Source organism: Paenibacillus chondroitinus NBRC 15376 (assembly GCF_004000765.1).
Taxonomy (GTDB): domain Bacteria; phylum Bacillota; class Bacilli; order Paenibacillales; family NBRC-103111; genus Paenibacillus_E; species Paenibacillus_E chondroitinus.
Genome location: NZ_BILW01000001.1, coordinates 57,672 through 519,044, shown reverse-complemented (window position 1 = coordinate 519,044; position 461,373 = coordinate 57,672). Strand labels below are relative to the sequence as shown.

At 46.9% G+C, this 461,373-nt stretch carries 349 protein-coding genes and 3 pseudogenes (2 of these 352 running past the window's edge); 60 read left to right on the top strand and 292 right to left on the bottom strand.

Annotated features, from left to right (window positions below; genetic code table 11):
* Together PCH02S_RS01985 and PCH02S_RS01980 are read left to right on the top strand one after the other, a co-directional pair.
* A protein-coding gene (locus tag PCH02S_RS01985; RefSeq protein WP_127449513.1) for a methionine ABC transporter permease crosses the window boundary here: on the top strand, positions 1–129 show its end. 534 nt of this gene lie to the left of the window's left edge; 129 of the gene's 663 nt are visible here — the last part of the coding sequence; its start codon lies off the left edge, out of view; it ends in the stop codon at positions 127–129.
* A gap of 30 nt (positions 130–159) precedes the next feature.
* Positions 160–1,017 carry a MetQ/NlpA family ABC transporter substrate-binding protein gene (locus PCH02S_RS01980; RefSeq protein ID WP_127449511.1) on the top strand — a complete coding sequence of 286 codons (858 nt, stop codon included), beginning with the start codon at positions 160–162 and terminating at the stop codon, positions 1,015–1,017.
* A 44-nt stretch (positions 1,018–1,061) separates the two neighbouring features.
* Here the strand turns inward: PCH02S_RS01980 and ald are convergent, their stop codons facing one another.
* From ald to PCH02S_RS01900, 16 genes are all read right to left on the bottom strand, one after another.
* Complete coding sequence (ald, locus tag PCH02S_RS01975) at positions 1,062–2,177, bottom strand: alanine dehydrogenase (protein WP_127449510.1); 1,116 nt, start codon at positions 2,175–2,177, stop codon at positions 1,062–1,064.
* Positions 2,178–2,300: 123 nt separating this feature from the next.
* Complete coding sequence (locus PCH02S_RS01970; protein ID WP_246068909.1) at positions 2,301–3,968, bottom strand: PucR family transcriptional regulator; 1,668 nt, start codon at positions 3,966–3,968, stop codon at positions 2,301–2,303.
* Between the two features lie 140 nt (positions 3,969–4,108).
* The gene (locus PCH02S_RS01965) at positions 4,109–5,260 is read right to left on the bottom strand and encodes a DUF2264 domain-containing protein (protein ID WP_127449508.1); all 1,152 of its coding nucleotides are present in this window, start codon (positions 5,258–5,260) and stop codon (positions 4,109–4,111) included.
* Positions 5,253–6,374, bottom strand: a complete 1,122-nt coding sequence (locus PCH02S_RS01960; protein ID WP_127449506.1) for a glycoside hydrolase family 88 protein — start codon at positions 6,372–6,374, stop codon at positions 5,253–5,255. Before PCH02S_RS01960 ends, PCH02S_RS01965 begins: the two co-directional genes overlap by 8 nt.
* A 17-nt stretch (positions 6,375–6,391) precedes the next feature.
* Positions 6,392–7,411 (bottom strand): LacI family DNA-binding transcriptional regulator, encoded by a 1,020-nt coding sequence (locus PCH02S_RS01955; RefSeq protein ID WP_127449504.1) that lies wholly within the window; start codon positions 7,409–7,411, stop codon positions 6,392–6,394.
* Positions 7,412–7,545: 134 nt separating this feature from the next.
* Entirely contained in the window at positions 7,546–8,892 is a 1,347-nt protein-coding gene (locus tag PCH02S_RS01950) for an ABC transporter substrate-binding protein (protein WP_127449502.1), read from the bottom strand.
* A gap of 481 nt (positions 8,893–9,373) precedes the next feature.
* A complete protein-coding gene (locus PCH02S_RS01945; RefSeq protein ID WP_127449500.1) occupies positions 9,374–10,291 on the bottom strand; it encodes an LLM class flavin-dependent oxidoreductase in 918 nt (305 codons plus the stop codon).
* A gap of 36 nt (positions 10,292–10,327) precedes the next feature.
* Positions 10,328–11,110: an SDR family NAD(P)-dependent oxidoreductase gene (locus PCH02S_RS01940; protein WP_127449498.1), complete on the bottom strand. Its 783-nt coding sequence runs from the start codon at positions 11,108–11,110 to the stop codon at positions 10,328–10,330.
* Between the two features lie 114 nt (positions 11,111–11,224).
* Positions 11,225–12,310 carry a Gfo/Idh/MocA family protein gene (locus PCH02S_RS01935; RefSeq protein ID WP_127449496.1) on the bottom strand — a complete coding sequence of 362 codons (1,086 nt, stop codon included), beginning with the start codon at positions 12,308–12,310 and terminating at the stop codon, positions 11,225–11,227.
* Between the two features lie 37 nt (positions 12,311–12,347).
* Entirely contained in the window at positions 12,348–13,430 is a 1,083-nt protein-coding gene (locus PCH02S_RS01930) for a Gfo/Idh/MocA family protein (RefSeq protein ID WP_127449494.1), read from the bottom strand.
* 542 nt (positions 13,431–13,972) lie between these two features.
* Complete coding sequence (locus PCH02S_RS01925) at positions 13,973–14,650, bottom strand: hypothetical protein (RefSeq protein ID WP_127449492.1); 678 nt, start codon at positions 14,648–14,650, stop codon at positions 13,973–13,975.
* Between the two features lie 135 nt (positions 14,651–14,785).
* Positions 14,786–15,748: a class II fructose-bisphosphatase gene (gene glpX / locus PCH02S_RS01920; protein WP_127449490.1), complete on the bottom strand. Its 963-nt coding sequence runs from the start codon at positions 15,746–15,748 to the stop codon at positions 14,786–14,788.
* 41 nt (positions 15,749–15,789) lie between these two features.
* Positions 15,790–16,581 carry a pyruvate, water dikinase regulatory protein gene (locus tag PCH02S_RS01915; RefSeq protein WP_127449765.1) on the bottom strand — a complete coding sequence of 264 codons (792 nt, stop codon included), beginning with the start codon at positions 16,579–16,581 and terminating at the stop codon, positions 15,790–15,792.
* A gap of 28 nt (positions 16,582–16,609) precedes the next feature.
* On the bottom strand, positions 16,610–17,248 hold the full coding sequence (locus PCH02S_RS01910; protein ID WP_268597084.1) for a helix-turn-helix transcriptional regulator: 639 nt from the start codon (positions 17,246–17,248) through the stop codon (positions 16,610–16,612).
* A 212-nt stretch (positions 17,249–17,460) separates the two neighbouring features.
* On the bottom strand, positions 17,461–18,003 hold the full coding sequence (locus tag PCH02S_RS01905; RefSeq protein WP_127449486.1) for a chromate transporter: 543 nt from the start codon (positions 18,001–18,003) through the stop codon (positions 17,461–17,463).
* Positions 18,004–18,019: 16 nt separating this feature from the next.
* Complete coding sequence (locus tag PCH02S_RS01900; protein WP_127449484.1) at positions 18,020–18,664, bottom strand: chromate transporter; 645 nt, start codon at positions 18,662–18,664, stop codon at positions 18,020–18,022.
* Between the two features lie 241 nt (positions 18,665–18,905).
* Between PCH02S_RS01900 and PCH02S_RS01895 the strand changes: the two genes are divergently transcribed.
* Positions 18,906–19,274: a hypothetical protein gene (locus PCH02S_RS01895; protein WP_127449482.1), complete on the top strand. Its 369-nt coding sequence runs from the start codon at positions 18,906–18,908 to the stop codon at positions 19,272–19,274.
* Between the two features lie 82 nt (positions 19,275–19,356).
* Here PCH02S_RS01895 and PCH02S_RS01890 read toward each other — a convergent pair whose 3' ends face one another.
* Complete coding sequence (locus PCH02S_RS01890) at positions 19,357–20,265, bottom strand: DMT family transporter (RefSeq protein ID WP_127449480.1); 909 nt, start codon at positions 20,263–20,265, stop codon at positions 19,357–19,359.
* Between the two features lie 169 nt (positions 20,266–20,434).
* On the opposite strand from PCH02S_RS01890, the gene PCH02S_RS01885 reads away from it, so the two are divergent.
* From PCH02S_RS01885 to PCH02S_RS01865, 5 genes are all read left to right on the top strand, one after another.
* Positions 20,435–21,838 (top strand): spore germination protein, encoded by a 1,404-nt coding sequence (locus PCH02S_RS01885; protein WP_127449478.1) that lies wholly within the window; start codon positions 20,435–20,437, stop codon positions 21,836–21,838.
* The gene (locus PCH02S_RS01880; protein ID WP_127449476.1) at positions 21,835–22,938 is read left to right on the top strand and encodes a GerAB/ArcD/ProY family transporter; all 1,104 of its coding nucleotides are present in this window, start codon (positions 21,835–21,837) and stop codon (positions 22,936–22,938) included. The genes PCH02S_RS01885 and PCH02S_RS01880 overlap by 4 nt, the downstream gene beginning before the upstream one ends.
* Positions 22,931–24,049, top strand: coding sequence for a Ger(x)C family spore germination protein (locus PCH02S_RS01875; protein ID WP_127449474.1), 1,119 nt, complete (start codon positions 22,931–22,933; stop codon positions 24,047–24,049). The genes PCH02S_RS01880 and PCH02S_RS01875 overlap by 8 nt, the downstream gene beginning before the upstream one ends.
* Before the next feature lie 123 nt (positions 24,050–24,172).
* Positions 24,173–25,384, top strand: a complete 1,212-nt coding sequence (locus PCH02S_RS01870; RefSeq protein ID WP_127449472.1) for a threonine synthase — start codon at positions 24,173–24,175, stop codon at positions 25,382–25,384.
* Positions 25,385–25,409: 25 nt separating this feature from the next.
* Positions 25,410–25,613: a hypothetical protein gene (locus PCH02S_RS01865; RefSeq protein ID WP_127449470.1), complete on the top strand. Its 204-nt coding sequence runs from the start codon at positions 25,410–25,412 to the stop codon at positions 25,611–25,613.
* 11 nt (positions 25,614–25,624) lie between these two features.
* Here the strand turns inward: PCH02S_RS01865 and PCH02S_RS01860 are convergent, their stop codons facing one another.
* From PCH02S_RS01860 to PCH02S_RS01830, 7 genes and pseudogenes are all read right to left on the bottom strand, one after another.
* Entirely contained in the window at positions 25,625–26,116 is a 492-nt protein-coding gene (locus PCH02S_RS01860; protein WP_127449468.1) for a hypothetical protein, read from the bottom strand.
* A gap of 125 nt (positions 26,117–26,241) precedes the next feature.
* On the bottom strand, positions 26,242–29,952 hold the full coding sequence (locus PCH02S_RS36660; protein WP_127449466.1) for a rhamnogalacturonan lyase family protein: 3,711 nt from the start codon (positions 29,950–29,952) through the stop codon (positions 26,242–26,244).
* Between the two features lie 12 nt (positions 29,953–29,964).
* Positions 29,965–30,543, bottom strand: coding sequence for an S-layer homology domain-containing protein (locus tag PCH02S_RS01850; RefSeq protein WP_127449464.1), 579 nt, complete (start codon positions 30,541–30,543; stop codon positions 29,965–29,967).
* Entirely contained in the window at positions 30,509–30,826 is a 318-nt protein-coding gene (locus tag PCH02S_RS01845) for a cohesin domain-containing protein (RefSeq protein ID WP_127449462.1), read from the bottom strand. Before PCH02S_RS01845 ends, PCH02S_RS01850 begins: the two co-directional genes overlap by 35 nt.
* A gap of 940 nt (positions 30,827–31,766) precedes the next feature.
* Positions 31,767–34,049: pseudogene (locus PCH02S_RS01840) on the bottom strand (rhamnogalacturonan lyase); the annotation flags it as partial.
* 1,246 nt (positions 34,050–35,295) lie between these two features.
* Complete coding sequence (locus PCH02S_RS01835) at positions 35,296–36,435, bottom strand: glycerate kinase (RefSeq protein ID WP_127449460.1); 1,140 nt, start codon at positions 36,433–36,435, stop codon at positions 35,296–35,298.
* A gap of 29 nt (positions 36,436–36,464) precedes the next feature.
* A complete protein-coding gene (locus PCH02S_RS01830) occupies positions 36,465–37,349 on the bottom strand; it encodes an NAD(P)-dependent oxidoreductase (protein WP_127449458.1) in 885 nt (294 codons plus the stop codon).
* A 182-nt stretch (positions 37,350–37,531) separates the two neighbouring features.
* On the opposite strand from PCH02S_RS01830, the gene PCH02S_RS01825 reads away from it, so the two are divergent.
* From PCH02S_RS01825 to PCH02S_RS01815, 3 genes are read left to right on the top strand one after another with little or no spacing between them, the layout of a single operon-like run.
* A complete protein-coding gene (locus PCH02S_RS01825) occupies positions 37,532–37,861 on the top strand; it encodes a PadR family transcriptional regulator (RefSeq protein ID WP_127449763.1) in 330 nt (109 codons plus the stop codon).
* Between the two features lie 17 nt (positions 37,862–37,878).
* Positions 37,879–38,595 (top strand): pentapeptide repeat-containing protein, encoded by a 717-nt coding sequence (locus PCH02S_RS01820; RefSeq protein ID WP_127449456.1) that lies wholly within the window; start codon positions 37,879–37,881, stop codon positions 38,593–38,595.
* A 26-nt stretch (positions 38,596–38,621) separates the two neighbouring features.
* On the top strand, positions 38,622–40,148 hold the full coding sequence (locus PCH02S_RS01815; RefSeq protein WP_127449454.1) for an MDR family MFS transporter: 1,527 nt from the start codon (positions 38,622–38,624) through the stop codon (positions 40,146–40,148).
* 92 nt (positions 40,149–40,240) lie between these two features.
* Here the strand turns inward: PCH02S_RS01815 and PCH02S_RS01810 are convergent, their stop codons facing one another.
* Positions 40,241–43,384, bottom strand: coding sequence for a glycoside hydrolase family 2 TIM barrel-domain containing protein (locus PCH02S_RS01810; protein ID WP_127449452.1), 3,144 nt, complete (start codon positions 43,382–43,384; stop codon positions 40,241–40,243).
* Between the two features lie 134 nt (positions 43,385–43,518).
* Between PCH02S_RS01810 and PCH02S_RS01805 the strand changes: the two genes are divergently transcribed.
* On the top strand, positions 43,519–44,373 hold the full coding sequence (locus tag PCH02S_RS01805; RefSeq protein ID WP_127449451.1) for an AraC family transcriptional regulator: 855 nt from the start codon (positions 43,519–43,521) through the stop codon (positions 44,371–44,373).
* 48 nt (positions 44,374–44,421) lie between these two features.
* Here the strand turns inward: PCH02S_RS01805 and PCH02S_RS01800 are convergent, their stop codons facing one another.
* Positions 44,422–44,712 (bottom strand): hypothetical protein, encoded by a 291-nt coding sequence (locus tag PCH02S_RS01800; protein ID WP_127449449.1) that lies wholly within the window; start codon positions 44,710–44,712, stop codon positions 44,422–44,424.
* A gap of 167 nt (positions 44,713–44,879) precedes the next feature.
* On the opposite strand from PCH02S_RS01800, the gene PCH02S_RS01795 reads away from it, so the two are divergent.
* Entirely contained in the window at positions 44,880–45,467 is a 588-nt protein-coding gene (locus tag PCH02S_RS01795) for a 50S ribosomal protein L25 (protein ID WP_127449447.1), read from the top strand.
* 65 nt (positions 45,468–45,532) lie between these two features.
* On the opposite strand, the gene PCH02S_RS01790 is transcribed toward PCH02S_RS01795, so the two are convergent.
* Both PCH02S_RS01790 and PCH02S_RS01785 read right to left on the bottom strand, forming a co-directional pair.
* Complete coding sequence (locus PCH02S_RS01790; RefSeq protein ID WP_127449445.1) at positions 45,533–45,736, bottom strand: hypothetical protein; 204 nt, start codon at positions 45,734–45,736, stop codon at positions 45,533–45,535.
* 61 nt (positions 45,737–45,797) lie between these two features.
* On the bottom strand, positions 45,798–45,986 hold the full coding sequence (locus PCH02S_RS01785; RefSeq protein ID WP_127449443.1) for a hypothetical protein: 189 nt from the start codon (positions 45,984–45,986) through the stop codon (positions 45,798–45,800).
* 207 nt (positions 45,987–46,193) lie between these two features.
* On the opposite strand from PCH02S_RS01785, the gene PCH02S_RS01780 reads away from it, so the two are divergent.
* The 3 genes from PCH02S_RS01780 to PCH02S_RS01770 all read left to right on the top strand — a co-directional run bounded on the left by PCH02S_RS01780 (position 46,194) and on the right by PCH02S_RS01770 (position 48,399).
* Complete coding sequence (locus PCH02S_RS01780) at positions 46,194–46,784, top strand: TetR/AcrR family transcriptional regulator (protein ID WP_127449441.1); 591 nt, start codon at positions 46,194–46,196, stop codon at positions 46,782–46,784.
* A gap of 14 nt (positions 46,785–46,798) precedes the next feature.
* Positions 46,799–47,233, top strand: coding sequence for a DoxX family protein (locus tag PCH02S_RS01775; protein ID WP_127449439.1), 435 nt, complete (start codon positions 46,799–46,801; stop codon positions 47,231–47,233).
* A gap of 269 nt (positions 47,234–47,502) precedes the next feature.
* The gene (locus PCH02S_RS01770) at positions 47,503–48,399 is read left to right on the top strand and encodes an AraC family transcriptional regulator (protein WP_127449437.1); all 897 of its coding nucleotides are present in this window, start codon (positions 47,503–47,505) and stop codon (positions 48,397–48,399) included.
* Between the two features lie 78 nt (positions 48,400–48,477).
* Here PCH02S_RS01770 and PCH02S_RS01765 read toward each other — a convergent pair whose 3' ends face one another.
* The 5 genes from PCH02S_RS01765 to PCH02S_RS01745 form a co-directional block, all read right to left on the bottom strand.
* Positions 48,478–49,521, bottom strand: a complete 1,044-nt coding sequence (locus PCH02S_RS01765) for a glycoside hydrolase family 88/105 protein (protein ID WP_127449435.1) — start codon at positions 49,519–49,521, stop codon at positions 48,478–48,480.
* Positions 49,522–49,696: 175 nt separating this feature from the next.
* Positions 49,697–50,563, bottom strand: coding sequence for a sugar phosphate isomerase/epimerase family protein (locus PCH02S_RS01760; protein ID WP_174806716.1), 867 nt, complete (start codon positions 50,561–50,563; stop codon positions 49,697–49,699).
* A gap of 40 nt (positions 50,564–50,603) precedes the next feature.
* A complete protein-coding gene (locus PCH02S_RS01755; protein ID WP_127449433.1) occupies positions 50,604–51,464 on the bottom strand; it encodes a sugar phosphate isomerase/epimerase family protein in 861 nt (286 codons plus the stop codon).
* Positions 51,465–51,494: 30 nt separating this feature from the next.
* Positions 51,495–52,553 (bottom strand): Gfo/Idh/MocA family protein, encoded by a 1,059-nt coding sequence (locus PCH02S_RS01750; RefSeq protein WP_127449760.1) that lies wholly within the window; start codon positions 52,551–52,553, stop codon positions 51,495–51,497.
* Between the two features lie 162 nt (positions 52,554–52,715).
* Positions 52,716–53,930 (bottom strand): MFS transporter, encoded by a 1,215-nt coding sequence (locus PCH02S_RS01745; RefSeq protein WP_127449431.1) that lies wholly within the window; start codon positions 53,928–53,930, stop codon positions 52,716–52,718.
* Positions 53,931–54,134: 204 nt separating this feature from the next.
* Here PCH02S_RS01745 and PCH02S_RS01740 point away from each other — a divergent pair, with 204 nt between their 5' ends.
* Positions 54,135–54,905: a DeoR/GlpR family DNA-binding transcription regulator gene (locus tag PCH02S_RS01740; protein ID WP_164819398.1), complete on the top strand. Its 771-nt coding sequence runs from the start codon at positions 54,135–54,137 to the stop codon at positions 54,903–54,905.
* A gap of 271 nt (positions 54,906–55,176) precedes the next feature.
* Here the strand turns inward: PCH02S_RS01740 and PCH02S_RS01735 are convergent, their stop codons facing one another.
* The 3 genes from PCH02S_RS01735 to PCH02S_RS01725 all read right to left on the bottom strand — a co-directional run bounded on the left by PCH02S_RS01735 (position 55,177) and on the right by PCH02S_RS01725 (position 58,823).
* The gene (locus tag PCH02S_RS01735; protein ID WP_127449428.1) at positions 55,177–56,145 is read right to left on the bottom strand and encodes a quinone oxidoreductase family protein; all 969 of its coding nucleotides are present in this window, start codon (positions 56,143–56,145) and stop codon (positions 55,177–55,179) included.
* A 106-nt stretch (positions 56,146–56,251) separates the two neighbouring features.
* Positions 56,252–56,674 (bottom strand): VOC family protein, encoded by a 423-nt coding sequence (locus PCH02S_RS01730; protein WP_127449426.1) that lies wholly within the window; start codon positions 56,672–56,674, stop codon positions 56,252–56,254.
* A 517-nt stretch (positions 56,675–57,191) separates the two neighbouring features.
* Complete coding sequence (locus PCH02S_RS01725) at positions 57,192–58,823, bottom strand: putative bifunctional diguanylate cyclase/phosphodiesterase (protein ID WP_127449424.1); 1,632 nt, start codon at positions 58,821–58,823, stop codon at positions 57,192–57,194.
* Between the two features lie 241 nt (positions 58,824–59,064).
* On the opposite strand from PCH02S_RS01725, the gene PCH02S_RS01720 reads away from it, so the two are divergent.
* Complete coding sequence (locus tag PCH02S_RS01720) at positions 59,065–59,829, top strand: phytanoyl-CoA dioxygenase family protein (protein WP_164819397.1); 765 nt, start codon at positions 59,065–59,067, stop codon at positions 59,827–59,829.
* Between the two features lie 89 nt (positions 59,830–59,918).
* Complete coding sequence (locus tag PCH02S_RS01715) at positions 59,919–60,749, top strand: AraC family transcriptional regulator (protein WP_164819396.1); 831 nt, start codon at positions 59,919–59,921, stop codon at positions 60,747–60,749.
* 8 nt (positions 60,750–60,757) lie between these two features.
* On the opposite strand, the gene PCH02S_RS01710 is transcribed toward PCH02S_RS01715, so the two are convergent.
* The 3 genes from PCH02S_RS01710 to PCH02S_RS01700 form a co-directional block, all read right to left on the bottom strand.
* A complete protein-coding gene (locus PCH02S_RS01710) occupies positions 60,758–61,390 on the bottom strand; it encodes an SGNH/GDSL hydrolase family protein (protein WP_127449419.1) in 633 nt (210 codons plus the stop codon).
* A 113-nt stretch (positions 61,391–61,503) separates the two neighbouring features.
* Positions 61,504–62,358 (bottom strand): AraC family transcriptional regulator, encoded by an 855-nt coding sequence (locus PCH02S_RS01705; protein WP_127449417.1) that lies wholly within the window; start codon positions 62,356–62,358, stop codon positions 61,504–61,506.
* A gap of 30 nt (positions 62,359–62,388) precedes the next feature.
* Complete coding sequence (locus PCH02S_RS01700; RefSeq protein WP_127449415.1) at positions 62,389–63,120, bottom strand: phytanoyl-CoA dioxygenase family protein; 732 nt, start codon at positions 63,118–63,120, stop codon at positions 62,389–62,391.
* 181 nt (positions 63,121–63,301) lie between these two features.
* Between PCH02S_RS01700 and PCH02S_RS01695 the strand changes: the two genes are divergently transcribed.
* The 3 genes from PCH02S_RS01695 to PCH02S_RS01685 are packed head-to-tail and all read left to right on the top strand — an operon-like array spanning position 63,302 to position 67,057.
* Positions 63,302–64,798 (top strand): spore germination protein, encoded by a 1,497-nt coding sequence (locus PCH02S_RS01695; protein WP_127449758.1) that lies wholly within the window; start codon positions 63,302–63,304, stop codon positions 64,796–64,798.
* A 27-nt stretch (positions 64,799–64,825) separates the two neighbouring features.
* Positions 64,826–65,920 (top strand): Ger(x)C family spore germination protein, encoded by a 1,095-nt coding sequence (locus PCH02S_RS01690; RefSeq protein ID WP_127449413.1) that lies wholly within the window; start codon positions 64,826–64,828, stop codon positions 65,918–65,920.
* Positions 65,921–65,956: 36 nt separating this feature from the next.
* On the top strand, positions 65,957–67,057 hold the full coding sequence (locus tag PCH02S_RS01685) for a GerAB/ArcD/ProY family transporter (protein WP_127449411.1): 1,101 nt from the start codon (positions 65,957–65,959) through the stop codon (positions 67,055–67,057).
* Positions 67,058–67,083: 26 nt separating this feature from the next.
* Here the strand turns inward: PCH02S_RS01685 and PCH02S_RS01680 are convergent, their stop codons facing one another.
* The 4 genes and pseudogenes from PCH02S_RS01680 to PCH02S_RS01665 all read right to left on the bottom strand — a co-directional run.
* Positions 67,084–68,463, bottom strand: a complete 1,380-nt coding sequence (locus tag PCH02S_RS01680; RefSeq protein ID WP_127449409.1) for a sedoheptulokinase — start codon at positions 68,461–68,463, stop codon at positions 67,084–67,086.
* Between the two features lie 90 nt (positions 68,464–68,553).
* Complete coding sequence (locus PCH02S_RS01675; protein ID WP_127449407.1) at positions 68,554–69,471, bottom strand: nucleoside hydrolase; 918 nt, start codon at positions 69,469–69,471, stop codon at positions 68,554–68,556.
* 39 nt (positions 69,472–69,510) lie between these two features.
* On the bottom strand, positions 69,511–70,605 hold the full coding sequence (locus tag PCH02S_RS01670) for a low temperature requirement protein A (protein ID WP_127449405.1): 1,095 nt from the start codon (positions 70,603–70,605) through the stop codon (positions 69,511–69,513).
* A gap of 68 nt (positions 70,606–70,673) precedes the next feature.
* Positions 70,674–70,840 (bottom strand): annotated as a pseudogene (locus tag PCH02S_RS01665) (Rieske 2Fe-2S domain-containing protein); the annotation flags it as partial.
* A gap of 384 nt (positions 70,841–71,224) precedes the next feature.
* Between PCH02S_RS01665 and PCH02S_RS01660 the strand changes: the two are divergent.
* Positions 71,225–73,588, top strand: coding sequence for an immune inhibitor A domain-containing protein (locus tag PCH02S_RS01660; protein WP_127449756.1), 2,364 nt, complete (start codon positions 71,225–71,227; stop codon positions 73,586–73,588).
* A gap of 76 nt (positions 73,589–73,664) precedes the next feature.
* Here PCH02S_RS01660 and PCH02S_RS01655 read toward each other — a convergent pair whose 3' ends face one another.
* Together PCH02S_RS01655 and PCH02S_RS01650 are read right to left on the bottom strand one after the other, a co-directional pair.
* Entirely contained in the window at positions 73,665–74,018 is a 354-nt protein-coding gene (locus PCH02S_RS01655) for a group I truncated hemoglobin (RefSeq protein WP_407670015.1), read from the bottom strand.
* Between the two features lie 67 nt (positions 74,019–74,085).
* Positions 74,086–75,306 (bottom strand): MFS transporter, encoded by a 1,221-nt coding sequence (locus tag PCH02S_RS01650; RefSeq protein WP_127449401.1) that lies wholly within the window; start codon positions 75,304–75,306, stop codon positions 74,086–74,088.
* Positions 75,307–75,478: 172 nt separating this feature from the next.
* Between PCH02S_RS01650 and PCH02S_RS01645 the strand changes: the two genes are divergently transcribed.
* Together PCH02S_RS01645 and PCH02S_RS35530 are read left to right on the top strand one after the other, a co-directional pair.
* Positions 75,479–75,802 (top strand): winged helix-turn-helix transcriptional regulator, encoded by a 324-nt coding sequence (locus tag PCH02S_RS01645; RefSeq protein WP_127449399.1) that lies wholly within the window; start codon positions 75,479–75,481, stop codon positions 75,800–75,802.
* A gap of 24 nt (positions 75,803–75,826) precedes the next feature.
* Positions 75,827–75,985: a hypothetical protein gene (locus tag PCH02S_RS35530; protein WP_164819394.1), complete on the top strand. Its 159-nt coding sequence runs from the start codon at positions 75,827–75,829 to the stop codon at positions 75,983–75,985.
* A 310-nt stretch (positions 75,986–76,295) separates the two neighbouring features.
* Here PCH02S_RS35530 and PCH02S_RS01640 read toward each other — a convergent pair whose 3' ends face one another.
* Together PCH02S_RS01640 and PCH02S_RS01635 are read right to left on the bottom strand one after the other, a co-directional pair.
* Positions 76,296–76,574, bottom strand: a complete 279-nt coding sequence (locus PCH02S_RS01640; RefSeq protein WP_127449397.1) for a DUF6171 family protein — start codon at positions 76,572–76,574, stop codon at positions 76,296–76,298.
* Between the two features lie 6 nt (positions 76,575–76,580).
* Positions 76,581–78,074 carry an alpha-N-arabinofuranosidase gene (locus PCH02S_RS01635; protein ID WP_127449395.1) on the bottom strand — a complete coding sequence of 498 codons (1,494 nt, stop codon included), beginning with the start codon at positions 78,072–78,074 and terminating at the stop codon, positions 76,581–76,583.
* Between the two features lie 209 nt (positions 78,075–78,283).
* On the opposite strand from PCH02S_RS01635, the gene PCH02S_RS01630 reads away from it, so the two are divergent.
* The gene (locus PCH02S_RS01630) at positions 78,284–78,442 is read left to right on the top strand and encodes an asparagine synthase (protein WP_127449393.1); all 159 of its coding nucleotides are present in this window, start codon (positions 78,284–78,286) and stop codon (positions 78,440–78,442) included.
* A gap of 84 nt (positions 78,443–78,526) precedes the next feature.
* Here the strand turns inward: PCH02S_RS01630 and PCH02S_RS01625 are convergent, their stop codons facing one another.
* Positions 78,527–79,306, bottom strand: a complete 780-nt coding sequence (locus tag PCH02S_RS01625) for a phytanoyl-CoA dioxygenase family protein (RefSeq protein WP_127449391.1) — start codon at positions 79,304–79,306, stop codon at positions 78,527–78,529.
* Between the two features lie 117 nt (positions 79,307–79,423).
* Here PCH02S_RS01625 and PCH02S_RS01620 point away from each other — a divergent pair, with 117 nt between their 5' ends.
* Positions 79,424–80,263, top strand: a complete 840-nt coding sequence (locus PCH02S_RS01620; protein ID WP_127449389.1) for an AraC family transcriptional regulator — start codon at positions 79,424–79,426, stop codon at positions 80,261–80,263.
* Between the two features lie 44 nt (positions 80,264–80,307).
* Here PCH02S_RS01620 and PCH02S_RS01615 read toward each other — a convergent pair whose 3' ends face one another.
* From PCH02S_RS01615 to PCH02S_RS01595, 5 genes are all read right to left on the bottom strand, one after another.
* Positions 80,308–81,213, bottom strand: coding sequence for an S-layer homology domain-containing protein (locus PCH02S_RS01615; protein WP_246068905.1), 906 nt, complete (start codon positions 81,211–81,213; stop codon positions 80,308–80,310).
* A gap of 406 nt (positions 81,214–81,619) precedes the next feature.
* Complete coding sequence (locus PCH02S_RS01610) at positions 81,620–82,474, bottom strand: SDR family oxidoreductase (RefSeq protein WP_127449385.1); 855 nt, start codon at positions 82,472–82,474, stop codon at positions 81,620–81,622.
* 2 nt (positions 82,475–82,476) lie between these two features.
* Positions 82,477–83,559: a mannonate dehydratase gene (uxuA, locus tag PCH02S_RS01605; protein WP_127449383.1), complete on the bottom strand. Its 1,083-nt coding sequence runs from the start codon at positions 83,557–83,559 to the stop codon at positions 82,477–82,479.
* A 25-nt stretch (positions 83,560–83,584) separates the two neighbouring features.
* On the bottom strand, positions 83,585–84,256 hold the full coding sequence (locus PCH02S_RS01600) for a GntR family transcriptional regulator (RefSeq protein ID WP_164819393.1): 672 nt from the start codon (positions 84,254–84,256) through the stop codon (positions 83,585–83,587).
* Between the two features lie 600 nt (positions 84,257–84,856).
* Positions 84,857–85,075, bottom strand: coding sequence for a hypothetical protein (locus tag PCH02S_RS01595; RefSeq protein ID WP_127449381.1), 219 nt, complete (start codon positions 85,073–85,075; stop codon positions 84,857–84,859).
* Positions 85,076–85,304: 229 nt separating this feature from the next.
* On the opposite strand from PCH02S_RS01595, the gene rfbF reads away from it, so the two are divergent.
* Together rfbF and PCH02S_RS01585 are read left to right on the top strand one after the other, a co-directional pair.
* Entirely contained in the window at positions 85,305–86,075 is a 771-nt protein-coding gene (gene rfbF / locus PCH02S_RS01590; RefSeq protein ID WP_127449379.1) for a glucose-1-phosphate cytidylyltransferase, read from the top strand.
* Between the two features lie 44 nt (positions 86,076–86,119).
* Positions 86,120–87,109 (top strand): glycosyltransferase family 2 protein, encoded by a 990-nt coding sequence (locus PCH02S_RS01585; RefSeq protein ID WP_127449377.1) that lies wholly within the window; start codon positions 86,120–86,122, stop codon positions 87,107–87,109.
* Positions 87,110–87,316: 207 nt separating this feature from the next.
* Here PCH02S_RS01585 and PCH02S_RS01580 read toward each other — a convergent pair whose 3' ends face one another.
* From PCH02S_RS01580 to rfbG, 5 genes are read right to left on the bottom strand one after another with little or no spacing between them, the layout of a single operon-like run.
* Positions 87,317–88,447 (bottom strand): DegT/DnrJ/EryC1/StrS family aminotransferase, encoded by a 1,131-nt coding sequence (locus PCH02S_RS01580; RefSeq protein WP_127449375.1) that lies wholly within the window; start codon positions 88,445–88,447, stop codon positions 87,317–87,319.
* Positions 88,438–89,142 carry a GNAT family N-acetyltransferase gene (locus PCH02S_RS01575; RefSeq protein ID WP_127449373.1) on the bottom strand — a complete coding sequence of 235 codons (705 nt, stop codon included), beginning with the start codon at positions 89,140–89,142 and terminating at the stop codon, positions 88,438–88,440. The genes PCH02S_RS01580 and PCH02S_RS01575 overlap by 10 nt, the downstream gene beginning before the upstream one ends.
* A gap of 7 nt (positions 89,143–89,149) precedes the next feature.
* Complete coding sequence (locus PCH02S_RS01570; protein WP_127449371.1) at positions 89,150–90,172, bottom strand: glycosyltransferase family 2 protein; 1,023 nt, start codon at positions 90,170–90,172, stop codon at positions 89,150–89,152.
* Position 90,173: 1 nt separating this feature from the next.
* Positions 90,174–90,719, bottom strand: coding sequence for a dTDP-4-dehydrorhamnose 3,5-epimerase (rfbC, locus tag PCH02S_RS01565; protein ID WP_174806715.1), 546 nt, complete (start codon positions 90,717–90,719; stop codon positions 90,174–90,176).
* Positions 90,709–91,824: a CDP-glucose 4,6-dehydratase gene (gene rfbG / locus PCH02S_RS01560; protein ID WP_127449367.1), complete on the bottom strand. Its 1,116-nt coding sequence runs from the start codon at positions 91,822–91,824 to the stop codon at positions 90,709–90,711. Before rfbG ends, rfbC begins: the two co-directional genes overlap by 11 nt.
* Positions 91,825–92,025: 201 nt before the next feature.
* On the opposite strand from rfbG, the gene PCH02S_RS01555 reads away from it, so the two are divergent.
* The gene (locus tag PCH02S_RS01555; RefSeq protein ID WP_127449365.1) at positions 92,026–92,505 is read left to right on the top strand and encodes a hypothetical protein; all 480 of its coding nucleotides are present in this window, start codon (positions 92,026–92,028) and stop codon (positions 92,503–92,505) included.
* A gap of 63 nt (positions 92,506–92,568) precedes the next feature.
* On the opposite strand, the gene ppdK is transcribed toward PCH02S_RS01555, so the two are convergent.
* The 22 genes from ppdK to PCH02S_RS01455 form a co-directional block, all read right to left on the bottom strand.
* Positions 92,569–95,253: a pyruvate, phosphate dikinase gene (gene ppdK, locus PCH02S_RS01550; RefSeq protein WP_127449363.1), complete on the bottom strand. Its 2,685-nt coding sequence runs from the start codon at positions 95,251–95,253 to the stop codon at positions 92,569–92,571.
* On the bottom strand, positions 95,250–95,435 hold the full coding sequence (locus PCH02S_RS01545; protein ID WP_127449361.1) for a GapA-binding peptide SR1P: 186 nt from the start codon (positions 95,433–95,435) through the stop codon (positions 95,250–95,252). Before PCH02S_RS01545 ends, ppdK begins: the two co-directional genes overlap by 4 nt.
* Positions 95,414–96,469: a type I glyceraldehyde-3-phosphate dehydrogenase gene (gap, locus tag PCH02S_RS01540; protein WP_127449359.1), complete on the bottom strand. Its 1,056-nt coding sequence runs from the start codon at positions 96,467–96,469 to the stop codon at positions 95,414–95,416. Before gap ends, PCH02S_RS01545 begins: the two co-directional genes overlap by 22 nt.
* Before the next feature lie 233 nt (positions 96,470–96,702).
* Complete coding sequence (locus tag PCH02S_RS01535; RefSeq protein WP_127449357.1) at positions 96,703–97,125, bottom strand: hypothetical protein; 423 nt, start codon at positions 97,123–97,125, stop codon at positions 96,703–96,705.
* A gap of 452 nt (positions 97,126–97,577) precedes the next feature.
* On the bottom strand, positions 97,578–102,026 hold the full coding sequence (locus PCH02S_RS01530; protein ID WP_164819392.1) for an endo-alpha-N-acetylgalactosaminidase family protein: 4,449 nt from the start codon (positions 102,024–102,026) through the stop codon (positions 97,578–97,580).
* 236 nt (positions 102,027–102,262) lie between these two features.
* Complete coding sequence (locus tag PCH02S_RS35525; protein WP_268597081.1) at positions 102,263–102,433, bottom strand: dockerin type I domain-containing protein; 171 nt, start codon at positions 102,431–102,433, stop codon at positions 102,263–102,265.
* Positions 102,434–103,216: 783 nt separating this feature from the next.
* On the bottom strand, positions 103,217–104,899 hold the full coding sequence (locus PCH02S_RS01525; RefSeq protein WP_246068923.1) for a response regulator transcription factor: 1,683 nt from the start codon (positions 104,897–104,899) through the stop codon (positions 103,217–103,219).
* A 48-nt stretch (positions 104,900–104,947) separates the two neighbouring features.
* A complete protein-coding gene (locus PCH02S_RS01520; RefSeq protein ID WP_246068904.1) occupies positions 104,948–105,844 on the bottom strand; it encodes a carbohydrate ABC transporter permease in 897 nt (298 codons plus the stop codon).
* Between the two features lies 1 nt (position 105,845).
* Complete coding sequence (locus tag PCH02S_RS01515) at positions 105,846–106,727, bottom strand: carbohydrate ABC transporter permease (protein WP_127449351.1); 882 nt, start codon at positions 106,725–106,727, stop codon at positions 105,846–105,848.
* Between the two features lie 67 nt (positions 106,728–106,794).
* Positions 106,795–108,114 (bottom strand): ABC transporter substrate-binding protein, encoded by a 1,320-nt coding sequence (locus PCH02S_RS01510; protein ID WP_164819389.1) that lies wholly within the window; start codon positions 108,112–108,114, stop codon positions 106,795–106,797.
* 113 nt (positions 108,115–108,227) lie between these two features.
* Entirely contained in the window at positions 108,228–110,006 is a 1,779-nt protein-coding gene (locus tag PCH02S_RS01505) for a sensor histidine kinase (protein WP_127449347.1), read from the bottom strand.
* Positions 110,007–110,371: 365 nt separating this feature from the next.
* Positions 110,372–113,143, bottom strand: a complete 2,772-nt coding sequence (gene galA, locus PCH02S_RS01500; RefSeq protein WP_127449345.1) for a beta-galactosidase GalA — start codon at positions 113,141–113,143, stop codon at positions 110,372–110,374.
* 52 nt (positions 113,144–113,195) lie between these two features.
* Positions 113,196–113,336, bottom strand: coding sequence for a hypothetical protein (locus tag PCH02S_RS35520; RefSeq protein WP_164819388.1), 141 nt, complete (start codon positions 113,334–113,336; stop codon positions 113,196–113,198).
* Between the two features lie 158 nt (positions 113,337–113,494).
* On the bottom strand, positions 113,495–116,686 hold the full coding sequence (locus PCH02S_RS01495) for a glycosyl hydrolase family 95 catalytic domain-containing protein (RefSeq protein ID WP_164819387.1): 3,192 nt from the start codon (positions 116,684–116,686) through the stop codon (positions 113,495–113,497).
* Positions 116,687–116,787: 101 nt separating this feature from the next.
* Complete coding sequence (locus PCH02S_RS01490; protein ID WP_127449341.1) at positions 116,788–117,387, bottom strand: sialate O-acetylesterase; 600 nt, start codon at positions 117,385–117,387, stop codon at positions 116,788–116,790.
* 229 nt (positions 117,388–117,616) lie between these two features.
* Complete coding sequence (locus tag PCH02S_RS01485; RefSeq protein ID WP_127449339.1) at positions 117,617–117,889, bottom strand: RICIN domain-containing protein; 273 nt, start codon at positions 117,887–117,889, stop codon at positions 117,617–117,619.
* 213 nt (positions 117,890–118,102) lie between these two features.
* Positions 118,103–120,472, bottom strand: coding sequence for a helix-turn-helix domain-containing protein (locus PCH02S_RS01480; protein WP_127449337.1), 2,370 nt, complete (start codon positions 120,470–120,472; stop codon positions 118,103–118,105).
* A 130-nt stretch (positions 120,473–120,602) separates the two neighbouring features.
* Positions 120,603–122,174 carry an ABC transporter substrate-binding protein gene (locus tag PCH02S_RS01475; RefSeq protein WP_127449335.1) on the bottom strand — a complete coding sequence of 524 codons (1,572 nt, stop codon included), beginning with the start codon at positions 122,172–122,174 and terminating at the stop codon, positions 120,603–120,605.
* A gap of 67 nt (positions 122,175–122,241) precedes the next feature.
* Positions 122,242–123,117, bottom strand: a complete 876-nt coding sequence (locus tag PCH02S_RS01470) for a carbohydrate ABC transporter permease (RefSeq protein ID WP_127449333.1) — start codon at positions 123,115–123,117, stop codon at positions 122,242–122,244.
* A gap of 14 nt (positions 123,118–123,131) precedes the next feature.
* Complete coding sequence (locus tag PCH02S_RS01465) at positions 123,132–124,097, bottom strand: ABC transporter permease (protein ID WP_246068902.1); 966 nt, start codon at positions 124,095–124,097, stop codon at positions 123,132–123,134.
* A 408-nt stretch (positions 124,098–124,505) separates the two neighbouring features.
* Positions 124,506–127,664, bottom strand: a complete 3,159-nt coding sequence (locus PCH02S_RS01460) for a golvesin C-terminal-like domain-containing protein (protein WP_127449331.1) — start codon at positions 127,662–127,664, stop codon at positions 124,506–124,508.
* A 225-nt stretch (positions 127,665–127,889) separates the two neighbouring features.
* On the bottom strand, positions 127,890–129,413 hold the full coding sequence (locus tag PCH02S_RS01455) for a response regulator transcription factor (protein ID WP_164819385.1): 1,524 nt from the start codon (positions 129,411–129,413) through the stop codon (positions 127,890–127,892).
* A 126-nt stretch (positions 129,414–129,539) separates the two neighbouring features.
* Here PCH02S_RS01455 and PCH02S_RS01450 point away from each other — a divergent pair, with 126 nt between their 5' ends.
* Positions 129,540–131,858 carry an RICIN domain-containing protein gene (locus tag PCH02S_RS01450; RefSeq protein ID WP_127449327.1) on the top strand — a complete coding sequence of 773 codons (2,319 nt, stop codon included), beginning with the start codon at positions 129,540–129,542 and terminating at the stop codon, positions 131,856–131,858.
* 126 nt (positions 131,859–131,984) lie between these two features.
* On the opposite strand, the gene PCH02S_RS01445 is transcribed toward PCH02S_RS01450, so the two are convergent.
* The 7 genes from PCH02S_RS01445 to PCH02S_RS01415 form a co-directional block, all read right to left on the bottom strand.
* On the bottom strand, positions 131,985–134,750 hold the full coding sequence (locus PCH02S_RS01445) for a glycosyl hydrolase family 95 catalytic domain-containing protein (RefSeq protein ID WP_127449325.1): 2,766 nt from the start codon (positions 134,748–134,750) through the stop codon (positions 131,985–131,987).
* 366 nt (positions 134,751–135,116) lie between these two features.
* Positions 135,117–136,472 carry an ABC transporter substrate-binding protein gene (locus PCH02S_RS01440; protein WP_127449323.1) on the bottom strand — a complete coding sequence of 452 codons (1,356 nt, stop codon included), beginning with the start codon at positions 136,470–136,472 and terminating at the stop codon, positions 135,117–135,119.
* A 100-nt stretch (positions 136,473–136,572) separates the two neighbouring features.
* Entirely contained in the window at positions 136,573–138,162 is a 1,590-nt protein-coding gene (locus tag PCH02S_RS01435; protein ID WP_127449321.1) for a response regulator transcription factor, read from the bottom strand.
* The gene (locus tag PCH02S_RS01430; RefSeq protein ID WP_127449319.1) at positions 138,159–139,946 is read right to left on the bottom strand and encodes a sensor histidine kinase; all 1,788 of its coding nucleotides are present in this window, start codon (positions 139,944–139,946) and stop codon (positions 138,159–138,161) included. The genes PCH02S_RS01435 and PCH02S_RS01430 overlap by 4 nt, the downstream gene beginning before the upstream one ends.
* Before the next feature lie 120 nt (positions 139,947–140,066).
* On the bottom strand, positions 140,067–142,376 hold the full coding sequence (locus PCH02S_RS01425) for an FAD-dependent oxidoreductase (RefSeq protein WP_127449317.1): 2,310 nt from the start codon (positions 142,374–142,376) through the stop codon (positions 140,067–140,069).
* 56 nt (positions 142,377–142,432) lie between these two features.
* Positions 142,433–143,275: a carbohydrate ABC transporter permease gene (locus PCH02S_RS01420; protein ID WP_246068901.1), complete on the bottom strand. Its 843-nt coding sequence runs from the start codon at positions 143,273–143,275 to the stop codon at positions 142,433–142,435.
* Between the two features lie 12 nt (positions 143,276–143,287).
* Positions 143,288–144,181, bottom strand: coding sequence for a carbohydrate ABC transporter permease (locus tag PCH02S_RS01415; protein WP_127449315.1), 894 nt, complete (start codon positions 144,179–144,181; stop codon positions 143,288–143,290).
* Between the two features lie 304 nt (positions 144,182–144,485).
* Between PCH02S_RS01415 and PCH02S_RS01410 the strand changes: the two genes are divergently transcribed.
* On the top strand, positions 144,486–147,218 hold the full coding sequence (locus PCH02S_RS01410) for a glycosyl hydrolase family 95 catalytic domain-containing protein (protein WP_127449313.1): 2,733 nt from the start codon (positions 144,486–144,488) through the stop codon (positions 147,216–147,218).
* Positions 147,219–147,256: 38 nt separating this feature from the next.
* On the top strand, positions 147,257–150,646 hold the full coding sequence (locus PCH02S_RS01405) for a golvesin C-terminal-like domain-containing protein (RefSeq protein WP_127449311.1): 3,390 nt from the start codon (positions 147,257–147,259) through the stop codon (positions 150,644–150,646).
* 75 nt (positions 150,647–150,721) lie between these two features.
* On the opposite strand, the gene PCH02S_RS01400 is transcribed toward PCH02S_RS01405, so the two are convergent.
* Both PCH02S_RS01400 and PCH02S_RS01395 read right to left on the bottom strand, forming a co-directional pair.
* On the bottom strand, positions 150,722–151,708 hold the full coding sequence (locus tag PCH02S_RS01400; protein WP_127449309.1) for a Gfo/Idh/MocA family protein: 987 nt from the start codon (positions 151,706–151,708) through the stop codon (positions 150,722–150,724).
* Positions 151,709–151,739: 31 nt separating this feature from the next.
* Positions 151,740–152,717: a Gfo/Idh/MocA family protein gene (locus PCH02S_RS01395; protein WP_127449307.1), complete on the bottom strand. Its 978-nt coding sequence runs from the start codon at positions 152,715–152,717 to the stop codon at positions 151,740–151,742.
* A 128-nt stretch (positions 152,718–152,845) separates the two neighbouring features.
* Between PCH02S_RS01395 and PCH02S_RS01390 the strand changes: the two genes are divergently transcribed.
* Both PCH02S_RS01390 and PCH02S_RS01385 read left to right on the top strand, forming a co-directional pair.
* Positions 152,846–153,727 (top strand): AraC family transcriptional regulator, encoded by an 882-nt coding sequence (locus tag PCH02S_RS01390; protein WP_127449306.1) that lies wholly within the window; start codon positions 152,846–152,848, stop codon positions 153,725–153,727.
* 45 nt (positions 153,728–153,772) lie between these two features.
* Positions 153,773–154,228 (top strand): DinB family protein, encoded by a 456-nt coding sequence (locus tag PCH02S_RS01385; RefSeq protein ID WP_127449305.1) that lies wholly within the window; start codon positions 153,773–153,775, stop codon positions 154,226–154,228.
* 72 nt (positions 154,229–154,300) lie between these two features.
* Here PCH02S_RS01385 and PCH02S_RS01380 read toward each other — a convergent pair whose 3' ends face one another.
* Together PCH02S_RS01380 and PCH02S_RS01375 are read right to left on the bottom strand one after the other, a co-directional pair.
* The gene (locus tag PCH02S_RS01380) at positions 154,301–155,440 is read right to left on the bottom strand and encodes a copper amine oxidase N-terminal domain-containing protein (RefSeq protein ID WP_174806714.1); all 1,140 of its coding nucleotides are present in this window, start codon (positions 155,438–155,440) and stop codon (positions 154,301–154,303) included.
* An 82-nt stretch (positions 155,441–155,522) separates the two neighbouring features.
* Positions 155,523–155,744, bottom strand: coding sequence for a hypothetical protein (locus PCH02S_RS01375; protein ID WP_127449303.1), 222 nt, complete (start codon positions 155,742–155,744; stop codon positions 155,523–155,525).
* A 132-nt stretch (positions 155,745–155,876) separates the two neighbouring features.
* Here PCH02S_RS01375 and PCH02S_RS01370 point away from each other — a divergent pair, with 132 nt between their 5' ends.
* A complete protein-coding gene (locus PCH02S_RS01370) occupies positions 155,877–156,719 on the top strand; it encodes a GNAT family N-acetyltransferase (RefSeq protein WP_164819384.1) in 843 nt (280 codons plus the stop codon).
* 51 nt (positions 156,720–156,770) lie between these two features.
* On the opposite strand, the gene PCH02S_RS01365 is transcribed toward PCH02S_RS01370, so the two are convergent.
* Positions 156,771–157,595 (bottom strand): phytanoyl-CoA dioxygenase family protein, encoded by an 825-nt coding sequence (locus PCH02S_RS01365; RefSeq protein WP_127449300.1) that lies wholly within the window; start codon positions 157,593–157,595, stop codon positions 156,771–156,773.
* 175 nt (positions 157,596–157,770) lie between these two features.
* Here PCH02S_RS01365 and PCH02S_RS01360 point away from each other — a divergent pair, with 175 nt between their 5' ends.
* The gene (locus tag PCH02S_RS01360) at positions 157,771–158,574 is read left to right on the top strand and encodes an AraC family transcriptional regulator (RefSeq protein ID WP_164819383.1); all 804 of its coding nucleotides are present in this window, start codon (positions 157,771–157,773) and stop codon (positions 158,572–158,574) included.
* A gap of 77 nt (positions 158,575–158,651) precedes the next feature.
* Here PCH02S_RS01360 and PCH02S_RS01355 read toward each other — a convergent pair whose 3' ends face one another.
* A complete protein-coding gene (locus tag PCH02S_RS01355; RefSeq protein WP_127449297.1) occupies positions 158,652–159,509 on the bottom strand; it encodes an AraC family transcriptional regulator in 858 nt (285 codons plus the stop codon).
* A gap of 142 nt (positions 159,510–159,651) precedes the next feature.
* Here PCH02S_RS01355 and PCH02S_RS01350 point away from each other — a divergent pair, with 142 nt between their 5' ends.
* Positions 159,652–161,163: a sulfatase family protein gene (locus PCH02S_RS01350; protein ID WP_127449296.1), complete on the top strand. Its 1,512-nt coding sequence runs from the start codon at positions 159,652–159,654 to the stop codon at positions 161,161–161,163.
* Between the two features lie 366 nt (positions 161,164–161,529).
* Here PCH02S_RS01350 and PCH02S_RS01345 read toward each other — a convergent pair whose 3' ends face one another.
* On the bottom strand, positions 161,530–163,209 hold the full coding sequence (locus tag PCH02S_RS01345) for a DUF4091 domain-containing protein (protein ID WP_127449294.1): 1,680 nt from the start codon (positions 163,207–163,209) through the stop codon (positions 161,530–161,532).
* Positions 163,210–163,344: 135 nt separating this feature from the next.
* Between PCH02S_RS01345 and PCH02S_RS01340 the strand changes: the two genes are divergently transcribed.
* The gene (locus PCH02S_RS01340; protein ID WP_164819382.1) at positions 163,345–164,199 is read left to right on the top strand and encodes a helix-turn-helix domain-containing protein; all 855 of its coding nucleotides are present in this window, start codon (positions 163,345–163,347) and stop codon (positions 164,197–164,199) included.
* A gap of 328 nt (positions 164,200–164,527) precedes the next feature.
* Positions 164,528–164,749 (top strand): hypothetical protein, encoded by a 222-nt coding sequence (locus PCH02S_RS35515; RefSeq protein ID WP_164819381.1) that lies wholly within the window; start codon positions 164,528–164,530, stop codon positions 164,747–164,749.
* A gap of 29 nt (positions 164,750–164,778) precedes the next feature.
* On the opposite strand, the gene PCH02S_RS01335 is transcribed toward PCH02S_RS35515, so the two are convergent.
* The 25 genes from PCH02S_RS01335 to PCH02S_RS01215 all read right to left on the bottom strand — a co-directional run bounded on the left by PCH02S_RS01335 (position 164,779) and on the right by PCH02S_RS01215 (position 212,375).
* Positions 164,779–165,651, bottom strand: a complete 873-nt coding sequence (locus PCH02S_RS01335; RefSeq protein ID WP_127449291.1) for a sugar phosphate isomerase/epimerase family protein — start codon at positions 165,649–165,651, stop codon at positions 164,779–164,781.
* 4 nt (positions 165,652–165,655) lie between these two features.
* A complete protein-coding gene (locus PCH02S_RS01330) occupies positions 165,656–166,930 on the bottom strand; it encodes an alpha-L-fucosidase (protein ID WP_127449289.1) in 1,275 nt (424 codons plus the stop codon).
* A gap of 109 nt (positions 166,931–167,039) precedes the next feature.
* The gene (locus PCH02S_RS01325) at positions 167,040–168,734 is read right to left on the bottom strand and encodes an ABC transporter substrate-binding protein (protein ID WP_127449287.1); all 1,695 of its coding nucleotides are present in this window, start codon (positions 168,732–168,734) and stop codon (positions 167,040–167,042) included.
* 36 nt (positions 168,735–168,770) lie between these two features.
* Positions 168,771–169,670: a carbohydrate ABC transporter permease gene (locus PCH02S_RS01320; RefSeq protein WP_127449286.1), complete on the bottom strand. Its 900-nt coding sequence runs from the start codon at positions 169,668–169,670 to the stop codon at positions 168,771–168,773.
* A 37-nt stretch (positions 169,671–169,707) separates the two neighbouring features.
* A complete protein-coding gene (locus PCH02S_RS01315) occupies positions 169,708–170,625 on the bottom strand; it encodes an ABC transporter permease (protein WP_246068900.1) in 918 nt (305 codons plus the stop codon).
* Positions 170,626–170,817: 192 nt separating this feature from the next.
* Positions 170,818–173,040, bottom strand: coding sequence for a helix-turn-helix domain-containing protein (locus tag PCH02S_RS01310; protein WP_127449282.1), 2,223 nt, complete (start codon positions 173,038–173,040; stop codon positions 170,818–170,820).
* 215 nt (positions 173,041–173,255) lie between these two features.
* On the bottom strand, positions 173,256–174,821 hold the full coding sequence (locus PCH02S_RS01305; RefSeq protein WP_127449280.1) for a response regulator transcription factor: 1,566 nt from the start codon (positions 174,819–174,821) through the stop codon (positions 173,256–173,258).
* Positions 174,815–176,566 (bottom strand): sensor histidine kinase, encoded by a 1,752-nt coding sequence (locus PCH02S_RS01300; protein WP_164819380.1) that lies wholly within the window; start codon positions 176,564–176,566, stop codon positions 174,815–174,817. Before PCH02S_RS01300 ends, PCH02S_RS01305 begins: the two co-directional genes overlap by 7 nt.
* 144 nt (positions 176,567–176,710) lie before the next feature.
* The gene (locus PCH02S_RS01295) at positions 176,711–178,084 is read right to left on the bottom strand and encodes an ABC transporter substrate-binding protein (protein ID WP_127449277.1); all 1,374 of its coding nucleotides are present in this window, start codon (positions 178,082–178,084) and stop codon (positions 176,711–176,713) included.
* Positions 178,085–178,206: 122 nt separating this feature from the next.
* On the bottom strand, positions 178,207–178,998 hold the full coding sequence (locus PCH02S_RS01290) for a carbohydrate ABC transporter permease (RefSeq protein WP_127449746.1): 792 nt from the start codon (positions 178,996–178,998) through the stop codon (positions 178,207–178,209).
* A gap of 67 nt (positions 178,999–179,065) precedes the next feature.
* Entirely contained in the window at positions 179,066–180,010 is a 945-nt protein-coding gene (locus PCH02S_RS01285; RefSeq protein ID WP_127449744.1) for a carbohydrate ABC transporter permease, read from the bottom strand.
* Between the two features lie 1,025 nt (positions 180,011–181,035).
* Positions 181,036–182,058, bottom strand: coding sequence for an S-layer homology domain-containing protein (locus PCH02S_RS01280; RefSeq protein WP_127449276.1), 1,023 nt, complete (start codon positions 182,056–182,058; stop codon positions 181,036–181,038).
* Positions 182,059–182,078: 20 nt separating this feature from the next.
* Positions 182,079–185,894 (bottom strand): polysaccharide lyase family 8 super-sandwich domain-containing protein, encoded by a 3,816-nt coding sequence (locus PCH02S_RS01275; RefSeq protein ID WP_127449274.1) that lies wholly within the window; start codon positions 185,892–185,894, stop codon positions 182,079–182,081.
* A 98-nt stretch (positions 185,895–185,992) separates the two neighbouring features.
* The gene (locus PCH02S_RS01270; RefSeq protein ID WP_127449272.1) at positions 185,993–191,026 is read right to left on the bottom strand and encodes an Ig-like domain-containing protein; all 5,034 of its coding nucleotides are present in this window, start codon (positions 191,024–191,026) and stop codon (positions 185,993–185,995) included.
* 282 nt (positions 191,027–191,308) lie between these two features.
* Positions 191,309–194,824: a LamG-like jellyroll fold domain-containing protein gene (locus PCH02S_RS01265; RefSeq protein WP_127449271.1), complete on the bottom strand. Its 3,516-nt coding sequence runs from the start codon at positions 194,822–194,824 to the stop codon at positions 191,309–191,311.
* A gap of 380 nt (positions 194,825–195,204) precedes the next feature.
* Entirely contained in the window at positions 195,205–200,373 is a 5,169-nt protein-coding gene (locus PCH02S_RS01260) for a discoidin domain-containing protein (protein WP_127449269.1), read from the bottom strand.
* Between the two features lie 66 nt (positions 200,374–200,439).
* On the bottom strand, positions 200,440–201,288 hold the full coding sequence (locus PCH02S_RS01255) for a carbohydrate ABC transporter permease (protein WP_127449268.1): 849 nt from the start codon (positions 201,286–201,288) through the stop codon (positions 200,440–200,442).
* A gap of 13 nt (positions 201,289–201,301) precedes the next feature.
* On the bottom strand, positions 201,302–202,255 hold the full coding sequence (locus tag PCH02S_RS01250; RefSeq protein WP_127449266.1) for a carbohydrate ABC transporter permease: 954 nt from the start codon (positions 202,253–202,255) through the stop codon (positions 201,302–201,304).
* Between the two features lie 81 nt (positions 202,256–202,336).
* On the bottom strand, positions 202,337–203,725 hold the full coding sequence (locus PCH02S_RS01245; protein WP_307719918.1) for an ABC transporter substrate-binding protein: 1,389 nt from the start codon (positions 203,723–203,725) through the stop codon (positions 202,337–202,339).
* 222 nt (positions 203,726–203,947) lie between these two features.
* Entirely contained in the window at positions 203,948–205,222 is a 1,275-nt protein-coding gene (locus tag PCH02S_RS01240) for an ABC transporter substrate-binding protein (protein ID WP_127449264.1), read from the bottom strand.
* 28 nt (positions 205,223–205,250) lie between these two features.
* Complete coding sequence (locus PCH02S_RS01235; protein WP_127449262.1) at positions 205,251–206,240, bottom strand: substrate-binding domain-containing protein; 990 nt, start codon at positions 206,238–206,240, stop codon at positions 205,251–205,253.
* Positions 206,230–208,026, bottom strand: coding sequence for a cache domain-containing sensor histidine kinase (locus PCH02S_RS01230; protein ID WP_127449259.1), 1,797 nt, complete (start codon positions 208,024–208,026; stop codon positions 206,230–206,232). The genes PCH02S_RS01235 and PCH02S_RS01230 overlap by 11 nt, the downstream gene beginning before the upstream one ends.
* Entirely contained in the window at positions 208,023–209,645 is a 1,623-nt protein-coding gene (locus PCH02S_RS01225; protein ID WP_127449258.1) for a response regulator, read from the bottom strand. Before PCH02S_RS01225 ends, PCH02S_RS01230 begins: the two co-directional genes overlap by 4 nt.
* Before the next feature lie 290 nt (positions 209,646–209,935).
* Positions 209,936–211,147, bottom strand: a complete 1,212-nt coding sequence (locus PCH02S_RS01220) for an MFS transporter (protein ID WP_268597063.1) — start codon at positions 211,145–211,147, stop codon at positions 209,936–209,938.
* A gap of 52 nt (positions 211,148–211,199) precedes the next feature.
* The gene (locus PCH02S_RS01215) at positions 211,200–212,375 is read right to left on the bottom strand and encodes a glycosyltransferase WbsX family protein (protein ID WP_127449256.1); all 1,176 of its coding nucleotides are present in this window, start codon (positions 212,373–212,375) and stop codon (positions 211,200–211,202) included.
* A gap of 138 nt (positions 212,376–212,513) precedes the next feature.
* Between PCH02S_RS01215 and PCH02S_RS01210 the strand changes: the two genes are divergently transcribed.
* Complete coding sequence (locus PCH02S_RS01210) at positions 212,514–213,455, top strand: AraC family transcriptional regulator (RefSeq protein ID WP_127449254.1); 942 nt, start codon at positions 212,514–212,516, stop codon at positions 213,453–213,455.
* Here PCH02S_RS01210 and PCH02S_RS01205 read toward each other — a convergent pair.
* From PCH02S_RS01205 to PCH02S_RS01150, 12 genes are all read right to left on the bottom strand, one after another.
* Complete coding sequence (locus PCH02S_RS01205; protein WP_127449252.1) at positions 213,417–213,773, bottom strand: hypothetical protein; 357 nt, start codon at positions 213,771–213,773, stop codon at positions 213,417–213,419. The genes PCH02S_RS01210 and PCH02S_RS01205 overlap by 39 nt on opposite strands.
* Positions 213,774–214,027: 254 nt before the next feature.
* A complete protein-coding gene (locus PCH02S_RS01200) occupies positions 214,028–214,729 on the bottom strand; it encodes a hypothetical protein (protein WP_127449251.1) in 702 nt (233 codons plus the stop codon).
* Between the two features lie 171 nt (positions 214,730–214,900).
* Positions 214,901–215,368, bottom strand: a complete 468-nt coding sequence (locus tag PCH02S_RS01195; protein ID WP_127449249.1) for an SRPBCC family protein — start codon at positions 215,366–215,368, stop codon at positions 214,901–214,903.
* Complete coding sequence (locus PCH02S_RS01190; protein WP_127449248.1) at positions 215,349–216,212, bottom strand: sugar phosphate isomerase/epimerase family protein; 864 nt, start codon at positions 216,210–216,212, stop codon at positions 215,349–215,351. Before PCH02S_RS01190 ends, PCH02S_RS01195 begins: the two co-directional genes overlap by 20 nt.
* Positions 216,213–216,234: 22 nt before the next feature.
* Complete coding sequence (locus PCH02S_RS01185) at positions 216,235–217,194, bottom strand: acetylxylan esterase (protein WP_127449246.1); 960 nt, start codon at positions 217,192–217,194, stop codon at positions 216,235–216,237.
* 417 nt (positions 217,195–217,611) lie between these two features.
* Positions 217,612–219,327, bottom strand: a complete 1,716-nt coding sequence (locus PCH02S_RS01180; RefSeq protein ID WP_127449245.1) for an AAA family ATPase — start codon at positions 219,325–219,327, stop codon at positions 217,612–217,614.
* A gap of 49 nt (positions 219,328–219,376) precedes the next feature.
* Positions 219,377–219,667, bottom strand: a complete 291-nt coding sequence (locus PCH02S_RS01175) for a hypothetical protein (protein WP_127449243.1) — start codon at positions 219,665–219,667, stop codon at positions 219,377–219,379.
* 340 nt (positions 219,668–220,007) lie between these two features.
* A complete protein-coding gene (locus PCH02S_RS01170; RefSeq protein ID WP_127449242.1) occupies positions 220,008–220,325 on the bottom strand; it encodes an NIPSNAP family protein in 318 nt (105 codons plus the stop codon).
* Between the two features lie 57 nt (positions 220,326–220,382).
* Entirely contained in the window at positions 220,383–220,631 is a 249-nt protein-coding gene (locus PCH02S_RS01165) for an SDR family NAD(P)-dependent oxidoreductase (protein WP_127449240.1), read from the bottom strand.
* Between the two features lie 756 nt (positions 220,632–221,387).
* Positions 221,388–222,554 (bottom strand): YbfB/YjiJ family MFS transporter, encoded by a 1,167-nt coding sequence (locus PCH02S_RS01160; RefSeq protein WP_127449238.1) that lies wholly within the window; start codon positions 222,552–222,554, stop codon positions 221,388–221,390.
* A 497-nt stretch (positions 222,555–223,051) separates the two neighbouring features.
* Entirely contained in the window at positions 223,052–224,203 is a 1,152-nt protein-coding gene (locus PCH02S_RS01155; RefSeq protein WP_127449236.1) for a glycoside hydrolase family 88 protein, read from the bottom strand.
* 24 nt (positions 224,204–224,227) lie between these two features.
* The gene (locus PCH02S_RS01150; protein ID WP_127449234.1) at positions 224,228–226,735 is read right to left on the bottom strand and encodes a glycoside hydrolase family 2 TIM barrel-domain containing protein; all 2,508 of its coding nucleotides are present in this window, start codon (positions 226,733–226,735) and stop codon (positions 224,228–224,230) included.
* Between the two features lie 121 nt (positions 226,736–226,856).
* On the opposite strand from PCH02S_RS01150, the gene PCH02S_RS01145 reads away from it, so the two are divergent.
* The gene (locus PCH02S_RS01145) at positions 226,857–227,771 is read left to right on the top strand and encodes an AraC family transcriptional regulator (RefSeq protein ID WP_127449233.1); all 915 of its coding nucleotides are present in this window, start codon (positions 226,857–226,859) and stop codon (positions 227,769–227,771) included.
* A gap of 329 nt (positions 227,772–228,100) precedes the next feature.
* Here the strand turns inward: PCH02S_RS01145 and PCH02S_RS01140 are convergent, their stop codons facing one another.
* The 10 genes from PCH02S_RS01140 to PCH02S_RS01095 all read right to left on the bottom strand — a co-directional run bounded on the left by PCH02S_RS01140 (position 228,101) and on the right by PCH02S_RS01095 (position 239,977).
* Entirely contained in the window at positions 228,101–228,427 is a 327-nt protein-coding gene (locus tag PCH02S_RS01140) for a hypothetical protein (RefSeq protein WP_127449230.1), read from the bottom strand.
* A 20-nt stretch (positions 228,428–228,447) separates the two neighbouring features.
* Positions 228,448–229,146, bottom strand: a complete 699-nt coding sequence (locus PCH02S_RS01135) for a pirin family protein (RefSeq protein WP_127449228.1) — start codon at positions 229,144–229,146, stop codon at positions 228,448–228,450.
* Positions 229,147–229,173: 27 nt separating this feature from the next.
* Positions 229,174–229,587: a DoxX family protein gene (locus PCH02S_RS01130; RefSeq protein WP_127449227.1), complete on the bottom strand. Its 414-nt coding sequence runs from the start codon at positions 229,585–229,587 to the stop codon at positions 229,174–229,176.
* Positions 229,588–229,696: 109 nt separating this feature from the next.
* Positions 229,697–230,587 (bottom strand): GDSL-type esterase/lipase family protein, encoded by an 891-nt coding sequence (locus PCH02S_RS01125; protein WP_127449225.1) that lies wholly within the window; start codon positions 230,585–230,587, stop codon positions 229,697–229,699.
* Positions 230,588–230,680: 93 nt separating this feature from the next.
* Positions 230,681–232,363 (bottom strand): extracellular solute-binding protein, encoded by a 1,683-nt coding sequence (locus tag PCH02S_RS01120; RefSeq protein WP_407670010.1) that lies wholly within the window; start codon positions 232,361–232,363, stop codon positions 230,681–230,683.
* 117 nt (positions 232,364–232,480) lie between these two features.
* On the bottom strand, positions 232,481–233,377 hold the full coding sequence (locus PCH02S_RS01115) for a carbohydrate ABC transporter permease (RefSeq protein WP_127449224.1): 897 nt from the start codon (positions 233,375–233,377) through the stop codon (positions 232,481–232,483).
* 18 nt (positions 233,378–233,395) lie between these two features.
* On the bottom strand, positions 233,396–234,292 hold the full coding sequence (locus PCH02S_RS01110) for an ABC transporter permease (RefSeq protein WP_307719917.1): 897 nt from the start codon (positions 234,290–234,292) through the stop codon (positions 233,396–233,398).
* Between the two features lie 232 nt (positions 234,293–234,524).
* On the bottom strand, positions 234,525–236,831 hold the full coding sequence (locus tag PCH02S_RS01105; protein WP_127449220.1) for a helix-turn-helix domain-containing protein: 2,307 nt from the start codon (positions 236,829–236,831) through the stop codon (positions 234,525–234,527).
* Positions 236,832–237,024: 193 nt separating this feature from the next.
* Positions 237,025–238,617, bottom strand: coding sequence for an ATP-binding protein (locus tag PCH02S_RS01100; RefSeq protein WP_127449218.1), 1,593 nt, complete (start codon positions 238,615–238,617; stop codon positions 237,025–237,027).
* 253 nt (positions 238,618–238,870) lie between these two features.
* Entirely contained in the window at positions 238,871–239,977 is a 1,107-nt protein-coding gene (locus PCH02S_RS01095; protein ID WP_218033134.1) for a glycoside hydrolase family 172 protein, read from the bottom strand.
* 121 nt (positions 239,978–240,098) lie between these two features.
* Between PCH02S_RS01095 and PCH02S_RS01090 the strand changes: the two genes are divergently transcribed.
* Entirely contained in the window at positions 240,099–240,962 is an 864-nt protein-coding gene (locus PCH02S_RS01090) for a helix-turn-helix transcriptional regulator (RefSeq protein WP_164819379.1), read from the top strand.
* A 296-nt stretch (positions 240,963–241,258) separates the two neighbouring features.
* Here PCH02S_RS01090 and PCH02S_RS01085 read toward each other — a convergent pair whose 3' ends face one another.
* Positions 241,259–242,545, bottom strand: coding sequence for a Gfo/Idh/MocA family protein (locus tag PCH02S_RS01085; protein ID WP_127449213.1), 1,287 nt, complete (start codon positions 242,543–242,545; stop codon positions 241,259–241,261).
* Between the two features lie 38 nt (positions 242,546–242,583).
* Positions 242,584–245,286, bottom strand: coding sequence for a glycoside hydrolase family 78 protein (locus tag PCH02S_RS01080; protein WP_246068898.1), 2,703 nt, complete (start codon positions 245,284–245,286; stop codon positions 242,584–242,586).
* Between the two features lie 351 nt (positions 245,287–245,637).
* On the opposite strand from PCH02S_RS01080, the gene PCH02S_RS01075 reads away from it, so the two are divergent.
* The 3 genes from PCH02S_RS01075 to PCH02S_RS01065 are packed head-to-tail and all read left to right on the top strand — an operon-like array spanning position 245,638 to position 251,200.
* The gene (locus PCH02S_RS01075) at positions 245,638–246,597 is read left to right on the top strand and encodes an OmpL47-type beta-barrel domain-containing protein (protein ID WP_127449209.1); all 960 of its coding nucleotides are present in this window, start codon (positions 245,638–245,640) and stop codon (positions 246,595–246,597) included.
* A 21-nt stretch (positions 246,598–246,618) separates the two neighbouring features.
* Positions 246,619–248,559, top strand: a complete 1,941-nt coding sequence (locus PCH02S_RS01070) for a hypothetical protein (RefSeq protein ID WP_127449208.1) — start codon at positions 246,619–246,621, stop codon at positions 248,557–248,559.
* A gap of 16 nt (positions 248,560–248,575) precedes the next feature.
* Positions 248,576–251,200 (top strand): Ig-like domain-containing protein, encoded by a 2,625-nt coding sequence (locus tag PCH02S_RS01065; RefSeq protein ID WP_127449206.1) that lies wholly within the window; start codon positions 248,576–248,578, stop codon positions 251,198–251,200.
* Between the two features lie 71 nt (positions 251,201–251,271).
* Here PCH02S_RS01065 and PCH02S_RS01060 read toward each other — a convergent pair whose 3' ends face one another.
* The 55 genes from PCH02S_RS01060 to PCH02S_RS00790 all read right to left on the bottom strand — a co-directional run bounded on the left by PCH02S_RS01060 (position 251,272) and on the right by PCH02S_RS00790 (position 335,669).
* Entirely contained in the window at positions 251,272–253,437 is a 2,166-nt protein-coding gene (locus tag PCH02S_RS01060; protein WP_127449205.1) for a hypothetical protein, read from the bottom strand.
* Between the two features lie 14 nt (positions 253,438–253,451).
* Positions 253,452–255,374 carry an ABC transporter ATP-binding protein gene (locus PCH02S_RS01055; protein ID WP_246068897.1) on the bottom strand — a complete coding sequence of 641 codons (1,923 nt, stop codon included), beginning with the start codon at positions 255,372–255,374 and terminating at the stop codon, positions 253,452–253,454.
* A 32-nt stretch (positions 255,375–255,406) separates the two neighbouring features.
* Positions 255,407–256,765, bottom strand: a complete 1,359-nt coding sequence (locus PCH02S_RS01050) for a four-carbon acid sugar kinase family protein (protein ID WP_127449203.1) — start codon at positions 256,763–256,765, stop codon at positions 255,407–255,409.
* A gap of 37 nt (positions 256,766–256,802) precedes the next feature.
* Positions 256,803–258,062, bottom strand: a complete 1,260-nt coding sequence (locus PCH02S_RS01045) for a RuBisCO large subunit C-terminal-like domain-containing protein (protein WP_174806713.1) — start codon at positions 258,060–258,062, stop codon at positions 256,803–256,805.
* A complete protein-coding gene (locus PCH02S_RS01040) occupies positions 258,056–258,730 on the bottom strand; it encodes an aspartate/glutamate racemase family protein (protein ID WP_127449201.1) in 675 nt (224 codons plus the stop codon). The genes PCH02S_RS01045 and PCH02S_RS01040 overlap by 7 nt, the downstream gene beginning before the upstream one ends.
* A 13-nt stretch (positions 258,731–258,743) precedes the next feature.
* Positions 258,744–260,735 carry an alpha/beta hydrolase family protein gene (locus PCH02S_RS01035; protein ID WP_127449200.1) on the bottom strand — a complete coding sequence of 664 codons (1,992 nt, stop codon included), beginning with the start codon at positions 260,733–260,735 and terminating at the stop codon, positions 258,744–258,746.
* A complete protein-coding gene (locus PCH02S_RS01030; protein WP_127449198.1) occupies positions 260,728–262,053 on the bottom strand; it encodes a Gfo/Idh/MocA family protein in 1,326 nt (441 codons plus the stop codon). The genes PCH02S_RS01035 and PCH02S_RS01030 overlap by 8 nt, the downstream gene beginning before the upstream one ends.
* Positions 262,054–262,208: 155 nt before the next feature.
* Positions 262,209–265,472 (bottom strand): S-layer homology domain-containing protein, encoded by a 3,264-nt coding sequence (locus PCH02S_RS01025; protein ID WP_127449197.1) that lies wholly within the window; start codon positions 265,470–265,472, stop codon positions 262,209–262,211.
* A gap of 375 nt (positions 265,473–265,847) precedes the next feature.
* A complete protein-coding gene (locus PCH02S_RS01020) occupies positions 265,848–266,165 on the bottom strand; it encodes a MocE family 2Fe-2S type ferredoxin (protein ID WP_127449195.1) in 318 nt (105 codons plus the stop codon).
* Complete coding sequence (locus tag PCH02S_RS01015; RefSeq protein ID WP_127449194.1) at positions 266,162–267,256, bottom strand: fatty acid desaturase family protein; 1,095 nt, start codon at positions 267,254–267,256, stop codon at positions 266,162–266,164. Before PCH02S_RS01015 ends, PCH02S_RS01020 begins: the two co-directional genes overlap by 4 nt.
* Positions 267,257–267,284: 28 nt before the next feature.
* The gene (locus PCH02S_RS01010; RefSeq protein ID WP_246068922.1) at positions 267,285–267,893 is read right to left on the bottom strand and encodes a sugar phosphate isomerase/epimerase family protein; all 609 of its coding nucleotides are present in this window, start codon (positions 267,891–267,893) and stop codon (positions 267,285–267,287) included.
* 46 nt (positions 267,894–267,939) lie between these two features.
* Entirely contained in the window at positions 267,940–268,794 is an 855-nt protein-coding gene (locus PCH02S_RS01005) for a Gfo/Idh/MocA family protein (protein ID WP_246068896.1), read from the bottom strand.
* 13 nt (positions 268,795–268,807) lie between these two features.
* On the bottom strand, positions 268,808–269,791 hold the full coding sequence (locus PCH02S_RS01000; protein WP_127449192.1) for an aldose 1-epimerase: 984 nt from the start codon (positions 269,789–269,791) through the stop codon (positions 268,808–268,810).
* A 13-nt stretch (positions 269,792–269,804) separates the two neighbouring features.
* The gene (locus PCH02S_RS00995) at positions 269,805–271,538 is read right to left on the bottom strand and encodes a glycoside hydrolase family protein (RefSeq protein WP_127449190.1); all 1,734 of its coding nucleotides are present in this window, start codon (positions 271,536–271,538) and stop codon (positions 269,805–269,807) included.
* 17 nt (positions 271,539–271,555) lie between these two features.
* Positions 271,556–272,440, bottom strand: coding sequence for an ABC transporter ATP-binding protein (locus tag PCH02S_RS00990; RefSeq protein WP_127449189.1), 885 nt, complete (start codon positions 272,438–272,440; stop codon positions 271,556–271,558).
* A 1-nt stretch (position 272,441) separates the two neighbouring features.
* Complete coding sequence (locus PCH02S_RS00985; protein ID WP_127449187.1) at positions 272,442–275,357, bottom strand: ABC transporter permease; 2,916 nt, start codon at positions 275,355–275,357, stop codon at positions 272,442–272,444.
* 12 nt (positions 275,358–275,369) lie between these two features.
* Positions 275,370–276,398: an efflux RND transporter periplasmic adaptor subunit gene (locus PCH02S_RS00980; RefSeq protein WP_127449732.1), complete on the bottom strand. Its 1,029-nt coding sequence runs from the start codon at positions 276,396–276,398 to the stop codon at positions 275,370–275,372.
* Positions 276,388–277,092: an ABC transporter ATP-binding protein gene (locus PCH02S_RS00975; RefSeq protein ID WP_127449185.1), complete on the bottom strand. Its 705-nt coding sequence runs from the start codon at positions 277,090–277,092 to the stop codon at positions 276,388–276,390. Before PCH02S_RS00975 ends, PCH02S_RS00980 begins: the two co-directional genes overlap by 11 nt.
* Before the next feature lie 87 nt (positions 277,093–277,179).
* Positions 277,180–278,571 (bottom strand): S-layer homology domain-containing protein, encoded by a 1,392-nt coding sequence (locus PCH02S_RS00970; protein WP_127449184.1) that lies wholly within the window; start codon positions 278,569–278,571, stop codon positions 277,180–277,182.
* A 57-nt stretch (positions 278,572–278,628) separates the two neighbouring features.
* Positions 278,629–279,993 (bottom strand): ABC transporter substrate-binding protein, encoded by a 1,365-nt coding sequence (locus tag PCH02S_RS00965; RefSeq protein ID WP_127449182.1) that lies wholly within the window; start codon positions 279,991–279,993, stop codon positions 278,629–278,631.
* Between the two features lie 37 nt (positions 279,994–280,030).
* Positions 280,031–281,041, bottom strand: a complete 1,011-nt coding sequence (locus tag PCH02S_RS00960) for a hypothetical protein (protein WP_127449180.1) — start codon at positions 281,039–281,041, stop codon at positions 280,031–280,033.
* Between the two features lie 48 nt (positions 281,042–281,089).
* The gene (locus PCH02S_RS00955) at positions 281,090–282,403 is read right to left on the bottom strand and encodes an ABC transporter substrate-binding protein (protein WP_127449179.1); all 1,314 of its coding nucleotides are present in this window, start codon (positions 282,401–282,403) and stop codon (positions 281,090–281,092) included.
* A 123-nt stretch (positions 282,404–282,526) separates the two neighbouring features.
* Positions 282,527–283,216, bottom strand: coding sequence for a hypothetical protein (locus PCH02S_RS00950; RefSeq protein WP_127449177.1), 690 nt, complete (start codon positions 283,214–283,216; stop codon positions 282,527–282,529).
* 29 nt (positions 283,217–283,245) lie between these two features.
* The gene (locus PCH02S_RS00945; RefSeq protein ID WP_127449176.1) at positions 283,246–283,986 is read right to left on the bottom strand and encodes a hypothetical protein; all 741 of its coding nucleotides are present in this window, start codon (positions 283,984–283,986) and stop codon (positions 283,246–283,248) included.
* Positions 283,987–284,014: 28 nt separating this feature from the next.
* A complete protein-coding gene (locus PCH02S_RS00940) occupies positions 284,015–284,716 on the bottom strand; it encodes a hypothetical protein (RefSeq protein WP_127449174.1) in 702 nt (233 codons plus the stop codon).
* A 41-nt stretch (positions 284,717–284,757) separates the two neighbouring features.
* Complete coding sequence (locus PCH02S_RS00935; protein ID WP_379171146.1) at positions 284,758–285,675, bottom strand: carbohydrate ABC transporter permease; 918 nt, start codon at positions 285,673–285,675, stop codon at positions 284,758–284,760.
* A gap of 66 nt (positions 285,676–285,741) precedes the next feature.
* Positions 285,742–286,602 (bottom strand): carbohydrate ABC transporter permease, encoded by an 861-nt coding sequence (locus tag PCH02S_RS00930; protein WP_127449170.1) that lies wholly within the window; start codon positions 286,600–286,602, stop codon positions 285,742–285,744.
* Positions 286,599–288,872, bottom strand: coding sequence for a DUF5696 domain-containing protein (locus tag PCH02S_RS00925; RefSeq protein WP_127449168.1), 2,274 nt, complete (start codon positions 288,870–288,872; stop codon positions 286,599–286,601). Before PCH02S_RS00925 ends, PCH02S_RS00930 begins: the two co-directional genes overlap by 4 nt.
* On the bottom strand, positions 288,869–290,983 hold the full coding sequence (locus PCH02S_RS00920; RefSeq protein WP_127449166.1) for a YIP1 family protein: 2,115 nt from the start codon (positions 290,981–290,983) through the stop codon (positions 288,869–288,871). Before PCH02S_RS00920 ends, PCH02S_RS00925 begins: the two co-directional genes overlap by 4 nt.
* Positions 290,970–294,101 carry a glycosyl hydrolase gene (locus PCH02S_RS00915; RefSeq protein ID WP_246068895.1) on the bottom strand — a complete coding sequence of 1,044 codons (3,132 nt, stop codon included), beginning with the start codon at positions 294,099–294,101 and terminating at the stop codon, positions 290,970–290,972. The genes PCH02S_RS00920 and PCH02S_RS00915 overlap by 14 nt, the downstream gene beginning before the upstream one ends.
* Positions 294,082–296,169: a beta-galactosidase gene (locus tag PCH02S_RS00910; RefSeq protein WP_127449163.1), complete on the bottom strand. Its 2,088-nt coding sequence runs from the start codon at positions 296,167–296,169 to the stop codon at positions 294,082–294,084. The genes PCH02S_RS00915 and PCH02S_RS00910 overlap by 20 nt, the downstream gene beginning before the upstream one ends.
* Positions 296,166–299,327: a glycoside hydrolase family 2 TIM barrel-domain containing protein gene (locus PCH02S_RS00905; protein WP_127449161.1), complete on the bottom strand. Its 3,162-nt coding sequence runs from the start codon at positions 299,325–299,327 to the stop codon at positions 296,166–296,168. Before PCH02S_RS00905 ends, PCH02S_RS00910 begins: the two co-directional genes overlap by 4 nt.
* 25 nt (positions 299,328–299,352) lie before the next feature.
* Positions 299,353–301,425, bottom strand: coding sequence for a glycoside hydrolase family protein (locus tag PCH02S_RS00900; protein WP_246068894.1), 2,073 nt, complete (start codon positions 301,423–301,425; stop codon positions 299,353–299,355).
* Positions 301,377–304,457 (bottom strand): glycosyl hydrolase 2 galactose-binding domain-containing protein, encoded by a 3,081-nt coding sequence (locus PCH02S_RS00895; RefSeq protein WP_246068893.1) that lies wholly within the window; start codon positions 304,455–304,457, stop codon positions 301,377–301,379. The genes PCH02S_RS00900 and PCH02S_RS00895 overlap by 49 nt, the downstream gene beginning before the upstream one ends.
* A gap of 23 nt (positions 304,458–304,480) precedes the next feature.
* Complete coding sequence (locus tag PCH02S_RS00890; RefSeq protein WP_246068921.1) at positions 304,481–306,130, bottom strand: hypothetical protein; 1,650 nt, start codon at positions 306,128–306,130, stop codon at positions 304,481–304,483.
* Complete coding sequence (locus PCH02S_RS00885; RefSeq protein ID WP_127449158.1) at positions 306,123–306,998, bottom strand: sugar phosphate isomerase/epimerase family protein; 876 nt, start codon at positions 306,996–306,998, stop codon at positions 306,123–306,125. Before PCH02S_RS00885 ends, PCH02S_RS00890 begins: the two co-directional genes overlap by 8 nt.
* Positions 306,995–308,089, bottom strand: coding sequence for a Gfo/Idh/MocA family protein (locus PCH02S_RS00880; protein WP_127449156.1), 1,095 nt, complete (start codon positions 308,087–308,089; stop codon positions 306,995–306,997). The genes PCH02S_RS00885 and PCH02S_RS00880 overlap by 4 nt, the downstream gene beginning before the upstream one ends.
* Before the next feature lie 234 nt (positions 308,090–308,323).
* Entirely contained in the window at positions 308,324–310,690 is a 2,367-nt protein-coding gene (locus PCH02S_RS00875; RefSeq protein ID WP_127449154.1) for a glycoside hydrolase family 95 protein, read from the bottom strand.
* A gap of 12 nt (positions 310,691–310,702) precedes the next feature.
* Positions 310,703–312,163, bottom strand: a complete 1,461-nt coding sequence (locus PCH02S_RS00870; RefSeq protein ID WP_127449152.1) for a DUF5605 domain-containing protein — start codon at positions 312,161–312,163, stop codon at positions 310,703–310,705.
* Entirely contained in the window at positions 312,163–313,608 is a 1,446-nt protein-coding gene (locus PCH02S_RS00865) for a DUF5060 domain-containing protein (protein WP_246068892.1), read from the bottom strand. The genes PCH02S_RS00870 and PCH02S_RS00865 overlap by 1 nt, the downstream gene beginning before the upstream one ends.
* 39 nt (positions 313,609–313,647) lie before the next feature.
* Complete coding sequence (locus PCH02S_RS00860; RefSeq protein ID WP_127449150.1) at positions 313,648–314,547, bottom strand: carbohydrate ABC transporter permease; 900 nt, start codon at positions 314,545–314,547, stop codon at positions 313,648–313,650.
* On the bottom strand, positions 314,548–315,528 hold the full coding sequence (locus tag PCH02S_RS00855) for a carbohydrate ABC transporter permease (RefSeq protein WP_127449149.1): 981 nt from the start codon (positions 315,526–315,528) through the stop codon (positions 314,548–314,550).
* On the bottom strand, positions 315,515–318,499 hold the full coding sequence (locus PCH02S_RS00850) for an extracellular solute-binding protein (protein WP_127449147.1): 2,985 nt from the start codon (positions 318,497–318,499) through the stop codon (positions 315,515–315,517). Before PCH02S_RS00850 ends, PCH02S_RS00855 begins: the two co-directional genes overlap by 14 nt.
* A gap of 18 nt (positions 318,500–318,517) precedes the next feature.
* Positions 318,518–319,639 (bottom strand): ABC transporter ATP-binding protein, encoded by a 1,122-nt coding sequence (locus tag PCH02S_RS00845; protein ID WP_127449146.1) that lies wholly within the window; start codon positions 319,637–319,639, stop codon positions 318,518–318,520.
* Between the two features lie 198 nt (positions 319,640–319,837).
* Entirely contained in the window at positions 319,838–320,728 is an 891-nt protein-coding gene (locus tag PCH02S_RS00840; RefSeq protein ID WP_127449144.1) for an AraC family transcriptional regulator, read from the bottom strand.
* A gap of 114 nt (positions 320,729–320,842) precedes the next feature.
* Positions 320,843–321,910 carry a sialidase family protein gene (locus tag PCH02S_RS00835; protein ID WP_127449142.1) on the bottom strand — a complete coding sequence of 356 codons (1,068 nt, stop codon included), beginning with the start codon at positions 321,908–321,910 and terminating at the stop codon, positions 320,843–320,845.
* Positions 321,907–323,907: an MGH1-like glycoside hydrolase domain-containing protein gene (locus tag PCH02S_RS00830; protein WP_246068890.1), complete on the bottom strand. Its 2,001-nt coding sequence runs from the start codon at positions 323,905–323,907 to the stop codon at positions 321,907–321,909. The genes PCH02S_RS00835 and PCH02S_RS00830 overlap by 4 nt, the downstream gene beginning before the upstream one ends.
* Before the next feature lie 236 nt (positions 323,908–324,143).
* Positions 324,144–325,169 carry a sialidase family protein gene (locus PCH02S_RS00825; RefSeq protein WP_127449139.1) on the bottom strand — a complete coding sequence of 342 codons (1,026 nt, stop codon included), beginning with the start codon at positions 325,167–325,169 and terminating at the stop codon, positions 324,144–324,146.
* Positions 325,166–327,619: a glycoside hydrolase family 95 protein gene (locus tag PCH02S_RS00820; protein WP_127449726.1), complete on the bottom strand. Its 2,454-nt coding sequence runs from the start codon at positions 327,617–327,619 to the stop codon at positions 325,166–325,168. The genes PCH02S_RS00825 and PCH02S_RS00820 overlap by 4 nt, the downstream gene beginning before the upstream one ends.
* Positions 327,567–330,290: a hypothetical protein gene (locus PCH02S_RS00815; protein ID WP_127449137.1), complete on the bottom strand. Its 2,724-nt coding sequence runs from the start codon at positions 330,288–330,290 to the stop codon at positions 327,567–327,569. The genes PCH02S_RS00820 and PCH02S_RS00815 overlap by 53 nt, the downstream gene beginning before the upstream one ends.
* Positions 330,291–330,296: 6 nt before the next feature.
* Complete coding sequence (locus PCH02S_RS00810) at positions 330,297–331,610, bottom strand: alpha-L-fucosidase (protein WP_127449135.1); 1,314 nt, start codon at positions 331,608–331,610, stop codon at positions 330,297–330,299.
* Between the two features lie 412 nt (positions 331,611–332,022).
* Positions 332,023–332,649: an SGNH/GDSL hydrolase family protein gene (locus PCH02S_RS00805; RefSeq protein ID WP_127449134.1), complete on the bottom strand. Its 627-nt coding sequence runs from the start codon at positions 332,647–332,649 to the stop codon at positions 332,023–332,025.
* Positions 332,650–332,674: 25 nt separating this feature from the next.
* On the bottom strand, positions 332,675–333,592 hold the full coding sequence (locus PCH02S_RS00800; protein WP_127449132.1) for a dihydrodipicolinate synthase family protein: 918 nt from the start codon (positions 333,590–333,592) through the stop codon (positions 332,675–332,677).
* 4 nt (positions 333,593–333,596) lie between these two features.
* A complete protein-coding gene (dapA, locus tag PCH02S_RS00795; RefSeq protein ID WP_127449130.1) occupies positions 333,597–334,493 on the bottom strand; it encodes a 4-hydroxy-tetrahydrodipicolinate synthase in 897 nt (298 codons plus the stop codon).
* A gap of 27 nt (positions 334,494–334,520) precedes the next feature.
* A complete protein-coding gene (locus PCH02S_RS00790) occupies positions 334,521–335,669 on the bottom strand; it encodes an iron-containing alcohol dehydrogenase (RefSeq protein WP_127449724.1) in 1,149 nt (382 codons plus the stop codon).
* Between the two features lie 245 nt (positions 335,670–335,914).
* On the opposite strand from PCH02S_RS00790, the gene PCH02S_RS00785 reads away from it, so the two are divergent.
* Genes PCH02S_RS00785 through PCH02S_RS00775 form a run of 3 tightly spaced genes read left to right on the top strand, consistent with a single transcriptional unit; the run spans position 335,915 to position 341,764 of the window.
* Complete coding sequence (locus PCH02S_RS00785) at positions 335,915–336,928, top strand: glycoside hydrolase family protein (protein ID WP_127449129.1); 1,014 nt, start codon at positions 335,915–335,917, stop codon at positions 336,926–336,928.
* An 18-nt stretch (positions 336,929–336,946) separates the two neighbouring features.
* Positions 336,947–339,658 (top strand): family 78 glycoside hydrolase catalytic domain, encoded by a 2,712-nt coding sequence (locus tag PCH02S_RS00780; protein ID WP_127449127.1) that lies wholly within the window; start codon positions 336,947–336,949, stop codon positions 339,656–339,658.
* Between the two features lie 36 nt (positions 339,659–339,694).
* A complete protein-coding gene (locus tag PCH02S_RS00775; protein WP_246068888.1) occupies positions 339,695–341,764 on the top strand; it encodes a glycoside hydrolase family 65 in 2,070 nt (689 codons plus the stop codon).
* A 47-nt stretch (positions 341,765–341,811) separates the two neighbouring features.
* Here PCH02S_RS00775 and PCH02S_RS00770 read toward each other — a convergent pair whose 3' ends face one another.
* The 21 genes from PCH02S_RS00770 to PCH02S_RS00670 all read right to left on the bottom strand — a co-directional run bounded on the left by PCH02S_RS00770 (position 341,812) and on the right by PCH02S_RS00670 (position 367,508).
* Positions 341,812–342,387 carry a TetR/AcrR family transcriptional regulator gene (locus PCH02S_RS00770; RefSeq protein ID WP_127449123.1) on the bottom strand — a complete coding sequence of 192 codons (576 nt, stop codon included), beginning with the start codon at positions 342,385–342,387 and terminating at the stop codon, positions 341,812–341,814.
* 67 nt (positions 342,388–342,454) lie between these two features.
* Complete coding sequence (locus PCH02S_RS00765) at positions 342,455–344,188, bottom strand: methyl-accepting chemotaxis protein (protein WP_246068920.1); 1,734 nt, start codon at positions 344,186–344,188, stop codon at positions 342,455–342,457.
* A 348-nt stretch (positions 344,189–344,536) separates the two neighbouring features.
* Positions 344,537–347,146 carry a discoidin domain-containing protein gene (locus PCH02S_RS00760; protein ID WP_127449120.1) on the bottom strand — a complete coding sequence of 870 codons (2,610 nt, stop codon included), beginning with the start codon at positions 347,144–347,146 and terminating at the stop codon, positions 344,537–344,539.
* 20 nt (positions 347,147–347,166) lie between these two features.
* Positions 347,167–348,678 (bottom strand): glycosyl hydrolase, encoded by a 1,512-nt coding sequence (locus tag PCH02S_RS00755; protein WP_164819378.1) that lies wholly within the window; start codon positions 348,676–348,678, stop codon positions 347,167–347,169.
* 116 nt (positions 348,679–348,794) lie between these two features.
* A complete protein-coding gene (locus PCH02S_RS00750) occupies positions 348,795–350,165 on the bottom strand; it encodes a sugar phosphate nucleotidyltransferase (protein WP_127449118.1) in 1,371 nt (456 codons plus the stop codon).
* A 41-nt stretch (positions 350,166–350,206) separates the two neighbouring features.
* Positions 350,207–351,538, bottom strand: coding sequence for a UDP-glucose dehydrogenase family protein (locus PCH02S_RS00745; protein ID WP_127449116.1), 1,332 nt, complete (start codon positions 351,536–351,538; stop codon positions 350,207–350,209).
* A 4-nt stretch (positions 351,539–351,542) separates the two neighbouring features.
* Complete coding sequence (locus PCH02S_RS00740) at positions 351,543–352,643, bottom strand: glycosyltransferase (protein WP_127449114.1); 1,101 nt, start codon at positions 352,641–352,643, stop codon at positions 351,543–351,545.
* Between the two features lie 30 nt (positions 352,644–352,673).
* A complete protein-coding gene (locus tag PCH02S_RS00735) occupies positions 352,674–353,819 on the bottom strand; it encodes a glycosyltransferase family 4 protein (RefSeq protein WP_127449112.1) in 1,146 nt (381 codons plus the stop codon).
* Positions 353,788–355,050: a glycosyltransferase family 4 protein gene (locus tag PCH02S_RS00730; protein ID WP_246068886.1), complete on the bottom strand. Its 1,263-nt coding sequence runs from the start codon at positions 355,048–355,050 to the stop codon at positions 353,788–353,790. Before PCH02S_RS00730 ends, PCH02S_RS00735 begins: the two co-directional genes overlap by 32 nt.
* Complete coding sequence (locus tag PCH02S_RS00725; protein WP_127449110.1) at positions 355,034–355,870, bottom strand: glycosyltransferase family 2 protein; 837 nt, start codon at positions 355,868–355,870, stop codon at positions 355,034–355,036. The genes PCH02S_RS00730 and PCH02S_RS00725 overlap by 17 nt, the downstream gene beginning before the upstream one ends.
* Before the next feature lie 27 nt (positions 355,871–355,897).
* A complete protein-coding gene (locus PCH02S_RS00720) occupies positions 355,898–357,265 on the bottom strand; it encodes a lipopolysaccharide biosynthesis protein (RefSeq protein ID WP_127449108.1) in 1,368 nt (455 codons plus the stop codon).
* Complete coding sequence (locus tag PCH02S_RS00715) at positions 357,207–358,700, bottom strand: O-antigen ligase family protein (protein WP_246068884.1); 1,494 nt, start codon at positions 358,698–358,700, stop codon at positions 357,207–357,209. Before PCH02S_RS00715 ends, PCH02S_RS00720 begins: the two co-directional genes overlap by 59 nt.
* A gap of 10 nt (positions 358,701–358,710) precedes the next feature.
* Positions 358,711–359,496 carry a WecB/TagA/CpsF family glycosyltransferase gene (locus PCH02S_RS00710; RefSeq protein WP_127449106.1) on the bottom strand — a complete coding sequence of 262 codons (786 nt, stop codon included), beginning with the start codon at positions 359,494–359,496 and terminating at the stop codon, positions 358,711–358,713.
* Complete coding sequence (locus PCH02S_RS00705; protein WP_127449104.1) at positions 359,496–360,836, bottom strand: O-antigen ligase family protein; 1,341 nt, start codon at positions 360,834–360,836, stop codon at positions 359,496–359,498. Before PCH02S_RS00705 ends, PCH02S_RS00710 begins: the two co-directional genes overlap by 1 nt.
* 8 nt (positions 360,837–360,844) lie before the next feature.
* Positions 360,845–361,780: a glycosyltransferase gene (locus PCH02S_RS00700; protein WP_127449102.1), complete on the bottom strand. Its 936-nt coding sequence runs from the start codon at positions 361,778–361,780 to the stop codon at positions 360,845–360,847.
* Positions 361,781–361,804: 24 nt separating this feature from the next.
* Complete coding sequence (locus PCH02S_RS00695; protein WP_127449100.1) at positions 361,805–362,485, bottom strand: sugar transferase; 681 nt, start codon at positions 362,483–362,485, stop codon at positions 361,805–361,807.
* Complete coding sequence (gene galU, locus PCH02S_RS00690; protein WP_127449098.1) at positions 362,454–363,392, bottom strand: UTP--glucose-1-phosphate uridylyltransferase GalU; 939 nt, start codon at positions 363,390–363,392, stop codon at positions 362,454–362,456. Before galU ends, PCH02S_RS00695 begins: the two co-directional genes overlap by 32 nt.
* 31 nt (positions 363,393–363,423) lie before the next feature.
* Positions 363,424–364,065 carry a CpsD/CapB family tyrosine-protein kinase gene (locus PCH02S_RS00685; protein WP_127449096.1) on the bottom strand — a complete coding sequence of 214 codons (642 nt, stop codon included), beginning with the start codon at positions 364,063–364,065 and terminating at the stop codon, positions 363,424–363,426.
* The gene (locus tag PCH02S_RS00680; protein WP_127449095.1) at positions 364,049–364,792 is read right to left on the bottom strand and encodes a YveK family protein; all 744 of its coding nucleotides are present in this window, start codon (positions 364,790–364,792) and stop codon (positions 364,049–364,051) included. Before PCH02S_RS00680 ends, PCH02S_RS00685 begins: the two co-directional genes overlap by 17 nt.
* Positions 364,793–365,178: 386 nt before the next feature.
* A complete protein-coding gene (locus tag PCH02S_RS00675; protein WP_307719916.1) occupies positions 365,179–365,838 on the bottom strand; it encodes a response regulator in 660 nt (219 codons plus the stop codon).
* 8 nt (positions 365,839–365,846) lie between these two features.
* Positions 365,847–367,508: a sensor histidine kinase gene (locus PCH02S_RS00670; RefSeq protein WP_164819377.1), complete on the bottom strand. Its 1,662-nt coding sequence runs from the start codon at positions 367,506–367,508 to the stop codon at positions 365,847–365,849.
* Positions 367,509–368,372: 864 nt separating this feature from the next.
* Here PCH02S_RS00670 and PCH02S_RS00665 point away from each other — a divergent pair.
* Positions 368,373–368,721, top strand: a pseudogene (locus PCH02S_RS00665) (DUF3992 domain-containing protein).
* 27 nt (positions 368,722–368,748) lie between these two features.
* Complete coding sequence (locus PCH02S_RS00660) at positions 368,749–369,054, top strand: DUF3992 domain-containing protein (RefSeq protein WP_127449091.1); 306 nt, start codon at positions 368,749–368,751, stop codon at positions 369,052–369,054.
* Positions 369,055–369,162: 108 nt separating this feature from the next.
* Here PCH02S_RS00660 and PCH02S_RS00655 read toward each other — a convergent pair whose 3' ends face one another.
* The 24 genes from PCH02S_RS00655 to PCH02S_RS00545 all read right to left on the bottom strand — a co-directional run bounded on the left by PCH02S_RS00655 (position 369,163) and on the right by PCH02S_RS00545 (position 395,325).
* A complete protein-coding gene (locus PCH02S_RS00655) occupies positions 369,163–370,593 on the bottom strand; it encodes an aldehyde dehydrogenase family protein (RefSeq protein WP_127449089.1) in 1,431 nt (476 codons plus the stop codon).
* Between the two features lie 40 nt (positions 370,594–370,633).
* A complete protein-coding gene (locus tag PCH02S_RS00650) occupies positions 370,634–371,800 on the bottom strand; it encodes an MFS transporter (RefSeq protein ID WP_127449088.1) in 1,167 nt (388 codons plus the stop codon).
* A gap of 51 nt (positions 371,801–371,851) precedes the next feature.
* Positions 371,852–372,733 carry an oxidoreductase gene (locus PCH02S_RS00645; RefSeq protein ID WP_127449086.1) on the bottom strand — a complete coding sequence of 294 codons (882 nt, stop codon included), beginning with the start codon at positions 372,731–372,733 and terminating at the stop codon, positions 371,852–371,854.
* Positions 372,734–373,053: 320 nt separating this feature from the next.
* Positions 373,054–373,617: a TetR/AcrR family transcriptional regulator gene (locus PCH02S_RS00640; RefSeq protein WP_127449085.1), complete on the bottom strand. Its 564-nt coding sequence runs from the start codon at positions 373,615–373,617 to the stop codon at positions 373,054–373,056.
* Positions 373,618–373,680: 63 nt separating this feature from the next.
* Positions 373,681–374,010 (bottom strand): antibiotic biosynthesis monooxygenase family protein, encoded by a 330-nt coding sequence (locus PCH02S_RS00635; RefSeq protein WP_127449083.1) that lies wholly within the window; start codon positions 374,008–374,010, stop codon positions 373,681–373,683.
* A 337-nt stretch (positions 374,011–374,347) separates the two neighbouring features.
* Positions 374,348–374,926 (bottom strand): dienelactone hydrolase family protein, encoded by a 579-nt coding sequence (locus tag PCH02S_RS00630; protein WP_127449081.1) that lies wholly within the window; start codon positions 374,924–374,926, stop codon positions 374,348–374,350.
* 116 nt (positions 374,927–375,042) lie between these two features.
* Complete coding sequence (locus tag PCH02S_RS00625) at positions 375,043–376,017, bottom strand: SDR family NAD(P)-dependent oxidoreductase (protein ID WP_127449079.1); 975 nt, start codon at positions 376,015–376,017, stop codon at positions 375,043–375,045.
* 142 nt (positions 376,018–376,159) lie between these two features.
* Positions 376,160–377,110 (bottom strand): prenyltransferase/squalene oxidase repeat-containing protein, encoded by a 951-nt coding sequence (locus PCH02S_RS00620; RefSeq protein WP_127449077.1) that lies wholly within the window; start codon positions 377,108–377,110, stop codon positions 376,160–376,162.
* A 134-nt stretch (positions 377,111–377,244) separates the two neighbouring features.
* Positions 377,245–377,691, bottom strand: coding sequence for a hypothetical protein (locus tag PCH02S_RS00615; protein ID WP_127449076.1), 447 nt, complete (start codon positions 377,689–377,691; stop codon positions 377,245–377,247).
* 33 nt (positions 377,692–377,724) lie between these two features.
* Positions 377,725–378,015 (bottom strand): alpha/beta fold hydrolase, encoded by a 291-nt coding sequence (locus PCH02S_RS00610; protein WP_127449074.1) that lies wholly within the window; start codon positions 378,013–378,015, stop codon positions 377,725–377,727.
* A gap of 105 nt (positions 378,016–378,120) precedes the next feature.
* On the bottom strand, positions 378,121–378,459 hold the full coding sequence (locus PCH02S_RS00605; RefSeq protein WP_127449072.1) for a VOC family protein: 339 nt from the start codon (positions 378,457–378,459) through the stop codon (positions 378,121–378,123).
* Positions 378,460–378,485: 26 nt separating this feature from the next.
* A complete protein-coding gene (locus tag PCH02S_RS00600; RefSeq protein ID WP_127449070.1) occupies positions 378,486–379,457 on the bottom strand; it encodes an aldo/keto reductase in 972 nt (323 codons plus the stop codon).
* Between the two features lie 35 nt (positions 379,458–379,492).
* Complete coding sequence (locus PCH02S_RS35510) at positions 379,493–379,654, bottom strand: hypothetical protein (RefSeq protein ID WP_164819376.1); 162 nt, start codon at positions 379,652–379,654, stop codon at positions 379,493–379,495.
* Positions 379,655–379,711: 57 nt separating this feature from the next.
* Positions 379,712–381,520, bottom strand: a complete 1,809-nt coding sequence (locus PCH02S_RS00595) for a sensor histidine kinase (protein ID WP_127449068.1) — start codon at positions 381,518–381,520, stop codon at positions 379,712–379,714.
* A 24-nt stretch (positions 381,521–381,544) separates the two neighbouring features.
* Entirely contained in the window at positions 381,545–382,981 is a 1,437-nt protein-coding gene (locus PCH02S_RS00590; RefSeq protein ID WP_127449066.1) for a response regulator transcription factor, read from the bottom strand.
* A 158-nt stretch (positions 382,982–383,139) separates the two neighbouring features.
* Complete coding sequence (locus PCH02S_RS00585; RefSeq protein ID WP_127449064.1) at positions 383,140–384,714, bottom strand: extracellular solute-binding protein; 1,575 nt, start codon at positions 384,712–384,714, stop codon at positions 383,140–383,142.
* Positions 384,715–384,765: 51 nt separating this feature from the next.
* Positions 384,766–385,596 (bottom strand): carbohydrate ABC transporter permease, encoded by an 831-nt coding sequence (locus tag PCH02S_RS00580; protein ID WP_127449716.1) that lies wholly within the window; start codon positions 385,594–385,596, stop codon positions 384,766–384,768.
* A gap of 56 nt (positions 385,597–385,652) precedes the next feature.
* On the bottom strand, positions 385,653–386,603 hold the full coding sequence (locus PCH02S_RS00575) for an ABC transporter permease (protein WP_309491778.1): 951 nt from the start codon (positions 386,601–386,603) through the stop codon (positions 385,653–385,655).
* A 173-nt stretch (positions 386,604–386,776) separates the two neighbouring features.
* Positions 386,777–388,300: a sulfatase family protein gene (locus tag PCH02S_RS00570; RefSeq protein WP_127449063.1), complete on the bottom strand. Its 1,524-nt coding sequence runs from the start codon at positions 388,298–388,300 to the stop codon at positions 386,777–386,779.
* Positions 388,301–388,327: 27 nt separating this feature from the next.
* Positions 388,328–389,227 carry a carbohydrate ABC transporter permease gene (locus PCH02S_RS00565; RefSeq protein ID WP_127449061.1) on the bottom strand — a complete coding sequence of 300 codons (900 nt, stop codon included), beginning with the start codon at positions 389,225–389,227 and terminating at the stop codon, positions 388,328–388,330.
* Between the two features lie 12 nt (positions 389,228–389,239).
* A complete protein-coding gene (locus PCH02S_RS00560; protein WP_127449059.1) occupies positions 389,240–390,187 on the bottom strand; it encodes an ABC transporter permease in 948 nt (315 codons plus the stop codon).
* Between the two features lie 87 nt (positions 390,188–390,274).
* Positions 390,275–391,867 (bottom strand): extracellular solute-binding protein, encoded by a 1,593-nt coding sequence (locus PCH02S_RS00555; protein WP_127449058.1) that lies wholly within the window; start codon positions 391,865–391,867, stop codon positions 390,275–390,277.
* A gap of 112 nt (positions 391,868–391,979) precedes the next feature.
* On the bottom strand, positions 391,980–393,587 hold the full coding sequence (locus PCH02S_RS00550) for a response regulator transcription factor (RefSeq protein ID WP_127449056.1): 1,608 nt from the start codon (positions 393,585–393,587) through the stop codon (positions 391,980–391,982).
* Positions 393,562–395,325, bottom strand: coding sequence for a sensor histidine kinase (locus PCH02S_RS00545; RefSeq protein WP_164819375.1), 1,764 nt, complete (start codon positions 395,323–395,325; stop codon positions 393,562–393,564). The genes PCH02S_RS00550 and PCH02S_RS00545 overlap by 26 nt, the downstream gene beginning before the upstream one ends.
* 214 nt (positions 395,326–395,539) lie before the next feature.
* On the opposite strand from PCH02S_RS00545, the gene PCH02S_RS00540 reads away from it, so the two are divergent.
* Positions 395,540–396,883, top strand: a complete 1,344-nt coding sequence (locus PCH02S_RS00540) for an S-layer homology domain-containing protein (RefSeq protein ID WP_127449052.1) — start codon at positions 395,540–395,542, stop codon at positions 396,881–396,883.
* Between the two features lie 40 nt (positions 396,884–396,923).
* On the opposite strand, the gene PCH02S_RS00535 is transcribed toward PCH02S_RS00540, so the two are convergent.
* From PCH02S_RS00535 to PCH02S_RS00445, 19 genes are all read right to left on the bottom strand, one after another.
* Positions 396,924–397,781 (bottom strand): serine/threonine-protein kinase, encoded by an 858-nt coding sequence (locus PCH02S_RS00535; protein ID WP_127449051.1) that lies wholly within the window; start codon positions 397,779–397,781, stop codon positions 396,924–396,926.
* A 223-nt stretch (positions 397,782–398,004) separates the two neighbouring features.
* Positions 398,005–400,215: a helix-turn-helix transcriptional regulator gene (locus PCH02S_RS00530; protein ID WP_127449049.1), complete on the bottom strand. Its 2,211-nt coding sequence runs from the start codon at positions 400,213–400,215 to the stop codon at positions 398,005–398,007.
* Positions 400,216–400,412: 197 nt separating this feature from the next.
* Complete coding sequence (locus PCH02S_RS00525; RefSeq protein ID WP_127449047.1) at positions 400,413–402,095, bottom strand: extracellular solute-binding protein; 1,683 nt, start codon at positions 402,093–402,095, stop codon at positions 400,413–400,415.
* Between the two features lie 118 nt (positions 402,096–402,213).
* Positions 402,214–403,089: a carbohydrate ABC transporter permease gene (locus PCH02S_RS00520; RefSeq protein ID WP_127449046.1), complete on the bottom strand. Its 876-nt coding sequence runs from the start codon at positions 403,087–403,089 to the stop codon at positions 402,214–402,216.
* 12 nt (positions 403,090–403,101) lie between these two features.
* Entirely contained in the window at positions 403,102–404,088 is a 987-nt protein-coding gene (locus PCH02S_RS00515) for an ABC transporter permease (RefSeq protein ID WP_127449044.1), read from the bottom strand.
* A gap of 160 nt (positions 404,089–404,248) precedes the next feature.
* Complete coding sequence (locus PCH02S_RS00510; RefSeq protein WP_127449042.1) at positions 404,249–405,376, bottom strand: glycoside hydrolase family 88 protein; 1,128 nt, start codon at positions 405,374–405,376, stop codon at positions 404,249–404,251.
* Positions 405,377–406,232: 856 nt separating this feature from the next.
* Positions 406,233–407,696, bottom strand: a complete 1,464-nt coding sequence (locus PCH02S_RS00505; RefSeq protein WP_127449041.1) for a sulfatase — start codon at positions 407,694–407,696, stop codon at positions 406,233–406,235.
* A 49-nt stretch (positions 407,697–407,745) separates the two neighbouring features.
* Complete coding sequence (locus PCH02S_RS00500) at positions 407,746–408,612, bottom strand: carbohydrate ABC transporter permease (RefSeq protein WP_246068880.1); 867 nt, start codon at positions 408,610–408,612, stop codon at positions 407,746–407,748.
* A gap of 23 nt (positions 408,613–408,635) precedes the next feature.
* Positions 408,636–409,568, bottom strand: a complete 933-nt coding sequence (locus tag PCH02S_RS00495; protein ID WP_127449039.1) for a carbohydrate ABC transporter permease — start codon at positions 409,566–409,568, stop codon at positions 408,636–408,638.
* A gap of 83 nt (positions 409,569–409,651) precedes the next feature.
* Positions 409,652–410,956, bottom strand: coding sequence for an ABC transporter substrate-binding protein (locus PCH02S_RS00490; protein ID WP_127449037.1), 1,305 nt, complete (start codon positions 410,954–410,956; stop codon positions 409,652–409,654).
* A 233-nt stretch (positions 410,957–411,189) separates the two neighbouring features.
* The gene (locus PCH02S_RS00485) at positions 411,190–412,794 is read right to left on the bottom strand and encodes a response regulator transcription factor (protein ID WP_127449035.1); all 1,605 of its coding nucleotides are present in this window, start codon (positions 412,792–412,794) and stop codon (positions 411,190–411,192) included.
* Entirely contained in the window at positions 412,794–414,599 is a 1,806-nt protein-coding gene (locus PCH02S_RS00480) for a cache domain-containing sensor histidine kinase (protein WP_127449034.1), read from the bottom strand. The genes PCH02S_RS00485 and PCH02S_RS00480 overlap by 1 nt, the downstream gene beginning before the upstream one ends.
* Before the next feature lie 271 nt (positions 414,600–414,870).
* Entirely contained in the window at positions 414,871–415,134 is a 264-nt protein-coding gene (locus PCH02S_RS00475) for an HPr family phosphocarrier protein (protein WP_127449032.1), read from the bottom strand.
* A complete protein-coding gene (gene ptsP / locus PCH02S_RS00470; protein WP_127449710.1) occupies positions 415,131–416,858 on the bottom strand; it encodes a phosphoenolpyruvate--protein phosphotransferase in 1,728 nt (575 codons plus the stop codon). The genes PCH02S_RS00475 and ptsP overlap by 4 nt, the downstream gene beginning before the upstream one ends.
* 29 nt (positions 416,859–416,887) lie before the next feature.
* On the bottom strand, positions 416,888–418,045 hold the full coding sequence (locus tag PCH02S_RS00465; RefSeq protein ID WP_127449708.1) for a mannitol-1-phosphate 5-dehydrogenase: 1,158 nt from the start codon (positions 418,043–418,045) through the stop codon (positions 416,888–416,890).
* The gene (locus PCH02S_RS00460) at positions 418,045–418,479 is read right to left on the bottom strand and encodes a PTS sugar transporter subunit IIA (protein WP_127449030.1); all 435 of its coding nucleotides are present in this window, start codon (positions 418,477–418,479) and stop codon (positions 418,045–418,047) included. Before PCH02S_RS00460 ends, PCH02S_RS00465 begins: the two co-directional genes overlap by 1 nt.
* A gap of 23 nt (positions 418,480–418,502) precedes the next feature.
* The gene (locus PCH02S_RS00455; protein WP_127449029.1) at positions 418,503–420,542 is read right to left on the bottom strand and encodes a BglG family transcription antiterminator; all 2,040 of its coding nucleotides are present in this window, start codon (positions 420,540–420,542) and stop codon (positions 418,503–418,505) included.
* Between the two features lie 65 nt (positions 420,543–420,607).
* A complete protein-coding gene (locus tag PCH02S_RS00450; protein ID WP_127449027.1) occupies positions 420,608–422,038 on the bottom strand; it encodes a PTS mannitol transporter subunit IICB in 1,431 nt (476 codons plus the stop codon).
* 189 nt (positions 422,039–422,227) lie between these two features.
* Positions 422,228–423,265 (bottom strand): NADH:flavin oxidoreductase/NADH oxidase, encoded by a 1,038-nt coding sequence (locus PCH02S_RS00445; protein WP_127449025.1) that lies wholly within the window; start codon positions 423,263–423,265, stop codon positions 422,228–422,230.
* A 291-nt stretch (positions 423,266–423,556) separates the two neighbouring features.
* Between PCH02S_RS00445 and PCH02S_RS00440 the strand changes: the two genes are divergently transcribed.
* A complete protein-coding gene (locus PCH02S_RS00440; protein ID WP_164819374.1) occupies positions 423,557–424,456 on the top strand; it encodes a LysR family transcriptional regulator in 900 nt (299 codons plus the stop codon).
* On the opposite strand, the gene PCH02S_RS00435 is transcribed toward PCH02S_RS00440, so the two are convergent.
* The 4 genes from PCH02S_RS00435 to PCH02S_RS00420 form a co-directional block, all read right to left on the bottom strand.
* Positions 424,410–425,327, bottom strand: a complete 918-nt coding sequence (locus PCH02S_RS00435) for a LysR family transcriptional regulator (protein WP_127449022.1) — start codon at positions 425,325–425,327, stop codon at positions 424,410–424,412. The two genes, PCH02S_RS00440 and PCH02S_RS00435, sit on opposite strands and share 47 nt — an antisense overlap.
* A gap of 721 nt (positions 425,328–426,048) precedes the next feature.
* Complete coding sequence (locus tag PCH02S_RS00430; protein ID WP_127449021.1) at positions 426,049–427,215, bottom strand: iron-containing alcohol dehydrogenase; 1,167 nt, start codon at positions 427,213–427,215, stop codon at positions 426,049–426,051.
* 42 nt (positions 427,216–427,257) lie between these two features.
* On the bottom strand, positions 427,258–427,719 hold the full coding sequence (locus PCH02S_RS00425; RefSeq protein WP_127449019.1) for a DinB family protein: 462 nt from the start codon (positions 427,717–427,719) through the stop codon (positions 427,258–427,260).
* A gap of 17 nt (positions 427,720–427,736) precedes the next feature.
* Positions 427,737–428,399: a type 1 glutamine amidotransferase domain-containing protein gene (locus PCH02S_RS00420; RefSeq protein WP_127449017.1), complete on the bottom strand. Its 663-nt coding sequence runs from the start codon at positions 428,397–428,399 to the stop codon at positions 427,737–427,739.
* Between the two features lie 362 nt (positions 428,400–428,761).
* Here PCH02S_RS00420 and PCH02S_RS00415 point away from each other — a divergent pair, with 362 nt between their 5' ends.
* The gene (locus tag PCH02S_RS00415) at positions 428,762–429,550 is read left to right on the top strand and encodes a GNAT family N-acetyltransferase (protein WP_127449016.1); all 789 of its coding nucleotides are present in this window, start codon (positions 428,762–428,764) and stop codon (positions 429,548–429,550) included.
* 495 nt (positions 429,551–430,045) lie between these two features.
* Here the strand turns inward: PCH02S_RS00415 and PCH02S_RS00410 are convergent, their stop codons facing one another.
* From PCH02S_RS00410 to PCH02S_RS00375, 8 genes are all read right to left on the bottom strand, one after another.
* Positions 430,046–430,489, bottom strand: coding sequence for a VOC family protein (locus PCH02S_RS00410; RefSeq protein WP_127449014.1), 444 nt, complete (start codon positions 430,487–430,489; stop codon positions 430,046–430,048).
* 17 nt (positions 430,490–430,506) lie between these two features.
* Positions 430,507–431,391 (bottom strand): TolB family protein, encoded by an 885-nt coding sequence (locus PCH02S_RS00405; RefSeq protein WP_127449012.1) that lies wholly within the window; start codon positions 431,389–431,391, stop codon positions 430,507–430,509.
* A gap of 35 nt (positions 431,392–431,426) precedes the next feature.
* Positions 431,427–432,125, bottom strand: coding sequence for an SDR family oxidoreductase (locus PCH02S_RS00400; RefSeq protein ID WP_127449011.1), 699 nt, complete (start codon positions 432,123–432,125; stop codon positions 431,427–431,429).
* A 23-nt stretch (positions 432,126–432,148) separates the two neighbouring features.
* Positions 432,149–432,601, bottom strand: a complete 453-nt coding sequence (locus PCH02S_RS00395; protein ID WP_127449009.1) for a VOC family protein — start codon at positions 432,599–432,601, stop codon at positions 432,149–432,151.
* 32 nt (positions 432,602–432,633) lie between these two features.
* On the bottom strand, positions 432,634–433,533 hold the full coding sequence (locus PCH02S_RS00390; protein ID WP_127449007.1) for a carbohydrate ABC transporter permease: 900 nt from the start codon (positions 433,531–433,533) through the stop codon (positions 432,634–432,636).
* An 18-nt stretch (positions 433,534–433,551) separates the two neighbouring features.
* A complete protein-coding gene (locus PCH02S_RS00385; protein ID WP_127449706.1) occupies positions 433,552–434,439 on the bottom strand; it encodes an ABC transporter permease in 888 nt (295 codons plus the stop codon).
* 90 nt (positions 434,440–434,529) lie between these two features.
* The gene (locus PCH02S_RS00380) at positions 434,530–436,209 is read right to left on the bottom strand and encodes an extracellular solute-binding protein (RefSeq protein ID WP_127449006.1); all 1,680 of its coding nucleotides are present in this window, start codon (positions 436,207–436,209) and stop codon (positions 434,530–434,532) included.
* 574 nt (positions 436,210–436,783) lie between these two features.
* Entirely contained in the window at positions 436,784–437,827 is a 1,044-nt protein-coding gene (locus PCH02S_RS00375; RefSeq protein WP_127449004.1) for a LacI family DNA-binding transcriptional regulator, read from the bottom strand.
* Between the two features lie 104 nt (positions 437,828–437,931).
* Between PCH02S_RS00375 and PCH02S_RS00370 the strand changes: the two genes are divergently transcribed.
* Complete coding sequence (locus PCH02S_RS00370) at positions 437,932–438,765, top strand: sugar phosphate isomerase/epimerase family protein (RefSeq protein ID WP_127449002.1); 834 nt, start codon at positions 437,932–437,934, stop codon at positions 438,763–438,765.
* An 80-nt stretch (positions 438,766–438,845) separates the two neighbouring features.
* Here the strand turns inward: PCH02S_RS00370 and PCH02S_RS00365 are convergent, their stop codons facing one another.
* From PCH02S_RS00365 to PCH02S_RS00315, 11 genes are all read right to left on the bottom strand, one after another.
* Positions 438,846–440,045 carry an MFS transporter gene (locus PCH02S_RS00365; protein WP_127449001.1) on the bottom strand — a complete coding sequence of 400 codons (1,200 nt, stop codon included), beginning with the start codon at positions 440,043–440,045 and terminating at the stop codon, positions 438,846–438,848.
* A gap of 61 nt (positions 440,046–440,106) precedes the next feature.
* On the bottom strand, positions 440,107–440,706 hold the full coding sequence (locus PCH02S_RS00360) for a TetR/AcrR family transcriptional regulator (protein WP_127448999.1): 600 nt from the start codon (positions 440,704–440,706) through the stop codon (positions 440,107–440,109).
* 106 nt (positions 440,707–440,812) lie between these two features.
* Positions 440,813–442,003 carry an oxalate decarboxylase family bicupin gene (locus tag PCH02S_RS00355; RefSeq protein WP_127448998.1) on the bottom strand — a complete coding sequence of 397 codons (1,191 nt, stop codon included), beginning with the start codon at positions 442,001–442,003 and terminating at the stop codon, positions 440,813–440,815.
* 167 nt (positions 442,004–442,170) lie between these two features.
* Positions 442,171–442,842 (bottom strand): deoxyribose-phosphate aldolase, encoded by a 672-nt coding sequence (deoC, locus tag PCH02S_RS00350; protein ID WP_127448996.1) that lies wholly within the window; start codon positions 442,840–442,842, stop codon positions 442,171–442,173.
* Between the two features lie 30 nt (positions 442,843–442,872).
* Entirely contained in the window at positions 442,873–443,829 is a 957-nt protein-coding gene (locus PCH02S_RS00345) for a sugar-binding transcriptional regulator (protein ID WP_127448994.1), read from the bottom strand.
* Positions 443,830–444,011: 182 nt separating this feature from the next.
* Complete coding sequence (locus PCH02S_RS00340) at positions 444,012–444,329, bottom strand: NIPSNAP family protein (protein ID WP_127448993.1); 318 nt, start codon at positions 444,327–444,329, stop codon at positions 444,012–444,014.
* A 39-nt stretch (positions 444,330–444,368) separates the two neighbouring features.
* Positions 444,369–445,322 carry an aldo/keto reductase gene (locus tag PCH02S_RS00335; protein WP_127448992.1) on the bottom strand — a complete coding sequence of 318 codons (954 nt, stop codon included), beginning with the start codon at positions 445,320–445,322 and terminating at the stop codon, positions 444,369–444,371.
* Positions 445,323–445,383: 61 nt separating this feature from the next.
* Positions 445,384–446,583 (bottom strand): MFS transporter, encoded by a 1,200-nt coding sequence (locus PCH02S_RS00330; protein WP_127448991.1) that lies wholly within the window; start codon positions 446,581–446,583, stop codon positions 445,384–445,386.
* A gap of 189 nt (positions 446,584–446,772) precedes the next feature.
* A complete protein-coding gene (locus PCH02S_RS00325) occupies positions 446,773–448,515 on the bottom strand; it encodes an ABC transporter ATP-binding protein (protein ID WP_127448990.1) in 1,743 nt (580 codons plus the stop codon).
* Between the two features lie 195 nt (positions 448,516–448,710).
* On the bottom strand, positions 448,711–449,415 hold the full coding sequence (locus tag PCH02S_RS00320) for an aspartate/glutamate racemase family protein (RefSeq protein WP_127448989.1): 705 nt from the start codon (positions 449,413–449,415) through the stop codon (positions 448,711–448,713).
* A gap of 15 nt (positions 449,416–449,430) precedes the next feature.
* Entirely contained in the window at positions 449,431–450,321 is an 891-nt protein-coding gene (locus PCH02S_RS00315; protein ID WP_127448988.1) for a LysR family transcriptional regulator, read from the bottom strand.
* A 117-nt stretch (positions 450,322–450,438) separates the two neighbouring features.
* Here PCH02S_RS00315 and PCH02S_RS00310 point away from each other — a divergent pair, with 117 nt between their 5' ends.
* Positions 450,439–451,629, top strand: a complete 1,191-nt coding sequence (locus PCH02S_RS00310) for an MFS transporter (RefSeq protein WP_246068878.1) — start codon at positions 450,439–450,441, stop codon at positions 451,627–451,629.
* Positions 451,630–451,859: 230 nt separating this feature from the next.
* Here PCH02S_RS00310 and PCH02S_RS00305 read toward each other — a convergent pair whose 3' ends face one another.
* On the bottom strand, positions 451,860–452,465 hold the full coding sequence (locus PCH02S_RS00305; RefSeq protein WP_164819373.1) for a TetR/AcrR family transcriptional regulator: 606 nt from the start codon (positions 452,463–452,465) through the stop codon (positions 451,860–451,862).
* Between the two features lie 198 nt (positions 452,466–452,663).
* Here PCH02S_RS00305 and PCH02S_RS00300 point away from each other — a divergent pair, with 198 nt between their 5' ends.
* The 4 genes from PCH02S_RS00300 to PCH02S_RS00285 all read left to right on the top strand — a co-directional run bounded on the left by PCH02S_RS00300 (position 452,664) and on the right by PCH02S_RS00285 (position 456,759).
* Entirely contained in the window at positions 452,664–453,821 is a 1,158-nt protein-coding gene (locus PCH02S_RS00300; RefSeq protein WP_127448985.1) for a Gfo/Idh/MocA family protein, read from the top strand.
* A gap of 83 nt (positions 453,822–453,904) precedes the next feature.
* A complete protein-coding gene (locus PCH02S_RS00295; protein WP_127448984.1) occupies positions 453,905–454,651 on the top strand; it encodes a DsbA family oxidoreductase in 747 nt (248 codons plus the stop codon).
* 4 nt (positions 454,652–454,655) lie between these two features.
* Positions 454,656–456,065, top strand: coding sequence for an MFS transporter (locus tag PCH02S_RS00290; protein WP_127448983.1), 1,410 nt, complete (start codon positions 454,656–454,658; stop codon positions 456,063–456,065).
* A gap of 31 nt (positions 456,066–456,096) precedes the next feature.
* Entirely contained in the window at positions 456,097–456,759 is a 663-nt protein-coding gene (locus PCH02S_RS00285; RefSeq protein WP_127448982.1) for an NAD(P)H-dependent oxidoreductase, read from the top strand.
* Between the two features lie 84 nt (positions 456,760–456,843).
* On the opposite strand, the gene PCH02S_RS00280 is transcribed toward PCH02S_RS00285, so the two are convergent.
* The 6 genes from PCH02S_RS00280 to PCH02S_RS00255 form a co-directional block, all read right to left on the bottom strand.
* Positions 456,844–457,389 carry a glutathione peroxidase gene (locus PCH02S_RS00280; RefSeq protein ID WP_127448981.1) on the bottom strand — a complete coding sequence of 182 codons (546 nt, stop codon included), beginning with the start codon at positions 457,387–457,389 and terminating at the stop codon, positions 456,844–456,846.
* Between the two features lie 183 nt (positions 457,390–457,572).
* Positions 457,573–458,556, bottom strand: a complete 984-nt coding sequence (locus PCH02S_RS00275; protein WP_164819372.1) for a glucosamine inositolphosphorylceramide transferase family protein — start codon at positions 458,554–458,556, stop codon at positions 457,573–457,575.
* A 140-nt stretch (positions 458,557–458,696) separates the two neighbouring features.
* Positions 458,697–459,044, bottom strand: a complete 348-nt coding sequence (locus tag PCH02S_RS00270) for a helix-turn-helix domain-containing protein (protein WP_157324967.1) — start codon at positions 459,042–459,044, stop codon at positions 458,697–458,699.
* Complete coding sequence (locus PCH02S_RS00265; protein WP_127448978.1) at positions 459,041–459,991, bottom strand: hypothetical protein; 951 nt, start codon at positions 459,989–459,991, stop codon at positions 459,041–459,043. Before PCH02S_RS00265 ends, PCH02S_RS00270 begins: the two co-directional genes overlap by 4 nt.
* Positions 459,992–460,025: 34 nt before the next feature.
* On the bottom strand, positions 460,026–460,691 hold the full coding sequence (locus PCH02S_RS00260; protein WP_127448977.1) for a YoaK family protein: 666 nt from the start codon (positions 460,689–460,691) through the stop codon (positions 460,026–460,028).
* 46 nt (positions 460,692–460,737) lie between these two features.
* A protein-coding gene (locus PCH02S_RS00255) for an ATP-binding protein (protein ID WP_127448976.1) crosses the window boundary here: on the bottom strand, positions 460,738–461,373 show its 3' end. Its footprint extends 978 nt past the window's final position; only the last 636 of its 1,614 coding nucleotides appear in the window; its start codon lies beyond the right edge, outside the window; its stop codon occupies positions 460,738–460,740.

The window sequence follows — 461,373 nt, the reverse complement described above, 5'->3', positions numbered from 1 at the left end:
GCGCTCCGCTACGGCTATATGCGGTTCCGTACGGATATTATGATCGTCACCGTCGTTATCCTAGTCCTTTTCGTTCAGCTTTTACAAATGCTTGGTGATCGCATGGTCGCCAAATACAACCGCAAATAAGACATCACGATTATTGGAGGTCATTTTATCATGAAAAAACTTTCTGTTTCACTTGTTGCTCTATTCTTCGTGTTGGCGCTTGCCGCATGTGGACAAAAACCGGCTGAGAACCAAGCCAGCACAGCGCCAGCTGCTTCTGGAGCGCCAGCAGCAACGACGCCTGCCAAAGAAGTTACTTTGAAGGTTGGCGCGTCTTCCGTACCTCACGCTGAAATTTTGAACGGGATCAAAGCAAAAATGAAGGCTCAAGGCGTTAACTTGGAAGTCGTCGAGTTCAACGATTATGTACAACCGAATGTGCAAGTGTTTGAAAAACAATTGGACGCAAACTTTTTCCAACACCAGCCTTACCTGGACCAATACAATGCCGATAAAAAACAAGACCTTGTTAAAGTCGTTGGCGTACACATCGAACCTTTTGGTGCTTACTCTCAAAAAGTGAAATCCGCTGCTGAATTGAAAGAAGGCGCGGCTGTCGCTATCCCGAATGACCCGTCCAATGCGGGCCGTGCGCTAGCTTTGATGGAGAAAAACGGTTTGATCAAGCTGAAAGATGGCGTTGGCATTAAAGGAACTGTGAAAGACATCGTCGAAAACAGCAAAAAACTTCAAATTAAAGAGCTTGACCCGGCTATGCTGCCACGTACGATCGGTGAGTTCGATCTAGCGCTCATTAACACGAACTACGCGCTTCAAGCGAATTTGAACCCTACGAAAGATGCGCTGTTCATCGAGGATAAAAACTCCCCTTACGTGAACATTCTCGTCGCTCGTCCGGACAACAAAGATTCCGAAGCTATGCAAAAGCTGGCAAAAGAATTGAACTCCGCTGACACGAAAAAGTTCATCGAAGATAAATACAAAGGCGCTATCGTTCCAGCGTTCTAACATAGAAAAACCGTCAGGAAAATCTTTCTGACGGTTTTTTATGCTTATTGTAAAAGAGATTGAATATCCGTATAAGCGTAGCCATGCGCCTCAGCGACAGCCTTGTAAGTAACGTGCCCCGCTACAACATTAATCCCTTTGGCGATGGCTTTATTGTCGAGAGCTGCCTGCACATACCCTTTGCCGGCAATTTGCAAGCCATAAGGCGTGGTCACATTTGTCAGAGCCAATGTAGACGTGCGAGCTACGGCACCAGGCATATTGGCCACCGCATAGTGAATGACGCCATGCTTCTCGTAAGTCGGTTGATCATGCGTTGTGATGCGGTCTATCGTCTCAATGGAGCCGCCTTGGTCGATCGCAACGTCCACAATCACGCTGCCGGGACTCATTGTTTTGACCATCTCTTCAGTCACGAGACGTGGTGCGCGAGCGCCAGGAATAAGTACGGCACCGACAACCAAATCAGCTTTTCGCACAACTTCGGCGATGTTATAAGGACTGGACATGATCGTTTTCACACGTCCCTGGAAGAGATCATCCAATTGGCGCAATCGATCCGGATTCAGGTCCACGATCGTAACATCGGCGCCTAATCCAATCGCCATCTTCGCTGCGTTGGCTCCTACGATTCCACCGCCGATTACGGCTACTTTTCCGGGCTCAACACCAGGTACGCCACCTAGCAGAATCCCTTTGCCGCCGTGCGCTTTCTCCAAGAAATGCGCGCCGATTTGGACGGACATGCGGCCTGCTACTTCACTCATTGGCGTCAATAATGGAAGACTGCCATTATCCAACTGGATGGTTTCGTACGCAATTGCAGTAACTTTGTTGCGAGCTAATGCATGTGTCAATTCAGCTTCAGGTGCAAGGTGAAGATACGTGTATAAAATCAAACCCTCATGGAAGTAGCCAAACTCCTCTGGGAGCGGCTCTTTCACTTTAACAACCATTTCAGCTGCCCAAACGTCCGATGCTGCAGCGACAATCGTCGCTCCTGCTTGTACGTAATCTTCATTCGTGAATCCGATACTGTGACCTGCCATGGTTTCTACCAAAACTTCATGCCCCGCATTTGTATAAGAAAGCACGGAACTAGGCGTCATGCCTACACGAAACTCGTTATTTTTTATTTCCTTAGGAACCCCAATAATCATTCTGCATCTACCTCTCCTAGGGACCCATGAAAAAGGATCCGTCTTCACTTGATAGTTCCAAGTATAAGAGGGATCCGATCTTGTTCCATTAGACAAATTGTCAAAAATCTATCCGGTTTTTTTTCACAATTTTATTTCCGGATAAAGCAGTTGATACGCCCGAATTCCGACCTGCAGCGCTAATCGTTTCTCAGGAAGCATGTAGTCTGCGCCTAGCAGCTCCTCTATTTTCTCCAGACGGTAATAAAGGGACTGTCGAACGATAAAAAGCTGCTGGGCCGCAATTTGCTTAGACCCGTCGCTGTCCAGATAAACCTTAAGCGTGCGCAGCAGCTCGCTGCCTTTCATGTGATCATAATCGATAATCGGCCCTAAATACGTACGGACAAAAGACTGCAGAATTTGCTTGTCGGCAATATGAAAAAGCAGTTGGAAGACGCCGAGCTCGTCATAAAACTGCACTTTGCCCCGCAGTGTCGGAGCAAGTGAGATCGCTTGAAGCGCTTCTTGATAGCTTCGGTGGGCTTGCAAAAAGCTCCGGTTGCTTTGGCCAACTCCGATGGTCAGCTCCATCTCCTCCTCAGCTTTCAAAAGTTGAAGCGACTGAAACACCTGCTGAAGCCGCTCTTTGGCAGGCCGTTTGGACGTTTTGTCAAAAGCTACGACGACAAGCCGGTTATTTTTCAAAGTCAATAAGGGATGAAACGTGTGCTGCTCAAAAATGGAACGTGCGGCTAATGAAAGATGAATACCCGCAGATTCTATGCCATCACCGTCTTCAAGCACGGATTTGTATTCGATCTGTCTATGTTCAAATTCGATTAAAATAACATGATAAGGCAGCTCATTCAGCTGTTTAAATCCATGGCCAATCAGGACTTTGACCTGTTCCTCATCACGAATTCGAAGATGGAGCAGATCGTCTACCCATAAGGTTTGCGAGTACAATTTGCGCTCCTCCATATAGCGTTTGCGCAATAAATCCTGCGCGATCGACAAAGAGGCGGAGTCCAGAATCAAGTACTCATACTCCTGTGGTTTACGACCTAAAACAAGAATAATATGGGCCCATGTTTTCCCCATCGCGCCAACAGGCTGTACGATAACTGTCTGGCCTTCTAATTCAAAAACGACTGGAGAGCCTGTATTGCTGGCCGTTGTTTCCCGTTCTATTTGGCTATTCAAAATTTCCAGCCATTGCGTCGTCTCCCGGCTCCCCAGCTGTGGAACAAATTTGGGTTGGCCATCTTGAGGCATATAGATGACTTGGGCTTTTGTACTGCTCTGGAGCAGCCCAAGCACGTGAGATACGCCCTGCGAAGATAATGTCATACGATGGAATTCTCGTGAAATTTTCTCCAAATCTTGGAGTGCTTTATGATGTTGATTGATGATGTGAGCATGAATATCTTGCGTAATGTCGATAAAGCGCACCGCTTGAGGGAAAATAATGAGAGGGAGTCCGCAGGCTTCCGCCGCGTCGATCCACGTCTGCGGGATAGCGCTTAAATAATGGCCCATCTCTATGCAAAGACAGGAAACGTTATTATTAATAAGCTGCTCCAAATAGAGCATAAACAGCTTAGTATCGCTCTTAAAGGCAGCCCCCGTCGTCAGGATCATCTCTCCGCCCTGCAGCAGCTCTTCAAACTGAATAACTTCAATGATGTGCACCCAGCGCACTAGCCGCTGTAACCCCTCTTGTCCTGCTGCAATATAGGCTTGCTGAAAGAAGGGTCTACCCAGCACTTCTTCTACCGTTAATTGATAATCTTGATTCAAGACTGTCACGCTACTTTCTTCTGGCTCATCAAAGTTATCCACAATTGACTATTCAGGCTGTTTGGGGATAAAAGAATTAACGAAGTTTAGTATACATGAAAAAAGCGCCTGTTTCACTAGGAAACAAAGCGCTTTTTGGATATCCAAACTTATATGGCTTTATCAATGGCAACGGTTTGCCCGGACCAAACCTTCTGCGAGGTCCAAGGCGCATCCGCATCGCTCCAGAACGCGTCATCCGCCGGCAAGCCTAGCGGCAGGAAGACAGCGGAGCATAGGTATAGGCTGCCTGTAGAGATGTAAGGCTCGCCAAGTTCAGGCTGGTGACCACATAGGCCGATCGTCAACCAGCCCTTTTCGTCGAAGGTGCCCGGTGCTTCAATCAGACGCGTGATAATGGCGCTTAATGCGCATCTAACTTGCGCTGGAGATACACCGGCAGGCAGTTCGCGACGCAGCGCTGTCTGAGCCAGCGCCTGGAAAGCGCCGAACCGGTAAGCAAGCGATCTGCCGATAACAGGGAACGTACCCTCAGGAGAGATGGAACGCTCCTGAACAGCGGCATAACGCTGAGCACGCGCTAAAATGTCCTTGCGCATAACAGCCCAATCTTCATAATGCGCATCCACATGCTCAATGATATCAACCAGCATAGGCTGAATCACGAAGCTGTTGTAGTAATCCGCATGATAGTGAGGGCCATCGCCGTACATGCCGTCTCCGAGGTACCACTGCTCATGCTGCTTGAGGGCAAAGTCCACACGCATCTGGTCCCAATCCTCGCCCATAAATCTGAGCGCGGTTTCCGTCATCGCAGCGAACAACAGCCAGTTGTTGAAACCCGGCTTGCGAGTTCTCGTCGCTTTCAAGGCTTGCACAAGATTGCTCTGAACACGGCTCTCCAGTCCATGCCAAAGTGTGTTAGGAGCTCGCAGAATCGCATGCGACAGAAAAGCAGTGTCCACAATCGGCTGAAATCCGTGGCTAAAGTTCATGAAATCAGGCGATTCGGGATCAGTCGCCGCATCCAGACCTGTACGCACAAGTTGGACGTAGTGTATCCGAAGCTTCTCCTCTTCTGCATCCAGCGCAGGTGTTTCCAGCCAAGGAGCAATGCCAACAAGCGTACGGGCAAAAGCCTCCAGATGCGAGTATTGGCGCTGCTCTTCTTTTTTATTTTCAACAGGCATGGTTGCCCGCAGTTGTTTATCTGCCAATGCCGTAAGAACCGGATCCGCAATGCGAAGCATGGTTTGTACCCAGTAAGAACGGGTACTGCTGGCTGCCGCTTGATTATTCATACCAGTAACCTTTGATTCCTTTCTCCATGCGTACAAGCGCTTCCAAGTAGTAATAATCTCCCCAGATCATGAAGTCGTCCGGCGCGTTTCCGCCGCGTACACTGTAGGAGCCGCGCTCAATGAAACCTTGTGCATCCGGCTTGCCGATTGTTGCATACGATTTCACGAGTCCAGCCATGGAGCGCCCAATCGCATTTTCCAAATAAGCACGGTCTGCATCATCTCCAGCCAAATGCTCCAACAACTCAAGCGCTCCTGCTGAAGCAATCGCGGAAGCGGAGCTATCGCGTTTCGTTTCTGCGTTCACAGGCGCATTGAAATCCCAGTACACAACGTCATCCTGCGGTAAGCGGTCAAAGAAGTAACGAGCCAAACGTTTCGCAGTTTCCAGGTAAAGCGGATTTTTCGTATAGTGGTAAGAAAGCGCGAATCCATAAATCCCCCATGCTTGGCCGCGAGTCCATGTTGAACCATCGCTATATCCTTGTGCCGTTCCACCATGCAGTGGCTCACCGTTTTCTTGGTCAAAATAGAACGTGTGGAAAGAGGAATCATCGCCACGTACCAAATAACGGCGGCTTAAATCGGCATGAATAACAGCAACTTCTTTGTATTTCGCGTCGCCTGTTTGTTCGTAAGCCCAGTACAAAAGCGGCAGATTCATCATGCAGTCAATGATAATGCGGCCACCGTTATGCTCATCGCCTTCTGGACCCCAAGCTTGAATATACTGGCCTTTTGGTCTCCAGCGCTTCATCAATACGTCAGCAGCCTGAAGTGTAAGCTGTTTGGCATTCTCATCTTTTTCAATGATCCACTGCGCTTTGGAGGAAAGGGAATATAAAAAGCCGATATCATGGTGATCTAGAGCAACATTGTCTTCCAATCTTTTCTTAAAGCTTGCCACCGTTTTCTGTGCAGCCTCTTGAAATGCTTTGTCACCGCTGTATTGGTAGCCCAACCACAAAATACCGGACCAGAAACCATCCGTCCAATCCGTATTCGGATTCAAGTGATATACATCATTTTCGCTGACATGAGGAAATAAATCCCCAAAACGTTCAATGTTCACTTTCGTTTTCTGTAAAGCATCTTCAATGGCTTGTTTCCACATACAATGATTCACTCCGTTTACTGTAGTTTGGTTGTTCCTCGTTCTATAAAAGTAAGCGGGACCTCAATTTCGCGGTCTTCGCCTGACTCCGCTTTGTTGCCAATCTTGTGCATCAGCTTGTTTATCGCCATTTGCGCTTGATCGATATAAGGAATGTCCCAGCTTGAAATGCCAGGATAGCTTTCTTTCGCAATATAATCGTTATTAATTCCAATTAATTTTAGCCGACCCGGAATATCAATGTGCAGCTTATTAGCCGCAGATAACACTCTCAATGCCACATGATCGTCAAAAGCGACAATGCCAACAGGCTTTGCTTGCCGCTGCATAAGATCAAGCAGAAAGGCCTCGATATCCAAGCCCATCGTATCCACGATTTCTTGGGACACACCCCCACCGAATTGCGCCATCCCTGCATTAAAACCGATGAGACGCTGTTCATCGATGACTTTCGAGCGTTTGCTGCCTAAGTAGCAGATCGCCTCGCAGCCATGATCGGCGAGCACCTTGACGGACTGCAAGCAAGCTCCTGCAAATCCTAGATTCACAGCTCCTGTCGCGATGTCCTCCGGCCAGCCCCATCCATTGATCAGCACCAAAGGTGTTCCGCTGTTGACGATAGAGCGCGTCGTTTCAAAGCCCATGGCTAAACCATGGCAAATTAACCCGTCAACTCTTCGCTGCTGCAAAACTTCCAAGTGCCTGCGTTCAATGTCCGGGTCAAAACCTCCCGAAGAGAAAACGGATAAGTGGTATCCCGCATGATGCGCTTCAATCTGTAAATGTTCGGCAAGCTGTCCATAGTAGCCGGCCATCGCTGGAATAATGAGACCGATTTCATAAGTTTTGTTACGGCTTAGACCTGCTGCCATCGTGTTGCGTCGATACCCCAGTTGTTCAGCAGCCAATTCGACTTTGCGAATGGTCTCTTTCGATGAACGAATACCACCTCGATTCAACACATTGGAGACGGTGGCAATCGACACACCTGCTGCTTCGGCCACTTCTACAATGGTGACTTGTTTGGGCTTGGTCATCCCTGTTTCAACTCCGTTTTGTTAAACGTTTAACATACTCTATTAGCTTAATGTGAAACGTTTAACATGTCAAGCAAAAAAAAGACCGGTTCCCTCACTTCAAGGGAATTCCGGCCTCTCGTTTTGACGAAGAGTTACTTCGCTTTATTTTTTTCCAAAATCGCGTTAGCATCCTTGCGGAATTTCACAGCAGCATCCTCTATGCTCGTTTTCTTGTACAAAATTTGCTCGCTGGCAGCTTTGAGCAATTTCTCGACTTCGATGGAACCAACCGGGTTCGGAGGATCCATTTGGGAGCTGTTTTGTTCAGCCCATGCTACATAATCAAAGATTTTCACTTCGTTCGGGGACAACAGCGGTTTGAGCGCATCTTTCACTTTGGAAGAAACTGGCACACCACGGTCGCCTTTAATCAATTTGTTGGCTTCAATATCGTTCACGAAGAAGGAGATGAACTTCGCTGCTTCTTCTTTTTGCTTGGAGCTGTTCGCAATGGAGAAGTACATACTTGGTTTCAAGAACAAGCCTTTATTGCCGTTGCGTCCAGGAAGCGGGAACAATTCAAGCGGACGGTCTTTCACCAAGTTGGCCACAGCCAAGAATTGATTGGACCAACCATTGCCGGTTACCGCGTTGTTCAGCAAAATTTCGTCTTCCTCAGCTACACCTTTCTTCTGTGACTCTTTATCAAGGGAAAGGATATTGCCGGCTTCGTACCATTTTTGGTAACGTTTGAAGTAGTCAATGAACGGTTTATCATCGGTGTAACCAAGCGCCGTCCCATCTGCGTTATACATTTTTTGATCGACAGTACGCAGGTAGTAAGGGAAAAAGACTTCATGGTGAAGCGCAAAGCCGCCGATTTGTTTGCCGCCAGCTTTCGCTTTTGCCGCAACCGCATCATAATCCTCCCAAGTCCAGTCTTTGGTTGGTGTTGGAATGCCTAAGCTCTTGAACGTATTCACATCAACTGTCGTCGCCAGCGCGTTCACGCCTAAGTTCATCGCGACTAACTTACCGCCTACTTCACCGCCGGAAATATTATTCGGAGAGATGGATGAAACGTCGATCAGACCATTTTTCGTGTAAGGCGTCATATCAGCCAGCTGATTTTTCCCGCCGTATTGTGTCAAGTACGAGATATCCATCTGGATAACATCCGGCAGCTGATTGGCTGAGGCTTGCGGAGCAAGCTTTTTCCAGTAATCGTCGAATGGCGCATATTCCGCTTCAATTTTGACATTCGGGTTCTGTTTCTCATACATCTCGATCACTTTTAACGTGTAATCGTGACGCGCTTGCCCACCCCACCAAGCAACGCGAAGCTTAACTGGATCTTTGCTAGGTGCTGTTGTAGCCGCTGCTGCTTTGGATGGTTCCGCGCTGGCCGCAGGTGCTGCTGGCGTATTCGTACCTGACGAGCATGCTGCCGCAGTAAACATGATGGATAACGACAGAGCTAAAGTGAACACTTTTTTCATCTCTATTCCTCCCCTAAGTGAGCCGATCAAATTTGGATAACGCTTACATGTTTATTATCCAACTTTCATGGGGAAAGTTTAATCCAGAAAGTAGAGGTATTTGTTTAAAAAACAGTGTTTAAAAAATATTAAAAAAAAATAAAACCAACGCGCTACTTTTTACGTAGTACTGTTCATGCATGACATTCTTTCAGGGTTAGGGAGGTTTCTTGCTTATGACATTGACTCTCAGGTACTACCAAACCGCTTCAATCCGGGACGCCATTTCCATGTTAGTCTGGTATTTACGTAAAAAACGCCGCGCGTAACATGACTTATAGGGTTCGCAAATAAGCAAGGATAAACGACTTCGTCGTCCTTTTAATTCGAACGCGTTTGTCAAGGTAGATGCGAAGCAAAAGTATAAAACTTATACTTTCTTATCTACTAATAAAGGCTGCTCTCTCGTAGATGATCTACAAGAGATGCAGCCTTTTTGCTATTAAGAAATGATTGAGCTTATTAACTCATAAGATCGCAATCGCCGTTCATAATTTGCAATCGGCGTGACCAAAAGAAATTCATCGACCTCACAGTCGCGTGCCATCCGCTCCAACTGCTCATATACACTAGCAACTGTGCCAATGAGCATTCTGCGCTGGGGCTGGGGCTGGGGCTGGGACTCCGCACCTTGCAGCCAAGGCATACCAGCTGCTAATCCCAGCGCCTCCTCCTCCGAATCGGCGCAGACCACACCTACCGCGATGATGACGCGGGGGACTTGCCCTTGTGCGGATGGCACAAAGTTCTCCCGGTAGCCACGCACAACTTCAACAGCATCGCTATCGCTCATAAATTGGCCGAATACGTAGCCAGTTCCATGCTCAGCTGCTAATGCTGCGCTTTTGATGTTGGTGCCGAGCATCCACACTTCCGGCGCAGTAGGTGGCACCGGCCTTGCCGTTACCGGTTGCCCTTCGCACTCAAATCTGCCTTCCAGCAAGGCCATTAACGACTTCAACGTTTCCGGCAGCTGCCGAACGTTTTCCAGGAAGTTGCCGCTTAGCGCGATAGCGGCATTGGCAGAACCGCCGGGCGCTCGCCCGATGCCAAGATCTATTCTGCCCGGGTAGAGGGCAGCAAGCATATGAAAGCTTTCTGCCACTTTCATCGGCGTATAATGCGGCAGCAGCAAAGCGCCTGAACCGATGCGAATTCTTTCCGTCCTCGCGCCGACATGCGCCAAGAAAACCTCAGGCGCCGTACAAGCCAACGCAGGCATGTCATGGTGTTCAGCCACCCAGTAGCGCGAGTAGCCCCATTTTTCGGCTTGCCTGGCGAGCATGACAGCTTGCTCATAAGCTGCGCCGGCGTCTGCCGGGGCTATGACGGGAACAAGATCTAACACACTAAGCTTCATTCCGATGTGTCCTCCATAACCAGAACCGATGCGAGCCTACAAAGCTTCGCCTTTGCCGCCATCAATATTCACCGAAGTCCCCGTTACGTACGAAGCTGCTTGTGAGGATAAGAAAGCGATCACGTTCGCCGCTTCCTCTGCTTGTCCGATGCGGCCTAGTGGGATAGCGTGTCTTGCATCACGTGCATACTCATCCCAAGTGAGCTCAGGGGCCTCGCGCTTCCAAGCTTTTTCCAGCTGATCACTGCGAATCTTCCCGATACAAACGGTGTTCACGCGAATGCCGTTCCCTGCAAGATCTTTGCTCATCGCGTTAGTCAAGGCCAGTCCAGCTGCGCGGCTGACACTTGTAGGCAGGGAGGAAGCCGGCGGTGTCTTGGCCGCAGATGTCGTCAGATTCACAATGGAGCCGCCACCGGCTTGCTTCATATAGGGAATCGCGTAACGGGAGCAATGAATCGCTCCAAACAATTTCAGCTCCAAATCCTGCCGCCAAACCTCCGTTCCCACCTGTTCAAAAGGTTTCGCCGCGGAAGTCCCGGCATTATTAACCAAAATATCAATGCCGCCAAAAGCTTCAACCGTTAGCTCGACAGCGCGTTTGCAATCTTCTTCTGACATAACATCCGCTTGAATCGTTAGTACGCGGCTTTCCGTCAAATCGGCAATAAGTTTGGCAGCTTCTTGAAGCTGCTCCTCATTTCTCGCACAAATAGCCACCTTTGCGCCTTCGCGGGACATCGTGATGGCAGTCGCCAAACCAATCCCTTTGCTTCCGCCAGTAATTAAGGCAACTTTCCCCTTCAACCCCAAATCCATCCTTACATCCATCCTTTCCTAGACACCAGAGTAGTTCTAGCATACTCCTTTTTGCAGCATTTTTTCAAATGTTGGCAAAAAAAGAGAGAGGCGCGAGCCCCTCTCTTCTACTTTTTAGTTATTCAAGTAAACTGCTTTTCCAGTGCGCGCTGACTCATAAATAGCTTCCAAAATTTGCGATACAACATAGGCTTGCTCAGGAGTCACGACAGGCTCTGCATCCGTTTCAATCGCTTTGATCCAAGTGCGCATTTCAAGATCCGCATCACTTTCTTTGGCTCCATCATAAAAAGCAACTCCGCCGGCTTTCAGATCAACTTCCGTTGTATACAAACGGCTGTGTTTTTCGCCATTGATACGAAGTCCGCCTTTCATGTCTGCGCCGCCTTCTGTTCCGCTCAGCGAGCACTTTGCCTCGTCAACTTCCAGCGTGTTCAGAGCCCAGCTGGATTCCAGCATAATGGTCGCTCCGTTTTCCATCACGATCATCCCGAATGCGGAATCTTCCACTGTAAACTTGCTCGGATCCCACGGGCCCCATGCGTTAGCGGCATTTTCTTTTTGAGACAGTTCGTGGTAGGACGTACCGAGAACAACTTTCGGTTTGTAGTTGTCCATCATCCAAAGCGTCAAGTCCAAAGCGTGCGTTCCGATATCGATCAACGGGCCTCCGCCTTGTTTTTCTTCATCGAGGAATACGCCCCATGTCGGAACTGCACGTCGACGAATCGCATGCGCTTTAGCGAAGTAAATTTCCCCGAGCTCACCTTGCTCACAAACGCGTTTCAAATGCTGGCTGTCCGCACGGAAACGGTTGTTATAACCAATTGTCAGCTTTTTGCCTGTACGTTTCGCTGTTTCAGCCATACGTTTCGCATCTGCTGCCGTTTTCGCCATCGGTTTCTCACACATGACATGTTTGCCAGCTTCCATTGCTGCAATAGCAATTTCCGCATGCGAGTCATTCGGAGTAAGTACATGCACGATATCAATCGTAGCATCTGCTAGTAATTCTTTGTAATCTTCATAAACGGTAGCGCCTTCTGCGCCGTATTTGTCAGCCGCCTTCTCTGCGCGCTCGCTAACGATATCACAGAATGCGACAATTTCAACATTTTTCAGCTTGCTCAAACTTGGCAAATGCTTACCGTTTGCAATTCCACCACAACCAATGATACCAATACGGAAAATACGTGACATAAGATTACCTCCCAAGTAGGTTGAATTTTATTGTGAATTAATTAGGAAGTTCAATGGTGACTTCACGTTTCAGGAGCGAGGAGCGAATAATACCATCAATAATCGCTTGATTGCGAACGATTTGCTCACCAGGAATCGGTGCAGGCTTGCCGTCGCGAACCGCTTCAACAAAATCGCGAACTTTTTCGTTAAACAAATTTTTATTATGATCGATGATCGGGATTTGACTTTCGGTATGGTGTCCAAGAACATCATGGAAGTACGTGATAGATCCAACAGATCCATCAAACACACCGCTCCATGGGCCTTTACCGGCAGGCGTCACTTTAAGTCCGCCATCGGTACCAAGGAACAGGGTCGGCCCTAACGTGTCCATGTGCATCGCCCATGAGATTTTGAAATTCAGCACGAGATCCCCTTCAAATCGGATCATCGCAACACCGAAGTCTTCTACATCGAAGCGCGCTGCTTCTTTATGATACAAAGGGTTTGTACCAAAATAGTTAGAACTGTAAGCGGATACGGTAAGCGGTTTCGGATATCCCATCGCATTAAGCGCCATATCGAGCGAGTAGCAGCCGATATCGGCCATTGCACCGGCACCTGCGATTTCCTTGGAAATAAATGTGCCGCCAGGCATCCCTCTACGACGTCCGCCGCCAGTCTCTACGTAGTACACTTTGCCCAGTTGACCGGACTGAACCACATCTTGAATGGTTTTCATGTTCGGATCATACCTCGGTTGGAAGCCAACATTGAGCATGTAGCCTGTCTTTTTCGCCGTTTGCGCCATTTCTACCGCTTCATCCAACGTAACGGACATCGGCTTTTCCAACATGACGTTTTTGCCTGCCAGCAAGGCATCTACCGTTGTGCGGTGATGAGCCACATTAGGCGTGCAAATGCTTACTCCATCAAGGTCTAATTCCAGCAGCTGTCGGTAATCATCAAAGGCTTGCGCCGATGTAAGCTGCCAGAAATCAATAAATTGCGCCGCTTTGCCAGGAACAGCATCTGCAACCGCTACAATCTCTACATCAGCCAACTCCCGGTAGGCTCTTACATGCGCGCCAGCAATACCGCCGCCGCCAATAATGCCGATTTTCAATGTTTTGCTCATCTCATTACCTCATCGCTACATGTAATATTAAGACATCCTACATAAATGTAGCATAGGAATAGTAGGATTTTTAGTCTAACATTAGGACAAAAAAGATAAGATATTGCGACATCCTATTTTTACGCGAAGAAATGGCTTGTCTTCTTCATGCCGTTGAATGGGCATTCATCAAATGGATTCCCCTTCCAAATCAGGATTGAAGCCGTCATTTTGAGGGTGAAATAACGGCACCTCAGTCCGTTAGCCCTCAAATTCAGCCCAATTTGGTGGAATCACGGCTGCTGGATCCCTAACAAATCAGCAGCTGCATAGGGGGAGGTGACGGGCGAGGTGTTATTGGTGGGATTCGTGGCACTTTAACTAGTTGGCTATTATTGGTGGCGGCGGTGTTATTTACTTCCTGTTTAGTCCCACTTGCGCTACACAACGCAAATAGAGCTGCCCCAGTAGATATCTCTACTGTTGTCGCAGCCCCATCACAGAAGAACACTTTTGCCTATCGCCTTCTACTCCCGATCCAGATATTTCCACCATCCTGCTGCTTACGCTCCACCTTCACCGCCCACCTTCTTCTTCGCATCCTCCAGAAGACTCCGGTAAGCCGGCTCATCCGGATGATCGCGCACTAAGTCCTCATAGTAGCGGCTGACTCGTTGGAAATAATAAGGATGTACGTCCTGCGTTGGAACAAGCCGGTACGGATCCCAGCGGTACGTCTGCACCTGATACACTTTATTCTGCTCTTTCACCCAAAGCGCGAGCTCACATAGGCCGTCTTTCCCCTCTCGGGTCGGCATATCCTCAATCTCCAAATGATCGTACGTCGTCCCCGGCGGGATCATCCGCTGAAAACCGCTTGACGTCCATTGGATGATGTCCAGCTCAGAGCCTGAACTCGCGCCCTCCTGCTGCCAGCCGATAATTACATCCCAACCTTCTCTGCGTGAAACAGGCGCTGCCGCAAAATCCGTCACTCCCCTAATTCCTCCCGTGGCTGCTGACGCAATAGGGAACCAGTTACCGGAATAGTCTTTGATCGAGAACAGGTACTGGCTGTCTAAGAATCTATACATAGCCGTGATTTCGGGAAATCCGTCACCATCAACGTCCGCATACAAGATTGCCGCGGGATTCCCCTGCTGCTGCAGCTGCACGATCTCAGCTTCTTGAGGTATACAGCTCCGGACGACGGCAAGGAAATCAATATTGTTCATGCTCATGGTTATCCCTCTTTTCGCATCATTCTCAGCTAAAGTATATGCGACTGCGGACTTGGCCCATGATCACTTATGCCAAGATCAACAAAAAGACCATGCATCTCAACCAAAGTTGACATACATGGTCCTTCTTACGCCTTAGGCGCTCCCAAGATACACCTGCGTCTGATGGACGCAATGAATGAAACGCACGGTTTGCGTTTCAGCTCTCATGACGACCGAGTGAGTCTCGGCGCGGCCGCCGAATTGATACTTCACACCGTTCAAGAAGTCCCCGGTCGTAACGCCTGTCGCTGCAAAATAAATATCGGATTCTCCGACGAGATCGCGCATGCTCAGCACTTTGGAGGGATCCGTGATCCCCATAGCCAAGCAGCGAGCGGCCTCCGCATCATCCTCCGGAAGAAGCCGCCCCTGGAACTCGCCGCCCATACAACGCAGCGCGGCCGCGGCAAGTACGCCTTCCGGTGCGCCTCCCGAACCCACGTGCAGGTCGATGCCCGTTTCGGGAAAAGCGGTCGCCATCGCTCCCGCCACATCGCCATCGCTGAGCAAATGAATTTTAACGCCTAGCGAACGAAGAATTAAGATTTTGTCGGCATGCCGTTTGCGGTCCAAAATCGAAACGGTTAGCTCCGTTACATCCTTTTGCAGCAGCTCCGCAGCTTTGCGTACGGTCACATCGAGTGGATCCTCCAACCGGAGATGACCGGCCAGTCGGGGACCGACGGCGAGCTTTTCCATATACATATCTGGCGCATGCAGCAGATTCCCTTTCTCGGCAATGGCTACAACGGAAAGCGCATTGTTTCTGCCGCTTGCTACGATATCCGTACCTTCCAGCGGATCTACAGCCACATCATATTCAGGACCGACACCGCTGCCCACTGGCTCACCAATATAGAGCATGGGTGCTTCGTCCATCTCACCTTCCCCGATGACAACAGTTCCCCGAAATGGAATGGAGCTAAAAATAGAACGCATGGCAGATGTTGCCGCTTCGTCAGCACTATGTTTATTCCCTTTTCCAGTCCACCGAGCGGATGCTAAAGCAGCATATTCTGTAACTCGAACAATTTCCAGTGACAAATCTCTTTGCATACATCCATTCACCCTTTCTACTTTGGAATTGTTTTGTACGTTTACGTTATGTCGGCTAAAATAAGTCCCGCTGTCTCTTCGATCGCCTTCTCACTAACATCGATGATGCGGCAGCCGAGATCACGATACAGTTTCATCGCAAAAGCCAACTCTTCTTTGACCCGCTCCCCAGTCGCATATTTGGCGCCAAAGGGAAGCCCTACAGCTTTCAAGCGTTCTGTTCGTATGCGCACCAAGTGATCAGGATTCATCGTTAAACCAATTAATTTCTTAGGATCTAATTCATGTATAATGGCGGGCGGCTTTACCTCGGGAACAAGCGGGTAATTGGCCACCTTATTTCCTTTATGCGCCAAATAAATGCTAAGCGGCGTTTTGGAGGTGCGGGAAGGCCCGAGCAGGACAATATGGGCGTGTCTCATCGCACTGGGATCTTTGCCATCGTCACTATTTACCGTAAATTCAACCGCTTCAACCCGCTGGTAATACTGCTCATCCATCTGGTAGAGCAAGCCTACTTTGCGCTTCGGCGAATCTTTGAACGTATCAATGAATGCCTGCATCATAGGTCCCATAATGTCAATTGCATTGACGCTGAGTCGAATCGCTTCCTGCCGCATCATCTCCCTAAGTTCAGGAAGAACAAGGGTGTAGGCAATAAAACCGTTCACTTTCGATGCTTCTTCCACTAAGGAGCGCACTTCATCTTCGGTTCGGATGGATCCGAAGCGTTTGACCTGCACTTGGCTTGCATTAAATTGGCGGATTGTTGCTTGTACGACGGTATTCGCCGTTTCCCCCACAGAATCCGAACAAACGAAAATCGTATGCATCTTTTCTCCCACTTGCACTCCTCCTGATTTAAATCCCCAGCGCTACTTCAAGCAGCAGTTTGGTCATCGTCGTTTTCGTAATTCGGCCAATTACTTCTTCATATTCCTGATCAGGCGCTGCCGGCTTAACGACGGGCAAACCGTCGACTTGATGATGAATCATTTTCCGAGCAGCTTCTAACACGCTGTCTTCCGGGTGTACCGTAACAATGTTTGGATGCCTGGTCATGACGAGCGAAACAGGCATTGTGTTAGCGGCAGATTGCCCTAATGTCACCTTAAGCAGATCCTTTCGTGAAACGATACCTACTAAAGCCCCCTGTTGATTTACAATCATTAAACTTCCTACATTTTCGAGAAAAAGTGTCACGACAGCATCACTAACCGTAACGGTCTCCCTGAGCACAACGGGAATGCCCATGACTTCTTTGACCTTCATCGCCTCAATATGCTTAAATGGTGAATTCACTTCAAGCGCAGCTTTTCCAAGAAAATAGCCGACTTTCGGTTTGGCATCAATATGCCCAAGCATCACCAAAACAGCCAGATCCGAACGAATCGTCGGGCGGCTAATGCCTAAAAGCTCAGCGATGCGTTCACCCGTAATCGGGGCATGCTTGCCCACAAGATCAATAATTTCCAACTGGCGGGATGTCAGCTCGATGATGTTTCCCTCCTAAACAATTCAAAACCACCTATATAGTGTGTTCTATTTATTATATATTGTATATTATATAGCATAAAAAAGGAAAATAACATTGTTTTATAGCACATAAAATAATTTCTTATCATTTTTGGACACGTTCCGTTCACTTATTAGGATGCAAAAAAGCCCCCTTTCTACTTCCCGGAGGAATAAAAGAGAGCTTTTCTATGCAGCTATTGGAAAAAGACGATGCCCATAATGCCCGCGCCTACAATGATAATAAATGGATGGAGCTTATATTTGACAATCCCCATGAATGCACCGATGGAGATTAAAATCGTAGCGATCTGCTGCCAGGTAACCGGCAGTTTCGCTTCCCCCCAGCCTGCCATGCCGAAGTGTATCGCCGCAAAAATAATTAAACCGGTGACGACAGGTTTCAAGCCATAGAAAGAAGATTTAAACCACTTATTATGATGCCATTTATATAAGAAAGCCGCTAATAATATAATTAATAAAAGAGATGGAAGCACCATGCCTAGCGTCGCCGCAATAGCGCCCATCACGCCAGCCGTTTGAAATCCAATTAGTGTGGCACAATTCGTCGCAATCGGTCCTGGGCCAGACCCCGCCAATGACACCACTTGGTTAAAAGCTTCATCTGAAAGCCAATTGTTCTTGCTCACCTCGTGCTGGATGACCGGCATCATCGCGTATCCGCCGCCGAAGGAGATAAATCCAATCTTAAAAAAAGTAAGAAATAAACTGAATAACACGCTTTTTCACCTTCCCTCATATACCGTCAGCAATGAAATAATCTGCGGCCCGGTTGGTCATTGGCGCTTGCGATTTCGTTTCTTTGCTTGCAAATGGATCTTTCATTCCCCATTTTTGTTTCAAGAAAACGACAGCAATTCCGACCACAAAACCGGAGCCAATCACTAAGATCGGTGATATCGGGATGAAAAGCAGGACGAGTACGGTCGCTATGGCTGTAAAAAGCGTCATTTTATCGATAATCGATGACTTCGCCATTTTGTAGGCAGCTGCTGCGATCAGTCCGACAATTGCAGCATGAATCCCTTCCATGATAGCTTGCATTTTCGGATAACTTTGGAGAATTGCGTAAACCATACTAAGGAGCATTACAATGATAAACGTAGGAAGCGTAATGCCGATGACGGCTGCTACGGCTCCTCGAATGCCTGCCAAATGATAACCGACTAAGGCCGAAACATTCACGCCTACGCCGCCCGGAGCTGCTCCGGAAATGGCAAGAAGTTCTGTCATCTCATCATCTGACATCCACCCGTTCGTCTCAACCACTTCTCGGTGTATAGCAGGCAGCATAGCATAACCGCCGCCAAATGTAAGTGGGCTGATCCGCAGAAATGTCCAGAAGATGCTTATTAATTTACGAAAGTTGTTTGTTGGCATGTTGGTTGACCTCCCCTGCACTTAATTCTATTTTGAACTAAAGAGAGTAGAATGTCCAATCATTTTTACTAATCCGCTCTCTAAATCCCCCTTATAATGCAGGACGGACGTTTATTTCAATCCCGATCATCCCGATTAAAAATGTAAGTTTAATTTATTTTGGTATAAAGGTCAGGTTTCGGAATCTTTGGGGTAAGCCTAACATAAGAACACCTAATCCAATTGAAAGGAAGGATGAATCATGAGCCGAATCATTCAAGCGTATTTTCACACGGAAAATCAAGCGGAGGATGCAAAAGTACTGCTGATGAAATACAATCCGGAAATGCTCGAGGTTGGATCACTGGAAGGTGGATATAACGGCAGCGGACGACTGCTGCTTCCCATCTTGGATGGTGGTGGTTTGGTAAACGAAGCAAACATGAACAACAGTTTTGCGATGGCTGGTGCGCTACCGACTGCGGCTCTCAGCTCTTCCGATTATGCGAGCGACCGGGACGCCACTGCACTCCATTATGTGCTCACAGCCAAAGTCGCGTATGCCGATTATTCAGGTGCCGCTGAAATCATTCGGCGGAACCATGGGCATCTGGAGGAATTAGATGAGTAGACAAAGAGTTCCCTCAATCCATAGGGATCATTTGCACCAATAAAAAAAGAGCTTGCCGACATCAACATCGGCGAGCTCTTTTTTATGCAGCATTTGTCTGCCGCTTTTTCATCGCATAATTCGTGATATAAACCCCGGTCACGATAAGTATCGCTCCCAAGAGATGATACACTCTCAATGATTCGCCGGTAAAAGCCGTTGCAAAGATTGCGCTGAACATCGGGATAAAGTTCAGAAAACCCGCGCAGCGCTGGGGCCCCAGGATTTCGATGGCTCGATTCCAGCTTAGGAAAGCTATGATTGATGCGAATAATCCGATATAAATGAGTCCTGAGATAAGCGCTGAATTCCAAGCAATCTGCGGGGATTTCACAGCCGCTTCCGTTATTGAAAGCGGAATTAGCAAGATCAAAGCGACGACAACCTGCGCCAGCAGCAAGGGGCTGGAGGGAAATCTCCCAGCTACCTTTTTCATACCAACGGAATATAAGGCCCAACACAGAACTGCTGTTAGCATCAGCAAATCGCCTTTATTAAAAGACAGGTGAAGCAGCGCTGACAGACTCCCACGGCTAATGATCCAACTCACGCCAGCCATTGAAATAAGAATGCCCGGCAACGCCGACCACGCTAATTTTTCTCGCATAACCAACCATGTCAGGAGCACGACAATAATCGGTGTCGCAGAGTTCATAAGTGAAGCGTTAATGGAACCCGTATATTGAACCGCGACATAAGTCAATGTGTTAAATCCGGCAACACCCGTTGCAGACAAGAACAAGAGCATTTTCCAATTCCTTAGAAATTCCGTCCTAAGTCGCCAAGTTTGCTTGCCATAGAACGGTAGAAGCAGTAGAAAAGCAATGCCCCAGCGCAAAGCAGCTAACGTTATGGGCGGGATATGCTCGACGAGCGCTTTACCGGCCACAAAATTGCCTCCCCATATGCAAGTGGCGAGCACTAAAAGTATGTAGGGGGATTGTCGTATCATGCGGGATCAAACTCCTTCGTAAATCCATCATCGGGTCATGCCCTTATACATGATAACATATGACGCACGCCTAGGGACGATGTCCCCCATAATATCGAATAACTAATTGGCGGAAGATACATACTAACGTATGGAAATATTGTGAAATGACTAAAGGAGATCTACACGGATGAGCAGCGAAGAGATAACGGAGATCAGCCTGCTAGAGCAAACCTTGCAAATACTTAGCGACTGTTCTGACTTGACGAATCTACACTTCCCGCTTCATCAGGTGGATTTGGTTTATTTCAGTTATCTTGTCCGTTCAGAATCTCTAAGAAATGATGTCTTGAATCTGCTCAATCAAACTGAAGTCACGATGGTTGCGATCCTTAGCAAGTCTTCCTTCAAGCAGAAACTTCAAGCGAACGAAATCGTTCATGATATACTGAACGGTTGTATCGCTATTTTTTATAATCATAAAGCCTACTTGTATGAAGCCTACGCGCCTGAATCTCGATCGATAGAAAGTTCAGAGACGGAAAGTGTCATCAGTGGTCCAATGGACTCTTTCACCGAGTCACTCAGCACAAATCTGTCTTTAATTCGCAGACGCATCAAAGATCCGTCACTCAAAGTGCTTTCCTTCACACTTGGCAGCAAAACCGGTACATCGTTAAATCTCCTTTATTTGGAAGGTCTTGCAGATTCGTCTCATGTGCAGCAGTTAAGCGAGATGATAGAAAAGCTCGATATTCCTCTCGTCAATGAAACGAATATTCTTGTTCAATACTTAAGCCCTAGCAAATACTCAATTGCACCGCAAATCCTAACAAGTGTGCGCCCTGATCTCATCACGAATAAACTGATCAGCGGCAAAATTGTCGGACTGCTTGAGGGGAGTCAAGCTGCCTTCAGTACCCCAACTTCCTTTATTGAATTTTTTATGTCGCCAGACGATTATTATCAACCGTGGGCCGTCGCCTCTGCCGTTCGTATTTTACGGCTTATTGCCTTATTCATTACACTCAGCTTTACCGCATTGTATGTATCTCTTGTCACTTATCACTATGAAATGATTCCTCCATCACTGCTAATAAATTTGATGGAATCCCGTAATCGAGTGCCTTTTTCACCGTTGGTAGAAGCCATTTTTATGGAGATGACTATCGAGCTTCTTCGTGAAGCAGGAGCACGCTTACCCACCAAAATCGGTTCTACGATTGGGACTGTCGGGGGAATCGTCATAGGTCAAGCTGCTGTTCAAGCTGGTGTAACAAGCAATATCCTCATCATCTCTGTTGCGATTTCGGCCATAGCCTCCTTCGCCATCCCTAGTTATATCATGAGTGCCTCTATTCGGTTAATGCGATTTGGTATCATTCTGTTGGCTGGTATTTTGGGAAATTTCGGTCTAGTTTTCGGTCTCGGATTCTTGATCGTTCAACTTTCCAGTTTACATATGTTTGGACTATCTTATCTATCACCTATAGCACCATCGCAACCTAGTCGTTGGTTAGATCAGATTATTCGAGTTCCCGTTCAAATTTTGGCTAAATTTAAAAAGTTCACCCCCAATAAATCAGGTAAATGAAGGAGTTACTCATGCGGGCAAAGCTCCCTTTTTTTCAGACCACCATTCTTGCCAATTTCATCCAGACCGGTGTCTTCGTATTCAATCTTCCCCGTCTGTTAGCAGAAAATATCGGGACGAACGGGTGGGCTGCTCTACTCATCTGTTCAGCCGTCGCTTCTTGCAATCTTTTCTTGATCTCATTGGTTTATCGGTTCGGAAAAGGGAAATCCATCTTCGATATCACGAAATCTGCATTACCTAACTTTATTATCATCCCTTTTTTTTGTATATTGGCTGCATTTTGGGGAATTCTGGGCAGTCTTATTGGTAAAGATTTCATACTCATTAGTACTTCTTTATCCTTCCGTTCACTCCCCCCGATTTACTTATATCTGCTGCTCGAACTGCTTGTATTTTTACTTTTATCCAAAGGAATTTTTTCTATCTCCAATTCGGCTGTTATCGCATTTTTCTTGCTAACTTGCAATTTCCTACTTTTGTTTTATGCTCGCAAAGACTTTGATTTATCACGAATGACTCCTTTTTGGTTTAAGGAAGTCGATCATACGCTAATGGGATGGTTTCAAATTTATTCAGCTTTTCTAGGTTATGAACTTTGTCTCCTTCTATTTCCCTATGTAGATGAAAAATCACACTTAATGCGTGGCTTTCAAATCGCTAATCTCATTACAACCGCTAGCTATATTTTAGTTAGCTTTATTTCCTTTGGCTTTTTCAGTTTGCATCAACTTCAACATATGAAGTTCCCTGTGTTGAATTTGTTATCCTACATGGAGCTCCCCTTTGTGAAACGAGTGGACGATCTAATATTCAATCTCTCCCTGTTACGAGTTATTGTTTCGAATGTTATGTTTGCCTGGGCATCTGCTGAAACGATCAGATGGCTCTTTCCAGCAGCGAAATTCCGTTCTACCCCTTATGTTGTCTTAGTTATTCTCGCAGTAGTTTCCTTCTTTGCCATACCAACAACGCTCGAAGAAACAGAGCCGTGGATATTTAGATTTGGAATTGCAGAAGCAGCGGTTGCTGTATTTCTTCCCATTGTATTACTTACTATCCTCCTTATTAACAAACGAAAAGGACAAAATTATGCGTAGGCTGTTTATTCTAGTTATTCTATTCTGTCTCACAGCTTGTGCCCAGCAGCATCGGATTGAGAAATTGGGCATGTCGGATACCGTAGCTATAGATCCTGCGTACGATAAAAATGGAAAGCCATCCAAGACTCAATTATCTATTGCTATTTCGATCCCACGAGCAGGAAAACCGAACTCCTCACAATTAGATATCTTGCAGACAAAAGCTTCTACACCTAAAGAAGGAAGGAGTAACTTCTCCCGGAAAATTGACAAAGTCATTGTTTCTGGTCAATTAAGAAGTATGCTCTTCGGGAAGGATCAAGCTAAACAAGGCATATGGAAAGCATTAGACTCCTATCGCCGAGATTATACGGTTGGCGAACGGCTAAAAATCGTCGTTGTGAACGGTAGCGCTGTCGACATGTTAACCCATTCCTATGCTCAAATCAGTACAGTCGGAAGTCACATTGACCAGCTTCTAACCCAAGAGACCAAAATTCATGAAGTACCTGAAGTCACACTCTACAGCTTCGCACGCGATTATTTTGACGATGGAATTGACCCAATTGCACCTCTGGTTATGATGAAAAATGATAATGTGGAAATAGATGGGGTCGCCTTGTTCAAAAAAGATCGTTACATTGGAAAGATCAGTCAACACAACACGGTGATGTTTGCTATTTTGCATCATAACCTTAATAATGCCGAATTCAATGTCAGATTTATGGATCAATCATCTGGTCAAAAAGAAGGAGCGATGATTAGCTCCATTATTTCCAAACGAAAAGTGTCTATTATGAAACAACCTGCAGGCGCTCCCCCAAAAATTGTTATGCAAATCCGATTGAGCGGTATTATGTTGGAGTATACAGGGGCTTCGACTTTTAAACATACAGATGAGCAAAAAGCCTTAAATCAAGATTTGTCCAAAGCCATCCGTGAACAAATGCAAGCAATTCTTAACCAAGTACAACACGTGGGAGGGGACAATTTGGGAATCGGCACTTATGTCCGAAACAGTATGCGTTACAACGAATGGAAGAAGATGAATTGGGACGCTCTCTACCCAAATGTTGATATCCGCGTGGAAGTAGACGCCAAGATTCGTGACTACGGGATGATACGGTAAACAATATTTCATGTTACGTTGACACGCTGCTTTCATTTCCATTACGATGGCTAAGTAATTGTCCTTAGGTTGGTTTTGAAATGTTCTAAACTTTCACATTTGTTTACTTAGGAGACTTGAGCCATGAAGCATAGTTATGTATCTCATCTTTTTTGCCCGAAATGTGACACGCGATATACAGCCGAGGACAAACATCAGCTGTGCACCTGCGGTTCACCGCTTTTAGTCGCCTACGACATGGAGGGTATTTCCAAGTCCTTGACTCCTGCCATGCTTCGCGATCGAGAACCAAGCCTTTGGCGCTATCGCGAGCTGCTGCCCGTCATTCAGCCGGAGCATGTCGTTACACTCGGCGAAGGCTTCACCCCGCTGCTTCCTATGCGCAGTATCGGCGCAGATATGCAGATCCCCGGTCTGCTCATGAAAGACGAAGGCTTACTGCCTACCGGCTCTTTCAAAGCCAGAGGCGCAGCTGTTGGCATCTCCAAAGCGAAGGAGCTGGGCGTGACGGAGCTTGCCATGCCGACCAATGGCAATGCAGGCGCAGCGTGGGCCTTGTATGCTGCCAGAGCGAAGATGAAGTCAACGATCATCATGCCCGTCGATGCTCCACTCATTACCCGTAATGAATGCGCCATTTCCGGATCCAATCTGTATCTGGTTAATGGTCTCATCAGCGATGCCGGGCGAATTGTCGCCGATCTCGTCAAATCATACAGCCTCTACGATGCCTCTACGCTCAAAGAACCTTATCGCATCGAAGGCAAGAAAACGATGGGGCTTGAAATCGCTGAGCAGCTGGGCTGGAAGCTTCCTGATGTGATTTTGTACCCGACTGGCGGCGGCGTTGGATTAATCGGGATTTATAAAGCGCTTCAGGAGCTGCAAACCTTAGGTTGGGTGCAAGGGAAATTGCCGCGGCTTGTCTCTGTGCAAGCAGAGGGTTGTGCGCCTATCGTCAAAGCTTGGGAAAATCAAGCCAAAGCCTCGGAATTTTGGCAGGAATCCAAGACAGTCGCCTTCGGCATTAACGTTCCAAAAGCGCTAGGCGATTTCTTAGTCTTGGAGGCCATCTATGCGACCGGCGGATGCGCAATTTCCATTCATGACGAGGAGCTGCTGCAAGAACAACAGCGAATCGCTGAGCTTGAGGGAGCATTCGTGTGCCCAGAGGGAGCAGCTACGTTCGCAGCCGCAAGAAAGCTGAAACAATCCGGTTGGATCGCCGAAGATGAGTGCGTTATTGCGCTTAACACGGGGGCTGGCATTAAATATCCGGATACCGTAAACGTCCAGGTTCCTGTCTTGCAGCCGGAGGAACGGATCACGAGATAAGGACGGGCCAGGAGTGAACAACGAATTGAACAAAACATTGATTACGGATATGCAATTATTTGCGGCGGCACTCTCACAAGCGAATGTCGCCGTGATCCAATGCACGGCGGATGATATCCCGGTATTTCTCGCTGTTGGTAAAATTAGAAAATACACGCCATTCGAGGTACAGATCGGTGAAATATCGTATCTGCGGGAAGAAAGCGAATTCCGCATTAAAGAAGATTGACAATGAAGCTTTTAATAGAACGTCACTTCGCAATAAGATCCCAATGGAATAATTTCATTTAAATACTTGTACATTGCTTCCTTCTCACGATTCTGAAGTTGTCGGTCGGCATGAAAATCAAAATAAATCAAGCTCTCCGCGGCATCATAGTGGACAAACGATAAGTGACCGCAGGGAAATAGCCGATTAATGGCCTCAATAATGCCATATTGGTTCAAATTCCTGCGTTTCGCCGTTTGAACAACAGCTTCCGGAATGTCCTGCGGCAGCGGGACATTATCCGTTTGCACCAAGTTATAGGCTTTTACTTGATAACTAACATAAGGATACAAGTAAGCGCTTGCATAACGTTGCAAGCTCTCGGCATCCTTTTCCGATAAGTTCAAATCTTCGTTCCACGCATAGATCGTCGCTTTATGCTTTTCCGGTGTATGAATTCGAACATATCTCAAATGCGGAAAACGCTTTTTTACCAACTGCTCCGATAATAGTCGGGTTCCCACCTTCATCACCTCTTCGAATTATCTCTTATTATCTTATTCGGATACCTATCATCCTAGACCCGCTCTGATAAGCGTAAAAAAGCCTGGCAGGAAGATCATAGATCTCCACCAGGCCTTTCATATAACTATTTTAAAATGTAGCTGGCCACTTCACTTAAATCCAGAATATCAATGATACCGTCCACGTGGACGTCCGCTTTGCTATCCCAGTTAGGATCTGTGTTTCTTAATCCATAATGAGCGGCAATAAAGGCTAAGTCGCCGATGCTCACTTGACCGGAGTTATTCACATCGTATCCATGACTTGTGTGCACGGAAGCTTGGAACGCTGTCAGCGCGGCATTCAGTTCAGCAACGGCTTGCATTATTTCAGCCTGTGTAACATTCGGATTCGCTTGAACGGCTTTGGCCCTCGTAATGGCAGCTAGAAGATCAGCTTTCGATCCAGCTGGATATTCCCCTTGACCAATTCCTTCAACCGCCTGTGCGTATGTCGTCTCAGCCGTGCTAATAAGCGTATTCAACGCGGACAAGTCGGCATAACGGATCGTAATCGGCTTCTCTACGCCTTGGAAAACAGTTTCTACCCCTGCTGCATTAGCCACCTCTGCCGAGCTGTAAACGTTGGTGACAACCGTACTGCCAACCGACTTGGCTCTAAGCTGAAGCGAGATCAGTTCGCTATTGCCTGTCACGCCATAGTCAGTTCCCAAACTAACCAAGATGATTCGCACTTTGCCAGGTGTACTGTACACATTGCCTACCACACTCACACCATCTTGCAATTCTTTGGTTGATACATATTCGAAGTAATCCGGATTATAGGTAAAGCTCACATTTTGGGCGATGACGGGCTCCGTAATACCGCTCAGACCATATGTCAGCGTGAGCGTCTCCCCAGGCTTTAATGTGCTTCCCCCGCCTAAAAGAATACCCGGCTCTTGCGGTTCACCTGCGGGCACCGTAATGCTCGGCATCGGCGGCTGGCTCATCCCTCCACCTAGATAGTAACTCACATGAGGAGGTTGGTTGTAGCCCGTATTTTCACGAGCCACACCTAATCGGTATACTGGATCATGCATTAGCGTATAGAAGCGGTAATCTGTTACATCCGTTGTCATATAGATGCGCAGCGCACTGCTGTCTTCAAGTCGCCACATGGCTTCTTCACGCCAGTCACCGAATAGATCGGCTTGCAGGCCTGGGTTCCCTTTTGTTCCATTGTTGGAGAATGTACCTACTGCTGAAAGCAGCGTCTTCACTTGCGAATTCTCATAATCCCATTTCAAAATATTACCTACACCGGTCAGCGTCGTATCGTTGTAAGTATGGTCGAGCAGCTCACGCTGGAGATCTCCATCCCACCAAATCGCGAAGTTCGCAGGCGGAATATGCGTGGAAATCTCATTGCCCTTCACATCGTACAAGCCCCCGGAGGTACTGTTCCAGCCCCCCGCATCAATGGCCCAAGATTCAGCCCCTTTGTACCGTGGATCAATATCGGCGGATACACCACGGCCTACATCATAGTTCGTAGGTTTCCCCCAGATGAGCTCGCCTGTTTTCGCATCGCGGAATTCCAAGCCTGCACGGTTCGGCTTTTCCTCATGCACCTGAAAAACCTCATAACCAGGGCGATCCGGATCCAAGTCACTTAAATGCATTGCATCTCCATGCCCCAAACCCGTTGTATAAAGTCCTGTACCATCGTCGTCAACCGCCATTGCGCCATACACGATTTCATCTTTGCCGTCCCCGTCAACGTCCGCAACGCTTAAGTTGTGATTCCCTTGACCTGCATAGCTGCCATTTCCGGGCGTGTTTGAATCAAACGTCCACACTTTCGTTAACTGTCCGTCTTTCCAGTTGTACGCGACAAGAACTGTTCTCGTGTAGTAGCCACGTGCCATAATCAGACTTGGGTGCTCGCCATCCAGATAAGCAATTGCTGCCAGAAAACGATCGACACGGTTACCGTACGTATCTCCCCAGTTCGCCACCGTTCCCCTTGGAGGTTCGTAAGAAGTCGTTGTAAGTGTTTTACCCGTGGTACCTTCAAAAATGCTCAAATATTCAGGACCGGTTAAAATGTAACCCGATGAATTGCGATAATCCGCCGCCCCGTTCCCAAGCACGGTTCCGGTCCCATCGATGGTTCCGTCCGCCGTTTTCATGGCGACTTCCGCCTTGCCGTCTCCATCCAGATCATACACCATGAACTGTGTGTAATGAGCTCCAGCCCGGATATTTTTACCCAAATCAATACGCCATAATTGGGAGCCGTCAAGTTCATAGGCATCTATATAAACATTGCCTGTGTAACCGGACTGCGAATTGTCCTTGGAATTGGAAGGATCCCATTTCACCACATATTCGTATTGTCCATCGCCATCCAAATCACCGACACTAACATCGTTCGCGCTATATGTATAGGCGACCCCATCCGGAGTAATGCCCCCTGTCGGTTTATTCAGAGGAATATCCAAATGATTCGTCTCCATGACAGCTGCGCTGCCCGAAGCCGTTTGCTCAATTCCGCTCACGATCGCTCGAACCGTATAAGTCGACTGCAGCGTACCTTCCGTATCAAGGAAGTTCGTGCTTGAGGCGATCGGGGTGCTGTTGATCTTCTGGCCGTCCCGATACAAATTGAATGAAATGCTGCTTGGCTCTGTGCCCAACAATCTCCAACCGACATATACGCCATTGCTCACTTTAATCGCCGTGGTGCCTCGTTCCAGACGTTCCATTTGACGTTGGAACACTTTTTTGATCGGTGATACAACAGAGGCTGTGAGATCGGATAACCCCGCCGAATTTACGGCTGCAATTTTGTAATAATAAGGAATATTCGTTGTCACGGATTGATCAACATAGGATGAATCCGATGTTCCGGCAATTTTACTGTATGCCCCTGCCTCGTTGGATGATCTGTAAACATAGTAGTAAACAGCTCCAGAAACGGTATCCCAGTCTAAACTAACGGAACTTTCTGTGGCATTCGTGATTTGAAAATGGCCGGGAACTGCTGGTTTTTGGCCCGTTCCATCTGATACAGTTACCAACAGCGGGTCACTTTTCGGTGATTCATAACCACCGACTGTGTTTGTTACCGCATACGTGTAAGTTAAACCAAGTTCAACTGAAGTGTCCGCATATGCCGCTGCGCTCGTTGTGCCAATTTTGGTATAATCGGCCTGTCCTTCACCTTTCCTGTAAATGCTGTATTCGCTCACACCTTGTGCAGCATTCCAACTAAGCTGTACGCTTGGTGATGGAGATACGTTCACTCTGTCAACCTTGACACCGCTCATGACCACAACCGGCGTAATTTCGATGACGTTGACACGGCCGTCATTGCCGCCAATATCCACGTTCATCTGTCCGTCTGCAACGGTGACAACAGCCGTGACATCCTGAAAGCTGCCGCTGGCCGTACTCGTGGAACCCCGATTGATCCCCTCAATCGTTACGGCCGTCTTATTGCTTGCCGTTCCATCGCCTGCGGTAACTTTGACGAAATAATCCCCATTTTCCATATCCACTTTAAATGAGAAGCTTTTATCAATGACAAAATCTCTTAAAATATCGCTGAAACCAGCTCCACGATCTCTACTCGCTATGGTTTTGCTTAGACCAAATCCCGTAGCACTGCTATACAACGTAGATTCAGAAACGCGTGTATAACCGGGGGCTACAGGACTTGTCGCTGTTCCGAAATCAAAGAGGTAGGCTTGCTGAGCAGCAGAAACTGTCTTAGGAAGTACTGCTGAGCCTGAAAATATGGCGAACGCCATCGTTGCGCTTAAAAAGAGCGGAAGTTTTCTCATTTTCATTTTCGCGTTCATCTACCTTTCATTTGCCGATTGGAAGTTATCGTAAGCTGCGAGAATTAATACAGCCGCTTCAGCTCGTGTTGCTTGATCATCCGGAACAAAATAGTTATTGTCTCTGCCTTGAATCAATCCAGCTTTACGTGAAGCTTTGATTTCCTGCAGCGCCCATGCCGGAATCTGATCCTCATCAGCAAAGGAATCCGCCTCATCGGAGTTTGACTCCAGACCGATTGCCCGTGCGACCATAACCGCCATCTCCGCGCGCGAAATGAGCCGATCCGCACCAAAGGAGTGATCTTCGTAACCCGTTACCACGCCAGCGGATGCCGCTTCAAAAATATAAGCTTTGGCCCATTGCGGGATATCGGCGATATCGGAGAATTGCATATTTTGTGCATCCTTGCTAGTAAGCGAAACCGCGCGTACCAGCATAGCTGTGAACTCCGCTCGTGTTACTTTGCCGTCCGGTTGGAATGTTCCGTCATCGTAACCGTTTACAATACCGAGCGATGCCGCTCGCTCAACAGCTTTTTGTGCCCAATGATTGGCCATATCACTAAAAGTAATAACCATTGGTATGGGCGAAAACAACTTGCCCTTCTTTCGCGATTGCCGGAACGGAAAATCCGTTCATCGGGCTCGTTCCTTTTATAAAACGTAAATGGGTTGTGTCATAGGATAATCGAATTTCGTAGCCAAAAAGGTCTGTCACATGGGTGCCTTTGACAACAACTCGCACCTGACTCCCGACTTGGGTTTGATTGCTGGTTAGGGATAAGGAGTAGCTAGGCGACTCAGCCGCCATGGCTTGTGCGTAACTGAATGAAATGCACAGAAATAAACATAATGCGAATAAAAGCCCTTTCTTTTTCAACGCAGCCTCCGTCCTCTCCGTGATGTGAATGGGTGCGGGGAGGAAAGCAGCAGCATTCCCTGCCTTCCCACCCGCTAATCAAGGAAAATCCCACTTAAAAGTCTTCGTTAATGATCAACTGAGCAAGTGCTGAAAGATCTTCGATATCAATCATTTTATCGTTGTTGAGGTCAAATTGTTTCCAATCGTTCCAATCTGGACTGTCGACCGATTTACCATACGCTTTAACCATAAGCGCCAAATCGCCGATACTTGCTTTGCCATCATTCGTATAGTCACCAACCACTTTTGTAACCACAGATTGACGGAAAGTTTGAAGTTTGGCGGAAAGCTCAGCAATCGCTTGATTAATAAGCTCTTGAGAGATCGTCGAATCATTCGCAGCCAGAATCGCTTTATCAATAGCTGCTTGCAGAATCGCTTTGGAGCCGGAAGGGTACTCGCCAACATGGCTGCCTTCAACTGCGCTGCTAATTACGCCTTGTGCTTCAGCAATGAGAGCATTCAACTGCGTTTTGTCTCCAGAGCCAATTTGCACAGCGTACGAACTACCCTGCAACTGCTGCTCTATGCCTGCACCGTTCGCAACAGTTAACGCTGAGACGGCAGCAGTTCCTACTCCGGATTGCACGGAGGATTTGGCCGTCAAACTGATAGTGAACAGCGGGCCGTTCGGACGCGCTTGTTTGTCGCCGAAGTGAACGCCGAGAATGCGAAGCTTGCCTGGTGTTTGTTTGTAATCAACTATCTTGAAGGTGTTTTCGTCCAACGAAACAGGAGGCGTATTATTCAAATCCAATTTGTTCGTATCCACATCAATGGTGATATCCTCAGCAACTACCTCCGAGTTTACGTGCTCCAATCCGTATGTAACATTGAACGATTGCCCGGGAGCGACGGCGTCAGGACCACTTAAAGATGCCCCGGTTGCAAAAGGCTTCAAGTTTGGAATCGGCACCTTGGACCAATCCGTGTCAGATGCAAAATAAAAGCTCGTATATGCCGGTTGATTGTACGCTGTGTTCTGTCTAGCGATTTCAGCCCGATATTGCGGATCATGCATTAACGTGTACATTTTGTGATTCGTTACATCCGTGCTCATATATATCCGAATAGCGGAACTATCCGTCTTACGAACGAGCAATTCTTCTCTCCAGTCGCCAAAAATATCGGCAACAAGGGATGGGTTCCCTTTCGTGGAGTTATTGGTCGTCGTGCCGGTAGCCGTCAGCGCTCTGGCCCCGCTCCAAACGTCGATCGTCGGCGTTGAACCTTCCGCGCCATTCACCATTTGCGTCGTCATGTTGCCCGCCCATTTGATGCTCATGTTTGTGCCTGGCATGGATGTTCCTAATGTGGTGCCATCGGCCATTCGCAGGGCAGTGGCCCACGTTTCGATACCTCTTTTGCTAGCATCAACGTCACCGATCATGCCACGGCCTGTGTCTTTCCCTGTGTAGGCGCCATAAATCGTCTCACCTGTCTTCGCGTCACGGAAAGAGTAACCGTAAGGTACGCTTGTCGCGCCTTCATGAACCATGAAAATCTCCAAACCAGGACGATCCGGGTTAATGTCTGTAACGTGCAGAGCATCTCCATGGCCTAGCAATGCATATTTTCCAGCATTCGGCCCCGAAGCAATCGTATCGCCGGAGCTGTATAACAATTTTCCATCATGGTCAATCGTTGATGAGCCATATACAATTTCTTGCTTGCCGTCGCCGTCCACATCCGCGCTTGTCAAGGAGTGAGCACCCTGCGTCGTCAGTGTTGCATAAGCAGGATTAGATCCCTCTCTGCCGTGAGGAGTGTCATTGAACGGATTCGTCATTTTCACCCATCCGCTGTCTACGAACCAATACTCTTCCAAATGTTTACCATTCCAGCGGTACGACACGATGGTACTTCTCGTATAGTACCCTCTGGCAATGATTGCATAAGGATTTTGGCCATCCAGATACGATACCCCTGCTAAGAATCGGTCCACACGATTGGCTGGCTCAATTCTAGCAAGCGCGTAATCTCCCCACATGAGTCCGTCATCTTCACGACACGGCTTGTAGTGGATGGTTTCCAGTTCTTTGCCTGTCGCGCCTTCAAACACCGACAAATATTCAGGACCGTCTACAACAAAGCCTTCAAATTCCCGCAATTTGTTATTTGTGCTTCGACTTGGGGCATACACGTCAATAAAATAGTCCGCTAAAAGCTTGGCATCCCCTTCAGACAGCGGATAGGAATATTTTTTGGCGATGCCGAAGCATTCTTCCAACGTTTTAGGCCATGAACCGTTAAGCACCTCTGGGTGCTTATCCCAATTCATGAACATGTTCACCACATGATCGTAGTAACCTTCGGCGCTCAACCGATAATCGTCCGTATTGGCAAAGCCTTTGGCAAGATCTTCGCCCGGCATCGTGATGTACTTCGTGGATGTCACATTACCTTGAGCATCGTATTTACTGACCTTTGTACCCGGTGCTGTTTTGAACATCATCTCTGATTTTCCGTCGCCATCGAAATCATAAACCATGAATTGCGTATAGTGTGCGCCAGCCCGAATATTGACCCCAAGATCAATTCGGTACAATAACGTCCCGTCAAACTTATAGCAATCTACATATACGTTGCCTGTATAACCTTTTTGAGAGACGTCTTTGGAGTTGGACGGATCCCATTTGACGAAATATTCATATTGACCATCGCCGTCAACGTCGCCAACGCTCATGTCATTCGCTTTGTAGGTGTATGCTTCACCTTTTGGTGTAACGCCATCCGCCGGCTTTTTCAAAGGCAAATCATAGAAACCGCTGCCCCATGGCGTAACCGTTGCGCTTTTATCCACTTCATTTCCGTTAGCGACCGCAGCTACGTAATAGTGTGATGAAGCCGTTCCTGTGCTGTCAAAATAGTTCGTACTGTCATCGATCGTAGCAATCTTCACGCCGTCTTTATACAAATTAAAGTTTGTCCCCGTTAATCCCGTGCTGGAGTAACCCATAACCTCATTGCCAAGCAGCCTCCAACTGAGAAACACGCCATTGCCTTTGACAACCGCTGTCAAGCCACGATCCAAATATTCCAATTGAACGCCGGACGTCGTTCCCTGATTGCCTGATTGTTCATTGGCTGCTGCTGTTCCGACCATACTGCTGAACATCACCATGCAGCCGGCTGTTATAGTAAGCGCTTTCTTTGCTAGGCTGAGTTTCTTGTTCGCCATGCTTTTCGTCACCTTCCTAATCGGAGATATGTCGCGTATTTTGTCAGAAAATGATATGCATTCGATACAAATTGTTTCTTTTTATCAGCATTTGTCGAATCATGAGGGCAGGTTGAGGCTTAAGAATAAGTTCCTTGAATGGCTGGTGAGGGAAAGTCAATTTATGCAATAATTAAAGACTATATCGGGATAAACATTCATAATCTTGCATGTTTACGCGAAAACTTCTTGAAAGCGGCTTCAACTTATCCCCTATATATACTGCTCAAAGTGGCTCTTATTGGTTATCCGCAGCCTCCTTTCGTCTTAACTAAGTCACTTCATGTTACTTCGTCCATGTTTCTCACTACCTCTCAAATGATACATTGTGTATTTTTTATTTACCAAATAAAAAACCGTTATTTTTGTTCAAGAAACAGTTATATTCCTGAAATGGAGGAAATGAGCCTTTGTGAGCGCTCGAATGGGCGAGCGCTTGCTAGAGTGATGGATGCTCGAGAAGCGAGCCAACGAGCGCTTGCTCGAGCGATGAGTGCTCGAGATGTGAGTGATAGTCGGTCGAAGAAGGAGCGATCATCCGAGAAACGAGAAATTGTTCTTCGGCGTTACTTTAGGGGGAACTGCAGGACACTCTTCCTCTGAAAAGAGGCATGTTTCACTTGTTTGGGGAACTACAGGACGCTAAAATGCCTCTTTCCCGCGATAATCATGCCGTGGCAGCAAAATAAGACCCCACTGTTCCGCTCAACGAGGAAAAAGCTCGTTTTCCTCTGAATAAGGGACTCCAGTTCCCTCAAGTGAAGCCATAGCAGAATTCTCGCTATGTTCATTTAAATTTGTTATTGGCGGGTGAGGTGGAAGTTCGATGTGTTGTGAGTAGGTTGATGGAATAGTGCGGGATTGGGAAAGTAGCTAGCTGAGACCTGACGGGCAGTGTCAGGGGGAACTACAGGGCTCTATATTGCCTCTTTCCTGCGATAAGCATGCCGTGGATGCAAAATAAGACCCCACTGTTCCGCTCAACGGGGAAAAAGCTCATTGGAATAGGGGACTCCAGTTCCCTCAAGTGATGCCATAGCGGAATTCTCGCTATGGTCTTTTAGATTTGTTTTTGGCGGGTGAGGTGGAAGTTAGCTAACTGACGCACAGGTTGACGGTAGGGTACAATGTTTGATCACAAAAAAAGCCTGCCTATCCTCCGGCGCAACCGCGGGAAGAAAGACAGACTTTTTCAAAAAGTACAAGCTTACATATTCCGAGCAGCCAGATAAGTCCGCATGACCTGCTCCGCTTTTTGCGTTAGCAGCTCCTCGGTCCTCTCCATCGCTTCTTGCAAGGACATCGGTCCATTAACAATACTATGTATGCTCGTGATGCCATGGTCATAGAGAGCCTCCACACCGGGCCCAATGGAACCGCTCAATACAAAAACAGGAACGCCGAGTTTCTGCGCCGCTTGAGCAATGCCCATGGGAGCTTTGCCGGAAGCCGTCTGCGCGTCTGTTCGGCCTTCTCCGGTAAACACGAGAGATGCCTCCTGCAAGTGCTGGCTCAGGTTGCTTTTGTCCATAACAATCTCAACGCCGCGCTGAACGGTTGACGGGAAAAAAGCTTGGAACGCGCCGCCAAGCCCGCCCGCTGCCCCTGCGCTAGGCAGATCGTGTACGGCTATGCCCGTGTGCGCCTCGATGAGATCCGCCCAATGGCGGAGAGCCTCATCGAGCTCTGGCAACATCTCAGGGGTCGCCCCCTTCTGAGGGCCAAACACATAGGACGCTCCTTGCGGGCCGATGAACGGATTAACCACATCAGAGGCAATCGTAAAACTCGACTCCGCTATTCTAGCATCCCAATTCGCAGCGTCTATGCTGCGAATTTTCGCAAGACCAAGCGCACCATGCGGAACAGCTTGTCCTTCCGCATCCAGGAGCGCCAACCCAAGCGCTTGAAGCATGCCGCTTCCTCCATCATTGGTTGCGCTGCCGCCAATCGCCAAAATAAACTTACGATACCCATGATCTAAGGCATGTTTGATAAGCTGACCTGTCCCATAGGTCGTCGTCAGCCAAGGATTTCGCTGCTCCTCCGAGATCAAATAGAGCCCTGAAGCCGTAGCCATCTCGATGACGCAGGTTTCATTGTCTCCAAGAACGCCGTATTCGGCTATTACATTGTCCAACAAAGGCCCGCTTACTGAAACGTTGATTTTGGTCCCCTGTGTCGAGCTAATGAGACTGTCTACGGTTCCCTCGCCGCCGTCAGCCATCGGAACAAGCACCGTATCCGGTGTCGGTGCAGCCTTCTGAATGCCTTTCGCTATAGCTAGAGCAGCCTCTTTCGCGCTTAAACTGCCCTTAAAAGAATCAGGTGCAATGACAATTTTCACGGTCGTCCCTCTCCCCCGAGCTTTTTCGATCAAAGTTTGCTTATTAGCTTATACAACGCATGTGTCCCGCTGTCTTCTTCCCCACTGGCCGCAAGCTGCTCATACAGCGATTTGGCAAGAGCAAGCCCTGGCAGCTTCGCATTCATTTCTTCAGCTGATTGAAGGGCAATTTTCATATCTTTAATAAAATGTTTGACATAAAAGCCAGGTGCAAAATTGCCGGCGATCATCCGCGGGGCCAAATTACTTAATGACCAGCTGCCCGCTGCTCCGGATTCAATGCTTTTTAGCACCGTCGCAGGATCTAATCCTGACTTCTCCGCATATACGAGCGCCTCAACCACGCCCATCATATTGCTGGCAATGGCGATTTGGTTGCACATCTTGGTATGCTGGCCTGCTCCCGCTTCCCCTTGATAGACGATGTTCGTGCCAATCTTCTCAAATAATGGCAAAACCGCATCAAACGCATCGCGCGATCCACCAACCATGATCGACAATTTCGCTTCTTTCGCTCCAACATCTCCGCCTGAAACAGGCGCATCGAGTGAGAATAACCCGCGGGAACGCGCTTCATGTTCAATTTGTTTGGCAAGCTTGGGCGAGGACGTTGTCATATCGATGACATAACTTCCTGGCTTGGCGTTCTGCAGGATACCATTTTCGCCTAAATAAATTTCTTCCACATCACTAGGGAAACCTAACATCGTAATAATGACATCACACTGCTGAGCCAATTGTCCAGGGGAATCCTGCCAATGTGCACCCTGATCAACGAGGTCCTGTGCTTTGGATCTTGTCCGATTGTACAGATGAACTTGATACCCTGCCTTCATAAAATGACCTGCCATGCTTTTACCCATAACACCCGTGCCTACAAGTCCTACTACGGTTTGTGCTGGATTCAATGCCACGCAAAAAACCACCTTTCTAAATAAACACACAATGTCAACCAGATACTGCGCAATTTTTCCCAATACTTCTTCTAACTTATCATCCCCGTTCTGTGCGGTCAATGAAAGATGTGTATCCTCCGCAGGACTACATTGACAGATATAGTACTCTTGAATATAATGTAAAACAGGAGGTGAGGATCATCTTTGACTTAAAAATAACGTCCGAGCTTATTCGCGGGCATACCGATAGCATCATTCTTAAGCTTTTAATGTCAGGTGATAAGTATGGCTATGAAATATCCAAGCTTGTGCAAGTAACCACAGGCGGAGAATACGAGCTCAAGGAAGCTACCATGTACGCCAGCCTCAAACGCCTTGAACAGGAAGAGAACATTACTTCTTATTGGGGAGACGAAACGCAAGGCGGCAGAAGAAAGTATTACCGGATCACCGACAAAGGGAAAGAGACATTTGATACGAACAAGCGGAATTGGGAACATGCAAAGGGCATTCTCGATTTATTCATATAAGAAAGGTGGAATCATCCATGAATACCAAGCTTTCTGCTTATTTGGACGAAGTTTTCTCCAATTACGAGGATTTAAAGCCAATTCGGGAGTTAAAAGAAGAGCTTTTTCACGACTTGCAGGAAAGATTCAGCGACTTGCAAAAGGATGGCCTTGATGAAAAAGCCGCTTTTGAGCGGACAATCGCGTCTATTGGCGAAATTTCCGAGCTTATCGGAAGCATCCATGCTAGTACGACGAAGCTGCAGCAAATCGTTGGCATTGATTTTTCGAAACAAAATTTGCAAAAGTCGGACTTAAGAGCTGTTCAGGTCCACGACGGGAAGTTTAATTACAGCAACCTGCAGGGCTCTGATTTTAGCCATTCGGATTTAACGAATGCTTCTTTTAAATGCAGCAACTTGGACAATTGCAATTTTGACGGCTCTAATTTGACCCATGCCAAGATTCAAAAGTCCAACCTCAAGGGAGCTACTTTCCGCAATTGCCAATTTAACCATACCGACTTCAGCTCTTCGGAGTTAGCGGGCGTATGTTTGGATAACCTAACTTTTACCGGAACTATTTTTCATTATACTGGATTAAAAGAAACTTCTTTCCGCAACGCCGTTTTTCAAAACTGTTCGTTTAAAACCGATGTCAAAAAAACAATTTTTGACGGGGCTAAGATGGATAAAGGCACATATGCCGTTTTAAAAGGCTTTAAAGCAAATCTCGCGCACGTTACCATCATTTAATTTAGAAAGCGGGGAATACCACCTTCATGTCAACACAAACCAAAAATAAAGGAATAGGCATTGTAATCGCCGGGCTTCTGCTTGGCATTCTGATGGCATCCATGGATAACACCATTGTAGCTACGGCGATGGGCACCATCGTAGGGGAACTAGGCGGCTTGGACAAATTCGTGTGGGTCACTTCCGCCTATATGGTTGCCGAGATGGCCGGCATGCCGATATTCGGGAAATTGTCCGATATGTATGGACGAAAGAAGTTTTTTATCTTCGGGATTATCGTATTTATGCTAGGTTCCATCTTATGCGGAACGGCTAATTCCATTATTGAACTCAGCATTTATCGTGCGATTCAAGGGATTGGCGGCGGTGCGCTGGTACCGATTGCTTTTACCATCATGTTTGATGCCGTTCCGATTGAAAGCCGCGGTAAACTAGGCGGATTGTTCGGCGCCGTATTCGGTATGTCCAGTATTTTCGGTCCCCTGCTAGGCGCCTATATTACGGATTACGTGAATTGGAAATGGGTTTTCTACATTAACCTGCCGCTCGGTTTGATCGCCTTTATTTTTATCGCTTTCTTTTACCGCGAATCCGTTGAGCATTCGAAGCAAAAAATCGATTGGTGGGGCGCATTGACGCTTGTCGGGGCCATCGTCTCCCTTATGTTCGCGCTTGAATTAGGCGGCAAAACATATGCCTGGGATTCATCGTTTATCCTCGGATTATTGGCACTGTTCGCCGTATTAACGATCATCTTCATTTTCATAGAACGCCGCGCTGCCGAGCCGATTATCTCTTTTGCCATGTTCAAAAGCCGGTTGTATGCTTCCAGCAATGCCGTAGGCATTTTCAGCGGCGCCGCTTTTATTACAGCTTCTGTTTATATCCCCATCTTCGTTCAAGGCGTGCTTGGTGGAACAGCGACGAACTCTGGCCTAGTTTTACTGCCCATGATGTTAGGGTCTGTCGTAACTGCAACAGGTGGCGGTTTCTTAATGACAAAAGTAAGCTACCGCAGCATCATGATTCCTACTACGCTCATTCTGGCAGGTGGAGTTGCTCTGCTGACGACGTTATCTCCCGAGTCGCCACGCTGGCTTGTAACGATCTATATGATTATCGTTGGTTTGGGTATCGGGGCTTCCTTCTCGGTATTGAGCAATGCCGCGATTCATCTCTTTGATGCTAGGCAGCGCGGATCGGCCTCTTCCACACTAAATTTCCTTCGTTCCTTAGGAATGACGCTGGGAATCACCGTGTTTGGAATCATCCAAAGCCACGCATTTACGAGAAAGCTGACGGATGCCTTCGCCGGGCAAGGTGAAATGCCCGCCGGTATGGCTACCAGCGACCCGCATACCTTGCTCGACCCGGCTAAGCGTTTGGACATTCCCGGTCCTATTTTAGAAAAAATCACCAGTGCGCTATCGTCTTCTATCGTTCTCACATTCGCATGGACAATTGTTCCGGCAGTGATCGCCTTCATTTGTGCGATTGCCATGAGCAAAGAGAAACTTGATCCGACTCAAGAACAAGGCGCAGTATCACATTAACTACAAAAAGAGGGTGCCCTCATAGCCATCGAAATGGCGAGGTGCACCCTCTTTCTAATTGCTGTTAACATCCTTGCAAAATGGCAGTCTAGTTAGACTCCTTTAAAACTAAACGAGTAAGCATATGTTCGATTGGCGAACAACGTAAACTCCGGATGCGTTTTTGCCCCCCAGCTATCATCTCCGCCAACACCCATCTGCTTGTAATTCACGCGCAGCACTACCTTCTCGCTGACCGGCAGCTTATAAGGATGGTCATGAGCTTCCAATTCCGAAGGCGAATACGGCAGAGCATTCAATTCCACGGTCGGCAGTCCCGTAATACGGAGTCCGCGGCCTGTGTTATCCGTTAATGTCGCCCAACGGACATCCGTTTTGTTTCCGCATTCTTGCGGACGTAAGTACGGAACGAATTGCTCCTGGACGGTTCCGCTGTGCAGGGCAAGCTTCGCTCCTGTCGCGCGATCCCAGTGATTTTCGTGTGGCCCGCGGCCGTACCAGCTTACTTGCTGCAAGGCATGGTCCAACTCGAACATCATGCCGATCTCCGGAATCTCTGGCAGGTTGGCGCCGGGAACTAGCTCCATGCGCACCTCGACCTCCCCATTCGGCGATGCCGTGTACACCAACTTCACTGTTGAAGCCGGCGTTGTAGCAAGCTCATAATAAACATGAACTTCAGCGCGGCCATCTCTGCCAGATTTCGCTTGCAAGGATTGCAGCGTTCTTCCGCTGCCTGCTTCTTGCCATGGTGCGCAACGAATGTGATGCTTGTTGCCTCGGTCGTTATCCGTGTAGGCGCGCCAGAAATTAGGCGCTGGGCCTGTCAGGAACAACTCAGTTCCTTCGTAGAGATAGGAAGTGATATTGCCGGTTGCCGCTTGGAATTGAAGCGAGAAATTGCTTCCTTTCAGCGTAATCGAATCGTTCGTTGCGGCAATTTGCACAGCATCAAGCTCAGACACGGCTGCAGCAGATTCTGCGTGCGCAACGAAATCAACATGCGCCCACGCTTGACGGACAGGCAGCAGGAATTGCTCCCACGCGACCTCATGCCCTTTTGGCGCCCATAAGGTATCAGCTTCCAATTGAAGGCCGATCGTAAGAACGTACTCGTCAGTCGGACTGGCTGCTTCGTACACATCCAATTCGAGTTCAATTGTGGCCGTTTCTCCAGGCTTCACAGTAAATTGACCGCTCTTCGCTTCACCAACAGCAACGCCATTACGCTCGATCGTCCACGTCCAATTGAACTCATTAAGATCCGTGAACAAAAATTGATTCGTCACAGCTACTTGGCCTTTTGCCAAGTCAACCGGTGTAATCTTCACATTTTGATAGCACTTTTTAACTTCATAGATTTTCGGTGACGGTGTGCGATCAGCGAAAATTAAACCGTTGCCGCAGAAATTGCCGTCATTCGGCGTATCCCCGAAATCGCCGCCATAAGCTTGATAAGTCACACCGTCAGGCGTTGTTGTACGGATGGATTGATCGATCCAATCCCATATAAAGCCGCCTTGGAGAACCGGATACTTCTCAAACAGCTCCCAATATTTAAATAAATTACCGCAGGAATTCCCCATCGCATGGCTGTATTCACATAAAATAAATGGCTTCTTCGGCTTGTTATTCGCGTACTCTTCAATTTTGTCAATCTTGGAGTACATTTGACTTTCGATATCTGAGGCCGCCTCAGAGTCCCGGCAGTGGAAAATCCCTTCGTAGTGAACGATTCTGGAAGGATCCGCCTCACGCAGGAAGTCATGCATTTTAATGAAATTCTCTCCGCCCCATGATTCATTCCCGAGCGACCAAATCACAATCGAAGGATGATTTTTATCTCGCTGCATCATGGAATTCGCGCGATCCAGTACAGCCCCCGTCCATTCAGGTTTGCTGCCTGGAACCGTCTCTCCCTCTTCCTCTTGGGCATAACTCCACGATCCGTGCGTTTCCAGATTCGTTTCATCAATGACATATAAGCCATACTCATCACATAGCTCATACCAACGTGCATTGTTCGGATAATGGGACGTGCGGACAGCGTTAATATTAAATCGTTTCATCAGCAAAATATCAGCAATCATGCTGTCGTTATCTACGCTGCGGCCGCGGTCAGTATCAAATTCATGGCGGTTGACGCCTTTGAATACGATGCGCTCACCGTTGATTTTCATCAAGCCATCGTGAATTTCGAACTTACGGAAACCCACTTTGCAGCTCTCCGTTTCCAGCAGGGTTCCTTTCTCGTCCTTCAAGCTTAAAACCAGCGTAAAGAGGTTAGGTTTCTCCGCGCTCCAAAGTGCCGGATTATCCACCTTAGCGGACAACTCCACGTCCTGCTTCAGGCTTCCGCTTAATTCAACTGCCGCAGATAAAGGTGCAGACCATAACGGCTTTTGTTCACTGTCATATAAAACAGCCTCTACAAGGTGCGTTCCTGCGCCAAGGGCATCATAATTCGTAACCTTTGCCTGAATGCGCAGTTCGGCATGTTGAAAAGTTTCGTCCAAGTCCGTCAGCACTTTGAAGTCCGCAATATGTGCCACAGGGGTGGCGTACAAATAGACATCGCGGAAAATTCCGCTCAACCGCCAGAAATCCTGATCTTCCAACCAGCTTGCATCGCTCCACCGATAGACTTCAACCGCGAGCTTGTTCTCACCCTCAACCAAGTAAGGTGTAATATCAAATTCCGCGGGTGTGAATGAGTCTTGACTAAAGCCAACGAAATCCCCGTTTACCCATACATAAAAAGCGGATTCAACACCCTGAAAACTTAAGTACACAGGATGCTCCGCCCATGATGCCGGAATCGTAAAGCTCCGGGAGTACGAGCCGACAGGATTATACTTCACAGGCGCATAAGGAGGCTTCACTTCTTCGTGACCTACCCATGGATAGATAATATTCGTATATTGCGGAAAATCAAAACCTTGCAGCTGCCAATGGGATGGCACCGCAATGTCGGACCAGCCGCTGCAATCGTAGCCGTTCTTATAAAACTCCTGAGGCCGCCCCTCAGCATTCTCTGCAAAATGAAACTTCCACGTTCCATTCAAAGTTTGATAGAAGTCAGAGGTTTCCCGAACTCCTGCAAGCGCTTCGGCTTCCGACCGGTAAGGCATCAACGTTGCATGCGCTTCCAAACGGTTCAATTGATAAATCTGCGGATTGTTATTCCATTCCGGATAACCGTTCAAAGGCGCTGTGTAGACGTACTTATTAGCCATGGATTCTTACCTCACTTTATTGGTGTTGTATAATTATCATCAACGATGTATTTATTGTAACTGACAATAATCTCTTTTAAAATATAAGATACTACGCATGATATATTAAAAAATGAAAGAGATGGCAATCTGATATGGCTATAGACTACAGGAAGTTTTTCGTCATCACCGAAACGGACCGCAAGCTGCCGCTGATCTTGGAAACGGTCGGATATGAGAGTCAGCAGCTCTATTATAAACGCGAGGATGGTTATCCCTGCTTTCATTGGCTGCAAACGATTGAAGGCGCCGGAGAAATCATCCTCGACAATCAGTCGATCAAGCTTGGCGAGAATCAAGGCATGCTGCTCGCCGCGGGCATTCCACATGAATACAAAGTTCTCTCTTCCAAATGGTCAACTTGGTACTTAACCTTTGACGGAGCACTCGCCGCCTCTATCGTATATGCCCTGGAGTTCCCGTTATCCACGCAAATCAGCTGGGGAATGGATACTCCGCTGGCCAGCATCCACGAATATTTTTACGAAAAATATCGTTATAGCTATGATTTCACGGGAATGAACGGTTCGCTGGAGGTTTATCAATTTCTCACTCTGCTCAAAAAACACGGCAATGTCAACAAAAGCGCCTCCTTCTCGCAGAGCCATGAGCGCTTATTGCCGCTCCTATTTCAATTGGAGCAAAACTTTGGATCCGCCGATGTTGGACTGACCTGGATGTCTAATGAGCTCGGCGTCAGTCCGCAGCACGTCAATACGCTTTTTCGCAAAGCATTTGGCTTATCCCCTTATCAATACCTGCTGCAGCTGCGGCTTCAGAAGTCCAAAGAATTGCTCATTACCGGGCATAACTTGACGATTAAGCAGATCGCGGAAACTACGGGTTTTCTGGATGCTTCTCATTTTATTTCAACTTTTCGTAAATCTGTAGGTTTAACCCCTGAAGTTTTCAGAAATCAATATCATAAAAATCAAATAGAAAAAGGATAGATCGAGTCGCCTCGCCTATCCTGATCGTATTCATCGCTGATTATAGATTTAATGATTTGGCACAAACTCACTATGAACTTCCATCAATGTTTGCACGAAAATCTCAAAATCATTTTTACTAGACGAAAATTTGAAATCGGTTACACCAGTGTTGAAATCAATAACCGTGAGCGCCACGCGGTTCAAGGGATACTCTGGAATCGGCTCAGAGGCAAGAGTAATATTTTTGAAAGGGTAAATAGACGTTTCACCGTGTAACCGCAGCACAGTCAAATGATCATCTCTTAACTCCAACGAAATATGTTGATCAGAATCAGTGAAACTTTTTAGTGTACTCATCCTTTATCAATCCTCCTCTTGTCCTCTATTTTACTCTCAAATGGTAAGATAAAGAAGCCCAAAATAAAAAAAATCTTCCTATTTATTTCCTGTTTCACCACTCACGTTAGCGGGTAAATGAATATAGGGCTGAACGCCGCTCTAACTACGCTACGGAGGTGCCGAACATGAGCACAACGATTTTATTATCTGAACGAACAGGTCCCGTGAAGAAACTGAGAGAACAAGGTCAAGTTCCCGCTGTAGTTTACAGCTCTCGTATGGATTCCGAACATGTCACCGTCCCGGAGAAAGAAATCCGAGCATCCCTGAAACGCAATCCGCATGCCATTTTGAATGTAGCTTTGCCCTCGAAATCAAAGGAATCCGTCATTATCCATCACGTCCAGAAGGATTCTCTGACTGGCCAATTGCTGCATGTCGACTTTTTGCAAATTGATATGAAAGAAAAGCTGGATACGACGATTGCCATCCACTTTATTGGAGAAGCCAAAGGCACGAAGGAAGGCGGTATTCTCCAAGTAGAGTCGCATGAAGTCATGATACGATGTATGCCTAATAAGCTGCCAGAATCCCTTGCGCTTGATATCAGTACATTAAGCATTGGTGAACATCTCACCGTAGCCGATCTTAAAGTACCCAAGAACGTTGAAGTTCTCTCAGATCCTGAGACTGTTCTTGTCACCATACTTGGCACACAGAAATTAGACACGACCCCTGAGACCGATGCACAATCCGAAGCTGCCGCCGAATAAAGGTGTCTATGAAAACAGACTCTGCGCAATAGAAGCGCTAGAGTCTGTTTTTCGTTTCAATAGAGTTAGGCGTTGCCATATGCGTGCATCTGGCTGCTCATTACCTTCGAAACGATTGATTTATGTTTTTCGGCCCTAGCTACAATCACTTGCAAACTATTGCGAATTTCTACAGCTTCGTCTAAATATTCCTTATCACCAAATAACTCATAGAGCCTAAGATAATCATTATACTCATCCAACCATTGATCGAAGTAAGAAGATGTCATAATCTATCACTCCCTTAGATCCATGATAGAGTATAAACATTAATTTTTTATTATAAATATATTAATTTTCTTCTTTTTGTTGCAAACCTGTTCCGCAAATGATGAGGATAGCTACAAATAAAAGCACCCCGAACGCATCCCACCACATGCTTCCAGCAACGTTAGGAAGACTTCCGATAGCGATAATAAGTACAGGGCAGAACCACAGCATTTTTTCTAATATATCACGAATTGCTTTTCGTCTTTGCAAGATGTACGACCCCTATATGCTGCAGTATGTTGTTTAGACCCGACATCGTATACTCTTCGAAGTTTAGACAACCTTTCTGTCCGTCCGAAATGCTCAAAAATCAATCCAATTTGTGGAAGTTAATCACCCGATTCCTCGTTATTTACAAACCGATGGTCGGTATTTATAATATAGTTATTGCATAAATATTAACAAGGAGCGATTTTATTGAAACAAGAGGAACGCAGACAGCAAACAACGGGAGTTCTGCTGACATCAACCAAAGAGCTCATTCGGGAAAAAGGGTGTGAAGCGATCACCATGAAGGACATTATGGACCGCTCCGGTTTGTCCAAAGGCGCTATTTTCCATTATGTGAAAAGTAAAGATGAAATCTTCGCCTGGGTGCTGCAGGAACGCTTGGATGCAACCGATGAACGCTTTCAGGCTGTCGTGCAGCAAGGCGGTGCAACGTTCGAAGGACCGATGCAGAAAATCCTTGAAAATCTCCGAGCACTGGACGATGCACAGGAAGTGACCAACAAAGTTTTGATCTATTTGCTCGGTAAAGAAGATCAGCCGGCAGTTGCCGAAACGCTTAAGCTGTACTATGAACGCTCCGTGCATGTATCCAAGGAATGGATTGTTACCGGACAATCGCACGGTGTTATTACGGAATCGGTGGATGCCGATAAAACAGCCGATTTGTTTGTTCTTCTTTCTCTCGGATTACGCGTCCGTTCCACCATTCCGTTAGTGACTGCAGGGTTTCAAATCGAAGATTTCGCCAGTATGATGACACAATTATTGAAAAAATAGAAGGAGGATTTGCAATGATTCCTTTTTATGCTTTGATTGTCTCCTATCTGATATTTTGGGTACTCGGATTGCTTGGTGTCTCCCATTTCGAAGGCTGGCATACGCCTATGCAGGGCGCTGTTGCTGTCATGCTGCTGCTAACAGCATCCGCTCATTGGGGAAAAAGACGGCCAGACCTCATCCGCATGGTTCCGCCAGCTTTTCCAAGACCTGATTTGATCGTTACTATAACAGGTTGGTTAGAAATTGCTGCTGCGATCGGCATTCTGTTTCCAGCCACATCCCGTATCGCCTCCATCTGCCTGATGGTGCTGCTCATCGCCATGTTCCCCGCCAATGTGCGTGCGGCGCGCCATAAATTAACGATTGGCGGGGATCCCACGCCTTCCTTGCCGGTCCGCACGGTTTTGCAGCTTGTTTTTCTGGCTGCGATTTATTTGGCAGGCTGAACTGGCAGCTGCCCCAGTTCCTCTGTAGATCCCACACCACGTGTTCGCCGCGTGTCCCAACGATGACAATCATCCACCCCTTCGTATACAACCCAATGTGACTCAAGCGGCTCTGGCGTCCGTTAGAATTCCGCGGAGCCATATTTTCTTCCAAATGAGGGCAGCTCGGGCCGTTAGCTGTAATTCAGGAGCTACTAAAAAAAGCTTGTCTACTCGCAAACCAATCTCGTATAGTAAATGCAGTTAGTGAGAACAAGGAGGCGATCTTCGTGAGCACAACGATTCCCGCAACAGTCCGTAATTACGCCATTGACGACTTTACGAATCATTTTCTGGCGAATTATCCTGTGCACTGCGAGCTCCGCAAGTCGCCGCTTCATCAGCAGCTGCTGCATGCCCATAATGGTTATGAGTTTTATTTTGTACTCCAAGGGACAGGCTCTTACATTGCCGGTGATCAATTGTATCCCCTGCACGCCGGCACACTGACAGTCATCCAACCAGGCGTCATTCATCGTCCCTATCATGTGCTGGACCAGGATTTCCACAGATATGTCCTTTCCATTGATGAATCTTATATGGAGGGCATTCACGCGCTTTGTCAAACGACAGACTTGTCGATCTCCGGATTCCTAAAAGCGATGCATCCCGAGTCAAGCCATCACTTCTTGTCCGTTCAACAGCTGGACCAACTTCAAATGCTGCTCGCCGAGCTGGAACAAACGCTAAAAGACAAGAAGCCGCACTTCGAGCTAAATGTGCTAAAATGCCTGGCAGAATTTTTCCTCTTTCTGCTTGGTTTACATCATGATGTTGCAAGCTCCCATAGGTCGGACGATGAACAGTTGATTGGTAATGTGCTCTCTTACTTGATTGCGCATTATCAAGAGGATTTGCATGTCGAAGACCTGCTGGAGCTTTTTCCCGTTTCGCGCTCCAGGTTGTTTAGCTTGTTCAAAGAAACCACAGGCAGCACAATGAAACAATTCCTCTCCGACTATCGATTGAACAAAGCGAAACGTTTGCTGGCAGAAACGGACCTGCCCGTTACCGAGGTCGCCGCGGTCACGGGGTTCGGCGATATTTCGCATTTTTTTAGCGTGTTCAAAAAAAGTACTGCCCTTACTCCCAAACAGTATCGCAAGAAAACAGTGAGCGGTGCCTGAAATTGAGGTATAATTCCAAACAAAACAGCCAGAAAGTCTGGATAGACCTTCTGGCTTATTTATTCGATTGCGGCTTGCTTACTCTCCCGAATCCCGGCAAGTATCTGCTAATAACATGAGCGCAAGTCCTTGCCCATACAAAGTCGGATACTGCGGAATCTCTTGGTATGCTGCGATGCTCTTCATGACCGGAGTACCTCCAGATACACCAGAGACGACGCCATCCTCCGAAATGGAGGAAAGTACTGCGGCCAACGCCCGATCAGCAGCTGCCTGATGCCGGTCATTACGCTCGATGAGACCGAATTTCATCGCTTTTCGAATGCCATACCCGATCCCCGCACTACCGGAAACCTCCCGGTAAAAATCAGGATGATCCATCACTGTGCTCCACAAACCGTCCTCTTGTTGATAAGAAATAAGACCGGAGATTAAACGTGCATATCTTTTTTGGAGTTCATCAGGAATAGGTGCGAGCTGCCCGATCTCCTTTACGATCAATGGAACACCTGCCGCAACCCACGCATTCGCCCGTGTCCACCGTGCAGCGGACATATGATCCGCGGAGTCGCAGTTCCATCCGTGAAACAACACACCGTTGCTCTCATCTTGCAGCACGCTGAGATGAATGAGCACCTGTTGCAGCGCCTCCTCGGCATATTTCGTACTGCCAACAAGAGACGCAGTCCGAGCCAGGAACAATACGGCCATAAACAGGGTATCTGCCCACACCTGCTCGGAGAATACCGCATTTTCCGTTACCGTATGTTCAAAGGCCATCTCCCTCGTACGAGGCGCCTCCGCGATCATCCACTCCGCGATCCGAACGGCCTCGTCCCGAAACCATACGTCTTCCTCAAGCCGGTACAGGGCAGGGAAAATCGCAAACGGGGCAATCGAATTAATCACCTTTGTTCCTTTCGCCTTCTCCTTATTCCGCTTGATCCACTGCTTCAGATAAGACAGAACTTCAGGCTTACCTGTAGCTTCATAATAGTCAAGCATCGCGATCAACCCAACACCCGGCACCCAATCCCAATGCTCAATGTCCATACCCCAATTTCCGGTGTGATCGTGCATCATTTCCTGCCAAACCTTTTGCGCAGTGTTTGATAATGTCAAGAAAATTCAGCTCCTTTTTATATACACAAGCCCATAAGATTAATTGTCTATAGAACCACTTTACCATCTATAAACTCCTAAACGCTTGGGCTTCTGTCTTAAAAAAGTGGGGAAAAGTCCAGCATTACACAAAAAAAAGACCGAGGATAACATCATATCCTCAGTCCCACTTTTATCATTGATATTTCCGTATAAATGCAATAGCGCTGGCAATATCCTTCTCCGGCTGCTCGCCAACTTCACGTTCAATCGTCAAGTAGCCTTTGTAGCCGATGTCACGCAGCGTTTGGAAGTAACGCGCAAAATCTACATGACCTTCGCCTAGAGCAAGCTCGCGGTAATACAGCCCGGACGTTGCATCCTCGGCGATTTGCTCGTGGCTCATCGGCTTGTATCCCAGAGAGCCGTACACCTCGCGCGGGTCAACCTGGCGCAAGCGAACGCCGTCTTTTACATGCGTATGGACGATATAATCTTTCAGCGTGATAATGCCTTGAACAGGATCATCGCCTGTCACCATAACCATATTCGCAGGATCGAAGTTAACCGAAACTCCGTTGGTAGACAGGGAATCCAGGAAGCTTTTCAAATGCGCAGCAGGTTCTGGACCGGTTTCGATGGCAAAATAAGCGTCCAAGCTTTTGGCATATACCCCTAATTCCTCACAAGCCCGGTGCATCGTCTCATAGATCGGATCGTTGGTTTGCTCAGGTACGACACCGATATGCGTTGTGACCACTTTCGTGCCAAGCTCAACGGCAAGATCCAGAATACGCTTGGATTTCTCGATTTTCTCCGCATTCACAGTAGCATCCTGGAATCCGTGACCGCCTAAGTCCCCGCACAATGCTGAGATTTCAAGCCCCAGAGAGGCAATGTAATCTTTCAGCTCTTTGCGTGCTCCGGATGATAAATTCGCCGGGTCCATCTCGCCGGAAACGGCATAAATCTGCACCCCGTCAGCGCCAAGCTCTTTGGCTTTCTTCAAACCGTCCCGCACGCCAAGCCGGAGACTGTCCACCATGATACCAATTGGATTCATTCGAATTGTCAACACCTTTCAGAAAGCTATGAATGACTGCCTATTCTATATCTTCCCATAGTCTTTTAATATTTTGCAACCCGATCAACGTACCCGTTCTGCACTCTTCCATCCCTTCAAACTCCAAGGAAATGTAACCGTCGTAACCAGAGTCCTTGATCACGCGCAGCACTGCTCTCATATCGATATCTCCGTGTCCCACAATAGCGCCGCGCAAGTAGTTCCCCTGCAAGGTTTGGAACCAGCCTTGACCTGGATTTTGATGAGAAGGACGCAGATAAAAATCCTTGATATGGACCATTGAGGCATAGGAAATGTTATTTTTAACAGCTGCTACCGAGTTCTCGTCCGCACACATGAAATTACCCACATCCAGTGTCGTCCGGAAATTCGGACGGTCAACCGCTTGGATTAACGCTTGAACCCGGTCACTGTGCTGCACAAAATAACCATGATTTTCAACACTTGTCGTAATGCCATAAGTCAGGGCATAGTCAGCAATCTGACGGCAGGCTTCCGCCATACGATCCAGCTGTTTATTGAAATTGGCAATCGAACGGTCCGCGCTTTGCGCGACATCGTGCCGCATCTTTTTCACGCCGAGTCTCGCCGCGAGATCCACTTCACCTTTTACCCGCTCAATTTCCTGCTGATAAGCTTCTTCGGAATCCGTTAGAAAATTAGCGCCAATCGCGTAATTGGAAATTTCGATCCCACGTGATGCCGCCTTTTCGCGAATGCGATCCGCCAGCTCGAAGTTACCAGGCAAATCATAACCCAGAGGCACGATTTCAACGTGCTCTCCGCCTTGATCCGCAATCCAATCGATGACCGCCATGATGTCCATTTCACCGGACTTCAGCGCTTGAAATAAACTATACGTACTAACGCCCAATTTCATGTAAGTACCTCCATGCTAGTTTCTATCGGACTATAATTTGATTTCTTGGCCTTTCGCAGCCGATTCATAAATACCGCACAACATTTTCATCATGTTAACGCCGTCTTCAACAGGACTAATCGGGGTACTGCCCGTTTGGCAGCTCTCGATAAAGTGATTAATTTCATTTTGGAAAGCCTGCGGTACATTGATCGATTTCGCATCTGTTTGTGGGGATACATTCAGGATCGTATCGTGCATTTCCGTGATAAAAACAAGCTCAGGCTCAATTTCCACGCCACCCTTGTCCCCATAAAGCTTAACGGCGATCTCATCCTTTTTGGCGTGCAGCGTAAAGCTAACATCAACCAGCAACGATGCTCCATTTTCAAAACGAATCAAGGCATTCGCCATGTCTTCAACTGTATTGTGGGCTACATCATAATCAGCCGCTTTGTAAAAGGAAAGATTGCGAACATTCGCACGGTTCCCAAGCTTATTATACGTATTCCCGCTGACGGAAACCGGCTTCGGTCTGCCCATCATATACCAGCATAAGTCGATGACATGCACGCCGATATCAATCAAAGGACCGCCGCCAGAACGTTCCGAATCCGCGAACCAACCGCCTGGGTTGCCTAAACGGCGAATACAAGAAGCTTTTGCATAATAGATTTCACCCAAATTATCGTGATCAATGAACGATTTGACCAATTGAGCATTGGCATCATACCGGCGGACAAAACCTACTTGCAGTGTTTTCCCCGATTCACGTACAGCATCTTGAATGCGGAGCGCTTCCTCAACGGTTTTACAGAGCGGCTTCTCAACTAAAACGTGTTTGCCTGCGCGCAAAGCTGCAATACTGATCTCAGCATGCGTATTATTCCATGTACAAATACTTACGGCATCGATCTCTGGATTAGCGAGCAATTCATGATAGTCCGTGTAGATATGCTCTATGTTATATTTGGCTGCTTTATCTTCAGCTCTTTGACGATTAAGATCACACACCGCGTATAAATTAGCGTTAGCTTGTTTCGCGTAGGACTCGAAATGCATTTCGGAAATCGAACCTGCTCCAATTACACCAATATTCAACTTGTTCATACTCATAGCAATTTCTTGCCTCCTTGGTTGTCTTATAAACTCAGGATACCATGGTTTTCGCCCAGGTTGAATGTATAGGATGAGCAAGAGCATGGACTATTTGTTCAAAATCAAAAAAAGACCCGGCAGCATATGAATGCTGCGCCAGGTCCATTTCTCGACTTACACCGACACCGTTTTCGAGTCTGTCCGGCGACCTTGCTCTTTTAGCATAAAGAAAATATTCATAAGACCAAACAGCAGGAAACAAATCCAAGGAAGTGCACGCCAGCCAAGCACCGTCCCCAAATCGTACAGATAGCCGCCTCCCACATTACCGAGCATAGCTCCGATGGACAGCGCAAAACTATTAAAACCAAAATAGCTGGCTATACTCCCGCTCCCTGCAAACTCAGACACCATCGTATTCATCATCGGCTGTAAAAAAACTTGGCCAATCATAAACGCAATAACTCCAGCATAAATCCCGATCATGGACCCCGTCATCCCAATGGTGAAAAGTCCTGCAGCAAGCAGCAATGTGGCGAGTGACAGCACGCCGAAAGGCTGCATTTTCGATTGGCCCAGCTTGGCAAACGGAACCTGAAGCAGCACCATAACGACGGCTCCGCAAGAATAAATCAGGCCGATATTTGCTTCCGGCGCAATTTGATTCATGCGGAACGGAACGGCCATATAGAGCTGCGCGACAAGCGACCACGATATCATGGTGAACACCATAAAGCGGCGGAAAGCACGGTTTTGGAGCACTTTTTTCATCTGCGGCAGCATGCGAGCGTCCTGCGGTTTCTGTTCATTTTTAATTCGAGGCAATAAAAGAAGACTTAAGAAAAAGGAAAAGACAAAAATCAGCGTCGCCGTCAAACTCACATATTTAAAATGAAACCCCATTAAAAGCGCGCCCAAAACGGGTCCCACGACAAACCCCAAATTGCTCAGCATTTCACGAATCGCATAAACGGTGATCCGATTTTGAGGTGTCGATAGCGCTGCATAATATGCATAGCTGGCCGGTTGAAACAACGCCGCGCCCAACCCGGAGAAGAAACAGGCAATAATCAAGCCAGGCACATGATCAACAAAGCCGAACATCCCGAAACCAAAAGTCCGAATCAACAATCCGACCACAATCGTCCGCTTATAGCCAAGCCGATCAGCCAATGTGCCGCAAAAGGCAGAAAGCCCCTGTTGACTGAGACTACGTATAGCCGAAATGACGCCCACAATCGTCACACTCAGCAGCAAATCGTGCAGCAAGTAGGAAGCTAGCAGCGGAATCATCATATAAAAGCCAACCGCCATGCTGAATGTATTCATAAACATGACCCAGAAGGGCAATTTAATGTCCGTAAGCTTTTTCCAAAGATGCCTCATCATGAAATACCTCGTTTCCGTCTGCGATGTGTCAATCTCAACAAGATACCTGATTCGAAGAGGATTGCCTATGGGCTTTCTTTGTGTGAGCTTGGGTATATTATTGCTGCCAATTTTGATATACTCAAATGACCAATCAAACAAACAAGAACAAACACAAATGCACGTTATAATTTTTCAGGGAAAATGATAGAAGGCGGGGGAACGATGTTATCCGAGGTTAGACATTCCAAAATCATCGAGCTGCTGAATCAGGCAGGTTCAATCAAGGTTTCTGAGCTGAGCAAAGCCTATCAGGTAACCGAGAAAACGATTCGCGAGGACTTAGAAAAATTAGAAGCTTCCGGTATTTTGAAAAGAGTACACGGAGGGGCTGTTCTCGTCGAAAGCTCGAATTCGATGCTGCCGATTCATAAACGAAGAGTACGACAGCAAGCGGAGAAAGAACAGATCGCCGCAGAGGCTTATCAGTGGATTGAGGACGGCCAGATCATCCTGCTCGATGGAGGCTCGACGACGCTGGAGCTTGCGAAGCTCATCCAACACCGCGCGCTAACCGTGATTACGAACGATACGAAAATCGCCGCTACGTTGGCGGAAAGCCCTCATATCGAGCTGTGCATATTAGGCGGTTACCGCCGCAAAGGCACTTATACGATTATCGGGCCAAGCGCCATCCAAATGGTTGATGAGCTTAATGTGGATATTGCTTTCCTTGGATGCACGGGCATCGACTTGGAACGCGGCATCTCCGTGTTTCACAGGGATGAGGCGGAGCTGAAGAAGCGCATGATCAAAGCTTCGAAGAAGAAGATTTTACTTACCGATCATACGAAATTTGATCAGACTGCGCTGATTTCATTTGCTTCGCTGAAGGAAATTGATCTATTGATTACTGATGCCGAGGCCGACGATCAGTTAATTGCGAGGTATTCCGAGCAAGGTCTTGAGGTTCGCAGAGGGTCATTTCAAGAATAGGCGGAACTACGGGTACTCTATTTCATTTTAAAATGTTGATTTTGCTCGTCGTAGGGAACTACGGTCCTCTATTTCGCCAGTATCATCTTTCATGTCAGCTTACAAGGAGAAATAAGACCCTGTAGTTACCACTAGCCCACTGGAATGTCTCATTTGGGCTGAATATATCCCTACAGTTCCTCTAAAGTCTCGCATTGCTGTAGAAGTCTAATCGAATAGGCCAATTCATCAAGAAGTCTATGTACTTCTTCGTGATGAAATGGCCTATTGGTTATGGGAGAAGCAAAATTTTCCCGGTGCTCTGCCTGCTTTCAATGAGGCGATGCGCTTCAGCGCCATCCTTCAAAGGAAAGCTCGTCAGGCCGCCCATCTGAATGATGCCCTCGCGCAGCGCTTGAAACAGCGCCTCTGCACGCTCGATCCGATTGGCCAATGTGGTCACATGGTTCCACAAATCGCCGCCGGTTAACGTCTTCGAAGAATCCATGAGCATTCTTGGATCTACATGCGGCGGATCTCCTCCCGCCATGCCATAGAACACGACTGTCCCCTTCGTTCTAACTGCCGCAAAGCTTTCCATTAACGTGGACCCAACGGAATCATAAACAACGTTAGCGCCTTGTTTCCCCTCTGTAAAGCGGATCACTTCCTTCGCCCACTCCGTGTCGTAACCGAATACAACATCTGCGCCAGCTTGCAGCGCGGCCGCCTGTTTGGCTTCCGACGAAGTCAAGCCGATGACCCTTGCCCCTTTGCTCTTGGCGAGTTGAATCAATAATTGCCCCACGCCTCCTGCCGCGGCATGAACGACGACATCGTCGCCTGCCTGAACGGCATAGCTATCATTGACTAAGTAATGCGCCGTCATGCCTTGAAGAAGGAGGCCTCCGGCTTGTTCGAAAGTAATATCGGATGGCACCGGTATTGCCCGGTCAACAGGCACAGCGACCAATTCGCTGTTCGCAAAAGGTACATCACAAAAGGCGATACGGTCGCCAACCTGAATATGCGTCACATCCGGTGAAACTTGTTCAACGACCCCAGCTCCCTCATATCCTAGTATAAAAGGTGGTTTTCCCGCCAAATGGTAGTTTCCCCGTCTACGATAAACATCAGCAAAATTGAGTCCAATTGCCTTGGTCCTAACTATGATATGTCCTAACGCCAGGCCAGGGTCAGGAATCTCTGCATACCGAAGCACTTCCGGTCCGCCAAATTGTTCAAATATTAATGCTTTCATCGTTTCCCTCCAAATGACTCGTCTATCGTCAAAATTGTATCACACCCCCTCTTTAATACAAAAAAAGCCCTCCAATCCAGTTGAACTGAAAGGAGAGCTTACTAAATTACAACGGGTTTTCTCCCGTGCTTTGGAAAAACTCAAGGATTTCGCCGTTCAAGCCTTTGACAAAGGCGATTCTAACCGGTGTCGAAGGATTGCTGCCTAAGACAACATCTTTCGGCTCCACCGTCACAACCGCGCCAGCAGCCACCGCTGCGGCAACCGCTTTGTCTACATCATTGCTGCGGAAAGCAACGTGGAAGTAGGAACCTTCCGGTTTCACTTCGCCTGATCCGCCAGCAAAAACTTCCATATAGTTGCCGTCCCCGGAGTCCAGCAACGTGATTCTTTTATCCCCTTCGCCCCAGCTTGTCTTTTCCGTAAAACCTAAGCCCTCGGTATAAAACTTCACCGTCGCTTCAAAATCATTCGCTCTTAACGCAAGGTGGTGAAAGCCACCGCCGCCTATTTTCTCATTCGTCCCCACTTGATAAGCCTCCTTTGTCATCAGTACATGCCCTACCTTCAAGAGTATAACTGATAGCCAGATGTTAGAAAATGACTTACCTTGAGGTAACTAAGTTTCCTGCACGTAATGAGACATGCTATGGTGCAAGGTGTCCTACCTTCGAAGTTGAAAGCGGTACGTTCGTTACCGAACTTATGGCATATTCATCCGCGCCTAAATCGTTCACGCCTGTCAGATTCATGGTCGTTGGTACACAAGCGAACTTCCCTCGCCGGATTTCACCTCAGCAGTAGCTACTTGGGGAGCGGTGACGGACGAGGTGCTATGGGTGGGATTCGTGGCACTTTAACTAGTTGGCTTTTATTGGTGGCGGTGGTGTTCTTTGCTTCCTGTCTAGTCCCTCTTAAGCTTGCGAGCATATGTTGTTGCAGTCGGCTAACGGACTGAGATGACGCAATTTGCTACTTTGTAGAGAGGATTTGAGCTAAGCCCCTCCAAGGTCACACTTAACCTTGGAAGGTCCTTTTGAACACCGCTATCCCGCCCCCAACTCCACATGCTTCGGAAGCAAATCAAGATCAGTCGGCTTATTGATATAATAGCCTTGGATTCCCCAGCAGGCCATTTCCTTCAGCATCACGTACTGCTCATACGTTTCAATGCCTTCGGCGATCACTTGCATCTTAAGCGCTTTCGCCATAGCCAACATTGCAGCAATTAACGGCGCATTCCCATCCGCAATAAAGGATCTGTCAATTTTCAATTTATCAATCGGCAGCAAGGTTAACATGCTCAGCGACGAATAACCGGTTCCAAAGTCGTCCAAAGCAATGGTAAAACCATGCGCGCGCAGCTGATGGAGGGTTTGCTGAACCTCCTGCATGGAATGCACTGTCGTGCTTTCCGTGATTTCAAGTTCGATGGAATGAGGACTTATTTCCTCTTCCCCTATGATGTTCAAAAGCTGTACTACGAAATCCACTTCGTTCAACTGAACTCTGGAAATGTTGACCGATAGTTTAAACTCAGCGCCATATATCTCTTTTAAAAGATGCCAATCCTTGCACGCCTGCCGAACAACCCAGTACCCGATATCGACAATTAATCCTGTTTCCTCAGCAACCGGGATGAAGCTATTGGGTTGAACGATCCCCCTGCTGCCGCAATGCCACCGCAAAAGCGCCTCCGCTCCAATCACCGCTTGCTTCGCCGGATGATAGATCAGCTGATATTGCAGATACAGCTCCTCTTTTTCAATCGCCTGAGAGAGTGCAAGCTCGTGAATAAAATTTTCGACATGATCATATTTGTAAGCGGCTTCGTAAATATGAAAGCTTTTCCTGCCGGCGCCTTTCGCCTTATATAAAGCAATATCCGCTTGCTTAAGCAGGGTCTGAATGGTCTCCTCTTCGACTCTCAGCGATACGCCAATGCTTACGCTTAACTTCATTTGCCGATCATTTACGTTAAACGGCTTCTGGAAGAGCTGAATGATGGTATTCGCCGTCTGCTCCGCAGGCTCGGATTCTTGATTGGCAACAACAATAAACTCATCTCCGCCCAAACGCACCAGCGTATAATCCGTGCCGAACTGTTCAATGAGACGATTCGCAACCTCTACCAGAACGGTATCCCCTACATCATGTCCGAACATATCATTGATATTTTTGAAGTCATCCAAGTCAAGTAAATATAAGGTAGCTGGATGCATCACGTGTTCCAACAAGTATCTCCGGTTGTACAACCTGCTGAGTTCATCATGATAGGCGTAATCATAGAGCAAATTCTCATGGATTTTGCGTTCCGTGATGTCACGCGTTACGGTGAAGATATAGGTCAGATTATCATTTTCATCAAAAATAGGAGTGAGAATGCTTTCCCCGCTTAACATACCGTTGGGCAGCACAAAACCATCTTCATATTTAACCGTACGCCGCTCTTTGACCACCCGCATATATTTCTTATGTAAATAGTTGGCCATATGACTTGCATTAGTATCAAAAAATGTCAGCCCTACGTCTTCCATCGATCTCCCACTAAAATGAGTCGCAGCCCGATTCACATAGTAGTACTTCAAATCGGCGCCATCCACTTTCATGATGTAAATCGAGTCTTCAATATCGTCCAGCATGTGTAGGAGTATGCTTGCATCTAGTAGTTTATTCATTCGTTGACCCCTTTACCCATCACAACGTCCTCATCTAAAACTTGAAAATTGTAACTTATACGATTCGCCAAGCACGATCATTATTCCTCCCATTTTGGTGATTGGCGACATTCACCAGGGATCCTTGCATATAATCGTTTTGTGCTATTCATAATCGCTTTCATCACTTATTTTTCCGAAGGTGTGGCCTTACAATATGAGTATAAGTAATTCCAAACTAATCCAACTGGAGGTTTTGCAAATGATTACTAAAGGAAAGCCGTTTTCTATCGAGCAATTTCGCGAGGAAGGCTACAGTGGTCCCACACAAGGATTATCGCTGCAAGAAGCCGATATGTACTATAATCGTTTTTTTGATGTCATCCAACAGTCGAAATACGAGCCCGGTCCAACCAAAATGAACCTGTCCGCCTGGCATCAAAACCATTATTGGGCTTACGAATTAGCCACCCATCCAAGCATTATTGCAGCAATGAAGCAAATACTTGGCGAAGACCTCATTCTGTGGGCGATGCATTTTTGGTATAAGGAACCTAATAACGATAAATTTATTCCGTGGCATCAGGATATCAATTACTGGCCCATGGAGCCTGCGATTAATGCTACCGCTTGGATAAGCCTCGGCTGGTCCATCCGTGAGAACGGCTGTTTAAGAGTCATACCAGGAACTCACAAAGCGCACGTTGCGCATGTCTCAACAGGCACCGATCAAAGTGCCTTCTCGGAAGGTTTGCCAGCGGAAGCGATCGATGAGTCGAAAGCCGTTGACCTCGAAATGTCCCCTGGTCAAATTGCATTTTTCAACGAAGCAACGTTCCATGGCTCTGAAAAAAACAACTCCAACATCCCACGCGTAGCTTTCTCTGTGCGTTATACAACGCCTGAAGTGAAGTTCCTGATGGAGGAGTGGGGCGGCGATACAACGCGTATCCGCACCTATCTGGTACACGGAGAAGATAGACCTAACCGGAATGAAGCCATTCGAGGCATCGTACCCCAGAAATAGGGGGATAAGTAGTTCTTTTTTTCATGCAAACCCTCATGCTACAATGGGCTAAAAAGACAAACGGAACTCGAAGCGAGGTGGCTGGTACCATGAACTCCTATCAATTAATCATTGACTCTCTGGACATTCGTTTTTTGCATATTAAACAGTATGAGCTGGATTACAAATGGCAGGCCAGCCACCGAACGCTGCATCATTCCGTTCTATGGATTGTACAGCAAGGCAGTTTCTTGCTGGAGGTCGATCATATCCGGTACACCTGTAAGGAAGGTCATATCTGCATTCTGCCCGCTCATACAGATATCAGCTATCATGCGATTACCGGCGAGCTTGCGCTAACGAGCATTAATTTTGACGCCGAAATCTCTCTCCTTAGCCATCGAAGCTGGGGGCATGTGCTCAATTTACCTGTCGTATTCGATCAGGCACTGCACAACGTGCAATCCCCGATTCGTGATATGCTGAGACATATTGGGGACAACTCCCCGGTGATTTCCCTGCTCATGCAGTCTTCTCTCCTGCGTATTCTCTATGAATTGATGAATCGCGAGATGCCGGAGCAGCCGATTTCACCTTATACCCACATGGATAACCGCATTCATACGATTATTCATTATCTGCTCTCGCATCCTAGCCGCATGCCTGAGATCAGGGAACTTGCCGAGCTGGTGCAGCTTAGCGATTCCCACTTGCGCAAATTGTTTATTAAACAAACCGGCCAAGCCCCGCTCCATTTTGTACACAGCCTAAAAATAGAGCAAGCAAAAAGGCTCCTCGCTACAAGCGTGAAGCCGATCTCTCAAATCTCTTATGAGCTTGGCGTGGAGAATGCCAACTATTTTACACGAATGTTCAAAGCCAAATCCGGTCTCACTCCGATGCAATACCGCCAGCAGTACGGCTTATGGCTGAATGAATAGGCTTCTGCTTACTCGATAGCGCCGACAGCCTGCAGCCAAGCTTTGGCAATCAAAGCATGTCCAGCTGGAGATGGGTGTACGCCATCCGGCGCCCAGAATGCGCTTTCAGCTCTCGTAGAAGCTTGAGCAAATAAGCCATCCAAACACACTAGACGTGCATCGAACTCTCTCGCTAATTCACGGACGACCGTGATTTTGGGATCGAGGTCTTCTCTCCATTGTTTGCGATCTTCGGGTACGGGCAGCACGAATGGTTCAATGAGCACAATTTTTGCGCCTGTTTCGGCTGTTTGCGTTAGCAAATCACGGTATCCCGCTTCAAAACTCTCCGTCGAGGTCGGATCATTACGATCATAACGTCTCCACGTATCATTAATCCCAATATAAATGGACACTAAATCAGGCTTCAAATTCAAACAGTCTTGATCCCAGCGCTTCTGCAAATCCACAACACGATTGCCTGATATTCCCCGATTAAGGAATTGCACTTGTTTTTCCGGGTATTTAGCCGAGAATTGAGCTGCTGCCATCAAGGCATAACCTCTGCCCAAATCGTTGCCGTTGTCGCGAACACGTCCTGCATCCGTAATACTGTCCCCTTGAAATAAAACGACATCCCCTTGACCAATCCATGCTGACATGTGAATGTTTCCTCCCCTTTATCCCTTGACCCTTTTGAATTTACCAAAAGTTGCCTAGAGTATAGCACAGGCTATAAGGGCTATCAATTGTAACATCTGACTAAATAATCTAGTCAACATTCGGAGGAGCGCAATTTCTGGACCATTCTCGGCGTTTGCCCAAAGCGCTGCTTAAATACGCGTTCAAAATGCGTTAACGTTTGAAAACCAGAAGCATAACAGATTTCCGTAATCGGATAATCGGAGGAAATAATCAGTGACTTGGCAAATTTCAAGCGGAGATCCTGTAAATAGGTTTGGAACGGAATACCTGTGGTTTTGCGGAAAACATGGGAGAAATAATTTGGCGCCAGACCAGCCTGCTTGGCAGCTTCTTCTAGGGATATGCCTTCCCGAAAATGATGATGGATATGAAGAAGCGCTTTTTGCACATCGGGATGCTTCTGGTGCGCAATTTTCTCCTCCTGCCGCCTGGCTGCGGAAGTTGCTCTGGCGACATAGAGCAGAATACGTTCCAACGACCCTTTCACGATATGTGTATGCCCCATCTTCTGATGCTGGGACTCATCCCAAATCAAGCGAAACTCGTTTTCGATTTTTTCAAAACTCTCCCTCATATCCGCATTCCGATAGTCCCCCGCTTCATGGAAAAATAACGTTTTCAGCTCCCCGCTAAATAAAACGTCGGAGAACACGAGGTTGTACAGATGCAGCGTTTCACTCTCTAGAGGGCCAATCTCATGAAAATCAGCTGGGGTCAGCAAAAACAAGCTGCCTGGACGCAAGTCATAAGAAACACCGTTGACGATATTTCTTCCATAACCCTCACAAACAAAGCAAAGTTCGTAAAATTCATGCCAATGCAGCTCGCAGAGCCGATCCACATGCTGTGTGTAGATATGAAAGGACTTGGACGGATGAATAAACTTCTCGCTCGTTAATCGCTCTGGCTGATATTTTCTACGCATCCGCGTCAGCTCCTCTCGTTTTAAGCACTATTACACATTAGCATATTGATTTCCTGCTAAATCTTTCCCTCTAGCCAACCACACCTTGAAATTTTTGTTTTTCTCTGGAAACACCTTCGTATCCGTAGCAAAATAGCGCATCGTATATCCGCAGCGCCGTTCTGCACTCCTATTCGGGTCAGCTCCGTGTGCGATCCGCGCATCATGCAGCGAGCACTCTCCTCTGCCTAGTTCAAAGTGTACGGCTTTGGATGTATCCAAATTTTTGATTTGCGTGCTAAAGAGATTTTTGGCGTTGTCAACCGACTCATACTCGGAGAATCCATGATGATGGGTGCCGGAAATCACCTGCATGCATCCATTCGCTTTGCTGCTAGGATCAATGGCGAGCCAAATGGTTACGATTTTGTCCAGCCGGTCTACACGTCCCCGCCAATAAGCGGAATCTTCATGCCAAGGTGTTGCTCGACCGATCAATGGATCCTTGCATATAAAATGACTTGACCATAACCCAATATTCGGCCCGAGCAGCGGTTCCACCAAATCGAGCGCTTCGTCCGACAGCAGGAACTTGAGAAGTCTTTCGTCGCGAAAATGGGGCGTATCTAATTCATCGGACAATTTGCTGCCTTTCTGGGCCAGTTGATCCTCGAAAATAGCGGTTAATTCAGCCAGCTTCTCCGCAGAAAACAGCTGTTTATGATGCAGCAGGTACCCATTCTTTTTATAAAAAGCGACTTCTTCCTTCGTTAATTGGCTCATCTCAACATGCCTCCCTAGCTTCACATTGCTTACATGTTTACTATACTTCTGATGCAGGGTGAGGACTCATCTTATCTTACTTAGAAGTTAGCATATGTTAAGGTCCTAGCTTAAACGAAGATGAAGGAAGATGCATAAAAATCAGCAAATAACAAAAAATACCAACAAAAAGGAAGAATGGATGGCATGCGCGATGTTGAATACGAAGGCTGAAGACATAGAACAATTGCTCCTGCTTGCTCAAAGGTCCAGCGACTTTATCAGCAGCACGATTGCATTCACGGAGCCTCCGCTAACCATACATTATTATAAAACTCTGATTGATGAACATCTTCTGCAAGAGCAGCTGCTTCGTGCAATTGAAAATAACGCGGCTGGAGCGGAAATCCAACATCTGAATGATTTAAAACAGCTCATAACCATTGAAGGCATCCAGATTACCGATCAAATTGCGGATATCCAATCGAAACTGTACCAGGGATATGCCGTTATCCAAAAGAATGAGCATGATGCCTTGTGCGCGTTAGTTCCATTAATCAGTAAAGCAGGGCTGCGTAAAAGCAATGATACGGATAATGAATTCAGTGTGGTTGGGCCTAAGGTTGGCTTTGTCGAGGACCTTGACATCAACCTGCACCTGATTCGCAGCCAGTTCGCATTGCCTAACCTGATCATAAAAACGATATCAATTGGCAGTTTATCCAATTCCAGAGTAGCTATTATCTATATCGACGGGATCACGAGCAAGGAAAACGTGGCTATTATTGAACAGCGGCTCAGCAGCATCGATTTTGAAGTGGTCTTCGATACTGCACAGCTGGATCAGATTATTTCTGACAACTCGTTGTCCCCTTTCCCCTTATTTGTATCAACGGAGCGAAGGGATCGAGTCATCTATTCCCTAATTTCCGGACAAGTCGCCGTGATTAGTGACGGGTCTCCTTATTTTATTACAGGACCTTCGACGTTGTACGATTTCTTCATTTCGCCGGAAGATTATTACTTGCCTTGGATATTGGGCTCGTTTTTCAGAATCATTCGCATATTGGGTGTTGCATTCTCGCTCTTTGCCTCTGCTTTGTATACGGCGATTACAACATTCCATTACGAAGTCATTCCCAAGGATTTGCTGCAGCCGCTTATTTTCTCCAGGCAAAATGTGCCGTTTTCTCCGGTTCTAGAGGTGCTATTTCTGGAAATCACGATTGAATTTCTTCGCGAAGCCGGAGCCAGACTGCCCACCAAGATCGGGCAAACGCTCGGTATCGTCGGCGGTATCATCGTCGGACAAGCGGCCGTTGAAGCCGCATTAACCAGTAACATTTTAATCATCATCGTGTCTTTATCCGCGTTGGCTTCATTTGCAACACCTATTTACAAAATGTCAAATACGATCCGCTTCCTTCGATTTCCCGTCATTATTATGGCTTCGTTCTGGGGAGCGATCGGTATGATATTCGGGATCTGCTTTATCCTGATTCATATTACAAGACTGACATCGTTGGGAAGTCCTTACACCGTACCCCTATATCCGCTGCGGCCCAAGGATCTAAGAGACAGCTTTATCCGCTCATCCTACCAATTTACAAATAAAAGACAATCCTATCTGAAGCCGGAAACGATACTCCGATATATGCCTAAACCCAGGAAAAAGAAAACCGATTGGGAGCAGGAGTGAACGAGCTGGAAAGGAGAGTGTGCGTGAATGGTATATAAAGCTGCTATGGCGCTGATTTCCTGTGTAATTGCCGTTGGATGCAGCAGCAACCAGCAGATCATCAATAAAATACAGCTTGTTCAAACAGCCGGTTATGATAAAGTGGGTGATCGTTCACTTTGCTCGGTCATCTTGACCAGCTATATAGAAAAAGGTAAAGCCAGCTCGCAGCTATTGCTGACCGAATCTGACTCCAGCTTTGATATGATCCCCCGGTTAAACACCAAAACCAGCAAAACGATTCAATACGGACAGATGGGCATGGTTCTTTTCTCAAAAACGTATGCAGAGATGGGCATCGGCCCTGTGATCAGCGGTTTCTGCCGAGATCCGAAGATTGCCAGCAAAGTTCAGATGGGCGTAACGGATAAAGAGGCTTCTAAAATGATGGAAGTCGCCAATAAAGCCCAGGAATCGCTTTACCTGATGCGAATGGTTGAGCAAAATGTTCAAACGGGCAATCTGCCCAAAATGAATTTTAAATATCTCTTATTTAATTATTACGGGGAGGGTCGTGATATTTTCCTGCCCTACTTCAACGTTGAAAGAGGCTCAGTAAAAATTGACGGTTTAGCGCTATTTAAACAAGATAAATTCGTAACAAAAGTCAGTATTCGAGAAGCCTTCCTGCTGAAATTATTAACGGAATCTTCTCGAAATGGAAACTTACTCATGCCAATGAAAACGGATAACGAAAATTCGACGATTCACGATTATGTGTTAATGAAAAGCATTGCTTCAAAAGCAAATTACCATTACAACACATCGGCCTCTGAACCAATCGTTGAGATAGGGCTTAGGGTCAGAGTATTGATCAAGGATACCCCTTCCTGGTTGCACTTGAATACGAAGGAACAAAGGGATGCATTCGAACGGCAATTAGGCAGCTATTTAGAAAAAGAAGCCCAAGACTTTATTGCGCTATGCCAGTCCAAACAGGTAGATCCGATCGGACTTGGCGATTTCGTCAGAAGCCGGACAAGGACCTGGAATGAAAAAGATTTCTATGCTATTTACCCGAAGCTGCGGACACAAGTAACAGTTCATTTGTCTATCGAGCAAAGCGGTGTTGGGGAATTATAAGCGAGGCCTTTACGTTACAAGGGGGAAACGACAACCATGCATCATCAAATAAATAAAAAGTTCACTGTTTCCCCTTACCTGCTTAGCTTCATTATTTATTCCAGTGTGATCGATGCCGGTATGATGTATTTCCAGCGTGATCTGGTCCAGGATGCCGGGTATGACGCTTGGCTTTCTATTTTAATTGCGGCGGCTGCCGTACATCTCATCATTTGGATGATCTATAAGATTCTATCGAGCAGTAATCAGGCAGATACAACGATTGTGTCCATTAACCGCCGCTATTTCGGTAAAATTGTTGGGACTTGTTTTAACCTGGCCATTGCGTTGTATTTCAGTTTTGGCGCTTTCTGCACATTTAGAACCTACCTCGAAGTCGTACAGGTTTGGATATTTCCCTACATGCAAATGATGCCGCTAACGCTGGTTGCACTTGTACTCATTTACTATACGGTGTCTGGCGGTTTTCGAACGGTTACCGGCTTAAGCTTCTGGGCAACTTGCAGTATTTTTTTATTTATTGCACCGCTGACACTTATGGTTATTCCCTATTTGCATCCGCAAAACATGCTTCCTGCCTTCAATCATTCGACGGTGCAAATCCTCAAGTCTACCGAAACCATGTTTCCTCACTTTTTAGGATTCGAAGTGCTTTTGGTCATGTATCCCTTCATCGAGCAGCAGGCCAAATCACAAAAATGGGCGCATTTCTCCATTGTCATCGCCATCGGTATGTACATGCTGGTCGCTCTCGTTGCATTCATGTACTACAGCGAAGGCCAAATTATTCACACCATTTGGCCGACGCTGAATATGATTTCGATTGTTGAATTTCCTTTGATGCAAAGAGTGGAATATATTATAATCTCCATTTGGTTTGTTAAAATGCTGGCCAATATCTCGCTGGGTTTGTGGTCGGCTACTCACAGCTTGAAGCTTTCAATCCGTGCAAATCCTCACCTATCCTTGATCATCATCCTTGTGTTGTTTATCGCCGGGCAGCTGATTGTCAAAGACCATGAACGATTGCAAATAACGAATTCCTTCTATGGCTTGACGGGCATCTACTTTACTGCCGTGTTCATTCCTGTGATGCTGATCGTTACGCGGTTTAAAAAGGGAAAGGGGAGTCGGTAGCATGGTTTAGATAAAATCCAGCAAGCTTAGCGGTCATCCGAATCGCTCTTTTGCATCCATTGAAGTGCTTCCGCATAGTCGCTATATAGGCCGCTTCCCACTGCGGCATGAATAGCAGCGCCAAACGCCGCTTCCTCTTTTACTCTTGGGAACATAAGCGGCAATTGCCATTTGATACTGGCCAGTTGCTGCATAGCCCTGTTCTTGCGTATGCCATTACCGGATACGGCCAATCTTGTTAACTGCTCTTGGAGCTCTGCAGGGAGGCACTTCGTAAATCCATCCAACTCATCCAAGATGCCATGAAGAAAGCCGACAATCAGCTGCTGAGGATTAAAATTATTCGGCCTGATCCCTTCGATGCTTCCCGTCCAATGCGGATGTTCTCTGGTTCCGTAAAACTGGGTTCCTACCTTGAGGGTAGGCACTGACTCTTCGAGAGCTTCTTCCGCCAGTCGATTCATAGTTTCATAGAAGCTTCTATCATCCAGTAAACCGAATGTGCTGCAAACCTCACGAAAAAATTGCTCCAGCAGCTCATACGATTTCCCACCGCTGAGCGAAGCTCCTACAAGCAAATACCCGCCATCCATGAATGGACGAGTTTCCAAATGAGGACTTTCGAAATATGCCGGCGAGTAGACGGACACTTGCGAGCCTGTTCCGATATTCACGAGCAAGGTTCCATGAAAGGAAGATACTGCCCCCAAGAAGCTGGCTTGGTTATCGCCGATTGCCCACAGCACCTTTTTCCCATCTGCCGTATCTCCCGCGATAGCAGTGTGGTGGACAAGTTCCGGCAGGAATTCAGCATCCATCCCGGCTGCAATTAGCTGCTCTTTGTCAAATTGCCTGTTCGGCAGCGTGAATAGTCCTATGCTTGCCGCATTGGTGCTGTCGATGCGAGGTGTCTTCTCATTACAAAGCTGCATGGCCACATAATCGCCTATCGTGCACAGCTTCACTGCGCCGCCCGGAAGATTCCCCTGTTTGGTTAGATAATAATGAGTAACTAAACCATATCCCGTATGTAAATCAAAGCCGGTAAGTTCACTTAACTCCGTGGCATATGATCGGCCTGATTCCAAAAGCAGCTCGCCTCGGCCATCCTGCCAAGTCACGAGCGGGCTAACTGCCTTGCCTTCTTTGCTTATATACAGCACGCCATGCATTTGACAGGAGATCCCGATTGCTCGCACATCCTCCCAGTCATCCTGACATTCTTCTATTAACGATTGAACCAACTGGACAATTCTGTCCGCCTGCTGGGTACGTTCCCAAAATTCCTTCGAAGGAAGCGCCGCATCATTTTTTGTGGAAGCTATGCGCATGACGCGCCCATCCTCAGCGTTCGTCACGATGAGACATATAGAAGTCGTGCCTATATCAATTCCGGCTATGTACATAAGCTTGCTCCTCTCAAATATAAATTGCCTTACCGCAAAAAAATCCCCCGCATCCAAGGGATGGAGGGATTCCCGAAACACTTATCTCTGTCAGCTTCCCAACTTGGTGAAAAAATCCTTAAACACACGGTCACGCCGAACAAAGTGAATATAACGAATAAAATGCCGCGAGGCATCAAAGCTGTAGCGGAAATCTTCCGACAGAATCGGGCTGTGCACCAGCTCATTGGGCAGCCAGCTTTCATTGATCAGATATGCAATCGTCGCAATATCCCAAATGACACGCGAATACGCAAAATGGTCTTTCGCACAATTCTCATACGTTTCATAGAGATACTTGCCGATCTCTCCCTGATCTTTCACAAACTCCCGCACTTCCGACAGCGTTGTAAGCAGGTGCGAAGTGACGCCCATACAAGGAATTAGCACAAGCGGCACGCCGCAATTGAGCACAGTTCGAGATGCGTGCAAATCCTGCGCAAGGTTGAATTCCTTGGTATCCGGCCAAGGCAAAGAATGTCCGCCTAGCCAGACAACGACGATTTTCTCGATAATGCGCGGCTCGAGCAAGATCGCGGAAGCGACGTTTGTTATGGCGCCGATCGCTACTACATAAAGCGGATCGTCCTCAGGAGAGGCCATTGCCCGCTCCACCAAATTTCTCGCCGCATCGCTTTCTTGCGGCGTCTCAGCTCCGGATAAATATCCCGTTGATCCGCGGTAGACCGGGATGCCGGACATTTCCGGCAGCAGTGCAGAAATTTTCTGCAGTTCTCGGTAGCTTTTCTCCATGCCATCGGCTGGCCCGTCTGATAATTCATTATGAAATGGCGCCGCATAAAAAGCTTCAATCTGCAGCTGCTCAGGGGATTTCAACGCATAAACGACAGCGAACTGATCGTCGATTTCATTATAAGTATCCGTATCCAGCACCATGCGGACTTTTTTGCCAGGATGAGCTAAGCGCTGCAGCAGCTTTTCTTGCGTTATTTTCGGAAATGAAATCATTGAGCGGTGCCTCCCTTGAATTCTTGTTTGCTTGGACAACTAACGGGTTGCTAATCTCGCATAAACCAGAAAAAACAAGGCCATTTCAGCCATAATCACATAGTTGGGCACAACGATAAACAAGTCTATAACAAAAAATCCGCCTAAGATTCCTAAAAATAGTGCCAAATGAACGGGTCTCAGCTGCAGGTGCTTATGCCGGTACCGATGGAAAATGATCGTCGTCGAGACGAAGTACAACAGAACGGAGAGAAATACCATCACCAAAATAAAGTGGTAGTCCAATTGCTCCAAAAAGAGCAGCTGAATCGATGCCGCGATTGTACTTAGCGATAAATAAACGAGCAAATGACCGTAAATAATCGTTTGTCCGGCTGTTTGCAGCGCTTTATCCACTTTTCGCTCGATATTCTCAAAATACTGCCACCAAATCCCAATAACTAGAATAAAAGCCAGCGCGGCAAACAAAATCGATGCCCATGTGCCATTGCTATTCTGTAAAACAGCCAACGTACTCACGACTGATTCCCCTAATAGAATGAGCGTAAATAAGGCAAACCGTTCCAATAAGTGATGCGTGTTAATAGGCGTATGTACCAAGAATCGTCTACCAATGACCGGTAGAAATACATCGATGGCAATTCCCGCGTAGAGAATCAGATACCTGACCCAGGAATCGAAAAATAAGGATGCGCTCGAAATCACGATGCCGATCCAAAACCTCGTCCCTAGAAATCGCGCCGTCGCAGCACGGTGGGATTCTTCCCCTTTATGAATCGCTAAGTATTGAAGAGCTGTTAACACCCTTGAACCTATGTATCCTATAAAAAATGGAACATAATATCGATCAAAATCCGGCGATAAACTAAACGTCATGATGAGCACAAAAAACAGTTGCAGAATCATGTAGATGCGGTGAGCGAAGACGTCCTGTCCATATCGATTGTTAAACAGCGTTTGCCCTACCCATGCCCACCAAATGGGAATAAAAATAAGCACAAATTTGAGGATATACTCCAGTGAAACCGTCCCGTGGTCAGCATGCAGCAGCACATGTGTTGCCTTAGACACGGCAGCTACAAAGAGCAAGTCATAAAAAAGCTCCAACCACGTTACTTTCTTCGCGATATTCATATCAGTCCCCCATTTACAGAAATCATATAGCTTTCCCTATATTATACCGAACAAACGGGGATGCATTGTTATTTTTTTTGATCGACGCGTACATCCACCTGCATTAGCGGTTGTTTGGCTGGCCCTTCGATCACAGTGCCTGTATAAGAAACCGCGAGCCATGACATGGGCAGTCCCAGGATCTTTCCGCCTCGTTCCACTCGACTTCACAGCCCATATGCGTACAAGTCGTATCGGTTTTCATCCCCGTGATGCCTGAACCTGCCACAGCCACGTCAGCTTCAATGTCGTTGGCCATCTTTGGAAATGTTGGCATCTCAGTTTCGCTTAACCAAACCAATTTGGGAGACTGCGGGAATGGGTCCTTACATGGGTCGAACGACATAATGACAGCCTCCTGAAAAAACCTTTTTGGATAAATTAACCTCTTTTATCTTCTTTTATTCTACAAATTCCACCATTTCAAAAAGCAGAGAAAGTCGAAAAAGGAAATAAGTAGTAGGTCGAATTGTGCAGGTCTAGCAGCACTTACTAGATTTGGGAATCTATTATTTAATTTAACTGTACAACGGTCAATTAAATTTTCTACTAGGAGGTTTGATGATTGAACAAGACCATCATGAAAATGACGAACGTGTTTTTCGCAACAAGTTTAACGGTAGGACTATTTGCAACCACGGCATCCGCCGCAGAAACCGGCTACTCGGAAGCACTGGAGGCACTGGACGCACCACCGATCGATGCGATGATCGTGAACGACGAACGTCTGGCCAAGGGGCTAATGGATCGAGGTCTTTTGAACAAAAGCGCAACACCAGAACAAATATCCAAAGCAGTAAAAAGCTATTTATCTGTCAAAAATAAGAAACTAGCAAACACCAAAGCGGATCAGAAGAACAGACTGCATGATGAAATGGATAAAAAGTCGAAAGATTTTGTCGCAAAACAAAAAGTGAAGTTATTATCACAAATGAACCATGGCATGGATAATCTCAAGATCGGCAACGGCAGCGGAATCCCAATTCCATCCGCCAAGCAAGATCGTTATAACGGCCCTGTTCGAGAGGACAAAGTCCTAGTGCTGTTGACCGAATTTGCCGACGTCAAACATAACAATGTGAAACAAGAACCTGGTTTCATGTACGCCAAAGACTTCAGTCCGGAGCATTATCGTAAGCTCATGTTTGGCGATAAAGATTTTAAATTGTTCGATGGATCGAAAATTCAAACCTTTAAACAATACTACGAAGAGCAGTCCGGCGGCAGCTATACGGTTGATGGCTACGTCTCTGACTGGTTAACGGTTCCCGGCACTGCCGCTCAGTATGGAGACGATAACCCTGCTGGCGGTCATGATAACCTTGCCCCGCTTGGTCCTCGCGATCTCGTCAAAGATGCGCTTAACGCCGCTGTTGCCAAAGGCATTAACTTGGCTGATTATGATAAATTCGATTTGTACGACCTGGATGGCGATGGTAATCAAAATGAACCCGACGGTTTAGTCGACCATCTCATGATCATCCATGCGGGTACGGGGCAAGAAGCCGGCGGCGGCGCCTTAGGCGACAATGCCATTTGGTCGCATCGTTGGACGCTGGATGGCGTGTACCCAATTGCGGGAACGTCAACCCCCGTCAGCTATTGGGGCGGCAAGATGGCCGCTTACGATTATACGATACAGCCTGAGGACGGCGCAGTCGGCGTATTCGCCCATGAATTCGGGCATGATTTGGGACTGCCGGATGAATACGACACCCAATACACCGGACAAGGCGAGCCGATTGCTTCTTGGTCCATTATGAGCGGGGGCAGCTGGAACGGAAATATTGCCGGTACGACTCCAACCTCTTTTTCACCGCAAAATAAAGATTTCTTCCAAAAAACGATGGGCGGCAATTGGGCTAACGTCACCGAGGTCAACGCTTCGGACATTAACCAACTAGGGAAGACAGCCATTATTGATCAAAGCGTAACGAAGTCGAAAAATCCAGGAATCGTCAAAGTCAATTTGCCGGATAAAGCCGTACAAGGCATTCAGCCCGCTTTTGGCTCCCGCTACTATTACAGTACAAAAGGCGATAACCTGCATACGACTCTATCGACGCCGGAATTTGATTTGACCAATGCGCAAACAGCGACGTTTGATTTCAAATCCTTGTATGAAGTTGAGTTCGAATACGACTATCTGACGGTAACGGCGGCTACCTATGATGGACAAGAAGTAACGCTCGATGTCATCGGGGACGATGATACGAACGGAGACGCACGCGCCGAAACCTCGAATGGGGCTTGGGTGGATAAATCCTACAACTTAGCGCCATTCATTGGCAAAAAAGTGACGCTGAACTTCGACTATGTGACTGATGGCGGGCTGGCTCTGAATGGATTTGCCATGGATAACGCGAAATTAATCGTTGATGGAAAAGTAGCGTTCTCCGATGACGCTGAAGGAGCTTCCGCTTTTAAACTGGACGGCTTCGTTCAATCCAATGGGATGGAATTCAAGAAGCACTACTATTATCTGGAGTGGAGAAACTACGAAGGAGCTGACAAAGCGCTGGCGTTCAGCCGCGGAGTTAAGTACAACACTGGACTCGTCGTATGGTATGCCGATGACAGTTATCTGGATAACTGGGTTGGGATTCATCCAGGCCAAGGCTTCCTCGGTGTTGTAGACTCTCATGCCGCGGCACTGGTGTTCAAGAAAGACGGGCAAGATTCCGTTTCGCAAACAACCCGTTATCAAGTTGCGGATGCAGCCTTTTCGCTGGATAAAACACCGGCATGGTACGTCAATAACGAGACGAGAGGCGAATACAACTACAAATCGTTGCCGGGTGTCGAGGAATTCTCCGATGCCAAGTTATATTCGAATGAGCTGATTCCAGACGCGGGCCGCTTGGTACCGAAATTCGGATTGAAATTCCGGGTCATCGGCGAAGCGAAAGATAATTCAGCCGGATTGATTTGGATTCACAAGTAAAGCGATTTGAATCTTTTTGAAAAAAGGGCTGTCCATAATTATGGACAGCCCCTTCTCATTTTAACCTCAAATCTGGCTATTTATAAAGAATATCGTCTTTGAGCGAAGCAACATGCGTAATCACTTGATCGATCTCAGGTTTGGGCACTTCAAAATGCGCAAGAGCCTGGGAGAGATGGTTCGCAACGGCATTAAAATGCACCGGCTGTAAATTCATTCCCTTATGGGCTCTAGCCATCGAGAAACCCGTATATTGATTTGGGCCACCTAAAGCAAAGGTAATAAATTTGGTTTGATGCTTCCGTTGTTTCTCCATATCCGTGTTCTTAAAAAACTCATTCACCGTATCATCAGCTAAAATAAGTTCATAGAAATAATCAACTACTTTAGCAATCGCGGGCTCTCCGCCAATTTTTTCATATAACGTCATTGTTTGATCCACAGATTTCATCCTTTACAAGTGAGTTCTATGGATATTTTCTCCTGAATTGTTAGATTCATGCTTGGATTTTTTTACGCTCCAACTTGGCTGATACGGCTGTGAGAACAACAGCTACCAAGACCATTAAACCGCCGATCCATGGTGTTTGCTGCAGACCGATCGTGTCGACAACCAAGCCACCAACCAATGAGCCTATAGCAATCCCGACGTTGAAAGCCGCGATATTCAAGGCGGAAGCAACGTCTACGGCGGATGGGACATATTTTTCAGCGAGTTGAACGATATTTAACTGAAGACCTGGCACGTTCATGAACGCGAGCAGCCCCATCAAGAAGACACCAATCAAACCTGCCACTTTGAACGGCAGCAAGAACGTCAATACGATCAGAATAGCCGCGTGAACAATAAACATCCAGAATAAGGCACGAAGCGGATTGTGATTCGCCCATTTTCCGCCAACCGAGTTACCGATCGCCACCGCAACCCCGTAGACAAGCAGCACGATAGAAACGACACTTGTATTAAGTCCTGTTACATCTTGCAAAATCGGGGTTAAATAAGTGAAAGCAACAAATGTTCCTCCATATCCAAGCGCTGTGATGGCATACCCCAGAATCAGTCGGGAGTTCGTTACCAGACGGAGCATATCCGAAAACTTGGCAGGCGGCGATTGTTTCAGATTTTTTGGAATTAATGCAGTAATCGCGATGATGGCAATAACACCAAGCAAAGCAACGCCCCAGAACGTCGCTCTCCAACCTAACGTTTGCCCGATAAACGTTCCAAGCGGTACCCCGGTAACCGTTGCGACTGTCAGTCCAGTGAACATTAAGGCAATGGCGCTGGCTTTTTTCTGCGGTGGAACGAGCTGGACGGCAATCGTCGCGCCGATCGAGAAGAAGACACCATGCGAAAAGGCAGTTATAAAGCGAGCAACCAGCAGAAATGAAAAGGACGTGGAAAGCGCGGCAGCGACATTTCCAACAATGAATATGACCATGAGAAGCATCAGTAATGTCTTGCGGTTCATCCGATTTGTAAGGGCGGTCAGGATTGGCGCGCCAATTGCAACCCCGATGGCGTAACCGGAAATCAGAAGTCCGGCAAGTGTAATCCCGATGTGCAAATCATCGGCGACAGACGCCAGAAGACCAACGGGAACGAATTCGGTCGTCCCAATCCCGAACGCGCTGATGGCCAGCGCAAGCAGCGCCCATTTCCCTGAAAGCAGCTTATCTTTCTGTATAGAAGCAGCTGGTGCGATAGTTTGACTCATAAGTATCCTCCTATTTGAATGAATGTGACCTGCAGCAACACTTTACTTTTGTTGTCTGAGTGTTATTATAGGATCACACGAACTATTTGATAAGTACGCACTTTGAAGTTCTATAGATACTCCAAAGTACTATAGGCACTTAAAAGTTCCTACCCTAAATCGGAGGTAAACTATGCCCTATAATGTTCCCGTTGAAGCTACGCTTGATGTAATCGGCGGCAAATGGAAGGTCGTCATTTTATGCCATTTGGATAAAGGCGACAAACGTACAAGCGAATTAAAAAGATTGATGCCAGATATCACGCAGAAAATGCTTACGCAGCAGCTGCGCGAGCTTGAGCAAGACGGTATGGTGAAAAGAACGAGCTATGAACAAGTACCGCCCAAAGTTGTCTATTCTTTAACACCGTATGGTTGGTCATTCAAGCCGATCCTCGATGCCATGTGTGCCTGGGGAGAGCAGCATATCCTGCAAAACGAGTTAGTAGAAGTATAGAAACAACACTTGGAGGCGATGAATGTGAAAATCATGATTTCAGCCGCGGAAGCCATTGAAAAAGGCGTATGGAATGAGATTTTACGACTCTTCGGTCGGGATAAAAATGAAGAGATATGGCCCAAAGAGGAATTCATTTTGACCGAAGAGCAAGCCATCCAATTGAAGTTGATTAAGAAGTAGGGTTCCTCATTTGAGTAAGGGAACTACAGTCCGCTATTTCTTCAGAAACAGCCTTTTTTCTGGTCACAGGGAACTACGATCCCCTATTTTGCCGATACTGTTGGAAATGAAGTCATATGAGCGAGAATAAGAACCCATAGTTCCTCTACAAGATCGAAAACTATTATTTTGACTGAAATAGCGGCCTGTAGTTCCTCATTCTCCTCTATTCAATCGGCTTCTGAAAAAGGAATAGGCCGTCAGGGAAGTAGATATCCTACTTCTTCCCTGACGGCCTATTTTACTTGACAGTTTGTAAGCGTATACCCCTCTAAGCGTTATATCGCTGCCATCCCGTCCCGCCCGGGTATGGACAGCTCTTGTCCCGCAGCTTGGCGGCAATTCGCACAATACATCCGCATAGCGAGCACGTATGACCGCTGACGAGCTTAGGACACTCGCTGCACCGGCTTAACCGCTCGCGGTACACCGAATCGGGGACGCAGGCTTCTGCTGACTGAAACATAGGTGCTCGCAGCATCTTGTCAATTTGCGCAGCCGTAACTTTGAATTCCTCGCGGCATCCTTTGCACTGGCGATTCTCAAGCATCACGGCTTACTCCGCGGTCAATGCCAAAACCGTGACGGACATCGGAGGAAGCTCTGCATAGATCACCTGATCGATCAAGTTGAACGCTGTGAATTCCGTTGGACTGACTTTATCTGTCTCTTCGAAGGTGTTGTGGCCGTCAATAGCATCTGAAGTTAATGTTGTACCTTGCACAGATACCAACTTGTCGACCAAGCCGCGCAGCTCAACCTCTACCTTTGCGCCAGCCTGATGATCCAGATTGCAGAGGCTGATATGTATCCGGCCCTCTTCATCTATGGAAGCCGAAACGGAGATTTGTGGAATGGCTTGTTTCCCCTCGCCAAGCTCCGTAATGGACTGGTGCACATCCAACAGCTGCGCATCCTGGTGAACCTTATACATGTCGAAGACATGATAAGTTGGCGTAAGCACCATTTTTTCGCCTTCGGTGAGGATCACAGCCTGCAGTACATTCACCAGCTGCGCGATGTTCGCCATTTGCACGCGATCACAATGCTCATTAAAAATGTTCAGCGAAATCCCGGCGACTAACGCATCACGAATCGTGTTCTGCTGATACAGAAAGCCTGGATTCGTTCCCGGCTCCACATCGTGCCACGTCCCCCACTCATCAACGAGCAGCCCGATTCGCTTGTCCGGATCGTACTGATCCATAATAGCGGAATGTTTGCTGATCAGTTCTTCCATGAACAAAGCTTTCTTCAAGGTTACACGCCACATGTTTTCAGGGAATCCGGTTGCCGTTCCTTTCTCCTGCCAGGAATCACCGGGAACCGTATAATAATGCAGCGTAATAGAATCCATAAAACGATGAGCCTGCTTCATCAAAGTTTCCATCCAATGATAGTCGTCCGTGTTCGGCCCACAAGCAATTTTATGTATGCGATTGCTGCCATAATTGCGGACATAGGTCTGAAATTGGCGATACAGATCTGCGTAATATTCAGGCCGCATGTTCCCTCCACAGCCCCAATTCTCATTGCCCACGCCGAAATATTTCACTTTCCACGGCTCAGGTCGCCCGTTTGCCTCGCGCAATTCTGCCATAGGCGACACACCCTCAAAGGTCAAATATTCGACCCAATCAGCCATCTCTTGAACGGTTCCGCTGCCAACATTGCCGTTGATATACGGCTCACATTCCAGCATCTCACAGAGCATCATAAATTCATGCGTCCCAAAATGATTATTTTCCACCACGCCGCCCCAATGGGTATTAATCATTCGTTTCCGGTTTTCTTTCGGACCGATACCGTCCTTCCAGTGGTATTCGTCAGCGAAGCAGCCACCCGGCCAACGCAGTACCGGGATTTTCATCTTTTTCAACGCAGCCGCGACATCGTTCCGAATCCCTTTCGTGTTAGGAATATCTGAATCTTCCCCCACCCATAAACCTTCGTAAATGCATCGTCCCAAATGCTCGGAAAAATGCCCGTAAATATTGCGATTAATCGTGCCTTTTGCGCGATCGGCGTTAACAGTTATCCGGTTAGTCACAGAAATTCGCCCCTTAAATTAATAATTTCATTAATCGATAAGCAGTTTCATAAATTCAATTATTATCATAAGTTGATCTTCCTGCTTTTGCAACCGTTTTTTTGAATAGGCAGCTCCAAGGATCGCCAAGGCTTCCAGACGGATAAATTTCTTTGTTTTGATCTAAAATAAACTTTGTCTTTCCAAATAAACTGGTGGGAGTGATACACATGCGTGAAGGTTTGATCCCTGCTGTTCTTGGAACTGTCGTAACGGCTTCTGCTGCTTCCTTACTCGGTAGCAAGTATAAGCTTGCAGCAACTGGTGTGCTCGGATTTGGCCTGGCTCATGTCGTTCTGGGGGCTATTGACCTCATCGAACATCGGTAATGCTTGGGAAGGCCCGCAGATTGTGAAAAAGACCTAACGGATAACATTCATCCGTCAGGTCTTTTTCTGTAGAAATGAATGTAGTTATACATTCAAAATATAACGCGCGGCAGGACTTATTCGGTCGTAAGTCCTCTTTCGAATATAGGCAGCCTGGTCGAGCTGCTGCTTGTGTTCTCTGGCCGTGAAATACGCGTGAAGAGCACGCCTTGTCTTGGCTGTTTGGTTCAGCGTGCCGCCATGCCAGAGGTGCGAATTGAAGACGCTTACGGAGCCGGCAGGCGCAACAATCAACTCCTCCTGCGGGTGTGGCGCAAGGGGATCTATGCCGTAATCACGCGGATAACCAGACAGCTTATGCGTTCCGGGTACGACGCGGGTAGCCCCATTGTCTGGCGTGAAGTCGTCAATAAGCCAGATCGAATTGCACACGTGGAACGGCTCGTGTTCTTTACGTGCGCCCCAATCCGCGTGCAGCGCCTGCAGTCCTGCGCCAGGAATGGCGTCACGCGCGTTCAGCGAGGAAAGCATGAACTCCCGCTGCAGCACGTGATAGATGGCAGCCAAAAGCTTCGGATGCGTATAAACCCGGTCGAAGCATTCGCCTTTATTCACCAGGTCGGATAGCCTCCGTGTCCCTTCCTCCTGATGAACCTCTTTCCCCGCGTTCATCCCCTCTTTGTCCATTAACTCTTCATACTTGGCGCGAAACGTTTCTAGCTCATCTGTGTTTAACATCCCGGTAAACAAAACGAAACCTCGCTCATCGAGACTTTTCTTCTCTTCAGCCGTCAATAGATCATCAGTAATACCCAAAGCCAATAAAGCCTCTTCAATCTTGTGAATCGACGTAGTTAGATTCATGCTTACACCTCCTGCATCATTGTTCGGTTTGATACTTATATGCTAAGCTAATCATAAGGAATAATCGATTCTGAGTGCTGCGGCAAACCTATTCATTCTTGCGAAAGGTGCTGGCAAATGAGTGCTATATTCTTAAAGCGGCCGGTCTTGGAAGGTGCGATCGCGTTTCATCGCAAAACCGGTGAAAGCTGTTATTTCCCTCTGCACCGACATGAAGCCATGACGGAGATTCTTTTTATAGCTGAGGGAGAAGCGGACTATTGGATTGATGGTAAGCATTATAAAGCGCGGGCCGGAGATATGGTCATCTTTCGTCCTCTGGTATGGCATGAAGAGCGTTCGCGCATCGAAGCCCCGTTTTCCTTTTATTATGCAGGATTTCACTCTCTTCAGGTGCAAGGATTGCCGGCGAATCACCTATTAGAGGATGATGAACAGCCGGTATTCTCTGTAAGTTCAAATGTTGAGCGGATCAAGCATCTCTTTCAAGAGCTCTGTGACGAGGTTAATGAAGGCTGGTCGGAGGCGTTAACTTCCAGTGGTTTGCTGTTAGAACTGCTGCTTTTGGAGGTGCACCGATCGAAACATCACGCTGCTGGGAAAACAGCGCGCTTGTCCGCGCAAACCGCGATAACAAAGGCAAGACGATACATCGAAGAGCGGTACCATGAACCCCTTACGATCAAACAAATTGCCGACCACGTTTATCTGAGCCCATCGCATTTAAGCCACTTGTTTCAGGATGCTTACGGGGAGAGCCCGATTCAATTCGCCATACACCAGCGCATCCACGCGGCTCGCCGTTATTTGACAACTACCGAGTTCTCCGTGGAACAAATCGCACGATTGGTCGGGTATGAGAGCGTCACCGCTTTTCAAAATTTGTTTAAAAAAGCGACCGGTCTCGCTCCTGGAACATTCCGGAAAGAAGCGCTCCGACCTAGCGAGTCGCAATAAAAAAAGTGCTTCTCTCATCACGTATGACGAGGAAGCACTTTTTATTATTTTACAGCTGGTTCAGCTATAGCTTTGTATTTGGAAGAGACGAACGTGACCGCTTTCGGTTCCGTAATCACTTGAACGTTCATGGCATCCGGAGCAGGATCGACCAGTTTGTAAGAAATAACGGCATTGCCGTCTTCTCCAAATTGGATACCGGTAATTTCAATCCCATATCCCCCTGTTGGTTTCGTTTCCCGAGACAATGTCACCTTGTTAACATCATCGGAAACTTTCTCAACATGAACGGCAACGGTTTCTGTTGGCGCTGGAACCTGAGTGTGAGCGTCCAACACTTTGCTTGCGTTATAAACCCAAGTTGCTGCTTCGCCGCGCGTAATTTCCGCTTTTGGGCTTAGCTTGCCGTTGTTATCGAGTGCGGCAATTTTATAAGCGAGCATACGCTGCAGAGCACCTTGATACTCCGGTGTAATTTGGTCAGCATCCTTAATGTCCGCCGGTTTGATGTTAATCAGCGGGAAATTGCCTTTTTTCTCAAGCGCAGTCATAAGTAACGCCCCGAATTGCTCACGTGTAATGCTAGCATTCGGATTCACATCTTTCGGAAGATCTACGCCGTTGTAATGAGCGATGATGAACGCTTCGGCATACCAAGAGTCATTTTGTACGTTTGTATAGAAATCAGAAGCAAGCGGCTGCTTGACGAAACGGAGCAAGTCCATGTTTAGGCCCAAACCTTTTACAATGATTTGGACGGATTGCGCATAGCTGATTTTTCCTTTTGGAGCAAAATGTTCGTGATCCATACCACTTACAACGCCACGATCACGCAGTGCGTTAATCGCCTCGGCTTGTCCACTTTCAACATCCGAGAAAGCAAATGCAGTATTAAATGACAATGCTCCCAATATAACGGTCGATAGTGCGGCAGTAGCTAATTTTTTCACAGTAACTATTCTCCTTTTAACTAGTTATTTTTTATCACCCTTTCGAGTTACCTATTTAACGGAGCTGTTTCTAAAAAGGTTGCATGCGGTTGAATAAATTTTTCGAAAAGAAAAGCGTTACTGAGACACTTGTCGGAGGGGCAACCTCATACTCACCGTTAAATTGGTCAACAACGATACACCTTTGAGGAACTACAGGCCGCTATTTCTAGCAATTCAGCCCGTTTCCGCGTTCAAGCGGAACTACAGGGCGTTATTTGAGCGTCAAATCCCGTTTTCTATAGGTAAACGGACAAATAACGGCCCACAGTTCCCGTCCACAAAAAAGCACGCTATTTCAGATGAAATAGCGCGCTATAGTTCCAATTGCCGGGGAGCAACCCCACAAGCGATAGCAGCAAATTCCCTATACGCCCGAGTAGGCCATGAATCCGCCGTCCACCGGAATGGTGGCGCCGGTTACGAAGCCGGACATGTTAGGGTCCGTCAACCAAAGCAGCGTGCCGAGCAGATCTTCGGGTTTCCCGAATCGGCGCATCGGCGTGTGGGTAATGATTTTGTGCGAACGCTCCGTGAGCGTACCGTCTTCCTTCAGCAGCAGCTTCTCGTTCTGCTTCGTCAAGAAAAAGCCCGGCGCAATCGCATTGACGCGAATGCCGCTTTCCGCCAAATGCACGGCTAACCACTGCGTGAAGTTATCAATGGCGGCTTTAGCAGCGCTGTAAGCCGGAACTTTCGTCATTGGCGACGGTGCGCTCATCGACGAAATATTGATGACGGTAGCGTCTTGTCTGCCGATCATTTGTTTTGTAAAAATCTGCGTCGGAATCAACGTCCCGACAAAGTTCAAGTCAAGCACATTGCGGAATCCCGTCACGCTTAGGTCATAGAAGGTCTGAATATCCGGATTCGCCAAGTCTTCCAGTTTGAACGTTTCGTTCGTCGTGTTCGCACTGGCATGATTGCCTCCGGCGCCATTGATTAAAATATCGCACGGTCCGAGCTGCTCAAGGATCACTTCTGCGGCCTGTGCTACACTCTCTGCATCCGTTACGTCGCAGGACAAAGCAATGGCTTCGCCGCCTGCTGCGGCAATCTCAGCCACGACCTCCTGCCCTTTTTCCACGGTACGGTTCAGAATGGCGATTCGCCCGCCTTGGCGTGCGAGTTCCAAGGCCATAACCCGGCACAATACGCCGGCTCCTCCTGTAATAACGACAACTTTACCTTGCAATGCTGGAAAATTCGTAATGCCCTTCATGTCTAGTCCCCCATCCTTCCGGATTGTAATTTTCTGCGGTTTGCGTCCCACAATCCCCATAAGTACATAATGCCAAGCGCACGATCATACAGGCCGTAACCGGGTCTGCATTGCTCGCCCCAAATATGTCGTCCATGATCCGGACGGCAAAATCCTTCATAATCATTTTCATGCAGCGCGTTCACAATGCCGGCGATATCTACAGTGCCGTCTGTTGTCCGATGTGAAGTTTCAATGAAATCGCCATTTTCGTACACACGCACGTTGCGAATATGCGCAAATGGAATCCGATCAGCGAATTCATTGACGATTCCAACGATATCATTCGCCGGATTCGCACCAAGCGATCCGCTGCACATCGTCAGCCCATTATATGGACTATCTACTAGTCCCAGGAAACGGCGGATATTGGCTTGACTCGTAATAATGCGCGGCAGTCCAAAAATAGGCCAAGGCGGATCATCCGGATGAATCGCCATTCGAATATCATATTTCTCGGCAAAAGGAATGATGGCTTCTAGAAAATATTTGGCATTGTCAAAAAGCTGCTCTTCCGTCACATCGCGGTAGGCATCAAATAATTCAGTCAGACGTCCCAGACGTTCCGGCTCCCAGCCCGGCATCGTGAAGTTCGGATTGGCATTAATTCGCTGTACCTGCTCTTCCAAGTTCAGATGGGCAACTTTTTCTTTTTCATAAAATAGCGCTGTGGATCCATCTTCCAATTCCTTATGCAGATCGGTCCTTACCCAGTCAAAAACGGGCATAAAGTTATAACAGATCACTTTCACGCCGACCTCAGCCAGCTTTACGATCGTTTTCTTGTAATTGTCTATGTAGAGATCGCGGCTTGGCAGCCCGAGCTTGATATCCTCATGAATGTTAACGCTTTCGACGACCTTCATATGAAGACCGGCCTTATCTGCGGCTTCCTTTACCTGTAAGATTTTATCCATCGGCCACTCTTCACCAGCCGGAACATCGTGGAGCGCCCAAACAATGCCCTCTACACCAGGGATTTGCTTGATTTGCTCAAGTGTTACCGTGTCATTGCCTTCGCCAAACCAGCGAAATACCATTTTCATTGCAGATAGCGCCTCCTGTCATTCCTTATTTGAAATACGTCGGAAATTTCTCTTTCAATACAGTTTGATCTGTAACCGTGAGGTGAAGATGAGTGTTCATCACTTGTTCAGCCTTGCCGGCTTCGTGATGTTCAATCGCATCCACCATCTGTTCGTGCTGCTCGTAGAGCTCATCCCACCTGTGATCCGCGGCCAATCTGAGCATGCGAGTCCGGTTCAGATGAACATTCACTTGCTGGATGATTGCCCAAGTATTCAGCTTTCTGCATCCCTCAAAGATCGTCCGATGGAAAGCTTCATCCAATTCAAACATCTTCTTAAAATCCTTCTCGCTCATGGAAACTTGCTGATAAGCCAGATTGGTACGCAGCTGCTGCAAGGAATCCGCGGGAAAGCTTTCACAAGCTAAGGAAATAACAGCCCGTTCAAGCTGCTCTCGAATAAAACGAGCTTCCTCTACACGCTCCAGGTCGATAAGAGAAACAACCGTACCGCGCTGTGGATAGATATCCAGCAACCCTTCTTGCGATAACTGAACGAAGCTCTCACGCACCGGCGTTCGGCTCACACCAAATTGAACGGAGATTTCCTTCTCCGAAATACCGGTTCCCGGCAGCAAATCCAGCATAAGAATTTGCTCTTTCAGAGCCTGATAAACCGCATCGCGTGTCGTGCTTGTTATAGGTTTGATTTTCAACGTTGTGATTCACCTCCCGTATCCAAATGTTATTACCATACTACCATACAAGTATGGTAGTGGGGAAGTGGGTTCTTCATGTTCATCATTTTGGAACAACTATCGTATAGAAATTGCTCGGCTGCATGAGGCTTTCAACATCATCAAAAACCTGACGGATCAAACTCCGCCAGGCTGTGTGTCAGCTACTTTTCTAGCCCCACCATATACCCCTTTTAAGCAACTTGCAGCTAACTTCCACCTGTACCAACTGGTTAAGAGAAGAATTTGCGGTGCGCATTGGCTTTCTTACGGACTGAGATGACCTTATTCGGTGAAAAACGGGCTATTTGAAATTTTAACGGACCCGAATGCCGCTATTTACATAAATAACATGAGAAATGGCTAGTTTTTTGACTAATAAGGGCTCTGGAGTCCGTTAAAAATTGGATAGAGCCAATTTAGCTGAAATAGCGGCTGCCAGGTCCGTTAGCGAAAACAAGAAAAATTGGCATGCAAGTGATGTGCCGCGCAGCGTCTACGCCAAGGCTGAGATAATTCGTCGCACCCACAAAAAAAAAGACCGCATCTTTGCCAAAAAGCGCAAAGATACGGTCCCTTTTATCGGATTAAATACACAATATAAGCCACCAACGCTAGTAAGCCTGCAGCGATCGAAACGACGTAGAAGGAAGTGAGACGCGCCCATTTGACCCCGGTTTTCTGAAAATACGTGGTGTCGCCTTCCCTGTTTTTACGTGAAAAACCAATCATAAAGGTTGTAACCAATCCAAATAACAAGATAAGCGAGAATATCGCATAGTAAATATACATATTCATTGTGATTACCCCATTTTATATTTAGTAGAAGCCTTGATGTCCTCATTATAGCGAAAAGTGGTCTGACTTTCATCCTCCACTTTAACGTTTTTTCAACCATCCAATTTGCTCTTTCGTTACATGTACACCCATTTCTATGTATCTATTTATAGTTGCCACTGTCATTTCAACGAGATTTACATATGATATAGCAAGCTAGTTTTTAGAAACATAAAAAGGAGGAATGAGGATGAAAGTCGTAATTCTAGCTGGCGGACTTGGCACCAGATTTCGTGAAGAAACCCATTCCAAGCCTAAACCGATGATCCTCATCGGTGATAAGCCCATTCTGTGGCATATTATGAAGATCTACTCATTTTACGGATTTAATGAGTTTATTATATGCCTAGGTTATAAAGGGCACGTCATTAAAGACTTTTTTGCCAACTATCCCTTGCATGCATCCGATATAACGGTTGATCTGCAAAAAAATACCATTCAGTATCTTTCATCGCCAGTAGAACCATGGAAAATAACACTCGTGCACACAGGCGATGAGACGATGACAGGCGGACGTATTAAGCGAATTCAGAAATATATTGGCGATGAGCCATTTCTCTTAACGTACGGAGATGGATTGACCAATGTGAATATTCCCGAAGTCGTGAAGTTTCACCAGGCTCACGGTAGATTCGGGACACTGACCGCGGTTCAGCCTACGGCCAGGTTTGGTTCGCTTATTTTTGGAAATGGCACAGAAATTACTAAATTTCAAGAAAAGCCCAAAGGTGAAGGCGGCTGGGTAAACGGCGGATTCTTCGTCTTACAGCCTCAGGTTTTCGATTATATTGACGGTGACCCCACCCATTTCGAGAAGGAACCCTTGGAGCAGCTAGCTGCCTCAGGGCAGTTGCATGCCTATAAACATGCTGACTTCTGGTACGCCATGGACACGCTTCGCGATCAACAGCAATTGCAGAAACTCTGGGACTCGGGACAAGCTCCGTGGAAAATTTGGTAATACACGGCAGAACACGCCAAGATCGGTGAAAAAGGAGGAGTACGATGACGCCACTTGTCAGTATTTTGTTGCCAACCTTTGATCGTCCACAGTTTCTGGAGCAAGCGTTAGTCAGCGCACTAAACCAAACCTATCCTCATATTGAAATTATCATTTGCGATAATAGCCAAAATGATGCGACGGAGCAAGTGGTGAATTCGTACTTGACCTCACTGAACGGCAGCAAAATCAAGTACGTAAGAAACAAGGCAAACATCGGTCCGACGGCCAACCAGCAGAAGTGCTTTCGACTCGCAAAAGGTGAATATATCAACTACTTAATGGATGACGACTTGCTCCATCCGAGAAAAATCGAGCGCATGCTTCCCTACCTGATTGGAAACCCTAAAATTGGGCTCGTCACTTCGCTGAAGCAAATTATTGATCATTTCGGGGAACCGGTCCGAATATCCAAAACTCCCCCTTTCAAGCTATCCACTCTGAAGAAGCCTGCCATCAACGGGCAATCCTTAATCCAACGAATGCTGACCGACGCTACAAACTATATTGGCGAGCCGACAACGGTGCTTTTCAGAAAAGCGGATCTGCTTGAGCCTTTTGGTACCTTTGGCGGCAAACAAGCGTATAACAACGTCGATGTTGCCTCCTGGATTGCTTTGCTTGTCAACAAGGATGCTGTTTTTCTTGAAGAACCTTTGAGCTCATTTCGCAAACATCCTACCCAATTAACCAATACACTTTTGTCGAGAATGGGTTGCCAGTGCGATTGGATCGACGCTACCCTTTTGGCAAGAAAGCAGCGCATTTTTGATGACTCATCCACGTTTGTCAAAATGATTAGCAGGTTGGGAAAAATAGTACTGGACAATTTTTCGAATTGGAATGAAGCCACTCAAGGTTTATATCTGAATGAATTATTGGATAGAGTACATCAACTGGCGGTTGTCAGTGAGAAAACCAAAAAGCTATCCTCGCTCGCTAAGGATCTGAAAAAACTCACACAACAGCTCGAAGCTCAAAGAAAACCAGCCTAGTAACGATTGACGGTTGCGGCATTGCAAGATTGAGATTTTTCCACCTTTAGAGGAACACGTATGAAGGCCTGCTGTGATGCAGGTCTTTTTTGTATGCGCAGAAGATCGCCGGCTTATACAAAAAAATAGACCGCTCCTGCACAAGGCACAGGCATTCGGTCTATTTTCACGCTAGCTGCAAGGATTCCCGTAGCATACTGTTATTCCTTATGGAGCATATGAAGCCACGCTCTCAAGGACATACGCGACCTCTTCATCCGTCAAGTCAGGGAACAATGGGAGGGTAACGAGCTCGCGCCAAAGCGTATCCGCTATCGGCGTTTCCGCCTTATAAGGAACAAAGAGCGGATGCATGGTCAGCGGCATGTAATGCACACCGGTCGACACCCCTTTTTTCTTCATATGCAAAATAAACGATTCTCTCTCCTTCACACGAACAACAAATGCCCAATACGAGGAGTCGTTCAAATGGTAGGGGATTGCCGGCTGGACAAGTTGGCTGCCCGCAAGTCCGTCTACGTACTGACGAATGATCTCTTCTCTTCGGCGGTTCATCTTATCGAGCTTAGCCAATTGAACAAGGCCAATCGAGGCCATGAGATCGTTCATATTATATTTGTAGCCAATATCGGATATTTCATAATACCAGCTGTTGGCATCCGCATGATACGAGGCATTTTCTTCGTAACGCTCCCATGTATCTTTGTTGATGCCGACCCAACGTGAATGGCGCAAAGGCCGCAGCAGTTCAGGATCGTTCGACGAAATCATCCCGCCATCACCGGTTGTCATGCATTTCTTCTCTTCAAAACTAAAGCATCCGATATCGCCCCAAGTTCCCAGGGCTTTGCCCAAATATTTCCCTCCGGCCGAGTGCGCTGTATCCTCAATAACCTTCAACCCGCGCGCCCTAGCCCAAGGCATCAGCTTGTCCATGGGAACTGGATGGCCCATAAAATGAACAGGAATGACCGCTACGCAATCCGAATCATATTTGCGATCCAAATCTTCCAGACTTATGCCAAAAGTCGTTTCATCCACATCTACAAACACCGGAACCAACCCATTGTACAGAACGGCCATTGCCGTTGCCGCAAAAGTGACGACTGGCACCAGCACTTTTTTTCCCTTGGGAAATTTAAAAGCAGATAGAGCCAGATGCAGCGCCGCCGTGCAGGAATTGACCCCTACTGACTCTGCGCTGCCGATATAGCCGCTCCATTTTTTCTCAAACTCGCCTACTCGAGGACCAAGTCCAAGCCATGCTTTACCAAATACTTGCTGAATGCTTTCCAATTCGTCATTGCCAACAGATGGCTTGAACAGCCTTATATCCACGATTTCCCCTCCCCGTTTTCAAGCTCAATCATTTTACCGAATCTGCTCATAAAAGCTTCCCGGGTAACGACCATCGTGACCATTTCCCGTTCAGGATCACCTGACAGCTGACCTTCTACAGGTACCCAGCGGATGACTTCGCCCGAAACTTCTTTACGCAGCGGTGTGCGCTTCACTTCTACAGCCCCTAAAGTCTCATAAATATGAATCGCGCGGGCATTATCCGAAAGTACATTCAGATATCCTTTCTGTAAACCTAGTTCGCGCAAACTCCATGCTCCTAAAGTAAGAAGAGCATGCATCACAATATTGCCATAACGTCCTTTGCGGCCTCTTAGCAAATTATCATACTCACATGTATGGGCCACTTCATCATAGTGCATTAACCCAATCTGGCCGATTGGCGTCTGCTCTTCATCCTCCAGAATAAATAAAATCCGGTCATCCACTTCCAGGATCTGATGTTGTGCCCATGCCCTTGTACCTTCCTCATTCGCAGGGAATTGTGTGGCAAACCATTGGCCGGCAGCAACCCTCCAGTCCATTAACGCTTTGATGACTTCTTCATTTTCAATGGATTCTATCGTTAGCGGCTTAAGTTGTCCGAGCACCTTGCCATCGACGATGATCGGCAAACAATACGACGAGATTTGGTCGCTTCCCGCTTGTTTATATTCCCGTAGAATCGATTTCACCGATGAATCACCCTTTCTTTTTCGTATTCGTTTGTTTGATCAATTTGTTAATTGTTTTTTGGAGATCCGCAGCATTGAAAGGCTGAATCGGCTTTTGGTTCGACTTTTGATTTGGCTTTTGGTTCGGCTTTTGGTTCGTTTTCTTGTTCCCACCCTGAAGCAGTTGCTGATTGATCTGCTCAAGTGTCTGATGGTTCGTCTTCTGATTGTTAGACTTTTTCATCTTCCCTTGCTGTTTTTCAAATTCTTTGATCTGTTGCGGTGTCGCATAGCCTTGGTTGACGGCAAAAAATTTAAAGGTTTCGATATCCATCATGGCCACTTCTTTGGCCATCTCATGCTGCGACAACTGCTCCGTATGGTACCGCAAATAGCTGAGCGGCTGAACCATGTAGACACCTTTCCCTTTACTTAACAAACTAAGCCAACTCGCCATGTCCACAGCAAAATATGCCTGTCTGCCCAGCAGCATGCCAAAGGGCTCCGTCAGAGCTTTTCTTCGAAACAGAACCGTTGTCGGTTCGCCTAAATAATTAATTCGGTCTTCAAGTATCTTCTTTGTAAGCACTCGGCCGTCGACAATCGTATCTTTGGTGTACAATTGTTTAAACGTTCCAATTGGCGGAACATATAACTGACGGCCTGCAGCGTTAATCACTCTGCGCTGCGATGTGACCATCGTGACATCGGGATACTGGATTAAGTAAGCCATCATTTTTTCTATTTTTCGCAGGTGAAACAAGTCATCGTCCATGAGATAGTTAATAAATTCGCCATTTGCCAAATTTAAGCATTGCTGCTGATTTGCAATCGGACCCAGGTTTTGAGGGTTTTTGAAATATTTGATCTTAGCACCGCCAGGCATCTCTTGATATTTCTGGACGACCAGCTCCGTCTGATTGTTGTCGCTGTTATCGCTAACGATAATTTCAATATTGTCATACGTCTGATTAAAAGCACTCTGCAGCGCTAATTCAAAATAATGTGGCCTGTTATAGGTTGGAATTAGAATGCTAACAAGTGGATTCATCTCAATCTCTCCTTTTCAAAGTATCTAACGTTGGAAGCACCTGATCCTTCGCCGACATAATCGGCTGATCGACAGGCCATGGAATTTGAAGCGAAGCATCTTTCCACAAAATCCCGCCTTCATGCGCCGGTGAATAGACATTGTCTACCTTATAAACAACCTCGCAATTGTCCACTAAGGTACAAAACCCATGCGCAAAACCGGGAGAAATATAAACCATGGCAAAATTCTCCTCCGTTAACACTCTGCTTTCATAGCAGCCAAAGGTGGGAGAGTCTTGCCGTATATCAACAAACACATCCAGGATTGCTCCTTTGCTAACCCAAATGAGTTTCGTTTCTGCATGAGGCTCGTATTGGAAATGCAGGCCCCGAATCGTGCCTTTCTGTTTGGAAAATGAGCGGTTTTCTTGCACCCAATTGCGGTGAAGGCCATGCGTTTTCATGATATTTACATCATAGAGTCGGGTAAAATAACCCCGGTGATCGGTATTGGGAGCTAACGTAATGTCATAAATGCCCTGGAGATGGCCGGGTTTAATGATCATGCTGTCCACTCCCCTCTACATATTCCTGTATTTGTTTGCTGCAAATCTCCCTGCAATCTTCCGACTGGTCGTAGGCTTTGACCCATTCAATCGATTTCGTAATCGCCATATCGAGATTCCAGCGAGGTGACCACCCTAGTAAATCGCGTGATTTCATGCAATTTAATCGCAAAACAGGAGCCTCATGCGGATGCTCCGCCGAATCGATGAGATAGGCCGCTTGATCTCCCCATTTCTGGCATAAGCTGCTTACGACTTTCTCTACTGAGATCGTATCTTCCTCATTAGGACCAAAATTCCACGCTGCTGCATACTGCTTGTCATCATAAACATGCTGGGCCAGCAGCAGGTAACCGTGAAGCGGCTCAAGGACATGCTGCCAAGGGCGAACGGCATGCGGATATCGGAGCTTAACCGGCTCATTTTGAAGAATAGCCCGGAAGCAATCGGGTATCAGCCGATCTTCGGCCCAATCTCCGCCGCCAATGACGTTGCCGGCTCTCGCCGACGCAAGCGCAACCGGCACGATCCATGCTTGTTCTTCCTTTTCAAACATTTGTCGATAGCTGGTTACGATCAATTCCGTTAAAGCTTTGCTGTTCGAGTAAGGATCGCCGCCGCCTAAACGGTCATCTTCCCGGTATCCTCTCTCCTCATCCAATTGCGAATACACCTTATCGGTTGAAACATGGATAACCGCCTTGATGGGGGCATTGTTTCTCTTAGCTTGACGTACAGCCTCTAGTAAATGAATGGTTCCCATTGTATTAATCTCGTACGTTTCTATGGGATTCAAATAAGAGACTCGAACCAGCGGTTGAGCCGCCAAGTGAAAAATGATATCCGGAGCTGCTTCTACAATAGCTTCAGATAACGCCGTCATATCGCGAATATCAGCAATATAAGACGATACCACGTCCTTCATTCGGCAAAGCTCAAATAAACTCGGCTCCGTCGGCGGCTGTAAGGAATATCCGGTCACGTTAGCTCCCATGCCTTGCAACCATAAGCTGAGCCAAGTTCCTTTGAACCCTGTATGACCTGTGACAAATACGTTCTTGCCCTTCCAGAAGTCGGCGTTAATCCGAATCCGGTTGTCTGGCATGTTTGTTCCTCCTCCCATTCGATTATCTTGATAGAGAAACAGATTCTATCAAATGTTTTTCATATCAAAATATCGTATGATCGCTAGAGCAAACCCGAAAGCGGCAAAAATCTAGTCTATGAAAATAAAAATAATAAGCTATCATCCAATCACATCTGCAAAAACTTACATAACATAGATACTAGAGAGGAGGGATAGCAAATGAGTCAACTTTTAGAAAAACTTGAAGAAATGCTTAAACAACTTCCAGGTGGAGTAACAGAAGGACCTGTTGGCGCTGTTTTACAAAAACTTGGTGAACTCCAAGCCGCTATGGATGCAAACATGGATAACCCGACAAGCTCCCAATGGCTGAACCAGCTTCAAGCCGAAATTGGCAAATTGAACTTGGGTGAAAACACAATGACAGACATTCAAAACATTCTTAATCAAATCACGAGTATTTCCGGTACAAACGTTCTTCCGGGAACAGCCATTCCTGCAGTTCTTGATGCCGTACGTCAATTCGTAGCTCAACTCAACGTAACAAATCCGACGCCAGAAACGATCTCCGCAAACTTGGCAGCACTTCGTGGACTTGTGTCTCAAATTGAAGGAATTTTGACTGGTCAAATGAGCGCATTAAACCTGAACCAAGACACAATCGCTAGCCTATTGAAACAATTTAAACTTACGAAGTAATCAAAAAAAGACCTTCCCGAGTAGATTTATCTACAAAGGAAGGTCCTTTTTTTGTTTCTTATTTCAAATCGCTTGTGCGACCTCACTTGCTCCAGGCTCCCCGTATAAAAGAAACGCTTGAGCAGCGGCTATCCGAGCCAAAGGAATCCGGTATGGCGAACAGCTTACATAATCCAAGCCGATTCGGTGACAGAAAAGAATCGACTCCCTGTCTCCGCCATGCTCCCCGCAGATGCCTGTTTTTAAAGACGGCTTTACTGATCGTCCTACATTCACTGCCAGTTCAATTAATTGACCGACGCCTTCGGTGTCTAGCACCTGAAACGGATTGTGCGGCAGCAGCTTGTGATTGACATAATGGGTCAGGAACTTCCCTTCCGCATCATCACGGCTATAGCCAAATGTCATCTGCGTCAAATCGTTCGTGCCGAATGAGAAGAAATCGGCATGTGCTGCAATCTGACGTGCCGTTAATGCAGCTCGCGGCACCTCAATCATCGTCCCAACTTTGTATGGACATTCGCGCAGTTTGTCTTTCCCCAGTACTTGCTGCGCCACGAAGTCAACGAGTTCTCTTAGAATTTTCAACTCGTTGGCATGGCCGACGAGCGGAATCATGATTTCCGGATGCACCCGGACACCTGCGTCAATACACGTGGAAGCTGCGCGGAAAATGGCCTCAATCTGCATATCGTAGATTTCCGGATATACAATCCCTAAGCGGCAGCCCCGCTGTCCCAGCATCGGGTTCGCTTCATGCAGCGCTTGCACCTTGCGGAGCAAGGATGCGACTTCCTCTTTTTCCTTGATGGATCCATCACGTTCGTATGTCAGCTGGGCATGCCTTTTTTGCAGCTCATCGAGGTTAGGCAGAAATTCATGCAGCGGTGGATCGAGCAAGCGAATTGTTACCGGCAGGCCATCCATCTGCTCGAAAATCCCTTCAAAATCAGACTGCTGCATCGGAAGCAGTTGGGCAAGCGCCTTCAAGCGCGCTTCCTTGTCTTCTGCAAGGATCATGCGCTGAACAACAGGCAGACGAGCCGGGGAGAAAAACATATGCTCCGTTCGGCATAAGCCAATTCCCTCGGCGCCAAGATGCCTTGCGATACCGGCATCGTGCGGATTATCCGCATTCGCAAACACCTTCAGCGTACGAATTTCATCCGCCCACTCCAGCATAATGAGCAGCTCATCTGTCATTCGTGCTTCAATCAAAGGCATAGCCCCTGCAATAACACGACCTGTTGCACCGTCCAAGGTGATCCATTCCCCTTCTTCCAGGAGCCGGTTCTGCGCAAACATGCGCTTCTCTTCCGGCACGATCCGCATCTCTTCACAACCGCACACGCATGGCTTCCCCATCCCTCTGGCGACAACCGCTGCATGGCTTGTCATTCCGCCTCGGCTTGTAAGCACGCCCTCCGCAGCGATAACGCCATGAATATCCTCCGGCGTCGTCTCCGTTCTGGCGAGGATAACGGTCCTGCCAGCCCGCACCCATTCTTCCGCCGTATCGGCGTCAAAAACGAGCTGGCCAACCGCTGCGCCAGGTGAAGCCGGAAGTCCCAGCGCCAACACATCGATGACCGCCCCTTCATCAATCCCTCGATGCAGCAGCTGATCCAGATGCAGCACTTCAATGCGGCTGACGGCATCCTGCTTGGTCAATACACCTTCATGCACCAAATCAACTGCGATCTTAAGCGCAGCTTGGGCGTTTCTTTTGCCGCATCGCGTCTGAAGCAGGTACAATGTATTGTTTTCCACCGTAAATTCAATGTCCTGCATGTCCTTGTAATGCTTCTCAAGCTGCTTGGAGGCGCCTAGAAGCTGCTCATAAATAGCAGGCATTTCCTCTTGAAGTGCGGCAATAACCAGCGGTGTGCGGATCCCGGCGACGACATCTTCCCCTTGCGCATTGATTAAATATTCACCAAAAAAGGTGTTTTCTCCCGTAGACGGATTTCTCGTAAAAACGACGCCTGTGCCTGAGTTCTCTCCCATATTGCCAAAAACCATGCTCTGCACATTGACGGCCGTTCCCTGCTCATCCGGTATCCGATTCAGTTTCCGGTAAGTTTGTGCCCTGGCATTGTTCCACGATTTGAAAACAGCTTCAATCGCCAGCTTCAACTGCTCATAAACATTCTGCGGGAAGGCTCGGCCCGTTTTGCTCAAAATGCAAGCCTTATACGCCTCAATTAGCTCCTTCCACCCGTTAGCAGTCACATCCTGATCCTGGTGAGCGCCCTCCTTCTCTTTCAAGCGATGCAGCAAGCTTTCAAACTGGCCGGACTCTATGCCAAGCACGACGCTGCCAAACATTTGCAGCAAGCGCCGGTAACAGTCGTAAGCAAACTTTTCGTTGTTTGTATGCGCAGCCAATCCTAAGACCGTTTTATCGTTCAAGCCTAAATTCAGTATCGTATCCATCATCCCCGGCATCGAGCTGACCGAACCGGAACGCACAGAAACAAGCAGCGGATTGTCTGCATCACCGAACGTTTGATTTTTCTGTTTCTCCAGCTGATTAAGCGAAGCTTCAACTTGTTCAAGCAGTGCGTCCGAGAGGCGATTTCCCTTTTCAAAAAAGGCTAAACAAGCTTCCGTCGTGATGGTGAACCCAGGTGGAACGGGAAGACCGGCGCGCGTCATCTCCGCTAGATTGGCCCCCTTTCCGCCAAGAAGAGCTATCATTGAGGCGTCTCCCTCCTGGAAGGGGACCACCTGTTTCTGCGTCGTCATTCGGATGCCTCCTTATTGTTATCTTTCCGTGCGCAACCTGGGCAAACTACATAAAACTTTTTGTACCCATCCGTAGGCAGCGTTGCAAGTACTTCGTTACAGGATTTACAAATAATGAGACCAAGTTCATTGGGCTGGGCAGCTACTCCCGCTTCCATTGTTACACTGATTGTATGAGACATGACGTTCCCTCCTTTTCGAGCGTGCTTTCTGCACGAGAGATATAAGCTACTTCGTCTATGACTCGACTAGCGTAACCCCATTCATTGTCATACCAGGCTAAAAGCTTAATTTGATTATCTTTCGTCATCATAGTAAGACCATCTATAATAGCGGATTTCGCATTGCCGATGTAATCCGCGGATACAAGTGGCAGCTCGTTGTAGTCTACAAAGTCCGCCATTGGGCCGGCAACTGCCTGTTTCATGGCTGATTTTACTTCCTCAATATGCACGTTGCGACCAACCGCCACTTGAAGATCCAACAGCGAGACATCTTGTGTCGGCACACGCACCGATACTCCTTGGATCTGTTCAGCAAGATGCGGCAAAACATCCGCCAGCGCTTTCCCCACCCCGGTGGAAGTCGGAATAATGGCGTTCGTGCAAGATCGGGCACGGCGTAAATCTTTATGCGGATTATCCAAATGATTCTGATCATTCGTAAAGGCATGCACCGTTGTCATCCATCCCGTTTTGATCTGAAATGCCTGATCTAAGATGTGCAAAATAGGCGCAATACAGTTCGTTGTACAAGAGGCTGCGGAAATCAAGTGATGCCGCAAAGGATTGTACGTACCTTCATTAACCCCCATGACCAACGTCACATCCATACTTGTTCCGGGTGCCGTAATCAGAACTTTCTTGGCACCTGCGAACAGGTGGCGTTCAGCTCCATGCCGATGGTTAAACTTCCCCGTGGCATCGATAACCATTTCAACGCCTAGTTCTTTCCAAGGCAACAGATCCGGCTCTCTTTCACAAACAACGCGAATGGATTGTCCGTTAATGATCAACACGTTATCTGGAGTAACCTCAATTCTGGCGTCCCAAGTGCCATGCACGGAATCGTACTTCAACAAATGGGCTAAAACATGAATGGGACAAGTTGAGTTTACTACTGCTATTTGGAAATCCTGCTGCGAACCAGTCAACGCTTTTCTCAAGACGAGCCTTCCAATTCTTCCAGTACCGCTGAGTCCAACTCGCATCTCCATCCCCCTTATCACGTTTAGTACGTCATAAATGTAACACAAGAATATATATTACACAATATATATTTGTTTATTTGGATGAAAAGGGGCTTATGGTGCACATATAGATTATAAATAAATATATATTACATACTAATTATGTGGTACTGAAAGCTGATCCCTTTTACCAAACTAAACCAAATATTAGCTAAAATTAGTCGATACGACTAAAATTCAAAGGAACTACAGGGCGCTATTCAGCTAAAAATTGGGAGTCCCGCTGCTGAATGGGAACTACAGGATCTTATTTCAGTGAAATGCGCCACTTCACTGCTCAAAAGGCCAAAATAAGGTCCCAATGTTCCCTCTGATTTGTGCAAATGACCTTTTGCACTCAAATAGAGCCCTGTAGTTCCTTTACAGCTGCTTCCAGCACCGTCTCGTTCCATACGCGATAATGAAACAGGAAATGCTTCATTAGCGGTCAGATCACGCCATTTATCACACCACTTTGACTCATCACCAATTGGAGCCTGCAACAGCATCCATGTTGTACTTAATGCAACCATTTGGCTGTGATTAGGCCAAAGATCGCCTCTAAGTTGCAGTTTGTGCAACCATTTAATCGGTAAGGCGCTTACAAAGCACCTTTTCGCAACAAATAGTTGTATATTGTGCAACGAAAAACCGCCTTCGCGGTCAAACCAGGCCATTACGTTGTATATAATGCAACGTAAGCCTTCAAATTTGAATTAGACTTCAACTATGCTGCTCAAACGTCCCATCGTCACCTCATTCCTCATACATTTATTACTAGTCCCCATCCCACTACACCACTGATTACTAATCACCCATTACCATCCCTCATACGCCAAACCATTGTCACTTAAAACCATCTCTCCCCCAACACCCATCACTTAACCTTCAACAGGAAATTGTACTGCTAATTTGCTCATATCTGCTGCTCTCTCGCCAGTAGATGGAAATTATCCAGCTAATTCTTCAACTTTCGTCCCAAATGAGGTGAATCGACTGAATTACCTGCACAATTTCCAGTTGCTCGCAAGCGAACTGGTAGCGCGAAAAAAATACCGTCAGGATGAATTTCCATCCTAACGGTGTTTGTTGTTAGCTATTGGATAATCTGACTAGCCACTTTCACAAGATCGTCTAGATCGATTTTGTTATCTCCAGTAACATCGGCTTTCTTCACAAGCAACCAATCCGGGCTGCTCGAATCTTTACCGTAGTTGGCAGCGATCATGGCAAGGTCGCCAATCGACACTTTGTTGTCGCCATTGATATCGCCAGGTGTGCCTGGAGCAGGGATTGTAATCGAGACGTTCGCCGATCCAAGCGTTGCGCTCGTTTCGTGCCCCGTTGCATCCCCGAGTACCGCCGATTCAACGGCCAATCGAGCTGTTGCCGGTTGCGTGATGTCTTTCGCTTTAAAAGTCAACTCCAGCACATCGCCGCTGCCGATGATGGCATGACCCGCTCCTTCGCTCGCGACGATGAAGCGAACTTTACCTGGTGTTGTTTCTGATTTGGACACCAAGCTGATACCCAGTTGAGCAGGCTTCGCTGAAACAAGTTCCATTAGCGAAGTATCATAACTTATCGTTAAATCCTGAGCGTAAACCGCTTCGGTAACATTGGATAAGACCAGACCTACCGTAAAGGTTTGCCCCGTTTGAACCGAGCTAGGTACTATCAGCGTTGTTGCTGGTACACTCACTACTTTCGTTACCGTAATTTTTGCTGTCGCATGGAAATTGCCATCAGCAGTTGTCGCTGTAATGCTCGCACTACCTGATTTTAGGCCAGTTACGATCGTTTTGCCTTCGACAACTTCAACCTTCGCAACCGATTCATCGCTGCTGGACCAGGTCACATTTTTATTCGTCGCATTCTCCGGCTGCACCATCGCCTTCAATTCCACGGTGCCACCTTCAGCAATAGAAACATCCGTTTTGTCGAGTACTACACCAGTCACTGCATGTACGGTCTCATCTGTTACTCGGATGTTATCTACAACAAGCTGGCCTCCGAGCTCGGCACTGCTGTTATCTGCTCCCTTGAGGATAGCAAGGTAAGCATTTTTGGCATTGTCTGTCGTGAACGTCAAGTCAACCGTACTTGCTCCCGCTGGCAACGTTTTGGTCGCCAGATCTCTCACTGTGCCGTTATCATTCACACGAACGGCAACTGTGAACTGATTAGCCACATCCGCCTTGGCCTGCATTGTCAAATGATACTTTTCATTTGTCTCGAGACGCAGTGTTTGCGGCAGTGTACGCAGCCATTCACCTGCTCCGCCTTCATTTGTTTTCAGCGAGAAATTGCCATCCAACACATAGGATTTCACTTGATTTTCGCCTTTTTCTACCATATGCGTCTGCACATTGCCTGCTTTCGCATAAACAAAAGGTCCCCATGCTTCATCGACATTCTCGAAATCTTCATTCAGCACAGTGCCTGCTTGATCTGTTTTCCCCGGGTTCTCCCAAATCCGTACATCGTCGAAAGATACCGTTCCAGCACCTGGCGCTACGTTAAGTGCAAGTGTTGCTTTATCGCTTACTGCATCAAAGTTCACTTTCACACGTTGGAAATTCGTATTGTAATATTTGTGCTGTGGAGCGAAATATTTCAGCTTCGTATCTTCCAAGTAGTTGGACACTTCAATGTCGCCCTGTTTCACGCTAATCGACGACTTGCGATCCGCTCCATATACGTTCACCCAGACGGATGCGCTGTAGGTTTTGCCTGGTTCAAGTCCTGTAATAACTTGCTCGACTTTCGCATCGTCTGGCCCTTTCACTTCCAAATAATCGTCAGCGTTGCTGTTTTTCTTGAAGCTGATGTGATCCGTTGTTCCAGCGGAAGACGATTTACTCCAAGTTGCCCACTTATGGCTGTCAAAGCCCGGATCCTTGACCGGACTGCCATCGCCCCAGATCGTTTCCGCCTGTTGCGGTGCCGCTGTCTTGTACAGCACATAACCGACATTGGACTCGGCGTTCAGGGTCACTTGCCCGTTCGTTATGTTCACGTCCCCGACGAACTGACGATCTGTATCCGTAAGCTTATACAGCTTCGCAGTTTGCACGCCGCTCCATGACGCAGGGACCTTCCATGTCGTGCTGCCGCCAGCTGGATTCCAGTGATAAATCTTATCTTCTTTCACTGGATCCCAAGGGATGAAGATCATGCTGTTACTGATATCGGTGGAATCCGTCATAATTGCGATATCATTGCCGTCTTTCGTCAGATGAATTTTTCCGTCTCCAGCGCGTGCAACCGATACGTTACCTTCAAAATCGACGCGATCTTTCGTCATTTTCATAATCGGGAAATGCTGCATGTACTTCGTCGGTAAGTTCTGGTTAAAGAACGTTTTCGTCACTTCTTGATAGCTGTAGAATTGGGAATTAGGCTGCCAATAACCGACGCCTGACTGCTTGTTGCCTTTCAAAAGCGCATCGCTCATAAAACCGTCCACATTCGTGTTGCGAATGAACCTGACAATTTTACTGTCATCGCCTTGATTCGGATACCCTGGATCTGTTCCCCAGTGAACCCATGAGGCTTGTTCTTGCAGCGGGCCTGCAAATTCCGTGCCGAGCATCCAGCCGTTGCCATTAATATAATCGGCCAGCTTCTTCGCATTCCAGCCTGCCCCTGTATAAACATCGACATACACGAAGTCCAAATTATCGCCTGTATCTGCTTTCAACATATCCAAGCGCCGTTTCAACTCGCCGGACTCAATGTCTTTGCGCTGGTCAACATAATACGCTTGATCGAGCCAGCCCCACCCTTTGCTCAGCGGTGCAATCAAGTTCGCCATCTTCGTTTGGAATGCGTCCAGATGGTACTCAGTGGCGTTAATGTGCACGCCGCCTTTGATGTTATACTTCTTGCCTTCCGTCAGGAAGTAGTTGAAGTCATCCTTCCCGCCTTGGCGAATACCGATATGCCCGCCGTAATCCGGGTGCGAATCGTCGTGTCCTTCCGCTTGATACCCCTTCTGCAGGACAATTTGGCCGAACTCGTCGGTTAGATGCGCAATTTTCTTGGCGTGGTCCAGCGAACGCAGAAATGGCATACCTGTTGTTGCGATGTTCATGCTAATCCACGAGATGTTATCTTTAATCATGTCACTTCCGTAAGGCATATCGGAATGGCTGCGGTACACGACGGCACCGTCCTGCCAATCAAGAATCCCGTCATTATTCGCATCCGGCGTAATAATGACTTTCGACCATGGCAGCTCTTCCGGAGCCGGTGCAACCATGCTTTCACGGTACGTCCAAGCGCCGTTAGCCAGCGCAGCAACTTTCTCGCCAAGCGCCCCATCCGAAACACTCGTGCGTACTTTATCGTTGCCATTGATGACATTATTAACAATCGTGGCTGCCAGTTTATCGGAGTTGACGAATCCGAATGTACGGCCGCTTGGATTCAAGTTTTGCGCTCCATTTTTCAGGTCATTGTATTCCTCAAATACTTTATTCCACTCACCGGTGAACCAAGCTGCCGTCTCCTGTGCTTTCGGCTGTGTCGAAGATACGGAAGCTAGACTATGATTCGGAAATTCAATACTTTTAACCTTAGTCGAACCGTTTTCCTTGATCTCGGTGAACTTCATATCAAGCGTATTGTCCACGACTTCCATTTTTACCTTCAGCTGAACGGCCAGCTCTTCCACATTCATCGTGTAGATCACGCTGTTGCCCACTTTTTCCGCCGTCGTCTTCGGCCAATACTCTTCCCCATTGATTTTCACAGCGTAAAGATAATTTTTCTGCCCGTTCATGACAGCGCCGGTTGCTTTCCATACGTAGTTGTCTACACGCGGGAACGTACTATCCAGTTCGGCTTTCATCGTAGCCGACTCCGATACAAAGTTAACGGCATTCGGATCCTGCTTAGGCGGCGTAGGCTTCGTATACGGGGTCACTTTCGTATCATCAAGGTACATTGTTTTACTGTCGAACCATGTTCTCATCCCGATTTTACCTGGAGCAGAAGGCATATCTCCAACCGTTGCAGCAGCAACCTTTTCTCCGTCGATCCATAAAATAATATCCGAGTCCACATATCTCAGTTTTATATCATAGGTTTGGTTGGTAGACATAGATTTGGAAGCGATCGTGCCATAGTATTCCGTACCGTTTTTCAAGTAATAGTAGAGCCAATTTCCGTTATCATAGACAACACCGGCAAAGTTACTCACATCAATATACCGGAACAAAAAGCCATATCGGCCTTGCCCGCTCTCGACCTTCAGCTTTGTTTCCAATTCGGCGTTCTGATAGGAGGGCGAGTTATCATCCACCATTAATGTTACCCCGGATGTAACAACTTTGAGCATATTGTTGACGACGCTAAAAGTCGCGTTGCCCGAAGCTTTCTTCCAACCGCCAACCTGTCCGTTATTGTAATCCTGGAAATAAGCATCCCCATCGGCAGCTAATGCTGTACCTCCTGGGACTGCGGCATACATTTGCAAAGCTGTAAGTAAAGCTAACGAAACTGTAACGCTTTTTTTCAACTTGCGACTACTGGACTTCATACAACCATTCACCCTCCCTGAATAGGTTCCCCTGTTCCCAAACTTTCGCGAAATTCCGACATGATACGACATGTATCATTGAAGGCGCGATGTAACACTGAAATGCTTCTCTGGCATGCCTTAATCATACTTTCTTTGCAAGCGCATACAAATGATCTTTTTTGCTTTAGTTTTGATGTTTTTTGAACCAGGCTACCCTTCCAGGAGGAGAGGATAGCCTCGGATAACCTCGGTGATTATTTTAAAATTTTGGCTGCTACTGCCGCAAGATCATCAATATCTACTTTTTTATCATGATTAATATCCGCTGATTTGTATTGATTCCAGTCCGCATCTGCATCTGTTTTTCCATAAGCTGCGGCTACCATAGCCAAGTCCCCGATTGATACTTTGCTGTCTCCGTTCAAGTCGCCGCCATCATGACACTTAATAAAGCTTTCTTTTTGAGAAGCGCCTTCAAAAATTTGCGCAAAACTATCACCCTTTCTGTATTTGTGTTTCCTTACCAGCGAACAATACAAATCGTAGCAGCAGTTTTTTCTTCTAACTATTGAAAAATTTACGTAAAAAGTTGATTTTTCTCCTATTTTAGTCGTTCGGAAAAATGTGCCACAACATTGCGCGATACGACTTATATCATAGATGACATACAGGAATAAACGTCATCGTCGTAGGACGAACGCTATTCTTTGAGCCCTGCGCTCCCTTGCCCTCCCTTCCCTTCCCTTTCCTTTCCCAGGGGGGCTCTGAATATCAAGCTACTTTACCCACCTTCCACAATCCAACCACTGTACTCACCATGCTGCAACTTTCCACCCAACTAGACAAAGAAAGACTAGCGGAGATTTCCGCTAGGGGAGATCCTAAGAGAACTGACGTCCTCTATTTCAAAGATACCATGTAGATTTTCACGATGAGCGGAACTACAGGGTCTTATTTCTGCTAAATGGTCCACTATTCAGGCGAAATGCCGAAATAGTGGACCTCAGTTCCCTCTAGCTCGCTCTAATGGCTAATATCGTTGAAATAGCACTCTAGCGTTCCCTTATTTGCATTTCACTGTGCACTCTGCGCTTTGCACTCCGTACTTGCACTTGCATTCGCTCACGGCTCTCAACACTCAGCTCACGGCACTCGGCATTCTGCACTCAGCATTCGCAACTCCGCACTTCACGCCTCGCGCCCCAACCTCACTTCAACAAACTCTCCCGGTACAGCTTAGGGCTGTACCCCGTCGTTTTTTTGAACATACGGCTGAAATGCTCAACATTCAAATAACCGACGCTTTCGGCTATGTCGGTAATCTTAAAGCCCTTCTTTTTCATCAATCGCTTGGATTCTTCGATACGCAAATGCGTTAAGTACTGAATGAAATTGCTGCCGACTTCCTTCGTAAACTGCTTGCTCAAATAGCTTTCGCTAACGCCCACCATCTCGCTGATCAACGCCAGGTTGACGTCTTCCATATAATGAAGATCAAGGAATTGCTTAGCCGTCGCCACCACGATGCTGTAGCTGCTATCCGCTTTTTCCTTCCCATGAAGCCAGCTGTACAAATTTGTGCAAATGCGATACAGCCAGCTTTTCGTTTCCTCCAAAGTCTCCAAACTTCTCATATATTCAAAAGGATGCTGAAGCTCTTCCTCCAGCTCATCCCAACGTATCCCTTTGCGGTGCAATAAGCCTCCCAGCTCCCAGAGCAAATTCTCTAGTGCAGCCTGAACATCCTGAGGCCGCCATCCCCATGTTTGCCCGAGCAGCAGCTGCATTTGCTCAAACTCCTTGCCCCACAACTCCGAATTGTCCTGTTCGAGCAGTTGAGTGATGGCTGCCCCATTCGCTTTCAGCGTTAGCTGCAGCTTGCGAACGTGGTCCTGACCGGCATTCCCACCAGCTCCGGCTCCAGCTCCAGATCTTCCCTGATCCATACAGCTTTCAGGATAAAACACTTTGTTCCATCCGGCATAAAAGCTCATCGCCGCCAAATGTGCTGCCTGTTGGTGCAGACGGTACCAATGTTTCGTTCCGCTGGCCAGTTCACTCACACCGATCGAGATCGACACGTTCACATACTGAATCAGCCGGGTTTGCATCATGGTGAAAGCAGATTGCACCTTTTCGCGTATCACGCTTTCGCTTCGATATTGGACCAAGGTGCAGAAAAGCACGTATTCCGTTCGGCTTTTCCGGTAGATGAAGTGCCGAATCGACATAGCGTCCAATACGGTCTGTACCGACTGCGTAATAAAACGCTGCGTTTTCGCATCATTCAAGCTTCGTTCCTGCCTGCTGCCAAGTGAACCTTGCGAAACGGTCATAACGGCAACCAACTGATTCACTTCACCAAGCCATTCGTGAATACCTGTTGTTGCTACGGCAGTCGCCTCTTCCTGCTGATTCGGATCTAACGTGATGAGCTGTCGAAGAATTTCACTTTTCGCGTCAATATCATCTTCAATCTCACTTGTCGGCAGCGAATTTAACGGAGGTTCCTCTTTACTCAGTTCGTTGACCGCCTTCAAAATGACAGGCACAAGATGTTCCTCATCCATATCCGCCTTCACGATGAAATCAATAGCACCAAGCAAAAAGGCTTCCCTCACGTAGCTGTAATCGCTATAGGCACTTAACATGATCGTGACGGGTCTCCGCTTTTCCTTAACAGGCGTGTAAGCCCGCAGCAGTTCAATTCCGCTAAGCCTCGGCATCTCGATATCAAGGAGCATGAGATCGATATCGCCACGCTGCTTCAGAATGTCATGTGCCTCCGCTCCGTCAGCAGCCTCGACTTCGACCACGATGCCCATACTCGGCCAATCGATCATATGTTGAAGCGCAAGGCGAACAAGCGGTTCATCGTCAACAATCATCATTTTAAGCAACCGATTCATCCTCCATTGGCCAAGTTGACTGCTTCCACCTTATCCTTTAACAGCCCCATCCATGAGACCTTTGAAAATATAACGTTGAAACACGATGTAGAAAATGGCGCTAGGCAGCAGCACGATAATAATCCCAGCGCAAAGCTGTGATAAATCGGAACTGCGTGTGCTGACAAACGCTGTCAATGAGGTCGCCAACGTCGCCAATTTCGCGCTAGGCATGTATAACTGTTGGACAAAGATATCGTTCATTATTGTAACACTTTTTAGTATAGCTAGTGTAGCCGTTGCTGGCAGCAATAACGGGAAAATAATCGAGCGGAAAATGCGCACATAAGAGGCGCCATCCAACATCGCACTCTCGTCGAGCTGTACGGAAATCTTTTCGAGAAACTGCATATAAATGTAGATCTGCATAATATCGGTTCCGATATAAATCAGCAGTGGCGCGCCCAGTGTATTGTAGACACCCAGAGCATGTATGAGCTGAAACCTGGCAATTTCCGTCGTATAGGCCGGAATGATCATGGCAGCCATAAACATCATGAGAATCACTTTTTTCATCCGAAACTGAAAACGATTAAGCACATAAGCTGTCATCGTACCGAGCAGCATATTCCCGAGCATACTCAACACAACAAGCAGCACAGAATTGCCCAAACCGCGTATCATATTGCCCTCTTTCAAGGCGCTGACGTAGTTATCGATATGGAGAAAGCTTTGGGGCAGCGAAAAAGGCGACGTTTCGGCCAGCTCCAGATTTGTTTTAAAAGAACCAAATACGACCAGCAAAATGGGGACGAACACGATTGCTGCCATTAAAGTAAACAAAACATAATAAACGATATGGCCAACTAATCGCTGTGTGCTCATCGAACGAGTCCTGCTCGGCACTTCCGGCTTGTAGGTTTGTTTCAATAGCTGTGTACGTTCCATGTCAAGCTTCACTCCTGTCTTTCACAATCCAAGCCTGCAGCGCTGAAAAACTAATAATTAATAACAAGAGCATAACGGCCATAGAGGAGGCCAAACCGTAATTGTTATACGTAAACGCCGTTTGAAGCGAATATAAACCAAATGTCGAGCTTGCGCTTCCCGGACCGCCATTTGTCATGACAAGCGGTATATCATACTGCAGCAGAGCTCCTGATACATTCATAAACAAGATGATTTCTACGACCCGACGGATGCCTGGCAGTGTAACAAAACGCTGCTGCTGCCAAAAGTTCGCTCCATCGATTTCAGCCGCTTCATACAGATCCTTCGGAATCGACTGCAGACCGGCTAGAAACAAGACAACATGCACACCGCTGTAACGCCAAAGCGAGACAACCACTAAGGAATAATTAACGACGTTGGAGTCGCTCAGCCAGCTTTGAATCCATGATTCCAGCCCGACTGCCTTTAACAACTCGTTCAGCGGACCATTAATTGGGTTGTAAATGTAGCTAAACATATATGCCACAGCAATCCCGTTAATAATGTAAGGCATTAGCACGGAAAAACGAAAGAATGCACTCCCACGCAGCACTCTGTTCAGCAGCACGGCTGTCGTCAATTCGAGTGGAATAGCGATGGTATGGAGCAAAAAATACACACCGTTATTCCTAATCGCTTGCCACGCTTCAGGGAAATCAAACAACATCCGGACATAATTCTCGAAGCCGATGTACTTGAAGCTAGGGCTGTAGCCATCCCAGCTTGTGAAACTGTAGCGGAATAACTGCAGCGTCGGATAGATAAGAAATAACAGCAAGAGTGAAACCGGTATAAGTAAAAACGAGAAAATTACGACTTTTTGCTGCATGCGATAATTCATATGATCACTCCTGTATATAAGAGAAGACACTATGCCAGTCGCCTAGGTAGTGCCCTCTCTTCCAAACTTATTTGTTCGATTCAACCGCTTTTTTCCACTTGTTGTTTAAGTCTTTTTCCACGGTTTCGATCGGTTTGCCAGAGTAAATTTCTTGTGCTGCTTTTTTGAAATCAAATTGAGCTGCGCCGCTTACTTTCGCAAAAGCCTCATCTGTCGCATTGTAAATGAACGGTTTAAACGGATACTTTTCCGTCCATTTGTTGAAGAAAGGAATTTCCGAGTTCACGCCGTTGATGGTGGAGAACTGTTGAGCGTTATTGATATAACTTTGATAAACGTCTTTGCTGAACATCCACTCAAAGAAGGCTTTAGCTTCCGCTGCGTTTTTGCTGTTCTTGTTGATCCCGATATTCATATCGGACAACGTCATAGCCGTTAACGGCTCGCTTTCTGTGCTTCTGAAAGGAAGCGGGAATACGCCAACGTCATCGTCCGTTTTTACACGGTTCACATAATCACCGTAGTACCATTGACCGGCAGCAATCATTGCCGCCTTCTTCGATTCGAACAATTGCGTGGATTGATCGAAGGAGATCGAGAGCGCATCTGGTCCTGCCAGTTTTTTGCTCGACATTTCTTTAATCACTTTTCCGACTTTATCAAATGTGCTGCCATCGCCAAACGGTTCAGGTGTTTTCGCCAAAGTAGCCAAGTAATTCTCATCCCCGGAGAGGATATGCGGTCCGAATTCCATGAACGGATAGAACGTCCAATCTTCCTTACCTCCGATGGCAATCGGCGTGTATTTGCCGTTTGTTTTAATTTTCTCCATCGTTGACATCAACTCAGGTAATGTTTTTGGTACTTCCAGGTTCAATTCCTTGAAAACGCTGGGATGGAAGTAAACGAATTCGGAGAAGGAAACGAGTGGTGCTCCCAATATTTTTCCATCGATTTTTGCCGGGAATTTATTATTTTTGGCCCCGTTCAGGTCATCGAGCGGAAGCAGCGACTGCTTATAAATTTGCATATGGGCCGGTTTCAGGTAGAACAGATCAGGTAAATCATTTGCAGCTAAACGAACCTTTAAATATTGGCCGCCGTTGTCCGGCACTTTTTCCACTTCTACGGTGACATTCGGTTTTAATTTGGTGTAATCTTTCACTTTCTCCTGCCAAAACGTAATGTCTCCCTTGGCATCCCACATCGCCAGTTTCAGCTTAACCGGATCAGCCGGTTTCGCAGTTGGCGCAGCAGCCGCTTGGGTTTCAGCCGGCTTGGTCGATGCTGCTGGCTGTGTAGCCGCATCTTTGCCGCAGCCTGTTAATGCACTCAACATCACGATCCCACTAACTAATGCGGTACCCATTAATCTTCTTTTGCCCATCTTCGTTACCCCTCCAATGATTGATTCTATAATCATTTGTTCTACTCTTATCATACCCGCTATGTAAACGCATCCAAATGATCTTTTCGGCTATAGAGTTGATCTTTTTTGAACTACAGCGACTCCTCATCTTTATTTTTAAAAATAAGCGGAATTTTCATCGTGACCTTCGTTCCCTCCGGTTCATTCGCAGCCAGGGTTAAGCCGTAATCCTCCCCGTGATGCAGCTGAATACGGTGGTGCACATTGGCAAACCCCATTCCCGAGAACGTATGCGGGCTGCTTTTTGCTCGGAATTGCGTTAGCTGTTCCTCGGTCATTCCCTCACCGTTATCCACAATGACGATGTACAAGCTGCCTTCATGAACATTAGCTGCAATGACGATTTTACCTTGCGATTCCTTGCCCGCCATCCCGTGTACAATGCTGTTCTCCAGAACCGGCTGCAGCAGCAGCTTGAGCAAATATTTTGACTCCGCCTGCGGATCAATCTGCCATTCGACTTCAAATTTATGGCCATAGCGGATTTCCATGATGTATAAATAATGCTTTAAATTTTCGATTTCATCGGAAAAGCGCGTAAGAATGCCTCCCCGGTTAAAAGAAGAAGAAACAAGCCGCATCAAGGCATTGGTCATGTTCCGAATATTATCCACCTTGCTGATGAGCGCCATCAGCTTAATGGCATTCAACGTATTAATGAGAAAATGCGGGTTGATTTGCGATTGCAAGGCAGCGAACTCCGCCTTCCGCTTCATTTGCTCCTCTTCTTCGCGCTGGCGAATCAACAACTTAATCTGGTCCAGCATATGATTGAATGTGCGTCCAAGCGTAGCCATCTCGGCGATGCCCGATGTGCCGATTTTGGCATTCAGATCCCCTTCCATGACCAGGGACATCTTGCGTACCAGCACATGAATGGGTCTCGTAAGGCCTTTCACCAAATAGAATGAAATGAGCAAAAATACCGCAATCACAGCAAAGGTAGCAAGCAGTACGATCTTATAAATTCGGTTATAATTGGCAGTCAACTCGCTATACGGAATTTCATGCACGACTTTCCACCCTGTTTGCCCAACCGCCGCATACGTGACAAGCATCTCCGTCTCGCTGGCTTTATCGATAAAATGCCCTTCACTAGCTGATTTTATTTGCTCAAGCCGTGCCAGACTGACACTCGTTTCATCCCAGTTGCTGCTTGATGCAATCACTTGCCCTTCCCCGGTCACAATAACAAACGCTGATTTATCATAGGGCTGCTGCAGAAAAATTTTTTCGAACGCTTCTTCATTTAATGTAAAACAAACCATTTCAACGTCGCTCAACGTATGAAAAGCGCTCGGGGCAATGGCCGCCGATAACCCTGCCGGTTCGGTCTGGCCAAACAGCTTCATACGCTGCAGGCCTAGAAACTGTACGTTATCCGTTTGCTTCAACGTTCTCCGATACCACTCCATGGCGCGAACCTCCTGCTCATCCGTGGACAGATTTTGCTGGAATGAATATACGCCGCCGTCTTTATAAAAAAAATGAATCGCCAGAAGTTGGCTTGACATCGAATACGTATATCGACTTAGCGCACGTTCCATCGCATTAATGTACGTATAGCGATTGCTTTCATCCGCTTGATGCAACTCAGTCGCAATCGATAAAATATCCCGATCGACGCCGACTGCCGCCGTCACATACTCAATTTTGCTAATCTCTTGTTGGGCAGAATAAGTGACCGCATGCAGCGTCTGCAGCGAACGTTCTGTCGTTTGCTGCAGCAGATCTCGTTTATAAACTTGCAGAATCATGGTCGAAATGATCACGATGGGGAACACCACCATCACAACTAACAAAACATGGAGCGTCGCCGAAAACGTCCACGGTTTAGCAAACAACTTCATCCTGGGCACCCCGTCATGTCAAAATACTTTTGCTGTCTTTCTCACCTTACATTCGGTTATTCTGAGGAAATGTCCTTTTTCTCATTTTGGATTCGACAAAAAATCTCATATCTCGACATGACATTGTGCGTAATTCAATTCGTAGGCAAGATCGAGAAACCTTCATTGTCGTTCATCCCCTTCTTCTCATTCAACAAATAAGCCTAACATAAAAAGGCCGCCAATTTACTATCATCGGCAGCCTTCTTCGTTTTTTTAATATAGCAGCTGATCTTCGCGGGGAGCCAAGTTGCGCAGCCGGGTTTTCAGGATAATTGAAGGGGGGCTCAATCAGGGAATACAGAGATTACACTTGGAGAATCTTGCTAAGTCAATAAACAGACTGAACTGCTAATACCTGGCTTACTCATCTGCTCCGTCATGTGAACTAGCACTGATAACGTGACTGCATTTTTTCCTTTTAAATTCACCTCTCGCAACGGAATTTCCAGTGAAGCCGGCTCATCGAGCGATGCCACCAATAGCAATTCCATATCCGCATAGACTTCAACATCACCTTGAATTGCATTAAACCGAAGGGTGTTGCTACTAGACTTAGCTTGATCCGACAAGCGCAGCTGGCTCCGAAACACAACGTACCCAGCGATCCCTTTCAGCATATTCAAGGCGCCATAACTGACATCTACTTTCTCCCAAGTGTTCATATCCGTCGAATCCATGATCATAAGAGGATCAGGCCTTTCGCTGTATGGCTCCTGCGTTACATACCAGTCATTCACATAGGTTTCCCTGACAGAAGCGATGTGAGGGGGCTCGGATGCTTCCTTCACTTGGATGACCCACGTCATCGGCGCCAAGCCTTCTGCTTCCGCTCGTAGCACAATGGGTTCAGTACCATGGAGGCTTTGCACAATGAGCTGGCAGCAGCCGGCAAATAAACTTCTTGACTGAGCGGCATCGGCCTCGTGACAATTCGGATCTCCGTTGCCAACGCCTAGTATTTTACCAGAACCACTAAGCGTGAACGCTACAAACCGGGTATCTGTCGGAACAAAGCGCTGCTGTGCATCGATCGCGTACACATTAACGGCAATGGCATCCTTCCCGTCACCATGGAGATAGGGTTTCTGCAATTCCAAGCGGAGTGCAACGGTTTCACCCGTCGTTGCAATTTCCGTCACCTTCACAAGTTGACCGTTGTTGTAGCCTTCCATACGTACAATTCCCGGCTCATAAGGAACCTCCCACTCCAATTGCTTGTATAGGTCAACATGCTCTCTACTGATAAATTGGCCATTCACATATAAGCTCACTTCTTCGCAGTTAGTATGCGTCATTACCTTAATTGGCTGCCCATCTCGTCCTTGCCAATTCCAATGCGGCAACATGTGAAGAATCGGTTCATCGAGCCAATACGCTTGATATAAATAGTACGCATCTTTGGGGAAGCCGCAGGTATCCATAATACCAAAGTGTGTGTTAATGCTGGGCCATTCATAGGGTGTCGGCTCCCCACGGTAATCAAAGCCCGTCCACACGAAAGTCCCCATCACAAAATCACGAGTAGCTACCGCTTGCCAGGCTTCTCGCACCGTAGCTCCCCACGGTGCCTTCTCTTGATCGTAGCTGTCAAATACTTGCTTGATCGAATCGTTTGCATAGTTGCCGCGTGTTGAGAACGCGCTTACGGTCTCAGAACCGATGATCGGCTGCGCGGGATGCTTCGCTCTAAATTTATCATAGCCCGCATGCATATAGTTGAACCCTGTGATCTCCATAATGTCTGCCGTTCCTTCGTCCTCCATCACCCCGCCGTTCAGAGCTCCAAGAACAGGGCGAGTCGGATCCAAACGCTTGACCGTCCGCATCATTCGTTTAACCATACGGCGGCCAATTGGCGTTCCTTGATGCGGTTCTTCATTGAACAGACTGTAGAACACCACACAAGGATGATTGCGGTCGCGGGTGACCATATTTTCAAGTTGGCGCAGGCCTTCTCCGGAAGTTTCGAAATTGCGATTTTCATCCATTACAAGCATGCCCAGCCGGTCGCAAATGTCCAATAGTTCCGGTGTCGGATTGTGATGCGCCGCACGATACGCATTGCTGCCCATGTCCTTGAGTCGCCGAATTCGGTATTCCTGCAGTCCATCAGGCAGCGCTACGCCAACACCGGCATGATCTTGATGGTTGCATGTTCCTTTTAATTTCAATGGTTTTTCATTCAGAAAAAACCCTTGGTCGGGACAAATGCGAATCGTTCTGTAGCCATAAGAAGTCACCTGAGTGTCATAAAGTTGTCCTTCTATCGTTAGAACGGAATGTACTTGATAAAGATGAGGCGTATTAATATCCCATATGTCAGGATTGGTCACGATTAACTGCTGAACGACTGTAATTTTGCTGCCTGCGGCACATTTAGACTCCGTTCTGGCTTTCTTAACCACATCATTTTTGGCATTTTGAATATACGTCGTTAACGTGTAATTCACATCGTATTCCAATTCATTGCCAACGACAGTTTCAATATGTGTCTGCCAGTGCGTATCATTTATTTTCTCCGGTCTGACCCAGACCCCGCGTTCTGCAATGTGCAGCGGCATTTTTGTCGTTAACCAGACATGACGATAAATACCGGCTCCCTCGTACCACCATCCTTCGGCTTCTGTAGCATCTACGCGGATGGCCAGCACGTTGGGACGATCACCGTAGTAGGCCCGATCCGAGATATCTACTGTAAAACTGGTATACGCGCTATAGTTCCTTTCCAACAAGCTTCCGTTCAAATAGATCGAAGCTTCGGTTGCGATGCCGTCGAACTCCAACATCAATTGCTTTCCCAGATCCTCTGCAGGCAATCTGAATTTCTTTCGATACCAGCCGATGCCACGCGGTTTAAAGCCGAAATTGGGCACACCATTTTCCCGGTCGAATGGCTGCTGATACGACCAATCATGCGGAAGTTGCACGGTTTCCCAATTCGCATCATTCCACTCCATGCCGGCGGGTCCAATGGCGCCTCCCGCTTTAGCCCTGCCATAAATACTGTTATGCGATTTGTTAACAGGAACATCAACTTCACCTAGATGAAACAACCAGTCCTTATCCATGCTGAGTCGTTGACGCAAATTATTCATTCCTTTCCTCTTGTGCCTACGTAATTAAGAACCATAGTCCATTATCATTAGCTCAGGTCAGATCAATAATGCTCAGTATAATCAATTTGCAAGCCGAGATAAATGGGATAAACGTTGTTAAAACAGTGTAATTCTTTGTTCTTGCCGAATAATTGAATTTCAACGTATCGTCGACGATAACGGAAGCTCTCATAAACCGTTGCGTCTCCTTCCCCCAACATATTCCATCTGTTTATTCACGTAAACATCAAAACAAGGTGATTTCTATAAAACTATCAACAAATTCTTCAAAAATAAGCATTTTTGAAAAAGGGTGCCCTGACGGGCACCCTTTTAAACAAGCCAATATCATTACTGCAATTTGACAAGTCTCCACTTCTGACTCGCCGCACTGTTCGCCGTCTTAATAACCACCGTATATTCCGTGCCGCTTAGAAACACATCCAATGGTTTGCTGCTTTGAACGCCAATTAACGTATAAGTACCATCCGTATTCGCTGTGAATTGCCACCTTTCGTTCCTTGTGCCGGAATAGGGCCATATAACGGTCTTCGAGTTGTCAGCTGTTAAGCCTCCGAATACATTCAACGCTTTTCCGCTTGGACTGCCGAGCAGCCTGAACGTGCCATCGCCATTGTCGCTGATATTCCATTGCTCGCCAGCGGCACCGTTATCTGGTGACACAATGACTGCTGTCCCATTCGCCGTTGCATTTCCTTTCACGTCCATTGCAAGGTTTCCGCTCCCTGCATGAATAAGTTTATACACGCCTCCAACCATAGCCGATTGGCTGAATTGGAACCAGTTCAGATGAAAGAGAGGACCGCTAGCTCCCTTATACACAAGGTATACGGTCTGCACGCCCGTGGCGCCCGTTACTCCGCAACTAACCGTTTGCCAAATTTGCCATCCTCCGGTAGACGGAACCGTACAAGTGCCGGCCAGTGTACCCGCCACACTCCCTAAGCGGAACTCAATGGTCCCTCCGGGTCCGTTGCTCGCCACCCTGGCGGAGAATGAAGCGGCACCGCTTCCAAAATCTACATTGTTATAGACGGTATAGTCGTTATTATCAATCGATGTGAGATCATAACCCGTACCTTTATCTGAGGCGCTCTCAAGCTGTACGCCTGATTGTCTATCATAGTTTTCCGCTTCAATTTGGTTGAATGCAGATTGACTGTTTCCGCGCACGAATGTAATCCGCGAATCCGTAAACGGATTCAAGTACTGATTGCCATACCGGACTACAGGAACCGTGCCGTTCGGGGAATCGATTTGAGCGGATACAAGTTGACCGTTTGCCCATTTGATGCTGAGTTCATACCCGCCTCTCGCTTTCACACCCGTTATTTCGCCACTGGTCCAGGCTGAAGGCAGCGAAGGGAGCAGTTCAATTTCTCCGGTATGACTTTGCACAAACAATTCTGGATAATAGGCGGCTCTTACTTGCCATTCGTTCACCCATACACCTGTCGGATAAACGTCTGCAAGGGGGACAGCTTTATCCCCATCATTAAGACGTGCCCACATGTACGCGCTATCCGGATGGTATCCGCCCGATCCGCGCATGGTCAATGAAACTTTAGCGGCATTAAATAAATCTGGCGTGCTACGCTTCGTAATCTGATCAAGGAAACCGACGCCAATTAAATGAGAGGCATGGCGGTGGCTAGGTTGAGAGTTAGCGTAGTCATTGTTCCATTCCTTGATTTCACCGCTATTTCCAATTTGATATGGCAGCAATTTCGGCAAGGCTGTTCTAACACGATCCAGCAAATCAACATCCGCAGGAGAATCTGCTTCCAATATACTCCCCGCTTCGAGGACATTTTCAAACAACTCTCGAATTACCGTCATATCGATCGTCGAACCTTGACTGACGGCAATCTTTGTTCCATCCGACAGTACATATTTCGCTTCGGGAGAAGTAGAAGGCGATGTAACCAGATAGCCATCCTTGTTTGGAACAAGTAAATCCAGTGCAAATTCTGCAGAACCTATCATAAGGGGGAACGCCGTGTCGCGCAGAAACGATTTGTCCTGTGTGAACCGATAGTGATCATACATATTAAACAGGAGCCACATGCCGCCCGTAGGCCAAATCGCCCATTCATTGTCACCTGCACTAAGCTCTGATTTTGCCCAAACATCGGAGGAGTGGGGTACAAACCACCCGTCAAAGCCGAAATCGGCTTTCGCGTTTTTCTCCCCGTTTACAGCTAAGTTTTTCATATACTTCCAGAGCGGATCGCCATTTTCAGAAAGATTCCCTGTCTCAATTAACGCATACGTTTTTTCTACGTTTTCATTAAAAAAATGCGCCCCCCATGAGTGAGGATTCCACATGTAATTCCACATGCCCTGCTGATTAAGAGGACGATCGAATGTATTGGCCCTAGAAGCAGCAATCATAACATAACGGGCGTACTGGTAGGTAAGCGTGTAAGGTCTGGAAGCGCCTGAATTGCCGTTTACTTCCGTCCATAACCTGCGAAACAAACTCCGATAATCGGTCTGATGGGCATTCAGGAGCTGATTGTAGGTTTTGGCAAAAGCCGTATTCATAATACTAGTTACGATTGGCGTAGGATTAGCGCCGCCTTGGCTTGGATTCGGATTGGTGAATGGGTCTTTGTAACTTGTTGCGTCGGCATACAGAAGTTCGATGACCGCAGCGCCTGAAATGTTCAAATTACCCCCAGATGCGGTAACCGTTCCTCCCGTCGTTCTGGCGCGAAGACGAGCGTCGAACGTCATGCCTCTCCCGTTTGCCCACGCGTTTGCGTTCTCGTTGTAAGGGGCTGTTCCTGTCATCTGGATCTCATTGCCTGATGAAGATACCGTTCCGTGCGTGTTCATTTGCAACGGCAGCGCCATCTTGGCCGTCATACTCATCGGCAGGCCTGCGTCATTGGTCATTCGTATCACCATAACGCGATCCGGGTGGCTGGCAAATACTTCACGCGTATACGTCGTGTTTCCCACTTTATACTTTGTTGTTACCATCGCCTTATCCAGATGAAGCTCTCGATCATAGTCTGTATATCCTGCTGTATTCGGGACATCCAGGATGATGTTGCCAATCGGTAGAAAGTTGGACATTTGCACCGATCCCCACATCCCTTTTGCTGCCGTATCAGCTAATTTCAATTTCTCTTCGCGATACGTTACTGTCGTAGCTGTATCAGCCCCAGCAAGCAAACTTCTTGTAGCATCCAGAGCTGTTTTACGACTTGGATTCGTATTATTGAAAGGTTCGCCGGAATGAAACGTTTTATCGTTAAGTTGAAGAATTTCGGTAGCTACACCTCCTGAAACTTTAGCGCCGAAGTAACCATTCCCGACGGGTGCTCCATTAAAATCTGTCCCGCTGGCTGGCGTTGTCCAATTGATTTTCAAATCATCCCAATTGCCTGTTTTCTGAACAGGCAGCGGTGTACTTCCTACATTTGCATGGGCTTGATTCGATGGTCCTACTGAAATCAGACTTGTTACAAGGAGAGAACTAACAAGCATGCTTATCAAACCTACTTTTTTCATAACATCTCCTCCTTTTATGTTTCTAGCGTCATCAGTGAACAGCATATCAAATGTTATTCACTTCAAAAGCTCGACTTGACAAGCGGTTAGGCTTTCGGTCGTTAATGCTTTGCTGTAAAAGGGCTGGCTGAAGCTGCTGCTACCTCGACGGTGTTGTTTGAAGGATTGATCACCGCTGTGGCCGATGTAAAGATCCCATTCGAACCCGCAATCTCGAATTCTTTCAGGGTCCCGCCGCTCGTTTGTCCGTATACGTCCTTGATCATGAGGCCGCCGCCGATGGAGTTTGCTTCAAATTCAACATTGATTTTATTGCCGTTTATGGTTGCGCTCTTGAATAACGGACCTGTGAACACGACCGAGGACTGACCCAGAATCATATTCTTTGCCATCAAAGACATCCGCTTGCCGACTATATCTTTGTTTGGCGGATGAAGGTCGTTAGAAAAACCTAGGTCAGTGTCCAATGTAACAACCATGCCAAGCTTAGTTTTGTTCGTTACATTTTTTAACGCAAGACGTTGAGCTTCACGCACAGCCATGAAATCCCCTCGTTTGAAACGTGCCAACTGCGCATAGAAGAAGGGCAGGTCGGCTTGGCCCCATTGTTTCCGCCAATCATTGATTAACGTTAGGAAGGCTTCCGTATACATGGCTTCTGCTCCTGGGACAGAGTCACTCTCCCCTTGATACCACAACACTCCGGCTACTTGATATTAGGTTATCGGGGCAACATGAGTATTATACGGAACATTGAAACTAGCTTTGTTGGCATCGATTTTAGCTAGCGAGAAGTGTTTAATCATGGGGTTTGTGGGAAGGGGAGGGACGTATGGCGCAGACCAGGTCGAAAAGGAATAGTTCCACTCCATGTTGGACTGTCCGGCAAGCACGAATACATCACCCACATATACGCCTTCAATCGTCTTCTTATAGCCTCCTCCTCCAATTGTAAGCGTATATGGCCCTCCTGCAGGCAGTGGGGATAATGAGGCCGTCCAAATTCGTGATTTCCCATTTCGCTTCGTCCAAGCTGGCATCCGATCCTTGAATAACTGAAGAGCCTTCCAGGGTATTGTTTGCCCCTGATACGCCTACGGTTAAGCCGCTATGTTTGGCAATAATGGTGTAGGTCTCCCCAGAGATAATGCCAGCCGTGGCGGAGCTCGCTTTATGTTGTTCTGACCAACCTGATTCATACAAGTTATGCTATTCATAATGTAAACCCTTACATTCACCTCCTCGCCCCAACATATTCCATCTGTTTTTTCATGTAAACATCAAAAAAGAGCGATTTCTATTAAATCAACAGTAAATTCTCCATATTTAAGCAATTTTCCGAAAATTTTGTACGGGCATTTTAAATAATTACATGAAAAAGCCGCCAATTCGCTATCATCGGCGGCCTTCTTTCATTTATCCGTTCTCATACACCTTGTTTTTACTTGACGTATTCCGCAACTTGTACTCCGTCGTCGTAACTCCATATTTCGTCTTAAACATCTTATAGAAATAATTTTGATTCTCCCAACCGATTCTATCCAAAATCTCAGCCACGTTGGTATTTGGCTTTGTAATTAGTTCTGCTGCAATACTCAATCGATAATCCATCAACCATTCCGCAATGGCTTTACCTTGAACATTTCGAAATATTTTCCCCAAGTGATACTTTGACAAGTTCAATAATAAAGCAATGCTATCCTGACATAACGATTTATCCATATAATTGGATTCTATGATTCCGATGACTTTACTTACGATCTGTTGATTGCGGTTTACCTTGGACTCCAACATACTTTCGGCGATTTGGCGAATAAGAACATGGAACTCGGCATTAATTTCTCCAATCGTTTCCATCCTGCTAATCATATGAACAAACGTACTATATTGGATGTTGAAAGTCGTTGATCCATTTAATTCTATTTCTTTGATCCGCTTATAGATATTAAATGCCAAATAATATAAGTAACTAATGACAATATCGTAGGAATAATGATTCAAATAGGCCACAATCTGTTCATAGGCTTGAATCGCTTCCTCATACTTCCCATAAACAAGGAGTTCGTCGAATGTTTTCTCCAGTTGGAGCGGCGGCCGGAAATCATCCGTTTTCATGTGTTTTAAATTATCCGAGGAAATGATCGAACCTTGTCCAAAAATGAACCTGTACTTGCTAAACTGAACGGCTTCTTGATAAGAAATCGATATATCCTGAAGCTGTTTGACCGAATACCCGATTACGCCTGTCATCGAAAGTTTGAGATTGCTTTGAATCCAGTTTTGAAGTTCCGCAATGATGAGACTAATATCGCGAAGCTGTTTCTCATACGATTCGTCGGAAGCCTCCAGAACCAAAACAACTTCATCACCCAGATCAACCGCACAATTATTCGTAGAACGCGACGCTATTTCTTCCGCTGCATTTCCGATTGCATAACGAAAGAGTTGTTGATCTGCGGCGCTGTAAGTTCTCAAGAATTGCTCATAACGATCGATCATTAAAATAATGGCAAAATGACGCCTATCAGCCAGCAAACCTATGTTAAAATGGTTAAGACTTGATTGTAGATCCGGAGGACAATCATCCGAGGAATGACTGACCAGCCTTCGCATGAATTCTAATCTACGAGAGAAAAAGGCTGTCTTTTTTTCACCATTTATTAATTCGTTCTGCTGAATGGCCATTGAGATGACATCGTTTAAGTATCCAATATCATCCCTATTTTCGACCGAAGACGGAAAACGAGGCAGCTCCGAGACTTTACCCATCAAACCACGTATAGGGGAGTATAATTTTTTGGATAAATAAAATACAATCAATACGCCCGGAATCAACACGCCTAGACAAAAAGCTATCGTAATCCAACCAAGCCGCTCCATATCTTGAAAAATAATCGAATAAGGAACAATATGAATAAATTTCCAGTTTAGAGCTTCGGATGTTACGTAGGTGATCAAATGTTTCTTTCCTTGAATCGTTGTTGAAAAAAAAGCATCCTTGCCGCTTTCTTGGATGGGCTGAAGAACAGCCGCTGTTTCAGCCGTCGATAATTGCTCCATGTTGCCAAGAATCAGTTGTTCGTTCTGGTCTACGATCCATGTACTTCCTTCATTTTTTCCGCTAGAGGAAAGCGAATGAATTAATTCTTTCAAGTAGTCCACTTTCACGTTGACAACAATAGCGCCCTTTACGCGATCTGCCGTATCCTCATACTCATAGAAAATATAAGTCAAGACGCTCATCTTCTGATTGCTGTCAATATCTTTCCCATCAGCCGAAATAAAGACCGGAATTTTCCTCAATACAGGGTAAAACTTCCCTCTTGTGACTTGCTTCTTCTGATCAATAATAGTAACTAAGCCTTGATCAAAAAAAGAATCCTTGGTATTGCTGGATTGAAGCCAAGTCGAGTATATTTGGTTGTTCGTTCCATTATAAACATAGACGGAATGAACGAATTGATTCGCGTTTTTCAACTTGGATACATCTTCCAAAGCTTCCTGGATATCTTCATAATCATTTTTCGCATTATACATGACCGACTGTACCCGATAATTGGTCAATAAAGAAATGGCGAACGTTTTCGAAGCTTCGTTCAAATAAGTTGCACTGTAACTGATTTGCGACAGCGCATTCGAATTTGCAGCAGAAACGAAGTTCACGCCAATTTTTTGAAAATTAACATATAAGATATAGGAAAGCGCCAGTAAGATGCAGATAAAAACAAGCGTAAATGAAGTAAACATACGAATGAACATAGTCCGAGGCAGTTTTATCTGGCTCACGAGCGCTAACCTCCTAATAACCCTTGTACATACATGATATAGCAAACCAGTTAAGTTGAAAAGAAAAATCCACTTTATGGAAAACCAACCGCTCAATAGCTTCTATACGCTACGAGCGGTCGTTTGATTCTTATTTATTGTTTGCTTTGCGCCATTCATCCAGCTGCTTTTGAGCTTCTGCGGTAACTTTATCCAGTCCTGCTTTCTTCAGTTTATCGTTGATTTCGGCCATAATTTTCTCCGGATCGGCAGATCCAAAGTTTAGCAGTGAATTCGTTACGCTGTTATACTGATTAACAATCGCATCGATTTGAGCCATCTCGGTTTTAATAGGATCACGATTCAAAACAAAGCCGATTAATGGGGAAACAATCGCTTCTTTGTTCACTTTATTCGTTTGCTCCCACACATCTTTAGGCTGCCCTGGGCGAAGGAACATATTAAACTGACTGCCGAATTCCCAATCCGTTCCCGGATTATATCCGCCGTTTGGCAAGGATTCAACGGTTCTGTCGTCCACTTTCTTGTAATGCTTGCCGTCAATGCCTACACACAATAATTGATATAATTCTTTATCGGCAAACAATAGATCCAGATACATCATCGCGCGTTCAGGATTTTTGGAATTTTGGTTAATCGCCGCCAAAGATGAAATTAAACTCGTATTGGAAACGTAGGACGGACTTAACTGAACATCGGTTACATCGTATCCTGCCCATCCTTTTGTATCGCCTTCATTGCCAGGCTTCACCGCTCCCGCTGGGAACATCCCGTATTTCCCCGTTTTTTGTTCCGCTTTATAATCTTTTATCGTAGCTGCGTCTTTGCGAATGTATCCTTTGTTGTACCATTCGCGATTCATTTTGGCCAGTTCCATCGTTTCCGGAAGTTCATACAAGTTCTTAATTTTAAAATCGTTATTTTTCACATTAATCACAAGTGGATTGGCTGTGTCGCCTGTAATGGTATCATAAAAGAGTCCGGTATCCATTCTTGATAGAAACTCTGTGGAAACCGATGCCCCGCTCGTCGTTGGCACAATGTCAGGCTCATTTTGCTTCACATTTTCCAGAAATGGTTCCAAATCACGTAACGATTTGATCTTTGTTTTATCCAGTTTATACTTATCGGCTAAATCCTTTTTGACTGAAAATCCTTTCATTGTCGCCATAATCTGATAGCTTGTTATGCCATATAGCTTGCCATTTACACGCGCCCCGTCAAAAAATTTAACAGGAATTGTTTCCTTAATATGCGGACCATATTTATCCATAAGATCGTCTAACGGCAGGAAAGCTCCCTTCGCCACATTGTTATAAAAATTATTTGTCCATGAAGCCGTGTACGTCAAATCCCAATCTTCGCCTGCCGAAATAATCACTTTCATCTTGTCGTCGTAATTGCCCCAGTCAATGGTGTTCAATGTGATCGTCGTATTGATTTTTTCTTTCGTAATCTTGTTCATGGCCTCGACAACAGCTTTTTCATCCGGCTGTGGTGTCCCGACTCTGTAGATGGTTAGATTCACAGGAGCAAGTTTAGCAGGAGTGGATGCCTCTGCCCCGCTTTTCGAACTCTCAGCCGGCGATACCGTTGAGGTAGGGCCTTCCGTTTTTCCGCTGCTGCATCCGCTAATTAAGGATACTGCGCAGACAATTGACAATACGCTTCCAGCTACTTTCCTCATGCTCTTCTTTTTCATGTGTTTGTCCTCCCCTGGATCATAAAATTTATTTGAAACCTTGCGGTGTCAAACCAGCTTTAAGCTTCTAGCCTTTAATGGAGCCGACGGTAATTCCTTTGACAAAAAAGCGTTGAAAAAACGGGAAAATGAACAACATGGGACCCGCAGCAACGACCGCCAGCGCAAAACGAGCCGATTGGCTTGGTAATACGATATTAGATGTATTCGCAACGGCCAGCGCACTATTTAAGAAATCAATGTTAGACATAATTCGATATAGCAAAAGCTGCAAACTAACATACTTGCCTGTGTCAATAAACAACAAACTTAACCAGTAATCGTTCCAATAGATGAGTACTGAAAACAAGGCTATTGTCGCTAATCCGGATTTGCTAACGGGAATAATAATGGAGAAAAATACGCGATATTCGCTTGCGCCATCCATTTTCGCCGATTCAATTAACGCAAATGGGATCGTCGACATAAATCCTTTCATTAACAAGACTAGAAAAGGGGTTACGACATAGGGCAATATTAATGCGAACGGCGTATCCTTTAAATGCAAAATTCGAGAGATGAGAATATACCAAGGCACCAAACCGCCACTGAACAAGAGTGTAAAAAAGATAAAAAAGGATATTTTATTCGCTAAAAAGAAATCCTTCCTGCATATCACATAAGCAACCATCGCTGTGATCATGATGCTCAGCAAAGTACCCGTTACGGTTACAAAGATCGTAACAACATAGGAATTAATAATTTGTTCAGGATTTTTAAAAACGAATCGATATGCTTCCAAAGTGATAGCGCTCGGAAATAAGGAATATCCTTTCGTAAGTATCGTATTTTCGTTCGTAAATGATGCCGTGAGAACTAGTGCAATTGGAATGATGCACGCAATCGACGATAACAACAATACAATATGGATCACAGAGAGACTAATGCGCGATTTGATTCTCATTGAGTAGAACCTCCTTAGAACAGGGCGTTTTCTTTGCTAACTCTTCGAATGACGAAGTTTGTAAGCAAGATGATGATGAGGCCAACCAAAGATTGATAGAAACCGGCAGCCGACGCCATGCCAATATCTCCATTGATCCTCAAAGCTCTAAACACGAACGTATCAATGATATCTGTCGTTGGATAAAGCAGGGTAGAATTCATCGTGACGTTATAAAACAGATCGAAATTCCCAAAGAAAATACGGCTTACTTGAAGCAGCACAAGCAGAATCATTAAAGGCTTCAGTAACGGGAGGGTGATTGACCACACTTGCTGCCAAATGCTTGCGCCATCTATTTCGGCCGCTTCAAAATATTCAGAATCTATAGATATAATGGCCGTGTAATAGATAATGGCGTAATAGCCCGCATTTTTCCACAAATTAACCGACATTAGAATGTAAGGCCAATAGTGAGGCTCGTTATACCAAAGAACAGGCTCCTTGCCGAACCAGGATAATATCGTGTTTAGAAACCCATGGTTCATATCCAAAAAAGCAAGACATACATAGCTCACAATAACAAATGAGATAAAATAAGGGAAAAATAACGCCGTTTGATGGAACTTGATAAACTTTTTTGATACTTGATTCAAGAGCAGGGCAAGCGTAACGGAGACGATTAGTGTGGAAATAATAAAAGCCACGTTATAGAGCAGCGTGTTTCGAGTCATGACCCAAGCATCGCTGGAAGTAAAAATAAATTTAAAATTTTCAAAACCACTCCATGGGCTATGGAGAATACCATCCCTGTAATTGTAATTTTTAAAGGCGACGATCAGTCCGTATAAGGGAATGTAATTGAAAACAAGAACAAAGATGCAAGCAGGCAAAGCTAAAACTAGCAACTGATGGGTCTGCCTGAGTTTCTTCCAAAAAGAAGAATTTTTTTGCGTTGTAGGACCTCCTCTGATCATTGAAGTTGCAGGTACTCTCTCCATGTAAAACACTCCCCGTTCTGTATTTACCCTTCTAGGCCTGTTGCACTAGCAGGTTGTTTTTTGGCGTGGCTTTATCATAGCTTCTGTACCTGTTATTTATAAACATCAAGTATGTTGTTTTTCTATAATTTGGTGTGTAAAAACGAGTGATTTCTATAGAAACGATCTGATCGACAATGTTTTGAGCTTGAAAGTCATTCTTAAATAGAAAAAAATGATCATTTTGGGGATTCTTTAAAAGAATTGAGGCAGATACTATAGTTAATGCTCTACGAAAAATACGGCATTCCCCCCACATTGTGAGAGTAAACGCCGTATTTCCCCTTGTTTCATTTAAAATTTCAATTGCCTGCTTGATATTTTTGCCGATACCACAGTCTCATAAACTCGATTATGAATGCGTAGTCATTATTTCAACTTAATATAATCTGGTTTTAGCTTATAACTGGTACTCGTTAAATTTTTTCCAGTTACCGTTAATTTTATTGTCTTATTTCCTGCAGTAGCAAATGTTATCTTCCCCATGTCATACTCCTGATAACTTGGTACTAGATTGTACACGTCTACAGGCGCGCCCAAATTTACTCCATCAATTGACAACTGGAAAGTACCACTCTCGTTGTCTCTCTTGAGTCTTAACTTGACATTATATGTTCCAGGCTGGCTCGCATAAACAGCATATGTGACAGAATTACCAACTGCAGTTGCATTCAAGTTATTACATTTTCCATTGCTGCAATTCACATCCGTGATATCCGATTCAACAGCACCTGATGCTACTGTCACGAGATCTTCAGTCTCATAGACGACATCCACTTTTTCAAATTTTACAGCATCGGCAACAACATATTGACCATTTGCTTGATTCGTTAACTCAACATATCCTGTTTGCCCGGCTTCGAAATAATGAGTACCCAGCAAAACCCAGCTTCCGCCAGCAGGTCTCTGATCGATATAATAGGTCTGCGAGCCTCCGCTATAGGATACTTTAAATGGTGCATTGGTAGTCCGAAATTCATTTCCATTTGGCAACCAAATATACACCTTATAGTTTCCTGCCACACTCAACATCGGCTTCCATTTCATCTTATCTGCACCTGAACCGCCACTTGGCGAGGTTACATAATCTGCTCCATAGAAGTTAGAATAGTGGGTTGAACTCGTCCATGCGCCTGTAGCTTCGGCCTGGGTATTATCAACGATGACCTCTTTAGGCTGCTCTGGCGAATAAACGACTCCAAAGTCATCTATATAAGCATAATTACTGCCACTTGTCTTGTATCCATAAATCGTAGCAGTTGTATTTTGAGGACCTGTTGTAAATCTTACATCCACTCTCTTCCATGTAGAACCGGTAGATGAACTATACACGTCATTTCCGCCATAGTCCTTTACCCCTATTCTGACTTCGGAGGAATCCGTCACCTTCGCCCAACCGCTCAGATCATAGGTTGTGTTTGGCGTCAGCCCTTTAATGATCTGCTCTACGCCATCCTGTACAGTTCCAAGTTTTAATCCGTAGAACCCGGTCCTTGCATTGGCATCTGATTTTTGATGCGAATATGAATATTCGGCAGCAGCAGTCTTGGCATATGTTTTTATCCATGGGTTAAGATCAGTAACCTCAAAACCGGAATTATACGTACGGTTTCTGTGCAATGGGTAAATTTTTGAATATGCTGGGTTTGGAGGGTTTGTAAAATCATGACCAGCCTTCCAGCTTGGGACGCCATATTCAAAAGCTCCTATATCCGGCTTAGCCCCCGCATAACCATTGGTAATCCCGTCAATAACTACGCCGGCATCCTTATTCGGCGAATTCGCCGCAAGGTGATAGTCATTAACTCCTGCAAAGCCTGGGGTGTTTCCTGTGTAATTATTAAATGATGTCTCCGCGTACGATGAACTGTCGTTTAAAATATTATTTACGGACCATGTGCCGTACATGTCATTTACAAAGATAGTGGAAGAGCCCGCACCAATTTCGCTGCCTTTGAGGAATGTATTATTGTATAGAAGATTAAAATTGGTAGGACCATTAATATTAGTCCCAAGTGCCGGCCCCTTAATAGTAGAACCAGTTCCCACTGGGTCATTGATTCCATAGACTAAATTATGATGTACGATAAAATTGGAAGAACCGTTATCCAGATAAATACCATTAGGCTTTATAGAAGAAAAGTTATCATGTAAAATATTATATCGAATTTCGGTATTCTGACCATCTGTTGCTACCGCATATATAATTCCAAGATCTTTGGCAAGCAAGCCGGCATTATATAGATGATTGTGCTCGATGATACTCTTCGAAATCCCATTCTTTAAAAGGATGATGCCCCTTGAACTGTTATATGCTGTATTGTAGCTTACGAGATGGCTGTCACCAAATACCCTGATTGGGGCCGTGTCATTGATCCCATAATTACAGTCACGAATAAGATTATTAACTAGCCTGTTATTGCTGCCAAACATCGTTACACCATTGGAGTGACTCCATGCAATGGTACTATTCTTTATTTCATTGTAACTTCCGCCGAGGATAAAGCCAGAATCATCCCTATGTGAAGCAAAACCATCTGTATTGGTACCATAATGATCTACATAAATTGCATTAATACCATCAAAAACATTACCCGTTCCGCCTGCTGTTGTCGCAGCTGTACCGAAAAAGTTCAAACCCTGTACCGAAACATATGATTTATTCGTTAAGTTAAAACCCCAAATACGTTTTTTAACGGATACGGTACTGCTTGAAGGATTCCCTCCAGGAAACCACATATAAAGTGTTGTCGTGCCGCTATCATAGTACCATTCATTTTCAGTATCCAACAATTCCAACTTATTCGTAAGATAATAAGGCTGGCCTTTATGTACATAACCGAAACTACTGCTTGAATAAAGTTTCCCACCTGTATAACTTGTAATATCCTTAGAATTGGAAATAAAATAATCACTAGGCATATAAGTAATTGTTGCACCTGTGTAATACCCATCAGTCTGTATTAAATCCGCATCCTTTACATAATTTGAGCCGACTTCATCAAATGTAGCCCATGTCGGGTTCCAAAGATTTGAACTTGTATTCGGCCACCTTGCAAGCTGAGCCATATTCCCATTTATGAATACTTGGTTTCTGTCTCCTAAATCCAGCGTAATCTGCTTCTTGTAAATGGAACCCGAATGTTGTATCCATGATGTCGAGTCAATCATATCGGTACCTGAAATCGTTACGCTTTCTCCTGGGTATGGCTTGAATGTTATCCTATTTTCCGACGTCCCTGAATTAGCAGGAATGACTTCCTCAGGATAGGCGCCTCCCCGAATTATACAAGTATCACCCGGCTGCATCAGACTTGCTGCTTTTTGTATCGTTTTAAAAGGTCCTGTCGTACCTGATACGAAGGCGGGAGAAGTGCCATTCCAGCTATCATTTCCATTCGTAGCCACATAATAATTCGTACCTGCTGCCTTGGCTTCCGGAGTCATAACACTCCAATTTGTAAACGCTACCATAAATATAAAAACGAACAAGCTGCTTAATTTACATATTCTTTTGATATGACTCATTATTTCCCCTTCTTTCCGTGTTTTTTGACCGCGAAGTCATCACTTCTTCATGTTGCCACTTCAAAAAAAAAAATACCAACTCCGAACATCTTTTATTGTTTCACCCACCTCACTTTCCCAACATGTGCCTAGTATAATCAAATAGCGAGTTGAAATACATGGGATAAACCATGTAAAAACAGTGGTTTCCTTTGATCTTATTACAGTTTCACTTAGCCAACGTTACTAGAAACCATCTTCATTTCCTCGATTCCTGGATTCGCGAAACTGGGTCGGCGACATCCCTGTCGATTTGCGAAATGCAATACTAAAATAGTGAGCATCCTTGTATCCCGCAAGCTCAGCAATTTCATATGTTTTGAGTGACGTTTGCCAAAGCAATTCTTTGGCCTTATTAATCCTGCCTAGCGTCAAAAATTCTATAAACGTCATGTTCGTATAATTTTTAAAAATAATGCAAAAGTAACTGGCGCTTATGGACAAATGCTTGCAAACAATTGAGGAAGTCAATCCAGGATCCGTTAAATTGTCCAAAATAAATTGCTTCGCTTTGCCCGCCAGCAGCGTTCCGGTATCCGTTCTCTTCTGCACGATGAACGCCCTTGTGATTTCGAACACTTGAATAAACCAATGCTTCGCTTCTTGCAGCGTCTTCATTTTAATTATTTCTTCAAAGATATTTTTTTTCAATATTTGATCCTCGGAAATGTGCAGTTCTTGCCAAACATCCATTACCGCAAACAGCAAGATCTGGATGTGCATGCAGCATTCTTTCATCGGGATATTCCCTGAAATCAGCTTCTCGAAGAACAAATGAATGATGGCATGCATATCCTCCGAATTTCCTGTCTTTAGCGCATTGGCCAATTGCGCGCTTTGGCTTTTGGTACTGTAAACAGAAACACGCTCTTTTGGAGCCATATCATAAATAGGAATAACTTGGTTTCTACCTAGCAGGAAGCGGAAATCAAGAGCAGACAGTGCGCCCTCATAAGATAAATGAAGCACCTTTGTACCTGCCCATGGGAGACCGATGCCTACCGAAATGGAAAGTTTCAAATAATCTTTCACTGCTTGCAGAATATGAATACTGGCTTTCTCAACCATATCCATTAGGGATAATGCCTCTTCTCCTGAAAACAGTAGCACTATTTGTCCCAAATAATTGTTAAATACAACAGGATGCTCGCCATATGTTTGGCTAATTTCTTCACAAATGTTTTGTATGGCAAAAAGTAATAATGCATTATCAGTATCAGGATATTTGGCTTGGATCTCCTCCGTATCATCCAAATCAATAACGGATGCGCTTATGTATTTGCCGGACAGGCTAATGTCGAAATCCTTCATTCTCTCGAAAATTTTCTCTTCTGTTAAATCCCCGGCAACCCATTGATTCAAAAACATCATTCTCAGTAACGGAAGGCTTGCTTGCATTTGTTCGTTTATTTTGTTCCAATTTTGCAGGTTCTCCCTGTCTTTATCCAGATCATCATGTCCAGTCAGAATGATCAGTTTTGTTCTCGGATGGTGCCTAGTAACATATTCAACTAACTCAAGTCCGTAGACAAAGGGCATGTAAATATCGGTGAGGAGAACATCTGGTTGATAGCTTTCCAAAGCCTCTCTGGTTATGAGGCCTCTTTCATAAATAACAAGCAAATGATACCCCAGTTCCCCCCAACGAATATGATCCCTCATTCCTTCGTGAATAACTACATCATCATCAACGACTAAGATTTTGTACATGCTCCACCCCATTTTCCGGAATAAAATATTGACCAATTTGAATTGTTTATTGAATTGAATTCATGAAAACGCTGTCATATCATGTTACTTGTCAGGTAAATCTTATCCTTGGAGGGAGAATGATGTATGAAAAGGATTAAAAAAGCGGCCATTTGTCTGGGGCTCGTCTCTGCGCTTCTGGCAGGATCGGCGGCGTCAGCTTTCGCAGACACTTACACCAATCAAAAGAACTATGTTGATTTAAGGTTCGGCATGTTTATTCACTATAACATGGGCACTTATCACGATAAGGAATGGGTAATGCCGGGGCAAAACCCGCTTTCCTTCAACCCGGCAACCGTGAATACGGATCAATGGGCTGATGCTGCCAAATCTGCCAAAATGAAGTATGCTGTATTAACGGCCAAGCACCACGATGGATTTGCCTTGTGGCCAACCAAATATGGCGCCTACAACGTGATGAACAGCGCATATCCGCATGATATCGTGAAGCAATATGTGGATTCCATGCGTTCCAGAGGGATTTTGCCAGGATTATATTACTCCATTTGGGATCGCCAGCAACAAATCGAAAAGGATTCCGTCAGTAGAGCGGATATTGATTTTATGAAGGGACAACTAACGGAACTGCTCACCAATTATGGAGAAATTCCCGTTCTCGTCATTGATGGATGGGCATGGCGAATGGGCCATCAGCAAGCCCCTTACCAGGAAATTCGTGAGCATGTTAAACGTCTGCAGCCGAATATTCTTATTGTCGACCATAATGGGCAGACCCAGTTATGGGAAGAGGATGCCCTCTATTTCGAAGAACCCAAAAATATATGGGCCCCTGCCGGCAATACGCAAGTCGCTAACCAAGGCAATCTATTAGTTAGTGGCGGTTGGTTCTGGCATCCAGGCATGACGACGAGAAGTTCCGCCAGCGTTTCAGACATCGTCTATGGACACTTAAAGGTACTTGAGCCTTTATATACCAATTTCTTGCTGAACGTATCTCCGAACCCGCAAGGCGCGCTTGATACCAATGTTGTGAACCGATTGGCGGAAATTGGCACGGCTTGGACGCCTGACGCGTCGCGTCCTCCTTTGCCTCCGCAGCCAATCATAATGGAACACCCGATTACAGCCAATTCAGCATTTTCTATTAGCGGAAGCGCCAATCACGTTGTTGATGGAAATTTAGATTATAATAAAGGTAGTTATGTAGAAACCGTATGGCAATCCTCCGCCTCCTTTCCGCAAACCGTCACACTTGATTTGGGTTATACGTACGCCAATATCAATTTATTGAATTACTTACCTTCGCAAAATATGGCAGCAGGCCAAATTACATCCTATTCCCTCTATGCCAGTACAAACGGAACCAACTTTAGCTTTGTGAAGAGTGGAACATGGGCCGGTGACAAAACGATGAAACAGGTTACGTTTCCCGCCCAAACGGCCCGATATATGAAGCTGCAAGTTAATTCGGCGGCAGGCGGCTATGCGGCTGCAAGCGAATTGTCCGTCGGCTCTTACACCAGCGATATTCCGACCCCGACAGGCATCGATACGTTCGATTCCAACGCAGTATATCGGATTGTCAATACAGGCAGCGGCAAAGCGCTCGGAGTTGGAAGCTCGTTAAACAGCGGAGCTGCCGTAACCCAGCGAACAAGCGCGGATGCCGCAGACCAGCAATGGATCATCGACGACCTGGGTTTAGGTAATTACAAGCTCATCAATAAATTTAGCGGGTTGGCATTGGACGTAAATGGGGGAAGTGCAGCGGAAGGCGCCCCCATTGTACAAGGCACGGATACTGAAACAAGTGCTTCTCTTCCAGGCAAAAATCAGCAATGGAAAATGGCTGACACAGGAAACGGCTACTTCAAGATTGTCAATGTCAATAGCGATAAGGTACTGGCAAACACGAACGGTTCGGCAAGCGACGGCAACCCGGCTGACCAAAGAACTTTTAACGGAAGCCGTAATCAACTATGGCAGGTTCAAAAAATTGCTGACAATTACATCCCAACTTCTTACTACAAAATTGTCAATTTGAAGAGCAACAAGGCGCTTGACATCAGCGGGGAATCCATTGTTGCCGGGGCAGACGCCATTCAATCAGGGTATTCGGGCAAGGACAGTCAATTATGGAAGGTGGAAAGTATAGATAGCGGTCAATACAAAATAACGAATAAGAAAAGCGGCTATGCCCTTGATGTGTATGGGGGATCGCCGGCAAATGATGCGAAAGTTATCCAATTCAGATATGTTGGATCGAGGAACCAGAAATGGAATATTCAATTCATCGGCAAGGGCCTTTATCAAATTACAAGCGTAAGAAGCGAGAAAGCGCTGGAAGTGAAAGACGGCAGTGTGCTTGATGGGGGAGGCATTGTTCAAAACCCTTACACGAGTTCGCCTGATGAGCAATGGGCCATTGTGAAAGTACAATAAAACAGCTTTAATGTATTAAACAAAAAAAGGTGCAATCCTGTCATTTTTTGAGGGATTACACCTTTTTTTTACTGGATGACGATCAAATCTCAGTAACCATTTTTATGCTCAAACTAACGAGAAAGGTTACGGACTTACAAACTCGAACTTAACTGCGTCTGCGTTGACGACTTCATTGTTAGCATTATTCGTCAACTCTACATATCCATTCGTTCCCGAGGTGAATGTGAAATTCCCCAAGGAGACCCATCCCGGGCTCGGCGTAACCTGTTCATTAACGTAATATATATGGTCACCTGTCGTATCGTGAACGTTGAACGGAGCATTAGTAGCCCGACTGATATTGCCATTCGGCAACTTGTAGTACACCTTATAGGTACCGGAATAGGGCAAATTCGGTTTCCATTTTATCTTGCTAATTCCAGTTTTAGTTGATGCATATAAATAGTTGGACCCATAATAATTCGATAGGATCGTGGACGACGTCCATGAACCGGTCAGTTCCGCCGCTGTATTATCTACAATGACTTCTGAGCTATTTACGAAAACGATTCTCGCATCCGTGTCCACATTCAGCAATTGATTCTGATAACGCACGATCGGCTTCGTTCCGAAAGGAGAATCGATCTGTGCAGATACCAGTTGCCCGTTCACCCATTCGATGCTCAGTTCATACCCGCCTCTTGCCTTGACGCCTACGATTTTACCGCTTGACCAGCCGGTCGGCAATGAGGGGAGCAGCTCAATTTCGCCGGCATGGCTCTGAACGAACAACTCGGGAACATATGCGCTAATCGTCTGATATTTATTTCTGTTAGGATCTATCTGAAATAACTTATGGGCTTGCAATGCTTTGTCGGCTTCGCCGAGACGAGCCCACATATACGATTTATCGATGGTAGCTCCAGTCCCGCGCAATTCCATAGATTTCCTGGCTGCCTCGAACAAATTTGGGGTTCCCCGTTTCGTAAGCACATCGCGCAAATTCAGGCCAACCAGATGCGAAGCGTGACGATGTACAGGATCCTTGCCAGGGTAGTCATTATTCCATTCTTTCAACTCTCCTTGACTTCCACTGGCGAATGGAAGAAGATGAGGGGTTGCCGCAGTGATCCGATGGATTAGATCCAGGTCATCTGCGCGATTTGCTTGCAAGACGCTTGCCGCTTCAAGCACATCATGGAAGAGTTGGCGAATGAGCGCCATATCCATGGAGCTGCCTTGACTCACCGCAATTAGTGTGTTATCTGACAACTTGTATTTGTTTTCCGGTGAAGTGGACGGAGAAGTGACGAGATAACCATCCTTATTGGTGACGAGCAAATCAAGCGCAAATTCCGCCGCTCCCTTCATCAGCGGATAAGCGGTGTTCTGAAGGAACGATTTGTCTTTGGTAAATAGATAATGTTCGTATACCGTATTCATCAACCATATGCCGCCCATAGGCCAAATCGCCCACTCGTTATTCGTGTCTGCAAGCGGTGTTGCCGCCCATATGTCGGAGTACTGCGGCGCCATCCAGCCATCAAAGCCGAAATCCTGCTGCGCCGTTTGCGCGCCACTGATCGCCAAATTTTTTATCCATTTCCATAGCGGGTCACCCATTTCAGTCAGGTTAGCGGTTTCAATATTGGCATAGTGTTTTTGCACATTTTCATTCAGAAAATGCGATGAGTCCGTTTCAGGAATCCATTCGTGATTCCACATGCCTTGCTGATTACGGGGCCGGTCGGTGGTATTCTCGCGGGAAACCGAAATGATTTCATAGCGGGAGTATTGATAGGTTTTGATGTAGTCAAACGCGGCTCCCGTGTTTCCGTTTACTTCCACCCAAAGCCTCCGGAACAGTTTCCGATAGTCATTCAAATGGTTATTCAAAAGTGTGCCGTACGATTTAACGATCGCATTATTCATGATTGCGGTAACAATCGGCGCAGGGTCATTCCCGCCTTGGCTTGGATTCGGAAGCGTGAATGGATCCTTGTAGCTGGTGGCATTGGCATAGGTCAGAATAATTTCATTTGCCCCTGAGATCTCCAAATTTCCGTTCGTCGGTGTGACAGTTCCTCCCGCCGTTTTCACTCGCAAACGGGAATCGAAGGTCGTGCCTCTGCCTGCAGCCCATTGGGAAGTACGTCCTAGATTATAGTTCGCCGTTCCCGTCATGGTAATTTCATTGCCGGAAGATTGAACGGCAGCGTGGCCCGTCATTTCCATCGGATATGTCAGCCTGGCCGTCATACTCATAGGTTTGTTCTCGTTATTGGAAATCCGCATCACAATCACGTTGTCCGGATAACTTGCGAATACTTCCCGGGTATACGTCGTCGTACCGACCGTATATTTCGTAGTGACCGTGGCCCGATCCAAATCGAGTTCACGGGAATAATTCGTAAATCCCGCCGTACCGGGCACGTCGAGCATCAGCTTGCCAATCGGCAGGTATCTGGACGCGTAACTTCCTCTTCCCCACATCCCCTTTGCTGCTTCTTCTGCCGCTTTCAGCTTGTTTTCCCTATACGTGACGCTCGTCGCCGTATCCGCTTCCGCCAGCAGACGACGTGTTTCCGCCAGCGCCGTAATTCGGCTGGCACTATGAACGTCGCCAGGTTCGCCGGACCAGAAGGTTTTGTCGTTAAGCTGCAGCGTATCCGTGGCGACACCGCCGGCGACTCTTGCTCCTATGCGGCCATTGCCGATGACCGTACCGCTAAAATCATTTCCGTTTGCTTCTGTAGTCCATGTATACTTGAGCTGTTCCCAATTGCCGGCTTTTTGTTTGGGAAGGGGCGTGGACCCGGAAATCGCATAAGCCCCCTGTTGAAATGCGCCGCTTGCAAGCAAGGATACTCCCAATACAGCGGCCAGCATGATCTTTATTTTTTTAATCATATAAAATCCTCCTGGTGAATTTTCTGAACATTACCCCAATAATTTAAGCGCTTACAATTTAAAATATTAAACATACCACTCTTCCAAAGAAAATAATAAGAAAGAAAAATTATGTTTCTAAAGTGAATTTTGGCATCACCCCCTATAAACAGAAAGCGAGTCCTTATTACCCGTACTGACGGCAATGTATTGGCCTCTTCGGGACCCTCTCCCTTAAGTATAATTGAGCCTTTTGTCTGCTTACATGGGATAAACTAAGATGAATATGTGTATTCCTTCGATCTTCACCCTTTGATATCCGCTTTTGGATTAGAGCAAAAAAAAGGTACATTCCCGTCATTTTATGACGGGAATGTACCTTTTTTCCTATTTAGAAGCACCTTTGATCGCGTCATCCGCCCGCTGTTTCATTACTTCAATCGTTTTTTCCAATGCTTGTGCACCCAAGAAATATTTTTCAGCCTCTTCGAACAATGCTTTTCTGATTGCTGCCGAGCCTGCCGTCGTTGGGTTTACAGCGAGCGTATAGTTCGTTTTTATAACATTCAAGAACGATGCTTTATCGAAGTACTGACCTTTATCGCCAATCAACAGCTCGGCGACCTTGTTGATATCCGTCTTCAGATTAGACGGGATACGTCCGCCAGCAACCATTTCCATGTTGCCTTCTGTCAAATACCAGGCAAGAAACTTCATGGCAGCTTCCTTGTTTGCACTATGTGCATTAATCGAAAGTTTATCACCGAGTCCGCCACTGTTTACATTTTTACCTTTTTCCATTTGCGGAATAGGTGCAAACGCAACCTGGAACTTGCGATTCGGGAACGCTTTTTCGTCCTTGATATATCGGATCAGGTACGTACCTGCAAATGCCATAGCTACTTTTTCTTTGAGCAACTCTTCTTCCGGCAAAATTTTATTCGCTACTCCCTCTGCATAAGGCCGTAATGCTTTGGCATCCAGCAGTTGCTTCTGAATTTCAAGTCCTTTCTTGAAGGCAGGATCCTGGAAATTGGATGTGCCGTTCGTTGCATAATAAGCGTCGATCGGTTTGGCAGTCGTCAAGGTTTGAAAGGCAAGTGGTTCCCAAGTCGGAGCGAGGAATGTTCCAAATTGCCCCGGCTTCGTTAATTTTTTGGATAAAGAGGCATAATCATCCCACGTCCAATCTACCGGAACAGGTTCATTAATCGCATCCAGAGACGATTTATTGAATAACATGAGATTCAAAGATTTGGCGCCAGGCAAATAATATAGTTTATCTTTATTTTTCGTCAAGTTCCCGGAACCGATTACACTGTCTACATCAAATCCGACTTTCTTGATTAAGTCATCCAATGGCTCGACCATGCCGGCGTTAATTCTTCGATCCATAATAGCATCGTTATAATTAATAAACAGGTCAGGTGCGTCATTGCTCGACAAGAGCGCAGTATCCAGCTTTGTGTTGCCGGGATCGTCATTGACAAAACGTACGTACTCCAATTGGATCTCTTTATTGGCTGCATTCCATTTGTCCACAACAGCTTTCGGACCACTTTCCTCAGGAGTGCCCCCCCACCATTTGAGCTTCACAGGTTTTCCTGTTTGCTGAGTGGCGGAAGGACTCGCAGAAGGCATCGTAGTCTGATTGTTCGATGCGTTATCAGTCTTACCGCAAGCGCTTATCAGCATGGAAATGGAAAGCAAGTAAGCCGTGCTCAAAACCATAAATCTCTTCATTTTTTATAGCCCCCTCGTATTCGTTTTGCTTACATAAGCAATCATATCAACAATACTTGGGCATCTAAATGATATTTTCTTCGGTAATTTTGTGTTTTTCTTAGTATTTTAAAGCCGCCTTTCGATATTCAAGCGGAAATACTCCTTCGATCTTCTTGAAATATTTGCTGAAATGAGTCGCGTCGCTGTAGCCGATCATCTCGGAAATTTCGTAAATTTTATACGAAGGATTAAGCAACAGTTCACGAGCTTTTTTCATCCTGATTTTCATCAAATAGTCGACGATTTTCTCTCCTGTTTCCTTTTTGAATAACACACTCAAGTAAGTTTCGGCAAAGCCGACACGTCTGGCAATATCGGAAACTTTTAATGCTGTCGCATATTCCTGTTGAATAATATTCATAACTTCAATAATTTCCTGACGATATCGCGGCTTCGAGTCCAGTCGTATAAATTCAAGGGTTTGAATGGCCCACCCTCCAAACCATTCCGTTATTTCTTGCAGCGTCTCCGCATTGCGAATGATATCATACGGATACCTTTCATTGTAGGAAGGTAAAACATAGAGATCCTTTCCAAGCTGCTCCAGCTTCTTTTCGAACAATAACAACAGATGCAGCCATCTTTCCCTTATGAGCGCAGGGGGGACTTGGAACTGTTTCTGTTTTTCGTACCATGAATGAATGGCATCCGCCATCTGTTCGGGTTTTTGATCCATCAGCATATTCCAATAATCTTCCTGCAGGCTCTCGATTTTTACAGTTGCTTCTGAAACAGTCCGATCCGTATCATAAAAATAATGAGCATCCCGATTATAAAATCTGCTTTGAAGGGCATGCTCCGCTCGGATGAATGCCGAATGAAGCTCATTCAAGTTTACCGCATCCTTGACAATCCCAAAACTTAGCGACACTTTGGCAAAGGCCAATGCTGCGGAATGCATCTCGACTAACATATCTTCCGATAACCGCTCCATTAATATAGCAAAACGTTCATTTCTGATTTCGATTAAATCCCCTTCTCCGTATTTTTTTACGATTTCTTTCAAAATATTGATGATTGTGAAACTTAGCAACTGTTCGCTTTTAAATCTGTTTTCATCCACAATTTGTTGGTAATTATCGATGGAAGCGCAAGCAACCCGATAGGTTTGTTTCTTGGAAATAGAGCGAATTTCACAAATTAATCTATCCGTCTCCATATTCGTCCCTTGCTTGACGAGCAAATTTCTAAGCAGCTTTTCTTTCAAATCCAGCTCCAGTTGCTCCATTCTAAAGGTTGCTTGGGTATGTATAACTCGATTTGCCTGTTCAACCTCGAGCTCCGCACGAATACGCATACACTTTTGCAAGAGTTCGCTGGGTACCCAGGAGAGCTTCAAAATGTAATCGTTCGCTCCGATTTGAAGCGCCCGTTGTACATATTCAAAATCGTTATAACTGGACAAGACGATGATTCTCGTGTCCGGCCATCTTTCCCGAATGATATTCATCAGCTCAATTCCGTCCAATTCCGGCATACGGATATCTGTTAGTACAATATCGCAAGGGCAGTTTTCCAAAATAGCGAGCGCTTCTAAGCCATTTTCCGCTTCGCCTGCGATTTCAAATCCATTTTCCTTCCAGGAGATCAACGTTTTGAGCGATAATCGCACAAGAATTTCATCATCTACAATGAGTACACGCGTCATTCACATTGCTCCTTTTGAATAGGCAGCCGAATTGTAGCCTTTAAGCCGCCGTAATGGGATAATCCTAATGTAATACCGTACAATTTTCCGAAATGCAGTTTTATCCGATTGTCTACATTTGAGACGCCGATACCGCTGAATTTGGCATTATTGCTGTGGATCGTTCGCTCCTGAATGGTTGCAAGCCTACTCTCCGGAACGCCATTCCCATTATCCTCGACAGTAATGAACATCCCGGATCGATCACTCATGAGTTCAGCTTGAATCCATACAGTTAACGGCAGCTTTCCGCCATGAATAATGCTATTCTCGACGAATGGCTGCAAGCTGAACTTTAAAACTCGATGATCCATAAGCGCCTCGGGCACATGGATATTTAGCTGAATATTGTCATGAAAACGTATCTTCTGCAGCGTCATATATAACTCCAAATATTCAAGCTCCTGCCTAAGCGTCACAAATTGTTGCGTTTGTTTCATAGAAAATTCGAGAAGCTTGCCTAGCGCCGTAATCATGTCGCTCACATTCTGATTCGTACCCGAAAGCAGAGCCATTAATTTGATCGAATTGAGCGTATTAAACAGAAAATGCGGATTAATTTGCGCTTGCAGCGCTTGAAATCGGGCCTCCTCTTTATTTTTCTGCTCCTCTTCCAAATCCAGGATGAGGTGATCCAGCTTCGCAACCATTTGATTAAACTCATGGCCTAAAGCTGAAATTTCGTCTCTTCCTTTTACGGTTACCGCAGTTTGAAAATTACCTCTTCCAACTTTCCGCATAGAGTGGAGCAGAGAATAAATCGGCTTGGTCAGCCGGATCATGAGCGCTAGAAACAGGATCGTCCCCATGAGAAAAACAAGCAGGATGCCGACTAACGAGTGATTCCTCGACTGAGCGAGTTGATTCGTAAAATGATCGTAAGGCATAAGTTGCAGAAGAGTGAATCCGACTTGTGAGACTTCCGCTGTATTGATGAGATATCTGTTCCCATTGATCACGGCCCTCTTTGAAAAAGCACTCAACCGCGACTTTACTGATAGCTCTTCTTCGAAAATAACGTGGTACGAATTCCCCTCTGTATCCCTGGCAACATTGTCGCTTGTTTGGATTAAAAATCTTGGCATACTGCCATCCAACATTGCACTTTTCCCAAAAAACGCTTCGCTCGGAACGCCAATCGCAACTACCTCCTTTCCGTTCAAGTTTCCATCGTCCTTGCGAAGGATACGCGACATGAGGACATAAGGTGTCTCTATACCTACTTGTGTATACCCGTGATCCGGGTTCATTTTATAAGATATTGACCAGTAAGGAAAACCTTTGGCTTGTTGGGCATGCGAATACCAATCCTCTTCGATAATTGCATCGTTATCATAGTTAAAAAGCGTTGAGACGGCAAACCGCCGACCATCCGTAACCTGGAGGAAAGCCTCGCTGTTCAGCAGCAAATCGCGTGTAATTGTAAGCCTGTTTTGCAATTGTTTTAAAGGGATAAACGCATCATAATTGATGTTCCAATCCGAAAAATCGGAGCGATAAAACTGATTAAAGTCCGATTCGGCGAATAATGCGGCTTTGACCATTCTTGCCGCCAATTCGTTCATCGTATTTGCCGATTGATCGACCAATTCCTGGTTCGCATTGTATATCTTTTCTTCGAGTACACGCTGAGAATTGTAGGAGTACGTCAAGAAAATAACGAGCGTCGGGACAACAATAACGAGAATGAAATAGAAAATGAGTTTGCCCCTGAACGAATTATAGGGATTCCAAGGGTTGATCAATAGCCATCCTCTCCTAATTTATGACATTCACTCTCATCAAGTATATCATTTGTAGGTAGACTTTGATTGAGAGAAATGAAAGAAAAAAAGCCCGGAGAGGGATCTCTCCGGCTAAACATGCTAAGCATAACAACGCACTTCGTAAATCGCAGCAGAAGCATCGCCATTCGTAGCTTCCACGACAATACGAATCTGGCTTGTTCTAACAGGCTGATCAAGGACATGTTTCTGCAACCGTTGATAGTTTCCTTCTTTTCTGGCTACCGTCACCCATACATCGTTAATTAACGCCTGCACATCGTACTGTTTAGGACACTGCGGATCTCGATATAATGGCGCATAATTATGGAGTTCTCTTAGCAGATGCCCAGGGAAAGTCAAATGGACTTCCGATATCGTTTGCGGGCTTTCCCACTTCAACGCAAGCCATTGAGCGAGCGGTTGATTCGGATCCGAGCGCCATATATTCGTCGATTGGTGAGGGCGGGTAACACCACTGATGACTTGCCCGGGAGGATATGCCTCCTGCGGAGGAGAAACTTTAAAGCTCAACGTTCCCCCGTCTTGCATATAACGTCGCATTCTGCCTTCGCCCATATCGTAAGCAGCGGTATGTCCAGGAATCACTGTACTGGCTGAATGCCATTCTACGTTAGGGTTTATATCCAAATCCAACCGGACATAGCCTTTTTTCCGAATGTGTGCCAATTGAAGCGGCCAATCCACCCATACGCATTGGGAGTTCGCTGGCACAGTCAGGTCTGCTTCGGCAAGCGGCTGACCCGGCTCGGTTCGATAGTCCCAAATATGGTTAACTTCAACTAAGTAGGCCTTTACCGTTTGCTCCTCTTTCGTCGAATTGGACAAACACACGGAAAGTAAATCCATATTTCCCGAACCTATGGCAATCCATTGGCCTCTTCGGTGAGTCAGCGGTTCAGCAAGATTCGCGCGTCTTGTCTTCTCTTTCTCATTGCGTAGTCCATAGGTTCTGTCTTCCGTTTCCGGTCCCGCTCCGTAAACAAGCGCTGAACTGCTTGCCGATACCTGGGCCAGTCGAGCTAAATCGGATTTATCTTCATTTCGGATATTGGGCAGGAAGCAGCCGTCCCGCAGCAACGTTTGCTGAACATCACGAATCGCATCCTTATAAATATCGGGGACGGCGATTTGTTTCTCAAGTGCAATTGCCGCTCCTACGCCGACCGCTTGTCCCATCAAAGCGGTCGTAGCCATTACACGAACCGTTCCTAGTGCCGCATGCGTTACGCTGACATTACGTCCGGCCATCATCAGATTATCGACATCTTTCGCCACCAGCATCCGAAACGGAATGCCATAAGGACCACAGTAGCTCTTGCGGGCATACTCCGATGTTTCAGGGTACCCTTCTGCGCTTGCAGGTTCAGCAGTAGGAGCAAGCAATCCTCCCGGCGTATGAAGATCAATAAACCAGCCGCCATATGCGACTTCATCCGGGAATATCGTATTATTGGCCGGATCATGCTCGGTCATGAAATACTGGCCGATAACTCTGCGGCTTTCCCGTTTGGCCGGTACTTGACCAATCCAATCCAAAGCATAATTGGCAGCCTTTTGTTTAATGTCAGGATCTATATTCTTCATCCAATCCCAAATCCCTAACGTGTGCCGGGTAAGCTCATGACGGATCGTCTCATTGTCATAAATCGTATTCCAAGGGACGCCGATTTCAATCCACCAGAAGCCGGATTCCAGATCATAAAAATGTCTTCCTTGCTTGTAGAAATAATCCGGATTCTCATGCTTAACCGCCCACTCCGGCGCTTCGAACGGAACGGGACGTCCCATATCAACGGCACGGAAATGAATCGAATTGCCCATCGTATCGCTGCTTTCCTCAGCCGGCGCATGCGGCTCCCGGAACTCATCGAAGCTTTCGCTGCCCCAGCGCCATTCGCAGCCTGCCTTGTCGGCAACGATAGCATCACCCGTACAGTCAATGAAGATGTCGCCTTCGATATGGAGCTCTGTTTCCGCATTAGCGACGTTTGCCTTGATGGACTTAATCGTTCTATCGTCTGACTTTTCCACATGCAGCACAGAGGTGTTCAGGTAAAAAGTCAGATGATTCGTTCTAACCGCCATATCGTACATCACCATATCCGAAACGCTGTTAGTCCGGCCATTTTCACCGATATGCTCGTGATTGCGGGCTCTCTCTTCAATTAACAATTCAGAGATAATACCGGTTTCCCTGCCATAAGCATGGAACGCAGCGGCTCCGTGCGGGGTTACCCGAATTTCGGAAGACGCATTGCCACCGAAGACCGGGCGGTCATGAATGAGCACCGTTTTGGCTCCCTGACGGGCCGCCGCAACGGCAGCGCAAAAACCGGCCAAACCTCCCCCGCAAACAACGACTTGATAGCTTTCCTTCTTGATTTTCATTGCGCATGTCTCCTTGTTATTTCTTTTTTGAGTTGGCTGAATATTTATAAATAAGGCTAGCCTTTTAACCCCGTATTCGCAATGCCTTCGACAAACCATCGTTGGCACAGGCAGACGATGATCACGAGAGGCGCGAGAGCAAGAACCGATGCCGCCATAATGAGCGGATAGTTTGTGCTGTTTTCACCATCTGTATAGCTAAGCAAACCTAACGGTATCGTAAACAGGTCTCGGTCTCTAAGCAAAATAAGCGGATTCTCGTATTCATTCCAATGCCAGGTAAAAGTCAAGATCAATAACGTGACCAAAGCCGGCTTAACGAGCGGGAGCGAAATTTGCCAATACATTCTCCAATAACCGGCGCCGTCGATCTTGCTGGCCTCGAACAACTCTGTAGGCAATGTGCTGAAAAACTGCCGCATCAGGAAGGTTCCCAAAACGGTAAACATGCCGGGAAGAATGATCGCCTCATGCGTATTCACAAGATTCAAATAGTCAAATAGTATAAATCTGGGAACAAACAGCACTTGCGGCGGAACGATCATCGTTGCCAAATAAATCAGGAAAATCGAATCTCTGAATTGGAATCTCAACCTTGCGAAAGCAAATCCGGCTAATGAACTGGTTACTAGCGAGCCTAGCACCTGCAAAAATGTAATTTTGATGGAATTTATATAGAAGACATAATAAGGAACTTTACCCAACCAAACTTCTTGGTAGTTCGACCAGTCGAATGCTTTCGGAATCCACCGAATCGGAAACTCGAAAATATCAGCTTGGTTCTTAAACGACGCTGACGCCATCCAGAGAAACGGGAGGACCATGAGAATCCCGATCGATAATAACAATACCGTTAGAACACTTCTAAGAAGCGTATTTTTTTGAGACAGACTGAGCATATGAATAGCCTCCTAGTACTGGTCCTGCCATTTTTTTTGAGTTCTCCACTGTACGAGCGTGACCAGGAAAATAACCGAAAACAATAGCCAGGAAACCGTTGCGGAATAACTCATTTGGTTCAACTCGAATGCTTGCGAGTAAATGTAAAGCGACATCACCATCGTTGATTGAAGCGGCCCGCCATTCGTCATGACCTGAACGGCTGCAAAAACTTGAAGCGAGGAATTAATTAAGGTAATTGCTATCAAGAATGTAGTTGGCTTCAGCATCTGTATGGTAATAGCCGTAAATTGATTGAACGGTGTTGCACCGTCGATCGAGGCCGCTTCGTACAGTTCCCTGGATATCCCCTGAAGGCCGGCCATATACAAAATCATCGCATATCCAACGTAAGTCCAGATGGTCATGATCATAATGGCAATTAATGCGTAATCCGGACTCGCGAGCCAGCCAGGCGGATTTGAAATGCCGACCGCTCTCAACAACGCATTAATCGGTCCTTCCGAGCTATTGAACAACACCCGCCATACAACGGAGATAGCCACCAAACTGCTCATATAAGGAAGAAAAATAAGCGTACGGATCCATGTTTTTAAATAAACATAATTGTTCAGAATGGCAGCTAGTGCGAGTCCGATCGCTATCGAAGCTGACACCGTGATGACGGAAAAAACGACGTTATGCTTCAAAGAGAGGAATACGTTCTCATCGTGAATTAGCCTCACGATGTTATCCAATCCGACAAACACAAGCCCCTTTACTCCTTGCAAATAGTTCCAATCCGTGAAAACCAGAATCATACTAAACAGCAAAGGAAACAAAATAAAAAAACTGAAACCAAGCAGATTCGGGAGGATAAATAAATACCCGGCCACATTTTCCCTCGACTTCTCTTTCAAATTCATAGGTTCTACTCCTCTCTCCCTTCATACGCTAAGTATAATTGTGCCCTTAGACTGTATGAATGGAATAAACTAAGCTGAATATGTGTTTTCCTTCGATCTTCTTAGCCAAACAAGCTGACTCCTGTCGAACAGGAATCAGCTTGAGAGGTTCCAATCTTTTGCTAGGATTAAGAACATAGAATCTCACTACAATTGCTTAGAAAACGCCATTATGATTCGAAGGAAAGCATGCTAGCATAAAAAATGTAGTCATAAATTGAGAGGAGGAATTTTTATAGTACTTATCAGAAGGAAAAAGAATAGTATGGTTTTGCTTATCTTCCTATTACTTGCATCTTTTTTTGATGGAAGTTATGCAAGCGCTTCCGAAACGTCGGCAGAAACTATCTATGAATGCGAAAGCGCTGCCAGTTCGGCAGTAGGCGGTACGTTGGCAAATTATCCGGATTCGAACAGCAGTGCCGGCGCCTGGCATATGCTTTCAACATCTACCGTCGGAGCTTACGTCGAATACACGGTGAATGTTCCGGTTCCAGGTCCGTACACCGTATATGTAAAAAACAAAAAAGTGGACTCAAGAGGTATTTACCAGTTATCCATCGGCGAAGTCAACCAGGGCGGTGCAGTGGATCTTTATTCAAGTACTGCACTATATACGGAAGTTAACCATGGTACAGTCAACTTTGCCTCTGCTGGAAATAAAACATTCAGATTTACTGTGACCGGCAAGAATGCCAGCAGTTTAGGGTATACGCTCGGCTTGGACGCTATACGGCTGGTGAACCAACGCCAATCACAGCGTCTATGGTACTCTGCACCAGCTGCTAACTGGGAAACCGAAGCACTCCCGATCGGTAACGGCAAGCTTGGAGGAATGGTTTTCGGAGGCACCGGCGTTGACAGAGTCCAGATTAATGAAGCAACCATATTTAGCGGGAAAAAGGTACAGACTACACCAGCCAACTACACCGAATTTTCACAGATAAAAACGGCCCTGAACAACAATGATTTTGCTTCTGCAAAGACTCATTTTAATAATTGGCTTGGTAATACGCCTAATTATGGGCCCGAGGATTTTGGAGAATACCAGAACCTTGGCGATATCAATCTGACATTTGCAGGACATGAATCAGGTATAAGCAATTATGTCCGTGAATTGAACCTTAATACTGGAATTGCCAAGGTTTCGTATGAAAAGGACGGTAAAACTTTCACCAGGGAGTATTTTTCCAGCTATCCCGACAATGTGATGGTCATAAGGCTCACCAGCAGTGCCCCGCAGTCCATTACAACCCAGGTGTCCATGGATAGTCCCCAATATAATATCGTACAGTCTTCAAGCGGAAACAATACGTTAATTGTCGATGGGAAAAACAATACGGGCGCGCTTAGCTTTCAGACCAGGATCAAGGTACTGCCGAGTGGCGGTTCCCAGTCCATAGCCTCCAATGTTGCGAGTGTGACCAATGCGGACAGCGTTACAATATTCATGTCCACTTATACCACATATACCAATAATTGGCTCAATTATGCCGGAAATACGGATTATGCGGCGGATGTAACAAGTGCCGTATATAACGCCGGAAACAAGACCTATGAACAGCTCAAGTCAACACATACCTCGGATTATAAAAATCTTTTCGACAGGGTCAGCCTTGATTTTAAGGGGACCAATATGGACGCCGTCCCTACCGACACACGTTTGACCAATTATAAGAACGGTTCCGCGGATCCAGGGCTGGAGAGTTTGTTATTCCAGTACGGACGTTACCTTTTGATCAGCAGTTCCAGACAAGGCGGCCAGCCTGCCAACCTTCAGGGAATATGGAACAACAGCAATACGCCGTCATGGGGTAGCATGTATTGTTTCAATATCAACTTTAACATGAATTACTGGCCATCACAGGTTACCAATCTGACCGAAACCCATATGCCAATGATCGATCTAATTGACAGTTTGAGACCCAGTGGCAGAGAAACGGCCAAAAATTATTTTAATATCCAGGCAGGCTGGTTTGCAGCAAAGAAGACAGACGTTTGGGGCTTCACAATGCCTTACAAGCCTGCTGATAGCGGACTATTCATGGGTGGTTCCGGATGGCTAGCCCAAGATGTATGGGAATATTACAGCTTCACTAGGGATACCAACTACCTAGCAACCAAAGGATATCCGATTTTGAAGGAAGCAGCACAATTTTATCTTAATTTCCTTACTCCACAGGGCAACTTCTTAATCTCAACGCCTACAACATCTCCTGAGAATTCATTTAAATATAACGGTGCTTCCTATCAGATATCTGCAGGTACGGAGGCGGACCACCGGATCATTGAAGAACTTTTCAATAATACCATAACGGCAAGTACGATCCTTGGTGTGGATGACACGTTTAGATCTCAGCTTCAAACCGCTGTTGCTAAAATACCGCAGCCGCAAATTGGCAGCTTGGGGCAAATCAGGGAGTGGAATCAGGGTGATTTTGTAGAGACAGATCCAACCCACAGGCATATTTCCCAGTTGTACGGCCTGTTCCCCGGCAATACGATTTCACCGCTTTCAACTCCGGCATTAGCAGATGCAGCTAAAGTATCCCTCAATAGACGCGGGGATTTAAGCACTGGCTGGAGTATGGCGTGGAAGATAAACGCTTGGGCTAACCTTCTGGATGGACAACGTGCCTATTCACTTCTAAACCTGCAGCTTAAAAATAGGATAAATAAAAATTTATTTGACACTCATCCTCCTTTCCAGATTGACGGTAATTTCGGCTTTACCTCGGGTATTGCTGAAATGCTCCTTCAAAGCACTTACGCTAAACAAATCCATCTTTTACCGGCAATGCCGTCAAATTGGCCGAATGGCAGCGTGAAAGGACTCAAAGCCAGAGGAAATTTCACGGTTGATATGGACTGGACTAGCGGGAACCTCACGAAAGCTGTCATAAAGGGGGCTCCAAACGATAAAGGAACTATAAGATATGGAACGTCGGTTTTTCCATTTATTTTGGATAGCAGCGGTGTGTTTACCTATATTCCTTAAAGATACATCAAAAATCAAATACGAAGGAGTGAAGTTTAATGTTAAAAAGAGGAATTTCAGGTGTAATGGTGGTGTTACTTTTATTGTATGGCACTGTTTTTGGAATGCCTATGGCGACGCAGGCAGCAGGAAACACCTACTACGTAGCCACAACCGGCAACGACAGCAATGCCGGTACATTAAGCAGTCCGTTCAAGTCCATCGCAAAGGCTGCAAGTGTCATGGTTGCAGGCGATACGTGTATCATCAGAGGAGGTACATACAGGGAAGTCATTCAGCCTACCAAATCGGGCACAGCCGGAAACCCAATCACCTATAAGGCTTATGCCGGCGAGACGGTAACGCTAAGCGCCGCTGAAAAGGTTACTGGGTGGACACTTCATTCCGGCAACATATACAAAGCACCGATGAATTGGAATCTCGGCATGGAGAACCAGGTGTTCGTTAATGGCGAGATGATGCACGTAGCCCAGTACCCCAACTGGACGGATACCAACATCTTCAATCCGGGCAGGGCAAAGATGGAGAGCGGTGCTGACTTGACAGTCACATATTCAGGCCTTAATAAGCCTGCCGATTACTGGAAGGGGGGATTCATTTGGATTAGGGGGACGTGGACAGCCCAAACGACTACGATTGCTGCTTCAAGCGGGAATCAGCTTACACTAGCACCGTTTTCGTCTTCCGATGGCCGTTATACGGGTCCATTAGCGAGTAGGGAATTCTTTGTATTCAATTTATTCAGCGAGCTTGATACTGAAAGGGAATGGTTTTATGACAGCAGTACCCAAACCATGTATTTGTGGGCGCCTGGAGGCGTAAACCCATCTACCTTGAATGTGGAAATCAAAAAAAGGAATTTTTGCATTGACCTCACTGGTGTCTCCTATGTCAATATCGAAGGCCTAAACACCTTCGGAGGCACAATCAGAATGGCGGACAATTCTTCCAATAATATCGTGAAAGGAATAGACGCCAAATATATATCCCACAGGATGAATCTTCAAAAGGCCTATGAGAAGGACGACACGGGGATTTATGTGGGTGGCAGCAACAATACCTTGAGGGATTCCAAACTTGCTTATAGCTCCGGAAACCTTATCATCGTTGCCGGTTCGGACAATAAGATTATCAACAATCTCGCACATGAAGCCAACTATATGGTTACTTACAATGCAAACATGTTCATAAAGGGCAAAAGACATTTGATAAGCTACAATACGCTATACAATGCAGCCCGGGATCTCATGCAGTTAGAAGACATTGATGCGTCTATTATCGAGTATAACGACCTCAGCCTAAATGGATTATTAGGCACGGATTGCGGCGGAATTTACGTTACCAAAGAAGATGGCGAAAAGACAGAGATCAGGTATAACCGCATCCATGACCTTCTGGCTACAACAGATCATGGCATATATTTAGACCAGCACAGCCATAATTTTATTATCCATCACAATACGGTCTGGAATATGGATTTCGCCGGAATTAAATCGAGCCAGCCAGGAAATTTTGTGCAAATCTACGACAATATGGTGGATGGGAAAATTAAACATACTTTTGGCACTGCATTTAATAATGATGGATATGGAACCCGGATCTACAATAATGTTGCAACTGAGGGCTTTGAGATAGATGGAGATGCCAAACGGTATGACAATAAAACGGTAGGATATGACCAGAACCTCTATCCTCCGGCAGGACAAAACTTGGCTAATCCACCCAATCCTGTCTATGCGCTGACAACGCCACAACACACAAATTTGCTTAAAAATGCCTTCTTTGACGCAGGCCTTGAGTCATGGGCAAAAACCGGTGCGCCAACAACAGCTTTTTATCGTGCAACCTATGACCCCATTCACATCGATAATGGAGAAACAAGATCAGGTTATGGAAGTGTACAGTTTGGCAGCGGTCAGAATGGGGTAGAACAGTTGATAACCGGTCTCCAGCCCAATACAACCTACGAATATTCTGCTTGGGCCAGGGTACCTTTGGGGGAGACAGTAGAGATCGGTGTTAAGGACTATGGCGATCTAACTATTTATAAATCCGTATATGGCAATTCTCCAAACTGGACAAGACAGAAGGTGCAGTTTAAAACAGGCGCAAGCCAAACAAGCGCAAAGGTTTATATATGGAAAAGTTCTTTAAGCGCAGGTCTGTCCTATGGAGATGACGCAGGCTTGATTCAGGTTGAGGATACGGTACCCTTGATCGTGGATAACGGAGACCCCAATTACAGCGAAATAAGCGGTTCATGGTTAGACAGTAGCTTGACCGGTTACAATGGAAGCATGACCAGGTACGCCCGCGAAGGTGCTTCGGCGAAATGGACCGCTCCAATTACCGTAGCCAGAACGTATGATGTCTATATCAATAAGGTCATTCATAGCACCTCCGATACCAATACGAAGGTCGATGTGGTTCATAACGGTGTTACCAGTACCGTCTATGAGGATTATTCCACCGGCACTCCAGGCTGGAAGCATCTTGGTACGTATTCGATGACACCGGGGCAATCCAACTATGTACAAATCACCAGAGGCAATAACTCTCTCAGGGCAGATGCTGTCAAGTTTGTAGCTTCAAATCAATCGTTTGACCCTGCAGTCAATTATAAAATTATCAATAAGAAGAGCGGAAAACTATTGGATATTGCCAATAGTTCGAGTGAAATTGGTGCAAAGGCCATACAGTTAGGGAATTTAGGCGGAGAAAGCAAGCGGTGGCAGATTATCTATAACGGCAACGATTACAGCCTAGTAAACAAGAGCAGCGGTATGGCGGTTGATGTTGCAGGAAGTGCGATCACGAGTGGTGCCGATGTTGTTCAATCTTTATACCATGGAATGACCAGTCAAGGGTGGCAGATTGCCAATGCCGGCAATGGTTATTATAAGATTATCAATACGAACAGCGGCATGGCTGCTGCCGTTAAAGGCGGTTCCCTAGCAGACGGTGCGGAAATCATTCAATCGCCATACGCTGGGAACGACAGTCAACTGTGGAGCATGGTATTAGACACAGGTGGAGAAACCTGGGTAGTGGATAATGGAGAAGCCAACTACAGTGAAGTAAGCGGGTCATGGGTAGAAAGCAGTGCGCCCGGCTATAATGGAAGTAAGACCAGGTACAGCACCAGTAGCGGTGCCTCAGCGAAATGGACTGCTCCCATAACCGTAGGCGGAACTTATGAAGTTTTTATCTATAAGCCGATTAATAGCAACTCTGATACTAATACAAAGGTAGAGATCGTTCATAACGGTACGACCAATACAGTGTATGAGAATTATTCCACCGGGACTTCAAGCTGGAAGCTGCTTGGCACTTATACGATGACGCCAGGGCAATCCAATTATGTGAAGATCACCCGGGGCAATCAAACGGTTAGGGCAGATGCCGTAAAGTTTGTTAAAGTTGATTGAGTATAAGGTGATGTGGAATCGGCTACCCAGCTATTGGGTAGCCTCTTATCCATTCACCAGGAATATTCTCTTCTCCTACACCCCGACAGGCTGACCAAGCTTAACAGACTCATAAGCGGCAAGCGCCACTTGCGCCGCTTTCAATCCATCCTCGCCCGTGACCGGAACCTGCTCGCCTTGGCGCAGCGCCTTGACGAAGTCACGGATCATAAACGCATCCATGTTGTCTCCCCAGAAGGTGTATTGCCCTTTACCTGCTGCATTGCTGAACAAGTCGTTCTTCTGCGCAAAGCCATCCACGGTGATGACTCCCTGTGTGCCGACGATCTCCATCGTCACGTCTCCCCAGGTCGGGAACGATTTGGGACGCGACCAGCTTGTATCCAGCACCGCGAAGACGCCGTTCTCGAACTTAATGTGCAGCATGCCCGCATCTTCCACTTCCAGCTCTTCTCTGAAAAGCGTAGCCGCATAAGCGTACACTTCCTTCACTTCGGACTGGAGGAACCAGTTCATCAAGTCCATCACATGCACGGTGTGGTCAAGAACAGCCCCGCCCCCCGACAAGCTTTTGTCGATGAACCATCCGCCGGGGTTCCCTCCGTGATTCGTCCCTTTAATCGCGACGATGTCACCAATCTCACCGCGCTCGATAGCTTCTTTCGCCCGCACGACAGCCGCCAGGTAGCGGCATGGGAATGCTGTCATAAGCTGCACGCCTTTTTGCTTGCAGGCAGCAATCATTTGCTCCATCTCTTCCTTTGTCGTACCAAGTGGCTTCTCGCAGAGCACATGCTTCTTCGCATTCGCGGCATCGATCACAAGCTTGGCATGGTGGACGTTCTCCGAGCAAATCACCACAGCATCCACATCTTGTGCGAGCAAGTCGCGGTAATCTGCATAATACGGCACTTCGTGGCGCTGGGCGAGACCTTCAACCCGACTTTTCACTTCATCGGCAATCCCAACGATTTTGACCTCAGGCAGCTCTAGCAAGCTATTAAAATAACTGAATGCATGACCATGCGCGAAGCTAATCATGCCAATTTTCAATAAATCCATGATAAGTCCCTCCCTGAATGTTTTGGCTCTTTTACAGCAGCACGACTTTGCCGGTTTGAATCGAGTCAAGCGCAGCTTTGGCGATTCTTAATGCTTCGCATGCATCTTGAGCGGTTACGATCGGATCGCTGCCGTCGCGGATACAACTCAGAAAATGTTCAAGCTCGATGTAATACGGATCAAAGAAGTTCGGACTTTGCGGAATTTCAACCGCTTTCCCCCCGCTCTCTGGAGGTGCTGCCTTGCGTATTTGCAAAGATTGTGCGCTCGTACTATCCGTGCGGACAAGTCCCTCGGAGCCTGCAAACTCCGCCGCATAGCGGAAGGAGCCCGGGTATCCCCAGAAGGCTTCCAGATTAGCCACTGCGCCGCTTTCAAAAACTAGCGTAACAAGCGCATAATCCATCGTTCCCTCACATTTGTTCATCCCGTAAACCGATTTGACCTCACCGAGTGTCCAACGCATGAAATCGATGTCATGCACCATCAAATCGACGATCACGCCTCCGCTTTTGTCAGCATCCAGAAACCAAGGTCTGGCTTCTCCCGGATGACTTCCCACGCGCCGGGCATTTGCAACACCAACTCTGCCGATTTGGCCTGCATCAATTTGCTGCTTCATCTGCGCATATTCAGGGAAAAACCGCACGACATGACCAATGAATAAGCGAACCCCATTTTCCTCGCAGCAGGAAATCATCTCTTGCGCATCTTCCAGATTAAGCGCAACCGGTTTCTCACAAATAACATGCTTCCCCGCTCTTGCGGCTTGAAGCACAACTTCTTTATGTACAAAGGTTGGTACTGCGACGCTAACCACGTCAAACGAGACCGCCGCAAGCATCTCTTCAAATGAACTGAACGCTGCCGTCCCTACTTTATTGGCAGCTTCTACCGCAGACTCCAGCTGAACATCACATACGCCAACCAACTCTACACCGGGCATCTTCGCATAACTCTTCGCATGCCACTGACCCATACCACCACAGCCGACTACTGCTACTTTCATCTCTCACTCGCCCTTTCAATTGTTGTATACTAATTAAAGCAATCATACCGATTTGACAGCTTTTCAAAAATGACAAGGTTTGTCTTGTTTATATCCAAATTTGCAGTGATGATTAGGTGGTATTACTTATGGAAACGTTCAAAGAACCCATTTATTATCAGAATGAACGCCTATGCATGAAGGTTTGGCAGTTCACCAACACAAATCCAAAAAGTCGACAGGTTGCGCAGCAGTGGCATTATCATAAAGAGGTAGAACTGATTATCGTGCAAGAAGGCAAGCTGGATATTCGTACGCCGGACAATCGTTATCACCTCTCACCGGGAGAAGTCGTCCTTATCGGATCTAACCAGCTTCATCACAGTCATAAGCCGGAAGACGAACCTCTCGTCTACATCGTGCTCCACGTCGATCTGCAGCCCTATTTTGATCCTGCGATGATGATGTATTACCGGCATTTTTCGGAAATGGTGCGACCGCTCGAGGATCTGAACTATATGTTTCTTGAAAATGAGCGCGCCAAGCACGAAATCGGACGCATTATCGTCAACATTCATGCCGAAATGATGGACAAAACCAAAGGCTATGAAATTGCTATGAGCATGCACATCAAACATTTGCTGCTAACGCTGCTGCGCCATGACCGGCGTGAGCTGCTGCAGCCTTTCGGCTTTGTGGACGCGACCGTTATGAGGCCTATTCTCGATTATGTCGAAGCCCATCTGGGGGAAAAAATCGACATGGAAGACGTTAGCCGGAGCGCAGGAATGAGCTATACGTACTTCTCTAAATTTTTCAAAAAATGCGTTGGCGTCTCCTTCACGGACTATGTTAACCGGCAGCGGATTCGAAAAGCCGAGCAGCTGCTCATTACCAAAACCGATATTGTCACCGATATTGCCGCTGCTGTTGGGATCGAGAATATGGCTCATTTTTATGAGCTGTTCAAACGTTATAATGGCTGCACGCCGAAGGAATATGTCAGGAAGCTGCTGCGAGTGGTACAATAGAAGCCGATCACGTTTCATTTCATAATATCAGGAGGATGGATAAGAATGAGAGATACCTTTTTATTCGGAGCATTGGACAGATACCGTAATCGATTACTGCAATTAGTAGAAGGATGTCCTGAGGACAAAAGAAATGTCGTGCCGCCTGGGTTTAACAACAGCATTCATTGGCAAATCGGTCACGTACTTGCGGTAACGGATCGCCTCATCTTCGCGCTTTCCGAACAACCTTCGTTAGTGCCGGCGAACTATATCTCCTTTTTTGGCAATGGCACAAAACCTGCGGATTGGCAAGAAGAACCGCCTGCGTGGGATGTGATCATCGCGCAGCTGAAGGAACAGCCTGCCCAAATCCGTGAATCCTTGGGTGATAAGCTGGACGTTGCAGTCAAGGAGAATATGATGAAAGCTGCAACAATTGAACAGCTAATCAACTTCAGTATCATGCATGAAGCCAATCATTTTGGCATGATCTCCGCGATGATGAAGGTCCTGAAATAATCGAGAACAAAAAAACAGCCGTTCAAAGGGTACTTTGGACAGCTGTTTTTTATTGTTGGTTCCGCTAGACTTCTATTTTTCAATCGGACCGGTGTCCACAACCTCAAAATCGCTGCCTTTGAGCTTGCTCAGCTTGCTTAAGTCATCGTCATCCCATTTCGGATCAGGCGCTCCGCTGACATAGAGATCGCTGCCGTTGTCCGCGACGATCATGCCATATTTCTTCATCGCACGAAGGATGGCTTGATTCGCCTTCGAGTAGCCGGAAATGTCAAAATCGGCCCGCAGCCGCAATCTTAATCCCATAGGAGGAAGATTAGGGTCCGTACTGCTTGAAGCATAGTGAGTGGCAGGGGCGATGAAGCCCTTTTGTGTTTTGCGGACGGTGAACCGCAGTGCATGGTTAATTTCACCGGTAGAAGCTTCATCATACCGGACGAGGCCTGGGAAAATCGGCAGACCGGCTGCATCAGCGGAAGTCCAGTATTTTGTCCGTAAGGCATTGGATTTCATGTCCCATTTGGCACCGTTCGAAGCTTGCCAACCGTCCGCAGTCGGGTGAGCATTGTATAATTCATACAAATATTGATTGTCTTTATCAACTACGATAACATGACGGTCGCCGTCGCTGTTAGGTCCGCCCTCGATTGGCGCATTCGGCGGGATCGGATAGGGACCGGGATCGCTCTCATCGCCATAGTCGGTGAACGTCACATTGACTTTCGGCTGATCACCGCCTACGATCGTGTAAGGAATGCCAATTGGCGCGCCTTCCCACATCGTCCCGAAATCCGCATGCAGACTTGTATTGAGGCCTATTGAGGAGAGGTACTGCGCCGACTTCTGATGGACAGGGTAGCTGGAAATATCGGTATTCCACGGGTTATCCTTTGGAAATACTTGCAATGCCCCCGATCCTGACGTTGGATTCTGAGCCGGCTTGTCCCCAACATAGATAGAGCTTGTTGCATCATCCCAACTTACCGGTTTCCCCAGCGATTCAGACAAAAATCTTAGTGGTACGTACGTGGTATCTTTGTAAATAAACCCTTGTAAATCCTTCGGCGGCTGCTTGTTTTCACCATCGAAATAATACTGCAATTTCCGAAAATAAACGTCTATGCCGACCGAATCCGTCGCCGCGTAAGTAAGCCCTGAGAAGAATAAGGCGCCACAAACGAAGCCGATCGTTCCCGCTTTCCATTTACCCACTGTATGGTCACTCTCCCATTTACCTATTGATATTGTAGATTCTTTCGCCTAACATTAAATTATTCGCAAGATATCTACACTTTTAGTTCGTTTCCACCCGAAATATAGTCCCGTCGTCACGGTAGTAATAAGCAATTTCATCCATGATCGTGCTTAAGCGGACGGATTTGTTGGTGAACTTTTCAATAATTCCGCGGTCTACTTCACAGTAAACTCCTTCAGCATCCGTCTGCAGCACAGAGACCGGTGTTTGCGATAAAGCTGCGATGAACAGATCCGCATCAGATTCCAACCTCTTTTGCATAGCGACAGCCTCACCTTCGGTTAGGTAATAACGAGCAGCTTTTTACAAAATGTTACTTGAGTATATGTGGGAACTTATGATGTATTAACCTTTTATTCATAATCGCTGTTATTTCGAAGGGGGATGGTGCCGTTGATACGTTTTGACAAGTATGAGAGTGTGACCGCATTTCAAAAAGAGGTGAGCTCTTTCTTGGAACAAGATGAAGCCGCCAACAATTTATTGCTAGGTGTTTTGCAATCTCTGGTCGAACAAGATACAACTCCTCTTTTCATGGCTGCTGTATGGAAAAATCATGACATAGGATTGGTTTTGCTCCAAACACAACCCAAACAAATTATTTTATCCAAACCCACGGCACTATCTTCTCAGGACATACAGGAACTTGGAGAAAAGTTGGTGCAGACCGTTCAACCCATCCTGGGTTTAATTGGCGAAAAGAAACTAACCACCGAACTTGCTAGGTATGTTTCACAAGATCAGGGGACCCGTGCCAATGTCCACATGGAACAAATCATTTACAAACTTGAAAAAGTTAAAAATACCTTACAAACAAACGGAAAACTTCGGCGAGTAATCGCTAGCGACCATCCTGTTATCAAAGAGTGGGTCTATCAATTCTGCCAGGAAACGAATCAACCTCTTAGTCTGGAAGACGCTTCCAGCAAAGCCACATTTCTGATTAATAAAGGAAATTTAGTGGCATGGGAAGTGAATGGAGAGTTGGTTTCCATGGCTACGGCCACTCGCCCTACTAGGCACAATATTACCATTTCCTACGTATATACGCCCAGCAATCAAAGAAAAAAAGGCTACGCCTCCGATTGTGTATCAGACTATACGCAACGGCTGCTGAATAGCGGGTACCAAACAACAAGCTTATACGCAGATCAAAGCAACCCAACATCGAATTATGTCTATAGGCAAATTGGATATGAACCGATCATGGACTCCATCGTTATCCAATTCCAATAAAAAAAGAGGCTATCTCCTTAGTCATTTCTGACTCGGAGACAGCCTCTTCTTCTATTTAAAATGGCCCTTCGGCTTTTTGCCGCTCCATCTCTCGTCAACCTGCTCACTGGCCGATTGATATCTCGCATCAACACTAATTCGATATTGGTTCGTCGTATTTTCAAGGGAACAGTGCATCAAAAACATCCCGAAAATCAGCACATCCCCAGCTTGAAACTCGGTGGTTGCCCATTTACCGCCAAACTTCTCCGTAATAACTAGCGGATCATCGGTGTAGTGGCCGATGCCATCGCGGTCTGAATCCTTGGAGCCGTAAGATGCTTTCAATTTTTCGAAACGGTGAGAACCCAGGCATATAGCCAATCCTCCCATTTCATACGAAACGTCTCCAAGCGGCGACCATACGGTGTAGACATTTTTTGTTCCTCTGCCCATATACACAATATCGTAGTGCGCTCCAGTAAAATCCCCTTTGCCTACCGCACGCAGCCATTTGTAGTGATAGGTAAGCGATTGTTCCCCAATAAATTCGTCGAAAAAGCTCATGATATGCTCGCCATTTAATACATCCAGCAGGGCGGGCAGTTCTTCATTCGTGCCTCCCATGAAAATGCTTTTGCTGCCGTCGGCCATAACTCCATCTTCCAACTGCGTGTCGCGATCCAGCTTGCCCATTTGTGCCATTTTCTCCAAAATGCTCGTTCGAGCAGCCAACACTTTATCTCTCTCATGAAATCCGCGGATTAATAAATAGCCGTCTTCTTCCATCCGCTCTCGCAGCGCCGGCTTGTCATGCAAAATATCATTGGAGCTTCTAAGCTCCGTCAATTGCTCGCCATTCAGCTCTAATTCGCGATTTCCTACCTTCACCATCATTGTCCATACACTCCTCTACTTGTTGTATCTGATTTAAGTGTAGAGGAAATATGTATTTCCATCCATGGATTGACGGCATAATTTCATGTATAATTGTACAAATAAATCAAGCATTTTTGCTATTATCCACCACTTCAAATGTACATTAGAACAATTCGCAAGGAGACGTTGTTTCATGTCCTTTATGAATATCCCGTATGGTTTAGGAAGTACGCCAATCCCTCTTGCTTCCTTTATTTCCATCTGGAAAGTGCAGGCTAACGATTCCTACCAGATAACGAAAGGAAAAGGTTTTGAGGTTCCCGGCCTGTTTATCACCTACGAAGGGAAGGGCATTCTTACGCAAGATGAGCAGCATTATGAATTGCACGCAGGCACTTATTTTTTCGTTCGGGATGGGATAGCTGCTACGTACAGATGCCAAGGCAATGACTGGAAATTTTATTTCCTTGATTTCAACTCTATGGATGCCGTGCACGCTCTACATCTTCCCGTCCAGAAGGTGGTTTCGACGGGGAAAGCAGCTGATGCCATTCAACACTGTGAACGGATCATCGATCTATTAATTGCTGAGCCATTTGGATACGCGTATTCTACCAATATCATTCTACAGGAAGTGATGCTGCTCTTCGCCAAGGAGCATTCTGCGGCCCTTCCCGCCCGCCATACAGAGCTTAATAAAATTATGATCTACATCCACCGAAATTTGGACAAAGTCATCCGGGTTGATGAACTTATCGACCAAAGCGGCATGTCACGGACGACTTTTTTCTCTCGCTTCCGTTCACTGACTGGCCTGTCTCCCACCGAATATATGTTGAATCTAAAACTGGAATCGGCCAAGGTATCGCTGGAGACAACAAGCTTATCCGTCAAAGAAATCGCTGCCTATTTGCAATTTTACGATGAATTTCACTTTTCCAAGCTGTTTAAAAGGAAATTCGGTTTGTCGCCCAGTGCTTTTCGCCGTCTAACCTAACAAAGGCTGCCAACCGCTTATATCCGCGATGGCAGCTTTTATTTTGCCTATTTCAAATTGAGCTTCTACGAAGCAATTCAAATTATTCTTTTGGAAGTGCCTCTGTATGCACTAGGCGAAACGCCAAAATATTTGGTAAACGACCGGGTAAATGAATACAGCTCCGGATAGCCGAGCGATAGTGCGATCTCTGTTACGGATAATGCTGTTTCTTTCAGCAAGCTTGCCCCTTTCGTGAGTCTGATCTTCTGTAAATATTGCTGCGGCGAGATGCCGTATTTACGGCGAAAGGAGGCGAATAGATGGGAACGATGAACGCCAACTAAACGCGCAGCATCTTCAATTCGAATATGTTCTGTCGCGTGCAAATCCAGATACTCCTTCACATCATCAAGCCAGTCTGCCTTTCTTGCCCGTACTAAACGTGTGGAGGCGCTGTTCATTTTCCAAAACAAATTGTACAGTAAGCTTTGCTCTTGAATAACGTCTTTTTCTGGTTGGCTGACCGCTTCGAGAACATTCCGCAAAGCGTCTCCTACTTCCGTGTTGATAACTTGCTGCAACCAAAATATCTCTGTTGTGAGACCTAATTGTGCTGTAAGGTAAGGAAGCTGATTGCCTTCCATCGCCAGCCACGCCATTTTGAGCGGTTTCTCGTCTGACTCATGAATCGTTTCGTACGTATACGTTTGTTTAGGAAACATGCAGAACAAATCACCTTTCACAAGCTCAACTGTCCGATTGTTGGTGGCAACCCTCACCTTCCCCTGCAGTATCCAATGGATGCTGGTCTGGTTAATCACTTTGGGACCTACCATATAATTGGGCTTTGCCTCATTCCGTCCCGCCCTCACAATCCAACAGCCTCCCGCCGTTTGTAATGGGTGTGGCAGAGAATACCAATAATCCGCATATTCTAACGCATATTCTTGCATGGCTTCTTGCTCCTCCTATATAGCCAAATAATGAATACAACATAATGACAAGTGCAAAACATATTGATATTTAGTTATATCCCCATCAATCTTATACTTAAATCAATCACTCTTATCTACATATTAGAAAGGAGAAGACACTTTGAAAAGACCTAATATACTTTTGATTACAAGTGATCAACAACATTGGGACACCCTGGGTGCCTTTAATTCTGAACTCTCCACTCCCAATCTGGATCGTTTGGTGCAGGAGGGCACAACGTTTACCCGTGCGTATTGCCCGAATCCGACTTGCACACCTACTCGCGCTTCCATCATCACCGGCATGTACCCCAGCCAGCATGGGGCTTGGACACTTGGGACCAAGCTTTTCGAGGACCGCCATACGGTCGGCGAAGATTTCCAAGGAGCCTCTTACCGTACCGCTTTAGTTGGCAAGGCTCATTTCCAGCCCTTGCGGGCAACCGAAGCCTATTCTTCTCTTGAGTCTGTCCCGCTTCTGCAGGATCTTGAATTCTGGCGAACATTCGACCAAAATTTCTATGGCTTTGATCATGTAGAGCTAGCTCGCAATCATACGAATGAGTTCCTTGTCGGTCAACATTATGCGATTTGGATGGAGGAAAAAGGATGTACGAACTGGAGAGATTATTTCCTTGCTCCAACAGGAACGATGGATCCCTCCCAACTGCATCATTGGGCTATCCCGGAGGAATACCATTACAACACTTGGATCGCTGAAAGAACGAACGCGCTGCTGGAGCAGTACAAAAATTCAGAGGAGAACTTCTTTTTGTGGTCCAGTTTTTTTGACCCTCATCCGGATTATCTCGTTCCGGCCCCTTGGGATACGATGTACGATCCGAATCAGTTGACGATCCCTGCCGTTACACCTGGCGAGCATGACCGGAATCCGCCGCATTTCGGATTAACGCAAGAGGTGGAGCCTGATTTTTCCCATTTGCGTGAAAGCGGATTTGGTATTCACGGGTATCATTCGCATACGAAGCTGCCTGAAAGTGAGCGCAAGCAATTGGTTGCAACCTACTACGGCATGATCAGCTGTATGGATAAATATATAGGCCGTATCCTGGATCGGCTGGATGAACTCGGCCTTGCCGACAACACCATCGTGGTGTTTACCACCGATCATGGGCACTTCTTCGGGCAGCACGGCCTGCAGTATAAGGGCGGCTTTCATTATGAGGATCTTATCAAGCTTCCGTTTATCGTTCGATATCCCGGACATGTGCCTGCGGGTCGAACATCGCCGGCCATCCAATCGCTCGTCGATTTGGCGCCTACCTTCCTGTCCATGGCAGGAATTCCTGTTCCTCACCATATGACGGGAGTTGACCAAAGCCGGGTATGGACCGGCAAAGCCAGCATGGCACGCGACCACGCCATCTGCGAATTCCGCCATGAGCCAACGACCATTCATCAGAAAACGTATGTTGGCGAGCGATACAAAATCACCGTGTATTATAATCAAACCTACGGTGAGATTTTTGATCTGCAAGAAGATCCGGGTGAAATTCGGAACCTGTGGAACGATCCGGAATACGCTGCTCTCAAATCTGAGCTGCTGCTGCGGTATATTTGGGCCGAGCTGGGCAAGGAATCGATGCCGATGTCGCGTATATGGGGCGCATGATGAGCTAGGCGACTGTGTGGAACCTAATTTAAAGGAACAACAGGACGCTATATTGGCGAAAATAGGAGGTTCGTGAGCAGAGTGGGGGAACTACAGGGTCTTATTTCGGCTAAAAGAGAGCCATTTCTCCTGTAAATGGAAAATAGCGGACCACAGTTCCCCCTCGCTGCTCTCGCGGTGCTTTTCTGTGAAATAACGCCCTGTAGTTCCCATATGAGGGGACAACTTCGTAAAACATGTAAAAAAACAGCTGCCAAACCGCTTGAATCAAGCGGAGGCAGCCTTTTTACTTCATTTTCGTTCCACATTCTTCTCAGCAGTGACCCCAATTCGACAATTACATACTCAAGATTAGGCGGACAGCACCTACTGTTCTGCCCTCACGCCATTCGCTGGGGCTTGCCCGATCGCCGCATTGATGCGCTCCCGGCAAGCGAGCAGCCAAGCCTCGTCCCTTGGATAGGACGCAAACGTAATAGGCTCGGCAGCGCCTTCCTCCATCAACGCAATCGTCTGTTCCCGACCGATGAGTGAGTCGAGCAGTTCCAAAGCTCGCAAATCTTGCAGCGCTTCGCGGAACACTTCCAACCGCAAGGAGACGAGCGGTGTTCCCTCTTGTCCCGGGTACACGACAAACGGGTCGCCGGCAGGGAACGCATAATGCGCATCCGTATTCCGATACGGGTCGATCGGGAATTTGGCATATTGTGAGAACCAGAAGTTATAACCCCAGTGCAAGAAACCTGCGATGTTATATTTATAGAGTTGCAAGCCTAAGATGCGGTTGCGCGCAGATGGCATACAGAGAAAGCGGTTAGAGACAGCTTCATATTGGGAGCAGCAATAATAAGTCCATAAGGGCTCAACTCCACGCTCCAAAAATGGTTCGATATGGTTGCTCGCAACAACCGGCGTCTGAACAAGCCCCTGCTCATAAAAAGATATGTCGGAAAGTGCATCCAGAGACGGGACGTCTCCCATAAACTGCCGCACCCAAAGACTGGCGCTGCTGTAGGACGTCAAATGCTCGAACGTAGGCTCATCCGAAATATGATAATAGGTGCGATTCAACAAGTTATTTTCCTTGAGGAAACCGACCAGTTCCGGTAAAAATTGTGCCAGAAAGCCCTGGTACGCTTCGCCTGCCGCATCCGTCTCCCAGCCGAAAATGCGCTGCATACTGCCATCAACGGTGCCTATAATTTTCGGAGCATGCTTAGCACCCCACTGCGTGAACAGGTGCGAGAGCTCAAACACCTTCACCCCGTTACGGTTCCCCATCTCGACCCAGCGCTTCAGCCGTTCGAAACCGAACGTGTAGGATTCGCCGTTCTTCCAGACATCCACCAATTGAACCGTTGGACGTTCCCCACCGACCTCCGTATCGAGCGGAGGTGTAAAAATCGGCGTCAGCAGCATATTGCAGCCGTACGCTGCTGCCGTCTGCACATACGATTCAACGATTTCCCAATATCGCTCGCTGAACACCTCTAAACCGTAATAGACAACCAGGCTATCTGTGTGGAACCATTCCGTATGAAGCAGCTTTTGTCCCGGTAGTGCGGCAGGCAGCACGGTGAGCGTAAACGTTTCGCTGGACAGCGTCTCCCCTGCCGTGTCGACGAAGGCGATACTTACCGCGTGCGAACCTGGCTGCACGTCAGAGCCTACCTCCATCGTGACCCAAATCGAGCGCCACTGTTTGGGAATCGCCTTAAGCATCCCCGAATCCGGCACAGGCACGAGCAAATCCGGGTATAACCCCGGCGTATCGCGCAGCACATCTCCGTCATGGTTCGGGTTGTTGGGAAATTCAGCTGGCACCAACTGCACACTGCTCAGACGGATGCCTGCTTGCAAAGTTGACGTTACCGTCAAAGAGAAAGGCAGCTGAACTTGGCTCCGATAGGCAACTTGAAATGAGTAAATTTCGCCTTGCAAGGCAGAGGCGGCGTGGTATGCTCCAGCTTGTAGCTCTTCGTCTGCAAAAACTTTCACCAAAGAAGAAAGACAGCGTGTCTCGAATTGTGTGTGTAACGTTGGCATGATAGTTCTCCTTCACTTATACTATAAATAGCGCTTACATGACTCCTGTAACTTTTGACTAGTGGGTTGGCCGCATGGAATTTTCATCATACAGCTTCAGTTTACCTTGCTATCTGACAGAAAGGAATGACACCCATGACACGCTTCTTGGACTATATGATCAGCCCGCAGCCAATTCGCATCGTGGATCTCAAAATCGAATCGTCCAAGCTCAGCATCCCCTCTCTCACCATAAAGGGAATGGGACATTTGCCGGGGCGAACGCTGCAGCGCAGCCAGGCCGCCTTTGATAGTTGGGCATTTCTGTATATCGCCGGCGGCAGCGGCTTTTACCGCTTGAATCAGGGACCTTTACAGCAAGTCGAGAAAGGGTGCCTGTTCTTTGTCTTTCCCGGATGTGTAGTCGATTTCGGCCCGGAGGAGGGTGGACATTGGGACGAATATTATGTGCGTTTTGAAGGCAACCGCATTCAGGAATGGCTTGGCAGTTGGCTCGTGCAGACCGACATCGTAAAGCGCGTCGGGTTTGAAGAAGCTTGGATTGCACAGCTCGATGCCATGTTTCTGCTTCTTGAGAGCGGATCTCCTACGCAGATCGATCAAGCCGCTCTTCAGCTTGAGGCGCTGCTGTTCAATTGGATGGCTAGATCCAAACTCCCGCAGGGCCAAGCGGCCACTTCCAAGGCAGTGGATGTGCTGCAAGATATCGCGACGAGCTTGTATACCCCGCTTAATGCGGAGCAGTTAGCCCATCGACATCATATGGCCGTGTCCACGCTGCGCCGATTGGTCAGCCAGCATACTGGTTACCCCTTGCACGATTACATTCACCGCTTGAAAATGGAAGAGACGAAAAGGCTCCTGCTCAGCACCGACCTGCCAATTAAGGAAATCGCCGACGCCCTCGGCTATCCCGACGAAAGTTACTTCTCCCGTTTGTTTAAAAAATATGGCGGCCTCGCGCCCAATCACTACCGCAAGCGGAGTTAAATATGAAGAGGTCTGGGTCGCGTGATAAGCTGTCCGGCTGTGCGGAATACTATTTAAAGGAACCACTGGACGCTATTTTGGCGAAAATAGGAGGTTCATGAGTAGCAGGGGAACTACAGGATCTTATTTCAGCTAAAAGAGCGCCATTTCTTCTAAAAATGGCAAAATAGCGGACCCCAGTTCCCTTCACCGACTCATATGCCGTTTTTCCGTGAAATAGCGACCTGTAGTTCCCATATGAGGGGAGCAGCGCCGGATAGTTCCAGCTGAGATGTTGGTTCTCAACGGTAACGTAGGCGGAATGCGCTATATGTAGAAGTTAGCGTCGATGAACATGCATAATGGTTTGGGAGGGTCGACGTTCGGGCGGCGGGGGGGGGTTCAAGGTACCGTGGTTACTGGGTTACGGGTTACGGGTTACGGGTTACGGGTTACGGGTTACGGGTTACGGGTTACGGGTTACGGGTTACGGCGGTCCGGCGGGGTCGACGGTCCGCGGTTCCACGGCTCCAGGTTCGCAGTAAAAAAACAGCTGCCAAACCGCTTGTAGCAAGCAGTTTGGCAGCCTTTTGCTTCATCTTAATTTTCATCCCACAATCGTCTCAAATTGTTCATGCCGAGCCGGGAACCCAACTCGCAATCTTCCATGCCTTCGAATTCCACTGTTACATAGCCGTCGTAACCTGAGCTTTTGATCAGCTTGACGACCTCCCGGATCTCGATATCTCCTTGGCCAACGATCGCGCCTCTTAAATAATTCCCGTTCGACGTCCGGAACCAATTGCCTTCTCCCGGGTCCTGGAAGTAAGGTCTGAAGTAAAAATCCTTAAAATGTATTAAGGACGCATATGGCAAATTCTTGCGCACGCCGACCAATGGCGCTTCATCAACGCACATAAAATTGCCTACATCCAATGTTGTTTTGAAATTGGGGCGGTTGACTTCGAGCAGCACTCGCTGTACGCGATCGCTTGCTTGCACGGAAAAGCCGTGATTTTCAATCGTAGTCGTAATGCCATATTCGGCCGCATAGTCAGCGATGATTTGGCTGCCGCGAACAATAAGCGGTAAGCTGTCTTCAAAGTATTGGATTGTCATTTTCTCAGGTGGCAAAGTGAAAGCGGTAACATCATGGCGCATATGCCGAATGCCTAAGCGATGCACAAGATCAACATGCTGCTTGACGCGATCCATCTCCGCTTCGAATTCCGCCTCCGATTCCTGCACGAAGTTGGCAGGAATGGAGTAGTTGGATAGGTCGATGCCGACCTCTTTCGCCTTATTTCTAAGCTGATCCGCGAGTTCCAGATTATCGACCAGCGTGTAGCCGTAAGGAACAAGCTCCAAATGTTCGCCGCCATTAGCCTTCACCCAATCAACCGCATCCAGAATGGTCATTTTCCCTGATTTCAACGCTTGCAGCAAACTATACGAACTTAATCCGATTTTCATCTGCTTACCTCCCGTTTTCATTTCCATTGCCTACATGATGAAAACTTAGTCCTAGAAGATTGGCTTCTTGATCACTTTCCGTGATCTCAACCAGAATCCCACGGACTTTGATGGCGGGGACGCGAACGATAGCTTTGTGGCCGATATGTTGTCCCTCATAAATCGTGACAGGTCGTCTCGACTTTTGCGTGATGATACTAATCTTAAAACTTCTTACATGTTCGCCTTCTGTCAAATCCTCTTCCAAAACAACAAGATCAAGCATTTGTGCTTGCTCCGTCTCGTAAACCCACGTATGGTGGTCCCTTCTATCGCATTGCGCCAGCGTTGCAAATGGACTCCCTACATGTCTGCGAATTTCCGCACCGAAATCAAGCAGCCTTTCGACGTCCTTCTCAGGTAGCAAACCATTTCGATCCGGCCCGATATTGAGAAGCAAGTTTGCGCCTCTGCCAACCGAATGCAAATAAATGCCCATCAGTTCTTCCACACTTTTCAGGGTATGTTCATCGCTGTCGCTATAAAACCAATTCCCCCGCATCTGAACATCGCATTCCCCAGGCAGCCACAAACGATCACCTAACTGCTCCTTTTTCTCCGTCAAAATGGAAAACTCTGTTGCATCTACGACATTCCAACAGGGCACTGGGGCAATACCGTCCTCGTTGCCTACCCAGCGAAAATCGGGATCCCCCATATTAAAAATTAAAATCTGTGGCTGCAAACGCCGAATTTCACCAATGATGCGATACCAATCATACGTATGCCCTTCAGAGCCGCAACCGTCAAACCACAGGATGTCAATGTCACCATACGCACTAAGCAGTTCGGTGATTTGGTTGACGAAATAATCATCATAGGCTTTTGAATCCTGGGTGTAAAAATCGGCAGAGCCATCAAACGGCGAATAGTACAGCCCCGGTTTCACATCATATTTGCGGCATGCCTCAACAAATTCGCGAATGACATCCCCTTTCCCTTCCTTCCACGGAGAAGCGGCCACACTAAATTGGCTATACCGGGAAGGCCAGTTGGAAAATCCATCATGATGTTTCGCTGTTAGAACGGCGTAATTCATTCCCGCCTCTTTGGCCGTTCGAATCCACTGCTCACAATCCAAACGAGCTGGGTTGAATGCAGCCGGATCCATCCGCCTTTCATCAAAATCAACATAACCTTCATAAAACGTGCGCAGCCCAAAATGAAGAAACAAGCCAAATTCCCAGTTCTGATAAGCTAATTGTCTGGCTGTGGGGGTTAACTTCTGAACAAGATTCATATCATCCGACCTTTCTCTCTCCCTTGGTATACTCGCTCATAATCCTGTACGTTAAAACTGTACAACTGTTCTGCTATTTTCCTGATGAGGGAGCAAGCGCTCTCGGATATTACTTTTTGGCAACAGCTTTCTGATAAATTTCAATATATTTACCGAGCTGCAGGCCGTCAAAGCCTTTTACATAACTGTCCCATTCCTTCTCGATGTCTTTGCTGCCCGTAATAAACTGGGCCATGTTCGACTTGATGTAATCGCGAATGGTCGTTTTCAGCTGTGCCGCAACTTCGGCATCTTCCAATGCGATGAACACACTGGGTGGATACATCACTTTCGATTGGAAAGGTTCATATTTCGCTGATTCACGTTTCAAACGCACTTCGTACGCCCCTTCTGCAAGCGGATCTTGCAGCGCTGCCCATGAATCGCGATATTGGAACGTACGAAGCGACGGCCCGATTTGTTCCCACCCATCATTATGCGTAGGTTTGTTGTCGACCTTAGGAATAACCGCATATTTCGCCTGCTTGCCGTTCATATCCAGCTCGCCGTCCTTCGCTTTGCGCCATCCAACGTTTTCCGTGCCGCGCTCTTCCAGAACAATCGCTTCTTCGGTGTACAAATAGTCGGCCAAGCGGATCGCAGCAATTTGCTGCTCTTTGGTCGCTTTATTCGTAATCGCCATTTGCGAACTGCCAATTCCTGCAAAATAGCCGGCCTGCTGCACACCGTTAGGTCCTTTGAGCGGAGGAACGGTAACATAATCCTTGTGGCGCGGGTGCTTCTCGTCCGGCGAGTGCGCGTAACTGATCAACGCGGTCGTTATACCTCCCAGCACGTTCGCGTCTTGGCGGTTACCCAACTGCTGAATCGCATCGGAGTTTTGTGTAAAAGATGCTGGATCAATCAAGCCTTCCTTGTACAACTTGTTCAGGTACAACAACCCTTGCTTCCATTCGGGTTTATTGGCAGTTAAATCCACCTTGCCGTCCTTTAACTGCAGGAAAGTGCCGCTGTCTTTATCGATCTGATCGTCAATAATAAAGGCGTTCATCAGGAAGGACGCGATGTTGCCTGCCCACATGTCATCCGAACCCGTCAGAGGGATTTCATCTTTTTTCCCATTGCCGTTCGGATCTTTTTCCTTAAATGCTTTCAACACCTCATAGAATTCGTCTGTGGTAGTTGGCATTTTCAATCCCAGCTTATCCAGCCAGGCCTGGTTAATCCACAGCTTTTGAGCATAGTTGCAGTGATAGCACTCGTTCACTTGCGGAAGGGCATAAATGTTGCCGTCCGGCGATGTGATCGAGCTTTTCAAGTAGGGCAGGTCAGCCATTGCTTTCTTGAAGTTTGGCGCATAGGTATCAATCAAATCGTTCAGCGGAATAAATACGCCTTGTTTGCCGTACTTCATCTGCTCATCTTTCGTTAAAGCTCCTTGCAAAATCACTTCAGGATAATCGCCGCTTGCGAGCATTAACTGTTTGCGGTCATTTAACGCTTTGTCAGGCACGAGGTCCCATTTAATTTGAATATTCGTCTTGTCCTGCAGATATTTGGTAAAAGAGTTCGTCTCCATGTTTTCGATGCTGGCCAGCTGCGGAGCGAACATTTTAATCGTCATGGGCTTCTTCACGATCGGATATTGCCCAACAGGGGTAAAATCTTCGCTTGCGGTTGGCGCGCTGCCTGTAGAGGCGTCTCCCGCTGGTGTGCCGGACTCTGTGCTGCAGGCGCTCAAGACGAGAGAGAAACAAAGTGCAACCCCCACCAAACCTGTGTATGATTGATGCCATTTTTTCATCGTAACAGCTCCTCCCAATTTAACAATCTTATTCCTTCAACCTTTTAATGAACCAATCATGACGCCTTTAACAAAATGCTTCTGCACAAACGGATAAATAATGAGAACCGGTGCGCTTGCCACAACGATAAGCGAGTACTTAAGCAGATCCTTCAGCCCTTGCTGGGCCAGCATCTGATCAACCTTGGACACCATAGTCGGATCTATCGTATTAAGAATAAGAATGTTGCGCAGAACGATCTGCAGAGGGAACAAATTCGGTGATTTCAGGAAAATCAAGGCATCGAAGTAGGCGTTCCAATGGCCAACCGCATACATCAATGTCAGCACAGCCAGAATCGGCTTGGAAAGTGGAAGTACGATACTCGTAATGAATCGGATATCGCTGCATCCGTCCAGCTCCGCTGCTTCGGCAATTTCATCAGGAATCGATGTTTGAAAAAAGGTGCGAGCGATAATGACTTGAAACACCGCCATGGCGCCAGGCAAAATCATCGCCCACCGGGTATCGAGAAGATGCAGATTTTTGACTACGAGATAAAATGGGATCAGTCCTCCCTCGAACATCATCGTAATCACAAGCAGCACCATGATGACATTGCGGCCATAGAATGTTTTTCTGGCGATGGGATAAGCCAGCATGACGGTTAATGCAACGTTGACGACTGTGCCGACCACGGCATAAATAAACGAATTCAAGTAACCGGTTACGATTTGCGGATTACGGAACACCGCTTTGTAGCCCTCCAGCGTAACATCCACAGGAAGCAGCCACACTTTGCCGGAGACAACGGCCTGCGGTGAACTGAACGATGAACTGACGATGAAAATAAGCGGAAACAGGACGACAATCAACACCGCGATCAGAAAGATATAAATACTGAGCAGAAACAATCGGTCGCCTTTCGATTCGCGAATGCTTGACGTTTTGATCATAGAAGATCCTCCTTACTACGGACTAAGGGGCCGGCGGTTACCACAAGCTTGAACTGGACAACTTTTTGGCGATGTAATTGACCCCTACAAGAAGAATCAAATTAACAACCGAGTTGAAGAAACCAATCGCCGCCGAAAAGCTGAAGCTGGAACTGAGCAGCCCCACTTTGTACACATAGGTCGAAATGACTTCCGACGTGCTGACGTTGAGCGGATTTTGCATCAAATATATTTTTTCGAAGCCAAGCTTCATGATGTTGCCTAGATTGAGAATTAGCAGAATGACGGAAACCGGAATCAAACTCGGAATGTCGATGTTTATGATTTTCTGTATTCGGGAGGCGCCATCTACCTTGGCCGATTCATAAAGCTCAGGGTTCACACCTGTCAAAGCCGCAATGTAAATGATGGCGCCATACCCCGTATGCTGCCAAACGTCTGACCAAACGTAGATCGATTTGAACAAACTCGGAATTCCCATGAGATTGGTATTTTCCACACCGAGCGTATGCAGGAACTTGCTGATAATACCGACGTTTGGCGACAAGGTGACTATGAGGATCGACACCATGATGACCGTCGAAATAAAGTATGGCGCGTAGGTAATCATTTGCACGCTGCTTTTGAAGAAACCGTTACGGATTTCATTCAAAGCGAGCGCCAATAGGATCGGAGCTGGAAAGCCAACAAGCAAACCGTACATACTGATGCCCAGCGTGTTTTTCAAATATAGCCAGAAATTCGGCGATTCGAAAAACTGTTCGAAATATTTCAGGCCCACCCACGGGCTGCCCCAAATACCTTTGATGACGTTGTAATCTTTGAAAGCAATGACGACGCCAGCCATAGGAATGTACTTGAAAATGATCAAATACAGCAGCGGTAAAAAGACAACCAGATATAACTGCCAGTGACGCTTCATCTTTTTCATGGACATTCCTAATTCCTTCTGCATGCTTAACATAGGCTCCTTTCGTCTGGATGGAATGCGCTTTCACAACTTCATCGTAAAGGCGATTGCAGCCAGCTGCAAGAAACAAGAATCGTGCCCTTAACCGTTTTCGCATCTTCTGAAAAAACGCGCAGCCCCGGAGGTTCTCCGGAGCTGCTGCAGCCAAGCAAACTATTTTCTACCACTTAACGAAATTCACCCGGTCTCTTTGCGCACCGCATCCTCGCGGTATTCGCTAGGCGAACAGCCCATCACTTTCTTAAACACACGGCTGAAAGAGATTGCGCTTGTATAACCGATCTGCTCGGCCACCTCCTGCATCGGGGCTTGCGATTCCGCGAGCAGTCGCTGCGCTGCCTGGATGCGGATATCGATCAGGAAGTCGACGAACTTCTGTCCCGTCTCTTCTTTAAACAGCTTGCTCACATATTTGCTGCTAATGTTGAAGGTTGAACTGAGATAATCCAGCGACATATTCGGATTGGCATACTCTTCTTCGATAAACTTCCGCATGTCGCGAATCGTTGCTGCATGCAGACGCCTGTCCTGCGCTTCCAGCAGACCGGCGTATAGGCTGTCCAATACGTCCAGGGATTCTTCCCGCATTTGTTCAAGGGAATGGCAGTCATCCATAACTTTGCTAAGCCCCGGAAGACCATCCCGCATCCACATTTCTTGAGACTCCTTGGTCATCCCCGCCATTTCCCGGCCCAAATAATAAATTAAATAGTTCATCAGATTCGTAATTTCATCTTTGGTTAAAAGCCCAAGCTTCATTTCGCCGAAAAGCTCGTCATATTTCGTCTTCCACTCATCTTCAAGAAATCTGAACGACTGAATCATAGATCGAATGGCATTGAGATGTGAAAATACTTCGGCCTGCCCGTGATTGGCGATATGTTCGCTGGTAATCAACCTGTTTTCGCCAAGCGCAATTTTATATTTAAGCGCTCTTAGCGCTTCTTTATACGAATTTGCAACGCTCGCAAGCTGTACGACCTGCTCACCGATCCCCACCGTTACCGTAAACTTCAAGTTCTCTTGAGCCCACACGCGCACATGATCAAAAAGCTGAAGGATTGAGGAACCGCCGTCTTCCTCCTCGTTCCCCATAAATACCATAACGCTAAGCTGAGAAGCGGATGTCCACTCGGCCCAAAGCACGAGCTCATATTTCGGAGCAAGCTCCTGAATGACGCTTCGCAGCGCAAATTTGAGAAGGTTTTGATCCTTGCGTGAGTACTGACAGCAGAAATCGCTGTATTTATCCATTTCGATCACCAGCACCACTTGGCGGTTGGAAACGTAGGGAAGCTGCAAACTGCTTATTTCTTCCACCCATTCCTCATGCGTTAACCCCGTGTCGCCTTCTATGAGCTGATGAAACAAGTATCTCGCCCGGAGATGCCTGTCTTCTTCATGTTTTTGTTGATACTGATTGGATTGCTCTATGATATTGGACAAAGCGGATTCGATGAACGAGAATTCATCTCCCCCTTCCTTGGACAATGGGAGACGGTACCCGCGAATACTCGCCACAATTTGTTCCAACGGCTTCGAATTGCGTCTGGTCACATAAAGGAGCCACACAAATCCAACCACAATCATCGCGATTCCGATAATGAACCAAACGTTATAGAGGGAGGAAATCACATGAAACACCTTGCCGTTCACAAGCCCGCTTTGATAGGACCATCCGGTATAACTTGATACATAATTGGAGAAAATCCTTGTTTGTTCATTTGAGCGGGAATCACGAAACAACTCGTTGCCCACAGCGTCGCGAAGGCCGATATAACTTGTTTTGGGATCATACAAGTCGGCAATACTGGACCGCAACGAATCCGTCGCCACATTGACGACGATCATTCCCTTCTCACCTGTGATGAATGGTGCTCCCCGCACCAGACTGACTACAGGCTTGCTGCCTTTGACAGAAAACTGCTCGAAGTCTCTTACCCCTGACCATTTTTTGCTGCCTAACGGGTCCTTGGCACTCTGAATAAACGGCTCATCCTTGTAGTTGCTTAGCTGATCGCTTGTCGCATTGCTGAGCACAAAATTGTCTTCAAACCGCACCAAATAGATCGAATCAATCATGGGGTACGAGGCGATCATCTCGCGCATTTTTTTGACCGCGCTAATATTGGTGAACACATTACTTTTGGATTCATTATTGAAAAAATCGGCCAATTCTTTGTTGTTAATCGTTTCCATCATCACCATGTTGTCAATCGCCTTCAGCGATGTGTCGATTAAGCGCATCGCCTGCAAGGACAACATTTTGTTGGCATTCAGCGCCTCTTTGCGGCTTTGTTCACTCAGCACCTGAAAAAACACGAAAAACGTAAACGTGACCACGATAATAAAAATCGGCATATACGATAACAACAGCCGATTAAATAGCGTTTTCCTCATGTTCAGCCTCCATTGTTCAAACGGAATGTCGACGGTGAGCAAAGCGGAGTTCAGTTCGTTTGGATGTCTTTGCCTTTTTTGCGTCTATCTACCAGTGTACACGCTTACAACTGGAATCGTCCACTGTGGGTAACCTATTTCCCTTGTAATAACGCCCCAGAGTTCCCATATCATTTTTAAAAATCCCACTAAGTTTCGAGTCCCGCCAGCCGAGGCTATTTATAATGCTTGGGGCTGACCCCTACATACTTTTTAAATATTCTTGAAAAATACGTCCGTTCCATATAGCCTAACTTTAGCGCTATCATTTCAATGTTGTATTGTTTTTCTTTTAACAAGCCGCAGGCAATTTTCATTTTAAATTGATGGTAGTAGTCAACGAAATTCACGCCCGTTTCCTGCTTGAAATACCGCGAGAAATAGCTTGGATTCAGAAACAAATAATCGGCGATATCCACCATTGAAATATTTTCTGCCAAATGATCCGTTATATACCGGTCGATTTGCTGAAGCTTCGGCTTTTTATCTATCGCCATATGCATCGAAGTCGCATGCAGCTCTTCCAATTTGCAGCTGATTAATTCAAGGCTCTCTTTTAATCGCTTGCACCTTAATAAGCAGCTATGAAACGTTTCGTCGCTTTTATGCTTAGCATCCAATTCAATCAGCCGAATACGATGCGAGCACGCTGCAAGGAACATCCCCGACTCCATTCGTTCTTCACGAACGAAAGTTTCTAATGCGCACAGGGCTGTAGTAATCCCATTCGCAGTGCCGTCTTTGACCGCCTCCGTAATCCGATCCCATTGTTCTTCCAACGAATGATTGACATTCCACAAAGGGACTTCCAGCAGCTTGATCGTTCCAAACGTATCATCCTCATAAAACGAGGACTTCTGCCACATCTTCATCGTCTTGTAATTCGCCTTTATCCCCTCCACGCCTTTAAAAGGAGTTCCGTAATGAAGGAACACATCCATCTTCAAATACTGTTTAATCAGTTCGCGCAAAGACAATAAATAATCCTTAAATAGGGTTGTCGTATTCAAGCTCAAGTTCGGCTGATAATTATAAATGCAAATCAATTGACCGTCCGCATCGGAAAATAAAGTAACCTGCTGCTGCGACTGCAGCGACAACTCATTGGCTATGTTCCCGGCAGCATACAACAGCAAATTCATATCTTCAAATCTATACTGCTTAAAAACCGATGCTCTATGAAAGGAACCAATCGCCATAAGAAAGTGGGTATGCCCCCAGTTAATGCCTAAGCGTTTCCCATAACTAAGCATCTCCGTGGCAGAGGACGTTGTAAGAAGCTGCTGAAAGTATGTCTGCTTGAGCAAATCTTTATTTTTGATCAAATCCTGCTTATACACGATGTCCTCTACTTGATTCTTGGCCTCAGTCAGCACCTGGATCGCTTTGCGCAAGCTTTCATCAAGCTGCTCGGAGGTTAATTCATCTTTGATTAAATAATCGACAGCATCTAGCTGCACGGCTTTTCTGGCATAATGAAATTCTTCATGACAGGTCAAAAATACCACCTGAAGCTCAGGCTTCAGCGCTTTCAGCTGAGCGACCAGCTCCAAGCCATCCATTTGCGGCATCCCAATATCCGTAATTACCAAATCGAGCTGCGTTTCATGGAAAATCTGCATGGCATCTTCTCCAGAATTTGCCGTCGCAGCAAGCCGCAGCCCCAACGATTCCCAAGAAATCAACTTCGTTAAATATTTGATCATCGGCACATCATCATCTACCAACATGACATTCAACATGTAGATCCCCCTGTAGGTAATTTCTCTTTAAATCCGAGTGTAACGGTCACGCCGCCGAGTTCGCTCTGTGAGCATATCATGGATGAGGTGCTGCCATAGGTCATCTTCAGACGTTGAAAAACATTCCACAACCCTACGCGCTTATCCGCTTGCCAGGCTTCTGCATCCTGCGAGCTTTGCAGCTCGGCATTGAGCAGCTCTATTTTCTCCGCACTCACTCCTAAACCGTTGTCAGAGATAGAAATCTCCACGCGATGTTCGGTTTGCTTAGCTCGTATGACAATCCGTGGTTGATCCACGGCTTTCTTAAAACCATGCACAAAGGCATTTTCCACAATGGGTTGAAGCAGGAGTTTCGGGAAACCTAAATTTGCAAGCAGCGGAGGAAGCTCAACGTCCAACTGTACCACCAGATCACTGCGCATCTGCATGATGTCCACATAATGAAACAGCAATTTACATTCATTTCCTAGAGTAGAAGGTTCATTGAACTTCATATAAGCCCTTAATAAGCTCATCAAAGAATTAATTTTTTGACTATGGACCATCTCGTTATCCAGAGCCAAATTGCACTTAATTGAGTTTAGCGTATTCATCAGGAAATGAGGACGGATCTGCGAATAAAGCGCTTGAAGCTCTAATTCACGTTTCTGCTCTTGCTCCTGTTCATTTTCCACAATCAGCTGGTTGATTTGTTCCAGCATAATATTCAAAGTTCGGCCCAAGTCCGAAATTTCATCTTTGCCGTCTTGTTCAAATCGAATCCGGCGATTGCCATAGCCGAATTGCTTAACTCCCGCTTGAAGCTGCCGAATGGGCCGATGAAGCCGCTTCGCTACGTACATCGAGACGACAAAGAAGATCAGAAAAAAAGGGATGATCAGCAGCAGCGTAATGAAAAATGTCTTCGTAATTTGACCGGTCACTTGCGCGTCCGGCGTCTCACTGACGAGCTTCCAGCCTGAGTATTGAATCAAACTTTCATTTCGAATGCTATTTTTCGCGGTAGCGTCCATGCCATAAGAGACGATCGGATCACCTGCAATCAATTTGCCTTCGGCATCAAACAAGGCCAGTTGCGAAGTGCTTAGTTGAGTGAACGCTTTCATAAAATAGCGCTCCGGTATGGAGATAAACAAAGTACCTAACTGCTGCGTATCGCTTGGAGATTTGATGACCCTTGCAAGCAAATAAGCCTTGTTGGTTAATGCGTTTGACCCCTGCGTTGGTACAGTTCCGAGCCATTGTAGAATATTCGGTTTTGACTGATCCACTCGCGACTTGACGATTTCGTACTGCTGCCTCGTCATTTCCGGGTCCGCTCCCTGGATCTCACTGGACTGTACGATAAATCCAGCTTGATTGGAGACGTACATCAGAATATCCGGATTCATCGTTTTGACATCCACCAGGCTGAAAAAATCTTTAATTTGCAAATATGTTTCAAAATCATGGAAACTCTCAATACGCTTCATCGCCATGAAATTGCGCAGCTGTTTTTTCACATTTTCATCCTGAACAAAAAAGTTTGAGGCATAGGTCATATCATCAATTGTTTTGGATATATCCTTGGCAATGACGGTGAGCACCGTTTGATTGCTGAGAAAGATTTTCTCCTTCACATTGTTATGCGTAATCGAATAATTGAGAAACGAGGCAACGACAGTCGGCAGCAAAATAAAACAGAGAAATGAGATTTGAATGCGTCGATAAAAGGAAAATCGAAATAGTGAGTTTATTCTCATAGAAGCTCCTTCTGCCTTCTGGATGCTAAGCATTTAACTAACATTCAACTATCCCTATCATAGCATAACGGCTGTTATCCTATGAACGAAAACATAGAGGACGTAATACGCCCTCTACCCGTGTGTCCATGAGGACCCTATTGCCTATTTCGCATTTTGTTTGGCGATTTTATCCGATTCATCCATCATCCACTTTTGCGCTTCCTCGGCTGTCGTATTATCCAACATGAATTTGCTAAATCCTTTTTCCAATACAGCCTTCAACTGGTTACCGTATGAAACGGAGATCGCAGGATCGAAATTCGTTTTTATGCGCTTATCAAAAATGGTTGTTTGCAGCGACTTTACATCGATAATATCCGCCGATTTGCCATACAGCCGGTCTACGATCGCTTTGGGATCAGCCTTTTTGTACCCGGACAATTCAAGTCTTGCCTCTTGCTCCGTCGTCATATAGCGAATGAAATCGTAAGCTTCTTGCTTGTGCTTCGAATTGGAGGCAACTGAGACGTAAGATCCGCCGATGTTGGTAATGCCTTGTTCTCCGCTTTTGGATGCGCGAGGCAGTGGGGCAATAACCGATTTGAACGTATGCGGATACTTCTCTTTGTTCATGACATTATCAAGCATGAATGGCGCCGTTGCCAGCATAGCCGCTTTGCCGTTCAAATATTCCGTGATATAACTTAACTTCGCTCCAACAACATCAGCTAAAGGTTTGACGGATTTATCATCTTTCTCCATGGCACGACGCAGATTGAAGAAATAAGCAAACGACGGATCATTGAAACCAGGTTTGAGATCGCTTGTCAGATAAGGGCTCTTGAGATCGGAATACGCAATTAGATTCGTATACTCGCCCCACGTGTGGAAATAAGCGCCGTACCGTTTATCGTTGCCTTCGCCTTTCGAAAGTTTTTTGGCATAGTCCCGGAAGTCGTCCCAGGTCCAATCGAAAGATGGCAGCGATAGATTGGCTTCCTTCAAGGCATCCTCATTAATCAGCACAAAATAAGGACTTGATGTGAGCATCGTTGCGTAATATTTCCCATTCACTTTCGGATTAATGTAGTAATCCTCTTCCGGTTTTACATTCCCTTTGGCATAAAATTCATCCAGGGGAGCAAGGACGCCCGCAGCCGCTCTCGCCAACGTTTCATCAATGTTTCCGTACTCAAGGACGTCCACTTCTTCTCCGGAAGACATTAATACATCCATTTTCTTCATGCTTTCTACGGAATTCCCGGGAACTAAAGAAATATTCTGCACCTTAATGTTCGGATATTTGGCTTGAAAAGCATCAATCATCTTTTGCCGGGCAACTTGATTCGTTTCATTATCCCACGTGTAAAATTTAAGATTCACCGGCTTCGCAACCGATTGTGTTGCCGCAGGCGCTGCGCTTGTTGTTACAGCTGCTGATCCTGTATTTCCTTGATTTGAACCCGAGCTGCATGCGCTCAAAATTGACATCGTCAATAAGGCGCTGCTAAGCAATATGGCCTGCTTTTTTTTCATATGACGTCCCCCAATAGTTCATTTTTTTGTTGATATCCAGAATTTTACACGGATTATTTCCCCAAGAAGATATAATATTTTGCGCTCTTTGTGTCATATCTTTACTTTCCCATCGGCTGCAATTAACCTTTTACCCCGCCAAGCGCGATGCCTTTAATCACTTGCTTTTGCAGAATGATAAAGATTATTAATAGAGGTAAAATAGCAGCCACAGAGGCCATCATCAGGACGGCGTAATTATCGGCAAATTCATTTTTGAAAAGCTGTAAACCCAGCGGAATCGGATACAATTGCTTCGAGATAAGGAAAATCAGCGGATTCTGATAATCGTTCCACACCCAGATAAATTTAATGATGGCTACCGTTGCCAGGATCGGTTTCGATAACGGCAGGATGATTTGCACGTACATTCTAACATATCCCGCTCCATCAATTTTCGCCGCTTCCAGATATTCACTATGAATGGAAACCATGAACTGCCGCAGCAAGAAGGTAAAATAGATCGTCGAGAACATTCCCATAAGCATTAATCCCGCATGCGTGTTGTACAAGTGAAGCCACTTGAGCAGCAGATAACGAGGCACGAGCGTAGATTCGGAAGGGATGATCATCAAAGAAAGTAAAATCCCAAAAGCCATGTTACGTCCACGAAATTGCAGCTTGGTAAAAGCAAATGCCGCCATCGAAGAGAAAAGCAGCGTTGCAAAGGTGATCGTAAGCGCTAACTTCAGCGAATTATAATAAAACAAAGTGAACGGGACGCTGCTCAGCCAAACTTCCTGAAAATTGCTGATCAAGTTCCATTTGGTCGGAAACCACTGAATGGGGAATACCATCACATCCTTCTCATACTTCGCAGCCGCCGAGAGCATCCAAAGCAAAGGCAGAAGGAACAAGAACGAAAATAATCCCATCAACAGCGTAGTGCTCCATTTAGGTATATCAATCTTTTTCAATAACAAGCAAGCTCTCTCCTTTCTGCTATTCGTAAGCGGAATGCTTCTGAAGTCGATAAGTAAGCAAAGTCACGACGCCAATAATGAGGAACAACACCCATGAAATCGCTGAAGCGTACCCCATTCTGAAGTTTTGGAAGCCTTCCTCATAAATGCGATAGACAAGCACGGTGGATGAATCGTTCGGCCCCCCTCCCGTGAGGAAGGCAATCAAATCAAACACCTTAAAGGATGACATCAGTGTTGTTATCGTTAAGAACGAAGTTGTCGGAGCCAGCAAGGGAAGTGTAATCCGGAAAAATTGTTGGAAGGAAGAGGCGCCATCCATGTTAGCTGCTTCATAAAGCTCATCCGGGATATTCGTCAAACCAGCTAGAAAAATAATAATTTGATAGCCTAACGCTGCCCAAATTGCAATAATCATAATCGATGTTAACGAGTAATGCGTATCCGCTAACCATTTCGGCGGGTTGGTGATCCCCAAGCGAAGCAAAAACTGATTAATTGGGCCTAAGGAGGGATGGTACAAAGCGCTCCATATCGCGCCAAGAGCTGTTATCGAAGAAATGTACGGGATGAAAAAGGCAATTTTAAAGTAGCTTTGCCCGAACACTCTGGCATGTATAAGGACCGATAAAATCAACGCTAGAACAAGTCCGATCGGCACTGTAATTACCGTATACGTTAAGTTGTTTTTTAAAGCCATATAGAACTTGTCATCCTCGAATAGGAGCTTAAAATTATCCAATCCAATGACTTTAATACTTGAAAGTCCGCCAACCAAGTTCCACTGGCAAAAGCTTAAAAATAGGGAGAACAAGACCGGAAACACGCCAAGAATCAGTATGCATATATACACTGGCGACAGAAATAACCATCCCGCAAACGCCTCTTTTCTCGGTTGGTTCCAGAAAGCTTTTTTGGGCCTTGAGGCGGTCGAAGGTAAAGCAACCCTTTCTGAATTATTGATCAACACGCGGTTCACCTCTCTACATAGGTATCATTGTATAGATCTACTATAAAGCCTTTTCAATTTCACTTATGAATCTGATATTTTACTGATTTGTGTAATATTTTTACTTTTTGCTCCAGGAAATGAAAGAGGCTGCGCACCGCCAATAAACGACTTCGTCGTCCTTTAGGACGAGCCCGTTTGCCAAGGTAGAGCAATACTTTCTTATCTATTAATAAAGGTTGAGCTTTAAAAAGGACCTATTTCAGTGCCCATTAGTTCCTCGTTGAGGAGAAAGGAATCATTGGAGGAGTTAATTCCCTCCGTAGTTTAGCTTGTTAAGAGCCCAGTAGGAGCGAATTTTGGCGGAGGGGGCATCCACATAGGAGAGGTAAGCTGGCTAGCCACTTAGAGGAACTACAGGGCGCCATTCTAACAAATTAAGCCCGGTTTTGCGTTCAAGCGGAACTACAGGGCCCTATTTGACCGCCTAACCCCGATTTCTTCAAGAAAACCGACAAATAGAGGACGTCAGTTCCCCTCCACGTGAAGAGGGGCCTATTTCGATGAAATAGAGCCCTGTAGTTCCCATCCTGGGAGGAACCGTTGGAACGATAGCATCGACAGTGACAGCTATGTTGTATTTTGCGCAACCATTTGGCCGTAAAGGGGCCTCACTTCGCCTCTATATTGCACTTCATACAACGATTGTTGCATATAAACCGCTTACAATTCATCCTTTGCAACAAATGGTTGTATGGTGTGCAACGAAAGACCGCAATCGCGGTCTGACCCCACCATTACGTTGTATGTCATGCAACGTAGCCCTTCAACTTTGCTCCGCAGCCGTCTTTACAACGAAAAATATTTGTTTGAGTAGATTCGATTCCATACTTAGATTTTAATAAAAAAGTTAAATAAAGGTTGAGTCAAGGTAGAACGACGCAGAAGTATTTTTTTACTTTATTATCTATAAATGAAAAAGATTGCCAACCACCTGACCGGAACGGTCGGGTAGAAAGCAATCTCTTCGATTCAATAAACTATTTGACGTTTATTCCAGCTAACAACCTTTTCAGCACAACCACGGATTCGGCCCTTGTGGCATGCTCCTGCGGGGCAAATTCTTGCTCGGTTCGGCCATTCATGTAGCCAGCGTCCACAGCAAGCTCAACAACGTGTTTGGCCCAATCACTGACTAAGCTTTCATCCAAGAACTGGATCGAGGCGCCTGCCGTCATCTCTTCGACTTTCGTCCCCGTCACCTGAGCTTTCGCCCTCATGAGCATGGCTGTCATTTCTTCGCGTGTAATGTTCTTCTCCGGGGCAAACGTATCGTCAGCAACACCGTTGATCAGTCCTGCCGCATAAGCTTTCTTCACGGTGTCCTCATACCAGGAGCCTGCCGCGACATCCGTAAAAGGATTAACTGCAGCGCCATCCTTCAGGTTCAATGCTTTGGCAAGTAAGGTAGCAAACTGTGCACGTGTGACGTTCGTATCCGGTGCGAAATGCTCGTCATCCATGCCTTCCACAATCTGTTTATCGACCATCAACATAATATCCGACTTGGCCCAATGACCGTTAAGATCGTTGAAGATTTTAGTGAAATCGGCGGATTTGGTAAGCGCAATCGATTGATTTTTCAAATTGTGATCTACAATTTTCATAGAGGTCCATGTCACTTGAGAGGTTCCAACCTTCTTGGCTTTGAAAGTAATGGTACCGATGTCTATATTCCCCTTCTCGCCATCTACTTTCCCCACTTTGGTATGCGCAAATGTCACTTCGTTATTCTTCACAATAGGCGACACGGAGAAGCCTTCTATTTTGGTATCCGCCTTGACCACTTCAAGCTTACTGGCATCAAACGAGAATTTGGCTTCATAGGCATATAAATCCTGCAGATTTTCCCCCTGCAGCGTAACGGTGAATTCGCCTGTAGACTCGGCATCCGAGGTCTTCATCACGAATTGGGAAGCATCCTCCGCATAGGCCGGAGCGAGTAGTGCCAAGGAACAACCAAGATTGCAGACTAATGTAGCAAGTACGATTTTACGTCTCATTATACGTCATCCTCTTCTAGTTACTGGATTATTTTTGCGGCTACAAAGGCAAGGTCGTCAATATCGATATGACCATCGCCAATCACATCCGCTTTCTTAGCCTCTTCCCAATCCGGACTGTTTGTATCTTTCCCGTAATGGGCTGCAACGATGGCCAAATCGCCGATCGTCACTTTCCTATCGTTCGTAAGATCACCAGGAATGCCAGGGATTGGAGCCACTATCGCGACACGATAGCTGGAAGCCGCCGCTTCCGCTTCGCCCCCTGCTGAATCGCCTAAAACCGCCTTCGAAATCTCGACATTCCCCGTTTTATTTTCCGTAACTGCTTTGGCTCTGAACGTCAGCTCCACAACTTGCGCGTCCTCGCTAATAGCATGAGATGCGCCTTTACTGACAATGAAGAGTCGAAGCTTACCTGCTGATTGCCTAATCGGCTCCAAAATGGAAACACCCTCAATCATTGAGGTGGCAGATACGAATTCCATCGCATTCGCATCGTAATTCAAAGTGACATCCTGCGCAAATGCCGGCTGCGCCAGGTTCTTTAGCCCAACTGTGACCTTGAATGTTTCCCCGCTCGCTGCCGTGCTGCCGCCTGAAAGCTCAGTGGATAATGCTGCTGGAGGCGTACTTAACGTGACCTCAAGAACAGGGCGATACGCGGCATTGGCATGCTCCCTGGAAGCGTAACTTATGTCCCCTTTCGCTCCCTGATTCGAAGTAGAGGCAATCAACAGGGACATTTTCTTGTCCGCTGCAAGCGCTCCATGCACTTGCTTTGTTACATCAAATTGAGCCGGCGTATAGGCCGATGTAAGCGTCCAAGTCGCAAATGCCGCTCCTGCAGCAGGCTTATTGTTCCAGTTAACGGCCGCCTCTCCCCAGCTGTTATCCGCCACAAGCTGCGCCTGATTCGTTGTGCCGGACATACTCACTCCAACCGGAACGAGCGTAACCTTAGCGCTCTCTATAGCCCCTGAGATGGAAGCAAGATCGAATCGCAAGTACGATTGGCGTACGTATCCTGCAGCATCCTGCTTGGTGACCAGAGTATCTGCCGTCCCATAGTTCGTACCGGCGTAAGAGCCATCACGGACATACACATCCGCTTCAGGGAAGATCGTAACGATCGGAACCGGTGTGGCGGATAGCTCATTTGAAAGTCCGCTTTCACCGGATGCCTGATAGGCCGCCACGGCAAAATAGTAGGTTCGCCCCGTTTCCAAGCCAGTTACGGCAACTTGATTCGTGGAACTAACCGATGTGACATCGAGCGTTTTGGTGTAGACACCTGACGAAGTGCCATACTTCACTCGGTAACCAGCTGCTCCTTGTACCCCCGTCCAAGACAACACAACTTGCGAAGCGCCGCCTTCGGCACGGACCAAGACGGGTGTCTCGGTCGTAGAAGGCGCTTTCATACTAAACTTGGCTGCTAGTGTCTTGCCGGAAGCCCCGTTGGTTCGAACGCTCAGTTTAATCGTCGGACTGACTTGGGTAACCGTAATCCCAGGATCGAGGGAAAGGACTCCCGCTGCGCTGCGGTTCAATTCCACTTGAATCGTTCCTGTGTTCGCTTTCGTCGGATCGGAAATCCCGATGTGAATTTCCCCATCCGCTTCCAGCATTGTAACTGATGCTTTCTTGTCGCTTGTGATTAGTGGTTCATTGTTGGCATAAACGGTTTTCGTTACATCGTTCCAGAAATTAGCCCCAACCGCATGCAAAGTTGAATCTATTACTGCATGGGCGTCGGCTGAATTCTCCAGAATTTGAATATCCGGATTAGCCGCATAGCTTGCCGTTGCAGCTGCATCCTTGCCTGGCAGCACGACATAAGCGTAAGTCGCATTTGCAGGTGCTTTGCCATGATGAAATGCCAGGCTAAGATAAGAATTCGTCACTAGATCCGTGTTTCCTCCTGTATTAATCTGTTTCCATGTACCAGATCTGGATTCACGCAGTCCAGTTATGGAAGCTGTGCCTGGAAAATAATAACCGATATCGGAGCCTGGCACATTCCCGGACAAATGCGCCCAATTCGCGTTATTTATTGTTTCCGACCATCCAAGGCCGCTTGCTTTGGTCACGCCGTCTACAATTAGCGGATTATCGCCGCTTGCATTTAACTTGCGGTTCTCAACGATCGTTTCAACCGTACGTGCCGTGTCTGTACTTGCAATGCCAGAACCTACGGCGACGATTTGATCACCGAACATGAACCATGATTTCTTTCCTTGCAAGGGACTTCCCGTATTTTGAGAAAGCGAGAACTGCATTCCCGCTGAACCGTAAAGTTGGTCGACCGAAGATCCTCCCACCCATGTGTTCGGGTTCGCATAATTTTTCCAATCCACCGGTGTGCCGCTTCCAGAACCGTCTGTTGTCGTCCCAGGAAGACGATACATATTGACAGTAGCCCAGTAATTGTCGCTGTACTGTTTCAAATCATTGTTGTACAAGGTCGTCATGCCAACCCCCGTAAACCAGCCCTTGATATTTTCACCGTTGCCATATTCAAAGGCGGAAATACGAGGCGAGAACATGCTGATGCCCAGTCCAAAATGTTCACGAAGCTGGGCGACACGATCCATCCCTGGGAATTGGAACTGGCCTACCAGCTTGCCTTGAGGCGTTATCGCACCATCGCTCATCAGCTTTTTACCCAGGATCATGTCAAACATACTTGCACCCGTATAATAGTTCGCGAACGTTGTATCCGTTGAGATCCATTCCTTGACCATCCGCTTGATTTTCAGCGCTTGTTCAGCCGGCGCCCCTTCTGCCAGACGCAGCATACTCAGGATAATGGAGCGGCCCGTTGTATGATCGTTACCGCTTTGCCTTGTGATTCCTCGTCCTTTCAGGTTATCCATGCTGGCTCCCATATAAATTAGCGGCTTGTAAGATTCATCGACCCATCTGTACACATTAGCCACATTCGGGTCTGTAATGCTCCAAGAAGATCCGCTCAATAAGTACATGAGATCCGCCATTCTTCCGAGCAGCACATCCCCATATCCGCCTGTGTAGGCTACATATGTATGCTGAATAAACGATCCGTCTTCATAAAAACCGTCTCCGCTTTTCACATATAGAAATGCGGGACTCATCGAATCCCGGCCTTGGGTAATTTTGGCGCTCGATTTACCAATTACGCCGCGAAGAGATACCACATAGGCTTTGTCCAGTAAGTTCGCGCCTGTTTCAACGACCGAACTGGCGGTTCGTTTGCTGGGATTAGGCACGAACCGATCAATGGCCCGCATGTAATTATCAATTTGAGCCTGCGTCAAATCCTCATACATGAGCACGAGCGTGCTATTAACGAGCTGAGGCGTGCCGATTTCCCAGTCCCACCAATTGTCGTATTCGCTTTTGGATTCCTTGTAACGATTGGCATAAGCCCAATCCAAACCGCTGACGATATCATTTTTAAGATTTACATTGTGATAAAGAGGTGAACCGATCGTCGAATAAGCAAGGGCCATTTGATTTAAACGCGTAAAGTGGGAGGAAACTTCACTTGATTTCGTCGTGCTTTGCAAATCAGCCCATAAGTAGCTCCTGTTCGCAGCCTTATTCATCGTATCCCAGTAGCCGGTTAAATTCTCATTGCTTACGGCATCGCTCTTAAACTTGATGTTCACGGAAATATCCGGATCATTCGGATCATAACCGTTTCCACCCGTGAAATAGGTAAACATTTTAGCACGAAGCGCGTCGAATTCGTCTGCTGGATTGGATGCTGCTGCGGCATATGGAGCAAATGGGTTGACATAGATGAGAACGAGCAGCGTAAGAATGAGGTGAAAACGGATTCTGTGTTTCATTCGTACCTCCTTAGGCGGATACCTTCTGTTAATTAAGCTGGACATCACCTTGGCGAAAAGCTAAAAAAGAGGGGAGCACTTGACTCCCCTTGTATTTATTACTCTATTTTGGATGCTACAAACGCTAGGTCATCAATATCGATTTTACCGCTGGCCACAACGTCTGCTTTTTTCGCTTGCTCCCAATCCGGGCTGTTCGTATCTTTGCCATAGTTAGCTGCTACAATAGCCAAATCGCCAATCGTCACTTTCCTATCATTCGTGAGATCGCCCGGCATGCCTGGAGTCGGTGCAATAATGGATACGCTGTAGCTGGAAGCCGCTGCTTCCGCCTCTCCTCCTTGTGCATCCCCGAGAACAGCCTTCGGAACCGTAACGGTACCCGTCGTATTTTGCGTGACGGCTTGCGCTCGGAAGGTCAGCTCCGCCACAAGCGCGTTACCGCTAACCGCATGAGCTGTACCTTGACTTACGATGATCATTCTCAGCTTGCCTGCTGATTGCGTGATCGGTTCGATAATAGTGACGCCCTCAATCACGGATTTTGCAGAAACAAACTCCATCACATTGGCATCATATTGAACGGTCACATCTTGAGCCAATGCCGCTGTTGCTACGCTTTTCAAACCATATGTGACTATGAACGGTTCGCCGGACTGAACGCTGCCTCCTCCCGTTAGCTCTGTCGAGAGCGTCATCGGTGAAGCTGCAATATTTACTTTAATAACAGCCTCTTCAGAATCGGCTATACCGTCATTGGCTTTGAACGTAAACGAATCTATTCCCGTTGCGCCCGGGTTCGGTGTATACGTGAACGCACCTGTTGCCGGATCCGTAATTACCGCTGTCCCTTTCGTGCCATTAACGGCAATCGCATACGTCAGGCTATCCCCATCATAACGGCTGACCGATAAGCTGCCGGTATAAACAGCGTCTTGCACGGTGTTGACAGCTGAGCTTACGGCTGTAGGGCTCTCATATAAGGAGAGGGAGAAATCGTCGATGTACGCTACTTTTCCATCATTGCTTGCATTCGTATTTTTCCATGAATAAATGTTGGCCGATGTATTTGCAGCTCCTGTTTTGAAAATGATTTTACCTTCTGAGTAATCCAGTGTGCTGATTGATTTGGAAATCTGGCTGCCGCCATAATTTTTGACGCCGATGCTTTGCGTATTTCCAGCATCCATAACTTTAATCCAACCTCTGGCTACATAGTTCGTATTCGGCGTCAAACCGCTTACCACTTGTTCAGCTCCAGAATTGTTGCTCATGAATTTCACAGCATTGCTGCCAGAATGCACATGGGCAGGATCGCTGATAATGGCGGCTCCCGTACCATAAAATGAAGTCCAGCCAGGAGGCGGCGTTGTAGTACCGGCTTCGAAACCGCCGTTTTGGAGCAAGTTCGACTGCGCAATCGCTACCGTTACTGTTCCGATATTAGAATCGAGCAAGCCATCGGATGCTTTGAACGTGAAGCTATCATTCCCTGTAGCGCCTGGGTTAGGTGTATAGATGAAATCGCCTGTCGTATTATTCAACAGTTGAACCGTACCTAAAGACCCGTTGCTTACGATTGAAAATTGCAGCTGATCGCCATCAGGGTCGCTTGCAGAAAGCTTGCCTGTAACAGGACGGTCTACTTTCACGCTGTATTTCGCATTCGAAATCAATGGACGGTGATTCTCTCCCGTTGTGTCGCCTTGGTATTCGAAAGCTCCAATATCCGCGAATCCTTGATATAACGAATTGCCTTTATAATCTTTACCGCCGTTATTCGTTATCGCCATCCCTGCATTAATCGCAGGCGAGTCCGGTTGCAGCTCGTATGCATTGGCTGAAGCCAAACCTGCTCCTGCACCACCTGGATTCACAAACTTAGGTTCAGCAGTCACCTTGTTGACATCGTTAGGCTCATTCGCAGGATGAACGCCACCCGCTTCATAGAACACATTGTTGCTGAATAAAGCATTGCTCCAGCTGTTATTGAGCCAATTCGTTGGTGTCGTCGTGTTCTTGTTATAGAAAATATTATTATAGAAGCTATAACCGCTTTTCACCGTGTTGCCTGAACCCATAATTTGGTTCTTACTGCCATCATAATAAAACACATTATTGTAAATAGAGCCCGTTGTCTTCTCGTCAAATGCAAAGTGTCTGAAGATAATGCCGTCGTTCTGACTGACGTTGTAACGCAATACATCATTCTCATTGGTTCCCATCAGGAGCATAAAGCCCATCGGATTGTCATGGCTGTAATTGTATTGATAAACCGTATTAATCAGGAATTCGTCGAAATCAAAGGCGCATCCGTCCTGATTATTCGCAGGGCCTCCCGTAACCTCGTTGAACTGAATGAGCGTATTCTTGGCGACTGCCAGCCAAATTCCTGCAATGGCATTGCTGCTCGCAACCCGCGTACCGAATTTGTTCAAATAGTTATATTCCAGTACTGCCCCGTCCGTATCCCGTAAAATAATCCCGTCGCCGCCTACATCCTCCATCGTGTTGTGGGCAATGTAAAAGCCCGTGTTCCAATTGCCATATTTAAATGTGGCTGTCGTTGAGAAAGAATCATCGCCAACGTAGTTCGCATGAGCGGCAACACGAATGGCAACGCGATCGACTTTGCGAATCGTATTATTTTCAACCTTCACATCATTGAATCTGGCCTTAGTCACTTGGCTTGTTGGAGCCGTTCCTTTGACGACGCCGATAATGCCGCCATTTTCTTTAGGACCTGCATTGTTGTTGCCGTCAATATCATGAACATAACAGTTGCGGATATAAATGTGGTTATACACCCGATCGCTTTCATTGGCATCGATGGTAAAGAAAATACCCGCACGAAGCGCAGCAGAATCGTTATTTTCAACCGCAAAATTGTCATCATTCGTTACTTCTAAATTGTTGAGTTCCCAGTATTCCTGATTTTTCAGAAAAACAGCTCCTGAGTTGTAGGTCGTGGTTGAGTTGTAAATCGTTTGATCGAAATTATTCCCCTTGCCGTTAATCATAGGCCTGTTGCCTGTGCCATATTGGTCGATGATAATGGGATTACCTTCCGCTCCTGAACCCTTCGGCCATAATTGACCATCCCATGAATCGCCGGCTTTGAGCAAAATCTTGTCGCCGGGAATAAATGTCGTGCCGCTGACTTTATTCAAGGTTTTCCATGGTGTAGCTGATCTTAATCCATCATTCGTGTCATCGCCTGTGGAGGAACTGACATAGAAGGTATGGCTTCCTTGACCCGAAATTTGAATGTTCGTTTGCCCGACGACACCGCTGCCGTCTTGCGCCGTTGCTTTGACCGTTACGGAACCATTGTCTACGGCTGTCAACAAGCCGGTGCTGCTAATCGAAGCACTTCCGGTTCCATTCTCTACCGTCCAAGCTACATTGGTCGTTGGCGCTCCTCCAGGCAAAGCGGTCGCTCCCATTTGAAGTTGTCCGGCACGCGAAGTGATTTCTGTCGCCCCGCCTGCTCCTGTCACCGTCAGGGAGGTCATTTTAACATTGAACGTTAGCTGCAAAATATTGCTTTTCACACCGCTAGGATCATTGGCTGTCGCTTGAATTTGCACGGTACCTGCTTTGACTGGCGTTAGAACGCCCGCGCTCGAAATCGTTGCGACATCCGCCCCTTGCAGGATCGCCCAACTCACCGTTGGATCCGCCGTGCCAACCGGTATGACTTCAGCGCTCAGTGAAACAGGATCAAGCGTTGTAAAGCTTGTTGCTCCTGCTGGCGCTTGGATTGTGATAGCTGCTGCTTTAATCGACTGGCCTGTGATTGTAATTAAAGCGCTATCAGATAGTTCCGGCTTAACCGTAGAAGTCCCCGTTACCTTGACCGTCCCATTCCCCTTCGCAGACAATAAACCTGCTGCCGAAATCTCTGCGAGGTTCGTTGGCGTACCGTCTGCATTTTCGACTTTCCATGTGACCATGGAAGGTGCGCCGGCCGGATTTGCAGCAGCTGTCATTTGTAATGTACCTGCATCTGCTGTAATTACTGCCGCTCCACCTTGACCTGCTACTGTTAATCCTTCCAAATCAGCGGTCGTAACCGGGATCGACAGGGTTGTCGAGGTACTGGTTCCAAGCTGTGTTGTTTTGATATCGTCGTAGTAAGTTACCGCATTATTGGGCAACCAATTGCCCAGTAGAGCGACGTATTGATATTTCGTTTCCGCTGTAGTTGTACCAACCAAATTCCCGTCTATGTACATTTTGGCATCCGTGCCCGAAGTCAGATCCCATTTGAACTCATGCCATGCTGGCATTGTTCCACGATTTACGGACGTAGGAGAAAACGATGAACTCATCAATCTCGTAATAAACTTAGTCCCCGAACCCGTGGCACCGTCCCAATGTTCTCCCATGAGCAGGCCGGCTGATACATTCACGCCTCCAGATGTCGTTTTTGTCCCGACATAGATATTGTTTCTGGATTGGTCAGAAGGAGAAGCAGCCCCAGCAGATCCATTATAAAACCATGCTGTAACTACACCATTCAGCGCTGCGCCCATATCAACTCTTACGGTATTCGTTGTTGGTCCAGTACGGTTAGCACTGTACGTGCCGCTATGCGCTGGAATGCCTGCGCCTGTTTTGGCCACTACCGCCGTTGAGGTCGTTGTCGTGGCACTCGGGTCGTAGGTAAAGCTGCCGATATTCCCGCTTTCAAAACCTTCGAAATATTTCACATCCAAATATTTGATGTCCGCTTTAACATCCACAGGCACATTGCCCGCAGAGCCATCGTACGTCAAAATGCCTGTTGTATCATCAATCGTTACACCTTGTACGGTTGACGTATAATGAACGCTGGTGAGCTCAGGGTCTGTCGAGTTGGAAGCGGTCGTCTTTTTCAATTCAACTTCCGTTCCATTGCTCATGCGAGCCATTATCTTTAACTGAACTTGCTCGCCGAGCGTCGCGATTTGCGCTTTGTCAGCTACCACATAGGTACTTACTACCGTGGGGATGGCTGATGGCGAAGGAATGACTGCCGCATAGGCTTTTTGGCTGCTGTTCCCAAGAGGAACATTCACCACATTGGCGGCCAAAAGCGCAACGGCACCCAGAGAAACAGTGCGTTTAAACGTTTTAATAAAGTGCATGATTCACGGCTCCTTTGTATCGTATGAGAAGCGATTTTCTTCTCCATATGATACAGTACGTATTGTCCAAATCGTGTGCATTATCTTTACTTTTTCGTTTAATTTCTTTACTTGTTTAGCACAATGGATTCGACATTTTTTTCTGAAAACATGAGTTTTTGTAAAATGATGACACATTTTGTATCAGAACCTACAAACATTCACGCACGTTGAGAAAAGAGGTTAAAAAGGAGATCAGAGAAAGGCTCTTTAAAGGCTCTCCTCTGATCTCTGCATGTTCAATTATTGGATGATTTTCGTTGCAATCGCTGCGAGGTCATCGATGTCAATGACGCCATTGCCACTTACATCGGCTGCCTTCACATCCTGCCAATCTGGGCTTGCTGTTGATTTACCATAATTCGCAGCTGCAAAAGCAAGGTCACCGATGCTCACTCTGCCGTCATGGTTAATATCGCCTGAAGTGCCCACTGTTATATTCACTCCAACGGACGATACTGCTGCTGCCGTTTCCGTGCCCGTGCTGTCAGCGAGCATAGCGCTTGCTACCGTGATCGCTGCGGAAGCCGACTGTGAGATCGATTTTGCCCGGAAGGTGACCTCGACCAGCGCTGTCTCTCCCGTAATCGCATTCCCTGCCCCTTCGCTAGCTAGAATAAGCCGTAATTTACCTGACGTATTCTTCGTAACGACTAGACTTACTTTATCTTTCACCGACTTGGCCGACACGAAATCCAACAAGCTATCCTCATAATTGATCACAAAATCTTCGGCATAAACTTGACTCGTCACATTGTTCAGTCCTAAACGAACAACGAATTCACTGCCTGGCGTGACAGAAGAAACACTGCTGAGCGTCGTCTCCGCACTGGAAGGTACGCCTGCTTCCACAGTCACTTGGCTTGTCGCCTGAAAACCGCCGTCAACGCTTGTGGCTGTGATCGTTACCGTCCCTGATTTAATTCCGGTTACAATACCTTTACCCGCTTGATTCTCCACGCTCGCTATCGTCGTATCACTGCTGCTCCAAGTGACATTCTTATTGCTCGCATTCACTGGCATTATCGTAGCCGTCAACGCTGTTGTCAGCCCTTGTTTTACCGTTGTTGTGGATTTATCAAGCTGCAAACCTGTAACTGGAACTTGCACGGATGTATCCTCGCGCACAGCACTCTTTAGATTCGGGAGAGCTTCTTGTCCTTGCGCATTGGCAACTACGGCTGTTTCCAATGAAGCGGTAGCAGACACGTCTTGCGCTGTCGCTTGGATCTTCAATAAAGCTGCATCCGGTGTAATGCCGTTGTCTGCGCTTAACACAACTCTTGTTTGTCCATTAGCGGAGTCGCTACGAATCACCTTCACACCTTCTTGAACGGATTCTACCGCCGTTACGTTCAGCCCGTTCGTTGCAACGACAATGTCCATCGCTTTGGCAGGAGACACCGTATTGCTGACAGCCAGCTCATAATACTTGAGCTGCTGTGTTGTCGGCGCTACCACTTTCGTCAGCTGTAAATTAGGCGCATCCGCTTTGTTCTGATCCTTCTGTGCCACGAACATGCCGTTAATCCCTTGGGAATCACCGATGGTTCCGTTAATGCCCAGCGCCTTCAACACCGTGGCAGCCAAATCCTTGGTCGTTCCACCTTGCAAAACTTTCTCCTTGCCCACATCGGTTGCCACCGTTCTTCCATTTGCCGCAAAGAAAATCGTTGTCGCCAGCGGAGAATCCTGTCCGTGTGAAGTCGCGCTTCCCAGCGTCGTATTGGCGTTCTCCGTACCTCCGCCGTGATCCGGCAGCATGACGATCAAGGTGTCATCCAGCAAGTTTTTGTCTCGCAGCGCGTTGACAACTGTTCCTACGTTCAGATCCGTCTTCGTCAGCTGCTCATAATATTGCTTCGTGTAAAAGCCAATACCATGTCCCGCATGGTCCATATCGTCGAATTGGATGAACATAAGCGATGTATCGAGCGCTTTACCGCTAGCCACATATTGCGCGAAAGCAGCTGCGTCCGCTTCATCGTTTCCTGTTCCAACTTCAACGCCCACAGACGGTTCGATATGCCCGTCCAAAATGTTTTTCCACTGCGCGAAAGCGACCATTTTCTTGTTCGGCAATGCTTCTCGTACCTTTTTGAAAACGGACGGATATGGAGAGGTTTCCGAATAATAATAGAGTCCGCTTTCCGTATTGTTGATTTGATGTTTGCTAAAGTCAACGCCATTCAACATAGCGCCCCAGTTCGGGGATGAGCTGGATGGCAGTGTCGTTTTGGCTGTGTAGCTGACAGCGCCTTTCTCAATGAGACTACGCAGGTTAGGTGCAATCTGCCTATTGCCGACCTGCTCCTTCAGGGAGCTTGGCGTCTCCCAATACGGCGCATTGGGCATCACGGACAAACCGCCGCCATCCATGCCGATAACGACAACCCTTTTATACGGAACGTATTGCGCATTGCTGGCAATTGAGCTCTGTAACTCGGCGGAATTTCCTTGTGCAAGGGCAAGGTCGCCAACCGTGACAACGCCGTCCTTATTCAAGTCTTCCGTGGCTTTCGGATGAATTTGAACCGTCTCCGGCTGCGTATTCAACATTTCATTCAGCATTTTGGTCGTGCCGGCATAAAACTCTGCTTTGCTTATCTGAATTTGCCCTTGCCCGGAAGCCCCTTTTGTTTTGAAAAACACTTCAGAAATTCTCGATTTGCTGTATTCAAGCGGATTTGTTTGGCCGTAAACGATGCCTCCAGGAATAATCAACTTCACGATTCCAGACGTGGATGTATCTGCGGATACAGCGTTCGTTGCATTTACAAACTCGAATAAGTTGCTGTCATAAGCGAGTTCAATGACTGATTTATCCACCGCCGTGCTCATCGTTGGCGTGCGCAGATCCAAATTAACCCGGAATGTACTCCCTTGTACGGCATGTTCAGCGCCAATCAAGTTCAACGAACCTTTAAAGTTTTCATTCACCTCTATCGGAGGCGCACTATTGAACATATCCCCGACTTCCTGTGCAGTGACAGCTCGTTTAATGACTTGCATTTCATCCACTTGCATGTCAAACGTGCTTACCTCGTAATTCCCTGTGCCATCGTTGCCGATCATCGTGGACAATCCCGAATCAATCGTTCCCGTTCTGCCGGCAATATTCATACTGCTCGATATGCTTTGATATAACGAGCCCGTTTTCACCGAAATGGCTACCGGTACTCCGTCTTTATAGAAATCCGCTCGTCCAGTCGTTCGATCATGGGAGACGACGATATGATGCCATTTCCCATCAGCTACATTCGGAATCTCCGCATCCGCTCGCGACCCACCCTGCGTGTTATAGTTCCATTTCAAACTATTATTCGGCTGTAGAGATAGGGCATAACCTACATTGCTGCCGCTAGCCCAGTTTTTATTTGCAATAACCGGCGGATCATTAGCTACACCAGGTGACTTCACCCAGAACGCTAATGTAAAATTTGTACCTGTGCCGAATTGCAGATTAGCCGGCTTGCCCAGATTCAGATATTGCCTGTTCGCACTTGTCGAGTTGAGATTGAGTGCTTTCCCTTCTCTTCCGGCCACATAAATTGGATTCCCCGCTGCTGTGACATTGGTTGCGTTTGTGGAGCTGTCGACAGCATTGTCCTCAAACTTCAATTGAAGCGCAAAGTCCGAAGCAACGACTGCGGCATAGGCGGTTTCCGCCATAAATGGCAGCGTAACCGACAAACTGGAAGTTGCTAAAAGCGTAGCTGTTAACGTGGACATGAAAACTTGCTTTAACGTTACTTTCACTTGGACATCCTCCCGAAATAAAGTAATAGTTTTTGCTGCTTGCCAGCACGTTCACAAAACTAAAACAATACAAAAACACAAAATAACAACTTGTTACTCTGTGATCTTATGCGAGAGAAGGGCAAATGACAAGTACTTAAACTAAATTTTACAAAACAAAAACAATGTAAATACACACAATAACAACCTATTAACCTGTTAGTTTATTCGAGATAATTAGCGATCGCAATACCTTCGACAAAAGTTCCTAACATTCGTATTTTTTCAGCTTTTAATACTTCACTTCCTAAGTCTTTCGAACACAACGGCCGCTATATGCACGAAAATAGTCCCAAAAGAGGAGACCCTCAATGAATCTGGCAAGGGTCTCCTTTCTCTGTTTATTCCATGATTTTCGAAGCAATAAAGGCCAGATCGGAAATTTCAATCTCTCCGTCATTGTTGAAATCCAAGTGTTTAATGCTCGCCCAATCCGGACTTGACGTGTTTTTACCGTAGTTAGCTGCCAGCATGCCCAAATCGCCGATCGACACTCTTCCGTCGTTGTTCAAATCGCCAGGAGTGCCGGCAGGAATTGGTGTTACTTGAACGCTTAGGGACGAATTTAACGCTTTGATCTCGTTACCCAGCTCATTCCCAAGCGTAGTGTCCGTCACTTCAATGAAGGTCGTAATAGCCGTAGAAGTCAATTTGGAGTTAAAAGTAAGCTTTAACAATTGCGCATTGCCTGTTACGGCGTGACCTGCGCCTTGGCTGGCGGTGATCAAACGAATTTTACCCGATCCATCATTCGTTTTTCGCACGATGCTAAGATTCGGATACACCGGCTCCACCGATACGAATTCCATGACATTCGGATCATAGGTTAATGTGATATCTTCCGCATAAGCTTGCTGCGCCACATTGTTAACGCCATAAGCGACTTGGAGCGACTGTCCGCCTTGAATGCTGGAACTACTTCCCGTTAATGTTGTATATGGAGCTTGTGGGGCAACCACTGTTACTTTGATAGGTGCAGACGCTTGCTTCCCGCCATACGTTGCCGTAACGACCGTTTCCCCTTGGGAAACACCCGTGATCGTACCGTTTGCTAGCGTAGCCAGCAGCGTATTGCCAATTTCCAACACGGATGCAGTTGTCACATCTTGATTAGTTCCGTCCGAATACTGTGCAGTAACCTTAACAGGTTTGGATTGCCCTTGCTGCACTTCATAGCTTGCTGCATCAAAAGCGATGGTTTGCAAAGTAGGCACCGGTACTACAACCACCCTATACACATTCAGCTCTGAAGCAGAAGCGAAGTTGCCTGCGCCAGCCGTTGCTTCAAGCTTGATGAATGCAGCAGAAACGGGTGCAAAATTCACTTCTTTCAGGCTGTTATTTTGCAGCCATGCTCCACTCGCAACTTTCGTATACTGATTGCCGTCGTCGCTGACATATACGTTATAAGCGGTAATTGTACCATTAGCGGCATCCTGACGAGGCGTGTATTCCAATTTGCTAACTTTGTTAGTTCCGCCTAAATTCAAAACGATCGATTGTGGCAGCGGATCAACGTTAAACCATTTGATGTGCCACCAAGTGGTCGGATCTCCGTCAATCGCCAAGTTCGGCTCGTTACCGGCCTGGAAGCTTGCAGCCGTCGCCGTCATTTGTGTTTGCGGGATTTTTACCAAACCGGTTTGTCCCGTTACCGTAACATCTACCGTAGCTTTATAACCGCCTTCTGCCGTAGTTGCGGTGATCGTAGCTGTTCCTGCTCCTTTCGCAGATACGACTCCGTTCTCATTTACCATGGCAATCGCAGGGTTGCTTGTGCTCCAAGTCACGCCTGTGTTGGCTGCATTCAGAGGCATGACAGTCGCTTCCAAGGCAATAGGTGCATCAAGCACATTCATCGTCATCGCCGAACGATCAAGCGTAATGCCCGTTACCGGCGCTGTTCCGACGATCGGCAAGCCGATCAGCTTCACGTCCGCAATGCTAGCCTTCGTATTCGCGTCAGGCAGTCCTGTAATCGTAATTCTCACATAACGTCCTTGGCTGCCAAACGTATCTTTGAGGACTGGCGCTGCTTCCGTATTGTTCATACGGTTTAGAACCTGAATCCAATTGCTGCTGCCCGCTTCACGGACTTCCAGCTTGTATTTGTATACTTTATCGCTTTGTCCGAGGGCGATCTCCAGCCCTTGGATAGCATGCATGCTGCCCAAATCAGCGGACCATACATGGTTAGCGTTCGTATCACCCGCCATCCACATCGTATCCATTTGGCCATCATTGGCGTTACTTGCCGCGAAGGAAGGGTCCGAGCTGTCTGCCGATGCCGGTTTACCTTTCAGAATGTCCCCCAAGCTTGGCGGTGCCTGCGGAGTTTCATACACATCAAGTTCAGATGCTGAGGCGAACCCGCCTACGGCGACTACAGCCTCTAACTTCACATAACGAGCGTCAACCGCTTCGAATTGAACATACTTTTTGATATTATTTCGAGTCCAAGAACTCGAACTAATTTTTGTATAATTCGTGCCGTCGGTGCTGACATACAGATTATAGGTTTGAATCGTGCCATTCCCAGCGTCCGTACGCGGTGCATAACGGAATTGGCTAATGTTGCGCACCTTGCCCAAATCAACAATAATCGATTGCGGCAATTTGTCTGAGCCATCCCATTTCGTGTGCCAGACGGAGTTGGCGTCGCCATCAATGGCTTTGGACGCTTCGCTGCCCGGCTGGAAGCTTAACGCTGAAGCCTTCAGCTGATTTTTCGGAATCGCCAGAGGTACAGGCACAGTCCCATCCCGGTACACATTTAGCTCAGCCGCTGCCGCAAAACCATTAACGCCAGCTGTTGCTTCCAATCTGACATATTGCGCTTCAGTGGTAGGGAACGTCACGGTTTTTTCCTGCTTATCCGCATTCCATGTGCCGCTGGTTACCTTCGTATAATTGGTTCCATCTGTACTCACATAGATGTTATAAGCTGTGATAATGCCATCCGTGCCTAGATATTGTCTTGGCAGGTACTTCAGTTTATTCACAGAGAATTTGGTGCCTAAATTCAGTGTAATGGACTGTGGCAATGGTGCGCTGCCGTCCAGTTTCGTACTCCACACCGTTTCCGTGCTTCCGTCAAGCGCATTCGCTAAAGGAGAAGTCGCATCTGTACTTGTCGCTGTTGCCACGATGTCTCCTTGCGGGATTTTCGTTGGGTCGTTATCCGGCTCCGGAAGTGTAATGACCGCTGCATCGGTCAATGGTGTCATATCCGCTTCAAAGCCGGCTACTTTCAATTCAAATCCTTGATTCGACGGCATATCCGGCGTTTTCACATAGAGGATACCGCCTTTATCTGCCGCATCAAAATACCAGCCGCTTGCTGATGCCGCCAACTCCGTTTTACTTGCACGCTCCGTATAAGCGGAACCACCAATAGCCACACTAGCCGGTTTCACGTGCATGTGAATTTGGAATTGATTGGTGCGTGCCGCCAGCTTGCCGTTGTAATCGTCAATGCTTGCTCCTACTTGAACCTTCAAATCGCCGGTTCCAGCTTCCGGAGCGATGGAAGTAATTAATGTTTTCGCAAATTTGCCATTGCGGTGTTCTCTCGTTACCCCATCATCCTCATACATTGTGAAAGATGAAGTTTTGTAAGGATAGATATCGTACGTTATCGGATTAGGCGGCACTTGGCCGTCATAAAGCGTTTCCGGATACATCGGAATAATGGCGCCGGCTTTGACGAGCAGCGGCACACGGCTCAGCGGAGCGCTGTATTCGTCCAGCATTTTGGAACCGTAGTGCTCCGCACCCGTCCAGTAGTCGATCCATTTGCCTTTCGGCAAGTAAATCCCGTTCCTTACGGTCGTATCTTTGTAAACCGGTGCTACGAGCAGGGACTGCCCGGACATGAATTGATACTGTGTTAATGTATTTTTCGTATTCGGATCGTTCGGGAATTCATAGACCATCCCTCTCGTGAACGGGGCTCCCGATTCATAAGCTTCATTCAGATAGGTGTAAAAATAAGGCGTTAAACGCTGTCTAAGTTTTAAAATATCACGGTTATAGCTTGTATAAGGCTCTCCGTAGCGCCATGGCTGTTTATCCACGGAAGCCCAACCGGACATGCTCATCAGAATTGGTGTAAACGCTTTCCATTGTAAATCACGGACATAAGTTTGCGCGCTGCCGCCAAAGATCCCATCCACGTCACCGGTTGCGTAGGTCATGCCTGACAAACCGGCGCCGATCATCGAAGGAATGTGGAAGCGGATGTATTCCCAGTTCCCGGATTGATCGCCGGACCATACGGTTGAATAGCGCTGTGTGCCTGCCCAACCGCCAACGGACCACACAAATCCGCGAGAGTCAGAGTTGCTCTCAACGCCTTGATGCGCCTGCTTCGTTGCATCCAGCGCAAAGTCGTATCCAGGCCCGACCCACGCTACGTCCAGCTTATTCAAACGAGTACCGGCCACGCCTACTTCAGTGGCGATATTCGCAAGACCGTTTTGCGTCCACAAGCCGGTGTAAAAGCCCAAATCATGAAGCTGCGCTACGGTGCTCGGCAGCTGCACATATCCGCAGCCATAACCGTCATTCGGCAGCAGCCAACCGCCCGGCATGTCATTGTTGCGGAAGCCTTGCGCTACCTTCAGAACATCCGGCGTCGTCAGTTTATTCGGCTTGTTCGCGCCAGTATTGCTTGTGTTGTAGCAATCCGCATCCCCCATGCTCATCCCCCATCTAGGAATCAGCGAAGGTTTGCCTGTCAAATCGGTATAACCGTTCAGGATGTCCTTCATGGTATCGCCGTAAAAATAGTACGCATCAAAACGATTTTCATTGTGCGTCAATTGTGCAGGACTGCCGAAATCGTAGGTACCGTCTTGGAACGTATTCCGCAGTACGCCATAACCAGCCGTGCTCAAGTAAAACGGAGATGGATTGGAGACCGTACCGCTGCCCCAATCGCCAAAGTTTTTGGCGATCTTGATCGTCTTATCCCGGTGAGAGAAAAATCCATTTTGCATGCCTCCGCCGTAGTAGTACTCATCAGTACCTCTGACAAGCTTCTGAGTTGTAGAGGATGAGCTGTAGTTTAACGGTGACTCCTCTTGCCAAACAACGGTCGTGTTGTCGCTTTTGTACATTGCGAATTTCAGCGGGCTTTTGTAAGCACGTAAAACAAATTTGCCTGTCGTGATTTTGTAGTAGCTGCCCTCATCTGTCCAATCCACAGCGACCGGGCCGAAATCCTCCTTGACCACGATTGGCTCTTTGGGTGCAGACGAGCTTCTGCCCGCTAGCGTTTGGAAATTCCCGCCTACACCAAGCCAGATTCGAACCATGTCGTCGCGATTAAAAATGACCTTCACCTTATCGGAGCCCGATGTGATGGTGAACGTCTTCGCGTCCGTCTTCTCGAAGTTCGTGATGTCGCCAACCGCTGCCGCATGTGTCGTGGTCCCGCCCAGAAAGATGATGGCTACGACGAACATCAGGCAAAAAACAAAACCAAATGCGTGTTTAAGCGTCTTCACTTCCTACACTCTCCTCTTCATTTTCAACCTCATATGGCTAAACGACCGAGGGATACCATGTTGCTGCTAACCCTTTAATGCCCCAGCCGTAATTCCTCCTGTAATCTGCTTTTGAAAAATGCTATAGAATACAATGGTCGGCCCCATGGAGATAATCAGGGCTGCAAAGAGGGGGCCCCACTCCGTTCTGTACTGCATTTCCCCCTGCATAACCGCAATGGCTACCGGGATCGTATATTTGGTTGGATCATTGATCAGTACAAGCGCGAACACATATTCATTCCAAATATTCAGCACCGTAATGATCGCTACGGACATCAATCCCGGCTTGGCAAGCGGAAGCATGATCCGGAAGAAGATGCCATAATGAGAAGCCCCGTCAATCGAAGCCGCTTCTTCAAGTTCACTTGGCAGCGATTTAAAAAAACTGACGAGGACAAAAACCGCAAACGGCACGGCAGTAACCATGTAGACTAGGATGAGACCGAATAAATTGTTCGTTAGATGAAGATCATTCAACAAAAAGAACAGGGGAATGATCCCCAGAAACGTCGGTATCATCATATAGGAAAGGTACGAATAGTACAGTAAACCATTTCCTCGAAAAGTAAACCGAGCAATGACGTAAGCAGTCGTAGCCGACAAGAGCACACCCAGGACTGTGCTGACTACTGTCACAACAAGGGAGTTCATAAAATTTTGGCCAAAATGATATTTTCCCCACACGAACGAAAAATTCGACCATAGTAAAGGGAAGTTTGGCAAGTCCCACGGTTTGCCAATAAAGAACTGCTGATTATCTTTCAAGGAACTGAAAATGGTCCAGAGCAGCGGATACAAAATGCAAATGGACCAAGTGATCAGACACACTTTGAAAAACACGCGAAATGCCGGATTCATCATACGTTGACTCATAACCATTACTCCTCTACGTTAATTCAATGGTTTCTCTCTTCATTAGTCTCTGCAGGGTCGCTGTCGTGATCAAAGAAAGAACCAGAATAAGAACGCCAATCGCAGACGCATAGCTGAATTTGCCGAACTTGAAGGCATTCAAATACAAATAGGAGCCCATAACCTGTGTGGCATTATCAACTCCGCCTTCAAAGGTCATGATCGTCACGATGACGAATGAGCCGTTCAGTGTCGTCATCACAATCCAGACCACGGATGTCTTGATCTGCTCCCACGAAAGAGGAAGAGTAATAAGCCAGAATTGCTCCCACTGCGAGGCGCCGTCGATTTCGGCGGATTCAAACAAGGATGACGGAATGCTAAGAATGCCTGCGACGAGCAAAATGATGGTAAATCCGATTCCTGCCCAGATGGAAGGCGGCAGAAGCGCGAATATCGACCATTTATCGCCTAACCAAGCGAAATCGAACTTTTTATCCGTAAATAAAGAGATAAAAGAATTCAGAAATCCAAGGTTCGGATTATACACATACCGCCAGAGAACCCCTACGACAACTACGGAGAGCACATTGGGCAAAAAGAAAATGATCCGATAGAAGCCTGAACCTCTGATGTTGAGCCGAGTAAGCGCTACCGCGAAGAACAAGGACAAAACCATAAAGCCAATGACTTTGCCGATGACTAGAATGTAGTCATTTCGAATGGTTTTCAAGATCACACTGTCATGGAACATATCATTAAAATTGCCAAGACCGATAAAATTATAGGTCTCCGAACCGCCCGACCAATCAAACAGGCTTAGATAAATCCCTTTGAACATCGGGTAGACGGTAAAAACGAGATAAAGCAGCAAAGTCGGAAGGATAAAGGAAAGAATGAACATATTCCGCTTCATCTTCGCAGTTCCGGTTCTACCACTCATTTTCCGATCTATCGGGCCAGCTGCAGCTGTCTTTCTCTCTTTCATACTTCCCTCCTATCTAAAATCCCAACTGATAAGGGGAAGCAGGCAAGCTTCCCTGCTTATCAGTCAGATCCTTATGGTGACTTATTTCTTTTCTTTCGAGCGAATTTTGTCAGTTGCTTCTTCCATGCGATCCGCCCACTGCTGAGGTGTAATTTCACCTTTGGTAAGTGCAATTGTCGCGTTGTTTCTCGCTGTTACCAGTTCTTCCGGGATGACGATTTCAGGTGCAACAACGGTATTTGGTGAGTTATAGAACTTGGCTGCTTCTTTGGTTAAAGCCGGTGCATTCGTACCTTCCAGATCCGCTTTAATGTTGGAAGGAGCTTTGGAAAGCTCTGCCCATGCCTTGCTTTGTTTCTCAGTGAAAATAAATTGCATGAACGCTTTGGCTGCGTCAGGATTTTTCGCTTTTTTCGCGATAGCCACTGTGGAGGTGTAAGGGTTCGCTACGAACTTGCCGCCTTTGTCTTGGCCGATGGAAGGCAGGAATCCGAACTCGAATCCAGCTGGAATATCCTTGGCCATCTCGCTTTCAACCCAGATGCCTGTCGGGATGAATGCTGCTTTATGCTGCAGCCATTGGGACTGGGAATCGGTGTGATTCAGCGCCGGAGACCCTTTATCAATAAGCCCTTTGTCTCTCATTTCCACGATTTTGGCGAGTGACTTCATGACCGGTTCGCTCTTCCAAACCCCTTTTTCAAGACCATTAATTTTCTTGAAGATTGAGGTATCGTAGTTGTTCATAGCGATAATCGTCGGGTCCAATAAGCCCCCATTGATGTAGTAAGGATACACCCCTGTATGAATGTAATCGCTCATTTGACCGTCTGCTTTGATTTTCTCTCCTAAAGCCATGAAGCTCTCGAAGTCGGCAGGCGCTTGCCAGCCTTTGCTTTTGAATAATGCTTTATCGTAGAACGTGCCCCATGATCCAAAAACAAGCGGTACGGCGAAGGCTTTACCTGGTTTATATTCTTCCGGCTGAGCGATCAATAGATCGAGAATCTTTTTACCATCTACGTTTTTGGCATCCTTCAGCCAGTCCGTAATATCCATAAGCTGATCGTCCGTTACCATTTGCCTTGTGTTAGAGCCAGCTCCGTCGATGTAAACGAAATCGGGCGGATTGCCTTGCAGCCAACGTGGCTTCATTTGATCATTAATTTTTGCTCCGGCGGATTCTTTAATCTTCAAGTCCGGATTTTGCTTTTGGAAATCGGCAATGGCTTGTTTCCACCAAGCGTCGCCATAGCCGCCGACAAAATATTGAATTTCAAAGTCACCGGCAAGCTTCGTTCCCTCCGGTTTGGCGCTGTCAGCCGGCTTCGCGCTTTCCACAGGCTTAACGCTTTCAGCTGGCTTCACAGAAGCCGTAGTCGTATTCGCGTTATTACTTCCGCAGGCCGTTATCAGCAGCACCGTCGATAACACCATACCCCATGTCATTGCTTTTTTTGGCTTCATCATCGTATAGACCTCCCAAGAGTTTTGCGGAGCCAACGTGCAGGAAAGCGTCCGCTTCTGGTATTTGCAATTCCTTTACACACTTTAATCATAGTAATTTCCCGCCTATACAACCATTGAATTTAGTACTGTAAATAGGTGAAAATGTACTGTCTTTTCCTTGTTTTTGGACGACGAAACAAAAGCCAGGAATCATTTCCTGACTTTTGTGCAACATGTATAAAATTAGCGACTCTTCTCGAGCGCGATATGCTGCAGCCTGTCAAGTGCCTGTTTGGGCGTCATTTGACCAAGCAGCACCGTCTGCCCCATATTTCTAGTTGCGTTAAGGACCGCAGACCACGCCGGATGATTAATCGGGTAGAACTTCGCATTTTTGATCGCATTTAAATTTTGTTTTATCAAGGTATCATCTGCCGCCATTTTATCCCCCACCGTCCGAATCGTAGGCAGAAATCCCTCCCTGAGAACAAATTCTTCATACCGGGCGTCTTCATAAATAAAATCAAGAAATTTAGACAACGCGTCCTTATTGGTATGATCGGTTTTGAACGACATCCATACATCCTGTACGCCAAGCACCATAGGCGTCTGGCCTTCTTTAACGGGGATCGGCCCTTTGGCCCATTTTAAACCAGGGAATTCCTGCGGCACGACAGCCTCGAAATAATTTCCCGAGATCAGCATACCTAGTTTGCCGTTCCCTAGAATTCGCTGTTTTTCATCACGCGTCGTAATCGCCGGCTCTGGATCCGTCAAGCCCTTGTCATACAAACTCTTGAGGAATGTCAATCCTTCCACATTTTCGCGTGAATTAATCGTCCATTCGCCATCCTTCATCCAGCCCCCTCCTGCACCGTAGAAGAAATAGGAGAGGTACGCCCATATTTCATTATCTGTCAGATCGACGCCAAAACCGTCTACTTGCTTCCTGTTTTTGATGAGGCGTGCTCCTTCTTCTAGACCCGTCCATGTTGTAGGAGGCTCTGTCAGACCGACATCATTGAAAATATCTTTGTTATAATACAATTCCCGGAGTGTTGTTACATAAGGAACTGTATATTGCACGCCATTCATCTTACTGCTGTCCATCAGATAGGGGTAAAATTTATCCTTCAATCCCGGGGAGATAAGTTCATCCATGTTGTTGAGAAGTCCATCTTTTGCGAAATGTGCGTAAATGTTCGTGAGCAGTAAATCCGGAGGCTGATTGCGGCTAATCATTGTATTATACGCACTGTCCAGAATGTCCCAATTGATGACCTGCAGCTCCACCTTAATATTGGGATACTTGACTTCGAATTCCTTTACGACATTTTCAAAATAAGGCCTCGTAGACGCGCTATATTCAGGGGCCACAAACGAAATAGTCGCTTGAGCCTCATGATCGGTGGAGACTGGAAGGCGTGCATCTCTCCACATACATCCCGTTAACAGCGTGGTCGTCATTTGAAGGAATACTAGCAAACATACTTTTGTACGTCTATGTAAGTTTCTCACCGGTTCGACTCACCCTTCCGTTCTACCCCTATTTTTCTACCAATGGAAAGAGAAGCTCTTGATTTTCCTGTGTATACATGTTTTCTTTCGTGATAACAACAGCATCTATATTCACCTTAGGATTCACTTTAATCCCGTTTAAAGCTTGTACGGTCGTTTCCAGAGACAAATATCCCATATTAAATGGTTTTTGAACGATCGTTGCCTGTAAACTGCCTTCTTCCAGAAGTTTGATCTGATAAATGGAGCTGTCGAAACCGACGATGTTAATTTGATTTACTCTTTGCTTCTCCTTCACAGCCCTGGCTGCTCCCAGAGCGGCTGTTTCACTCAAGCCAGCAATCCCTCGAATGTCCGGATACTGTGCAAGCAGATTTTTCACACTGTCATAAGCACCATCTTCCGTCCCGTCAAATGCATAATTGCCAGCGTATTCAACACCCGGAAAGTCAGCGATAGCGTCTTTAAAGCCGTCCTCACGATCCTTTTCGACGATGGAGCCTTTCCGGCTGCTGAGTGTCATAACACGGTATAAGCTTCCGTTTTGTCCACCGGCCAATATTTTTCCGGCCTTTCTACCCGCCTCGATATTGTCCGTTGCAATCAGACTTGCTTCTACGTGCGTTTGAATCGGGGAGTCAATCAGAATCACCTTGATGCCGGCCGCTCTTATTTTATCTACCGTTGGTGTAAGTCTTTCGTAATCGGTCGCTGCCAAAATAATCGCATCAGGTTTCTTCACAAGCGCCTCGTCCAAATTACGAATTTGGCCAGCTGTGTCCGTTTCTGATAACGGACCCGTAATCTCAATGTTGACAGCCAGCTCCTTGGCTGCCGCCTTTACCCCTGAACTCACCATCTGCCAATAATCCGAGCGAATACTGTTCGTTTTCAATACGACGGCGATCTCAAACTTTCTCTGATTCGTAATGCGCAGCATCTCCACGCTGTAGACCACTAAGAAGCCAATCACAATGACGAGCAGCACGGCCAAGAACACGGGCTTTTTAAGAACCATCTAGCACTCCTTTCTGGACACATTTGGGAAGCACAATCGTAACCTCCGTCCCCTCCCACTTCTCACTGCGAAAGCTTAAACCGAACTCATGGCCAAAAAGTTTAATGCGTTCATGAACATTGCTAACCCCAATACCTCGGACGATGCCATCTTTCATTTTCAAAATCTGCTCCAGCTTCTCCGGCTCCATGCCGACCCCGTTATCCGCAACTACAAAAACAATCGTATCCCCGTCTTCTTTCCCCGTTATGTGGACCAGACCTGGCTCCAAGCTATTTTTGATGCCATGATAGATCGCATTTTCAACAATCGGCTGCAAAATAATTTTGGGGATATGAATATCAAGAATCCCGGGATCTACGTCGATTTGAAAATCAAGCTTATCTTTGTACCGTAACGTTTGAATCAACAAATAGTTGGTGATATGCTCAATTTCCACTCGAACCGGGACGGTTTCATTGTTTTTATTAATAATCGCGCGAAACAGCTTGGCTAACGAAGAAGTCATCAGAACGACCTCCTCGTGTTTTTTTCGCTCCGCCATCCAAATAATCGAATCCAGTGTATTGTATAAAAAATGAGGGTTAATTTGCGCTTCCAGCAGCTTCATTTCGCTTTTGCGTTTGCCTTCTTCGTTTTGAATGATTTGATTCATCAAATCTTTGATGCGGCCAACCATGATATTGAAGGTCTGACCCAATTGTCCGATTTCATTCCCGCTCCGAAATTCCGAACGGATGTTGAAATCTCCTTTTTCCACCTGTTTCATGCTGCTCTGGAGAAGTTTAATGGGTCTGGATAGATGGCGAGAGATGAAAAAGGAGAGGTATAACGCGATGACTAAAGCTAGAATTGTCCATAAAAAATAAGACAGATTAATTTGATTCTGGTTGGCGATCAGCTCACTGGCATAGGCGACCCCTACAATTTTCCAGCCAAAATGTGTTTCTTGAATCGTATAGATCCGTTTCTTGTTCCCTTCCCCCGTAACAAAGCTGCCGCTGCCGGACTGCTTCACCTGATCAATCATCTCCGTCTTGAGATTGCTGTTAATCAGCTTCTGCTGGGGGTGGTACACGAGGTTCCCATCCTTGTCGATGATGAACACATATCCTCTTTTACCTAAATTAATATGGCTGCAAATTTCATTCAAGGCACTCAAATTGAGATCAACTAGGAAAATGCCCTCTCCCGTAATGCCGTCTGCACTCTTTAGCTCCCGGCTGAGTGAAACCACCCAGCGATACTCGTTTTGGATAAGGTTCTGGACATGCGGTGCAGAGATGACGGATTTGCCGCCTTCCGCTTTCGCGTTTTTGTACCACGGCTGCTCCTCGAACCCGGAATTCGTATTCAAACTTGTAATCCTGCGGTCGGAAACAAAGCGGTTGTTATATCCAAAAACCATGATCGAGGCAATATCTTTGCGTGTGATTAAAATGGATTGAAATAAATCCGAGATTCGTTTCTCATACGGTCTGCGTTCCTCTTCGCTAACGAAACTGTTTCCCGTAATATAATACTTCACATCTTTGTTCGTGGAGGCCAGCATAGAGATATCTTCCATATTGGTTATGTAGGATTGAATGTTGATATTAACCTGTTGAATAATTTCAGCTATGTAGTGCTTGGAATTCATTTCTACCGCGTCAGCCGAGAGTTGATAGGAAATATAACTTGTAATCGTTATCAAAAATAAAATCAAGCAAGAAAAGACGACAGAAATACTGGATTGGATGCTTCTAAATTTAAAAAGAAACATGCCGACATCCTTTTCTTTTCTCATTGAATTTTCTCCCTTAACAGCTTTTCTCGGTACTCCTTAGGGGATGTTCCCGTGTTTTTCTTAAACAATACACTAAAGTATTGCGGATCGGAATAACCTACTTTCGCCCCGACTTCATACGATTTCAGCACCGTATGCTGCAGCAAATCCTTCGCTTTTTCAATGCGGACCCGCGTTACATATTCCATGATCGTTTGTTCTTTGTGCTGCTTGAAAACAGTACTGAAATAACTTCTGCTCAAATGCACATGGCGGCAGAGGTCATCGAGCGTAAGGTTCTCGTCGGAATAGTGCTCGTCGATATATTCGGTTACGCTCCGAACTTGCATTTTCGTCTGATCGTTTCTTTGCTCCGAAATATACGAAATGGCTTCCCTGCAAATCGACTTCAGCCAAGCTTCAATCTCATCCAGCGTTTTGAACCGATTAATATCTTTGATCACAATGTCATGGCCTTGAAAATGCGCACTGTCATGTCCAGCAAGCTCGTGAATGGTGGTCATAATGGCAATAATAATCGCCTGAATTTGGAGATAACAAGCTCCTATCGGCATCAAAGATGCCTTTAAATTGCTTATTAACAGCCTCGTCAATAGATGAGCTTCCTCGAGCGTCCCTGTTTTAATTAAGGTTGCAAACCTGCGATTCCACTCGATATCCAGCTGCTGCGCCGGTTTCTTGGCGCCTTCCATGTCCTGGATGGAAATGACCTTATTTTTCCCATGCAAAAACCGGTAATCCAGTGCGGAAATCGCTCCGTTATATGATTGCGGGAGCTCATGTAAAGTTTTGCATAACGTGCCGACACCCACAGTGACTGTGAATTTCAAGTATTTCTCCATGCAGAATCGAATCACATCCGATACATGAAGCGCAGTTTCATAAGTCCCTTCTTCCGCTTCGCCGGAGAAAATGACAACCATTCGCTCCTCCCTCGTCCGAAAGACGATGGCGTTTTTCCCCTCCGTCACTTCCTGCACAATATTAAAGGCTGCGGATCGGAAAAGCTCCGGATCGTTTTGCCATTTCTCTTTCTTTGTGTCATCAAAGTCGTCGATGTCAATCGCAACAACCAGATAAGGCGGGGCAATTGGCGGCAAGCTGAAATACACGAATCTCTCTTGTACCCGGTCATCCCGCAAAGTGCCGCCCACTAACTGCTCAAGGAACCGTTCTCTTAACAAAGGTAAGCTTTGATGAAGCTGCATCTTCAGAAGTGAAAGATTCTCACGGTTTTCAGCTTCCTTATCCATCTCATCTTTGACTTTATCCAGCAGTTGGCGAAGCTCGTTAGCTGTTATTGGTTTGACGATATAATCATGCACCTTCAAACGCAGCGCTTTCTGGGCATAATCAAATTCGTCATGACCCGTCAGGATAATTACCTTGATATACGGATAATTCAGGTGAATCTGCCTCGTTAATTCAATTCCGTCCATAAAAGGCATGCAGATATCCGACAAAACGAGATCTGGCCGAAGTTCTGCAATGGCTTCCAACGCTTCGCTGCCATTTCGGTAGTCTCCTATACATTCAAAGCCGTGCCGCTCCCAATCGATGCTCTCTTTGATGCCTTCTCTGACTTCCACTTCGTCATCAACGATCACGATTTTATACATCGTATACACCCCTGTCTCTACATAAAAAAACGGATTTCCGATCATGTCAGGAATCCGGCCACAGCTATGGATGCTTCATTTCCTAATATTATACAAGCCTTTACTTGCATCGGAAAGGAGTCTAATTTGTATGATTTTGTCGATCTGTCGCAATAAATGCGCGACTATCCAAGCGGAAGCAAGTGAACACACAAAATCAAGCATTATTTTTACTTATTTGTGCACGATTTTTACCTTGGACAAGAAAAACCCTGACGGATCAAATCCATCAGGGTTTGTTGTTAGCAAGCTCACTTCGTCAACGAGGGACTCGGCACATTTTGCTTCCTCCGCAGCCAAACGACGAGCCCGAATACAACCACAGTCGCCATAGACACCCATGAGCTGTATAGAAAAACTTGTCTCATGCCGTACGCAGCGCTCATGATTCCACCCAAAAAGCTGCCGATGATGCGGGCGGCTCCAAGGCTGAGCAGGCCATTCAGCGTCTGACCGCTGGCTTTCCACTCAGATGGCACTTCACGGTTAATAAATGTTGCCAAGGTCACAGACAATACAATGAAGATCACACCATGCAGCGCCTGTACCGGTAAAATCCAATACGGTTGGTCAATGATGGAAAATAAGAACCACCTGATGCCAGACGCGAGTGCGGCAATGATCAATATCATCGAGATCGAAACGCGCTTGAAGATCCAACCGGAAAACAACAGGAACGGCAGCTCGCTCATTGAAGAAATAACCATCGACCAGCCGAGCAGTAAGCTGTCGGCCCCCATTTCCTTGAAGTAAATGGGGAAAAAGGCATAATAATAGCCCAGTGTAACTTGTACAATGAAATTAATGCCCAAATAAAACATCAGCTTGCCATTGCGGAAAAGCTCCCGAAACCGTTTGCCGGTTACGTTGGCCTGACGGCTCGCCGCTGGCGGAAAACACCATAGCAGCAGCAACCCCGCAAGCATCGTTCCTGCATAGACAGGGAACATGGAGTTAATGTGGGATTTGGCGACGATCCCGAATACAAGCGACATTGTGGCGAAACCGATGGTACCACCAAGGCGAATCCAACCAAAATTCCATTTGGGACGCCGATCCAATTCTTCCAATGTTATCGCATCGCTTAACGCGAAAATAGACGTTTGGAAAAACATGAACACGCAAATTAATATAAGCAAATAAATGAACTGATGCGAAAGCGGGAAGAACATAATGGAAATGCCGCTCCCGATTAAAAGCAAAGCAAGCACACTGTTTTTGGTTTTGGCACGATCACCAAGCGCTCCCCAGATCGGTTGGCCTAACATGGCAACGAGCGGTCCAAGGCTGAGCAGCATGCCGATTTGCTCCTGAGAGAATTTAACGTTATACAGGTATACCGGTAAAAATGTGCCGTACACCGCATTCCCCATATAAATGACTGCGTAAAACAACATAAATGCGTAAAGTCTCGTTGTAAGCCCCTTCTTTCTTTTAAGAAATATAAAAAGCCAGCCCTCCAAGATGAAGGGCCAGCTCCGACTTAAGGTTATTAAAACTGTACGACAAGTCCACTTAGCGTTCAAGTGTTTTTTTCGTAGAGGCTCCATCTCCCTCTTGCGGCCTGCCGCAGAATACATCTCGGATCGCTTCCAAATAGGCCATGCCGTTGATCGTATCCGGCTCCAAATAGCTGCCCTCCGTCCATTCGTTCCACGCATTGATGGTGAAGATGGGAGGTTGCGTCACGCCGCGATCGAGAAATGCTTTGACACCCTCCAAGGCCAGCTTAAACGCTTGAGGTGTATTCCCTGCGAGGGTAGCCATGTACGGATACCCCAAATCTTCAAAAGTTTCCGATTGCACCGTCCGTGGAGAGGAGTCCCAACCCATCGTCACATTCGGATAATAAGGCAGCTTATAGTCTGCCGTGAACTTCTCATAATCAAGCTGCGACTTCTCTCGAATTGCTGCATAATCCGTCTCCGGGAACTGATCCAGCGGCTGATGATGAATCCATACATACGAAGAGATACTGTCCAGGCCAAGCTGCTCCAGCACTTCATGGATATTCGCAATCTTTTGCTCCGTAGGCAGTATTTGCAGCCCCCAAACGACGACGTTTAGGTGCAGCTCCCCGAATCCGGCCGCCCGTACTCTTTCACGGAACTCTTGTAAAATTCGCGCCGTTTCCACAATTCCGCCTAGACCACGAATCAAGCTGTGAATTTCGTAGAATGAGACATAAAGCCCTTCATTCACACGCCAATAGGAAGGATGTGAAAAGTAGTTCTGAATCATATGGTCCGTTGCTTCGACGAAGCCCTTCTCACTGATTTGGCCTTCGGCCTGCACGTTGTAAGGTCGGCTGCGCTGAGCGGGATGAATGTCGATCCAATCATGATTCGCCCACATAATGGCAAATTTCAACCGATCATGATTCGGAGCTTGCAGGAAACCTTCATCCAGCGCGCGCTGCAAGAAGGGGCCATCCTCATACCAGTACCAATCAAAGATGAATGCCGTAAGGCCATGATCGGCCGCCGCTGCTATTTTACGAGCCATGACAGCCGGATCCGCTTCATCCTCGTAACCCCATAATGGCACTTTCGGCTGCTGATGGCCAGGGAATTTAGGCTCCGCACGTTTCACCAGCTCCCATTCCGTCCATCCTTCTCCGTGCCACGCATCATTTCGCTTATCCCGATGGTAATTGGGAAAATAATAGGCTGCTGCTTCATAAGTTGCCATTTTCTTCACTCACCTCTTAAGCCATCCCATAGTTTCGAACCTGTCTATATTGTATAATTGAAGTAATCTTGCAACCACTTACAAAACAGACCTGCCTACCACCATTTCGGACATCGTCCCAAGAAATGAGGGAGCTGAATGACCATGCCAAGAAAGCTGGGTTCCTACTCTGCCGCCGAATACATCGAAGACAACGGATTTCTTTATGTGAATGAAGTGAAAGAAAATCAATGGCTGCTAGAGCATGTTCACGATTTCATAGAGATCGTTGTTGTGCTTGATGGCAAAGGCATCCAATATATCGATGGCCAACCCATGCATGTTCAGGAGGGGGATGTCTTCGCCCTGCCCATCGGTGTTTCTCACGTTTTTCGTCCTTCGCCGGCCAAGCGTGCCGCCCCGCTGATCGTCCGCAATATCATCATTCGCTCGGAATGGCTCGAACATCTGAAGGTTTGCCTTCCCGATTTATCCATCAAGCAAATGATCGATTGGCTCATTGGTAAGGGGGATCAAACGGACTCCCTGCAGCGCTGGGCCAAGGCAATCGATCACCTTGGCGCCATTCGCAGGATTAGTGAAAGCATGCAGGACATTCTGGCCAAACGAGATGCGGCTTATTTAACGCAGGCCATGGCCTTGGTTACGGAACTGCTCGTATTATTAATTCGCTGCAGCGAATGGCGGTTTGCCCCTATCTTGGCGCACATCAGTGACGCCAATAAGGAGTCGTTGCCCCTTCCCCCAACTAGAAGCTCAAACCGCAACGTTGAACAATTCCTTGATTATCTTACTCATGCGATGCCCGATGACTATACGTTACCGATGTTAACTGAGAAATTCCAGCTGAGCGAGCGCCAGATTCTGCGGATCTGCCACCGGCATCTGGGAACCAGCTACATGCGTTTCGTTCAAAAGCAAAGAATAACGCATAGCTGCCGCCTTCTGGCATCTCCGGATTTGAAAATCTATGAAGTGATGCACGCTTCAGGCTTTCAGAATGCCGATTATTTTAATCGGCTGTTCAAAAGGCACACCGGCCTAACCCCAAGCGCCTATCGTAAATTGCTCCTGCATTAATGAGAAATCCCCCTGCCAACAACCTTGCGCATAACTATACTCCCCTATGCTGGTCACCGCTTGATTCATAGGAAGGTCGCACCATTCCCCTGTCAATAAATCATAGAACGCGACGCCATCTACATAGCCCAGGAAAAGAAAATGAGGAGTTACCAACATGTCGAACGTTTTCTTGTTGTGGTAGGCAAGCGGCTGCCACTCGCCCTCACTGCCGCAAAGGAGCCCTTTGGAGGTCAGCACAAAACGATCCCCCCAGCCGATCACCCGGTAGCAGGGATCGACGACAGAGGTTTGTTTCCAAACCTCATCTTCCAGCACATATAAACCACAATTCGTAGAAGCGTATAATTAAGAATCCACCCAGTCCAAGCGGTGAATATGCAGATGATCAGGCAAACCTTGGGAAGCATTCTCCCAGGAGCGGAGAGGCGTGAATTGAAAGACACCCTTTCCATCTGTTCCCGCGTATAGAACCCCTTCGTTTGAAGTGGTTAATGTTGTGAAACGCAGCGGCAATAACTCATTGCTGGACTGCCAAAATCGGTTGCTATCAATGAAGCTCCCCCTACTTTTTACATGACTAACCGGCCGGAGCAGCACGGACAGTTATCATTTTGCATATAGACTTCTGAAACAAGTTTTAAATAGTCCATGGAGCTGCTTACATCCATATCCTCCGGGTTCATCCGGTATTGCTTGCCATTCATCAAATTCCACACTTGCAGACGCTCCGGCAATTTGCCGAATGCTTTATAGCAATAGACAACGGTCATATGGAAAAACATCTGCACCGCTGCCTCGTTTTCTTCCATCATATATTTATGAATGACGAATGAATCCTTCGTCGGCTCCATGACTTGCATAATCATAGACAAACCCAAGTTAAGTTCATCAACCCACACATTGCTGCTCTCAAAAAGCATCAGCGGGCATTCCACGGCATTTGACCCGGTAAGCGCTTTGTACAGATGCATAAGCACGCTTCGCTTAACATCCACATAGAATCCAAGTGAATCAAACTTGCGAAATTTATTCGTCCAGCGACGCTCAAATAAGTTCGTTAAGGTGAGGAACGATCGAGATTTGAGCGGCAGCGAGTACCATTCGTTAATCGCGTGATAGGCGGCATATTGTGTAAGCTGTTTCCAATCCGGCTCATCCGGTCGGCCCTTGCTGATCACTTGCGTATGGCTCCGAATCCAACGCTCCAGTTGATAATCAGCAAGCACTTGCATGGTTCCCATGCCCATTCCGACTTCATTTGCGTTAATCATATGTATGGGACACCCCCGTGATGTGGTTGATAACTCGAACTAATTGATAATGATTATCAATTTCGCTTAATATATCAAATGATAATGTTTCTCAATATAACTGTCAAGATATCTGCAAAAAAAAGTAAAAAGGAATCCCCAGCCCCTTATCGCGGCTTGCGGGATTCCCTTTTATTTCTCCTTCATTGCTTTCTCAGCTTCAGACTTGATATACAGGTTCCTCTGCCATAAAAAGTCACGCATATAGGCTTCCAAAAACCATTTGTCCGCTAATTTCCCCAAAACACCCATCGGTGAAGAATACTCAAAAATATCAATCATCCGTGTTCTTCCGCCTTCGGCTGAGATAAACTCGTGGGTGTGCTTAAAACTTTTGAAAGCACCGCGAACTTGTTCATCAACAAAATAAGACGGTCGTTCCATTTCCGTTATTTTCGCGGTCAGCTTCTGTTTGATCCCAAAATGAATCGCTTCCCACGTCACGGTCTCCCCCAGTTCGATCAATCCGCTTGTGCGGCCTGCTATCGGTCTTTCTCTGGTCTGAGCGGTTGACTTCGCATGGATATCGATGCTTCTGGCCAAGTCAAAGATGACTTCTGCCGGTGCGTGAATGAACAGTTCAATTCGAATGGATGGCATGCCATAATTCCTCTGCAATTTTTTTGAAAACGAGCGCTTGCTCCCACCGATTGGAGATTTCCTTCCCATCTTCTCTGACCATCGCGTAGGAAGCCGGTCCCAGCTCACACACAAACGGGAAAAAATCCCCTTCGGCAGCTGTTTGCGCCCAATGTCTCATCCCTTCACGCCACCACCTGGCAAAATGTTGCACCATGGGATGCTCGCCACGCTCCCCGATATCCACCTGAACTTGGTTGCCGTTCGATACTCGGGCATGAATGCTTGAAGTGCGCTGCAGCAGTTTGGCGAATAAGCCTTCTGTCACCGGGTCAACCCCTTCTTCGCCAATGGCTGAACCGACGATGTAGTGAGACAGATCGTTCGTTAGTCGCAGTTTCGGAAGCGCCTCAACATATTCTGCTGTCCGAAGCAAATCTTGAGTCACACGTCCGCGGTGCGTTTCAACGAAGAAAGGGATGCCTACTTCCTCGGCTTGCTGAATGAGCCCATTCAACCCGGAGATGGCTTCGATACCGACCGTATATTGATCCAGCACTTGCGCGTTGATATACCTGGCCCCGAATTGTTTGGCCGCCTGCAGGAATACCCTGATATCCTCATCTGCACGCGGGAAGGGAACCATTTGTATCCCAAAACTAAAACCATACTCCTGCAGCAAACGATGCCATTTATCCGCTTCTTCCCCTTGGGGCAATCTTCCTAAAATACCGGTAAAGCCGGCTTCCGCCAGCTTCTCAAATTTCTGTTCCATGGACCACTCGGTCTCACCGGTTCCTAGTCCCGACATCGCCCACCAGGATTGTTGAATATCTAATCGTAAATGGCTGTTAACTGTCATCATTTTCGCCTCCAACAAACCCGATTCACTTACTAAAGCATTCTTGCAAAAAACGAATAACTTTTCTGTGATGCTCTTCACTCGTTTCGTGCCCCGAGAATGGATAATCGTAGATAAGTTTTGAACAAGTCAGCCGGTTATAGGCGGCATATATCGTATCCGGCATGCAGACGGTGTCCTTCCAACCGACCGACATCAGCACAGGAGCCTGAATACGATGAGCAAGGTTCAAAATGTCGAAATAGGCCAATGACTCCAGAGCCTGTCCCAGCTTATCCGGATGGCGCTTCAAGTAGTTGGCGATCTCCGTAAGGGAACCTGTGGAATGCAGAATGCCATAATCCAAATGGCACATATTCGGAATGTCGGCAACGACTGCCTTGACATGAGTGCTGAGCGCTCCGGCGAGCAGCGCCATGCCGCCGCCCTGGCTTGCGCCGACCACTGCGATCCGGCCGGCGTCGATTTCGGTCTGCTGCCGGGCGGCTTCCACGGCGCGAACTACATCCAGCGCAAGCGCCATATAATAGCTGCGCTCCCTGGTGAGCAGGTTCTGCGAAACCCAGCCTTTTGCCGAGCCGGCATCATCCTGAAGGAGATTGCCTGTTTCTCCTGTTTGGCCTCTGGCGTCAACGGCCAGAACGGCATAGCCGAGCAGCAGCCAGACGGCGTACCGCTCAGGAAGTCCTCTGTCTCCGGTGTAACCGGGGAACATGACGACACAAGGCGGCTTCTGGCTCGCACTCGGTCCATCAGGGACGAGAAACCACGCGTTAATAGGCGTGCCGTCATGACCGAGATAGGTCAGCTTGTCCATCCGTACAGAAGGAAAGAACGGGGATTGCTGCTCCCTTCGGATCGATAACGGCTGCCGGGATGCCGCTTCGAGCGTGCTGCTCCAAAAAGTATCGATGCTGTTCCTATCGAGCGTTGGTGCTGGAGCGTATTGTTCCAGTTCTCTTTTGCGTTTCGTGAAAACATTCATCTTATGACATCCTCTCCAGAAAGGCAGGTTTCCTCTTCATGCTACCTCTCTTGAGTGATTATGTATATAGGTGTGTTGTGGCTCAACTGTGATGTGCTGTAATCTCTCTTGCTCCAAGCACCGCTAAAAATTCAGTGTTACTGAGACACTTGGCGGAGGAGGATAACCTCATACTAGTGTTAAGTTGGTCAAAGATACAGCATTGAGGAACTACAAGCCTCTATTTCAGCAAATCAGCCCATTTCCGCATTCAAGCGGAACTACAGGGCGTTATTTGGTTGCCCAATCCCGTTTTCTTTAAGAAAAATGATAAATAGCAGCCCATAGTTCCCTTCCGCGCGAAAAAGAGCCTATTTCGATGAAATAGCGCCCTGTAGTTCTTTGCCACGAGGAAAAAAAATGCCCCAGCGGTATCCGCTAGGACATCTCATCTATTCTGAATCCCGGTACCTCTTTGCTCGGAGCATCGAGCACCGGCGGCTTCACATCAGGCAGAATAGGCCGACTTTGCCCATACAACTTCACGAAGATTTCTTCAATTTCATCTCCAGTCAGATCACCGCGCTGCAGAAGCTCTTCCGCAATGGCGTGAACGAAACCGTCGTATTCCTTGACAAGTTTCTTCACTTCGAGCATCTGATTTTTCAGCAGTTCATTAATTTTAGGTCGGAGCGCCTTCAAACCTTCAGCATGCGAGCCGACAGCGAGAAAGCTGAACAGCTCATCGCCCATCCCAACCATGCCCAAGTATGATCCTGCCAGCAATGTTGCCTGTTGGAGATCCGAAGTTACCCCGTTCAATTTCTTGTTCAGGAATTCCTCTTCCACCGCACGAGCGGCCAGACAGACTTGAATTTCCGCTAAAATCTCGCTGTCGCTTCGGTTATAACGCTCATGCGTCGGTTTGGTCGCTGCAAGTCCGAGTGCACCGCCACGGCGAATAATCGTCACCTTCCACACGCGTTCATGCGGCTTGAGCAGGAACTGCGCTACCGCATGGCCCGCCTCGTGGTAAGCCACATTCCGCTTCTCATCGTCTCTCATCGAACGAAGCGGCTGTTTGAGTCCCCACTCGTAGGTCTCCATCGCAGCCCGGAAGTCTTCGTAACTGGCCACTTGGGCGCCACGTTGATGAGCGATGACTACAGCTTCGTTCACGATGTGCTTGATCTGCGCCGGGCTGTACCCGATGGAGTCAAGTCCCGCTGCTTCCGCAGTAAGCGAAGCGTCCGTTTTCACTTTTTTCAAGTAGTACCGGAAGATGTCTACCCGCCCGTCATAGTCGGGAACATCAACCCACAGCTGCCGGTCGAATCGACCTGGCCGCAGTAAAGCAGAGTCCAGAACGTCAGGCAAGTTTGTTGCCGCAACCGTCAGTACCGCTGGACGCTCCGCCTTTTTGCGGCGCAGCCCCAACGAACGGAGCAGCTTGGCGATTTTGGAACTGTCAATATTCGGCGGGTCCATCTGCAAGAGAAGCTCATTAAGCAGACCGGAGCCTCCGCCCATGCCCATCATTCCCATCATGCCTGCGCCAGCGCCTCCCTGACGGCTCATGCCGATCGCATCGATCTCGTCAATGAAGATAATGCAGGCGCCATACACTCTCGCGAGCTTCCGCGCCTTCCGGAAGATACCCATTACTTTCAGATTACCTACGCCGAAGAACATGTTCTGAAAGCTCGGAGCTGAAGCGTAGGCGAAAGGCACTTGCGCTTCGTTGGCAATGACCTGAGCCAGGTAAGATTTTCCGGTGCCGGGAGGCCCGCATAACAGCAATCCACGGATTGCCTCCCCACCCATCTCCTTGAACTCCTTGACCCCTTTGAGCAGGGTCACAATCCGCTTCGCATTCTCAACAATTTCGGGGTTCCCCCGATAATCGTCCCAGGTTGCGCCGGTCTCGCCAGGCAATATCCAGTAGGTGCGTCCCCTGGCCAGAAACCAGAAGAGTGCTACGAACTGGATGATCATGAATAATACTGCGAACAACAACTGGAATAACAAGCTGGCGATCGTTAACGCGGCATTCCAATAGGTCGGCCCTCCAACGAACAAAACTAAACCGATGATAACGAGGGCTGTTAGCCAGAGGATGAATTTTCGCCACCTAATCCACTGATATCTCCTCATGGCTTCACTTCCTTTCCTGGGACCAACTTAAAGAAGGCCCGCTTGTTATTTATTGGAAAAGTCTTTTGATATCCAATAAATATTTGAGAATGACAGCGAGCCCACAGATGAAATAAAAGATCACAAGAATCCAACCTGTGGGATCGATTGAAACTAAATTTACAAGCACATTCAAAGGTAAAACATAATAGAGGACATCTTTTAAATAACCTAGTACGAATGTAACATCGAATGCTCCTTCCCAGAACATTTTGAAGAAGGAAATTAGAAAATGGATAATCATTAGCCCGAATATGGCCCATAATGTGTAAATCATCCAGCCCGTAACTGTTAATATCATTTTTCACCACCACCTTCCTACATCGTATGCTAGGAATACTGACAGGTGAAAATGATATGAGATTCAGTTTCGACACTAGATTAAAACCAATATATTCTATTTATTTCATATTAAGACCGAGTGCGGTTTAAAATCAAGCATAATGTTAAGAGGGCTGCATTTATGAGTATAGGGATGAAAAAATTGGAAATTCAGTATAAGAAATAACAGTAAACATGTGTATAAATGTTACCATTTCTTTGGTTGACTTCCATCATTGGATGAGGGATGGAGGAACGTAAAAAAGGTCAACCAGACATCCTGATTGACCTACGATTTCATGATTTGCCATGGATTTCTTTTACTCGAAGAAAGACGCTTTTTTCATGTAGACAACTTCTATTTTCTCATGCAGCGGTCCGTTTACTTCAGATTTTGACTTAAGCTCTAACCACTCCGGATCTTCGAAAAAGGCTTGGAAGTTCCGCTCACGAGAAGCCATGTCCACATGCTCCAGCACGTAATACAACCGCTCTTTGGAATCGTCTACGTCCACCCAGAAATTCGTTACCTTCATCTCATGTTTAGCAAAAATGCTAATCGTACCATCCCGAAACCGGTTCAAAATAGCTTCCATTTTCCCGGGAGTTACATCGTAGATCCGCAGTTCATATAGCATAATCCCATCCCCCTATACCATTCAGTATTTGTCTTGGTGCAGAAAATTATTTACAGCTTACCACTGCCCAGCATTTTGGCCGCCATCGACATGAAGAGCCTCGCCTGTTACGAATTGTGCTGTTTCCAGATAAACAATAGCGTCAACAATATCCTGAGCTTCGCCCATCCGGCCAATAGGGTGCAATTGAGCCAAATAATCATGGATCTCAACCGCATGCATCGGTGTTTTCGTAACCCCTGGAGCGACAGCATTCACGCGAATCCCTTTGTCCGCATACTCAATTGCCAACGTCAAAGCGAGCAAGCGTTTCGCTGATTAGACGTTCAGCTGTTTGGGGATCTGAAATGTCGCCCCCTACATATCCGATTTTTGCCCCCGTTGGATCAATCTCTCTTGCTGTTTCTGCCAGCTCTATTCGCGGCGCCCATTGATGACTACATTCGCCTCTCGTTTAACGAATTCCATTGCTGCTGCTCTCCCAATACCGCTGCACCTGTAATGACTACTGTTTTGTTTTGAAAATTCATATTTATATTTTCCTTTGTTTACCTATTAAAAGGTAGTTTGCGTTTATACAAATCGGATCTGCTCGCTTGATCTACTGCTTCATCATACAACAAGATGGATATCCTGAATAATATAGAATCGTGATATCGAGTATCTCAAATACATATAGGTAAGAACCTCCGTTGGAATTCATTCAATGGCAGCCCTCAATAATGGCCAATCCCTTCTCTATCTATGCTGATGCTGTATCTATGGTGTACTCTATGCAACATAGAAGCCTCATTTCGGCCGCTGCCGCTTTCTTCGCTGTAAAAATTACAGCGTAGAAAGCAGTATAGAGCGGTTTTCACGTTATTTTGATTGAATTCATTGTATTTCATACAATGAAGAGCTGGGTGGTGGGGTTTAAAGCCCTTATATATTGTAGAAAGTGCAACCAAAACATTTGTGCGAGGGCCCTCCGCTAGGTAAGGTCTGCAGAGGTATATAGTCACTTACACAAAGCAGCCATACAGAGTGGAGTGGTCACTCATTTCTCATTTCATTTTCACATTACCGCATCAGTTTGAGCTGTTTCCGATCAGCGCTGCCAATACCCAGCGGCAGACTCACCGCGCCCAAAAGAACGATAAGTGCAGCTCCAATTAAAGCGGACAAGTAGCTGCCATTTCCCGAGATCAGATGACCGGCAATAAGTGGTCCTAGGATTTGTCCCAACCCAAAGAAGGTGGTCAGCAGTCCAATTATTTTGCGGTTGTTCTGCGGATACAAATCCTTGGCAAAAGAAACGGTCAACATCGTAATCCCCATAAAAGTTGCCCCGAACAGAAAGGCGCCGACAAACACGGCCATTGAAGAATGAATAAGCACCGGAATCGCGATGCCAATGGATTGTAAGATCATAGAGAAGGTCAATGTCCACTTTTTTCCCCATTGAGAAGCCAGCTTCGACCACAAGATACACGAAGGCGCTCCAGCGATGCCAACCAAGATCCAGCTGAGCGATGCGATGTTCGGGAGGTTGGAAACCGTTTTAGCGTACGCTACAAGATAAGTCCCCGTAACAATGTAGCCCAAGCCTTCCAATCCATAGGCAATCGTCAACCAAATCAATATCCTACGTATCCCTGAAGATTGCTCGTTCCGAGGCGACTGAGCCGTCTTCGCTCCGGAATGCTTGTCCCGCAGCAAATACCAGGCTGTCAAACCAAGTAGTAGGCTGATCAAGCCCAATCCCTTCCATACTTCGATCCAATCGCCGGTCTTTGCAAGCAGCGGAACCGAGACTCCGGTCAACAGAATGCCCGCTCCCACGCCACCATAAAATAGGCCGGCTTGGAGCTGCGATAAGCGATCCATGATCATGCTGGAGGCGATGACAAACACGACCGCACTGGCAAGACCCGACAAAAACCGGAGCAAAAGCCAGATTTCAAGACTTTGGAATTCCCCCATTCCCCAAGTCGTCAAAATACTGGCGATTAGCCCTGCAAGCAGCAGCCTTGAGCGGTTATTCACTTGAACCAGGGTCAGAAGAAACGCGCCAATCAAATACCCCAAATAATTGCTTGAAGCCAGATAACCAGCTCCTGCTGGTGAGAATAAATGGTTTTCCATCATCATCGGCAGGATGGGAGTAAAGGCGAATCTTCCGATTCCCATCGCTACCATCATAGCCGCAATGCCTCCTATAAGAACAATAACCGTGTTTCTTTTCATTACGCGTTCCTCCTTTGTTAGTTTTGGATCGCGTAACCATGATACTTTGATTTTTGCTCTTCTGCATAATACAGAATGATGATGTGAAATATCTTGAATTCAGATACCTGTGGGAGGAGTTAACTTCTCCTACGCATTTTAGCTTGTTAAGAGCCCGGTGTGAGCGAATTTTTGGGGATGACAATCCGTGTTGCTGAGACACTTGGCAAATGGAGTACCCTCTAACTACCTTTGGGGAACTACAGGCCGCTGTTCTAGCAAGTACAGCCCAATTCCGCGTTCTTGCGGAACTACAGGGCTTTATTTAACCGCCTCATCCCGTTTTCTTTAAGAAAACGGACAAATAACGACCCACAGTCCCCCTCCGCGCGAGAAAGGACCTATTTCGGTGAAATAGTGCCCTGTAGTTCCCCTCGCCTGGGTGAAGGGAGCATAAAAAAACCGTCAGGGAACATCCCTGACGGTCGCTTGTATTCATGCCTGGGGAGATGAATCCCCTAGAAAATCCGCTGCTTCCAACCCAGCAGCTTGGCGATTGCCTCTACGTAATAGTAGTCTCCGTAAATAAGTGATACATTAATGTTTTGCCCGGCCGGTTTGTTGCCAGTGCCTTCTAGCAAAATAGCCTGATGCTCCGGCTGATCCCATGTCCCATAATTCTGTGTAAGCGACAGCAGGATGCGCTCCGCGGCGCGGCGGTATATATTGCCTTCAACGGCCGGCAGGAAGTCGGCCAGCTCAATCAACCCCGATGCGGCGCAAGTAGCAGCCGATGTATCTCTAGGCTCAGCATCCAGCGATTCAGCCGCGCGGAAATCCCAATGCGCCACATGGTCCTCCGGCAGGCACGCCAGGAAATAATTCGCTACACGCTGTGCCGCACGCAAGTAACGCACTTCTCCCGTGTAACGGTAGACGTTCGCGAGACCATTCAGCGCCCACGAAGCTCCGCGGCTCCAGGCTGACTGCGGCCCTGCCCCTTGGCCGCCTAAGGATTCAATCAGCTCTCCCGTCTTCGGATTGAAGCTGAGGATATGATTCACCGAACCGTCTTCGCGGATAAATTTGTCAACGACCGTATCCGCATGGGCTCTGCCGATTTGCTCAAAACGCGGGTCACCCGTCATTTCCGCCGCCCAGAAAAGGATGGACAGGTTCATGGTGGAGTCGACGATGGACCAGCCGATTTTCTCCTGATTCCATGCACGAAGGAAGCTGCCCGCCAGGTTAAACCGGCCTGCCAAGAAATTAGCCGCCTGCAAGCCACGGCGCAAACCATCACTGTCGCCAGTCAATTTATGCTTAATAACCGCTGTAGGCAAATATTGAAAACCAACATCATGGTGAAAATTGTTGGTCCGAATGCTGGCTTGCTCCAGCTTTTCATCCCAGCGCCATGCGGCTTCCTTATAATGTTCTTTCCCTGTCAGATCATGAAGAATCCAAAGGATTCCCGGCCAAAAGCCGGATGTCCACCAATCGATCCGCATGTCATCGTACAGCCCGTCTTCTTTGGCTACATGCGGTGATTTGTCTCCAAGCTGCTCGATCATACGATCGACTTTTACCTGCAGCGCTTCCCAGACTTGGGGTAAAATTTCTTCAAACTTTTGGGCACCGTTCCATGTTGCTGTTTGGTTCACACTCATCGTTATAACCTCCTAATAATGGTTTCAACCCTTCACTACAACTACCTGAGTAACGGTAGGCATTCCCTCACAAGCCGCGCTGATAACAGATGTATACGAGCGCTGCCCATCACGACCCGACTTTGAAATCAAAGACGAAGCCGGGCCTCCTGCACTTACAAAATCCGTCACCGTAATCCCGGCAGGCAAACCACCATATGGATCTATATAAATCCCAGCACGGCCTGACGCTAGCTGTGTAAGCCTCGAACCGCGAATCGTGCCTAGATTATCCAGCAGCTTACCGTCACCAGCCAGTCCAAACCGGACAAAAGACGCTGCATCCGGGCAAAACACACCAGCCGCATCATAGGAGAGTACTTCTGCATATACCCTGCCGTCTTCCAGCGTTGTTGTCGTCAGCTCCAACTGCGCCGGCTCACCCCATGTCTCCGTTTGGTAACGGAAACTCAGCTCGTCGCTCACGGTAACACCGCCACGAACCGCTTCTGCGCGCAAATGGTTTTCGCCAACACGCAGTTCTGTCTCCCAACGCAAGCCTGCGCATGGGAAATTTTGCGAGTCGCGGCGCTTCACGCCAAGGCTTTCGCCATTGAGGAACAATTCCACTTCCTCCGCATTGGAGTATACCTTGATCATCTTCCGCTCACCTTCAGCTCCCCAGCGTACCGGCATGGTATGGCCATACAGGCGCACCATCGGTTTCTCCGACCAATACGATTGGAAAACATAATATGCTTCTTTCGGCGTCAGATCGCGTTCAACGATCCCTTTCATATTCAAATAAGGAATAGGCGAATCCGGCCGCACCGGCGTGGAGAAATCCTTAAACGACCACTGCGCCGCTCCCGTCAACCAGCTCATATTCTCTTGCGATTTCAAGTACCAATCGATCATTTCGCAGAAATAGGTCTCTGACCAGTCGCCGTCACGAGATACGCGCGGCTCACCGCCGGTCAGCAAGTAATCCCCGTCCCGTTCGTCCGTTGCCCCTTCGGATTGCTTCATAAAAGTAAAGCCCGTATAGGTCTCCTCAACATGCCGGGTCGGCAAATTATCTGCGCCCCATTCCATATGGAAGAAGGAGTCCACATTCTCGAAAGCCGTTTTACTGCTTGTCTCGTAATCCGTATAGACACCGCGGTACCAACCGGCCCAAATCGAAGGCGAATAAACATCAACGATATCCTTGCAAAATTCACAGCGACGAATCGACGTTAATCGGCTTGGGTCGAGCTTGTGCGAGAGTTCATGCAATTCCTTCATGAAGGCACGGATTTCCTGCTGATCGAAGTAATCGAAATCGCATTCCCAATCATTCTCATTCCCAAGTCCCCATAGGATAATCGATGGGTGGTTGTAATGCTGTTCAATCATTGCTGTGAGCATGTCGGTACACTGCTTGCGGTATTCCGGCCCGCCAAGGCCTCCGCGGCACCAAGGAATTTCTTCCCAGACGAGGAGCCCAAGCTCATCGCATAAGTCAAGCACGATTCGTGACTGTTGATAGTGGCCGAGGCGAATAAAATTAGCACCCATGTCCTTGATCAACTGCATTTCTTCACGGATCAAGTCCTCGCTCATCGCTGCGCCTACGCCTGCATGATCCTCATGACGATGCGTTCCTCGCAACAGAAGCCGTTCGCCGTTGAGTTTAAACGGTCCCTGTTTGACAAACTCAAAGCTGCGGAAACCAAATTGCTCCGTCAACACTGTTTCGCCATCTTCACAAACCAGCGCGACCGAACAGTGATATAAGTTCGGCTCGGTCACCGACCATAGCTGCGGTCCAGGCACTTCCAAAGCTGAGAGCTCTTTCTCCCCCTGCCACGCCGGTAAAGTCACTTCGGATTGCCCGATAACCAAGCCATCCTGCTGCGTTACCTTAATCGTCAAAGTAACATTTCCGGCAATTGCATCCGGATTATAGAGCTTAGCCCGTACTTTGACTTTCCCGTTGTCCGCTTTTCCACCAACAATCGCATCCAAATCAGTCTCAACATGTACGTTAGACAAGGAAATCTGCGGCACATACACAAGGTTCAAATAGCGATACACTCCGCCATATAGATTGAAATCGCTTGCATCAGAAGGAATCGTCTCTAGCTCCCTGCTGTTATCGCACGCAATTGCCACCGGCACCTGCCCCGCATAACGCTCTATACCCTTAGCCCGCTCCACAGCCTCCGTAATGTCAACGGTAAATTCATCGTATCCGCCCAGGTGCGAATCTACTTTCTCTGTGTACACATAAACATCCGTTCGCTGTCCGGCTCCTTCAAAATGCAGCAAGGTCCTCCCTTTCGGATACGGGTTGTCGACCTCTAACCGGCTTCGGTACCAGCCTTGTCCTTGATAGTACTTGCTGTCCGGGTCCATTACGTCGTACCCATTATAGGTGTGGGGAAGCGTGACCGTTTCCCACGGCACGTTATAGTGATTTTGCAGCTTATCTGACCGCCAAACCTCCCAAGCACCGCCTAAGGATCCACGGTAATGCTCCCAATTTTCGTTTAACCTGCGCTTTTTCATGAACGAGTCGTTCCTCCTCTAGCTGCTCCATTACCTATCTTCATCGTACCAAAAAAAAAGCGAATAATGTGTAGCCCTCTTATGATAAAATGTTGTTAGATTACGATGAGGAGTTTTCGATATGAAGCTAATGAACTACATGAATTTAAATGTTCATCCGGTGCAGCTATCGTTTTTCAAAAATAGAACGCATGAGTTTGAGGAAATCTTTCACGCTCACCAGGGGATGGAACTTCTTATCGTCCATGAAGGCAGAGGCATCGCCATAATTGAGCAACAAATCGTTGAAATGACGCCGGGGGCTATCTTTTGCTTTCGACCGTTTCAACTGCATCGTCTTCGTATGTATAACCTTCCGCAGGAGAGTTATGTCCGCTCGCTTTTCGTGCTCGAGCCGGCGGTCCTGGAGGCAGCGCTTGCTGCCTTTCCTTCGCTGCAAGAATTTCTGCGCAAATTGTGGAAAGATCCGTTATCTCCGCAATCATTCCAGTGTTCGGATCTTACGGCGCTCGAACAATTATTCCGCCTCTATGCGCCTAGAATCGAAGCTGCTATTGATCAAGGCACAGAAAGGCTGCTTGAAGAACAGCTGCTTTTCCTCACGGCATTTATCCACCAAGTGCGCACAGGGTTTGAGACAACAATCACCTCTCAAACAGACCTTACGCAGGTGCATCCGCGCAAAAGCTCAACAACGGCTGAACGCATGCTCTCTTGGATCGAAGAGAATTACAGCAAGCCGTTCAAGCTGGAAGACCTAGCACAGGCCGTTCATCTTACTCCGAACCACGTGTCTGCAACCTTCCGGCAATCGATCGGCAGTACGATTACCGAGTACTTGACCGCCAGACGCATTCGTCAGGCTTGCTGGCTGCTCAAAACAACCGACATGTCTGTTCAAGACATTGGGGAAGCCGTCGGGCTCGGCAATTTTTCCTACTTTTGCCAGCTGTTCAAAAAGCATGTCGGCTATACGCCTTACACGTTTAAAGGCATGCATCGCTACGAGGATATTGCTTCATTAATTCAAGAGTAGCCGGCTCTTTGAACGCTATCGGAATGGTTCCAGTGGATGAAATCCAATGAAACCATCGTTTTGGAGGCTTTATTACCTATCCTATTGGATGAATTCCAATGAGATACGTTAATCGCGGCGCTAAAGCACCGGAAATGGCAGTTAGCTTGGATTTCGTCCAATGAGATGAGCGATTTAGGTGCCCCATCGGGGGTTTAGTTGGATTTTGTCCACTACGATCAACATTTTCAAATGACAATTAGGGTTCTCTTGATACATCAAAAAAGCTGTCACCAAAGCAGAAAATTCTACCTTTGCGACAGCTTCTTCTATATATATGGTTATCACTTTCACATATCAAACTCATCAGGCACATATTCGATGCGGGACTGTGCCCTGATCGTCAACTGCTCAAGACCGTCTTCATATTCTACTGGTCCCTCTTTGACGTAAAACCAAATCTTCCGTGTCGGTTGATCTTCAAACTCCTGAAAAAGAAAAACATTAAGCTCATTTTTCCATCTCAGCAATTCCTCGATAGCTGCGCTCTTCAGCGTAGATACCGTAATCCGCCAGCCTTCGCCATCCGGAAGGACATCATAACGAAGCACATCTGTTTCCGAATGAACAAAAGTACGGCCTCCGACGGCATGTTTAACAATGAGTACTTCTTTCATCACATACCTCCTTGGTTCCGTTATGGCAGGTCGATCAGCATGAAAAAGGCATCTTTCTCTGCCTCAACCACGAGATTGGATTCAGATTCAATGCGTGCAGTATCTCCTGCTCTGAGCTGTTTTCCGCTAACCGTAATTTGCCCCTCAATGGCAAACATAAACATTCGGCGCCCTTCCTTCTGCTCAAAAGACAGCGTCCTTCCTTGATCAAGCCGACTTAAGTAAAGCGTCAAGTCTTGATTGATCATCACCGCTTGCTCGGATCCTTCCGGCGTCACTACGGGCAGCAGCGCGTTTCGCAGTTGTTCGGCGTCGTAGCGGCGAGTTTCGTACGTCGGAAACAGCCCGAGCTCTCTCGGCTCAAACCAAAGCTGCAGAAACCGGGTCGACTCTGTTTTGGATGCGTTAAACTCCGCATGCACGATCCCTGTGCCAGCGCTCATCCGCTGCACTTCGCCTGCAGAAGTAATCTCCGAGTTGCCGAGATTATCTGAGTGTTGAACTGCTCCTTCAAGCACAATCGTAACAATTTCCATATCACTGTGAGGATGAGCGCCAAATCCTCTCCCCGGCGCTACAACATCATCGTTACATACACGCATAACCCCAAATTCCGTATTATTCGGGTCATAAAACTCTCCGAAAGAGAAACTTAATCGGCTTTGAAGCCATCCTGCATTGACTTGATAACGGTTCTCTGCCTCATAAATCTGAATCATAGGATCCCTCCGTTTTAAAGTTAACACTTACAACGCTGATGATTGGCCTTTTTTAAAGAGCGAATCTATGGCAAGCCGTTGGCTTCCGTTGATTAGCAAATAAACAGCCATACCGATTAAAGCGAGATCAAGCTCGTATCCTGCCATTTGCCCATTTCCAAGAAAACCGACAGCCAGCTTCACTTTGAACGTCGCAATCAGCAGGATAATTGCCAATATTGCGGACACAATACGTGTACCTAGTCCTAGAATCAGAGCAATCCCGCCTACCAATTCGATGGTTGCCACGACATAGGCCAAAGATCCGGGAATGCCAATGCTTTCGAACCAACCTGCAATATTGCCGATACCTCCTTGGAATTTGGCAACACCATGTGATAAAAAGATAATTCCGAGCAGTACTCTTAATAGTAATGCCCCCAATTGCTGATAATTCTTCACTTCAAAAACTTCCCCTTTCAATGCTAACTTTTTTAAAGTATTGAACTTTATGTTCGTATAATATCGTCATAAACTTACTTTTGTCAAGCAACTAAATAAAACCACCCCTCTAAGAAATAGAAAAATGGTTCTTAATTTGCTCCGCCAGCTTATCGCCCTCTTGCAATGCCTCTTCCAGAGGTAAAGCTGTTGCTTTGTTCGGATTGGAATGTCCGATGTGTTCTTTCCAAGCTGCACTTAGCACTTTTTGGCGCTGCCAAACAAGCTGAAAGAAAGTTGAGCTCTCCGGTTGCCCGACGAACGGTGGAGTTGCTTTACAACGCACTTCAAATAAATGACGGAGAAGCGTTTCGGCGATGACCCAATGGCCGTCAGCGTGTGGATGAATTCCGTCTCCTGAGCGGTAGTCAGGATCGTTCATTCGCGCGTTTTCCCTGGCTTGGAGCAGCGGATCATAAATATTCACCACTTCATCAGCGATCCCTTCCTGCCAAAGCAGCCAGCGCGCATATGTTTTGAGTACATCGTTGTAATGTTCATAGGGAGTTAAGTAGCTGTATGCTTGTTCATGATGGCCATCAGCCAGAAGTGTTTCTTGTCTAATTGCGGATGAATCAAATGCCGGAGGCGTCATCACGATCGCCTTGGCACCGCTTGAATGCACGATCCGGACGGCTTCAAGCAGCCCTTTTTGATAAGCCAGAAATCTTTCCTGGGAAAAAGGTGAATAGATCCCGTCATTCATGCCGTAACCTAATACGACCCAATCGGGCTTAGTTATTAGCAGAGCACGTTCAATCCGTTCATGGACACAAGGCCGCGGAAATGGATGATCCCCCTCTGTTAAACCTGAAGCTGTCTCACTAGGCACACCAATGTTGATCAATGTGAACCCCTGCCCAGGGAAGTGTTGTAACAAGATTGCCTCCAAAAAGGCAATAAACGTTCCTTCAGCTGTTATACTATCTCCCAGGAAAAGGATTCTCTTATCTTTCGTCATTTAAGATTCCTCCAAGCTGCTCATGTCGTCATCAAAAAAGGAGGCTATCCGACAGGTCATTCCCGACCTATACCGACAGCCCCACTCTACGTCTTATTTTTTAATTGCTGCCGTATCGTACGCTTTTTGAAGAATTTCAAGATATCTTCCGAGCTTCAGATTGTCGAGCCCTTTCACATACGCATCCCAATCTTTGTTCAAATCTTTGTTCCCCGTAATAAACTGGAGCGCGCTTTGCTCAATATAGTTCTTGATGTTGGTTTGAAGAATGCTCGCCTCATCGGTCAGCGCCGGATCGATCCAAATCGCCCACATCGGGAACAGCTCTTTTGGTTCATGCCCTTGGTACAGCAGTGTCGCGTCATACAATCTGCGTTCGTAATTGGCGGAATCGTAAACATCCGTGCCTTGCACGATGCTGTCGCGATATTCTTTCGGCTGGTAAAAATGGCCCATGCCGCTCCATCCCGCGTTGCGAGGCGGCTGCCCATCAATCGCTGGAATCGTCGCGATTTGAGGTGTAACCCCTTTACCCAACGCCACCTCGCCTTCTTTCGGCTTTCTCCAGTCAATGCCTTCCATACCGGATGCCGCATTCGTTTGACCTTCCATCGTGAACATGTAATCGACCATTTTAATTAAAGTAACTTGTGCTTCTTGGCTCGCTTTATTCGTGATGACAAACTTCGCCCCAGGAATCAAGCCGCCTCCATCATGTGTGGACAATGAACCGTGAGGTCCTGTAAGTGGCGGAACCGGGTTATAATCCCCTGAGTTTTTATTGCCTTTATCAATATTAACGAAGATCGCTGGATGCATGCCCGCGCCTGCGCCAAGAATCTGCCCTGAACCGTTCTCCCCAATTTTCTTAAAAGCTTCCGCATTTTGAGTAAACGCACCAGGATCGATCAAACCCTCGTCGTATAAGGATTTAATATACGTAAGGCCTTCTTTCCACTCCGGTTTATTCGCTACAGTATCCGCTTTCTCGTTAACCAGATTCAAATAATTCCGGTCGTCATCATAGATGAAGCCGTTCATCAGGAACGGGATCACACGTACGCCAAAGTCTTCGGTTGAACCGCTAAGTGGCACCTCATCCGCCTTGCCGTTGCCATTCGGATCATTTTTTTTGAAAGCTTGCAGCACTTTCCTGAAATCTTCCGTTGTTTTCGGCATCTGCAGGTTCAATTTTTTCAGCCAGCTTGTGTTAATCCACATTTTGTTCGGGTAAGAACAGTGAAAGCATTGCGTATAGGAACCAAGTCCATAGATCTTACCGTCTGGCGCTGTAATAAAGCTTTTGAACGTGGCATCCTTCTCCATGGCCGCTTTGATGTTAGGCGCATATTGGTTAATCAAATCATTAAGCGGCAGCAAGACGCCTTGTTTACCGAACTTCAGAAGATCCGCTTGTGAGAACTGATCAATATAGGCCGTTAACATATACGCTTCCGGATAATCACCGCTCGCTAACGAGATTTGGCGCTTTTCTTTGGCGCCGTCATAGGGAATCACATCGAACTTGAACTTCGCATTAAATTTACTTTCCAAATGTTTCGTGAACAGATTCGTATTCAAATCAATATCGTTCGCCTGCTGCGCAAAAACGCTGATTTGTATAGGTTTGCCGGTTTGCCCAGCACTTGGCGAGACTGTATCTGTAGTAGGTTTTGACGATGACGATGGCGATGCCTCTTGTGTACTCGTGCATGCGGCAACAACCAAACTGCACATGATAATAAAAATCAAAACGCTGACCGATCTTCTTTTCAATGAAATCCGCTCCCTTTACTGATTTGAAAAGCTGACTTATAGGTTGATCTATAACCTGCAAGTTCTCGTCGATCACCCCTTTCAATTCTTCAGTTCCCCGCCATATCCCTTTTTCCGTTACCCTTTCACAGATCCCACTAACATTCCTTGTACAAAATAGCGCTGTACAAACGGGTAGATAATAAGTACTGGAATCGTCGCAACAACAATCAGCGAGTATTTCAGGAGTTCTGCCAGCTGCTGTCTTTCAACCAGTTTCAGGGCATCCGTCGCATTCGAGCTGTTATTCAGAATAATAATGCTCCGCAAAATAAGCTGCAGCGGGAACAGCTGGGCGGTTTTGAGATAAATAAGCGCATCGAAGTAAGCATTCCACTGACCCACCGCATACATGAGGAATAAAACAGCGATGATGGGTTTTGATAAAGGGATCACGACACTCCACATGAATCTGAGGTCACTGCAGCCATCCAGCTCACTGGAGTCAATAAGTTCATCAGGTATTGATGTTTGAAAGAAGGTTCGGGCGATGATAACTTGCCAGACCCAGATGGCATTGGGAATTATTAAAGCCCATCTGGTATCGATGAGGCCCATCTGTTTCACAACTAAATAAGTTGGAATAAGTCCGCCGGTAAATAACAACGTGAAGGTGACTAACATCATGAGGACGTTTCGGCCCTTAAATGTTTTACGTGATAGCGGATATGCGATCATGATCGTAAGCGCTACTGAGATCAAGGTCCCTGCCGCCGTATAAAACAAAGAGTTCGCATAGCCGGTAATGATTTTCGGATTGTCCATGAGCTGGGCGTAACCCTTCAAAGAAAACTCCACCGGCCATAACCACACACGCCCCGACGTCACAGCCGCCGGTGAGCTGAACGAGGAGCTTACAATATAAATCAGCGGATATAAAACGATCACTAACAGAAGAATCAGGATTACATAGAGGCAAATTACAAATATTTTATCACCCGCTGATTCTCGGATCGTTGTTTTCACAGTGTTCATCGCAGGGTTCCTCCATTCTCACCAAATACTCGTATTCGAGAGCCGCTTCGCAACCCGATTAACGAATACGAGCAGAATTAAGTTGATACAGGAATTAAATAAACCTACCGCCGTAGCAAAGCTATAGTTCGCGTTTAATAAGCCGATTTGATACACGTAAGTTGCTATTATTTCTGAATTTATTTTGTTCAGCGGGTTTTGCAGCAAATAAATTTTTTCAAATCCTAATGACATGACACTGCCTACATTCAAAATAAAAATGATCGTGATCGTCGGCAGAATGCCCGGCAAATCAATATGGCGGATTTTCTGAAACCGCGACGCTCCGTCCACTTTGGCTGCTTCATACAGCGAAGGATCGACACCGGCCAGCGCAGCCAGAAAAATAACGGCGGAATAACCGGCGGTCTGCCAAATATCCGACCACACGTAGATCGAACGGAACATCCCTGGTTGCCCGAGAAAATTAATCGAATCCATCCCGAAATAATTCATGGCCACATTCACAAAACCCAGTCGAGGGGCTAGAAACAGCATGATGATGGAAACCATGACAACGGTGGAAATAAAATAAGGGGCAAATGAAACTAGTTGTACGAACCGTTTAAACTTGCCATTACGTATTTCATTCAGCGCCAGCGCCAATAGAATAGGAATCGGGAAGCCGGCGAAAAGCAAATAACCGCTGATAAGCAGCGTGTTTTTAATCAAGGTCCAGAAGATCGGATTCTCGAAAAACAGCTCAAAATGCTTAAATCCTACCCATGGGCTTCCCCAAATCCCTTTGGTCACGTTGTAATCCTTAAAGGCAAGGACGGCATTCAACATTGGATAATATTTGAAAATAAGAAAAAATAAAGATGGTGGAATCACGATCAGATACAGCTGCCAATGTTTGATAAGACTCTTTTTCACATGCTCCCTCCTACAATCCGATAAAATGTGATAGCGCTTTCTATATGGCTGATTATAGGTGGTTGCCACGGCCATCGTATAGGTACATTTGCGTCAAATTCCGAACATAAAGCCCGAATCAGGCCGGGCATTTGCCTAATTAAACGGCCATTTCCCCCCTCCGTTTATGCAGTCAAAAAAGAGGCTATTTCCCATCACTCATGAAAATGATGGAAAAATAGCCTCTTGCATATTATTCCTCGACAGATTGTCGGAACGAGCTTGGCGAAACGCCCATTACACGCTTAAATGCCCGGCGGAAAGAATGCGAACTGTTATAGCCGACATGCGAAGCAATTTCGTCGACGTTGTATTGGTTTCTTTTCAGAAGACTCGCCGCGTGATCCATTCTTACTTTCTCCAGTTGGTCGGATAAATTCGTCCCCGTCACCTCTTTATACAGCTGGGAGATGTACTTCTCCGGCCTTTCGACATGTTCTGCAATCCGGTATAAGTTAAGGTCCGGATCTGCATACCTGGCGGCGATAAATTCATTTATTTGTTTCACTGTTCGAGAGTGAGCATCGTTCTTTTTACTCGTAATCAGGCCGCACATGTCCGCAATAATCCCATTTATTTCTTGGGAAATAATTTCAATGGATTCGCTGGTCACGATAGCAATGATCCGATTTTTGATTTTCTCGAATGATGTGGACTCCATAATCGCCTTTTGGTCGAGCAGCTTGAGCAGCGTTCCCTTCAACTCCCCGATGAACTGGTGCTTCATCTCCATAGAAAGCTCGCGATTTTCCGTGTTTTGCTCAATCATGGAACGGACGATACGCCTTGCTTCCTCTTCATCGCCTGCTCTAATTGTGCTGATTAATCGCAGTTCCAAGTCGATCGGATAATAATACGTATTGCTCTCAATTCGTGTATCTCCTAACCATACGACTCCTTTTTTGTTCATATAAATAGCGTTTTCCAAGGCCTGCCTTGCTTGCTCGTAGGATCGGCTAACCTCCATAACAGAGTTAAAGGGGTCGCTTAACCCTGCCGTTATCGTAATGCGATACTCGCCAAAAGCCAGATTGACCAGCCTGTTCACGAGCTGCTCAACCTCATCTTTATTGACTTCCTCCACAGCTTCTGAATCCCCGGAGGTAAAGAGGAGAACTACGCGATCCGAACCCAAATCGGTCATATGAACAAAGATGCGACTTTCATCTTCGATCACAATTTGCTTCAGAATCAATCGGGCAGCGCTCAGCTCGTTCAGAATTTCAACGCTTTCCATATCTGAGTACCCGTTGATTTGCAAAATACCGGTATAGCCGGTGTTAAAGCTAACACCCGTGCCCACCTGAGCAGCCGCAGACATGATCTCTTCCCTGGTTTGAAACTCGCCTGCAATCAATCGCTTATAGAAAGCATCCCGAATCAAGGGAAGCTGTCGTTTGAGCTCAGATTCTAGGTGCTTGCTATTCATCAAAATATTGGATATATTCCCCTGTATAAAATCATATTCATTACGTGCCAGCGCCGCTTCCTTGCCAAAATGCTCTTTCATAACCTGAAGCAGCCGAGTAATTGGAAGCGTATTGCGGTAAGAAAGCAAGTAGCCAACAAGAAGGCCAATCAGCAGCGCGACACCAGTCACCGACCAGGTAATGTATTTGATCTTATTCGCATTTTCCATCAAAACATGTCTTGGAATCCCCGTGCTGTAAACCCAACCTGTTGTTTTGGAGCTAATCTTGATCACGAGATCATCTTTATAAAATTGGCTGACGGACGTTTTATCAAACTTTGGATCCACCGAGAGCTGCTCAATCTCCGGCTGGGTAATTCCCTGCAGGCTAATGGTGTGCCCTTGCGCATCACTGATGTACATCCAGCTGCCCGCTTCATTCCGCAAGCCCGATAACACGCTGTTGATCGTTTTTTCATCTATAATCGTAACCACGGTTGCCGGGGAAGAATCACTAAAGCTATCTAATGGAAGCGATTGCATGTAAGTAATTACGGAGGTTTGGTTCCCACCTGTAACGAAAGGACTTAGCGGCAATATTTCACTGCTGTGCGTTTTATCTAAAATCGTCTTTTTCCATTCATCAAATGAAAGATTGTTGTAATGCGAAGCCTCATAATAATGTTCCGGTCGAAAATAAGCATTGCCAGGCGTTACAAGCACATTAAAGTTGGTGAAATAAATAAAAAAGTGCTTCAAAAAATCATTAGTCTGACTATAAGCCTTAATATCCCTTGAGATTTTCCAAATCCCAAAAACATTCGTTTTCTGATCCACTACGCTTTCATTTAACAGCACACTTAAATCTTGATTCAGAGCCAACTGCCTGGTGAAACTTTTCACCTCAGCCATTCTGCGTTCCAATATTTCCTGACTCTTCTGCAGCTGTGTCATATTATTCTCAATGGAAATGGACTGCGTGACAGCAATGGAGGTGCGGTAGGACATATACCCCGCAATGCTAGGAATGATTAAAATAAGAATGTAGGAAAAAAGAAACTTACGAAACACGCCTGAGAACTTGGGCACTGATAACTCCCCCTTCTATGAGAGCGCTTACTCCACAACTCATTATATAAAATCAGAACATTATCGCCTAGGGTACAATTAGGGAGATGACCATACATATTTCCCTTTTCATGCACACATAGGGTCGTATCACGGAAACAAAAAACTCACTTCAACGTGAAGTGAGCGTGCCAATTTCTCGGTTATCGAGCCGTCATTCTAAAGGTAACGTAACCTCAAACCGTGTCCCGTAGCCTTTGCGAGAGGTTGCCGTTATGGTTCCTTTATGATTCTCAATAATTCGGTAACAAATCGATAAGCCGAGTCCTACTCCATTCTCTTTGGTTGTAAAAAAGGGGTTCAGAATTTGATCCAATTCTTCCTTGGTCATACCAATGCCATTATCTTCAATGCTGATTTTGAAGTTTTGATTGTCATGCGCCAATTCTGCGCACAGCTGAATGATGCCATTTTTCCCTATTGATTCGATAGCATTTTGGAGAAGGTTAATGAGGACTTGTTTGATTTGAGAAGGGTCAATCATGGCCACCAATAGGGCGTTATCTGTTATCGCCGTAATCGATGTGTTTTTTAGAATAGCCTGACTATCCATAAATCGTACAATGTCTTTCAGAAATTCCTGCATGTTCACAGCTTTTCGTTCCGGTGTGCTAGGCTTGGCCATCACGACAAAATCGGATACAAGCTGCTTCATGCTTTCAAGCTCTGTTTCGATTAAATGCACGTAACTCCATAGTTTGGTAGGATCGTTGGACTGCTTACTCAGCTGAAAAAAACCAATGATGGCCGTAAGAGGATTCCTGATCTCATGCGCTAAACCTGCCGCCAGCTTGCCGATGGCCGAGAACTTCTCCGAATTAATCCACTGCCGCTCCAGATTCACACGATCGGTAATATCGCGAAACTGTGCGAAGGCACCCAGCAGTTCGCCATGCTCATTCAGGATGGGCAGCACATCAAAGAGACACACACTCTCTTGATCCAAGGAATAGCGGAAAGTAAGCTCAATATTCTCACTTTGCTTGCGATACTTCAGCGCTTGATAGAAGTAGCTGCCAAAATGTTCAAAAGGAAAGACCGGCGTGCCTGTCACACTCTTCCGGTTTCTTCCCGTAATTTTCTCCGCATATGCATTAAATTCGGTGATGATCCCCCGTTCATCCGTCATAATGATCCCATTGCGCATATTATTCACCACAAGCTGCTGAATCAGGTTCTGATTATGATTAACGAGGCGCAGCGACAGTTCCCGTTCGATAGAATCTACCATGTTCGCTAGCAAAGCTAGATACGTAGGATGGTGATGCTCAACGGACGTCATGATGGAAATGGCACCTGATAAGTTGTGGAAATTGGAAAAGTGGAAGGGAACGCAATAACAGGCGCTATCCTCCAACATCATATGATAATGCTCTTTCCCAACAATCTGAATCGGTTTCTGTTCAAGGAGCGCAAGCGCTACCACATTGGTCCCCATAAATTCTTCATCACACTTGATGCCTTCTTGAATGCCCAACCGATTGATGGTCGTCTTCATGGTCTCATCGCCATAATTATCCAGGATATAACCTGTATCATTCGTTACGACTATGAGATGAGGTGTCCCTGACAAGAAGGCTAATAATTTTTCTGCAAAATAATTAGTTACCACTAGAATCTTTCGATACTTATGCTTCTCTTCTTGAAGCTGTTTGGCCGTCAATTGAAAACCTGGTAGAGGTATCTTGGTAGGGTCCAAACCTTGCTGCAAGCACCTTTGGCGGGATTCTTCGATCCATAGTTCCATATGATTCTCCTCATTTTTCACTCATCATTCGGTACGGCATTGATTCAGATCTTGATTTCAATCCTGTTTTAGAAAATTATACCATAGTTCTCTGTTCAATAAATATAAAACCTATGTACTAAATTGGGGATGAGGTTTTTTGTCATACGCAAAAAAAGGTTCTCCCCTTGGCCATGAAGCCTTCAGAGACAACCTTATAGTGTCTATTAAATAACTACTAAGTACCGCGGCTCAAAATAAGTGCCTGCTGCAATTATCTAGGCCATCTTTGCTGCACCGGCAGCAGCGCCGGAAAATCTGCATGAGGCTCCATCTGATACCAGTAAGCGACGGAAGAGACATCATCGGATCTCTCAAATAATCGCGAATGATCGTGGCCAATTTGCTGAACCGTTACTTTCAAATCACTTTCAAAGCGGATAGGATCGGGCAGATGCCAGCGATACATCCCATGCATAGGCACCTGATGACCGGACCATGGATCAATCTCGGTCGTATCTTTGTAGTAGGTATATCCTAAATAAGGCGTTGAATAAGATTCCGGCTCACTGGTCTTCAAATTGGAGAAACACCAAGCACCCCCGACATAATCCTCCGTCCCCGTTCCGCAAATCGTCGGCCACTCCTCATCGCCATCCATATAAAACTTCATCTCGCCTTCTCCCCACCAATTCCGTTCCAGCGCTGCCCATGCCAAATAGGTACCCACATATTGCCCGGCCCCTTTGACATTGTCTAATATGGTGTAGTCCTTACCGAGCTCAGTTAAGCGCTCTCGACGCCATTGCGCATGGAAATAAGCCGCGTTATCGGGCAGTTCGTCAACAAGCGTATAGTTGAATGTATAGAAAAATCCGCCAATGTCATAAGCATGCTGGTTTTCAATCGTAATTTTCGCAGAGGTGCGGAACGGCATGGCGAAATAGCAATTCATCCCGCCGGTCGGGTTAACGGAAATCGGAAGGGAATTGACGTTACTGCGTCTGGCGAAACCATTGCAAAAGAAGTCGCCAAGCGGTACTTCAACGGATGGCGCTTCTTCGTCATCCCAGTACATTCTGAGCACGAGGTCGCGAAGTACGTACTGATCTTGATGTCCTTTGGCACTTGTTTTATCGGTCACCGTGATCCAAAAATGCTGAAGCACGCCAGCGCCCTGTATATGTGCGAGCGTAACTGTTTCGCCTTGTTTTAAATCAATGCAAGGACGCCCTTTTCTGGCCGTTCCCAGATTGCTGGCGGCTTTGCCTCCCTGCCCTTTCTCCCCCGCCAAATTCTCCGCCGTAATGGAACGTGTCCGCCCGTTTGTCACGAGAGGAGCCGTAGATAAGCCATTTCCCAAACCATGCAGTTGCAGCATGTCCATCACCTCTGTATCATATATTGTTGTACCTACCTCCATTATAAAGCGTTTTATCCGCATTTATTTAGCATAGATTGCCGATTTACTTACCATATATTGCTGAGGTGCCATGATGGAATTGAGTCAAATTTCGCCTTATATCCGCGTTGCGATGGATAGTGTCATCGAAACACCATGGACGATTGAAGAACGCATGATTTGGGATTATGAGCTGTTGTTTCTGATGGAAGGTCAGTTGGAAGTGAGGGTGGAAGAGCGAGTTTACGAAGGCCGTCCAGGGGATGTTTTCTTTTTTAAACCGGGAGAGCGACACGCCATTCAATCTAGAGGGGCACAAACGATTCGCCAGCCTCATGTCCATTTCGATCTTAACGTTTTGCCGGATAGCCCGGATGTTACCGTATCGTTCAAGCCCATCGAGCAGATGAGTGAGAAAGAAAAAGAATGGTTTCGAGCGGACCTGCTCTCCACATCTCCGTATTTCATCCCGAATCATTTTCGTCCACGGGATTCCGCTCACTTGGAACGGGTGCTGTTCGATCTCATCCGTGAGCATGAAACCAAACCACCCTATTACGAGTTCCGGGTCAAAAGCGCTATGCTTGATCTGCTTGCGATCCTGCTGCGCGAACAATATTATGGCGGCAAAGCAAACAAAGAGGGCCAGGTTGAATTCCTATCCGAAATCCGCACCTATATTGACCGCCATGTTAATCAGAACGTGACACTCGAGGAGTTATCTGAGAAGTTTCACGTCAGTAAATTTCATCTCATTCATCTATTCAAAACAATGTTTCAAATGACTCCCATCCAGTACCACCAATACATTCGCATGGAAAGAGCCAAAAACAGCATTCAATTTTCCAACACACCCTTGAGTCAAATTGCTGAGCAGCTGGGGTTTGCGAACATTCATACGTTCAGCCGAGCGTTTAAAACCGTTATGGGCAAAAGCCCCTCGCATTTTCGGCTAAACCGATAAGAGGTCACCACTTGGCTGGGCTGGGCTTGGTTTGGATCGGCTCGGCAATTTAGAGGAAATACAAGCCGTATATTTCGCGAAACTGACGGGTTTTGACGGTCAGCGAGACGGAACTACAGGGTCTTATTTCAGGGCTTTTGAGCAGATTCCTCCTCATAATGAGAAAATAACGGCTCCTGGTTCCCATTCGTTTGCCTAAATGGCTGCTACCCATGAAATATAGCGCCCTGTACTTCCCTCCGTCACCACGCTCCCCCGAGATTCCGAGAGGCGGGCCATCCTTTATAGCAAATCTTTTATCTTAGCAAATCTGCAACTTTGACGGGTTGTCCTGTCCGGATCGCACGATTCGCGGCTATGCCGACCAGAATGGACCGGGCTCCGTCCATATGATTCGCAGCCCTCTTAAAACGATCCTCAGCCGGCTCACCAAAGATATCGTTAAGCAGCACAGGGTCTCCTCCCCCATGGCCTCCAACTCCGGTTTCTACGTTCACCTCATAAGGCCGGTCAAACATAGGAAAGACGCGGATCTCTTTATTTTTTATCGCTCCTTCGAGCGACTTATCTCCACCAGAGTTGACGTAGGATTGCTCCATAATCGTCATCTCCAGCCGACCTCTTGTCCCATTAAAAGCAATCCGGTAACCTTCCCAAGGAGAATAGGCATTTAGCGAATAGGTCAATATCGCTTTGTTTCGATAGCGAACCATAACCCCCATAGTATCCTCTATGCTGATCCCATCTCCGAAAACGTTCTGATCCCGAAGGTAGCCATCCTCATGCTCAGCGTCTAAATACAACGCCTTCAATCGACCATTACGATCCAAATGGAGAGCAAAAGGATCATCCTCGGCAAGCGGATTTCCCGTTGCTCTATCGTAGAATTGAGTTACCCCGCGTTTTTCAGCGTTTTCGCGGCCATAGAAGAGCAAATCGCCAAGAGCAAACACCGTATCCGGCTCTGACCCGATCCAGAAGCTCACGAGATCGAAGTGATGCGTCGACTTGTGCACGAGCAGCCCTCCGCTGTTTCTCTTGTCACGATGCCATCTACGGAAATAATCAGCTCCGTGTTTGGTGTTCAACAGCCACTCGAAATGGACGGAGTTAACCTGTCCAATTACACCTTCTTCAATCAACTCCCGTACTTTCGTATGGTGAGGCGCATAACGGTAATTGAACGTAACGCGCACGTTGCGTCCTGTCTTCTCCACTGTTTCAAGAATGTGACGGCACTTCTCCTCGTCAATTGTCATCGGCTTCTCTGTTATCACATCGCAGCCTAATTCCATCGCACGTATGATGTACGTATGGTGCGTACGGTCAACACTCGTGACGATAACCACATCCGGCTTCTCGATTTCGATCATCCGGTCGAACGCTTCCGGTTTGTAGGTACGCACCTCCGGATAGCCAAACTTCATCTGCAATTGCTGCTTCGCATAATCCATGCGCGTCTGGTTAATGTCGCATAAGGCCAGCAGCTCCGTCGTTTCCCGGAAGTTCTCCGCCATGGCGGAATAAAAAAACCGCGCTCGCCCGCCGGCTCCAACTAATACGTACTTTTTCCTCGTCGTCATGCCTTTCACCCTTTTTATATAAGTCATAAAAACCGACTCTACACAGGCGCCTTGGTGGCAAGCAAATCACTTTCAAACGTGTATCGACCCGCTCCAACCTTGAACCAGCTTACGTCATCGGTACTGCCAAGCGGCTGACAGCCTTCGATCTCCCATGTTCCTGACGTTTTTTCGACGCCATCGATAACACAAACCCGGCCAGGCACATAAATCGTAGCTGTCGTATTAACGGGGATCGAAACTTCGATCCGGAATATTTGTGACGACGCGGATAAATGCCAATCCACCTCGATGGTTCCGTACAAGGAATCGTAGCTTGCTTTGACCCAATCCAATTTTCCTCCTGGCCTTGGCCGTATGATCGCGTGTTTAAACCCTGGCTCTGCAGGATCAGCCTCGATCCCGGCCATATCTCGGAACATCCACTCCCCTACTGAGCCAAGGGAATAGTGATTAAAGGAGTTCATAGACGGCGTTTGGAACCCTTTGTGTTCAGTCCAGCCATCCCATCGTTCCCAAATGGTCGTTGCTCCATGTTTAATGGAGTACATCCAGGAAGGGAACTCCTCCTGAGTAAGCAGCGTATAAGCGACATCCAGCTTTTGATGATCCGTTAGAGCAGGCAGCAAGTAGCCGACTCCGAGAAAGCCCGTTGATAACCGGTCACCACGAGCGGAAATATCCGCTGTCAGATGCTCGATAGCCATCTTATTCAATTCTTCAGTCAGCAAGTTGAATTGCAGAGCAAGGACATACACCGCCTGCGTCTCCCCGTGAATTCGGCCGTCACTGCCGACAAACGCGTCCCGGAAGGCTTGGGCAATCGAGGCAAACAAGCTCTCATATTGCGTTTGATCTTGCTCGCGCCCCAGAACACCAGCGATCTTAGCCAATAACTGGGTGCTGTAAGCAAAATAAGCCGTAGCCAGCACTTCTTTAGGCGTATCCGCATCAATGGATAACCAATCGCCATAGTTGGCATAATCCGGACGCACAAGATCTTCCGTGTTGTCCCGAAGATAACTCACCCAGTCCGCCATCGCTTGGTAGTTATTTTCCAATATGCGAGTATCCCCATACATCAAATACAAGGTCCATGGAATGATAACCCCGGCATCACCCCATCCCGCATTATCGGGTGCGAACCAATTCAGATTCGCATTCCACATTTTGTGGCGGATCCAACCGGCATCAGGCGCCACATCCGTGAAAGCCCCCGACGGCAGCTGACTGTCGATCATATCCTGCATATATTTCGTAAAGAAGCGAGATACATTCATATTGTAAGCAGCTGTGCGGGCAAAAATTTGCGCATCGCCGGTCCAGCCCAGCCGCTCGTCGCGCTGCGGGCAATCCGTCGGCACAGAGAGGAAGTTCCCCCTTTGTCCCCACGTAATGTTGGCATACAGCCGGTTCACCATCTCATCATTTGTCTCCAGACGCCCCGTCTCAGCCATTTCGGAATGCACGACTTTTCCAACGATTGTATCCAAATCGGGTTCGCCAGGGTAACCAATCAATTCAACGTAGCGGAATCCGTGAAATGTAAAATGCGGTTCATACCGTTCTTCTCCGGTCCCTTTTAACACATAATGATCCTGCTGAACGGCTACCCGCAAGTTATCCAAATACATGCTGCCATCCAGATTCAGCATCTCGGCATGGCTGACTGTGACCTGATGGCCTGCCGCCCCGCTAACCTTTAACTCTGTCCAGCCAACCATATTTTGTCCCATATCATAAATGAAAGTCCCTTCTTCCGTGCGGCGGAAAGAGACGGGCTTACGTACTTGCATGATACGAACCGGCGGTTCAATCGCTGCTACGAGCAGTCCATTGTAGCCCGTTCGCACATCCGGAAGCTCCCAAGAGGATGCTGCTTGATAGCCGGCTTGATCCCAGCCGGTTGGCTCCAGACGAGCATCGTAGGCTTCACCTTTGATAAGATCCGAATAAAGAATCGCTCCTTTGGCTGCCTGCCAAGACGAGTCCGAAATGATGAGCTCACTCGAGCCGTCGAGGTATTCAATCCGTGCCTGAAGCAGTAAAAACGGCCTTTCCCCATACACATTTTTCCCGAGAAAACCGACCGTACCCGCGTACCAGCCATCACCTAAAATGGCTCCAAAAACATTTTCGCCTACTGTTAAGTGGTCCGTAATCTCATAGGCTTGCACTTGCACGCGTGTCTCATAGTCAGTCCAGCCAGGCGCAAAGAGAGCTCCAATTCTGCTTCCGTTAAGCCGAAGATCATACAAACCAAGCGCAGTCGCATAAACAAAAGCTCTTTTCACCTGCTTGGCAAGCCGGAAGCTTTTCCGCAAGTATGGAGAAGGCTGCATATCAACGCCTTTTTCCGCTTTGCGGCCGATCCACTTGGCCTTCCAATCCGCGCGTGACAGCAGCCCCATCGACCAATAAGCCGTTTGACTCCAGGCAGACGCTTCTCCCTGCGTATCCCACACCCGGACTTTCCAATAATACGTTTGCTCAGAGATCAGCTTATCTCCCGCATATTCAATGTGAATCGATTGATCGGACGCTACTTTGCCGCTGTCCCATTGATCAGCCACACCTTGATCCAACCGCTCTTGTGATGAAGCAACCAACACTTGATAATAAGCTTGAGCAGATGATCGGTCGTTCGACTCCAACCTCCAAAACAAGCGTGGCCGCCTGACATCAAGCCCAAGCGGGTTATTCGCATACTCCGTTAAACATTCAATAATGGATAGGCTCACTGTTATCCCCCTTAAGTTAAGATCGTACTAGTTTGTATTATAAAAGGAGAAAACAGCTCCGATATGGGGTGTTCGAGAACAGTTTATAGGGCAAAAACATTAACCTTATGATGTAATGCCCTCACTTGCTTCATTGAATACCCTAAATGAAAGAAATAACCTATAAAAATGAACTCATTCCCCTAATGTGCTTGGTGAAATATGTATTAAAGTTAATTAGCATAGCTATTTTCACGTTATCTTTTTCCATTCGCTTCATTGAAAACGATTTCACTTTTTGACGAAAAATCCGAAAGGGGATGAAAGACTTAGGCGTAATTCGCTCTATATCAAACCAGAGGAGGAAGTAACTTGAGAAAATGGACACTATCCCTGCTGTCGCTCCTGATGTTCTTCAGTCTATCGCTGCAGATCGCATCGGCATCGCCCGCGGAAGTAACAGCATCGCTAGACACAGCTACAGGTATTGTAACGGTTTCCGGCAACTCGGGGTTGACGGGAGAACACCTCATTACGGTGCAAGTCCGTGATCCACACAATCGTCTTGCCTATTTGGATCAGGGCCAAAGCAGTGCAAACGGTGACTACCTGTTTCATTTTACAGTGAATACAAGTTTTGCCGGTTCCTATGCCGTTTCCGTCGCAGGTGATGCCGATATCGCTGTTTCCCAAACGGCCTTTACCGTAAATTCGCTGGATACGACAGCGCCAGTAACAACCGCCGTAGCAAGCCCGGTTGACGGCAGCAATGGCTGGTATGTTTCCGCACCGACTGTCACACTCTCCGCAACAGACAACGTTTCGGTCACTCAAACCACCTACCGCTTGAATGGAGGCGCTTGGAGTCCATATGTACAGCCGGTTACGCTGCCTGAAATTAGCGGTAGCTATCTGTTTGAGTACAAAAGTATTGATCAAGCCGGAAATGAGGAGGCCGTCCATTCCCTAACTCTACGACTGGACAAAGAGGCGCCTTCCATCAAAGTAACTTTGGATCAGGACACCATCTGGCCGCCAAATAAGAAAATGGTTACTGTGACCGCCGATGTGTATGCAACTGACGCCATATCGCAAATCGACAGCATTGTCCTTACTTCTATTACTTGTAATGATTCCATCCAGCCAAGTGATATTCAAGATGCGCAGTTCGGCACTTTGGACAAGACGTTTGCTCTTCGTGCAGAAAAATCAAATGAGCACTCCGAACGCGTATATACCATCACTTACACGGCGACCGATACAGCAGGAAATCGTTCTACGGCTGCCGCAACGGTAACCGTACCTCATGACCAATCCGGCAAAACGAAGTAATGATCTTTCGGAGGTGTTATTTTGAATAAGAAGTTCAGACAGAGGATACTCCGCCTCACACTCGCTTTACTGCTCATTAGCGGGGTTTACGGAAGTAATCCATTTGATACAAAAGCGATGGCTGCAGAAACACCGGGTAGTGATGGATGGCAAGTTCTCGTTAACGACAACTTTGAAAACGACTCGCTCGGCACAAAAGCAGAGGATCAAGGCTATGACGTATACAAGCCCATGCTTGAGGAAGGGAACGCCGGCGGCCTTAATGGTGACGCTTATGTAGCCAAAGCACCCGGTAAATCAGGCAACAGCCTCTATGTTTACGATGACCATAATTCTGTCAGCAAGGTTGCCTATCGCAACACGACGAGAATCGTCAAAACGTTTGAAAAACAGGAAGGCGTGGTTGTCGCTGAGGTTTCCTTCATGCAGCCCGGGCCGCAGCGCGAAAAAGCGAAGGTTTTGAATCTATTAAGCAGCAACGGCGACTACATCGCCAGAATCACAGCAGATCCTTCCCAGGCAAAGTTCGTGTTCGACGCCAAAACAGGTCCGGACAACATGTATCCGTATGAGCCGAATCGCTGGTATAACATCAAAGTTGTTGTCGACATCGTCAATGATCAAGTGATGGTTTATGTGGACGGTAACCTGTGTTTCTCCAAGCAGCCTACGGTCGAGGTTCGGAGCGCCGGCACCACGACAAGTGAGAAAATAAAGCAAAACATTGCCATGATCGAATTGCTTACAGCCGGCGAATCACCTAATCCAATTAACTCGTTCTACGTATCCCAAATCAAGGTCTCTGCGAAGCCGCCTGCCGACACGCCGGAAGCACCTGCTGGACTTACGGCCTATCCAAGGGATAAAGAAATCTATGTCGAATGGGCACCTTCACCAAGCGCCAGATCGAACAATGTCTACGTGGCCACCAAACCCGACGCTGCTGATTCGGAATATGTGAAGGTCATGGATAAGTATAATAAAAAGTTTGTGCCGAGCGATTACGTCTCCATTACCAAGCTTGGGACATCCTCGACCAGCCCGCTGCTTGAGAACGGAAAAACATATTATGTAAAAATCACACAAAACACCAGGCTGCTGTCCAAAGGCACCGACACGGAAGTAGAGAGCCCTCTCTCCTTGTCTCAAGCCGTTGCTGTTACGCCTAATCCTAGACAAGCATTGGAATCCGCCACGACGAGCATCATCCAAAACGTGTATGTAAACGATACCAAAAACATGTCAGGTTGGTCCGTGCAAAATGGTCTCGCTCTAGGCAGTACGCCTTATGGCGATTCACAGAGCACCATAACCAAACTCTCTTCAAATTACACAGGAATCGATTGGATTCGCACGTCGAACGCATCGGGTGCTTATACAGCAAGCGATGTGCTCACCACATTTGCTGTAACAAATGATGCGGATGTGTTTGTCGCTGTAAGCCGTGAAACGATGGAAGCCAACTTGGCTTGGCTGTCAACCTGGACCAAAACAGCGGATACCATCGAGCTTGATGGAGGCGCCAAGGTATTCGATTTGTATAAGAAAAGCTTTGCGGCCAATTCGCAGGTTACTTTGAGCAAAATTGCGCAATCCGATAGCAACGGCTATTTTATCCTCGTTAGAGGGCGTTCTATCCAACTGAACTCTTTTGAGTTTATCGATTGGAACGGCAATAAGCTATCTGCCTTAACGCCGGGGATGAACGCCACAGCCAAAGTCGAGGTCACGAATAATACAGCCGAGGAACGATCCTTCGTTGTCATCTGTGCATTGTACGACGCCAATCAACGCTTGGTTACGTATACGTCCGCATCTGTAACGGCGCATGCCGGGCAAAAACGGACGTTAAACACCGGATTCAAGGTTCCGCAAAACCTATCCGGCTATCACGCCAAGGCTTTTATCTGGGACAGCTTTATCACCATGAAACCATTGTCGAACAGTATAACGATCCAGTAGGCACGAGGAGGCAACAATGAAAAAGATAATTGCAATGTTATCATTCCTGGTTATTGCAGCAAGTGCAGTCCCTTCGCTTGCGGCGGCGGCAGAGCCTGTAACGGCCTTTCCCGGAGCGGAAGGTGCCGCTATGTATATAACAGGTGGACGCGGAGGGGACGTTTACGAGGTCACCAGTCTCGACGATTACAAGACTTCAGAGACCCCGATCCCCGGAACGCTGCGCTACGGGCTTGCGAAAGTGGCGAACAGCAATTCCAAGTCGACCGTCATTGTTTTTCGGGTTTCCGGCACCATTCATTTGAAAGAGAAAATTAAAACCAATGTCTACAATCTGACGATTGCCGGGCAGACCGCGCCCGGGGACGGCATCGCGATCGGCAATTATTCGGTATCTTTGGGCGGATCCAATATCATCCTCCGTTATCTTCGCTTCCGCGGAGGCTTTGCCGAGCTGGACGACACCTTTTCACCCAACGCTCCGAAAATGATGATTGATCACTGCTCTTTTAGCTGGAGCACGGACGAGGTCCTTTCATCCAAAGATAAGAGCAGCATCACGGTGCAATGGTCGATCATCAGCGATTCTCTGAACATGTCGATTCACGACAAGGGCGCCCACGGGTATGGCGGTATTTGGGGCGGCACCAATATGACGTTTCACCACAATTTAATTGCCAACAACAATAGCCGAAATCCCCGATTAGACCGTGATTTTAGACTTGAAAAAGACGCTCCACTGCTGTTCGACTTGAGAAACAACGTCTTTTATAACTGGGGAGCCAACAGCGGATATGGCGGTGAAAATGCGACTGGCGTCAACGTCGTAAACAACTACTATAAAGCGGGTCCCGCTACCTTTAATGATGTGAAAAACCGGATTTTTAATCCTTGGTCCGAACAGCCTGGAAACTACTATATTGAAGGCAACTATGTAGACGGCTATCCGGAAATCAGCGCAAATAACTGGGCCGGCGGCGTTCAACCCGAGTATGGCTTAGGAACGGTCAATCGCCTGCAAAGCCCGGTACCTATTACTTATAAAAATACCGATGGCACCATGGTCGTAACTTCCGTGACGACGGACTCAGCGACGGACACTTACAGCAAAGTCCTTGAGTACGCAGGAGCCATTTTACCAAAAAGAGATTCTCTCGATGCGCGTATCGTAAACGATGTAAGAAACGGCTTGGGCAAATTCGCCAATACCCCGGATGGGGACGGAGGGTTTCCGGCATTAACAGAGAGTACTTTGTCAGCCGATTATGACAGCGATCACGACGGTATCCCGAACAGCTGGGAAGAAGCCCACGGGCTTGATGCCAGTAACACAGCTGATGGTAAAACGGATAGCGGTGACGGTTTTACCTATTTGGAGAAATATTTGAACTCGCTGCTTGGCAATGGGTCCATCAATCCAGTTGTAACGATTACAAGCCCTTCTACGAACGCGATGCTGCTAGCGAATCAAGATATTGTCATTGATGCCACAGCCTCTGACAGTGATGGCACTGTATCCAAGGTTGAATTCTCCTTCTACGATACACAAGCGATGAAGTTAATTCCGTTAGGAACGGTTACATCCGCCCCTTATTCGTTTACATGGACAAACGCTCCGGAAGGAACTCATTATTTGTATGCCAAGGCAACGGACAACACAGGAACTCAAACACTTTCAAGTATGGTTGTTATTCATATCAACGGATCAGGCGGGATTGGAGCATGGACATCCGCAGACGTCGGCAGCGTGACAATACCGGGAACTTCAAGCGTATCACGAGCTGAGAACAGTTCATTTATCGTAAAAGGTACCGGCAAAATTGGCGCAACGAGCGATGGCATCCAATCCAAAGATGCGTTCCAATACACATATCAGGATATTTCAGGCGATATGGAGTTAAGCTCTACGATTAACTTCCAGAATCCTTCCGAGTACGATAATGGTGTTAAATCAGGGCTTATGATCCGTCAGGATCTGACGGCCGATTCGCCTTTTGCCATGATCACGGTGATGAAGGAAGAATATTACGGGACACGGATTCATTTTATGAGCCGATCAACCCGAGGGGATTTGGTTGTAACTACAGCCAAGCCAAATGTAGAATTGCCTGCACTCTTGAAAATTTCCAGATATGGGAATGAAGTCAAAGGTTTGATTTCCATTGATGGCGGAGCTAACTGGGAAGTGATCGGTTCTGTCTCGCTGGATCTGCCGGACCATGCTTACATCGGGATGGCCGTCGATGCGACGAAGAGTACGAACAATTTTAATTACTATAATTCCTCCCTATTTGGGAATACGAAGCTGCGGACAGATAACATCACGGGAACTGTCTTCACCACCGGGAATTTGCAGCTGAACGAGAATGACGGTGATCCTTCGGTCAGTGTGCAATTTAGCAATCGATCCGAGCTTGATAAAAATGGCGTACTGGTCATCGCGCTATATGATACGGACGGCAATATCGTCAACTATTCCTATACCAGCGACCTGGTCGATGGCCAAGGGATAAGAACGCTAACGGCAAACTTCCAGCTGCCCGAAGATGCGGCCGGTTATAAGCTGAAGGCCTTTGTATGGGATAAGCTTGCCAGCAAGCAAGTGATTTCAAATGTTGCTGAGCTGCCTTTGACACAGTAGGAAAGATCTTGCAGCTAAAACTAAAGCCTGACGGAGTGTATTCCGTCAGGCTTTGATCATTAAATAAAGTATCACTCCGAAGTGACGAACCAATCATTTTTCATCGTCCCCACCAAGCGCCGATGGCCTTGATACTCTTCGTAAATGTTAACATCATACGTCTTAAGGAAGGACAACTTGTAGAGTAAGTCTCCGTTGGCCAAACTGATTTTGAAATCCTTATGCTTGCCAACTTTCAGCTTGGATTGCGGCGTCTCAGGCGTTTCATTGGCGCGGGGCTCGAAACTGCTCAAATCCGCCGACCATTCAATCGCCCTCAAGCCATTCGTGTCGTTAATCTGGAAGACAATTTTACGGCCCTCCGTATTTACACTCGTGCTCATATCTTTGATAATCTCGTAGTTAAACTTCAAAGATAGCTCGTTATTATCCAGTGCCGTGCTAACATGATCCATGGTGAGCGTATATGGGGCAAGGGATACCCCCTTCAGTGGTGCCCCCACTTCCTGCTTCTCTTGCGGCAGCCAGAAGGCAAATGGCTTCACATACATGTCGGCGTCGTCCGAATCTTCGTCATCATCATCGTCGCCATCGTTTGCAGGTGCTTGCGTTAGCAGCTTGCCGTCATGAACAGCCTCTCCGAGCAGAAGATTCATGCCGCTCGTATCAACGCCCTTCGGAATCATACTTGAGACGATGAGCAGTGCTTTCTCTCCGGGACCCACTTTCTCCTTCACATCCAGCACATTCGCCGGATAAACGGTTCCGTTCGCCGCTCGAAAGCTGGCAACCAGCTTCGCCAAGCTCGTGAATCGTTTCTCCTTATTCTCAACCAGCACCCTCACGGTATATTGTTCCGTGGACTCTGCTTGATAGCTCACCACGTTTTGAATGGAGAACTTAGATTGATAGCCCGCATCCGTCAATTCAAAGGAAGATGCCGCATTAAGGATCGGCACATGCAGGAGATCAGCCTGCGACTCGAAATCCAACACGTCGATGATTTTCCCATCGGACGTTTTTTCCTGCAGCACGAGCTCTATGTTTGATAATGCATACGTATATGGCACTTTAGCCACCATCTGCATACCGACGGAGCTGTCTTTCGGAAGCCCCAGCACTTTCGCCGGAATGATGACTTTCGCCTCTACCTTCACTTTTCCATCCAATAAAAAGTAACCAGACAACTGTGGAATTGGCAGCGAATCCGAGCCTTTATTCATCAGCAAAAAGTCTGCAGTCAAAATGTCCGTGTCTTCCCAGGGTAACCGGTACATCCCGTTCATCCTTGTCATGTACAAGCCATTTTCGTCCGTAAACGCAATTTCCTCGTCTGAGCTTCTCACCTCTTGCTCCGATTCTTTCGGCAGCTTCAAGTCAGCGATTGGCACATTCAACTTCAAATCGGGCATGTATTGTGTAACAACAATCTCCCAGCCTTCGGTTGAAACGTTCGCCGGGACACTTCCCGTCAGCTTAATTTCCTTCGTTTCCTGCGAGTTGATGAGGAGGTCGGTTAACCCTTTTGCGATTAACGGATACGTATATCCCTCCGACGTGCGAACGTTAAACTGGTAATCGGGCACGGTTACACTGTATTTTCCTAAATTTTTCAGTTTCAGCGTTACGTTAGGCAAGCTGTTTTTTTCATTTTTTCCAAGGTTAAAATCGGAGAGTGCAGCCTCCACGATCGTGCCTGACATCTTGATCTCTTGAGAGCTTCCTGCGGGTGTCACTTGTGTAAAATCATCCGGCACTGAGATTTCGCCGATTTGACGTTCGAATGGACTGCGGGAGAAATCCCATTTCCCGAAAAGAAACTTCAAATCATGCAACGAGGTTGCTTCCTTAACCAGGACATAGTAGGAAAACATTTGCGAAGAACCTGCCGCAATTTTTGTTTTTTCTTTGTCCTGTGGCATCAGTTTGGCGATGAATGAATCACCATTTTTACCTAGCAAGCGTATCCAATAATCAGTCAGCGATAGGCTCTCTGAGCTTTCGTTCGAAATATGCAGGGTGAACGTAACGATATTACCGGTGTGATCGGATAGAAGTTTTAGCTGCTTGATCTCAGCATAAGAATTACCGCCAAGCTGAATTCGCTCGAATGCTGATCTGGTATCGTCTGGATTACCATCATCTGCGAATGCGGATACCGGCAGGAACATCAGGCTAATGAAAACGGCTATCGTCAAAGCCATGAAGTTGGGGAAACGTTTACAAATTCTGTTCATCGGCAGTTTCCTTTCTACGCTTCGTGTTTCAATGCATCCAAGCCGATCAGCTCATCCGGCCGCATCGCCTTTAACTGCTTTTCATATAATTCACGATATAACCCGTGTTGCGCTAGCAGTACCTGATGTTTGCCTCTTTCAACGATCCGTCCCCGGTCGATAACAAGAATTTGATCGGCTCTGACGACAGTTGCCAAACGGTGGGCGATGACGAACGTCGTACGTCCCTGCATTAACCGCTCCAGCGCTTCAGTGACCAGATGTTCAGATTCTGCATCCAGTGCCGACGTGGCCTCATCCAAAATGAGGATCCGGGGACTCTTAAGCAGCGCTCGCGCAATAGCGATACGTTGTTTTTGTCCGCCTGATAGCCTAACGCCGCGTTCTCCAATCATCGTTTCATATCCGAGTTCCCACTCTTCGATGAATTCATGTGCGTTCGCCGCTTGTGCTGCAGCGATAATTTGCTCTTTTGCCGCTTTCGGATTGCCATAAGCAATATTCTCATAAACGGTTCCGGAAAACAGAATATTATCCTGAAGCACAAGCGCCATGTGGCTGCGCAGGTCATGCAGATCATAATTTCGCAAATCAACCCCGTCCAACAAAACGGAACCTTCGTCCGGATCATAAAAACGAAGCAGCAAATTAATAATGGTAGACTTGCCTGCGCCACTTGGGCCGACAAGCGCTATCACATCACCGCTGCAAGCTTTAAAGCTTATTCCTTTCAGAGCTGCCCTCGTCTCCAAAACCATCAGAGGCGGATCCGGCCTCATTTTCGGCGGAATCCAATAAAAACGTTTGGCAGGTCTTTGGCGCTCGACCAAATCCTTATCCTTCTGATCGACCTCAACTTGCTGCTTTTCAGGCCTTTCAATCACATAATCGAACCCGACTTGGTCAAACTGGATATCGCCTTTACACGTTTTCAGCGGCAAGGGATTGTCATTGTTCTTAATTTCCGGTTCAATATCGAACACTTCAAAAATTCGTTCCACATTGGCAATTGAATTCTGAATCGTAACATTCACATCCGAAAAACGCTGAATTGGGCCATACATCTGGGATAAATATGCCTGGAAGGCGATTAATTCTCCTACCGACATGTTGCCCTGGATGACCATTGTTCCCCCAACGAACCAAATAATCAGCCCGCCGAAATCTTGAAAGGTTTGACTAATGCGGCCAAGGGTGTTGGAGAGAAATTGAGCCGTCATCGCGTAGCTAAAATGAGCGGATGCTTGCTTCTTGAACCGGTTCAGCTCCATCCGCTCCCGGCTAAACGCCTGCACAACCTTCATCCCGGCAATTCGCTCGACAAGGACGCCTGACATTCGTTCCATCTGCCGATGGACAGATCGCCATGCGTAGCGAATATGCACATTAATGTTCGTAAACGTTAAATAATAAACGGGAAGCAGCCATAGCGACAACAACGCCAGTTTCCAATCCATTTGAAACAGCATAAATCCGGCGAACAGCACCAGGAAGAAGTCAATCGCCAGATTAATGACGCCTGAGCCGACCAGATTCTGAGCGCCGTTCACATCGTTCAGTATTCTGGAGACGATGCTTCCGACCTGACGGCTGTCGTAAAACCGCTGAGAAAGCTTTTGCATATGTTCATATAGCTGAAAGCGGATATCGATGACCATGGAATTTCCCATTTTGGCCATCACCCATTGACGCACATAATTAATCGCTGTTCCGAAAACGTAAACGCCTCCCAGAACCCCAATCACCTTCGATAAAGTCCATGAGCTTTCTTTACGCGGAAGAACTTCGTCAATCAGAACTTTGGTCATCCATGGTACCGTCATGGGGACGACAAATTGCAGAATACCGAGCCCAACAATGGTCATGATCATGTACCGGTACGGTTTTAGAAACTTAAAATAACGTCGTATGAGATGGGATTTTGTGTCCTTCTGCATATCAAACCTTCTTTCTTTCCGTGGATCGGCAGTCAAGATGACCCCTGAAGCACCCGATCGAAGAAATCCGGTGGTCCAACTTGACCGCCTTTCAAAACGATTTCTAAACCGTCCATCCATTCATCCTGCGAAAATGCCCGGCAAAGCGGCCCTCCTGGAACAACAGGAGCTATCATTTCCAGCGCGTACATATTCATTCGTTTTACGGCAAAACCTGAAGTGTCCCCTCCAGCCAACACAACTCTCCGGACTCCTGTAGACTGAACCAGCGCACTCGCCATTTCACCCAGGCGTCCGCCAATTCGCTCACCGCTTCCAGCCAGGTTGTGCCCGTTCAAACGCATTTGATGCTGAGTTTCCGGAATAGATTTGTCATTCGGACCTAGCGCAGTATACAAAATAACGTTTTTACCTGCCCGAAGCTGGCGCTCAGCTTCGCTAAGCAGCATAGCCTGAGCTGATTTCGCTTCCGAATCCTCTGCGAAAAAAAGAGGCGCTGGCACGCGAATACCCGCATAGCCGTGCGCCATTGCCCATTCAATTTGCGCACAAGTCGCTGGAGAACAACTGCCTGATAGGACCAAGAGCCGGTCTGCAGGCTCTGCCCTCCTCTGCTCAGACACTGCGGGCAATGTGCCTCGCTGCTGCCAATGGGAGACTAGCGCGTACTCCACCCCTGAAGAACCAATGACAAATACCGATCCATGCTCGCTCTCTTCCGCAAATATTTCTCCGATTTTGGTAAGATGTTCGTCCGTTAACACATCAAACAGCAAAACATCGGGTGCTTGATTGAGGTTCTCATTCAATCGCTCTCTCAGCATCGTTCCATGATGCTCCAAATCCAAAACGCTCATCAAACCGATCTTGCAAGATGTCTGCTCAGCCAAATGAACCCGAAGATCCGCTTCCTTCATCGGCGTAACCGGGTGCTGCATCATGTTGGGATGCCGATCCAAACGCAGCATTTCCGTCCCTTTCCCGGCAAAATGGTTCCCAAACACCGTATACCGTTTTAACGCGGGCGAGCCTGCGAGAAGAGGTGTGAACCGTTGTTCCGGAAACACACGCCGTCCGATGTCAATAACCTTACCTATGCTGCCCGTTAAGGGAGAGGAATCGAAAGTGGAACAAATTTTGTAATGCACGATTGGCGCTTGAAATGCCTTGAGGGCAGTAAGTGCGGGCTGAAGCGAAATCTCCATCTCGCATGGACTCATCGTCCGGCTTACACCCGCCACGCCAAAGCCGTCATACTGGCTGAATTTCTCCTGCCAAGTCGATACGTCTGGCATATCCATAAACAGAATCATTCGCAAACCGCCGGTCGTGAGCGCCTCTAACACATCCGTAGAACCTGTGAAGTCATCGCCGTAATAACAGATTCGCATTCGTTATCATCTCCCTTCCACCCCGTCGTGGCAGGCTTTAACCGAATGCTGCTAAAGCTTGCTTCAATTCAGGATGTTTATCGGCATGCAGATGCAGAGGAATTCCCTCCAAGGCCGCCTCCCACCCTTGCACGAGACTACGGAATCCTGCTCCAGGTCCGCCCGGATGCCCATGAATGCCGCCGCCGGCAATATTCATCAGATCGACGGTGCCCAGTGTGCTGTATGTTTCCGGCGCTGCCCCCGCCCATTGCTTGGATGACAGCACGGGAAGCACAGTGTCCGATGGGTCAAACATCGGCGTCATACAAGCACGCACGCTATCTACGACGGAGGCATTGTCTTCATAGAACTTGTTATTGAGCCCATTCACATGTAGATGATCTACGCCAGCCAGACGGCACAATTTTTGATAGGCTGCAAAAGACATGCCAAGATACGGGTATCGTGACATCATCCCCCATTGGTTGCGGTGTCCGTGTATGCATACGGAAGTATTCTTTCTGAGGTGCGCTAGCCCAGCAAATCCGATACTGTTGATGCTGACCATCACACAGTTGCCTCCGGCTTTCACGACGGTCTCTAGATGACGTTTCATAGGATCGATATCATCGGTAATATTAAAAGCGTACATCGTCTTTTTGCCTGTTCGGTCCGCAGCACGTTCTATTTCTTCCATAACCACCTTGATGCGCTCGGCAATCGGAGCATACGGCGGATTCCCATGCACCTCGTCGTCCTTGATAAAATCAATCCCGGACAAGGCCAATTCACGCACGATCAACCGCAGCTGTTCCGTCGGCAATCCAATGTTCGGCTTCATAATCGTTCCGATGATTGGCCGCCCATGCACACCGGTTAATTCCCTGGTACCGGAAATGCCGAACTGCGGGCCTTCATACCGTTCTTGAAACGCCAACGGTAAATCCAGATCCAGCAGCCGAAGCCCTGACAGTTCTTCCAGCTCATACAGATTTCCTGCAACTGTCGCAAGTAAATTCGGAATTGAAGGCCCAATGTTCGCATAGGGGAATGCAATCTTCACAATGCCGCGTCGGAATTCGCCTTTACTGCCTGCAGGCACCTTTGCGCCCGGGAGCGAAGGGAAAGGCGAGCTTTCCAACTCTTGGATGGACAAAATCTGCGCGCGATGCTTTTGCTTCAGACTATCCGTTTCATTCGGAAGTGGGAGGAACGTTCCCGTAGACTGCTCACTGACGATAATTTCGCAAGCCTTTTCTAAGGAAAATGCGGTTTCGAGCCAATAAGTGGCAATGACTTGGTCGTTCTTCAACATGGATATTTCCCCTGTCTCTCCAATTCGGCGCGCACAGCCATGATGCCTAGACGCGGACTAGCATAAACGGGCAAACCGGTTTCCTCGCTTAACGCTTTTTCCATTCTCGCCATGGACCCCTGAGCCAGCACAAGTACATCCGCCTGTTTGGCTACTGATTTAGCCGCTTCATAGATCAAACGATCATGTTCCTCAGGCTGACCGGAAATTAAGGCTTGATAAGCGCCTACCGCCAAGGCGTCAACGACACTGACATTGCGGTTTTGAATATCTGCTTCTCTTTGCAGCAACTGTCTGGTCGGCTCGAGTGTAGTAGGTAATGTAGCGAGCACACCAATTTGATTAAAATTTTTGGTGACCTGACGTGCCATGTCATCGTCGATTTTAACGATCGGAATGTTAAACAATGATCGTACCCGGTCCGCTGCTTCACCTACCGATGAACATGTATTGAGGATGACATCAGCGCCGATATCTTCGGCATGTCGATAATACTGTACCAAGCGGCGAACTACCGCTGTAGTCACTCCACCCGCCTGAATCACATCGGCAATTAAACTGTCGTCGATAATGTTGACGAGGCGGCAGCCCGGCAATTCCTCCCGAAACAGCGGTCCAATACGTTCCGACAGCCCTTGACCCGTGTAAACAGCAACAACTGTAGCCATGCCTTCTCCTCCTTTAGCTTGCGGTGTTATTCCTATACTTGATGGCTGTACCGAGTCTGCCTTCTTGCTCAAGCCAGTTGTCTGCATCTGGGATATCGAAATAACGAAGCATGCCCGGCAGGATGAAACTTAAAGAATCATTCTCATCATAAAATGGTTCTCTGATCCACTGCGCAAGACTGCTCATTCGGTTTTCCAAGCATACGCGTTGGACGCGTGAATCGAGCAATGCGGCTAACTCCGCATAGATGGCATACTTCCCACTGCCGTAAAGTTCAATATCATCTGCATCGATATTTTTTAGAGTTCCTGCTAATTCAATAGCTCTCAATACATCGTAGGTTCGTACGGCTGCCATACTATCGCCCAGCCACATTAACTCATCCGTGTAGCGGTCCATCATGCCGAAACGTTTGTAAGGTCTCTCCTCTGGCGAATTCACGTGCGGCAAAAGCGAGCCGATGCCCACTGGATTGAGCACCAAGGCAATACGTCCGGCTGCGCAGGTCTCCTCAATCCATTTGGCATGCGCATTCGTTTGTTTGGTCCCTCCATCCCAGACAGCGATGGTAACGGGCAGCTTGCGGCCCGCTGCTTCAGCCGGAAAAAATTGCAAAGCATTATTGAGCAAACCTCGTTGGCTCCACCATACCGTCCTGAGCGCCCACAGATTCTCCACCTCACCGCCTCCGGAAAGACGCGGATTCAGGTCGCATGGCTTGCGATTGAAGTACACGGCATTTCGCAGCCACTTCAATGCCTGCTTCTTGCGCAGATCTTCCGGCAGCTCATGGCGCGCTTTCTCCAGCTGTGCCAGCCGTTCGTTGTTCTCGTCGTGTGTATTGCGGGCACCCGAACATTCGCCGATCACCTGCCCGCTCTGCGTGCAGTGAAGCTGATCCGCAGGCAGCAATTGAATACCATCATCCTGCGGAGTAACCTTACGACCCAACAGTTGTTCCGAAAAGAACTCTGCTGCCGCACGGGCCAGCGGGATCGAAAAGCGATGAGCATTTTCATCTTCAAAAATGTCCAGCAGCTCCCCTTTGTCATACATGTCCCAGAATCTACGGTTAACCGCTACGTTATGGCGTGGAGCTTCAATCGGGACGGAATCATACGTTGTTGCGAGCACACGTACAGGGCGAGGCGCCATCGCCAGCACGATATCTTCGTGATCAAAACCTAACGCTGAGAAGCCAGGCCATTTCTGTTCGGCATCTTGCGCTTTGCCGGTCAGGAGAAAATACGGCCTGTTCATGATAAATCCGCCCGGGGCTGCAGCAGCGATGCGTTCGTCGGCCATCATAAGCAGCGATGTTTGGGTGCCGCCGCCTGAATGCCCCGTTACTCCGATCCTTTGCGGATTCACTTCTTGTCTTGTGCACAAATAGTCAATGGCCCGCATGGCATCGTGAAGCATATAACGCGCCAAGCTGTCGCCAACCGGCATGCATTGCCGACCTACATTTTCATGCTCCGTTACGCTCGTCATTGGCGCTTGCCCTGTTTCAGGATCATAGAAGCCGAAGCGCTCCCCTTGACCTACCGGATCTAGCGACAATACGATCAGACCGGCATGCACCAAATAGTGACATACCGTCTGATATTCGTCGCAGTGTTTGGCCTGCTCGCGATGTCCGCACAACACTAGGACTGCGCCACGTGGCTCGGTTACGTCATCTGGTATATAGAGATTTGCCGTTGCATAAACGAGCGGTCTAGGTTCGAAAATCACTTTCTCTACATGAAAGCCATTTCCGGAGACTTTTCCTGTAATTTGAGGATTTAACGGTGTGTCCGAAGCAGGCAACCCACCGATACAAGTGAGGATGCCTTCACGAATTTCCTTCTGGCGCTGCATAAGATCAGTTTTATTTGCGATCGATCCACGCGCAAGCTCGCCCCTCTCCGCTGCACGCATGGCGGATTCGTAAATCCACCTTGGCAGCTGGCTTTTCACATCAAAATGGGCGATTTGAACATTTTCAAACTTTTCAAACACGATGAGATCCTCCTCCTCTTGACACTTCTGCCAGCTCTGACTCGATCAATAGATCGGATAAACGTATAGGTTGATTGGCAGTCGCAGATTTCCAAACGGCTTCGCCAGTTAGCACCGCAAGCGCCCCTGCCTCTGCACCCGCCATAATGTCATATTGACGCAGCGGATCAGGTCCCAGGAATAAATCCTCCAAAATAAGCGGATCGCCACCGCCATGCCCGCCGGCTTTCGGTACAACATGTATCGTTTCTTTGCCCCCAAACAGCGGGAAGTAGTCAATCGTTTGCTCAGGCACATGGAAAGCAGCGCGTCCGGACATAATTTCCTTTGTTTCAATCCTGCCTTTTGTCCCATTAATAGCCAGACGATAGCCCTCGTACGGCACCGAGAAATTGACGGAATAACTTAACATAGCGCCTTTATCGTACTTAACTACAGCTGCATACGTATCCTCAATATCAATTTCGCTATCGAAAATACACCCGTCAGGACGGTATCCTGTAAAGTTATCAGGCTTAATATCAACCGCATTCACATGGTCGTCTGGCGGTACAACCTCTTTGCTCCGTGATGACCATCGCATGAAATACGCACAGGAGGGTTTGACCCTGCATGTCCCGCAGTGTCTGCCGTCTTCCTTTACGGGATTGAACTCCCCATCTGGACCAAAATAGTTCAGCGCGCCATATGCGAACGCTTCCAATGGTTTCTGGCCGATCCACCAGTTTACAAGATCAAAATGGTGTGTGCTCTTATGAATTGACAACCCGCCGGAGTTGCTGCGTTTGCGGTTCCATCTTTTGAAATAGCTTGCACCGTGATACGTGTCAATGTACCAATTCAAATCAACCGACGTTACCCGGCCGATTTTGCCTTCCAGAATCAATTCCTTAATTCTTGTATGAATCGGAGAATACCGATAATTAAAAGTGACGTGAAGTTTCCCCCTGCTGTTATGCTGAGCATCCAAAACCCGCTTGCAGTCAGCGCCAGTCGTCACCATCGGTTTCTCCGAGATGACATCCAGATGGTGCTGCAAGCCCCCTACGATATAATCTGCATGGGTGTAATCCACTCCTGCCACAATGACAGCGTCTGGATTTGTTTCCTGAATCATCTGCTCAAATTGAGCCGGAGCGTATACAGGTGTCCCTGCCAGCGCCGGAAATTTCCTAAAGCAATTCGCAAAGCGGCTTGAGTCCGCATCCAGCAAGCCGACAATCTCGCAATGCTGATGGAACGTCTCCAGCATTGGACGAATAAACATGCCGTTTGCCCTCGTGCTCACGCCGCAAATCACGTATTTTTTCTTCGCCATGATGTTATCCCTCCTTGCTTCTACTGTTAAGTATACAAAGTTGCGAATAGCAAACCATTAGTGAAAACGACTGTCATTATAGGTCAATCCTGTCTGAGGTGGCTGGGCATAGAAATACCCTGCCGGGTTGCGGCAGGGTATTGAGAACTTAATAGTTAAGAACCTAAGATAACTGTGAATTTGAGAATCTGCGTTCCACCAACAAGGTAAATATTGAATTGTTGAATGTTGTTCGTCGTAGGATCGCTGCTTTTTGGATTGCGAGTATAAGATAATGTAAAGTTAGGATTCACAGACACCGAATCTTGTTTGGCTGGATCGAGTTCTTTATAAATAATGTCTCCAATAAACGATTGCAAACCGATAAAATCATTGGCTGGGCCAATTTGATCTTGATTCGTAACGGCAGCAGCACACGTAGTTGCTTTATTGTCTTTGTCTTTACACACATTAGTAAATGTACCGTAATTCGTAGCAGCCTGTAATTGATTCATTAATTGCGTATCCCACAAATAAAGACCGTTTAATTGCAGTTTGGCACCGTTACTTATCGTTTTTGGGTTACTGCCAGATATTTTGATCGATGTTGGGGCCATAGAGTCGATACCGGATCCAAGACTTTGTGTCAGCGACTTAACTCCGCTCGGAGTATCAAAGAAGACGGTAAGGTTAAATTTTCCGCTGTCGAGACCAATAATTTTCCCGTTGTTATAAGCCATGGCCTTCGGATTGTCGGAAGTAACCGCTCTGACCTTAACGGAAAGACCTGTATCCAAACCTGCAGAATCTTTGGTTAAAATGGTGACGCCTCTGGCCAGCGACGAATAGTTACTGAACAAGTACGTCGCATTCGTAACACTATTAATTTTTGCTGCATCATACAATATTCTTCCGACCGCCAAGAGCTCACTGCTTGAACCTAAGTCTAAAGAGTAGGTCAGATTCGGATTATTGATATCATCGACATCCACAATGATTGAGTCGTTGCTGAGCCTTTCTTGGATCTGTCCGCTTCCATCCAAATGAACTAACGTAGCCGTCAATTTGTAGCTGCCTTTTTTGACGGGATCCGGTTTGAAAGTGATGGATTGACCGTCACCTCCGCTTGCTTTGACAATATCCGTAATCTCCCTCAATACAACGGGAGTAGCATCAGTAAGCGTCACCGCTCCTGTGGTATAAACAGCTCCTGTAACACCGCTCAGCTTTTCAAGCTTCATTTCAACTTTATAATCGTCGCGCTTAGTCGAATACACTTGGTCGAACTGATCATAAATTTTGAATAAGCCGCTCGTTTTCGCTTGGGACAAGGAATTGATTAACAAAATGGTTCTTGCGGAGTTTCCTTCATCCAGCTTGATAGAATTAGGCTTACGAGCCGGTTCGATCATCATAGGAAGGCTAAACGTTTGATCGAGACCGTTCACTCGGACATAAATCGTGGCTGGTCCTGCCGACGTCACCTGTTTGACGTGAATAGTACCATTAAGGTCTATGCCTACATTGCGCGTAATATTTGTTTTCGGATCTGTACGGGTCTTCGGACTCGCTTCAACTACAAGGCCTCCTGTAGCATATACAGAGATTTTGCCAGCTGTTTCTAGCGCAGCTATTTCTGTTGAAGTTAACTCCTGGTTTGACGAATCGATAATTTTCAAGCTTATCGCTTTATCTTTATCGCCTTCCGTCAATGGCGTGAGTACGGGTCCGATTACAACGGAATATGCGGTTTTCGGTGCTGCTACATTCAATGTTTGTGATATCTGTTCCCCGTTAAACATTAAATTTAGCGTCACTTCTTTATTACTGTCCAAATCCGAGTAGACGACCAATTGCAATTCCGGGTAGCCGTCGTTATCGAAATCAACGAAATCATTAGGATCATCCGTTTTGAAAACATTACCAAGGGCCCCGGTAAAAGATTTGAATATTCCCATATTCAAAATTTTAGAATCTACAATTCGATTGCCGTACTGGTCATAAGCCTTAAAGGTGAGGTATGCCCGCCCTCCGGCTTGAAACACGAGTTGTCCGACCGGCAACTTCAAATTGTTTTTCGGATCACCTAAGTCGACTTTCTTCACTTGCGGCATGTCACCGATCGTGAATGTTTTGATGACATTTAGATATCCACTTTTCTCCAGCACATTAACTGTAATCGCATCATCTGGACGTAAATCGCTTAAATCCAAAATAATTGCATTGCTATCGGCCAAAATAGTTGATTGAACTTTTTTCGGTGCGCTTACATACACGTTCACATTGCTCGCCGATAACTTCATTGTCTCACCATATTGATTAAGGGCCTTATAAGTTATAAGCGCCTTTGACCATGGCAATTTCTCCGTGTTTGTAACGAATTCAAATTTAGCTGCCCTTTCATTCTCAGCGATAAACCCCATCGTGCCGTTTTCAACATCCACGCCGCTTAAGATGACTTGATATTGCGCAAATTCTAAGTCGTCACTCATTTCAAGCGTTGCTATCGTGCTGTCATCAGACCATGAGGTGATCGGTTCGAATTTAACGGGCTTGTTGTCCGAATCTAAATACCCCATTTTCGTCACGTTCAGAACAGCCTTATTGCTGTCAACTTCACGATTCAGCCTTACGGTTAGCTTATTTTTCCCGATAACTTTTACTTCCGCAATCGAAGCTTTAGCAGGCTTAGCCGTTGTCAGATGAAGCTGCAGCGCTGCATAAGCAGCAAGTGCCAGTGTTTTTCGAGTCACGTTAACGTTGCCGCCGAATTTACCGCCTGTCTGATTGGTCATGAGCTTTTGCTGTAGGGCGTAGGTGACATAGCTTTTATAATTCGCGTCTACCGTCTCATCTTTACTAGGAGCTGCCGCTTTCGCCTTATCATCTAGGCCAAGCCCTTTGATCAGCAGCATCGCCAGCTCTTGGCGGGTCACGACCGCTGTCGGATTGAATTTGTTATCAACCACGTCGTAGGTCAGATTCGCTTTTTTTAGTGCTTCAATATAGATTCGTGATGCATCATTCGTTTGGACGTCCGTGAAGCTCGATCCCTTAGCCATGTTGTCCATGGTCAATCCCAAAACGAGTGTTGCTGTTTTTGCTAACTGAGCTCGATTGATGGTATCATCCACACCAAAAGTATCCCCAGATGACTTCTCAATCGCGCCCATTTTTAGGAGAGCGCTGATTTTTTTCTTGTCATCCTTCGAAAGACTTTTTAAATCACTGAGCTGGTCAGCTAAATAAGTGTCGGCAGTTACGCTTGAAGAAGAAGCTGCCGGTTTCGTTGCCGCTGGTTTTGTTGTTGATTTTGGTGCTGGTGTCGCCGTCGTTGTGGATGACGTTTGTGGTGCAGCAGCTTCTTCTGCACGGACTAAAGGGGCAAAACAGTAACATAGCAGCATAAATGATAGTAACAGAGCAAGTTCTTTCCTCATTTCGTGCACCTCCCTATTATGATGATACCCCGTTTTAAAACGCTTACATTATGTATGGAACAAAACTAATGCCTCAAAGTAATCAGCCCCGCTCTCATTCGTTCATTTTCTTGCATGGACTAACTTTATTACAAAAACGCGACCAAATTATGGGGGCTTTTATGCAATTTTATAGGTTGTTTTATTCATCCTGCTGATGATGGTCTATTTTGCGCCCATCAAAACCTAAGCTGGATATGAGAGTAAGAACACCGCAACCCAAAAGCAGCAAATAGAGGTATCTGGGTCCGTTAGCGGGAGGCCAACACTCGCAAATAACCCTGACAAAGTCTCCTCCGTCAGGGTTCATCAAGCAGTCGGGCTTGAAACTCAAGCTCAAATTTGAATAAACACTTTCCCCGCCTCTATTTTTACCGGATACGTCTGCAAATCTACACACGCAGGCACACGTTTCGCGACACCCGTGGGGATGTCAAAACGGCCATTATGCTTAGGGCACTCAATCTGATTGCCCATGACTAAACCATTGGACAAATGAAATTTGCCATGGGTGCAAAAACCATCCGAGGCATAGTAGTCGCCCTTCTCCGTACGATATATCGCAAACGTGCGATCCTGATGATCGAAACGAATAACATCTTCGATCTCCACTTCGTCTGCTGGGCAGGCTTCGATCCATTCTCCGAGACTCATCCTAATTCGCTCCTATCTTTTAACATATGAGCAGGCCCGTACATATAAGGGCGCGCCGTTTTGGGCAGTGGTTTCACCACAACGTAAGCAGGATCTTGCTTCTGCTTTCTTAGTGCGCCAACAACCTCTTTCAAAGCTGCCCACAGACTTGGCCTGGCTGCCGGACAATCGGATTTCATTTCTTCATGCAGCTTTGGCAGCGCATGGTAAGGGACCATCGGAAACATATGGTGCTCCGTATGATAATTCATGTTCCAATAGAGAAAGCGGAAAATCGGATTCATATAAACCGTCCGGGTGTTTAACCGATGGTCGAGCACATCTTCATAGAGACCTAGATGCTGCGTAACACCAAACAGCAGCACGACGATTCCACCGTAAAACGAAGGCAGAAACACGAACATTGCGGGCAATAGGCTCCCAGTGAACAAGCATGCTGCCAAGACAGCAAGAATAATGAGCATATAAATGCGCGCTTCGCGGAATGTTTTCCGGTGCTGAGAGGAGGGAATGTATTCATTCTCCTGCTCATCCAACTTGCCAAACGTATGCAGAAAAAAACGTTTGATTTCGATAGGACCGCCATACAGATGAAAAATTTGCATAATGAGGATTTTCCAAATTGGCGGCCGTTCGGTAATAATTTCCGGATCACGTCCCACGATGATCGTATCCGTATGATGGCGGGCATGGCTCCACCGCCAAGGTGTAGCGGACCTCAAGACGAGAAAAGACGCGAATTGATACACGACCTCGTTCATCCAAGGCGTCTTGAATGCCGTTCCATGGCCGCACTCGTGCCATCTGGAATCGCCTGGGGTCGCATAGAGAATGCCATAAGCGAGAAAGGCGGGAATAGCCCACCAGGTTCCCCACGACAAAAAGGCGAGATATCCCAAAATGAAAAGTCCGCCAATCCAAATGATGGTGTCGCGAATGGCCGGGCCATCTTTCCGTTTCATCAATTCTTTCATCCGCTGGCGAGGGATCGGGCACGTATACCATTCCGCCTCCGCCAGCCCGAGCTCAATTGCCCGTTTATTCTCAGCTCCAGTAATGCTGTAGTCCCTTTTTTTCTTTTTTACAGACATGTCAATTCACTCCCTCATCCTTTACCTGTTAACCGCCAATTGCTTTCAGCTTGTCGTCAAGGAACTTTTTGGCGCGCGGGATATCCTGCTCATCCAGATGCTCAATAATAATGGGAATATTCGGGTGAAGCTTAGACAGCTTTTGCAAATATAAGTCATAATTCAGAATTCCCAGTCCAGGAGCTGGAAGCTCAACAGCGCCTGCACCACGGAAGGTGTGTGATTCGACGGCGTCGATTGTTGCATGCTTCTCCGACAAATCTTCAGCAGGCTTACAGTCCTTGGCATGGGCAATTTTTATTTTATCTCCGAGCGTATGGAAAATGCGGTTCAGCGTCTCGTCGACGTGGCCAATGTTGCTGTCCGTGAAATAGTTCGTCGGGTCCATCAGCAGGCCAAGACCTGGATGATTCACATCGGAGAATAAACGAGTCAGCGCGTCAACGGAACCGATTACGTTATTTACGTAGTTTTCCACAAGGAATACCGATCCATGGTCATAGGCAAACTTGGCTAAGGATTCGATTTGGCGGCACGTCTCTTCGTAGGCTTTTTCCGAGCCATTTTTCGGGTCCCACACCCAGTCGCTTTCCGTGTTATAAGTTCCCGTCTCACTGATCACGTACGGCGTTCCCAAATCGCGGGCAAATTTCAGCAAAGTCTGCAGGCCGAACAGGTTTTGTTCACGTTTCTTTCTCCGGATACCTCGGCCACCCGATCGTGCCCTGTGCCATGCCGTCCAGTCCCTCAACCCGCCATTTGATATAAATGTCCTTCTCGGTGCCTTCCCCCGGCCATGCCCAAACGTCATCGAGACTGGTTGCCATTAACTCGTTCGCATACTGGAACGTATATTGCGATATCCCGTCTATATGCGGAAATTTGGTTCTAGGATCGCGGCGTGTAACGGCTGTAACTCTCTCCGGATCGCCGAACAAATACCTGAACACATCAATATGATGAATGCCCATATTCAAAATCTCAAGGTTTTCATACTTATGCAGAAAATCCTGCCAATGCGGAATCGCACGCATGTCTATTGATGCTAACACAGGCTGCCCCAGATATCCCCGGTCAAGTATAGTCTTGAGGGCACGCATCGATTGGTCATACCTCATGTTGGAATTGACGGTGATTTTGATCCCTGCATTCTCGCACAAGTCCACGATTTCCTTCGCTTCTTTAGAGTTCATCGCCAACGGTTTTTGACACAAAATTCCCTTGATATGCTTCATCTTCACTGCGAGACGAACAACGTCAAGCTGCCGGTCAGGAGGAAAAGCAATATCCAGAATCTCGATTTGCTCATCTTGAACGAGCTCCTCCCACGTCCTGTGCACAGTTTTAATGTTCCGCAGTTCTGCAACGGCTTTGGCGTTATCGTAGGTTCTCGATGCGATCGCCACCGGATTGAAACCGGCATCGCGATAAGCGATAAGATGGCAGTCTCGCATAATGAACCCGGAACCGATGCAGCCGATACGGAAATCTTTGCGTGCCGGCCATTTCGGCTTGATACTCAAGTCTAAGTTAACCAAACGCGACGCCTCCTTATTTTTCAATCCACATCCCTGTCGTGAATCGGACTTGTTCACCTGCCCGTATGCCCCGGGCTCCTGTCAGTTCGTGTTCGTAAGGTAGATTAAAGGCATCCGTAACATAGGTGTAAGGCTCCAGAGAATAAGCTGATGCCCAATCTGGTCGAAATAAGACCACATTAGGAAAGGTTTGATCGAACCGGTAAGCAATCGTATAGTTCCGATTTTTCATTTCAATCCGGCATGTTCGATCCCCATCCTGACTCATGGTTATCAGAGAACAGCCAAGCAGCGGGTAGTTCTCGATAGAAGCACCTTGCCGAAGCTTTCGGCTGAATGCCGATTCCTCCGGCGTGCCGATGACGAATGCCTGGTTCGTAACGGGCCATTCCGCAGCCGCAGGTACACAAAGTGAAATTTCTTCACCGTCCCCAAACGGTACTGCAAAGTAAGGGTGCAGCCCAAAAGCGAACGGGGCTTCCTCCACGCCTTTATTTTCAATCCCCCCTTCCAGATAAAGTCGGCCAGCCTTCAGCCGATATGTCATTGTAAAGACCAGCATATGAGGAAAATAGGCCATAATCTCAGGATGATCAGCGTAACGAAATTGGCTGGTGACCCAAGCCCCTTCCTCTTCGGAAGCGCCGTAGCCAACCACTTTCCATGCCTTTGAACATATTTCACCATGCAAATGATGATCAGGAGGCTCGTTCAGAGGCAGCTTATATTCACGACCTTTGAATAAAAAACGACCGTTAAGAACCCTGTTCGGCGGAGATAATAGTGGTGTCCCGTATTTAAACACCTCATTGGGTTCATGCCATAACGAGCTTAAGCTCGCAGGCGGCATGAGAACTTCAACCCCATCGCACGTGAAACGATAAAGATTATTGCCGATTGCCGGGATCAGCTCCGCGGAGGAACGGCTTTCTTCGTCGGTTAACCGAATGATGGAGAATCCCTCTTTGAGTAAGGGGCCAGCCCAATATGTACTCATTTGCCCCTCCTTTTTACCAATAAAATTCTTCCTGTAATCGGCGATACTGGCCTGAACGGAGAGGTGCTTTCTCGAATATTTTCCGGTTGTTATAAAAGGGGTGATGCGTCCCTGCCGGACTCAAATGAATGACATCATCCCCGCGCCAACGCGTGATAAACTCCTGTCCTACCGCCTTCTCTATGGTTTGGCGTTCACTAAGCGGGAAGGTTAGCGTAATCTTCTCTCCTGCCTGAACCGGGCCGAGCGCGAGGAAGCGTTGGTTCACCCACATGCTTGGTTCGCTGCCGGATTGTGTCCGTACGCTATCGCCAAGTTCACGGTAGACTTCCACCTTCGCGTAGCCTGCCCATTCAGGGATGCGAACCAGCAATCTTGGCACACTGCGATGAATTTCCAGTTCCACCTTGCCTTCGTGAGGCAAATGACTGGAGACATCAAGCCAACGTGAGCCCCGGTTCAACAGAAAATTTACGCTAATCGTCCCGTTATGCTCCGTAATCGTATTGCTCCAGCCCATAAATAAACCGCGCGTCCCCGAGCCGATACAGCAGGTTTGCAAATCGCTGGTATGCCCTCTGCCTCCGCTGACATTACAGCAGAAATCGTTTGGAGCGGAGTAACCGGCGAATGCGCCACGCGTACGTTCCGCCACGTTGAAGAAAGATTTCATCCCAACATCATCATTGGCTTTGCTGTCAGCTCCCACAACCCAATCCAGATTCAGCAGCTGCGACTCGGTTAAGTGGTTGCGCATGAAGCGTTCTACGATGCCCCAGTACTCCACATATCCGACTCTAGCCAGCGTAATTCCTGTAGAAATCAAGTCAACGAGCGAGCAAGTTTCATGCTCAAAAGCTTGTTCGTGCATATCGCCAGGCGTCCAGCCAAACGTTGTGGAGCGAGTTAACGCCCAGTCATAGCTCTTCTTGACGAAATGGATGATTGAAGCATCCTGTGTATGCAAAGCGAAACGCGCGAGCGCATCAAGTGTACCAATACGGGTATGGAAGTGGCCGCTGCGGTAAGCAAGCGAATCGTTAAAGCTGCCATCCGGATTAAACACACCGCTGCGATGAACGATAAGCGCCGAGAAAAATTGACACAGCTCGAATGCATCCATATTTCCTGTCAGCTCATAATATTTGAGCAGCGGCATGACCAAACGTCCGCAGAATGCCGCCGGATCCGGGGCCAATCGAAGCTGGATCGCGTTCGTGGACGGCCAGCCATTGACGGTGTACTCGGAAGCCGGATAGTACCACACGTCTTTCTCCTTAATCGCGATACGTTTGAGCGCAGCCACATGTTTATCAGCCACATGCTTGATTTTGCGGTCGCCTGTTGACATAAACCAGGAAGTCAATGCAAGAATGACAGCCCGCTGGTCAATCAAGTTTGCGTTCGTTTCCCAAGGTGCCTTCGGATTGATTTGCCGGTAGCTGAGACCATCCTCTTTAAAAAAGCTGAGGAAGTTAGCTCGGTAACGCTCCTCAATGTCCCGCCCCCGCTCGTCTCCTGTCATATGTCTGGCCAAAATAAGAGCATCCACCAAGCGGCCATGGCTGGAGCCGTAATCCCAATCCCCATGGGTCAAAAACGCCGGCTTCTCCATCAAATTCGCGGCAAAAAAAGGAATATATCCGAAATCCTCATCCGCCATCCCGATAATGGCGCTAAGCACGTGCCCTGCCCGCTCCTCCAGCAGCAGGGTATCCGGTATTTGTTTCGTTTGCTGACTAATCATCGACAATTGCTCCTTCGTTATACTTTGATAGGAGGTATGAGCACAATTTTGCCGTCCTCCACCGTAACCTTCACTTTGTTCGTTTCTTTCATGCCGATGGATTCCAAGTAGCTCGCAGGAATTTGCAGCCGACCGGCTTGGTCAAGCACCGCATATTCGTCGTGAGACTCCTCTTCTTCCTCTTCAATGCCTTCTTCTAAATCCTGCATTTCTTGCTCATACGACTTACGCCGTAAAATTTCTGACGACGTTCGTCCGTCCCGGATCGCAACCACACGATCCACCTTCTTGGCGAGCATGGGATCATGTGTCACAATCACGATCGTGAGCCCCAGTTCCCGGGAAAGCTGCCGGAACAAATCAAGGATTTGGTTCGCCATGCGCGTATCGACCGAGCCCGTAGGTTCATCGGCAAGCAGCAGCTTCGGATGATTGGCAAGGGCAATCGCAATCGCCACGCGCTGCTGCTCTCCACCGGATAACTGGTTCAACTTGTTATTCCTTCTGTGGCTAAGCCCGACGGCTTCCAGCAGCTCAAGCGCGCGCTCCCGTTTCCGTTTGCCCTGCAGCAGAATGGGCAATTCCACATTTTCCTGAGCGGTCAAATAAGGGATTAAGTTGCGCGCATTGTTCTGCCAGACAAAGCCGACGGATTCGCGCTTATATTTGACGAGGTCTTTTTCGCGGATGCTGAGCAGATCCTTGCCGTCTACGATCAAACGCCCGGCCGAAGGACGATCAAGTCCTCCAAGCATATTGAGCAGCGTCGATTTGCCGCTTCCGCTATTGCCGATAATAGCCATCAGCTCGCCAGCTTCCACATGCAGATCCAAGCCTTGCAGCGCCACGACTTCCAAATCGGCAATTTTGTAGATTTTAACCAGATTATCGCAATGGATCATCTTAATCCTCCCCAAGCTTCACGGCCTGATGTATCCGGATTCGCGAGACGATATGTCCGAGCACCACAAGCCCAATTGTAATCATGGCGGTAACGATCGCGTACAGCCGCTCATGGTCGCGCGGATCGAACGTAACTTGAAACGGAGGCACTTGTGTGCTGGGATCGAACGATAACTCGAATAAGGGAACAAACAAATGACTGGCGATATTGCCCGTCATCATCCCAATAAGAATCGCTGCGCCCGATACCATCACTTGTTCACCGATCAGCATGCCAATCAGTTGAGCGACGGAAACGCCCATCGCCCTGAAAATCCCGAACTGCAGGGTCCGAGCGGATAACGACAACACCCAGTAGAGCAGGAAACCGAAAAAGCAAACGACAACCGAAATGATAAATCCTAACGTCATAACACCATTAATCGCGAGTTGAAAAGGATCTTTGACAGCTATGATCTGCGCTTGTTTGGCGTCGGTCAACGATTCGATATCATACCCGTGTTTGATCACAGCCTGATACACGGCTTGACTGCTTGCTTCCGGTTTCAGTTTCATCCAAACCTCATAAGGCTCAATTCCGATGTTATTCTGAATGTACGTGAGGTGACCGACGATTAGCATCGGTTTCTTTACCTTCGTGGTCGTCCCTTGCTTCGTGGTAACCGAAATCGTATCACCCGCTCCCGGATTAGGATTCCAGGAAGGCCAATAATTAATGATCCCGAAGACGGTCACGGAAGCAGGTTCGAGGTTTCCCCAACCGACCGACAGGGTATCTCCTACTTGGACGCCGTATTCTTCCGCCACCGACTTTGATATCAGAACAGCAGAAGGATTTTTGGCAATTAAATTTAAATACTCGTATATATGATGATCCAGCAAATGATCTCTCAACCACGCCGTCTCGCCGAAGGCTTTGGTGTCTATGCCCATCAGCTCAACTTTGGCGTTCGTTTTACCTTTGGTGAAGGATGCATCGTTTTTGACAAACACCTTAGTTGCATGTTCCACGCCTGGCAGCTGAGTAAACGGTAAAAAAGACGGCTCGCTATATTGAACCTTAGGCGGTGGAGTTACTGCAGCATCATTCGATGAAGCCTCCTCAGACGAACTGTCATCGCTCGATTCCTCTGCGCCAAATAAGATAGCCGGTGGCGCATCGTTTTCCCAATGAATCTGCATGACGATATCGGAACCGGCGGAATACCGGATTTTATCCGTCGTGTTCTGATTGATGGTACGCGTAGCGCTTGCGCTGAACAGTCCGGTAGCAATCGTAATGATGAGAAACACCATAATAAATTGATACTGAATAATCGAACGGCTCACCTGGATTAAAGTCGTGTACACAGTTGGCGGCCACCAGCGTTTCCCGATTCTGTACAGAAGCTTCATGAATAAGGGATATAAACGAAGCACGAGCAATCCGAGTCCGAAAATAAACATCGCGGGAATGAGAAACAACAGGGGATCTACTCGCAAATCACCTGATTTCAAACCGAGTGAAAGGATATCTTTGACCCTCGTTTTGTAATTCTGCAATCCGTATAACGAAATACCGATGATCGCGATATCGAGAAAAAATTTATGCCAAAAAGACTGTTTCTGCAGTCTCGCTGATTGCTGCTTGTGGCCGACAATGGTGACTCTTGTGGCAAGGATAACGGGAATAATCGTCATGACAAGCGATGCTGAAATTGCGATCAACGCATAGAGAAAAGCATCCTGATTAAGCGCAGTTTCCAGCTTTGCGCGTTGGACAAATTCAAGAAATCCATTAGAAGCACCTAATAAGCTTGTAATCGATTCGCCAATATACGGCCCTACCCCATAGGCAATCGCCCCAAGCACTACGCCTTCAACGGCGTAACTAAGCACAATTTGCCAGCGGCTGGCTCCCCGGCTGCGCAGCACGGCGATCTCTGTTTTTTGCCTTTCCGTGATGAGGTTAGCCACCATGTATAAGTAAAAAGCGAGCATCAGCATAACAGGCACATTAAGTGACCATAACATTTTCCGCAAATTCGCTTCTTTTACATAATAGTTAGTGAGTGTTTGGAGCGCTGGCACGTTTTTATTATGGTTTTCATAATGAGCATCCATGTAGGTATTGATCGCTTCATCGTTGTACAGAAATCCGTCGGCGGAGGCCAAAGTCAACAGCTTGTAATCAAGCGCAAAATACCAATAGCTGGATTGAACATTTAACTTGCCATCCACCGTAAACGCTTTCTCGAACAATTGAAAATCGATAAGAAAGCTGTTTTTATAACTGCTCGTATTGTTGTACCAAAAAATATCGGTGTAGTCTTTGCGGTCGAACACGCCGACAGGTTTAATGGAGATCGGCTCCTGCAAACCCGCATCTTTGATAATGAAAACGGTGTTCAGCACCATCCCGAGCTCAGTTAATGCCTCTGGAGCAACAAGGGCTTCATACACACCGTTAACCGGCTCATTCGCCGGAAGCCGCCCATCTACAAGTCTGATGTGGCTCTCCATGCCATCGATTGCGGAAATATCGGCTGATCTTTGCACATTAACATCGATTTTATCCGGCTCAGCGGGTGTTAAATTGTAACGCTGTGTTGCCCTTTCACGCACGAAGGACTGCACCGGGATGCCGAATCGCCCTTCTTTTCCCTTAAGAAACTGCTCGGTTTCTGCTATCGTGACATGCTTCGCTTGTTTTTCTTGCGCGGAAAAAGAGGCTGACAGCCAATAAATGCCCGGATATTGATTGCTGCCCAGCTGCAGCTGCTGCATTTCTTGAATGAGCAGCCGTTGCAAAATGGCACTCGTATAAATCGGCATGCTGCTCGCCAATGCGACGGACAGCACAAGCCCGAACAACAAGCTAAGCTCTAGCCATTTATTATTGATCATTTTGCGCAAGATCATGATAAATAACGCCAACGTCTTAGCCTCCTAGTTGTTCAGGATAATCTGCTGCCCTTCACTTAACCCTTTGCGAATTTCCACTTCTGTCGCCGCAACGATACCCTTTTCCACATCAATTTCTTTGCGGCTTTCACCATCGAGCACCTGGACGAAATCCCGACCCATGTAGTTGCGCAGTCCGGCTCTTGGGATTACCATCACTTGATCGCGCTTCTGGGTCACAATCGTGATATCCGCCTGATTGCCAATCACAACATCCGGTGGCAAACCTGTCACCTGAATGTAGATGGCTTTCGCATTTTTATCCTGAATCGCTTTATTACTGTTTGGCGGCGCGGAGAGAGGCGTTTGAACAACCTTCCCCGGATAGGTTTTATCTTTGATTTTCACCGTTACATCCATGCCGACTTCGACTCCACCCAGATCATTGCTGCTTGAAGCCGTATAAACGAGCTTCATCTGTTTCTGATCGGAAAGCGTGATGACCTGTTTGTAAGCAACGACTTGGTCCCCTGGCTGAAGTGTATCGATAAACGTAACAACTCCGTCAATGGTAGACGTCAGCCTTGTATTCTGGAGTTGATTCTGCAGCGATTCCAGTTGCAGCTGGGCGCTCTCCATATCGAGCAGCTTCATCCGAATATCGGGATCATCGCCATCTTTCTCCGCCATGGCTTGCTGAAGTGAAATTTTCAACTTCTCAATGGCGATTTGCTGGAGCTTCACTCTCATATCCAAATCGGACGTTTCTGTTGTTGCCAGTACGTCCCCGGCTTTTACCTGATCCCCCAGTTTCACGTTGATTTGCTTCAAACGTCCGCCGGACTCCGAGTAAAATAAATAGTCCATTTTATCGGAAGCAAATGTCGCAACACCCGTAATTTGTTGAGCAATATTGCTGCGTTTGACCGTGTACAGGTTTAAGATTTCCTTAGCGGGCTCGACAAGCGGCGGTTTCAGCTCACCTTCCTCAACGGGCAAAAGCGCGCACCCCGCCAGCACCCACGCCATGCAGCATAGGCCAATAACCGGCATAACTGCGCGTTTAAGTCGCATCGACAATTTGTCCATCCTCCAATGCGTAAACATGATCGGCATAACTCATAATGGCGGGATCATGCGTCGTGAGGATAATGGTCATGCCCTCATGCTGCACCAAATCTTTGAATACCCGCATCACTTGCGCCCCCATCTTGCTGTCTAATTCAGCCGTCGGTTCATCTGCAAGAATTAACGTCGGTTTGTGGGCAATCGCTCTTGCAATCGCCACCCGCTGCTGCTCTCCCCCAGACATTTCAAACGGCCTATGCTTCATCCTCGCCTTAAGCCCTACATATTCTAGTGCACTCTCGGTATACTCCTTAAAATTCACTGACTTTACGCCGGCAATACGCAAGCCAAACTCTACATTCTCATACGCGGTCATTAACGGAACAAGGCCAAATGATTGAAAAATAAGCCCCATATCCTTTCGCCGGAGGGCGTTACGTTTGCTTTCGGAATAACCGCTGATTTCATTGCCGTTAAAGAACACCCGTCCCTCTGTTGGTCTATCCAGCGCACCCAAAATATTGATTAATGTGGTTTTGCCAGAGCCCGAACGGCCTCTGAGTGCAATGAGCTGCTTAGAAGGAATACTTAAGCTCGCTCCTCTTAATGCATGAACAGCCGCCGAGCCGCGCCCAAATATGCGAGTGACACCTTCCGCTTGAACCAGATGTGCAGAGCTTGCTTGTTGAAGGACATTCATGACCACTCACGCTCCTGTATGTGCGGATTTGGCTAGAGAAAAAACTCCAGTTCGAAAACTGGAGTTCGACATGTTGATGCAAAGCTATTAGCCGTTTTGCAGTGTCCACAAAACAAGTGCGTCCAAAAGCTTCCAACTATCTTCAGTAGCGTTATCGTAATTACCGGCAAAGGAGAAGAAGGAGAGACGCGCTTGCACCTCATAGCCGCTATCGGAGTGCGTTCCTTTGTTATAGTAGAAAATAGTTGCTTCTTTCGGTTTTCCTGGAACTGTCGCAATAACCGTAGCGTCCTTGCCTGGAAGGCCATAAGCCATAGCTGTTTTTGGATCTGTCGTTAATAGAAGATCTACTTCACCGGAAAGTCCTGCCGCAGCTTTATCTTTTGGCTCAGCAATCGTTGTAGATTTGATATTATATTCGTTGGTGTTCTCCTCTTGAGAGGAAAGACCCAGATAGTACATGCCGTGATTTTTCAAGTAAACTGTTGGGATCGCAATATCTTTCATAATGCCGGAACGAAGATATTTGGAGTTCAGCGTGTTGCTGACGAAAACCAAATCATATCCATCTGCTTTATCTGCCGTAAATTTATCACAGTTCACCCATGTTACTCTGAAACCAAGATCTTTCAAGCGGCCAATAATTTTCTCATCATCCGGGTTATCTTTCAGTTGTGTCATTTGTGAGCTTTGACGTGTGATGAAAAGCAGTTTTTTGCCTTGTGCGGAAATTTCGCCAGCTGGCGCTGCAGGATCTTTGCCAGTCTCCGGCTTAACTTCTGGCTCTTCTGTTTGTTCCGGCTCACTACCGGAAAGAATTTGTTTGGCTGCAAAGCTGGCAAGAGCCAGCATTTTACGTGTAGCAGATGTTTTACCGCTAAATTTACCCGCCGATTGATTTGCTAGCAAGTTTTTCTCTAGTGCAAGTGAAACATAACCTTTGGCCCAGTCATCTACCGTAGAATCATCAACCGGCGTAGCTGAGGCTGCCTCATCATCCAGACCTAAACCACGAATCAGGAAAGCTGCCAGCTCTTGACGGGAAACGTCGCCGGCCGGTTTGTACGTTTTGCCTTCTGCATCGTAACCATTGGTAAGTCCCGCCTTCTTCAATGCTTCAATATAAGGAAGCGCATAAGAATTGGCCGGATCGTCGCTTCTGACGTCAGTAAAAGAAGAAACCGTCAGCGTATCGTCAACTTCAAGGTTAAAAATAATGGCAGCCACTTTTGCAAACTGTGCCCGGTTCATCCGAGCGTCCAGTCCGAACGTATCTTCCGTCAACCCATTAAATACGCCGTCTTGAATCAGTGAATCAAACTTATCCTTGTCTGCTTGGGGTAAGTTTTTCAAATCTTTGAAGTCGTCAACACTTTTAACCGCTGCGGCTGGTGTATCCGTGTCTGCTGCGAAAGCAAACGGAAGGACAGTTAGTGACATGAGAAGGATAGACAGTAGCGAGAATACAAATTTTTTCACGTGAACTCACCTTTCTAAATTTGATTTGTCATGTATGTTAGCATGGTTGGTAAACGGTTATTTGGTCGTGCTTGCAGCCTTATTAATTTCACTTTTAGCTGCTTTTGCGGTCTCAATGGCTTTCGTAGCTTGTTCCTGAACCATCCTGAGCGCTGTTACGGAATCTTTGGACTCCTTAAAAATAAGCGGTTGGAATACGCCTTGAACAGGCACGTCATACCAAACTAAACCAGAATTACGTGCAGCAGGAGGCATCGCATTTTGACTGCTAAAAATGGATTCTACGTGCTTACCCTGCATTTGAGGCAAGTTTTTCCCGAAGGCTGCTTTGACCGCATCCGTCTGGAGCGGACCGATGACGCCTTCTTTGGCAAGCTCAATTTGATGCTCTTCCGAAAGCAGTGCATCCATGACCTGGAAGGCAAGATCTTTTTTCTTCGATTGCTTCGTGATGTACATCGAGTACACATTCGGCTGATATTTGGTGTTAGGGGCATCACTTAAAGACGGAACAGAAGCAATGTCGAAATTCAAGTTTTTGTTTTCCTCATAAAACTTGACTAAATGATCACTCACCGTTGCGACGGCCATAGCGATACTTGGCTTGGAGGCAAACGTTTCCACCGTATCAAACTGGTTGGCTGGAATGTCGTAGAATCTCCTCATGTTGTCTACCAGCTTCTTCCAATTGGGATCGCTCATATCACCTTTATCCTCAGTTTTGCTTAACGGGGACAGGGACAATTGATTATAATTTAAATAATGGCCCGGGTTTTGGGAGAAACCTTTGTACGTAACGTCACCTTCAACGCGCGTCAGCTTTTTCGCCAACTCGTAGATCTCATCGTATGTCATGCCATCTTTCGGGTAATCAACACCGAATTTATCGAAGATATCTTTGTTGTAAAATAAAGCAAAATCGTTGTTATAGAACGGAAGCCCGTATATTTTTCCATCCGGGGTTAAATTTTTGATTTGCGCCATATAAGCCGGATTCAATTTGCTCGTATCGAAGTTATACTTTTTGATCAGATCGCTAATATCATATTGAAGGTCATTATCGATCAAATACCTTTGAACGTTCATCCGAGTGTCGTCCATGATAATATCAGGAATCGTCCCGGCTGCGATCAAGTCCTTGTACTGTCTGCCTGGATTGTCCCAAGCTACGTGTTTGATCGTGACATTCGGAAATTTCTTCTTAATAAAGTCTCCGACTTGTTTCTGAAAAATTTCCTCTTTGACATAATAAGCCGGCCATACGGTATAAATAAACAATTCGTTATCTGGTGACGATTGGGCTTGCGGTGAGGTTTTCTCATCCGTTCCACCCGGTTTGGCACTTGGAGCTGCCTCGTTCGTACATCCAGCCGCCAGCGCAAGGGTAAGCGCAAGAGCCAGACTTATTTGTACTCGTTTCATTACGACGATTACCTCCTTCACGAACCGTAAGAATTAGTTATCCATTCTGCAACGTCCACAAGACAATGTTATCCCAAAGCTTCCAGCCCGCATCCGTAGAAGTATCCTGCATGCCGTTACTCCAATAGTAGTAGGATAATCGCGCTTTCACTTCATAACCGTTATCGCCTTTCGCGCCTTTATCATAGTAATAAAGAGCAGCCTTCGTTTTATCGCCGGGAACCGTAGCGATCACTTTCGCTTCCTTGCCTGGAAGCCCATAACTGACGCCGAAATTATCGCCGGTTTCCGTGTAAACTTCTACCGTTCCTGATAAGCCGCCGGCAATCTTAGATTTACTATCGACGATATCAATTGATTTCAGCTTCTTGACCGTCGTGCCTTCCTCTTGGGAGGAGAGTCCGAGATAGAACATCCCATGGCTTTTCACATACACCGTTGGAATGGCAACTTCTTTCATCACACCTGTTTTCAGAAATTTTGAATTCGTCGTTTGGCTGATGTAGATTAAATCGAACCCTTTCGTCGCATCAGCAGTAAGCTCACGATCTGCAAGATGGGTTACGCTAAATCCCATCCCTTTCAAACGGCTTGCAATCGCAACGTCTTCAGCGGGAAGCGGCTCGGAATCCCTGCCGACAAGAAGCACTTTCTTCCCTTGCGGAGAAACCTCCGCTTTCTGAGCTGCCTCTGGTTGGCTCGCAGCCGGCGTTGGCGCAGCCGGTGCCTGGGCAGGTGCTTCACTTGCCTTCGCTGTGGAAGCCGCAGCCGGCGCCTTCGCTGCATCAGCCGTAGGGCTTGCCGCTTTTGTTGCTTCCACGGTTGCAGCAGGCGTTACTGAAGCTGCAGGTGTTGACGAAGCTGCGGGAGACTCAGAAGCCTTCGCCGTAGCAGTTGGAGTCGCCGATGGTGTTGCCGTTGCTGTCGCTGTAACCGTTGACGCAGGTGTTGTCGATACGCCCGGATCAGCTGCTTTCTCTGAGGATGAACAGGCGCTCATCGCGATAGTCATAAACACAGCGATGAGGAGCAATAATAAACGTTTCATGAAATGGGTCACCCCTTTTTCAAATTGGAATGAAGGCCCTATGCTGCATTATTGGGCGGCTTTCTCAGTCTGAATCGCTTTTGTTGCAGATTCTTCAATCATGCGCAGTGCGGTTACGGAGTCCTTGGATTCTCCGAAGATCAGAGGCTGGAACACACCGTGTACCGGCACGTCAATGTAAGTTAAACCTGAAGCGCGAGCCGCTGGCGGCATGGCATTTTTACCGTAGAAGATAGCTTGCGTATGTTTCCCTTGCATTTGCGGCAAGTTTTTACCGAAAGCTTCTTGTACTTTCTGCGTTTGCAGCGGTCCGATGATGCCTTCTTTCGCGAAATTGATTTGCATCTCTTCAGAAAGCAGGTACTGGATTACTTGGAAAGCTTGATCTTTTTTGGTCGACTGTTTGGTAATGTATGCCGAGTATAGATTTGGCTGAGCTTTGACGCCCGGCGCATCTGAGAAGGATGGCATTGCAGCGATATCAAAGTTCAAGTTTTTATTTTGCTCATACCACTGAACGATCTTCTCTGTCACGTGAACACTCATCGCCATTTTCCCTTTCGGGAAATCATCGACGGATGTAAATTGGTTAGCCGGAATCTCATAGAAACGTCTTAAATTGTCGACTTCCTTCTTCCAGCCCGGTGTATTCATTTCCGCCCTGTCTTCCGTCAAGCTGAGAGGTGAAAGGGAGAGCTGATTATAAGTCATGTACAAACCAGGATGCTGTTGGTACCCTTTGTACGTATTTTCACCTTCGACACGAGTCAGCTTTTTCGCTAATTCATAAACTTCATCATAGGTCATTCCGTCTTTCGGATAATCCACACCGAATTTATCGAAAATATCTTTGTTATAGAACAGAACGAAATCGCTCATTTGGAAAGGCAAACCATAAATTTTTCCTTCCGGCGTTACGTTCTTCATTTGCGTCATTGCCGCAGGATTTAATGTGCTTGTGTCAAAATTATACTTTTTGATCAAGTCTGTCATATCGTACTGCAAATCGTTTTTCAAAATATAACGCTGCAAGTTCATTCGGGCATTATCAATCACAATGTCAGGAATTGTGCCAGCTGCTATCAGATCCTTATATTGCCGGCCGGGATTATCCCACTGCACGTGTTTGAAAGTAAGATCTGGAAATTTCTTCTTAAGGTATTGCCCCACTTGTTTCTCCCAGATATCTTCTTTGGCATAAAAGGCTGGATACACGGTATAAATGAATATTTCGTTATCCGGTGATTTGTTTGCTGATGCAACGGGCTGCTGTTTATCGCTTTGAGCTGGCTCGGACGTACAGCCTGTCAGGATAACAAATGCCGAGGTGATCGCTAAAGATGCTTTGAGAAATTTTTTCATTTTCTCTATGAACCTCCCAATCGTGATTTCAAATTTTGTATACTTTCACTTTATTACGAAATGTTTACGTTTACATTAGGGGGGTTCTCCAACATTATAGGTTGTTTGTTGCATCATTCCGATTCAACCTTTACCCACTGCCCAGTGAACGGCTGCATCAAAAAGCTTCCATCCATTATCCGTCCTGTTGATTTCTTCCCCGCCTGTCAAATTGAAAAACAAGCGCTTGGCCGGCAAAACTTGGCCGCTCATATTTTTCGTACCTTTGTCAAAAGTACAAATCACGGCACGTTTATCGTTATCCGGTGCTGAGGCGATAATAACGCCTCCCTGCGGCACAACAAAGCTGATCTTCGCCGCTTCTTTATAAATGTCCACGCTGCCCGGTAATCCGGCCGCAAGCTCGTGCTTACTCTCTTTTATCACGATCGACAGGCCGGTATAATCTCCGTAATCCGAATTATCTTTGCTGGCCAATCCCACTTCGCCTAATATTTTGCCATTGGCATAGATGACAGGCGCAGTTGATCCGAGCAATTTATCCGCAACACGATGAGAGCCTGCGAATGAGCTGACAAAGACCAAACCGTAATTGGCCGGCTGTTCCGGAGTAAGCTCTTTATCTGACATCAGCGTAGTCTCATAACCAAGCTCCTTGAAATGCTTCATCACAATTCGGTCGTTTGCACTGTCCGTGCCGACAAAAAGAACTTTCTTCCCGTTTCCAGCTTCTTTTTGCGTCGTCGGCATGGAACAGGCAGCGCTTGCAAACATAAGGATGATGATCATTAAGTAAGAAAACAACTGCTTCATTAACTCCCCGCCTCTCTCAAGAACTCATGTTATTTGCTCTCTTGCGCCCAGCGGACAGCGGCGTCAAACAGCTTCCATCCCTCATCCGTTTGATTGATTTCTTCACCTGTCATCATGTAAAAGAAAACCTCACGTGCAGCAACCGTCTGCCCTTTCACATTCGTCATGCCCTTATCGTAAGCAAAAATGGTCGCCTTCATCTCATCATTTGGCACGGTTGCCACAACAATCGCATCTTTGCCCGGCGTTGCCCAACTCATTTTTCCATTATCTTTGTAGACATCCACATTGTTTTGGAGACCGGCTGCCAACGCATGCTGACCATTGCGGATTTGAATCGTCTTTGCTGCATTGTTCCCCTCCAGCTTGCCGTTCATGTCAACATCCGTCATGCCTGTATCACCGGAAATTTGCGGCTCATCGTAGATGACAGGGACTGGAATAGCCACGAATTTATCCTTGATTTTCCCTGAATTAACCGACTCGCTAACAAAAATCAAATTGAAGCCGTTGGCTTTCTCTGTCGTCACTTCTTTGTCGGAAACCACGGTGACATTCATTCCGTGTTTTTCCTTGAACCGTTTGATCACAATCCCGTCGCCACCGCCTTCTTGGCCGATAAAAAGCACACTTTTTCCATTGCTCTGCGACTTGGCTGCCGCGCTGGATGCCGGTTGGTTGGATACCGATACAGGATGACTGGTCACTGAGCTGCAAGCGGAGAGTGCAAAGACCATACAAGCCATGAGGGCTGCATTTACCTTTTTCATAGACGAATTTCCTCCCTGTCAGGAATGTTTATTTTTGTCCATTTTGAGCTGCCCATTGCACAGCCGCATCCAATAGTTTATAGCCGTCATCCGTCTGATTCATTTCTTCCCCTGCACTCAAATAAAAAAATACCTGCCGGGAAGCGACCGGCTCATTATTCATATTTTTGGCGCCCTTCTCATAGCCAAAAACAACCGCTTTCTTATCATCACCGGGAGCTGTTACGATCGTAACACCCTCTTTGCCCGGGATGGCGTAACCGATTTTACCGTCATTTTTATAAACCGTTACTTGATCTTTAAATCCAGCAGCCAAAGGATGTTTGCTGTCTTTGATTTGAACGGTTTTTGCCGCGCTGAGCTCATTGTAATCCAGCAGTCCCGTTAATGCGGAAATACTGGCCACTTGCGGCTTCGCAAAAACGATAGGCACCTTCGAGCCCTTAAGCTGATCATTGATTCTGGAAGCATTGACAGTCGGGCTGACATAAACAACGCCATAACCGTTTAGATTTTCCGGTTTAAACACGTTATCCGCCATATCAATGACGGTATAGCCTACCTTCTCAAAATGTTTCACCACATAAGGGTCATTTGTCCCTTCCCCTCGTTTGATATAGAGCATTTTAACCGGTCCGGCTGACTTGCCTGCCGTCGTTGTTGAATTCGAACATGCCGCCAGCATGGTGACCAGCACGCCAGCTAAACATAATGCGAGAAGACGTTTCATCTCTTTTTTACCCTCCGTTTCAACTGTCACTGATCAAGTTTCTATTCCACTAAACCTGTACGTTCTACGCCTTCTACAAACCATCGCTGCGTGAACGTATACAGCAGCAGTGGCGGGATTATCATTAAGAATGTTGTGGACATGCGAATCGCCTCGTCATTCACGGACGGCCCATAAGCCTCGGCTTGCTGACGCAGGGCTGAAGCGATCTTCTCTATCCCGAGCGATAAAGGCGCCGTTTCGATATCCGACAAGTACATGCTCGGCAGGTAGAAATCGTTCCACGTCCAGATGAAGGAAAACAGAAAAACGACGAGAATCGCCGGTTTGGCTAACGGCATCATAACCTTGTAGAAGATTTTAAACACGCCGGCCCCATCAATCCGTGCTGCTTCTTCCAATTCCTTCGGCTGTGTGGAGAAAAATTGGCGGTAAATAATGACGAACAGCGCTCCTTTTAACCCCAAGCCGAAAAAGGCCGGAACGATGATCGGATAAATCGTATTCAACAGGCCTAACTGTCTGGCATAAATAATGTTGGGCAGAATCGTAACCTGCATAGGCACAATGAAGGTTAACATCAGGAAAAAAAACAGCACTCGTTTAAATGGGATTTTCAGCCTTGCAAACGCATAACCGGTAACGGCACACGATAAGGTTTGCAAGATAGCCACAGAGAGCGAGAGGCCTAGGCTGATGCCCAGCGCCTTGGGATATTTCATCCACGACCAAGCCTCCTGGAGATTCCCGAGGTAGATTGTCCTCGGGAACCAGTTGACGGCTGGATCCAGCAAATCATCTGCATTTTTAACCATGGTCGCTATCATGTGAAGGATTGGCTTCAAATAAATGTAAGCCGTATCCAGCAAAATCAAGTAGATGAACAATTTGAATAACAGACCTTTATCCGCTTCCCGCCCGATAACCGCATAGCGGATTTTGCTGAGCAGCTGCAGCATGCCGACCGTCTGCTCTTCTTTCAATTTGATACGAAACATAGCGTCATCCCTCCTGTCGTAAACTTGTTAAGCACGATGTGATTTCGTCACCCTGGCGAAAATAATGAATAGGATCGCTAAGAAAAAGGCAATGATCATGAAGTAGATCCAGAACAAAGCGCTGTATTGTCCGTATTCGCTCTCCCTTACCTTCGACAAAATCGGATTGGTCGGAAACGTAAAGAGATCGACTACGGTATAAATCAAATTCAGGAAAATAAACGGCGTCATGGCAGGCAGCGTAATTTTCCAGAACGTTTCCCAAGGTCCTGCGCCATCAATTCGGGCTGCTTCATAAGCGGAATTCGAAATCGTCTGTCTGCCGCCAAGGAAGATCATAATTTGCACGCCGGAATACCACAGAATAAGTACAAACGAGTTCAAAATGGAAATCAGCGGATCTGACCACGTGGCCGATAAGTTAGCCTGGATAAGGCCTGAAATGTTGAATTTGGACATAAAGCCGAGATCGCCTTCGCCCTGCGTCAGAAATTCCTTCACGACCTCGCCTGTCGCCAAGATGACGGGAAGGAAGAAGATGGCCCGAAAAAACGTGCGTCCGGGGAATTTTTGATTCAAAATAATCGCAATTAACAACGCGAATATGACAATGATCGGAATCATGAAAAGCGCTTGCCGCAGAAACGGCAGCAGTTGATTGTACAACAGGCTCCCGTTCTCAAACAGAATGTACTTATAATGCGTCCAGCCAATATAACGGGTCGTCGTTTTGGTTGCAGTTATAGTTACATCCTGAAAACTCATAAACAAGGAATAGCCGATCGGGAACGCCATAAAAAAGATAAAACCGATGAGCCACGGAGCGATGAACAGCGTTCCTTCCAAATATTCGATCAGGGATGACCTCAGTCTTGCTTTCCGATTCATTTGCCTCCCCCTCCTCGAATAACAACAAAGTTATGTGCCGGTACGACCAAATCCCCGTTCCGATATTCCGTCAAATTATAGTTCACGATAATTTTTTTTCCGTTGGAATACGTCGTTTCTTTCACACCATCAGCAAGCTTCCGATGCCCGGTAATAAACTGATCCTGCACGTCTCCAAGCGCTTCGTTGTAGCGTTTATACTGCTCGGATGCAAAGTTCTCCCAATCCGGGTAATACGTGTTATAGAAGCGTAAGCCGTAAGAATTTACGTATTTCTTCGTTTCGGCCTTCGTGAATACGAAGGATGGCGCCGCTCCGTATTCGATATCCCTTAAGAAATCGTTCACGTCTTCCTGGCGGTTGTTCACGTATTCCGATGAATAGGAAACTAATCCGTGTGTAGCAATTTGGGCGAAGGGTACCGATTCATCCGAAAATAAGTCATAGGAATTGTCATATACCATGTCTCGGATGTAATTGATATGCGGCAGTGCGTAGACATTGGATTTCTCCCCCTGTACACCGCCAAGCGTATCCTTGATTTTTTGTAAAATCCGTTCTTGAATTTTGCGGGCCTCGTCTCTTGAGGAGCCGTACCCCGTGTTATAGTCGTTGTACAGCCTCTGGCCGAGCAACCCGACGGCAAGTCCATCGACACCCATGGCTTTATATTTAGGCAAATCGTTATCCACCATTTGTTCGATGTATTTATCGCTAACGACCGGCGTTCTCTCCCGGTTGAACAAAGGACTCTGCATCAACGTCCGGCCGGCTAAGTTAACCATGGCGTTAAACTTCTCGTCGAACCCGCCGCCCTTTGTATTATTCAAGGAATACTGTGCTTCCAAATACACCGGATAACCAAGTCCATGCGCATGATCAATGAATGCCTTCATGCCGGAGTCTCCGCCAAGGCGGGAATCCACCGGGAACGTTTGGCCAAAGGAACTGTAGCCGCCCTTTTGCCAGCCCGTGAAGGTGAGCGACATATTGTTGATGCCCTTGTCATGCAGGGAATTCATAATTTGAATGCCTTCGCTCGTCGTGGTCAAATTAAGGTAGCGGTCGCTAATGACCCCTTTTTCCCGATCGGCACCGATGATGTTCGTATATAACGGGATATTCGGATCTTTGACCGTAACCGGTTTGACCGCTTTCTCCTTCATTAAATACTGGCGGTAGGTCTCTGCCATGCCGACGTAATCCGTCTTCTTCTCGTCCAACATATAATAACGAACGGAACGATCGCTCCCAAACATGTGATCCCGATCATAATCGACATATCCCCACGAATCAGGGACATTCGTATTTCTTGTTGTAAACTGCAGGAAGCTGGAACGATAATTCATCTGGGCCCCAATCCAGTTGTAATTGCTTAGGACACCTGCCGGAGCAGCGACCACGTCTGCATACTCATCGCCTTCGTGCATCACGGCCAGGAAGCCTTTCGATCCCGACTTCATACCGAAGACCGGCATCATGACTTTATTCCGGTTGTTGTTGATTCCCGGGAATGCAATATCTTGGCCGTATGTTAATTCATCATACAATTTGTTGACATTTAATTGGTTATCCTTGAATCGCACCAGAGCTCCTGCCCCATCCGGAATAAACAAGTAACCGTCCTGTCCGTCTGTGTACTCCGCTCCTAAGAAGGGATAAGGCCTGACCCAAACGAGACCCATTTTGGTCTCCTTAACGCCTTCCTGCAAGATTTTCGTCTCAACGTAATCCTGAGAGACCGTTACTTGAACAGGAATCGTGAAGCCCGTCACAGGAAATTCGTAAACAAGCTTGAAACCGCCTGGAATCGTTTGAATATCCTTGATGCTTCCGCCTTCCGCCGCCAGGTTCGTCTCTTTGGCCTGCAAAATATTTTTGGAAAAATCCACATATTGGACCATCAGCGGTGAGGCCAAATGCTTTTTCCAGGTCTCCGAAATCTTCTCTTTCGACCAATATTTCGGATCTGGGTAAGAGCGATACAGATTGCCATTCCGTTTGTCCTCGACGATAAAATGTCCCGTCTTGTCGTCCATTTTCAATCTCAATGTCTCGGATTCTGCCACTTGCTTGAAATCGGTATCAAGCGGCAGTTTGGCGGGAATACTCGCTGCTTCTACCGTCGTATTTTGCTGCACCGCTTGCGAACTGCGTTGTCCAGAATCTTTGAACTCAAACTTGGCACGGGTCAGGAAGGTGACGACGGCCGTCAAGATCAGGATGGTAACGATGATGGCTGTTTTATTGGTTTTGATCATCCGGATCATCTCAAGGTCACCTCCTGATACATCTGATAAAGTAACGATCCAAGATCACTGGTAAGTCCCATGATAATGAAAATAAGCACACCGATGACAAGCATCGTACATAACGTAAGGAAAACATTCATGATCGTTTCCCCAAACGTGTAATTATGGACGTTCTGAATTTTCCAGAAGATGAGCAGCCCGATCCATACCGTCATCGCATTGCCCACGAAATGATAGATCGATGCCTCGGACATCGTCATAACATTGGATATGAAAGCAAGCGGGATGCCAATAGCTATGTAAGGCAAGAGCGCATAGGCGCTGCCGATGAAAATGTGCTTGAAGCGTCCCTCACCCCGATAAATCGAGCTGACCAGGTAGTTAGCAACAATCCAAGCGATCCAAACGATGAAAAATTGCGTGAACGTCGAGTAAATATCGACAAAAGTCTTCGTATTAAAAGCAAAGCTAGTCGCGAACTGGCTGATAATCAGAGACGCGTATACACCGAGCAGAACGATACTGGCGCTCAAGTAGCTGCCTTTGTTCTCATAGTGAATGGCGGAAAAACCGTCAATCGGATGCTTTAGAACATGCAGAGCAAGCCTTAAATTCGAGAGAAAACGATTCTGACTCTTCGGTCGATTGCGCCATCTGGCCCGGAATTCACGCTTTGCGGTGAGCTTATCGGTTACGGTGTATAAGATCACACCAAGCAGGATGACGCTCGCTATCCAAGAAAAGTTACCCTGCAGCCACAGCATCCTGATTTGCCAGAATGAATCAGAGTACCCCTGTTGATTTCCCGCTTCTTTGAACAAATCTTTTGCAGTTTCGTACTGTTCTTTTTTAAAAGCTGACTTCGCAAGCCCCAGATAAGCTGGAGCGAATTGCCCGTTTAAACGCAGCACTTCTCTCCATGGCTGCTCGCTATCCTCATAACGGCCAGCCAGGGTTAGCTGGTTGGCTTGGTCTACCTTTTGCCCAAATTCGGACAAACGGAACACTTGCACGATATTTTCCTGATCGTCCAGGACAAACAGCTCGTTTCTTTCATTAACGTCAAGCGCTACAGGATTTTTCAACAGTCCGACCTGCGAGGAACCAATCGCAGATGCACCGCCCCAGAAGTACAATAAATTACCGGATCCATCGTAATGACTGATATATTTATTCTGCTGATCCACAACAATCATATTGCCGCTCTGATCGACCGCGACATCCGTTAGTTGAGGACCTGTCATGACTCCATCCGCCGGCACGTCCCATGGAGCTGTTTCTCCGAACGGTTTCGAGGAGCTGCGCAGCAAGTTATCGCCTTTTACATTCAGCTTTTTCAATTGATTCGTTGTTGCTGTTCCGCCCGTCACTGTAAAAATATAGCCGTTTTTGTCCGTCGCTACGCTGTTGATCGGCTCGGGCCTCTTAGCAACTTCATTGGCGTACATTTTTTTGGTGTAAAGCATTCTTTTCAAAGCGTCTAACGGGGAAATCGCCGTGCCGTTGGCACCGAAGAAACCTTGAAACTTGCCTTTCGGATCAAGCATCACAAGCCCTTCATAGCTGCCGTGTACCGCAATATACATAAACTCACGTTCATCCACCATGACCTTCGCCGGATCGAAAACAAACGTATCAGGAATGTACCGGGATTCCGGCCGTTTGTACTCTTGCATGACCTTGCCGCTGGCATCCAGCTTAAGCACTCGTTTGTTGCCTGTATCCGCGACATAGATGCTGCCATCATTGGTTACGAAAACACCTTCGGGTTTGTTAAAAGGGTTCTCCGGCAGGGTAATGTAACGCAGCAGCTGCCCGGATTCTGTCATATGTACAATGCGGTTATTGCCCGTATCCGCGATATAAACTTCACCTTTCGCATCGATAAAGATGTCTTTCGGATTTTTCATCGGCGAACTCATCTGAACCGTCTTGTTGCCTGGATCTGGCGCCAACAGATTCTGCCCGATGACCCCCAGCGGGAAATACGCCGGCTGAAGCCATATTAAGTTTCCCCGGCTGTCTTTGGTATACGTGGAGTATTTCACCGAGGCGAATGCAGTCGCAGGCAATAATGCGGCGCATAAGAGGAAGAACGATAGAACTAGCCCCCACTTATGGATTTTCATGCTCAAACCTCCGTTCCCATCTCTCTGTGTATAGTGTCATTTGCCCAAACAAGCCATAAGGGCTCAATTGATAGTCGCGAGTAAAATGCGGGCCTTCTTTACGGAAAGACGCCCAACTGGTTGTCAGCGTATCGCCCGACGCCTGATGGAAAGGTCCAAGCATATTGCGCGGGCTTCCCATGACTTCTACTTCCAAGCGGTTCACACCCTCGTGAAGCTGCTTCGTCAATTCAAGACGGTTCGCACTGCGCCAAGGCACATGTCCGGCCGTTTGCCCGTTGACCCTCACTTCGATGGTAACCGCGGCATAATCGCCAAGCTCCAGTACCGTCCGGCTTTCCGCCTTATTTTCCACCTGAATGTCAAAATGATAAATCATGCTGCCGCAGTAGTGAGGATATCCTTGTTTACACCAATCGCCAAAGGCCAAGGTTTCAGGTTCGGCCACAATGCTCCTTGAAGCATCGACGCCAAACGATCCGATCAAATAAATATCTTCCACTTCCATGCGATTTAAATAATTGCACGACAAGGTCAACTCGTTTTCTCCAGCTCTCAAACCGGATAAAAGCACCTGATCAAACGACCGGTCCAGAAACCAACCATCCGACTTATTGGCGATGGATTCGCCGTTAAGGCTGATCTCGTACTGTTCCGCGGACTCCACAACCAGATACACAGCTTCCTTCGGAACTTCGGTGTTATGAAAGGAAAATTTGAAATCAACCGGCTTGCCATCTTCCGGGTGGGGCTCGCGAATCCATTTATACCTTTGCTCAATGCCATTGCCGTAAATCTGTCTCATGTCCAAAAGCGTCCGGATGGCTTTCTGGGCTTGCCATACCTCCATCTCTTCCGACCAGCCGCCGTGATTGATGCGGTAGGAGCACATATCCAGCGTTAACACATTCGGCATTGACCGCGTGAACTTGCAGACCGGGCCTAACATCTGAGTGTCGGCTTGATTCGCGTTCGTTCGGCTTCCTTCTGTTTCAGCCTTGCGGCCGTACTTATGACAAATATATAACTTGGAATCTGCCGGACCGAATACCTCGTCAAAGCTGATATACCCTTGACGAAAACTGGTGTCGACTGCGCTTACTTCGCCAGTCAATGCCTTCCACTCTTCCAAGTAGCCAGGTCCTTCCAAGGCTACTTCGATCCGAACGCGATGTTCGCGCTCGCGGTCGTTATTGACGATGAACAACGCATAACGATCCCCCATATCTCTGAGCATATACAAGCAGTCAGCAGACTCTTCATCTTCTGCGCTCTTGATGCTAACTTGGCGTATCAGCATGTTTTCCAGTGCTTGGGCTGCACCAGCCGCGTCCCCAACGATAACCATGTTCGGGTGATCATAGAGGTCGGCTAGACGATTGCTTGCTCGACCTTCGAGCATTTCCGCGCGAGGTCCGACAGCGACAGCTTTGCCGCCAGCGTCAAGGAATTGCAGGAGCAGCTGGAACGTGCTGTTTAGCATCGTCCGAATTTCCGGAATGACGACAATTTGATACTCGGCTGTATGAATAGCAAGCTTATTGCCGTGAATCGCCCCTGTTTCCGCCATGATGGTTTCATCGCCCAAATCAAAATCGTAGTGCGCTCTTAGCAGCTTGCCGAGAAAAGCGTTAAATTCATGACCATACCGGTTCGTCTCGGAAACGTCACGGTCCTTGCCTCGGGCCGGAAAGCCGTAAGGTCCCGTGCCGACCATACTCCATGCGGTGGAAGCCGGATGAAGCACAAGCACATCTCGGACCGGGCGTCCTTCTGTCAAAACCGCAGACAACCTGGCAAAATAATTTTCCATGATCGCATTGTATTTCCACCAGCTGGTGTTGTAGTTGAAGACAGGCGGATAATCCCGTTTCCGGCAGCCTTTGATCGAGTAAAGCGCCAAATGCTGAGACCTAAGATTAACCCCAAGAACAAATTGGAAATCTCCGATCCATCGCTGTCCTTCAAAGGTGAAGCCCCAGCCCGTGCAGCCATAAGTCTCGGTCAGAACGAATTTTCTCCCGTACTGATTAGCCACACTGGTACACTGCTTAACTGTGATATATTCGTTCGTTTGCTCCGTCAACATATCGATGCCCGGCACATGCTGATAGCGGTAGTTGGGCATGATCGCTCCGCAAACGCGAGTGGCTGTGCCCAAATTATTTTCCCAGAGAAAATGACCGGTAAAAGCAAGGCCGTTGTTATCGCACCACTCGCCGATTTGCTTTGCATAAGATTCGCTGAATCGTTCGGTAACCGTACGCCAATAATCGTGACGCGCTTCTGTGGAGCGTTCGCCATTGAAATATAGATAAGGAACGAGATCCAGTAGATCGTATCCGCGTTTTTCTTCAAAATAAGCGGGGAAAGACCAGCTCCAGGGAATCCAGCCCCGCCCCTCTGTAAATTTACAATGACGGTCATGTAGGCTCGGCTCGTCAGTAAAAACGCCGCGAACAGTTTGGCCAAAATGTTCGCCTACTACTTTTTTGTAAGCCTCGTAGGTAATGTCGATGAATGCTTCAACTGATTCGGGATTCAATTGATCCGGAGGTGCTTCATTGTTGAACCATTCACTTCGTTCCGATATTTCTACCCGGAAAAGAAGCAGCACTTCATCATTTCTTAACTCTCTACATGCACCTGCTTGGAGTCTTTCACAGCGAATCAAGTTTCTTTCGTTAATCACTGCTTTGAACCGTGCTATGGTGTCGGTGTCGTCAATTTCCGATTGTAATAAGCCGGCCGGGATGACCTCTAGCGTAAGTCCCTTGGCGCGGAACGCGTCTCCGCCTCTCGCTTGCACAAGTCCCCCGGCAAAACCTGAAGGCCAACGGTCTTCATCATACAGCCAAGCCTGCATGCCCTGCGCCTTCGCTGTTTCCACGGTGGAACGCACCAGCTTCATCCACTCTTGACCCATGTAGACGGTTTCCAATCCATCTCTGGAATGAATGAAAAAACCGCCCATCCCTTGCTCCTTCATTTGCATCACTTGCCGGTTCAGCTCTTCCTCTTCCAAGTCGTCATTCCAAGCCCAGAAAGGAAGCGACCTGTAGACATTCGGAGGATTCTCAAACTGATGCCGCAAACCGTCAAGCTCCAAAGCTTCCACAAGACTCCGCCTCCTTCTTCTGTTGGAATATCGCGACGCTTTTCGGCAGAAGATCAACATCTCCGCATACGTTCGTGCCGCTGAGCAGCTCCTTTTGTTCGTACGTCCCTATATTTAACTTCCGCGTTTGTTCGCTATGATTTAACACAAAAGTGAAGACAAACTCATCTTTATGGCGTTGAATGATTTCCACGTCTTTTGGTGCATGAGCATGTGCTGCAATGGGAGAAGAGATTCCTTTACTTGCGCATAAATAGCTGATCCATTGCCGTAAAAAAATACGGCTAGGATCCGTTGCCACATACCAAGCTTCTCCTTGGCCAAAACGATTACGGGTTAATGCCGGTGAACCTGCATAATAATCGCTGCCAAAGCGCGCAACCGTCTCCGCTCCCTCCGGATGAACCACCTCACACAGCAAGCCGCACTCGTAGGTGCCTTGAAGCTCTCCTAAGTTCGTTTGCAGCACGAGCTGGTTTTTTTGATCCGGGTGCAGCGCGTCCAGTTCCTCCACCCAAATGCCCAGCAGCTCGCGCAGCTCACCAGGATAACCGCCCGGTGTGACAAGATCATTTTCATTCGCCACTCCGCTGTAGAACGTAGTGAGGAAGGTTCCACCGTTTTTAACATAACGCTCCAGCTTCTCCGCATAACCAGGCTTTACCATATATAAAACAGGGGCGACCACAAGTTCATAGTGTGAAAGATCTGTTTCCACATGAATGAAATCGACTTGAATATGTTTGTCATAAAAAGCAACGTAATATTTCTGGATGTGATCGACATATTTCAAGTGAGCGGACGGTCCGCCTCCTAATTCAACTGCCCACCAATTATCCCAGTCGAACAAAATGCCTACCTTGCTTTTCACCCGAGCATCGAGCAATTGATTGCCCAGCTGCTTAAGTTCCTGGCCAAGCTCTGCACATTCCCTGAACACGCGCGTGTGCTCATGGCCGGCATGATCGATAACAGCTCCGTGAAATTTCTCATAAGCTCCTAGCGAACGGCGCAGCTGGAAGAACATCACCGAATCGGCGCCGCGCGCCACGGCTTGATAACTGCGAAGCCGCATAATGCCGGGCCTTTTGGTCGGATTGACCGTTTTCCAGTTCAACACGCTCGGCGTCTGCTCCATCAGCATGAAGGGAGCGCCGTCTTTCAAGCCCCGCATGAGGTCGTAACGAAGCGCCATGTAACTCTCGGGTGTTTGATTTTCCGGATATATATCAAGAGCGACGATGTCCAGATAAGGCGCCCATTTGAAATAATCAAGCGGCTTATAAGTCCCGTTCCCCTGGAAGTTGGTCGTAACGACCGCATCCGGAATGAACGATTTAATCGCGTTATATTCCAACTGATAACAGGCCAACCAGCTGTCCGAATTAAATCGATAATAATCCAGTGTCATGCCTTGGAATGCCGTTTGATCGGAGTTTCCTCCGGAAAGTCCCTCGCTTAATGCGCTGGGAAGAACGATGTCTTCCCAATCATAGAAGGTGTGCCCCCAGAATCGCGTATACCAGGCTTCATTTAACCGTTCGAGCGTTCCGTACCGATTTTTCAACCATTCTCGAAATGCTTGTTCACAGTTATCACAGTAGCAGCGGATTCCTATTTCGTTGTTCACATGCCATAAAAGCAGCGCCGGATGGCCCTTGTATCGCTCCGCCAGCTTACGGACCAAAACCTCGGCATAATGGCGAAACGTCGGACTATTCGGGCAGGAGTTATGTCTTCGGCCAAACTTTCTTTTTTTCCCATCGGTCGTTACGGTTAAAATATCCGGGTACTTCCTCGCCATCCAAGCCGGATGCGCGGCCGTCCCCGTTCCCAAACAGGCATACATGCCATTCTCATGCAGCTTGTTCATGACCTCGTCCAACCATCCAAATTCGTACGTTTCTTCATCCGGCTGGTTAAGTGACCACGAAAACACATTGACGGTTGCAATATCAATGCCCGCAAGCCCGAACAGCCTCATATCCTCATCCCATATGTCCTTCGGGAACTGCTCCGGGTTGTAGTCGCCGCCATACATTATTTTGGGAAATGTCCGGCTGATCATCGAATCGCCCCCAGATGTGTTAATGGAATCATGGTTTCACTGTCGGTACCTTGTAACGGAAATGGCGCCGGCCACCGTTTACTCAGCTGCATCGGCGAAATATCTCTTGCCGAAAACGGCTTCAGCCGCAGCTCAAAAATCGTCTCCTTCGGATGAAGCAAATAACGATCCAACGGAGGAGCTTCTCCGCAGCTGTGATTGCCAATCGGAGCTTGCTGATGATCGAGGTTCACGATCGTTTCATTTAACCGTAGTAAGTCGGTTGTATGTTTCGCACGCGTTACATTCGACGTAGCATAATGGCTCGCGCTCACATCGAACATTGGCAAACCGCCTATAAACAAGCCCGTTCCTAACGTGTTTGTTACGGTTGCCCATCTTGCTTCCGCTTTATTGCCATGCTCCTGCGGCTTGATGTAAGGAACATATTGCTCCTGCACTGTTCCCGCATAAATGCCTAGCCGCCCGCTTTCCTTTCGGTCGATATAACATTCATGCGGGCCCAGCCCGAACCAAGCTAGGCGATCGAAGGTGCCGGGCATGACCATCTGCAAGCCCAGGCGCGGTAATGGCGGGAGTCCATCTCGCGGATTCACATGGACTTTGAGGAACACGTCCCCTGATCCGTAAACCGTATACACCATACAAGTCTCGAAACATATGCCTAATCCCGCTGCGCCAAGCGTCGCCTTCACCGTAATTTGCGCCGCATGCTCCCCATACGACTGCACAGAAAATTCGTTTGCGCGCTGTTGCAAGGCATCGTAACCGGCCTTTCTCCACTCTTTGGCTTGACGGCCGTCATTATCAATCGGTGCTCGCCAAACGTTGACTTTCGGGCCGGACTGCAAGAGCGGAAGTCCGTTATATTCGAATGCGCTCAAAGCGCCGCTGTTTTTGTCCCAAACCAGACATAAATCGTTACCGCTTACAAGCAGTCGCTTATGCTGCTCTTCCACACGCAAATTGTGCATCGGTTTTACGTTGATCAGCGGTGCGCCACTCGGTGGAGTAGATAGCGGCATATCTGCCCAAGCCACTTCATGTCCTTGCGGCGCCCACTGTGTCTCCTCCCGCATCGTGAACCGAATGCGGAGCCAGCACTCGCCTTTCCACCTCTCATAGGCCTCGCTGAAAGGAACGGTAATTTCCGCTTCTCCGCCAGGCGGCACATCGGTTCTCGGCAGCTCTCCCTGCTCCACAATATCCCCGTCATGCAGCAGCTGCCATGAGCCCTTCAGATGATCAAGCGATAAGAAGTCGTAGCGATTCTCAATTCTTACGATGCCGGACGGCATGTGGACCGCATGAATCTTCACCGGCTCAATCACTTTTTTAAACTCAATGAGAGAAGACTTGATCGTTCGATCCGGGAACACCAGGCCGTCAATGCAAAAGTGACCGCTGTTGGGATGATCGCCGAAATCGCCGCCGTACGCATACCACTCCGTGCCATCCTCCGTCTGCTGCCGGACTGCGAGGTCCGCCCACTCCCAGATCATGCCGCCAAGCAACCGGGGATACCGATAGATTGCTTCCCAGTATTCTTTCAAGTTACCGGATGCATTCCCCATGGCATGTGCAAATTCGCACATCAGGAAAGGTCTTGGATCATCCGTTTTCTCTCCTTCTTCAATCAGTGCATCCAAGGAGGGATACATGCAGCTCACAATGTCTACGACCTCAGCATCTTTGGCCCGTTCGTAATGAATGGGGCGAGTCGGATCTGCTGCCCGCACCCAGTCTGCCATAACATCATGGTTAGTCCCATAACCCGATTCATTCCCAAGGGACCAGATGATGATGGACGGATGATTTTTATCCCTCTCCACCATGCGGCGGGCTCGGTCGACAAACGCTTCCCTCCATCGCTCATCTTGCGCAAGATGGCTTTCGTTGCCAATAAAATGGCAACCATGCGTTTCAAGGTCCGCTTCGTCAATGACATACAGCCCATATCGATCACATAGATCCAGCCAACGTGTATCATTCGGATAATGCGAGGTCCGCACAGCGTTCATGTTATGCTGCTTCATCAGGCGGATATCCTCTACCATCGCTTCCAGCGGTATCGCATAACCGAGATCGGAGTGGAACTCATTTCGGTTTACGCCTTTGAGGGTAACTGCGGTGCCGTTGATCAAAAGCCGCCCGCTGCGGATCGCAATATCGCGAAAACCAACGGAAACGCTTACAGATTCTAGCGAAGCCCCTGTCTCATCCGTAAGTTCCAAAACTAACGCGTATAAGTACGGATCTTCTGCCGACCATTTGTGCGGGGCCGATACGGGAATGTGCATGTTGAGCACTTTTTCATCCGTTAGCGAGGAAACATCGGTTTTTCCGGTGTATACCGTTTGACGCTTATCGTCCATCAACGTAACGTTTACCGTATGGCTGTGAAGCGGTACCGCATGATTTGAAAAGCATTTAACCGCTATCCGGAGGTTCAGCTCTGCATCGATCTGATTTTCATGGAAGCTGGTTTGTACAGAAACATCCTGCAGATGCACATCAGGCGTTGCTTTCAAATATACGTCTCTGAAAATTCCGCTTAGACGCCATTTGTCCTGATCCTCCAGATAACTGCCGTCGCTCCATTGATAGACCTGCACGGCAATCGTGTTCTCTCCCTCATTCAGCAAAGAAGTAATGCGAAATTCACTATGCATATGGCTGCCCTGCCCATACCCTGCGAGTTGCCCATTCACCCAGACATGAAAAGCGGAATCAACACCTTCAAACACGAGAAATACTTGCCAATCCTCCCAGGTATCCGAAACGTAAAAGCTTCTGCGGTAGCAGCCCGTTGGATTATCATTAGGGACATACGGCGGATCAATGGGAAACGGATAATAGCTGCTGGAATAATGCGGACGTCCAACTCCCTGCATCTGCCAATTGCCAGGTACCGGCATGGCAGACCAATCATCGGTCTTGCAGGTAGGTTCGTAGAAGTTCGCTGGCGCCTCCGACGGATTTGACACATACTTGAATTTCCAACTACCATTTAGCGATTGAAAATATGGCGAAAGTGCCCGCTCGCCGATCAACGCCGTTTCTACATCTGCATATGGCATGTAACCGGTATTGGAAGGCTCCATACTGCGCCCAAGCACCTCCAGATTCTCCCAATCCGGAATTTCTTTCTCTCTCATCGAAATGCCCTCCTATCTTTCACCGTCAACCCTGTGTATCCCTGAAACGCAAAGCGTTATGTAAAACTAGCGCGATAACCCATGAAGGGTTCCATTTATTGCTGTGTCCCCGGTGGTTCCAATAGGTTTGGAAAAAGCCTTCTCCTTGCTCCCCGGCAACAGAAAATCCCCATTCGCCCGGTTTCGTGCAAATGCCCTGTCCCATCGCCTCCAGCGACACGCGTCCCCATCGTTCATACTGCTCTTTGCCGGTTAAGCGGCCAAATTTCCAAAACTCGTAGGTTGGAAAAAACACATCCAGATGATGGTTTTGCACACTGACGCCAGGCCAACCAACAGCGCTGAAATCCGTGTTCCGGAATGCTGAGCCTTGGTTGTATGCCGGATTCCACACATAAACAAAAGTTAAAAGCCAATCCGCAGCGATTTCAGCCCACTCCTGATACCGTTCATCCCTGGTCAAAAGAAATAGTTCGTATGCGGCTAGGAAAAAGTACATGCCCGCTTCTTTGTCCTCGCATTTTGCGTCAAGCGTGGAACGGGCAAAAGGCCGTTCGAACGTCTCGACATGCAGTTCGTAATAACGCTGCATCATTCGCTCAGCGAATTCCAAATAATTACTCTCCTGCGTGATCCAATAGGCTTTCACGAGAGCGATCAAGCAGGGGATCCCCGCAGCTGTTATCATGTCATCTGCCGGGGTGCCGTCCATTCGCCATGCGGATGGGTAGATACCCGTTAACAGCGCGCCGCCCAATAAGAAATCTGCAGACTCCCGCAGCGCCTCGATCCAGCTTCGCGGAACTTCCAGACCGTTTTCTCGAAATAGCAGCGTAATTTCCGCCAAATCAGCGATCGTTTCACCGTATGACCGGCTTGAGACGACGGGCTGCTTGTTCCAGTAAAAGTCGTCCCAAACTCCTTCATTTAGCCGATACATGCTATGTCTTACACCTGGGACTTCGGTACGGCTCTGCTTTACATAGAAGTCAACAGCTCGCCTGCAGTTCTGGACTCGTTTTTCCTGCCTGTTTTCAATGCCTAATTTGGCATCGCACCAGGCCAGCTTCAAGCACTGCCCCGTCCAACCGTACATGTAATGCAGCGGATGCTTGGGGACCGTTCCGTTAGAATCGGTAAACTTGATATAGCCTGCGGCCCCCTGCTCCCCGCTTCGATACCGATCATCCATCGCATTGGTCTTAAGTCGGATCATCTCATCCAGAGACAGCGGGCCTGACCCCACCGGCGCGAAAAGCTTATCGCCTTTTCGAACAATTTCACGAAAAGCATGGCCCCGGCGGTCTGCCACTCCCCAATCCAGCGCATATATTTTGGTTAATGTGCGGCCTTGCTCGAAATCCGTATATCCATCGGTATAGGATTGCGTAGTATTTTTAGCGATAAAACAAGTGTCTTTCTCCCCGTTAAACATCAGAACGCCGCTTAGCGCAACCGCCGTGATGCGACTCTCCTCTTGGATAGCTCCCAGCGAGCCGTAATGCACAACTCCGTCTTCCGTCTCCACAAAGTCAGGGATCGAAAACAAGGTGAGAAACCGCGTCTCCTCTTCCTCCCATTCCACATTCACGCAGGGAATGGGCATTCTGTGCTCTTCGCAGATGAAGCCAAGACCTGGCTCCACACCAAGCCGTGGCACGATCCGATTCGGATCAGAAGAAGGATTGTTATTGTAAATCATGTGGGGAATCGTCACTTTTTCACGGCTTCGCTTCGGAAGCGCGAACAGGATGCCCACGGCCGCTTCACGAATGAAGTGATTGCTCCGATTCTCCCAACTCACTTGCATCCGAAGGAGGTCCTGTTCGTCAAACGTCCAACTCAGCGTGACGTACAATTTGTCTAAAAAACCACTGATTCGAAGCATGCCCGTCTCTTCACTAACTTGCACATCCCTCAGCCCGGGAGTGTCCAATCGCCACGGTCTTCCTGTGGAATAACTTAGCATTTCATTTAATCGCCCTGTAAAAAAAGGAGAGGACTCACCCTCTGATTTAAGATTGAGCTGTAAACCTTCTTGCGTGACTGCTATCTCGGCTCGTCGCTTCTGATTGCGGCTAACAATGGTGTACAACACTCGGGGCTCACTCCTTTCTCACTCATCAAAGTCACCAGCAGGCGGTCTAACGTTGGATTAAAGCCGACTCGGCCCGTTAACGGCAGGCATACGAAGAATAGGAGCCCATTGCCTAAACGTTTCAATCCGACGACAGGCAGCTTCCGCTTACCCGGTGTCTCCGAATGAGCCTGGTAAGCAAAAACAATAGGTTCGATGCCCTCGCCGATCAAATGGCTATTGGTCATGCCATCCAGCCGGTCTGTCGTCAAATTATAAAAATAAGAGTAATCGTCCGGCTTTACGCTTGGCATGTTGAGACCGTCAGCTTGCATAGAAAGCGTATACACTTCTCGTAATTTCACCGTCTGAACTTGTGTATCATCTAATTCCCATGTACCGTTATCAGCGTGTTTTAGAATACATACGGCTGTAGCGCCTTTACGAACTTTCGCAAGGATAGCTGCCCGTTGGCTGTTGAATGCTTCCGGGGATGAGACAACAAGCGTACAGTCGTCCTGCACCTCTTCGGAATAACGCTCCCCGCTAACGTTCAGCAGTGAACCGAGCAGCTCCGACGCTGCGTCGAGATACGCGACCTTCTGAGTGGGCTGAGTTCTCGCCTTTGCGAAAGCCTCAAACGTAAACCGTTCAGCATTTAATACATGGCCGTCTTCATCTATCAATTCCGCATCCACATATAATAGCTGTCTGTCTTGGACGGAAGGCACGGAGAAACGAATTGAACCCGCGTAGAGCGATGAAGCTATCGGTAGTAAGCTGGCGATTTCGTAATGTGCGTAGTCCTTAGAATCGTCTCGCAGTGTTGCAACAATCCGGCACTTCCCGTATTCCTTCGCTGTATCGTTCAAAAGCCAAGCTTCAATTTCCAATGTCTCGCTTTCATATACCTTCCAGCGATCGCTTCGCAAATTAACGCGAACAGGCTCCAAGCAGTCCTGATAGGTGAAAAATGCCGGTTTCGGTTTTCGATCGACACCTACAAGAGCTTTCATCCAACCTGCGGGCCAAGCGTCTATCAGCAGATGGATGGCCGTGGATACAACCCGATCCGCTCTTCTGCGCCATGCATCCGTCATCAATTTCGTCGCTAAACTTTGATGCTTCTGACTGGCCTGAATCCAATCGTGCATATTGGTTTGTTCCGCATACCAATCTCCGTGGAGATTGTAGGTTTGTGCGCCATGGATGCGATTCGGCAGCCACCAATCCTGCTCCAATGTCGGGAGCCATTCCTTGGGATAACGGCTTATCATAAGCTCCGCATGATCCAATCCTTCGGTCCCATACTCGCCGCATCCGGCTTTCCAGCCCTCTCGGATCGTTGGAAGGTACCCTTTGTACATTTTCCCAACAGGAATGACGTTGTTTGTGTACCACAAATTATAGCAATGAAAATCGGGCAGCCCTTCACGGGTAGGCGGGTTGTAGTCCCCCTCCACGTTTTTAACAACTCGATCCGGATTCTCAACAAATATGGCTTGCCTGGAAGCTACGAAAAAAGCTTCCAACTCATTTCTGTGCAAATAACGGTGACCCTTGCGTCTTTTCTCAGTCCGAGAAGGCTCATTGATCAGCGATACCATGATGGAGGACGGATGGCTGCGAATCAGCCTTTCCATTTCCGCTGCTTGCTTCACACCTTCAACGAATTGATTTCGACGAATAAAGCCGAACGTGGGCAAATCACATTGATGCATCATCCCAAGCATATCGAAATAATCATAGATTTCTTCCTGCACGGGACGTTGTGTAATCCGGTAAAAATTCAAATTCGCCAATTTGGCAATTAAGATATCATCCATTAATTGGTCAAAATCGTTGTTCATCACACACTGCTGCAGATGCCCCATTTCATTGGCGCCTCTTAGGACGATCGGTTGATTGTTCAAATACAGCGTGCCTTTCGGAACCCGCTGTTCATCCATATGAAATTTCCGCATACCGAAAGTGCGATCCCGGCTGTCTGTGCACCGGCTGCCATTTTTGACTTCGATACGCACGGCATAAAGCAAAGGGGATTGAGGTTCCCACATTTTAAATGTTGGAAATTCTACTTTGTAACGGAAATAATTAATACCAGGCCCCGCATAGGCCACTGTAAATGAGATTGGCTCAATACCATCACCCTCAAAATTCTGAGGCATAATAGCCAGTTCCAATTCAAAATTCTCCATGACACGCGTCGTGGTGTTCACGGCATCAATCCAGACTTCCACAGAGCCGGTGTCAATATCCGGTCTAACGAAGACATCCTGGATAAACAGTTCTGACCGCTGTTCCAGATACACTTGATTGTAAATGCCCGCTCCCGGTGGACAGTGGCTCCAGCCGTTGTACGGATCATCCCACCCTGGACCCGTCGCTGCGTATATCTTATCGCCATCCAGCTTCGTTCCCCCGACACCCATCATGGGAATGTCCGTCTGAACCTCAACGACGAGCGTATTGTTTTCCTGCAAAAAGTCGGTCACATCAAATTCGAACGGTGCGAAAAATCCCTCATGACTGCCAATGCATTTGTGATTGAGGTATACCGTCGTTTTATAATCAACACCCTTGAATACGAGATATACGCGTTTTCCTTCTGGAATGCCGGGGTAGGCAAACTCGCTGCGATAAAATCCCGTCCATTTGCCATCTTCCCCGCTAGGTCCGCGGAAATCCGGGATCGTCACGGCTTCCCAATCCCCTGCACCATCCAGCACGCGAGTAAAACTCACATCTTCAGGCGTTTGATAGCGAAATTGAAATTGTTTGCACACTTGCCGATCTCGTGTCATCGAAGGAGTCGGCACTAAATTTCTCATATAGGGTCTATACTTTTCGCGCAGCTGTCTCAACTCTTCATGAAATCGATCCATCTGAGCTTCGAATGTAAGCTCTGGCACGCGCTTCGCTTTATCCGTACCCGGTGCGAAATATTTTTTATCAACGGTTATAGGCGGAATGTCCCGCAGTTCCTCTTTATTTCCGGGATGTTCACGAAACGCAATTTCCGCGAACTGATCCAAACGTTTGGTTGGCTCCAATCACATCTCCACCTTACTTCTCGTCATACCCTCACGATTTCATAATCTAACGTATAACCATCTTCATCTTGCGGATACATGCGTACTTCCGTCGATCCAAATCGCTGGGTCCAAATCTTGTTTTCCCCTACAAAAGGCTCTACAGCCTCTTTCACTTCACTTGCCATAAAATCGTTTGTGACAATCCAGCCTCCAAAGCCCGCTCTCCCGCTTTTCTTTCGATGTTCCGGGCAATCCGGAGGGAGCAGCCAATCAGCGATAACGACAACGGCGCCTTCTTCCGCCTTTTTCGTAAGCATTGAAAACGTGTTTGTGTTCAGTGTCGTACCACCGACGATAATTAACTTCGGCTGACCTAGTTGGTCGGCCGTAACGTGCTCATCAAACGCCAGAACATTTGGCATCGGATAAAATAAAGGGTGCACCCGTCTGTCTGCCGCTCCAGAAAATCCTTCCACTAATGGAAATTGATCAAGTGGAACGTCCTGTTTCAACTGATGTCTCGGGAAGTCGTACCCTGGAATATGCAGGCAGCTGCCATGGGCCGGTATGGTTCCTCGGCTAAGCAGATGCCAAATGTGAAACACACTTTGGCTATGCGTGATATCCAGCGTCTGACTTGTGCGATTGCCAAAAAGCCGCTCATTTTGGCCATAATTACTATCATCCGAATGAATAACTGCGATACCGGCCTCTGCTTGGGAGTGATGCCAAGTCAACGGGTGTTCGGGAATAAATTTTCGAACGAATTCCAGCCAAACCTCGCCGAATTCCGTTTTCATGAAGCCGTCAGGCTGATGTCTTAGCAAGACGTCGATATTTTCTACGAATAAATGGGTTGGCCCCATGAAATAGCCCATTTTCAAAGCCGACTCGAATTCCTGGGGAGAATGTCCGGGAAAACCGGGGAACCGTGTAAACCATCTGCCTGTATCTGGCCCCCACAGATCCGCACAAATCCACAATGCCCGCCCATATTGCTTGGCTGCTCCCAAAGCTGTCGACATTTGAAGCGATTGGAACGATTCCTTCATGATTTTCGGGCAAAGATCCATCCCCGCTCTGGCAAATGTATGAAACAGGGTAGGAAATACATGCTCCGCAATTAAGGGTACGGACGTACTCGCTAAACCCGCTTGCTCCACAATGCGGCTCACATGTTCCGTTCGGGATCTCACGGACTGTTCGACCTTGCTCCGAGCTTCTGCCAAACTTAAACCATCCGTGCTGCCCCAATGCGGAAACCATCCATCCTTGCGGTATTGCCCCGCGTTGATTTGTAGATGCTCCGGCTCGTCATACAGCAGTCCCAAGCATCGTCCTGAGGTGGACGCTTCGACAATCGCCTGATCTGGAATATCGTACCGATTCGTTCCTTCCACCCAAGGTCCGTTGATGTTGCCATATTCGTTTCCGAGGCAAATATCCATCCCTGCTGCGGTAATATCCGCAACCACATCCCAATGATCCGTGCCTGGCAGCACGTGGTGCACGTAGAAATCCGTTCCCAATTCGCGCAAGCAGTTTACAAAAGCAGCTGGTTCCGGTCTCGGATCCTGTGAAGGACATAAGCTTCCAGTTCCTGTCCGCATGATGAGATCGGATGCCTCACCCGCCCAAGGATCCTGCCACGCCACGACCGGTCCCTGAATACCTAGTTTCGGTTTATGCATCACCGGTGTTCGTCACTCCCCAGCTCGCCTCAACATTCGTAAATGATTGGCGGATAATGGTCAGGCATTCGGCCACTTCTTCGGGCTTCGCATGCTCCAGAATCAAGGGAACCTCCGGCATCCGGCGAGCAAGAAGCTCCGCATAGACGTTCCAATCCGCTTGCCCCGCCCCGACTCGAGGTGTTGTGAATCCTTCGGCAGCGTAAAGCGTATCTTTGGCATGCGCGATAGGGCAATGCGCGCCGATATGGTCAAACATTTTCGCCATCGCTTCGGACTGTCTGCTCAAATCCTCCTGCTTCAGGTAGTTAAAAGGATCCATAATGAATGCCAAACCTTCTGTACCAAGGCGCTCTATCATCTCCTTAGCTTGTTCTGTTGTCGCAAGCACGTTGTTGACAAAACCTTCGGCTAGCAAAACGGCACCTTGCTTCACCGCTCGATTTCGCAAGCGATCTATGATTTGCAGCAGCTGCTCCATCGCTTCAGGGGTACGATTGCCTTCGTAGTCGCGCCAAGCGTTAGTCGGATGAAGACTTCCCGTCTCCGTCGCCATATACCTAGTCCCATAAACCGAACATAGGTCGATCATCTTTTCCAACTGCTCCAGTTTGGCTTCCCTTTTTTGCAGATTGGGGTTCATTAAATTCGTATAACCGGATAAACCGATGACTATGATGCCCTTACTTTCAAAAATAGAGCGGATCTTCTCAGCACGATTGAGTGAGAATGGCTGGTCATCCATCACCTGCATCGCTTGCTTGGGATCAAGTTGCACATATTTCATGCCATGATTACGTGCATCTTCCGCCATGGCTTCCGCGCTCCAGCCCATATACACGTAGCTCATAAATCCGAGTTGATTCATCTCACAACGCTTCCTTTCAACAAATCCGCTCTCTCCACGACACAGGCTTCCTGGCTGGAGTTTACCATCGCGGTTGTCAACGCTACCGTTTGGATATTATCCTCCGCCGTGACCGGCGGGAGATTGCCTTCTTCCAAGGCCGTCATGAACGCGATCATTGAACCGGCGAAAGCATCCGGGAACCACGTGCCTTTGAGCTTGATTTCGTGAACGACATTTTTGTGTTTGTTGAGGGCCATATAGAGGGTATCTTGCGTGCACCACAAGCTTCCTTCTGTCCCGTCAATCCACCAAGTATTGCTGTGTGAGCGGCTTGCTTTGGCAATATTGTTAAAATGCAGCGTCGCCATCAGCGGGTTCCTGCCACCTTTAGGACCAAATTCGATATTCGCCGAATAGATCAGCGGGTCGATGGCGTTTTGCTTCGTTAACTGGGCTGTCGTGCAGTGTACCCTTGACCATTCCTCTGGATAAGAATTGAAGTACCGGCAGAGGTCCACATAGTGCACACCATGGTCGACAATGTTGAAATTTTTCATTGTTGTCCACCACCAGCCGGCCTGATCCTGGAACGAGCGCATACTGTGGTGAATGCTGTATACTTCTCCGATCAGATCCTGCTCCAGCACCGTTTTCAGTGCTTTATGCGCTGGCGCAAAGCGAGCTTGCTGGTTGACTCCCAGAATAATCCCCATCTTGGTTGCTTCTTCGTTCAGGCGTTCAGCTTGTGCCAGATCCAGGTGCAAAGGCTTTTGACACAATACAGGCCTTGGTGCCTTTCCGATTAACCTCAGCACTTCCAGTCGCGGTTCAGGATGAATGGCCAGGTCGATTACACCTACATCGTCCCTCTCGAGTAGCTCATTCACATCCGTCGTCCAAAATGGAATATCAAACTTTTCCGCTGTGGCGCGTGCCGCTTCCTCGTTGACATCGCAGCAAGCAGCTATGTGCAAACCATACTTGCGGTATGCCGGTAAATGGGCCGTATTCGCTATACTGCCGCATCCGATGAGGCCGATTCCGTATTCATTTACGTTGCTAAGACGCTTCTTATTAGGCAAATAATCGTCTGGTCTAATGAATTCCATAGTTACACCTCTTTATTTCTTACATTACACGAGGATGGAAAAACATTTATAGGGTGTTCATGCTTTTTTGTAGGGAGGATTCAACCACGTTGGTTTTTCAGCGTAAAAAGCATCGAAATATGGCGAGTGGCGGAGCCTGCGGTGGGAGTTGGCTGTATGTTGCGCGACGGGATCGCGGAAGGTCAGGCACCCCCACAACAAAAAAAGGCCGCCAAAAACGGCAGCCTTAACACTTTAAATATTCGTCGCCTCTCTCAAGCTCTCACTCACCGCAGGCTTTCCAAGCGATAACACATACTTCTTGCCCGTCTCAGCTTGGAAAGTAAGCATACCGGACTGCTCTTCCAATACCGCCTCTACCGCAGCTCCGCCTTCGGATTCTACGATAAGCGGCAGCAGGCCGCCCTTGTAAATAACGGTGCAAGCTTGGCTATACTTGGCCTGAATAACACAGCGCGTCATCGCCCCATCTTCCCAGGCCAGGTCAATTTCGAAGCCGCCGCGAGCTCTCAACCCGCTAACCGCTCCACGTGCCCATGCACTTGGCAGCGCTGGAAGCAGGTTGATCTCCCCACGGTGTGATTGCATCAGCATCTCAGCAATGCCGGCGGTTCCGCCGAAATTGCCATCGATCTGAAACGGCGGATGATTATCGAACAAATTCGGCAAGGTGGAATGCGACAGCAGCATGCGAAGATGCTCGTACGACTTTTCGCCGTCTTCCAAACGGGCAAAGAAATTAATGATCCACGCCCGGCTCCAGCCCGTATGGCCGCTTCCGGCTTCCAGTCGGCGATCCAATGTTCGTTTCGCAGCATCTGCCCACTCCGGCGTATGGCGAACATGAATCATTTCACCAGGGTGCAAGGCGAACAAGTGGGAAATATGACGATGTCCCGGATGGACCTCATCCCAATCCTTCACCCATTCCTGCAGCTGCCCGTGCTTCCCGATTTGCGGCGGCGGCAGTTTGCGTAGCTTACGCTCCCATTCTTGCCTTGTTCCTTCGTCTGTTTTCAAACGCTCAGAGGCATCGATACAAGCACGGAACAAGGAATAGACGATTTGCGTATCCATGGATGGACCAATGGTCAAACAGCCAACGCTGCCATCAGCGCCGATAAACTTATTTTCCGGCGAAGTGGACGGTCCGGTGATCAGGTATCCATTCTCATCTTCAAACAAATAGTCCAAGAAAAACTCCGCTGCTTCCTTCATGATCGGATACGCCCGGTCGCGAAGGAATCGCTCATCCTGCCCGTAACGGAAATGCTCCCAGAGATGAAGAGTTAACCATGCCGCGCCCATCGGCCAGATCGATCCCGGCATAAAGTTACCTTCAATTTGGGTAGCTCCCCACATATCAGTATTATGATGCGCGACAAACCCTCTGCAGCCATACACTTCCTGCGCCGTTTTCCTGCCATTGATCCGCATGCGATCGATCAAATCAAACAACGGCTCATGGCATTCGGGCAGGTTGCACACTTCCGCATGCCAATAATTCATCTCCGTGTTGATATTAATGGTATATTTACTCTCCCACGGCGGTGTAAAGCTTTCGTTCCATATCCCTTGCAAATTGGCAGGATTGGATCCGGGACGAGAGGAAGCCATTAATAAGTATCGACCATATTGGAAATATAATTGCGCCAGCCCAGGGTCGTTTCCACCTTCTTTGAACCGTTGCAACCGAGCATCGGTCGGCAGCAAATCCGCTTCTTTGCTCTCTTCCGGACGGCCTAACTCCAGCCTCACACGTTGAATTCTGCTCGTATGATCCGCCAGATGGTCTCGCTTAACTTTATCGTACCCCTTGCCCGCCGCATGCTCTAACTGACGCGTGCATATCGCAATCGGGTCCGAGTGGCGGAAGGAAGTCTGCGCCGCGAGATAGATGGTTACCGCTTCTGCCTGAACAATGAGGAAGTCGCCAATCACTTTCACCGACCCACCGTCAGGAACCGCTTTCACAGCGGCACAATATGTGACGCCTCCTCGGCCATTTTCACCGCTCATCACCAATGTGTCGTTGGCAATCTTCTGCGTGCCTTCATCAAAAGGTCTTCGGCTCAAATGCATGCGCAGATTTAACTTGGCCGGCCGGTCGCATTTGATGCGAATGACGATCACTTGGTCAACCGCACTGCTGAACATTTCCCTGGAATGCTGAATATCGTTCAAGCAATAGCCTACTTGCGCGATCCCTTGTTCAATATCTAATTCCCGATAGTAATTGGAAATCATCTTCTTTTCGCCGTCATGGTAAATTTGAAAATCTCCAAGCGGCTGATAAGGATGCAGGGATTTAGGAATCGACATCATCCCCATTTGCGCAAGCTCTTCGGCTTCGATCTGCTTCCCTTTCATCAACAACTGGCGCACCATCGGAAAATGCTTCTGTCCCTCCGGATTATCCCCGTTAACGGGTCCTCCATACCAAACGGAGTCCTCATTCAGCTGCAATCTTTCATTATTTACTTTGCCGAATATCATCGCGCCGAGGCGCCCATTGCCGATCGGAAGCGCATCGTTCCAAGACCTAGCCGGTTTTTCATACCACAACTTTGTACCATTGGCTGAATTTCGCACTTGTTTCATCAGCAACACTCCCTAAACTTTTTGTATGCGCAACGCGTAATAGAGTTTTCCTGGCAAATTTATTCGAAAACGCCCTTCATGTTCACCCTCTACTGGGGTAATAACCATATTCCATGTATCAATTACATCTACTCGGTAGGTTCCTTCCGGCAATGAAAATTCGCGATACGCAAAGCGATGGGGGCCAAAATATTGCAAGTAATATTCGCCTCGAACCGACAATGTCGCAGCATCATAGCTATCGCTCGTATAGGCCAATTGAGCAGGAGCTTCATCCATGATTCCTTTTAAAAATTCGATCCTCCGCATGCTTTTTCCTTGCAGTTCTCCGCCATGTGACCACCATATTATTTCTTCGGTATTCCAGTATGTTTCCCCGTGAGTCACATGCCCGCCTCGGCAGGTGCCTTCCCAGACCCGGCAAAGCAATTCTTCCGGCGTTAAGCTGCCCCACCTTGTATCCAAATTGCCTTCATAACCGCACTCGTCAATAATGGCCGGCTTGCCGTATTGTTTGGTGCATTCCGAAACCACTTTAACATCGGCATGCTGGATGCTCGCATGTGTCGTCCATGGCGTGCCGAAATCATACCAGGTTTGGCCATTATGAATAGACCGCAGATGGCCTCCGTAATCGCACTCCTGGACAATCCGAAAAAGTCGGCTCCAGTCATCCAATTTTTTATGAGTCATCAGATCGTATTCATTCGCTAATGACCACCAAACATGGCTATAAGCTGCGAATCGCGAAACGATGTAACGCACGTAGCGGTCATCCGCTTCCTTCGGCATCCGGTCAAATCCCCAGCGCCCTTCATCGTAGGGATGAAACAAGACGAGCTCCGCCTGAATGCCCAATTCGGCTAAATCTTTTACCCGTTTCTCCAAATGTGCGAAATACGCTGGAACGATCCGTGTATCATCAAAACCGGATTCGGGCGAACCTTCGAATGGGTAGATAGCGGGCTCCCGATCATTAAACATGTACGACTTCGGGAAAACCAACATCCGGATTTTATTAAAAGGCGCATCCCTTAGCGTTCGCAAAGTTTGCTCCTGTACTTCCTTGTCTTGCAGATGCCACACATAACTCGTTGTTCCGATTGGCGTATATCGTGTACCGTCCGCATATTCGAAATACACGGAGTCCTTCACTCTCACTGGACCGTGGTTATTTGTATTCACAGCTGAGGTACAAGCAAACTCACCCTTCACTCGGTCCATTCCCGCGATCGAACTTGAAGTCTCGAAGAGCCATTGACCTTCTTCCTCCGGCATAAAACGGATCCGATACTTGCCGTTACCATCATAAAAGCCTTCGGCATAAGCTTCATTCCGTCCCCTTCGAAACCGGGCACTAAGTTGAATGTCCGTGAACGGATTCCCCAGAGAGGGACCTTCCAGCGTAAGCTCAAAAATGCCCCATTGCTCTACATTCCTTGTGTAGATCAGCTTTCTCTCCTCCTGCCACATCAGCTGCTTGATTCAACCTTTTGAATACGAAGCGCCATAAAAGGTTTTCCTGGCAAATCAACCCTGCAGGTCCCACTGAATGTGCCTGACAAAGGTGTAATCGTCATATGCCAAGTATCGATAAGTTCTATTCGGTAGGATATTTCCTGCCTAAGTTTCAAAACTTTGTATGCATGCTGATGACGCCCGAAGTAAAACAATTGGTACGTGCCTTCTTCCGCTGCTTTCATCCAGTCCGCCGGGCCTTCCTCCATTACTTTTCGCAAAAAAGCAATTCGCTCTGTACTTTCCCCGTACAACTTGCCTCCGGAAGAAATCCAGGCTCTCGTTTCCCGGTTAATGAAGGATTCTCCATGCCCGACAAATCCGCCTCTGGACAAGCCCTCCCAGAAACGGTGTGTCAGCTCCTCGCCGGAAATATTGCCCCAACGTCTGGAACTATTGCCTTCATAGGAAATCTCATCGATAACAATCGGTTTGGCAACAGCTTCACGCCAAGAGGTCGTCAGTTCGGCATCCCAATGCTGAATGCTTTGATGTGTAATCCAAGGCTTGCTAAAATCATATAAACTTGAAGATTTGTACATCTTTGTGCCGTTATGAATGGATCGCAAATGCTGGTACGGATCGTATCGCTGAGTTAATTGAAGCAGTCGGTCCCAATCGGCAATCGTTTTGTATGTATTAAAATCATATTCGTTGCAGAGAGACCACCACACATTGCGAAACGAGGCGAGACGGGCGATCACATAGCGCAGATAAAAGGCATCCGTTTCCGGATCCATATTATCGACGCCCCAATATCCTTTGTCATAGGGATGGAATAAGACGAGATCTGCTTCTATGCCAAGCCGCATGAGATCACGAATACGGTCTTCCAAATGGGCGAAAAATGCCGGATTAAATTGTTTTTTGTCAATATCCTCAGGGCTTGTGCCGGCAAAGGCTACCCTTAGCGGCGGCTGCATATCCCGGGTTGGCAATAAACACATTCTGACTTTATTAAAAGGCGAATCCTTCAACGTCTGCAAGGTGAGCTCTTCCAACTCCTTGCTGCCATGATGTGTCCAATGATAGCAAGTCGTGCCGAACGGCAGATAAGGCGTTCCATCCTCATAAGCGAATAAATACTCGTCTTTTACCCGCACAGCGCCGTGATTCCCGGCAGATGGCGGCGTACATAGGAACTCGCCACTTTGTCCGTCAAGTTCTTCCTGGCTGCTGCGGGTCACATACCGCCAAATGCCAGGTCTGTCGGGCATGAAACGAACCCGGTACGTGCCGTCGCCATCATAAAAACCGTCTGGTTCAACAATAAAGTTTTTGTATTGAAATTGTGCGGAGAGTTTAACATCCAGAAACGGATTTCCTTCAGTTGGCCCTTTTAATGTCAGCTCGAATTGTGACCATTGCTCCACTTCCCGCATGTTCATCTCAATTGCCATAGGCTCACGATCCCCTCCTTTCCATGCAACGACTGCCGGCTACTTAATCCCGGAATGAGCCATCGTAGCGATAACCTTACTTTGAAATACGAGAAACATAATCAAGTTTGGCAAAAACAAGAGGAGTGCAGCTGCGGCTGCGGCACCCTGCCGGGCCACGCTGTTCGCCATACCGCTCGTTAATGTTTCCACATAAAACGGGAAAGTTTTCATCGTCTCGTCCTGCATATAGAAGGTCGATGTGCCGGCATCTTTCCATGCGGAGTCAAAGGCGATAATCGCAATCGTCGCAACGGCGGGCATGAGCATGGGAATGACGATACTGATAAAAAGTCTAAGCTCCTTAGCTCCGTCCATCCGTGCAGAATCCAGCAGTTCATCCGGCAGTTGGTCGATAAATTGCTTCATAAGGAACACGCCGGTTGGCACGGCAACGAGCGGTAAAACGTGCCCCCAATACGTATCGAAAATATGCAGCTTGCTGATGATCAAATATTTAGGGATTTCTACCGTTTCCGGTACGAATACCAGTGTCAGCAAAATTGTTGCAAACACCAGCTTATGCCCTGGAAACTTATGTTTGGAAATGGCGTAAGCGCACATTGCACTTGTCATGGTAATCAGAAATACAGCCATTCCTGTGACGATAATGCTATTAAATAAATAGCGGGAGACCGGAACCGCCGTCCCTTTGGTCGTGGCAAGCAGCTCGGCGAAGTTCTGCAGTGACGGCTCCCTTACAAAGATGTTTGGCGGATAAATAAACAGCTCCTGATACGGCTTGAAGGCATGGTTAATGATGTATACAATCGGCAGCAGCATGAAGATGCTCAGTGCCACGAGAAATATACCCGCAAACATCTCGAAGGGGCTCAACCGCCGAATGCCTACTCTCCTGCGCCATGCGTCCAATTGGCGCATTGTCCCTGCAATTTTCATTTATTCTTCTCCCTTCGTTCCGAACAGCTTCCAGCTCAGCTTTTGGGCGAAATAAACGATGGTTAGCAAACACACGGTCAAAGCCGTCGCATAGCCGAGTTCAAACCGTTTTAGTCCGTAATCGTCAATATGCGTTGTGATCATATGGCCTGCATATTCCGGCGTCGGATTCATGCCTGACAACGCCGTTCCGATGGACGACAGCTGGATCGCGCCAACGATGGCCATGACGGCCCCGAACAGCATTTGCGGTTTGGTGGAAGGAATCGTAATGTACCACACTTCTTCCAATCGGCTGCGAATGCCATCCAATCTGCCTGCCTCGTACAATTCGGGATTTACGTTGAGAATACCCGCTAACATGCCGAGGAACCCGATGCCCATACTTTTCCAAAGAGAGACGACAACCATGGACGTCATTAAGTGCTCTTTACTTGTTACCCACTGGACAGGTTCGCTAATCAAGCTCATTTTTAATAAAAAACTGTTCAAGTAACCGATTCTGTCGCTGGAAAGCATAGGCGTCCAAATAATGCTCATCGCAACCAAACTTGCCAAGGAAGGAGTATACATGGCCAGTGTGAACCATTTCCGGTACACCCCGGGCAGAATCGAGATCAGCCAAGCAAGCATGAAGGCGCACACATAGCCGCCGGAGCCAACAATTAAAGCAAAGGAAAGCGTGTTGGGAAGCGCATATTTAATTAAGATGAGATCTTGGGAAAGCATATACCGGAAATTGTCCCAGCCAATAAACCGAGGTGCTTCAATCGCGTTGAAATAAGTAAAGCTAAGCGCTAAGGCGGACAAAACCGGCAGCAAAATAAAAATGATAAAACAGATGAGGAACGGGGCGATGAATAAATACGAGACCCGATATTCCCAAAGCGTTTGCAGTGCTGATATCAGCTTACTTTTTCGTATTTTGACCGGTTGAATCGTTCTTGGAAGCACTCGCGCCTGCACTTCACTTTTTAACATACTTATCCACTCCTTCCCATGGCTTTGTAATCACGGGTAAATTCAAAGATCGTACTAATTGGCCGTTGGCATCAACAAAGTGAAACTCCTGCATCTTCCTCTGGATTTCCCTGTCCACTTCTTTTATTGCGGTTTCGAGCGAAGTCCGATAATTTTCCCCGTTGATAACGGTTCGAGTCCAAGCGTTCGTAAGCTCGCGCTCCATATAATAACTGCCCGGCACTTTCGCCACTTCACGGAACCATTTCCACTGCTCCAAAATCGCTTGCAGATCTTCTTCCTTCCAAGGAAGCTTAACAAAGGAATCCACATTAGATGTGTACCAGCGGAACGTAACTCCATTGAGCGTCTCCAAGTCGAGGCCGTATTTCTCCTGCACCTCTTCCGACATCCACCATTTCAGGAATTCCCAGCTTTCCTGCGGTTTCTTCGTGTGTTTGAAAATGGCTGAAGCAAATTGATCACCGCCGTTGCCTCCCGTCCATCTAACAACCGTGCCATCCGCTTGCTTGACGCCTGGGATCGGCGCTACGCCCCATACGCCATTCAGTTCAGGTGCTGCAACAGTCAATTGGAGATAGCCATTCAAATCAGCAATACCGATCGGATAGGAACCATCGCGGAAATGTTGTACGAAATTATCGCTTCGTTGATCGATCCCGTATTTATTTTGCAAATCCGTCCACTCTTTGAACGCTTCGAAACCTTTATCATTATTGAAGCCTGTTCTGGAACCATCCTGCTTGATGTACTCAAGGCCGTGCATTTGCATAAATATGCTGTGTTCAACCGGCGTAAAATTCATGCCGTTTTGTTGCAGCACCGGCAGCATGCGGTACATGTCATCCCAGGTGTCCGGAACGCTAAGCCCTAGATTTTGCAAGATATCTTTCCGGTAAAACATCATGGAAAACGTCTGCGTTTCCGGAACGGCGTAATAACCTCCATCATAGAAGTACGGCATCCACGCACCCGGAGCAAATTGCTTGTACACGTCATCGAAATCCGGGAATTGTTTTAAATTGTATACCCCATTACGGATGGCATAATCAAACGGGGTATCATGCGGCAAACCAATACCGACGTCAGGCGCCATACCGGCCGCATTCATCAAGAGAAGCAGTTTATCGTCCTTCAGCAGGTTAATTTTCACTTTAATGCCCGTTTGCGGTGTAAACATTTCATTGGCCATGCTTTGCAGCAAATTCACATAATCCCGTCCACGGTTCATCCACACATTGAGCACTTGATCATCCGTTTTTTCCGAAACCTCTTTACTTCTGAACGTATTGAAGAAATTGATAATCGAACCTTGTATCTTTTCCGCAAACGTCGATTCCATTTTTGGAAAAGGCTTTTGAACCGGAACGATGAAAATGCGGTCAATTTGCAGCGGCTGGGAGCTAAGCTGTTTGACCAAATCAGCCAGCTTGCCTTGCATAGTATTCATCCGGCCTGCGTCATAAGGAATTTCATCCGGATACTTTAATAGCGTTTCAATATCTTTGCTTACCGTCACTAACCCTTGGGACAAAGCGTCGGAGCGGCCATTGATCGCGATTAATTGTTCTCGGGTTGCCGCAAGATTATCATTTAGTTCCTGCAGCTGTTCAACAAATCCAGGTAAATCCTTTTTAAGATCCCAGGTCCTGTTTTTATCATCTACCCCACCCGTCAACGTGCGCAGGTCTGTAGAAAGCTTAACCAAAGTGGCAATCCCTTTATCCATTTCCGCAGCAGCCGGAATGAGAGGTGCCTGCGTGACGCGCATCGAAATGGTATTGGTTCCTTTTTCCAAATAAAACTGGTACGGCTCGCCCTCATCATTGGCTAACTCCCGGCCTTTCCATCCGGTTGCGTAAGGGAATCGATAAGCTTTCAACTCGGAAAACGGAACTTTCCCGTTAATCATAATCGTCCGGAACGATGATCGGTTGGAAACTAACGATTGCTGCTGACGCAGCGCTATTTTGTAGAAACCGGCGGCAGGAGCATCGAAGCTCCAGCTGATTTCTTGATTTTTCGACGACCAGTGGCTTCCATCCAGCGTATTGTAGCTAATTTTTCCCCGCACATAAGGGCTATTAGCAATATCATTATCGTAAGCGAGCGTAATGGAAGAATCATTTTTCCAACCAACCTGCTCTGCTTCAATCACAATGGGGTCAGCTTCTACAGGAGCGGCATTCTTGGTCTGCTCTTTTTTTACAGCTGCGTAGTCCGCAACAGGGACAGGCGCTTTGAAAGAAATAAACTCCAGTGCCATTGGATCGCTGCCCGCCAAGCGGATTTTATGCTTCCCAGGTGTCAAATTCCACAGGAGAGGGTCTAAATACGCCCCGGACATATCACGCAATTCCCAGGTTTGCCAACTCGAGATATCGTTTGCTGCCGGACGAATTTCGTCGCCATTGTCATCTTTGACAATCGGCATTTTATCCTTCCAGTGGCGATACAGCTCAATCGACTTGGATTCGAGGTAAGGGGAAACGCCGTCAACACTTAAGCTGAGTGCAATCGGTTTCCGATCTCTCGAGTCCACAAACGGATGGTAAGACATCTCAATCGAATATAATCCGCCCTGTGCAACGTCCAGATCATATTCGACCCATTCTTCGCCTTTGGCTTTCCAAACCAGGACGTTATTCTTGCCGTCATACGACTCAACTGCAACGTTCGCATTCGCCGACTTTCCCGACAGACTTGCTGCCGATAACGTCATGCTGCCGGTATGATCTTCTTTGGCGCCGTTCTTTTTCCAGCCTTCAAGTACTTCCGTATACGTAGGTATCAAATTTTTGGCTGTATTCGCTGCATGTGATGCAGCCTCCGCGTCTCCAGACGTGGAACTTGCTTTAGGCAATGTGCCATTGTTGTCAGCCAGTGCCGTTAGTGTAGGACCCAGCACGCATACGAGGGCTAACATGAAGGACATCACGGCCCGTGTTCTAAATAACGCTTTCAACTCCATCCCTCCCGCTGCACCGCTCTAGTACCACAAATTCTCAGTGGTTTCTTTATCAAAGAACAGTGCTTTCTGCATATCTATGGTTAAAACCAGCTTCTCATCGTCTTCGAAGTTATGATCGGCTTGCGCCCTTGCAATGAGCAGTTTGGGCATTCCGATGTCCAAATATAAATACATGTCCGCCCCCATTAATTCATTCAATTTCTGAATGCCGGTAATTTGCGCATGGGGATTGGCCTCTCGTATGGCTGGATCCAGATGGATATTCTCACAACGAATGCCCATGATGACGTTTCTGTCGACCTTCTTGTGCTTTCTCAGCATATCGGCTTGAAGCTTCGGAATCCGCAGATAATAGCGGTTGGTGTGAAACTCGAGCGTACCCTCGCTGCCTTCCAAAATTTTTCCTTCGATAAAATTAATTGGAGGTGTGCCGATGAATCCAGCCACGAACATATTTCGCGGATTGTTATAGATCAGCTTTGGGGTATCCACTTGCTGGATGACGCCGTCTTTCATGACCACGATGCGATGCCCCATGGTCATAGCTTCCACTTGGTCATGCGTGACATACACCATGGTTACGCCAAGCTGCTTCTGGAGCCCGATAATCTCCGTGCGCATCTGAACTCTTAACTTCGCATCCAGATTCGATAGCGGCTCATCCATTAAGAAAACTTGCGGATTCCGGACAATTGCCCTTCCTAGGGCTACCCTTTGGCGCTGTCCGCCGGACAGTTGTCTTGGCTTCCGATCCAGGAACGGTTCGATTTCCAATACCCTTGACGTACTTTTGACCGCTTGATCAATTTCGTTTTTGGCCATTTTCCGCAAGCGTAATCCGAACGCAATGTTTTCATATACGCTCATGTTCGGATACAACGCATAGTTTTGAAAAACCATCGCAATATCCCTGTCTTTTGGCGGCAAATGATTGACCAGCTTATCTCCAATATAAAGCTCGCCTGAAGTGATATCCTCCAGGCCAGCGATCATCCGGAGCGTCGTCGATTTCCCACAGCCGGAAGGTCCGACCATGACGATAAACTCGCCATCCTGAATTTCCAAATTAAAATCTCTGACCGCATAAGCTCTCTCTTTACCAAAACGTTTTTCCACGTGATTTAATAGAATTCGCCCCATTACAGTACCTCCTATAGGTCATATCAACATCTGGTTGATAACGGTTTCAATACGCTTGTTTTTTATTATACACCCCGCATTTGAACGCATTATAGGTGATGATTACTTAGTTATAGGGGGAATCCTGCTTTCAGTTCTTTTCTTTTGTGTAAAATAAAACAAAAAAAGCTGCTCCATATTAATGGCCAGCTCCATAAATTAACAAGAAATATCGGATTCGTCGAGTTCTTGGAAGTTTTGACGATATTGTCTTGGTGTTACCCCTGTTTTTTTACGGAAAAGCGCATGGAAAAACTTCATATCCTGATAGCCAACTTGATTGGCAATCTGATAGATCGGGATATCGGTCGATTTCAATAGCTCACAACATTTTTGTATACGAACATTTTGCAAATATTGGGTAAACGACAGGCCTGTCGATTTTTTAAATAATCGCTGAAAATGGCTTGCGCTCAGGAAAAAATAATCCGCCACATCCTGAACCGTCAGATTGTGCGTATAGCGGGACTTGATGAAATGCACAACTTCATCGAACATCCGGAAGGAAGCGGTTTCGGTTTCATTGATCATTTCAAAGCGTTGAAGCAATACCAACATTTGGATTAAAAGCGCTGTCAAAACCGTTTCAAAGCCGGCACTCTTTTTCAAATATTCCCGATACATGTTTTGGACGATCAAAGAAAAGGTGTCGTGTTTATCTTGAAAATGCAACCAGCGTGCCGCACATTGACTTGGATTATTGATGGCGTCGTAGGTTACGGAATCTTGCTGCAGCAGACTTTTCCATTTATCAAGAAGTTCAACACGGAAAATGCAATTATAGATGACGAGCATTTTATCCTGCTTTGGAGAGGAAGGACGAAATACATGGGACGTGCCAATCGGAATGACGAATAGATCCCCCTGTTTCACATAGATCACTTCTTCGTCAATATAGTGGTAACCACAGCCTTCGCCAACAAAACTTATTTCGACGAAATCATGCGTATGCTGCAATGTTGTAAACGATTCCAATTCACGATTTAGAAAAATATCCAGATCATTCTCAAAAAATAAGTCCCCGCTTAAATGATCGATTCTTCCATTCATAGTTGTCACCTTCTCTTACAAGTATTTGTGATCTACGTATTCATGTATGTGAATCTGCAGCAAGGCAAGCGGGAACACGGTTAAGGTGCTCCCAGCTCCGTCTTGGCAACGTGGTTACTGTCCCCCTTTGACCCAATCTAACGTCATACGGATGTGTTTAATTCCTTTACGCAGATAAGAGAAAGCAAGGTGAATGTGATGATCGCGAGTACTAATAATGGAAGGGTAGGAATACCCGACTTCCGAATCTTTATATTCCAAATCGGCCATTTGCACGTTTCTGACATACGGCCAAGTGCGGCCTTCGTCCTCCGATACAGCAAGTGTCAGCGGTGTCCGAAGCGGTTTCTTGCGAAATTCCCCTTTGCGCTGAACCCAACGGAACTGATCTCGTTCCATGGTTGAATTGTTGAAAATTAATGCCAATTCTCCATTAGGCAGCTTAACGAACTGCGTGGAGGAATTATTATTCGGCAGTTCGCTTTTCACTGGGATCGACCAGCTTCTTCCGTAGTCCTGTGAAACGCTTGTATAAATTCGGTCGGCTTGGCGACTGCGAAACATGGCATACAGCTTGCCTTCGTCCAGCTCTACAACGTTCATTTGCACACGATGAATGCTGCCTGGCACCTCATATTCCGTCCACGTCGCGCCCTCATCCGAACTTATTAAAACCACACTATAATGCCCTTCAAGTCGGCAGTAATAAGCCGGTAACAGCCAGTCCCCGTTCTTCATAGCAAGGGGAGGATGCCTTAAGAAAATCCCCAGTCCATCCGAGAGAACCTCTGTAGCCCCCCATGTTTCCCCACGATCCTCGGAGATTCGGTAAACGATCCTTGATGTTTTCTGATTGTGAGGCTCATTTGACGTGTGGAACAACCAAAGGTTTCCGTTTGGCGCTTGAAACAAAACCGGATTTTGCTCGGACCGTTCAAGGTCATCAGAGAGTTTAACCGGGGTCGACCAAATCTTTGAACCTGCCGCTAATCTCGACATGACGATGTTCGTATCCGGGTTTCCTTCCCCGCTGCCAGAAAACCAAACGCACAATAAATCTCCATTATCCAGTTCCAACAAATTTGCCGCATGATTATCGTTTGAATGGAAAACAGGCAGGTAAGCTTCTTGGATCGTTGCATCTGTTTCGCTCTCCAGAACAGCACCGTTAAATCTACTCATGATAGGATTGCCCCCTTCTTAGTCTCTAACTCCTGTAAAGGAATCTCAATTCGGCCCAGTGTTTGGTTGGAGAAGACAAGCTGGCCATCCACATAAAGTCGATAGCCTTCCTCAAGATCAGAAACAGTTGAAGGCACGTTCGGCTTCTTGTACGTAATGCGATACTCCGTTCCAGCCACTTTCACCCGATCCAGAGCAAAGAAGTCCAAACCGATATCGAGTGGGTCCAAAATGATGCGATCCGCTTCTACCGTGAATCCAGCCACATGCGTAATCATCAAATCAATAAAAAACGAATGATTATATTCCTGTTCATCACTTAACGGTTCACCTGTCGCGCTGTTGTAATGCTCGACAAGTCCGGGTTGATTGAGGTCTCTTTTCATAAAATGCAGAAACGCGTATTCTCGCAGCGAGTGACCGAAGAAGGCATCGTATCGATATCCGCTGCGCTTGCTCTCTTTCGCTAGCGCGTCGAGTGCGATGGAGTTCGTATACGGCCAGGTAGGACCATCCCACACACAGCCGTTCCGCCCTTTTACAAAATGGCCCATCCAGCCGCCATCTTTGGAGTAAGCCGGGCAATCCATCGAGACAGAAGGAAACGGGCACTTCGAATTAAATTCGCGTTCGTTCATTAGATGCTCGATCATCCCCTTATAGGAATCGTCGATGATTTGCGCCCAAGCCGGATAGAAGCCGACTATATTTTTCACGAACGCCTTTTGGTCCGTCTGGTAATGGAGATCGTAGAAAAATTCCGTCTCTTCATCCCACATCTTTTCAAGGATATCCCGCTTAATCCCTTCTGCCATCTGGTGGTAGATCGTTGCTTCCGGATCATCGGCGATTTCGCACATATTCGCTACTGCAAGCGTATTCAAATAGTGATATACGGTACGATCCACTCTTTTCAGGTGCGTATATGTTTCTTTATCCTTTGGATTCTTAGGGTAATTATGAAAATACCAATAACTCGGCTGATACTCTTTTCCAGTTCGCGTATGCTTATATTCAATCATTAATTGATCGTTCCCGCTGCCGTTAACACGAATGGCTGCTGAGATTTGGTTTTTAAAAGCAGGTAGCATCTCAACGACCATATCCCGATTGCGGTGTATCAAATATAGCTGGTAGGCGGCCCAACAAGTAAAGTTAGCAAATGCATGCATCACCGTATCGACAGTAAGACAGCTGAATTGCCCGCCTTCTCCCGGCGACTCCGCCATATTGCGCAAGGGACCTTCGCTATATCGCCCTTCATGATGCCATCTGGCATCCATCAGATGAAGCGGTACGGACAAGTTAATGAGTTTACTGAATTCCCAACCGCCTTTGCTGAAAGGCTCTTTGCTTTTCTTATGGGATCTTCCCTCGTAGAACAAGGGATAAGTCAAATTGCCGTATTGCGGGTCAGACAAATTATGCCGAAGCAGGAACCAGCGATAGATCCACGTTTTGTTAAGCAGCGCATCACTGCTTGTAAACACAGGGGTTTTATCAAACCACTCCTGATATTCCTCGTTTTGCTTTTCAATGATTTGATCAGCTGTCCATCCACCATCCGTATAAGCCGTCGCCCTAGCTTGAAGCAAGCGGATATCATCTTGCCCCGATATGCCAAATGAAGCTGCGATGATGTACGTACCTGACTGTCCAGGCTGCAAGCGGACTTCTTCATACAACGCTGGATCGCTTACAGCTATCGCCCCAACTACATCGAAACTATAATGCGGAATCTGATATTCCCCTTGCAAAATATGGCCACTGCGCGTCTGGAACGCATCACCGTACGTGGATAATTTCAGCACGAGCTCTTCGCTGCTGTGGTTCGTCCAGGTCTGGCAAGAAACGGCGCAGTCATTCCATGAAATAAACTTTTTTTCTACCAAAGACAGACGGTGATCCTCATAAGCCATAAGCAAATAGCTGGGATACCACTCTGTTCGGCATGGCTCAAAACTGCTGATCAAATTATTCTCTACGCTATACAGCATGGGAATGTTAACTTTATGTATAAAATCGAATCTACCGGAAAAGCCGGGCACAGGATCCAAATAATCGGCCCACAGCCTCGCTCCTGTCGAACCCAGCAGAAAAGCGCCGGGATACGTGCGAAGCGTTTTCCTTCCTGCTTGCAGTTGTTCATTTACTTGATAAGCAGTCAGAATGAATCCTCCCCTATCAAAGTTAAAATTCTTCCAATTTTAACCTTATTAAATATATAACAAACTCATAGTAGAATAGTAGTGTAATTATTCCCAGAATATAGGTCATTCCTGCTCATATCCAAAATAATTTTTTGGAAGGCTATCCGTTCCCTTTTCCATGTATAAGTGATATACAGCTCCAGACCGTTAGCAATGATGGCCGGATACGAGTATTGCTTATCTCCTTCATCCAGCAAGAGCTCATTCTCCCAAGTAAGCCCGTTATCTTTGGAGAAGCGGAGAACAAGCGGTGTTCGGGGTCCCTTGATCTTCCCGGGTTCCGGACGAGTCGGATTATAAACAAGTGCCAGATGGCCATTGTCGAGCTTGACCAAATCGATTCCGCTATTATTATTCGGAAGCTCCGTTGCATAGGCTGGGCACCAAGTTACTCCCCCGTCTACCGAATCACTGCGATAGATCGCCCCTTCCGTGCTGCGTGTAAGCATATGCACAACCCCTGGTTCAGACTCCCATATCGTAGGCTGAATGATCCCTTTTCCCTTGATGGCGGTGCGGTCGAAAGGTACTGTTTCGCTGCGGGTCCATGTCTCTCCGCCGTCATAGGACAGATCAACAAACGCATCCCAAGCCGGTTCGATCGACGCCGGAGCGACAAGCGTGCCGTCATGCAGCACAATAGGCTTATTCTTAACCGGCCCCCGCCCCCCTTTGTCCCCTTCAACTAATGGGACAGGCGTCGACCATGTGGTTCCGTCATCCGACGAGCGCATAACCATCGTGACCCATTCGGCAATGGAGGTGCCGATTTTGTAATACAGGAACAGGACGCCGTCCGCCCTGCGAAACAGGACGGGATTCCAATGCGGAACGTCCTCCTCATCAGCGACTTTGAGGGGTGGTGTCCAGCGGCCGTTCACTCGGCGGGACGTCCATATCGCGACGTCGCCGGCCTTCTCTTTCGTGCCGCCGAACCACGCAGCGAGGATATCCCCACCTGGCAGCTGTTCAAGCGTAGAGGCATGACAGCTTAGAAAAGGTCTGTCATCTTCAAAAATAAACTCCTTCACGTGATGAATCTCACTCATCTCCTATCACTCCTTGGGACAATTTCGTAGCTCTGTCCCTTTTTGGTTCCAAATACGATGACATTCGGTTCAATGTCCTCGATTCGGATTTCATACCCGTTTTGCAAGACGCATACCGGTTCTGCCGTGCGCAGCAGGAAGGCCTTCCCGGCTGTTGAGAGGATACGTGCTCGCAGCAGCTTGCCATTCTCCCACGTGATATCGACTTCAAACCCTCCGCGTGCCCGCAGTCCTTTCACACAACCTTTCATCCATTTCTGTGGTAGAGAAGGAAGAAATTGGACGTTATTGCCATGGCTCTGCAGCAGCATTTCGGCAATGCCCGAAACGCCCCCCAAATTTCCGTCAATTTGGAAAATATCTTGTTTCACCTTCGGATGCCGGTGTGCATTCATCATGTTTGGATGAAGCCCGGCGAGCAGTTCATTCACAAAACGCTGTGCATGCTCCGACTCGCCAAGCCGTGCCCATAGATTGATCATCCATGCACAGCTCCACCCCGTATGAGCCCCTCCATGGTTCAAGCGTCTCTCCAGGGTCGCTTTGCAAGCAGCGGCAAGCTCGGGTTCCTGATGTAAAGTAATCTGATCCAGCGGATGCAGTGAGACCAAATGGGCGACATGACGATGTCCCGGCTCAAACTCTTCAAAATCTTCGTTCCACTCCTGAAGCTGACCATATTTGCCTATCCGGTAAGGAGGCAGCCGCAATAGTGCATGCTCCAATCGGCCTATAAACGTGTGGTCCGTATCCGATAAAATGCCACTCGCTTCCAAACAGTGGTCAAATAAATTTCTGAGAAGCGCGATATCCATCGTCACGCCTTGTGTCACACTGCTTTTCTGCCCATCGGGTGTAAGAAAGAAGTTCTCCGGGGACGTCGACGGGCATGTCACCAAGCTGCCATCCTTTGCCTCAACTAACCAATCCAAACCAAATCTTGCCGCTTCTTTCATCACTGGATACGCCCGCTTGAGAAACATTTCATCTTGACTGTAAGCGTAATGCTCCCAGATATGCTGACATAACCATGCCCCGGCCATCGGCCAAAACGCCCAGCTTGGCGATCCTCCAACAGGAGTTGCCGTTCGCCATAGATCGATATTGTGATGGGCCGTCCAACCCTCGCAGCGGTAGTGAACATCGGCCGCTTTCCGGCCTGTGTGCTGCAAATCCTCGATCAGGTCGAACAAAGGCAAATGACACTCCGCAAGATTCCCCACTTCCGCAGGCCAGTAGTTCATTTCTACGTTGATGTTCGTCGTCCAACTGCTGCACCATGGCGGACGAATGCTGTCATTCCAAATACCTTGCAAATTAGCCGGCTGTGTACCGATCCTCGAGCTCGACAACAGCAAGTATCTGCCATATTGAAAAAATAATGCGGCAAGTCCGGGATCTTCCACACCGTTTTTGATAGCTTCTATGCGGACATCCGTCGGCAGGTTATTTCTTTCCTGACCTCCTAGGTCAAGCGAAACTTTGCAAAAGCGTGCGGCATGATCGTTGATATGCCGCTCCTTTAATTGCTCGTACCCAAGCGATGCCGCTTTTGCCAGTCTCGCTTCTCCCAGCTGTAACGACGGTTTGTCTGATAGCGCAGGGTTTTTATCATAACCTTGGAAGCTGGTTTCAGCAGCCAGCAGGAAAGTAACTGTTCCCGTACCGCTTACACGAATCCGTCCGCCACTAACCTCCAGCCTGCCTTTGTCTGTGATTACGGTCAATCGAATATTAAAACCGATTCCTTTCCCTTCCGCATAAAGCACAGGATCCGAGGACTTCACCGTATTAGGCAAAATACGCAACGGACTACGTCCGGTAAGAACCAATTGATTCCATGTCACTTTTTTGACTTCAAATTGCAAAGGACTGCTCAATACGGCGCTAACGCTGATGTTACGTTCACTCTGTAAGCGAATGGCCATCACCTGGTCAACCGCAGAGACGAACAGCTCCCTAGTATGGACAGCGTTATTTTGCGAATACTGCACACGGGCGATGCCCTCCGCCAGATTCAATTCCCTTCGGTAGTTCGTAACTTCGCCGGCCTCTTCCATAATCAGATCCAAATCGCCAAGCGGCACGTAGGCGTCGATCTCCGGCCCTTCCATGTGCCGTTCGATCAATGCCTCTGCCTCGGCATATTTGCCTGCAAAGATCATTTCTCGCACGATGTCCAAATATTCGGCCGCTTCCCTGTTCACGGTTTCTCTGGGTTCCCCGGACCATAACGTGTCCTCGTTCATCTGTATGCGTTCCCGATCCGTACCGCCATACATCATGCCGCCGAAACGGCCGTTCCCTACGGGGAGTGCTTGGAACCAAGATTTCGCTGGCTGCGCGTACCATAATGCCGTACTTTTGTCTGACACTTGATCTCCCCCACCTGTTCGTCTATTCGTACAACCAATCCAATGTATCGATCCCGTCGTTTTTATGTTCAACATCACGTGGGCGTATCTCCTGATCGATAGGAATAACACCCAGGATCAGAAATGCGCCTTTACCGAAGTCAAGCGTATGCCGTCCTGCTTCATATTGGAATGCGTGGATATTGACAGAAGGATAGGCATATAAGCGCAGCCCTTTGCGCAAGATCGGCGCATAGCCGCCTCGATCGTCGGCGTGCGTGTTTTCTTCCAAGCTTGGGACTTGCAGCCACTGATCATCTTTGGAGTTAAAATAACCGACCAGCACTTTCGAAGGCTGATGAAGTTCAATATCAATCGCCAAGCCCTGAAGCCCGGCCTGCCTTTGACTAAAACGAACACCAGTAAGCCCATTCAGTTCCTCCGCACAGCCAACGACGTGGATATCCCCATCCGTGAAAACCTCGACCCCTTTTTCCACGTGGTACAACTCCGCATGTTCAGACAATAAACGGAACGGCGCTTCAACGTAGCGAACGATTGGCGCTTTTAGATTTTTTAGCGCTTCGGGCAGCATACCCGACTTCAACTCCTGCACATGAAGACGGAAAGCTTCCAGCTCCGCTTCATAGAGAGGTAAACATGCGCTCCAATGCCTGTAATCAAGCCCTCCTCGAATCGGCACCTTCCGCTGCGGCGTCTGCATGGAGTTAGCAAACAAATACGTCTTCTCTGTAAGCGTTGTCAGTTCGCGGTAGCTGTCCAAACCTTGTGCCAATTCTACCGCTGCCGCTTCCAGCAATTCGATCCGGTTAAAATACTCCCCTTTTACCGAATGCTTATAGGTTAAAATGAGGATCGCTGCCTTGACCTTATGCACATAGGCCTGCACCATATGACGGATGGCTGCCATATCGCTCGCCAGTCTTTCATATTCTTCCCTGTTGCGAGTGACGAAATGGCTAGCTTGCTGGATCGCCAGCAGCGCGTCCTCCGCATGTCTCTGCGCATCGGCAATGATATCCGTCGGAGTCTCGCCAATGTGAGGTTCACCACTCAGTTCTTTCACGACAAATTCATCCAGCCGTTCGCCTTGAGGCGACTGGGATTCCCACAAGTCCGGCCAAGGCATATGCCTTTCGGGATTGGTGAGCTGGCTCATCGTCATCCCGAGGCTCATCGTTTGGCGATTGCCTTCCGTAATGCCGAATCTGCGCAGCAATTTCGGCGCGCATTCTCCTGAGGCTTCATAAGCATCCAATATTGCTTGACCTGCCTCTCGGCTTCCGAAACGTTTCCCAAGCGTCTCTATCCAGTAATTTCGCTCCGCTTGGGGATCGCGATCCGGATTCCACGCATACCGGAACCAAGCCGCAAACCAAATCCAATCGCGCTCCAATTGACGCAGTCGCTTCTCCGCTTTATCCGGCGCATACGGCCAATCCCAGAAAAATAGCGGATACAGATGCAGCCCGTTTGCTTTCAAGCGGTATTTGGCCGCCTGCATGCACTTTTGAATAAACGATGGGGCTCCGTATCGAAATGGCTCCAAGTTCGCCAGGATATGAACATTGACAATGTGAATCGTCTGCAAGGAACCTAGCCGGTTGTGCGTTTCTTGCCATCTGCCCCGAGGTGTATACGTAGTCAACGATTCCCCGTTGTATTTGGCTTCCGTGTACAAATTCGGGTACAACGGCAGCGCAGCCTCAATAACTTTTTGCGGTTCAATGGCATGGGAACGCAGGATGATCGGAGGTTTTTCCTTCACGTTCGAATGTTTCAGCCCTTCCAACAGGCCTGCAAGAATCGTCTCATTAAACCATTCCACGCCATAAATTTGACCTTGCAGCGCTTCGCCAAGGCAGACCATTAACCCGGCATTGGGAAAGGATTGCACGAAGGCAGCGATCGATTTCTTGTAGTAATCACTCGTGATAGGCAGCGGCTTCGGTTGATGAAGCTTCAAATCATGTTTCTGTGCAAAAGGCAGCGGAATATGGATGTTGTAGAACTTTAGGACGACCCTTATGCCTCGGCGGTCCGCTTCTTCGGTAATCCAACGGAACGTCTCCCGATTATATGCCAACTCTTCTTCCGTCACTTCCAGCGCTTCAGGATAATCTTCCAGCTGAACAAGCGAAGAAAACGGATGCCCGGACCACAAGTAAACGACGTTGCAGCGCTGCTCAACCATCATGTGGAGGAAATCCTGCCATAACGACCGGTCGTAAAACCATGGAAAACGATGTGTCGTTATCGGGTACTCATACGTTTGACGCGGGGGTTCTACGGTCGTTTTTTGCAATCCGATGGCCGGACCCCGCAAGGAGAATCGCGGTTTATCCCCATAAGCGATGTCACTTGGCAGCTTTTGAGCTTCACCGATTCGGCTCGCCAACTCCAAGCAGCCGTACAATACGCCGGAATCGCTTCCCCCCGAAACAACCGTTATGCCACCTGGGCAAGATGCCAGATAAAAGCCTTCTCCCTCCGGAGCTTCCGTGTGATATAACAAAACGTCCCGCGCTTCCAATTGCTGCACAAATTCCGATTCTTGGCGATTCCCGATGTAGATCTTCATTCCCTGCACGGAACGATAGTTTTTCAACGACCATGACGCTTCTGCTTCAAGCACGGTATAGCCGGAATTTTGAAGCGCCTCTCTTAATCGTTGAATCCCGTATTCCACACGCGGGGCAGCGTTACGTTCATAACCAAGCGTTACGGCTTTCGTAGTCGTTTCCATTGTCGTTTAAGCCCCTCCTTTCAAAAACAATTCAATGACCGGCACCGCTACTTCAGGCTTTTTCACGGGAAGTGACAAGACCAGCGTCTTCTCATCTCTGCCCTCTTTGTACGCCCCGTTGTCGATTCCGCTATGGACAATGCCTTGCTTGAAACGGATCTCAGATGCATCGTTCAGCAGCTGAGCGTACTCGACTTGCCCGGCCAAGCCATGCAAGTGAATGCTTTTGAACGGCCAACTATACACATGCACATATAAGCGATTGGTCTCGGGGTTATAGGTTAGTCGGCAATCCTGCGGACATTCGATGGTTTCCGGCGCTTGAGTGCAGCCATAAATCGAACGGCTGTGACGTCTCATCCAGTTGCCGATGCCTTTTAAACGATCGATCGAACGCTCATCAAACTCGCCCCGACCGGTCGGTCCTACATTCAGGAGCAAATTGCCTCCTTTGCTGACCACATCAATGAGCATTTTGACCAGCATATCAACGCTTTTCCATGATTCCTCATCCCGATGATATCCCCAGGAACCACTGAACGTATGCGGTGTCTCCCAAACAACACGTTTACCGTCGATCTGCACCCATTTGGTCGGCAAATACTGCTCAGGCGTCGTAATATCCCCACCGATTTGCAGGCGATCGTTCAATAAAACGTTCGGCTGCAGCTGGCGAATCAGCTTGATCAGCTCCTTGCTGTTCCAATCTTCCTTGCCTTTGCCTGGCAATCCGTTCTCCTCCGGGAAGGAAAAATCGTAAAACAACAGATCCACATCGCCATATTCGGTTAACAATTCCTTCGTTTGTCCAAACAAATAGTCGCGATATTGCGCAAAATCCTTTTTCGCACTTTCAGCGATAGCTTCTTCATCGAACCGCAAGGGGTGCTTCGTGTCGATCGTATAATGCGGGTGATGCCAATCAATCAGGGAATGGTAAAAGCCTACCTTCATGCCACGCTCACGGAAAGCCTCCGTCATCGGCCTGATCAAATCTCGGCCAGCCGGGGTGTTCGGCGCTTTATAGTCAGTCAGCTTGCTGTCCCATAAGCAGAACCCTTCGTGATGCTTGGTCGTTACTACGGCGTACTTCATGCCAGCATCATAAGAAAGCTGCGCCCACAATTCCGGGTCGTACAAATCCGGATTGAATTTATTGAAATATTTATTGCGGTATTTCTCTCCGCTTAATCTCTCTCTGGATTGCAGCCACTCATGCCTGGCAGCTAGCGAATATAGCCCCCAATGAATGAACAAGCCGAACCTGTCATGCGTGAACCATCCGCTGTCACCGGTTGTTGGTTCTATTTCGTACGTCATTGCATTTACCCCCTTGTACTTCCGTAATAAGATTGGAAATTCTGCGGAATCGACATGTCTACTTCCACGTTAACGCCTGATCGGGCGATACTTTCCAGTTGCAGGAATTTGAGCTCATGATCAGTTTACAAGAAAGCAAGCGGCCCATTATAGGCTGAATTCATCACATATATAGGTGGCGCGAAGCGAGCGAGTACTCTTCTGGATGGTTATTAGGGAACTACAAGCTACTATTTTTCTAAAAAAGCGCTGTTTCCGGCTGCGAGGGGAACTACAGTTCGCTATTTTGGTGATTTCATGCAAAAGTCGTCCATGAAAGGCAAATAAGACCTTCTAGTTCCCCTAGGATTGAAAAATCCTCGTTTTTGGCCAATAGAGGACTCCAGTTCCCTCTCCCTGGGCTCAGCCCCCCTCAACGATCCTCAACAGCCTTCAACCACGTCGTTGCCATCAGCATATCTCCGAGCGAATTCATATGCACACCGTCCGTCGTCAAATCCTGGCCCGTTTCCAGCTTAAGAAAATCAATAAATGCAAGATGCGTCGGTACCAAGACGGCATCATACTGCTCAGCCAGCCGATTCACGATATCCACATACGGCTTCAGCAGCCGGTTACCCGTGGCATCCGGGTACTCCTTGATGACCGTAGGCTGCATGAGGATTAATCGGCAATCCGGGATCTGCTTCGTTTGATCCAGCAAATTTCGGTAAATTTCCTCGAATTTATCCGGGTATACCTGCTCGCCCATCGGCGAGTCCAATTGGCGCCACACATCATTAATCCCGATGGAAATGGATACCCACTGGGGTTGGTGATCGATCACATCGAGCGTCCACCGTTTCTCCAAATCGATGACGCGATTGCCGGAAACGCCTTCATTAATAATTTTCAGACCAAGCTGCGGATAAACCGCTGTCAGATAATCATGAATCATTCGTACATAACCCGAACCCAGCTTCAGCGGATCTTTTTTACGCCCTTTATCCGTAATGCTATCCCCGATAAACACAATGCGATCTTTCTTTTTAAACGGCACAATGCTTCCTCCTCTTTAAAATCAGTTAGACAAGCTGTTTCTTTAGCATCCGATACACGGCATCCAGCTGCTCCACTTCCAGCTTATGATTTTCTCGAAAAGCGCCCGCATCCTTAGAACGGCAATGCAAGGAAACCGGAAGTCCCCTTTTGCTCAGATGATACTTCGCATTCACAGGATACATCTGCAGCTCAATTAGCGATGCGGCTCCAACGAACGACTGCAGCATCTCCGCGATGGCTGGCTCCGAATCCCAACTTTCGGTTAGTCGCACATAGAGATCAGGATGAAAATTTGCCATAACGCCGCTAAAGCCGGAGGCACCCAATCGCAGGGAAGCAAGCAGCGTTGCGGAATTGGCATTAAACAGTTGGAGTGAGCTGCCTTTCACCGCTTCAAGTTTTGCGGCAATTTGGTGCACATCGCAGCTGGTGTCCTTAAGAAACGCGAATCTTCCCGTATCTGCACATTGTTTGAGCAGCTGCGGACTCAGCAGCCTTTTGTACGGATATGGACATTCATAAATGCCCATTGGCACATTCGGGACTCGATCAATCAGCTGCAGAACACGCTCAAACCAGATCTCGTCAGATTCATCCGGACCCGCCAGACGGTTGCTGACTAGCACAACAGCCTGAACCCCGGTCTCCGCGATCCGCTGCAATTCCTCTACCTGCTCCTCGAACTGCTCGGAGATATGCCCCGATGCGATAACCGCAACCCGACCGGCAGCTAGGTTCGTGACGAATTGAGCAAGGCTCACTCTCTCCTCCAGAGTCAAATAAAACATCTCACTGGATTGACATACGGCAAACAGGCCATGCACGCCTTGATCAATGTACCATTCTATCAGCTGCTCCAATGCGGCATAGTCCACTTTGCCTGTATTCGTGAAAGGTGTTACCATCGTGGGCCAAACACCTTTAGGTATGTTCGTTGCCATTGTCTCAGTTCCTTTCCACCAAATAAGTGTCCATCACCCGCCGGAGCTCTTCTTTCGCTGATGCATTCAGCGGTTGAACAGGCAGGCGCGGTTGTCCCGCAGGCAATCCGATCATATTCATTGCTTCCTTCAGTACGGAAGGGAGCGTCCCCATCGAAAACGCGTTGCGCAAAGCTCGCAGCTTGCGCTGTTGTTGTTCAGCTTGTTCCAGCTCCCCCTGGTGCCACAAGTCGTAAATACTTTTCACAACTTCTGGAAACACATTGGCAGTCGCCGCTATAGCTCCGCGTCCTCCAGCCATCAAGGTCGGCAAAATGAGTGAATCCGTGCCTGCCAAAACGGAGAAGTCCTGACCAGCTGCCTCCATATATTGCAAAATGGTATCAAAACTGCCGCTGCTGTCCTTAATGCCAACAATGTTAGGCACTTTGCTTAGTTCCTTCACGGTTTGGGGTTGAAGCGAGTTTCCCGTCCTTGCCGGAATGTTATACAGCAGTACGGGAAGCTCTGTCGCTTCCGCAATCTTTCGGAAATGAGTCAGCAGTTCCTGCTGGGTATAGGTCAGAAAATACGGTGTAATGACGGACAGCGCATCTGCCCCCATGCTCTCCAGACGCACAGCGAGTTCGATAGATTCCTTCGTACTTGTGCAGCCAGCCCCCACATACACCGGTAATTTCCCTTGTGTTTCCTCAAGGACGATTTCGGCGACTCGCAGTTTTTCCTCGAAAGACATGGAGAAGAACTCGCCATTCGTACCGAGACAAAACAAGCCGTGCACATCCGCATCAATCAATCTGCGGGTTAATTGCCGCAATGCAGCCTCATCAATCTGCTGATCAGCATCAAAAGGTGTCACCATAGCAGGAATGATACCTGACGGTTGCAATAAATGATTCATCACATTTCTCCTTCTTAATCCTACTCGTTATGGAAGCAATTGGTGGTAAACAGCTTGAATATCATCTATGTTCATCGGTTTTGGATTGTTATTTAAAAGCCTTGTTACCTTTGATGCGGCAACCGCCAGCTCACCGATATCCACATCGGTTACACCAAATGCACGCAAATTTTGCGGGATGTCCATTTCGGAGGTCCACTCGAAGATTCGCCGAATAACGGCCTCCGAGACCGCCTTCCCGCCCTCTGTTCCAATTTGCAGGCCCATCGCGCAAGCAACATGACCGAGTCTCGTTTGTATGGCATCCCTATTAAACGTCATGACATGCGGCAGCAGCATCGAATTCGCGACACCGTGCGTAATGTTGAATTTTCCCCCAAGCGGATAAGCCAATGCATGAACGGCGGCTGTTCCAGCCGAACTAAGCGCCATCCCGCCGTACATCGATCCCAGAAGCACATTTTCTCTAGCTTGAAGATCGAATCCGTGATGGTAGGCTTGCAGCAAACTGCCAGAAATTAAACGAATCGATTCAAGGGCAAACATATCGCTTATCGGGTTAGCTCTTGTGGAGATATAGGATTCCAACGCATGAGTAAACGCATCCATACCGGTGGCAGCGGTAATGTGCGGCGGCAGGCTGACAGTCAGCGCCGGATCGATAATTACCAGCATAGGAAGCAAATGCCTGCTGATGATTCCGACTTTTAACTCCTGTTCAGGAATCGTAACAATCGCGTTCGGTGTCACTTCTGAACCGGTTCCTGAAGTCGTTGGTATCAACACTGTAGGTATCCCTGGTTTCGAAACGCGGTCAATACCTATAAGACTCATTACGTCAACGGGATCTGTCATCAGGACGGAAAACAATTTCGTTGCATCCAGCACACTCCCGCCGCCAATGCCAATGAACAAATCGACAGGTTCAGAGGCGATGCGGCTGTACACTTGTTGAATGTTATCAACCGTTGGCTCCGGCTTCACATCGGTATAGCACCTGCTGGTTATTCCCGCATGTGACAGTTCAGACTCCATTCGATCAATGACCCCCATCGCCTTTATCGAAGGTTGCGTTACGATCACCACGTGTTTGAAATCTCCGTGCCGTTTTATCCTTGGAACCAGTTCGGCAATCGTGTGTTGTCCGGCAACCATACTGCGGGCCGTCTCGAACATAAACGGATTAAAACCGTGATTGTCCTTCACTCAAGCCCCTCCTCTCAAGCGTATGGCCTAAATTCCCCCCTCATCCTACGCTCGGCTATTCATGATGTCAATGCTGCCAAGCGCTGAAGATCGCTTTGACCTATATATCAGGTTCAATACCCCACACAACAAGTAAGCGCTTAATTGTAATCTGAAAAGGGAATTGGGAAATGAACTTTAGATTTTTGGATTTTTATCATAAGGAGTGTGTCACGTTGCATATACAGCCTTATCTCACCCCATATAAATGGGGTAGTCCCGTTCTTGTTGGTTCAGGGTTGCCCGGCCATTTCGACGAGCGAGCCGTCGATTGTCCGTTCGTCTTTCAACATAGCGGCAAATTCTACATGATGTATGTGGGGTTTGACGGAACCGGTTACCAGACGGCTTTGGCGACAAGCCATGATCTTATCAACTGGGAGCATCTGAGTATTATTTTAAAAAGAAACGAAGACGCTGCCTGGGACTCCCTTAATGTTGCCGGCACATGGATATTGAAGGAAAATCGCCTTGATGCTCCTCCTGTACTGAAGAAATGGAACAACAAATATTGGTTAGTCTATCACGCCTATCCCCATGCAGGTTATGAAGAAGGTTCGGCCAAAATTGGCATCGCCTGGACCGAAGATGAGCAGCTGCTGGAGTGGCATCGATGCCCGGATCCCATCTTAACCCCGGAAGAAGGCGCAGACTGGGAAAAAGGCGGGCTCTACAAAGAGTGCCTGATTGAGCATGAAGGTACGTTTTATTTGTATTACAATGCCAAAAACACAAATAAAGGCCGATGGATCGAGCAAACAGGCGTTGCTTTCTCCACCAATTTGAAGGAATGGCACCGCTACGAACAAAATCCGGTTTTGCAGGTTACCCCGGATGGATGGGATTCCGGATTTGTCAGCGATCCTTGCGTGCTGCATGATCCGGACCGAGACCAGTGGGTTATGTATTACTTTGGCTATAATTACAAACTAGCGCAGGAAGGAATTGCTCTTTCCCGTGATCTGTTAACTTGGGAGAAATATCCTGAACCCATCATTCGAGTTGGGGAAGAAGGCAGCATTGACGCTATTTTCGCCCATAAGCCCTCTGTCGTTATGCATGAAGGTAACCTCTACCATTTCTACTGCTCATGCAGACGATATCTAGAAGGCGATCCGACCAAAAACTACGGTAAAGAGTTCCGGACGATCAGCGTCGCAACCTCACAGCCGATAGATACCCAACGATGACCAAGGGGGCGAGCACGGATGCAAGTGGCTGAATTGTTCGTAGAAAGCAAGCATCTCCCACTCGGGATTGATGTCCTCCAGCCGGCCTTCGGCTGGAGTTTTACCGATTCACCGGTCCGTTTGCAAATGCAAACGGCCTATCAAATCCTTGTTTTTGATGGTGAAGATGATAGACGAAGCGAAATTGTGTGGGACAGCGGACAGCGTTTTAGCAGGAAAAACGTTCATATCTTGTACGAAGGGCCGCCGCTTCAGTCCAGGCAACGCTACTTTTGGAAGGTACAGGTGTGGGATGCGAATGGCCTCATGACGGAAAGCCCTGTCTCCTGGTGGGAAATGGGACTCCTCCATGCTGAGGATTGGTCTGCGGCTTGGATAGCTCGATTTGCAGACGAGCCCCTTGAACACCCCGCCCTTCCCCTCATGCGGCGTGATTTCCATGTCAATAAACCTGTGGCACAAGCTCGCGCCTATATCTGCGGGTTAGGCCAGTTTGAGCTGCGCCTTAACGGGGAGAAAGTCAGCGACAACGTCCTGGAGCCGGGCTGGACCAACTATGACAAAACTTGTCTCTACTGTGTCTACGATGTGACTGAGCAGCTTCATGAAGGCGGCAACGCGATAGGTGTGATGCTTGGGAACGGCTTTTTCCATGTGACAGGCGGCCGCTACAGCAAATTCAAGCATTCCTTTGGCACCCTAAGGTGCCTCGTTCAGTTGGAAATCACCCATACGGATGGCACCCAGACTCGGATTCTTAGCGATCGCCATTGGGATTCTGCGCCGGGCCCTATCACCTTTTCGTGTATATACGGAGGGGAAGATTACGATGCTAACCGTCTTCAAGCTGGTTGGGATCTGCCGAGTTTTACCGGGAACGATGCTTGGAACCCGGCGGTTGAAGTACCAGGTCCTGCAGGAAAGCTGAAGTCACAAGCGACTTCGCCATTGAAAGTGATGGAAACTTACCAGCCCGTACAGATCACTCAACCGCTTCCCGGTGTATACGTGGCTGATTTCGGCAAAAACTTCTCCGGTTGGATGAACCTCCGGGTTCAAGGCCCTCAAGGCGCCAAAATGACGATGTCCCCTGCTGAATTGCTGAAGGATAACGGCACGATCAATCAGAAGTGGACCGGTTCTCCCACCAAATTCACTTATACGTTGAGCGGGGATGCTGAGGGAGAAACTTGGTCGCCTCGTTTCAGCTATACCGGGTTTCGTTATGTGCAGTTCGAGGGCGTTGTTCCAGTTTCAGCAAATGCGAATGCGGATGTAGCTGTCTGCGGTTCCGACATTCCAGTACTTATTCAGCTGGAAGGTCAAATGATTTATCCGGATGTGAACGTATGCGGAAACTTCGTTAGTTCAAATAAGCTGCTAAACCGCACGCATGAGATCATTAACCAAGCGATACGCAGCAACATGAAAAGCATTTTTACCGATTGCCCGCATCGGGAAAAGCTCGGTTGGCTCGAGCAAATTCATTTGATGGGCCCATCCGTAGCATGGAATTACGATGTCGAGCCATTGTTCATCAAGACGATGGAGGACATCCGGGACGCCCAGCTGCCAAGCGGGATGGTCCCGACAACGGCGCCGGAATATGTAGTTTTTTCCGAGCAATGGCGCTGCTTCCGGGATTCTGTCTCCTGGGGCGCCACCTATATCCTCACAGGCTGGAATTTGCTGCAATTGTATGGCAATCACCGGATTTTAACCGAACATTATGAAGGAATGAAAGCCTATATCGACTATTTAAAAGCGAGCTCGGATCAGCTGATTATCGATACCGGGCTCGGAGACTGGTACGATGTCGGCGACAATCCTCCTGGTTTTGTTCAAAATACGCCGGTTGCGCATACCGAAACCGCTATGTTTTACCATATCGTCGATGTGTTTGCACAAATCGCAAAGTTCTTGAATCGCAGCGATGACGCGCTCTACTATACACAACTGCGCGACGACATCAAATCTGCGTTTGATCAGGCTTTTTTCGATGACCAAACGCAGCAATATGCCACCGGCAGTCAAAGCTCTCATGCGATGCCGCTTGTTCTAGGGTTAGCCCACGAGCCGTATAAAGAAACTATTTTAGCCAAACTCATCGATGATATTACTATACGCGGGTATCATACGACGGCAGGTGATATAGGCCATCGCTCTGTGCTGCTTGCCCTTTCTCAGAACGGTCGCAGCGACATGATTTATAACATGAGCCAAAGGACGGATCACCCGAGTTACGGCTATCAAATCGCAAACGGCGCGACATCGTTGACGGAGGCTTGGGACGGACCCACCGTCGGCAAGTCGCAGAACCATTTTATGCTCGGACATTTGGAAGAATGGCTCTATAGCGGTTTGGCAGGCATGCAATATCGGTATTGTCCCGAATTCGAAAGCTATAAGCTGACTATCAAGCCGGCTATACTGGATGGTTTGAATGAAGTAAGCGCAGATCATCGTCTGCCATCCGGAAAGCTGCGAGTCGCATGGCAGCGGGATTCGGATAACCGTAAGCTCAAGGTTGAGATCACCATTCCGGCAAATTGTTTGGCGGATGTCTACCTTCCTTCTGCCTCCATGGAAACTCTCCTCGAAAGCGGAATACAGGTAAAGGCTGCAGCAGCTATACAGGAAGTCATGCTTGAAGACGGAGAAGACGGGGAAGACGGGGACGCCGTCATACGATTAGGCTCTGGCAGCTATCTATTTGAATGTGATATTTAAAATGAAACTATTTTTTCCCGATGGGGTGACGCCATAATGATCGATCGAAAAGCTTTAGTGGGACGCCATAATCCGTTTATTACCAGCTTTGATAAATTCTCTTCCCTCTCTGTCGGCAATGGAAACTATGCCTTCACGGTTGACGCAACCGGCTTGCAAACATTCCCGAACCTATACGCAGATGGAGGTGTTCCGCTTGGCAACTTCTCCAATTGGGCGTGGCATACACATCCAAATCCAGAGCAGTACCATGTGGATAAGTTCCCTCGAACCTCTTTCCCTACCTTTGGCGGGAGAGAGATCGGGTTTCCGTATATGGCGCCCGGCCAAATTACTGATGAGTATAAGTGGCTAAAGTTTAATCCGCATAAATTGCATCTTGGGCAAGTCGGCTTCCGATTAACGCTGCCCTCAGGCGAGGAGGCCGCCGCTGACGATTTGAAAGAAATAGAGCAAGTGCTTCATCTATGGGGCGGAGTCATTGAAAGCCAATTCTCGATCAGCGGAGCGAAAACCAGCGTGACTACCTGCTGTCACCCCAAGCAGGATTTGATCGCCGTTCGCGTGAAATCGGATTTGATCCGCCAAGGACGTCTCCAAATTGCTTTTCATTTCCCATACGGCACATGGAAGTTCGCAGGCGTTGATTGGGGAAAAAGCGGCCAACACGCAACGGAAATCGCGACCGGCAGCAGCCATTCCGTCCAAATTGACCGGAAGTTGGATCAAGACGCTTATGCGTTTGCTGCCGCTTGGTCCAGCGGAAGCTTCACTCAAGACGAGCAAGACAACCACTTGCTTCTTCTAACGCCATCATCCGATTACGATGAATTCGAGTTCCGGTTCCGATTTACTCCCAAATCAGACGAGTCTGATTTACCAACCTTTGGAGCTGTGCGAGCCGACGCCGAGCTGCATTGGCGCAGCTTTTGGACCTCTGGCGGAGCTATCGACCTGGCAGGCAGCAAAGATTCACGCGCACTCGAGCTTGAGCGTAGAATTGTGCTGTCTCAGTATTTGACCGCTATTCAATCATCCGGAAGCCTGCCGCCGGCGGAGTCAGGACTCACCCATAACAGCTGGGCCGGCAAATTTCATCTGGAAATGCACTGGTGGCATTCCGTTCACTTCGCACTTTGGAATCGGGTGGACAGCTTGACGAACAGTCTGGAATGGTACATCAGCATCCTGGATCAAGCTCGAAAGCTGGCTGCTTCCCAAGGCTATGAAGGGGCAAGATGGCCGAAATGTGTGGCTCCGGATGGCATTAACGGCCCTTGTTACATTGAACCGTTCCTCATCTGGCAGCAGCCGCATCCTATCTATTATGCTGAGCTCATCTATCAAATTAGGGGCACAAAAGAGACGCTCCAGAAGTATGCGGATCTCGTCTTCGAAAGTGCGGCCTTCATGGCCTCTTTCGCCGAATGGGATAACGAACAGCTGCGGTATGTGTTAGGTCCGCCAGTTGCTCCAGCGCAGGAAATTTATGATCATGCAACGACAATGAATCCAACTTTCGAATTGTCTTACTGGGCATTCGGATTATCAACAGCCGTTGCATGGCGGGAAAGGCTAGGACTCCCGAAGGTGGAGAAGTGGGAGCATGTCCTGACCCATTTGTCCAAGCTTCCCGTGGTGGACGGTTTATATGTTGCCGCGGAGACAGCTCCCGATACATTTACTGGTGGCAGCAGCACCAAAGATCACCCCACGATGCTGGCCCCGCTCGGTATCCTCCCCGGTAACATGGCGGATCGTGAAACGATGCTTAGGACCTTGCACGAAGTCATCAAGGTCTGGGACTGGGATGCGACTTGGGGATGGGACTATCCCATGGTCGCTATGACATCGGCAAGACTCGGCGAAGGACAATTGGCCGTAGATACCTTGTTGATCGACAAGGTTACCAACACCTTCCTCCCGAATGGCCATAACTACCAGCGAAAACCACTAACGGTATACCTCCCTGGCAACGGGGGTCTGTTAAGCGCTGTTGCCATGATGGCGGCGGGCTGGAAGAACGGGCCGGACACCCATGCACCCGGATTTCCGCAGGATGGCTCTTGGGAAGTGAAGTTCGAGGGTTTGGCCAAAATGTTATAATCAATGAAGAAGGAGCCCGCTTGCCGCGAGGCTCCTTCTTCATTCTTTCAATCCAGTATAGCTAGCGATGTATCAATGATACCTTCCAGTTTTTCTTTATCGTTTGTTGTTTTGGCCAACACGCATAATCCGATAAAGGCGTTGTTCAAAAACTCCGAAATCCTCCGTGCATCATGATGGCTTCCGATTTCTCCCGTTTCCTTGCCGCGCAATACCAAGTCGTATAGTTTGTCCTCGGTTTTAACAAAACTTTGATTCACTTTCGCCGCGGCTTCTTCATCACAAACAGCCAGTTCAACCGCCGTATTCACGATCAAACACCCTTTCGGCCGATCGTCTGCAGCCACAATGGCGTGCTCAAACATTCGCCGGATAGCTTGTTTCATCGAGGTAGGAGCCTCCACTTTTTGATGAACGGAACTTTCCAGCATTTCCCCGTACTTCTCTACTGCCTTCATATATAAACGATGTTTGTCTCCGAAAGTATCATAGATACTCCTTCGATGTATCCCCATATGTGTGACCAAATCTTGCATGGAAGTTTTTTCATAGCCCTGCTCCCAAAAGATATGCATCGCTTTGCGCAGCACGGCATTCACTTCAAACTCTTTGTTCCTAGCCATAGTCGACCTCCTTTTTACAGAGTCTAGTATAGCATGATTTTGCAGACTTTTGCTTGCATCCGAACAATTACAGCTCGAACTTCCCAACGGCCATATGCAATTGTTCGGCGATGCCGTTCAGCATACCGGCAGACCTGGTGATATCATTCAGCGACGCCATTTGTTGCTCAGAAGTTTCGACCACCTGTTGAGCGTAGGCAGACGAATTTCTAGCGTGAGAGCTCGTTTCTGCGACTGAAGCGGACACTTCTTCCGAGGTGGCGGCCAGTTCTTGAGCCGATGCTGCAACCTCTTGTATGCGAACAGCCACTTTCTCGGAAGCCAAGAAAATACGATGAAAGGAAGTCTCCGCCGTATGTACCATCTCTTTGCCCATATCCACTTCCTGCAGGCAATCATGCATCGTTTGTACAGCAACTCCGGTATTGTCCAAAACCTGGCCGATCAATTCGGTAATTTGATTGGCAAATTGCGCGGACTGCTCCGATAGCTTGCGCACTTCCCCTGCAACAACCGTAAATCCTTTGCCTGCTTCCCCTGCACGAACCGCTTCAATCGCCGCATTCAAAGCGAGCAGGTTTGTTTGCTTCGCTATATTGCCCATCAGGCCAATCATATTATGAATTTCTTGAGAATGGTTCTCCAAATTTAGAATAACGGTGTTCGCCCTGCTGACCGTATCACTCATACCGTTCATGCTCGCAATGAGCGCTTGAAGGTCTTGCTCGCCTTGCTTCGCCTCTCGGAATGCTTCCATGGAGATATCTGACACCTCGGACGAAGCTTCCGCGATTCGCCCAATACCAATGCTCATCTCCGTCATCGCTGTATGCGTATCCTCATAATTCCGGACTTGAATTTCTGCTCCGGAAGCTACCAATTGCATGACCTCCGCCACTTGATTGGACGCATGCGACGTTTGCTCTGCGTGATCAAGAAGCTCTTTGGACGAGTCAGCAACCGAAGAAGAGGCGTTGCGGATTTGCAGCAAGATGTCCCGGACATTCGTCTTCATTCGGTTTAACGAACCGACAAGTTCACCAATTTCATCTTTATTTCTCACTTTCACATCTTGTTCAGATAAGCTTCCCAAGGACACCGTCTGAAGAGCTTGGGAGACAAGCCGCACAGGCTTGGAAATATTACGTGTAATGAAGAAAGCCAGAATCAGACCGATCAAGACGGCAGAACCAAAAATATAAATCAGGTTCATTTGTCCAGAACGATAAATGACCGAACTGCTTTCTGAGGCAGCCACAGCGCCTTCATGTTTGATTTTTACAAGAACCTCCAGATATTTCTGCATGTTTACAAAAACTTTATTCGAATCTGAAATGAGCATTTCCACTTCTTTCTCCATGCTGCCGGAGCCTTTACTCAAATTGGCTTTTTTACTAAGTTCCAAGAACTTCTCATGATAGCCTTTGTAAGTCGTCCATTGGTTTTGGAAGGCTTCGAAATTCCGCTTCTCTTGCTCATCCGTTAGCCCTTCTCCGAACTGTTTAATCTGCTCGTCTACATTGCTAATCCCTGCACTGGCTTGTGTCTGCGTGCTTTGCAGCTGAGCTGGATCCATTAAAATGAAAAGCTGCATTTCTAATCCGTGTACATTTTCCGTTAAAAAACTGATCGTATTGACGGCTTCGACGCCAGGCATCCATATCCGGCTGATTTCATCACTTTTGTTCTGAATCGACTTCATATTCGTTAGACTCATCCATCCTGCAACAGAAGTAAGCAATAATAGCGCAATAAAACTGACATACATTTTCTTACCCACTGTAATTTGAGGCAGTCTCATATTCAAGAATCTTCTCTCCTTTAGATATTAACCTTTGTTCAAAAGTTTCCAATATCTAAATGTTACAGAAGGTTTGTTAAATGTAGATAAAAAAAGCCCTCACAAAGTGAGGACTTTCATCAATAAACGACATGTAAATCGAACATTTTAATGATTACTAATGTAATATTTAGCATAAATCCAACATTTTTGTTTGTTTTAAGACAGAAAATTACATGAATTCTTGTTAAAATTGATTTATTATAACAAAAGGCGAGGATAATATGGTTCAAGTCATCTGGTTGCTCATCTTAATTTTGTTTCTCATCGTAGCTTCCACCCGCAAAGGGTAAGCGTATTCCTCGATGTCTAGCCATAAATCTGCAGATCATGAATGGACCAGTAATTCCCTGCCTTCATTGTCTGGATGATCTTGACGAATCGTGCGTACGTTGGACTAAAATTAATGTCCAGTATGCTTGAACCGCTGCCGGTTGCAATCGGCTGAGACCACGTATACCCATCGGTAGAAACATATACCTCATATTTCCTTGGATAATCATTCGGGGATCCTTCGCTCCGAAGCCGTATTCGGTTGATCGTGGTCGGCGTTTTCATATCCACTTGATAGAATTGCCCGGGAGCTTGCGCGACCCCCGTATCCCATCGGCTGTAGATATTACCGTCAATCGCCCCTTGGGGTTTTCCGGAACTGCTGGTAACTTCCCAGTCCTTGCGATCCAGCGCCACACTATCTGTTGCGATAGCTGATGCCGGTTGTGAAACTTCGTTGGTACCTGAGAGTCTAATCTGATACTCGTATTGGTTCCCAATTACTGTACTCGTATCTACAAATTCAGTCCCTTGCACTTGCTCGGCTATCACCTCGTAACTGCTCTCACTCCCGCCAGATTTGCGCAATATATCATAACTTTGTGCTACTTCCGACTCTTTCCAGCTGAGCTCAATCGCATGATGCTGTACGGGTTTCGCCTGAATCCACGTTGGTGTCACTTTCTTCACCCCATCTGCTCGCGATAAGATGTACTGCACAGCCTCACCTGGGCCTAACGTTTCTTTAAAATCCAGTTCGGTATCGGCTTGCAACCCGCTCAAATAGGATCGTGCCGACTCATACGTATCACCCGCTCCGAATCTTTCACCTTCGTATAATGCAGCCTCCGGCATCGTAACCTTAACCTGTATCGTTTGCGGACTCGATTCGAAATTCACAAAATTGAGTAAAATCTTATCCGATTTCCCTCCTGAACCAGGAAGTGCAGGTAATGTCGAGGTATCCACGCCCCGGAAATAAACCAGTTTATCCGATAGCTCCTGTTTATTGCTGATTTCGTACACCAACGGCTTGCCATGCGTCGCATAAGCCAGATTTAAGCGCCGCATCACCCCAACTCGCGTATCCTCTTCCGTCGAATTCTTATGAATTTGCATCTGTGCGGGGTTCTGCGTATTCAAATCAATGCCCGGTTCGAACAACGCATAATCCGGATAAAAGGCCGCATGCTGCATGAACATATCGGCATATCCGATATGAGCTCTCATGATGCGATCAAAGACAGCCGCATGGGGCTCCGCCGCGCCATATTCAACGGGATCTTTATGGCTATCCGAAGTGCCGTACTCCGTATTGAGCATGAGCTTCTGCAAACCATCCTTAGCCCCTCCGAAGGTCCGCATGTTCTCCAGAAAGCTTCCATCTTTATTATTCACATAAGAGGTCCCATACGCATGTCCATTGGTTAAATCCGTCATCTCTTCCAGTTCCATTCGCTGATTCGGATCACTTTCCCATCCGTCAGGATCTCCGCAGCGCAGCACGCCGGAGGTGTTTTGATTCCGACAACTTCTCATGCTGTATTGCGGCGCATAGGCCCAACCTGGAGCGACCGTTTTCACATGTGGAGCAAGCTCGGGCAGATTGATTTTGAGCCATTTGGCTATGGCCAGATTCACACTTTTGGATCGATTAAATAAGCCTGGTTCGTTATCAATCTCATAATATTGAAACATGGAACCATACTGCTTTACATAGTCCGACAACTTATTTTCTGCATCGGCCGGCAGTGTGCCATCATCATTCAGCTTAATGTTTCCTGTATGCAAATGAAGAGCTACCGCTTGCGTGTTGTAGTCACGCAGTGTTTCATAATAAGGCTTAATGGCGGAACATCCCTCTTTGACATCGGTCGCACAATCCACACGCATCACATTGCCGCTATAGGCAATTCCCAGCCATTTTAAAACATAGGGAAGGTGCCGAACCGCTCCTTGGTCATAGTAAAAGGACAAATTGCTGACCTTGGTGCCCGATTCCACATATCTCCCATGGATGGGCTCTTCGGCAGGGGCAGTTAGCGCATCAAGCGAGAGATAGTCCCATTTCCACCATAGAAATTTGTTCTCATCCGCCTTGCAAGATAAACATCCTTCTGCCGACAGCTTTAATACATTATTTCCGAGCTGCAGCTGCTCCTTAGGAATATAGAGCTCATACAATTTTTTATACTCATAAGCGCTAGTCGTCCCTCCGACACCGGCGATTTGGATGATGCCCGAAAGCAGGTTATTGGAAAACACCGCCATCTCAGGAACGGATTTATGCGCATCTAGAATTTTCACTCGGAAATGAACCCCATACTCGGGTATTTCAGCTAAGGCATAGTTGATCGACAAGGTTGGATTCAACGATTTATTGAGACCTTGTGGCACCGAACTCCAAGTCTGTTGCTGCTGTTCGCCCGAAGATACGGTATAACTAATCGGAGCTGCGCTTTCTTTTCCAAATTCCAAATCAGAATCATCGGGTTTGCCTAACGTCCAGATTGGATTGCCAATCTGATTCGATTCTGTCATCACCTTTACCATCTCTGTTCTTGCAGATGCACCGTAATTAGTCGAAGCCGAGATCAGGACCAGTAAGATCAACAAGGCCGATGGCACAATCACATATCTCATCATGTTAGATACCTCTCAAACCTCTAAGGTAGTAATAGGGCATTTGCTGGAATAATTTCTTTGGGTTGGGAAGGACTCTTCCACATGAGTTTAGCAGCGGCACCATTCTGATTGTCATAATATTCCACTTTCAAATCAACAGGCACGCCAGCGGTAAGGGCAATAGATCCTGTTCGTTCTACCCAACTTTGATTAAACCAACTATCAATAACCAACTTGCCGTTCACCCAAACACGAATGCCGTCATCGCTTAGCGTGGATATCTGATACGTTTCCGAATAGGCGGGCAAAAGTTTTCCTGTCCATCTCACCGAAAATGTATCTGCTTGCATGGAAGGGAAGGGGGCTGAAGTCGACCAATTAAAATCAATTTTTGCATCCACCTTCGTTTCTTTAAGCCCGGTCAAATCCTTATTATCAAAATATTCCGCTCGCAGCCCATTTTTCAAATCCGGGGCCGATATTGGCTGAATCTGCGGTTGTTTGATTGGCAGGAAAGATTCTCTGCTCAATATTTTCGAATGCGAGTAGAACGATTTAATCTCATCTTTTTTGTTATTTTCGGTCAGCATCTTGCCCCACGTCATGAAATAAGCCCAGCGGGGCTGATCTTTTAATACATCAGCACTTGGCAGTTCGCCATTCTCCCCGATCGCCACAGGCTTGCCGCCTGCCAATTGGGTGATACTTTTATAATAATCCGGATTGTAATCATTATCATAGATATCTACCGCGAGAACATCCACTTTGCTTGCCCCTGGATAGGTGGCCATAAAAGGGTCGGCATTCGCATTCGGCGCGTTAGGGCTCCACACCCAAAGCAAATTATTCAGCTTATGCACATGCACGAAGCGATCGTACATAATCGTCCACAGTGCGGAGAAGTTATCCTTCTTGCCCCACCAGAACCAGTCCCCGTTCATTTCATGATAGGGACGCCACAAGACAGGAACGCCCGCTTCTTTCAATTTCTCCAGGTAAACCGCCGTTTTATCCAGATCATCAATCAATTTCGCATACTGGGGAGTGCCTGGGGTGACGTATTTATCAAATTCCGCTTGGCTCATATTCCGCTGCACATTCGACCAGCAGAGGCACGTGCCAGGAATGCTTTGATGATAAGAGATGGTAACCAGGCCGCCCGTCTTATTCCAAGCGATTGCGCTATTGACGACCTTTTGCCTTTGTTGCGCCAACTGGCTTTCGTTTTGAGCCAAAACGGCACCAAATTCATAACCATGAAGCGCAGGAAATTTTCCTGTCCAGCCTTTCACTTGATTCGTCCATTCATCTGGACTTTCAAGGTAATCATGCTGCCCGCTAATCGTGCTGACACCCGAAACGACATACAGCTTCTGCAGCACCGCCTTCGCTTCTACCGTTGCCTGCGCGTTGACTGGAACAGAAGTCGCGGACGCCGCAGCTTGCGGTTGAAACAAGAAATTCGGAGCTACCAAGGAGAGTAAGAACAATAAGGAAACCACTTTCTTACGTACACCTGCCTTTCCTAAAATTTGAATCATCTTTTTTGTCATGACGCATCCTTTTCACCATGAAATGGTTATATTTGTAATTTTTATGCCTTCAAACAAGGAATCGCCTTCCATTCCCGAAATCGAATAGAAGGCGGTTCTTTGTTTCAAAACAAAACTTAAATAAATTGATGAAGGGAAATATCCTTCCAGTCCATACAAATCCGAACGATATCCTCTTCGACTAAGTCGGATCCGCTTTGGACCTCGATAAATTCAACATCCGTAATTGCCCGTATGCTGTGTCTGGTCCCCTCCGGAATTCGCACAACATCACCCGGCTTCACCTGATAGAGCTTATCATTAATGATAATATCCGCTACGCCGCTCACGATGGTCCATACTTCAGAACGTTTGTAATGCAGCTGATAACTGATATTTTTACCGGCATGAACGAGAATACGTTTCGTAAGCACCTCATTATCTTCGGCATATTTGACATAATCAATAACACGATATCGTCCCCATCTGCGTTCTTCATACATCGGGCGATGCTCGATTGCATTCATGACTTCCTTAATGCGAGGGCTCTCCGACTTGTTCGTTACCAGAATCCCATCCGGGCTCACGGCTACAACAGCGTCATGAATGCCGATAACGGTGACAGGAATGTCTAGCTCGTTAATCAGATGAGTATTCTCGCAATCCGTCGTTACGATACCTGTTCCAATTTGGGAACGTCCCATTTCTTCCGTCAACGTATTCCAAGTTCCCAAATCTTTCCAGAAACCATCGTAAGGGACAACGACACAACTTGCTTCTTTCTCAACAACTTCATAGTCGAAGCTGATTTTCGTTAATTTATGATAATTTCTGAGCATTTCCTCGTATTGAATCGGAATCCCTTTATCCATCATGACCTCAATGAGATAACCCAGTCGAAAAGCAAAGACACCACAATTCCAAAGCGCTTTTTGATCAATTAAAACAGCTGCTTGTTCCCGGTTAGGCTTCTCGAAGAAATATTGGACCGCTACCGCTTCTGTCCCTTCCCGGCGTTCCTCAGAAGGAACAATGTAACCATATTTCTCGGACGGAACCGTCGGAACAACGCCCATTAGCGCTAAATTCGCGTCTGTTTCGTGCAGAACGTCCTCTAATTGTTTAATTTTCTGGAAAAATGCCTCATCCACATACGGATCTACCGGCAGCACCGTAATCACTGTGTTTAAAGGTAAACTTTCCACATCATACATATAAGCAGCAGCTAATGCGATGGCAGGGAATGTATCTCTGCGTTCAGGCTCGATAATAAGCGGAGCTTCTCCGCCAAGTTGGCTAATAATCATCTCGACCTGAGAGCGATTCGTCGCTAAGTACGCGTCTTCGCCAAGGCCTGTGTTCTGTAGCTGCCTCCATACACGTTGCACCATGGATTCATCTTTGCCATTTTCATCCTCAAGAACCTTTAAGAACTGCTTGGATCTGGAATCATTGGACAATGGCCAAAGTCGCTTACCGGAACCGCCTGAAAGAAGTACCAATTTCATGAAAACCACGCTCCATTTGATTTATTTGGGATACAAGCAAATTATCTAGCCAGTGCTTTCGGTCTGGATACGCCAATCAAATCAGGTCGCCCAACGGAATAATATTTAAGCCCCGTTCCTTGAATTTGTTCTTGACTGTACACGTTGCGGCCATCAATGAGAATCGGCTGATCCATGATAAAAATAAGTTTGGACAAGGAGATCGTTTTGAATTCCTCCCAATCTGTTAGCAAGCAAACCGCATCAGCGCCTACTGCCGCTTCCATGGCATTCTCACACCACTGAATCGAAGGGTGATCAATACGCTCCCTGAATTTATCCATCGCAATAGGATCATACAGCTTCAGCGTTGCTCCTGCTCGGATCAGCGTTTCTACAATTTCAATCGACGGCGCATAACGAATATCGTCTGTATTAGGCTTGAAGGATAACCCCCAAATGCCCACCACTTTGCCGCTAAGCAGTCCAAGGGAGGCTTCCAGCTTGGAAATCACCTTGTAGCGCTGCGATTTATTCACTTCCACGACGGACTTGAGCAATTGAAACTCATAATCGACATTGCCGGCAATTTGGATCAAAGCGTCCGTGTCTTTCGGAAAGCAAGAACCTCCGTAGCCGATGCCGGCATTCAGGAAAGATGAACCAATTCGCTTATCTTTCCCCATCCCTTTGGCCACTTCCGTAACATCGGCGCCCACCTTCTCGCAAATATTGGAAATTTCATTGATAAATGAAATTTTTGTCGCGAGAAAGGCATTCGAAGCGTATTTGATCATCTCTGCGCTCCGGATGCTTGTGACGAAAATTTGATCCGTGAAGGCACGATGGAGATCGGTAAGCGGCTCAGCCAAACTTGGATTATCGAGTCCTAGGACAATGCGATCCGGATGAAGGGTATCATCGATAGCCGAACCTTCGCGCAGAAACTCAGGAATGGATACGACGTCGAAAGCGTGCTGCGTATTCATCGCAATCATCATTTGAATATGCTCATTCGTACCTACGGGAACAGTGCTTTTTGTTGCAATGATTTTATAGCCGTTCATAGCTTTGCCGATTTCAATAGATGCTTGCTCAATGTAGGACAGATTAGCCTCGCCATTCGGCAAGGACGGTGTGCCCACGGCAATGATAATGAGTTCAGACCGGCTGATGGCATGAGCCAAATCCGTTGTAAAAGCTAACCGGCCAGCATGGATATTTTTCTCCATGAGCTCTTCAATGCCAGGCTCATAGATAGGTGAAATGAAATTCTGCAGCTTGTCAATTTTCTGTTTATCCTGATCCACACAGATTACGTTATTTCCCACCTCAGCGAAGCACACCCCGGAAACTAATCCCACATATCCTGTTCCAATTACTGCAATATCCATACGATTAATTCCCCTCTCTGAATTGTTGATAAGCTTTAGCCATGTAGATTTTCAATTTCTCCATAAATGTTTTTTCATCAAATTTCTGGGCATGTTGGATAATTCGGCTCACATCCCAGGCATGGTTTTCCACTTCCTGTATAGCGAGCAGCAAATCCTCCACCTCTTGCCGTTTGAAAAACACACCATTCACATGAGGCACTATAGTGTCTAGCGCACCGCCAGCCTGATAGGCGACAACAGGTCGTCCTGCCGCATTCGCCTCCAGCGGTGTAATCCCGAAATCCTCCTCGCCGGGAAAGATTAAGGCGCGACACTCCGCCATCATTTTGGTTACTGAACCGTCATCCAACCTCCCCAGAAAACGAACATTTCCTTTGGCCATCGCCTTTAGTCTCATCAGATCGGGGCCTTCCCCTACGATATGCAAAGGCAGGCCATTCCGATTAAATGCTTCTACTGCCAGATCAATACGTTTATAAGACACAAGTCTTGATACGATCAAATAATAATTATCAATGTTCGTCGAGCTATGAAAGCGAGTTGTATTAATCGGTGGAAATATGACATCGGAATCGCGATGATAGTAATTGCGGATACGGCTTTTCACAACCGAAGAATTCGCAATAAACTGATTTACATTTGCTGACGTTTTTTGATCCCATTGCTTAAGCTGATCGATATAAATTTTCAAGAGGCGTTTCATCACGCTCGATTTGGTTTGTCTCTCCATATAAGTGTCATAATCCCAGGCGAAACGCATGGGCGTATGGCAGTAACACAGATGGAACGTGTTCTTCGGTACCTGAATACTCTTCATGAATGCGCTGCTTGAACTGAGCACAATATCAAATTCTCGAAAGTCAAAATCCTTAATCGCAAACGGATAAAGAGGCAGCATTTCTTTAAAATGACTTTTTCCTCCTGGCATTTTCTGCATCCAAGAGGCTCGTATATCCGCATCCCTCAGTTCATCGAGCAGACGATTGTTGCTAAACATGGTCGTATAAATGGGAGCACTCGGGTACATTTGGTGAAAGACTTCAACAACTCTTTCGGCTCCGCCCATTTGAACCAAATAATCATGCGCAATTGCTATTTTCATTTGATCCATCCTTTACACACTAAGCGGTCATCAAGAGTTAGCGATGAAACCTGCATAGTAATGAGTGATTTGGGTAACGGTTCGTTCAATAACAAAGTGTTGCTCCACACGCTTGATGCCATTTTCGCTCATTCGGCGTCTCTCCTCAGGATGCTCGAGCAGATAGCGGATGGCATCCTCCAGTACGGCAGGTTTCCCTGGTGTAATGAGAAGCCCCGTTTCACCATGCACAACGGTTTCCGTCGGGCCGCCTTCATTAGAAGCAATCACCGGCAAACCGGCTGCCATGCCCTCGACAATGACCTGACCGAAAGGCTCAGGTGTGATGGAGGTATGAACCAATAAATCTGCTTTCTGCATCAACCCCTGAATATCTTCAACATGACCTAGTAAAGTGACATTGTTCAGTTGATGATCGGCAATTTGCTGCAGCAGCTGCTTCTTATACGCATCTTCGCCGAACAGGGCATCCCCGGCTAACCAGAAATGAACCTGCTCATCCGGCAGAAAAGATTTCGCCGCTTCGAGCAAAATATGCTGGCCCTTCCATTCCGCCAGCCGGCCAACCAGTAAGACTACGTAAGGCTTTCGCCATGTTTTTTCGACGAGTGCCAGGCTTTTGGCTTTGGAATTGGCGAAGGCCGAATACACGACTAATGTTTTCTTGGACTTCGGCAAGTTCAAAGCACTCAACGTAGAATTGGAATTTGCAATAACGCCATTAGGCAGCAATCGGGACATCAGGCGAATCGCTTGGGCAACAATCGGCTTCAAATACGGAACGCCAATATGATCCCGAATATGCCAGATGAGTGGAATTCCTGCCCATTTCGCAGCTACTGCTCCATAAAAAGCTGATTTCAAAGAATTCGTATGTACACAGGCAACCTTCTCCGCTTTCAGTAATTTGGCTACCCTTTTCCCATAACTCCAAAGTTCCAATGCCGCCGATACCGCCTGAAAATTCACGGCATTCCGATTGCGATTGCGCACCTTATCGCTTAAAGGTAAAACGCGAACATCAATCCCTTTAGCTCTTAACCGATCCACCAGCGCTCCCTCTTCAGCCACAATAACGAGCGGATCAATCTCCTTGCCAAAGTTCGTAATTAGATTGTAAAGTGCGACTTCTCCCCCGCTCCATCTAGCGGTATGATCCAGATAAGCTACTCTCATCTTGTTCACGTCCTCCTCTCTTCTTAGCTGCAGCCGATTGATTCCTGACGTAAGCATGACGATCAAGATCAATCACGGAACGAAATACTTCGTTCACCTGCTCGGAAACTCTCTTCCATGTATAATGCTCCAACACATGATTCCTGCACTGCTCACTTGTAGGCCACAACTCAGGATGCTTCAATATGCGAGTTAATCCTGCGGCAATGTCACTGCTGCTGGTTCCCGAGAACAGCATATCCGGCCGGTATTTCTCAAGAATTTCACGGTTCCCGCCAATCGGAGTCGCCATGACCGGAACCCCTGCTGCCATTGCTTCTACGGTGATTAATCCGAAGCCCTCTAGCGCTTGCGAAGGAACAACGAACAGATCGGCTGCCTGATAATAGTCCGCAAGCTCACTGTCGGGGATATAACCCAGCAGTCTAACGCTAGACTGCAGCCCATACTCGGCAATTCGGCTTTCCAGTTCAGCCTTCAGCGGACCCTTGCCGCCTATAAACAGCACGGCATCTGGCTTGGAACGCACAACTTCTTTCCAAGCTTCTAGCAGCTGAAGCAGCCCCATTCGGTTAACCAACCTTCGCAAAGTCAACACGACGGTTTTCCCTTCCGGCAGCCCCAGCTTCTCTCTGATTGCGGAACGATTCGCTGCCGGCCTGAACCGGGCGACGTCCGCCCCGCCGGGAATGATGTGTATCTTGGCCAGCGGGACGCCGTACTGGCGGTGAAGAATATCGCGAAAAGTCTCACTTAACACGATGAAGGCATCCGCCAATTGGTATGCTTTCATTTCCCAGTTTTTCGCGATCATGGTTTTGAATCTATGCTTCAAACCTTTCCCCTCAAGCCTTATTTCCTCACTCCACGGGCCGTGAAATGTCATCACAACCGGAATATTTCGGGCTTTCGCCTCCATCGCCACGCCCAAACTGTAAGGAGCAAAGTGCGCATACACGATGTCAACATGCTGCCCGTTCATGATTTCTGCGGCTTGCATGCGAAAAGCATCACGCCGTTTGCTCAACTTCAAATTCGTGCCGGCCACATTGGTGACACGAAGACCGCTTGTCACTTCCGGCTTATTGGCACTGCATACCAATGCTTCAAGTTCATGATGTGTATCCAAGCTTTCGCAAATATGCTTGAAATAAGTGTTTAACCCACCTGGCTGAGCTGAGGGCCAGCCCATTCCAGTGCACAAGATTCGTAAATCATTGTATCGTTGCATAAGCTTTCCCCTCCTTGATCGGCCCATCATGGGACTTCTTTACACGTTTACGAGCTAATCCAAGCTCATATTGTTTCATGCAGACCAGGAACTCGTAGATTCCCCAGAAAAGCGCTACGGCAAGCCCGGGAATTCCCTTTTTATACAAGCCATGAACGATATATTTTTGAACAAAACGCAAAGGAGGTCGAACGAGCATGCGCAGCAGACTAAATCTTTTTCCCATCGCCACTGCGCCTTCTGCCTCCAGATCGGTATATTTATTAAACCGCTGAATATGGTCGTGAATGCTGCGGAAACCATAATGCCATAAGACACCTGGTATAAATAGGACATTCTCATTCTCCACATTCGGTGTTTCATGCACTAGACTTTCCTTATACTGAATTTGTGTGCGGTTATACAATCGGACCAGCTTCTCGCCTTTCCCCATCCAGCGTCCCAGAAAGTCTCCAATCCTCAGAACGGAATAGGCTTTGCTTGGATCGGATAACTCGCCTTTCAGCATCTGAATGGAGGTTGATAATTGCTCATTGACCACCTCATCCGTGTCGATTACGAATATCCAGTCATAGGTGGCACGATCACTGCCATAGATACGCTGTTTCGCATAACCTGGCCATGCGTTCACATAGACTTTGCAGCCTAATTGCTCGGACACCCGAACGGTTCCGTCCTTGCTCCCGCCATCGACTACAACAATTTCGTCTGCAAAAGGCTTGCAGGAGGCGATCGCATTCGCTATTCTCGATTCATCGTCTTGCGCAATGATGACAACAGAAATTCGATTCACTCCCACAGCATCACGATAGCGACTCATTTCGTTCGCCCCTCCCCCAATGTCCAATTATTTGGCCTTATATGCTGTTATTGCTGAAAGCAACCAACGGATATCCTCTTTATTCAACAGTAATCTTGGAAGTTTCGTTTTCAAGGTGAATTTGACATTGATTAAAATAAAGATAAATCGCAGAATACCCGATGACAAAATGGCCATTCCCGCACCGGCGAGTCCAAACTTCGGAATAAGCATGGTCAGTAGTGGGATGACAACCAGCAGTCCGATTCCTTGCAGAATGGTAACGATCTTGGGTTTGCCTAAAGCCATGAACGCTTGCGCTAATACCATGGTTCCACCTGAAATGGACACTTCGAGGAGCAGCATGCGAAACACACTGATAGCTTCTCTAAAATCAGGACCATACAAGAGCGGCATGACGAAAGGAGCAACCAGCATGATGATCAGGGAGCATAACAAAGCCACGCAAGTGCTGATTCTATACACACGGAACGTCATATCCACCACTTTATCCTTCGGCAGCCCCGATGCTTTAGGGAACAACACCACGATAATCGAGGTTGAGAAGATATTAACGACCCGAGAAAGGCTTACCGCTACGGCATAGAGGCCAAGCTCAGTAGGATTCAGCAGCCCGATAATCACAATTTGATCGATGTAGTAGGAAACATTGCCCATTAAATCGTTGCCGTAGGATCCAATCCCATATCTGATTAAAGTCTTGAAGGAGCTGAAAACATCCTTGATCACCCATTGATACTGTCTTAGCAAACGAACAGTGGTCCATATGTAAAAGGGAACCGCCGGAGCGAGATAAGCTACAGCTGACGTGTAAGGAGTCATGGTTTTAGTCAGGATTAGCAGAGCAAGGCCGATGAGCGTACTCAGCGGAATCAGAAATCGCAGACGATTGAATAGTTTGTACTCGCCTCTTACCTGCATCATCGCATTATTAATCTGGGATAATACAATAAGAGGCACGATAGCCATGGACCATTGCGAGAATAGGACCACACTGTCGGAATACGAACGGAGCCAATAGGGTAAAACCAATATCCCTATGCACATCGCAAGCATGCCTGCTGTCAAACCCATGAGAACAGCGGTCGAATAAAGCTTGGCGGAATCCTTCATGTTCTTTTTCACGTTGTAAATAATGGCGGAAGGTATACCAAATGAGAAACTAAAAGCTAAGAATTGTGACCATAACACCATAGCGGCCTGCTCTCCTCGGCCGGAAGGCCCAAGAAATCGCGCTGTCAAAATACCGGTTAGCATATTGATGACCAAGATAAGCACACTGAAAAACATCGTTTTAACAGAAGATGACAAATGACTTTTGCTTGAAAAAAAAGCTTTAATGAAGCCGAACAGAGGCTTTATGCGGACTAATTTCAAGTTGACTGGCTGCTGCATCCGGAATTTGTCTCCTCTCTTGAACGATCGTTCGATGCGCCATAATTCCAATTCCTACGACCATCCATAGTAGAAAACCTTTCAACCCTGTGTATCCATTTTCAAAAACAAGACAAACGATACTTCCTTGCAAAGCGGAGAGTCCCAGCTTACCGTAGGCTGTTATTCCGCCCGGTTGATGTTTCTGAGATAACAGATAACGGGTGACAAGCCACAAAGCCCATAGGAATAATAATCCACCAAGAATGCCAAAGGTTAGAAAAATGGCAACAAATCCATTATCGAAAATGCCATATTCCCCTAATGCTCCGCCGTTGCTGAGCTTGGTGCCGACACCAATACTCCCTAGCCCTAATCCTTGCGGTTTCGAGAACATCATCGGAAAAACGGTATGGAAGAAATCTAGTCTCTCATTATAAGAGTGGTCATCCTGAATGGCTGTCATCGTATCTAATCGCGCAATCAGTCCCTGTGCTCCAGGCAGCTTTGGGATGATAACATACATGGCTGCAATAACGGCTGTTAATTGAGCGATCAGCTTCCACTTCTGTCTGCCGGCCGATACAGCTGTATAAATCGCAATATCGATAAATAGCATTACCCAGGCAGAACGAACTAACGTGACAAGGAGTCCAACCGTAACCAGGATAATGCCGATCCAGCCCAACGGTCCCCGCCATTTTTTTTCTAAAATCATCGGTGCAAGCGCAGTTCCCATATACATCCCCGCAGGTCCAGGCGAATTCAGTGTAGAGAACACTCTGATCTCCAAAGGCAAAGGGTGGCCAATCGACGTCATTTCCACATGATTCATCCAAAATGCATCCCAGGGAGGCACGACGATGTACTGAATAATGCCATAGACAGCTACCAAGATGGCCGTGTTAGAGAAAGCAACAATTAAACGGTCCAGCGCCTTATTGTCGAATTCACTTAAAGCCGCATAGGGGATTAACAATAACGGAATCACATAGTTTGCTAAATCGTAAAAAGTCCCGCTCCCATTTTTTGTTACGCCAATCAGGCAGCCATACAGCAGCACGATGGCTATATAAATGAGCAGCTTGTAGATACGAGATTCCATCTGGTGGAACTTAGCCAAAATAGGAATAATCAGCACGGCACTTGTTAACAAAGGCGCAATACTTAACAGCGATACCGAATGGTACGTTCCTTCCATCCAATCCTGTATACGCCGGATCTCCGGACAAATGACCCAGACCAGCAGGATATAGGGAATTAATCGCCGTGAATCGAATAAGGCCAATACAAAAGCAGGAAATAGCAGCATTGACAAGATTGCAATTTGCATACTCAGATCAGGATTCAGAGTTGCACTTGAATAACCAATGACGACAGAGACGGCTAAAGCCATTGCAGTGAATAACAACGTCATGCGACCCGTCTGTGTCATAATCAAAGGGGGTTTACTCATTTTGCTGAAATCATCCACTATTGACTCCCGTCCCCTCCCGTTTCAGTTTGAACTGCTTAACAACCTCGCGCCATAGCAGGACGGCAAACATCGCATCGTGTACCAAGTAACGTTTCCACAGCCGCCGAGGTTCTTGCACAAGCCGCCAAAACCATTCAAACCCTGTTCTCTGCATAATGTTCGGAGCTCGCTTGACGGTGCCCGAAAGGAAATCGAAGGTTGCACCTACACCAATTGAAATCGGCACTTTATATTGAAGATAGTTTTGATATATCCATTTTTCTTGTTTCGGCGCGCCAACACCGACAAACACGATATCTGGCTGCGTATCTATCAGCATTTGAACAATACGCTCATTCTCATCCTTTTTCTTCTCGAAGCCATAAGAAGGTGAGTAGCAGCCCACGATGTTCAAATTCGGAAAGACGAGCTTCAGATTCTTAACCGCTTGTTCCGGAATCCCGACCGCTGACCCTAAGAAAAAAAGCTTATATTGGCGTTCCGCGAAGGCTTCCCCTAATTTTGCGAACAAATCAGAGCCAGACACCTTTTGCTTGAGCGGTTTGCGAAGCATCTTCGATGCCCATATAATAGGCATGCCATCCGCCACAATCGCACCCGCGTCTGAATATACCTTTTGAAACTCAGCATCTTTTCTGAGCTTAATTAAATGATCGACATTGCAGGTTAAAATGTAAGAATGATTATTCTGGCGAATGACGTCATCCATATAAGCAAGCAAGTCCAGAAAGTCATAATTATCAAAATGAACATCGAACATAGTCACTCTACTCATCAGATCAACTCTTCTTTTTTCGAATTTGTCGTCGAGAGAATATACAAACCATTCAAATACCAGCAAAAAGGAATGATGAATTGAATCGTGGATAATGTATTATCCGACAAGGAATACAGAAAGAATGCCAGAATGAATGCGGCATAATAAATTTTAATTCGCTGTGGCATGACGCGATAAATCATTCGAAATAACACAAGCAGCGAAAGAAACAGCAGGATGCAGCCAATATAACCGGAATCATAGTAGAAGCGGATATATTCGTTATGCGGAACCACAAAACCGACGTACAAACTGCCGTCGTTCGCGACAGTAACTGCGCCTAGGCCTCTTCCTGTCATCGGGGAATCTTTCACTCCCTTTAGAAAGTAGTTCCACGCCTCCGTCCTTCCGGATAAATCGATGCCCGTGCCCGTCTGGCGCTCGAAGGAGCGCTTCGTCATATTGTCCCACTGGAGATACACGGCTCCACCAATTAAAGCCAAGGAACAGACCAACGGAATCAATAAGATGAGCTTCCCTTTGATATACTGCTTCACCATATCGAAGAAATAGTACCCGGCCATCGCTAGCATGGCGAGTATAGGCCCTCTGGTTCCCGTAGCGATCAGAATCGCAAAGTTGGCAGCCAATGTACAATACAAGAACTTGGCATTCAACGGATTCCGTTTGGTTTCAATTAAAGCAACGGTGATCCCAAGAAATGCTAACATCGCCAAATGAGGTGCGATATTCGCCCCTTGTACTCGGATGGCTCCCGTGAACTCTACATTGAGAAAGGAATACAAATGAACCAGCTGAAGGAATGCCCCGGTCACTACGCTTACCACTGGAAGCAAACAGATGATCCGGATATGCTTTTCCGCTGTTTCCTTTTTCCATTTGATCATGAGAAAAAAGAAAGGAAGCGCGAGTCCGATGAAGGCTTTCAAGGTGATGGAAAGCGTCAATCTCGGATGCCATTCTGAGAAAAAGAGTGTAATGAACAACATGCCCGCAATTGCTACTATTGGGTAAATGAACTTCATGCGAAGTCCATTTTGCAGCATGCTGGGAACTAATAGAATGAGAATCCCTAGCTTGTAAAGGGAAAGGATCTCCAGTCCTGGGAAATTCGCCTCCACAATATAGTTGATGGATATGGCGGTTGAAAGCAGGACCAGATAACTCATTTTTTCCGGTTGGTAAATGGCATAGATGCACATGAAAAGTACGGCCAACCCCAACATACTGATGATAGGCTGATAAACAGCCGCTACCCCCATGATCACTGCAAGCAGGACATAGAATGCAGCATAGTACATCGGTTTTTTGAGCTGTATTGGAAAAACCGGCGTCATCCTTATCATCACCCTGTCAAGCGCATTTTCACACGACTACGCATCGTGAGCAATGTGCCTTTTATACTTTGCATCCGACAAGCAATGAGCAATTTTTCACCTTCCGTCTGTGCAAACAAAGCATTTACAGCTATGTAGAGTACCCTGCAAGCAACATTAACGAGAAGCGCTACTTTACTCATAAATCCCTTGTGCATGGAGCCATTCGTAATACCTTGATAATAATAACGCTGCTTGATCCATTCTTTCGTTAAGCGATTGTCGGGGATGAAGTGATCCACGACCATGGAAGGATGATAAAGGATCGTCTTTCTTTCCTGTTGCATCTGCTCGAAGAGCCAAGACTCTTCACCGGACAGCAAGAGCGTTCCCTTTCTTCCAAGGTCGGTTGGAAACAAATAAGTATCATGAAACGATTTGCGAACAGCCATATTCGCTCCGAAGGGATGCTTATTTATCGGATATTCATGAACGTCTTCTCCCCGATCTACAATCGTATACGGAAGTTCGAGCGATTTGATCAGCCATGCCGGTCTCTCGCTTTCGAACTTCGGACGAATCATGCCACCTATGGCATACACATCATGCCGATGATCAAAGGTGTCCACAATCGTGCGTATCCACGCCAAACAAGGAACCGCATCATCATCGAGATACGCAATAATATCGCCTTTTGCTTCCTGTATCCCTCTATTTCGCGCAGCCGACAGACCTTGCGTTTGTTCAAATAGATAGCGAACCCGCAATACCCCGGCTTGACGATGGACAAATGACTCGGAGATTTCTCGCGTGTGATCCGTGGAATTGTTATCCACAATAAGAATCTCAGCCATATCTATTGCAGTTAATGCAGGCAGTGCGTCCAGTGTGATCTGAAGCAAATCCGCGCGATTATAGGTACAGATGACAATTGATACCCTTGGTTTTGGCTGATCATGCACCATTGCGGTACTCCTTTTCTACTTTTTTTAAAAGGCGTCTTTGGAACCGAGAAGAACCGATACGGTTTTCATGATAATTTTCAAATCATAGAAAACACTTCGATTACGAATATAAGTCAAATCAAGCTCAACCATTTGCTCAAAGCTTAAATTGCTTCTGCCGCTTACTTGCCATAACCCTGTGCAGCCAGGCGTTACAGCCAAGCGTTTCTTGTCATAAGTCGTGTACTCTTTCACTTCACTTGGCAAAGCCGGTCTTGGACCAACCAAGCTCATATCACCGATGAGTACGTTCCACAATTGCGGCAACTCATCAATGCTTGTTTTGCGAAGAATTCGGCCGACGCGAGTCACACGAGGATCATTTTTCATTTTGAACATCGCGCCTTCGACTTCATTTTGACTCATTAGCTGCTGCTTCAATGCTTCTGCGTTAGCGACCATCGAGCGGAATTTATACATCGGGAACAACGTTTCGTCTTTGCCAACCCTATTTTGCTTGAAGAAAACGGAACCGTCCGGATCTTCCAACTTGATCCAAACTGCCACTACGACAAACAAAGGCATCAAGAAAATAAGACCAGCTAAGGAGAGAACAATATCTAGCGCACGCTTCATAACGGAATAGGAAGTTACGCTCTTTCCTTCCTGCAACGTAGCAGCCGGATAGTAGTACTCATATTCCTCCTGCAGTTCTCGCAAGCTCATAATCTTCACCTCCCAAATGTTCTAAGATAGGGGCATATTTCTCCTTAATGAGCAGTGAAGCCATCGCATCGAGCACATCTAACCGAAGATCCTTGCTCTCAAGTGCGAAAGCCATTGTGGTAAGAATATAACCAAGTCGTTCGCCCACATCATAACGGATACCGTCAAAATGATAAGCAAGAACACGTTCTATTTGATTAAGCTTCTGAATCGCGTCTGTCAGCTGAATTTCGCCGCCGGCGCCTTTTTCCTGAAGCTCCAAAAATTCAAAGATTTTAGGAGAGAACACATATCTCCCCATGATGGCAAGATTGGAAGGTGCTGTACCTAATTTAGGTTTTTCAATAAAGTCTTTCACTTGATAAAGGCGATTATCTTGCTCGCCAGGATCAATGATACCGTAACGATTTGTTAATTCCGGCGGTACTTTTTGGACACCAATAACGGAATTTTCTGATAATTCATATTGCTGAATGAGTTGTTTTAAGCAGGGGACCTTCCCTGTGACAATATCATCGCCCAGCAGTACAGCGAAGGGTTCATTTCCGATGAACCTTCTTGCACACCAGACCGCATGCCCCAGTCCCTTGGGTTCTTTTTGACGAATATAATGAATTTCTACTTTGGCTGAACGCTGAACTTCTTTCAAGAGCTCCAGCTTCCCCGTTTCCATCAGCTTGTTCTCAAGCTCGAAAGCATTATCGAAATGATCTTCGATCGCTCTCTTTCCTTTACCGGTGACAATAATAATATCCTCGATTCCGGATTCGATGGCTTCTTCCACGATGTATTGAATAGTTGGTTTGTTGATGATTGGGAGCATCTCTTTGGGCATCGCTTTCGTAGCGGGAAGAAATCTCGTTCCTAACCCCGCAGCCGGAATAATTGCTTTCTTGACCGTCTTCATCCTTCTCATCCTCCTAAGCGTACATATTCAATTATTGGTTGAAAACCATACCTAACATGCGGGCTCCTGATTGTTCGAGCTGTGTTCTCGCTTGTTTCGCCCATTCCCGCTTTGTTTTACCGTTCCTTGTGACCAGCAGTACGCCATCACTGTACTCCGAGAGCAAACTTGCATCTGTATAATCAAGCGTAGACGGTGAATCGATAAGAATAACTTCATATCGCTGCTTCAGTTGATTCATCAGATTCAACATCTGGGAGGAGCCTACCAGCTCCGACGGATTAACCGGTTGACCGCCGGCAACGATGAGATCAAGGCCCATGATTCCCGTCGGTGTAATAACTTCATTAACAGCCAGCCCTTTTTGGAAAAAATGGAGCAAGCCTTTTGTATTATTCATACCAAACAGCTTATGCAAGCCCGGCTGGCGCAAGTTGCTGTCGATGATCACAACAGACTTCCCTTCCTGAGCATACGTTACGGCCAGATTCGCCAGCGTCGTCGTCTTGCCTTCTTGCGACTTCGGCGATGCAATCATCAGCACCATTCCCTGCCCTTGATCAGCGGGTACAACCTTCTTAAAGCGCACCGCCGTTCGTAAAGAGCGATAGGATTCGGAAACCGGTGAAATCGGATCTAATTCCGTCACCAGCACATTACTTAGCTGTAACATACGTCTGTTCCCCTACCTCTCTGCTTAGCGCTTTGGAAGATTTGGCTGCCTTGCCCTTCTTTATCGTTCCGATAGACGCAAGAACGGGTAGGCCCACAATGTGCTCAGCCTCTTTTTCAGAGCGAATCGTATCATTGATATTTTCAAAAAAGAAAAACACACCAATTGCTGCCATTGCCGATAAAACAAAACTCAACGCCAGGTTAATGACGATACTAGCGTTCGCCGGCAAAGGCTTCACAGCTGGATCTGAGCTGGAAAGTAGTTTGACATTGTTCATATTCATCAAGGACGGCACTTCGCTCATGAATGTATCCGCAAGTGTTTTCGTCATCGTGACGGCTTTCTCATAACTCGGATCTTCCATCTCGATTTTAATAATTTGCGTTTTATCCGTTGAGCTTACCTTCAAGTTCTTCAACAGTTCTTTCTGCGTCATACCGAATTCCGGATGATCCGCCAGAAGTTTCTGAATGATCTGATCCGATTTAATGATTTCCTTGTAGCTCTCAACTAAATTCATGTTCATCGATACATCGTTCAGATCTATTTTCTCTTCACTCTTAAACGTACTGCTTACCAAAACTTGTGTATTTGCCTTGTAAACAGGCTCAACAAATGTTTTGCTGACATAGAAGGTTGTCAGGCACGAGAGAAGAACGAACAACGCAATCATCCACAGCTTTTTGCGAATGAGTACAAAGTAATCCAAGATCGATTTCTCCATGGTTCCCTCCCGAAAAAATAGTTGATAAATCAAGAAATACAGTATTGCTTTTCAGAAAACTTTCAGTTAAGATGTTTGTAATGAAAGCGTTTTATTCTCCTCATCCCCACCTATCGAAACGACATTCAATCACTCCTTTTATACAGAGCACTCTACAATCACTATTCGACGGTGATAACTAGCCTGCAAGCTAGCTGAAGCACTCTACCAAATGGAATGAAGAATGCCGCTTTTTGTCACTTAATTGGTTATAGTCAAATACTAAATGAATTCCCAAAATTATGATATTACTCGAAATTATAATTTTTGGGTCTATTTCGTGTATCCAGCCATACCCATATGTAATAAAGCGATGGTATACTTTCGAACCATATGGCTGCGAAGACTCACTGAAAACCGCTGACTAATCCTTTGGATTGCGCTAACAAGGCTGCTTGCGTACGATCGTTGACACACAGCTTATTTAAAATTTGGCTCACATGTTTCTTAACGGTAAACTCCGTCACCATTAGTTTCTTAGCCATTCCTTGATTGGATAAACCTTCTCCCAGACCAATCAACACTTCCCGCTCTTTCGGCGTTAGCTTGCTGAAGCTGTCTTCTTCCTCTTTCTTAAACAACATTTCCATGAGACCTGGATCAAAATACTTTTTCCCTTTGAAAATCAATTTAATAGCCAAAAGCAACTCTTCTGGAAGCGCTTCTTTGAGTACATAACCATCCGCACCCACAGCTTCTGCTTTTCTTACATCCTGCTCCGACGTTGATGAAGTCAGAATGATGCTTCGGCATGATGTATCTTTAATATTCTCTACCACTTCAAGACCAGAGCGATTCCCTAACTTTAGATCCACAATAGCCAAATCCGGTTTTGTTTCCTTGATTAGCTCCAATGCTTGCTCCACCGTCTCCGATTCACCAGAAATTTCGATGTTTGCTTCAAGCTTTAGCACAGCTGACAATCCTCTACGCACCAACGGATGATCATCTACGATAACAACTTTCAAAGTTCCACCTGCTTTCGTTTGAATGGGAATAGCCTCCATGACCTTGTTTAGCCCATCATCTGAAGTTCATTGAGTTCTTTGTTGTCCTGTGGTTGAAATGGGATGGTCAGTTGAATATGAGTACCTTTTCCTTCTGTGCTCTGAATACTAATGGTCCCACCTAGGGACTGGACGAGCAGTTCCATGTTATAAACGCCTAGACCCACTGTTTTAGGATCTGACAATCGTTCTTTCACACTAAAGCCACTTCCGTTATCCAAAACGGACAAACTCACCTCATCCGGCTTTATACGGAGCTCAACCTTGATGAGTGTGCTGTGCCCATGGCGAATGGCATTTCCCGTGGATTCCGAAATAATTCGAAACAAAGCCTTTTGATAATTCACATGCAGACGATGGTCATCGCCGGTTACATGCAAATTCACTTTCACAGCATGCAGCTTGGACACGCTGTCCAGATGTGATTTGACGGTCGTAATCCAAAAATCACCGCCATTTTTTCTGGAACTGAGACTATAAATCGTCGAACGAAGTTCTTGCGAAGCGGCTACGGAAGACTCTTGGATGAGCTGCAGCTGCTCTTTGATCTGTTCTTTGGAAATCTCTTTCCACTTGCGACTGAGCGAATGCACAGCATAAACAATTCCGAAAATATACTGCGATACACTATCATGCATCTCATCGGCAATCCGATTCTGTTCCTCGATAATCATCAACTGATTCTCGATTCGTTCCAGCTGGTGTCTTTCCAGAATGACGGAGCAAAGCTCGGATAGAAAACCAAGCTGTTGAATATACCCCTGTCTGCCTTCCTCGTAGCTGGCAGGCTCAATCTTAACGCCCATGACTCCCCAGAATCGGGTCGACGACCTGATTGGCATGACAAGAAAGTCACCGTATTCGGCCAGACTCATCAACCTGCTGGATTCGAGCCTTCTAAGCTCGGCTTCTTGCATGTCAAAAGCTTCGGAAAGGGACGTTTCAATGCCAATCGGCAACACGCCTTGCGTAATCAATTGATCAGGTTTGGCATGCCCATTCACATCCCAGAAAAAAGACATTCTCAGCTTGGTCAACTTTAAAGCAAACTCAGCAAAAATAATTTTCAAATTCTCAGAATCACTATGAGTTGCTGCTTCCACAATTTGATAAAGCGACTTCATATGCTCCATCGATTCATTGGTTCGAGCATTCGCAATCTCAAGGCGATTTTTAACACCAGCCAATAACTGAATGGTGAGCGTCATAAACAATAACATCAGATAAAACCGATTTTCACTTAGCAGCATACTGCCAAGTGTCTCCATTTGCCCGTTCGCAAAAAAATAAGAAAAAGCTGTAATAAACAAAAAGTAACTTAGCATCATGAACCAGCAATAGGCAGAGGAAAGATAGCTGGCAGCCATCCAAGCAGGGTTGAAAACACACCACAGAAACGGACTGTCCATACCGCCGCTTAGAAGATGGAGGACCATCATCCCCGTCATTTCCAAGCCTACGGTTATTTTAATTGTGCGAGAGGCTTTACCGCTTTGGGTGTACATGTCTGTAATCCATGTAGCAAAGATGAACAACACGAGGATGATGCCTATTTTGACACCTAGCGGGGGACCACGATCCTCAATAGCGTACACTAACGAAGTCCCAGCCAGCGAAATAAACCGGTACAAGTAAAAGACCCTACTCTCACCTGAGAACATCTTTCTCATCTGCGTAATCATCCTTTAACCGATATTTGTATTTGGCTCCTTCAACAATACCCATGTTTACCATAATCATAACAGTTAAATTCTTACAGTCAAAAGAGCACTACATGACTATATAATTCGCTATTTTTGTAGTTTTCTGTCTCTATTAACGATAGAATATCCAATTTCAGGAGTTACGATCTATACGTTTGATCATTTAGACCTAACCATTTGTCGGAAAAAAATGTCAACCGGATTGGAATGACCAATTTAAAATTCATCCTTTTGTACCATAAAATTCCTGAAAAAATTTTAAAAAAACAAAAGAGTTAAGCCGTGTATACGCTTAACTCTTTTTTGCAATCCATTCACATGTAAGATTTTCTCCCACTGTCGCTTCTACTTAGGCTTTTCGTTCTTCCAACGGCAGGTTTATTGCCTGTCCAAGCTGATTTATTAACATATTCACGTAAGATTTCTTTAGAATCTGTGCATTTAAAGTTTCTAGTCACATGCAGCCCTGAGCTAATATGACAGTAGGTATCAGCCTGTTTGCTCACTGTCTCCCTTTACCTTTTCTCACCATTCAAATTTATCCTTCATGTTTGCCCTCAATTTAATTGCCTGTTAACCTGCTTCGTACGTCAACCAGAGAACATCTAGAAAATTGTCGAAAAAACTGTTATAGAAATTTTAAACGCCATCATTGTTTCAAACAATAACCTTGAAATCTATTTGTTCCCGCATCATCCTGCTCCAACGTAAATGTAGATAAAATTGGCGTAGCCCAATATACGGCTCAAGTTTTTCCCTTAATTTTACATGATGAGTCATATGTCCAAGCAAGCAGGTAATTGCCTGCATTAAATAGTTGAGAATATAAAAATGGGAGGTATTTCACTATTGCCTGCATTTGTTCAGGATAAGGTATGTACACCCTGGAGTGGCACTGTTGTAGCCGCTGATGTTTTACTTACTGTCTTCACAAATAACATCAATCAAAATATTGTCGGAACAGGCTATTTGCAATATGACGTTGGACCTGATGTTATTACGTTTGATCTGCTGAATAGTGCTGGAGTTGCCATGATTACGCCAATTACCATTTCCCCTGGATCGAGTCTATCTTTTACTTATCGACGATTCAGATCTATACGTTTTAACTTTACCAGGAACAACTGCTGGCATTTATCAAGGCGAGTTTTGCATAACAACCCGTTATCCAGTCCAATAAAAGGCGCAAAAGGAGGGACATCTGTCTATGTGTGATACAACGCTTAGTTGTTGTACAGATAAAGTATTTGTACAAGACATAGTTTGCACAAATTGGCTGTTTACTGCCGCAGGTACACAAACCATTTATTCGGATAATATCTCCACCATCATTAGTGGCACAGGCTACGTGAAGTATGAAACAGGCGTTGGGGCATTGACCGTCAACTTTTTCAAAGTAGGCATTGTTGCCGCCATTCAAACGCTTGCCATACCTGTAGGAGGAAGTGCAACGTTCACTGTCCCTCTCCTTACTACAATTACATTTACATATACGCGCAAACTCTATTACTAGTAAATGCTTTTAACCTATCAAATGCTTGTACGTTTGCCTTCAGCAATAATAAAAAGACCAAGCTCTTGCCACCAGACAAGAACTTGATCCTTAAATGAAATCAATATCTTACATCGGAAGATCGAAACCGGTAATCGTTTTGGTTTCCAAGCAATCTTCCAGACCGTAAATGCCATATTCACGACCGATTCCGGAATGCTTGAACCCGCCGAAAGGTGCTTTCATTTCAAAACCTGCCCCGTTGATGAGCACAACACCCGCTTGGATACGGGATGCCAATTCGTTCGCTTTCTCCAAGTTCGCCGTGCTGATATAAGCCCCCAAACCGTAGTCCGTGTTATTGGCCATCGCAACGGCTTCTTCCTCGTTTTTGTATGTTAGAATCGAAAGCACAGGTCCGAAAATTTCTTCCTTCGCGATCGTCATCTCTTCCGTAACGTTAGCAAATACCGTCGGTCTGACAAAGTTCCCCTGCTCCAACCCCTCCGGCTGGCCTTCGCCACCAACGACCAACTCAGCCCCTTCTTGAATGCCCGATAAAATGTAACGCTGCACCTGATTGTATTGTTTTTCAGTAACAAGAGGGCCAAGAATCGTATCTGCTTCAGTTGGAAGCCCGACTTTCATCGACTCTACGGTTTCTCTTGCCAGTTTCTTAACCTCTTCCAACCGGTGCTCGGGAACGAACAATCTAGTGCCGGCAACACAGGCTTGCCCATTGTTCGTATAACACGATCTGACCGCGGCAGGGATTGCTTTGGCAAAGTCCGCATCGTCGAGAACGATATTCGGGGATTTGCCGCCAAGCTCTAAAGTAACACGCTTCATGGAGTCTACCGTAGCTCTGCGAATTTCTTTTCCAACCCGTGTTGAACCGGTAAAATTAATCATGGCTACGTCCGGATGGCGAGTAAGTTCGGCGCCCACTGTAGCACCAAGACCATTCACGACGTTGATCACGCCGGCTGGGATGCCCGCTGCATGGAAACATTCCGTTAACAATTGCGTCTGCAGGGCGCTTAATTCGCTCGGCTTAATCACAACCGTACATCCCGCTGCTATCGCTGCACCTAGTTTGGCCGTAATCTGCGAATAACTTGCATTCCAAGGTGTGATAATCCCGATAACGCCTACGGGCTCGGAAACAACTTTAGCTTTGCCGATCATGTGGACAAAATCGAACTGTTCCAGCGCCTCTTTGCTGTCCATCAAATTAGCTGCGGCCAATTTGACCCTACCGGTTGAAGCCATTCGAGGGGCACCGTATTCGAGGATATTCGCTTCCGCCAACTCATCAATTCGATCCAAGATTGCGTCGTTCAAACGCTGTAACATGGCGGACCTTTCTTCTACAGATGTTCTTGAAAAGGTAGCGAATGCCGCTTTCGCCGCCGCTATGGCAAGCTTAGCATCTTCTTCATTTCCAAGCGTTACACGGCCAAAAACTTCTCTTGTAGAAGGGTTAACCAACTCCAAATGACCCGTACCTCTTGGAATAACAAACTTTCCATCTATATAAATTTTATCTATGTTTCTCATACCAGACACCTACTTTGTTGTAGTTTTTAACGTTGTAATCTTAAGAAATGGATTGCACAGCTCCGTTTTTCCGGCTTCGGGCAATTGGCAAGTAAACTACGGCACTTACAGCCAAAGCTGCAGCTATAACCATAAACACACCTCGAGTTGAATCCGTATGAAGCAGCAGTTCTATTCCTTTAACAAATATAGGGCTGAGGAACTGGCAGGCATAAACACAAGCAAGCATCAGTGAAATGGCCCATGTTAAGCTAGGTTTGGGCACAACTTCCGCTGTTTTGATGAAAGATAGTGGAAACAGCATGCCCTCTGCCAAACCGATCATGAATACCGCAAGCGCTACACTCCAAACCGTGTGTGCAGAACCGATGAGTAAGAAACCTCCGGCCATCACAGCTAAATCCAGCGGGACGAGCAGTTTTTTTAACATGATGCTTAATCGGGTTACCACAAGCCCTCCGACGAAAACACCAACTAGAGCGAAAGCAGTCAAGTAACCTACTGAAGCTACGGTGCCAATGCCGTTATTTGACAAATATAGAGAAAGGTTCGTCGGAATCAAAGTGAACATCATCGAATGGAGGCCAGCCGCAGCTGCAACCGCAAAGAAAAACTTCGGAAGCTTAGCCGTACCTTTCGCCACCACTTCCATTTGGATCGGAGGAAACTTAGGTAAAAAGGCGATGACCAAAATAAATAACACAACGGCATACAAATACGTTAAAAATACGTCTCGCCATCCAAAAGATGCGATAATTCCGCCAAAAGACAGAAATATAGCTCCACCGATGCCATTAATTGAGGTCTGTATACCATTCATGCGCGATCGTTCTTTGCCTTGAAAATTCTCCGCAATCAAAGCGTTAAACGTTGGTGAAATGAGGCCGATGCTGAGACCCAAGATCGCCCGAAAGACTAAGATCATTTCAAATGAATTCATGAAGGCGGGGCCAACGCCACCTATGATATACATCAGCAAACCTGCTATTAAAATGTTTTTCCGAGAAAACCGTCTGCCTAGATTCCCTGCCATAAATAAGGTCGGCAAAATAAATAGAGAAGAAATGGTAACGACCCACTGTACCAACAGCGCGTTGGTTCCGGGGAAAGCCACAGCCAGCGGTTTAACCGCCGGCGCAGCCATCATCGTTCCGAAGGTGGTCGTAACCGCCATCGATAATAAAGCAATTCTTGCACTCAGTTTCATAGATGCAACCTCTCTCTGACTTTGTATGGCAAATCAGCGTATGTTGCAGGCTTATTTTCCTTCAAACTCGTCATACATGCGCGTTACTTCCGGATCCAACGCTTTGGATGCATAATCCGTTGATTGGCTAAGCGCCTGCCAGCGTTTCGTTTCCGCTAACTTGCCTTGGTCCACCGCGTTTGCGATGGCTACTGCATCGCTTCCAAGCAATAAGCGAAGAGGCGGATTCTCCTCATTGACGATCTGAATGATCGCTTGCGCGGCTTTATCCGGATCGCCGTTCTCTTTACCGGTTGTATCACGAAGATGTTTCAGCAAGCCGCCGACTGTGTCCTTGTATTCTTCTCTAGGCTCGATATGCTGCATGGAAGAGCCAGCCCAATCGGTACGGAAACCGCCCGGTTCGATTAAGGTGACTTTTAATCCCAGTGGCGCTACCTCTTTGGACAACACCTCGGAGAAACCTTCCACAGCCCATTTTGCTGCCTGGTAAGGTGCAAGACCTGGTGCGCCTGTTCTGCCGCCGATCGAAGAAAATTGGACAATATGACCATGGCCTTGCTTTCTTAATAAGGGCAGCGCGGCTTTTGTAACGTTAATAACGCCCCAGAGATTTGTTTCCACCTGTGCGCGGAAGTCTTCCATCGACGTTTCTTCTATAGAAGAGACATTACCGTAGCCTGCATTATTAACAAGGACATCCAATCGTCCGAACGCTTCGAAAGCGGCCTGGATAGCGGCTTCAGCCTGCTCGAATCGATTTACATCCAACTGCACGATCTGAACCTGGCTGCCGTAACGTGCTGCAAGATCGGCAATCTGCTCTGTATTGCGAGCTGTAGCGACAAGTTGATCCCCTTTAGCCAATACCGCTTCGGCAAGACTGCGACCAAACCCGCGTGAACTCCCTGTAATCAACCAAACTTTAGACATATAAGATTGCCTCCTTCATTTTGTTTGGAATATTTATTCCATAGATAATATACTCCCTCAACAACGTTTGGTCAATACATTTCGGAATTTTTATTCCAACCAGATGTAGGAATTTAGAAATAACGCCCGGAAACAACATCTTTAAAGCGAAAATAATACAAGAATTTCAAGGACCCAAGAGGATTAATCACTCATACAGTGGAATTAAAATTCCAATAACAAAATTCATCCCGAATAAAATGCGAACGATTTGGAATTTATTTTCCGGAACTATACAAAAAAACAGCCCATGGAACCTAACAAGTTCCTAAGACTGTTCTTCAGACGAGAATTGCTTTCCATGAAGCTTCCATAATTTGTTGAATTTGGAGCTCGTTCATCGGATATTTCTTTACGTAGTATCCTTTTAGAATTGAAGCTATCATCCCGTGCATGAGCTGGTGACACAAATGAGAGTCCATTTCTTTCAAAATTCCCTGCTTTTGTCCTTCAATAATCAAGGAAATAATCACATCACGGGAGTTATGGGCATCGTCCATCGCACGCAGCTCCGGTGAGATATACGGTGAATAGGAGAAGCTGTCGATAAACATGAATTCCTTTGGACAACGAATGCCGAACTGCAGTCTATTTAACTGAAGACACCTAAACCGCTCATACAGGCTTGCTTCAGGATTATAATCCCGCATCAAGTAATCTCCCATTAGCATCCGTGCTTCTTTATACACTGCATTAACCAACTCTTCTTTATTTGCAAAATAGTTATACATCGTGCCAGACCCTACGTTTGCTCGCTTAAATATTTTGGAGAAGGTAACCGACTGAAGTCCCTCTTCGTCTATTAAGTCGAGTGTGGCGGTCATTATGTCCTGTTTCTTGCTCATGGATTCCACCTCTTGGCACTAACATTAGTACGACCCCGAGGTAGATGTCAAGTAGGCAGAGCCTTACTCCGTGGCGGGTTCAAAAGTTTTGACAACTTCATAGCTGCCCGGTTCAAACTTAGCTATCGTCATCGCTTCCTGAAGATACGGGAGAGGTTTAGGGTCATTTCGCATTGCTTGGTATTCTTCCGCGCTTCTCCACTGCGCATACATCGTTACTTTCGTCCCTTCTGTCCCGCGGTGCAAACTGCAAGAAATAAATCCCGGCGCATATCGAACGGAGACATCTGTTGCACTAGTAAGTAAATCGATGAGACGTTCCTGATTTTCCGGTTCCACTGTGAACACATTAATAAAAGTAAGAACGTTATTGTTCGTTGATATCACTGTCATACATTTAACTCCTTCATTGATTTATTCTCGCGCGTATCTTGTGCTTCATGCCTCCATCTTATACATGCAAGAATCTGATTTCAAAAAGGGGTATAACCGCATACTAGAGTGTGTTTAGTTAGTCAACGATACACCTTTGAGGAACTACAGGCTGTTATTTTAGCAAATCCTGCTCGTTCCGCACTCGAGTGGAACTACAGGACCTTATTTTTGACCACTTGACCCGTTTCCCTAAAAAAAGGGACAAATAATGGCCCATAGTTCCCCTCCACGCGAAAAAGAGCCTATTTCGATGAAATAGCGCCCTGTAGTTTCGCTTGCCAGGAAAAAACGCCAGTTACTTGAACTGACGTAGGAATTCAAGTACGCGTTCCAAAAGCAATGCCGTCGCATCAGCGTCATAAGAAGGTAAACTGCTGTCAGCGAATAAGTGTTGATCGCCTGGGTACAAAAAGAGTTCGGCCTGATTGGCCGAAGCCACAAGCTCACGAGCCGCTCCCAAGTCGCCTTCGTCAACAAAATACGGATCAGCATCCATTCCGTGAATCTGAACCGGCAGCTCAGATGGCCAGGGAGATCCGAACATTGCAGCCGGCACACAGGAGTAAAAAAGCAGAGCGCCAATAGCTCCCTCCCGAGTCTGGGCGAGCTTCTGTGCAGGCAAGACGCCCAGCGAAAACCCCGCATAAACGATGTCACTCGGAAGCTCATGTGCCACACGAGCGCCGCGCTCCATCATCTCTTCGAATCCGATCTCCTTAACATAGGCCATGCCATCTTTGATGGTCCTAAACACATGACCTTCGTAAAGATCAGGAACAAATACTGTGTGTCCCTCTTTTCTCAGCTCGTCTGCAAAAGTGTGAATTCCCTCAGTCAGCCCCATCGAATGATGAAATATAAGGACCTTGGCCATTTATCCCCCTCCTAAGTGAAGTTCTAAAATTATACTTCTAGACTATCTATTGGAATTCCTTTTCGCGGACCCTCCATCTGTCAGATGTCGGCATGACAATTTTATTGATTCATCAATTACATTTGTGCATAGAAATTCTTTCGCTCTTGCAAGGCCATAACCGTCGAAGTTATCCCTTCCTCGAACGATGTTGCCACAACCGGTCCGATCAATCGTTTGTATTTTTCTCCGCTCAACACAAGGGGTTCCTCGGTTAAATAAAGCATTTCGACGACTTCTTTCATCACAGGGACGCTCATACCAATCAACGACAAACCTAATTTTTTTAGTGGGATGACCGATTTAGCCACTCCACTTGCCGATTGGGCAATTCGCACGATCTCTCGTCCTGAAATAAGGCCTGCCCCCGGAATATGCCAGTTCTGACCGTAAGCGAAATCTTTGCCTGCCAATTCGGCAACCATCGCAGCGGCATCCGGTAAATAGACGAACTCGCGAGGGACTTGCATGTTGCCGATGAAAAAAGCCAGTTTACCCGCCGCGATCGCCTCCAAGGTTGAGCCTAAATAGGAGGCTTCATTAGCCGTTGGTCCGTAATAATCTGGCAAGCGAACAATCATGACTCGAGATTGGGTCCAACGTTGACTAAAAAGCATCCGTTCGTAGTCCAGCCGAACATTTCCTTTTATCGTATGAGGCTGTTTGGGATGATCCTCTGTAACCAGCTCCATTTGTTTTCTGCCGTACGGATAAATCCCGTCAATCGCTACAACTTTTAAAGCGAGCCGTTCCGCTGCCTCCATCACAGATTCACCTAAAGGAATCAGCTTGTTTACCATCTCGTGATAAGGTACATTCGCGCAATGGAACATGACGTCTGCCCCACCCGCATGGGCCACTATCTCCTCAGGTCGCATCGCGTCCCCTACAGAAAGAGTCAAATGCTTCGGATTTCCAAGCTTTCTGGCGAACTGCTCTAATTTCTGGCGAGAACGTCCAAATGCAATGGTTTCTACACCTCTTTTTACAAGTTCCTCTGTAATTGCCGCTCCCGTGCCACCCGTTGCTCCTATTACTATCGCTTTTTTCATTTTATCAGCTCCAGTTTTTATTATTTGTGATTGATCAATCACTAACTTGAGATCATCATAACATTCAGTTATTGATTAGTCAATCACTAATTAATAAAAAAGAGACCCACAGCAGTGGCTGAGGATCTAAACGCTTTTCAACTCAACGTGATGAGTACCAATTAAGCACTCGCAAGGCGCGAAGCGTATTCCAACGACTCGGCTCGCCTTCAACACCTTCCATGTCAAAGTGAACTCGGTCGGAATGTGCGTTCTCAAGCGGCCATTTCCCGTTCTCGTCTTGTTTCTTCGCTACCAGACCGACCGCCTCGGCGACTCTTTCATCGGGTTTGACGCCTGCGCTGCGCAAGTAATCCAGACCGCGCAATACGTCATAATGCCACGTCGTCGGAAACGAAAACCGCGTCCAATTGAGATCGATCACCTCGCCCGATGACAGAGACCTTAACATGCGGCGTTCCAATAGATACTCATGGGCCCGGATACGAGCTTCCGTCACTACCGCCGTTTCTCCCTTTGCTTTCTCATACTCTAACAACCCTTCCAAAACACAGATCGTGCTGTGGAATGAGGATCGCCGGCTTGCAGGAGCGTTGCAATTCCAGCCTCCGTCCTCCAACTGCTCTCCAAGAAGTCGATCAACTAGCCGAGCGCTGCCCTCTCCAAAGTAGGAACCCGCGCCGAGTATCCACCCATTGACGCAGGGTTCTGTCTCGCCGTCAAAGTACGGTAGGCCTCCCATTCGCTGCGGCCAAGTGATGTTGTCACGCACGAGACCGATGGATCTCCGTGCTTCCTCCCCTGACGGATCTAGGCCCAGGTCCTTCAAAAGCAGCAGGGTGTAGCTCGTACATAGCCAGTTCCGTGCGTCGGCTTCGCCACCCCAGTTGCCTTTGGAAGATTGCAATCCAAGCACCCGGGCGCCCCAACCTTCCGATGCAATCCGCGACCGCTCAGCAGCAACACGGTCATCGGACTCTTGGGTTAAGTCACGCATCACTTGCCAACGGATTGCAGGATCCCCGCCAAGCAGCCAATCTATGACTGATTCATTGGGCTTATGAATTTGCCATTCGCGATTATCAATAGACATCTAATGATTCTCCTTCATTAGGTCAAAATTTCTACACTGTGCATGCATGGCTGTTTTTGACCATCGATAAATTATTTGTTCATTTGATATTCGCCAAATACATAAATTTTCCTGCTCTCCATCGGCGAGTAGACCTAGGTAAAGAATTGCCGCAGCTCTTCCGCCACCAAATCCGGCTTGCCACCCCGATTCGTCTGGCTGATATCGCATGCTCCTCCGTGATCAAGTCCAGGCATTTCCATCCTTGCAGCTTGAGGCAGCACTTTCTCAAGTGCGTCAAGCGCAGGCTTCAGATACGACAATCCTTTACTGCCGCCTAGTAACAAAGCATCGGCATTCAAGGACTTAAATCGGTCCACCGTGCCGGTCATCTCCATGAGTAACTGACCGTCATAATGCAGCGTCGGTGCGAGCATTCGCATTGTTACGTCGCCCTTCTTCGCCTTCTTGCTCTCGCTTTCCATCATTTTGTTCGTCATGGACTCGAGCAGCCACCGGGGGATGGCATTAAGCACTGGTCCGCCCAGCTGCAAGCCTTTCAAGCACGTGACTAGAGCGGCGGCTGTCTTGCTTTCGGTCATAACGAGCTAGCCATTTCGTCCTCTCTGAGTTCATCAACAACGCGGGTTCATAAAGGGCAATCTTGCGAATTGCCGGTAAGGCACGTGCTGCTTCAAGCGCAATAAGCCCCTCTGAGCTGATCCCGAAGACAAGCTGGCGCCCGATAGGTTCAGGAGTGCCTCCAAATCTTCGACTTCCTTCCGGATACCGTAATCTTCACCGTAAGGTCCGCTTAAACCACGTCCACCGCGGTCAGGTACGTAGACCGTGAATGCATCGGCTAGCCGCATCGCAAGCTGCGCGAGGTTTTGTGACGATAAATTGGCGCCATGTACTACCACCACGCCCGGTCCTTTTCATAGTTATAATATTACTATTCTCTGGAGCTAAAAAAAAAAGCAGGTACCTTGTTGGCACCTGCTCCACAATCTATTTCAACTCTCGCCTTATCAACATAGTACTTCAACAGTAAACCCGCCAGGTGCCTGCACATAGAACGTCCAAGCGTGCGATCGTTGCGGAGGGTTCACAGGAAGACCATCTTCCTTCATGCGTTGATAGATCTCGTTCACCCGATCTTCGCTTTCTTGAATAAAGCCGATATGAAAGGTGCTAGGATAAGTGACTTGGTCGCCTTTCATCAAGGTAAGTACTAAGCCACCATCGTCCAATAGGACAGCGAATCCATTTCCGCGCGTGTGTCTAACTTCCATTCCGAAATATTTGACAATGAAATCAATCGTAGCTTTAACGTCACTGACAGTTAAATTAAGATGATTTAATCTCACAAGTACACTTCCTTTCCAACTAATATTCAGTGGATCCCACGCAATTCCTGAAAAACCTGATCGTCTAACCGTACATCACCTGCAGCACAGGAATCTTCCAGCTGACGGATCGTTTTGCAGCCGGAAATCGGAAAGACAGGAAAAGGATGAGCAAGCAAGTAGCCGAGCGCGACCTGAGTCATCGTGAGATCCAACTGCCGTGCGAGCGATTCGACACGCTTCAGCTTAAGTAAATTACTTTCACTACATAGGTTCCATATTTTTTTATTTTCCGGACTAGGCTGAAGCAGCATTTCGCTTGTATATCGACCGCTGAAAAAGCCGGATGCCTGTGAATTATAAGGGATCGCAGGCATCCCTGTACGTTCATGATAATTCAGCTCATATTCATCCAGCGTCACCATCATAGGATCGTTACCGGGTGGATACGAAGCAAGGCTCCATTTGTTTTGGCTGGCCGCAAAACTTTGCAACCCTTTGCTTGCTGCATATTGACGCGCGGCTTCTATGCGATCCGATCGCCAATTTGAGCAGCCAAAATATCGGATTTTCCCCTGCTGCACCAATGTATGCATCGTATCCATAATGTCCTCGACCGGCCGCTGTGGATCATCTCGATGCAGCCAGTACAGATCGATATAATCCGTTTGCAAATGGCCTAGACTCATCTCCACATCAGCATAAATATCTTCCCGGCTTAAACGCGGTATATGCATGGTCTCCAGTTCGGGGTGTGCCCCTTTTGTAGCAAGAACGATATGACTGCGGTTATTACGCAATTTCAACCATTGCCCGATAAGCTTTTCACTGCGGCTTCGCTCGCCCGGCACCCAATCAGAGTACACTTTAGCCGTATCGAGAAAATCGCCTCCCCTGTCCAAAAAGCGGTCCATCATTTCGAAGGCATGTTCTCGGCTCACCGATTCACCGAAATTTGAAGTGCCTAGGCAAATAACGGATGGTGTTAATTCTGTGCCAGGTATTTGTTGGTTTCGCATATAAACCTCCTTAAGCCTATACTCGAACTCATATTTTATGCGTGATATTTACCGACAGGAGCGTTTAATACCCACTCCAGCATTTCAATTTTGGCACGAATTTCTTTGATTTCGTCAGCATTTTCTGCTGGGTTGAGTCGCTGCACCATCTGTTCCAACTGATGAATCATACGCTTAATCTGATCTTCCGATCTCATGTTACATTCCTCCAAAATAGTACTCCCTCAATGATACCGCGGCGATGCCTGCAACTCCTAATTACTTATAGAAGGGATCTTCACCATCACAGTGGTTCCCCGCCCCAATTGGCTTTCTATGTCTACCCCATATCCTTCTCCAAACATCAGCTTAATCCTGTTATTGATATTGGAAAGACCGATGCTTTTCCCATCCGGACTGTTCTTGACTCGCTCCGAATAGTCCATGCTCAGCTTCGCTTTTATCACTGCTAGTTCATCATGACTAATCCCGATTCCGGAATCCGTTATTTGAAAACAGATATCCCCATTTGCGTCAATCTGACCGTTTACATATAAACTTCCTCCTGCATCCCTACGCTCAAGGCCATGATAAACCGAATTTTCAATGATAGGCTGCAAAATCATTTTAGGTGTTTTCATTTGCATAATCTTGTCATCCACATGCACTTTCATCATAAACTTGTTCTCATATCGAATGGAAATAATATTCATATAGGCCTGCACACACTGAATTTCTTCGCTTATTTGCACGAGCTCATCCTCTTTAATGCTGTAACGGAATATTTTCGACATCGAGGAAGTAATCTGGGCAATTTCTTTGCTGCCATATTCAAGCCCGATACTGCTAATGCAATTTAATGTATTATACAGGAAATGCGGATTGATTTGACTTTGCAAAGCGGAAAATTCCACTTGTTTTTTGCTTATTTCCGACTCGTACAACCTGGCCTGCGTATTCAAGATATTGCTTGCCATTTCTTCCATTTGGTCAATCATACTGTTGATATCATAAGCTAGAACACCAACTTCATTCGTTGAGCGCACTTTGATCCGAAAGCCCATGTCTCTTTTCCCAATTTTTTTCATATCGGCAACAAGCCCCATGACAGGTCGTGTCAAATTATTCAGGAAGAAATACCCCAAAATAATTAAACTTAGAATGATGCCGACGCCTGCTATAATGCTAACATTTTTGATCGCGTTCATGTCGGTTGTCAATTCGTGCACCGGAATAATGCTTACGATCCGCCAGCCGTCTGCTTGCTCCAAATCCTTTTCCTGAACGATGACATCTTCCCCGTTGATATTGGTTTTGACGCCATTCGTTAAACTATCCCGATCTACAGAGAGAATGTCCTTGAACAAAATGCCGCGGAAATTCGTATTATTCGATGCGATAACTTCATTTCGGCTGTTTAATAGATACAAAGTAGAATTAGGCGTCAGATCCGTATTTTTAACCAATTCTTGCAGCCTGTCCGTATTCACCATAACCGAGCAATAGCCGGTTTGCTGTGAAAAACGAACCCCGCCAATAGCTTCAATGATAGGTGCTATATAAAAGAAATATTCGCTTCCTGTTTTTTCGTCTTTGAGAATATCCGTATACATGCCTTTTTCAACAGATTCACTGTCCAGTTTATAAGAATTAATAAATTCAGCATATTGATTGGAAAAAAAGATATCACCATTTGACGTGGCTAAACTGTATATTCGTCTTCCTTCGCTGTCATTAATAACGATACCATTGACATACGAGTTAAAGGACCTCATGTATTCCATGAGATCAATAACGTAAGCCCCGATATCAAACGCTCTTTTATAATCATCATCTGCAATGGTAAATTCCTGGATCTTTTTATTGTTAACGACGATGTTTGTGCTTACTTCCAAATCATTAAATACGGTATCTATCTTTTGGCGTGTTTGTTCAATGATTTTATTGCCGTAATTGGAAGCTCTTTTTTGCGTGAGGTCATAGAAGCTGTAATAGAAGTACAACTCCATGGATGTAAATATGATGATTGAGAAGGTAAATATGAGCAATATCTGATGTTTTAGCTTAAGTTTACTAATCTGCACAATCCCCACTCCGATCGCTAACCATCAACTTTTTCTATATTTCGTAGGCGTGATTCCGCATTGTTTTTTGAACACTTTGTTGAAATAGTAATAATCAAAGTATCCTACTTTCGTTGCCACTTCTTCAATCGATAATTCTGTATGTTTCAAAAGCTCGCACGCTTTTTTTATTCTCAATTCCGTGACGTATTCCGAAAAGGTTTTGCCCAAATTTTTCTTGAAAAATTGGCAGCAATAGACTTGGTTAATGTAGAATTTGGCAGACAAATCCTTCAGATATAACCTGGATTGATAATGAGTGTCGATATATTTAACCATCTGGCTAAAATAAGCGTTGATATCCCCCTCATTCACCGTCTGACCGTTCAGCTGTTTGATGTAGATCAGAATATCATATAAAAAACTGCATAAGGACTCAAAGTTCTCAAAGCGTTCTTTCAGTTCAGCGTAATTCAGGAAATCAAGTTCCATGTCTTTAAGCTCTTCATAATAGGTGCCAACCAACACACTAACCACTTGATTCCATAGGTATACGACCTCTCCCATACCCAGGTGATTTTGCCTGAAAAAGTCTACGACTCTCTCAATGCTGTACTCCATTTCGTCAAACTTATTTTCTTGGATGATGGTAGAAATTTCGTCTATTAACGGCTTCACCACCGTAAACTTTGGTTCGTATTCAAACACGCCTTTTTCTTCATTTAAAAATATTTGCGACGCTGCAAGATCTGCTTCCTTAATCAACTTGGCCATCTGTTCATAATTCGTTGAAATAGTGCTGATTCCTATCGCTTTTATATCCAATCCCTCGAAAACGGTGTAATCCAAATCATGTTCCAACTCTGATTTTTGATCGCTTTTTAGAATATATAACGTCTTTCTTGATCCAAAATCAATTTCCAATGTCTGTTTTCGATCAAAAAAGTTTAAGTTCTTATGCTCCTTGTTCTCACTATTGGAATAAAGGATAAGTACACGAAAATAATCGTCCGACGAACGATCAAAGAAGGGGGTTAACCGACTTAATTCACTTTTATCCGGTAAAGTTAAAGCCTCCAGAATTTGGTTATTCCGGACACTTCGCTTCTTGGAAAAATGCAGAGACAGCTTTTCGATCAACGGATCGGCCATATCTATATCTATGGGCTTGAGGAAATAATCCAACGCCCCGTATCTTAAGGCTTCCTGCGCATACGCAAACTCTGCGAAACCGCTTACAACTACAAACTCAGCATCCAAGTCCTTTTCTTTGGTCATCCTCATGAGCTCAAGGCCGGAAATTTCGGGCATTCTAATATCTGTAAAAATAAGATCAGGGCACTCCTCGTTGATGAACTCGATTGCTTTATGGACACTAGTGAACGTACCTGTTATTTCGAAACCATATTTTTCCCAGTTAAATACATTCTTTATCCCTTTTATCGCCCATGGTTCATCATCTATAATAATAACACTGTACATAAGTACCCCCTAGATAGCTGATCTACCCTAATCATTCATTTTATCTCCATACCGGCGAGATAACAAGATTGTTAGACTTTTCATTAGAAAGGCCTATGGACATAACTTCATCATGTCCATAGGCTTTTACTTCTTATATGTCAACCTCTATTTGATAACTACTTCTTATTCGCTTGCATGTCCTTGTATAATTTTACATTTTCATCCATGACAGCTTGCCCGCCGGCTGCCATATATTCGGCAACTAACTTGTCATACAAAGCATCGAATTCTGCCGGCTTACAGACGATAAGTTTGTCTGTCATCGTTTTGTTCAGATCCCCAAGAGTTTTGCCAAACTTAATATTGGACTCATTCGGCGTCTCAAAATAGTAACCTGTATACGTATCTGTCGTATTGATCTTGTATGATTGCTCAGCAACAGCTTCGTATCCCGGAGCGGAAGCAGCTAAAGCCTTGATATTCTTTTGTTGATCGCCAAGCTCCACACCATTTACAACCAGCGTATAATCAAGATTCAGGTAACTTGTTTGCATATTATCACCCGTTTGCGTAATCACTTGCGGCATATCATTCACCATCTTGTGGTTAACTCCCTCCTGGCCGTATTGCAGGAAGAATAAGACTTTAGGATCGGACATCCAGTTCAAATACTTGATGGCCAGCTCCGCATTTTTACTGCTCTTCGGTATAAAAACATTCACACCGTTTTCATTGTACGCGATTTTCTTATATTTCCCTTCATAGTTTTTGAAGGTATCAATAGGAACAAAGTTCGCAGTAGGCACATTTGTTTTTAGTGGCTCACTAATATTTTGTCTTAGCGGATAATCCCAGTTGGCACTAAAGAATCCGACTTTCCCATTCGTAACATCAGCATCTGCTTGTTTGGCTGTTTTGTCTAGAGCAAAATCAGGGCTGATTAATTTTTCGTTATAAAGCTTATTCAAGAACTTTAACGCATCCTTATTCCCGGGTTTTAGCCAGCCTGGCATCGTGACGAATTCTTCCTCCGACTGTTTCCCCCAGAAAGATTCGGTTAAATTACCAAAGCCATAGTTCATACCGGTTGCTGCCAATCCCCACGGAATGACGCCATTCACGCCACCCGGATTTTTATCTCTGAAAGCTATTAACGTGTTATATAATTCATCTCTAGTCGTAGGAACCGGCATGCCCAATTTATCCAGCCAATCTTTTCTAATGAACATACCGCCCCAAGCCAGTGAAGTCCTTTTCGCAGGTATCGCCATCTGTTTCCCATTATATTGTCCGTAATGAAGAACCGTTTTGCCCAAGTAATTCGTTAACTCCTTGCCACTCTTAGCCAATAGCTCATCCAAGGGTTGAATCCCATTAATTTTGGCGTATCTGGATACGGTTGCACCGTCGTACGTAAAGGATATATCAGGCGCCTCGCCTGAAGCCATCAATACATTGAGCTTATCGATTTCCTGCGATCTAGGCACAGGTACAAATTTCACAATCGCATTGTTCGCTTTGCCGAAATTATCATTGATATACCGTGTCCAAGTATTATTGTTCAAATCCGGCTGCCCTTGAATCCCTCTGTCAAAAACCTCAACCGTTAGCGTAACCGGCGCTCCTGAAGCTGTTGGAGCCGCCGTTGAAGCTGACTGGCCCGCTTTGGTTTGATCGCTGCCACATGCAGCCAATGCGCTGGTCACCAGCGTCAAAACCGGTACTAAAGCCAACATTTTTTTAATTTTCATTGTAACCTCACCCTTTATCCATTTGTTTTTTTGAAGATTCCTAGCCCTTGATCAACCCTTAATTGCCCCTGTCATGACACCTTCAACGAAGTACTTTTGAAGTTTAGGATAAACAACTAAGATAGGAACCGTTGCAAACATGACACTTGCAGCTTTCAATGATTCAGGAACAATAAAAGCGCCAACACTGCCTTCGCCTTGCTGAGTATCTAACTGCTGATTCGCAGTTATGATCTGATACAGTTTTAACTGCATCGGATACAAGTTCTTGTCAGTTATATAAAAGAGTGCATCTTGGAAACCATTCCATCGGTCAACCGCATAAAAAAGGCTTAAAGTTGCGATCGAAGGCATCGAGAGAGGAAGAATAATTCGAAACAGGATGCCCAGTTCATTGCATCCATCAATGGATGCCGATTCTTCCAAGCTTTCTGGAAGCGATGCAAAAAATGTTTTGAGGATGATCAGATTGAAAACACTCATAGCGCCAGGCAAAATCAGGCTCCACATCGAATTCATCAAATCCAGATTTTTCACCAAAATATAGCTAGGTATGAGACCTCCACTGAAGTACATCGTAATGACTAAAATGGTTAATACAAAGTCTCTTCCCTTCAATCTTTTCTTTGTAAGCGGATACGCAGCACAGATAGTTAAAAACATACAGATGATTGTATACAAAATGGTCAAAACAATCGTATAACCAAGCGTATAAATCATGTCTACATCACTTAAGATTGTTTTATAAGTTTCAAGCGTGAATTCTACCGGCCACAGGGAAACTTTCTGAGAAATGATGGCATTATTCGAGCTAAGAGAAAGCGCAATCATATATAAAAATGGAACAAGACACGTTATGGCTACACCTATAATAAATAACATAATAACTATATCTACTACATTTATTTTTTGCTTTTTAATCAATTAACTCACACTCCCTACCATATTCCCTGCTCACCGATTTTTTTGGCAATAAAATTTGCTGTTACTAAAAATATCAAACCTACGACGGATTGAAATAACCCAACGGCTGTTGCTTGCGAGAAATCCCCAGACCCGATTCCTATGCGATACACATAAGTACTGATCACATCGGAGTATTCACTAACAAGGGAATTCCCCATAACAAACGGGCGATCAAATCCAATCGAGATCATTCTGCCAATTTGCAAAATAAGCAAGATAATAATGGTCGGCTTAATTCCTGGCAGTGTAATATGCCAAATCTTACGAAGCCTGCTGCACCCATCGATATCGGAAGCCTCATATAGTTCCTTATTGATTCCGATAATGGCGGCTAGATAGATGATTGTCCCCCATCCAACACTGTGCCATACTCCAACAGCGACATACATGATCAGCCAATTCATTTTCTGAGACAGAAACTCAATGCTGCCCAATCCAAGGCTAGACAAGACGCTATTTGCCATGCCGCCCGTAGAAAACATCAAGTATACCATACCTCCGATAATGACCCAAGATAAGAAATGAGGTAAATACAAAATCGTTTGGGTTATTTTTTTAAATCTGACAAACCGGAGTTCGTTCAACAAAATGGCTAATAGGATGGGTGCAGGGAATCCTGCGATTAAATCCAGAAAGTTCAAAACAAGCGTATTGGTAAGCGCACGGTAGAAACTGTTCTGTTCAAAAATGAATTTAAAAACATCCAGCCCAACCCACTCACTCCCGCTAATGCCCTGGAAAATGTTATAGTCCTGGAAAGCCATCAATACACCGTAAATGGGAGCATATTTAAAAATGAGGATATACGCCATTGGCAGCAGTAAGAGTAAATATAAGAGAGAATCTCTTTTTATGCTGCGTAGGAAACTGTTTTTCTTTTTTACTGTTACGTTCTCTCTGTAGTCTCCTAAAACCGCTTTCACTTTCATCATCCCTCTTTCCTTTCCAAATCGTATTCGGATATCTCATGTAATCATTATACGTTCATGAGTTTTTATTAAAATGTAATTTATTAAATGAATTTGGTAATAATTTTATTTTTAAAAAAATACAAAAAAAACGGAACCCCCACGGGGTCCCGGTGCTATGTCCCTACTTATGCATACTTCTCCTTCATGGATTGCATAGATAAATGGACGGTTGTATTCAAAGGCAGCGGATCTTCTTTCTCCATCATCCATAGCAGTAACTTACGTTCAAGTTCAATACGTACTTCTGCGCAGGCTGGATCGTTATTGCGATTTTCCAGTTCGTTAGGATCATTTTTCAAATCATATAATTCGCATTCACCGTTTGCATAGAGGCACAGTTTCCAGTCAGCGGTTCGAATTGCCTTGCCTTTGCCGAGCCATGCGTCACGATAAGCACACCATACAAAATACCGCTCATCAAATGGATGCTCGGGTCGAAGCACAATATCCGACTCCCTTGGCGGTTCACCATGCTCCCCGCTTTCCATCACAATAAACGATCGGGGCTTGTACGTAGAATCGCCTAGCAGATACGGAGCCAAACTTCTTCCCTGGCAGCCGTGCGGAATAGGCGCCCCGGCCAGTTCGAGCAAGGTAGGCATGACATCTACAAGTTCTACAGGATGAGAAGTTCTTCGAGAGCCTTTATACCCGGGAACCGACATGACAAAAGGAACGTGCGTAAATGAATCATAGAAAAAGTTATGTTTCTGAATGACGCCATGCGCACCCATTGAATCACCATGATCGGAAAGGAACAGGATCACGGTGTTGTCAGAGAGATGCAGCTCATCCAGCTTCGCGAATATTTTCGCCAACGTATCGTCAATAAAACGAATCATGCCATAATGCATAGCGCGAATTCTCCGTATAAGCGCCTCATCCGCCATATCCATTGCATCCATCAGATGAGCAACTCTCACCCGTTCCGGCTTCCCTGTATGTGTATCCACCGGAGGCATTGGCACGTCAGCCGGATCAATCATGCTGGCATACGGTTCAGGCACTTGATAAGGCGTGTGAGGATCGGGGAATGACAGCCAAGTAAAAAACGGCTTATCCGTACTTCGCACCCGCTCCAAATAATCCAGCATCGTCTCTCCAAGCAAATAGGTGCCGCATTTCTCCGGCGGAGCTGGATTAACACCATGCCCTAGCGGAGAACTCCAGCAATGCTTGACCGCCCATTGATGTGCGGCTAGCACTTCCGGGTCTTCGCGATAGCCGTCGACGAGATGCCCGTGATCTCCGAGCCTGACGTAGTCGAACACGTTCGCAAGTGTGCTGGTGTGTTCCGGTATTCCGCCAGGATAATACGATTCGTTCTCGTGCTTCATAAAGGCATGGTTTTTGCCAATCAAGGACGTCTGGTAGCCGTGCGCTTTTAATACTTGCGGGAGTGTCGTTTCTGCAGGGTTAATCAGCATATGATTTGCATGCAAATTTAACGTTGAACAATACCTGCCTGTCATCATGGACGAACGAGAAGGCGAGCAGGCTGGATAGTTACAGAACGCTTGTTCAAAGACGACACCCCGCTGTGCTAGGCTCTCCAGTGCCGGTGTATGCAGAGCGGTATTTCCATATAAGCTGAGCGTCTCCGCTGTTTGTTGATCCGTTTGAATCAAAAGAATATTAGGTTGTGCCATGTGATGTCCCCTTTTCCACTTGTGTTGTCATCCTTTGATAGAACCGATCATGACGCCCTGCACAAAATATTTCTGTACAAAAGGGTACAGCGCCAAAACCGGAAGACTTGAAATAATGATGACGGAATATTTAATGCTTTCTGCCATCATGACCCGCTCGGTCATCCCCGCTCCCTCCAGCCCCATGTTTTCGGACTGATTCAGAATTAAAATTTCACGCAGGATGAGCTGCAAAGGGAACAATTCCCGATCCTTCAAGTAGATCATGGCGTTGAAATACGCATTCCAATGGCCTACACCGTAAAATAACACCATGACGGCCAAGATTGGGGTCGACAACGGAATGACGATCGTCAGCAGCAGACGAAAATTAGAGGCACCGTCAATCCATGCGGATTCCTGCAGCTCGTAGGGAATGCCATTTTGAAAAAAAGTCCTCATCACGATGAGGTTATAAGTAGATATCGCTCCGGGCAAAATCATCGCCCATACCGTATTGATCATTCCCATCGATTTAATTAATAGATAAGTTGGGATCAGACCGCCGCTAAAAAACATCGTAATCGTGATGAGCACCATGATGAAGGTACGCCCCGGCAAATCACGCTGTGAAAGCGGGTAGGCAGCCAGTACCGTGAGGATAATATTAACGAGTGTACCCGCTAGTGTGTACAGGAGTGTGTTCCCGTAGCCTTGCCAGATCGCATCGTTCTCAAACACGTGTTTGTAAGGTTCCAGGGTGAACCCTTGCGGCAGCAGCCACACTTTGCCTTCAATGACATGAACAGGATCACTGAACGACGCGCTGACAACGAACAACAGCGGGTACAGGACAAGGATCAGTACCATCCCGGCGATGATATAAATAAAAGTATCAAAGAGCTTATCGTCTTTCGACCGTATTCCTCTCGACTCATAGGCTGTCATCTTGGTCGCCTCCTACCATAAGCTAGAATCTGTTTTTTTACGCGCCCAGCTGTTTACAAGAATGAGCAGAATAAAATCAATCACAGAATTAAACAATCCTGCTGCTGCCGTGTAACTGAACTGGCCTTGCTGAATACCGTTTTTATACACAAATGTGGCTAGAATTTCGCCTTTGCTGGCATTAACCGGATTTTGCATCAGCAATACTTTCTCAAATCCGATGTCCATCAAATGCCCCACCTGTAAAATAAACATGATGACAATGGTTGGCAGCATGCCTGGCAATGAAATGTGCAAAAGTCTCTGAAACCGGCTGGCACCATCCATTTTCGCCGCTTCGTATTGGGTGGGATCTATGGCCGTCAAGGCGGCTAAATAGATAATAGAACTCCAGCCCATGTGCTGCCAGATATCTGAGGAAACGAACACCGTCTGGAACCATTCGGCTTTGCGCATGAAAGGAACCGGGTCAACGCCGAGAAGACTCAGCAATTGATTCACTTTACCTGTGTCAGGATCAAGAAACACATTTAACATGCCGACGATGACAACCAAAGACAGAAAATGCGGGATGTAGGTTACGTTTTGCAGCCATTTTTTCATCCGTTTGCCGTTAATCTCATAGATTAGCAGAGCCAACAGGATCGGAACCGGGAAGCCAACTAACAGGGAATATAAGCTCAGTGACAGCGTGTTCCATAATAGTTCCCAGAAATAGGACGATTCGAAAAACCGCTCGAAGTGGCGGAAACCAGCCCACGGACTGGCCATAATGCCTCTTGTCGCCGAGAAATCCTTGAAGGCAATTTGAATCCCGTACATCGGCACGTATTTGAAAATGATGTACCAAATGAGCGGTATAGCCAACATGATATAGAACTCGTATTTGGTTACAATGCGTTTCCACAGCCTTCGACGCTGAGTAGTCTGCAGAGCCTGCGGAATAATGGTTGTGTTCATCTAAGTTCCCCCATCGCTGGTGCATCCTCGGACCGTCTGCATTCGGATATGGTTGCGGTCCGAGAAGCACAATATTTTACGCGATCCCTATTTGCTCATCGCATCGAAGGCAGCTTGATAAGCTTGTTCCAGCTCATCGACCTTCATTTTTTTCAACGTGGCGGTGTATTCGTTCCATTTGTCAAAGCTGGTTTCGCCTAAAATAAATTTGATAGCGGACTCCTGCACATATTTATCGAGATCGGCTTTAATCGGCACAATTTTTTCGGTGGCTTCTTTATTGAATATCGGTGCGCCGTACATGACTTTGGATGTGAATGCTTCAGAAGCAGCAGATACTTCTTTCGTTTTCTCACTCAGCACAATATCGTCTACGATGATGGTTGGGAAACCGCCGCCTGGCACAAGATTGACTTGCCCCAGTGCCGCCATCATACCGCGTGGGTCGTTTTTGATGCTGTCAGCCAGCACCGGTTTACCATTTTGCATGGAATAAGATTGGCCTTCCACCCCATAGTTGAAGAAACGGCTGCCTTCCTCACTGAAGAAATAATCGACCCAGCGAATAGCTGCTTCCGGATTTTTGTTAATCCTTGTGATAGCGAACGTACCGATTGGCGAGGCCAGCGGGCTTCCTGTGCTGAGCAGTTGGTCTCCATGCGGCCCTTTGATCGGAGCCATTCCGCTGAACTGATTTTCAACCTTTGTAAACGGGTCGGAGGCATAGATGAAAAACATTCCATACAACGCCTGGGACAGGTTACTCCGCCATTTCGGAAGATCAGCAGCAAAAAAATCAGGATAAAGCAATTTTTCTGTATACAACTTGTTCAGGAATTGCAAAAGCTCTTTGTATCGGTCGTCAGCCATCCATAACTTCACTTTATTGCCATCAATATTGGCGTTGGTGCCGAGCTGATGGTCCAAACCAAAGGAACCGGCAAACGTCGTAAAGATCATCCCTGGATCACGTAAGCCAAGTGGAATTTCATCCTTTTTGCCATTGCCATTAGGGTCTTGATCGCGGAATGCACGCAGAACGGTAAAAAGTTCATCCACATTGGTCGGCGCTTTCAAGTTCAGCTTCCGCAACCATTCCTGATTAATCCAGACCTTATCTCCCCGTCCAGCAGCCTGAAGCCGGATCACAGGAAGCGAATAGATATGGCCGTCTGTGGCCGTGATCGACTTTTTGGCATCCGGGTATTGTTCGAATAGCTTTTTCAGATTCGGTGCGTACTTATCGATCATTCCCTCCAGAGGAATCAACATTTGCTCCTGCATACCGTATTTGGAGATGTCGGTATTGGTTAAGTTCGCTCTCAAGAAAACATCCGGCAGTTCGTTGGAAGCGAATAGCAGATTCCTTTTCTCATCGCATCCTTGCGTTGGTGTTTCCTCGTAGTTCATCTTAATCCCGCTTTTTTTCTCGTACTCCTTAAGTACAAGCACATCTTTCCAAGCAGCCTGATTCGGGTCTTTGCAGCCGAAAACTCGCATGGATACTTCCGATTTGACGATCGGGAATCCTGTGGGATTCAACACCGAGCTGACAGCTTGTTCATCCTTTCCTTTTGACTGCTCAGTGGCGGTTTTGTCTGCCGATGTGCATCCGCTGAGCAATACGAGAAGTGCTGTCGCCCCGATGCACAGATTTGTTAACGGTTTCATTTTAGCCATAGTTATTCAACCCCCTATATATATGTGTTTCTGCAACTTTGAATTTATTATAGGTTGTTAGGAGAAATTACGGCGTACGACATATTTATAATAAACGTCAAATGTTTGTCATTTACTTGTTATGCTTATTGGCATAGACATGAGGCGTTTCCCCCATATGCTCTTTGAACAACTTAATAAAATAACTGTAATTGTTAAAACCGACCTGCTGGTAAATTTCCTTGATTGAAGAGGCTCCCGTGCGAATCAATTGAGCGCTTCGATCAATGCGGTACGCCGTCATATATTCGGTAAATGTGCTCCCCGTCTCTTCCTTGAACAATCTGCTCAGGTAAGGCGGCGTTATGCGCAGCTGCTCTGCGGTTTCCTCCAAAGTAATCCCGGTACTGTATAATTGCTGAATAATCCTAACCGCTTGTCCGACATATCTCGTATAACGCGCTGTGGTATCGTGCATACGGAGCTCCTCAATTAACCTCACATACAATGCTATCAGATTTTGTTCAAACGCTTGTGCGCTTTGTGGAACGGGCAATCCGGCCTTCATTTCTTGAAAAATCCACTCCGCGTCAATGCCTGCCTTTTGGGCAATTTTCACGGCGAGTTGAAACAGTTCTGCACTGGTGCTGGCCACTCTTTGCGGCAGGGCATGCCCGCTTGCAGCGCATGCGGATGCGATGTCACGAATAACTCGCGAGGTTGCCTCTGCATCACAGGCTTCAGCAGCGGCTAAGAGCTCCTTCTCCTGGTTCAGGGTAACGAACGATGCCTGCCCCCCGCCACTCTTCTCCACATTCGGTTTATAGCCTTGCAGCTTATCCATCTGGTTTCGCAATTCAGTGTAATAATTCGATATCGAAGCCAGCCGGTCAAACAGGGGAGAACGAACAATAAAACCTGCCGCATTAAAATAAAGCTCAAGCGATTTATCCAAGCGCGATTTTTTTGCTTCAATGCGCTGTTGCATCGCGTGTTCGCTTCGTTCGTTTTCAAGCGAAAACAGCACGCCAAACGTCCCTTTTTCCAAATACACGGCACAACCCGAATCTCCGACAATTTGCATCGCCATATCGGTTATTGAGCGCATATAAAGCGTAAATTCCTGTTCATTCATGCGTAAAGAAAGCGAATCGACGTGCATCAGCTTCATCAGGAACAGGACATGCAGCTGGTCGTCCCGTCCATAAGGCATGTCCTGAAAGTGTTCAGCATAATGACAACGTTCTTCCAATGTACCAGCGCCAATCAGCAGTTCTTTAAGATAACTCTGACTGACAGCAGGACTGGCCGATTCCCATTTCAGCCTCTCCCTATCGCGGGCGGTTTGTTTCGCCAGCTCTTCGTGAACCTTCTCTTTTACGATACTCAGCACCGGAATAAGCGTCGAAGGCGATAGCGAATGCTTCAGTAAGTAATCCATAGCCCCGTAATGCAGCGAGCCTCGAACGTAATCGTACGAATCATAGCTGCTGAGCGCAATAATACGAACTTGTGGATGGAGTTCTGCGATTTGCCGGACAAGCTCGACCCCTCCCATGCCAGGCATGTTCATATCCACAATCGCCAAGTGCGGCTTGATCATAGAGATAAGCTGAAGCCCCTCATTCCCGTCGCACGCCTCTCCGCAAAATGTAAACCCGAAATTTTCCCAATCTATAAGTGAACGCAAATGATTGCGCACGAGTAGCTCGTCGTCAACCGAGATAACTTTGAGCAGCATGTTCCATTCTCCTTCTCACTTGAGGTATGGTTAGTTCAACGGTTGTGAAGATATCCTTCTGACTGTAGATTTGCAGACCATACGGCTCGCCATAGGCAAGCTTAAGTCGCTCGCTGATGTTGCTTAGACCGATGCCGCCTGATTGTGAGAACCCACTTGTGTCATTCCCTTCGTCGAATAGGTGCTCAAGCTTTCCACTAGCAATGCCTACACCATCGTCGGTCACAATCAGTTTGAGTCTGGCAGGTCCATCGCCGTAAATCCGAATAGAAACGGTGCCTTCCCGGTCCGTTGTGCCAAGTCCATGATTCATCGCATTTTCCACAATCGGTTGCACGATTAGCTTAGGGATCAGACAGTCGAGCACCTCATCTTCTGCTTTGACAACGACCGCAATGCGATCCAAAAACTTGTACCGTTGAATGCGCACGTATCGGTTTACTTGTTCAAGCTCCTCACGGACCGTGATCATCTCCCGCTTCGGATCAATGGCGTAGCGCATGAGCTCTATCAAGGAGCCGGAAATATCTTCGATATTCGAGGCATGCTGAATGCGGGCCAAGTACTTGATTGTATTCAGCGTATTATACAGAAAATGCGGTTTAATCTGCGCTTGAAGCGCTTTGTATTCGGCTTCGCGCTTCTCCTTTTCCTGAATCCTGACCTTCTTAAGCAGTTCTTGGAGGTGATCCATCATCGAGACAAACATCTCGCTAAGCTGTCCAATTTCATCATCGTTATGGATGCGCGGTCTCGCATTCATATGACCTTCGCGAACCAGCTTCATGGCGCTGTGCAGGCGTTTGATATTTTTCGTCATTTGCTTGGAGAGAAAGATGGATACCATTAGCACAACCGCCAGGACAACGGCCGTCATGGTCAAGATTTGGCTGCCGATCCCCTTCACCTCACTCAATAATACAGAAAGAGGTACCATGGTAATCGTGGTCCAGCCCGTATAGGTTGAGCGCGTAGATACGGCCAAATAGGAGCGGTTGTCCATCTGAAGTTTGCTGCTTTTCGATGTGCCAGGCTGAACAGCGGATGCGAGAGCTAACATTTGCTGATCTTCCAGTCTGCTGCCGATACGTTCGCTTCTTGAATCGTAAAGAATACTGCCGTTTTCATCGACTACAGCTACCAAGGTTCCGGCTAAAGGTTCGATCTCATAGACCTGCCTGATCAGGTTCAGATCAAAATCGATGATGCATAAACCGATCAAACTGCCGTTAGACAGCACGGGACGCACCAGCATGATCTTGCCATTGCCTGATGGATCAAAAATAAGATGTCTGCGATTCTCGCGAATCAACGGGTCTTGCCAAAGCGAAGCGATAAATTCAGAATTGCCTGCTCGATAACCTGTATAAAAGACAACATCGCCTTGTCCGACAACGGTGATTTGGCGCACATAATTTTTGAATGCAGCCATCGACGCGAGAAAATCTTCCACCACTTTCTTCTGTTGGAACCATTCCAGCGAGGGGGCTTCAGCATGGCTGAGCAAACTTTGATGGATTAAATCGCGTATGACAATCGATTTTGCAATATTGTCCGTTTCTTCCACCATGGACTGAAGATTGGTGTTTGCTCCCTGAATTCTGTCTGAAATATAGGTCGTTGCATTCCTTTCAATCACTCTTGCGGAGCTATAGTACGAGCTGTATGCGATTACAAGAATAGAGAAAAGAATCGTTAAGCCAAAAGCTGTGAACATTTTGCCTTGTATGGTTTTCATTCTCAAGGGTCTTTCCTTCCTCTCGGTGTTACTCAGGCTTTGGCAGCGTAATAAGCCTAACTTTTTAGTTATATAGTTAACTCCTTCTGCTTCTTTCACATTGTACCTCTTTTCATTCAGCAAATCTGCCTTTTTTATTGACACCCATAATCTTAACTGATATAGTGCAATAAAACATAGTATTCCTATAAGAATTAAAACGGAGGTCTTTTTCATGCCAATCAAATTATTGAAGTCCCGCAAGCCCTTGCAAACAGCCCTTTTAACAGCTGTCCTCCTAGCCTCAGTAAGCCCATTAAGTAACGCTGCTGCGGCGAGTGATTCTGCCGTCTCTTACAAACAATTTTTGAATGATAAGTATGCCATCACCTTGTCAGACTCCTTATCCAAAGGTGATTTCGTAATCGCAGTGAACAACATTTTAAAAGGGGAAGCGAAAGATCAAACGAATGTATTTACAGATTTGCAAAAAGACAGCCCCTATTACAATGCAGCACTTGCCTTACATGAAAAAGGTATTCTTTCCGAAGGCAAGCTGCAGGGGGATCAACCGCTTACTCAATTGCAGGCCACTTTTATTGCTCTAAAAGCCTCCGGCTTGCAAGAACTCGCCTATACATATCCCAAAGATAAAATCAAAGCCGCACTAGCCAAAGTACATATTGACTACGATCAAAACAATCAACTTACGCTTCAAGCCGCTCAAGAGCTGGCCGCAGCGATTGATACAGGTCTAGTATCTTCTGAATTTGTAGCGGATACGGCTGCCAGCCAAAACTTCGCCAACGACTTGCTTGGTAAGATCCTTACGTTTAACGGACAATACAAACATTATCTTGGAACAACTTCCGATGACGATATCTTCCGCAAAATTAACGATGCCTGGCATACGGAGGATCTTATTTCATCCACAGATTTACGTTCTGTTTTCGATGAGGCTTTGAAGAAAAATCTCATTACCGGATACAACTTGAAGGATTCTCGTTTCGATGCCAATTTTGATCCCAAACAATCGCTCACCTACGGACATTCGGACATCAAGCATGCAATTCAATTGATCGGGTTGCTGCGCAGCGAGAACATTCAAGCGAAAGTACAGTTAGAGCCCAAAACGTCCGCTTTCATCTATTTAAAAGAGTGGGGCGAGCCGACACAAACCGAGGATTATCAAGTCGTCCAAATTGAAAACGGCAATTTCATCGCCTATGCCAAGGAGTACGACATTGAGTTCGAATTTGATAACGCTGAGCAAAAAAACAAATTCCAGCAGGTCATTCTCCAATATGCGAAAAAGAACAGCAATGACCAAACAGGTCTTATTTATTCTTCCTGGTGGCAGCCGCTCTACTATTCCTTATCTGAATTGAAAGACTATAAGGTGATTGCAAACAATAAAGTCAGCAAAGGACATTATTATGCGCAGTCCTTCTCCCTCAGCGATAAATCGGAAGAAGTTGTTGCTGGTCTCAAGAAAATTAACCCCGGCTTGAACGTCGACTCCTATAAGTTCTGGGTAGACGAACCGTTTTACAACTATTTGCTAGGTGACTTTAAATAAAAAAAAAAACAGTTGGTCGGGATTCCGACCAACTGTTTTTTTATTTAACTGCCGAATCCCATGCCAATTTGAATGCCGACACACTTTCATACCTATTTTCCCTGCTTGGTTCAACAGCCTTCAAAGCGATCTGATAGAGCTCATCTCCTGCCTCCCAAAGCTCAAACGAACGATCACGCTCTCCGCCTAGCAAAGCAAACGCTGTTGCTCCCATGTTAAATACATTGGTGCAACCGTCAATTTCGGCACCGAGCGTAACCTCTTCAGGTGACATGAATCGAGAAGATCCCCATAATCTCCCCATCGTGTTGAAAAAAGGTCTTCTTTGATAAAAATCGATATCGCAAATTTTCATTTCATTCTTGGTGAAATTGTACAGCAAGCTCCCGTCATAAAAATCAATGGCAACAAAGCTATTTTTCTCGATATAGGCATGGAAGCTAAAAATTCGTTCCAACGCATCTAACCTTTGTGCTACGGACAAGTTCTTGAATCTATAAAAAGGGGACCGGGGATCGTTATATTTCGCCGGAGGCGGAAAAGACCAATGCGGGTGAAGGGTTTCCCCGTCAAACCACTCGAACACTGCCGCGTATCCCGAACTAACTTCAAAATGATCAACGAGTTTAATGAGCGAAGGGTGACTTAACTCTAGATAAAGCGGTATGGCACTTTTCAATTGATGGATGGCGTCTTGCGGGTCACCTGAAAAGGTTATAGTTTTCGCACCGGCATATTTGACGAACAATTTCTCGCCATTTTTCTCAACACCAAAGCTTATATTCCCAGAGTCCTGCTGATCAAACACCTGAAATACACGACCTAAACTCGCAAGCCAGCCAAAATCGTGTTCCTCTTGCAATTTGAAGATAACGTCGTCGATTTTTGTTTCAATCATTGAATTCCTCCTCGGTTTTTGTGGTTCTTCTATATCAATATATCCGAGCCTGAGCGGAACTACAGGGTCCTATTTTCCCGATCGACTTTACTTTTCAGCCAAATATGAGAAAATAAGGGACCACAGTTCCCCTCACTGGGCCAAAAGCCAACTTTTCAGACAAATAGCGGACTGTAGTTCCACCTGAATGGATTCCGAGCCTCCCCCTCAGGTTTCCCTATACTTACTGATGCACTTTCCTGTAATCGCCAGGCGTAGTACCAATCATTTTCTTAAAAGCCCGAATGAAGGACATCTGGTGTACATAGCCGACCCGCTCCGAAATCTCTTGAATCGGCAGGTTCGTGCCACGCAGCAGCTCCTTCGCATGCTCCATCCGAACTTGGCAGACGTACACGACAAATTTCTCGCCGAAGTCTTCTTTGAACAATGTGCTCAAGCTGGAAGCATTCATATGGAACTGATCGCTTAGGCTGGACAGGGACAGATCGGGATTGCTGAAATTTTCCTCGATATACGCCTTCACTTTCTGAACGACGCCATGATTCCCTTTGCTCTCGCGGATCGCTTCTATTTTTCTGGCGCAGGAAGTCAGTGTCTTCGAATAGAAAAACTCCAGCTCCTCCAACGTTTCGAGCGCATCCATATTTTCATCCCATGGCGTCCGAAACTCGCGATTCCACAGCTCTTGATAGTCCGGAGGCAGCTCCATCATTTCCCGGTAAAAATAATAGTTCATATAGCTCAGAATACCGCTAATTTCTTCCCTCGGCAGCATAAGTCTGCGCAGCCCTTCAAACAAGAGCCGCAACTGCTCCTCCCAACCGTCATTTCCTACGCGGAAAGCTTGAGCGATCGTGCGCACATATTGCAAATACACGTAAAGATCATCGTGCGATAAAAGCTCAATCTCCCAATGTCCAATCACGCGATTGCTGCCAAGCGCTGATTTATAGTCAAGAGCCCTTGCAGCCGCCTCATAGGACTGAACGATGGCATTTGCTTCCGGCACGGTGTTCCCTAAACCGAAGGTTACGGTTAAATTCAAGTTATCTTGCATCCACTTGCGCGCCTGCTCGGATACTTCCAGCATAAGCGATTCCGCAGGCTGCTGCTGCTCTTCAAAAAAGATGATGCACAGCCGATGGTTCGTAATCCATTCCTGCCAAATGCGAAGGCCTTTCGCTTCCGCTGTCTCTTCCACGACTTTTTTCAAAATATACTTGAAAAGACCCTGATCCCTCCGGGAATGTTGGCTTAGAAAATCGATATACTTATCGATTTCGCCAATGCTGACCGATGCGCTGCCGAAGGAAGCAATGCCCATCTGGCGAAGCTCCGCTTCCCATTCCGCCCGGTCAATCGGGTTGCTCCCTTCCACAAGCTCCTTAAACAACATTAGCTGTCTATATTTTTCATTTACCTTGGACTGTGTCTCATACTCCTCACTTACCTCGATCATATTGCTCAGCGTGTAATCGATATAACTAAGCTCATCGCCCGACAGACCTTGAATGGGATTATGCTTGTGCACTTGATTATATTTCTGTATGCGCGACATAATCGTTTCAATCGGCTTGTAGTTTTGACGAGTTATGTAAACGACCCAGCCAATGCCAATCAGCAGGCCAAGGAATCCGATGATGAACCAACCGCTTGTCATATAAAAATAAATGTTGCCGAGTCCTTCCGTCTTGAAGCTGTTGGCATACGTCCAACCCGTGTATCCCGACACGAGCGTCGTATCGCCCGCTTTGGCCTCAAGACCGGCTGCTCCGAACAGTTTATGGCCCTCGTTATCGGTAACTGCGATTTTGTTCACTTCCGAATTCCCGTATTTCTCCAAAAACTCTTGAATCGCCGACATCTTAATATTCACAACAAGAAGTGCAATCCCTTTGCTATGGATGGGTACGCCGCTGCTGATCGAGATAACTCTTTCTTCCGGATTTCCATTCTGAATGGTGCGGAAGATGCGTGGAGTGCTCCACTGTACTTTTTGCACATTAGCTAAGTTGCTTTCTATGTAAGCGCTATCTCCGAACTGATCCATTTTTAATATCGTTTTATCGCTAACAATCGTTCCATCGCCTGATCTGTAAATATAAACGGAATCGATCCACGCATTCGATGTTGTCATGCTTTGAAGCAGCTGAGAGAGCTCAATAATAAATGAAGAATCGCTTTCCATGCCGGCAAAAGTCGTGAGCTTCACATTCCTCGTGATCGTCTCGAGCATCATAATTTCAATAGATCTCAGCGACATGTCGATGCTGTTTTGAATATTTTGAACATAGACTTGGCTTGATTTCATCGCTTCTTTTCTGGAAAGGTCATTCAACTGCACAATCCCGATAAAAACAAATAAGCAAACAATCAGGATGAATACTGGTAAATAGGAAAGAAGCAAACGATGAAACCAATTTCTTTTCATGATGAAATTCTCTCCTTATCAGGATTAGTACAATTATCTTATCATACAGCCCCGATGTGTGGGCAATATACATAATTTCGCTGCATAAACACACATGGCAAAAAGGCCGCCCCGCGCCTGACTCGCGCTGGAGAAGCCTCTTCTTCCCTTCAATCCAACGTGCTTGTTAAACGGGAAGGAAGATAGGTGAGTTCGTTTTATTTGCCCAAATACTTGTAGTAATCTTTGGTGAAAATAACATCGTTTTTGTTATCGGTATAGGCTTTCTTCAAAAACTCGTCAACGCCTTTGCCGCCGCCTTTTTCCCAGGTGTCTTGCGCGTCCTTCATCGCTTGGTCAACGGAATAGCTTGCACCGCTTACAATGGCTTTCGTATACGTGTTCGTTAAAGTCGTTTTGAGCGTATTTTTAATGACCGTCATATCATCCGGCAAGCTGACTGGCAGAATCGCTTCCGTTGTATTTGGACGATCTGGCGTAATATAAGCTGCACGCGCTTGTGTAATCAAATTCAAATATTCCTTGTCCAGAGGTTTATTCGGATCAAGCTGATTGGAATACTCCACGCATTTGCCCATGGAGCCGGTTTGCGTCATCATTTGAAAGTCGCCGTTCCAGCTCAGCTCTTTTTTATTTTTCTCCGCATCGATCGGCTTCGGACATCCGTCGCTGCCAACCTTGTAGTGTACGCCTTCCACCCCGAACATGAGTGTCTTCTGGACGTCCGGCGACATTAGCCAGTCTACGTATTTTACGACTGCTTCCACATTCTTGGCTGTTGCATTAATGCCCGCCACAAACTGCATGTTAGGGTTGGCCGCCGGTGAGAATTGGCCGAATTCCGACTTCGGAAGCGGCAGGATCGCTACTTCCGCGTTCGGGTTGTTTTTCTTGAACGACTCATAAGTTGTGTAGATTGATGCTCCTTCCAGACCGCCGGATCCCCAAATGCCAAGTTTGCCGTTAACCCAGTCCTGCTGCGCCTTCGCTCCGGTTTTGTCGGCAAAAATATCCTTATCTACCGCTCCTGCGTCATATAGACTTTTCTTAAACGCCAGATCGGCCTTCGGACGGTCCCAAGTCCGCGTATATTGGTCGTTCAGCAAATGATAAGAAGTAATGGACGACATCGGCATCAACTCATCGCTCGCTTGACCAAGCTGGAAGAAATAGTCGACATCCCAGAAGGTCGTTCCGAGCGTGTCTTTTTTGCCGTTTCCATCCGGATCTTGATCGGTGAATGCTTTCGCAACCTTTAGATATTCCTCTGTCGTCGTAGGCATTGGAAGCTTGAGCTTATCCAGCCAGTCTTTGCGAATCATCAGGAAGTGGTTCGACGTAAACGGCGTCGTTCTCCCGAAGAAGTACGTTTTGCCGTTAAATTTGGTGAGCTTTTGAATGTTCTGATTTTCCTGGAACATCTTTTTATAAGTCGTCGAATATTTGGAAATAGCGTCTTCAAGCGGGATGATTTGCCCTTTGGATGCCAGATCCTTCATATACGGATTCGAAAACTCCATAATTAAGTCAGGCGCCCCGCCCGAAGCAAACATGACGTTGAATTTCTCAATCGAATTGGAACGAGGAACCGGAATAAATTCAACTTGAACGGGTGCATTTTCGTTAATCCACTTTGTCCAGCGATTATTCGTGATCGTGCCTTCTCCTTCAGGAACCGCGTTCCGGTCGTAGATGGAAACGGTAATTTTCGGTTTTGGCCCCGCCGGTTTCGCGCTTGCTGCTGCCGTTGCCCCGCTGCCAGGCGTTGAAGCCGTATTCGCCGCTTCTTTTCCCGTTGAGCAAGCTGTAAGTAAAGCCGAGCTCGATACAATCATAGCTAATGTCACGGATGCTGTTTTCATCAACTTGTTTTTTTTCATGTTCCGTTGTCACCCCTTAGTGAATTAAACGCCGCTATGCTTTTCGTTATTGTCTAAATCTACCACGTTTTGAAGGGCTGGATCACCTCCTTAATTTGGTAAACCCATGTAACTGACGTCACCCTTTCACCGCTCCAATCATGACACCCTTCACGAAATATTTTTGCAGAAAAGGGTAGACGATTAGCATCGGTAGTGTCATGACAATGACCCCTGCCGCTTTCATTCCTTCAGGCGTCAGCTTCATAGCCATTTCAGGCTGCGTATTCGCCATCTCCTGCATAAGCGTCTGGTTCTGAATCAACTGCTGCACGAGAACTGTCAAGTTTAACTTGCTTGCATCATTGATGTAAATTAACACGTTCATGAAGGCGTTCCAGTGACTAACTCCGTAAAAGAGCGATAATGCTGCCACTACCGGAATCGATAACGGTAATACAATTTGTATGATCAGCCTCCATTCGGAGCAGCCGTCGATTCGCGAAGCTTCTTCCAGTTCCTCAGGGAGTGCTTCAAAAAAGCTTCTTAACACCATCAGGTTCCAGACGCTCACTAACCCAGGCAGCCATAAGGCGCCATAGTTATTTAGAAGGCCCAAGCTTTTGAGGAGCAAATAAGTAGGAATTAATCCCGCCGAAAAAAGCATCGTAAAAATGATGGCGAACGAATAAAATTTACGTCCGATAAAATAGCGCTTCGACAAGGGATACGCAGCAAGCACTGTAAAACTTATATTAAGAACAGTCCCTACGACTGTAATAATGAAGCTGTTTGCAAGCGATCTCAAAATCGGCGTTTCCTTAAATAAGGCTTCATAACCGCTGAAGTCCAAATTCACGGGCCAGAGGCTAACAACTCCGGACATCAAGGCATGTTTATCGCTTAAAGACATCGCCAAAATGTGAACGAGCGGTAGCAGGCAGCTCATACCGATGACAAATAAAACGACATAATTGATCGTGTAAAACAATTTTTCTCCACTAGTACTGCTCATGAGTTCCTCCTCCTACCATAAGCCTTGGCCAAAATAACGCGCGATCCGGTTCGCCAGAACGACCAGCACCAAGCCGACAAGGGATTCGAACAATCCCATTGCGGTAGCTAAACTGAAGTTCGCCTGCTGGACGCCAATTTTGTACATAAACGTACTAATGACTTCCGAAACTTGGGAAACCGCATCGTTCTGCAAGACGTACACTTGATCGAAGCCTACTTCCATCAGGTGGCCTATTTTCAAAATCAGCATAATGATGATCGTTGGCAAAATGCCCGGCAGCGTAATTCGGAGCATCTGCTGCCACTTATTAGCCCCGTCGATGCTGGCCGCCTCATACAAACTTTGATCAATGGACGTCAGCGCCGCCAAATAAATGATGGCTCCCCATCCGGCATCCTTCCATATCCCCGATCCGATGTAGATCCCAATCCATGTTGATTCTTTATATAAAAACGGGATGGTCGTTCCAAAAAGCCGCTCGATCACATGATTAATTGATCCTGTATTTTGCGAGAACAGGGTAATGACAATGCCCCCGACGATGACCCAATTGAGAAAATGCGGAAGATAGACGAACGTTTGAACCATTCTTTTGAACGCCATTTTTCTCACTTCATTCAGCAATAACGCCAGAATGATCGGGACCGGAAAGCCGATTACAATTGAAAGTCCACTGAGCAGCAGTGTATTCCAAATAATATCAAGCATTTGATCATTGCTGAATATCAGCTTAAACGAACTGAGCCCTGACCATGGACTGCCCCATATCCCTTTAATAAAGCTGTACTTTTTAAAGGCGATTACAAGGCCTGTCATCGGATAATACTTGAAGACCAGAAAGAAAATCATGATAGGCAGAAACATCAGATACAAGGGGATGTTCTGTTTCAAAACCCGCTTTCCATACTTCCTTACCAACCAGTTGGGTTTGGCCTTGGCAGATGCTTTCGGCTGACCTGTGATGGCCGGCGAGGATGGCGGGAGTGGTTTATTCATTGCTGTCACTTCCTCGTCTTGTGATTGATTGAGCCCATCGTACCTGGCTTTGGTTCGTTCGCACAATATACATGATTTCGATGAGTAAACAAGCGCTTGTTGTGCGGGTATTTAGGCTGCAATATACCCTTTTTCCGTTCATACACCTGTAAAAAAATGGTTAGAGAGACTGAGACTCCGGTTCCCAGAAAGAGGATTGGCCTCTCAGCTTGGACAGGGCTTCCATATAAAAGTAATCGCCATAGATTAACGGCTTATTGATGTTCTGATTGCCAGGCAAATTGCCGGTGCCCGCAACGAGAATGGCTTCTTCCGAATCTCCTGCCACGTAGTTAAGGGATAAGGAATGCAGGATGCCACATGCCTGCTCTCTATAAAAGGAAGCCCGTTCCCCTTGGCACGCTGCTGCCAGATTTAACAGCCCGCTTGCTGCAATGGCGGCTGCGCTTGAATCCTTCGGCGCCCCTTCGAATGAAGGTAAGCGGAAATCCCAATACGGCACCTTGTCCGCCGGAAGATGTGTCAGGAAATAGTGGGCTGCCCGCTCGGCCGCTTCCAAGAAGGCTACATCCCCCGTGTGCTGGTAGCTCAAAATCGACCCATGGATCGCCCATGCTGCGCCTCGTGACCAAGCGGAATCCTCGGCATAGCCTTGGCCGCCGAGTGCTCCGGTCCGTTCTCCGGTTTCCGGATCGAAGCAGACGACATGATAAGCTGAACCGTCTTCGCGTATAAAATGTTTTACAACCATCTTCGCATGCGCGACGGCGATATGCTTGAACCGGGGATCTCCGGATTGTTTCGATGCCCAGTGCAGCAGTGGGAGATTCATCATGCAATCAATGATCGCCCACCCGACACGTTCGGGGTGATTCCAAGCTCTGATAAAGCTGCCCTGCAAGTTAAAACGGCCTGCCAGATGGCTGGCGACCATCAATGCTCTACGCTTGGATTGCTCATTTCCAGTCAACCGCCAATTGGCGATTGAGGTCAGCATCCACATAAAACCCATATCGTGATCCAGCTGCGCGTAGCTATGCAGCACTTCATCCAACTGCTCTTCACAGTTCTCAGCCAATTGGCGTAATTCGTCCGCCTGCCGGTCTCTATAGGCGAGCCATAACAACCCAGGCCAGAAGCCGGCTGTCCAATAGTGCGGCAACATGAGTTGAAACTTACCATCCTGCGAGCCGTGCGGGAATGCGGCTCCGATTCGCCGGCTTGTGCTCATCACCTTGCGGATTCCCGCGTTCCATGCTTCTTGTATCCATTGCTCTGTTGTATTCATGTTTTCACTCCCATTCGTTGTGCTCTTAGCATAAACAGATTGGTTGATGCGACTCAATATACATGTTTTTGCTGGGTTAACAGGTTTCGGGATGTGCTGTTTAGCTGTTTGGCATCCCCCTTCCTGTAAATGTTAACGGGAAAAAGTGCTGCTAATTTGTTTGTTTGTACTGGTCTAAAGGAAATAGGTGGAAATTCTCCTGCTAATTCCTCAAGTTTCGTCCGATATGAGGCATATCGACTGAATTACCTGCACAAATTCCAGCTATTTCATCAAGAATTCTACTCCGCGCCAATTTTAACAGTAGAAATTCCAGTTACTTTGCTAATGAACACAAAAAGGGCCTATTTCGATGAAATAGCGCCCTGTCGTTCGTTGGGGAGATGGGAATCGTTGGGAAAGTACCTTCTCCTCCGTAGTTTAGCTTGTTAAGAACCAGGTAGGAGCGATTTTTGAGGGTGGAAATACCCATTGCCACTAAAATTCAGCGTTACTGAGACACTTTGCTGAGGGGTAACCTCATACGAGAGTTAAGTGGGTCAACGATAGGCCTTAAGGGAACTGCAGGACACTATTCTAGCAAATTCAGCCCTTTTCCGCGTTCAGTGGAACTACAGGGCCTTATTTGATCGTCTGTTCCCGTTTTCTTTATGAAAACAGACAAATAGTGGCCCACAGTTCCCCTCCGCGAAAAAAAGAGGCTATTTCGATGAAATAGCGCCCTGTCGTTCCCTTCGCCGGAGAGGGTCCGCTCGAGCGCTAGCAGCCAAAGGGGTGCGCGCTCAAGGGATAAGCTTCGCTTACCCCAAATAAAAAAACGAAAGCCTTGGGGTACAAGGCTTTCGCTTCTACTACATTACAACCCAAGCCGCTCGAATTGCTCTAACGGCGCGTTCGCTTCGTGCATACTCTCTCTAAGCATTCTAATCATACGCGCCTCCAGCTCGGCGTCCTGAATCGGATGCTGCTGCTGATAATCCTGCGATATGTCATACAGCTTCGTTTCCATGACTTGGCTGTTCGACGCATAGGGTTCACCCTCCCGGCTGACAGGCACTTTAAACACAGGAAAACGGGTATAAGGCAAGAAACGGCCGGTTTCAATCGACTCTTGAACCTGGTTGCCCAGATAAGAACGGAACGTTGTCGGCATGGCCGTATATGTAAAACATGGATGATTGTCGGCTGCACGTGGGGCCCTCATATATGTATAGCTGCCGTCGGTTACATTTACCGCCATGCCATGATACCCATAGATTGCCGCATTGCGTACCTTGTCCGTTCGCCCCTCGAGAAGCCCCCTTAACGAATGGCCTTTCACTTGATCCGGAATCGCCACATTCATGTAATCCAGAATCGTAGGCATCACATCAATATTTTGCGTGAGGGCGCTGATTCGTGAACCATTGTGCTCGCTGCCAGGAACATGAATCATCATGGGAATATGTGCGAGTTCGTTGAACACATGCATCTGGTTTTTCCCCATTTTCTGATGTTCGCCCAGTAAAAAGCCATGATCGGTTGTGAAAATCAGCAGGGTATCCTCCCATAACGCCAAACGGTCCATCGTATCCAGCAGCTTGCCAAGCCAATGATCAATCATCGTGAGATTAGCAGCGTATCGTTTACGAATATGCGTAATCGCCTCTTCCGGCACATCTACATCCCCGTAATTAGGCCAAAAATAAAGCGGTCCTTTATAATCGTCTTGGTATAGATCCAGGTAATGCTTGGGACAATCGAAAGGTTCATGCGGATCGAAGGCTTCTACCATCAGGAAATAATGATCGGCCTCGCGATTGCTCTCCAGCCAGTCGCAAGCAGCTTGCATCGTTCGTGCACCCGCATAATCTTCCTCCTGCACAAACCTCTTCCGGTTTCGTTCATACTGCAATCGGACCCTCCCGTAATGCTCATCCGGCACTTCCGGATCGCTAACGGTCGAATGCCAAGGATCATCCTCCTGCCCGCGATGAAAGTCCCATGTCGTAAAGGATTGGCAATAATTTTCACCGCCGGTAGCAAAATAGTGATAGTGATCGGTTACGATATGGCTGAAAATCCCGCCTTTCCGCAGTGCATTCGGCAATGTTTCATCAAACGGTTCAATGCCGCCCCACCCTTTTTCCAGAAAAGCCGTTCTCCCCGTCAAAAGATCCCTTCTCGCAGGCATACAAGGGAGTGAACCCGACCAATGTTGATCGAAAACAACGGATTTCTCCGCTAATCGTTCGATATTAGGCGTCTTAACCCAATCCCCACCATACGTTGGCAGCAGATGTCGATTGAGCGTATCCAACAGCACGACAATTGTATTCATAACAGCCTCCCTTCCAAGATAGCAAGATATCCAAGATCAACTAACTAATTTATGCTTTGAGACCTGTGGTTACAATACCTTGTACGAAATATTTTTGCGCAAAAAGAAATAGCAGCATGAGCGGGAGGACAACAAGCGTCGTTGCCGCCATTAATAAATTCCATTCCACACTCGTTTCCCCACGAAACATCGTCAAACCCAGCTGCACCGTTCGCATCTGCTCCGAGTTCGTCATAATGAGCGGCCACATATAATCGTTCCAGGTCGCCGTTGTTTTGAAAATGCCAAGTGTAGCCAATACAGGTTTACTTAAAGGCAGATAGATTTGATAAAATACCCGCAAGGTCGATGCGCCGTCAATTTGCGCTGCCTCATCCAAAGCCCGTGGAAAGGTAAGGAAAAACTGGCGGCATAGAAAGATTCCGAACGAGCCTGCAACAAACGGGAAAATTAATCCGGCATAACTGTTTATTAATCCGACGCCTCCCGCTCCGAATAGATCGTTGCCTCCGGTTAGCGGAAACTTTTTCATCATCAGAAAGGTTGGAATCATCGTTACTTGCGAAGGTACCATAATACCGATCAGTACGGAAAAGAACAGGATGTCTCTCCCTGGAAACCGAAGTCTGGCAAAAGCGTAGCCGGCCATTGAGTTGAGCACAAGACTCGCAACCACCGTAATGACTGTGATAACAAAGGAATTATAGAAATAACGGAGCCAATCTCCTTTGGACATGGCAAGCACATAATTTTGAAACATCCATTTATGCGGAATAAATGAAAATGTGGGTGATTGTATTTCACCCATTGTTTTGAAGGATGTAACTACCATCAGCATGAATGGAAAAAGCATCAGCAGAGCGACTGCAAGCATAATGACGGATACCAGAATCGTGATGCTCATTTTACTTTTCAAACGGAATCCCTCCTTTCCTCTTCTTAGTCCACATCCACATCGTCACCTTGATTACCGTATTTGAAATTGACGATTGTAATCACAAGCGTAATGGCAAACAAGACCATAGCCATAGCCGATGCATATCCCATCTGGAAATCTTGGAAACCGCGCAAATAGATTTGGTGCACAACGGTCGTCGTTGACCCCATCGGCCCGCCGTTCGTTAGAATATTCACTTGCTCGAACACCATGAAAGAGTTAATGCACGTCATAATAAGGATAAAAAACGTCGTAGGCTTCAGCATCGGAAACGTAACCGACCAGAACTGCCTTAGTTTGGAGGCTCCATCCATATGTGCCGCTTCATATAAACTGGAAGGGATTGATTGCAATCCCGCCAAATATATAATCATCGTATACCCAAGTGATTTCCAGATGCTCATAATGACAATGGCGAGCATGGCTGTTTTGGGATCGTACAACCACTGGACCGGATCGAGACCTACTGTTTTAAAAACGCGATTCATAATGCCCAGTGAAGGGTCATAAATCCAAAGCCAAATCATGGACACGGCCACCATGGATGTTACGTTAGGCACATAGATGCTGGCTCTGGCAAATACCTTGCCGAAGATCCTGCCGTTCAGCAGTACAGCCAGAATGAGTCCAAGCGCAATTTGAGGAATTATCGTCCAGATCGCGTAGACCAAGGTGTTCGTCATCGCTTTGGCGAACGTTCCGTCATGCAGCAAACGCGCATAATTTTGCAGCCCGATAAAGGAAGGACTGCTGTAGAAGTTATAATTTGTAAAGCTATAATAGAGACTAATCAACAGTGGAATAAAAATAAATGCAAAATAAATGACATACCCGGGAGCAATCATGGCATATCCGGCATAATCGATACGCCATCTGCGGAGCGATTTCGTTCGGCCCAATCCTCCTTGGGGGCCTGTCGTTGCAGTCGGCTTCATAAGAAACCACCTCGTTTCATCAGGGTGAACGGAAATCGCCTGCCCATAGACTGCAAGCAATCTTCAAGCAGGCGACTCAGATCCTATTTGGAAATCAGATTCGGAAGCTCCTTGGTCAGCTGAGCAGCAGCATCCTTCATCGCTTGCTCCCCTGTTTTCTTCCCATAATAGGCTTCTTCCAGATTAAGGCTAATAAACTCATACATTTTGCCGGAATACGTCACTTTCGCAGCACCTTGTCCATACGTCACGGCATCGAAAATGGCACCGTTCATAACCGGATTTTCTTTGATATAATCGTCTTTCAAAGACTTCCTGACGACAGGAGTACCCAATTCTTTATATCTGGCCCAAGTCTCTTCCTTGGTCATGACCGTCTGCATAAATTCAAAGGCTAAGTCTTTTTGTTTGCTTTGTGAGCTCATGAACAATAAACGCATGCCCGCAAAAGTAGATTTCATTTTCCGGGAAATCGGACCTGATACGCCAATTTGTCCGTTAAGTTCAGGGTGATCCTTCTGTAAATTGGTGAATGCAGCCGGACTGTCATAAGCAATCGCCGCTTTTCCGTTCGGGAATAGATTCTCGTTGGACTTCGTAGAATCGTTCGGAATCGTGATTCCCTTTTTCACCATATCAATGAGGTATTGCGTAGCTTCAATGGACTCCGGTGAATCAAATAGCGGTGTATTCGTCTCCGGGTCAATAATTTTGCCGCCATTTTGCAGAACAAAGGATTGCCATAACGTCCAACCGGTCGCCGTCGGAATGCCGAAACCCGCCATCGTGGTTGTCGCCCCATCCTTCTTGGTCAACTTCTCCGCGTATTGTGTCAGTTCATCCCAATTGGCCGGCGGCTTCTCAGGATCCAGCCCCGCTGCTTTGAAAAGATCCTTACGCCATAGCAGAACCCTCGGATCAGGGATGAAGCCTAAGCCGTACAGCTTCCCTTTGTATGTACCGGTGTCAACGACACTTTCCATCATATCGCTCTTATCCGCCCATTTGCTCGTGTAAGTCTCCAACGGCTCATATTGCCCCAAATTTGCCCGCTGCGCCAAGGATGCCAGTGTGTAAGACAGAACATCCGGTGAAGTTCCGCTAGCATAAGCGGCATTCAGCTTGGTTTCCATATCGGAACCGAAAGGAACCTCGCTATACGCCACTTTCACTCCTTGATGTTTCGCCTCAAAATCGCTGATCACGCGTTTCCAATATGCATTTTCCGCAGGATCCGTGCCGGCCCTCCAGAAAGTGAGCGTTTTGGTTCCGCCGCCTGCTCCGTCGCTCTTCTTATTTAGCTGCTCCGTGCTGCTGCTGCAACCGCTGAGCAGGATACTGGCCGTTAGGATTATGCCGAGCCCTCCGGCCACCCATTGCTTTTTCATATTCGTAAGCCTCCCCTTATGGTTCATCTATCTGACAACTTCATTATAAAAAATCGGGAAGGGGTCACAGTGAAACTGATTTCCGTTTTTTTTGAACAAATGCACGCTTCTGAAAGGGCTCATCCTGGCCTCCACAGACCCTATACAAAATTATTCCTTTCCTATGCAAAAATAATCCGATAGCCTCTTATGCGAACAAAAAAACACCGCAATTGAAGCGATGCCTGGCGATCCTAAGCTCTATGGTGCAGCTCCATGTATTCAGAGGGCGAAAATCCTGTATATTTTTTAAACAATTTAATAAAATAGCTAGCGTTCGCGTAGCCCACTTGCACGGCTGCCTCCGAGACTTTCAGCGCTTTGGTACTCAGCAGGTTCATCGCCTGCTCTAACCTTATTTGCATCAGGTATTCGTTGAAATTCAACCCCGTCTCCTTTTTAAAAAGCTCGCTAAAATAGTTCCGGCTCAGGTGAACATGGTCGGCCACTTGCTGAAGCGAAATCTCCTCTGAAAAGTGGCTTTGAATAAAATCACAAGCATTCTGTACGGCTTCTCCATATTTGCGCCGATGCAGCTCAATCCACTGCACAATGGTGTCAACCATGTTCTCCGTCCAACCTCTGAGCTCTCGAAAAGTTTTCAGCCGCATCACTTCCATGTGCGCTTCGCTATATAACAGATCAAGCTTAGCAGCCGGCACCTGATACGCTCTTGCTTTATTCACCATGGCATAGGTTAGCTCAAGGGATAGCGCCCTAGCCTGTTTGGCGTTCAGTGCTTTATGCTCTGACATGTCGTTCATGAATTGTCTGCAAGCTTCTGATACCTCTCGAATTTGGCCCATGTCCAAGAATCGATGAAAGGAATCCGGCACAGGGATCGTCTCCGCTTGACCGCCCGAACTTGGAGACTGGCAAAAAACGATGCTGCGGTCCTCGTAAAACAAAGGCAGGTGGAGCGATTCCAACGCCTCTCTGGCTTGTTCCGGCAGGAAAGACAGGCGGCTGTACGTCGTACTGATGCTAATAGCTGAATGTAGGCCGATAAATTTGCGCAAATTCTCCGTTACCCGGTTGGCCAGCAGCAGCAAGGACTCCCTTTGCGATTTCATGCTCGTGCTTTTGATATTAACCAGCAGCATGACCACATTTTCCTCATAGAGAAAAGAACAGCCATTGCCGGCTTCATTTATCAAAGTCTCGTTGACGATATTGGTGACAGCAAGGATTCGCAAATCCTCCTCTTGGATTTTCAGCTCCGAGCTCGGAAGCACGCCTAACGCAAGTACCGTCAAGTTCCTCTCCGTCACTCCCGTGCCGAACAGCACCATTTTGTCGTGAAAATCATTCAGTTCCTGTTGATTTCCTTGCAGCAGCTCCCTGAAATACGCTGTGCGAAGCGCCAGTTGGTTCTGATTCAGCAGACTGCGAAGCGAGTTCATTTCGACTAGCTTACTATGGTCCAGTTCAATATCCTTTCCGATCTTAAACAGAACTTCGTCCAAACCCTGAAGCGTAATTTCCGCTTTAAGAATGTATTCACTTGCTCCGAATTTAAGTGCCTCGGCTGCGAACTGAAACTCATTATAGGAACTGAAAATGACCACCCGGATTCTCGGCATTTCCTCCTTCAAACGCTTAATCAGTTCAATTCCGTTCATGCCCGGCATTTTAATATCTGTCACAACCAAATCAACAGGATGCGACTGACAAAAATCCAACGCCTCAAGACCATTGGAGGCCTCCCCGGCAATGAGGTAACGCTCACCAAGCTTAGCCACAGTCATTTGAAACCACTCCCGAAAGATCGGTTCATCATCCACGATGAGGATATTCATTATTCATTCATCTCCTTCCACTTATACCAAGCTGGAATAAGAACCAATACCTTTGTTCCCACTCCCGGCTCTGATTCCACCGTTAGTCCATATTTCGCGCCGTAATACAATTGAATTCGCTCATGTACATTCCGCAATCCGCCTCGATGGGCGGCTTGTCCATCTCCGAAATGCTCGTCTAAAAACACGCCGGCTTGACCAGTTGACTCCATCCCTACACCGTCATCTCTGATTTCAAACTGGATGTCTCCTTCCTGCATCTTCCCTGTTATCCAAAGTGTTCTCTTCCCTATCTTTGGCTCCAGACCATGGAAGATTGCATTCTCGACCAACGGCTGCAGGATGAGTTTGATTGTTTTGAACGGCATAATGTCGTCATCAAGGTCGTAGTGCACCTCCAGTTGATCTCCCTGCCGGATTTGCTGGATGTACATATAATTACGGAGCATGCTGATTTCCTCTTCGATCGGTATTAACTCGTCATGCTTGGAGATCGATTGTTTCAGCAGCTTGACCAACGCCACAATAACCGAATCGACTTTGTCGCTGCTGTGCTTATGCAGCATGAATCTTATCGAGGTTAGCGTATTATACAGAAAATGCGGATTAATTTGCGATTGCAGCGCCTGAAGCTCGGCATGCCTTTTCTGCTGCTGTTCCACGGTAATCCCTTGCATCAGTTCATTTAATCTGGCCACCATTTGATTAAATTTCCGCGTCAGCAAACCAATTTCATCATCCTGATGAATCGGAGTTCTTACCGATAAATCTCCCGTTTCTACGCGAGTGAAATCGCGATACAGCCTTTTGATCGGAATAGCGAGTCGTTTGGCTATCACATACGATGCCCCGATGGAGAGAATGACTACAATCATAAACACAATAGAGACAATGAATTGAATTTGATTTAAGCTGCTAAGAACAACTTTGGTCGGTGTATACGAAACCAGCTTCCAACCTGTTTTGCCGATTGTCTGAAAAGAAATCAATTGCTCTGTATCATTCTCACGATCAATGAAATAACCCGATTCATACTGCTGAATTTTCCAGTAATAGGAACGGTTCTTCACATTGCTTTGTATCTTTCCATTGGCCTGGGAAGAAATCACACGGCCATCGTCACCGATGATCACAATTTCCCGCTGCTCGTCCAGCGCACTTTCATATAAGCTTCTTATGGTGGTTGCGTTTACACTAATCATGACGAGCCCCGTAGGAGCACCGGTTTCAAAACGGTTACTGATCCTTACCGCGTGAAAAGTGCTGCGCCCCCCGTCCTCTGTCGGCATAAGTCCAGGGATTGGCTCCGTAATCCATAGAATGCGGCCCTTAGCCTCAGCAGCCATTTTGAACCAAGGCTCGTTTACAATATCTCGCATCCGAATGTTTTTATATAGCGGATTCGTGGACTGCTCCAGTCCGTTCAAGCCAAGCAGCGTAACATGATATTGGAGCTTTCCGAAGGAATAAATCGAATTCGTGAGCAGCCTGTCAAAAGCCGCGCGAAGATGCGCTTCTTCATAACTGTTTTCCATAATTTCCGTCGTAAAAGCATGGTTGATCTCGTCATTGAGATAAAACGTATTGGAAACCGCGATGACATCATCCAGCAGCATATCCGTCTTCTCTGCAATCTGGCCCAAGGTTTTGAGATTGGACTGGCTCACTTGCGATTCAATCGAGCTTTTTGAAATTTGCAGCGTAATGACGCCAAAGATGCCTAACGGAACAAGAATGAGACATATTGTCGAGATGAGAAATTTATTTTGAATGCTGCTTCGATGGATGAACCATTTGCTTAGCATCGTCGACCTCCTCGTTCATGACACGCGTATCATTACCTGATGCCATTACCTGATGATACACGATAACACGTGCGTATCAAATACTTTTATAGAATGGGCAAGAAAAAATCCTCTGCTCTTCAGAAGAGCAAAGGATCTGTTAGCCGTTTATTGAGCTAGGGAACGCAGCTTTTTTTTCGCTTGCTCCGACGATCAAGTAACGCGGCGGAGAATGGGGTTTCGGCTCTGACGAGTCCGAGTTTGTGGCTCGGAGGGGGTACTATAATTTTACCTACTCCTCAAATATACGCGTCAATAAAGCGCCAAGCTCCTGCATCGCTTGCTCCTCTTGCTCGCCATCCACTTCCAACGTCACTTCGTCATTCTGTTGAATGCCGAGTGTCAGCATACTAAGCGAGCTTTTGCCGTTGACCTTCTTCTCCCCTTTAATGACACTGACTTTGCAGGGAAACGTCCCCACCTTTTGGACGAAAACTTTGGTCGGGCGGGCATGAAAGCCGGATGGATTCAACACTGTAAAAGTTTGAGATATCATGCTAGATCACTCCTTGTCTTCTGTTCTACAAACTGTTTGATTTGGGCTTGGCTGCTCATCGCCAGAATTTGCTGGGTATAGCCGGCCCATTCTTGTTGTGAGGTCTTTTTGATCAAAGCTCTCGCAGGTAAAATCGAGCTGGCACTCATGCTGAATTCATGAAGTCCCATGCCGAGTAAAATCGGGATCGCGTGCTCATCTCCAGCCATTTCTCCACACATGCCCACCCATTTGCCTTCCTTGCTAGCGGCTTGGATGACCATTTGGATTAAGCGAAGAATGGACGGATGGCAAGGTTGATATAAGTAAGAAACGGTTTCATTCATCCGATCCGCTGCCATGGTATATTGAATGAGGTCATTGGTTCCAATGCTGAAGAAATCCGCCTCTTTCGCCAATGAATCAGCTGCAATCGCTGCTGCGGGCACTTCAATCATAATCCCAACTTCAATGTTATCGGACACCGGGATTCCTTCTTGTAAAAGCTTTTCTTTCTCTTCCTGCAGCAATTGTTTGGCAGCTAACAGCTCATCCATGACAGCAATCATAGGGAACATGATTTTCAATTGTCCATAACTGCTTGCTCTCAGAAGTGCTCGAAGCTGTGTACGAAACAGATCCTCTTGGCTCAGACATAAACGTACCGCACGTAACCCAAGAAAAGGATTGCTTTCAACTGGCAGCTTCATGTATGGCAGTTCTTTGTCTCCGCCAATATCAAGGGTGCGAATGACGACAGGTTTGTCGTCCATCCGCTCCAAAACATGTTTGTAAATCTGAAACTGCTCTTCTTCACTCGGCAGCGCGCTGCGCCCCATATAGAGGAATTCGGTTCGGAATAATCCGATTCCTTCCGCTCCATTAGCGAGTACTTTTTGCAAATCTTCCACACTGCCAATATTGGCAGCCAACTCTACACGATGATCATCCGAAGAAACAGTCGGCTCATGGATCAGCTTGCGCAGTTCGGCTCTTCTCTCGTCATACGAAGCTTTACGCGTTTGATACGCTTCAACCTCTTGATCGCTTGGTGCAACGAGCACCACGCCTTCAACTGCATCCAGGATAAGCATCGTACCTGTCGCGATGTCCCTAGCCTCTTCACCTGCACCTACAACAGCAGGCACTTCCAGGGAACGAGCCATGATGGCGGAATGAGAGGTACGGCTGCCAACCTCGGTCACAAAACCAAGCACATAGTCAAGATTTAATTGTGCCGTATCAGAAGGCGTCAGATCATCAGCGATCAGAATACATGGCTCATTAATAGCCGTAATCGCTGCATAGGAAACACCGCGAAGCTTGCTCATGATTCGCCCGGTGACGTCACGAACATCAGCCGCGCGTTCACGAAGCAGCTCATTATCCATTGCACTGAGCACTTCAATAAAACTGCTCGCAACCTCATGAAGCTTGAATTCCGCGTTCATGCTTTCATCTTTAATGCTATCTATAATGGCATCTATATAATCAGGATCTTCGAGAAGCATCAAGTGTGCTTCGAAAATTTCCGCTTTTGCCGCACCCATTCGCTGCTCAGTCAAATCTTTAAGCTTTTCTAATTCTTGTTTGGTTTCTTCCACAGCTTGACTAAAACGAAGGACCTCCTGATCCTTGTCGGCCACTTCCACAGCCTCGGGCTCGAACTGCTCCTTATTCAATCGAAAAGCTTTGGCCAGCGCAATGCCGGGGGAAGCAGCTATGCCGGTTAGACGTTTGGTCATCATGTTCGCCATGAGGTAACTCCCCTTTCTTATGAAGCAACGGTTTGTTTGAATTGTTCGTAATGTGTTCGAATCAGGAGATGAATGGGGTGATCTTCCCCAATCGTCGTGTACTTGGTAATCGTCCCAGCAAGGCCCAGCTCATGTAAATCCGATTGAATTTGGACAGCTTCAGGATCCGCTGGATCCTTAAACAGCAGGGCAGCAGCCATGACCATAGTAAGATAAGATGGGGTCATCCCTAGCTCATACCCTTGCATAGCTGGTCTGACCAGCCGGTCATTCAACGATAATTTACGAATCGGTGATCTTCCTACGCGCGCTACATCATCAATCAAGTAAGGGTTTGTAAATCTTTGCAATATCTTATCGATGTAGATTTCATGCTGCGCAAGCTCGAAATCATGCTTTTTGATCAAGATCGAACCCGTCTCATGCATAACATGCCTAACCAATGAAGCAATTTGAGGATTAGCCATCGCCTCTTGAATCGTTGCATAGCCTTGCAAATAGCCAAGATAGGCAGCGCTGCAATGACCCGTATTAACGGTAAAAAGTTTGCGTTCAATGTATGGCTCTAGTGTCTTCACATAATGAACGCCGGCAATGCGAGTGAAGCCTTCCAGCATTTGCGACTCATCAACAACCCACTCGTAAAAAGGCTCAACAGTGACTTCAAGCGGGTCCTCGTTATGCTGAATAGGAACGATTCGATCCACAGCAGCATCGGGAAAGGCAACAACCGTCTCTGCTTTCGCACGCAGCTCTTCACTTAACAAAGCATATACATGTTCTTTGAGCTGCGTACTTCCGCCAATCGCATTTTCACACGCGATGATGTGCAGCGGCGCGGCTCCACTAGCGATTCTTCGCTCGATCCCTTTGGCAATTCCGCCTGCAATATGCTTCAGAATATTGACGCCAACCGCTGTTGTCACAAGATCAGCCTGTGCAACGGCTTCAGCTACATCTTCCAGATTTTTGCCGTTGATTGCTGTAACACCGGAAACCGTGAAGGTCTCTTGTGCTTCATTCGCCAAACGCACCGTATACGTTTTTCTTTCCTGCAGCAGCTCTACCAAGGTATCGTTGACATCTGAGAAGATAACTTCATAACCGGCTTGTGACAAAAGCAATCCAATGAAGCCTCTTCCGATGTTACCCGCTCCAAAATGTACAGCCTTCATCATTCCATCCCGCTTTCGAAAATCTTCACCATCGCTTCAGGTGTGGAAGCTTGCATGATTTGCTCGATGTTCTCATCTTCCGAGCAGATCATGGCGACATTGGTCAATATGTCCAGATGATCATTGCCTGCTGCAGCAATCCCGATCACCAGATTCGCCGTCTCTCCGTCACCAAAGTCCACACCGTCCGGAATTTGAACAATGGACAGTCCTGTGGAAAGGATCAATGATTTGGAATCCTGTGTGCCGTGTGGAATGGCCAATCCATTGCCCATGAATGTCGATAAGGTTTGCTCTCTCTCGATCATTTTATCAATATAAGCGGCTGAAGCATGACCTGCATCAACTAACAATTGGCCCGCCATGCGAATGGCCTCGAATTTGTCTTTAGGTTTCGCGTTCAATTTTACTTTATTGGTTGATAAGATACTCATCGTAGATCTCTCCCCATATCCGATTATTTTTTATTCTCTAGAAAAGCAGCTAACTCTTGGGATAAAAAGTGCTTAATTTCTGACTGGCTGCCTGATCTCAACAGTTCGATCATTTCAGGGATGAGCAGGAAAGAGCTGATTTCGCTTAGCACTTCCAAACTCTCCTTCGATAACTCCTGCGGACCGAGCATAAGCAGCATTTGTCTCACGCCGGATTTTTTCCCGCTTTCTAACGGCAAGTCATCCGCTAATCGAAACAAAGTGAAGGAAGGCTTTTTCACCTGTTCACTTCGGATATGAAAGAGCGCAAGACCCGTGTCAGGGATCACTTGACTGCTCAACTTCTCCCGCGCAAGCAGCAGCTCAACGATAGGTTTTACATCGTCAAAGACACCCGCTCTGCTGACATAGCTGCATATATCCTGCAAGGCTTCTTCCAAGTCTTCATAACTTTGCTCGATGTGAAACACCGTAAATTGATCAATAATGCTTACAATTTCATTAATATAGAACTGGATGCGATGCAAACGATCTCTCGAACCTGCCTCCAGATGCATGGGAATTGGTTCACCAGACTCTTTTTGTAATGTCACATTTTGAATAAAAAGCCTCAGCCGTTCTGCCTCATCTTTCGTCAATAACGGACTGAGCTTCATGTATTGATCAGAAGGGAGCGGTAGGTCTACCGTCGATATGATTAAATCGTAGTCCTTCTTAGGGATACGCGCAGCTTCAAACCAGGACGCATTGCCGATAATATTGATTTGCGGAAGCTCTTTCGTTAGGCGTACAGCCAGCATTTTGGAGGTGCCTATGCCGCTTGTGCAGACCAGAATGGCCCTCACATTTCGTTTAAATTGTTTCTGCCTCTCGATGGAAGCACCGAAATGCATGACCAGGAACCCGATTTCTTCGTCCGGTATGGCAATTTCGCTGATGGTCGTATTGACAGCTTCCCGAATGGCTTCGAACAGGACTTCATAATCTTTTTTAATTTGCGTCAAAAGCGGATTGCGAATCGTAGCTCCCGCCAATAAGCGCTTAATCGCGGACTCCAAATGGCTCAGCAGCCCATCTTTCAAGGAACGGTCATCGCTGAACGGAACGCCTAGATTTCTTTCCATTCTGCGAATCAGCTTCCACACCATTTCCATGTAACTCAACTCATCGATCGGAAGCAGTAAATTGGCATGAGGTTCAGAAGTAGGTTCCAGCAGCTCAGCAATATACGAGATTTCAGCTGCCGTTAACTGAATTGGAATTTCTTCGGTCAGGTGATCAATGGTATGGGTAAGCAGTTTGCTAGGACGCGCCGAGTGATGATCACTATTCGCCTCGATCGGTCTTCCCATTTGAATTCTGGCAATCGTTATCGAGAGGGAAATAAGTAAATTAGTGTACTCCTCCTCGGAAATTTCGCTTAAGCCTTCATCTTCAGCCAGCCAAAGCGCTTCTTCCACTTTCGTAAAATTCTCTTTGCCTATCAGCTTCAAAAGCTTTTGCGCTAATGGTGAATGTTGGCTCTCATTTTTCCCAAAGAGATCAGACTCATCGAGTCCATTTCTCGCCAGGTGCAAGATCATCCTCCGTTTGTTAGCTTCTGTGCCGCTCAATTCAACGCCGTAACCCCTTTTGCGAACGAGGGTGAGATTAGACCGATTAACCCAGCTATCCAACTCATCCAGATCATTCGTAATGGTTGGAATCGTGACAGCCAACTCATGCGACAATGTAAAAAGCTTAACGGGTTCCTCCTCCTGAAGCAGTAGGCAGAGCAGCAGCATCCTTCGTTCTTCAGCTGAATAGGCCACATTCACCCTGCCATCGAGCAGATATCTCAATGCCTCCAATTTCTCCGGCTCCGCCAGAAGTTGAATCCCTTTTCCCGATTTCTTACGCAGCGCAATGCCGAGATTCCCCAGAACAGTCTCCAACTCAGACAATTCTCTATGAACCGTTCTAGTGCTTACATTAATCTCAGCAGCTATTTCTCCTGCCGTAATGTCATCCCTTTGCTTCATTAACAGCTCAAGGATCTGCCGATGCCTGTTTGAGAGGCTCATAATTATTCTCCTCACGAACAAAATGGAGATAACGCCGGCAAGATGCCAGCGTTAGATGCTTCTATTTAGCCCAATCGTTTCACAAGCTCATCATATTCCGGGCTTTTCATGAAATTATCAATCGAAATATGTTCAGCTTGCGGTGCTTTGTTTCGTGCGCGGTCCGTCAAGGATTTATGCGTGATCACGATGTCAGCATCGGATGGGATATCATTGATTGCGGTATTGATGACGTTGATATTGATACTGGCTTCTTTCATTTTCTTTCTTAAAATAGAAGCTCCCATTGCGCTTGATCCCATCCCGGCATCACAGGAGAAAACGATTTTCTGCACATTGTTGGCAGACTTCGTTACAGGAACATCTACACGCTCTGCTGCCGCTGCAGCCGGGGCTTGCTTCATTTCTTTCATTCGCGCTTTAGCCTGATCCAAATCTTCGCTTTCCGTTTGCTTCGTTGTTTTCAACAACAGAGCGCCTACTGCGAAAGAAACGATCGTTGAAGTGATTACGCCGCTGAAAATCGGCAGCATACCGCCTTTTGGAGCCATCGCGATGTAAGCAAAGATACTTCCCGGTGAAGGAGGCGCAACCAGACCCGCATTGAAAAGAGAGAAGGTGAACGTTCCTGTCACACCACCTGCAATCACCGCTAGAATAAGACGCGGATTCATCAGGATGTATGGGAAATAGATTTCATGGATACCGCCGAAAAAGTGAATAATAGCAGAACCTGGAGCGGAAAGCTTCGCTGCACCGCGCCCAACAATCCAGTAGGCCAATAGAATGCCAAGTCCTGGACCAGGGTTGGACTCTAGCATGAAAAGAATCGACTTACCTGTTTTGGATGCTTGATCAAGTGCGATCGGGCTCAGTACGCCGTGGTTAATCGCGTTGTTCAAGAACAGCACCTTACCTGGTTCGATTAGTATATTAGCCAGCGGAAGCAAACCCGCGTTGACCAACGCTTGAACACCGGAAGCAAGTGCTTTGCTCACGACTTGAACGGCAGGGCCGACAACCGTGTAAGCCAGAACGGCTAGGATGGCTCCTATGATGCCTGATGAGAAATTGTTTACAAGCATCTCGAAACCTGATTTGATTTTACCCTCAATCGACTTATCGAACTGCTTCAGCACCCACGCGGCGAAGGGACCTACAATCATTGCCCCCATAAACATCGGAATATCCGTCCCGATGACAACCCCCATCGTGGTTACTGCCCCAATGACACCACCGCGTGTGCCGTGGATCATCGTCCCACCCGTATACCCAATCAAGAGCGGAAGAAGATAAGTTATCATTGGACCTACGAGCTTAGCCAAATACTCATTTGGAATCCAGCCGGTCGGAATAAATAAAGCCGTAATCAATCCCCAAGCGATAAACGCCCCGATATTCGGCATCACCATGCCGCTTAAGAAACGACCGAAACTTTGCACTTTCACCCGGAATCCGCCGGATGATGCTTGCTTTTGTGCAGCAATTTCACTCATTAGAATAACCTCCCTTTGTCTGTTTCATGATCTTATCGTAGCGCAAAAACGCTTTCATGATCAATCAAATCAAAATCCCTTTTCGTCATGAATAATGTTGACATCATTTAAACCTGTTATTACAGCGGTCCCCGTTAATATGAAAAAGACAGCCGATTGAACACCAGCTGCCTCCTCATTATGATCGATTTACTTAAGTCCAAAACCCATGCCATATACGCCAGGAAACTCTATTTCTTTTCCTAGCTTCTTGGCAGCTTCTAACGTCCAATACGGATTTCTTAACATCCCGCGGCCCACACCCACAAGATCTGCGTCCTCGTTGCCGATCACGGAATTCGCTAACGCCGGATCGTCTAACCGCCCCACGGCAATCACCGGTACATTCAGCGCATTCCTGATTTCTCTTGCCATAGGTACTTGATACGCCACATGGGTGCCCGGTCTTCCGTGCGCAAGAATTGGCCCTTCTCCACCGGAGCTGATATGAAACATGTCCACACCTGCTTCCTTATACACTTTGGAAAAGGCAATACTTTCTGTAAGACCATAACCGCCATCCACGTATTCTCTTGCCGAAATACGCATCAAAAGCGGCATGTCATCAGGCATCACGCTTTTGACGGCTCGAATAACCTGCTGACCGAACAATGGCAAATCCTTGCCGTATTCATCCGTGCGTTTGTTCGTATACGCAGACTGGAACTGGTGAATCAAATAGCCGTGTGCTCCGTGAATTTCAATCGTATCTACGCCAGCCTTGATCGCACGCTCAGCAGCCTGACGATACTTGTCCACCATTTGCTTGACTTCGTCCGTCGTGAGTGCTCGTGGTGTTTTGTATGTTTCCGTCTCATCGAATGGAATAGCGGAAGGCGCTACAGGTACTTCTGCGTGTTCCGCTTTACGTCCTGCATGAGCAATCTGAATGCCCACTTTAGCCCCGTATTGGTGAACGGCATCAACGATTCGCTTCAATGGTGCGATCTGTTCGTCCGACCATAACCCAAGGTCAAAATTAGTAATTCGACCGTCCGGCTCGACGTCCGTCATCTCAATGATGATAAGTCCCGCTCCGCCGATCGCGCGGCTAAGATAGTGATTATAATGCCAATCATTTACGACACCGTCATTATTTTTGACAGCATATTGGCACATTGGCGGCATGACGACACGATTTTTCAGTTCCAGACCTTTCAGCTTGAAGGGTGTAAATAAATGATCCATTTTTTGTTCCTCCTATCGTTATATGAACGAATTAGTCATCGTTATTTTTAAAACCATAACCAGTAGCATAACCATCAAACATAGCAATATCCCAGTAAGAGTGCTTCCCCCATCGTTGGATATATTACCAGGGCTCCACGTAATCTTACGTAAATAATTTGTTCCCGAAATGCAAAAGATCATCTTAGCATTTCGTCTTGTTTGCCGTATCCATACTGTAACATCTTAGAGCTTCGATTCGAAATACCGATAAGTTAGGTGAGGAATAACCAAAGGTTATGGGGGATGGACGTGAAGATCGAATGGTTAGAAGCCTTCCGGCAAACGGCTGAAACGAAGAGTTTAACGAAAGCTAGTGAAATTCTGCATATTAGTCAGCCCGCCTTAAGCAAACAAATTCGCACCCTGGAGGATGAATTAGGAGCACAATTATTGGTACGTTCCTCCACTGGCGTAACGCTGACGCAATCCGGCCAGATTTTACTTGAAAGAAGCAAGAAAATTATGAACGAACTAAACGATCTGAGAAGAGAGATTGCGCTAAGTCAAGACGAGGGCACAGTTGATCTTGTCATTGGATCATGGCCAAGCGTTGCAACTATTTTTTTGCCAAACCATATGGCGGCTAATCAGCAGGAAGATACCAAAATGGCATTCAAAATCAGGGTGTTTTACAGCTTTTTTGACCTGATAAAAAATATAGAAAACGGCACCATCGATGCGGCCTTATTTGATGATAGAGGCGTCCAACATCACTTTCACTCAACCCCTGTTTTTAAAGAAAACTTCTTCTTATTTGTGAATGCCAATCATCCCTTATTTGGTCGTAAAGAAAAAGTATTCTTTCATGAGATAAAGAACGACCCCCTTCTTATGCTGCCTGAGGGGTGCGATGTCAGGATGCTGGTGGAAAAGGAATTTTCAACAAGGGGTGAAACGTTACATATTGCGTTAGAAATAGAGTTAGGACAGAGCATCCTTGGTTTAGTACAAGCTAATCTGGGCATAACCATTTTGCCTGAAATCTTCATTAACCAAACGAATGATACGATTAAAGCAATCCCGATTACTGATTTTGGATTAACCCGTCAAATCTCTGTCGTTACCCGCGAAAAATCGATAAGCAAACAATTGTTAACTTTATTTAATACGAGTTCGAAGCCAAATGAACATCTCTCGGTTCATCCCTGATATCCTCGGAAACACGCTGAATAAACTCATTGATGATGAGCACATGTTTATGTTTCGATTTAAAGCCAATGAAAATTTCATTATGAACCTTCATATCTTCGAAAATGATTTTCCATCTTGGATTTGTCCCATTCTGACGCTTCAACATATGCGTTGGGAGCAGACTCATCCCCGCCCCTTCCTCAACGGCCTTTAGAATTAAATGCATGCTAGGGATAACATGGGCTGGATTAATGAGTGGTCCCTTTTTGAACAACTCTTTCCAATATCTTCTTATAATAGGAAGTTCCAGGCCATAGCTGATCCACTTTTGTTCGGAGAGCCATCGTTCCTTCTCCTTCAAAAGCGTGAAATCCGGCACGGCCGTCTCCATCGGGGCAACAATGACAAAGCTCTCCTCCATAAGCCGCACATATTCGATTCCGGGCGTTAAGAATCTTTGATTGGTTAAAATAAGATCCACACGTTCTTCTTTTAAAAGTTCGAGCAGTTGCTCCGCGTCTCCAAAGTACGTTGTCGTATCCAATTTCAATCTCGATAAATGCGGCAATATGTTCTCAGTGAACAACTCCGGGGTAGCACCTATTTTGATTGGATTCATGCTTGGTGATAAATGCAATTTTAAGCCCATTGTCTTTTCCTCTAACGACTCAATAAGGGGCGCTAGATGAGAATACAGCTGCTTTCCTCGTTCGGTCGGTACCATTTTGCGTGAAGTTCGAATGAACAACAGTTCACCGACTTCCGATTCAAGGCAGGCGAGGTGCTGACTCGATGCGGGCTGGGTCATGATCCGCGTCTTAGCTGCCTCCGATACGGAATTATGCTTAAAAATGGCAATAAAGCTTCTGTACCATTCAAAATCGACCATGGCCACTCCTTCCTCTTTTATCAAAGAATCATGTAACGCACATCTGGCAAAAAAGCCACATGTTGTCATTGTAAGTTTTTCTCACATACACAACAAATTAGAAAAAAAAGACTCGCAAATAAATTTATTTATATACAGGTCAATTAATTGACTGCTGTAGCCATACCGTAACATGATGAATGTGAGATTAGAACTATCATTAAGTTTAGAATGCATAACAAAAAGTTATGGCTCATGTGCCTTCACTCCTTGCCAGGTTGGGACTGCAACGTTAGAAGTTCAGCGCTACTGTGACACTAAGCATAGGGGCATCTCATGCTAGCGTGAAGTTGGTCAACGAAACACCCTAGAGGAACTACAGGCCACTATTCTAGCAAATTCAGCCGCTTACATATTCAAGCGGAACTACATGTCGTTATTTGACCGCCAAATCCCGTTTTCTCTAAGAAAACGGACAAATAGCGTCCCACAGTTCCCCTCCACACGAAAAAGAGCCTATTTCGATGAAATAGCGCCCCGTAGTTCCCCTGCCAGGGACGAATCGCTCAAAAGCTTACCCCAAATCGTCGACTTGATTTAAGGAACCACATGATCTCACACAGGCGCAGAATCTCTTTATAGTGACTGGCTTCAGAGAGTACGGTTGGAGAAGTAAATCAAAGAAAATAAGGCTATCTCTCTGGTCGTATAAACCTTCGAGACAGCCCTATTTTTCAAAAAATCACAAAGAATTTCTCAAGATTTTCCGGACATCCTCAATCGCAAGAGGAACATAGTTACCTATTTGATCGGCGAGCATAGCTCTTTCCGTCATTAACTCAATTTCCTTATCATCAATGCCGTAGTCTGAGAGCTTTGTAGGCGCTCCAATGGATGTCCAAAATTTCACGAGCGACTCGATCGCTTCCGCTGCCAGTTGCACGTCCGTTTTTCCTGCCGGATCCAAATCGAATACACGTACACCCAACTGCGCCACTTTCTCCGGACGCACAGCCGCGACATGTTCCATCCAGCGCGGGAAAAGAATTGCGAGGCCTCCGCCGTGCGGGATATCATGGACAGCCGATACGGCATGTTCAATGTAATGCGTTGCCCAATCGGTTTTAACGCCCATGGCGGTTAGTCCATTCAAGGCTAATGTTCCATTCAACAACATGACTTCACGATATTCGTAATTGTTCAAATCGTTTACGAGCTTAGGTGCCGTCTCGATGACGGTGTGAAGAATCGCTTCACCGATTCTTTCTTGAAGAGGCGCATTGCTCGAAGCATGGAAATACTGTTCGAAGACATGGGACATAATATCAACGATGCCGTATACCGTTTGATCACGTGGTACAGTGAAGGTAAGCTCAGGATCCAGAATACTGAATCTTGGGTAGACATGAATGGAGTTAAATGATTTTTTCTCATTCTTTTCCCAATTCGTAATGACGGAATTTCCGTTCATCTCGGAACCTGTTGCCGCTAACGTTAGGACGGCGCCAATCGGAACAGAGTTTGATGAAGCTTTCGCTTTCTTAAGCACGATATCCCATACGTCTCCATCGTACGGCACGCCCGCAGCAATTGCTTTTGCACAATCGAGCACACTGCCGCCACCAACGGCAAGAATGAAATCAAGCTGATTGTCTCTTATCAGGTTAATCCCTTTTTTGACGGTCGTTAGCCGCGGGTTCGGCTCAACGCCTCCTAACTCAACAACTGTAGCGTTGATTTCTTTCAGTTCCTGAATAACCTTGTCGTAAAGGCCGCTCTTTTTGATACTGCCGCCACCATACAACAGCAAAATACGTTTGCCATAAGCCGGAATTTCTTTTTTCAAACTGCTTAGTTGACCTTTTCCAAATAGAAGCTTAGTCGGATTATAAAACTCAAATTTATCCATCGTCGTTGTTCCCCTCTCGAATGTGAAATGAAATTCTGCCAATTATACGCTTAAATCGACATAAAACGGCGGCGTTACGCCTAGCATGCGGGCATATACAAAGAGCTGCCCTTTATGATGAGCCTCATGTCCAATTAAACGATGAAGCACTTCTACGATTGGTTCTACATTTTCAAAAATGGTTGCGTCTTGTTGTAAATCTGATTCTGAATAAGAGGCAAGCTTTTGTTCGTGTTCGGCGGTTAATTGCTGAAGAAGCTCACGAGCTTCCGAAATGGTCGATGGAACTGGTGGGACGATCATATCACGCGATTCAATAGCGGCAAAAAAGAAATCCGGCGTCATTGCTAGATGATGGATAAGCTCAATTGTCGTCATCCCGCCGTCCCATGGGCGCCATGTTCCTCCTGATTCAGGCAATAGCGCTACAAGTTCACGCAAGGCATTGCGGTGCATTTTCCAACGTTTCATTACTTGTTGTGTAGTTGTAAGTTCATTTTTCATTGTATATAGCCCCCTGATTATTTATTTAGTTGACGAATAACTTCCTTAGCGGCACTTTCCGCAGATTGTGGGTTTTGACTTGTAATGAGATTGCCATCCACTTGAAAGTTATCTGTCCAATTTGGCGCTAAGACGATATTAGCTCCCAATTCGCGAAGTCGTGTTTCTAGTAAAAACGGCATGTATTTATCTAAAGTCGTTTCTCTTTCTTCCTCATCGGTGAACGCCGCGATCGTTTTTCCTGCTACAAGAGGCGTACCATCCGACAGTTTCACGCCGACAAGGGCTGCCGGACCATGACAAACAGCGGCAACGATTTTACCGGATTCATACATCGTACGGATTATGGATTGCAGCACCTCGTTATCAGGCATGTCGAACATCGTGCCATGTCCACCCGGGATGAAAATAGCATCATAAGAATGAATGTCGTTCACATTTTCGAGCTTCATAGTGTCTTTCAGGTATTTAGCCATATCTAACATCTCTTGAGGAGCACCTTCTAGACTTCTATGATCTAGAGGAACCTTCCCACCCAGTGGGCTTGCTATCGTAACTTCATATCCTTTATTGTTAAATGCGAGGTATGGCTCTACAAATTCTGATAGCCATAAGCCTGTTCGCTCATTCTCGTTTATTTGATCGGCAGTTGTGACTACCATTAGAATGCGTTTGATCATTGTAATTCCCCCTTTTCGTCCATGCAGCTGACTTACGAAAGATATTATTGCCTCTCAGACGCTTATTACACATCATAAAAAACCGAATGTGACGATATTTTTTTATATCAGCAGCTGCATTCGCCTTTTGTTTTGGCGGTAAACATACTTTAACACCTTGGCATTGTGGATTGTACTACAGGTAAGTTGGGGGCGACATAATGAAAAGTTATGGGGCTAGATAGGAAAGCAGCAGCATGGACAGCCATCTATTCATAATAATACTTATAACCTCATAAACATTTCGTCATTTGTTTGACGAAATTCTACGCTTTACAATAACGGAATGCAGGTCCTAATCCTATACCCAGTGAGGTCAAACCATGATAAGCACGCCAGACATCATTAAACAAAACATGATTCATATTATGAAGCAAATGAGCAGCTCCTGTCCTCGCATGTCATTCGTGAAGACACCACAAGTGATTCGTTACGAAAGTGATCTCCCTCATTCGCTATTCAATCGGATAATCACCTATGAAGGATTGAAATCCGATGGAGCAATGAACGATATCGTAACAATTGCCGATCATTATCGGTCATCTAAACGCCCTTTCTCGTGGTTGATCTGGTCGCATGACACCGACGCCTCTGAGCTGGCAAGTGTACTGGAGAAACACGGACTTAAATGGTCCGGTCAATCTCCCGGCATGTCACTTTCCCTTACGGATTGGACGTATAAGGCTCCAAGCATTCCCAACTTCGAAATCAAACCTATTCGGACAACAGCGGAATTCTCCTGGTTCAAAGAGATTGCCCTTCCTGCATTCGGCCTACAAGGAGAAACTGGCGACGTGTTCATGCAAGTGAACGAATCGTTAGCGCTCGGTGAACAAGCCATTTTACGGCATTATGCCGGATTCCTGGATGGACGTCCTGCCGGAGTGGTTACAGCCTTTCAAGATGAAGAAACCATTGGCATTTACAATGTAGCTACTGCGGGAGAATACAGAAGGCGAGGTATCGGAAGCGCTTTGACCGTGCATGCCCTTCGTGAGGGACAAGCCGCAGGTGGCAAGATAGCCGTGCTGCAGTCAAGCGAGATGGGCGCAAGTGTTTATCGAGCGCTGGGATTCAGCGAAGAGGTTCGAATCGATTTTTATATCGGATAAATATACCGTAAAAAACGGAGCCTTTAGACCGCAAATGCGGGGCTCCGTTTTTGGTTGCTATTGTATTTGTTATTTTGCTCCTGCCAGTTGCCTAGTTCAGGATCTGAGTAGCAAGAATCACCAGATCCTCAATGTCTACGGTGTCGTCACCACTCAAGTCGAACTGCTTCCACGAGTTCCAGTCGGAATCCGCGGTCGTACAGGCCACTATTCTAGCAAACTCGCCCGTTTTCGCGTTCATGAGGAACTACAGGGCCTTATTTGACCGCCTACTCCCGTTTTCTTTAAGAAAACGGACAAATAGCGCCCCACAGTTCCCCTACCCGCGAAAAAGAGCCTATTTCGTAGAAATAGCGCCCTGTAGTTCTCCTCCAGGGGAACCATCCAAGCCATAGCGCAAATTTCATGGAGTGGAGTGCTTAGTGCTTACCCCGTGCAATACGGCGGGAGTGTGCTCCGAATAACTCCTCCATTTTAAAAAAGCGCTAACACTGTTTAATCAATATCAAGAAGTTCAAGAATGACGCCCAAATCGTCGGTACTTTCTACATAAGCATATTTATTGCCATTTTGAATAAGAGGGAACCCGAATTCCTCAAGTTTGGCAGCTGTTTCCAACATTTTATTTTTTGCCTTAAATGCGATGTGGTGGACTCCCGGACCTTTTGTTTCAAGGAATTCCTTCCAAGTTGAAGGATCATCTGTAGGTTCAATGAATTCTATGACGACATTTTCCATGTGAAAAAATGAAAGTCGCACTCTCCCTTGGGTAGGTTTCCCCATGTAGCTGACGGTGTCGCTGCCATCTTCATTAGCCATGATGATCGTGGGAGCCGGGACTCCTAAAAGCTCGGCAAAGCGGTGGGTCGCCTTTTCCACATCACGCACGATCATAGCAATCTGACAAACCAAAGTTGTACCCAGAATCGTCTGTTCCATCGATTTTCTCCTTTACATTAGGAAGATTGAATGCGATAACTAACAAAAGCCAAATGCCTGCTGTCCGGCGACCAGGAATTGACGTTCAGAGTTCCCTGTCCCCCAAAAAGCTCGACAATTGTTCGATAACTGCCTCCGGTGCTGGACATCACACGAATTTCTACATCTTTGTTAGCGGGATGATCCCCGGGAGCGACATCGCCTTTGCGATAAGTGATATAGGCCACCAGCTCTCCATCCGGAGATACGTGAGGAAACCAATTATTGCTCTCATCAACCGTCATTTGGGTCTGTTCACTGCCGTCAGCATTCATGCGCCATACTTGCATAAGACCTGTTCGTACCGAATTGAACCAAATGTGTTGACCGTCAGGTGAATATTCAGGGCCGTCATTTAACCCCGTGGTAAACGTTAATTGTGTTTCTATGCCCCCATTCACTGGAATGGTGTAGATGTCGTATTCGCCATTCCGCTCCGCACAATAAGCTAATGTGCTTCCGTCCGGTGACCATCCGTGCAAATAGCTTGGTGCCATCGGCGTAATAAGTGTCGGACCGCCACCTTGCAGGGGGAACGTATAGATGCGAGAAAGACCGTCCTCGTGAGTGTGATGGCTTACCGCAACCAAAGCGTTATCCGGTGATAGCACATGGTCGTTATTGCATTGGATGGCGTAGCCGGAATCAATAACTGTACTTTCCTTCGTCTTGAGCTCAAACTTATAGAGACGGCCTAAGCTGTTATACACAAGGTGGTTGCCGTCACACGTCCAATTGGGGGCTTCAATCAGAAAATCAAATTCAGCTAAGATTGTCCGTTCGCCAGTCATCACATCGACTGTTTCCAACGTACTGATCACGTTTCTTCGTTCTACCTTTCGTGGTTCCTTTAACGTATTCATCGCGAATCTCCTTCATTTTTCAATTCGCCTAACTGTCACATAGGCATCGGTTCTCCTTTGTAATTGACAAAAAAGGATTCCGGATCGATCTCTTTTTTCATTTCGAGGATATCGATAATGCCATTCGCGCTTTCGACAGGGTCTCCCGGAGCTTTCTCGCCGCCCATGTCTGTCTTGATCCAGCCTGGGTGAATGGCATACACACGGATTCCTCTGTTTTTTACATACCTTTTAAGCTGTTTAGAGAACATGTTTATCGCCGTCTTGGAAATGGCATAAGGAAAATCTCCCCCGTAAGCGTTGGACATACTGCCTGCTTCGGACGAAATGTTAAGAATGGCGCGCGAGCTGCCTTCCTCCATAAGCGGAAGCATATGTTTGATGAGCATCATCGGGCCAAACAAATTAACTTCGAAGGAACGAACAACATCCTCAATAGGCAATTCTTCTAGAGCAACACCTCTTCCGAGCAAAATCCCCGCGTTGTTAATAACGGCATCAACCGTTTGGTTACCTCCACGTAACGTTTCCGCTAACCGGGCAATCGATTTTTCGTCGCATACATCAAGCTGAACAGGCTTAACCAGGCCGGGGAAACGGCTGGCCAGTTCCAACAATTTCACATCTTCCTGCGGTGAACGATTTCCTGCTATGACCATGTGCCCTCTCTGTACGGCAGCGAGTGTCAATTCATACCCAAGCCCCCGATTTGCACCGGTAATGACGATATTCATGTCTGCTCCTCCTTGTGCCCCTGCTAAGCTCGGGGTTTGATGTTTAAATTAACGCCCAAATCATCCTCAGCGTCGACAATTGTCCAGCTGCTGCCCGGGTAATAACCAATCGTCCGCATGGCGTAACCCATCTCCTCCAACTCACCGATGATGGCATCACGCTTCTCGCCTACCTGGAAACCCAGATGATGGACCCCGTTGCCATGTTGATCAAGAAACTCCCTGAACGTGCTGTCTTTCTCGTCAGGTTCGTGCAATTCAATAACAAAGTTGCCAACTCGGATATTCGCTAGCTTCAGGCCGTAATAAGCGGGTTTTCCACGATACGTCAGATCAGGATTATGTACGGGAGGCAGATAACGGATTTCCGGCACAGGAAAATTCAATAGATTCGCCCATGCCTCCGCCGCCTTCTGGATATCATTTACGACAATCGCGATCTGAATAAAGCCATCGAAACTAATATTATTTTTCATGTGTACACCTTCCAATTTTCATTTTTTACTGCCTATTCCTTCACACTGCCCATTACGAGCCCGGTTGTAAAATACTTTTGCAAGAAAGGATAGATGCATAATATCGGTATCATGGCCAAAAACATCTGTGCAGCCCCCGTCGTTCGGGCACTGACCATGGACAAATATTTGGATAAATTGCCGCTAAGATCCGTGTTGTTGCGAATAAATTCCTCCGGATTCACGACAACCGTTTGCAAATAGGTTTGTAAAGGATAGTTTTGAATTTTGTTCATATAAATCATGCCGTCAAACCAGCTGTTCCAGTGGTCTACGAATGAAAAAAGCGTTACTGTCGCAAGCGTGGGTATGGAGACCGGCAAAACCACACGGATTAGCGTCTGCACGTGACTTGCGCCATCCATATACGCTGCCTCCAGCAATTCCTTTGGCAGACTGCGCATATAATTCATGACAACGAGCATGCTGAACACGGGAAGTGCCCCTGGTAGAACAAGCGCCCAGATGGTATTCATTAATCCGGTGCTTTTCACGACCATATAGGTAGGAATTAATCCAGCATTGAAGAGAATCGTCACAACAAAAAACCATGAGAAAATACTCCGCGCACCAAAATCTTCTTTTGATTTAGAGAGAGGATAGGCGGTCAGAATGATCAATACTAAATTGAGCGGAACGCCGATGGCCGTTCGTTTAATAGAAACCAGCAGCGACATGAAGAACTTCGATGTGTTCGTAATAAATTGGTAAGAGATCGTTGTAAATCCCACTGGGAAAAAAGTAACCTCCCCTGCCGCTACGGCTACTTTATCCGAGAATGATACGGCCAACAGGTTGATAAAAGGCGCTATGCATAAAAGAGCAACAAGCAGCAGGAATACGGAGTTGCTCACCAGGAATATTTTGCGTGATAGGGAAGCCTTTATTCCCATGGTCATCTCTCCTTTCCGTTAAAAAACTCTATATCCGGTTAATTTATCCGCCAAGTAATAAGATACGACGATAAAAATTAGCGATACACACGACTTAAACAGGCCAGCCGCAGTGGAGAGCGCATATTGCGCCTGTTCAATGCCTAGACGGAACACGAACGTATCCAAAATATCGCCGGTGGAGTAGACCACGGGACTGTACATATTATAGATTTGATCGAAACCGCCGTTGAGAATATTGGCAAGACCCAACACGGTCATCAGTACGACCATCGATGAGATGCCGGGCAGGGTAATATGCCTGGTCTGCTGCCAGCGGTTTGCGCCATCAATGACTGCAGCTTCATAAAGCGCAGGGTCTATGCCTGTGAGAGCAGCCAGATAAATCACCGATCCGAATCCAAACGTTTTCCAAATATCGCTGATGACCATGGTGGCTGGAAACACATTCGGGTTACCCAGGAAAAAGATAGGTTCAATGCCGAGTTTGGATAAAACGATATTGACAAAACCTTCGTTCGGTGACAAAAGATTTAATAAAATGCCCGATAAGATGACCCAGGACAAAAAGTGCGGTAAATACACCAGCGTCTGAAAAATACGCTTGGTCAACTGATTCCTGACTTCGTTGAGCAGCAAGGCAAACCCCACTGGAACAACAACGCCTGCAATCATTTTGCACAAGGCGATAACAACCGTATTGCGAATGACCAACCCTATATTCGGCATGGAAAACAATGTAACGAAATTTTGAAAACCTATCCATTGTTGGTTCCCGAACATCCCTTTCGCCGGTATAAACTTTTGAAAAGCGATGATTACGCCAGCCATAGAGCCATAGCTGAAGATTGCAACCAGAACGACAGCGGGGAGCAGCATGAGATATAATGGTAGTTCTCTTAACATCTTGTCTTTTCGTTTCAGACTCGCAGACACCACTTCACCACCTGTCCATGATATACGATGAGGTATCACCCACCGCTGCCATCTAAACCTTTATTTGGCAGGGTACATTTTATCCAGTTCGTCAAGTGATTTTTGACCGCCTGCCTTCAGCCACTGCTGTACAAAGGTATCGAAATAATCGACAGGCTTAGTTCCCGTTATGATATCCGTAAAGGTCGTGATGGTCAGGGTGTCCAAGGAAGCAACATTCGTTAACCATACGTCGGGTCTTTGAATGCCCAAGATACTCTGGACGATGGCCTTATCGGGGATGTATTTGTTTAATACGATGGGTAAAGAGCCTGACTTGGACATTTGGCCCCAGGTACCGAAGGCGTTGTCATCTTTGGCAAGAGTTCCATTTTCAAAGCCAGCAATATAGTCATATAAGGGCTTTGCGGCAGGAGGAAGGCCTTCGGACGAGCCTTTATCCATGGCTTTCAGCAAATCTGCTGCGTAAACCTCACCCGGTTGATCGATGTAAATTGGCGATAATCGATATTGCTCGTTAGCCCAATATTTATCGTAGACATCCTTAGTTGAATAATTAACGGTCTCATCGTACAGATTTAGCATTTTAATGACGGCTTCGGGGTTTTTGTAATCTTTCCTTACCATCGTCATCTGGCCTACAGCATTACTCTCGATACCAATCTTGTAATCGTAACCGGACTGTGTGGGGATCGGGTAGGGACGCACGATGACGCCATCTTTTTTATACACATTATTGTAGGGATACCAGGTGCCCCAGTTGCTGCCGAAGGCCATGCCAATCTTGCCGCTGGTGATATCTTCTACGAGTGCTGATTCGCTTTTGGAGGTAAAATCCTTATTGATAAGTCCTTGTTTATACATATCTGCCAATACCGCAAGCGCCGGCTTCATGTTCGGCTGAATCCAGGCAAACGTCATTTTGCCATTTTGATCCCGATAAAACATGCTTTCATCACGTCCAGGTACGCCAAACGCGGAAACCAAACCAAGAATGCTGGCATGATTTTGTCTGATGAGATCCTTGTTAAGGGCAAGCCCAATTGTGTCACCATTCTTACCGTTTCCGTCCGGATCTTCGGTGGCAAACTTCTTAGCTAGAGCAACAAGTTCTTCTACGGTCTTGGGCGGCTGAGAATTCGTTCGCTTAAGCCAATCTTCACGTATCCATAGAAACGGCGCTTCGTGGAAGTTGTCGTTCATTCGAGGTATGGCATAAAGCTTGCCATCTATCGTAGCTCCCTTGAATGAATCGGCAAATTTCTTTTGATACTCCTTGATGGAATCCGTCGCGTATTTGTTATACACCTCGGTGAGATCAGCCAGCTGCCCATTTTGTGCCAACTGCAGAAAAACGTTTGTATCCTGCGTTTTGAATACATCCGGCAGATCGCCTGAAGCAATGATGGCATTCAGTTTATTTTTATATGCATCGGTACTGCTGTCGGCCGTGAAAGCAACCTGAAGATCAATATTGAGCTTATCTTTAAACAAGCGGCTCCAACGGTTATCTTCCCAGGTTTCATTGTTCAGGAGTTTGGAAGCGGCTGCTGTTTGAACAGCCCAGGTCATGGTCACCGGTTTCTGATATTTCCCATTGGCGTCCATGTTTTCTGAAGGATTGCTAGTGCTTTGTGGATCAGACCCTGTGGTAGCGGTTTCACAAGCTGAAATAGTAAAAACCGTCAGTAGGGCCACCATCGCGTGCGGTAGAACTCTTTTGATTTTCAGCTCTTTCACGTGTAATTCCTCCTGTATTTGGATTGTTATAATGACACAGCTTTGTAAGCTATGATAAAGCTAGGGCTGATGAACATGTAATCAAAACCTTCATACAGTTTCTTCTGTGTTTCGCTTCGTAAACGCGCGTTTATACATAAGTCTAAGCTTCCCTTAAATCGCCAAAAACCGACTGAACGCGCGTTTATTTCGGTTAAAAAAAATATCAGACCTCTAACCCGTCACTTCCAAGCTTCAACACGCCACTAACTTCGTGAACACGCGTCTATGGACTCATCATACACAACCGTTAAAAGCGCTGTCAACCTTTAATTTCTACACATTTCCAAATAAAAATGATCCGCTATCCTAAACCCCATTGTCTAAACACGCGTTTATGATATAATTATCAAACAGAGAATTTTTCACTCATTGTTGAACACAAGGAGGTAATATGCAGAAAAACGACGCAAGTTTCACCCCCATCTTTGATGGCAAAACGCTAACAGGATGGCATTTCGTTCCCCGCTTGCCTGTTCCCCGCGCTCCCGGCGAACCTGGCCCTGATCCTACCACCGGGGAACGAAACAACTATTTAAATTCTTCGGCAAGATTCTCTGACCACAAGGCTGCAATCAACCGTGATTTCTTTTATATCCGTAGTCTTCTGTTCAATTTTTGTGATTAAACAGGAGGTCATGCGTTTCAACATATCGCTAAAATCAACACGAATCGTCGTCAAAGCGGGATGATGTTTTTCACTTAAGGCATGATCATCAAATCCAATCATGGATAAATCTTCGGGGACACGCAGCTTATGCTCTTTCAACGCCCGAATTGCACCAAATGCTACACTATCGTTCGCTGCAATGATCGCTGTTGGCAGATCCGTTTCTTGACTCATTAGTTTTTGTATAGCTTTATAACCGCTGCTCTCATGAAAATCGTTGCCATTCAAAACCCAGTTCGGATTCACCTGTAAGCCGCACATGCGCATCGCTGTTTTGTAGCCCTCATATTTGGTTTGGCCGGATAGACGATTCATATCTCCATTGATGACACCAATGCTAGTATGGCCAAGTCCTGCCAAATAGGCTACGGCCTGTTTCATGCCTGAATCATTATTAAATTTGGATACGATTCGATTCGGTTCAGGATGATCCGAAAGCGTTTGATCAACGATGCCGATTACAAAACCTTCATCTACTAATTCTTCAATGAACGGTTCATGAATGGCTGCTCCGATAAAGATGCCGCCATCGATTCTACGCTGGAAGAAAATCTCTTTTACGTTTTTGATCATTTCGGTATCCTTGGCATCACGAATAATGTGGGTAAGCACATAGTAGCCGTGCTCGGAAGCATGTTCGATAACACTAACGATAAGCATATTCGTCAGCATATCGCCGGATACATTCCCTTGCTCAATGAGAAACAGGCCAATCGTACGCGCCCGCTTCCCAGCAAGAACCTGGGCAGACACATTTGGGAAATAATTATATTGTTGTATCACTTTCAAAACCTTCTCGCGCGTTTCAGCAGGTACATTTGAATAATTGTTGATGACCCTGCTTACCGTGCTTCTGGAAACCCCGGCAAGCTTAGCAATCTCTGTGCTGTTGATCTCTGTTTTTTTCATGTTGCTCATCCTCTTTCGTGAACGCGTGTTTACGCACATCATACACATGCCTAGAAATCGTTGTCAATATTTTTTAATATCTATTCACAAAAGGTGGGGTTCCGATGCGTCTTGGCGGTCAAGTATTTCTGAATGAGAAAAACCCGGAGAATTGGGCGCTTGCCCTTAAAGAAGCAGGCTTTCGCGCAACAACTTGCCCAATTAGCGGTGAGGAGGATATCGGTGAGTTGGAAGATTATCTGACTTTGGCCAAGCGCTATGACATCCTCATCTCCGAAGTCGGCGCCTGGAGCAATCCAATCAGTCGAAATGAGGAAACAAGGCGGAAAGCCATTGCCTATTGCATAAAAAGGCTGGAGCTCGCAGAGCGGATCGGTGCACAATGCTGCGTTAATATAGCGGGATCCCGAGGAGAGCAATGGGACGGCCCGGATCCCGAGAATTTTAGTGAGGACACTTTCGAGCTGATTGTGGAAACAACCCGCGAAATTATAGACGCTGTAAAGCCTGATCGTACGGTTTTTGCGCTTGAGATGATGCCTTGGATTTTCCCGGATTCCGCAGATTCTTACCTTTCTCTCGTTCAAGCCATTGACCGTAAAGGCTTCGGGGTTCATTTCGATCCTGTGAATATCGTCACGAATCCACGTATTTATTATCGCAATGGTGACATGATTCGAGATTTTTTTGCGAAGCTTGGACCCTATATACGAAACTGCCATGCCAAGGATGTTCTACTGAGGGGCAAGTTAACCGTGCATCTGGATGAGGTTATACCTGGTCAAGGTCATCTGGACTATCGGACATTCCTCACAGAACTTAACAAGCTTCATCCCGATACAACGCTCATCATTGAGCATCTTTCAAGTAACGAAGCCTATCAGCAAGCTGCGGGGTATATCACAGAAATTGCCTCGGAGCTCAAAATCCCATTGTAAGAAAAAAACAGAGCCCGCTAACTCGCGGAGCTCTGTTCACCCTTTCTTTTCGTCGCACGTGTTCCTCATCAAAAGGATTATTAAGCCCCCTGCAAGCTGCGCTTTTTCGCTGCAACCGATAAAACGCAACAAATTAACAAGACCAAGCTCGCCAGCGTATATGGATAATTGACATTCAAATCTAATAAAAAACCAGCTGCAATAGGCCCAACAATATTACCAAGACTGGTAAAAGCGGAGTTCAAGCCGGCAACATAACCTTGCTGATCCTCAGCCACCATGGACAATTGGGTACTGATAGCGGGTCGTAAAACATCGATCGCCAAAAATACAACAAAGGTAACAGCAAAAATCATCCAGAATTGGTGCACGAATAGCGTCAGCAGAATAAACAAACCTGCAAAGAAAAGACAAAGAGAAATAACAAGCTGCTCCCCCAAACGATTCAATATCCAACTAAAGGCTGTGACTTGAATCACGGCGCCAGCTATGGAACCGAACGTTATGATAAAGGCGATATCCTTGGGCTGAAAACCAAATTTTCGATCCACAAAAAGTCCATAAATCGTTTCGTAATTAGCAAGCCCAAAAGACATTACAAAAACGATAATTAAACTTAAAAAATAGGGCTCTTTGTAAGCATTCTTCATTTGTGATAAAAGCCCTTTTTGTTCAACTGCCGCTCTAGGTGGAGTATCTGATATCTTCTCTTTTGCAGGAAGCGACTCCCGTAAAATAAACATGGTGATGCACGCCGCAAAAAGTCCCGCAGCCGCCGCGGAGTAAAAAGGTACGCGAATCCCAAATTCAGCGATATAACCGCCTATACCGGGTCCAATAATAAACCCCGTCGTAATTGAGGCTGTAATATACCCCATTCCTGCCGCTCGTTCTTCCGGAGTCGTGATATCTGCTGCGTAAGCCATAACGGCCGGCATGATCATGGCTGCACTGATGCCGCCTAGCATCCTGGAAACAAATAACAAGGCAGGCGAACTGGCTAATCCAAACATGCCCTCAGAGATGGCGAACACAATCATGCCAATGACAATCATCTTTTTTCTGCCAAATGAATCAGCCAAACGGCCGGCCAATGGCGAACAAAGAAATTGCGTCAGCGAAAACGAAGCAATCAACAACCCGATAACTCCTCCGGTGATCCCTAGACTATCCATAAATTTAGGCATAATAGGGATAACAAGCCCTATTCCCGAAAAGACTAGAAAAAGATTAAACATAAGTACTAATAAAGCGCCTTGATGTCTTGTCAATAATGTCATTTAAATTCCTCCCAATCTCGAAAAACACTGAATATATATTCAGTATTATTGCAAAAAAAAGCTAGCGGATGGGCTTGGCAATGCCCTGCAGGAACACATCCACAGCCAACCGATAGGTCGCTAGCGCTTCCACTCGTTCCATTCTCCGGCAATGCTGGCTTAACCCGAGCAGCAAGCTGTCCAAAATAATCGCGTGACCAGAGACATTCGAAATTTCGAATTCCTGATTATCGATTCCCTTTTGAAGCAATTCCCGATTAAAGTCAATGTACCCTTTAACCATTACGTTTATTCGCTCCTCCACATCCGGAGCTTTCTCTGCATTATTAAAAAACTCGTCAGCAGCTCTCGTCAACGGATGACTCAGCTGATCAAGCGCCAAATATTCAACCATGCCGTATAATTTATCGGTTGTCGTCAGGTACAACTTTTCTTTAACCAACCAATTACTATCCCATTCTCTGTTCCATTCCTCAAGCAAGTATAAAAAAAGCCCTTCCTTGTTCTTGAAGTGATAGTAGATGTTACCTGCGCTACACCCGACTGCTTTTACGATGTCTTCAATAGCGGTTGCTTTATAGCCCTTTTGAGCAAATAAAGCTCTTGCCGCGTCAGCTATCTTCTTTTTCGTTAGCTCGGTCTGCTGTTTCTTTTTATTCACACTTGCTTCACCGCTTTCTGGCTGACAGATCTGGACAATGAAAATCACCTATAATACTGAACATTCATTCAGTATTATAGGTGATTATGAACATCTTTGCAAACACTTATTTGTTCGTTCTTGGGTAAGAAATCCCCGGGTTTTTCACGATAAATTGTTTTTCTTTATTCAATGCCTGCATAAATTCAGGTCCTAGATTTAAATTTTGGGATACGATTTGAGAAGGTGTGAGCGCCATCCACTGATTCAATGAAACATCTTCAAAGCGGTCACTCCTGAACATCTCTAAAGCCCACACGCTTTCATTACCAGTGTTTTGAATATAGTGGCCGAACGCCCGCGGTACATATCCCACATCGCCAGCACGATAATTAAAAGTACGTGCCGTACCATTGGGAGCCATAACTGTCATGCGCGCTGTACCCGAGATATAATACTGCCATTCATCCGCGTTTGGATGCCAGTGCATCTCTCTCATGGAACCCGGTTTGATTTCAAGTAACGCTGCGGATATTTGAGTCGAAATAGGGAAATTTCTTGAATCCACGATACGCACTTCACTCCCGCCCGGGGTTATAATCGGCTCTTGTGCAAGCAGTCGGTGTTTAAAGGGCAGTGGCACGGTACCTTGAGGATCTGCCACCTGTTGACTTTCTATTGGACCTGGCACTTCGGATTGAAAAATGTATACCTGATGGTTCGGGATATTGTTAAAAGCACTTTGGGGAACGCCAAAATTCGCTGAAAGAACTTCCTTTGGTGTATGTGCGAAGAAATCAGAGATAGCTAATGTATTAAGATCAGAGAAATTACCGTCCGGGAAAACGAGCAAAAACTCCGTACCTTCCTCAAGTCCTTGAAGAGAATGCGGAATTCCTGGAGGGAAGTACCAGAGGTCTCCTACGCCTATGTCGGCAATAAAGTTCCTCCCGTTTTGATCGACGGATGTAATGCGTGTTCGCCCCACAAGCACGATCGCCCATTCCGCTTGCTGATGCCAATGCATCTCTCGCACACCACCCGGAGTCAGAGCCATATTCACCCCAGCAACCTCGGTCGCAATCGGAAGCTGTCTAACCGTCACTTCACGTGACCAACCACCGTGATTCAACTGCATATTCGTATCGGAAAAAGAGAATTTCAGATTGGGAAGCGAACCGGCATCGGTGACAGGAGAAACCAGCATGTCAGGATTCTCCTTGTCTCGCATAATGTCACGTGGTCCTAAATCCCACCAACCAGCCCCATCACCTCGGATCGGTTGAGGTATATTTTGATTCGGTGTATTGATTTTCATATATTTTGCACCCCGTATTCTAACCACTTCAAATTTGTCACTAGTTAAGTGCCTATCTTAAGTTATGAATACAGTCCGAAATTGGAAATTTGTCCTCCCGATTTGGTTAGCTCGAAACATAAAAAAAGGAACAGAACCAAATCCCACGGATTCGTCTGTTCCTTTTTTTAATAGCCTTGTCCTTTGCCGCCCGTAACGATGGCGATACTGGAGCTTGCACCAATCCGCGTTGCGCCGGCCTCAACGATCTTGCGAGCCGTTTCGAGATCGCGCACGCCGCCAGATGCTTTAACGCCCATTTCGGGTCCGACCGTTTTTCTCATTAAAGCAATATCTTCCACAGTTGCTCCGCCATGGCCAAAACCTGTCGATGTTTTCACGAAATCCGCTCCAGCTTCTTTGCAGATCCTACTAGCCGTTGCTTTCTCCTCATCGGTCAACAACCCTGTTTCCAAAATTACTTTAACGACCGCTTGGCCGTTGCTCGCTTGAACGACGCCTTCGACGTCTTTTTTCACGGTGTCCAAATCTCCGGATTTTAACGCGCCGATATTCAGCACCATATCCACTTCCGTCGCTCCGTTCGCAATGGCGTCGCGTGTTTCAGCCATTTTGGCGAATGTAGTAGTTGCACCTAGAGGAAAGCCAATGACGGTAGTAATGCCTACGCCCGAGCCCTCGAGTTCTTTCGCTGCAAGCGAGACCCACGTTGGATTTATGCAGACAGTAGCAAAGCTGTATTGTTTGGCTTCGCTGCAAATCTTCAAAATTTCACTTTTTGTTGCATCCGGCTTCAGAAGCGTGTGATCTATCATTTGAGCAATATCTTTATTTTCCATGGGATTTACTCCTTTTACTCTTCCAATTGTTTATAGTGATTGTTCATTGGCATAAGCCAATAGATGTTGTGCGGTAAATTGATCTGTAATCAATGTGTTCGTATAATTACCTTTGATAACACTGTAGATGGCTTCCACCTTCTTCATGCCGCCTGCGACGAGGATTGATTTCTCTTTCGTTCTCAATTCAGCGAGATCGATACCAATCGTACGAAGATTCAACTCTTCGCTGCACACTTGGCCTTCCAGATCGATAAATCTAGAGCAAATGTCACCCGTACCCTTCGCGTGGATGATCTCCAGATCGGCTTCGGAGAAATAATTCGCCTTGATCAGCACCGAATCTTCCGAAGGTACACCAACGGTGAACACCGCGATATTCGCACGCTTGCCAATTTCAAGAATTTTGCGGATATGCCGATCCGCCTCGATCGCCTGCTTCACAACCGCATGATCCACAATTGCTGGCAATGGCAATAAATGCGGAGTAGTGTTAAACGCATTGCCAAAAAGATGAATAATCTCGGAAGCGTACGTATTCGTCTCCGAATAGCTGACACCACCGTTCAGTTGAACAACAGTCACATCTTTCACAAGCTTATTCGGCAAATGAGTGGCTACCTCGTAGAGCGTTGTTCCCCAAGTCATCGCGATCGTGTCGCCATCCTTCACGACTTCATCTAAATATATAGCGGCTGCTTCCCCAATATATTTCTTAACGATATGATCTTCATATTCAGGGACCGAAGCGACGACCGCCTTTTTGAGCTGGAACTTTGCTTCCAATTGTTCGGCTAAAAGTTCTTTATTTTCGGTCGGATCCATAATTTTGATCTGGACTATTCCCTCTTCTTTTGCCTGCTGCAAAAAACGGGATACAGTCGGACGAGATACGCCTAGCTTCTTGGCTATATCTTGTTGACTATAATCCAATTGGTAGTACATGCGAGCCGCATCTACAATTTTCTCCAGTTTGTCTCCGCCCATGTATTTCCGCCCTCTTCATACTTTGAAATTATGTTCATGAATTATTAACATAATTTCATATCTATTATAACTCAACTTTTTACACTTTCAAATAATGATCTCACACTTTTTTTCAATTAATTGGACATATAAAAAAGAACCCGGCAAGATACCTAGCCTGGGCTCCTCAATATTCGCACTAGTCAAAGCACGAAGTATTCCGCTCTTTTCATAAAAATCTGCTCGACTGATGCAACAATTTTCCCGTCCTCTTCAGATTTCTGCTTTACTTCGTTCCACTCCTTGTCCTGCGAGAAAACTTCCCATTGTCTTGTTCTTTCTTCCATACTTTCATATTTCATCGTGTAATAGAGCTTGGGCTGCTCCTCCAAATCCTCCCAGAAATCACACACCTCCATGCCTAGTCTGGCAAAAATGCCAAGCGTATGATCGGAGAAACGCTTTCGAATCGCATCGATTCTTCCTGGATGAATGGTATAGATTCTCAATTCATATATCACTCAGTATTCACCTCCATCTTCTCATGATTTCGATCTACCTCAAAACGGAGGCGAATAAACAAAATCTTTACTTACTTCATCAAGCGCTTTCAGAACGTCCTCGGTAAGTTCAAGATTAACCGCCTTCAAATTCTCATCGATTTGGGATTCACGGGTCGCCCCGGCGATAACTGTGCTTACTGCAGGTTGGTGCAACAACCAGGCCAGCGAGAGAGCCGTGGCCGATGTGCCGATCTCCGCCGCGATCTTCGCCACCTGCTCCCCAACCTCCACACGAGCGGAGTTCACACGCCGCACGAAGTTAGGATTCATGTCCAACTGTGATCCGCTTGGTACAGAACCTCCCGAATATTTCCCTGTAAGAATTCCTCCTGCCAGTGGGAAATAAGGAATAATGCCGATTCCCTGATCCACGCAGAATGGAAGGAGCTCCCTTTCCACGCCGCGGTCAACCAATGAATAGCCGGGCTGCACCGAAACATACTTCACCAGCCGCTCCTTTTCGCTGATCGACAAGGCTTTCATCATTTGCCAGGCTGCATAATTTGAAGCGCCTACATATCTCACTTTTCCGGACGTTACCAAATCGTCCAAAGTACGGAGCGTCTCTTCAAGCGGAGTCTTCGGATCAAAAACATGAATCTGATACAAGTCAATGTAGTCTGTTCGCAAGCGGCGCAAACTTCCTTCGAGTTCCTTTAGAATATGTTGACGTGAGGAACCTCTTGTGTTCGGGCCTTCTCCTCGTTGTATCCCCACTTTTGTCGCAAGGAGCACTTCGTGGCGCCGTCCTTCAAACGCTTCTCCGATGATCTCTTCCGATTTCGTGCCTGTATAAATATTCGCAGTATCAATAAACGTAATCCCATGATCCACTGCATGATGCAGGACTCGAATCGAGGTATTTTTGTCTGCGCGCCCCCCAAATGCATTTGTCCCCAAACCCAGCACCGAAACTTCCAATCCGCTTGTCCCCAAATTCCGATATCGCATAACGAATCCCTCCAGATTTTAGTTTTACGAACTTTTATTGCTCGGGAAATATTTCAAGTGTTCACAGTTGCTCGATGACGATCGAATTTCTCCTATTCAATCGTCTTTCCCTGTATAACACCATTCCGATAATAAGTAACGATAGCGCTACAAGCGAGCTTGGTATGAAGAATATTTTCGGCGTTATCCCCTGAATGAACAGAGGCAAGAAATATCCGATTAAAGAAGCTGTTTGCGAGATGAACACGTATAGGCTTGCCCCAAATCCTGTTCGGCTTAAAAACATCCGCTGCACATACCCCATGGCAACTCCGTACAGAATCGAAACAAAAAACGAATACATCGGCTGGACGGCAAAGAAAACAGGAAGCGAGGTACTGCTCGTATACGTCAAATAGGTGGCGAGTGCGAAACAACCGCCGAGTAAAATAATCTTCTTGCTACCGTACCGTGCCGCCAAGTATCCGCCCAGTGTCATGAAAAACAGCTCGAATACCGCCTGTGCGCTCCATATATAAGACATAATCTCCGGCTTACCGAACAACTTTAATACGACAAGCTGTAAATATAAGCCTCGAATGGCATCGGCACAAGCGAGCATAAGCAGGGCAACCAGCATAACAATGGAGAACGGTTCTCCCCTCACAGCTTGCTTTACTCCCGGTTCACCCGTTGTCTCTTTGTACACCAGCAAGAGAACGACCAAACTTACATAGCCGGCCAAATTTCCCCACAGCACGCCTTTAAACGTTGCAATAAGGAAGATGTTTGCTCCCAGCAGCAGCCCCGTAAAAAAACCAATACTATACGTGGCCCGAAGCCATATTTGAGCCATCTCCACAATCTCACCGGCACTGCGGGCAAAATGATTTCTAGCCATGCCGAACAGCTGCCCCATAATCAATCCGGACGGTGCAACGGTTATCGTCATGCCAATGAGCGCACTCCGAAAATCGGATGCATTCATGTAGATGAACAATCCGATGATGCAAAGAATGGCGGCTATGACCGGGAGCTTTTTCTTGTTCTTCAACCGGTCACTGATCCATCCAACAGTAATCGTAATGGCCATATTGCAGAACAGGGCTACCGCGAAAACAGCAACGATCTGATCTTTCGAAAGCCTTACACTCTCGTTGAGATACACAGCGTTCATTGGCGCTAAAATACCGGTTCCTATGCCGTAGAGAAACAACATAGTAAGCAGCGTTCTCGCTCCGGGGATCGAAACAAACTTGCGAACATCACGAATGATTTGCATGTCTACCTCATCATTTATTCTTTATTATCAATTATAAATAGTCATTCCTGTTATGAGAAGGAGTAAATAATTTTATACTAAGTTACCTAGAGTTAAGTGGAGCTGAAGCGGCAAATAAAAAAACAGATACATTCCAAATAGTGGAAATACCTGTTTTTAAAAGAAGGCCGATTTGGGGTTTGAGCGCGTTTATACTTGTAGTTCAAACTGTTTGGCATACAGATGGGCATAAACGCCATTTCGTGCCAGTAAAACTTCGTGCGTACCCTGTTCCATAATACCGCCTTCTGTCAATACGATAATGCGTTCGGCATTACGGATCGTGGATAGTCGATGGGCAATGACAATCGTGGTGCGCCCTTTTGCTAATAAATCCAGCGACTCCTGGACCAGGCTCTCGCTTTCGTTATCAAGTGCGCTTGTAGCCTCATCTAAAATAAGAACGGGCGGATTCTTTAAAAATACGCGAGCGATGCTTAGCCGTTGTTTTTGACCGCCTGACAATTTAACGCCTCGCTGCCCGATCTCGGTATGGTAACCGTTCGATAAATTCATGATAAAATCATGGGCATTCGCGCGTTTCGCTGCCTCGATAATTGCGGCTTCGTCCGCATCCGGGTTTCCGTAGCGGATATTGTCCATCACCGTTCCCGCGAAAAGGAAGATATCTTGCTGCACGACCCCGATATGATTTCTTAATGACCTCAGTTCGAGGTCCCGGACATTAATTCCATCTAACAATACATCCCCATTCGTTACATCATAAAAACGGGGGATCAGGGAGCATAATGTCGTTTTCCCCCCACCGGACGGTCCTACTAGCGCCACATACTCTCCTGGCTGCACACGAAGCGACACATTTTCCAGTACAGGTTGTAAGTGGGCATCATATCGGAAGGATACCTGCCTAAACTCAATTTCCCCCTGTACTTCCTGGAGTGTCAAGGCATTCGGTTTGTTGGCAACCGCTGGCTTCACATTCTTGAGTTCCATAAACCGCTGGAAGCCGGTTATCCCTTCTTGCAGCTGAGAGCTCATATGCGTTAGCCGTTGTATGGGTTCAATCATAAAGCTGATATATAGCAAGAAAGTGATCAAATCCGCTATATGGAGCGTAGCGCGTACGATACTGGCACTGCCAAAAATAATCACCGTAATGCTAATCAGCTGGATGATCGACTCCACAGCGTTGTAGAAATACGCTTCCGCTTTGTATGTTTTCTTTCTGCTATCGAGAAAATGATTATTGGTCCGCTCAAACTTTTCGATTTCGACATGTTCGTTAGCGAACGACTGGACGACGCGGATGCCCAATAGGCTATCCTCTACCTGAGCATTTACGTCCCCGATTCGTTCCTTGTTATTTCTAAGGGCATGATTCAACTTCTTATTAAAATACAATGAAAAAGCGCCTAAAAACGGAAAGAAACAGAACACAGCTATCGTTAAGTTGGCGTTAATGGAAAATAAAATGAAAAATGCTCCTAAAAAGCGGACAAGGTATTTCACATAGTCTTCTGGACCGTGATGGTAGAGTTCAGAAAGCAGCAGCAGGTCATTCGTTATCCGAGACATGAGCCTGCCCGTCTTTTCCTTATCATAAAAACCAAAGGAAAGCGTCTGCATATGTACAAACAGCTCGCTGCGCAAATCTCTTTCCATGCGTGCGCCAACTTCATGACCTTTGTAATCTACAAAGTAATTCCCGATATTTTGGATCGCGACTAAAACAAGCATCAACCCGCCAATTTTATACACGCTGCTTAATGCTGAGGACAAATCCCCCTTCAAAACGTCTTTCGTTATATGCTGAACGAGCAGCGGAAACAGCAGCGTCACAGCAGAAACGATAAAGGAACAAGCCAATACACTAAGAAATAAAGGTAGATAGGGTTTGTAATAAGAAAAAAACTTTTTCACTGGAAAACGCATGGTTTTACCCCTTTTTCGTGTTATTTAACTAACACATCAAAGGGTGTACACCGCTAACATTTTAAGTAAGGGCTCCACCCTTAGATGTTGGTACGGTGATATAAATCGTTAAGTTTTCCATGTAAAATGCCTCCTCTATTCATTGATGCTTTGATTATAAGCGATATCTGTCGGGAATAGACCCGTATAATTTAGTTATATACATTTATTACTAATTGCAAAATCTACGGCATATTCCGCATGGATTTTCGTTGTATCGAATATAGGAACTTTGCAGTCCGATTGAGATATTAACAGAGTGATTTCCGTGCAGCCGAGGATGACCGCTTCCGCCCCATCTTGGACAAGACGAGAGATTATCGCCAAGTAGGACTGTTTCGAATTTTCATTCATGATGCCAAGACAAAGTTCCTCGTAGATAATATCATGTACAATCTTCCTGTCTGCTTCATCTGGAACGATTACTTGGAGTCCAAACTTTTCAGTAAGTCTACCCTTATAAAAAGCTTGTTCCATCGTAAAAGCAGTTCCTAGTAAAGCGACTTTTTTTATGCCACATTTGACAATTTCCCTTGCCGTTGCGTCAGCAATATGCAGTAAGGGGATGGATACCGATTCTTCTACTTCTTTTGCCATCTTGTGCATCGTATTCGTACATATGACGATGAAATCTGCACCACCTGCTTCGAGTTTTTGAGCTGATTCCATCATGATGTTTGTAGCTTCATCCCATTTTCCTTCATGTTGCAGCGTCTTGATTTCGTGAAAATCCACCGAATACATTAGGCTTTTTGCGGAATGATGCCCACCTAGCTTTTCCTTTACACGTTGATTGATAATTTGGTAATAAAGCAAGGATGATTCCCAACTCATTCCACCTATCAGTCCTATCGTTTTCATAGCTAACACCTCATCTCATAGTTGGGTCTCTTTGGATAAACCCTCAAAATATTCAACAACAACCTCATGAAAATCCAGAGCTGCCGGTGATATGTAACGACTCTTATGCCACAATAATGCGATTTTCCGCACCACTTCGTGTGTCTCTACTTGCAAATATTTGATTTGTGCTCGATCATTTCTAGCCGTGCTTGGTATGAAAGCTATGCCAATTTCGGCTTCCACCAGATTGACCAGCCTTGCCGGTTCATCCCCTTCGTACACATAATGAGGGGTGAATCCAACCGATTTGCACACGGGGTCCATTAAATCACGCGTACCGTAGCCAACCTTTAGCCCGACAAACCATTCATTCTTCAGCTCGCTCAAAGATACGCTGCTTCGCTCCGCCAGCCGATGCCCCATCGGAACGGCAACAAGGATAGGGTCGATGAAGACGACTTGACATTCGATCTCATCCCGTTCAACAGGAGGCGAGGACAAGCAATAATCGACCTCACCTCGCTCCAGTAGCATAATCATTTCTTGTGTAGTCAGCATTTGGACATGAAATTGAATATTCGGCCGCTTTTTTCGATACTTCCGAAGAATGTCGGGTAATACGCTTGCGCTGGTTACTCCTAATTCAAGTGCGCCATGATCGGGGCTGGATAAATCGCTGAGCTCCTGCTTCCCCTGCTCCAATTCGAACAAAGCCCTTTCTGCACGCCGAAGAAATCTTCTTCCGAACTCGTTTAATTGCAACTTCCTGCCGATTCGATCGAATAGCAAGACGCCTAAATCTTCCTCCAGGCGTTGAATCGTTTTGCTTAATGACGATTGTGTGACGTGCAGTTTCCGGGCAGCTTCGGTCACATGCTCTGAACGAGCGACCGCGAGAAAATAGTGCAGTTGAAGAAGTTCCATTCCGTACACCTCATTCATTCCTTCTAATCAATGAGATTATAGCATGAAATGCATTGGAATAAATAATTCATTTCAAGTACGATGACAATAGGGATTCCAAAGAAAGGATTGAGCGTCATGAATCGTAAATTCGTTGTTTACCTTGTTGCGTTTGCTGCATTTCTTGGACCGTTCACGCAAACTATTTACACTCCGGTGTTACCCGAGGTTGCCAGTCAGCTCCACTCCACCGCATTCGTCGTCAACTTGACGATTTCCGTGTTCACCTTATTTCTTGCCATGATGCAGGTGATTTATGGTCCGCTCACGGATTTAAAGGGGCGCCGCAAAGTCATGCTTTTCGGAATAACCTTGTATGTTATCGCTTCGGTTGGTTGTTTCTTCTCTGACACGATAGTGCTGCTGCTGGTCTTCCGAGCACTGCAGGCGATCGGCATCGCTGCGGGATCTGTCGTGGCCGTTACGGTCATCAGCGATTTATTCGAAGGAAGAGAACGCGGCCAAGCGATGGGAACCTTTCAAATGCTGGTTTCGTTAGGCCCTGTGCTTGGGCCGGTCATCGGCGGCTTCCTAAGCGGACTGTTCAATTTTCATTCCGTATTTCTCGCGCTTGCGGCAACGGGGATGCTTGTGTTGGTTTTCAACTACCTTTATTTGAAAGAAACGAAGCCGGACAACATCGAAGGCGGGCGCTTTCAACTGCGGGATTTTGCAGGCATTCTTCAGAATCGAATCGGATCGTCCATCATCTATCTTGGGTTCATTCAATATTACGCGTTTTATTATTTCCTGGTCTTCTTACCGAATATTTTAACCGAGCGTTACGGCTTGTCAGCTGAGCAAAAGGGGCTTGTCTTTCTGCCGATGTCGCTTGGCATCGTGGTTGGCAGTTATTTGGGCGGGAAAATTCAAACAAGGATTGAAGGGGAAAAGCTGCTCGTTCTGACGACTTATTTAAATGCAATTTCAATACTGTTTTTCCTGATCTTCTACGCAATTTCTTTACCATGGCTGTTGGTTGGCATTATTTTATTTGGCTTATTTCTCGGACTCTCGCTTCCGGTGCAAACCACGCTGCTGACCGGAGCGTTCACGAAAAACCGTGCGACCGCTGTTGGAGCGTACAACCTTTTCCGATATATGGGAATGGCTCTCAGCCCGATCGTAGGCAGCCTGTTTTATCGTATCGGCGGCTATTACTTGTTGTATGGTTTTATCGTGGTAGCCTTTCTGGCCTATGCCTTTCTGTTATCGCGACGTCTCCTTGGCGCACAAGTAACGAGTAGTCCGTCCTTTGAAAAAGGATGAGTTCGTTTCATTCCTTCTTCTTATCCTTCAACCTTCGTTTCTAATAGAAATCCCGCCCGATGGAGTGACTCCGCTCGGGCGGGATTTGTTTTACCTTTCACACAACCTGGCGGCTATTTTTCGTCCTTAGAACTGCCACAGCAGGAGTTGGTATTTGGCCAGACATAGAACAGCCGCCTACTTTGCGTAGCTGGCTGTTTTTTTGCGTTTTAAAAGCAATACCATGTTCATCACTTATGGAAGAGCGGCTCAATAAACACGTGAAAGAGCTTGTTTTTAATCTCTTCTGGTGAATAACCGCGATGCTGCCTTTGGAAAATATAAACATCAGGACGCAATATCGCCATGATGGCATCTGCCGTAAAAACAGGATCGAGGGCGAGGTTCTCGGTATTCTTCGCGACCTCGTTCAATAATTGGACGATAACGGAATGAATGGATTCGTAATGCTCTGAATAGAAAGGAACGTTTTGCTGCTCATCACCGCCACTGTTCGCCTGGATGGCTGCAAGAACGGGAGAATGCGTCTCAAGCGACTCCAAATGATACAGAAGTACGGTTTCCAAACGATCTTTAATCGGGCTGGAAGTATGGTCTCCTAAAAATGATTGGATCCGATCGTAGTTCTGGTTGCAGCTTTCGCCGATGAGATCCCAGCACAATTCCCCTTTGTTGTTATAGCTTCGGTAAAGTGTGCCTTGACCGACTCCAGCTTCTCGGGCGATCTGACGCATGCTGACATGCTCGACCCCATATTCAGCGAATAAAGCAGCTGCCTTTTCTAAAATGACTTGTCTGCGTATTTCCGCATCTTTGCGAAGGTTTTTCTCCAACATTAGATTTCCCCCCATTTTTTAATATTATCCATTTGACAACCGGACCACGTTCCGGTTATATTGTTTAACAAGCGGACCGCAGTCCACTAACGAGCTCGAATAACTCTTATTAGAACATATCTTATCCATCTTGTACAGGTGGGTCAATATCGTTAGGGAAGGTTCGCGATTGCCAATTAGATTAGAGGAGGAACTACAATGTCCAATCATCAACAGCAAGCCAATCATAAGAAAATCGGTGTAGGTATTATCGGAGCAAGTCCGTCCAACCCAGGGTGGGCTGTCGCAGCGCACATTCCGGCGGTTCAAGCGTTGCCGGACTTCCAACTGGTTGCGGTGAGCACGAGCAACCGCGAATCCGCAGAAGCGGCTGCCGAAGCGTTCGGTGTTCCTGGATTCGATAATTACCAGGATTTGATTCAGCATCCTGACGTAGACCTTGTCGTGATCGCTATTAATGTGCAATACCATTACGATATCGCGCGAGCTGCTATTGAAGCAGGCAAAATGGTATACAGCGAATGGCCTCTTGGCATGTCCACGGAACAGGCGCAAGACTTGGTGAACCGTGCTAAGGAGGCTGGCGTTCGGACGTTTATTGGCTTGCAGGCGCGTTACTCTCCGGCAATCCAACACGCCCGCGATTTGATCACTCAAGGCTATATCGGCAACGTGCTCGCAACTACATTATCTGGTACAGCCTTGATCTGGGAACCCGTTACGATCCAAAAATTCGCTTATACGTACGACGTGAATGCCGGTGCGACCATGTTGGCGTCCGCAGGACTTCACGCCATCGACGGGCTAAATTACGTGCTCGGCGATTACGATAACGTGTCCGCGAAGCTTGAAGTCCGTCACCCGGAAGTTCAAATCGCGGATAATGGGACGACACTTAAAGTGACGGCTCCGGATCACATGGCCATAATCGGCACGCTTGAAAGTGGCGTGTTAGCGACAACCTTATACCGCAGCGGAACTTCGCGGGACTTCGACTTGCGTTGGGAGATCATCGGCACAGACGGCGAGCTTGTCATCACCGCCGATTTCAACGGAAATATGCAAAATACCGAGCTGAAATTGAGGGGCGGCAAAGGCGAAGACAAGACGCTCGGCGAGATCGTCATTCCAAGCCAATACACCGAAGATATTGAATCGATTCCCGAAGGGCCGGCAAGATCAAGCAACATCGGGAAATTTTACGCGAGCTTGGCTAAAGATCTTCGCGAAGGCACGACTGAAACGCCGGACTTCGCTCATGCTCTCAAACGCCACCGGTTATATGACACGATCATGACGGCTTCCCGTACCGGCGTCGAGCAAAAAGTGAATGAAACGAACACGACATCTCATTAAAACATAACGAGTAAGATGCAACCGGAGAGGAGAGAGTATTTCTCCTTTCCGGCAAAAAAACATCCAGAAAGCGGGAGAAATCCATGAAGATAGAGGTCTGGACGGATATTGTGTGTCCATATTGCTATATAGGAAAACGGAAGTTTGAAGAAGGGTTAAAAAAGTTCGAGCATCGCGATTCAGTGGAAATTGTATATCGCAGCTTTGAACTTGATCCGCACATGGCGGTTCACATAAACGATGATATTTATGGGCTATCCGCCAAGAAATTCGGATCGACGAGAGCACATATGAAAGCTGTACATGATGATATCTCAAAGCGTGCAGAACTAGACGGTTTGACGTTCAATTATGATACTGCGATACACACGAATACATTTAGTGCGCACCGTCTACTTCATTATTCGGCGCAATTCGGAAAAACGAACGAATTGTTGGAACGGTTGTACAAAGCCTACTTTACCGATTCCTTGCATATCGGGGACGCGAATACACTCGTGATGATTGCCGTGGAAGTCGGATTGGACGCTGCTGAGACAGCCGCGATGCTAGACAGCGAGCAATACGCCGCCGAGGTAAGAGCGGACGAGCTTAAAGCTCAGAAGTTAGGTGTTCGAGGCGTGCCTTATTTCTTAATGAATGGAAAATACGCCATCTCTGGGGCGCAGACGAAAGAAGTATTTGTCGAGGCGCTAGAGAAAGCTTGGGCGGAGGAGCATCCCGTCGTTCAATTTCGTTCCGCAGCTGGGGATACGGAAGAGCTCGCCTGCCTAGACGGTTCATGCGCAGTGGAGCACCAAGAATTAAATAAACGAAAAGAGGAGGGTTAATTACGTGGGTGATCGGATTTCTAAAGCGAATATGTTGTTATTGATTTTAGTATGTCTTGCGCAATTTTTGGAAGTCATGAATTCTTCCACGGTGACCGTGGCGTTACCGGCGATCCAATCGGCGCTGCATATGAATACAAATAGTTTACAGTGGATCGTCACGTCATATGTCCTCACCTTCGCTTGTTTTCTGCTTATCGGCGGACGTGCAAGCGATTTGATCGGGAGGAAACGCGTGTTAACGCTCGGTTTAGCGATTTTCGCGGCTGCTTCGCTCGCCGGCGGATTCGCGATGAATCCGGTTTGGCTCATTGCGAGCAGGGCGATTCAAGGGATCGGCGCGGCGCTTTCTATTCCTGCGGCCATGTCGTTGATCAGTACGTCGATTCCAGAAGGCGCGCAACGGAATAAAGCTTTTGCTATCTTCGGCGCATTAGGTTCGGGCGGCTTCGCTGCGGGATCAATCGTTGGCGGGTTGCTGACAGACTCGCTCGGTTGGCGATCCTTGTTTTTCTTGAACGTCCCGCTCGGGATTGCGATCATAATCGGGTTAGTGTTTGTTAAAGAACGGCCGATGGAGCAAAAGAACAAGCAATCCATTGACTTGCCCGGCGCAATTACCGTGCTGTTAGGCATATTCATTCTCGTATACGGGTTGTCCATGCCTGATGTCGATGGCAGTTGGTCGACCACGAAAATCGTAACCTTAATCGTCGGATCGCTTATTCTGGTCGGATTCGTTTTCATCGAGAAATACGCCAAAAACCCGCTCATGCCACTCCGGTTGTTCCGTATCGGTTCGCTGGTATCATCGAATATTATCGGATTCTTAATGTATTCCTTCATGACCGCATTTATTTATTTCTCGACTCTGTATTTCCATGCGCTTGGCTATTCTTCATTAATAACGGGCTTGGCTTTTCTACCGCTCGGTTTATCGTCCGTTCTAGCCACGCAAATTACGCCTTACTTCATGCGTATATTCGGAGCGAAAATGTTGTTGATTGTTTCGCAGCTCGTTAATGCACTCGGCTTGTTCTGGTTAAGCACCATGTCCATGGACAGCGTCTATGCTGCATTTATTTTACCGGTCTTCATTCTATTAGGTCTCTCGACAGCAGCCGGATTTACGGCTATCATCGTAGGTTCCGTAAGGGATGTGCGACTTGAGGAGCATGGTGTAGCAGGCGGTATCGTAAATACGTTCTTGCAACTAGGAGGCAGCCTCGGATTGTCTATTCTGGCTACGGTCGCGAGCTCGGTGACGGCTTCGGCAACCGATGCATCGTCCAACGAAGCTATGCTGTCGGGATTTCAAACAGCATTAGTCGTTGGCGGCTGCTTCGCATTATTCGCTTTGCTCCTGGCCTTACTCAGCTTGAGAAAGAAAAAGGCAGCGTTGCTGCAAGCTTAAAAATTGTTAACCATACCAAGGAGGAAGCGACATGAATACGAGCGCGACAAAAAAAGAAGTGCTGGAAGCCTATCATTTTAGACATGCAACGAAAGCATTTGACCCAACCCAAAAAATATCCGAAGACGATTTCCAGTTTATCCTGGAAACAGGGAGATTATCGCCTAGCTCCAACGGTCTTGAGGCGTGGAAATTTCTAGTCGTTCAAAATCCGGAACTTAGGGAAGAGCTTCGGCCGTTCGCTTACGGCGCGTACAATCAACTGCCTACCGCGAGTCACATGGTCGTTATTCTTGCTCGTAAAGGACTTGTCCCGGAATCCCCATATATTTATGAACAGCTGACAAAAGTTAAAAAATATCCCGCTGAAATGGTGCGAAACAATGTGGGAGCATGGCACGATTTCTTCGATTCGTTCCATCTCGATAACGAACAAGCGAGAACAGCTTGGGCTTCTAAGCAAACTTATATCGCTTTAGGGAATATGATGACTTCCGCGGCGATGATCGGAATCGATTCTTGTCCGATCGAAGGCTTCGTACCTGATAGTGTCAACGAAATTTTGGCAAGACGGGGATTACTCGGTGACGACGAGTATGAAGTAAGCGTTATGGTCGCTTTCGGTTATCGGGCAAAAGAACCGCGTGATAAAACAAGAAGAACGATGGAGCAAGTATCCGAATGGATTCTGTAACGTCCGTAAGATCAAAATGTTTCAAACAAGTTTGATTTTGCATAAAAAGCCAGCAAACTCAAAAGTTTGCTGGCTTTCGTTATACTACAACAACGATGCAATTTTAGTGTCAATTTCAGAAGGCAACACCGTTGATTCGAATCTTTCTATGACTTGACCTTCACGATCAATTAAAAACTTAGAGAAGTTCCATTTGATCCCGTCTCCCATATAGATGTCCGGATATTTTTCAAGCAGAAACTCGTCCATCCATTGGCCGTCCTTGGTCTGCGTATCAAACCCTTTAAAAGGTGCTTGCTGTGTCAGATATTGAAATAATGGGTGGGTAGATGGACCTCTTACATCCGTTTTCTCAAACAATGGGAATGTGATCCCGAAGTTATGCTCGCAAAATACCTGTACTTCCGAATTGCTGGATGGCTCTTTCTCGTTAAATTGGTTGCATGGAAATGCTAGTATTTCCAAACCTTGTTCTCGCCGAGTTTCATAAAGATTTTGTAAATCAGCAAATTGACGCGAAAAACTACATTTACTTGCGGTGTTGACAATGAGAAGAACTTTCCCACTGTAGTCTGACAGATTGACCTGCTTTCCGTCTATCAGATTTGCTTGAAAGTGATAAATTGACATGGTAATGTTGTTCCTCCTCTTGTTCTGGTAATTATTGATATACTTATCATATTATCAAAGACACCTATTGGTCTAATATATTAAAGCGATTATCTTTATAGTTAAATCCAATAAAAGTTCCTCGCTTCACACTCAGCCATAAATAAAAAAAATCCGCGAACTCCGCGGATTAAATGCTGGTTACTACCATAACTGAGCAATAAGCTGCAATTTCTTAATAATAGTGCGAGAAAGCTTATAAGAGCTATAGAAAGGTCTGTTCATAAAGCGTTTAGTCTTCCAAGCGAGATAGTTTTGTTCTTTTAAAAAATGCCCGTCAACCGCGATCATCCACTTGTTATCCTTCGTTTGGAGATGATCGATATGATGCATGCCATCCTTACGCCAGCTTCCAAGTTGGCCCGACCCCGTCAGCAAACCAGGCTCTACGGCCTCCTCTGCATACTCTGTCTCACTCAGCTTCGTAATTCGAACAGCTCTAACCATCTTCCCGTATGATGGAACTCCATCTTGTGTAAACCGATAAATCTCCCCATCGTGACAAACCACTTTTCCCGCCGGTCGAGATATATGCAGATCATTTTTTATAATAGGATTACAGGGATGCTCCACCCATTCTCCGTCTATTCGGTCAGCAGAGAACAAATAAAGATTCCTTCCATCTTTGCTGCCAACGAACATCCACCACTTCTGGTCATGATAGAAAAGGGTCGGGTCCACAAACGGGCCAGATAGCAGCTGTTTTTTCCTCTCCCAGTTATATGGAAATTGCATGGATTTATATAAAAATACGCCACCTGCTTCCGCCGACTCCGGCAGCATATAATAGTCATTCTCATATGTAAATACGTTTGGATAAGACAGGTGAAAACTCTCTTTAAGGACAACTCGGTCATAATGCCATTGTTCCCCGTCCGTACTGACAGCAACCGCAATTTCACCGCGTTCAGAATGTTTATTCAACACTTCAAAAAATACATAATACTTCGAACCATCCGAAACTACGAAAGGATCCGCTACAAACTCTGCCTCAACATCGGTAACATCCGTGCACTGAAGAGTAGGGTAGGTCAAATCAAGTGCGTTAGCTCTTTTTGGAAAAATCGTGTCACTTTCTATAATCTTGATCGACCATACAGCAAGCTCAATTTTTTTGTTAAGATTCAACAAAGTGCCTCCTCAGAAGAACGGTTATTCTAAATTATAAAGTTCTTCCAGAAATTTTTCAACTATTGATGAATTAACATTAACTTTATCTTCTAAAGTTGAATTTCACAACACAATTGAAAAATGAAAACCTTTCTTCCTTATTTTCGAAAAAATGAACGAAGCCAATCCGCCAGCAAATCTCCCTTCTTATAATAGATTTCATCTTTTACTTTATTGTTGATGGCACTCCATATTTCAAGTTCAGTTTCACTTAAGTTATGAACCTCATTTTGATCATCATCAACAAATTGGGCGAAGTAGTCCAAGGGAATTCCGTAGAACTTTGAAATGTTGGCCATGATTTCAAACGAGGCCGATTTTCTTTGCCCTTTTTCAAGCAGACTCATATATTGTAAGGTTATTCCGGTCGCAGAAGCCGCTTCTTCCAAGGTTAATCCTTTCTTTTTACGCAAACGTCTTAATTCTTGACCCAGTCGCTGACTCATTTGTATCCTCCTGTCGTAAGAATTCTTTTTAAATTGAATACATAATACCAACTGATTACCGCTTCTAAAATCGTGACCCATATTTCCTCAAGAAAGAGTGGGGACTTTTTGTATTTTCTTAACTCGCAGTGGATCCATTCATGCACCAGCGTATCCAGTTGCTCCGGATAATCCAGTTTATGATCAATCACAATGATACGTTTGTTTGGATAATAGACTCCCTTTACGGAGCCCAAATCCATCAATAGAACCTGCAGCTGAAGTCTTGTACCAATGTGAGAGATGAGCTGTTTGACATGTGATTCGTTCACTTGCATCCTTCTTGAATGACAGACTTTAACAACAATTAAATACGCCAAAAAAGATGACATGACGACCGGATAATTGAAATAATTGAATACGGCCATATAAGGAAAAATGACACCGATTTCAAACCAGGTCGGTATGAAAGTTGAAACGACTGGCGAGGTGGTCAGCTTACCGGACTCAAAAAATGAGAAAAAGTAAGCGAGCACCCAGTTTACCACAAAAAGCAGAAATAAGGTTCCCAGCCGGCTGATGTAGGAGTGCGATGTCCAATTGTAAAAAGAATTGCCCAAAACAATGGTAATCAAGCTGATTGACAGGGACGGCAGCAGATCATACCAGATGCTAACCCTTCTTTTCAACCAAATGATCACCGCATCCGGAATAAGGTAGAAGAAACTATATAAAATCGAATGTTTTGCAAAAATAATGAGGCCGATCACGATGATAAAATAAGGCAGCCAAATCTTATTGAAAAGATGCATATAAATCCGTTCGATGATGGCTATTGATAGGAGGAATAAGACTAGCAGCCAGTTGATTTTTGCCGGGAAAGTGATGCTTTCAGAAACTATCACTAGCGCAATCGCTGGAAAAATGAATAAGTATGATTTTGGCCCCAGTAATTTTGTCTTATTCATGCATACCCCTTTGTATGAGTTCTTCTCATCATTTTTAACGAAAGCGAATTGCCGCCATTGTCACAAGCCCGACCAACAGAGCAACTGGTATCCAGATGGACGCAAAAAGCGCGTGCGGTTCCAAAACAGCGGTAATTACCGCACCAAGGCAATAAATGGCTACCGCCCATGTGCGCAACCATGCGTCTGCAGTAAAACGATTAATTCGGCGAAAATGAGCAATGGTATCCTCGATAACATTCGCGAGGTTATTGGTCAAAACGGTCGTCGAAATCCCAGCAACTTTCAAATGTCTGGCGACTGTCGTTTGCATGCCCATCCCCATGCTCAATAGTAGAATCAGGATATATAAGTTCCTTTCGCTTTCTCCCGCATAGGAGAGCAAAGCTGCAATTAAAAGCAGAAGAGCTTCGCTGCCTAACGCGGCCGTTACTCCTCTGGACCAAATTTGCTCTTCCCGACCTTGCTTCACGATCACAGTTGCGAGGGCGATACCGGCAACAAAACCAATAAAAGCAAGAATGGAACGAAGCACAGCCAGCGGCTGCGCTTGCCCGATAGCGATTCCGATTAGCACAAGATTACCTGTCATATTAGCTGTGAAGACATGTCCCAGCCCCAAATAGCCGATCACATCGACGATGCCCGATATCAGGCAAAGCACCAGAACTGATCCGTTAAGATATGTACGTGTTGGCATAATCCATCATTCCTCCCATCAATTAATATGGCTAGGATCTGTTAAATCATGCTTGAAGTAACGGCAGACGAATTTCTACTAAAGTTCCTTCATTCATTTTGCTTGAATAGGTAATATCACCTTCATGCTGCTTAATAATCTTCTTGCAAATCATTAAACCAAGCCCAGTTCCCTTCTCCTTTAAACTATAAAAAGGCTCCCCTAATTTCGGCAATAGCTCCTCTGGAATCCCGCAACCGTGATCTTGGATGGCAATCACACCATGACATTCCCCTTCTTTGCGCAAACAAATTTGAATTTCTCCGCCATCAGGCATCGACTCCATTGCGTTCTTGATGATATTAAGAAGCATCTGTTTTAACTGATTCTTTTCTCCGGTAATCGGGAAGTGTGTCGCTTCGTAGCTTATTTGGAATTCAATATTTTTCAGAAGTGCTTCGGGGGATAAAATCTCAGTCGTGTAATCCACGAGCTCAAGTAGGTCTGTAACTGTAAGTTGTGTCAATTGAGGTTTGGCTAATGAAAGAAATTCGCTGGTAATGGCTTCAATCCGTTCGAGTTCGGATAACAGCAATTCATTGTGTTTTCTCGAATAATTGCCTTCTTTGTATACTTGCAGGAATCCCTTTATTGTCGTTAAAGGATTTCGAATTTCATGCGCAATCCCTGCCGCGAGCTCTCC

Excerpts from the sequence above, each read along its gene's own strand:
- PCH02S_RS00465 (WP_127449708.1), bottom strand. The coding sequence starts at position 418,045 with ATGAAGGCTGTACATTTTGGAGCGGGTAACATCGGAAGAGGCTTCATT.
- PCH02S_RS01060 (WP_127449205.1), bottom strand. The coding sequence starts at position 253,437 with ATGAACAGAATTTGTAAACGTTTCCCCAACTTCATGGCTTTGACGATA.
- PCH02S_RS00420 (WP_127449017.1), bottom strand. The coding sequence starts at position 428,399 with ATGATCAAACGCATTCTAATGGTAGTCACAACTGCCGATCAAATAAAC.
- PCH02S_RS00495 (WP_127449039.1), bottom strand. The coding sequence starts at position 409,568 with ATGAAGCCGACTGCAACGACAGGCCCCCAAGGAGGATTGGGCCGAACG.
- PCH02S_RS01270 (WP_127449272.1), bottom strand. The coding sequence starts at position 191,026 with ATGCACTTTATTAAAACGTTTAAACGCACTGTTTCTCTGGGTGCCGTT.
- PCH02S_RS01235 (WP_127449262.1), bottom strand. The coding sequence starts at position 206,240 with ATGGTTCTTAAAAAGCCCGTGTTCTTGGCCGTGCTGCTCGTCATTGTG.
- PCH02S_RS00370 (WP_127449002.1), top strand. The coding sequence starts at position 437,932 with ATGCGTCTTGGCGGTCAAGTATTTCTGAATGAGAAAAACCCGGAGAAT.
- PCH02S_RS01950 (WP_127449502.1), bottom strand. The coding sequence starts at position 8,892 with ATGAAAAAAGTGTTCACTTTAGCTCTGTCGTTATCCATCATGTTTACT.
- PCH02S_RS01760 (WP_174806716.1), bottom strand. The coding sequence starts at position 50,563 with ATGAATCCAATTGGTATCATGGTGGACAGTCTCCGGCTTGGCGTGCGG.
- PCH02S_RS01980 (WP_127449511.1), top strand. The coding sequence starts at position 160 with ATGAAAAAACTTTCTGTTTCACTTGTTGCTCTATTCTTCGTGTTGGCG.
- PCH02S_RS01695 (WP_127449758.1), top strand. The coding sequence starts at position 63,302 with ATGGCATGCGCGATGTTGAATACGAAGGCTGAAGACATAGAACAATTG.
- PCH02S_RS00310 (WP_246068878.1), top strand. The coding sequence starts at position 450,439 with ATGAATCGTAAATTCGTTGTTTACCTTGTTGCGTTTGCTGCATTTCTT.
- PCH02S_RS00960 (WP_127449180.1), bottom strand. The coding sequence starts at position 281,041 with ATGAAACGTTTATTATTGCTCCTCATCGCTGTGTTTATGACTATCGCG.
- PCH02S_RS01705 (WP_127449417.1), bottom strand. The coding sequence starts at position 62,358 with ATGCGTAGAAAATATCAGCCAGAGCGATTAACGAGCGAGAAGTTTATT.
- PCH02S_RS00530 (WP_127449049.1), bottom strand. The coding sequence starts at position 400,215 with ATGAAAAGAAATTGGTTTCATCGTTTGCTTCTTTCCTATTTACCAGTA.
- glpX (WP_127449490.1), bottom strand. The coding sequence starts at position 15,748 with ATGCAAAGAGATTTGTCACTGGAAATTGTTCGAGTTACAGAATATGCT.
- PCH02S_RS01295 (WP_127449277.1), bottom strand. The coding sequence starts at position 178,084 with ATGAAAAAAAAGCAGGCCATATTGCTTAGCAGCGCCTTATTGACGATG.
- PCH02S_RS01870 (WP_127449472.1), top strand. The coding sequence starts at position 24,173 with ATGAAGCATAGTTATGTATCTCATCTTTTTTGCCCGAAATGTGACACG.
- PCH02S_RS00600 (WP_127449070.1), bottom strand. The coding sequence starts at position 379,457 with ATGCGAAACCAACAAATACCTGGCACAGAATTAACACCATCCGTTATT.
- PCH02S_RS00265 (WP_127448978.1), bottom strand. The coding sequence starts at position 459,991 with ATGAATAAGACAAAATTACTGGGGCCAAAATCATACTTATTCATTTTT.
- PCH02S_RS01595 (WP_127449381.1), bottom strand. The coding sequence starts at position 85,075 with ATGAATATGTATATTTACTATGCGATATTCTCGCTTATCTTGTTATTT.
- PCH02S_RS00555 (WP_127449058.1), bottom strand. The coding sequence starts at position 391,867 with ATGGCTAAAATGAAACCGTTAACAAATCTGTGCATCGGGGCGACAGCA.
- PCH02S_RS01570 (WP_127449371.1), bottom strand. The coding sequence starts at position 90,172 with ATGAATCCACTTGTTAGCATTCTAATTCCAACCTATAACAGGCCACAT.
- PCH02S_RS01935 (WP_127449496.1), bottom strand. The coding sequence starts at position 12,310 with ATGTCACGTATTTTCCGTATTGGTATCATTGGTTGTGGTGGAATTGCA.
- PCH02S_RS01300 (WP_164819380.1), bottom strand. The coding sequence starts at position 176,566 with ATGAGAATAAACTCACTATTTCGATTTTCCTTTTATCGACGCATTCAA.
- PCH02S_RS01250 (WP_127449266.1), bottom strand. The coding sequence starts at position 202,255 with ATGAAAGAGAGAAAGACAGCTGCAGCTGGCCCGATAGATCGGAAAATG.
- PCH02S_RS00485 (WP_127449035.1), bottom strand. The coding sequence starts at position 412,794 with ATGAATATCCTCATCGTGGATGATGAACCGATCTTTCGGGAGTGGTTT.
- PCH02S_RS01210 (WP_127449254.1), top strand. The coding sequence starts at position 212,514 with ATGACCATGCCAAGAAAGCTGGGTTCCTACTCTGCCGCCGAATACATC.
- PCH02S_RS01675 (WP_127449407.1), bottom strand. The coding sequence starts at position 69,471 with ATGATTTCATTTCCGAAAATAACGCAAGAAAAGCTGCTGCAGCGCTTA.
- PCH02S_RS00935 (WP_379171146.1), bottom strand. The coding sequence starts at position 285,675 with ATGCTGCAGCTGCTCAGCAAAATCCGCTATGCGGTTATCGGGCGGGAA.
- PCH02S_RS00435 (WP_127449022.1), bottom strand. The coding sequence starts at position 425,327 with ATGGTCGATTTTGAATGGTACAGAAGCTTTATTGCCATTTTTAAGCAT.
- PCH02S_RS00830 (WP_246068890.1), bottom strand. The coding sequence starts at position 323,907 with ATGCTGTATAGCGTAGAGAATAATTTGATCAGCAGTTTTGAGCCATGC.
- PCH02S_RS01160 (WP_127449238.1), bottom strand. The coding sequence starts at position 222,554 with ATGAAAAGAAACACGGTTATTGTTCTTATAGGAGGCATTGCGGCTATG.
- PCH02S_RS00270 (WP_157324967.1), bottom strand. The coding sequence starts at position 459,044 with ATGAGTCAGCGACTGGGTCAAGAATTAAGACGTTTGCGTAAAAAGAAA.
- PCH02S_RS01065 (WP_127449206.1), top strand. The coding sequence starts at position 248,576 with ATGAAAAAGATAATTGCAATGTTATCATTCCTGGTTATTGCAGCAAGT.
- PCH02S_RS00320 (WP_127448989.1), bottom strand. The coding sequence starts at position 449,415 with ATGAAAACGATAGGACTGATAGGTGGAATGAGTTGGGAATCATCCTTG.
- PCH02S_RS01055 (WP_246068897.1), bottom strand. The coding sequence starts at position 255,374 with ATGCAGAAGGACACAAAATCCCATCTCATACGACGTTATTTTAAGTTT.
- PCH02S_RS01050 (WP_127449203.1), bottom strand. The coding sequence starts at position 256,765 with ATGCGAATCTGTTATTACGGCGATGACTTCACAGGTTCTACGGATGTG.
- PCH02S_RS01360 (WP_164819383.1), top strand. The coding sequence starts at position 157,771 with ATGTCCTTTATGAATATCCCGTATGGTTTAGGAAGTACGCCAATCCCT.
- PCH02S_RS01460 (WP_127449331.1), bottom strand. The coding sequence starts at position 127,664 with ATGAGTCATATCAAAAGAATATGTAAATTAAGCAGCTTGTTCGTTTTT.
- PCH02S_RS01020 (WP_127449195.1), bottom strand. The coding sequence starts at position 266,165 with ATGAGTCTCGGAGAATGGATCGAAGCCTGCCCAGCAGACGAAGTGGAG.
- PCH02S_RS36660 (WP_127449466.1), bottom strand. The coding sequence starts at position 29,952 with ATGAAAATGAGAAAACTTCCGCTCTTTTTAAGCGCAACGATGGCGTTC.
- PCH02S_RS01155 (WP_127449236.1), bottom strand. The coding sequence starts at position 224,203 with ATGAGTGTGAACCAAACAGCAACATGGAACGGTGCCCAAAAGTTTGAA.
- PCH02S_RS00425 (WP_127449019.1), bottom strand. The coding sequence starts at position 427,719 with ATGAAAAATGAACTTACAACTACACAACAAGTAATGAAACGTTGGAAA.
- PCH02S_RS01640 (WP_127449397.1), bottom strand. The coding sequence starts at position 76,574 with ATGCTTGAGAATCGCCAGTGCAAAGGATGCCGCGAGGAATTCAAAGTT.
- PCH02S_RS01145 (WP_127449233.1), top strand. The coding sequence starts at position 226,857 with ATGAAGCTAATGAACTACATGAATTTAAATGTTCATCCGGTGCAGCTA.
- PCH02S_RS01115 (WP_127449224.1), bottom strand. The coding sequence starts at position 233,377 with ATGAACACTGTGAAAACAACGATCCGAGAATCAGCGGGTGATAAAATA.
- PCH02S_RS00590 (WP_127449066.1), bottom strand. The coding sequence starts at position 382,981 with ATGTACAGTGTTATTATTATAGATGATGAACCATGGGCGATAAAAGGG.
- PCH02S_RS00390 (WP_127449007.1), bottom strand. The coding sequence starts at position 433,533 with ATGGGAATAAAGGCTTCCCTATCACGCAAAATATTCCTGGTGAGCAAC.
- PCH02S_RS35520 (WP_164819388.1), bottom strand. The coding sequence starts at position 113,336 with ATGAGAGCTTCCGTTATCGTCGACGATACGTTGAAATTCAATTATTCG.
- PCH02S_RS01125 (WP_127449225.1), bottom strand. The coding sequence starts at position 230,587 with ATGACGAAAGATAAGAGAATCCTTTTCCTGGGAGATAGTATAACAGCT.
- PCH02S_RS00355 (WP_127448998.1), bottom strand. The coding sequence starts at position 442,003 with ATGAAAATCAATACACCGAATCAAAATATACCTCAACCGATCCGAGGT.
- PCH02S_RS01435 (WP_127449321.1), bottom strand. The coding sequence starts at position 138,162 with ATGACGCGTGTACTCATTGTAGATGATGAAATTCTTGTGCGATTATCG.
- PCH02S_RS01800 (WP_127449449.1), bottom strand. The coding sequence starts at position 44,712 with ATGAGTACACTAAAAAGTTTCACTGATTCTGATCAACATATTTCGTTG.
- PCH02S_RS00820 (WP_127449726.1), bottom strand. The coding sequence starts at position 327,619 with ATGTTGAACATAAAAACGACGGGATCGATACATTGGATTGGTTGTACG.
- PCH02S_RS00760 (WP_127449120.1), bottom strand. The coding sequence starts at position 347,146 with ATGATGAGATATGTGATTGTGCCATCGGCCTTGTTGATCTTACTGGTC.
- PCH02S_RS00260 (WP_127448977.1), bottom strand. The coding sequence starts at position 460,691 with ATGCCAACACGTACATATCTTAACGGATCAGTTCTGGTGCTTTGCCTG.
- PCH02S_RS00330 (WP_127448991.1), bottom strand. The coding sequence starts at position 446,583 with ATGCAAATCATTCGTGATGTTCGCAAGTTTGTTTCGATCCCCGGAGCG.
- PCH02S_RS00540 (WP_127449052.1), top strand. The coding sequence starts at position 395,540 with ATGCCAATCAAATTATTGAAGTCCCGCAAGCCCTTGCAAACAGCCCTT.
- PCH02S_RS00925 (WP_127449168.1), bottom strand. The coding sequence starts at position 288,872 with ATGATCCGGATGATCAAAACCAATAAAACAGCCATCATCGTTACCATC.
- PCH02S_RS00835 (WP_127449142.1), bottom strand. The coding sequence starts at position 321,910 with ATGAGTAGATTTAACGGTGCTGTTCTGGAGAGCGAAACAGATGCAACG.
- PCH02S_RS01030 (WP_127449198.1), bottom strand. The coding sequence starts at position 262,053 with ATGGCGAAGAAAAAATACGTGATTTGCGGCGTGAGCACGAGGGCAAAC.
- PCH02S_RS01305 (WP_127449280.1), bottom strand. The coding sequence starts at position 174,821 with ATGTTGAATGTCATGTTGGTAGATGATGATGTGCCGATGATCAAATAT.
- PCH02S_RS01890 (WP_127449480.1), bottom strand. The coding sequence starts at position 20,265 with ATGATACGACAATCCCCCTACATACTTTTAGTGCTCGCCACTTGCATA.
- PCH02S_RS00700 (WP_127449102.1), bottom strand. The coding sequence starts at position 361,780 with ATGGTGCATGATCAGCCAAAACCAAGGGTATCAATTGTCATCTGTACC.
- PCH02S_RS01000 (WP_127449192.1), bottom strand. The coding sequence starts at position 269,791 with ATGAGTACATATTGGGCTGGCCCCTTACTCAAAGAGGGATTCTCCATC.
- PCH02S_RS00850 (WP_127449147.1), bottom strand. The coding sequence starts at position 318,499 with ATGGAGTTGAAAGCGTTATTTAGAACACGGGCCGTGATGTCCTTCATG.
- PCH02S_RS01335 (WP_127449291.1), bottom strand. The coding sequence starts at position 165,651 with ATGAAAATCGGATTAAGTTCGTATAGTTTGCTGCAAGCGTTGAAATCA.
- PCH02S_RS00325 (WP_127448990.1), bottom strand. The coding sequence starts at position 448,515 with ATGCGTTTTCCAGTGAAAAAGTTTTTTTCTTATTACAAACCCTATCTA.
- PCH02S_RS01755 (WP_127449433.1), bottom strand. The coding sequence starts at position 51,464 with ATGAAATTGGGCGTTAGTACGTATAGTTTATTTCAAGCGCTGAAGTCC.
- PCH02S_RS01255 (WP_127449268.1), bottom strand. The coding sequence starts at position 201,288 with ATGAGTCAACGTATGATGAATCCGGCATTTCGCGTGTTTTTCAAAGTG.
- PCH02S_RS01960 (WP_127449506.1), bottom strand. The coding sequence starts at position 6,374 with ATGTGGAAACAAGCCATTGAAGATGCTTTACAGAAAACGAAAGTGAAC.
- PCH02S_RS01185 (WP_127449246.1), bottom strand. The coding sequence starts at position 217,194 with ATGAATGTTTTCACGAAACGCAAAAGAGAACTGGAACAATACGCTCCA.
- PCH02S_RS01310 (WP_127449282.1), bottom strand. The coding sequence starts at position 173,040 with ATGAGGAAAACGCTATTTAATCGGCTGTTGTTATCGTATATGCCGATT.
- PCH02S_RS00675 (WP_307719916.1), bottom strand. The coding sequence starts at position 365,838 with ATGGAGGCTATTCCCATTCAAACGAAAGCAGGTGGAACTTTGAAAGTT.
- PCH02S_RS00400 (WP_127449011.1), bottom strand. The coding sequence starts at position 432,125 with ATGAATATCGTCATTACCGGTGCAAATCGGGGGCTTGGGTATGAATTG.
- PCH02S_RS01225 (WP_127449258.1), bottom strand. The coding sequence starts at position 209,645 with ATGTATAAAATCGTGATCGTTGATGACGAAGTGGAAGTCAGAGAAGGC.
- PCH02S_RS01530 (WP_164819392.1), bottom strand. The coding sequence starts at position 102,026 with ATGAAGTCCAGTAGTCGCAAGTTGAAAAAAAGCGTTACAGTTTCGTTA.
- PCH02S_RS00775 (WP_246068888.1), top strand. The coding sequence starts at position 339,695 with ATGATCGATCGAAAAGCTTTAGTGGGACGCCATAATCCGTTTATTACC.
- PCH02S_RS00375 (WP_127449004.1), bottom strand. The coding sequence starts at position 437,827 with ATGAAAAAAACAGAGATCAACAGCACAGAGATTGCTAAGCTTGCCGGG.
- PCH02S_RS01930 (WP_127449494.1), bottom strand. The coding sequence starts at position 13,430 with ATGAGCAAAACATTGAAAATCGGCATTATTGGCGGCGGCGGTATTGCT.
- PCH02S_RS00300 (WP_127448985.1), top strand. The coding sequence starts at position 452,664 with ATGTCCAATCATCAACAGCAAGCCAATCATAAGAAAATCGGTGTAGGT.
- PCH02S_RS01545 (WP_127449361.1), bottom strand. The coding sequence starts at position 95,435 with ATGTCTCATACAATCAGTGTAACAATGGAAGCGGGAGTAGCTGCCCAG.
- PCH02S_RS00445 (WP_127449025.1), bottom strand. The coding sequence starts at position 423,265 with ATGGATCATTTATTTACACCCTTCAAGCTGAAAGGTCTGGAACTGAAA.
- PCH02S_RS00740 (WP_127449114.1), bottom strand. The coding sequence starts at position 352,643 with ATGAAAATAGCAATTGCGCATGATTATTTGGTTCAAATGGGCGGAGCC.
- PCH02S_RS00735 (WP_127449112.1), bottom strand. The coding sequence starts at position 353,819 with ATGAGAGTAGCTTATCTGGATCATACCGCTAGATGGAGCGGGGGAGAA.
- PCH02S_RS01440 (WP_127449323.1), bottom strand. The coding sequence starts at position 136,472 with ATGAAGAGATTTATGGTTTTGAGCACGGCTTACTTGCTTTCCATTTCC.
- PCH02S_RS01510 (WP_164819389.1), bottom strand. The coding sequence starts at position 108,114 with ATGGGCAAAAGAAGATTAATGGGTACCGCATTAGTTAGTGGGATCGTG.
- PCH02S_RS00730 (WP_246068886.1), bottom strand. The coding sequence starts at position 355,050 with ATGCAACGATACAATGATTTACGAATCTTGTGCACTGGAATGGGCTGG.
- PCH02S_RS00865 (WP_246068892.1), bottom strand. The coding sequence starts at position 313,608 with ATGGCAATTGAGATGAACATGCGGGAAGTGGAGCAATGGTCACAATTC.
- PCH02S_RS01610 (WP_127449385.1), bottom strand. The coding sequence starts at position 82,474 with ATGAAGGGCATTACGAATTTTCCAGCATTGCAAGGTAAAGTTGTCGTT.
- PCH02S_RS01245 (WP_307719918.1), bottom strand. The coding sequence starts at position 203,725 with ATGATGAAGCCAAAAAAAGCAATGACATGGGGTATGGTGTTATCGACG.
- PCH02S_RS01400 (WP_127449309.1), bottom strand. The coding sequence starts at position 151,708 with ATGGATTTATTGAAAATTGGCATGATTAGCTTCGCGCATGGTCATGCA.
- PCH02S_RS00620 (WP_127449077.1), bottom strand. The coding sequence starts at position 377,110 with ATGTCTATTGATAATCGCGAATGGCAAATTCATAAGCCCAATGAATCA.
- PCH02S_RS01515 (WP_127449351.1), bottom strand. The coding sequence starts at position 106,727 with ATGAATTATCGCATGCAGCAAAAAGTCGTAATTTTCTCGTTTTTACTT.
- PCH02S_RS01880 (WP_127449476.1), top strand. The coding sequence starts at position 21,835 with ATGAAGGAGTTACTCATGCGGGCAAAGCTCCCTTTTTTTCAGACCACC.
- PCH02S_RS00755 (WP_164819378.1), bottom strand. The coding sequence starts at position 348,678 with ATGACAAAAAAGATGATTCAAATTTTAGGAAAGGCAGGTGTACGTAAG.
- PCH02S_RS01965 (WP_127449508.1), bottom strand. The coding sequence starts at position 5,260 with ATGAATAATCAAGCGGCAGCCAGCAGTACCCGTTCTTACTGGGTACAA.
- PCH02S_RS00660 (WP_127449091.1), top strand. The coding sequence starts at position 368,749 with ATGTGTGATACAACGCTTAGTTGTTGTACAGATAAAGTATTTGTACAA.
- PCH02S_RS01085 (WP_127449213.1), bottom strand. The coding sequence starts at position 242,545 with ATGACGACGAGGAAAAAGTACGTATTAGTTGGAGCCGGCGGGCGAGCG.
- PCH02S_RS01395 (WP_127449307.1), bottom strand. The coding sequence starts at position 152,717 with ATGAAAGTAGCAGTAGTCGGCTGTGGTGGTATGGGTCAGTGGCATGCG.
- PCH02S_RS00860 (WP_127449150.1), bottom strand. The coding sequence starts at position 314,547 with ATGAAAATTGCAGGGACAATGCGCCAATTGGACGCATGGCGCAGGAGA.
- PCH02S_RS01895 (WP_127449482.1), top strand. The coding sequence starts at position 18,906 with ATGAGCCGAATCATTCAAGCGTATTTTCACACGGAAAATCAAGCGGAG.
- rfbC (WP_174806715.1), bottom strand. The coding sequence starts at position 90,719 with ATGATCATTAAACCCGGCCATCTCCAGGGCATTTATGACATTACGTTA.
- PCH02S_RS00520 (WP_127449046.1), bottom strand. The coding sequence starts at position 403,089 with ATGAGCAGTACTAGTGGAGAAAAATTGTTTTACACGATCAATTATGTC.
- PCH02S_RS00720 (WP_127449108.1), bottom strand. The coding sequence starts at position 357,265 with ATGCAGCAGCCAGTCAACTTGAAATTAGTCCGCATAAAGCCTCTGTTC.
- PCH02S_RS01420 (WP_246068901.1), bottom strand. The coding sequence starts at position 143,275 with ATGCTCAGTCTGTCTCAAAAAAATACGCTTCTTAGAAGTGTTCTAACG.
- PCH02S_RS00710 (WP_127449106.1), bottom strand. The coding sequence starts at position 359,496 with ATGAGTAGAGTGACTATGTTCGATGTTCATTTTGATAATTATGACTTT.
- PCH02S_RS01650 (WP_127449401.1), bottom strand. The coding sequence starts at position 75,306 with ATGAGTCAAACTATCGCACCAGCTGCTTCTATACAGAAAGATAAGCTG.
- PCH02S_RS00650 (WP_127449088.1), bottom strand. The coding sequence starts at position 371,800 with ATGAAACTGAGTGCAAGAATTGCTTTATTATCGATGGCGGTTACGACC.
- deoC (WP_127448996.1), bottom strand. The coding sequence starts at position 442,842 with ATGGAAAATAAAGATATTGCTCAAATGATAGATCACACGCTTCTGAAG.
- PCH02S_RS01445 (WP_127449325.1), bottom strand. The coding sequence starts at position 134,750 with ATGATTAAAAAAATAAAGATCATGCTGGCCGCTGTATTGGGAGTATCC.
- PCH02S_RS01690 (WP_127449413.1), top strand. The coding sequence starts at position 64,826 with ATGGTATATAAAGCTGCTATGGCGCTGATTTCCTGTGTAATTGCCGTT.
- PCH02S_RS00415 (WP_127449016.1), top strand. The coding sequence starts at position 428,762 with ATGATAAGCACGCCAGACATCATTAAACAAAACATGATTCATATTATG.
- PCH02S_RS00635 (WP_127449083.1), bottom strand. The coding sequence starts at position 374,010 with ATGACAGTGATATCAACGAACAATAACGTTCTTACTTTTATTAATGTG.
- PCH02S_RS01375 (WP_127449303.1), bottom strand. The coding sequence starts at position 155,744 with ATGCAAAAGAGGTTGGAATCTGATGCGGATCTGTTCATCGCAGCTTTA.
- PCH02S_RS01520 (WP_246068904.1), bottom strand. The coding sequence starts at position 105,844 with ATGGAACGTACACAGCTATTGAAACAAACCTACAAGCCGGAAGTGCCG.
- PCH02S_RS00780 (WP_127449127.1), top strand. The coding sequence starts at position 336,947 with ATGCAAGTGGCTGAATTGTTCGTAGAAAGCAAGCATCTCCCACTCGGG.
- PCH02S_RS01390 (WP_127449306.1), top strand. The coding sequence starts at position 152,846 with ATGGAAACGTTCAAAGAACCCATTTATTATCAGAATGAACGCCTATGC.
- PCH02S_RS00570 (WP_127449063.1), bottom strand. The coding sequence starts at position 388,300 with ATGGCACAACCTAATATTCTTTTGATTCAAACGGATCAACAAACAGCG.
- PCH02S_RS00980 (WP_127449732.1), bottom strand. The coding sequence starts at position 276,398 with ATGCGACTTAAACGCGCAGTTATGCCGGTTATTGGCCTATGCTGCATG.
- PCH02S_RS01330 (WP_127449289.1), bottom strand. The coding sequence starts at position 166,930 with ATGAATCTTGTTCAGAAGTTAACCCCCACAGCCAGACAATTAGCTTAT.
- PCH02S_RS01150 (WP_127449234.1), bottom strand. The coding sequence starts at position 226,735 with ATGAAAAAGCGCAGGTTAAACGAAAATTGGGAGCATTACCGTGGATCC.
- PCH02S_RS01955 (WP_127449504.1), bottom strand. The coding sequence starts at position 7,411 with ATGACCAAGCCCAAACAAGTCACCATTGTAGAAGTGGCCGAAGCAGCA.
- PCH02S_RS01795 (WP_127449447.1), top strand. The coding sequence starts at position 44,880 with ATGAGCACAACGATTTTATTATCTGAACGAACAGGTCCCGTGAAGAAA.
- PCH02S_RS01810 (WP_127449452.1), bottom strand. The coding sequence starts at position 43,384 with ATGGCTAATAAGTACGTCTACACAGCGCCTTTGAACGGTTATCCGGAA.
- PCH02S_RS01740 (WP_164819398.1), top strand. The coding sequence starts at position 54,135 with ATGTTATCCGAGGTTAGACATTCCAAAATCATCGAGCTGCTGAATCAG.
- PCH02S_RS00670 (WP_164819377.1), bottom strand. The coding sequence starts at position 367,508 with ATGAGAAAGATGTTCTCAGGTGAGAGTAGGGTCTTTTACTTGTACCGG.
- rfbG (WP_127449367.1), bottom strand. The coding sequence starts at position 91,824 with ATGCCAGACAACCGGATTCGGATTAACGCCGACTTCTGGAAGGGCAAG.
- PCH02S_RS00725 (WP_127449110.1), bottom strand. The coding sequence starts at position 355,870 with ATGAGTCGCTATCGTGATGCTGTGGGAGTGAATCGAATTTCTGTTGTC.
- PCH02S_RS01745 (WP_127449431.1), bottom strand. The coding sequence starts at position 53,930 with ATGATGAGGCATCTTTGGAAAAAGCTTACGGACATTAAATTGCCCTTC.
- PCH02S_RS01655 (WP_407670015.1), bottom strand. The coding sequence starts at position 74,018 with ATGACGTTATATGAAAAAATTGGCGGAGAGCCCGCGATTGCTAAAGTA.
- PCH02S_RS00965 (WP_127449182.1), bottom strand. The coding sequence starts at position 279,993 with ATGAAACGAGTACAAATAAGTCTGGCTCTTGCGCTTACCCTTGCGCTG.
- PCH02S_RS01415 (WP_127449315.1), bottom strand. The coding sequence starts at position 144,181 with ATGAATTTGAAAGAGAAGTCGAGGGAAAATGTGGCCGGGTATTTATTT.
- PCH02S_RS00450 (WP_127449027.1), bottom strand. The coding sequence starts at position 422,038 with ATGAGTGAAATTGCTGCACAAAAGCAAGCATCATCCGGCGGATTCCGG.
- PCH02S_RS01450 (WP_127449327.1), top strand. The coding sequence starts at position 129,540 with ATGAAAAGGATTAAAAAAGCGGCCATTTGTCTGGGGCTCGTCTCTGCG.
- PCH02S_RS01625 (WP_127449391.1), bottom strand. The coding sequence starts at position 79,306 with ATGAATCTAACTACGTCGATTCACAAGATTGAAGAGGCTTTATTGGCT.
- PCH02S_RS00490 (WP_127449037.1), bottom strand. The coding sequence starts at position 410,956 with ATGAAAAAGCAATGGGTGGCCGGAGGGCTCGGCATAATCCTAACGGCC.
- PCH02S_RS00280 (WP_127448981.1), bottom strand. The coding sequence starts at position 457,389 with ATGTCAATTTATCACTTTCAAGCAAATCTGATAGACGGAAAGCAGGTC.
- PCH02S_RS01915 (WP_127449765.1), bottom strand. The coding sequence starts at position 16,581 with ATGCATACGATTTTCGTTTGTTCGGATTCTGTGGGGGAAACGGCGAAT.
- PCH02S_RS01750 (WP_127449760.1), bottom strand. The coding sequence starts at position 52,553 with ATGAACAAGTTGAATATTGGTGTAATTGGAGCAGGTTCGATTTCCGAA.
- PCH02S_RS00920 (WP_127449166.1), bottom strand. The coding sequence starts at position 290,983 with ATGAAAATCCATAAGTGGGGGCTAGTTCTATCGTTCTTCCTCTTATGC.
- PCH02S_RS01585 (WP_127449377.1), top strand. The coding sequence starts at position 86,120 with ATGACGCCACTTGTCAGTATTTTGTTGCCAACCTTTGATCGTCCACAG.
- PCH02S_RS00510 (WP_127449042.1), bottom strand. The coding sequence starts at position 405,376 with ATGAATACAACAGAGCAATGGATACAAGAAGCATGGAACGCGGGAATC.
- PCH02S_RS01200 (WP_127449251.1), bottom strand. The coding sequence starts at position 214,729 with ATGATTAACGCAAATGAAGTCGGAATGGGCATGGGAACCATGCAAGTG.
- ptsP (WP_127449710.1), bottom strand. The coding sequence starts at position 416,858 with ATGACCAAACGTCTAACCGGCATAGCTGCTTCCCCCGGCATTGCGCTG.
- PCH02S_RS01495 (WP_164819387.1), bottom strand. The coding sequence starts at position 116,686 with ATGAAAAAAGTAGGTTTGATAAGCATGCTTGTTAGTTCTCTCCTTGTA.
- PCH02S_RS00955 (WP_127449179.1), bottom strand. The coding sequence starts at position 282,403 with ATGAAAAAATTTCTCAAAGCATCTTTAGCGATCACCTCGGCATTTGTT.
- ppdK (WP_127449363.1), bottom strand. The coding sequence starts at position 95,253 with ATGACGACGCAGAAACAGGTGGTCCCCTTCCAGGAGGGAGACGCCTCA.
- PCH02S_RS00905 (WP_127449161.1), bottom strand. The coding sequence starts at position 299,327 with ATGAGAGAGAAAGAAATTCCGGATTGGGAGAATCTGGAGGTGCTTGGG.
- PCH02S_RS00515 (WP_127449044.1), bottom strand. The coding sequence starts at position 404,088 with ATGAATAAACCACTCCCGCCATCCTCGCCGGCCATCACAGGTCAGCCG.
- PCH02S_RS00790 (WP_127449724.1), bottom strand. The coding sequence starts at position 335,669 with ATGTTCGAGACGGCCCGCAGTATGGTTGCCGGACAACACACGATTGCC.
- PCH02S_RS01290 (WP_127449746.1), bottom strand. The coding sequence starts at position 178,998 with ATGGGATTATTTTCGTTCTTGTTCCTTCTGCCTTTGCTTTGGATGCTC.
- PCH02S_RS01045 (WP_174806713.1), bottom strand. The coding sequence starts at position 258,062 with ATGTTGAAGAACGACCAAGTCATTGCCACTTATTGGCTCGAAACCGCA.
- PCH02S_RS01525 (WP_246068923.1), bottom strand. The coding sequence starts at position 104,899 with ATGATGATTGTTGACGATGAACCGCTTGTTCGCCTTGCGCTTCAACAT.
- PCH02S_RS00940 (WP_127449174.1), bottom strand. The coding sequence starts at position 284,716 with ATGAAACGTCTTCTCGCATTATGTTTAGCTGGCGTGCTGGTCACCATG.
- PCH02S_RS00565 (WP_127449061.1), bottom strand. The coding sequence starts at position 389,227 with ATGACAGCCTATGAGTCGAGAGGAATACGGTCGAAAGACGATAAGCTC.
- PCH02S_RS00945 (WP_127449176.1), bottom strand. The coding sequence starts at position 283,986 with ATGAAAAAGGTAAATGCAGCCCTCATGGCTTGTATGGTCTTTGCACTC.
- PCH02S_RS00765 (WP_246068920.1), bottom strand. The coding sequence starts at position 344,188 with ATGAGACTGCCTCAAATTACAGTGGGTAAGAAAATGTATGTCAGTTTT.
- gap (WP_127449359.1), bottom strand. The coding sequence starts at position 96,469 with ATGGAGATGCGAGTTGGACTCAGCGGTACTGGAAGAATTGGAAGGCTC.
- PCH02S_RS01875 (WP_127449474.1), top strand. The coding sequence starts at position 22,931 with ATGCGTAGGCTGTTTATTCTAGTTATTCTATTCTGTCTCACAGCTTGT.
- PCH02S_RS35515 (WP_164819381.1), top strand. The coding sequence starts at position 164,528 with ATGAACATGCATAATGGTTTGGGAGGGTCGACGTTCGGGCGGCGGGGG.
- PCH02S_RS01790 (WP_127449445.1), bottom strand. The coding sequence starts at position 45,736 with ATGACATCTTCTTACTTCGATCAATGGTTGGATGAGTATAATGATTAT.
- PCH02S_RS01940 (WP_127449498.1), bottom strand. The coding sequence starts at position 11,110 with ATGGATTTGGGGTTGAAGGGGAAAGTTGCCTTAATTACTGGCGGAAGC.
- PCH02S_RS00995 (WP_127449190.1), bottom strand. The coding sequence starts at position 271,538 with ATGATTAGTCAGCAAACGAAACAAATACCGGATACCCTGCTGCTGGAG.
- PCH02S_RS01670 (WP_127449405.1), bottom strand. The coding sequence starts at position 70,605 with ATGAATATCGCGAAGAAAGTAACGTGGTTGGAGCTTTTTTATGACTTG.
- PCH02S_RS01710 (WP_127449419.1), bottom strand. The coding sequence starts at position 61,390 with ATGTCAGCATGGATTGGTCAAGGGGATGTCGTTTTATTTCAAGGGGAC.
- PCH02S_RS00800 (WP_127449132.1), bottom strand. The coding sequence starts at position 333,592 with ATGGCAACGAACATACCTAAAGGTGTTTGGCCCACGATGGTAACACCT.
- uxuA (WP_127449383.1), bottom strand. The coding sequence starts at position 83,559 with ATGAAAATGGTATTTCGCTGGTTTGGCGAAGGCAATGACACGGTAACA.
- PCH02S_RS01735 (WP_127449428.1), bottom strand. The coding sequence starts at position 56,145 with ATGAAAGCATTAATATTTGAACAATTTGGCGGACCGGAAGTGCTTCGG.
- PCH02S_RS01095 (WP_218033134.1), bottom strand. The coding sequence starts at position 239,977 with ATGCTGCAACTGCATGGTTTGGGAAATGGCTTATCTACGGCTCCTCTC.
- PCH02S_RS01325 (WP_127449287.1), bottom strand. The coding sequence starts at position 168,734 with ATGAAAAAATGGCATCAATCATACACAGGTTTGGTGGGGGTTGCACTT.
- PCH02S_RS01620 (WP_127449389.1), top strand. The coding sequence starts at position 79,424 with ATGAGTGCTATATTCTTAAAGCGGCCGGTCTTGGAAGGTGCGATCGCG.
- PCH02S_RS01215 (WP_127449256.1), bottom strand. The coding sequence starts at position 212,375 with ATGGCAACTTATGAAGCAGCAGCCTATTATTTTCCCAATTACCATCGG.
- PCH02S_RS01700 (WP_127449415.1), bottom strand. The coding sequence starts at position 63,120 with ATGAGCCAATTAACGAAGGAAGAAGTCGCTTTTTATAAAAAGAATGGG.
- PCH02S_RS00770 (WP_127449123.1), bottom strand. The coding sequence starts at position 342,387 with ATGGCTAGGAACAAAGAGTTTGAAGTGAATGCCGTGCTGCGCAAAGCG.
- PCH02S_RS01685 (WP_127449411.1), top strand. The coding sequence starts at position 65,957 with ATGCATCATCAAATAAATAAAAAGTTCACTGTTTCCCCTTACCTGCTT.
- PCH02S_RS01425 (WP_127449317.1), bottom strand. The coding sequence starts at position 142,376 with ATGAAAATCAAGAAGGAAAGCTATCAAGTCGTTGTTTGCGGGGGAGGT.
- PCH02S_RS00640 (WP_127449085.1), bottom strand. The coding sequence starts at position 373,617 with ATGAGCAAGAAACAGGACATAATGACCGCCACACTCGACTTAATAGAC.
- PCH02S_RS00395 (WP_127449009.1), bottom strand. The coding sequence starts at position 432,601 with ATGAAAAATAATATTAGTTTCGATGGCTTTATTCAGATCGCGATTGTC.
- galU (WP_127449098.1), bottom strand. The coding sequence starts at position 363,392 with ATGAAGACGGTCAAGAAAGCAATTATTCCGGCTGCGGGGTTAGGAACG.
- PCH02S_RS01945 (WP_127449500.1), bottom strand. The coding sequence starts at position 10,291 with ATGAAGCTTAGTGTGTTAGATCTTGTTCCCGTCATAGCCCCGGCAGAC.
- PCH02S_RS01925 (WP_127449492.1), bottom strand. The coding sequence starts at position 14,650 with ATGAGCATGAACAATATTGATTTCCTTGCCGTCGTCCGGAGCTGTATA.
- PCH02S_RS00455 (WP_127449029.1), bottom strand. The coding sequence starts at position 420,542 with ATGAGCCTCTCAAACAGGCATCGGCAGATCCTTGAGCTGTTAATGAAG.
- PCH02S_RS00315 (WP_127448988.1), bottom strand. The coding sequence starts at position 450,321 with ATGGAACTTCTTCAACTGCACTATTTTCTCGCGGTCGCTCGTTCAGAG.
- PCH02S_RS01355 (WP_127449297.1), bottom strand. The coding sequence starts at position 159,509 with ATGCAAGAATATGCGTTAGAATATGCGGATTATTGGTATTCTCTGCCA.
- PCH02S_RS01555 (WP_127449365.1), top strand. The coding sequence starts at position 92,026 with ATGAGTCAACTTTTAGAAAAACTTGAAGAAATGCTTAAACAACTTCCA.
- PCH02S_RS00825 (WP_127449139.1), bottom strand. The coding sequence starts at position 325,169 with ATGAGTGAGATTCATCACGTGAAGGAGTTTATTTTTGAAGATGACAGA.
- PCH02S_RS01175 (WP_127449243.1), bottom strand. The coding sequence starts at position 219,667 with ATGATATTAACAGTTACGGGCTGGATGATTTACACATTATGGGCCATA.
- PCH02S_RS00560 (WP_127449059.1), bottom strand. The coding sequence starts at position 390,187 with ATGAACACAACCATTATTCCGCAGGCTCTGCAGACTACTCAGCGTCGA.
- PCH02S_RS01180 (WP_127449245.1), bottom strand. The coding sequence starts at position 219,327 with ATGAGGAGATATCAGTGGATTAGGTGGCGAAAATTCATCCTCTGGCTA.
- PCH02S_RS00705 (WP_127449104.1), bottom strand. The coding sequence starts at position 360,836 with ATGACGCCGGTTTTTCCAATACAGCTCAAAAAACCGATGTACTATGCT.
- PCH02S_RS01470 (WP_127449333.1), bottom strand. The coding sequence starts at position 123,117 with ATGAGAATCAAATCGCGCATTAGTCTCTCTGTGATCCATATTGTATTG.
- PCH02S_RS01195 (WP_127449249.1), bottom strand. The coding sequence starts at position 215,368 with ATGCCATCCATTCGAATTGAACTGTTCATTCACGCACCGGCAGAAGTC.
- PCH02S_RS01190 (WP_127449248.1), bottom strand. The coding sequence starts at position 216,212 with ATGATGACAGTTAACAGCCATTTACGATTAGATATTCAACAATCCTGG.
- PCH02S_RS00335 (WP_127448992.1), bottom strand. The coding sequence starts at position 445,322 with ATGCGATATCGGAATTTGGGGACAAGCGGATTGGAAGTTTCGGTGCTG.
- PCH02S_RS00475 (WP_127449032.1), bottom strand. The coding sequence starts at position 415,134 with ATGATATCTCAAACTTTTACAGTGTTGAATCCATCCGGCTTTCATGCC.
- PCH02S_RS01025 (WP_127449197.1), bottom strand. The coding sequence starts at position 265,472 with ATGAGGAAAGAACTTGCTCTGTTACTATCATTTATGCTGCTATGTTAC.
- dapA (WP_127449130.1), bottom strand. The coding sequence starts at position 334,493 with ATGAATCATTTATTGCAACCGTCAGGTATCATTCCTGCTATGGTGACA.
- PCH02S_RS00910 (WP_127449163.1), bottom strand. The coding sequence starts at position 296,169 with ATGATCAGCCGGACATTTCCCAAAATAATGTATGGCGGCGACTACAAC.
- PCH02S_RS01385 (WP_127449305.1), top strand. The coding sequence starts at position 153,773 with ATGAGAGATACCTTTTTATTCGGAGCATTGGACAGATACCGTAATCGA.
- PCH02S_RS00890 (WP_246068921.1), bottom strand. The coding sequence starts at position 306,130 with ATGCATAAACCGAAACTAGGTATTCAGGGACCGGTCGTGGCGTGGCAG.
- PCH02S_RS01315 (WP_246068900.1), bottom strand. The coding sequence starts at position 170,625 with ATGCAGAAGGAATTAGGAATGTCCATGAAAAAGATGAAGCGTCACTGG.
- PCH02S_RS01455 (WP_164819385.1), bottom strand. The coding sequence starts at position 129,413 with ATGTACAAAATCTTAGTCGTTGATGATGATGTAGTTATTCACGAAGGA.
- PCH02S_RS00845 (WP_127449146.1), bottom strand. The coding sequence starts at position 319,639 with ATGGGGCGAATTCTATTAAATCACGTGGAAAAACGTTTTGGTAAAGAG.
- PCH02S_RS00815 (WP_127449137.1), bottom strand. The coding sequence starts at position 330,290 with ATGGAAACGACTACGAAAGCCGTAACGCTTGGTTATGAACGTAACGCT.
- PCH02S_RS01340 (WP_164819382.1), top strand. The coding sequence starts at position 163,345 with ATGACACGCTTCTTGGACTATATGATCAGCCCGCAGCCAATTCGCATC.
- PCH02S_RS01815 (WP_127449454.1), top strand. The coding sequence starts at position 38,622 with ATGTCAACACAAACCAAAAATAAAGGAATAGGCATTGTAATCGCCGGG.
- PCH02S_RS00930 (WP_127449170.1), bottom strand. The coding sequence starts at position 286,602 with ATGAATCGGAAAGCAAGACTGAGGTCATCCCTGATCGAATATTTGGAA.
- PCH02S_RS00880 (WP_127449156.1), bottom strand. The coding sequence starts at position 308,089 with ATGGAATTCATTAGACCAGACGATTATTTGCCTAATAAGAAGCGTCTT.
- PCH02S_RS01505 (WP_127449347.1), bottom strand. The coding sequence starts at position 110,006 with ATGAAGTTGTTTGCTAAACCGTGGACGTTTTCGGCGACGCTCCATGTT.
- PCH02S_RS00295 (WP_127448984.1), top strand. The coding sequence starts at position 453,905 with ATGAAGATAGAGGTCTGGACGGATATTGTGTGTCCATATTGCTATATA.
- PCH02S_RS01630 (WP_127449393.1), top strand. The coding sequence starts at position 78,284 with ATGCGTGAAGGTTTGATCCCTGCTGTTCTTGGAACTGTCGTAACGGCT.
- PCH02S_RS00550 (WP_127449056.1), bottom strand. The coding sequence starts at position 393,587 with ATGCTGCTCAAAGTTATCTCGGTTGACGACGAGCTACTCGTGCGCAAT.
- PCH02S_RS00745 (WP_127449116.1), bottom strand. The coding sequence starts at position 351,538 with ATGGATATTGCAGTAATTGGAACAGGATATGTGGGATTAGTTTCCGGG.
- PCH02S_RS00535 (WP_127449051.1), bottom strand. The coding sequence starts at position 397,781 with ATGATTGAAACAAAAATCGACGACGTTATCTTCAAATTGCAAGAGGAA.
- PCH02S_RS00345 (WP_127448994.1), bottom strand. The coding sequence starts at position 443,829 with ATGGGCGGAGACAAACTGGAGAAAATTGTAGATGCGGCTCGCATGTAC.
- PCH02S_RS01900 (WP_127449484.1), bottom strand. The coding sequence starts at position 18,664 with ATGCCAACAAACAACTTTCGTAAATTAATAAGCATCTTCTGGACATTT.
- PCH02S_RS00480 (WP_127449034.1), bottom strand. The coding sequence starts at position 414,599 with ATGCTAAGCAAATGGTTCATCCATCGAAGCAGCATTCAAAATAAATTT.
- PCH02S_RS01280 (WP_127449276.1), bottom strand. The coding sequence starts at position 182,058 with ATGAGACGTAAAATCGTACTTGCTACATTAGTCTGCAATCTTGGTTGT.
- PCH02S_RS00505 (WP_127449041.1), bottom strand. The coding sequence starts at position 407,696 with ATGAATACAATTGTCGTGCTGTTGGATACGCTCAATCGACATCTGCTG.
- PCH02S_RS00685 (WP_127449096.1), bottom strand. The coding sequence starts at position 364,065 with ATGTTACAGCTAAGTAATGTGCTGGTGACGGAATTAGATCCGATTTCA.
- PCH02S_RS01275 (WP_127449274.1), bottom strand. The coding sequence starts at position 185,894 with ATGAAACACAGAATCCGTTTTCACCTCATTCTTACGCTGCTCGTTCTC.
- PCH02S_RS00285 (WP_127448982.1), top strand. The coding sequence starts at position 456,097 with ATGAATACGAGCGCGACAAAAAAAGAAGTGCTGGAAGCCTATCATTTT.
- PCH02S_RS01775 (WP_127449439.1), top strand. The coding sequence starts at position 46,799 with ATGATTCCTTTTTATGCTTTGATTGTCTCCTATCTGATATTTTGGGTA.
- PCH02S_RS01715 (WP_164819396.1), top strand. The coding sequence starts at position 59,919 with ATGAACTCCTATCAATTAATCATTGACTCTCTGGACATTCGTTTTTTG.
- PCH02S_RS01345 (WP_127449294.1), bottom strand. The coding sequence starts at position 163,209 with ATGCCAACGTTACACACACAATTCGAGACACGCTGTCTTTCTTCTTTG.
- PCH02S_RS01320 (WP_127449286.1), bottom strand. The coding sequence starts at position 169,670 with ATGATCAAAACGTCAAGCATTCGCGAATCGAAAGGCGACCGATTGTTT.
- PCH02S_RS00615 (WP_127449076.1), bottom strand. The coding sequence starts at position 377,691 with ATGACCGAAAGCAAGACAGCCGCCGCTCTAGTCACGTGCTTGAAAGGC.
- PCH02S_RS01040 (WP_127449201.1), bottom strand. The coding sequence starts at position 258,730 with ATGGCTACAGTTGTTGCTGTTTACACGGGTCAAGGGCTGTCGGAACGT.
- PCH02S_RS01100 (WP_127449218.1), bottom strand. The coding sequence starts at position 238,617 with ATGGAACTATGGATCGAAGAATCCCGCCAAAGGTGCTTGCAGCAAGGT.
- PCH02S_RS00585 (WP_127449064.1), bottom strand. The coding sequence starts at position 384,714 with ATGAAAATTAAAAAAATGTTGGCTTTAGTACCGGTTTTGACGCTGGTG.
- PCH02S_RS00430 (WP_127449021.1), bottom strand. The coding sequence starts at position 427,215 with ATGGATAAATTTGAGTTTTATAATCCGACTAAGCTTCTATTTGGAAAA.
- PCH02S_RS00885 (WP_127449158.1), bottom strand. The coding sequence starts at position 306,998 with ATGAATCAACTCGGATTTATGAGCTACGTGTATATGGGCTGGAGCGCG.
- PCH02S_RS00750 (WP_127449118.1), bottom strand. The coding sequence starts at position 350,165 with ATGAAATTGGTACTTCTTTCAGGCGGTTCCGGTAAGCGACTTTGGCCA.
- PCH02S_RS00715 (WP_246068884.1), bottom strand. The coding sequence starts at position 358,700 with ATGAGTAAACCCCCTTTGATTATGACACAGACGGGTCGCATGACGTTG.
- PCH02S_RS00990 (WP_127449189.1), bottom strand. The coding sequence starts at position 272,440 with ATGATCCATTGCGATAATCTGGTTAAAATCTACAAAATTGCCGATTTG.
- PCH02S_RS01405 (WP_127449311.1), top strand. The coding sequence starts at position 147,257 with ATGTTAAAAAGAGGAATTTCAGGTGTAATGGTGGTGTTACTTTTATTG.
- PCH02S_RS00855 (WP_127449149.1), bottom strand. The coding sequence starts at position 315,528 with ATGTTAAAAAGTGAAGTGCAGGCGCGAGTGCTTCCAAGAACGATTCAA.
- PCH02S_RS00975 (WP_127449185.1), bottom strand. The coding sequence starts at position 277,092 with ATGAATGTCCTTCAACAAGCAAGCTCTGCACATCTGGTTCAAGCGGAA.
- PCH02S_RS01170 (WP_127449242.1), bottom strand. The coding sequence starts at position 220,325 with ATGCTATATGAACTGCGGATCTACGATGTAACTCCCGGGAAAATGGAA.
- PCH02S_RS00365 (WP_127449001.1), bottom strand. The coding sequence starts at position 440,045 with ATGACATTATTGACAAGACATCAAGGCGCTTTATTAGTACTTATGTTT.
- PCH02S_RS00460 (WP_127449030.1), bottom strand. The coding sequence starts at position 418,479 with ATGAGTATCTTATCAACCAATAAAGTAAAATTGAACGCGAAACCTAAA.
- PCH02S_RS00580 (WP_127449716.1), bottom strand. The coding sequence starts at position 385,596 with ATGTTATTTATTATAGGTGTAGCCATAACGTGTCTTGTTCCATTTTTA.
- PCH02S_RS01645 (WP_127449399.1), top strand. The coding sequence starts at position 75,479 with ATGCCCTATAATGTTCCCGTTGAAGCTACGCTTGATGTAATCGGCGGC.
- PCH02S_RS00305 (WP_164819373.1), bottom strand. The coding sequence starts at position 452,465 with ATGTTGGAGAAAAACCTTCGCAAAGATGCGGAAATACGCAGACAAGTC.
- PCH02S_RS00405 (WP_127449012.1), bottom strand. The coding sequence starts at position 431,391 with ATGAATACGTTAAAGGAACCACGAAAGGTAGAACGAAGAAACGTGATC.
- PCH02S_RS00385 (WP_127449706.1), bottom strand. The coding sequence starts at position 434,439 with ATGTTAAGAGAACTACCATTATATCTCATGCTGCTCCCCGCTGTCGTT.
- PCH02S_RS01410 (WP_127449313.1), top strand. The coding sequence starts at position 144,486 with ATGGTTTTGCTTATCTTCCTATTACTTGCATCTTTTTTTGATGGAAGT.
- PCH02S_RS01720 (WP_164819397.1), top strand. The coding sequence starts at position 59,065 with ATGATTACTAAAGGAAAGCCGTTTTCTATCGAGCAATTTCGCGAGGAA.
- PCH02S_RS00840 (WP_127449144.1), bottom strand. The coding sequence starts at position 320,728 with ATGAATGGAAGAATCGATCATTTAAGCGGGGACTTATTTTTTGAGAAT.
- PCH02S_RS01475 (WP_127449335.1), bottom strand. The coding sequence starts at position 122,174 with ATGAAAAAGAAGAGCATGAGGAAAGTAGCTGGAAGCGTATTGTCAATT.
- PCH02S_RS00545 (WP_164819375.1), bottom strand. The coding sequence starts at position 395,325 with ATGAAAACCATACAAGGCAAAATGTTCACAGCTTTTGGCTTAACGATT.
- PCH02S_RS01365 (WP_127449300.1), bottom strand. The coding sequence starts at position 157,595 with ATGATGGTGAAGGTAGGAAATCGCGAATTAGAGCTGAATGGCGAGCAA.
- PCH02S_RS01465 (WP_246068902.1), bottom strand. The coding sequence starts at position 124,097 with ATGGAGAGAGTACCTGCAACTTCAATGATCAGAGGAGGTCCTACAACG.
- PCH02S_RS00645 (WP_127449086.1), bottom strand. The coding sequence starts at position 372,733 with ATGTCTAAAGTTTGGTTGATTACAGGGAGTTCACGCGGGTTTGGTCGC.
- PCH02S_RS01015 (WP_127449194.1), bottom strand. The coding sequence starts at position 267,256 with ATGTCTGTAAAAAAGAAAAAAAGGGACTACAGCATTACTGGAGCTGAG.
- PCH02S_RS00625 (WP_127449079.1), bottom strand. The coding sequence starts at position 376,017 with ATGAAAAAAGCGATAGTAATAGGAGCAACGGGTGGCACGGGAGCGGCA.
- PCH02S_RS00630 (WP_127449081.1), bottom strand. The coding sequence starts at position 374,926 with ATGGCCAAGGTCCTTATATTTCATCATTCGATGGGGCTGACTGAGGGA.
- PCH02S_RS35510 (WP_164819376.1), bottom strand. The coding sequence starts at position 379,654 with ATGAGATCGGAAGATCAGATTAAGCGTATGATTCATCAGTTGGAACAG.
- PCH02S_RS01725 (WP_127449424.1), bottom strand. The coding sequence starts at position 58,823 with ATGAATAAACTACTAGATGCAAGCATACTCCTACACATGCTGGACGAT.
- PCH02S_RS00875 (WP_127449154.1), bottom strand. The coding sequence starts at position 310,690 with ATGAAACAAGTGCGAAATTCAGCCAATGGTACAAAGTTGTGGTATGAA.
- PCH02S_RS00680 (WP_127449095.1), bottom strand. The coding sequence starts at position 364,792 with ATGGAGAAATCGATCTTGGATTACTTTGTACTCATTCGCAAAAAGCTG.
- rfbF (WP_127449379.1), top strand. The coding sequence starts at position 85,305 with ATGAAAGTCGTAATTCTAGCTGGCGGACTTGGCACCAGATTTCGTGAA.
- PCH02S_RS00525 (WP_127449047.1), bottom strand. The coding sequence starts at position 402,095 with ATGAAAAAAAACAAGTTGATGAAAACAGCATCCGTGACATTAGCTATG.
- PCH02S_RS01135 (WP_127449228.1), bottom strand. The coding sequence starts at position 229,146 with ATGATTCAGATTTATGAGGCAGAGAACCGTTATCAAGTCAATGCAGGA.
- PCH02S_RS01680 (WP_127449409.1), bottom strand. The coding sequence starts at position 68,463 with ATGTACATAGCCGGAATTGATATAGGCACGACTTCTATATGTCTCATC.
- PCH02S_RS00655 (WP_127449089.1), bottom strand. The coding sequence starts at position 370,593 with ATGAGAAACATAGATAAAATTTATATAGATGGAAAGTTTGTTATTCCA.
- ald (WP_127449510.1), bottom strand. The coding sequence starts at position 2,177 with ATGATTATTGGGGTTCCTAAGGAAATAAAAAATAACGAGTTTCGTGTA.
- PCH02S_RS00410 (WP_127449014.1), bottom strand. The coding sequence starts at position 430,489 with ATGGAACAGACGATTCTGGGTACAACTTTGGTTTGTCAGATTGCTATG.
- PCH02S_RS01805 (WP_127449451.1), top strand. The coding sequence starts at position 43,519 with ATGGCTATAGACTACAGGAAGTTTTTCGTCATCACCGAAACGGACCGC.
- PCH02S_RS01885 (WP_127449478.1), top strand. The coding sequence starts at position 20,435 with ATGAGCAGCGAAGAGATAACGGAGATCAGCCTGCTAGAGCAAACCTTG.
- PCH02S_RS01660 (WP_127449756.1), top strand. The coding sequence starts at position 71,225 with ATGAAAATGACGAACGTGTTTTTCGCAACAAGTTTAACGGTAGGACTA.
- PCH02S_RS00870 (WP_127449152.1), bottom strand. The coding sequence starts at position 312,163 with ATGTGGCAGGAGGAGAGAAAGCTGATCTACACAAGGAATGTAGAGCAA.
- galA (WP_127449345.1), bottom strand. The coding sequence starts at position 113,143 with ATGAATAATTTGCGTCAACGACTCAGCATGGATAAGGACTGGTTGTTT.
- PCH02S_RS00695 (WP_127449100.1), bottom strand. The coding sequence starts at position 362,485 with ATGAGCTTGCGAGAACTGCAGGAGGAATATGAGTACTACTATCCGGCT.
- PCH02S_RS01820 (WP_127449456.1), top strand. The coding sequence starts at position 37,879 with ATGAATACCAAGCTTTCTGCTTATTTGGACGAAGTTTTCTCCAATTAC.
- PCH02S_RS00810 (WP_127449135.1), bottom strand. The coding sequence starts at position 331,610 with ATGACGTACGAAATAGAACCAACAACCGGTGACAGCGGATGGTTCACG.
- PCH02S_RS00950 (WP_127449177.1), bottom strand. The coding sequence starts at position 283,216 with ATGAAGCAGTTGTTTTCTTACTTAATGATCATCATCCTTATGTTTGCA.
- PCH02S_RS01140 (WP_127449230.1), bottom strand. The coding sequence starts at position 228,427 with ATGAAAGAAGTACTCATTGTTAAACATGCCGTCGGAGGCCGTACTTTT.
- PCH02S_RS01230 (WP_127449259.1), bottom strand. The coding sequence starts at position 208,026 with ATGAGAAAAGAAAAGGATGTCGGCATGTTTCTTTTTAAATTTAGAAGC.